At 73.5% G+C, this 419263-nt stretch carries 389 protein-coding genes and 4 pseudogenes (1 of these 393 running past the window's edge); 186 read left to right on the forward strand and 207 right to left on the reverse strand.

What is annotated here, in order from left to right; translation table 11 throughout:
• Together Sdi02f_RS26775 and Sdi02f_RS35970 are read left to right on the forward strand one after the other, a co-directional pair.
• Nucleotides 1-1028: the 3' portion of a DUF917 domain-containing protein gene (locus Sdi02f_RS26775; protein WP_108934173.1), read on the forward strand. 97 nt of this gene lie to the left of the window's left edge; the window shows 1028 of its 1125 coding nt (coding positions 98-1125); its start codon lies beyond the left edge, outside the window; it ends in the stop codon at nt 1026-1028.
• A 580-nt stretch (nt 1029-1608) separates the two neighbouring features.
• The gene (locus Sdi02f_RS35970; RefSeq protein WP_164366639.1) at nt 1609-3153 is read left to right on the forward strand and encodes a helix-turn-helix domain-containing protein; all 1545 of its coding nucleotides are present in this window, start codon (nt 1609-1611) and stop codon (nt 3151-3153) included.
• Between the two features lie 13 nt (nt 3154-3166).
• On the opposite strand, the gene Sdi02f_RS26790 is transcribed toward Sdi02f_RS35970, so the two are convergent.
• Both Sdi02f_RS26790 and Sdi02f_RS26795 read right to left on the reverse strand, forming a co-directional pair.
• Nucleotides 3167-4234, reverse strand: a complete 1068-nt coding sequence (locus Sdi02f_RS26790) for an ABC-2 transporter permease (protein ID WP_108934174.1) — start codon at nt 4232-4234, stop codon at nt 3167-3169.
• A gap of 11 nt (nt 4235-4245) precedes the next feature.
• Nucleotides 4246-4848 (reverse strand): Dps family protein, encoded by a 603-nt coding sequence (locus tag Sdi02f_RS26795; RefSeq protein ID WP_030398836.1) that lies wholly within the window; start codon nt 4846-4848, stop codon nt 4246-4248.
• A 231-nt stretch (nt 4849-5079) separates the two neighbouring features.
• On the opposite strand from Sdi02f_RS26795, the gene Sdi02f_RS26800 reads away from it, so the two are divergent.
• Both Sdi02f_RS26800 and Sdi02f_RS26805 read left to right on the forward strand, forming a co-directional pair.
• Entirely contained in the window at nt 5080-6195 is a 1116-nt protein-coding gene (locus tag Sdi02f_RS26800; protein WP_053639846.1) for a Gfo/Idh/MocA family protein, read from the forward strand.
• 127 nt (nt 6196-6322) lie between these two features.
• The gene (locus tag Sdi02f_RS26805; RefSeq protein WP_030398838.1) at nt 6323-6775 is read left to right on the forward strand and encodes a phospholipase; all 453 of its coding nucleotides are present in this window, start codon (nt 6323-6325) and stop codon (nt 6773-6775) included.
• On the opposite strand, the gene Sdi02f_RS26810 is transcribed toward Sdi02f_RS26805, so the two are convergent.
• The 3 genes from Sdi02f_RS26810 to Sdi02f_RS26820 all read right to left on the reverse strand — a co-directional run bounded on the left by Sdi02f_RS26810 (nt 6748) and on the right by Sdi02f_RS26820 (nt 10167).
• Nucleotides 6748-7392, reverse strand: coding sequence for a phosphatase PAP2 family protein (locus Sdi02f_RS26810; RefSeq protein ID WP_108934175.1), 645 nt, complete (start codon nt 7390-7392; stop codon nt 6748-6750). The two genes, Sdi02f_RS26805 and Sdi02f_RS26810, sit on opposite strands and share 28 nt — an antisense overlap.
• Before the next feature lie 174 nt (nt 7393-7566).
• Nucleotides 7567-9855, reverse strand: coding sequence for a heavy metal translocating P-type ATPase (locus Sdi02f_RS26815; protein WP_030398840.1), 2289 nt, complete (start codon nt 9853-9855; stop codon nt 7567-7569).
• A gap of 78 nt (nt 9856-9933) precedes the next feature.
• Nucleotides 9934-10167: a heavy-metal-associated domain-containing protein gene (locus Sdi02f_RS26820; RefSeq protein ID WP_030398841.1), complete on the reverse strand. Its 234-nt coding sequence runs from the start codon at nt 10165-10167 to the stop codon at nt 9934-9936.
• A gap of 191 nt (nt 10168-10358) precedes the next feature.
• Here Sdi02f_RS26820 and Sdi02f_RS26825 point away from each other — a divergent pair, with 191 nt between their 5' ends.
• The gene (locus Sdi02f_RS26825; RefSeq protein ID WP_031184436.1) at nt 10359-11300 is read left to right on the forward strand and encodes a DUF8832 domain-containing protein; all 942 of its coding nucleotides are present in this window, start codon (nt 10359-10361) and stop codon (nt 11298-11300) included.
• A 24-nt stretch (nt 11301-11324) separates the two neighbouring features.
• Here Sdi02f_RS26825 and Sdi02f_RS26830 read toward each other — a convergent pair whose 3' ends face one another.
• Nucleotides 11325-12104, reverse strand: a complete 780-nt coding sequence (locus Sdi02f_RS26830; RefSeq protein WP_030398843.1) for a DeoR/GlpR family DNA-binding transcription regulator — start codon at nt 12102-12104, stop codon at nt 11325-11327.
• A gap of 128 nt (nt 12105-12232) precedes the next feature.
• Between Sdi02f_RS26830 and Sdi02f_RS26835 the strand changes: the two genes are divergently transcribed.
• Entirely contained in the window at nt 12233-13114 is an 882-nt protein-coding gene (locus tag Sdi02f_RS26835) for an SIS domain-containing protein (protein ID WP_031184437.1), read from the forward strand.
• Nucleotides 13115-13142: 28 nt separating this feature from the next.
• A complete protein-coding gene (locus Sdi02f_RS26840) occupies nt 13143-14033 on the forward strand; it encodes a class II fructose-bisphosphate aldolase (RefSeq protein ID WP_030398845.1) in 891 nt (296 codons plus the stop codon).
• Here the strand turns inward: Sdi02f_RS26840 and Sdi02f_RS26845 are convergent.
• The gene (locus Sdi02f_RS26845; RefSeq protein WP_053639891.1) at nt 14023-15156 is read right to left on the reverse strand and encodes a methyltransferase; all 1134 of its coding nucleotides are present in this window, start codon (nt 15154-15156) and stop codon (nt 14023-14025) included. The two genes, Sdi02f_RS26840 and Sdi02f_RS26845, sit on opposite strands and share 11 nt — an antisense overlap.
• Nucleotides 15157-15319: 163 nt before the next feature.
• On the opposite strand from Sdi02f_RS26845, the gene Sdi02f_RS26850 reads away from it, so the two are divergent.
• Nucleotides 15320-16012 carry an alpha-ketoglutarate-dependent dioxygenase AlkB family protein gene (locus Sdi02f_RS26850; RefSeq protein WP_051783105.1) on the forward strand — a complete coding sequence of 231 codons (693 nt, stop codon included), beginning with the start codon at nt 15320-15322 and terminating at the stop codon, nt 16010-16012.
• The gene (locus Sdi02f_RS26855) at nt 16009-17247 is read left to right on the forward strand and encodes an ROK family protein (RefSeq protein ID WP_030398848.1); all 1239 of its coding nucleotides are present in this window, start codon (nt 16009-16011) and stop codon (nt 17245-17247) included. The genes Sdi02f_RS26850 and Sdi02f_RS26855 overlap by 4 nt, the downstream gene beginning before the upstream one ends.
• A gap of 21 nt (nt 17248-17268) precedes the next feature.
• Here Sdi02f_RS26855 and Sdi02f_RS26860 read toward each other — a convergent pair whose 3' ends face one another.
• Nucleotides 17269-17664, reverse strand: a complete 396-nt coding sequence (locus Sdi02f_RS26860; RefSeq protein WP_031081184.1) for a VOC family protein — start codon at nt 17662-17664, stop codon at nt 17269-17271.
• A gap of 175 nt (nt 17665-17839) precedes the next feature.
• Between Sdi02f_RS26860 and Sdi02f_RS26865 the strand changes: the two genes are divergently transcribed.
• Complete coding sequence (locus Sdi02f_RS26865; RefSeq protein WP_030398850.1) at nt 17840-18124, forward strand: SHOCT domain-containing protein; 285 nt, start codon at nt 17840-17842, stop codon at nt 18122-18124.
• 138 nt (nt 18125-18262) lie between these two features.
• On the opposite strand, the gene Sdi02f_RS26870 is transcribed toward Sdi02f_RS26865, so the two are convergent.
• Nucleotides 18263-18811, reverse strand: coding sequence for an ATP-binding protein (locus tag Sdi02f_RS26870; RefSeq protein WP_174843398.1), 549 nt, complete (start codon nt 18809-18811; stop codon nt 18263-18265).
• Nucleotides 18812-18996: 185 nt separating this feature from the next.
• Nucleotides 18997-19320, reverse strand: coding sequence for a hypothetical protein (locus Sdi02f_RS26875; RefSeq protein ID WP_030398852.1), 324 nt, complete (start codon nt 19318-19320; stop codon nt 18997-18999).
• A 360-nt stretch (nt 19321-19680) separates the two neighbouring features.
• Between Sdi02f_RS26875 and cds1 the strand changes: the two genes are divergently transcribed.
• Nucleotides 19681-20805 (forward strand): L-cysteine desulfhydrase Cds1, encoded by a 1125-nt coding sequence (gene cds1, locus Sdi02f_RS26880; protein WP_030398853.1) that lies wholly within the window; start codon nt 19681-19683, stop codon nt 20803-20805.
• A gap of 60 nt (nt 20806-20865) precedes the next feature.
• On the opposite strand, the gene Sdi02f_RS26885 is transcribed toward cds1, so the two are convergent.
• On the reverse strand, nt 20866-21690 hold the full coding sequence (locus Sdi02f_RS26885; protein WP_031081187.1) for a DeoR/GlpR family DNA-binding transcription regulator: 825 nt from the start codon (nt 21688-21690) through the stop codon (nt 20866-20868).
• Nucleotides 21691-22096: 406 nt separating this feature from the next.
• On the opposite strand from Sdi02f_RS26885, the gene Sdi02f_RS26890 reads away from it, so the two are divergent.
• On the forward strand, nt 22097-24349 hold the full coding sequence (locus Sdi02f_RS26890) for a hypothetical protein (RefSeq protein ID WP_239156161.1): 2253 nt from the start codon (nt 22097-22099) through the stop codon (nt 24347-24349).
• 28 nt (nt 24350-24377) lie between these two features.
• Here Sdi02f_RS26890 and Sdi02f_RS26895 read toward each other — a convergent pair whose 3' ends face one another.
• From Sdi02f_RS26895 to Sdi02f_RS26910, 4 genes are all read right to left on the reverse strand, one after another.
• Complete coding sequence (locus tag Sdi02f_RS26895; RefSeq protein WP_030398856.1) at nt 24378-26819, reverse strand: right-handed parallel beta-helix repeat-containing protein; 2442 nt, start codon at nt 26817-26819, stop codon at nt 24378-24380.
• 108 nt (nt 26820-26927) lie between these two features.
• Nucleotides 26928-27533 (reverse strand): Rv1733c family protein, encoded by a 606-nt coding sequence (locus tag Sdi02f_RS26900; protein ID WP_030398857.1) that lies wholly within the window; start codon nt 27531-27533, stop codon nt 26928-26930.
• 234 nt (nt 27534-27767) lie between these two features.
• The gene (locus tag Sdi02f_RS26905) at nt 27768-28595 is read right to left on the reverse strand and encodes an MOSC domain-containing protein (RefSeq protein ID WP_031184443.1); all 828 of its coding nucleotides are present in this window, start codon (nt 28593-28595) and stop codon (nt 27768-27770) included.
• Between the two features lie 42 nt (nt 28596-28637).
• Nucleotides 28638-29081 (reverse strand): DUF6643 family protein, encoded by a 444-nt coding sequence (locus Sdi02f_RS26910; RefSeq protein WP_030398859.1) that lies wholly within the window; start codon nt 29079-29081, stop codon nt 28638-28640.
• 295 nt (nt 29082-29376) lie between these two features.
• Between Sdi02f_RS26910 and Sdi02f_RS26915 the strand changes: the two genes are divergently transcribed.
• Nucleotides 29377-30681, forward strand: coding sequence for a TerD family protein (locus Sdi02f_RS26915; RefSeq protein WP_030398860.1), 1305 nt, complete (start codon nt 29377-29379; stop codon nt 30679-30681).
• A gap of 18 nt (nt 30682-30699) precedes the next feature.
• On the opposite strand, the gene Sdi02f_RS26920 is transcribed toward Sdi02f_RS26915, so the two are convergent.
• Nucleotides 30700-31935 carry a glycosyltransferase gene (locus Sdi02f_RS26920; protein ID WP_164366648.1) on the reverse strand — a complete coding sequence of 412 codons (1236 nt, stop codon included), beginning with the start codon at nt 31933-31935 and terminating at the stop codon, nt 30700-30702.
• A 39-nt stretch (nt 31936-31974) separates the two neighbouring features.
• Between Sdi02f_RS26920 and Sdi02f_RS26925 the strand changes: the two genes are divergently transcribed.
• The 4 genes from Sdi02f_RS26925 (at nt 31975) to Sdi02f_RS26940 (ending at nt 35638) form a co-directional block, all read left to right on the forward strand.
• Nucleotides 31975-32760 carry a glutamate racemase gene (locus Sdi02f_RS26925; RefSeq protein WP_030398862.1) on the forward strand — a complete coding sequence of 262 codons (786 nt, stop codon included), beginning with the start codon at nt 31975-31977 and terminating at the stop codon, nt 32758-32760.
• 79 nt (nt 32761-32839) lie between these two features.
• Nucleotides 32840-33382, forward strand: a complete 543-nt coding sequence (locus Sdi02f_RS26930; protein ID WP_030398863.1) for a hypothetical protein — start codon at nt 32840-32842, stop codon at nt 33380-33382.
• A gap of 95 nt (nt 33383-33477) precedes the next feature.
• Nucleotides 33478-35091, forward strand: coding sequence for an apolipoprotein N-acyltransferase (lnt, locus tag Sdi02f_RS26935; RefSeq protein ID WP_053639840.1), 1614 nt, complete (start codon nt 33478-33480; stop codon nt 35089-35091).
• Nucleotides 35092-35158: 67 nt separating this feature from the next.
• On the forward strand, nt 35159-35638 hold the full coding sequence (locus Sdi02f_RS26940; RefSeq protein ID WP_053665658.1) for an NUDIX hydrolase: 480 nt from the start codon (nt 35159-35161) through the stop codon (nt 35636-35638).
• 45 nt (nt 35639-35683) lie between these two features.
• Here Sdi02f_RS26940 and Sdi02f_RS26945 read toward each other — a convergent pair whose 3' ends face one another.
• Both Sdi02f_RS26945 and Sdi02f_RS26950 read right to left on the reverse strand, forming a co-directional pair.
• The gene (locus tag Sdi02f_RS26945; RefSeq protein ID WP_108934178.1) at nt 35684-37738 is read right to left on the reverse strand and encodes an NPCBM/NEW2 domain-containing protein; all 2055 of its coding nucleotides are present in this window, start codon (nt 37736-37738) and stop codon (nt 35684-35686) included.
• Between the two features lie 335 nt (nt 37739-38073).
• Nucleotides 38074-39123, reverse strand: coding sequence for a LacI family DNA-binding transcriptional regulator (locus Sdi02f_RS26950; protein WP_203714789.1), 1050 nt, complete (start codon nt 39121-39123; stop codon nt 38074-38076).
• Nucleotides 39124-39261: 138 nt separating this feature from the next.
• Between Sdi02f_RS26950 and Sdi02f_RS26955 the strand changes: the two genes are divergently transcribed.
• Genes Sdi02f_RS26955 through Sdi02f_RS26970 form a run of 4 tightly spaced genes read left to right on the forward strand, consistent with a single transcriptional unit; the run spans nt 39262 to nt 44726 of the window.
• Nucleotides 39262-40566 (forward strand): ABC transporter substrate-binding protein, encoded by a 1305-nt coding sequence (locus Sdi02f_RS26955; protein WP_030398868.1) that lies wholly within the window; start codon nt 39262-39264, stop codon nt 40564-40566.
• Between the two features lie 10 nt (nt 40567-40576).
• Nucleotides 40577-41533 carry a carbohydrate ABC transporter permease gene (locus Sdi02f_RS26960; RefSeq protein ID WP_108934179.1) on the forward strand — a complete coding sequence of 319 codons (957 nt, stop codon included), beginning with the start codon at nt 40577-40579 and terminating at the stop codon, nt 41531-41533.
• Nucleotides 41530-42348 carry a carbohydrate ABC transporter permease gene (locus Sdi02f_RS26965; protein ID WP_030398870.1) on the forward strand — a complete coding sequence of 273 codons (819 nt, stop codon included), beginning with the start codon at nt 41530-41532 and terminating at the stop codon, nt 42346-42348. The genes Sdi02f_RS26960 and Sdi02f_RS26965 overlap by 4 nt, the downstream gene beginning before the upstream one ends.
• Nucleotides 42345-44726 (forward strand): beta-xylosidase/alpha-l-arabinosidase, encoded by a 2382-nt coding sequence (locus Sdi02f_RS26970; protein WP_031081206.1) that lies wholly within the window; start codon nt 42345-42347, stop codon nt 44724-44726. The genes Sdi02f_RS26965 and Sdi02f_RS26970 overlap by 4 nt, the downstream gene beginning before the upstream one ends.
• A gap of 67 nt (nt 44727-44793) precedes the next feature.
• Here the strand turns inward: Sdi02f_RS26970 and Sdi02f_RS26975 are convergent, their stop codons facing one another.
• Entirely contained in the window at nt 44794-45366 is a 573-nt protein-coding gene (locus Sdi02f_RS26975; protein ID WP_108934180.1) for a dihydrofolate reductase family protein, read from the reverse strand.
• Nucleotides 45367-45438: 72 nt separating this feature from the next.
• Here Sdi02f_RS26975 and Sdi02f_RS26980 point away from each other — a divergent pair.
• From Sdi02f_RS26980 to Sdi02f_RS26990, 3 genes and pseudogenes are all read left to right on the forward strand, one after another.
• A pseudogene (locus tag Sdi02f_RS26980) lies at nt 45439-45615 on the forward strand (aldehyde dehydrogenase family protein); the annotation flags it as partial.
• Between the two features lie 135 nt (nt 45616-45750).
• Nucleotides 45751-47196 (forward strand): argininosuccinate synthase, encoded by a 1446-nt coding sequence (argG, locus tag Sdi02f_RS26985; RefSeq protein ID WP_030398873.1) that lies wholly within the window; start codon nt 45751-45753, stop codon nt 47194-47196.
• 382 nt (nt 47197-47578) lie between these two features.
• Nucleotides 47579-50968 carry a CARDB domain-containing protein gene (locus Sdi02f_RS26990; protein ID WP_108934181.1) on the forward strand — a complete coding sequence of 1130 codons (3390 nt, stop codon included), beginning with the start codon at nt 47579-47581 and terminating at the stop codon, nt 50966-50968.
• Between the two features lie 21 nt (nt 50969-50989).
• Here the strand turns inward: Sdi02f_RS26990 and Sdi02f_RS26995 are convergent, their stop codons facing one another.
• The 5 genes from Sdi02f_RS26995 to Sdi02f_RS27015 form a co-directional block, all read right to left on the reverse strand.
• Entirely contained in the window at nt 50990-53275 is a 2286-nt protein-coding gene (locus tag Sdi02f_RS26995; RefSeq protein WP_108934182.1) for a PI-PLC domain-containing protein, read from the reverse strand.
• 105 nt (nt 53276-53380) lie between these two features.
• Nucleotides 53381-54388 carry an oligopeptide/dipeptide ABC transporter ATP-binding protein gene (locus tag Sdi02f_RS27000; protein ID WP_108934183.1) on the reverse strand — a complete coding sequence of 336 codons (1008 nt, stop codon included), beginning with the start codon at nt 54386-54388 and terminating at the stop codon, nt 53381-53383.
• Nucleotides 54385-56361, reverse strand: a complete 1977-nt coding sequence (locus tag Sdi02f_RS27005; protein WP_031081212.1) for a dipeptide/oligopeptide/nickel ABC transporter permease/ATP-binding protein — start codon at nt 56359-56361, stop codon at nt 54385-54387. The genes Sdi02f_RS27000 and Sdi02f_RS27005 overlap by 4 nt, the downstream gene beginning before the upstream one ends.
• Complete coding sequence (locus Sdi02f_RS27010; protein ID WP_108934184.1) at nt 56361-57311, reverse strand: ABC transporter permease; 951 nt, start codon at nt 57309-57311, stop codon at nt 56361-56363. Before Sdi02f_RS27010 ends, Sdi02f_RS27005 begins: the two co-directional genes overlap by 1 nt.
• A 76-nt stretch (nt 57312-57387) precedes the next feature.
• Nucleotides 57388-58941, reverse strand: coding sequence for an ABC transporter substrate-binding protein (locus tag Sdi02f_RS27015; protein WP_051783122.1), 1554 nt, complete (start codon nt 58939-58941; stop codon nt 57388-57390).
• A gap of 186 nt (nt 58942-59127) precedes the next feature.
• Here Sdi02f_RS27015 and Sdi02f_RS27020 point away from each other — a divergent pair, with 186 nt between their 5' ends.
• The 6 genes from Sdi02f_RS27020 to Sdi02f_RS27045 all read left to right on the forward strand — a co-directional run bounded on the left by Sdi02f_RS27020 (nt 59128) and on the right by Sdi02f_RS27045 (nt 65341).
• Complete coding sequence (locus Sdi02f_RS27020) at nt 59128-59880, forward strand: FadR/GntR family transcriptional regulator (protein WP_037798149.1); 753 nt, start codon at nt 59128-59130, stop codon at nt 59878-59880.
• Between the two features lie 252 nt (nt 59881-60132).
• On the forward strand, nt 60133-61155 hold the full coding sequence (locus tag Sdi02f_RS27025) for an acetylxylan esterase (RefSeq protein ID WP_030398881.1): 1023 nt from the start codon (nt 60133-60135) through the stop codon (nt 61153-61155).
• Between the two features lie 25 nt (nt 61156-61180).
• Entirely contained in the window at nt 61181-62656 is a 1476-nt protein-coding gene (locus tag Sdi02f_RS27030) for an exo-alpha-sialidase (RefSeq protein WP_053639832.1), read from the forward strand.
• Nucleotides 62657-62745: 89 nt separating this feature from the next.
• On the forward strand, nt 62746-63705 hold the full coding sequence (locus Sdi02f_RS27035; RefSeq protein WP_030398883.1) for a dihydrodipicolinate synthase family protein: 960 nt from the start codon (nt 62746-62748) through the stop codon (nt 63703-63705).
• Nucleotides 63702-64649, forward strand: coding sequence for an ROK family protein (locus tag Sdi02f_RS27040; RefSeq protein WP_108934185.1), 948 nt, complete (start codon nt 63702-63704; stop codon nt 64647-64649). The genes Sdi02f_RS27035 and Sdi02f_RS27040 overlap by 4 nt, the downstream gene beginning before the upstream one ends.
• The gene (locus tag Sdi02f_RS27045; protein ID WP_037824165.1) at nt 64646-65341 is read left to right on the forward strand and encodes an N-acetylmannosamine-6-phosphate 2-epimerase; all 696 of its coding nucleotides are present in this window, start codon (nt 64646-64648) and stop codon (nt 65339-65341) included. Before Sdi02f_RS27040 ends, Sdi02f_RS27045 begins: the two co-directional genes overlap by 4 nt.
• Nucleotides 65342-65417: 76 nt before the next feature.
• On the opposite strand, the gene Sdi02f_RS27050 is transcribed toward Sdi02f_RS27045, so the two are convergent.
• Nucleotides 65418-66872: a glyceraldehyde-3-phosphate dehydrogenase gene (locus tag Sdi02f_RS27050; RefSeq protein ID WP_030398886.1), complete on the reverse strand. Its 1455-nt coding sequence runs from the start codon at nt 66870-66872 to the stop codon at nt 65418-65420.
• A gap of 236 nt (nt 66873-67108) precedes the next feature.
• Between Sdi02f_RS27050 and Sdi02f_RS27055 the strand changes: the two genes are divergently transcribed.
• Entirely contained in the window at nt 67109-67510 is a 402-nt protein-coding gene (locus tag Sdi02f_RS27055) for an SseB family protein (RefSeq protein WP_030398887.1), read from the forward strand.
• A gap of 36 nt (nt 67511-67546) precedes the next feature.
• Here Sdi02f_RS27055 and Sdi02f_RS27060 read toward each other — a convergent pair whose 3' ends face one another.
• Nucleotides 67547-67957 carry a MarR family winged helix-turn-helix transcriptional regulator gene (locus tag Sdi02f_RS27060; protein WP_031081222.1) on the reverse strand — a complete coding sequence of 137 codons (411 nt, stop codon included), beginning with the start codon at nt 67955-67957 and terminating at the stop codon, nt 67547-67549.
• A gap of 285 nt (nt 67958-68242) precedes the next feature.
• Between Sdi02f_RS27060 and crcB (Sdi02f_RS27065) the strand changes: the two genes are divergently transcribed.
• The 4 genes from crcB (Sdi02f_RS27065) to Sdi02f_RS27080 are packed head-to-tail and all read left to right on the forward strand — an operon-like array spanning nt 68243 to nt 70295.
• Nucleotides 68243-68707 (forward strand): fluoride efflux transporter CrcB, encoded by a 465-nt coding sequence (crcB, locus tag Sdi02f_RS27065; RefSeq protein WP_030398889.1) that lies wholly within the window; start codon nt 68243-68245, stop codon nt 68705-68707.
• Entirely contained in the window at nt 68704-69048 is a 345-nt protein-coding gene (locus Sdi02f_RS27070) for a DUF190 domain-containing protein (RefSeq protein WP_053639828.1), read from the forward strand. The genes crcB (Sdi02f_RS27065) and Sdi02f_RS27070 overlap by 4 nt, the downstream gene beginning before the upstream one ends.
• Nucleotides 69045-69419 (forward strand): fluoride efflux transporter CrcB, encoded by a 375-nt coding sequence (crcB, locus tag Sdi02f_RS27075; RefSeq protein ID WP_030398891.1) that lies wholly within the window; start codon nt 69045-69047, stop codon nt 69417-69419. The genes Sdi02f_RS27070 and crcB (Sdi02f_RS27075) overlap by 4 nt, the downstream gene beginning before the upstream one ends.
• A gap of 39 nt (nt 69420-69458) precedes the next feature.
• Nucleotides 69459-70295: an undecaprenyl-diphosphate phosphatase gene (locus Sdi02f_RS27080; protein WP_031081226.1), complete on the forward strand. Its 837-nt coding sequence runs from the start codon at nt 69459-69461 to the stop codon at nt 70293-70295.
• 21 nt (nt 70296-70316) lie between these two features.
• Here Sdi02f_RS27080 and Sdi02f_RS27085 read toward each other — a convergent pair whose 3' ends face one another.
• The gene (locus Sdi02f_RS27085; RefSeq protein ID WP_030398893.1) at nt 70317-71375 is read right to left on the reverse strand and encodes a fatty acid desaturase family protein; all 1059 of its coding nucleotides are present in this window, start codon (nt 71373-71375) and stop codon (nt 70317-70319) included.
• A 135-nt stretch (nt 71376-71510) separates the two neighbouring features.
• On the opposite strand from Sdi02f_RS27085, the gene Sdi02f_RS27090 reads away from it, so the two are divergent.
• The gene (locus Sdi02f_RS27090) at nt 71511-72443 is read left to right on the forward strand and encodes a glutaminase (protein ID WP_031081228.1); all 933 of its coding nucleotides are present in this window, start codon (nt 71511-71513) and stop codon (nt 72441-72443) included.
• A gap of 10 nt (nt 72444-72453) precedes the next feature.
• Here the strand turns inward: Sdi02f_RS27090 and Sdi02f_RS27095 are convergent, their stop codons facing one another.
• The 3 genes from Sdi02f_RS27095 to Sdi02f_RS27105 form a co-directional block, all read right to left on the reverse strand.
• The gene (locus Sdi02f_RS27095) at nt 72454-73626 is read right to left on the reverse strand and encodes a D-alanyl-D-alanine carboxypeptidase family protein (RefSeq protein ID WP_053639827.1); all 1173 of its coding nucleotides are present in this window, start codon (nt 73624-73626) and stop codon (nt 72454-72456) included.
• 123 nt (nt 73627-73749) lie between these two features.
• Nucleotides 73750-74889, reverse strand: a complete 1140-nt coding sequence (gene rho, locus Sdi02f_RS27100) for a transcription termination factor Rho (RefSeq protein ID WP_053639826.1) — start codon at nt 74887-74889, stop codon at nt 73750-73752.
• 319 nt (nt 74890-75208) lie between these two features.
• Nucleotides 75209-75619, reverse strand: coding sequence for a nuclear transport factor 2 family protein (locus Sdi02f_RS27105; protein ID WP_108934186.1), 411 nt, complete (start codon nt 75617-75619; stop codon nt 75209-75211).
• Nucleotides 75620-75699: 80 nt separating this feature from the next.
• Here Sdi02f_RS27105 and Sdi02f_RS27110 point away from each other — a divergent pair, with 80 nt between their 5' ends.
• Together Sdi02f_RS27110 and Sdi02f_RS27115 are read left to right on the forward strand one after the other, a co-directional pair.
• Nucleotides 75700-76287 (forward strand): PadR family transcriptional regulator, encoded by a 588-nt coding sequence (locus Sdi02f_RS27110; protein ID WP_030398898.1) that lies wholly within the window; start codon nt 75700-75702, stop codon nt 76285-76287.
• A gap of 4 nt (nt 76288-76291) precedes the next feature.
• Complete coding sequence (locus Sdi02f_RS27115) at nt 76292-77056, forward strand: class I SAM-dependent methyltransferase (RefSeq protein ID WP_053639824.1); 765 nt, start codon at nt 76292-76294, stop codon at nt 77054-77056.
• On the opposite strand, the gene Sdi02f_RS27120 is transcribed toward Sdi02f_RS27115, so the two are convergent.
• The 6 genes from Sdi02f_RS27120 to Sdi02f_RS27145 all read right to left on the reverse strand — a co-directional run bounded on the left by Sdi02f_RS27120 (nt 77026) and on the right by Sdi02f_RS27145 (nt 81712).
• On the reverse strand, nt 77026-77763 hold the full coding sequence (locus tag Sdi02f_RS27120; RefSeq protein WP_053639823.1) for a winged helix-turn-helix domain-containing protein: 738 nt from the start codon (nt 77761-77763) through the stop codon (nt 77026-77028). The two genes, Sdi02f_RS27115 and Sdi02f_RS27120, sit on opposite strands and share 31 nt — an antisense overlap.
• A gap of 124 nt (nt 77764-77887) precedes the next feature.
• The gene (locus Sdi02f_RS27125; protein WP_031081248.1) at nt 77888-78856 is read right to left on the reverse strand and encodes an acetylxylan esterase; all 969 of its coding nucleotides are present in this window, start codon (nt 78854-78856) and stop codon (nt 77888-77890) included.
• A gap of 139 nt (nt 78857-78995) precedes the next feature.
• On the reverse strand, nt 78996-79580 hold the full coding sequence (locus Sdi02f_RS27130) for an Rv1733c family protein (protein WP_030398902.1): 585 nt from the start codon (nt 79578-79580) through the stop codon (nt 78996-78998).
• A 152-nt stretch (nt 79581-79732) separates the two neighbouring features.
• The gene (locus Sdi02f_RS27135) at nt 79733-80509 is read right to left on the reverse strand and encodes a ferredoxin reductase (RefSeq protein ID WP_030398903.1); all 777 of its coding nucleotides are present in this window, start codon (nt 80507-80509) and stop codon (nt 79733-79735) included.
• On the reverse strand, nt 80502-81107 hold the full coding sequence (locus Sdi02f_RS27140; RefSeq protein ID WP_030398904.1) for a sulfite oxidase-like oxidoreductase: 606 nt from the start codon (nt 81105-81107) through the stop codon (nt 80502-80504). The genes Sdi02f_RS27135 and Sdi02f_RS27140 overlap by 8 nt, the downstream gene beginning before the upstream one ends.
• 80 nt (nt 81108-81187) lie before the next feature.
• Nucleotides 81188-81712, reverse strand: a complete 525-nt coding sequence (locus tag Sdi02f_RS27145) for a MarR family winged helix-turn-helix transcriptional regulator (protein ID WP_030398905.1) — start codon at nt 81710-81712, stop codon at nt 81188-81190.
• Between the two features lie 259 nt (nt 81713-81971).
• On the opposite strand from Sdi02f_RS27145, the gene Sdi02f_RS27150 reads away from it, so the two are divergent.
• From Sdi02f_RS27150 to Sdi02f_RS27170, 5 genes are all read left to right on the forward strand, one after another.
• Nucleotides 81972-82811 (forward strand): putative protein N(5)-glutamine methyltransferase, encoded by an 840-nt coding sequence (locus Sdi02f_RS27150; protein WP_108934187.1) that lies wholly within the window; start codon nt 81972-81974, stop codon nt 82809-82811.
• A 208-nt stretch (nt 82812-83019) separates the two neighbouring features.
• Entirely contained in the window at nt 83020-83901 is an 882-nt protein-coding gene (locus Sdi02f_RS27155; protein ID WP_030398907.1) for a hypothetical protein, read from the forward strand.
• A gap of 163 nt (nt 83902-84064) precedes the next feature.
• Nucleotides 84065-84436, forward strand: a complete 372-nt coding sequence (locus Sdi02f_RS27160; RefSeq protein ID WP_030398908.1) for a hypothetical protein — start codon at nt 84065-84067, stop codon at nt 84434-84436.
• A gap of 111 nt (nt 84437-84547) precedes the next feature.
• Nucleotides 84548-86563 (forward strand): NADPH-dependent 2,4-dienoyl-CoA reductase, encoded by a 2016-nt coding sequence (locus Sdi02f_RS27165; protein WP_108934188.1) that lies wholly within the window; start codon nt 84548-84550, stop codon nt 86561-86563.
• 32 nt (nt 86564-86595) lie between these two features.
• On the forward strand, nt 86596-87147 hold the full coding sequence (locus tag Sdi02f_RS27170; RefSeq protein WP_030398910.1) for a PadR family transcriptional regulator: 552 nt from the start codon (nt 86596-86598) through the stop codon (nt 87145-87147).
• A 58-nt stretch (nt 87148-87205) separates the two neighbouring features.
• Here the strand turns inward: Sdi02f_RS27170 and Sdi02f_RS27175 are convergent, their stop codons facing one another.
• The gene (locus Sdi02f_RS27175; RefSeq protein WP_030398911.1) at nt 87206-87769 is read right to left on the reverse strand and encodes a hypothetical protein; all 564 of its coding nucleotides are present in this window, start codon (nt 87767-87769) and stop codon (nt 87206-87208) included.
• 136 nt (nt 87770-87905) lie between these two features.
• Nucleotides 87906-88925 carry a fibronectin type III domain-containing protein gene (locus tag Sdi02f_RS27180; protein WP_108934189.1) on the reverse strand — a complete coding sequence of 340 codons (1020 nt, stop codon included), beginning with the start codon at nt 88923-88925 and terminating at the stop codon, nt 87906-87908.
• Between the two features lie 420 nt (nt 88926-89345).
• Here Sdi02f_RS27180 and Sdi02f_RS27185 point away from each other — a divergent pair, with 420 nt between their 5' ends.
• Nucleotides 89346-90197, forward strand: a complete 852-nt coding sequence (locus Sdi02f_RS27185) for a glycoside hydrolase family 75 protein (protein ID WP_037824170.1) — start codon at nt 89346-89348, stop codon at nt 90195-90197.
• A gap of 347 nt (nt 90198-90544) precedes the next feature.
• Here Sdi02f_RS27185 and Sdi02f_RS27190 read toward each other — a convergent pair whose 3' ends face one another.
• From Sdi02f_RS27190 to Sdi02f_RS35700, 8 genes and pseudogenes are all read right to left on the reverse strand, one after another.
• Nucleotides 90545-90958, reverse strand: coding sequence for a PTS-dependent dihydroxyacetone kinase phosphotransferase subunit DhaM (locus Sdi02f_RS27190; RefSeq protein WP_030398914.1), 414 nt, complete (start codon nt 90956-90958; stop codon nt 90545-90547).
• The gene (gene dhaL, locus Sdi02f_RS27195) at nt 90951-91550 is read right to left on the reverse strand and encodes a dihydroxyacetone kinase subunit DhaL (protein WP_031081257.1); all 600 of its coding nucleotides are present in this window, start codon (nt 91548-91550) and stop codon (nt 90951-90953) included. The genes Sdi02f_RS27190 and dhaL overlap by 8 nt, the downstream gene beginning before the upstream one ends.
• Nucleotides 91551-91599: 49 nt before the next feature.
• Nucleotides 91600-92592, reverse strand: a complete 993-nt coding sequence (dhaK, locus tag Sdi02f_RS27200; RefSeq protein WP_030398916.1) for a dihydroxyacetone kinase subunit DhaK — start codon at nt 92590-92592, stop codon at nt 91600-91602.
• Nucleotides 92593-92913: 321 nt separating this feature from the next.
• Nucleotides 92914-93043: pseudogene (locus tag Sdi02f_RS27205) on the reverse strand (IS5/IS1182 family transposase); the annotation flags it as partial.
• 11 nt (nt 93044-93054) lie between these two features.
• Nucleotides 93055-94398: a zeta toxin family protein gene (locus tag Sdi02f_RS27210; protein WP_031081263.1), complete on the reverse strand. Its 1344-nt coding sequence runs from the start codon at nt 94396-94398 to the stop codon at nt 93055-93057.
• Complete coding sequence (locus Sdi02f_RS27215; protein WP_031081265.1) at nt 94395-94688, reverse strand: hypothetical protein; 294 nt, start codon at nt 94686-94688, stop codon at nt 94395-94397. Before Sdi02f_RS27215 ends, Sdi02f_RS27210 begins: the two co-directional genes overlap by 4 nt.
• Nucleotides 94685-95452, reverse strand: a complete 768-nt coding sequence (locus Sdi02f_RS27220; protein ID WP_053665623.1) for a histidine phosphatase family protein — start codon at nt 95450-95452, stop codon at nt 94685-94687. The genes Sdi02f_RS27215 and Sdi02f_RS27220 overlap by 4 nt, the downstream gene beginning before the upstream one ends.
• Nucleotides 95436-96071 carry a hypothetical protein gene (locus Sdi02f_RS35700; protein WP_159107670.1) on the reverse strand — a complete coding sequence of 212 codons (636 nt, stop codon included), beginning with the start codon at nt 96069-96071 and terminating at the stop codon, nt 95436-95438. The genes Sdi02f_RS27220 and Sdi02f_RS35700 overlap by 17 nt, the downstream gene beginning before the upstream one ends.
• Nucleotides 96072-96397: 326 nt before the next feature.
• Between Sdi02f_RS35700 and Sdi02f_RS35705 the strand changes: the two genes are divergently transcribed.
• The 5 genes from Sdi02f_RS35705 to Sdi02f_RS27255 all read left to right on the forward strand — a co-directional run bounded on the left by Sdi02f_RS35705 (nt 96398) and on the right by Sdi02f_RS27255 (nt 101078).
• Complete coding sequence (locus Sdi02f_RS35705) at nt 96398-96574, forward strand: hypothetical protein (protein ID WP_159046860.1); 177 nt, start codon at nt 96398-96400, stop codon at nt 96572-96574.
• Nucleotides 96575-96854: 280 nt separating this feature from the next.
• Nucleotides 96855-97565 (forward strand): FadR/GntR family transcriptional regulator, encoded by a 711-nt coding sequence (locus tag Sdi02f_RS27240; protein ID WP_030398923.1) that lies wholly within the window; start codon nt 96855-96857, stop codon nt 97563-97565.
• Nucleotides 97566-97681: 116 nt separating this feature from the next.
• Entirely contained in the window at nt 97682-98833 is a 1152-nt protein-coding gene (locus Sdi02f_RS27245) for a CynX/NimT family MFS transporter (RefSeq protein ID WP_245962240.1), read from the forward strand.
• Between the two features lie 399 nt (nt 98834-99232).
• Nucleotides 99233-100294 (forward strand): NAD-dependent epimerase/dehydratase family protein, encoded by a 1062-nt coding sequence (locus Sdi02f_RS27250; protein WP_234342068.1) that lies wholly within the window; start codon nt 99233-99235, stop codon nt 100292-100294.
• Nucleotides 100287-101078: a PEMT/PEM2 family methyltransferase gene (locus Sdi02f_RS27255; RefSeq protein WP_108934192.1), complete on the forward strand. Its 792-nt coding sequence runs from the start codon at nt 100287-100289 to the stop codon at nt 101076-101078. Before Sdi02f_RS27250 ends, Sdi02f_RS27255 begins: the two co-directional genes overlap by 8 nt.
• 38 nt (nt 101079-101116) lie before the next feature.
• On the opposite strand, the gene Sdi02f_RS27260 is transcribed toward Sdi02f_RS27255, so the two are convergent.
• From Sdi02f_RS27260 to Sdi02f_RS27270, 3 genes are read right to left on the reverse strand one after another with little or no spacing between them, the layout of a single operon-like run.
• Nucleotides 101117-101401, reverse strand: coding sequence for a beta-ketoacyl-[acyl-carrier-protein] synthase family protein (locus Sdi02f_RS27260; protein ID WP_108934193.1), 285 nt, complete (start codon nt 101399-101401; stop codon nt 101117-101119).
• Nucleotides 101320-102519, reverse strand: coding sequence for a GNAT family N-acetyltransferase (locus Sdi02f_RS27265; protein ID WP_108934194.1), 1200 nt, complete (start codon nt 102517-102519; stop codon nt 101320-101322). Before Sdi02f_RS27265 ends, Sdi02f_RS27260 begins: the two co-directional genes overlap by 82 nt.
• Before the next feature lie 41 nt (nt 102520-102560).
• Nucleotides 102561-103655, reverse strand: a complete 1095-nt coding sequence (locus Sdi02f_RS27270) for an aminotransferase class I/II-fold pyridoxal phosphate-dependent enzyme (RefSeq protein ID WP_234353167.1) — start codon at nt 103653-103655, stop codon at nt 102561-102563.
• A 445-nt stretch (nt 103656-104100) separates the two neighbouring features.
• Between Sdi02f_RS27270 and Sdi02f_RS27275 the strand changes: the two genes are divergently transcribed.
• Nucleotides 104101-104943, forward strand: coding sequence for a phosphatase PAP2 family protein (locus Sdi02f_RS27275; protein ID WP_053665611.1), 843 nt, complete (start codon nt 104101-104103; stop codon nt 104941-104943).
• Nucleotides 104944-104960: 17 nt separating this feature from the next.
• Here Sdi02f_RS27275 and Sdi02f_RS27280 read toward each other — a convergent pair whose 3' ends face one another.
• Complete coding sequence (locus Sdi02f_RS27280) at nt 104961-106838, reverse strand: MMPL family transporter (protein ID WP_368668298.1); 1878 nt, start codon at nt 106836-106838, stop codon at nt 104961-104963.
• Nucleotides 106839-107778: 940 nt separating this feature from the next.
• Entirely contained in the window at nt 107779-108888 is a 1110-nt protein-coding gene (locus Sdi02f_RS27290) for an ABC transporter substrate-binding protein (protein ID WP_108934196.1), read from the reverse strand.
• A 592-nt stretch (nt 108889-109480) separates the two neighbouring features.
• Here Sdi02f_RS27290 and Sdi02f_RS36585 point away from each other — a divergent pair.
• Both Sdi02f_RS36585 and Sdi02f_RS36590 read left to right on the forward strand, forming a co-directional pair.
• Complete coding sequence (locus Sdi02f_RS36585) at nt 109481-109846, forward strand: site-specific integrase (RefSeq protein WP_245962242.1); 366 nt, start codon at nt 109481-109483, stop codon at nt 109844-109846.
• Nucleotides 109816-110052 carry a site-specific integrase gene (locus Sdi02f_RS36590; RefSeq protein WP_053639798.1) on the forward strand — a complete coding sequence of 79 codons (237 nt, stop codon included), beginning with the start codon at nt 109816-109818 and terminating at the stop codon, nt 110050-110052. Before Sdi02f_RS36585 ends, Sdi02f_RS36590 begins: the two co-directional genes overlap by 31 nt.
• A 27-nt stretch (nt 110053-110079) precedes the next feature.
• On the opposite strand, the gene sigJ is transcribed toward Sdi02f_RS36590, so the two are convergent.
• From sigJ to Sdi02f_RS27315, 4 genes are all read right to left on the reverse strand, one after another.
• Entirely contained in the window at nt 110080-111024 is a 945-nt protein-coding gene (sigJ, locus tag Sdi02f_RS27300) for an RNA polymerase sigma factor SigJ (protein WP_108934197.1), read from the reverse strand.
• Between the two features lie 7 nt (nt 111025-111031).
• A complete protein-coding gene (locus Sdi02f_RS27305) occupies nt 111032-111841 on the reverse strand; it encodes an SDR family oxidoreductase (RefSeq protein ID WP_234436721.1) in 810 nt (269 codons plus the stop codon).
• The gene (locus tag Sdi02f_RS27310) at nt 111838-112263 is read right to left on the reverse strand and encodes a hypothetical protein (protein WP_030398946.1); all 426 of its coding nucleotides are present in this window, start codon (nt 112261-112263) and stop codon (nt 111838-111840) included. Before Sdi02f_RS27310 ends, Sdi02f_RS27305 begins: the two co-directional genes overlap by 4 nt.
• A 128-nt stretch (nt 112264-112391) precedes the next feature.
• Nucleotides 112392-113072 carry a TetR/AcrR family transcriptional regulator gene (locus Sdi02f_RS27315; RefSeq protein ID WP_108934273.1) on the reverse strand — a complete coding sequence of 227 codons (681 nt, stop codon included), beginning with the start codon at nt 113070-113072 and terminating at the stop codon, nt 112392-112394.
• 101 nt (nt 113073-113173) lie between these two features.
• Between Sdi02f_RS27315 and Sdi02f_RS27320 the strand changes: the two genes are divergently transcribed.
• A complete protein-coding gene (locus tag Sdi02f_RS27320; protein WP_053665605.1) occupies nt 113174-114139 on the forward strand; it encodes an NAD(P)-dependent alcohol dehydrogenase in 966 nt (321 codons plus the stop codon).
• A gap of 330 nt (nt 114140-114469) precedes the next feature.
• On the opposite strand, the pseudogene Sdi02f_RS37010 reads toward Sdi02f_RS27320, so the two are convergent.
• The 3 genes and pseudogenes from Sdi02f_RS37010 to Sdi02f_RS27340 all read right to left on the reverse strand — a co-directional run.
• A pseudogene (locus tag Sdi02f_RS37010) lies at nt 114470-114685 on the reverse strand (lanthionine synthetase C family protein); the annotation flags it as partial.
• 184 nt (nt 114686-114869) lie between these two features.
• On the reverse strand, nt 114870-115739 hold the full coding sequence (locus tag Sdi02f_RS27335) for a phosphoenolpyruvate hydrolase family protein (protein ID WP_053639793.1): 870 nt from the start codon (nt 115737-115739) through the stop codon (nt 114870-114872).
• Between the two features lie 78 nt (nt 115740-115817).
• Complete coding sequence (locus tag Sdi02f_RS27340; RefSeq protein ID WP_031081294.1) at nt 115818-117041, reverse strand: Tm-1-like ATP-binding domain-containing protein; 1224 nt, start codon at nt 117039-117041, stop codon at nt 115818-115820.
• A 115-nt stretch (nt 117042-117156) separates the two neighbouring features.
• On the opposite strand from Sdi02f_RS27340, the gene Sdi02f_RS27345 reads away from it, so the two are divergent.
• Both Sdi02f_RS27345 and Sdi02f_RS27350 read left to right on the forward strand, forming a co-directional pair.
• Complete coding sequence (locus Sdi02f_RS27345) at nt 117157-118542, forward strand: aminotransferase-like domain-containing protein (protein WP_051783115.1); 1386 nt, start codon at nt 117157-117159, stop codon at nt 118540-118542.
• Entirely contained in the window at nt 118539-118802 is a 264-nt protein-coding gene (locus Sdi02f_RS27350) for a hypothetical protein (protein WP_031081296.1), read from the forward strand. The genes Sdi02f_RS27345 and Sdi02f_RS27350 overlap by 4 nt, the downstream gene beginning before the upstream one ends.
• Nucleotides 118803-118855: 53 nt before the next feature.
• On the opposite strand, the gene Sdi02f_RS27355 is transcribed toward Sdi02f_RS27350, so the two are convergent.
• The 4 genes from Sdi02f_RS27355 to Sdi02f_RS27370 all read right to left on the reverse strand — a co-directional run bounded on the left by Sdi02f_RS27355 (nt 118856) and on the right by Sdi02f_RS27370 (nt 123866).
• Nucleotides 118856-119482, reverse strand: a complete 627-nt coding sequence (locus Sdi02f_RS27355; RefSeq protein WP_108934198.1) for a histidine phosphatase family protein — start codon at nt 119480-119482, stop codon at nt 118856-118858.
• Nucleotides 119483-119586: 104 nt separating this feature from the next.
• Nucleotides 119587-121746 carry a SpoIIE family protein phosphatase gene (locus Sdi02f_RS27360; protein ID WP_053639788.1) on the reverse strand — a complete coding sequence of 720 codons (2160 nt, stop codon included), beginning with the start codon at nt 121744-121746 and terminating at the stop codon, nt 119587-119589.
• 183 nt (nt 121747-121929) lie between these two features.
• Nucleotides 121930-123114, reverse strand: a complete 1185-nt coding sequence (locus Sdi02f_RS27365; RefSeq protein ID WP_108934199.1) for a beta-ketoacyl-[acyl-carrier-protein] synthase family protein — start codon at nt 123112-123114, stop codon at nt 121930-121932.
• Between the two features lie 296 nt (nt 123115-123410).
• A complete protein-coding gene (locus tag Sdi02f_RS27370; protein ID WP_030398957.1) occupies nt 123411-123866 on the reverse strand; it encodes a DoxX family protein in 456 nt (151 codons plus the stop codon).
• 335 nt (nt 123867-124201) lie between these two features.
• Between Sdi02f_RS27370 and Sdi02f_RS27375 the strand changes: the two genes are divergently transcribed.
• From Sdi02f_RS27375 to Sdi02f_RS27385, 3 genes are all read left to right on the forward strand, one after another.
• Nucleotides 124202-124936, forward strand: a complete 735-nt coding sequence (locus Sdi02f_RS27375) for a lytic polysaccharide monooxygenase (RefSeq protein ID WP_030398958.1) — start codon at nt 124202-124204, stop codon at nt 124934-124936.
• Between the two features lie 148 nt (nt 124937-125084).
• A complete protein-coding gene (locus Sdi02f_RS27380) occupies nt 125085-125516 on the forward strand; it encodes an NfeD family protein (RefSeq protein ID WP_031081301.1) in 432 nt (143 codons plus the stop codon).
• Nucleotides 125517-125518: 2 nt separating this feature from the next.
• Nucleotides 125519-126544 carry an SPFH domain-containing protein gene (locus tag Sdi02f_RS27385; protein ID WP_030398960.1) on the forward strand — a complete coding sequence of 342 codons (1026 nt, stop codon included), beginning with the start codon at nt 125519-125521 and terminating at the stop codon, nt 126542-126544.
• 4 nt (nt 126545-126548) lie between these two features.
• On the opposite strand, the gene Sdi02f_RS27390 is transcribed toward Sdi02f_RS27385, so the two are convergent.
• Entirely contained in the window at nt 126549-127463 is a 915-nt protein-coding gene (locus tag Sdi02f_RS27390) for a DUF3152 domain-containing protein (RefSeq protein WP_108934274.1), read from the reverse strand.
• A gap of 113 nt (nt 127464-127576) precedes the next feature.
• Here Sdi02f_RS27390 and Sdi02f_RS27395 point away from each other — a divergent pair, with 113 nt between their 5' ends.
• From Sdi02f_RS27395 to ctaF, 6 genes are all read left to right on the forward strand, one after another.
• The gene (locus Sdi02f_RS27395) at nt 127577-128266 is read left to right on the forward strand and encodes a response regulator (RefSeq protein ID WP_030398962.1); all 690 of its coding nucleotides are present in this window, start codon (nt 127577-127579) and stop codon (nt 128264-128266) included.
• An 11-nt stretch (nt 128267-128277) separates the two neighbouring features.
• Nucleotides 128278-129789 carry an ATP-binding protein gene (locus Sdi02f_RS27400; protein ID WP_037798205.1) on the forward strand — a complete coding sequence of 504 codons (1512 nt, stop codon included), beginning with the start codon at nt 128278-128280 and terminating at the stop codon, nt 129787-129789.
• Complete coding sequence (locus tag Sdi02f_RS27405; protein ID WP_245962243.1) at nt 129786-130508, forward strand: hypothetical protein; 723 nt, start codon at nt 129786-129788, stop codon at nt 130506-130508. The genes Sdi02f_RS27400 and Sdi02f_RS27405 overlap by 4 nt, the downstream gene beginning before the upstream one ends.
• A 135-nt stretch (nt 130509-130643) precedes the next feature.
• Entirely contained in the window at nt 130644-133445 is a 2802-nt protein-coding gene (locus Sdi02f_RS27410; protein WP_108934200.1) for a hypothetical protein, read from the forward strand.
• Between the two features lie 155 nt (nt 133446-133600).
• A complete protein-coding gene (gene ctaD / locus Sdi02f_RS27415) occupies nt 133601-135277 on the forward strand; it encodes an aa3-type cytochrome oxidase subunit I (RefSeq protein ID WP_051783116.1) in 1677 nt (558 codons plus the stop codon).
• Entirely contained in the window at nt 135274-135684 is a 411-nt protein-coding gene (ctaF, locus tag Sdi02f_RS27420; protein ID WP_030398967.1) for an aa3-type cytochrome oxidase subunit IV, read from the forward strand. Before ctaD ends, ctaF begins: the two co-directional genes overlap by 4 nt.
• Here ctaF and qcrB read toward each other — a convergent pair.
• From qcrB to Sdi02f_RS27435, 3 genes are all read right to left on the reverse strand, one after another.
• On the reverse strand, nt 135660-137327 hold the full coding sequence (gene qcrB, locus Sdi02f_RS27425) for a cytochrome bc1 complex cytochrome b subunit (protein ID WP_108934201.1): 1668 nt from the start codon (nt 137325-137327) through the stop codon (nt 135660-135662). The genes ctaF and qcrB overlap by 25 nt on opposite strands.
• A 73-nt stretch (nt 137328-137400) precedes the next feature.
• Complete coding sequence (locus Sdi02f_RS27430; RefSeq protein WP_030398969.1) at nt 137401-137754, reverse strand: DUF6479 family protein; 354 nt, start codon at nt 137752-137754, stop codon at nt 137401-137403.
• A gap of 37 nt (nt 137755-137791) precedes the next feature.
• Nucleotides 137792-138196 (reverse strand): ChaB family protein, encoded by a 405-nt coding sequence (locus Sdi02f_RS27435; protein ID WP_030398970.1) that lies wholly within the window; start codon nt 138194-138196, stop codon nt 137792-137794.
• A 225-nt stretch (nt 138197-138421) separates the two neighbouring features.
• Between Sdi02f_RS27435 and Sdi02f_RS27440 the strand changes: the two genes are divergently transcribed.
• The 4 genes from Sdi02f_RS27440 to Sdi02f_RS27455 all read left to right on the forward strand — a co-directional run bounded on the left by Sdi02f_RS27440 (nt 138422) and on the right by Sdi02f_RS27455 (nt 141884).
• A complete protein-coding gene (locus tag Sdi02f_RS27440) occupies nt 138422-138799 on the forward strand; it encodes a four-helix bundle copper-binding protein (protein WP_030398971.1) in 378 nt (125 codons plus the stop codon).
• A gap of 39 nt (nt 138800-138838) precedes the next feature.
• Nucleotides 138839-139741 (forward strand): oxygenase MpaB family protein, encoded by a 903-nt coding sequence (locus tag Sdi02f_RS27445; protein ID WP_053665590.1) that lies wholly within the window; start codon nt 138839-138841, stop codon nt 139739-139741.
• Between the two features lie 282 nt (nt 139742-140023).
• Nucleotides 140024-141604 carry a phytoene desaturase family protein gene (locus tag Sdi02f_RS27450; protein ID WP_108934202.1) on the forward strand — a complete coding sequence of 527 codons (1581 nt, stop codon included), beginning with the start codon at nt 140024-140026 and terminating at the stop codon, nt 141602-141604.
• Nucleotides 141605-141692: 88 nt separating this feature from the next.
• Nucleotides 141693-141884, forward strand: coding sequence for a DUF2795 domain-containing protein (locus Sdi02f_RS27455; protein WP_030398974.1), 192 nt, complete (start codon nt 141693-141695; stop codon nt 141882-141884).
• Between the two features lie 33 nt (nt 141885-141917).
• Here Sdi02f_RS27455 and Sdi02f_RS27460 read toward each other — a convergent pair whose 3' ends face one another.
• Entirely contained in the window at nt 141918-143693 is a 1776-nt protein-coding gene (locus Sdi02f_RS27460) for a serine hydrolase domain-containing protein (RefSeq protein WP_108934203.1), read from the reverse strand.
• A gap of 173 nt (nt 143694-143866) precedes the next feature.
• Here Sdi02f_RS27460 and Sdi02f_RS27465 point away from each other — a divergent pair, with 173 nt between their 5' ends.
• From Sdi02f_RS27465 to Sdi02f_RS27480, 4 genes are all read left to right on the forward strand, one after another.
• Nucleotides 143867-145366, forward strand: coding sequence for an acyl-CoA synthetase (locus Sdi02f_RS27465; protein WP_108934204.1), 1500 nt, complete (start codon nt 143867-143869; stop codon nt 145364-145366).
• 76 nt (nt 145367-145442) lie between these two features.
• Nucleotides 145443-145685 carry a DUF397 domain-containing protein gene (locus tag Sdi02f_RS27470; RefSeq protein WP_030403841.1) on the forward strand — a complete coding sequence of 81 codons (243 nt, stop codon included), beginning with the start codon at nt 145443-145445 and terminating at the stop codon, nt 145683-145685.
• An 85-nt stretch (nt 145686-145770) separates the two neighbouring features.
• The gene (locus Sdi02f_RS27475) at nt 145771-146673 is read left to right on the forward strand and encodes a universal stress protein (protein WP_108934205.1); all 903 of its coding nucleotides are present in this window, start codon (nt 145771-145773) and stop codon (nt 146671-146673) included.
• 94 nt (nt 146674-146767) lie between these two features.
• Nucleotides 146768-147265: a hypothetical protein gene (locus tag Sdi02f_RS27480; RefSeq protein WP_030403843.1), complete on the forward strand. Its 498-nt coding sequence runs from the start codon at nt 146768-146770 to the stop codon at nt 147263-147265.
• A gap of 15 nt (nt 147266-147280) precedes the next feature.
• On the opposite strand, the gene Sdi02f_RS27485 is transcribed toward Sdi02f_RS27480, so the two are convergent.
• Together Sdi02f_RS27485 and Sdi02f_RS27490 are read right to left on the reverse strand one after the other, a co-directional pair.
• Nucleotides 147281-149206, reverse strand: coding sequence for an N-acetylmuramoyl-L-alanine amidase (locus Sdi02f_RS27485; protein ID WP_108934206.1), 1926 nt, complete (start codon nt 149204-149206; stop codon nt 147281-147283).
• 305 nt (nt 149207-149511) lie between these two features.
• Complete coding sequence (locus Sdi02f_RS27490) at nt 149512-150654, reverse strand: aminoglycoside phosphotransferase family protein (RefSeq protein WP_167458257.1); 1143 nt, start codon at nt 150652-150654, stop codon at nt 149512-149514.
• Between the two features lie 293 nt (nt 150655-150947).
• Here Sdi02f_RS27490 and Sdi02f_RS27495 point away from each other — a divergent pair, with 293 nt between their 5' ends.
• Nucleotides 150948-152456 (forward strand): DNA-binding protein NsdB, encoded by a 1509-nt coding sequence (locus Sdi02f_RS27495; protein ID WP_030403846.1) that lies wholly within the window; start codon nt 150948-150950, stop codon nt 152454-152456.
• On the opposite strand, the gene Sdi02f_RS27500 is transcribed toward Sdi02f_RS27495, so the two are convergent.
• The 5 genes from Sdi02f_RS27500 to Sdi02f_RS27520 all read right to left on the reverse strand — a co-directional run bounded on the left by Sdi02f_RS27500 (nt 152453) and on the right by Sdi02f_RS27520 (nt 158647).
• Nucleotides 152453-153751 (reverse strand): PAS domain-containing protein, encoded by a 1299-nt coding sequence (locus tag Sdi02f_RS27500; RefSeq protein WP_108934207.1) that lies wholly within the window; start codon nt 153749-153751, stop codon nt 152453-152455. The genes Sdi02f_RS27495 and Sdi02f_RS27500 overlap by 4 nt on opposite strands.
• Nucleotides 153752-153957: 206 nt before the next feature.
• A complete protein-coding gene (locus Sdi02f_RS27505) occupies nt 153958-155043 on the reverse strand; it encodes a Gfo/Idh/MocA family protein (protein WP_053639778.1) in 1086 nt (361 codons plus the stop codon).
• A gap of 117 nt (nt 155044-155160) precedes the next feature.
• Complete coding sequence (locus Sdi02f_RS27510) at nt 155161-156255, reverse strand: baeRF3 domain-containing protein (RefSeq protein WP_108934208.1); 1095 nt, start codon at nt 156253-156255, stop codon at nt 155161-155163.
• Nucleotides 156256-156307: 52 nt separating this feature from the next.
• Complete coding sequence (locus Sdi02f_RS27515) at nt 156308-157966, reverse strand: alpha/beta hydrolase (RefSeq protein WP_108934209.1); 1659 nt, start codon at nt 157964-157966, stop codon at nt 156308-156310.
• Between the two features lie 195 nt (nt 157967-158161).
• Nucleotides 158162-158647, reverse strand: coding sequence for a nucleoside deaminase (locus tag Sdi02f_RS27520; RefSeq protein ID WP_030403851.1), 486 nt, complete (start codon nt 158645-158647; stop codon nt 158162-158164).
• A 156-nt stretch (nt 158648-158803) separates the two neighbouring features.
• Between Sdi02f_RS27520 and Sdi02f_RS27525 the strand changes: the two genes are divergently transcribed.
• Nucleotides 158804-159763, forward strand: coding sequence for an NAD-dependent epimerase/dehydratase family protein (locus Sdi02f_RS27525; RefSeq protein ID WP_030403852.1), 960 nt, complete (start codon nt 158804-158806; stop codon nt 159761-159763).
• Nucleotides 159764-159778: 15 nt separating this feature from the next.
• On the opposite strand, the gene Sdi02f_RS27530 is transcribed toward Sdi02f_RS27525, so the two are convergent.
• Nucleotides 159779-160048 (reverse strand): GlsB/YeaQ/YmgE family stress response membrane protein, encoded by a 270-nt coding sequence (locus Sdi02f_RS27530; RefSeq protein ID WP_030403853.1) that lies wholly within the window; start codon nt 160046-160048, stop codon nt 159779-159781.
• Between the two features lie 173 nt (nt 160049-160221).
• A complete protein-coding gene (locus tag Sdi02f_RS27535) occupies nt 160222-160665 on the reverse strand; it encodes an SPW repeat protein (RefSeq protein ID WP_030403854.1) in 444 nt (147 codons plus the stop codon).
• A 259-nt stretch (nt 160666-160924) separates the two neighbouring features.
• Between Sdi02f_RS27535 and Sdi02f_RS36895 the strand changes: the two genes are divergently transcribed.
• From Sdi02f_RS36895 to Sdi02f_RS27565, 7 genes are all read left to right on the forward strand, one after another.
• Nucleotides 160925-161008 (forward strand): putative leader peptide, encoded by an 84-nt coding sequence (locus Sdi02f_RS36895; RefSeq protein ID WP_350891961.1) that lies wholly within the window; start codon nt 160925-160927, stop codon nt 161006-161008.
• A gap of 219 nt (nt 161009-161227) precedes the next feature.
• Nucleotides 161228-161788 carry an NADPH-dependent FMN reductase gene (gene ssuE, locus Sdi02f_RS27540; RefSeq protein ID WP_030403855.1) on the forward strand — a complete coding sequence of 187 codons (561 nt, stop codon included), beginning with the start codon at nt 161228-161230 and terminating at the stop codon, nt 161786-161788.
• A gap of 89 nt (nt 161789-161877) precedes the next feature.
• On the forward strand, nt 161878-163074 hold the full coding sequence (locus Sdi02f_RS27545) for an LLM class flavin-dependent oxidoreductase (RefSeq protein ID WP_108934210.1): 1197 nt from the start codon (nt 161878-161880) through the stop codon (nt 163072-163074).
• A gap of 146 nt (nt 163075-163220) precedes the next feature.
• Nucleotides 163221-164111, forward strand: a complete 891-nt coding sequence (locus tag Sdi02f_RS27550) for a glycoside hydrolase family 19 protein (protein WP_031081350.1) — start codon at nt 163221-163223, stop codon at nt 164109-164111.
• Between the two features lie 28 nt (nt 164112-164139).
• On the forward strand, nt 164140-165039 hold the full coding sequence (locus tag Sdi02f_RS27555) for an aldo/keto reductase (protein WP_030403858.1): 900 nt from the start codon (nt 164140-164142) through the stop codon (nt 165037-165039).
• 194 nt (nt 165040-165233) lie between these two features.
• The gene (locus Sdi02f_RS27560; RefSeq protein WP_030403859.1) at nt 165234-165629 is read left to right on the forward strand and encodes a VOC family protein; all 396 of its coding nucleotides are present in this window, start codon (nt 165234-165236) and stop codon (nt 165627-165629) included.
• A gap of 75 nt (nt 165630-165704) precedes the next feature.
• Entirely contained in the window at nt 165705-166802 is a 1098-nt protein-coding gene (locus tag Sdi02f_RS27565) for an adenosine deaminase (RefSeq protein ID WP_030403860.1), read from the forward strand.
• Here Sdi02f_RS27565 and Sdi02f_RS27570 read toward each other — a convergent pair.
• Both Sdi02f_RS27570 and Sdi02f_RS27575 read right to left on the reverse strand, forming a co-directional pair.
• The gene (locus Sdi02f_RS27570; protein ID WP_030403861.1) at nt 166766-167281 is read right to left on the reverse strand and encodes a mycothiol transferase; all 516 of its coding nucleotides are present in this window, start codon (nt 167279-167281) and stop codon (nt 166766-166768) included. The genes Sdi02f_RS27565 and Sdi02f_RS27570 overlap by 37 nt on opposite strands.
• A gap of 69 nt (nt 167282-167350) precedes the next feature.
• Nucleotides 167351-168235, reverse strand: a complete 885-nt coding sequence (locus Sdi02f_RS27575; RefSeq protein WP_030403862.1) for a LysR family transcriptional regulator — start codon at nt 168233-168235, stop codon at nt 167351-167353.
• A gap of 127 nt (nt 168236-168362) precedes the next feature.
• On the opposite strand from Sdi02f_RS27575, the gene mgrA reads away from it, so the two are divergent.
• Nucleotides 168363-169355: an L-glyceraldehyde 3-phosphate reductase gene (mgrA, locus tag Sdi02f_RS27580; protein WP_030403863.1), complete on the forward strand. Its 993-nt coding sequence runs from the start codon at nt 168363-168365 to the stop codon at nt 169353-169355.
• 86 nt (nt 169356-169441) lie between these two features.
• Here the strand turns inward: mgrA and Sdi02f_RS27585 are convergent, their stop codons facing one another.
• Nucleotides 169442-169822: a nuclear transport factor 2 family protein gene (locus Sdi02f_RS27585; protein ID WP_030403864.1), complete on the reverse strand. Its 381-nt coding sequence runs from the start codon at nt 169820-169822 to the stop codon at nt 169442-169444.
• A 323-nt stretch (nt 169823-170145) separates the two neighbouring features.
• On the opposite strand from Sdi02f_RS27585, the gene Sdi02f_RS27590 reads away from it, so the two are divergent.
• A complete protein-coding gene (locus Sdi02f_RS27590) occupies nt 170146-170556 on the forward strand; it encodes a hypothetical protein (protein ID WP_030403865.1) in 411 nt (136 codons plus the stop codon).
• A gap of 35 nt (nt 170557-170591) precedes the next feature.
• On the opposite strand, the gene Sdi02f_RS27595 is transcribed toward Sdi02f_RS27590, so the two are convergent.
• The 3 genes from Sdi02f_RS27595 to Sdi02f_RS27605 all read right to left on the reverse strand — a co-directional run bounded on the left by Sdi02f_RS27595 (nt 170592) and on the right by Sdi02f_RS27605 (nt 173063).
• Nucleotides 170592-171866 (reverse strand): streptophobe family protein, encoded by a 1275-nt coding sequence (locus tag Sdi02f_RS27595; protein WP_030403866.1) that lies wholly within the window; start codon nt 171864-171866, stop codon nt 170592-170594.
• A 142-nt stretch (nt 171867-172008) separates the two neighbouring features.
• Nucleotides 172009-172482: a PRC-barrel domain-containing protein gene (locus Sdi02f_RS27600; RefSeq protein WP_053639776.1), complete on the reverse strand. Its 474-nt coding sequence runs from the start codon at nt 172480-172482 to the stop codon at nt 172009-172011.
• Nucleotides 172479-173063, reverse strand: a complete 585-nt coding sequence (locus tag Sdi02f_RS27605) for a PRC-barrel domain-containing protein (protein ID WP_108934211.1) — start codon at nt 173061-173063, stop codon at nt 172479-172481. Before Sdi02f_RS27605 ends, Sdi02f_RS27600 begins: the two co-directional genes overlap by 4 nt.
• Before the next feature lie 169 nt (nt 173064-173232).
• Between Sdi02f_RS27605 and Sdi02f_RS27610 the strand changes: the two genes are divergently transcribed.
• Nucleotides 173233-173688 (forward strand): ATP-binding protein, encoded by a 456-nt coding sequence (locus Sdi02f_RS27610; RefSeq protein ID WP_053639774.1) that lies wholly within the window; start codon nt 173233-173235, stop codon nt 173686-173688.
• Between the two features lie 96 nt (nt 173689-173784).
• On the opposite strand, the pseudogene Sdi02f_RS27615 reads toward Sdi02f_RS27610, so the two are convergent.
• A pseudogene (locus Sdi02f_RS27615) lies at nt 173785-174671 on the reverse strand (RNA polymerase sigma factor SigF).
• Nucleotides 174672-174837: 166 nt separating this feature from the next.
• On the opposite strand from Sdi02f_RS27615, the gene Sdi02f_RS27620 reads away from it, so the two are divergent.
• Nucleotides 174838-175281: a helix-turn-helix domain-containing protein gene (locus Sdi02f_RS27620; protein WP_030403871.1), complete on the forward strand. Its 444-nt coding sequence runs from the start codon at nt 174838-174840 to the stop codon at nt 175279-175281.
• Nucleotides 175282-175339: 58 nt separating this feature from the next.
• Here the strand turns inward: Sdi02f_RS27620 and Sdi02f_RS27625 are convergent, their stop codons facing one another.
• Complete coding sequence (locus tag Sdi02f_RS27625) at nt 175340-175942, reverse strand: ClpP family protease (RefSeq protein WP_030403872.1); 603 nt, start codon at nt 175940-175942, stop codon at nt 175340-175342.
• A 1-nt stretch (nt 175943) separates the two neighbouring features.
• Nucleotides 175944-176597 (reverse strand): ATP-dependent Clp protease proteolytic subunit, encoded by a 654-nt coding sequence (locus Sdi02f_RS27630; protein WP_030403873.1) that lies wholly within the window; start codon nt 176595-176597, stop codon nt 175944-175946.
• Nucleotides 176598-176814: 217 nt separating this feature from the next.
• Here Sdi02f_RS27630 and Sdi02f_RS27635 point away from each other — a divergent pair, with 217 nt between their 5' ends.
• The 5 genes from Sdi02f_RS27635 to Sdi02f_RS27655 all read left to right on the forward strand — a co-directional run bounded on the left by Sdi02f_RS27635 (nt 176815) and on the right by Sdi02f_RS27655 (nt 181228).
• On the forward strand, nt 176815-177297 hold the full coding sequence (locus Sdi02f_RS27635; protein ID WP_030403874.1) for a VOC family protein: 483 nt from the start codon (nt 176815-176817) through the stop codon (nt 177295-177297).
• 47 nt (nt 177298-177344) lie between these two features.
• Nucleotides 177345-178142, forward strand: coding sequence for a VOC family protein (locus Sdi02f_RS27640; RefSeq protein ID WP_030403875.1), 798 nt, complete (start codon nt 177345-177347; stop codon nt 178140-178142).
• A gap of 31 nt (nt 178143-178173) precedes the next feature.
• Nucleotides 178174-178875, forward strand: coding sequence for a ribonuclease H family protein (locus Sdi02f_RS27645; RefSeq protein WP_031184455.1), 702 nt, complete (start codon nt 178174-178176; stop codon nt 178873-178875).
• A gap of 97 nt (nt 178876-178972) precedes the next feature.
• Complete coding sequence (locus Sdi02f_RS27650; RefSeq protein WP_174843405.1) at nt 178973-180232, forward strand: FAD-dependent monooxygenase; 1260 nt, start codon at nt 178973-178975, stop codon at nt 180230-180232.
• 12 nt (nt 180233-180244) lie between these two features.
• Nucleotides 180245-181228 (forward strand): aldo/keto reductase, encoded by a 984-nt coding sequence (locus tag Sdi02f_RS27655; RefSeq protein WP_030403878.1) that lies wholly within the window; start codon nt 180245-180247, stop codon nt 181226-181228.
• Nucleotides 181229-181255: 27 nt separating this feature from the next.
• Here Sdi02f_RS27655 and Sdi02f_RS27660 read toward each other — a convergent pair whose 3' ends face one another.
• Nucleotides 181256-181600, reverse strand: a complete 345-nt coding sequence (locus tag Sdi02f_RS27660) for a hypothetical protein (protein ID WP_030403879.1) — start codon at nt 181598-181600, stop codon at nt 181256-181258.
• Nucleotides 181601-181829: 229 nt separating this feature from the next.
• On the opposite strand from Sdi02f_RS27660, the gene Sdi02f_RS27665 reads away from it, so the two are divergent.
• Nucleotides 181830-182255 carry a DUF6328 family protein gene (locus Sdi02f_RS27665; protein WP_203715496.1) on the forward strand — a complete coding sequence of 142 codons (426 nt, stop codon included), beginning with the start codon at nt 181830-181832 and terminating at the stop codon, nt 182253-182255.
• Nucleotides 182256-182288: 33 nt separating this feature from the next.
• On the opposite strand, the gene Sdi02f_RS27670 is transcribed toward Sdi02f_RS27665, so the two are convergent.
• From Sdi02f_RS27670 to Sdi02f_RS27700, 7 genes are all read right to left on the reverse strand, one after another.
• Nucleotides 182289-182717, reverse strand: a complete 429-nt coding sequence (locus Sdi02f_RS27670) for an SsgA family sporulation/cell division regulator (RefSeq protein WP_030403881.1) — start codon at nt 182715-182717, stop codon at nt 182289-182291.
• 96 nt (nt 182718-182813) lie between these two features.
• Nucleotides 182814-183791 carry an LLM class F420-dependent oxidoreductase gene (locus Sdi02f_RS27675; protein WP_030403882.1) on the reverse strand — a complete coding sequence of 326 codons (978 nt, stop codon included), beginning with the start codon at nt 183789-183791 and terminating at the stop codon, nt 182814-182816.
• Nucleotides 183792-183867: 76 nt separating this feature from the next.
• Nucleotides 183868-184827: a threonine/serine dehydratase family protein gene (locus tag Sdi02f_RS27680; RefSeq protein WP_030403883.1), complete on the reverse strand. Its 960-nt coding sequence runs from the start codon at nt 184825-184827 to the stop codon at nt 183868-183870.
• 95 nt (nt 184828-184922) lie between these two features.
• Nucleotides 184923-185600, reverse strand: a complete 678-nt coding sequence (locus Sdi02f_RS27685; RefSeq protein WP_030403884.1) for an AIM24 family protein — start codon at nt 185598-185600, stop codon at nt 184923-184925.
• 58 nt (nt 185601-185658) lie between these two features.
• Complete coding sequence (locus Sdi02f_RS27690; RefSeq protein ID WP_031081379.1) at nt 185659-186012, reverse strand: UBP-type zinc finger domain-containing protein; 354 nt, start codon at nt 186010-186012, stop codon at nt 185659-185661.
• Nucleotides 186009-187466, reverse strand: a complete 1458-nt coding sequence (locus Sdi02f_RS27695) for an ATP-binding protein (RefSeq protein ID WP_108934212.1) — start codon at nt 187464-187466, stop codon at nt 186009-186011. The genes Sdi02f_RS27690 and Sdi02f_RS27695 overlap by 4 nt, the downstream gene beginning before the upstream one ends.
• Nucleotides 187463-189139: an NAD(P)/FAD-dependent oxidoreductase gene (locus tag Sdi02f_RS27700; RefSeq protein ID WP_031081382.1), complete on the reverse strand. Its 1677-nt coding sequence runs from the start codon at nt 189137-189139 to the stop codon at nt 187463-187465. The genes Sdi02f_RS27695 and Sdi02f_RS27700 overlap by 4 nt, the downstream gene beginning before the upstream one ends.
• Nucleotides 189140-189348: 209 nt before the next feature.
• Between Sdi02f_RS27700 and Sdi02f_RS27705 the strand changes: the two genes are divergently transcribed.
• The gene (locus tag Sdi02f_RS27705; protein WP_030403888.1) at nt 189349-190221 is read left to right on the forward strand and encodes a universal stress protein; all 873 of its coding nucleotides are present in this window, start codon (nt 189349-189351) and stop codon (nt 190219-190221) included.
• 22 nt (nt 190222-190243) lie between these two features.
• Here Sdi02f_RS27705 and Sdi02f_RS27710 read toward each other — a convergent pair whose 3' ends face one another.
• From Sdi02f_RS27710 to Sdi02f_RS27720, 3 genes are all read right to left on the reverse strand, one after another.
• Nucleotides 190244-191476 carry a DUF4032 domain-containing protein gene (locus Sdi02f_RS27710; RefSeq protein WP_030403889.1) on the reverse strand — a complete coding sequence of 411 codons (1233 nt, stop codon included), beginning with the start codon at nt 191474-191476 and terminating at the stop codon, nt 190244-190246.
• A 9-nt stretch (nt 191477-191485) separates the two neighbouring features.
• Nucleotides 191486-192232 carry an MBL fold metallo-hydrolase gene (locus Sdi02f_RS27715; protein ID WP_030403890.1) on the reverse strand — a complete coding sequence of 249 codons (747 nt, stop codon included), beginning with the start codon at nt 192230-192232 and terminating at the stop codon, nt 191486-191488.
• Between the two features lie 77 nt (nt 192233-192309).
• Nucleotides 192310-192939 carry an alpha-ketoglutarate-dependent dioxygenase AlkB gene (locus Sdi02f_RS27720; protein ID WP_031081386.1) on the reverse strand — a complete coding sequence of 210 codons (630 nt, stop codon included), beginning with the start codon at nt 192937-192939 and terminating at the stop codon, nt 192310-192312.
• Between the two features lie 120 nt (nt 192940-193059).
• Here Sdi02f_RS27720 and Sdi02f_RS27725 point away from each other — a divergent pair, with 120 nt between their 5' ends.
• A complete protein-coding gene (locus Sdi02f_RS27725) occupies nt 193060-193683 on the forward strand; it encodes a TetR/AcrR family transcriptional regulator (protein WP_030403892.1) in 624 nt (207 codons plus the stop codon).
• 39 nt (nt 193684-193722) lie between these two features.
• The gene (locus Sdi02f_RS27730) at nt 193723-195396 is read left to right on the forward strand and encodes an FAD-binding dehydrogenase (protein WP_030403893.1); all 1674 of its coding nucleotides are present in this window, start codon (nt 193723-193725) and stop codon (nt 195394-195396) included.
• A 200-nt stretch (nt 195397-195596) separates the two neighbouring features.
• Here the strand turns inward: Sdi02f_RS27730 and Sdi02f_RS27735 are convergent, their stop codons facing one another.
• Nucleotides 195597-195848, reverse strand: a complete 252-nt coding sequence (locus Sdi02f_RS27735) for a WhiB family transcriptional regulator (protein ID WP_030403894.1) — start codon at nt 195846-195848, stop codon at nt 195597-195599.
• Between the two features lie 124 nt (nt 195849-195972).
• Nucleotides 195973-196875 carry a LysR family transcriptional regulator ArgP gene (locus tag Sdi02f_RS27740; RefSeq protein ID WP_030403895.1) on the reverse strand — a complete coding sequence of 301 codons (903 nt, stop codon included), beginning with the start codon at nt 196873-196875 and terminating at the stop codon, nt 195973-195975.
• A gap of 77 nt (nt 196876-196952) precedes the next feature.
• Between Sdi02f_RS27740 and Sdi02f_RS27745 the strand changes: the two genes are divergently transcribed.
• Nucleotides 196953-197567: a LysE/ArgO family amino acid transporter gene (locus Sdi02f_RS27745; protein WP_031081391.1), complete on the forward strand. Its 615-nt coding sequence runs from the start codon at nt 196953-196955 to the stop codon at nt 197565-197567.
• Between the two features lie 100 nt (nt 197568-197667).
• Nucleotides 197668-198981 (forward strand): MFS transporter, encoded by a 1314-nt coding sequence (locus tag Sdi02f_RS27750; protein ID WP_031081393.1) that lies wholly within the window; start codon nt 197668-197670, stop codon nt 198979-198981.
• Nucleotides 198982-198988: 7 nt separating this feature from the next.
• Here Sdi02f_RS27750 and Sdi02f_RS27755 read toward each other — a convergent pair whose 3' ends face one another.
• The 3 genes from Sdi02f_RS27755 to Sdi02f_RS27765 all read right to left on the reverse strand — a co-directional run bounded on the left by Sdi02f_RS27755 (nt 198989) and on the right by Sdi02f_RS27765 (nt 201518).
• Entirely contained in the window at nt 198989-199444 is a 456-nt protein-coding gene (locus Sdi02f_RS27755; RefSeq protein WP_030403898.1) for a cyclic nucleotide-binding domain-containing protein, read from the reverse strand.
• A gap of 303 nt (nt 199445-199747) precedes the next feature.
• Nucleotides 199748-201253 (reverse strand): aminotransferase class I/II-fold pyridoxal phosphate-dependent enzyme, encoded by a 1506-nt coding sequence (locus Sdi02f_RS27760; protein WP_108934213.1) that lies wholly within the window; start codon nt 201251-201253, stop codon nt 199748-199750.
• 28 nt (nt 201254-201281) lie between these two features.
• Nucleotides 201282-201518, reverse strand: a complete 237-nt coding sequence (locus Sdi02f_RS27765) for a hypothetical protein (protein ID WP_030403900.1) — start codon at nt 201516-201518, stop codon at nt 201282-201284.
• Between the two features lie 153 nt (nt 201519-201671).
• Here Sdi02f_RS27765 and Sdi02f_RS27770 point away from each other — a divergent pair, with 153 nt between their 5' ends.
• The 5 genes from Sdi02f_RS27770 (at nt 201672) to Sdi02f_RS27790 (ending at nt 204953) form a co-directional block, all read left to right on the forward strand.
• Nucleotides 201672-202121 (forward strand): ATP-binding protein, encoded by a 450-nt coding sequence (locus tag Sdi02f_RS27770; RefSeq protein ID WP_030403901.1) that lies wholly within the window; start codon nt 201672-201674, stop codon nt 202119-202121.
• A 184-nt stretch (nt 202122-202305) separates the two neighbouring features.
• Nucleotides 202306-203166: a SigB/SigF/SigG family RNA polymerase sigma factor gene (locus tag Sdi02f_RS27775; protein ID WP_030403902.1), complete on the forward strand. Its 861-nt coding sequence runs from the start codon at nt 202306-202308 to the stop codon at nt 203164-203166.
• Nucleotides 203167-203222: 56 nt separating this feature from the next.
• Nucleotides 203223-203471 (forward strand): DUF5133 domain-containing protein, encoded by a 249-nt coding sequence (locus tag Sdi02f_RS27780; RefSeq protein ID WP_030403903.1) that lies wholly within the window; start codon nt 203223-203225, stop codon nt 203469-203471.
• 185 nt (nt 203472-203656) lie between these two features.
• A complete protein-coding gene (locus tag Sdi02f_RS27785; protein ID WP_030403904.1) occupies nt 203657-204490 on the forward strand; it encodes a DUF1206 domain-containing protein in 834 nt (277 codons plus the stop codon).
• A gap of 28 nt (nt 204491-204518) precedes the next feature.
• Nucleotides 204519-204953, forward strand: a complete 435-nt coding sequence (locus Sdi02f_RS27790) for a hypothetical protein (RefSeq protein WP_030403905.1) — start codon at nt 204519-204521, stop codon at nt 204951-204953.
• A 22-nt stretch (nt 204954-204975) separates the two neighbouring features.
• Here Sdi02f_RS27790 and Sdi02f_RS27795 read toward each other — a convergent pair whose 3' ends face one another.
• The 10 genes from Sdi02f_RS27795 to Sdi02f_RS27840 all read right to left on the reverse strand — a co-directional run bounded on the left by Sdi02f_RS27795 (nt 204976) and on the right by Sdi02f_RS27840 (nt 220650).
• Nucleotides 204976-207222: an FUSC family protein gene (locus Sdi02f_RS27795; protein ID WP_030403906.1), complete on the reverse strand. Its 2247-nt coding sequence runs from the start codon at nt 207220-207222 to the stop codon at nt 204976-204978.
• A gap of 134 nt (nt 207223-207356) precedes the next feature.
• The gene (locus Sdi02f_RS27800; protein ID WP_030403907.1) at nt 207357-208733 is read right to left on the reverse strand and encodes an NAD(P)/FAD-dependent oxidoreductase; all 1377 of its coding nucleotides are present in this window, start codon (nt 208731-208733) and stop codon (nt 207357-207359) included.
• Nucleotides 208734-208944: 211 nt separating this feature from the next.
• A complete protein-coding gene (locus Sdi02f_RS27805) occupies nt 208945-210678 on the reverse strand; it encodes a PP2C family protein-serine/threonine phosphatase (protein ID WP_030403908.1) in 1734 nt (577 codons plus the stop codon).
• The gene (locus Sdi02f_RS27810) at nt 210675-211739 is read right to left on the reverse strand and encodes an anti-sigma regulatory factor (RefSeq protein WP_031184464.1); all 1065 of its coding nucleotides are present in this window, start codon (nt 211737-211739) and stop codon (nt 210675-210677) included. The genes Sdi02f_RS27805 and Sdi02f_RS27810 overlap by 4 nt, the downstream gene beginning before the upstream one ends.
• Nucleotides 211739-212179, reverse strand: a complete 441-nt coding sequence (locus tag Sdi02f_RS27815) for an anti-sigma regulatory factor (protein ID WP_030403910.1) — start codon at nt 212177-212179, stop codon at nt 211739-211741. The genes Sdi02f_RS27810 and Sdi02f_RS27815 overlap by 1 nt, the downstream gene beginning before the upstream one ends.
• Nucleotides 212179-212610: an STAS domain-containing protein gene (locus Sdi02f_RS27820; RefSeq protein ID WP_030403911.1), complete on the reverse strand. Its 432-nt coding sequence runs from the start codon at nt 212608-212610 to the stop codon at nt 212179-212181. Before Sdi02f_RS27820 ends, Sdi02f_RS27815 begins: the two co-directional genes overlap by 1 nt.
• On the reverse strand, nt 212607-213506 hold the full coding sequence (locus Sdi02f_RS27825) for an STAS domain-containing protein (protein ID WP_030403912.1): 900 nt from the start codon (nt 213504-213506) through the stop codon (nt 212607-212609). Before Sdi02f_RS27825 ends, Sdi02f_RS27820 begins: the two co-directional genes overlap by 4 nt.
• A 157-nt stretch (nt 213507-213663) precedes the next feature.
• Nucleotides 213664-214056, reverse strand: coding sequence for an STAS domain-containing protein (locus Sdi02f_RS27830; protein ID WP_030403913.1), 393 nt, complete (start codon nt 214054-214056; stop codon nt 213664-213666).
• Nucleotides 214057-214174: 118 nt separating this feature from the next.
• Nucleotides 214175-216658, reverse strand: coding sequence for a SpoIIE family protein phosphatase (locus Sdi02f_RS27835; protein WP_030403914.1), 2484 nt, complete (start codon nt 216656-216658; stop codon nt 214175-214177).
• Nucleotides 216655-220650: a HAMP domain-containing protein gene (locus tag Sdi02f_RS27840; protein WP_030403915.1), complete on the reverse strand. Its 3996-nt coding sequence runs from the start codon at nt 220648-220650 to the stop codon at nt 216655-216657. The genes Sdi02f_RS27835 and Sdi02f_RS27840 overlap by 4 nt, the downstream gene beginning before the upstream one ends.
• A 318-nt stretch (nt 220651-220968) precedes the next feature.
• Here Sdi02f_RS27840 and Sdi02f_RS27845 point away from each other — a divergent pair, with 318 nt between their 5' ends.
• Entirely contained in the window at nt 220969-221340 is a 372-nt protein-coding gene (locus Sdi02f_RS27845) for a PRC-barrel domain-containing protein (RefSeq protein ID WP_030403916.1), read from the forward strand.
• Nucleotides 221341-221380: 40 nt separating this feature from the next.
• The gene (locus Sdi02f_RS27850) at nt 221381-221854 is read left to right on the forward strand and encodes an ATP-binding protein (protein WP_055468082.1); all 474 of its coding nucleotides are present in this window, start codon (nt 221381-221383) and stop codon (nt 221852-221854) included.
• Nucleotides 221855-221889: 35 nt separating this feature from the next.
• Here the strand turns inward: Sdi02f_RS27850 and Sdi02f_RS27855 are convergent, their stop codons facing one another.
• Together Sdi02f_RS27855 and Sdi02f_RS27860 are read right to left on the reverse strand one after the other, a co-directional pair.
• The gene (locus Sdi02f_RS27855; protein ID WP_030403918.1) at nt 221890-222324 is read right to left on the reverse strand and encodes an ATP-binding protein; all 435 of its coding nucleotides are present in this window, start codon (nt 222322-222324) and stop codon (nt 221890-221892) included.
• Nucleotides 222325-222454: 130 nt separating this feature from the next.
• Complete coding sequence (locus tag Sdi02f_RS27860; RefSeq protein ID WP_108934214.1) at nt 222455-224368, reverse strand: AMP-dependent synthetase/ligase; 1914 nt, start codon at nt 224366-224368, stop codon at nt 222455-222457.
• A gap of 155 nt (nt 224369-224523) precedes the next feature.
• On the opposite strand from Sdi02f_RS27860, the gene Sdi02f_RS27865 reads away from it, so the two are divergent.
• Nucleotides 224524-224760, forward strand: coding sequence for a DUF6480 family protein (locus Sdi02f_RS27865; RefSeq protein WP_030403920.1), 237 nt, complete (start codon nt 224524-224526; stop codon nt 224758-224760).
• A 43-nt stretch (nt 224761-224803) separates the two neighbouring features.
• On the opposite strand, the gene Sdi02f_RS27870 is transcribed toward Sdi02f_RS27865, so the two are convergent.
• The 6 genes from Sdi02f_RS27870 to Sdi02f_RS27895 form a co-directional block, all read right to left on the reverse strand.
• The gene (locus Sdi02f_RS27870; protein WP_030403921.1) at nt 224804-225895 is read right to left on the reverse strand and encodes a glutamate--cysteine ligase; all 1092 of its coding nucleotides are present in this window, start codon (nt 225893-225895) and stop codon (nt 224804-224806) included.
• Nucleotides 225896-225967: 72 nt separating this feature from the next.
• Complete coding sequence (gene glgB / locus Sdi02f_RS27875) at nt 225968-228193, reverse strand: 1,4-alpha-glucan branching enzyme (RefSeq protein WP_053665526.1); 2226 nt, start codon at nt 228191-228193, stop codon at nt 225968-225970.
• Between the two features lie 3 nt (nt 228194-228196).
• Entirely contained in the window at nt 228197-229558 is a 1362-nt protein-coding gene (locus Sdi02f_RS27880; RefSeq protein WP_108934215.1) for a maltokinase N-terminal cap-like domain-containing protein, read from the reverse strand.
• A gap of 28 nt (nt 229559-229586) precedes the next feature.
• Nucleotides 229587-231305 carry a maltose alpha-D-glucosyltransferase gene (gene treS, locus Sdi02f_RS27885; RefSeq protein ID WP_108934216.1) on the reverse strand — a complete coding sequence of 573 codons (1719 nt, stop codon included), beginning with the start codon at nt 231303-231305 and terminating at the stop codon, nt 229587-229589.
• Complete coding sequence (locus tag Sdi02f_RS27890; protein WP_108934217.1) at nt 231302-233308, reverse strand: alpha-1,4-glucan--maltose-1-phosphate maltosyltransferase; 2007 nt, start codon at nt 233306-233308, stop codon at nt 231302-231304. The genes treS and Sdi02f_RS27890 overlap by 4 nt, the downstream gene beginning before the upstream one ends.
• 61 nt (nt 233309-233369) lie before the next feature.
• The gene (locus tag Sdi02f_RS27895; protein WP_030403365.1) at nt 233370-233642 is read right to left on the reverse strand and encodes a DUF5133 domain-containing protein; all 273 of its coding nucleotides are present in this window, start codon (nt 233640-233642) and stop codon (nt 233370-233372) included.
• 352 nt (nt 233643-233994) lie between these two features.
• Here Sdi02f_RS27895 and Sdi02f_RS27900 point away from each other — a divergent pair, with 352 nt between their 5' ends.
• Nucleotides 233995-234510, forward strand: a complete 516-nt coding sequence (locus tag Sdi02f_RS27900; protein WP_030403364.1) for a hypothetical protein — start codon at nt 233995-233997, stop codon at nt 234508-234510.
• Complete coding sequence (gene glgX, locus Sdi02f_RS27905; RefSeq protein ID WP_031085611.1) at nt 234507-236654, forward strand: glycogen debranching protein GlgX; 2148 nt, start codon at nt 234507-234509, stop codon at nt 236652-236654. Before Sdi02f_RS27900 ends, glgX begins: the two co-directional genes overlap by 4 nt.
• Before the next feature lie 10 nt (nt 236655-236664).
• On the opposite strand, the gene Sdi02f_RS27910 is transcribed toward glgX, so the two are convergent.
• Nucleotides 236665-237465, reverse strand: coding sequence for a VOC family protein (locus tag Sdi02f_RS27910; RefSeq protein WP_030403362.1), 801 nt, complete (start codon nt 237463-237465; stop codon nt 236665-236667).
• 182 nt (nt 237466-237647) lie between these two features.
• Between Sdi02f_RS27910 and Sdi02f_RS27915 the strand changes: the two genes are divergently transcribed.
• Complete coding sequence (locus Sdi02f_RS27915) at nt 237648-238034, forward strand: ANTAR domain-containing protein (RefSeq protein WP_051783587.1); 387 nt, start codon at nt 237648-237650, stop codon at nt 238032-238034.
• On the opposite strand, the gene Sdi02f_RS27920 is transcribed toward Sdi02f_RS27915, so the two are convergent.
• A complete protein-coding gene (locus Sdi02f_RS27920) occupies nt 237982-238773 on the reverse strand; it encodes a SigB/SigF/SigG family RNA polymerase sigma factor (RefSeq protein WP_030403360.1) in 792 nt (263 codons plus the stop codon). The two genes, Sdi02f_RS27915 and Sdi02f_RS27920, sit on opposite strands and share 53 nt — an antisense overlap.
• 302 nt (nt 238774-239075) lie before the next feature.
• On the opposite strand from Sdi02f_RS27920, the gene Sdi02f_RS27925 reads away from it, so the two are divergent.
• Entirely contained in the window at nt 239076-239600 is a 525-nt protein-coding gene (locus Sdi02f_RS27925) for a hypothetical protein (protein WP_030403359.1), read from the forward strand.
• A gap of 20 nt (nt 239601-239620) precedes the next feature.
• On the opposite strand, the gene hemC is transcribed toward Sdi02f_RS27925, so the two are convergent.
• From hemC to Sdi02f_RS27945, 4 genes are all read right to left on the reverse strand, one after another.
• Nucleotides 239621-240556 carry a hydroxymethylbilane synthase gene (gene hemC, locus Sdi02f_RS27930; protein WP_055469831.1) on the reverse strand — a complete coding sequence of 312 codons (936 nt, stop codon included), beginning with the start codon at nt 240554-240556 and terminating at the stop codon, nt 239621-239623.
• A gap of 28 nt (nt 240557-240584) precedes the next feature.
• Nucleotides 240585-241361 carry an NPP1 family protein gene (locus tag Sdi02f_RS27935; protein ID WP_108934218.1) on the reverse strand — a complete coding sequence of 259 codons (777 nt, stop codon included), beginning with the start codon at nt 241359-241361 and terminating at the stop codon, nt 240585-240587.
• 136 nt (nt 241362-241497) lie between these two features.
• Nucleotides 241498-242478 carry an ATP-dependent DNA ligase gene (locus Sdi02f_RS27940; RefSeq protein WP_055469830.1) on the reverse strand — a complete coding sequence of 327 codons (981 nt, stop codon included), beginning with the start codon at nt 242476-242478 and terminating at the stop codon, nt 241498-241500.
• Nucleotides 242479-242593: 115 nt separating this feature from the next.
• Nucleotides 242594-244048 (reverse strand): MFS transporter, encoded by a 1455-nt coding sequence (locus Sdi02f_RS27945; RefSeq protein WP_030403355.1) that lies wholly within the window; start codon nt 244046-244048, stop codon nt 242594-242596.
• Nucleotides 244049-244299: 251 nt separating this feature from the next.
• On the opposite strand from Sdi02f_RS27945, the gene Sdi02f_RS27950 reads away from it, so the two are divergent.
• The 4 genes from Sdi02f_RS27950 to Sdi02f_RS27965 all read left to right on the forward strand — a co-directional run bounded on the left by Sdi02f_RS27950 (nt 244300) and on the right by Sdi02f_RS27965 (nt 248702).
• Nucleotides 244300-244956, forward strand: a complete 657-nt coding sequence (locus Sdi02f_RS27950) for a TetR/AcrR family transcriptional regulator (protein ID WP_031085604.1) — start codon at nt 244300-244302, stop codon at nt 244954-244956.
• 479 nt (nt 244957-245435) lie between these two features.
• A complete protein-coding gene (locus Sdi02f_RS27955) occupies nt 245436-245816 on the forward strand; it encodes a DoxX family protein (protein WP_030403353.1) in 381 nt (126 codons plus the stop codon).
• On the forward strand, nt 245813-246280 hold the full coding sequence (locus tag Sdi02f_RS27960; protein WP_108934219.1) for a peroxiredoxin: 468 nt from the start codon (nt 245813-245815) through the stop codon (nt 246278-246280). Before Sdi02f_RS27955 ends, Sdi02f_RS27960 begins: the two co-directional genes overlap by 4 nt.
• Before the next feature lie 61 nt (nt 246281-246341).
• A complete protein-coding gene (locus tag Sdi02f_RS27965; protein ID WP_167458258.1) occupies nt 246342-248702 on the forward strand; it encodes a SpoIIE family protein phosphatase in 2361 nt (786 codons plus the stop codon).
• A gap of 12 nt (nt 248703-248714) precedes the next feature.
• On the opposite strand, the gene Sdi02f_RS27970 is transcribed toward Sdi02f_RS27965, so the two are convergent.
• From Sdi02f_RS27970 to Sdi02f_RS27990, 5 genes are all read right to left on the reverse strand, one after another.
• Nucleotides 248715-249338: a DNA polymerase ligase N-terminal domain-containing protein gene (locus Sdi02f_RS27970; protein WP_031085598.1), complete on the reverse strand. Its 624-nt coding sequence runs from the start codon at nt 249336-249338 to the stop codon at nt 248715-248717.
• A 50-nt stretch (nt 249339-249388) separates the two neighbouring features.
• Nucleotides 249389-250219 carry an aldo/keto reductase gene (locus Sdi02f_RS27975; protein WP_030403349.1) on the reverse strand — a complete coding sequence of 277 codons (831 nt, stop codon included), beginning with the start codon at nt 250217-250219 and terminating at the stop codon, nt 249389-249391.
• A 75-nt stretch (nt 250220-250294) separates the two neighbouring features.
• On the reverse strand, nt 250295-251812 hold the full coding sequence (locus tag Sdi02f_RS27980) for a metallophosphoesterase family protein (protein ID WP_108934221.1): 1518 nt from the start codon (nt 251810-251812) through the stop codon (nt 250295-250297).
• 91 nt (nt 251813-251903) lie between these two features.
• Nucleotides 251904-252659, reverse strand: a complete 756-nt coding sequence (locus Sdi02f_RS27985; RefSeq protein ID WP_108934222.1) for a dienelactone hydrolase family protein — start codon at nt 252657-252659, stop codon at nt 251904-251906.
• Nucleotides 252660-252727: 68 nt separating this feature from the next.
• A complete protein-coding gene (locus Sdi02f_RS27990; RefSeq protein WP_030403346.1) occupies nt 252728-253348 on the reverse strand; it encodes an L-threonylcarbamoyladenylate synthase in 621 nt (206 codons plus the stop codon).
• 145 nt (nt 253349-253493) lie between these two features.
• Between Sdi02f_RS27990 and Sdi02f_RS27995 the strand changes: the two genes are divergently transcribed.
• Nucleotides 253494-255023 (forward strand): helix-turn-helix domain-containing protein, encoded by a 1530-nt coding sequence (locus Sdi02f_RS27995; protein ID WP_108934223.1) that lies wholly within the window; start codon nt 253494-253496, stop codon nt 255021-255023.
• 114 nt (nt 255024-255137) lie between these two features.
• Here the strand turns inward: Sdi02f_RS27995 and Sdi02f_RS28000 are convergent, their stop codons facing one another.
• The 4 genes from Sdi02f_RS28000 to Sdi02f_RS28015 form a co-directional block, all read right to left on the reverse strand.
• Complete coding sequence (locus tag Sdi02f_RS28000; RefSeq protein WP_030403344.1) at nt 255138-256178, reverse strand: NAD(P)-dependent alcohol dehydrogenase; 1041 nt, start codon at nt 256176-256178, stop codon at nt 255138-255140.
• 47 nt (nt 256179-256225) lie between these two features.
• Nucleotides 256226-257008, reverse strand: coding sequence for an SDR family NAD(P)-dependent oxidoreductase (locus Sdi02f_RS28005; protein WP_030403343.1), 783 nt, complete (start codon nt 257006-257008; stop codon nt 256226-256228).
• A 10-nt stretch (nt 257009-257018) separates the two neighbouring features.
• Nucleotides 257019-257684, reverse strand: coding sequence for a TetR/AcrR family transcriptional regulator (locus Sdi02f_RS28010; protein ID WP_053665760.1), 666 nt, complete (start codon nt 257682-257684; stop codon nt 257019-257021).
• Between the two features lie 85 nt (nt 257685-257769).
• Nucleotides 257770-258639, reverse strand: a complete 870-nt coding sequence (locus Sdi02f_RS28015) for a fructosamine kinase family protein (RefSeq protein WP_031085590.1) — start codon at nt 258637-258639, stop codon at nt 257770-257772.
• 138 nt (nt 258640-258777) lie between these two features.
• Here Sdi02f_RS28015 and Sdi02f_RS28020 point away from each other — a divergent pair, with 138 nt between their 5' ends.
• Both Sdi02f_RS28020 and Sdi02f_RS28025 read left to right on the forward strand, forming a co-directional pair.
• Nucleotides 258778-259101, forward strand: coding sequence for a hypothetical protein (locus tag Sdi02f_RS28020; RefSeq protein ID WP_030403340.1), 324 nt, complete (start codon nt 258778-258780; stop codon nt 259099-259101).
• A 61-nt stretch (nt 259102-259162) separates the two neighbouring features.
• Complete coding sequence (locus tag Sdi02f_RS28025) at nt 259163-259930, forward strand: maleylpyruvate isomerase family mycothiol-dependent enzyme (protein WP_053639257.1); 768 nt, start codon at nt 259163-259165, stop codon at nt 259928-259930.
• Nucleotides 259931-260028: 98 nt separating this feature from the next.
• Here the strand turns inward: Sdi02f_RS28025 and Sdi02f_RS28030 are convergent, their stop codons facing one another.
• Nucleotides 260029-261345 (reverse strand): SLC13 family permease, encoded by a 1317-nt coding sequence (locus tag Sdi02f_RS28030; RefSeq protein ID WP_063839797.1) that lies wholly within the window; start codon nt 261343-261345, stop codon nt 260029-260031.
• A gap of 215 nt (nt 261346-261560) precedes the next feature.
• Between Sdi02f_RS28030 and Sdi02f_RS28035 the strand changes: the two genes are divergently transcribed.
• Nucleotides 261561-262088, forward strand: a complete 528-nt coding sequence (locus Sdi02f_RS28035; protein ID WP_167458259.1) for a hypothetical protein — start codon at nt 261561-261563, stop codon at nt 262086-262088.
• A gap of 206 nt (nt 262089-262294) precedes the next feature.
• On the opposite strand, the gene Sdi02f_RS28040 is transcribed toward Sdi02f_RS28035, so the two are convergent.
• Entirely contained in the window at nt 262295-263515 is a 1221-nt protein-coding gene (locus Sdi02f_RS28040) for an MFS transporter (RefSeq protein WP_203714680.1), read from the reverse strand.
• A gap of 539 nt (nt 263516-264054) precedes the next feature.
• On the opposite strand from Sdi02f_RS28040, the gene Sdi02f_RS28045 reads away from it, so the two are divergent.
• The gene (locus tag Sdi02f_RS28045) at nt 264055-265092 is read left to right on the forward strand and encodes an NAD-dependent epimerase/dehydratase family protein (protein WP_108934225.1); all 1038 of its coding nucleotides are present in this window, start codon (nt 264055-264057) and stop codon (nt 265090-265092) included.
• Between the two features lie 80 nt (nt 265093-265172).
• Here the strand turns inward: Sdi02f_RS28045 and Sdi02f_RS28050 are convergent, their stop codons facing one another.
• From Sdi02f_RS28050 to Sdi02f_RS28065, 4 genes are all read right to left on the reverse strand, one after another.
• Nucleotides 265173-265736, reverse strand: a complete 564-nt coding sequence (locus Sdi02f_RS28050) for a hemerythrin domain-containing protein (protein ID WP_030403334.1) — start codon at nt 265734-265736, stop codon at nt 265173-265175.
• Nucleotides 265737-265831: 95 nt separating this feature from the next.
• Nucleotides 265832-266365, reverse strand: a complete 534-nt coding sequence (locus Sdi02f_RS28055; RefSeq protein ID WP_030403333.1) for a DoxX family protein — start codon at nt 266363-266365, stop codon at nt 265832-265834.
• 155 nt (nt 266366-266520) lie between these two features.
• The gene (locus tag Sdi02f_RS28060) at nt 266521-267012 is read right to left on the reverse strand and encodes a hypothetical protein (protein ID WP_053639254.1); all 492 of its coding nucleotides are present in this window, start codon (nt 267010-267012) and stop codon (nt 266521-266523) included.
• Nucleotides 267009-269501, reverse strand: coding sequence for a molybdopterin oxidoreductase family protein (locus tag Sdi02f_RS28065; RefSeq protein ID WP_108934226.1), 2493 nt, complete (start codon nt 269499-269501; stop codon nt 267009-267011). Before Sdi02f_RS28065 ends, Sdi02f_RS28060 begins: the two co-directional genes overlap by 4 nt.
• A 127-nt stretch (nt 269502-269628) precedes the next feature.
• Between Sdi02f_RS28065 and Sdi02f_RS28070 the strand changes: the two genes are divergently transcribed.
• Complete coding sequence (locus Sdi02f_RS28070) at nt 269629-270276, forward strand: GNAT family N-acetyltransferase (protein ID WP_031185545.1); 648 nt, start codon at nt 269629-269631, stop codon at nt 270274-270276.
• 105 nt (nt 270277-270381) lie between these two features.
• Here the strand turns inward: Sdi02f_RS28070 and Sdi02f_RS28075 are convergent, their stop codons facing one another.
• From Sdi02f_RS28075 to Sdi02f_RS28090, 4 genes are all read right to left on the reverse strand, one after another.
• Nucleotides 270382-271107, reverse strand: coding sequence for a metallophosphoesterase family protein (locus Sdi02f_RS28075; protein ID WP_030403329.1), 726 nt, complete (start codon nt 271105-271107; stop codon nt 270382-270384).
• Complete coding sequence (locus Sdi02f_RS28080; RefSeq protein ID WP_031185543.1) at nt 271107-271421, reverse strand: BON domain-containing protein; 315 nt, start codon at nt 271419-271421, stop codon at nt 271107-271109. Before Sdi02f_RS28080 ends, Sdi02f_RS28075 begins: the two co-directional genes overlap by 1 nt.
• Nucleotides 271418-272128, reverse strand: a complete 711-nt coding sequence (locus Sdi02f_RS28085) for a nucleotidyltransferase family protein (protein ID WP_053639251.1) — start codon at nt 272126-272128, stop codon at nt 271418-271420. Before Sdi02f_RS28085 ends, Sdi02f_RS28080 begins: the two co-directional genes overlap by 4 nt.
• A 199-nt stretch (nt 272129-272327) precedes the next feature.
• The gene (locus tag Sdi02f_RS28090) at nt 272328-273545 is read right to left on the reverse strand and encodes a PP2C family protein-serine/threonine phosphatase (RefSeq protein ID WP_167458260.1); all 1218 of its coding nucleotides are present in this window, start codon (nt 273543-273545) and stop codon (nt 272328-272330) included.
• Between the two features lie 169 nt (nt 273546-273714).
• On the opposite strand from Sdi02f_RS28090, the gene Sdi02f_RS28095 reads away from it, so the two are divergent.
• The 4 genes from Sdi02f_RS28095 (at nt 273715) to Sdi02f_RS28115 (ending at nt 278678) form a co-directional block, all read left to right on the forward strand.
• Entirely contained in the window at nt 273715-274128 is a 414-nt protein-coding gene (locus Sdi02f_RS28095) for an SRPBCC family protein (RefSeq protein ID WP_030403325.1), read from the forward strand.
• A 187-nt stretch (nt 274129-274315) separates the two neighbouring features.
• On the forward strand, nt 274316-275557 hold the full coding sequence (locus tag Sdi02f_RS28100; RefSeq protein WP_078936851.1) for a cytochrome P450: 1242 nt from the start codon (nt 274316-274318) through the stop codon (nt 275555-275557).
• Between the two features lie 1238 nt (nt 275558-276795).
• The gene (locus tag Sdi02f_RS28110) at nt 276796-278121 is read left to right on the forward strand and encodes a cation:proton antiporter (RefSeq protein WP_108934227.1); all 1326 of its coding nucleotides are present in this window, start codon (nt 276796-276798) and stop codon (nt 278119-278121) included.
• A 113-nt stretch (nt 278122-278234) separates the two neighbouring features.
• Nucleotides 278235-278678, forward strand: coding sequence for a hypothetical protein (locus Sdi02f_RS28115; protein ID WP_030403322.1), 444 nt, complete (start codon nt 278235-278237; stop codon nt 278676-278678).
• 90 nt (nt 278679-278768) lie between these two features.
• Here the strand turns inward: Sdi02f_RS28115 and Sdi02f_RS28120 are convergent, their stop codons facing one another.
• A complete protein-coding gene (locus Sdi02f_RS28120; RefSeq protein WP_031085569.1) occupies nt 278769-279935 on the reverse strand; it encodes a S1 family peptidase in 1167 nt (388 codons plus the stop codon).
• A 278-nt stretch (nt 279936-280213) separates the two neighbouring features.
• Between Sdi02f_RS28120 and Sdi02f_RS28125 the strand changes: the two genes are divergently transcribed.
• The 3 genes from Sdi02f_RS28125 (at nt 280214) to Sdi02f_RS28135 (ending at nt 283281) form a co-directional block, all read left to right on the forward strand.
• On the forward strand, nt 280214-280720 hold the full coding sequence (locus tag Sdi02f_RS28125; RefSeq protein WP_031085567.1) for an SRPBCC family protein: 507 nt from the start codon (nt 280214-280216) through the stop codon (nt 280718-280720).
• A complete protein-coding gene (locus Sdi02f_RS28130; protein ID WP_030403319.1) occupies nt 280713-282341 on the forward strand; it encodes a phytoene desaturase family protein in 1629 nt (542 codons plus the stop codon). The genes Sdi02f_RS28125 and Sdi02f_RS28130 overlap by 8 nt, the downstream gene beginning before the upstream one ends.
• 61 nt (nt 282342-282402) lie before the next feature.
• Nucleotides 282403-283281, forward strand: coding sequence for an SDR family oxidoreductase (locus tag Sdi02f_RS28135; protein WP_030403318.1), 879 nt, complete (start codon nt 282403-282405; stop codon nt 283279-283281).
• 178 nt (nt 283282-283459) lie between these two features.
• On the opposite strand, the gene Sdi02f_RS28140 is transcribed toward Sdi02f_RS28135, so the two are convergent.
• The gene (locus tag Sdi02f_RS28140) at nt 283460-284962 is read right to left on the reverse strand and encodes an FAD-dependent oxidoreductase (RefSeq protein ID WP_174843407.1); all 1503 of its coding nucleotides are present in this window, start codon (nt 284960-284962) and stop codon (nt 283460-283462) included.
• 401 nt (nt 284963-285363) lie between these two features.
• Nucleotides 285364-286566, reverse strand: coding sequence for a lycopene cyclase family protein (locus Sdi02f_RS28145; protein WP_031185537.1), 1203 nt, complete (start codon nt 286564-286566; stop codon nt 285364-285366).
• 326 nt (nt 286567-286892) lie between these two features.
• Between Sdi02f_RS28145 and crtI the strand changes: the two genes are divergently transcribed.
• From crtI to Sdi02f_RS28170, 5 genes are all read left to right on the forward strand, one after another.
• On the forward strand, nt 286893-288410 hold the full coding sequence (gene crtI, locus Sdi02f_RS28150; protein ID WP_053666044.1) for a phytoene desaturase family protein: 1518 nt from the start codon (nt 286893-286895) through the stop codon (nt 288408-288410).
• Nucleotides 288407-289420: a phytoene/squalene synthase family protein gene (locus Sdi02f_RS28155; RefSeq protein WP_108934228.1), complete on the forward strand. Its 1014-nt coding sequence runs from the start codon at nt 288407-288409 to the stop codon at nt 289418-289420. Before crtI ends, Sdi02f_RS28155 begins: the two co-directional genes overlap by 4 nt.
• Nucleotides 289417-290439, forward strand: coding sequence for a Rieske (2Fe-2S) protein (locus Sdi02f_RS28160; protein ID WP_031085553.1), 1023 nt, complete (start codon nt 289417-289419; stop codon nt 290437-290439). The genes Sdi02f_RS28155 and Sdi02f_RS28160 overlap by 4 nt, the downstream gene beginning before the upstream one ends.
• A 16-nt stretch (nt 290440-290455) precedes the next feature.
• On the forward strand, nt 290456-290947 hold the full coding sequence (locus Sdi02f_RS28165; protein ID WP_031085552.1) for an MSMEG_6728 family protein: 492 nt from the start codon (nt 290456-290458) through the stop codon (nt 290945-290947).
• An 83-nt stretch (nt 290948-291030) separates the two neighbouring features.
• Nucleotides 291031-291969, forward strand: a complete 939-nt coding sequence (locus Sdi02f_RS28170; RefSeq protein WP_030403311.1) for an EamA family transporter — start codon at nt 291031-291033, stop codon at nt 291967-291969.
• On the opposite strand, the gene Sdi02f_RS28175 is transcribed toward Sdi02f_RS28170, so the two are convergent.
• The 14 genes from Sdi02f_RS28175 to Sdi02f_RS28240 all read right to left on the reverse strand — a co-directional run bounded on the left by Sdi02f_RS28175 (nt 291933) and on the right by Sdi02f_RS28240 (nt 309752).
• A complete protein-coding gene (locus Sdi02f_RS28175; protein WP_051783581.1) occupies nt 291933-293420 on the reverse strand; it encodes an MFS transporter in 1488 nt (495 codons plus the stop codon). The two genes, Sdi02f_RS28170 and Sdi02f_RS28175, sit on opposite strands and share 37 nt — an antisense overlap.
• Before the next feature lie 181 nt (nt 293421-293601).
• On the reverse strand, nt 293602-294936 hold the full coding sequence (locus Sdi02f_RS28180; RefSeq protein WP_031185535.1) for a lipase family protein: 1335 nt from the start codon (nt 294934-294936) through the stop codon (nt 293602-293604).
• A 249-nt stretch (nt 294937-295185) separates the two neighbouring features.
• Nucleotides 295186-295779: a 3'-5' exonuclease gene (locus tag Sdi02f_RS28185; protein WP_031185534.1), complete on the reverse strand. Its 594-nt coding sequence runs from the start codon at nt 295777-295779 to the stop codon at nt 295186-295188.
• 58 nt (nt 295780-295837) lie between these two features.
• Nucleotides 295838-297922 carry a siderophore ABC transporter permease CdtC gene (gene cdtC, locus Sdi02f_RS28190; protein ID WP_031085542.1) on the reverse strand — a complete coding sequence of 695 codons (2085 nt, stop codon included), beginning with the start codon at nt 297920-297922 and terminating at the stop codon, nt 295838-295840.
• A 7-nt stretch (nt 297923-297929) separates the two neighbouring features.
• On the reverse strand, nt 297930-298913 hold the full coding sequence (locus tag Sdi02f_RS28195; RefSeq protein WP_053638930.1) for an iron-siderophore ABC transporter substrate-binding protein: 984 nt from the start codon (nt 298911-298913) through the stop codon (nt 297930-297932).
• Nucleotides 298910-299773 (reverse strand): siderophore ABC transporter ATP-binding protein CdtA, encoded by an 864-nt coding sequence (gene cdtA / locus Sdi02f_RS28200; RefSeq protein WP_030403305.1) that lies wholly within the window; start codon nt 299771-299773, stop codon nt 298910-298912. The genes Sdi02f_RS28195 and cdtA overlap by 4 nt, the downstream gene beginning before the upstream one ends.
• Nucleotides 299774-299876: 103 nt before the next feature.
• On the reverse strand, nt 299877-300461 hold the full coding sequence (locus Sdi02f_RS28205) for an MSMEG_1061 family FMN-dependent PPOX-type flavoprotein (protein ID WP_108934229.1): 585 nt from the start codon (nt 300459-300461) through the stop codon (nt 299877-299879).
• Nucleotides 300462-300563: 102 nt separating this feature from the next.
• Entirely contained in the window at nt 300564-301355 is a 792-nt protein-coding gene (locus Sdi02f_RS28210) for an SAM-dependent methyltransferase (RefSeq protein ID WP_108934230.1), read from the reverse strand.
• A gap of 114 nt (nt 301356-301469) precedes the next feature.
• Nucleotides 301470-302111 carry a sugar O-acetyltransferase gene (locus Sdi02f_RS28215; protein WP_053638933.1) on the reverse strand — a complete coding sequence of 214 codons (642 nt, stop codon included), beginning with the start codon at nt 302109-302111 and terminating at the stop codon, nt 301470-301472.
• A gap of 83 nt (nt 302112-302194) precedes the next feature.
• Nucleotides 302195-304228, reverse strand: coding sequence for a glycoside hydrolase (locus Sdi02f_RS28220; RefSeq protein ID WP_108934231.1), 2034 nt, complete (start codon nt 304226-304228; stop codon nt 302195-302197).
• Nucleotides 304229-304347: 119 nt separating this feature from the next.
• Complete coding sequence (locus Sdi02f_RS28225; RefSeq protein WP_030403300.1) at nt 304348-306393, reverse strand: beta-galactosidase; 2046 nt, start codon at nt 306391-306393, stop codon at nt 304348-304350.
• 28 nt (nt 306394-306421) lie between these two features.
• Nucleotides 306422-307777 (reverse strand): ABC transporter substrate-binding protein, encoded by a 1356-nt coding sequence (locus Sdi02f_RS28230; protein WP_037799754.1) that lies wholly within the window; start codon nt 307775-307777, stop codon nt 306422-306424.
• Between the two features lie 90 nt (nt 307778-307867).
• On the reverse strand, nt 307868-308818 hold the full coding sequence (locus Sdi02f_RS28235; protein WP_053638937.1) for a carbohydrate ABC transporter permease: 951 nt from the start codon (nt 308816-308818) through the stop codon (nt 307868-307870).
• A gap of 7 nt (nt 308819-308825) precedes the next feature.
• Nucleotides 308826-309752, reverse strand: a complete 927-nt coding sequence (locus Sdi02f_RS28240) for a carbohydrate ABC transporter permease (protein ID WP_108934277.1) — start codon at nt 309750-309752, stop codon at nt 308826-308828.
• Between the two features lie 319 nt (nt 309753-310071).
• On the opposite strand from Sdi02f_RS28240, the gene Sdi02f_RS28245 reads away from it, so the two are divergent.
• The 3 genes from Sdi02f_RS28245 to Sdi02f_RS28255 all read left to right on the forward strand — a co-directional run bounded on the left by Sdi02f_RS28245 (nt 310072) and on the right by Sdi02f_RS28255 (nt 314036).
• Nucleotides 310072-311100 (forward strand): LacI family DNA-binding transcriptional regulator, encoded by a 1029-nt coding sequence (locus Sdi02f_RS28245; RefSeq protein WP_108934278.1) that lies wholly within the window; start codon nt 310072-310074, stop codon nt 311098-311100.
• A 102-nt stretch (nt 311101-311202) separates the two neighbouring features.
• Nucleotides 311203-313005, forward strand: coding sequence for a thiamine pyrophosphate-requiring protein (locus Sdi02f_RS28250; RefSeq protein ID WP_108934232.1), 1803 nt, complete (start codon nt 311203-311205; stop codon nt 313003-313005).
• Complete coding sequence (locus Sdi02f_RS28255) at nt 313002-314036, forward strand: SDR family oxidoreductase (RefSeq protein ID WP_030403294.1); 1035 nt, start codon at nt 313002-313004, stop codon at nt 314034-314036. Before Sdi02f_RS28250 ends, Sdi02f_RS28255 begins: the two co-directional genes overlap by 4 nt.
• A gap of 15 nt (nt 314037-314051) precedes the next feature.
• On the opposite strand, the gene Sdi02f_RS28260 is transcribed toward Sdi02f_RS28255, so the two are convergent.
• From Sdi02f_RS28260 to Sdi02f_RS28270, 3 genes are all read right to left on the reverse strand, one after another.
• Nucleotides 314052-314855 (reverse strand): hypothetical protein, encoded by an 804-nt coding sequence (locus Sdi02f_RS28260; protein ID WP_030403293.1) that lies wholly within the window; start codon nt 314853-314855, stop codon nt 314052-314054.
• A gap of 120 nt (nt 314856-314975) precedes the next feature.
• Nucleotides 314976-315380, reverse strand: a complete 405-nt coding sequence (locus Sdi02f_RS28265) for a hypothetical protein (RefSeq protein ID WP_030403292.1) — start codon at nt 315378-315380, stop codon at nt 314976-314978.
• Nucleotides 315381-315460: 80 nt separating this feature from the next.
• Nucleotides 315461-316165, reverse strand: a complete 705-nt coding sequence (locus Sdi02f_RS28270) for a GAF and ANTAR domain-containing protein (protein ID WP_108934233.1) — start codon at nt 316163-316165, stop codon at nt 315461-315463.
• Nucleotides 316166-316279: 114 nt separating this feature from the next.
• On the opposite strand from Sdi02f_RS28270, the gene Sdi02f_RS28275 reads away from it, so the two are divergent.
• Together Sdi02f_RS28275 and Sdi02f_RS28280 are read left to right on the forward strand one after the other, a co-directional pair.
• Nucleotides 316280-316732 (forward strand): MarR family winged helix-turn-helix transcriptional regulator, encoded by a 453-nt coding sequence (locus Sdi02f_RS28275; RefSeq protein ID WP_174843399.1) that lies wholly within the window; start codon nt 316280-316282, stop codon nt 316730-316732.
• On the forward strand, nt 316729-318450 hold the full coding sequence (locus Sdi02f_RS28280) for an MFS transporter (protein ID WP_108934234.1): 1722 nt from the start codon (nt 316729-316731) through the stop codon (nt 318448-318450). Before Sdi02f_RS28275 ends, Sdi02f_RS28280 begins: the two co-directional genes overlap by 4 nt.
• A gap of 11 nt (nt 318451-318461) precedes the next feature.
• Here Sdi02f_RS28280 and Sdi02f_RS28285 read toward each other — a convergent pair whose 3' ends face one another.
• Nucleotides 318462-318905 carry a hypothetical protein gene (locus Sdi02f_RS28285; RefSeq protein WP_030403288.1) on the reverse strand — a complete coding sequence of 148 codons (444 nt, stop codon included), beginning with the start codon at nt 318903-318905 and terminating at the stop codon, nt 318462-318464.
• Between the two features lie 150 nt (nt 318906-319055).
• Here Sdi02f_RS28285 and nsrR point away from each other — a divergent pair, with 150 nt between their 5' ends.
• Together nsrR and Sdi02f_RS28295 are read left to right on the forward strand one after the other, a co-directional pair.
• The gene (gene nsrR, locus Sdi02f_RS28290) at nt 319056-319502 is read left to right on the forward strand and encodes a nitric oxide-sensing transcriptional repressor NsrR (protein ID WP_030403287.1); all 447 of its coding nucleotides are present in this window, start codon (nt 319056-319058) and stop codon (nt 319500-319502) included.
• Nucleotides 319503-319574: 72 nt separating this feature from the next.
• The gene (locus Sdi02f_RS28295) at nt 319575-320771 is read left to right on the forward strand and encodes a globin domain-containing protein (protein ID WP_108934235.1); all 1197 of its coding nucleotides are present in this window, start codon (nt 319575-319577) and stop codon (nt 320769-320771) included.
• A gap of 74 nt (nt 320772-320845) precedes the next feature.
• Here the strand turns inward: Sdi02f_RS28295 and Sdi02f_RS28300 are convergent, their stop codons facing one another.
• Complete coding sequence (locus Sdi02f_RS28300; RefSeq protein WP_030403285.1) at nt 320846-321196, reverse strand: hypothetical protein; 351 nt, start codon at nt 321194-321196, stop codon at nt 320846-320848.
• 175 nt (nt 321197-321371) lie between these two features.
• Here Sdi02f_RS28300 and Sdi02f_RS28305 point away from each other — a divergent pair, with 175 nt between their 5' ends.
• On the forward strand, nt 321372-322064 hold the full coding sequence (locus Sdi02f_RS28305) for an adenosylcobinamide amidohydrolase (protein WP_108934236.1): 693 nt from the start codon (nt 321372-321374) through the stop codon (nt 322062-322064).
• Nucleotides 322065-322132: 68 nt separating this feature from the next.
• On the opposite strand, the gene snpA is transcribed toward Sdi02f_RS28305, so the two are convergent.
• Nucleotides 322133-322813: a snapalysin gene (snpA, locus tag Sdi02f_RS28310; RefSeq protein ID WP_031085517.1), complete on the reverse strand. Its 681-nt coding sequence runs from the start codon at nt 322811-322813 to the stop codon at nt 322133-322135.
• Nucleotides 322814-323027: 214 nt separating this feature from the next.
• Between snpA and Sdi02f_RS28315 the strand changes: the two genes are divergently transcribed.
• Nucleotides 323028-324014, forward strand: coding sequence for a LysR family transcriptional regulator (locus Sdi02f_RS28315; RefSeq protein ID WP_030403282.1), 987 nt, complete (start codon nt 323028-323030; stop codon nt 324012-324014).
• Between the two features lie 93 nt (nt 324015-324107).
• Nucleotides 324108-324869 (forward strand): PepSY domain-containing protein, encoded by a 762-nt coding sequence (locus tag Sdi02f_RS28320; protein ID WP_030403281.1) that lies wholly within the window; start codon nt 324108-324110, stop codon nt 324867-324869.
• 82 nt (nt 324870-324951) lie between these two features.
• On the opposite strand, the gene Sdi02f_RS28325 is transcribed toward Sdi02f_RS28320, so the two are convergent.
• The 3 genes from Sdi02f_RS28325 to mdlC form a co-directional block, all read right to left on the reverse strand.
• Nucleotides 324952-326214, reverse strand: a complete 1263-nt coding sequence (locus tag Sdi02f_RS28325) for an MFS transporter (RefSeq protein WP_030403280.1) — start codon at nt 326212-326214, stop codon at nt 324952-324954.
• Between the two features lie 92 nt (nt 326215-326306).
• Nucleotides 326307-327761 (reverse strand): benzaldehyde dehydrogenase, encoded by a 1455-nt coding sequence (locus Sdi02f_RS28330; protein WP_030403279.1) that lies wholly within the window; start codon nt 327759-327761, stop codon nt 326307-326309.
• Nucleotides 327762-327868: 107 nt separating this feature from the next.
• The gene (mdlC, locus tag Sdi02f_RS28335) at nt 327869-329449 is read right to left on the reverse strand and encodes a benzoylformate decarboxylase (RefSeq protein ID WP_030403278.1); all 1581 of its coding nucleotides are present in this window, start codon (nt 329447-329449) and stop codon (nt 327869-327871) included.
• 94 nt (nt 329450-329543) lie between these two features.
• On the opposite strand from mdlC, the gene Sdi02f_RS28340 reads away from it, so the two are divergent.
• The 3 genes from Sdi02f_RS28340 (at nt 329544) to pgm (ending at nt 332752) form a co-directional block, all read left to right on the forward strand.
• A complete protein-coding gene (locus Sdi02f_RS28340; protein WP_030403277.1) occupies nt 329544-330482 on the forward strand; it encodes a LysR family transcriptional regulator in 939 nt (312 codons plus the stop codon).
• A gap of 88 nt (nt 330483-330570) precedes the next feature.
• The gene (locus Sdi02f_RS28345) at nt 330571-331011 is read left to right on the forward strand and encodes a hypothetical protein (protein ID WP_051783575.1); all 441 of its coding nucleotides are present in this window, start codon (nt 330571-330573) and stop codon (nt 331009-331011) included.
• A 100-nt stretch (nt 331012-331111) separates the two neighbouring features.
• Complete coding sequence (gene pgm, locus Sdi02f_RS28350) at nt 331112-332752, forward strand: phosphoglucomutase (alpha-D-glucose-1,6-bisphosphate-dependent) (protein ID WP_053666058.1); 1641 nt, start codon at nt 331112-331114, stop codon at nt 332750-332752.
• 41 nt (nt 332753-332793) lie between these two features.
• Here pgm and Sdi02f_RS28355 read toward each other — a convergent pair whose 3' ends face one another.
• Nucleotides 332794-333990: a cytochrome P450 gene (locus Sdi02f_RS28355; RefSeq protein ID WP_108934237.1), complete on the reverse strand. Its 1197-nt coding sequence runs from the start codon at nt 333988-333990 to the stop codon at nt 332794-332796.
• Nucleotides 333991-334156: 166 nt separating this feature from the next.
• Between Sdi02f_RS28355 and Sdi02f_RS28360 the strand changes: the two genes are divergently transcribed.
• Nucleotides 334157-334894 carry an SAM-dependent methyltransferase gene (locus Sdi02f_RS28360; protein WP_108934238.1) on the forward strand — a complete coding sequence of 246 codons (738 nt, stop codon included), beginning with the start codon at nt 334157-334159 and terminating at the stop codon, nt 334892-334894.
• A 103-nt stretch (nt 334895-334997) separates the two neighbouring features.
• Nucleotides 334998-335471 (forward strand): ATP-binding protein, encoded by a 474-nt coding sequence (locus Sdi02f_RS28365; protein ID WP_030403272.1) that lies wholly within the window; start codon nt 334998-335000, stop codon nt 335469-335471.
• A gap of 224 nt (nt 335472-335695) precedes the next feature.
• Here the strand turns inward: Sdi02f_RS28365 and Sdi02f_RS28370 are convergent, their stop codons facing one another.
• Nucleotides 335696-336271 (reverse strand): GNAT family N-acetyltransferase, encoded by a 576-nt coding sequence (locus tag Sdi02f_RS28370; RefSeq protein ID WP_108934239.1) that lies wholly within the window; start codon nt 336269-336271, stop codon nt 335696-335698.
• Between the two features lie 143 nt (nt 336272-336414).
• Here Sdi02f_RS28370 and Sdi02f_RS28375 point away from each other — a divergent pair, with 143 nt between their 5' ends.
• The 4 genes from Sdi02f_RS28375 (at nt 336415) to Sdi02f_RS28390 (ending at nt 341571) form a co-directional block, all read left to right on the forward strand.
• Complete coding sequence (locus Sdi02f_RS28375) at nt 336415-338313, forward strand: SpoIIE family protein phosphatase (RefSeq protein WP_037825266.1); 1899 nt, start codon at nt 336415-336417, stop codon at nt 338311-338313.
• Between the two features lie 273 nt (nt 338314-338586).
• Nucleotides 338587-339429, forward strand: coding sequence for a hypothetical protein (locus Sdi02f_RS28380; protein WP_108934240.1), 843 nt, complete (start codon nt 338587-338589; stop codon nt 339427-339429).
• A 110-nt stretch (nt 339430-339539) separates the two neighbouring features.
• Nucleotides 339540-340223, forward strand: a complete 684-nt coding sequence (locus Sdi02f_RS28385; RefSeq protein ID WP_167458261.1) for a class F sortase — start codon at nt 339540-339542, stop codon at nt 340221-340223.
• Nucleotides 340224-340419: 196 nt separating this feature from the next.
• Nucleotides 340420-341571, forward strand: coding sequence for a SchA/CurD-like domain-containing protein (locus Sdi02f_RS28390; protein WP_053638950.1), 1152 nt, complete (start codon nt 340420-340422; stop codon nt 341569-341571).
• Nucleotides 341572-341650: 79 nt separating this feature from the next.
• Here Sdi02f_RS28390 and Sdi02f_RS28395 read toward each other — a convergent pair whose 3' ends face one another.
• Entirely contained in the window at nt 341651-342679 is a 1029-nt protein-coding gene (locus Sdi02f_RS28395; protein ID WP_030403265.1) for a methyltransferase, read from the reverse strand.
• A 64-nt stretch (nt 342680-342743) separates the two neighbouring features.
• Nucleotides 342744-343814, reverse strand: coding sequence for a right-handed parallel beta-helix repeat-containing protein (locus Sdi02f_RS28400; protein ID WP_031086666.1), 1071 nt, complete (start codon nt 343812-343814; stop codon nt 342744-342746).
• 144 nt (nt 343815-343958) lie between these two features.
• On the opposite strand from Sdi02f_RS28400, the gene Sdi02f_RS28405 reads away from it, so the two are divergent.
• Both Sdi02f_RS28405 and Sdi02f_RS28410 read left to right on the forward strand, forming a co-directional pair.
• A complete protein-coding gene (locus Sdi02f_RS28405; protein WP_030403263.1) occupies nt 343959-344762 on the forward strand; it encodes a restriction endonuclease in 804 nt (267 codons plus the stop codon).
• A gap of 74 nt (nt 344763-344836) precedes the next feature.
• Nucleotides 344837-345373, forward strand: coding sequence for a cysteine hydrolase family protein (locus tag Sdi02f_RS28410; RefSeq protein ID WP_030403262.1), 537 nt, complete (start codon nt 344837-344839; stop codon nt 345371-345373).
• Nucleotides 345374-345416: 43 nt separating this feature from the next.
• Here the strand turns inward: Sdi02f_RS28410 and Sdi02f_RS28415 are convergent, their stop codons facing one another.
• Complete coding sequence (locus Sdi02f_RS28415; RefSeq protein ID WP_031086662.1) at nt 345417-345908, reverse strand: DUF5949 family protein; 492 nt, start codon at nt 345906-345908, stop codon at nt 345417-345419.
• A gap of 213 nt (nt 345909-346121) precedes the next feature.
• On the opposite strand from Sdi02f_RS28415, the gene Sdi02f_RS28420 reads away from it, so the two are divergent.
• Entirely contained in the window at nt 346122-346487 is a 366-nt protein-coding gene (locus Sdi02f_RS28420; protein ID WP_030403260.1) for a transglycosylase family protein, read from the forward strand.
• Nucleotides 346488-346556: 69 nt separating this feature from the next.
• On the opposite strand, the gene Sdi02f_RS36125 is transcribed toward Sdi02f_RS28420, so the two are convergent.
• The 4 genes from Sdi02f_RS36125 to Sdi02f_RS28440 all read right to left on the reverse strand — a co-directional run bounded on the left by Sdi02f_RS36125 (nt 346557) and on the right by Sdi02f_RS28440 (nt 349631).
• The gene (locus tag Sdi02f_RS36125; RefSeq protein WP_218030782.1) at nt 346557-346721 is read right to left on the reverse strand and encodes a hypothetical protein; all 165 of its coding nucleotides are present in this window, start codon (nt 346719-346721) and stop codon (nt 346557-346559) included.
• Between the two features lie 253 nt (nt 346722-346974).
• Entirely contained in the window at nt 346975-347814 is an 840-nt protein-coding gene (locus tag Sdi02f_RS28430; protein ID WP_108934241.1) for an ABC transporter ATP-binding protein, read from the reverse strand.
• Between the two features lie 207 nt (nt 347815-348021).
• Nucleotides 348022-348750, reverse strand: coding sequence for a S1 family peptidase (locus Sdi02f_RS28435; RefSeq protein ID WP_167458262.1), 729 nt, complete (start codon nt 348748-348750; stop codon nt 348022-348024).
• A gap of 128 nt (nt 348751-348878) precedes the next feature.
• The gene (locus Sdi02f_RS28440; RefSeq protein ID WP_174843400.1) at nt 348879-349631 is read right to left on the reverse strand and encodes a sulfite exporter TauE/SafE family protein; all 753 of its coding nucleotides are present in this window, start codon (nt 349629-349631) and stop codon (nt 348879-348881) included.
• Between the two features lie 330 nt (nt 349632-349961).
• On the opposite strand from Sdi02f_RS28440, the gene Sdi02f_RS28445 reads away from it, so the two are divergent.
• From Sdi02f_RS28445 to Sdi02f_RS28470, 6 genes are all read left to right on the forward strand, one after another.
• Nucleotides 349962-351155, forward strand: a complete 1194-nt coding sequence (locus Sdi02f_RS28445) for an ATP-binding protein (protein WP_030403256.1) — start codon at nt 349962-349964, stop codon at nt 351153-351155.
• Nucleotides 351152-351553, forward strand: a complete 402-nt coding sequence (locus tag Sdi02f_RS28450; protein ID WP_030403255.1) for a roadblock/LC7 domain-containing protein — start codon at nt 351152-351154, stop codon at nt 351551-351553. The genes Sdi02f_RS28445 and Sdi02f_RS28450 overlap by 4 nt, the downstream gene beginning before the upstream one ends.
• Nucleotides 351550-351927: a DUF742 domain-containing protein gene (locus Sdi02f_RS28455; RefSeq protein ID WP_030403254.1), complete on the forward strand. Its 378-nt coding sequence runs from the start codon at nt 351550-351552 to the stop codon at nt 351925-351927. The genes Sdi02f_RS28450 and Sdi02f_RS28455 overlap by 4 nt, the downstream gene beginning before the upstream one ends.
• Nucleotides 351902-352513, forward strand: coding sequence for a GTP-binding protein (locus tag Sdi02f_RS28460; protein ID WP_030403253.1), 612 nt, complete (start codon nt 351902-351904; stop codon nt 352511-352513). Before Sdi02f_RS28455 ends, Sdi02f_RS28460 begins: the two co-directional genes overlap by 26 nt.
• Nucleotides 352510-353859 carry a cytochrome P450 gene (locus tag Sdi02f_RS28465; protein WP_030403252.1) on the forward strand — a complete coding sequence of 450 codons (1350 nt, stop codon included), beginning with the start codon at nt 352510-352512 and terminating at the stop codon, nt 353857-353859. The genes Sdi02f_RS28460 and Sdi02f_RS28465 overlap by 4 nt, the downstream gene beginning before the upstream one ends.
• Before the next feature lie 207 nt (nt 353860-354066).
• Complete coding sequence (locus tag Sdi02f_RS28470) at nt 354067-355194, forward strand: tryptophan dimethylallyltransferase family protein (RefSeq protein WP_108934243.1); 1128 nt, start codon at nt 354067-354069, stop codon at nt 355192-355194.
• A 101-nt stretch (nt 355195-355295) separates the two neighbouring features.
• Here Sdi02f_RS28470 and Sdi02f_RS28475 read toward each other — a convergent pair whose 3' ends face one another.
• The 3 genes from Sdi02f_RS28475 to paaI all read right to left on the reverse strand — a co-directional run bounded on the left by Sdi02f_RS28475 (nt 355296) and on the right by paaI (nt 358498).
• The gene (locus Sdi02f_RS28475) at nt 355296-356594 is read right to left on the reverse strand and encodes a flavin-containing monooxygenase (protein ID WP_030403250.1); all 1299 of its coding nucleotides are present in this window, start codon (nt 356592-356594) and stop codon (nt 355296-355298) included.
• 111 nt (nt 356595-356705) lie between these two features.
• The gene (paaK, locus tag Sdi02f_RS28480; protein ID WP_055469796.1) at nt 356706-358052 is read right to left on the reverse strand and encodes a phenylacetate--CoA ligase PaaK; all 1347 of its coding nucleotides are present in this window, start codon (nt 358050-358052) and stop codon (nt 356706-356708) included.
• Nucleotides 358049-358498: a hydroxyphenylacetyl-CoA thioesterase PaaI gene (paaI, locus tag Sdi02f_RS28485; protein WP_030403248.1), complete on the reverse strand. Its 450-nt coding sequence runs from the start codon at nt 358496-358498 to the stop codon at nt 358049-358051. The genes paaK and paaI overlap by 4 nt, the downstream gene beginning before the upstream one ends.
• Nucleotides 358499-358674: 176 nt before the next feature.
• On the opposite strand from paaI, the gene paaA reads away from it, so the two are divergent.
• The 5 genes from paaA to paaE are packed head-to-tail and all read left to right on the forward strand — an operon-like array spanning nt 358675 to nt 362415.
• Complete coding sequence (paaA, locus tag Sdi02f_RS28490) at nt 358675-359661, forward strand: 1,2-phenylacetyl-CoA epoxidase subunit PaaA (protein ID WP_030403247.1); 987 nt, start codon at nt 358675-358677, stop codon at nt 359659-359661.
• A complete protein-coding gene (paaB, locus tag Sdi02f_RS28495; RefSeq protein ID WP_030403246.1) occupies nt 359658-359960 on the forward strand; it encodes a 1,2-phenylacetyl-CoA epoxidase subunit PaaB in 303 nt (100 codons plus the stop codon). The genes paaA and paaB overlap by 4 nt, the downstream gene beginning before the upstream one ends.
• 9 nt (nt 359961-359969) lie before the next feature.
• Nucleotides 359970-360797: a 1,2-phenylacetyl-CoA epoxidase subunit PaaC gene (paaC, locus tag Sdi02f_RS28500; RefSeq protein WP_108934244.1), complete on the forward strand. Its 828-nt coding sequence runs from the start codon at nt 359970-359972 to the stop codon at nt 360795-360797.
• Nucleotides 360791-361309, forward strand: a complete 519-nt coding sequence (gene paaD, locus Sdi02f_RS28505) for a 1,2-phenylacetyl-CoA epoxidase subunit PaaD (protein WP_053638956.1) — start codon at nt 360791-360793, stop codon at nt 361307-361309. Before paaC ends, paaD begins: the two co-directional genes overlap by 7 nt.
• Nucleotides 361309-362415: a 1,2-phenylacetyl-CoA epoxidase subunit PaaE gene (gene paaE, locus Sdi02f_RS28510; RefSeq protein ID WP_030403243.1), complete on the forward strand. Its 1107-nt coding sequence runs from the start codon at nt 361309-361311 to the stop codon at nt 362413-362415. The genes paaD and paaE overlap by 1 nt, the downstream gene beginning before the upstream one ends.
• Here paaE and Sdi02f_RS28515 read toward each other — a convergent pair.
• Together Sdi02f_RS28515 and Sdi02f_RS28520 are read right to left on the reverse strand one after the other, a co-directional pair.
• Entirely contained in the window at nt 362403-363374 is a 972-nt protein-coding gene (locus tag Sdi02f_RS28515) for an aminoglycoside phosphotransferase family protein (protein WP_108934245.1), read from the reverse strand. The two genes, paaE and Sdi02f_RS28515, sit on opposite strands and share 13 nt — an antisense overlap.
• Nucleotides 363375-363405: 31 nt before the next feature.
• Nucleotides 363406-364578 carry an MFS transporter gene (locus Sdi02f_RS28520; protein WP_030403241.1) on the reverse strand — a complete coding sequence of 391 codons (1173 nt, stop codon included), beginning with the start codon at nt 364576-364578 and terminating at the stop codon, nt 363406-363408.
• A gap of 38 nt (nt 364579-364616) precedes the next feature.
• Between Sdi02f_RS28520 and Sdi02f_RS28525 the strand changes: the two genes are divergently transcribed.
• Nucleotides 364617-365213 carry a CGNR zinc finger domain-containing protein gene (locus tag Sdi02f_RS28525; RefSeq protein WP_055469793.1) on the forward strand — a complete coding sequence of 199 codons (597 nt, stop codon included), beginning with the start codon at nt 364617-364619 and terminating at the stop codon, nt 365211-365213.
• Nucleotides 365214-365220: 7 nt separating this feature from the next.
• Here Sdi02f_RS28525 and Sdi02f_RS28530 read toward each other — a convergent pair whose 3' ends face one another.
• The 3 genes from Sdi02f_RS28530 to Sdi02f_RS28540 all read right to left on the reverse strand — a co-directional run bounded on the left by Sdi02f_RS28530 (nt 365221) and on the right by Sdi02f_RS28540 (nt 367639).
• Nucleotides 365221-365799 carry a tellurite resistance TerB family protein gene (locus Sdi02f_RS28530; protein WP_037825249.1) on the reverse strand — a complete coding sequence of 193 codons (579 nt, stop codon included), beginning with the start codon at nt 365797-365799 and terminating at the stop codon, nt 365221-365223.
• Between the two features lie 160 nt (nt 365800-365959).
• On the reverse strand, nt 365960-367096 hold the full coding sequence (locus Sdi02f_RS28535) for a LacI family DNA-binding transcriptional regulator (protein WP_108934246.1): 1137 nt from the start codon (nt 367094-367096) through the stop codon (nt 365960-365962).
• Nucleotides 367097-367207: 111 nt separating this feature from the next.
• Entirely contained in the window at nt 367208-367639 is a 432-nt protein-coding gene (locus Sdi02f_RS28540) for a hypothetical protein (protein WP_055469792.1), read from the reverse strand.
• A gap of 233 nt (nt 367640-367872) precedes the next feature.
• Between Sdi02f_RS28540 and Sdi02f_RS28545 the strand changes: the two genes are divergently transcribed.
• Complete coding sequence (locus Sdi02f_RS28545) at nt 367873-368802, forward strand: GNAT family N-acetyltransferase (RefSeq protein WP_108934247.1); 930 nt, start codon at nt 367873-367875, stop codon at nt 368800-368802.
• A gap of 114 nt (nt 368803-368916) precedes the next feature.
• Here the strand turns inward: Sdi02f_RS28545 and Sdi02f_RS28550 are convergent, their stop codons facing one another.
• The 4 genes from Sdi02f_RS28550 to Sdi02f_RS28565 form a co-directional block, all read right to left on the reverse strand.
• The gene (locus Sdi02f_RS28550) at nt 368917-369567 is read right to left on the reverse strand and encodes a GntR family transcriptional regulator (RefSeq protein WP_108934248.1); all 651 of its coding nucleotides are present in this window, start codon (nt 369565-369567) and stop codon (nt 368917-368919) included.
• A 125-nt stretch (nt 369568-369692) separates the two neighbouring features.
• A complete protein-coding gene (locus tag Sdi02f_RS28555; protein ID WP_031086633.1) occupies nt 369693-370418 on the reverse strand; it encodes an aspartate/glutamate racemase family protein in 726 nt (241 codons plus the stop codon).
• 104 nt (nt 370419-370522) lie between these two features.
• Complete coding sequence (locus Sdi02f_RS28560; RefSeq protein WP_108934249.1) at nt 370523-372010, reverse strand: NCS1 family nucleobase:cation symporter-1; 1488 nt, start codon at nt 372008-372010, stop codon at nt 370523-370525.
• A gap of 338 nt (nt 372011-372348) precedes the next feature.
• On the reverse strand, nt 372349-373392 hold the full coding sequence (locus Sdi02f_RS28565) for a LacI family DNA-binding transcriptional regulator (protein WP_053666086.1): 1044 nt from the start codon (nt 373390-373392) through the stop codon (nt 372349-372351).
• A gap of 154 nt (nt 373393-373546) precedes the next feature.
• Between Sdi02f_RS28565 and Sdi02f_RS28570 the strand changes: the two genes are divergently transcribed.
• The 4 genes from Sdi02f_RS28570 to Sdi02f_RS28585 all read left to right on the forward strand — a co-directional run bounded on the left by Sdi02f_RS28570 (nt 373547) and on the right by Sdi02f_RS28585 (nt 378674).
• Nucleotides 373547-374920, forward strand: a complete 1374-nt coding sequence (locus Sdi02f_RS28570; RefSeq protein WP_030403231.1) for an extracellular solute-binding protein — start codon at nt 373547-373549, stop codon at nt 374918-374920.
• Between the two features lie 21 nt (nt 374921-374941).
• Complete coding sequence (locus Sdi02f_RS28575; protein WP_167458263.1) at nt 374942-375883, forward strand: carbohydrate ABC transporter permease; 942 nt, start codon at nt 374942-374944, stop codon at nt 375881-375883.
• 2 nt (nt 375884-375885) lie between these two features.
• Nucleotides 375886-376785 carry a carbohydrate ABC transporter permease gene (locus tag Sdi02f_RS28580; RefSeq protein ID WP_030403229.1) on the forward strand — a complete coding sequence of 300 codons (900 nt, stop codon included), beginning with the start codon at nt 375886-375888 and terminating at the stop codon, nt 376783-376785.
• A gap of 65 nt (nt 376786-376850) precedes the next feature.
• Nucleotides 376851-378674 carry a glycoside hydrolase family 2 protein gene (locus Sdi02f_RS28585; protein WP_108934251.1) on the forward strand — a complete coding sequence of 608 codons (1824 nt, stop codon included), beginning with the start codon at nt 376851-376853 and terminating at the stop codon, nt 378672-378674.
• A gap of 82 nt (nt 378675-378756) precedes the next feature.
• Here Sdi02f_RS28585 and Sdi02f_RS28590 read toward each other — a convergent pair whose 3' ends face one another.
• The 7 genes from Sdi02f_RS28590 to Sdi02f_RS28620 form a co-directional block, all read right to left on the reverse strand.
• Entirely contained in the window at nt 378757-379695 is a 939-nt protein-coding gene (locus Sdi02f_RS28590; protein ID WP_031086624.1) for a TauD/TfdA dioxygenase family protein, read from the reverse strand.
• 302 nt (nt 379696-379997) lie between these two features.
• The gene (locus Sdi02f_RS28595; RefSeq protein ID WP_030403226.1) at nt 379998-380831 is read right to left on the reverse strand and encodes a class II glutamine amidotransferase; all 834 of its coding nucleotides are present in this window, start codon (nt 380829-380831) and stop codon (nt 379998-380000) included.
• A gap of 41 nt (nt 380832-380872) precedes the next feature.
• Nucleotides 380873-382351, reverse strand: coding sequence for a glutamate-cysteine ligase family protein (locus Sdi02f_RS28600; RefSeq protein WP_030403225.1), 1479 nt, complete (start codon nt 382349-382351; stop codon nt 380873-380875).
• Nucleotides 382352-382498: 147 nt separating this feature from the next.
• Complete coding sequence (locus Sdi02f_RS28605; RefSeq protein ID WP_030403224.1) at nt 382499-382996, reverse strand: peptidylprolyl isomerase; 498 nt, start codon at nt 382994-382996, stop codon at nt 382499-382501.
• 49 nt (nt 382997-383045) lie between these two features.
• Nucleotides 383046-384044, reverse strand: a complete 999-nt coding sequence (gene gap / locus Sdi02f_RS28610) for a type I glyceraldehyde-3-phosphate dehydrogenase (RefSeq protein WP_030403223.1) — start codon at nt 384042-384044, stop codon at nt 383046-383048.
• A 124-nt stretch (nt 384045-384168) separates the two neighbouring features.
• A complete protein-coding gene (locus Sdi02f_RS28615; protein ID WP_108934252.1) occupies nt 384169-385125 on the reverse strand; it encodes a GlxA family transcriptional regulator in 957 nt (318 codons plus the stop codon).
• A gap of 30 nt (nt 385126-385155) precedes the next feature.
• A complete protein-coding gene (locus tag Sdi02f_RS28620; protein WP_108934253.1) occupies nt 385156-386031 on the reverse strand; it encodes an SGNH/GDSL hydrolase family protein in 876 nt (291 codons plus the stop codon).
• A gap of 236 nt (nt 386032-386267) precedes the next feature.
• Between Sdi02f_RS28620 and Sdi02f_RS28625 the strand changes: the two genes are divergently transcribed.
• From Sdi02f_RS28625 to Sdi02f_RS28640, 4 genes are all read left to right on the forward strand, one after another.
• On the forward strand, nt 386268-386765 hold the full coding sequence (locus Sdi02f_RS28625; protein WP_030403220.1) for a DUF2975 domain-containing protein: 498 nt from the start codon (nt 386268-386270) through the stop codon (nt 386763-386765).
• Nucleotides 386766-386811: 46 nt separating this feature from the next.
• Nucleotides 386812-387075: a DUF4303 domain-containing protein gene (locus Sdi02f_RS36595; protein WP_108934254.1), complete on the forward strand. Its 264-nt coding sequence runs from the start codon at nt 386812-386814 to the stop codon at nt 387073-387075.
• Between the two features lie 49 nt (nt 387076-387124).
• Complete coding sequence (gene htpG, locus Sdi02f_RS28635) at nt 387125-389032, forward strand: molecular chaperone HtpG (RefSeq protein WP_031185733.1); 1908 nt, start codon at nt 387125-387127, stop codon at nt 389030-389032.
• Nucleotides 389033-389289: 257 nt separating this feature from the next.
• The gene (locus tag Sdi02f_RS28640) at nt 389290-390588 is read left to right on the forward strand and encodes a YeeE/YedE family protein (RefSeq protein WP_108934255.1); all 1299 of its coding nucleotides are present in this window, start codon (nt 389290-389292) and stop codon (nt 390586-390588) included.
• Nucleotides 390589-390648: 60 nt separating this feature from the next.
• On the opposite strand, the gene Sdi02f_RS28645 is transcribed toward Sdi02f_RS28640, so the two are convergent.
• From Sdi02f_RS28645 to Sdi02f_RS28655, 3 genes are all read right to left on the reverse strand, one after another.
• The gene (locus Sdi02f_RS28645; RefSeq protein WP_053666102.1) at nt 390649-391224 is read right to left on the reverse strand and encodes a TetR/AcrR family transcriptional regulator; all 576 of its coding nucleotides are present in this window, start codon (nt 391222-391224) and stop codon (nt 390649-390651) included.
• 10 nt (nt 391225-391234) lie between these two features.
• Nucleotides 391235-391816 (reverse strand): sugar O-acetyltransferase, encoded by a 582-nt coding sequence (locus tag Sdi02f_RS28650; RefSeq protein WP_030403215.1) that lies wholly within the window; start codon nt 391814-391816, stop codon nt 391235-391237.
• A gap of 64 nt (nt 391817-391880) precedes the next feature.
• Nucleotides 391881-393095, reverse strand: coding sequence for an MFS transporter (locus Sdi02f_RS28655; protein WP_030403214.1), 1215 nt, complete (start codon nt 393093-393095; stop codon nt 391881-391883).
• A 130-nt stretch (nt 393096-393225) separates the two neighbouring features.
• On the opposite strand from Sdi02f_RS28655, the gene Sdi02f_RS28660 reads away from it, so the two are divergent.
• From Sdi02f_RS28660 to Sdi02f_RS28680, 5 genes are all read left to right on the forward strand, one after another.
• Nucleotides 393226-395739, forward strand: coding sequence for an ATP-dependent Clp protease ATP-binding subunit (locus tag Sdi02f_RS28660; protein WP_108934256.1), 2514 nt, complete (start codon nt 393226-393228; stop codon nt 395737-395739).
• The gene (locus Sdi02f_RS28665; protein WP_030403212.1) at nt 395736-396254 is read left to right on the forward strand and encodes an SRPBCC family protein; all 519 of its coding nucleotides are present in this window, start codon (nt 395736-395738) and stop codon (nt 396252-396254) included. The genes Sdi02f_RS28660 and Sdi02f_RS28665 overlap by 4 nt, the downstream gene beginning before the upstream one ends.
• 61 nt (nt 396255-396315) lie before the next feature.
• Complete coding sequence (locus tag Sdi02f_RS28670; RefSeq protein WP_031086608.1) at nt 396316-398610, forward strand: FdhF/YdeP family oxidoreductase; 2295 nt, start codon at nt 396316-396318, stop codon at nt 398608-398610.
• A gap of 99 nt (nt 398611-398709) precedes the next feature.
• Nucleotides 398710-399915, forward strand: a complete 1206-nt coding sequence (locus Sdi02f_RS28675; protein ID WP_108934280.1) for a Cmx/CmrA family chloramphenicol efflux MFS transporter — start codon at nt 398710-398712, stop codon at nt 399913-399915.
• A 174-nt stretch (nt 399916-400089) separates the two neighbouring features.
• A complete protein-coding gene (locus Sdi02f_RS28680) occupies nt 400090-401217 on the forward strand; it encodes a winged helix DNA-binding domain-containing protein (protein ID WP_037799945.1) in 1128 nt (375 codons plus the stop codon).
• 39 nt (nt 401218-401256) lie between these two features.
• Here the strand turns inward: Sdi02f_RS28680 and Sdi02f_RS28685 are convergent, their stop codons facing one another.
• On the reverse strand, nt 401257-402351 hold the full coding sequence (locus Sdi02f_RS28685; protein ID WP_174843401.1) for a MerR family transcriptional regulator: 1095 nt from the start codon (nt 402349-402351) through the stop codon (nt 401257-401259).
• Nucleotides 402352-402685: 334 nt separating this feature from the next.
• Here Sdi02f_RS28685 and Sdi02f_RS28690 point away from each other — a divergent pair, with 334 nt between their 5' ends.
• A complete protein-coding gene (locus Sdi02f_RS28690; protein WP_031086603.1) occupies nt 402686-404905 on the forward strand; it encodes an MMPL family transporter in 2220 nt (739 codons plus the stop codon).
• Nucleotides 404906-404967: 62 nt separating this feature from the next.
• Here Sdi02f_RS28690 and Sdi02f_RS28695 read toward each other — a convergent pair whose 3' ends face one another.
• The gene (locus Sdi02f_RS28695; protein WP_108934258.1) at nt 404968-406281 is read right to left on the reverse strand and encodes an aspartate aminotransferase family protein; all 1314 of its coding nucleotides are present in this window, start codon (nt 406279-406281) and stop codon (nt 404968-404970) included.
• A 110-nt stretch (nt 406282-406391) separates the two neighbouring features.
• Here Sdi02f_RS28695 and Sdi02f_RS28700 point away from each other — a divergent pair, with 110 nt between their 5' ends.
• Entirely contained in the window at nt 406392-407351 is a 960-nt protein-coding gene (locus tag Sdi02f_RS28700) for a LysR family transcriptional regulator (RefSeq protein WP_108934259.1), read from the forward strand.
• Between the two features lie 9 nt (nt 407352-407360).
• Here Sdi02f_RS28700 and Sdi02f_RS28705 read toward each other — a convergent pair whose 3' ends face one another.
• From Sdi02f_RS28705 to Sdi02f_RS28715, 3 genes are all read right to left on the reverse strand, one after another.
• On the reverse strand, nt 407361-408032 hold the full coding sequence (locus Sdi02f_RS28705) for a CBS domain-containing protein (RefSeq protein ID WP_030403204.1): 672 nt from the start codon (nt 408030-408032) through the stop codon (nt 407361-407363).
• A complete protein-coding gene (locus Sdi02f_RS28710) occupies nt 408029-410185 on the reverse strand; it encodes a SpoIIE family protein phosphatase (protein ID WP_108934281.1) in 2157 nt (718 codons plus the stop codon). Before Sdi02f_RS28710 ends, Sdi02f_RS28705 begins: the two co-directional genes overlap by 4 nt.
• Nucleotides 410186-410327: 142 nt before the next feature.
• A complete protein-coding gene (locus Sdi02f_RS28715; RefSeq protein WP_108934260.1) occupies nt 410328-411665 on the reverse strand; it encodes a family 43 glycosylhydrolase in 1338 nt (445 codons plus the stop codon).
• Nucleotides 411666-411901: 236 nt separating this feature from the next.
• Here Sdi02f_RS28715 and Sdi02f_RS28720 point away from each other — a divergent pair, with 236 nt between their 5' ends.
• From Sdi02f_RS28720 to Sdi02f_RS28745, 6 genes are all read left to right on the forward strand, one after another.
• On the forward strand, nt 411902-413167 hold the full coding sequence (locus Sdi02f_RS28720; RefSeq protein ID WP_030403201.1) for an ROK family transcriptional regulator: 1266 nt from the start codon (nt 411902-411904) through the stop codon (nt 413165-413167).
• Nucleotides 413154-414038, forward strand: coding sequence for an ABC transporter permease (locus Sdi02f_RS28725; protein ID WP_030403200.1), 885 nt, complete (start codon nt 413154-413156; stop codon nt 414036-414038). Before Sdi02f_RS28720 ends, Sdi02f_RS28725 begins: the two co-directional genes overlap by 14 nt.
• Entirely contained in the window at nt 414035-414847 is an 813-nt protein-coding gene (locus Sdi02f_RS28730) for an ABC transporter ATP-binding protein (protein ID WP_108934261.1), read from the forward strand. The genes Sdi02f_RS28725 and Sdi02f_RS28730 overlap by 4 nt, the downstream gene beginning before the upstream one ends.
• 20 nt (nt 414848-414867) lie before the next feature.
• Nucleotides 414868-415869 carry an aliphatic sulfonate ABC transporter substrate-binding protein gene (locus Sdi02f_RS28735; protein ID WP_167458264.1) on the forward strand — a complete coding sequence of 334 codons (1002 nt, stop codon included), beginning with the start codon at nt 414868-414870 and terminating at the stop codon, nt 415867-415869.
• Nucleotides 415870-415952: 83 nt separating this feature from the next.
• Nucleotides 415953-417431 (forward strand): sulfatase family protein, encoded by a 1479-nt coding sequence (locus tag Sdi02f_RS28740; RefSeq protein WP_267889857.1) that lies wholly within the window; start codon nt 415953-415955, stop codon nt 417429-417431.
• A gap of 40 nt (nt 417432-417471) precedes the next feature.
• Nucleotides 417472-418476 (forward strand): formylglycine-generating enzyme family protein, encoded by a 1005-nt coding sequence (locus tag Sdi02f_RS28745; protein WP_108934263.1) that lies wholly within the window; start codon nt 417472-417474, stop codon nt 418474-418476.
• Here the strand turns inward: Sdi02f_RS28745 and Sdi02f_RS28750 are convergent.
• On the reverse strand, nt 418460-419263 hold an 804-nt coding region (locus tag Sdi02f_RS28750), incomplete at its 5' end, for a glycerophosphodiester phosphodiesterase (protein ID WP_030405342.1). The genes Sdi02f_RS28745 and Sdi02f_RS28750 overlap by 17 nt on opposite strands.

The raw sequence follows: 419263 nt of genomic DNA on the forward strand, positions 1-419263 counted from the left end.
GCTCCGGCGGCGGGGGAGAGGTGGCCACCGGCGCGCTGCTGCTGAGCGGCGAGCTGGCCGGGGCGCCGGTGCCGCTGCTTCCCGCGGCGGCGCTGGCGCCGGACACCCTGGTGGTGCACGCCGGGCTCGTCGGCGCCCCCGACGTACTGGCCGAACGGCTCGCCGACCCCGACGACTTCGCCGACGCCGTACGCACCGCCGCCGAGGTGGTGGGCGGATCGGCGGGCGCGGTCGGGGTCATCGAGATCGGCGGCCTCAACGCCGTCGTCGCCGCGGTCGCGGCCGCCCGGCTCGGCCTGCCGCTCGTCGACGGCGACCTCATGGGGCGGGCCTTCCCCCGCATCGACCAGACCGTGGCCGCCGTGGCCGGGGTGGACCCGGCGCCGCTCGTCCTGGTCGGCCCCGGCGGGAACACCGTCGTCGTCCGGCAGTGCTCACGCCGCCTGGCCGAACGGCTGCTGCGCGCCAACGTCCTCGCCCTCGGCGGGGCCGCCGCCCTCGCCGTCCACCCCCTGCCCGCCGCCCGGCTCGCGGCGATCGGGGTGCGCGGCTCCGTCTCCGCCTGCCTCGGACTCGGCGACCGCCTCCTCACCGCGCGGGAGGCGGGCGGCACGCCCGAGGGCCTGGCCGACGCCCTCGGCGCCGAACTGCTCGCGGCCGGCCGCGTCGAGGAGCTGGCCCCCCGCCAGGACCTCACCCCCGGGTGGGCGACCCTCACCGACGGGCGTACCGGCGCCGTGGTCCGGGTGGACCTCCTGGACGAGTACCTGGCCGTCACGGTCGACGGCGTCACCCGGGCCGCCGCCCCGCAGATCATCGCCGCCGTCGACCCCAGCGGCCGCCGCCCCCTGCGCGCCGACCAGCTCCGCACCGGCGGCCACCTGATCCTGCTCCGTCTCCCGTCCCTCCATGCTTGGCCCGCCGAGGCGGAACCCCTGGTCGGCCCCACCGCTTTCGGTCTCGACCTGGCGCCGTCCACCGTTCCGGTCGCGGGCCCGGTTACCGGCTCGCCGGGGGGCCGGTCGTGATCCCGGCTGTGAGTGCCGTCGCCCGGTGCCGTGGTGGCGGTCGTGTGGTGTCGTTGCTGTTCGGGTCCGTGTCTGTGTGGCGTGCTGGGGTGGGGCCCCTGGTGGGTGTCGCTGCTTTCGGTCTCGGCTCGGGGGCCGTCCACCGTTTCGGTCGCGGGCCCGGTCGCCGGCTCGCCGGGGGGCCGGTCGTGATCCCGGCTGTGAGTGCCGTTGCCCGGTGCCGTGGTGGCGGTCGTGTGGTGTCGTTGCTGTTCGGGTCCGTGTCTGTGTGGCGTGCTGGGGTGGGGCCCCTGGTGGGTGTCGCTGCTTTCGGTCTCGGCTCGGGGGCCGTCCACCGGCCCGGTCGCGGGTCTTGGTGCCGGCTCGGCGCGGGGCCGGTCCTGACCGCGGCCTTGAGCGTCGCCTCCCGGCTCCGTACCGGCGGCCGCCTGATCGTGCTGCGCCTTGCGTCTTCGCACGGGTGGCCTGCCGGGGCGGAGCCCCTGGTCGACGGGCGTGCTTGCGGTCTCGGCCCGGGGCCGCCCGCCGGTCCGGTCGCGGGCCGCCCGGGGCCCGGTGCCGTCTCGGTGTGGGGGCCGTCGTGACCGCCGTAGCGAGCGTTGCCGACCTGTTGGCCGACCCCGTGCTCGCGGGAGCCCGCACGCTGGCCGGACACGCCGGGCTGGAGCGGGCCGTGCGTGATGTCACCGTCCACCGCGGTGCCCTCGCCCCGGTCGACGGCCACCTGGTGCTCTGCGCCCAGGGGGACGCCACCCCCGCCTACCGGCTCGACGCCCTCGTCCGCCGCGCCCAGGAGGCCGGAGCCGCGGCGCTGTGCGTCACGGCCGACGGCGCGGCCGGCCCCCCGCTGTCCGCCGTACGACTGGCGGACCGGCTGCGGATCCCCGTGCTGTGGGTCGCCACCGACGACCCGTTCCGCCTCGCCCTCGACCTCACCCTGCGGGTCCGTGCCCCCGAGGTGACGCGGGCCCGCACCGTCGAGAACCTGCTCCGCCGCCTCGCCACCCGCACGGAGGGACCGGAGCTGATCGCCGTCGCCCGTGCCGTGCTCGCCGCCGACGTCAGCCTCGTCACCCCCGACGGCGGAGCCATCGTCGGCGACCCGGTGGTGCCGGACGCCCTGCGCCCGGAGCTGGCCGTGCCCCAGCGCACCCCCGGTCTGCTGGCCCACCCCGTGCACGCCGTCCCGTTCGCCGGGCACCTGCCGGGCGGTACGGCGCCGGTCACCGCCTGGCTGGTGTGGCCCTTCGAACGGGCCGACGAGGACCGCGCCGACACCGTCGCGCTGGGCCTCGCCCTGCTCGAACCCTTCGTCCGGTCCTGGCTCGCCGGAGCCCGCACCCGGGCCGACCACGACAGCGCCGTCCGCCGCCGCCTGCTGGCGGAGGTCGTCACCGGCCGGGGGACCGTCAGCCGGGAGGTCGTCGAGCAGGCGGTCGCGCTGGGCTGGCGGCTGGAGGACTGGCACGTGGGCCTGGCCGTGCGCGCCGAGAAACCGCCCGCGGCGGACCGTCCCGACACCGTCCCCGCACCGCTGCTCGCCGCCCTGTCCCGACACGGCGTCACCGCCCAGGCGGTGGCGGAGGGCGACGGCGACTGGGCGCTGTGGTCCAGCAGCGGCCCCCGGCCCGCCGACGACGAACCCCGCCAGCTGCTGCGCCGGGTGCGCCGGGCGCTCGCCGAACTTCCCACGGGCTGGCGGCTGGTGGCCGGCATCGGCAGGCCCCGCCAGGGCCCCGGCGGCCTGGCCGACACCCTGACCGAGGCCCGCAACGCGGCCCGGCTCGCGGCCGCCAGGGACGTCCGGCCGTCCGTGGAACACACCGACGAACTCGGCGTGGGCAGGCTGCTGGCCGCCTGGCAGCAGTCCGACATCACCCGCGCCTTCGCCGAGACCGCGCTCGCCCCGCTGGGCGGCCCCGAGCAAGCCCACCTGCTCACCACCTTGCGGGTCTTCCTCGAGCACGGCGGCTCCGCCGCCGCCACCGCCCGCGCCCTCGGCCTGCACCGCAACACCGTCGCCGCCCGGCTGCGTCAGGTCCGCGAACGGCTCGGCGTCCCTCTGGACGACCCCAGCAACCGGCTCGCCCTCCAGATGGCCTGCCGTGCCCTGACCTCCCCCTGAGACCGGCGGACCGTCAGGACTCGGCGGTCTCGGGCTCGGCCTCCGGCGGCTCCTTCTCCCGCCCGCCGGGGTGCCGGTGCCGCCAGACCCAGAAGACCGTGCAGGACAGCAGCGCCCACCCGGCCAGCACCAGGAAGGGGAACAGGTGCTGGTAGCCCTGGAAGTACACCGCGGTGTGCTGGGCGTTGACCGAGGCCCCGGGCGGCAGCCACCGGCCGATCACCCCGAGCGGTGACGGCAGCAGCGGCCAGGACACCGCCCCGCCGGAGGAGGGGTTGCCGATGATCACCATCAGGCCCCAGGTGGGCAGCATCGCCCAGCGGCCGAACAGGGTGTTGAACATGGTGAAGACCATGCCGGACACGAACATCGTGAGCGCCAGGATGAGCCACGACTCGGCGAACGGCAGGTCCAGCGCGCCCAGCAGCCAGTCCACCGTGGCGGCGATGACGAACCCGCCGAGCAGCGCGTAGGCCGCCGTGAACAGGATGCGCTCGAACGGGGTGAGCGAGCGCGCGTGCACGCTGAGCTGGATCGCCCCCACGAAGCCGATGATCACGGCGGCCAACGAGATGTAGAAGATCGCCAGCCCCCGCGGGTCGCCCCGCTGCAGGGGATTGACGTCCCGCACGGCGACCTGGACGCCGAGCTTCTTCCCCACGGCCGGCGCCGTCTGGGAGAGCAGTTCGGCGACCGAGGCGCCGGACGCGCCGGACACGTCGAGCAGGGCGCTCCGCCCGCCGTCGCGCAGCTCGAAGACCGCGAAGACCTCCTGCTGCTCGATCGCCTCGCGGGCCGCGGCCCGGGTCCGGTACGGATGCACCCGCACCGAGGTGTCCAGCGCCTCCTCCAGTCCGCGGAGGTAGGCCTGGGCGCGCGCCGACTCGTACGAGCCGACCATGGCCGTGGGGATCAGGCGCGGCGTCGGGTTCGCCATCGAGTAGGTGTACGAGCCCGCGAAGAGGCCCGCGGCGGCCGCGAGGATCAGCACCAGGACGGTGGCCGGCCAGAACGGCGACTGCCGGAACGCGGACCACCGCCCGTGCGCCGGGGACTCGGTCTCCTGGGACGTGTGCGCCATGTCCGACGGGGTCAGGAGTGGACCAGCGGCGTGTCCACGAGGTGTTCCGCCACGAACCACGCCTGGAGTTCGTTGGTGCGCACGACCTCGGAGACCAGGAGGTCGTTGGTGCCGTCGTCGCCGTACTCCTGGGTGCGGGCCGCCGCGTCGTGGCACTCGGTGAGGATCAGCTCGTGCGCCTCCAGCAGCCGCGAGAGCATCGAGGGCACCTCCTCCACCCCGTCCGGCGGACGCGGCACGGTGGTGATCTCGGCGACGTGCCGGGGGTCGCCCACCGCGACACCGCCGAGGGTCTGGACGCGTTCGGCGACGGTGTCGATCAGTTCGAGCTGCTCGCCCGCGTGCTTGTCCAGCAGCAGGTGCAGCTGGTAGAACGTCGCCCCCCGCATCAGCCAGTGGTACTTCTTGTACAGGTCGTGCAGGATCCGGGTGTCCGCCAGGACCTTGTTGAGCCGCTGGCAGGAGTAGAGGCGGGTGTCCATGGTCAGGGCCACGGGGAACTGCTTGACGGTGCCGAACTCCTGAATGGTCCGGCCCTTCTGGTGCAGCCAGGGCTGGCTGCCGTCCGACCGCTGGTCCGCGGACGACGGGGGTTTCGGCTTCGGGGAACTCACGCCTGGACTCCTTCCGGAGAGGACTGAAGGACGGACCGGCGCGGTGCGGCCGGCGCCGGTTCCCCCCGCGACAGTCGACCAGCCGTGCGCCGGGCCCGCAAACGGTGGGGGTTGTCCGGGGCATTGCCGTCCGCCTATGGTCGACCCTGTCTGAAAGCGCTTTCTACAGGGTGTAGCGCCGCACGGTACGGCACGGTGCGCGCGTGCGCCCCGCCGTCCGAGGAGGACCGCATGTCCCCACGCCCCGCCCGCCGCCGGGTCGCGGTGATCGGCACCGGTGCCATCGTCACCGGCGGCCATCTGCCCGCTCTCGCCGCTCACGCCGACCGCACCGAACTGGTCGCCGCCGTCGACGTGGACCCGGAGCGGCTCGACGCCTTCCTCGCCGTGGCGCCCGGCGAGGTCGCGGGGTACACGTCGACGGGCGCCATGCTGGACGCCGTACGGCCCGACCTGGTCCTGGTCGGGACGCCGCCGTCGCTGCACCGGGAGCAGACGGTGGCCGCGCTGAAGGCGGGTGCCTGGGTGCTGTGCGAGAAGCCGCTGTGCCTCTCCCTCGCCGAGTACGACGCCGTCGCGGCGGCCGAGGAGGCGTCCGGGGCGTACGCGTCCGTGATCTTCCAGCACCGGTACGGCTCCGGTGCCGCGCACGCCCGCGAGCTGATCGCGAGCGGTGAGCTGGGCGCGCCGCTGGTCGCCCACTGCCAGACGACCTGGCACCGCGACGCCGCGTACTACGCGGTGCCCTGGCGCGGACGCTGGTCCACCGAGGGCGGCGGGCCGACCATGGGGCACGGCATCCACCAGTACGACCTGCTGCTCCATCTGCTCGGCCCCTGGGCGGAGATACGGGCCATGGCCTCGCGGCTGGTGCACGACACCGAGAGCGAGGACGTCTCCACCGCCCTGGTGCGCTTCGAGAGCGGTGCCCTCGCCACTGTCGTCAACAGCGTGCTCTCGCCGGACGAGACGAGCCGGATACGCGTCGACTGCGCCGACGCGACGGTGGAGTTGACGCACCTGTACGGGCATCGCAACGACGACTGGACCTACACTCCGGCCCGGCACGTCGCGGCCGCACGCGCGGCCGCCTGGCGCACTCCCGGAGCCGACGTGCCCAGCTCCCACACGGCGCAGCTCGGTGCCGTGCTGGACGCCTGGGACGCCGGGGTGAGGCCGCCGGGCAGCGGCGTCGAGGCCCGCGCCACGCTGGAGTTCGCCGCGGCCCTGTACAAGGCGGCCTTCACCGGACGGCCGGTGGGCGCCGGTGAGATCGCTTCCGGCGACCCCTTCTACACCGCCATGCACGGCGACCACCCCGACTGGGCGCCCGGAGAGCGCGCTTAGCGCTCGAAAACCCGAGCGTTCACGACGAGTTGGGCCACCGGAGGTGTGAACCGGTGGTCCCGGTGCGCATCATCTTGACATGAACCTGCGGCCCGAGGGGCGGGCCGCGGCCTCATGGAGGTGTGGGATGCACCGCAGACTCGCCACCGGACTCACGGCCGCCGCGCTGGCCGTGACCACCGTCGTCGCCGGCGCCGCGACCGCCGAAGCCGCTCCTTCCGACAAGGCCCAGGTCCTCGCGAACTGGACGCAGACCAGCGCGTCCAGCTACACCGCCTGGAACGCGGCGCGGGCCGACAAGTCCGCCTGGTCCGCCTACGGGTTCGACTGGACCACCGACTACTGCTCCTCCTCGCCGGACAACCCGTTCGGCTTCCCCTTCAGCACCTCCTGCGCCCGGCACGACTTCGGCTATCGCAACTACAAGGCCCTCGGCACCTTCAGCGCCCACAAGTCCCGCCTGGACAGCGCCTTCTACGAGGACCTCAAGCGTGTCTGCGCCGGTTACGGCGGCGCCACCAGGACCGCCTGCAACAGCACGGCGTGGACGTACTACCAGGCCGTGAAGGTGTTCGGCTGACGGGACACCGCCGCCAGCGCGACGGCCCCGCCGGCCACGCCCACAACGGCGCCCGCGGCGACGTCGCCCGGGTAGTGCACGCCGGTGTGGACCCGGGAGTAGCCGACGGCGCCCGCCAGCACGCCGAGCGGTACGGCGGCCTCGGGCAGGACGACGCCGACGGCCGTGGCGAACGCCACCGCCGCGGCCGTGTGCCCCGACGGGAACGACGCCGACGCGGGCATGGGCACGTACCGGTCCACGGTCACCCGTGCCGCCTCCCGGTCCGGCCGCGCCCGGTGCACCAGCCGTTTGCCCAGCAGGTTCGCGGAGGCCGACGCCACGGCGACGGCCCCGATCCCGGCCAGGGCCGCCCGCCGCGCCCGGGCCCCGCCCAGGGAGAGCACGGCCGCGATCCCGAGCGAGATCTTCGAATGGTCCGCCGCGTGGGACAGGCGCCGCAACGCCCGGTCGAGCGTGGGGGTGGACGTGGCGGCCACCGCGGCGTACAGCGCGCCGTCCACGGCACGCAGATCGGCGAGGACGGCCGCGACGGCCCGCCCGCGCGCGGACCCCGGGGCGGGAGCCGGCCCGAGCGGGCCCGGGGTGCGGCCGTCGGCGTCGGTCGGTTCGGTCATGGGCTCCTGCTCCGCGGGGAGAGGGGACCCTGACCATCCTGGTCGCGCCCGGACCGGGCGGCGCGTGGGCGGGGCCCGTCCGGGGGACGGCACGGGGTGCGGCCAGGACCGACCCGGTGCGGAGAACGGCGCGGTGACCGCAGGCCGACCCCTGCCGGAGTCGGCCTGCGGCCCTCACGCCGTACGAGTGGTGGCGGCGGGTCGGCCCGCGGCCCTGAAGCCCCGCAGCCGCAGGCTGTTGCCGACGACGAAGACGGAGGAGAAGGCCATGGCCGCCCCGGCGATCATCGGGTTGAGGAGTCCGGCCGCGGCGAGCGGCAGGGCGGCGACGTTGTAGGCGAAGGCCCAGAACAGGTTGGTCCTGATGGTGCCGAGCGTCCTGCGGGCGAGGCGGATGGCGTCGGCGGCGGCGCGCAGGTCGCCGCGGACCAGGGTGAGGTCGCCCGCCTCGATGGCCGCGTCGGTGCCGGTCCCCATGGCGAGCCCCAGGTCGGCCTGGGCGAGCGCGGCGGCGTCGTTGACCCCGTCGCCGACCATCGCCACCGAACGTCCCTCGCCCTGCAGGCGCTTGACGACGTCGACCTTGTCCTCGGGCATCACCTCCGCGACGACGTGCTCGGCGTCGATGCCGACCTCGCGGGCGACGGAGGCGGCCACCGCCGCGTTGTCACCGGTCAGCAGGACGGGCGTCAGGCCCAGGGCGCGCAGCCGGGCGATCGCCTCGGGGCTGGTCTCCTTCACCGCGTCGGCGACCTCCAGGACCGCGCGGGCCTCGCCGTCCCAGGCGACGGTGATCGCGGTGCGGCCGGCCGTCTCCGCCCCGGCCTTGGCGCGGGCCAGGTCCACGGGCAGTTCCATGGCCCACTCGGCGAGCAGTTGCTCGCGGCCGACCAGGACCGCATGGCCCTCGACCACGCCCTGGACGCCGAGCCCCGGCACGTTGGCGAAGTCCTCGGGGGCGGGCAGCGCACCGACCCGTTCGACGGCTCCCGCGGCCACCGCACGGGCGATCGGGTGCTCCGAGGCGTGCTCCAACGCCCCGGCCAGGCGCAGCACGTCGGCCTCCTCGGTGCCCTCCGCGGTGTGCACGGCGAGCAGCGTCATGCGGCCGGTGGTGACGGTGCCGGTCTTGTCGAGGACGACGGTGTCGACCTTGCGGGTGGACTCCAGGACCTCCGGGCCCTTGATGAGGATGCCGAGCTGCGCACCCCGCCCGGTGCCGACCATGAGCGCGGTCGGAGTGGCCAGGCCCAAGGCGCAGGGGCAGGCGATGATCAGCACGGCGACGGCGGCGGTGAACGCGGCGGCCGGTCCGGAGCCGTTGCCCAGCCAGAAGCCGAGGGTGGCCAGGGCCAGGGCGATGACGACGGGGACGAAGACGGCGGAGATGCGGTCGGCGAGCCGCTGGGCGGCGGCCTTGCCGTTCTGCGCGTCCTCGACCAGCTTCGCCATCCGGGCCAACTGGGTGTCCGCGCCGACCCGCGTCGCCTCGACGACCAGCCGGCCGCCCGCGTTCAGGGTCGCTCCGGTGACCGTGTCGCCCACGCCGACCTCGACCGGGACGGACTCGCCGGTGAGCATCGACGCGTCGACGGCCGAGGTGCCCTCGACGACCGTGCCGTCGGTGGCGATCTTCTCGCCGGGGCGGACCAGGAAGCGGTCCCCGGTCCTGAGCCCGTCGACCGGGATCCGCTCCTCACGGCCCTCCCGCAGTACGGTCACGTCCTTGGCGCCCAGCTCCAGCAGGGCCTTCAGCGCGGCACCGGCCTTGCGCTTGGAGCGGGCCTCGAAGTAGCGCCCGGCGAGGATGAAGGCGGTCACCCCTGCCGCGGCCTCCAGGTAGATGTTCCCGGAGCCGTCGCTGCGGGCGATGGTCAGCTCGAAGGGGTGGGTCATGCCCGCAGTGCCCGCGCTGCCGAGGAACAGCGCCCACAGCGACCACAGGAACGCCGCCGACGTGCCGACCGAGATCAGCGTGTCCATGGTGGCCGCGCCGTGCCGCGCGTTGGTGAAGGCGGCCTTGTGGAACGGCCAGGCGGCGTAGGTGACCACGGGCGCCGCCAGGGTGAGGGACAGCCACTGCCAGTACTCGAACTGCAGCGCCGGCACCATCGCCATCGCGATCACGGGCACCGCCAGCACCACGGCCGTGACCAGCCGCTCCCGCAGGGGCCGCAACGCGTCGGCGGGCTCACCGCCCTGCGCGCCGGGCGCGGGCTCGGCGCGGACCGGCTCGGGTTCCCGGGCCGTGTACCCGGTGGCCTCGACGGTGGCGATCAGCTCCGGGACCGAGACGTCGCCCGCGTAGCTGACCTTGGCCTTCTCCGTCGCGTAGTTGACGGTGGCGGTGACCCCCTCCATCCGGTTGAGCTTCTTCTCGATCCGGGCGGCGCACGAGGCACAGGTCATGCCGCCGATGGCGAGTTCCACCTCGGCTGGTGCGCTGGTCGTACTGGTGGTCATGGCTGCTCCTGATGCGGGGTCGTCGGCCGGGGCCCGGCGTACGGGCCCCGGCGCTGCGGTTCGACGGGGGCGGGTCGGTCAGACGCGGCCGGTCAGCTCGTAGCCGGCCTCGTCGACGACCTCGGCGATCGCGGCGTCGTCCGGCTCGGCGGCGGAGGTGACGGTGACGCGGCCGGTGTCGAGCGCGACGTCGACGCCGGTGACACCCTCCAGTTCGCCGACGACGCGGGTGAGCGTCGCGCTGCAGTGACCGCAGGACATCCCGGCCACGGCGTACGTGGTGGACACGGGGGCGGTGACGTTCGAGGGCATGGCTTCCTCCGGGGGTGAGTGGCGGGTACGGGGCGGGGGTATCCGGCCCCGGTGGGTCCATATATACCCCTAGGGGGTACCGAAGGCAAGTCCTCCCGTCGCTTGACTCAGTACCCCCTAGGGGTATGGTGACGTGCATGGAGAGGCCGCCGTATGAGCCGGAGGCCCGAGCACCCGAGGAGACGACCGCCATGCACACGGGACTGAGGATCACCGCGTTCGCCGCCGCACTGGCCGCGACCTTCGGCACCGCCTACGGCGTGGGCAGGGGCGTGGACCCGATCGTCGCGGAGAGCGGACCCGCGCCGCACGACGAGCACGGCGAGCCGGCGGCGCGGCAGCAGGAGGGCGAGGGGCACGCGGGCCACGACGGCTCCCCGGCCGGCGGCCTGGAGATCTCCGCGAACGGCTACACCCTCGACCTCGCCACCCCGCGCGTCCAGGCCGGTCGGCGCGCCGAACTGCGCTTCACGGTCCGGGACTCGAACGGCGAGGCCGTCACCGCGTACCAGCGCGAGCACGACAAGGAACTGCACCTCGTCCTCGCCTCACGCGACCTCGTCACCTACCGCCACCTGCACCCCACCCGCGCCGCCGACGGCACCTGGAGCACCCCCGTCGACCTCCCCGCGGCGGGCGGCTACCGCGTCTTCGCCGACTTCACCCCGGCGGGCAAGGGTGCGGAGAACCTCACCCTCGGTGCCGACCTCGCCGTCTCCGGCCGCTACGCGCCGGCCCCGCTCCCGGCTCCGGGCGGCACCGTCCGGACCGACGGCTACGAGGTCGAACTCGCCGGCACTCTGCGCACCGGCAGGGCGAGCGAGCTGAAGCTGAAGGTCTCCCGCGCGGGCGAACCCGTCAACGACCTCCAGCCCTACCTGGGTGCCTACGGCCACCTCGTCGCCCTGCGCTCCGGCGACCTCGCCCACCTCCACGTTCACCCCAACGGCGAACCCGGCGACGGAACCACCCGGCCCGGCCCGGAGATCTCCTTCACGGCCACCGCGCCCAGCGACGGCACCTACCGCCTCTTCCTCGACTTCCGGCACCGCGGGGAGGTCCACACCGCGGCGTTCACCGTGCGCGCCGGATCGGCTCCGGGGACGGAGCACGCCGAGGGGCACGGCCACTGACGGCGGCGCCGCCGTGAGGGCCGGTCAGGCCGTCACGACCCCTACCCCGGCCTCCTCGAAGGCCCGCACCAGTTCCGGGTCGGCCGCCCCGTCCGTGACCAGCGTGTCCACCGACTCGGTGGCGCAGATCCGGGCGAACGCCCGCCGGCCCAGCTTGCTGGAGTCGGCGGCCACGACCACCCGCTCGGCGCGCTCGCACAGCAGCCGGTTGATCGCGGCCTCCGCCTCGTCGTGCGCCGCGGCGCCGTGCGCGACGTCGAAGGCGACGACGCCCAGCACCGCCACGTCGAGCGTCACCTGGCCGAGCACCCCGTCCGCGAGCGGCCCGATCAGCTCGTACGACTGGGCCCGGGCCACCCCGCCGGTCACCACGATCTTGAACTGTGGCCGGACGGCCAGCTCGTTGGCGATGTTGAGCGCGTTGGTGACCACGGTCAGCGCGGGGGTGCCGGAGGCCAGGTCGGCGCGCACGGCCAGGGCGCGCGCCACCTCCGTGGTGGTCGTGCCGCCCGTCAGCCCCACCGCCTCGCCGGGCGCCACCAGGGCGGCGACCGCCTGGGCGACGCGCTGCTTCTCCGAGGCCCGGCGGGCTGTCTTGTAGCGCAGCGGCAGTTCGTACGACACCCCGTGGACCACCGCGCCGCCGCGCGTGCGCACGAGCATCTGCTGCTCGGCGAGCCGGTCGAAGTCGCGGCGGATCGTCGCGGCCGAGACCTCCAGCTCGGTCGCCGCCTCCTCGACGTCCAGCCGGCCGCGCTCGACGAGCAGCTCCAGCAGCGCCTTCCAGCGGGCGTCGCGCGACATCCACGCCTCCGTTCCTCGGTCCCCGCCGACCCTAGCGCACCGCACTGTTCCCTCGAATTGCTTGATTGTGCTCGAAAGCTCGCTATATCTTGCAGGAACAATCAGCCTGTGTTCCGGGAGTGTGCGACATGACGTACGTCGAGGACGAGCTCAACAGCCAGCCCGAGTGCTGGACGCGTGCCGCCGAGGAGGCGGCACGCCACACGGCCGCGCTCCCGGCGGCGGGGGAGCGGGTGGCGATCGTCGGATGCGGCACCTCGTACTTCATGGCGCAGTCGGCGGCGGCCCTGCGCGAGGACGCGGGCCTGGGCGAGACGGACGCGTTCGCCGCGTCCGAGTTCCCGCACGGGCGGGCCTACGACCGGGTCGTGGCCCTCACCCGCTCCGGTACCACCACCGAAGTACTGGGCCTGCTCTCCGAGTTGAAGGGCCGCACGCGCACCGTCGCGCTCACCGCCGACCCGCGGACGCCGGTCATGGCCGCCGCCGACGACGTGGTCGTCCTCGACTTCGCCGACGAACGCTCGGTCGTGCAGACGCGGTTCGCCACCACCGCGCTCACGCTGCTCCGCGCCCACCTCGGCCTGCACACGGACGCGGTCGTCGAAGACGCCCGTACCGCACTCGCGGACCCCCTGCCCGAAGGGCTCGTCGAGCGCACCCAGTTCACCTTCCTCGGCCGCGGCTGGACCGTCGGACTGGCCAACGAGGCCGGCCTCAAGATGCGCGAGGCCTCGCTGTCCTGGACCGAGGCCTACCCGGCGATGGAGTACCGGCACGGCCCCATCAGCATCAGCACCGCCGGCACCGCCACCTGGATGTTCGGCGAGGCGCCCGAGGGGCTGGCGGAGCAGGTCCGCGACACCGGCGCGATGTGGGTGCCGGGCGGGCTGGACCCGCTCGCCGAACTGGTGCGCGCCCAGCGGCTCGCCGTCGCCGTCGCCGCCGCGCGCGGACTCGACCCGGACCGCCCGCGCCACCTGACCCGCTCGGTCGTCCTCGCCCCCTGACGCCCCACGCCCGGGAAGGAAACAGACCGTGCCCCTCGCCACCACCGGCGACCTGGTCGGCCGCGCCGCGGCCGGCCGCTGTGCCGTCGCCGCCTTCAACGTCATCACCCTGGAGCACATCGAGGCCGTCGTCGCCGGCGCCGAGTCCGCGCGGACGCCCGTCGTCCTCCAGGTCAGCGAGAACGCCGTGAAGTACCGCTACGGCCGTCTGCTGCCCCTGGCCCGCGCCGCCGTCGCCGCCGCCGAGGGCGCCCGCGTGCCCGTCGCCCTGCACCTCGACCACGTCCAGAGCGACGCCCTGCTGCGCCAGGCACCGGACGCCGGGTTCAGCTCCGTGATGTACGACGCCGCCCGGCTGCCGTACGCCGAGAACCTCGCGGCGACCCGGGCCGCCGCCGACTGGGCACACGCCCACGGGCTGTGGATCGAGGCCGAACTGGGGGAGGTCGGCGGCAAGGACGGCGCCCCGCCGCTCGACGCCCACGCCCCCGGCGCCCGCACCGACCCCGCCGAGGCACGCGCCTACGTCGCCGACTCCGGGGTGGACGCGCTCGCCGTCGCCGTGGGCAGCTCGCACGCCATGACGACGCGCACCGCGGCCCTCGACCACGACCTGCTCAAGGAACTCTCCGGAGCCCTGGACGTGCCGCTCGTGCTGCACGGGTCCTCCGGAGTGCCGGACGGCGAACTCGCCGCGGCCGTCGCGGGCGGCATCGCCAAGGTCAACGTCGGCACCGCGCTGAACATCGCCATGACCGGTGCGATCAGGGAGCACCTGGCCGCCCGGCCCGAGGCGGTCGACTCGCGCGGCTACCTCACCGCGGGGAGGGAGGCCATGGTCCGCACGGTGGCGACGCTCATCCGGGTGGTCGCCCGGACCGCTCCCGCACCGACCCCGCCCCCTCCGGCTACTCCTTGACCGCCTTCAGCACCACGAACTTCCGGTCGCCCGCCACCAGCCGGCTGTTGCCGAACACACGCCGCAGCTTGACGTGGTAGCCCAGGTGCCGGTTGCCGACCACCCACAGTTCGCCGCCGGGGCGCAGCACCCGCCGCGCCCCGGTGAACATCCGCCACGCCGTCGCGTCGGTCGTCGCCTGGTGGGAATGGAACGGCGGGTTGTTCAGCACCAGGCCGGCACTGCCGTCCGGCACCCCGGCCAGCCCGTCGCCCACCCGGAACTCCGCACGTCCCGCGGCCCCGTTGGCCCGGTACGTCGCTTCCGCCGAGGCCACGGCCTGGAACGACTCGTCGGTGAACAGCACCTCGGCGTCCGGATCGGCCAGCGCCACCGCCGTACCGACCACACCGTTGCCGCAGCCCAGGTCCACCACCCGTCCCAGGCCCCCGGTGTCCGGCAGGTGCCGGAGGAAGAAGCGGGTGCCGACGTCGAGGCGGTCGGCGCAGAAGACCCCGGCGTGGTTGACGACGGGGCGCCCGGAGAGCGGCCCCACGTCGTCGGGAAGCCGGTAGATGAGCGGCCAGGGGTTGGCCGGCCGCCTCAGCGCGGGATCGGGCTCGGCGAAGATCAGCCGGGCCTTCTTGACGGCCAGGGACGTCCGGGTCGGCCCGACGATCCGCTCGAACAGGCGGAGCGTCGAGGTGTGGATCTCCTTCACCATCCCGGTGCCGACCACGACCGTCGCCTCGTGCAGCGCGGGCGCCAGCCGCAGCAGCTGGTCCTCCAGCAGCGCCAGGCTCTTCGGCACCCGCACCAGCAGGACGTCGACGCGGTCCGGCGGCGGGTCCTGCGTGGTGAGCAGGCGCACCGAGGCCGGCTCGACACCGGCGCGCCGCAGGTTGGCCCGCGTCGCCTCCCGGGCGAGGTACGAATCGGTGATCTGCACCGGCCGGTGCGCCGCCAGCGCCGTCACCAGCGCTCCCCAGCGGTCGCCGACGACCACGACCGTGCCGTCGAGCGGGACCTCCCGCTCCGCGAGGTGCCCCAGCAGGTACTCGTCGGACGCGTCCCAGGCACGGAGCCGGTCACGCGGGTCCTCGGGGTGGCGCGAGAGCACGTGCTCGCCCCAGGGCGTGGTCATGCGGTCGTCGCGGTCGTCGCGGTCGGGGCGGTCGTGCATGCGGCGGTCGCTGGAGCTGCGGTCGCTCGGGCTGCGGTCGTTCATCGTGTGCCCAGGCTAGCCGAGCCACGGCCCGGTGCCGGTCGCGCCCGGTGGGGCACGGACCGGAGGCAGGATGGGGACCATGGACGCCGAGCTGTTCCCCAGGACCCGCGCCGAGACCGCGCCCGGCGCCGTCCACGTGCCGGACTGGCTGGACGCGGAACGGCAGCGCGAGCTGCTGGACGCCTGCCGCGAGTGGGCCCGCCCCCCGGCCGGACTGCGCACCGTGCGCACCCCCGGCGGCGGCACCATGAGCGCCCGGCAGGTCTGCCTGGGCCGGCACTGGTACCCGTACGGCTACGCCCCGACCGCCGTGGACGGGGACGGTGCCCCGGTCAAGCCCTTCCCGGCCCGGCTCGACGCCCTCGCCCGCCGGGCGGTGACCGACGCGCTCGGCGCCGAAGCGGTGGCACCCGCGCCGTACGACATCGCGCTGATCAACTTCTATGACGCGGACGCCCGCATGGGGATGCACCGCGACGCCGACGAGCGCTCCGACGCGCCCGTGGTCTCCCTGAGCCTCGGCGACACCTGCGTCTTCCGCTTCGGCAACCCCGGGACCCGCGCCCGCCCCTACACGGACACCGAGCTGCGCAGCGGCGACCTGTTCGTCTTCGGCGGCCCCTCACGGCTGGCGTACCACGGGGTGCCGAGGGTGCACCCGGGCACCGCGCCGCCCGAGTTGGGGCTCGCCGGACGGCTGAACATCACGCTCCGGGTCAGTGGGCTCCAGGTCACCCGCGCGGGACGGATCATGGGAGACTCCCCCTCATGAGCGGCAAGGCGGACCCCCGGGCGGCGGGGGAAGGGACCACCTCGAGGACGCGGCTGGACCGGGGGCGCGGTGCGCTCGGACCCGCGTTGGAGCTCGTGCACACCGGACGCGCCCCCACCCGGGCCGTCCTCACCGCGGAACTGGGCGTGACCCGGGCCACGGCCGGCGCGGTCGCCGCCGAACTGGAGGCGCTCGGCCTGATCCGGGTGGACGCCCGGCCCGGCGCGGCGGCGGGCTCCCAGGGCCGCCCCTCGCACCGCCTCTCGGTCGCCGAGGACGGGCCCGTCGCCCTCGCCGCCCAGATCCACGCCGACGGTTTCCGCGCGGCCCTGGTCGGCCTGGGCGGCCGGATCGTCGCCACCACGCCCGGCTGCGAGGTCGTCGACGCCGACCCGGCGAAAGTGCTCGGCTCCGTCGTCGAGGCGGGCGCGGGACTCCTGCGGGAGACCGGGCGGCGCTGCGTCGGCGCCGGACTCGCGGTGCCGTCCGCCGTCGCGGAACCGGAGGGCCTGGCCCTGAATCCGCTGCACCTGGCCTGGCCGGCGGGCGCGCCCGTGCGGGAGATCTTCGCGCGGCAGGTGCGCGCCGCGGGCATCGAGGGACCCGCCTTCGCCGCGAACGACGTCAACCTCGCCGCCCTCGCCGAGCACCGCCACGGTGCCGGACGCGGCGCCCGCGACCTGCTGTGCGTGGCCACCGGCCACCGCGGGGTCGGCGGGGCGCTGGTCCTCGACGGCCGTCTGCACACCGGGAGTTCGGGACTGGCCCTGGAGGTCGGCCATCTCGCCGTCAACCCCGAGGGCCGCCCCTGCCACTGCGGCAGCCGAGGCTGCCTGGACGTGGAGACCGACCCGCTGGCCTTCCTCACGGCGGCCGGTCGAGAGCCGGGACCCGAGGTGTCCCTGCTCCAGCAGTCCTACGACCTGATCCGCGGTCACTACGCCGACCCGGCCGTCCGCGCGGCCACCGAGACCCTCATCGACCGCCTGGGCCTGGGCCTCGCGGGCCTGGTGAACATCCTCAACCCGGACCGCATCATCCTCGGCGGACTGCACCGGGCGCTCCTCGACGCCGACCCCGAGCGGCTGCGCGCGGTCGTCGCCGGGCGCAGCCTGTGGGGCCAGAGCGGCGGGGTGCCGATCCTGCCCTGCGGCCTGGACCACAACAGCCTGGTCGGCGCCGCGGAGTTGGCCTGGCAACCGGTCCTGGACGACCCGCTGGGCGTACCCGCCTGACGAGCCGGACGGCGGTGCGCCTCAGGCCGCGGGCCCGCCGCCGCTGGGGGCGCGGCTGAGGTCGACCACGCAGAAGACGTTGTCGTCCGGGTCGGCCAGGACGACGAAGTCGGGGTCCGGCGGGTACAGGTCCCACTCGACGGCCCGCGCGCCGAGGCCGATCAGCCGCCGCACCTCCGCCTGCTGCTCCTGGGTGGAGTCCGTGAACAGGTCGAGATGCAGCCGGGGCCGCGGCTCGGGCGGCGAGTCGCTGCGCAACAGCCCGAGCGCGTGCCCGGAGCCGTCCGCGTACGCGAGCGTGCGCCAGGTCTCGCTGCTCCACTCCTCCACGGCGACCAGCGGCAGCGCCGCCGTCCAGAACGCGACCGCGCGGGGGATGTCCGTGACACCGACGACGGGGATTCCGAGTCTCAGCATGATCCCGACCCTACGTACCGCGCACGCCCGTTGCCCAGCGAAGCAGGCCCGGACCTCCGCCGTACTCCGCGCGGGGTACGCACGGTGCCGCCGGCCGTACGACGACCCGGGGCCCTGTCCCGAGTCAGGCTCGGAAGCGAGACGAAAAGACAACGCGACCGAGGAGTGGGACGACATGGAGACCCTGGCACAGTTCGGCGACGGCGGGCCCGGCCCGTGGATCCTGCTCTTCCCGGTGATCTGGGTGCTGGTCATCGGCGGCGCGATCACCCTGCTGCGCCGCACGGTGTGGCGCGGACGCCGCGGACCCGGGCGGCCGTCGGCCGTCGAGGATCACTCGCCCATCGCCGTACTCGGCCACCGCTTCGCCTCCGGAGAGATCGACGAGGACGAGTACTGGCGCCGGCTGACCGTGCTGGACGAGCAGTTCGGGCGGACGGGCAGGGGCGGCGCATCATGACCACGACGACGGCGCGCGGCGGTGACGGCACCGCCGCCCGGCCCTCGTCGGGGCCCGCGTCATGAGGGGCGGGTGCCGCGGGCGCCGGCCCGGACCCCGCCGCACGGTCCCCGGCAGCGGACGACGGTCACCGCCCGGTCAGCCGGCAACGGCCGACCGGGCGGGAGCGGGTTGACGGCTGCCGAGGTCGACCGCGTGCTCGACCTCCGCGAACGCGGCGGCCGGCACCTCCTCGACCAGACGGCGCGGTGCCCGGGCCGGCACGGGCGGTGGGACGGGTGGCGCGGCGGTGACGGACGTCGGAAGGGTGAACCAGACGACCTTCCCGGCCTCGCCCTCCGGCCGTGCGCCCCAGCTCTCGCTCATCGCGGCCACCATCGCCAGCCCCCGCCCGCACGTCGCGAGCGGCTCGGCGTCGTCCACGACGGGCAGGTGCGGATCGTGGTCGCGCACCGAGACCGTGAGCCGGTCCAGGAGCAGTTCCATCTCCACGGTGCACGTCTTGTCGGGCCGGGCATGCAGGTGGACGTTGGTCAGCAACTCCGTCACGCCGAGCACCGCCCGGTCGATCAGGAGATCCATGTGCCAGTAGCGCAATTGCGCAGATACGATTCTGCGGACCTGGCCGATCCGCGACGGCAGGGCTTGCAGCTCCACCGTGCACTGTCTGCTTGGGTGACTGATCACGGCTGCGACTCCCCGACATAGAGGTCCGGAAGAACACGGAGTTCGGATCCAGCGAGGCGCACACGGCGCACGCCGCCCGCTGTCATGGCCGGCGGGCTGGTTCGCAGCGTTGTCGCCGGTAAACCCAGAGTGACGTGAGACCAGCGTGACGCAAGGGGTGGGGCACCGCAAGTCGCGGACATCCCTCAGCCGCGGCGTCCGGCCGCCCTGCGCACCGCCTCGATGAAGCGCCGTGCCGCGGGCGGGCCCGGCTCGCCGGGGGCGGGGTCGTGGTCGCCGAGGGTCAGCAGGTACCGCGTGCCGTTGAGGTCGGCCAGCGCGCGGTCCTCGGGGCCGAACCACGGGCGGGAGGCCCGCACCGCCTGCACCGGCGCGCTGTCTATCTCGCTGCCGACACTGGTGAGCAACTCGACCCGGCCACCGCTGATCCGGACCGTCCCGGCCCGGGTGAGCGACCGCAGCCGTCTGCCGATCCGCACCCCCGTGGCCCTGAACTCCGGCTCCGCCATGGCCGTCGCCCCCTCGTGCCCGTCGGTTGCCGGACCGTGCACCGACCGCGATGCTCCGGTACCGGCTCGTGTCGTGCTCCCGTGTGCGCCCGCGACGGGAATCCGGTCCCGCCGCTGGCAGTCTGCCCGTACCGCGCCCCGAGCACCAGTGCGCGCCGCCCGCTTTCGGGAGGCGACCGGAGCACTCGCGCGAATGCGCCCCCCACCGCGCCCCGGAGGCGCCGGACTCGCCGGCCCAGGGGTGCCTTTGAGGCGCCCAAAGGGGTGTTTATGCAGGTGAGAAGCGTGTGGAAGGTGTTTATGATCGGTGCTGTCGGCCGCGCTGTCCGCCGTCGGCGCACCGCGTAAGGAGCCCCCGAAGTGAGCACTGACCGGCAGACCGGCACCGGCGCCACCCTGGACGTCGACCACAGCGACGCCGCCTACCGCACCTGGCTGAAAGAGGCCGTCCGCAAGGTCCAGGCCGACGCCAACCGCTCGGCCGACACCCACCTGCTGCTGTTCCCGCTCCCGGAGGACTGGGGCATCGACCTGTACCTGAAGGACGAGTCGACCCACCCCACGGGCAGCCTCAAACACCGCCTCGCCCGCTCGCTGTTCCTCTACGGCCTGTGCAACGGCTGGATCCGGCCGGACCGGCCCGTGATCGAGGCGTCCAGCGGCTCGACCGCCGTCTCCGAGGCGTACTTCGCGAAGCTGATCGGCGTGCCCTTCGTCGCCGTCATGCCCCGCACGACGAGCACCGAGAAGATCCGCCTGATCGAGTTCCACGGCGGACGGTGCCACTTCGTGGACGACTCCCGGCGGATGTACGAGGAGTCCGCCCGCCTCGCGGCCCGGACCGGCGGCCACTACATGGACCAGTTCACCTACGCCGAACGCGCCACCGACTGGCGCGGCAACAACAACATCGCCGAATCGATCTTCCGCCAGCTCCGCCTGGAGCGGTATCCCGAGCCGTCCTGGATCGTCGCCACGGCCGGCACCGGCGGCACCTCGGCCACCCTCGCCCGCTACGTCCACTACATGCAGTACGACACCCGGGTCTGCGTCGCCGACCCGGACAACTCCTGCTTCTTCGAGGGCTGGACCACCGGCGACCCCGACGTCTCCTGCGACCGGGGCTCCCGCATCGAGGGCATCGGCCGGCCCCGGATGGAACCCAGCTTCGTGCCCGGCGCCATCGACCGCATGATGAAGGTGCCGGACGCGGCGAGCGTCGCGGCCGTACGCGCCCTGGAGCGGGCCGTCGGACGCAAGGCGGGCGGCTCCACCGGCACCGGACTGTGGAGCGCGCTGAAGATCGTCGCCGAGATGGTGGCCGCGGGGGAGCGGGGCAGCGTCGTGACGCTGCTGTGCGACCCGGGGGACCGGTACCTCGACAAGTACTACTCGGACGCCTGGCTCGCCGAACAGGGCCTCGACATCGAGCCGTACACGGCGGCGATCGAGTCCCTGCTGCGCACGGGCACCTGGCCGCACTGACCACCGCCGCGCGCGCCGGCGCTCCCCCGGCCCGCCCCGCGCGCCCGGGGCGGGCCGGCGTCACTCGGCCGCCGGCTCCGGTTCGCCCGCCACGACCAGGCCGAGATGCTCGGCGACCTCCGCGCGGGCCCGTGCCGACAGGCCGGAGTCGGTCACCAGCGTGTCCACCTGCTCCAGCGTCGCGAACGAACTCAGGCCCACCACACCCCACTTGGTGTGGTCCGCGACCACGACGACACGCCGTGCCGACTGCACCAGACGCCGGTTCGTCTCGGCCTCGGCGAGGTTCGGCGTGGACAGGCCCGCCTCGGCCGATATCCCGTGCACACCCAGGAACAGCACGTCGAAGTGGAGCGTCGCGATCGCCTGGTCGGCGACCGGGCCGACCAGCGAGTCCGAGGGCGTGCGCACCCCGCCGGTGAGGACCACCGTCGCCGCGCCCTGCCGCGCCCCCGAGGTGCGCTGGGCCACGTGGAACACGTCGGCGACCCGCACCGAGTTGGTGACCACCGTCAGATCCGGCACGTCCACCAGCCGGTGCGCCAGCGCGTACGTCGTCGTCCCGCCCGACAGCGCGATCGCGGCGCCCGGCGCGACCAGCTCCGCCGCGGCGTGCGCGATGTCCTCCTTGGCGGTCGGCTCCAGACCCGACTTGGCCTCGAACCCCGGCTCGTGGGTGCTCGCCTCGGCCACCGGCACCGCGCCGCCGTGCACCTTCTCCAGCACGCCCTGCCGGGACAGCGCGTCCAGGTCGCGGCGGACCGTCATGTCCGACACACCGAGCTTGCGGGTCAGCTCGTTGACCCGGACCCCGCCCCGGCGGCGCACCTCGTCGAGGATCAGGGCGCGTCGCTGCTCCGCGAGGAGGTTCGGATTCTCACTCACGTACGCTCCGGTCCTTTCGCCGCACCACCGTCCGACACGCCGACGCACTCGCTCCGATGAGGACTTCTCCCCGCACCCGTGCGCGGACGCCCCATCCTCGCACGCCCCACGACGGCCCGCGCCACCGCCCGTCCCGGCCGCCCGGCCCCACGGATCGGGGAGATTCCGTGCCGACGGGTGTACGGCGCCCGCGGAATGGAGATCCTTGTGCCCGCACGGGCACAAGCCGACGGCGCGTCACGGGGGAGTGCGGACAGTGGCAGAGGCACAGGAGAAGGCCGGGAAGGACGGGACCGCCGGGAAGGAGGGGAAGGACGGGACCGCCGGGAAGGACGGGAAGGACGGGAAGAGCGGCACCGCCCTGGAACTCCTGGTGCACGGAGTGGGCGGCACGACGCCCGCCGAGATGCTGGACGACCCCCGGACCGTGCGGATCACCGGCGACCACGTCGCGGCCGTCTTCCGGCGCGCCGAGGATGCCGACGCCGAGTCCCGGCCCGAGGACTACCGGGGACGGCCGGTGCCCGAGGCCTACGTCTGGTGCAACCTCACCTCCGGCAACGGCACCCGCGCCCTGTGGCTGCTGCTCCTGCCCTTCATGGTCGTCAACATCGCCCACTGGATGCGGCCCGCCGCCCGCGGCCGGGTCCGCACGGTCCGCCTCTACGGGCTGCTGCTGCGGCTCACCGGCCTCACCCTGACGGTGCTCCTGGTCGCCGCCGCCTGCGAGGTCGCCCTCGACCTCGTCGCCTGGCAGTGCGCGGGCACGCGCGCGTGCGCCGAGCGCCACTCCTGGCTGGGCTTCCTGTCGCCGGTGATGTCGGACGGCGGCTGGTGGAGCACGCCCGGCCGCAGGCTCGCCCTCGCGGCCGCGGTGCCCGCCGCGCTGACCGGGCTGCTGTGGTACCTGTCGCTGCGCACCTGGCGGGCGTACGAGTCCCAGCAGCCGATGGACCGCGAGAGCGACCCCGAGGAGGACCCCCGCCGTGCCGCGCTGGGCCGGCCGGGATTCTGGTACGGGCGGCGTCTGGTGGCCCGGCTGCGCGCCGCGCACACCGCCGCCGGACTGCTGACCGTCAGCACGGGGATCGTCGTCCCGGCGGCCCGCCACGACCGCCTGCCGGGCGGACCTGCACTGCTGGACACACTGGGCCGGGTGCTGCTCGGGGCACTGGTCGCGGGAGCGGTCGCCGTGGTCGCGGTGGTGTGCCGCAGGGGCCGCAGCGAGAACCGCCTCGACCGGGAACTCGACGAACACCTCGTGCGCCGCCTGCCGCTCGCCTCCCTCCTGCTGTTCGTCCTCGCCCTGGTGTACGGCGGCTGGGCCCGCCCCGGGTGGACGTCTTACGGGCGGCTCTCCGGGGACGCGGCCTTCGGCACCCTCGCACTGGTGCAGGGGCTGCTCGTCGTCGCGCTGGCCGTCGTCGCCCACCTGCTCCACCGCAGCCGCCCCGACGCCCGCGCCGCCGTCCGCGGCCTGGGCGGCCCCGCCGTCGCCATGCTGGCCTGCGCGCTGGGCGGGGTCATGTCCGGCGGCGTCTCCCAGCGGGTCTCCGACTGGATGGACGGCACCGGCACCTACCTCGCCGGCCCGCCCGTCCTGCTCACCTGGCAGGCCTCCGTCATCCCCCCGCTGCTCGTCGTCGTGCTCCTGATGTGCGCCGCCCTCGCCCGGCACACCGTGCGCCGGGCCCGCGTGGAACGCGACGCCGTAGAACACGACCACCCGGGGGAGGCGGGGGACTCGGGGCGCACCCGCCGCATCGCGCTCGCCCGGGCCATGGCCGGCCTGACCGACCGGGCACCCCTGCTCGTCGCCCTCACCTCGGGCGCCACCCTGCTGCTCGGCGCCGCAGCCCTGGTGGGCGCCCTCACCACCGACCAGGTGCCCGGGGAGGCGGCGCGCGGCACGTACGCCGTCGTCCAGGGCGCCGCGCAGACCGCGCAGGAACTGGGCTCCTGGCTGATCGGCCTCGGCTTCATACTGTTCGTCACCTGGGGCAGGCGCGCCTACAAGGACGCCTCCGCGCGGCGCACCATCGGCATCCTGTGGGACGTCGGCACCTTCTGGCCGCGCGCCGCGCACCCCTTCGCCCCGCCCTGCTACGCCGAGCGCGCGGTGCCCGACCTGACCTGGCGCATGGCGACCTGGACCCGTGCCACCGGCGGACGCCTGGTCATCTCCGGGCACTCCCAGGGCAGCGTCCTGGCCGCCGCAGCGTCCTGGCAGCTCGAGCCGTCCGCCCGCAGGCGGGTCGCCCTGCTCACCTACGGCTCCCCGCTGGAGCGGCTCTACGGCCGCTGGTTCCCGGCCCATTTCGGTCCCGACGCGCTCGCCTCGCTGCACGAGGAGGTCGACTGCTGGCGCAACCTGTACCGGCGCACCGACCCCATCGGCGGCCCCATGCGGCTGCCGGGCGACGCGGGTCCCGCGGTGGACCGCGCGCCCCTGAAGGACCCGCTGACGTACGGCCGCACCGAACTCCACCCGCTGCCGGCGCCGATCCTCGGCCACTCCGACTACCAGGCCGACCCGGCCTTCGCCGAGGAACGCGCCCGCCTGCTGGCCCGGCTGCGCCCGGAGGTGCCGGCCCCGCGCCACACGGACGGGGCGGCGACGTCCGTCCCGGCGGCGGACGACACGACCGGGAACTGCTGAGACCCGCCCGGCCCGGACACCGTCCGCGCTACGGCAGTTCGGGCAGGTCCTCGGGGTACAGCAGCGTCAGGTCGTCCGTGCTGGGGTCGGCGATCTGGGCGACCCGGCTCGCGTGCCGCTCCACCATCGCCTCGAAGGTCTGGCGGGCGGTGCGGCCGTTGCCGAAGGCCGGGCCCTTGGGGATCTCCGCGAAGTACTTCGTCAGCGCCTGGGGCGTGCCCGGCCCCAGGCGGTACTCGTGCTCGTCGGCCTGCTGCTCCACGATCCGCAGCAGCTCCCCGGGGCCGTAGTCCCCGAAGGTGATGGTCCGCGAGAACCGGGACGCCACACCGGGGTTGACGGACAGGAAGCGCTCCATCTCCGCCGTGTACCCCGCGACGATCACGACGACGGACTCCCGCTGGTCCTCCATCAGCTTGACCAGCGTGTCGATGGCCTCCTTGCCGAAGTCCCGGCCCGCGTCCTCGGGCGAGAGCGCGTACGCCTCGTCGATGAACAGCACGCCCCCGTGCGCCCGCTGGAACGCCTCCTGGGTGCGGATCGCCGTCGAGCCGATGTGCTCGCCCACCAGGTCCACCCGCGACACCTCGACCAGGTGGCCCTTGTCCAGTACCCCGAGCGAGGCGAGGATCTCGCCGTACAGCCGGGCGACCGTCGTCTTGCCCGTGCCGGGGGAGCCGGTGAAGACCAGGTGCCGCTTGACCGACGCGGCCTTCAGGCCCGCCCGCTGCCGGCGCCGGCCCACCTCGATCATGTCGGTCAGCGCCCGCACCTCGCGCTTGACGCTGTCCAGGCCCACCAGGGCGTCCAGTTCGCCCAGGACGGCCTTCGAGGTCCGGGCGGGCTCCGGCGGGACGGTGCCCGCGATCAGCGGCTCCTGCTCGGTGGTGCGCTGCCCGGGGATCGAGCCCAGCAGCCCCGGGGACTGGGCCGCCGTCTGCACCACCGGCTCGGGCGCGACGGGCTCCGCCGTCAGGCCGGTGCTCTCGTCGCCGGTGCAGTCCTCGACCAGCGGCCCGGAGCCGTACGCCGCGTCGGGGCCGGCGTCCGCGAACTCGTACCCGCCGCGCGCGCACCGCTCCGTGCGGCACTTCTTCAGCGTCGTACGGCACCCGTCGATCACGTGGAAGCCGTAGCCCGCGCTGTTGGTGACCCGGCAGTCGAGGAAGCTGCCGCGACCGCCGGCCGACACGTACACGCCCGCCTCGGAGGGCGCGTCGACCGTGCAGCGCTCGATGGTGGGGTCGGCGCCCTTGGTGACGATCACACCCGTGCGATTGCCGTCCAGGGTGCAGTTGTTCAGGGTGCCGCCGCTGCCGTGGTCGCGGAACCACGCGCCGGTGGCGGCGTCCCGGATGCGGCAGTCGTCGAGCTGCGCCGTGGCGCCGTCGCTCACCGACACGGCGGTGTTGCGCACCTGGGAGAGGTCGCTGTCGACGACGTCCGCGCGCGAACCGCGGTCCAGGACGAACAGCGCGTCCGGCACGTCGTGCACCCGGCAGGAGTCGAGCACCGCGGTGGCGCCGTCGCTGACCCAGACCGCCGGGTAGTCGCCGGTGCTGTCGAAGATCTCGCACTGGTTGGCGTCCACGCGCGTGCCCGGGTCCCACACCGACAGGCCGTTGCGCCCGAACTGCCGCACGCTGGTGCGGGTCAGGGTGAGGACCGAGCGGGACCTGAGGTCGACCGCGTTCTCCGGGATGTCGTGGATGCGGCAGTCGGCGAGGGTGAGCACCGCGTCCGTGTCCAGCGTGACGCCGTCGCCGGTGGTGCGGTGCACGTCGCAGTCGGTGAGGTGGGCCGTGGCCCGGCCGGTCACCTGCACGCCGCTGCCCCGGACCTCGTAGACCTCGCAGCCGACGGCCTCCAGGGCGGAACCCTCGCCCGTCGCCGTCAGCCCGGAACCCGCCGCGTGGTGCACCCGGCAGCGCTCCAGCCGGGGGTGGGCGCCGGAGCGCACCGCGACCCCGGCCTGGCCGGCCGCGACGACCTCGCACTCCTCGAACACGCCGCCCCCACCGTCCAGGACGGCGATGCCGACCCCGGCCGGATTGTCGACGGTGCAGCGCCGCACCGTGGGACGCGCGCCGCCCCGCACCTCTATCCCGGAGGCGGAACGCGCGACGACGCGCAGCCCCAGCAACTCCGGCGTGCCGTCCTCGACCAGCACCGCGGGAGCCGCCGCGTCCTGGCCCTCGACGTGCAGGTCCTGGATCACCGCCGAGGCCCGCACGGTCAACGGGACACCGTCGGTGGGCGCGATGCGCACCGACCCCTGGGCGCCCTCGGGCCCACGGAGGGTCACCGCCCGCTGGACGACGAGGTTCTCCCGGTAGGTCCCGGGAGCGACGGTGAGGACGTCACCGTCGGCCGCGGCCTCCAGAGCGGCGGCGAGCGATGCGTACTCACCCGTGCGGCGCCGCCACCGCGAGGTGCCGGTGTGCGTCACCTGGACCGTGCCCTGTGCCATGGCGTTGCTGTGCCCCCACCTCGTCGTACGCGGGTCGTCGCCGATTCGGTTCGGCCGGTCCACCGTAGCGTGCGCGCAGGTGGTCAGTTGACCGGAGGCGGAAGCCGGTCAACTGCCCGCGCCGGTCCTGCCCCAGTCCGGCCCCGCCCGCTCCCACTCCTGCTCCAGGCGCGCGTACCGGCGGCGGACCAGGCGCCAGACCACGATCCGCCGGGCGGCCTCCACGAGGGCCGCGACCGCCAGCGCCGCACCGAACCCGGCGAGGACGGCGTGGGTGGTCGCGGTCGCCGGGTCCAGCGGGCGGGCCACCTCACGGCCCCGCGCGTCCGTCCACAGCGCGAACCGGTCGCCGGCGGACGGCTGGTCGAGGCCCACCAGGACCGGCGCCTCGTGCCGCGAGCCGTCCGGCCCCGTCCAGCCGGCCAGGACACGGCTGCGCAGGTCCTCCCCGGAGGCGCCCTCCGGATCGACGCTCAGGGGCGAACGCTCCAGGGGACGGACCACGGTGGCCGTCACCCGGTGCCGCGCCTCGTGCTGCTCGCGCACCGACCGCTGCAGCGCGTGGTGCGCACCACCGCCCGCGAGCGCGCCGGTCAGGGGGGCCACGGACAGCATGAGCAGCAGCGCCGTCAGCGCCACCCAGGCCTCGGCCAGATCGCTTGTGCGGCACAGGGGATTGCCTCGCCAGCGCCAAAGACCCCTGATCGCTCGCACGCCCGTGCCCCCTTCCCGCTCCGCTCCGCCGCTCCCCCCGCCGAGCCGTTCACGCGGAACCCGGGCCGGCCGGGCCGCGGGAACGTGCCGTCCCCGCCCGTCGGTTGCTGCCGGCCGAGTTCTCATGAAGCTCTCATGCAACCCAACGCGCGGACCCCGCGACGGGTTCCCGTCGCCGGGCCGCTCGTCCGGGACGGGCCCCGGTACCGCCCGTTCGGCGCGAACGGGTGCGCGTCACTCGATGATCCGCACGGGATCGCCGACCCTGACGGTGCCGCCGCCGAGGGGGACCAGGTTCTGCCCGAAGAGCAGTTTTCCGGCGACGCGCCGGTGCCGGGCGAGGCTGCGCAGGGGCTCGGCGCCGCGGTCGGCGGTGCTCTGGTCGGTGGTGGTCACCACGCACCGCCCGCTCGGTCTGGCCACCCGCAGGACGACCTCGCCGACGGCGACGCGCGACCAGCCGTCCTCCTCCCAGGCTCCGGTGCCGGAGACGACCAGGTTCGGCCGGAAACGGTTCATGGGCAGCGGGCCCTCGTCCGCGTGATCGCCCCGCGCGATCAGTGAGTTGAGGGCGTCGAGCGAGGCAGTGGTGGTCAGCAGCAGCGGGTAGCCGTCCGCGAAGGAGACCGTCTCGCCCGGCAGCGCGTACCGCGGGTCCACGGGCCGGCGGATGGCCGGGTCGTCCAGGTGCACCAGCCGGACGCCCGTCCCGAGCAGCGCACTGCACCAGGCGTGCGCGGCCTCCTCCTCGGCGGGCAGCACCTCGACCTTGTCCTGGAAGAGCCGCACCGTCACGGTGGCTCCCGGGCGCGGGACCGCAACGGCGAGCGGTGCGAGGCCGGGTGCGGACAGACGTACGCCGCCGCCGGGCAGAAGCTCGGCGGCGGCCAGGGCGAGGCGCGGCTGCTCGCGTTGCGTGACGACCTTTCCCCCGTCGTCGACCAGCATCCAGCGTCGGTCTCCGGCCGGCCCCCAGGGCTCCACGACGGCCTCCTGGAGCGACAGGCCCCGGAACGCCTTGACCGGATGGACGTGGATCGACCGCAGCCGCGCATCCCTCATGAGGTCATCGTGCCAGGCGGCACGGACAACCCTGAGGACGGCTCAGTAGCCGCGGTACTGCTGCTGGTTGTACGGGTCCTGGTACGGCGCGGGGGCCGGCCGGGGAGCCGCGGGGCGCATCGCCTCGTACCCCGCGGGACCGGGCGCGGCCGGGCGGGGCGGCTGAGGCTGCTGCGGACCGGGGTACCCGCGCGGCGCGGTCGCCTGGTGCGGGATGTAGGCGGCCGGAGCCTGCTGCAGCGGGGCGGGCTGCGGGGCCTGCTGCGGGTAGCCGTAGGAGGGCTGCGAGGGACCCGCCGGGAGGGCGGGCAGGGCGGACGGCAGCGCGGGCAGATGACTGCTGCTCGGCACGTCGTACGCGGCGGGGACCCGGATCGGGGCGATCTGCGGTGTGCCCCGTTCGGCCACGAGCGAGTCGTAGATCGGGGTGTCCGGGAAGGAGGCGGAGTAGTAGCCGCCGCCATAAGTGGAGCGGGGGGAGGTCATGGCCATAAGTTAAGCCCACGATCTGCTGGTTGGGGAGACCGATAAGAGGGTTGTTTTCCGTGTCCGCAGTGACCTGACATCCCCAATCCGAGCGAACTCGGCGAAATGGGGCACCGCGCCGCATGTTTTTGCGGTAAAGGCGGAGTTCCGGGAGGGTTACCGGCGGGTCGGCCGCCTTTCCGCCGGGCGCCCTCTGCAAGGGCGCGCGGCGCGGAGAATAGGTTGTGCGTCGGAACCCGACGACGTGCCGGGACACGGCCCGGCGCCGTGACACGTGATGGGGGCGGACATGTCCATGTCGAAAGGCTCGAACACCCAGGTGCCGACGACGGCGCTGCGGGTCGAACTGGGCTGGCGATCCGGCCCCGGCGTGCCCGACGCGGACGCCTCCGCGCTCCTCCTGGTGAGCGGAAAGGTCCGCTCCGACGGGGACTTCGTCTTCTACAACCAGCCCGCCCACTCCTCCGGCGCGGTCCGGCACGAGGGAAAGCGGGACGTCGGCGGACGGGTGACCGACACCCTGCTCGTCGACCTCGGGCGCGTGGAGCCCGCGATCGAGACCGTGATCCTCGCCGCCTCCTCGGACGGCGGATCGTTCGGACAGGTCCCGGACCTGTACATCGAGGTGCGCGACGCCGCCCGGGACACCGTCGTCGCCCGCTTCGACAACCCGGGCGCGACCGTCGAAACCGCCTTCGTGCTCGGCGAGTTCTACCGCCGGCAGGGCGCCTGGAAGTTCCGTGCCGTCGGCCAGGGGTACGGCAGCGGACTGGAGGGCCTCGCCACCGACTACGGCATCTCGGTGGACGAGCCGCAGCACACACCCCCGCCCGCGCCCCCGGCGCCGGTGTCCCCGCCGGCACCGCCCGTACGGCCCGCACCGGCGGCCACGACGCCCCCGCCGGCACCTCCCGCGCCCCCCGCCGCGCCCCCGTCGGCCACCCCGCCCGCCGCGGCCCCGGTCCGCCTGACCAAGGTGACGCTCACCAAGGCGGCGCCCTCCGTCTCGCTGACCAAACAGGGCGGCACCACGGGCGCCATGCGCGTCAACCTCAACTGGCAGGTGCGCAAGCAGTTCTCGGGCTGGGCCCGCAAGCTCGGCCGCCCGGCCGCCATGCACGACGACCTCGATCTCGACCTGTGCTGCCTGTACGAACTGAGCGACGGCAGCAAGGGTGTCGTCCAGGCCCTCGGCAACGCCTTCGGGGCGCTGCACCAGCCGCCCTTCATCCACCTCGACGGCGACGACCGCACCGGCGCCGTGGCGACCGGCGAGAACCTCACCATCAGCCTCGACCACCAGCGGTACTTCCGGCGCATCCTCGTCTTCGTGACCATCTACGAGGGCGCCCGCTCCTTCGCCGACCTGCACGCCACGGTCACCCTCCAGCCGCAGTACGGCGCACCGGTCGACTTCTCGCTCGACGAGTGCACCGTGCCCTCGACGGTGTGCGCCCTCGCACTGATCACCAACACCGGAAACGACCTCGTCGTCCAGCGCGAGGCCCGCTACCTGGTGCCCGAGCGCGGGGTGAGCCCGCAGCGGACGATCGACCACGCCTACGGCTGGGGCATGAACTGGACCCCCGGCCGGAAGTGACCTTGGCGGGCCGGTGCGTCAGCCCTCCTCGGGCACGGCGTCCGGACGGGAGTAGGTGCGGCCCTTCCAGGCCGCGCCCCGCCCCCGGTAGTGCTGCACCGCCGAGTCGACCGTCATCAGGAGATACAGGAACGCGGTGAACGGCAGCAGCGGCGCCGCCCACCAGGGCTGCCCGTAGTAGCCGAGCATCGGCAGGTACGACCCGGCCATCACCAGCCACGCCGCGCCGCCCAGCAGGGCCACCGTGCCCTGCCCGGCCGCCAGGCCGAAGAGCACCGCCCCCGGCGGCACCAGATACACCAGGGCCAGGCCGGCGACCGTACCGGCGAGCACCAGGGGGTTGTGCCGCAACTGCGCGTACGCGCTGCGCGAGACCATCCGCCACAGGTCGTGCAGCCGCGGATACGGACGGACGCTGTCCACCCGTTCGGCCAGGCCCAGCCAGACCCGGCCGCCCGCGCCCTTGACCGCGCGGGCGAGGGCCACGTCGTCGATGACGGCGTGCCGGATGGCGTCCGGGATCCGCGCCCGCTCGGCGGCCTTGGTGCGCAGCAGCACACAGCCGCCCGCCGCGGCCGCCGTGCGGGTCCCCTTCTTCCCCGCGCTCCCGGCGCGGCCACCGCCGATCCACCGGAACGGATAGAGCTGGGCGAAGAAGTAGACGAACGCCGGCACGACGAGCCGCTCCCACAGGCTCTCCACGCGCAGCCGCGCCATCTGGGAGACGACGTCGAACCCGCCGGCGCCGGCCGCCGACACCAGCGCGCGCAGACTGTCCGGCGCGTGCGCGATGTCGGCGTCCGTCAGCAGCAGGTACTCGGGCTCACGGGCGCGTGCCAGGCCGATCCCGTGCCGCACCGCCCACAGCTTGCCCGTCCAGCCCGCGGGCGGCTCCCCGGGCGAGGCCACGGTCAGCGGCAGCCCCTCGTGCCGCCGGGCCAGCTCGCACGCCAGCTCACCCGTGCCGTCCGTGCTGCCGTCGTCGATCAGGAAGACCTCGGCCCGCCCCGGATAGTCCTGGGCGAGCAGTGACGGCAGGCTCGCGGGCAGCACCGCGGCCTCGTCGCGGGCCGGAACGACGACGCACACCGCAGGCCAGACGTCCGGCTCCTCCCGGGCCGGGAGTCTGACGTCCGTGCGCCAGAAGAAGCCCCGGGCGAGCAGCAGCCACAGCCAGGCGGCGAGGGAGAGGGCTGACACGACGGTCACGACGGAAGTCCACACATCGGCGCTCACGTGCGCAGTCTGCCCCACGGCACCGGCCGGTGGCGGCGCATCGTCTATGGTGGCCGGGTGAAGATCGCGCTCATGGACTCCGGGATCGGTCTGCTGGCGGCCACCGCCGCGGTACGGCGGCTGCGACCGGACGCCGATCTCATCCTCTCCCTGGACCCCGACGGCATGCCCTGGGGCCCGCGCACCCCCGAGGACCTGACCGGGCGTGCCCTCGCGGTGGCCGAGGCCGCCGCCGCGCACCGTCCGGATGCCCTGATCGTCGGCTGCAACACCGCCACCGTGCACGCGCTGCCCGCGCTGCGCGCCCGGCTCGAGCCCGAGGTGCCCGTCATCGGCACCGTGCCGGCGATCAAGCCCGCCGCGGCGGGCGGCGGCCCCGTGGCGATCTGGGCGACACCGGCCACCACCGGCAGCCCCTACCAGCGGGGACTGATCGAGGAGTTCGCGGACGGGGCGACGGTCACCGAGGTGCCGTGCCCGGGACTCGCCGACGCCGTGGAGCACGCGGACGAGGCGGCGGTCGCCGCGGCCGTCGCCGCCGCCGCGGCGCTGACACCCGACGACGTGACGACCATCGTGCTGGGCTGCACCCACTACGAACTGGTGGCCGAGCGCATCCGTGTCGCCGTCCAGCGGCCCGGCGCCCCGCGCCTCGTCCTGCACGGCTCCGCCGGGGCGGTGGCCGCCCAGGCGCTGCGCCGGATCGGCGCCCGGCCCGACCCCGGCGCCCCGGCCGCGGGCACCCTGACCGTGCTGCTCAGCGGGCGCGAGGGCACCCTGCCCGCGCCCGCGCTGGCCTACGACGAGGGCAGGCTCCTGCGCGCGGTCACTCCCGCCCGCTGACCGCCGCGCCCGCCCGGTCGGCCCAGTCACCCTGCGCGACGAGGTACCCGCGCAGCGAAACCTGAGTAACCTCATATCCATGAGGCGTCGCCCGGGCGAGACCGTCCCCCAGCCGCACGTCTGGACCGGCCGTGCCACCAGCCGGATCCAGTGGTTCCTGGCGCTCATCGGCGCCGCCTGCGTGGCGCTCGGCATCGCCCTGGCCGTCGAATCGGCCTGGGAGTCCGGCGTCGCCCCGCTCGCCATGGCCGTGGTCGGCTGCATCGCGGCGGGACTGCTCGTCCTGTTCGGCACGCTCGCGTTCGTGCACGTGGCGCTGAGAGTCGACGAGGACTGCCTCGAAGTGCGCTGCGGCCACATCGGCGTGCCCCGCCGCCGCATCCCCCTCTCGCACGTCGCCGGTGCCGAGTTCGCGCCGCACGTCACCCCGCGCCACTGGGGCGGCTGGGGCTACCGGTGGCGGCCCGAGAGGGGCACCGCCGTCGTCGTACGCCGCGGGGAGGGCCTGATCCTGCGGCTGTGGGACGGCCACACCTTCACGATCACCGTGGACGACGCGGAGGCGGCCGTCCAGGTCATCAAGGACCGGCTGCGTCCGAAGACCCCGGGCCCGGCACGCTGAGCCCGCCGGGCGGCCCGGACGCGGCGTGCCCCCGCCCGCGCCGCCCCCGGACCGTCCCGCTCCGGGTCCGGGGCACCCGCCGTACACTCCGGTGGGTGACAGCCACCGCAACCTCCGTCGGCGAGCCGGACCGGACGCAGCCGCAGACCACGCCCCCTTCCCGGGCCGTCGCGCGGCTTCTGCGCCTCCTTCCGGCCGCCGCCGCAGCGCTCTCCGGAGTGCTGCTGTATGTCAGCTTCCCGCCGCGCACCCTGTGGTGGCTGGCGCTGCCCGCCTTCGCCGTCTTCGGGTGGACGCTGCGCGGCCGGAGCTGGAAGGCGGGCCTCGGCCTCGGCTACCTCTTCGGCCTCGGCTTCCTGCTGCCCCTGCTGGTGTGGACCGGTGTGGAGGTCGGCCCCGGCCCCTGGATCGCCCTGGCCGCCGTCGAGGCGCTCTTCGTCGCGGCGGTCGGCGCGGGCGTCGCGGCGGTGTCGAAGCTGCCGGGGTGGCCGGTGTGGGCGGCGGCGCTGTGGACCGCGGGGGAGGCCGCACGCGCGCGCGTGCCCTTCGAGGGCTTCCCCTGGGGCAAGATCGCGTTCGGACAGGCGGACGGCGTGTTCCTGCCGCTCGCGGCGGTCGGCGGCACACCGCTGCTCGGCTTCGCGGTCGTGCTGTGCGGCTTCGGTCTCTGCGAGGCGGCGCGCCTGGCCCTCCGGGCCCGCCGGGGCGCGGGGGTGCGGCGCGGTGCCGCGGCGGTTGCGCTGCTCGGCGTGGCCGTGCCCGTGGTGGGCGCGCTGGCCGCCCGGCCCCTGGTCAGCGACGAGGCCGAGAACGGCACCGCGACCGTCGCCGTGATCCAGGGCAACGTGCCCCGCGCGGGGCTCGGCTTCAACGCACAGCGCCGGGCCGTACTCGACTACCACGCGCGGGAAACCCTGCGCCTGGCCGCCGAGGTGAAGGCGGGCAGGGCGGCCCGCCCCGACTTCGTGCTCTGGCCGGAGAACTCCTCGGACATCGACCCCTTCGCCAACGCCGACGCCCGCCGGATCATCGACGAGGCCGCCCGGGCGATCGGCGCGCCCATCTCCGTCGGCGGCGTCGTGGAACGCGACGGCAAGCTGCTCAACGAGCAGATCCTGTGGGACCCGGACAAGGGCCCCGTCGACACCTACGACAAGCGGCAGATCCAGCCCTTCGGCGAGTACCTGCCCCTGCGCTCGCTCATCGGGGCGATCAACGACACCTGGACCTCCATGGTCAGCCGTGACTTCAGCCGCGGCACCGAGCCCGGCGTGTTCACCATGGCGGGCACCGAGGTGGGCCTGGTCACCTGCTACGAGGCGGCCTTCGACTGGGCGGTGCGCTCCGAGGTCACCGACGGCGCGCAGATGATCTCGGTACCCAGCAACAACGCCACCTTCGACCGCAGCGAGATGACCTACCAGCAGCTCGCCATGTCCCGGGTCCGCGCGGTCGAGCACAGCCGTACCGTCACCGTCCCGGTGACCAGCGGCGTCAGCGCGATCATCATGCCGGACGGCAGGATCACGCAGAAGACGGGCATGTTCGTGGCGGACTCCCTGGTCCAGGAGGTCCCCCTGCGCTCCTCCGAGACGCCCGCCACCCGCCTCGGTGTCGCCCCCGAGCTCGTCCTGGTGCTGATCGCGGCCGGCGGGCTCGGCCGGGCCGTCGGTGCCGGTGTGCGCGGTCGACGCGCCCGCGACGTGTAGCCGTACGCCCGCCGCACGCCCCGCGACACGGCGGGAGCGGCCCGCCCGTCCCGCTAGGGTCGGGTCCATGGCTACTCCCGACTTCATCCGTGACCTGCGCGCTTCGGCCGGACACCAGCTCCTGTGGCTCCCCGGAGTCACCGCCGTCGTCTTCGACGACGAGGGCAGAGTGCTGCTCGGCCGGCGATCGGACAACGGTCGCTGGTCACTCATCGGGGGCATTCCCGAACCGGGGGAGCAGCCCGCCGTCTGCGCCGTCCGCGAGGTGGAGGAGGAGACCGCCGTCCAGTGCGTCGTCGAGCGGCTCGTCCTCGTGCAGGCGCTGAAGCCGGTCACCTATGACAACGGTGACGTCTGCCAGTTCATGGACATCACCTTCCGCTGCCGGGCCGTGGGCGGCGAGGCCCGGGTCAACGACGACGAGTCGCTCGAGGTGGGCTGGTTCGCGGTGGACGCCCTGCCGGACATCAAGGATTTCGGCCAGACCAGGGTCAAGCAGGCCCTGTCCGACGCCCCCGCGTGGTTCGAACCCGCCCCTTCCCTCTGAAACACGGGGTGCGCCCGTACGGCGGCAGCACCCCGTGCCGCGGCCTCAGGCGCAGGTGACCCGCACGTCGGCCCAGTCCGCGTGGTCGTAATCCATGCCGTCCCCGGCGTCCGTGACGACCAGGCGGACGACGTCCGCGCCGGAGACGTCGGCGGAGACCGCGCGGGCCGGGTCGGCGTGGGTCACCGTGCCCGTCGAGGCGGCCCGGGTCCCGTCGGCCCAGACCTCGAAGGCCACGCTGCCCCGGTCGCCCGTCTCGTCGTCCACGCCGACCTGCGCGGTCACGGTGCTGCAGGCGCCGCCGAGGTAGTACTCCACGCTGCTCGGCGCGTGCACGCCGAGCCCCTTGGCGAACGTCGTGCCGCCGATGGTGAGCGGCCCTCCGTCGCCGGCGCCGCTCTCGCCCACGCTCCGGTCCCGCTCGACGGGGCCCCAGCCGTTCGACGCGCTCAGCGGTCCGGCGTCCGACAGGGCGGACTCCCCGGCGGGCAGCGGGACGCCGACGCGCACCGTGACCGGCACCGAGGAGGTGATCCGGGTGCCGGAACGCGTGCGGTACTCGGCCGTGAGAGTGAGGTCCCGGTCGCCTGCCGGCGTTCCCGCGGGGACCGTGACGTCCCAGTCGGTGGCCAGGGTTCCGCCCGGCCTCAGGGCGCGGGCCGACGTGGCGGAGGCGGGAGCGGCGCGCCAGCCCTCGGGGACGGTCAGGGAGACGCTCACCGAGCGGGCCGCGGTGCCGCCCAGGTCGGTGACCTCGGAGGTGATCCGCTCGGTCCGTCCGGCCTCGGTCACCGTGCCGCCGCCGGCGCTCACGTCCACGGCGGGCGGGTACTGGGCCCACTTCCTGTCGGCGTGCACCCGCACCAGCACGGTCCCGTGCGCGGGCACCGTCGCCGCGATCGTGCCCGTCGTGTGGGTGTCACTGTGCTTCCACAGGTCCCGCACGGTGTAGCCGCGCGCCCCGGGCAGACCGACGGCCCGCGCGGTGGTCTCGATCCGCTGGGCCCGTGAGCCCTCGTTGAACAGCGCGACCGCCCGGCTGCCGTCGGCCAGTTCCTTCGAGACGACCCACCGGCCGTCCTGCGAGGCGACGACCTCGCCCTGCTTGCCCAGGGGGTCCTGGTCGACCGCGACGACCTCGCCGTTGGTGAGGATCTCGAACGCCGACTCGGGCGCCGTGCGCAGGTCGGTGCCGATCAGCAGCGGGGCGGCCATGATCGACCACATGGAGAAGTGCGTGCGGTACTCGGTGTCCGTCATGCCGCCGTTGCCGACCTCCAGCATGTCGGGGTCGTTCCAGCCGCCGGGACGCGCGTACGGGGCGAGCTCGAGGTTGGCCTTCATGATCGACGACATCGAGCTCCAGGAGTCGCTGATGTCCCCGGTGGTGCGCCAGAGCTGGCCCAGGTCTCCGGCCCACTCCCAGGGCTTGTTCTGCCCCCACTCGCAGATGCTGTAGACGATTGGCCGGCCGGTGGCCGCCAGCGCGTCGCGCATCGTGGTGTAACGCTGCTTCGCGTCGACGCCCTGGTTGTTGCAGTTGTCGTACTTGAGGTAGTCGACACCCCAGCCGGCGAACTGCCGGGCGTCGCTGTACTCGTGTCCCAGCGCGCCGGGGAAGCCGATGCTGCTGCACGTCTTCGTGCCGGCGCTGGTGTAGATGCCGAACTTCAGGCCCTTGGAGTGGACGTAGTCGGCGACCGCCCCGATGCCGTTCGGGAAGCGCTCGGGGTCGGGTACCAACTGGCCGTCGGCGTCGCGCTCGGGCAGCGCCCAGCAGTCGTCGAGGTTGACGTACTCGTAGCCGGCGTCCTTCAGACCGCGCTCGACGAAGAGGTCGGCGATGCCCTTGACCATCGACTCGTCGAACTCGGCCCGGCAGTGCGTGGAGTTCCAGTTGTTGAAGCCCATCGGCGGCGTGCGGGCCAGGTCCTCGTGGCCGGACGCCGCCGGGGCCGGTACCGGGACCGGGGCGGGCACGGTGACCGGGACGGCCCGCGCGCTCACCCCCAGGCCTCCGGCGGCCAGCAGCCCGGCGATGAGCGCGCCCAGGAGGCGGCGCCCGGTGACGCGTGGTGTGCGCAAGGGAAGGTGACGCATCGTTACGTTCCTCCGCGGCTCGTCGGAAGCGGCGCGTGTGAAGAGCACGCACCGTCAACGCGCGCTCACAGTAGGGGTGTTGAGGTCTGGGCGAAAGAGGGTGGTCCTGAGGACTTCTGTGCGTCGTCCTTGTGGCCGGGGAGGCTCGGCGTACGCGGACGGAAGGCGCCCGGGCGCCGGAAGGCGTCCCGCGCCGCGGATCTGGCGCCCCGTCGGGTCCGGGGCGCGGACGAGCCGGGCCTGCCGTGGTCACGCATGGCCTGGAACGGACGCCCCCGCTCCCCGGGCAGCCGCCGTCGGACCCGCGGCCGGGTAGCGGCAGCCGCAGCCTGCCCTCACGCCACCGCGTCACCGGGCGCCGCCGCACTGCCGCCCGGTGGCGCGGTGCTCTGTCGTACGACGAGGTGGGTCGCCAGCTCGATGCGGCGGCCCGGGCGGCCCGGGTCGTCCGGGCGGAAGAGCATGCGGGTGGCCTCCTCGGCCATGTGCCGCAGCGGCTGGTGGACGGTGGTCAGCGGCGGGCTCGACCACTGGGCCAGCGGCACGTCGTCGTAGCCGACGACCGAGAGGTCCTGGGGCACCCTCAGGCCGCGGACGCGCGCCGCCTCCAGCACGCCGAGCGCCTGGAGGTCGCTGCCCGCGAAGACCGCCGTCGGCCGACCGGGGCCCGCGAGCAGGTCCATGCCGTGCTCGAAGCCGCTCCGCACGTCGTAGTGGCCGTGGCGGACCAGGGCCGGGTCGACCGGCAGGCCCGCCATGGTCATCGCCGAGCGGTAGCCGTCGAGCCGCGCCAGCGAGCACAGCATGTCCTCGAACCCCGTGACGATCGCGACGCGCCGGTGTCCGTGGCCGGTGAGGTGGCGGGTGGCCGCCAGACCCCCGGCCCAGTTGGCGGAGCCGACGGACGGGACGTCGGGGTCGGGGTCGCCGGCCGGGTCGACGATGACGAAGGGGATGTTCCAGGACCGCAGCCGCTGCTTGACCTCCGCGGGCAGCGAGGAGAAGACCAGCACGACGCCCAGCGGCCGGCGCCTGAGCACGCCCTCGATCCAGTCCGGGGCGGGGGCGTGCCGGGTGCCGCTGCGGGTGAGCACGACCTCGGTCCGATGGGCCCGGGCGGCGTTCTCCACGCCCCGGACGAGTTCCATCGCCCAGACGCTGTCCAGCTCGTGGAAGACGAGTTCGACCAGCGGTGAACGCGGGCGGGCCGCGGTCCGGCGACGGTATCCGTGCACGTCGAGGAGCCGCTCCACCCTGGCCCGGGTGGTGCGGGAGACATCCGAACGACCGTTGAGGACCTTCGAAACAGTCGGCGGGGAGACCCCCGCCTCTTTCGCCACCTGCGCCAGGGTCACCCTGGCGCCCACCTCAACTTCACCGTGCATGCAGGCAGGATAGGTCATGCGATCGATAACGTTTTGAGTCGGCAGCCGCACGGCCATTGACCGGAAATCCGGTCTCACTTTACTGTCCGACCAGCATGGACTTTCGGTGATGGCGCCGAAACTTTCGAAAGGCGAACGATGAAGACACGTGCGCGCTTGCCCAGACTGGTCGCCACCGGTGCGACGCTCGCCCTGGCGCTGAGCCTGTCGGCCTGCGGTGACGGGAACGGCGGGGCGTCGTCGGACGACGGCAAGATCCATGTCCTGGTCTACGGGGACGCCAGCAACAAGGTCGAACAGCAGGTCGTCGACACCTTCAACAAGACGTCCGACGTCAAGGCGGTGCTCGACACCATCCCCGGTGCCGACTACCAGACGAAGCTCCAGACGATCATCAACACCCCGCAGGCCCCGGACGTCTTCTTCAACTGGGGCGGGGGCAGCATCAAGCCGTTCGTCAAGGCGGACCTGCTGCTGCCGCTCGACGACTTCATCAAGAAGAACCCGGATCTCAAGGGCAAGTTCCTGCCGTCCGTCTTCAACAGCGCCGTCGTGGACGGCAAGCCGTACGGCATACCGATGCGCGGCACCCAGCCGGTCCTGCTCTTCCACAACAAGAAGGTGCTCGAAGACGCGGGCGTCCAGCCGCCGAAGACCTGGGACGAACTGCTCGCCGCGGTGGGCAAGCTCAAGGACAAGGGCGTCACCCCGATCGCGCTCGGCGGCGGCGACGTCTGGCCCACCCAGATGTGGTTCCAGTACCTCTACGACCGCATCGCCGGTCCGGAGCTGTTCGCCAAGGCCGTCGGCGGCGACAAGAGCGCCTGGGAGAGCGCGGACAGCAAGAAGGCCCTGGACATGATCAAGCAGCTCGTCGACACCGGTGCCTTCGGCAAGAACTACGACTCCGTCAAGTACACCAACGGCGGCTCGGTCCAGCTGGTGGCCTCCGGCAAGGCCGGCTTCGAGCTGATGGGCTCCTGGTACTACTCCCAGCAGCTCACGGACCACAAGGAGTTCGCCGAGAAGGACCTCGGCTACTCCGCCTTCCCGACCGTCGAAGGCGGCAAGGGCGACCCGGCCGACGTGGCCGGCAACACCAACAACTACTACTCGGTGATGAAGAAGACCAAGCACCCCGAGGCCGTCGCCGAATTCCTGAAGCTCATGTACTCCGACGAGTTCGTCAAGGCGCAGCTCGACATCGGCAACCTGCCGACCACCACCAACACCGACAAGTTCATCGACGGTTCGGGCACCCCCGAGTACTCCCGCTTCCAGTACGACCTGGTCTCGGACGCGCCGAACTTCCAGCTCTCCTGGGACCAGGCCTACCCGCAGAAGGCCAGCTCGGACATGCACAAGGCCATCCAGCAGTTCTTCAACGGAACGCTCGACACGGACGGCTTCATCAAGGCCATGCAGGCCCTCCCGACCGAGTGACGAACGGCTCATGACCACACACCTCACGAGCGCACGGCCCGCCGCCGGACCCCGCAAGAAGTCCCGGCGGCGGCCGCCCGCCCCGTCCACGACGACGGTGGGCCGCCCCGGCTTCGGCTGGGCGGTGCCCGCCGCAGTGTTCTTCTTCCTCTTCGCGATCGTCCCGCTGATCATGGTGGCGGTACTGTCCTTCATGAGCTGGGACGGGATCAGCTCGCCCGAGTTCGTCGGCACGGACAACTGGTCGCGCCTCATCGACGACCCGGTGATGCTCAAGAGCATCTGGCTGACCCTGCTGCTGACCGCTCTCGGCGTGGTCCTGCAGACCCCGCTGAGCATCCTGCTCGGCGTCTGGGCAGCCGGTCACCAGCGCAACCGCGCCGTCCTGTCCGTCATCTACTTCATCCCGCTGCTGCTGTCCGCGACGGCCGTCTCCGTGCTCTGGCGGGCGCTGCTCGACCCGAACTTCGGCATCCCGGCCGAGGCGAGCTGGCTCTTCGGCGACGGCAACCTCTTCGGTGAACAGGCCACCGCCATCGGGGTGCTGGCCTTCGTCAGCACCTGGCAGTTCACCCCGTTCCACACGCTGATCTACCAGGGCGCCGCCCGCGCGGTCCCCCAAGTGCTGTACCAGGCGGCGGAGATCGACGGGGCGGGCCGCTACCGGCAGTTCTTCCACATCACCCTGCCGCAGCTGCGCACCTCCATGATCACCTCGATGATCCTGATGATCGTCGGCGGCCTGACCACGTTCGAGACGGTCCTCATCCTGACCCAGGGCGGCCCCGGCACCGACACCACGATCAGCGCCTACTACATGTACGACAAGGCGTTCAAGAGCTTCGACTACGGCATCGGCTCCGCGATCGCGCTGGCCCTGGTCGTCGCGGCCACGATCATCTCGCTCGTCGTCGTCCGGGTCTCCGGCTACGACAAGATGCGCAGTTCCATGGAGGGTGTGTCATGAGGCGCCGCCCCAACTACCTGGCCGGCGCCGGCTCGCTCGTCTGGCTCGTCCTGGTCGGACTGCCGCTGTACGTGATGCTGGCCGCGACCCTGCGCACCCGCCAGGACTACGCCGAGAACGGCCCGGTCTCGATCCCGGACAGCTTCACCCTGGACAACTACACCGGCGCCTTCGACTCGGGCTTCGGCCGGTACTTCCTCAACACGCTCGTCGTCACCGCCTGCGTCATCGGCATCGTGCTGCTGCTGGTCCCGCCGCTCGCCTACGCCATCGTCCGCAGCCGCGGCCGGACCACGTCGGCGATCTTCCGGCTCTTCCTGCTCGGCCTCGCCATCCCGGCCCAGGCCGTGATCGTGCCGATGTTCTACCTGATCAGCGAGGCCGGGCTGTACGACAACCTGCTGGGCGTCATCCTGCCCACGGCCGCGTTCTGCCTGCCGATGTCCGCGCTCATCCTCAGCGGCGCCATGCGGGACATCTCCCCGGAGCTGTACGAGGCCATGGCCATGGACGGCGCGAGTCCGCGGCGCATGTTCTTCCAGCTCGTCGTGCCGCTGTCGCGCGGCGGACTGTCCACGATCGTGGTGTTCTCCGCGCTCCAGGCGTGGAACGGCTTCCTGTTCCCGCTGGTGCTGACCCAGTCCGAGTCCACCAAGGTGGTCACCCTGGGCCTGTACAACTTCCAGACCGCGCACGGCATCGACATCCCCGGTCTGCTGGGAGCCGTGGTGCTGTCCATGGTGCCCATCCTGCTCGTCTACCTGTTCGCCCGTCGTGCCCTGGTCCAGGGCCTGATGGGTGTCGGAGGAAAGTGACTGCCGACGTGGCCGTAGAGACCACCCCCGAAAAGCCCCTGTGGAACGACCCCGACCACCCCGTCGCCGCCCGAGTCGACGCGCTCGTCGCCGCGATGACCCTCCAGGAGAAGATCGCCCAGCTCTACGGAGTGTGGGTGGGCGCCTCCGACCAGGGCGGCGAGGTCGCCCCCCACCAGCACGACATGGAGGAGGCCGTCGACCTCGACGCCCTCGTCCCCGCCGGACTGGGCCAGCTCACCCGGCCCTTCGGCACCGTCCCCGTCGACCCCGCCCTCGGCGCGCTCTCCCTCATGCGCACCCAGGCCCGCATCACCTCCGCCGGCCGCTTCGGCATTCCCGCCGTCGCGCACGAGGAGTGCCTGGCCGGCTTCGCCGCCTGGGGCGCCACGGCCTACCCCGTGCCGCTGTCCTGGGGCGCCACCTTCGACCCGGACGTGGTGCGCCGCATGGCCGCCGCCATCGGCCGCGACATGCGGTCCGTCGGCATCCACCAGGGCCTCGCCCCCGTCCTCGACGTGGTCCGCGACGCCCGCTGGGGACGGGTGGAGGAGACCATCGGCGAGGACCCGTACCTCGTCGGCACCATCGGCACCGCGTACGTGCGGGGCCTGGAGTCCGCCGGGATCGTCGCCACCCTCAAGCACTTCGTCGGCTACTCCGCCTCCCGCGCCGGCCGCAACCTCGCCCCCGCGTCCGTGGGCGCCCGCGAACGGGCCGACGTCCTGCTGCCGCCGTTCGAGATGGCCGTGCGCGAGGGCGGCACCCGCTCCGTCATGCACGCCTACACCGACATCGACGGTGTGCCGGCCGCGGCCGACGAGGCGCTGCTGACCGGGCTGCTGCGCGACACCTGGGGGTTCGAGGGAACCGTCGTCGCCGACTACTTCGGCATCGCCTTCCTGAAGACCCTGCACGGCCTCGCCGCCGACTGGGCCGACGCCGCGGGCGCCGCGCTGGGGGCGGGCGTCGACGTCGAACTGCCCACCGTCAAAACCTTCGGTGCCCCGCTGATCGAGGCGGTCGCCGAGGGCCGGGTCCCGGAGGCACTGATCGACCGGGCGGTGCGCCGCGTCCTCGCCCAGAAGGCGCTGCTCGGCCTGCTCGACCCGGACTGGAGCCCCGTCCCGCCCGCGCTCGACGGCGTGGACCTGACGGACCCGGAGGCGCTGCGCGGCCGCATCGACCTGGACCGGCCCGAGAACCGGGAACTGGCCCGCGAGATCGCCGAGAAGGCGGTCGTCCTGCTGACCAACGACGGCACCCTGCCGCTGGCCCGGCCGCGCCGCATCGCCCTGGTCGGCCCCAACGCCACCGAGGCGACCGCCGTGCTCGGCTGCTACTCCTTCCCGCGGCACGTCGGGGTGCGGCACCCGGAGGTCCCGGTCGGCATCGACCTGCCCACGCTGTACGACACGCTGACCGCCGAGTTCCCCGACGCGGACATCACCGTCGCCCGCGGCACCGGCGTCGACGACGGCGACCTCTCCGGCATCGGCGAGGCGGTGGACGCGGCCCGTGAGGCCGACGTCGTCGTCGCCGTCCTCGGCGACCGGGCGGGCCTGTTCGGCCGCGGCACCAGCGGCGAGGGCTGCGACGCCGAGTCCCTCACGCTGCCCGGGGCCCAGCAGCAGCTCCTCGACGCGCTGCTCGACTCCGGCCGGCCGGTCGTCACCGTCCTGCTCGCCGGACGGCCCTACGCGCTGGGCCGCGCCGTCGCCGAGTCCGCGGCGATCGTGCAGTCGTTCTTCCCCGGCGAGGAGGGCACCGCCGCGATCGCCGGTGTGCTCAGCGGGCGCACCAGCCCCTCCGGGAGGCTGCCCGTCAGCGTGCCCAGTGGTGCGGGGGCCCAGCCGACCACCTATCTCGGGGCGCGGCTCGCCCACGCCAGCGAGGTGTCCAGCATCGACCCGACCCCGGCCTTCGGCTTCGGGCACGGGCTCACGTACACCTCGTTCGCGTGGAGCGGCCTCGTGACCCACACCGGGCAGGCGCCGACCGACGGCGCGTTCTCGCTGGAACTGACGGTCCGCAACACCGGCGGACGGCACGGTACCGAGGTGGTGCAGCTCTACCTGCACGACCCGGTCGCCTCCGTCGTCCAGCCGGTGCAGCGCCTCATCGGTTACACGCGGGTGCCGCTGGCTCCGGGCGAGGCCCGCAGGGTGCGCGTCGAGGTCCCGGCCGACCTGGCCTCCTTCACCGGCCGCGACGGCCGGCGGGTCGTCGAACCGGGCGCGCTGGAACTGCGGTTCGCCGCGTCCAGCACCGAGCCGCGGCTCACGGCGACGGTCGCGCTGACCGGGCCGGAACGGCACGTCGACCACACGCGACGCCTGCACGCGGTGTTCACGCAGGAGGCCGTCGAGGGCGCCTGAGCCGGACGCACCGGGCGGGCGGTGGTGCCGGGGGTCCGTCCCCGGTCACCACCGCCCGCCGCGCGGCTCAGCGGACGACGTCGAAGACGTTCTTCTGGATGCCGTTGGCGTACACCTCGTGCTCGACGAGCCGCAGCCGCTGCGCGTCCCGGTCGGCGTCGCTGAACAGCCGCTTGCCCGCGCCGAGGAGGAGCGGGAAGACCAGCAGGTGGTAGCGGTCGATCAGACCGGCGTCCGACAGGCTCCGGTTCAGGGCGGCGCTGCCGTGGACGATGACCGGGCCGCCCTCCGTCTCCTTCAGCGCGGCCACCTCGTCGAGCGACCGCAGGATCGTCGTCTCGCCCCAGTTCGTGACCAGGTCGTCCTCGGCGAGGGTGGTGGAGACGACGTACTTCGGCATCGTCCTGTACCGGGGGAACTCCGCCATGTCCGGCCAGACCGGGCTGAACGCCTCGTAGCTGATCCGGCCCAGGAGCAGCGCCGTGGCCTCGTCCTGTTCCCGGCCCTTGATCTCGTAGGCCTCCGAGAGGAAGTCCACGAGACGGACCGTCCAGCCGGAGTTCCGGTAGCCGGGCTCGCCGCCCGGGGCCTCCACGACACCGTCGAGCGAGACGAAAGCGGTGCTGATCAACGTACGCATGCGGGTTCCTCGATGTCTGCTGCGGGGTCGGTACACCCCTATGACCGGTGGCCGGCGGAGAACTCATCGGTCGCGGCCGGCCGGGCCAAGGCCGAGGACCTGGTCGCCGACGCGGTGCGGCGCGGCGCCCGGGGGCTGGTCGGCGGCACCACGCCCGAGGGGCCCGGCTGCTTCTCCCCGCCCACCGTGCTCACCGACGTCTCTCCGGACAGCCGTCTGACGGCTACGGAGATCTTCGGTCCGGGCGCCGAGGAGGTTCCTGGAGTACCAGTACGCGGCGCTGCCCGCACGGTGACCGGCCGGGCGCGGGCCGGCGACGTCGGAGTTCCGGCCCGGTGACGAGGAGGCTTTGCATGGTCATGCGTAATCATGCATACTCTTCCTATGTCCAAGGTCCTCACCTCCCTCCCCACCGGCGAGCGCGTCGGTATCGCCTTCTCGGGCGGCCTCGACACCTCGGTCGCGGTCGCGTGGATGCGTGACAAGGGCGCCGTCCCCTGCACGTACACGGCCGACATCGGCCAGTACGACGAGCCCGACATCGCCTCGGTGCCCGACCGTGCGAAGACCTACGGCGCCGAGGTCGCGCGCCTGGTCGACTGCCGGGCGGCGCTGGTCGAGGAGGGGCTGGCCGCGCTCACCTGCGGGGCGTTCCACATCCGCTCCGGCGGGCGTGCCTACTTCAACACCACCCCGCTGGGACGTGCCGTCACCGGCACGCTCCTCGTCCGGGCGATGCTCGAGGACGACGTCCAGATCTGGGGCGACGGCTCCACGTTCAAGGGCAACGACATCGAGCGGTTCTACCGGTACGGCCTGCTCGCCAACCCCCAGCTCAGGATCTACAAGCCCTGGCTGGACGCGGACTTCGTGACGGAGCTGGGCGGCCGCAAGGAGATGTCGGAGTGGCTGGTCGCCCACGACCTCCCCTACCGGGACTCCACGGAGAAGGCGTACTCCACCGACGCCAACATCTGGGGTGCCACTCACGAGGCCAAGACGCTGGAGCACCTCGACACCGGGGTGGAGACCGTGCAGCCCATCATGGGCGTGCGGTTCTGGGACCCCTCGGTCGAGATCGCGCCCGAGGACGTGACCATCGGCTTCGACCAGGGCCGCCCGGTGACGATCAACGGCAAGGAGTTCGCCTCCGCCGTCGACCTGGTCATGGAGGCCAACGCCGTCGGCGGCCGGCACGGCCTGGGCATGTCCGACCAGATCGAGAACCGGATCATCGAGGCCAAGAGCCGCGGCATCTACGAGGCCCCCGGCATGGCCCTGCTGCACGCCGCCTACGAGCGCCTCGTCAACGCCATCCACAACGAGGACACCCTCGCCCAGTACCACGCCGAGGGGCGGCGCCTGGGCCGGCTGATGTACGAGGGCCGCTGGCTCGACCCCCAGTCGCTGATGATCCGGGAGTCGCTGCAGCGCTGGGTCGGCTCGGCGGTCACCGGCGAGGTCACGCTGCGGCTGCGGCGCGGCGAGGACTACTCGATCCTCGACACCACCGGACCGGCGTTCAGCTACCACCCGGACAAGCTCTCCATGGAGCGCACCGAGGACTCCGCGTTCGGCCCGGTGGACCGGATCGGCCAGCTGACCATGCGGAACCTGGACATCGCCGACTCCCGCGCCAAGCTGGAGCAGTACGCCGGGCTCGGCCTCATCGGCACCGCCAACCCCGCCATCGGCGCCGCCCAGGCCGCCGCGACCGGGCTGATCGGCGCCATGCCCGAGGGCGGCGCCCAGGCCATCGCCTCCCGCGGCGAGGTCTCCGGCGACGACGAGCTGCTGGACCGGGCCGCGATGGAGTCCGGCACGGACTGATCCCCCCGTCCCCCCGGGGCGGGGGACCGCGACACCGGCACGGGCCGGCCCGACGTCTTCAGGCGTCGGGCCGGCCCTTCTGTTTCTCTCCGTCGCGTGCGGCTTGCGTGCGTTGCGAGCTTCCGGCGGTCCGTTCCGCCCCCGCACCGACTCGGTTGCCAGTTCAAGCGCTACGCAAGCCGACCGCAAGCAACGCAAGCAGGTTGCGTCCCAACTCCGGCCTCGTTCATGACCGTTGACAAAAAGGTGACGCGCTAGAAACCTGATGACGCGCTTTCCGCAAAGAATCGACTGTCCTGCTCAATTGGCGCGCAGAGTCGGTGCTTCCCCCCAACTGCCGGACCGTCGCGCCCTCCCGACTCCCCACGGAACAGAGGACCCCATGAGACGGAGATCCCTCGGCCGGCGGATGCTCACGGGCGCCGCCGTCGCCGGGCTCATGACGGCCGGGCTGCTGCCCCTGCCCCTCGCCGTCCCCGCGCAGGCCGCGCCGGTGACCGCCGCCGCCGACGTCAACCTCGCCCTCGGCCGCCCGGCCACCGCGGGCGGCTCGCACGGCGCCTACCCGGCCGGCAACGCCACCGACGGACAGCAGGCCACCTACTGGGAGGGACCGGCCGGCACCTTCCCCGAGTGGCTCCAGGTCGACCTCGGCACCGCCCGTGACGTCGACCGGGTGGTCCTCAAACTGCCCGCCGCCTGGGAGAGCCGGACCCAGACGCTCTCCGTGCGGGGCAGCACCGACGGCGCCACGTTCCACACCCTCGACGCCTCCCGGGGCCGGGCGTTCGGCCCGGCGCAGGCGGGCACCGTCGCCGTCGGCCTCGACTCGCCCGCCGAGGCCCGCTACGTCCGCGTCGAGATCACCGGCAACACCGGCTGGAACGCCGCACAACTGGCCGAACTGGAGGTGTACGGCGACGACGCCGACACCGGCCCGCCGCCCGCCGGCACCAACCTCGCCCGCAACAAACCGGCCGAAGCGACCTCGACCACCCAGAACTACGTCGCCGCCAACGCCACCGACGACTCCACCTCCACGTACTGGGAGGCCGCCGGAAACCCGGCCGACCTCACCGTGAAGCTCGGCGCCGACGCCGACATCAGCGGTGTCGTCGTCAAGCTCAACCCCGACCCGGCGTGGTCCGCGCGCACCCAGAGCATCCAGGTGCTCGGCCGGGCCCGGGGAGAGAGCGGCTTCACCTCGCTGCGCGACCGCGCCGACTACGCCTTCAGCCCCGGCCGGGACAACGCCGTGACCATCCCGGCCGGCGGCCGGGTCTCCGACGTACGGCTCCGGTTCTTCTCCAACTCCGGGGCGCCCGGCGGCCAGGTCGCCGAGTTCCAGGTCCTCGGCACCGCCGCGCCCGCCCCCGACCTCACCGTCACCGGGCTCGACTGGTCGCCCGCCGCGCCGAACGAACGCGACGAGGTCACCGTCAACGCCACGGTCCGCAACGCCGGCACCGCCGCCTCGGCCGCCACCACCACCGACGTCACCGTCGAGGGCCGGCAGGCCGGCAGCGCCGCGGTCCCCGCGCTCGACCCCGGCGAGTCCGCCGAGGTCGCCGTCGCCACCGGCACCCACGCGGCCGGCAGCTACGCGGTGGCCGCCGTAGTCGACCCGCGCGACACCGTCGCCGAACTCGACGACACCAACAACAGCCGCGCCGCCACCGACCGCCTCGTCGTCGACCGGGCACCCGGACCCGACCTCGAAGTACGCTCCCTCACCACCGACCCCGCCCACCCGGCGGTGGGCGCCGAGGTCTCCTTCACCGTCGCCGTGCACAACCGGGGCACCAGCGACGCCCCGGCCGGCACGGTGACCCGGGTGCAGGCCGGCACCACCACCCTGGACGGCACCACCGGGCGGATCGCGGCCGGCGCCACGGTGAACGTGCCCATCGCCGGTACCTGGAAGGCGGCCGGCGGCGGAGTCACCCTCACGGCCACCGCCGACGCCACCGACCGGGTCGCCGAGACCAACGAGAACAACAACGTGCTCGCCCAGTCCCTCGTCGTCGGACGCGGCGCCGCCGTCCCGTACACCGAGTACGAGGCGGAGGACGGCCGCTACGACGGCACCCTGCTCACCACCGACGCCAAGCGGACCTTCGGGCACACCAACTTCGGCACCGAGTCCTCCGGCCGCAAGTCCGTCCGGCTCGACACCACCGGCCAGTACGTCGCGTTCACCTCCACCACGCCCACCAACTCCGTCGTGGTGCGCAACTCCATCCCCGACGCGCCCGGCGGCGGCGGGACCGAGGCCACCCTGAGCCTCTACGCCGACGGCGTGTTCGTCCAGAAGCTCACCCTGTCGTCCAAGCACAGCTGGCTCTACGGCAGCACCGACGACCCCGAGGGCCTCACCAACCGGCCCGGCGGCGACGCGCGGCGCCTGTTCGACGAGTCCCACGCGCTCCTGGACCGCACCTTCCCGCGGGGCACCGAGTTCCGGCTGCAGCGCGACGCGGGCGACTCGGCCGCCTTCTACGTCATCGACCTGATCGACCTGGAGCAGGTCGCGCCGGCGAAGACCAAGCCCGCCGAGTGCACCTCCATCACCGAGTACGGGGCCGTCCCCGGCGACGGACTCGACGACACCGACGCCATCCAGCGCGCCGTCACCGACAACCAGAACGGCAGGATCGACTGCGTGTGGATCCCCGCCGGACAGTGGCGCCAGGAGCAGAAGATCCTCACCGACGACCCGCAGAACCGCGGGCAGTACAACCAGGTCGGCATCCGCGACGTCACCGTCCGCGGCGCCGGCATGTGGCACTCCCAGCTCTACACCCTGACCCCGCCCCACGAGGCCGGCGGCATCAACCACCCGCACGAGGGCAACTTCGGCTTCGACGTCGACGACAACACCCAGATCTCCGACCTGGCCATCTTCGGCTCCGGAACCCTCCGCGGCGGCGACGGCAACCAGGAGGGCGGCGTCGGGCTCAACGGCCGCTTCGGCAAGAACACCAAGATCAGCAACGTGTGGATCGAGCACGCCAACGTCGGCGTCTGGGTCGGCCGCGACTACTCCAACATCCCCGAGCTGTGGGGCCCCGCCGACGGCGTGCAGTTCACGGGCATGCGCATCCGCGACACCTACGCCGACGGCATCAACTTCTCCAACGGCACCCGCAACTCCACCGTCTACGACTCCTCCTTCCGCACCACCGGCGACGACTCGCTCGCGGTCTGGGCCAACAAGTACGTGAAGGACACCTCCGTGGACGTCGGCCACGACAACCACTTCCGCAACAACACGATCCAGCTCCCGTGGCGGGCCAACGGCATCGCGGTGTACGGCGGTCACGGCAACACCGTGGAGAACAACGTCGTCTCCGACACCATGAACTACCCCGGCATCATGCTCGCCACCGACCACGACCCGCTGCCCTTCTCGGGACAGACACTCGTCGCGGGCAACGCCCTGCACCGCACGGGCGGCGCGTTCTGGGGCGAGGCGCAGGAGTTCGGCGCCATCACCCTGTTCGCGCAGGGCCAGGACATCCCGGGCGTGACCATCCGGGACACCGAGATCAGCGACTCGACCTACGACGGCATCCAGTTCAAGACGGGCGGGGGCGCGATGCCGGACGTGAGGATCGAGAACGTCCGCATCGACAGGTCGAACAACGGCTCCGGCATCCTCGCGATGGGCGGTGCCCGGGGCAGCGCCACCCTGACCGACGTCACGATCACCAACTCGGCGAAGGAGGACGTACGCATAGAGCCGGGCTCCCAGTTCAGGATCAACCGGTAGGAGCCGCCCCGTAGCCGCGGTTCACCGGCAGGCCGCCCGGCGGCGCGGAGCACCACCGTGCCGCCGGGTCTCCGCCGCGCCCTCCAGCCGGCCCGGCGAGCGCTCGGCCGGCGCGCGGGGACCGTCGTGCTCCAGGCGCTCGGCGTTGAGTTCGTTCACCGCGCCGAGCGCGTCGCCGATCGTCGCGTAGTCCACCGCGATGAAGTTGACCGGCCTGCCGCGCTGCCGTTCACAGGTGTGGGCCCGCTCCAGTACCCGCTGCCGGGAGTTGACCACCCCGGCGTCCAGGCGCAGCCCGCCGCCGGCCGTGACGAAGTGGTTGAGCAGGAACAGCCGCCGGTCCGAACCGCCCCGGTGGGGCAGGCAGGTCATCTGGTCCGGGCTGCGGAAGGCGAAGGGCGTCTCCATGGCGTACCGGTAGAGGTTCCGGTACCAGGGCGCGGGGCCGTCCGCCTTCTCCGCGAAGACGACCAGCCGCCGGCCGCTGTCGATCATGTCCCCGAGCTTCGGCCACGGACGGTCCGGGTCCCGGTCCGGCTCGTACAGCAGGTCCGACAGACCGGCCCGGACGAAGGCGTCCTGGGTCGCCACGGCGTCCACCCCGTCCTGGAGGATCAGCGTGACGACCTCCGTGGGGTTGTCGCGCAGCCAGTCACCGATCTGCCGCAGCGTCGGCTCCAGTTCGAGGGCGCCGGCACCGCACACCGAGTGGCACAGCCACAGGCCCGGGTGGGGCGGGTTCACCCGTTCCAGGAGCGTGGTCAGCTCGCGGCGCTCGGCGGGGGAGAAGTCCGAGGCGCTCAGCCGCTCCGCCACTTCCTCGGGCCGCTCCCAGCGGTGGGTGTCCAGGAGCAGCACCCGGGAGCCGGCGCCGAGCTGACCGACGATGTCCGGGTCCTGGAGGGGGCCGATGAACCGGTCCGCGGTCGTCGCCATCGCGTTGTGCGACGCGAGCTGGGCGATCTCGTCGTAGCGGGCGTCGCACAGCTTGGCGCTGCCCTGGCAGATGCGCGGGGAGGAACCGGTGATCGCCACCGGCGCCAGCATCGTCCCGACGAGGGCGACGGCGGTGACGGCGAAGGTCAGCGCCGGTACGTGCCGCGGATCGGTGAGGACCGGCACGCTGGGCCGGGTCAGCCGGACCCAGCCGACGGTGATCAGCAGGGCGCCCGCGGCGAGCAGGATCACCGCGACGACGACAGCGGTGACCAGCAGCCGGTCGAGCGCCGCGGCCTGGACGTCGGCGAGCAGATCCGACGCCGTCGGGGGCCACGACGCCGGGACGCCGAACAGCGTGTCGCCCAGGGCGAGCCGCAGTCCCGCCACGGTGAGCGCCAGCAGCGACGCGGCGGCGGCCGGCACCCAGCCCAGCGGGATCAGCCGGCGCCCGGCGGGCGAGGGCGTCAGGAACCACAGCAGGGCGAGCGCGACGGCGCACAGCACGGCCGCCGCCGGTTCCACCACGTCCTGGAAGAGCCGGGTGACGCCCCGGGCCCGGTCCAGCGGGGCCAGTGCCTCGGTCCCCGGCTCGACGTCGACGGTGACGACCCATGTGCCCTGCCGCGCCTCCCGCAACAGCTCCCCGGCCGCGTCCCGGACCTGGTCGGTCAGGGCGACCGGGGCGATCGCGGCCAGGGCCGAGGCCACGTCGCCCCGGTCCAGGGCCGCCAGCACGGTCGACCGCACGCCGTCGTGCGTCGCGCCGTCCGGCACCAGACGCATCAGGGCGTCCGTGGCCGCGACCGCCTGGCCGCGGGAGAGGGGCAGCGTCGGCAGCTCCTCCAGGGGAGCCTCACCGGCCACCACCCGCGCCACCAGGTCGGACAGGCGCTGCACGAAGGCCTGGAAGTCGGGCTCGGAGCGTTGCTGCAGGGCGGCGACGGCATCACCGAAGTACGCCTGGCTGAGCCGCTCGACGTTGGCGACGACCGGCTCCAGATCCACCCGGATCCGCAGCCGGTCGCGGTCGCCCTCCAGGTAGTGGACCACTTCCGTGATCTGGCCCTCGCCCATGGTCCGCAGCGTCTCGGGCGGGATCACCACCTTGAGGTTCGAGGTGAGGGTCGACTGCGGCACGGGCAGCCGCTCCAGCAGGTCGCTGGTCAGCGGCGTACTGGCCGGGTCCACCAGCACCTCGTCGTAGACGCGCTGGTAGGCGTGCTCGTCCTCCAGCACCTGGTCGTAGAACTGGGGGTCGAGGACCGTACTGCGGACGACGGCCGCCGCGGCCAGCACGGTCAGGCTCAGCACCGCCACGCACCAGACCAGCACCCCGAGCCAGGGCGGGCGCCGTACCAGTGCGTTCATGGACCCATTCTCGTATCGGCCGGCCTCCGTGCAGCACGGCGCCGGGAGGGACGTGCCTCACACGCCTGCCCCGCACCGGGCCGGCCGATACGTGCCGGCCGCCGCTCAGCTCCTCGCCGGGACCGCGCCCTCCTGGGGGTGGACACAGTGCCACCGATGCCCGCCGGGTCCCTCCGTCGCCGCCGGGAAGGCGGTGGCGCAGGCGTCGTCCGCCTTCCAGCAGCGGGTGCGGAACGGGCAGCCGGAGGGCGGCTTGGTGGCCGAGGGCACCGGGCCGTGCAGCACGATGCGCTCGGGGCGCTCCAGCAGGCTCGGCGTCGCGGAGAGCAGCGCGTCGGTGTACGGGTGGCGGGAGGCGCCGGAGACCCGGGCCGCCGCGCCCTCCTCGACGACGCGGCCCAGGTACAGCACCGCGATGCGGTCCGCGAGATGGCGCACCGTCTGCACGTCGTGGGAGATGAACACCATGCCGAGGCCGAGCCGGGCGCGCAGGTCCACCAGGAGGTTGAGGATCTGGGCGCGCACCGACACGTCCAGGGCGCTGGTGGGCTCGTCGGCCACGATCAGCTCCGGCTCCAGCGCCAGGGCGCGCGCGATGGCCACGCGCTGGCGCTGCCCGCCGGACAACTGCCCCGGCAGCGCGTCCAGGGTGTGAGCGGGCAGCCCGACCAGGTCGAGGAGTTCCTCCACCCGGGCCTCGCGCTCGGCGCGCGTACCGCGCCGGTGCACGTCCAGCGGGTCCCGCAGGATCCGGCGCACGGGCAGCCGCGGGTTCAGGGCGGTGGAGGCGTCCTGGAAGACCACGCCGACCGCGGCGCCGAATCCGGTACGGCGCTCGGCGGCGCCCATGGTCCACAGGTCCCGGCCCCGGAAGTACACGTGTCCCTCGGTGGGGCGCTGGAGTCCGGTGACCACGCGGGCCAGCGTGGACTTGCCGCAGCCCGACTCGCCGACGAGGCCCAGGATCTCGCCGCGTCGCACCTCCAGGGAGGCGTCGGTGAGGGCGTGCACGGCGTCCCGGCGCAGGATGCCGCCGCTGCGGGCCCGGTGCCGTACGTGGATGCGGTCGAGCCGGACGAGTGGGTCCATGGTCCTGTCCTCGGTGGCGGTCATCGGGCACTCTCCAGCGGCTTCGCCGCCCCGCGCGCGGGCGCCGGGTGGTGGCAGGCGAAGAGGTGGTCGAGGCCGGCGACGCGGTCGGTGGCGGGCGGCGGGGTGGTGGCGCACAGGTCGGTGGCGGCGGCGCAGCGGGACGCGAACCGGCAGCCGGCGCCGAACGCCTTCGGGGCCGGAACGACACCGCGGATCTGGTGCAGCCGCTCGGCACCCGACTCCAGCGAGACGACGGAGGCGAGCAGTCCGCGGCTGTAGTGGTGCGCCGGGTCGGTCAGCAGCGCGCGGGTGTCACCGGCCTCGGCGACCTGACCGGCGTACATGACCGCGACCCGGTGGGCGAGGTCGCCGACCAGGGCCAGGTCGTGGGAGACGAGGACCATCGCGAAGCCCAGTTCGTCGCGGAGCCGGACCAGCAGCTCGACGACCTGCGCCTGCACGGTGACGTCGAGGGCGGTGGTCGGCTCGTCGGCGATCAGCAGGCGCGGGCTGCGGGAGAGGGCCATCGCGATCAGCACGCGCTGGCGCTGCCCGCCGGACAGCTCGTGCGGGTAGCTGCGCAGGGTGCGCTCGGGGGAGAGGCCGACCAGTTCGAGCAGCTCGGCGGGGGTGCGGGTGCCGCCGCGGGAGGTGAGCCACCTGAGCTGCGTGCCGATCAGCACGGACGGGTTCAGAGACGACATGGCGTCCTGGTAGACCATCGCGATCTCCGGGCCCATCAGCGCCCGGCGCTCCTTCGGCGCCAGCTTCAGCAGGTCGCGGCCCCGGTAGAGGATCTCGCCCCCGGCCTCGGCGTTGCGGGCCAGCAGGCCCATGACCGCGAGGCTGGTGACGGACTTGCCGCAGCCCGACTCGCCGACCAGACCGAGGGTCTCGCCCTCGCGGACGGTGAAGGAGATGCCGTCGACCACGCGGGTGTCGCCGTAGCGGTCCGGGAAGCGGATGGACAGGTCCCGTACGACGAGCAGGTCGGCCGCGTCCTCGGCGACCGGCCGCACGGCGGGCTCCATGGCGTCCAGCCGGGCCGCCAGCTCGGCGAGCGCGGCGTCCGCCTCCGCCTCGTCGGCCGTCGGCGGGAGTCCGGTCGCGTTGTCGTCGGTGTCGGTGCCGCCGGTGCGGGACCTGTCCGGCGAGGCGGCGGCGTCGGTCATGCCCTCGGAGAGCACGTTCAGCGCGAGCACCGTGACCAGCACGCACAGACCCGGGAAGAGGGTCGCCCACCAGCCCCCGGACAGCAGGATCTGCCGGCCGTAGGCCAGCACGCTGCCCCAGCTCGGGTCGGGGTCCTGCACACCGGCTCCGATGAAGGACAGGCTCGCCTCGAAGATGATGGAGTCGGCCACCATGACCGTCGCGAACACCAGGACCGGTGCCGCGCAGTTGATCGCGACGTGCCGGGTCACGATGTGGCCGCGGCGGGCACCGACGACCTGTTCGGCGGCGACGTAGTCCTCGCCGTACTGCTCCAGCACGTTGGCCCGCACGACGCGGGCGAGCGAGGGCGCGTAGACGAACGCGATGGTGAAGATGATGACCGGCACGCTGGGCCCGAACACCGCGACGAGCACGGCGGCCAGCGCGATCGGCGGGAAGGACATGACGACGTCGAGGGTGCGCATCACCGTCTCGTCGGCGAGCCTGCGCGAGGTGGCCGCCAGCGCGCCCAGGGCGGAGCCCAGGACGAGGGCGAGCAGGGTCGCGCCGAGGCCGATGACCAGGGAGTACCGGGCGCCGTGCACGACCCGGGCGAACACGTCGCGGCCGGCCCGGTCGGTGCCGAACCAGTGGTCGGCGCCGGGGGCCCGGGCGGGGATGCCGGTGGCGAGCGGGTCCTGGGTGAGCAGGGGAGCGAACACCGCGCCCAGCACCACCACCAGGAGGATCCCGAGGGCGATCCGGGAGGGCAGGGGCAGCCGGCGCAGGCGGGTGCCGGGCCGGGCGAGCCGCCCGGCGAGGGAGCGTGGAGCGAACATCACACCGTCCTGATGCGCGGGTTGACGAGCAGGTAGAGCAGGTCGACGACGACGTTGACCAAGAGGAAGGCGATCGCGATGGTGAGCACGGTGCCCTGGACCAGCCCGACGTCGCCCCCGTTGACGCCCTCGAGGATCAGCTTGCCCATGCCGGGCAGGTCGAAGATCGCCTCGATGACGACGGCGCCGCTGAGCATGTAGCCGACCTTGACGCCGAGCACGGTCAGCGGCGTGACGAGCGCGTTGCGCAGCACCGAGCGGATGATCAGGAACGGCGGCAGGCCGCTGCCCCTGGCGGTGCGCACGTAGTCGCGGTCGAGTTCGGTGACCATCGAGGTGCGGATGAGGCGGGCCAGCGAGGAGGCGACCGGCAGGGCGAGGGAGAGCGCGGGCAGCGTCATGCTCTCGAGCCAGCCGGAGAAGGAGTCGGCCGGGTTGACGTAGCCGCCGGTCGGGAAGAGCGGCATGGTCAGCGAGAACTGCTGGATGAGCAGCACGCCGATCCAGAACGAGGGCAGGGCGATGCCGGCCATCGACAGCACCCGGAAGACCTGGTCCGGCCAGCGGTCGCGGTAGACGGCGCTGAGGACACCGAAGACCAGCGCCAGCACGACGGCCAGCGCCAGGCCGAGCAGGGTCAGCTGCAGCGTGAGCGGGAACGCGGTGGCGATCCGGTCGGTGACGGGCTGACTGGGCGACATCGTGACGCCGAGGTCCCCGTGCAGCAGATCGCCCAGAAAGGCGACGTAGCGCACGGGCAGGGGGTCGTCGAGTCCGTTGGCCTCGGCGAACGCCGCTCGCGCCTCGGGGCTCGCCGACTCGCCCAGCGCGTTGTACGCGGGGTCGGTCGGCGAGAACTGGAGGACCACGAAGACCAGCAGCGCGATGCCGAGGACCATCACCGGCATCATCGCGACGCGGCGCAGCGCGAGCCGGAGAAATGCAACCATCGTGAGGTTCCTAGCGATTGGGGCGGGGGCCGCCGCCCGCGGTGGCGCGGCGGCCCGACGGCGTGGGCGTGCGGGGTCAGCCCCGGCCGACGTCGAGGAAGGACAGCCCGGTGGTGGGCAGCGGCTTGAACCCGGTCAGCGCCCCCTCCCGCCAGGCGGTGGGCAGCTTGCGGTGCAGCACCGGGTACAGGGCCGCCTCGTCGGCGACCAGGTCGGTCACCCGGCCCCACAGCTCCTTGCGCTTGGTCGCGTCGGCCTCGGCCGCGGCCTTGTCGAGCAGCGACCTGGTCTGCTTGTACGCGTCGCTGCCCTTCCAGCCGTAACGGTTCTCCGGCCAGAAGCCGTAGTAGAACCAGCGCAGCAGCAGGTCCGCGTCGTTGCCGAAGACGGACGGGTCGCCCGGCGCGGCCAGCGCTTCGAACCTGCCCTGGTCGATCTCCGCGTACTGGGCGGCGGACTGCTGGATGTCCAGCTCGGCGTCGACGCCGACGGCGGCCCAGCTCTCCTTGATCAGCGGAGCGATGTCCTTGACCCAGCCGTTGTCGGTGAGCATCAGCGTGAAGGAGAGCTTGCCCGCGCCCGCCTCGGCGAGCAGCTTCCTGGCCCTGGCCGGGTCGTGCGCGTAGACGGTGGCGGCCTTGTGGTAGTCCGGGTGCGTGGCCGGGACGTAGCCGGTGGCGGCCTCGGCGTTGCCCAGGAGCGCGGTCGAGATGATCTTCTCGGTGTCCAGCGCGTAGTGCAGCGCCTGGCGCACGCGCTTGTCCGCGAACCGCTTGTCGGCGCAGTTGAACATCAGGAAGAGCAGTCCGAAGGACTGGACCGACTCCACCTTGTCCTGGCCGGTGAAGCCCTTGAGGTCGATGTAGGGCACGTCCTCGATGGCCTGGACGCGGCCCGACTTGAGCGCGCTGACCCGGGCGGACGGGTCGGACATCAGCCGCCAGATCATCTTCTTCGCCCTGGCGGGGCGCGGCCCGTTGTACTTGTCGTACGCCTCCATGACGATCTTGTCCTCGCGGACCGCCGAGACGAACCTGTACGGGCCGGTGCCCACGGGCCGGGCGTCGAAGGACTTGGCGTCCGCGCCCGCGATCTTCTTCGGCACGATCCGCACCACGGATATGCGGGACGGGAAGAGCGCGAAGGCGTACTTCAGCTTGAACTCCACCGTCGACCTGTCGACGGCCGTGACCCGGTCGATGAACGGGACGAACTGGGCCATGAGCGAGGCGTTCGCCTCGTCCAGGACCCGCTCGAAGCTGAACACCACGTCGTCCGCGGTGACCTCCGAGCCGTCGTGGAAGGTCGCACCCTTGCGCAGGGTGGCCCGGTAGGTCGTCGCGTTGATCTTCTCGGGCATCCCGGTCGCCAGCGCCGGCCGCGCCACGAGCGTGGCCGGATCGAGGTCGACCAGCCCCTCGAAGATGTGCATGTTGGCCGCGTACGGGGTCGCGCCCGAGGTGATCATCGGGTCGAAGCCGGTGGAGAGCGGGTACGAGATGCCCGCCTCGATGGTGTCGCCGCCGCTGCCCGTGCCACCGGTACCGTCTCCACTGGAGGCCGGGCCTCCGCAGGCCGTCAGGCCCGTGGTGACGGCGGTCGCCACACCAAGGGCACTGGTGTATCTCATGAAGGTGCGGCGGGAGACGCCGGCTGCACTGCGCGCGGACAAGGAGTCCTCCAGGCGGGAGATGAGAGTCGAGCAAGGTGGAGGAGGCGAGTGTGGTCGGCGCCTCGACCGACGATGCGTCAGACGTCTGATGTCTGATGCTTGATAACGTGGGAACGTAGCCGGGCAAGTGAGAGGGGTCAAGAGGTGGCGGTGGGGCAAAGGGCGGTCCGGGGCAGAGAACCGGAGCCCAGGACGGTACGACAACCGTTGCGCCAGGAGGTCGTCGACGGCATCAAGGCCTACATCCTGCGCAACGACCTGCGCCCGGGGGATCCACTGCCCACCGAACCCGCCCTGTGCGAGGCGCTCGGCGCGAGCCGTTCCAGCGTGCGGGAGGCGATCAGGATCCTCACCGCGCTCGACATCGTCGAGGTGCGGCACGGGCACGGCACCTACGTCGGCAGGCTGAGCCTGTCCGCCCTGGTGGAGAGCCTGACCTTCCGCGGCCTGCTGAGCCCGGACGACGACTTCCAGGTGATGAGCGACCTCATCGAGGTCCGCGAGCTGTTCGAGCGGGGCATGGCCGAACGGCTCGTCTCCTGCCTGGAGGAGGAACAGATCGACCGCCTCGCCGCCCACGTCGACGAGATGCGCAGGGCCGGCGCGGGGGAGGGGCACGGGTTCGTCGAGGCGGACCGCGCCTTCCACACCCTGCTCCTCGCCCCGCTCGGCAACGACCTCATCGGCCAGCTCTCCACGGCCTTCTGGGACGTCTACGTCATCGTCGCGCCGCACCTCGACGTGTTCACGCGCGCGCACGAGGCGGCCACCATCGCCAACCACCAGCGCATCGTGGACGCCGTGCGCGACCGCGACCCGGCCGAGTTCGCGGCGGCCCTCACCGAGCACTACGCGCCGGTGCGCCTGCGGATCGAGGAGGCCCGCGCCCGGCGCTGACCGGCTCCCGCGCACGACGGAGGCGTCCCCGCCCGGGGGCGCCTCTCCCGCGTCCGGGGCCGGTGGGCCCGGCGCGCGGCCCGGGGGAGGGCACTTGACGGTCGTCCCCGGGATCTCTAGTGTCCTCGATCAGCAGACATCAGACGTCTGCTGATCGAGAAGCAACCGCTCTCCGGCCCGGGCCCGGCCCGCCGGTCCCTCCCGTTCCCCCGCGCTGCGCCGCGCGCACGCCTCACCCACCGGGGCCCCTCCATGCCACTGACGGACCTCACCCTCGCCCAGTGCCTGGCACTGCGGCCCGACCTCGACGAGCCCGCCGACCTCGACGCCTTCTGGGAGCAGACCCTCGGCGAGGCCCGGGACGCCGGCGGCGCACCCGCCTTCACGCCGGTGGACACCGGACTGACCGAGGTCGTGACCCACGACGTCACGGTGCCCGGCTTCGCCGGCGAGCCCGTCCGCGGCTGGCTGCACCTGCCCGCCCGCACGAGCGGTCCGCTCGGCTGCGTGGTGGAGTTCCTCGGCTACGGCCGTGGCCGCGGTCTGGCGCACGAGCAGGTGCTCTGGGCCAACGCCGGTCACGCGCACTTCGTCATGGACACCCGCGGCCAGGGCTGGTCCACCGCGGGCGGCGACACCCCGGACACCGCCGCCCTGAACGGCACCGTCCCCGGCTTCCTCACCCGCGGCGTCGAACGCCCCCACGACCACTACTACCGGAGGGTGTTCACCGACGCCGTGCGCTTCGTCGAGGCGGCCCGCGCGCACCCGGCCGTGGACCCGGACAAGGTCGTCGTCACCGGCATCAGCCAGGGCGGGGGCATCGCCCTCGCGGTGGCCGGCCTCGTGCCGGGCCTGGCCGGCGTCATGCCCGACGTCCCCTTCCTCTGCGACATCCGGCGCGGCGCGACGATCGCGGCCCGGCCGCCCTACACCGAGATCGCCGAGTACCTGCGGCTGCACCGCGACCGCGGCGAGACCGTCTTCACCACCCTCTCCTACGTCGACGCCGCCCTGCTGGCCGCGCGCGCCACCGCACCCTCCCTCTTCTCCATCGCGATGATGGACGAGATCTGCCCGCCCTCGACGAGCTTCGCGGCCTACCACCGCTACGGCGGTCCCAAGGACCTGCGCGTCTACGAGTTCAACGGCCACGAAGGCGGCGGCGGTCACCACCGCCGCGAACAACTCGCCTGGGTCCGGGAGCTGCTCCACGCTCCCGGCTCCGAGGCGACCCACCCCCTCTCCGCCCTGCACGACCCCCCACGCGCCTGACCCCTCACCGAGAAGAGGCCTGTTCATGCAGCGAAGAGTCGCTCTCGCCACCGGAACCGCCGCCCTGGTGGTACTGGCCGGCACCGTCCCCGCCGCACACGGCGCCACCCCCGCGGCGGACGCCGCCGGCACCCTCAGCTCCCAGGATCTCGCCACCGCGGGCACCGGCTCCCCCTACTACCGCATTCCCGCCCTGACCCGCACCACCAAGGGCACCCTGATCGCCGCCTACGACGCCCGCCCCACCCTCGGCGACCTGCCGAGCAACATCGGGGTCGTCCTCAGGCGCAGCACCGACGGCGGCACCACCTGGCAGGCCCAGCAGGTCGTCCGCAAGGACGCCGCCCCCAAGGGCTACGGCGACCCCAGCCTCCTCGTCGACCGCGAGACCGGCCGCGTCTTCCTCTTCTACGCCGCCTCCGTGAACCAGGGCTTCTTCGGCTCGGCCACCGGCACCGACGAGAGCGACCCGGACGTCCTGCAGGCCGACTACAGCTACTCCGACGACGACGGCCTCACCTGGAAGCACGAGCGGATCACCGCCGACATCAAGGACCCCTCCTGGGGCGGCATGTTCGCCTCCTCCGGCGAGGGCATCCAACTGCGGCACGGCGCCCACAAGGGCCGCCTGATCCAGCAGTACGCCCTGCGCAGGGACGGCGCCAACTACGCGGTGAGCGCCTACAGCGACGACCACGGCGCCACCTGGAAGACGGGCACGCCCGTCGGGCCCGGCGGCGACGAGAACAAGACCGTCGAGCTGTCCGACGGCCGCGTCATGCTCAACAACCGCTCCAAGCCGTACCGCACGGTCGCCCACTCCACCGACGGCGGCGTCACCTACACCCCCTTCCAGCAGGACACCGAGCTGCCGGACCCGGCCAACAACGGCTCCGTCACGCGCTTCGCGCCGGACGTGGACCCCTCGCACCCGCGCGCCTCGTGGCTGGTGTTCAGCAACACCGCGACGACCGGCAGCCGCAGCAACCTCACCGTCCGCCTCTCCTGCGACAACGGGCAGAACTGGCCGGTGCGCAGGACCGTCGAGTCCGGCGCCGCCGCCTACTCGACGCTCACCCCGCTCGGCGACGGCACGGGACCCAACCCGAGCATGGGCCTGCTGTGGGAGCGGGGCAACGTCGACCACATCACGTACTCCTCCTTCGACCTCCAGTGGCTCGGCGGAGTCTGCGCGCCGGTCACCGTCACCTCGCCCGCCTCCCTGCCCGCCGGGCAGACCACCACGGTCACGGTCCGCGTCGTCAGCCAGAACGACGTACGGCTCCCCGCCGGCACGGTCTCGCTCGACCTGCCGGACGGCTGGAGCGCACCGGAGGTCACCGTGCCCGCGCTCAACCCCGGTCAGGGCGCGAACATGAAGATCCCCGTCACGGTCCCCGCCAACGCCGGCGCGGGCGACGTGCGGGCCACCGCGGCCTACGAGGTCCGCGATCGTCAGCACTCCTACGGCGACAAGACGTTCACCGTCACCCGGCCGTAGCCGGCCGCGGGCCGTCCGGCGCCGGCACCCCGGCGCCCGGCGGCCCGCCCCCTCCCGTACCACCACTCGCACAGCCCAGGAGAAACACCATGTCCTCGTCCCCGCCCCTGAGCGGCGTCGTGCCGCCCGTCTGCACTCCTCTGGACGCGTCGGGCGAAGTCGACACCGCCTCGCTCGCCCGGCTCGTCGAGCACCTCGTCGGCGGGGGAGTGCACGGGCTGTTCGCCCTGGGCTCCAGCAGCGAGGTCGCCTTCCTCACCGACCGGCAGCGAGCCGTCGCCCTCGACACGGTCGTCGAGACGGTCGCGGGCCGCGTCCCCGTCCTCGCCGGAGTCATCGACATGACCACCCCCCGGGTGCTCGTCCACGCCGAGGCCGCCCGCAAGGCCGGCGCCGACGCCCTCGTGGCCACCGCCCCCTTCTACGCCCGCACCCACCCGCGCGAGATCGCCGCCCACTTCCGCGCGATCCGCTCCGCCGCCGGCCTGCCCCTGTACGCCTACGACCTCCCCGTCTCCGTGCACAGCAAGCTCTCCACCGCCCTGGTGCGCGAACTGGCCGAGGACGGCACGCTGGCCGGTCTCAAGGACAGCAGCGGTGACGAGGGAGGTCTGCGCCGCCTCATCGTCGAACTCGGCGGACGCCACGGCCGGGCCGGCGGAGCCGCCCCCTCCTTCAGCATCCTCACCGGCTCCGAACTGACCGTGGACGCCGCCCTGCTGGCCGGCGCCGACGGCGTGGTACCGGGCCTCGGCAACGTGGACCCGGCCGGTTACGTCCGCCTCTACGACGCCGTGCGCGGCGGCGACCTGGAGCGCGCCGTCAAGGAACAGGAGCGCCTGGTCGAGCTGTTCGGCCTGGTCGACGCGGGCCCGGAGAGCGAGATGGGCCGCAACTCCTCGGCCATCGGCGCCTTCAAGCACGCCCTGCGACTGCTCGGCGTCTTCACCCACGGCACCACCGCCGCCCCGCAGATCCAGCTCGGCGAGGAGTCCGTCGCCCACGTCGAGCGGCACCTGCGCGGCGCCGGGCTGCTGCCGGTCCGATGACCGCACCGCACCCGGACGCACCGGTCATCGGCCTCGACCTGGGCGGCACCAAGATCGCCGCCGCCCTGGTCGGCTCCGACGGCACCGTCCTGGCCCGGCACACCCGGCCCACCCCGGCGACGGAGGGCGCCGAGGCGGTGCTGGACGCCCTGGCGGCAGCCGCCCGCGCGGTACGGGGCCCGGGCACCACCGCGATCGGCGTCGCCGCGGCCGGCGTGATCGACCCGGTCACCGGGACCGTCACCAGTGCCACCGACACGATCCGCGGCTGGACCGGCACCGCCCTGGGGACCGGCCTCGCCACCCGCACCGGGCTCCCGGTGGCCTGCGACAACGACGTACGGGCAGCCGCCGCGACGGAACTGGACGGCCCGGACGACGACACCGGCCTCCTCTACGCCGCCGTCGGCACCGGAGTCGGCGGTGCCGTCGCCGCGGCGGGACGCATGCTGCACGGCGCCGCCGGCATCGCCGGGCACCTCGGGCACCTGCCCAGCCCGGAGGCCGACGGGCTGCCCTGCACCTGCGGAGCCACCGGTCACCTGGAGGCCGTCGCGGCGGGCCCCGCCATCACCGCCCACTGCGCACGCCTCGGCGGGCAGCCGGCCGACCGCCTGCAGACCGTCGCCCGGCGCGCGGCCGGGGGCGACCCGCACGCCACCGCGGCCATTACGCTCGGCGCCCGCGCGACGGGCCGGGTGCTGGGCGGCCTCGCCAACGCGCTCGGCCCGCACCGCGTCGTCGTCGCCGGCGGCGTGCCCCGCATCGGCGCCCTGTACTGGGACGCCCTCCGCGCGGCGTTCGCCGCCGAACTCATGGCCCCGCTGCGCGGCCTGCGTCCGCGCCCGCCGCGGGGCGGCGCGGACGCCGCGGTCCTCGGGGCGGCCGCGCTGCCCCGCACCCTGCCCCTGCACCAGCCCGCCCCCACCGGAGCACCGTCATGACACCGCCCCCGACCGCGTCCCCGTCCCCCTCCCTGGCCGATCAGCTCAAGGGCCGCCTCATCGTGTCCTGCCAGGCACCTCCCGGCGACCCCATGCGCCACACCGACACCCTGGTCCGCATGACCCTGGCGGCGCGGTCCGGCGGCGCGGCGGCCGTGCGCGTCAACGGCCCGGAGGTCGTCGCGGCCACCGTCGCGGCCGTCGGCCTCCCGGTGATCGGGCTGTGGAAGGACGGCGACAGCGGCGTCTTCATCACCCCGACCGTGCGCCACGCCCTCGCCCTGGTGGAGGCCGGGGCCGCGGTCGTCGCCGCCGACGCCACCGCCCGTCCGCGACCCGACGGCAGCACCTTCGCCGAGCTGGTCGAGGCCGTCCACGCGGCGGGCGCGCAGGTCATGGCCGACGTGTCGACGCCGAGTGAGGGCCGCGCCGCCGCCGGCCAGGGAGCGGACTTCGTGGGGACCACGCTGTCCGGCTACGTGCCGGGCTCCCCGGTGCAGGACGCACCCGACCTGGCACTCGTGACCGACCTCGCCGGCGTGCTCGACACGCCGGTGATCGCCGAAGGCCGCATCGCGACGCCCGAGCAGGCGGCCCGGGCCCTGGCCGCGGGCGCGCACAGCGTCGTCGTGGGCACCGCCATCACGGCGCCGACGGCGCTGACTCGGCTCTTCGCCGACGCCCTGGCCTGACCCGGCACGCGCGAGGGGCGGTGGGAACTGCGGCCCCACCGCCCCTCGGGCCGCTCGTCCCCCGAAGGGGACCGGCTCAGACCGCCGGAGCCGGGTACGTCGGGTACTCCACCCCGGAGACGTGCTGGACGACGCGGACGACCTGGCAGGAGTAGCCGAACTCGTTGTCGTACCAGAGGTAGAGGATCGCGTTGTCGCCCTCGACCTTCAGCGCGCCGGCGTCCACGATCGAGGCGTGGCGGGAGCCGATGAAGTCGCTGGAGACGGCGTCGGGGGCGCTGATGAAGTCGATCTGACGCTTGAGCGGCGAGGTCAGCGACACCTCGCGCAGGTGGTCCAGGACCTCCTCGCGGCTCGCCTCACGGGCCAGTTGCAGGTTGAGGATCGCGATCGACACGTCCGGCACCGGCACCCGGATCGAACTGCCTGTGATCCGCGCCTTGAGGTCGGGCAGCGCCTTGGCGACGGCGGAGGCGGCGCCCGTCTCCGTGATGACCATGTTCAACGGCGCGCTGCGGCCGCGGCGTTCCGACTTGTGGTAGTTGTCCAGCAGGTTCTGGTCGTTGGTGAAGGAGTGCACCGTCTCCACGTGACCTCGCAGCACGCCGTACTCGTCCTCCATCGCCTTGAGCGGCGGGACGATCGCGTTGGTGGTGCAGGAGGCGCAGGACAGGATCCGCTCGTCCGGCTTGACGGTGTCGTGGTTGACGCCGTGGACGATGTTCGGGACGTCGCCCTTGCCCGGCGCGGTCAGCACGACCTTGTCGATGCCCGGACGCAGGTGCTTCGACAGGCCCTCGCGGTCGCGCCACTTGCCGGTGTTGTCGATGAGGATGGCGTCCTTGATGCCGTACGCCGTGTAGTCGACCTGCGTCGGGTCGTCCGCGTAGATGACCTTGACGGCGTTGCCGTTGGCGAGGATCGTGCTGTTCTCCTCGTCGACGGTGATCGTGCCCTGGAACTGGCCGTGCACGGAGTCGCGGCGCAGCAGCGAGGCGCGCTTGACGATGTCTTCGGCGGCCCGTTCCCCGCCGCCGCGGACGACGATGGCGCGCAGCCGGAGCCCGTTGCCGGAGCCGGCCTTCTCGATGAGCAGCCGGGCGACGAGCCGTCCGATGCGGCCGAAGCCGTAGAGGACGACGTCACGCCCCTCACGCCGGTCGATCTTGTTGGCGCCGGTGGCCCCGGCGACGGCCTCGGCCGTGAACTCCTCGACCGACAGACCGCGGTCGTCGCTCTTCCAGGTCGCGGCGAGCATGCCGATGTCGATCTGCGAGGGCCCGAGGTCGAGCGTGGTGAGCGCCCGCAGGAAGGGCATCGTCTCGGTGACCGACAGCTCCGCACCCGCGATCTGGCGGGCGAAGCGGTGGGTCTTGAGGATGCTGACCACCGACTTGTTCACCAGGGAACGGCTGTGCAGCAGGATCGTGACGTCCTGCTCCCGGTGCAGCTTCCCGATCATCGGGATCATCGATTCCGCGGTCTCTTCGCGGTGCTTCCAGTTGGTGAACGAGTCGTCGTTGACAGTCACGTCTCTTATCTTTCGAGCTAGGCGGCGCTCATATGCTAACCCGACCCCCTCGCTGATCGATCAAGTGGGCCCCCGGCCGATCAGATGAGTACGGATCCGTGTACGTGCCCCGAACGTGATTGCGCCGTGGGCGTCCCGGGTACGCGAGGCTGGACCGCGTTGCTGGACCGCGTTGGACCGCGTACGTGCCGATCGTCCGCGCGGGCCGTACCACCGCCGCTACCAGGGAATCTGCCATGGAGACACCCGCGAACGACCACCCCGTCACCCCCGCCCAGCGGGCGCTGGACACGCTCGCCGAGAACACTGAGGACACGGCGGCGCTCGACACGCTCGCGAGCAGCGACGTCCTCGTGCCGGTGCCCGACGACGCGAACGACCAGGACGCCGCCGACCCCGGGATGCTGGCGCTGCCGGTGCTGGAACAGCAGGGCGGCCGCCAGGTGGTGCCCGTGTTCACCTCGGAGCTGGAGATGGCCGGCCTGCTGCCGTACGTCTCCCGCTACCGCATGGTGCCGCTCGGCGCCCTCGCCGCGCAGTGGCCGGCCGACGACCTGTCGCTGTCCATCGACGCCGGCTCTGAGCACCGCCTCACCCTCACGTCGGACGGCGTGCGCACGCTGCTCGCCCGTCCCTGAGGGCCGGGACCCGCGTCGCCCAGGGCCTTCGCCCCCTCAGAAGGGGCGGGGGCCCTCGTCGTCGCCGAGCGTGCGGGCCAGCGCGGCCCGCTGCAGCGGCAGGATCTCGGCGTGCAGGTCGCGGCCCCTGGGGGTGAGCGCGACGTACACCCCTCGCCGGTCCTCCGCGCACGTGGAGCGCCTCACCAGCCCGTCCCTCTCCAGCCGGGCGATGAGCCGGGACAGCGCGCTCTGGCTCAGGTGGACCCGGCCCACCAGGTTCTGCACCCGGCACCGGTCGCCGTCCCCCGGGCCCTCGGCCACCAGGAGGTCCAGCACCTCGAAGTCGCTCGCGCCCAGACCGTGCGGATGCAGCACCCGGTCGATCTCGCACATCGTGCGCGCGTGCACGGAGAGGATGCCCCGCCACCGTTCCTCGAGCCGCGCACCAGCGGTTCCGGCTGCCATGACTGAACGGTAGCACCGCGGACGATATGGGTGGAATGTCACACATGGCTCGACCGACCGCCGGGGCGGCGCCCGTCTCCGGGACGGTCGGCCGGCAGCCGCGGGTCCCCTCCCGGGATGACCCGGACGCCGCCCCGGCGTTACGCTGAGCATCGGCCGCGACCCGCAGGGACGCGGCGCGGCGGTGGGGCCCGCCGTACCCGAACCGCGGCTCTGACGCCGCCAACGGTCCCTACTTGCGCACGGGGGGCACACCCCTGCCCGGCGAGTAGGAGACGTACGACCATGACAGTCCCGAAGACCGGCGGCATCGGCCGGGTCCGGGCGAGCACCCCGGGACGGCCCCGGTGGCGGGCCCAGGCACCGGTCGTCGCGGTCGTCGCCCTCGGCGGCGGCACCGGCGCCGCCGCCCGCTACGCGGCCTCCCTGTGGTGGCCCACGCCGGCCGGCGGCTTCCCCTGGACGATCCTCGGTGTCAACGCCGTCGGGTGCGCCGTGATCGGCGTGTTCATGGTGGTCATCACCGAGGTGTGGACCGCCCACCGGCTGGTGAGGCCCTTCTTCGGCACCGGCGTCCTCGGCGGCTTCACCACCTTCTCCACCTACGCCGTCGACAGCCGGAACCTGTTCGCCGACGGCCGGGTCCCGACCGGCCTGGCCTACCTCGCCGCGACCCCGCTCGCGGCACTCACGGCGGTGTGGCTCGCCGCATGGGCGGCCCGCCGGGTCCTGAAGTGGAGGCAGTCATGACGAGGCTGACCGGCGGCGCACTGCGCCTGACCGTCATCGTCGGCGAGAACGACACCTGGCACCACCGCCCCCTGTACGCGGAGATCGTCCACCGCGCCCACGCGGCGGGCCTCGCGGGCGCCAGCGTCTTCCGGGGCGTCGAGGGCTTCGGCGCCTCCTCGCTCATCCACACCAGCAGGCTGCTGTCCCTGAGCGAGGACCTGCCGGTGGCCGTCGTCGTCGTCGACACCGAGGAGCGGGTCCGCGGCTTCCTGCCGCTGCTGGACGAACTCGTCACCGGGGGCCTGGTCACCCTCGACCCGTGCGAGGTCGTCAGGTACGAGGGCAGGAGGCCGTCGTGAACTGGCTCCTGGTCGTCGCGGGCGGCATGATCGGCGCGCCGCTGCGCTACCTCACCGACCGGGCCGTGCAGTCCCGGCACGACTCCGTCTTCCCCTGGGGCACCTTCACCGTCAACGTGACCGGCAGCCTGGTCCTCGGCGTCCTGACCGGGGCCGCCCTGGCCGGAGCGGCCGGCTCCGAGGTGCGGCTGCTGCTGGGGACCGGACTGTGCGGCGCCCTCACGACGTACTCGACCTTCTCCTACGAGACCCTCCGGCTGACCGAGACCGGCGCGCGCCTGCAGGCCGCCGTCAACGTGCTGGGGAGCGTGGCGGCCGGCCTCGCGGCGGCGTTCGCGGGGGTGACTCTGGCCGACGCGCTCTGGAACTGACGCCGGGCACACGGCCCGGTGTAGTAGGAACTGGATGCCATGAGCGCCATCAGCATCGGTCAGGCCGTCGTCCTCGGAGCGGTCGAGGGGGTGACCGAGTTCCTGCCCGTGTCCTCCACCGGACACCTCAAGATCGTCGAGGGTCTGATGGGCATCCCGGTCGACGACGACGCCGTCATCGGCTTCTCCGCGGTCATCCAGGTCGGCGCGATCGCCGCCGTGCTCGTCTACTTCTCCAAGGACATCGCGCGGATCGTCTCGGCCTGGGGACGCGGGCTGCGCGACCCGCAGGAGCGCTACCACCACGACTACAGGTTCGCCTGGTGGGTCGTCTTCGCCACCGTCCCCATCGTCCTCGTCGGCCTGGCCGCCAAGCCCCTGATCAAGGGCCCCCTCGCCTCCCTGTGGGTGGTCGCCGGCTCCCTGATCGTCGGCAGCGGCGTGATGTGGTGGGCCGACCGCACCGGCCGGCACAAGCGGGGCGAGGACGACACGTCCTTCAAGGACGCGATGCTGGTCGGCGGCTCCCAGATCCTCGCGCTGCTCTTCCCAGGCTTCTCCCGCTCCGGCGCCACCATGTCCACCGCCCTGCTGCTCGACCTCGACCGGGTCGCCGCCACCCGGCTGTCCTTCTTCCTCGGCATCCCCGCCCTGACCGGCGCGGGTCTGTACGAGCTGAAGGACGCCCTGGGAACGGGAGCGGGTGCCGCGCCCCTGGCGGTCGGCACCCTCGTCTCCTTCGTGGTGGCCTACGCCTCCATCGCCTGGCTGCTGAGGTTCGTCGCCCGGCACACCTTCAACGCGTTCGTGATCTACCGGATCGCGGTCGGCGTGCTGCTGTTCGGGCTGCTCGGCGCGGGCGTGCTGCAGAGCTGACCGCCGGGCGCGCCCGCCCGGTCAGCGGGCCGCGCGCAGCGGCTCCCCGACGCTCCTCATGTGCCGCAGGGCCTCGCGGTGCGAGGCCAGCAGCCCCGTCTGGTGGTACGGCACGCCCAGCTCCGCGCAGTACGCCTCGGTGAGGACCTGCGCCCGGCCGAGTGCGGGGGTCGGCATGCTGGGGAAGAGGTGGTGCTCGATCTGGTAGTTGAGACCGCCCATGAAGACGTCGACGAGCACGCCGCCCCGCACGTTGCGGGAGGTGAGGACCTGGCGGCGCAGGAAGTCCAGCCGCGTGCCCTCCTCGATCATCGGCATGCCCTTGTGGTTGGGCGCGAAGACCGAGCCCAGGTAGATCCCGAACAGCCCCTGGTGGACGGCGAGGAAGGCGAGTGCCTTGCCCGGGGACAGGACCGTGAACAGGCCGCCGAAGTAGAGCGCGAAGTGGGCGACGAGCAGCGTGCCCTCCAGGACCGGACGTTTCACGGCCCGGCCGCCCAGGGCCTTGAAGCTGTTGAAGCTCAGGTTGAGCCCTTCCAGCGTCAGCAGCGGGAAGAACAGGGCGGCCTGGTGCCTGCCGACGAAGCGCGGCAGCCCCGTCGCCCGGCTCGCCTGGCCCCGCGACCACACCAGGATGTCGGGGGAGACGTCCGGGTCCTTCTCCTCGTGGTTGGGATTGGCGTGGTGGCGGGTGTGCTTGTTCATCCACCAGCCGTAGCTCATGCCGAGCAGCAGGTTGGCCGTCAGCAGGCCGCCCGCCTCGCTGGGGCGCCGGCGCGAGAAGACCTGCCGGTGGGCGAGGTCGTGGGCCGCGAGCCCGAGCTGGCCGAAGACGACGGCGAGCGCGACCGCGACGAGGAGCTGGCCCCAGCTGTCCCCCAGGGCGACGAACGCGGCGACACCCCCCGCCAGGGCGAGGGCGACGGCGCCGAAACGCACCGTGTAGTAGAGGGGGCGGCGCCGGAGCAGCCCCGCGTCGGCTATGCGCCGGGAGAGTTCGGAGAAGTCGCTCCCCTTCTCGCGTTCCTTCTCCCGGGCGGGCGTGGGCAGGCTCTCGACGAGCACCGTTGAATCGACCATGTACCCGAGTATGTGAACGGCGGCCCGGCCGCAGAATGGCGTCCGCCCCCGGAACAGGGGTGTGGCCAGCACCACCCCGGTGCGGGGGCCCACCCGCCGTCGGCCTCCCGCCGCCGTGAGGTGCCCGGAGGGAGAATGGCGATCATGAGCACACCGACGACCTTCCGGCCCGTCCTGGAGCGCATCGCCGAGGAGATCGAGCGGACCCCGGGCAGCGGGCGTCCGGCCGACTACATCCCCGCGCTCGCCGCCCGCGACCCGCGCCGCTTCGGCATGGCCGTCGCCGAGCCGGACGGCACGGTGTACGGAGTGGGGGACTGGCGGGAGCCGTTCTCCGCGCAGTCCATCACCAAGGTCTTCACCCTCGCCCTCGACCTGGCCAGGGAGGGCGACGCCCTGTGGGAGCACGTGGGGCGCGAGCCGTCCGGCAATCCGTTCAACTCCCTGGTGCAGCTGGAGTACGAGAACGGCATCCCGCGCAACCCGTTCATCAACGCGGGCGCCCTCGTCGTCACCGACCGGCTGCACACCCGAACCGGCGACGCGGCCGGTGAACTCCTCGCCTTCCTGCGCGAGGAGAGCGGCAACCCGGACCTCACCCACGACGCGGAGGTCGCCGCCTCCGAGGCCGCGCACGGCGACCGCAACGCCGCCCTCGCCCACTTCATGGCGTCGTACGGCAACATCGACAACCCCGTGCCGGTCCTGCTCGACCAGTACTTCCGCCAGTGCTCCGTCGCCGCCTCCTGTGCCGACCTGGCCCTGGCGACCGGTTTCCTGGCACGGCACGGCATCCGCGCCGACGGCAGCCGGCTGCTGAGCCGCAGCAGGGCCAAGCAGATCAACGCGGTGATGCTGACCTGCGGGACCTACGACGCGGCCGGTGACTTCGCCCACCGGGTGGGCCTGCCCGGCAAGAGCGGGGTCGGCGGCGGCATCATCGCGGTCGTGCCGGGCCACTGCACCCTGTGCGTGTGGAGTCCGGGCCTGGACGAGCGGGGCAACTCGGTGGCCGGGGTGGCGGCCCTGGACCGCTTCACCACACTGACCGGGCTGTCGGTGTTCTGATCCGGCGGCGTCACGTCACCTTGTCCCGCACCAGCTTGAGCCGCAGGGCGAGGGCCGTGACGCCCGCGCCGAGCGCCGCGACGCCCAGGATCGCGCCGGTCTCCGGCCAGCCCGGCCCGTCCTCGGCCGGCTGCGCCGCGGGCGCCGCCGCGGGCACCGCCGGAGGTCCCTGCCGCGGCCCGGTGCCGTCGGGGAGCAGCGATCCCACCGGGTCCACCTCCCCGTCCGCCTCGAAGCCCCAGTCGAGCAGGGACCGGGCCTCCTCGTACACGGCGTGGCCGCCGCCCCGCTGCGGGTTCATCACCGTGACGACGAGGGTCCGCCCGGCGCGGCGGGCGGCGGCGACGAGCGTGTTGCCCGCGTTGCTGGTGTAGCCGTTCTTGACGCCGATCAGCCCCGGGTACGGCTCCACGCCGTCGGCGCCGGTGAGGAGCCGGTTGGTGTTGACGATCCCGAACGAACTCCCGTCGCGGCCGGGGAACATCGCGTCGACCGTGGCGCAGTAGCGCGCGAAGTCGGGCCGCCGCAGCCCCGCCCGGCCGAAGACGGCCAGGTCGTACGCCGACGAGACCTGGCCCGGCGCGTCGTACCCGTCTGGCGACCGGACGTGGGTGTCGCGGGCGCCCAGGGCGCGGGCCTTGGCCTGCATCCGGGCGGCCGTGGCACTCCAGCCGCCGGTGAGTGAGGCGAGGACGTGCACGGCGTCGTTCCCGGAGCTGAGGAAGACGCCGTTCCACAGGTCGGAGAGCCGGTACGTCTCGCCCTCGACGACGCCGACGAGGCTGCTGCCCGGGCCGATGCCCGACAGGTCCTCCGGGTCGACCTCGTGGTGGAGGCCGCCCGGCAGGGCCGGCAGCACGGTCAGGGCGAACAGGGTCTTGAGGGTGCTGGCCGGGGGCAGCGCGCGGTGCGCGTCGTTCGCCGCCAGCACGTCGCCCGTACCGGCGTCGGCCACGACCCAGGACAGGGCGGAGACATCGGGGACCCGGGGCGCTCCCGGGTGCGGCCGGACCTGGGTGCCGGAGCGGTACAGCGGTGAGGGCTGCGCACCCGCGCCACCGGGCGGGCCGGGGTCCGGACGCCCCGTGCGAGCGGCCGCGGTGGCCGGCACGAGGGTCAGCAGCCCCGCCAGGCAGAGCAAGCAGGTGGACCGAACCGCCCGGAATGAAAATCCGATAGTCATACCGCAAACCTAGGAACGGCCCCCCGCGCCACCACGCCGACCGGGCCGGGTCGCGCCCGCAAGCACCCGGATGCCGCAACGGCGGCCGGTGAGGCGAGGCCCGGCGGCGCGGTCGAAGGGGCGTCAGTCCGCGGGCAGCGTGGGCTGCACCTGCCGCAGGAACGTCGCGTTGTCCGGCGTGCGGCGCAGCCGCTCCAGCAGGGTCTCCACGCCCGGCTGCCCGTCCCGCGCCCCCAGGGCCCGCCTCAGCCCGCGCACGGCGGTCGCCTCGGCCGCGGACAGCAGGAGCTCCTCGCGCCGGGTGCCCGAGCCGGTCGCCTCCACGGCCGGGAAGACCCGGCGCGAGGCGAGGTCCCGGCTCAGTCGCAGTTCCATGTTGCCGGTGCTCTTGAGCTCCTCGAAGTAGAAGTCGTCCGCGCGCGAACCGGTCTCCACCAGCGCGGTGGCCAGGACGGTGAGGGAGCCGCCCTCCTCGGCCTTGCGGGCCGCGCCGAAGAAGCGCTTGGGGCCCAGCAGCGCCCCCGCGTCGACACCGCCGCTGAGCGTGCGGCCGCCCGACGAGGCGGCGTTGTTGTGCGCCCTGCACAGCCGGGTGAGGGAATCCAGGAGGACGACGACGTCCTCGCCGGCCTCGACGAGCCGCTTGGCCCGCTCGATCACCAGCTCGGCGAGCGCGATGTGCTGCTTGGCGCTCCGGTCGAAGGTCGAGGCGTACACCTCGCCCCGCACCGAGCGCCGCATGTCGGTGACCTCCTCGGGGCGTTCGTCGAGCAGCAGCACCATGAGCCGGGCCTCGGGGTGGTTGCCGGCCACGGCGGCGGCGAACTGCTGGAGCAGGACGGTCTTGCCGGTCTTCGGCGGCGCGACGATCAGGCCGCGCTGACCCTTGCCGACGGGGGCCAGGAGGTCGACGACGCGTCCGGCGAGTCCGGCCGCCGGGTGTTCCAGCCGCAGGCGCTCGTGCGGGTGCAGCGGGGTCAGGTCGGCGAAGTGCCGTCGGCCGCCGGGCCGTTCGGGCGTACGGCCGTTCACGCGGACGACCTCGGTCAGGGTGCGCCTCTCGCCGCGCACGCCCTCGACGAGGTCTCCCCTGCGCAGCCCGTGCCGGCGGATCAGCGCGGGGGAGAGGGCCAGGTCGGAGGGCTCGGGCAGCAGGCGCTCGCCCCGCAGGTACCCCTTGCCGCCCGCCTCGATGTCGAGGACACCGCTCGCGGTCTCGGCCGGGGACTGCTGTACAGGGGGGTGTTCGAGTGTGGTGGTCATGGTGGTCGGTCCTTTCGAGGACACGGGCATGGGGCATGCGGAAGGAAGGGGGGAGCCGCGAGGGGTCGGAACGACACGCCTCCGGGCGGCGGAAACAGCACCTCGAACCCAGCGGGGACGAAAGCCCTGCTCACGAGGTCGTGCTGAGAAGCGGACCGCCGGTCGCACCAGGACGGGCGGATCTGCGCACTGAAAGGGAACTCGCACCGGCGCCCCGTCGAAAGGGGCGTACGCAAGTGCTGCGAGCACCCTACCACACCGTCCCCGCGTCCCGCGTCCCCGCCCTCCCTCCGTGTCTGCCGCGCCTGCCGTGCCGGTCTCAGTCGTCCGAGCGCACCCCGGCCGCCTCCGCCTCCCGCGCGATCCGTTCGAACTGCTCGGCCATGGCCGCCTGAAGGGCCTGCGCGCCCGACAACGGGCGGACCATCACGGTCAGTTCGGCGATGCGGCCGGACGCGTCGAGCCGCAGGACGTCGCACCCGCCGATCTCGCGGTCCCCCACCCGTGCGGTGAAGAGCAGGGCGTGGTCGCGGCCGTCCGCCTCGCCGATGGCGCGTTCGTAGCGGAAGTCCTCGAAGACGCGCTCCACCGCGCGCAGGATCGCGGCCGTGACCGCCCTGCCCCGGTAGGGCTTGAAGACGACAGGGCTGGAGAAGACGACGTCGTCGGCCAGCAGTGCTTCGACGGCGTCCAGGTCGTGCGCCTCGATGGCCTCGCGGAATGCCCGCATCACCACTCCTCGGTACTCAACTATTTGAATAGATGCGGAGTAGAGTATTCGTCCTGCTCCCCGCTTGCTAGCGTGTCGACATGTCTCTCAAGTACGCCGTCCTGGCCGCCCTGCTGGAGGGCGAGGCCTCGGGTTACGAGCTGTCCAAGGTCTTCGACGTGTCGCTCGCCAACTTCTGGCCCGCCACGCCGCAGCAGCTCTACCGGGAGCTGGAGCGCCTCGCGGGCGACGGACTCATCGAGGCCCGCACCGTGCCGCAGGAACGCAGGCCCACCAAGCGGCTGTTCTCGCTCACCGCGGCCGGCCGGGAGCAGTTGGGCGTCTTCGCCGCCGAGCCGACCCGGCGGCCCACCGCCATCCGCGACGAGTTCCTGATCAAGATGCAGGCCATGGACGGCGTCGACCCCCGGGCCGTGCGCGCGCTGGTAGAGGAGCGCAGGGCCTGGGCGCTGGGCAAGCTCGCCCGGTACGAGCGGATGCGCGAACGGCTCCTGGACGGCCGCACCGAGGAGGAGCACCTCCGGGACGCCGGCCGCGTCGGGCCCTACCTCACCCTGGCCGCCGGGATCGCGTTCGAGCGGGAGAACGCCCGCTGGTGCGAGCGCGTCCTCACCGTGCTGAGCGAGCGGCGCGCCCCGGCCGAGCCCGGCGGACAAGCCCTAGGCTGACCGGATGTTCAGCCCCGAAGGCCCCACCCTGCGCGAACTCGCCGTCCAGGCACTGTCGTCGGTCGAGCGGGGCTACGACCTGCTCGCCCCGAAGTTCGACCACACCCCGTACCGGACACCGGACCGGGTGCTGGACGCCGTCGCCCGTGCGCTGGAGCCGATGGGGCCCTTCGCCGCCGGACTCGACCTGTGCTGCGGCACCGGCGCGGGCGCGGGCGTTCTGGCCCGGGTGTGCCGGGAGAGCGTGACCGGGGCCGACTTCAGCGCCGGCATGCTCCGGGTGGCGCGGGAGCGCACCCCGCCGCGGGGCCCGGCGGTCTCCTGGGTGCGCGCGGACGCCCGCGCGCTGCCGTTCGGCCCCGCCTTCGACCTCGTGGTGAGCTTCGGGGCGTTCGGGCACTTCCTGCCCCGCGAACTGCCGGGCCTGTTCGGTCAGGTGCGCTCGGTGCTCCGGCCGGGCGGCTGCTTCGCCTTCCCCGTCGCGGCCCCGCCCCGGCCCGGTTCGGCGGCGTACTGGACGCTGCTCGGCTTCGACACGGCGATGCGGGTGCGCAACGCGCTGTGGCGCCCGCCGTTCGTCATGTACTACCGGACCTTCCGGCTCGGGGACGTGGGCCGCGAGCTGGCGCGTGCCGGGTTCCGGGCGGACCTGCACGCCCTGCCGGAGTTCGGGTGCCGCCCCGACGGCAGTCCGCGGGTCCGGCTGGTCGTGGCCCGGGCGTCCCTCCGGCCGCCGCGTCAGCCGGCCGCGGGCAGGGTGAACTCGTAGACCAGGGCGTCCCGGCGCGTGTCCACCAGGAGGTCCGTGATCTCCAGCGGCCGCGCGTACTGGTCGTGCACCCGCCGCACGACCCGCACCGACGCGGTGTCGGGCTGGAGGGTGATGGTGTCCCGGTGGTGCAGGGTCAGGCCCGCCCGGCGCATCCAGTCGTAGGCCCGCCGCAGTTGGGCACAGGCGACGCCGTCGGCGCGGTCGCGGTAGCGGGCCAGCTCCTCGACCTCGGCGAGTGCCACGGCGGAGAACGACGTCACGGCCGTCCGCCTGCCGTCTCCGCCGGCCGCCGCCGACGTGAAGCGGTGCATCAGCGTCGGCCGGCCCGGCACCAGCCCCAGCGCCGCGGCGTGCTCCGGCGGCGGCGGTGCCCACACGACGGTGCCCCGGTCACCGGTGCGGGGTTCGGCCGACCGGGCGCCCACCGGGAAGACGAGCGGCGCCGGACTGCCGGCCGGCGGTCCCGGCAGGGCGACGTGGCTGCCCCGCCGGTCGGTGCTGAGCCGACCGTCCCGGCGCAGCACCTCCAGCGCCTGCCGCACGGTCTCCCGGCTCACTCCGTAGCGCTCCGCCAGACGGCGCTCACCGGGCAGCCGTTCGCCCGGTGGGACGGTCCCGGCCTCCAGTTCGGCGAGCAGCTGGTCGGCCACCCTGCGGTACAGGGGCGGCCGGGGGGACGGGTCGTGAGGGGTGGTGCGGGCCATGCCGCGCCTCCTGTTGATGACGTACGGTAGCCGCGCGGGCTCGGTGCGCCACCAGAATTACCATTGGTCTAAACCAACTGGGAAGTCCGGGCCGCCGGTTAGGCCGAAACACCACCCGCGGACCTCAGGCGTACGCGCTCAGCCAGCGCAGCTTCGCGGCCTCCTGGAACGGCCCGCCGCCCTCGTGGTCGTTGAAGTCGTACACCTCGATCCTCTTGTCCTCGTGCGTCCAGGCGTTGAACGCCGCGAAAACGGTGGACGGCGGGCAGGTCTGGTCCTCCAGCGCGGCCGAGAACAGGGCGGGCGTCCGGCCCCGCGCCGCGAAGTGGACACCGTCGAAGTAGGACAGCGTGCGCAGCGCGTCCTCGGTACGGCCGCGGTGCGTCTTCAGGTACAGGCCGACCTCCCGGTACGGGTGCCGGTCGGTGAGCGTCGTCGCGCGCGGGAAGTCGCACAGGAACGGCACGTCCGGCGCGACCGCGACCAGGTCCGGCACCAGACCGCCCACCGCTATCGTGATGCCGCCGCCCTGGCTGCCGCCGAGCGCGACCGTGCGGGCCGGGTCGGTCAGCGGGTGCGAGCGGGCCGCCTCGACCGCGCGCACGGCGTCGGTGAAGACCCGGCGGTAGTAGTAGTTCTCCGGAGCATCCAGGCCGCGGGTCATGAAGCCCGGGTACGCGGGCGTGCCCCCGACGGGGTCCGGGGTCCCGCCACCGCCGCCCCAGGCGCTGCCCTGGCCTCGGGTGTCCATCACGAAGTGGGCCCGGCCGGTGGACGCCCACAGCAGGTGCTCGTGCGGCAGCCCGCGCCCGCCCCCGTACCCCACGAACTCCACGACCAGCGGCAGCGGCTCGGCCGCCGCGGCCGGCAGCGTCAGCCAGCCCTTCACCGGGTGGCCGCCGAACCCGGCGAACGTCACGTCGTACACCCGCACCGTGGCGAGGCCCGTGTCGACCGGTTCGAAGCGGGCGTCCAGGTCGTGCTCACGGGCCTCCGTGAGCGTCTTGCTCCAGAACGCGTCGAAGTCCTCGGGTTCGGCCGACGCGCTGCGGTACGCGCGCAGTTCGTCGAGCGGGAGGTCGAACAGGGCCATCGAAAACCGCCTTTGCGGGGATGTGTCGGTCCGTACGAGCGATCACACCGTACGTGAGCGCCCGAAGGACTGACCAGGTCCGGGCGGTGCCCTGACCAGGTCCGGGCGGTACCCGGGGCCGAGGCGGGCGGGGGTGCCGTCAGGCCCGGCGGTGGGTCCACTGCGGCTCGGTCAGTGCCCATTCGCGGTCCCACTCGGCCAGGCGGCGCCGCAGCGTCACCGCGCGTACGGCACGGTGCGCGAGGAGCACCGTGAGCGCGGTCCCGAGGGCCGTGAACGAGCCGACGGTGGCACTGTGCTGCCAGATCTCGGCACCGTCCGAGGGCGGCGGCACGCTCCGGCCCTGGGAATCCAGCCACACGTCCACCGTGTCGCCGTGCCGGGTGGCGGCCGGCACCCGTGCCGTGGCGCTCTTCTCCGTGCCGTCGGGCGCCGTCCAGTGCACGGCCGCACGGTACGACTGCTGGCCGCCCAGGTGTTCCGTGGCCAGGGAGCCGGGGGTGCGGTCGACCACGGTGGCGCGGACGTGGTGCCGCTCGGCCCGCTGTTGCGCGACGACCGCCTGGGCCTGCCCGTAGCCCCACCAGGCGGTGGCGGCCCCGAGCAGCGGAGCGCCCACGAAGAGCAGGAGGGCGACGACCACCGTGAGCCACGCCTCGACGACGTCCGAGCGGCGCCGCAGCGGATTGCGCCGCCAGCGCCAGCCGCGTACCCGGGTTCGCATGTCGACCTCCCCGCGATCACCGCGACCGGAGGAACGGACGGACGGCCGGGGGTGCGGGAGGGGCCGCCGCGCCTTCGTGTCGCGCCACGTGTGCGAATGCCCGCACTGGACAGGTACCCAGTCCCGCGGACTCGTTCACGGTCCGGGCGGGATCAGCCGAAGCGTTCGATCCGGATCCGGTCCACCGGCTGCCCGGCCGCCACCAGCAGCCGCGACGCGTGCTCCGCGAAGGCGTTGGACCCGCACACGTAGGCCTCCCAGCCGCCCGCCGGAGGATCGGCCAGCAACGGCGCCAGGTGCCCGGGGGCCAGCCGGCCCACGGGCACCCCGGCCGGTGCGGTGCGGGTGAACACGGGTGTCGTCTCCGTGCCGTACTCACGGGCGTAGATCAGTTCCTCGGGGCCGCGCGCCGACACGAGCAGGCGCAGCGGCACGGTGAGGCCCCGCGCCCGGTGGTGCCGCACCATCGACATCAGCGGGACGACGCCGGACCCGGCGCCGAGGAGCAGGGCGGGCCGGTCGCCCGGCCAGGCGAAGAAGCCGCTGAGCGGGCCGCGCACCTCGATCTCGTCGCCGGGCCGCGCCACCGTGTGGAACCAGCCGGACACCTCCCCGTCGGGCACCCGGTCCAGGGTCAGCTCGATGTGCCCGGAGTCGTCCGGCGCGGAGGCCAGCGAGTAGTGGCGCTGGGCCCGGTAGCCGTCCTCGGCGGTGAGCCGCAGCATCAGGTGCTGGCCGGGCAGGTGGCCCGCCCAGCCGGGCACGGCCAGCCGGAAGGTCGACGCGCGGGGCGTCTCGCGGCGGATCTCCGTGAGCGTGGCCGTCCGCCACGTCGTGGCGGCCCGGCCGCTCACCTCGATGCGTCCGGGCACGGCGAACCGGGCCGGGGGAGTGAAGGTCCCCGCCGTGTGCGTGGCCGTCTCAGTCACCGGAGTACCGCTGTTCCTCCCAGGGGTTGCCCCGCGCGTGGTAGCCGTTCTGCTCCCAGAACCCCGGCTCGTCGTGGTCGAGGAGTTCGAGGCCCGCGATCCACTTGACGCTCTTCCAGAAGTACAGGTGCGGAACCACCAGCCGTGCCGGACCGCCGTGCTCGGGGGCGAGCGGCCGCCCGTCGTACTCCCACACGATCCACGCCCGGCCGCCGGTGAGGTCCGCGAGCGGCAGGTTCGCGGTGTAGCCGGTGTGCGCGTGGGCGACGGCGTGCGTGGCGGACGGCAGCGGACCCGCGGCGTCCAGGAAGGCGTCCAGGGACACGCCCCCGAACCGCACCCCGAACTTGGACCAGCCGGTGACGCAGTGAATGTCGCCCGCGTACCCCGACGCCGGCAGCCGGCGCGCGGCGGCCAGGTCCCAGGTGCGGGGCTCGGCCACCAGACCGCCCACCCGGAAGCTCCAGTCGGCGGGCGCGATCTGCGGCGTGACCTCGGCGGACAGCACGGGCCAGTCGTCGCCCGCGTCGTACTGGCCGGGCGGCAGTCCCGGCCGGGCGGCGCGCGGGCGCCCGGTGAAGCCTCGGGTGGTGTTCATGCGGTGGTGCCTTTCGGGCCGTCGGGGCGGGCCGCCCGCGGACGGCGTGGTCAGTGCGTCCCGTCGTCAGTGCGTACCCGTCAACCGTACGTGTCCCGGGGCGCTGCTCCGTCCCCTTCCTCGCCCGGCGCCCCGCCCGGCCACGCGTTGTACCGCTCCAGGTACGCGGCGAAACGGAGCAGGTCCTCGGCGGGCCAGCCGGCGAGCCGCTCCCGGAAGGCGGCCCGGCGGCTCTCGGTGACCTCGCCCAGGATGTGCCGCCCCGCCTCGGTCAGGTGCAGGACCTGGACCCGGTGGTCGTCCGGGTCGACGCGCCGCTCGACGAGTCCGGCGCGCTGCAGCGCGGACACCTGGCGGCTGACCGTGGACTTGTCCAGCGCGTAGTGCGCGGCCAGGTCCGTGGCGCGGCGTCCGTCCCGCTCCTCCAGATGTCCGAGCAGGGTGTACGACACCAGGGAGAGCTGCGGATGCATGCGCCCCGCCGAGGCCCTGGCCCGGCGGGCGAAGGCCGTCATCTCGCGGTGGATGGTCTCCACGGCCGCGTCCACGGGACCCGGGCCGAGGGGGACGGTCGTCGTCTCGTCCGGTGTTCCGGCAGCCGTCACGGATCCTCCTCGCCTTGCTGGTTGCAGAATACAACTCGGCCGCAGGACCGCTCCCGTCGCCTCCGTCGGGCAGCCACCGGCGCCTGATCATTGCGGTAGTGTGACCGGCGGCCGCGGACCGCCCCGGCCGCCGGACGACTGGGAGGTGAGACCGATTTCCGCTGTGTCGGCCCGGGTGCTCTCACCTCACGGCAGTGCGGTCACCGGAACCGAGTGACCGGGAGAGCGCCCTTCGGTTCCCGAAAGGCTCTCGGCTTCCATGCCTCCCACCGTTCCCGCTTCGCCTTCGTCTTCGCCGTCCCCCGATTCCTCCCTCTTCTCGGGACCCTTCCCGTCGCGTGACTCCGTCGTGGCCGCGCTGCGCGCCGCGGGGTGCGTCTTCGCCGAGGACGAGGCCGCGCTCCTCCTGGACGCGGCCCGCACCCCGGCGGAACTCACCACGCTGGTCGAGCGCCGCGTCAGCGGCCTGCCCCTGGAACTCGTCGTGGGCTGGGCCGGGTTCCGGGGCCTGCGCATCGCCGTCGCCCCCGGCGTCTTCGTGCCCCGCCGCCGCACCGAGTTCCTGGTCTCCGAGGCCCTGGCCCACGCGCCGCACGCGGGCGTCGTCGTCGACCTGTGCTGCGGGTCGGGCGCCGTCGGCCTGGCCCTGGCCGCCGCCCTGGACCGGCCCGAGGTGCACGCCGCCGACGTCGACCCGGCCGCCGTGCGCTGCGCCCGCGGCAACCTCGCCGACGTGGGCGGCCGGGTGTACGCCGGTGACCTGTTCGACGCGCTGCCCGACGCGCTGCGCGGCCGGGTGGACATCCTCGCGGCCAACGTGCCCTACGTCCCCACCGGCGAGGTCGCCCTGCTGCCCGCCGAGGCCCGCGACCACGAACCGCTGGTCGCGCTCGACGGCGGCGGCGACGGGCTCGACGTGCTGCGCAGGGTCGCGGCCGGGGCGCCGGGCTGGCTCGCGCCGGGCGGCTGCCTCCTGGTCGAGACGAGCGAACGCCAGGCCGCCGACGCCGTGGACACCTTCACCCGGGCCGGCCTGCGGACCCGCCTCGCGGTCTGCGAGGACCTGTACGCCCACGTGGTGACCGGCGTCAAGGGCTGATCCCCGCCCTCATCGCCGGGCCGGCGGCGTGGCCCGGCGGTGAGGAGGGCCGCGTCGTCGGAGTTCTCCGGTTCCGTCTCCCCGGGGCGGGGGTGCCGCACGACCGCACGCAGCGCGTCCGGAGTTGCCCTGTACATGACCGTGCGGGCGGTCCAGACTTACGCCGGAGCACCCCGTGCCCACCCCCGCCCCCCACCGAGGAGCCCCCATGCCCCTGCGTGCCCGGCAACGTTGTCACACCGTCCTGACCGGACTCGCCGTCCTCGCCCTCTCCCTCGCCCTCGCCGGTCCGGCGCACGCGGACGCTCCCGCCGCCGACACCTGGACCGAGGTGGGCTCCGACCGCGCCGACCCGCTGACCGAGAGCCAGGGCCTGGCCTCGGTCGAGGTCCCGGCGGGCAGCCCCAACCGCTACACCGGCATCGGCACCGTGCCGCTCGCCCTGAGCGTCCGGGGCTGGAACCACGTCGGCGACCCGGACGCCTCCTACGACGGCCACTACGTCGAGCCGTACCAGCGCGACGACGGGAACACGAAGATGTTCCGCGTCCAGGCGCCGGACGGCAGTTGGTCGGAGTACGTGCACACGCTGAGCGCGGGGGAGGCGCGGAACAACTCGTGGGCGGCGATCTCGCCCGACGGCCAGTGGATGCTGGCGGGCGAGTGGGGCACGATGAACCGCCTGCTGGTCTTCCCCACCCCCGGCGTCAACCCCGCCACCTCGCCCTCGGCGGACCTCCCGCAGGCGGCCACCGTCCGCCTGGACCGCGCCGTGCGCGACGTCCAGGGCTGCGACTTCCTGGACGCCACCACACTGCTGTGCTCCTCCGACGACCCGGAGGGCACCCTCTTCGGCATGACCAAGCCACTGCTGCGGATCGACCTGTCGGCGCCGCCGAACGGCACGGCCGACGTCACCGGACAGGTGACCGCACTGCGGCAGTTGCCCCTGCGCAGCGCCTGCTCGGGCGCCTTCGAGGCGGAGGGCGTCGACTACGACCGGCGCACCGGCACCCTGCGCGTGATCGTCGTGTCGCCCGGCTTCTGCGTGCTGACCGACAGCAAGACGTACCGGTTCACGCGGGGCTGAACCGGCCCCCTTCGCGCCGGGCGGCGGGTGGTGCTTTTCTGGTGGTAGCGGCCTATTGGTGCCAGCCCACCGGTGCCAGTCCATCGGTGCCGGTCCACTGGTGTCAGCCCACTGGTATCGGCCCACTGGTGTCGGCCCACGACCACGAGAGGGAGCGATCACGATGGACGGTGAGCGACTGCATCCGGAGTCCGTCTCGGTGGAGCTGAGCGGATGCAGCAAGGAGGACGCCCGGACCGTGTTCGACACCCTGTGTGCGTGCTTCTCCTCCGACCGGCACGCGGGCGACGCGACCCGGGAGTACGACGAGGTGCGCCCGACGGTGTGGCTCGGCACCTTCGACGTGGCCGACGCCCGGCGGGGCGCGTGCGACCCCGCCCGGCTCGGGGCGTCCGTCGAGGCCGACGTGCAGGGCGGCTACTGGGCGATCGAGCAGTTCCGCACCACCCTGGACTCCCTGTTCACCGTGCACGACCTGAGCACGGCCTCCGGGGACCAGGAGCGGGAGCTGCACGTACGGCTCGAGAGTCACTGAGCCGCTTCCTCCGGGCGCGGTGAGGTGTGCGCCACCCTGTTATGCAACTTGTTGCACAATGGGGCGGCGGTCCTCTACAACAGAGGCACCACACCGCGCACGGAGGGCCCGATGAGCCGTTACCCCCACCTGCTGAGCCCGCTCGACCTGGGCTTCACCACGCTGCCCAACCGGGTCCTCATGGGCTCCATGCACGTCGGCCTGGAAGAGGCCGAGCGCGGCTTCGAGCGCATGGCCGCCTTCTACGCCGCCCGGGCCCGCGGCGGAGTGGGCCTGATCGTCACCGGCGGCATCGCCCCCAACGACGAGGGCCGCCCGTACGAGGGCGGCGCCAGGCTCACCACCGAGGCGGAGGCGGACCAGCACCGTGTCGTCACCGACGCCGTGCACCGCGAGGGCGGCCGCATCGCCCTCCAGATCCTGCACTTCGGCCGCTACGCCTCCCACGCCGGCCTGGTCGCCCCGAGCGCGCTGCAGGCCCCGATCAGCCCGCACGTGCCGCGGGAGCTGACCGACGCCGAGGTCGAGCGAACCATCGACGACTACGTCCGCACCGCCCGCCTGGCGCGCGCCGCCGGATACGACGGCGTCGAGATCATGGGCTCCGAGGGCTACCTGATCAACGAGTTCGTCGCCACGCGCACCAACCACCGCACCGACCGCTGGGGCGGCTCGTACGAGAACCGCATGCGCTTCCCCGTCGAGATCGTCCGCCGCGTGCGCGAGGCGGTCGGCGAGGACTTCATCCTGGTCTACCGGCTGTCCATGCTGGACCTGGTGCCCGGCGGCTCCAGTCTCGACGAGGTGATCACCCTGGCCAAGGCCGTCGAGGCGGCCGGGGCCACCCTCATCAACACCGGCATCGGCTGGCACGAGGCCCGCATCCCCACCGTCGCCACCTCCGTGCCGCGCGGCGCCTACACCTGGGTCACCAAGCGGCTGATGGGCGAGGTCTCCGTCCCGCTCGTCACCACCAACCGCATCAACACCCCCGAGGTCGCCGAGCAGTTGCTCGCCGAGGGCACCGCCGACATGGTCTCGATGGCCCGGCCGATGCTCGCCGACCCCGACTTCGTCGCCAAGGCCGCGGCCGGCCGCCCCGAGGCCATCAACACGTGCATCGGCTGCAACCAGGCCTGCCTGGACCACACCTTCAGCGGACGCATCACCTCCTGCCTGGTCAACCCGCGCGCCTGCCACGAGACCGAACTCGTGCTGACCCCGACCCGGCTGCGCAAGCGCGTCGCCGTCGTCGGCGCCGGGCCGGCCGGCCTCGCCTGCGCGGTGAGCGCCGCCGAACGCGGCCACGAGGTCACCCTGTTCGACGCCGCGAGCGAGATCGGCGGGCAGCTCAACGTCGCCCGCAAGGTCCCCGGCAAGCAGGAGTTCGACGAGACGCTGCGCTACTTCCGCACCCAACTCGCCGCCCACGGCGTGGACGTGCGCCTGAACACCCGCGTCGGCGCCGACGACCTCACCGGCCACGACGAGGTCGTCGTCGCCACCGGCGTCACCCCGCGCACCCCGGACATCCCCGGTGTCGACCACCCGTCCGTCGTCGGCTACCTCGACGTCCTGCGCGACGGAGCGCCCGTCGGCGAACGCGTCGCGATCCTCGGCGCGGGCGGCATCGGCTTCGACGTCGCCGAGTTCCTCACCGACGGCGGCGACAAGGCGCACGAGGACCCCGAGACGTACTTCCGCCTCTGGGGCGTCGACACCGACTACCGCGCCCCCGGCGGACTCGCCGCGCCCGAGCGCCCCGCGCCGCCGCGCACCGTCCACCTGCTCCAGCGCAAGACCACCAAGGTCGGCGCCGGACTCGGCAAGACCACCGGCTGGATCCACCGCACCGAGCTGCGGCACCGCGGCGTCACCATGGTCCCGGGCGTCCGCTACGACCGGATCGACGACGCCGGACTGCACCTCACCGTCGACGGCGAGTCCACCGTGCTGGAGGTCGACACCGTCGTGCTGTGCGCGGGCCAGGAGCCGAGCCGCGGTCTGTACGAGGAACTGCTGGCCGCCGGCCGCAGCGCCCACCTCATCGGCGGCGCCGACGTGGCCGCCGAACTGGACGCCAAGCGCGCCGTCAAGCAGGGCACCGAGCTGGCGGCGGCGCTGTAGGAGGGGCGCGGGCCGTCCCTAGGATGAGGCCCATGTCACTCCCGCACGCGATCCTCACCGCCCTGGTCGAAAAGCCGTCGTCGGGGCTGGAGCTGACCCGCCGGTTCGACAGGTCGATCGGCTACTTCTGGTCGGCCACGCACCAGCAGATTTACCGCGAGCTGGGAAAACTGGAGGCGGAGGGCCTGATCCGCGCGCTGCCCGGCCGGCAGCCGGCCCGCGGGCAGAAGAAGTCCTACGAGGTCCTGCCGGCGGGCCGTGCCGAACTGGCCCGCTGGACCGCCGCCCCGCACGACCCCAAGCCGCTGCGGGACACGATGCTGCTGCGGCTGCGCGCCGCCGCGGTGGTCGGCACCGCCGGGGTCGAGGCGGACCTGCGCCGCCATCTGGAGCTGCACGAGCGGCAGTTGGCCGAGTACGAGGAGATCGAGCAACGGGACTTCCCGCCCGGCCGGGACAGCACGGAGGACCGGTTGCGTCACCTGGTGCTGCGGGCCGGGATCGACCTGGAGACCTTCTGGATCCAGTGGCTCGGGCACGCCCTGGCGGAGTTCGCCGAGCTGCCGGGCGACGAACCGGCCTGAGACCCCTCGGCCGGTAGGCGGCCCCGGGCCGGAGAGCCACCCCCGGCCGGAGGGGACCTCAGAACCGGTACGGCTTCGAGCGGCGGCGCAGGAACCAGGCCGCTGCGATGACGCCGGCCCCCACCAGCGCGCCGCCCGCCGCCAGGGTGGCCGTGCCGTAGTCCCGGACGGCCCCGCCGAGGCCGCCCATGACACCGCCCGGCGACGCGGACGGGGAGGGGGTGGCGGAACGGCTGGGTGAGGGCGAGGGCGAGGGGGAGGGCGCCGAGGAGACGATGACCGTCTGGGTGCCCGCGGTGCTGTTGTTCGAGCACATGACGATCACCGTGTACGTGCCCGGCGTGATGCCCGACCAGGCCGCGGACTGGCCCGAAGCGCTGCCGGACAGCGCCACCTGCCGCCCCTCCGCGAAGTCCCGCTGGCTGCTGGTGAGCAGCGACGCGGTGCCCCAGCTGCCGTTGAGCTGGGCGCAGGCCGTGGTCGTGACCGACACGGTGGTCCCGGTGGTGCTCACGGAGATCCCCGGTCCCGCCACGGCCGGCTGGGCGCCAAGGAGGACGGGCAGCGCGGAGACGGCTGCCACGGTCGCACCGGAACGGAGAAGTGGCGATGAGATGCGCATGCGGACTGCCCTCCGGCGGCACGGTCGGCGGTACATCCCTTGCGCCGCCGGGATCGGGAACGCCCGTGCCCCCGCTGGCAGCCAACAGGGCCCCGGCCGCCCCCGCATGCGGAGCGCGACCGCCCAGGTGACGGGTTCACCGCCCAGGCGTCGAACCGGACCCGGGCCGGCCGCCCGCGCCCAGCGTCACCTTCCGCTCCGCCGAGAACCCGCCCCAGGTGCCGTCGGCCAGCCTCGCCCGGACCCGGACCCGGTGCGTGACCCCGGCCTCGCGTCCGGCGTAGAAGCTGTACTCGGCACGGTCGCGCGGCGCGTCGGCACCGTAGACCAGCGAGGTGGCCGCCCGGCCGTCCAGGTGGATCTGGTACTCCGTCACCGGGGACTCACTGTCCGGCGGAATCCAGGAGAGGTCCAGGTAGTAGGCCCCGTCGGCCCGGTGGGAGGCGGCGCGCAGGTCCGTGGGCGCCGTGGCGCGCCCGTCGTCGGTGCCCGGGGTGGTGAGCCGTACGACGGCACCGGCGGGGGAGACGTTGTCGGCGGCGTCCCGCGCCCGGACGGTGAACGAGTAGTGGGTGCCCGGTCGCAGCCCCGTGACCACGGTCGCGGTCTGACCGCCGCCGACGCTGTGCACCTTCGCGTCGCCCTGGTAGACGTCGTACGACACGACCTCGCGGTCGTCCGTCGCGGCCGACCAGGTGAGCTGGACCGCCCGGCTGCTCGCCGCCCGGCCGCGCACGTCGCCCGGCCGGGTCGGGGCGGAGTCGTCGGCCACGGCGGCGGGAGTGGTCGCCCGCACCTCCCGGCTGCGCGGCCCGAGCCGCCCGTCGGCGTCCCGCGCCCGCACGGTGAAGACGTAGGCCGTCGAGGGGCTCAGCCGGGTGACGTCCACCATCCGGCGGGAGGCCGGCACCTCCTTGACCAGGGTGCCGCCGCGGTACACCTCGTAGCTCTCGACGTCCTCGACCGCGTGCCACATCACGTGCACCGTCGTCGCGCTGCCGGCCTTCGCGGTGACGCCCGTGGGCACCGCGGGCAGCCCGCCGCCGTCGCCCTCGCCGTCCCCGCCTCCGCCCCAGCCGCAGGAGGTGAGCAGGAGGAGCGCCCCGCCGAGCAGGGCGCACCGGCGCGCGAGCGCGGGAACGGGAACGTCACGCACGGCTGTGCCTCCCCTACGGCGTCGGTTCGACGGCTGCGACGGTGATGCGACGACGGTGGCCCGGCAATGGTCCGGACCAATATGACGCCTGTGTCGCGATCACATCAAGAGGGCCGTCGGTGACGATCACCCGGAAGGGTTACGTATGCTGGGACCTCTCACGGCCGAACTCCCGGGGCAACCGGGGTAGTTCGGGTCGTTGGCGCGTGGACCGCTGTCGTCGCTGACCCGCGCCGACGTGGGCGGCCGGGCGGGCCGGGCCGCAACCGGCCCGGCCCGCCCGGCCCGGTCGTCCGCCTCCTCGACGCGCGGGCCGGGCAGCGGGTGTGCACCGTCTGGCCCTGCGAAAGGTGGTCGCGCGGACGTTTCGGGGACAGATGGGGCCGAGTGCTGCCCATGTCCCCGAGGAGAGGCCACATCGTGCGTGTCCAGTCGCTGACACTGGTCGCGGCCAGCGCCGCCCTGCTCGCCCCCACGACGTTCCCCGCCGCGCCGCCCGCGCCCCTGCCCGACCCGGCGCGGATCCTGCTGCCCGGCGTCCCGGACCGGGACGTGCCGCGGCACGCGGACCGGTCGGGCGTGCGGGCCGGGCCCCTGCCGCGGGTCCCCGCCGGGCGGCCCGGACCTGCCCCGCGGGTCCGCCCGGACTCGGGGACCGGCGCCGGCGGGGAGCGGACCGAGGGCGACGCACCCGTCCGCGCCGCCGATCTGCTGGCCCGGGTGCGGCACTGCGACCCCGTCTCGCGCGGGCGCTACCGCAGCGACGCCGGCGCACCGGCCGACATCCCGGTGTGCGGGACACGGGAGGCCGTGTACTGGAAGGCCGACCTGGACATCGACTGCGACGGCCGGCCCGGCGACCGCTGCAACGGCCGTACCGACCCGGAGTTCAGCCCCGCCACCGCGTACACGGAGTCCGACGGCCGCCCGCTGGACGCCGAACGCCTGCCCTACGTCGTCGTGCCCGGCCCGAGCGACACCTGGGACCCCGGGGAGGACCACGTCCGCGGCGGGTCACTCGCCGCCCTGGTCCACGGAGACCGGGTGCGGTACGCGGTCGTCGGCGACGTGGGCCCCACCGACCTCATCGGCGAGGCCTCCTACGCCGCCGCGCGTTCCCTGGGCATCCCGGCCGACCCGGCGGGCGGCGGTGCGGCCTCCGACGTGACGTACATCGTTTTCAAGGACAGCGAGGTGACGCCCGTGGAGGACACCGCCGCGGCCGAGAAGGCGGGCGAACGACTGGCGCGGAGGTTCGCGGCCGGGGGCTGAGCGCGCTTGTGACCCGGTGCGCTCCGCCGCCCCCGGTGCCGGCGGAACCGCCGCCCGGACCGTCCTGCCCCCCGCTCCGCAGACGGCGCCCGCGAGGCCACCGACCCGCGGCGCCCGCCCGGCCTGGGGCTGACCCGTCCTTCGATCACCCGGTTTCCGGTCGCCCCGGTCTCCGATCGCCCGGCGTCCGACCGGGTGGCCGTCGACCGTCCGGCGTCCTGCCGGCCGCCTCCCGGCGAGTCGTCGGAGCGGTGCGCTCGGGCCGGCCGTGCACGGTCCGTCCGCCGTTGTCCGCCCACCGTCCTTCGCCGGACCCGTTCGCTCGGGCCCCGCGCGGGGCCGCCCGCTCAGACCTTCCGGTAGGAGTACGCCTCCGCTGCCGCCGCCTCCACGGCGGCGAGGTCCGCGCCGGTCGAGGCGGTGACGACCGCCGCTACGGCGCCCTCGACGAACGGCGCGTCCACCAGACGGGTGTCGTCCGGGAGTTCGTCGCCCTCGGCGAGCAACGCCTTGACGGTGAGGACGGCACTGCCGAGGTCGGTGAGGACGGCGACCCCCGCGCCCCGGTCCACGGACGCGGCGGCGGACGCGACCAGTTCCGAGCTGGTGCCGAACCCGCCGGAGGCGGTGCCGCCCGCCGGGGCGACGGCCACGGCACCGCCGCCGCCCGACAGGGCCTTCGCCAGCTCCGCCACGGAGGCGGCGACCTCGGCGCTGTGGGAGACCAGTACGATCCCCACCAACCGCTGCTCGTCACTCACCGGCCGTCTCCTCCAGTGCCACGAAGATCAGCGCGGCCGAGGTCGCCCCCGGGTCCTGGTGCCCGATGCTGCGCTCGCCCAGGTAGCTCGCCCTGCCCTTGCGTGCCTGCAACGGCGTGGTCGCCTCCGCGCCCTCCACGGCCGCCGTACGGGCCGCGGCGAACGAGTCGCCCAGCGCCTCCACGGCCGGCACCAGCGCGTCCACCATGGTCTTGTCGCCCGGCGCGGCGCCACCGAGCGTCCGCACCGCCTCCACTCCCGCCCGCAACGCCTCGGCCAACTGCTCCTTGCTCACCTCCCCGGAGTCGCCGAGCGCCTTGCCCGTACGGCGCAGCAGCGTCCCGTACAACGGCCCCGAGGCACCGCCGACCGTGGAGATGAGCTGCCGTCCGGCGAGGACCAGGACGGCGCCGGGAGTCGCGGGCGCGTCCTTCCCCAGCGCGGCCGACACGGCCGTGAACCCGCGCTGGAGATTGCTGCCGTGGTCGGCGTCGCCGATCGGTGAGTCGAGAGCGGTGAGCCGCTCCGCCTCCCGGTCGACCAGTGCGGTGGTCGCCGTCATCCAACGGCGGAAGAAATCGGCGTCGAGCACAGGATCTCCTTGCCTGGTAGATACGTCGCGATGGGTCCGCTGCCCGCCGTCACATGCCCCAGCGCAGCCCCGGGGTGCTGACCGGCGCGTCCCACAGTCCGAGCAGCTCCTCGTCGATCTCGCACAGGGTGACCGAGGCGCCGGCCATGTCGAGGGAGGTGACGTAGTTGCCGACGAGGGTGCGGGCCACGGCCACGCCCCGCTCGCCGAGGACCCGCTGCACCTCGGCGTTGAAGCCGTACAGCTCCAGCAGCGGCGTCGCACCCATGCCGTTGACCAGGACCAGGACGGGGTTGCGCGGGACGAGGTCGGTCAGCACGGCGTCCACGGCCGCCTCGGCGATCTCGCCGGAGGTCATCATGGGCCGCCGCTCCCGGCCGGGCTCCCCGTGGATGCCGATGCCCAGTTCCAGCTCGCCGGAGGGGAGGTCGAAGGTGGGGCTGCCCTTGGCCGGCGTCGTGACGGCACTGAGGGCCACCCCGAAACTGCGCGAGCTGTCGTTGACCCGGCGGGCGAGCGCCTCCACCTGCTCCAGCGGCCGTCCCTCCCGCGCCGCCGCCCCGGCGATCTTCTCGACGAACAGGGTCGCCCCCGTGCCGCGCCGGCCGGCGGTGTAGAGGCTGTCCGTCACCGCCACGTCGTCGTTGACCAGCACCTTCGCGACCCGGATGCCCTCGTCCTCGGCCAGCTCGGCGGCCATGTCGAAGTTCAGGACGTCGCCGGTGTAGTTCTTGACGACGAACAGCACGCCGGCCCCGCTGTCCACGGCCGCGGCGGCCCGCACCATCTGGTCCGGCACCGGCGAGGTGAACACCTCACCCGGACACGCCGCCGACAGCATCCCGGGACCCACGAACCCGCCGTGCAGCGGCTCGTGCCCGGACCCACCCCCCGACACCAGCGCGACCTGTCCGGCCACGGGGGCGTCCCGCCGCGCGACCACCCGGTTCTCGACGTCCACGGTCAACTCGGGATGTGCGGCCGCCATACCACGCAGCGCGTCCGCGACGACGGTCTCGGGGACGTTGATGAGCATCCTCATGGGTACCTCCTGGGAAGGCTAGCAGGCCAGTCAGTGACCTGCATCTTTGCTGTTCAGGGTGGGTGGGAGCGGTTTTCGATCTTGGCGCTCCGCGACGGCTCGGAGCGGGTTCCGGCGGTACTGATGCCGACTCAATGCTGACTTCCGTGACGGCCCATCAGGTCCGCCGGACGGTCGGGTGCGGCTTGGTCGAGATCCCTGCTGTCGGCAGTATCGGCCTTGCGGCAGCGAAGGTCACGCGCAGGAACGGCATGGGCGCGCCCAGGTGCCGAAACGCGCTGTGCCGGATGCCGGCGTCTTGCAAGCCTTGGTGGGTGGCGCCGCGTCGTTCCCAGCGGATGCGCAGGCGGCGGAAGTCGTGCAGCCAGGCGATCGTGCGCTCGACCACGTAGCGGAAGGTGCCCAGGCCGCTGCCGTGTTCCTGGCCTCGTTCGGCGATGGGCCTCCCGCCGGTTTCACCGGCTACTTGCTGCGGCCGGGGCGGTGCTCTGTGCCGGTGCTGGGCCGGGAAGCCGCGCTGGGGCCAGGCGTCGTGGGCGCACCGGCCGGACGCCGGGAGGTGGTGGTCGACCGGCTACGTGCCGCCGCGGCGCTGGGCCGGGCGGGCAGAGCCGAGCCCGGTTCGCTGACAGCGCGGTGTGCGGCGGTGCGCAGGACTTGGCGCTGCTGCTGCTCCTGCGCCCGCTGATCGGGCGTGAGCGTCGCGCGCCGGGCGAGTTCCCCGAGCAGTCGTTCAGTGGCCGCCTCTTGTCGTCCGGCGGTCTGCGCGGTGCCTGCGGACAGGGCCGCATGGCGGTCGACGAGGGTGTGCGCGAGGAACTGCACGACATCGGCGTCGGTGTGGGCGAGCAGCGTGGGGTCGGGCCCGGCTGGAGCGGTGCCGCGCAGCTGAGCAGCACGTGCGGAGGCCTCCCGCCACAGCGTGGTGGGCGGGGGGAGTAGCGGGGCGGCTGCCTGGGCGATGTACTCCAGCTCCGGCATCGCGAAGTCCGGCGCTATCAGCGTTGCGGCCGCGTGCCGGGCGGCGAACTGGGCGGCCTCGGCGGGCGACTGCACGCGGGCGTGCTCGCTCCTGATCGCGGCGACGAGCGTCAGTTGGTCCTGCGGCGTTCCCTGGCCGGCGGCGATGGGCTGGGAGTGGACGGTGAAGCCGTTGCGGCGCAGCACGGCCGCGTAGTTCCCCAGGCCCTCGGCCTCGAAGGCCGCCGCGCCGCGGACCACTCCGGCGAGCGCTGCGTCATGGATGGCCGGGTCGACCAGGCGGCCGTGCCCGCGGTCCTGGAGTTCCTCCAGGTAGCGGGACATGATGCCCAGTCGGCTGATCGGCCCGGGCACGGCGACGAAGGCCGTCTCGATCCGGTACGGGGCGACGCCGGGCGGCAGCGGCGCCGACTGGATGCGGCGGCAGATGTTCTCGTACTCGTCCGGGGTGACCATGGCGGACTCCAGCAGGATGTGGAAGCCGCGCTCCAGCGCGTACTGCTGGGCCTGCTCCCACCACGCGTCTCCGTCCGGCCGGACCAGGGCGTCGGCCTCCTGAGGCCGTTCGGCCTGCCAGCGTGCGTAGTCGGGGTGGTGGGGGTTGTAGAAGTCCATGTTGATCCAGGCCACCTCCCCGTTGCGCTCCAGGGTGTCCTTGACCATGCGGGTGACGGCCGTCTTGCCCGCCCCGGTCTGCCCGGCCACGATCACGACGACCGGCGCCTGCTGCGGGGTGCAGCCGTCCAGGTAGACGGGTGCGATCTGCTCGCGGAAGATGCGCCGATTCTCTTCCGGCGGCAGCCGGCCCTCGGTGGTCGGGCTCATGCGGCCCCGCCGGCGAGGTATTGGCGCACCGTCCGAGACAGCGCGTGAGCGCGCTCCAGCGCGGCCTTGTCGTCCGGGCGCAGCCGGAGCTGGGCACGGCCCAGGTCCTGCTGGTAGCGGCTGAGCTGCTCGGCGCGCGTGCCGTCGGCGTTGCGCAGCGCGGCGGAGACCTCCGCCACGGCCGACCGCAGGTCGGAGAGGGCCGCCTCGTAGGGCTGGTCCCCGTACAGGCCGCCGGGGACCGGTTCGACGTGACCGAGGATCGGGTCGGTAGGGGAGTGGTCGGTCATGCGTGCGTCGTTCCTTCCATCTCATTGAGCGAGGTCAGGTGGGCGGTGTCGCCCCAGGCGGCCAGACGCAGCCGGTGGCCGTCGCCGTTCCAGTGCGACACCGAGGCGTTGGGGACCGGCGGCAGGTCCTCGGGCGCGATGGCGCCGATCCCGGCGAGGACGTAGCGCAGGGCGATGACCACCCCGTCGTGCGCGACGACCAGGACCCGCCGCCCGGGCGCAGCCCGCCCCAGGTCGTGGACGAACTGGCCCACGCGTACGGCGACATCGGTGAAGGCCTCCCCGCCCGGCGGCCTGTAGCACCACTCGCCCAGCAGCTCCCGGCGGGCCGCCTCCTGTGGAGCCCGCGCCCGCAGCGCGGTCGGCGGATGCAGCTCGAAGACGCCCATCTCCCGGTCACGCAGCCGCTCGTCGACCAGCACCTCCAGCTGCGGCCCCCCGAGTCCGGCAGCGCGGGCCGCCATTGCCTCCCACGTCTGCAGCGCGCGCGTATAGGGGGAACACACCACCAGGTCCGGCCCAGCCTCTGGTGCCTGCGCGGCCAGCCAGTCACCCAGCGCATGAGCCTGCACGGCGCCCCGCTCGGACAGCGGCACGTCGCGGTCCCGGCCGGGCACCGGCGCGTCGGAACCGGACACCGCCGCCGCGGCGAAGGCGACGTTGGCCGTGCTCTGCCCATGCCGCACGGCCCACAGCGCGGCCAGCGCACAGGGCGGCACCAGGCCGGAGGGCTCATGTGCGCCCCCGTCACTCGCCCCCGACATCGTCCAGCCCCTCCGCCGCTCGCCCACAGCCCGTACGCAGGCTCGTCGCGTACAGCCGTGCTTCTTCAGCGGCCTCCCGCCGGCGGTCGGCGTCGGCCCGGTGTTCTTCGGAGAGTGTCGGTTCGCACGCGGCGAGCTGCTCGTAGACACGGGCTCGCTGATCACGAATGGCAGCTGTTTGGTCCCGGTTCTCAGCGACTGCGGGTGTGCGCAAGGACTGCTCATCCTCACGGGAGCCGGGGAAGCGGTTGGCGTCGAGCCCTTGACTTACGGCGCGCGGCTCGTCGGGATGACGGGCGGCGTAGAAGCCGTCGATCATGGAGGCGTACTCCAGTGAGCTCCGGGGGTCGTTCAGTGGAGTGGTGCAACGTCCGATGGCGGCCCAGCTGCGCACGGAGTCCTGCCAACGTTCGTGGGCGGACTGACGGGTGACGCCGGCGGCTTCGCCGATCCGGTCCCAACTGGTGCCGCGTTCACGCTCGGCGACGACCGCGGCTTCCACGATCCGGTTCGCGCGGTCCTGGAGACCCAGGGCGCGTCGCAACAGGTCACCCGGAGCGACCTCCGGCCGGACGGGAACGCCTCGGTCGGCGTGCTCGACGAGCTGGCTGAGTTCCATGGCGAGAGCCAGGCGTGGCTCGTCCCGCGGGGAGAGGCGTACTGGACCCTGGGGGGCGGTGGCAGATGCCCTCTCCGCAGCTTCTGTCATGCCGTCAGGGTAGCCCTGACATTCAGGATGTTATGGCTACCCTGACGAGATTCCGTCACCTCGCGGGGCAGATCCGTTCATCGAGGGGGGACTAAAACTCGGCATCTGCAACACCGCCTGGGCCTCCGTACTCCTCGCAGTCCGCGGAGCCTTGGGAGTTCAGCCATCACTTCAGCAGACAGGCCCGTAATCCTCCGGTCGCTGGTGATCGCTGCACGAGACGCGTTCTCCACCACATGACCGTGATCGACGATCAGAAGCTCGACGTCGCACCCACCAACGACCATGGCGTGGGACGACGTCGGTGGTGGTCATGGCCCATCGAACCGGTCCAAGGTGGTCGCCGCGGTGATGACCAGGCGATCGGCGATCTCGTCGTCGAACAGGCCACAGGCCACAGGCCACCAGGGTGACTGCCTCGCGTTCGGAGGTGGTCAGTTCCTCCAGCCGCTGCCGATGCGGGCGGGGTGTGACTGGGTGACGTACTGGTCGATGAGCTTGCGGGGGATGACGGGTGCGGGCAGAGCGTCACGGCGGGCGGCGACGCCTCCAGGCCGGCCCCTCGAAACCGCATCACCAGGTGGGGGTGCGGTCGTGTCCGTGCGGCGGTGGGATCGCGCCAGGAAGCCGGGTGCCCGAGCACAGCATATGCCTGATGTTCAAACGTCTGATGTTTGTGTAGAGTCGGTTTCCATGAAACGGATCAACGCACCGCGGCGGGCCGTCAGCCTGTCTGCTCAGCTCGTGGACAGCCTCCGCTCACACATCGAGTCGGGGGGCTGGCCGGTGGGAACTCGGATCCCTCCGGAGCAGACCCTCATAGAGGAGCTCGGGGTCGGGCGCAGCACGCTGCGGGAGGCGATCGGGGCACTGGTGCACCTCGGGCTTCTGGAGCCCCGGGCCGGGGACGGCACCTATGTCCGCTCCTCGAGTGAGCTGCAATCGGTCATGGTGCGGCGGGCAAGTTCGGCGCAACGGGAGAAGGTGCTTGAGCTGCGGACCGTGTTGGAGGAGTACGCCTCGGGAGCCGCGGCGCTGCGCCGCAGCGAGGAGCAGTTGCGGGAGTTGCGGGAGCTGCTGGCCGACGCGGACGCGGCTAGCGCCGGCGAGGACAGGTCAGCGGCCACAAGCGTCGATGCGCTGTTCCACCGGGCCGTGGTTCGGGCGAGCGGCAACGACCTGTTGGTCGAGGTCTACGACTACCTCGGCACGGCGCTCACCTCGTCCCTGGGCGGCCTGCCTTGGAACGCCGCCCACGCTGAGGAGCACGCCGGCCTGCATCGGCGGCTCGTCGCCGCGATCGAGGCTCGGGACGCGAGCGACGCCCGCGAGGCGGCAGCGGCTATCGTCCAGCTCACCCGCGACCACCACAACGATGCGCCACCGTCAGGGGAGGACCAGTGAGCGCGCGGGCGTCTTCGACGTCCCCCCGGCGCTCCGGAGCCCGGCCGACGGCCGCCGCTCGTACCGAGCCTGCGGGACCCGCCGTCTCCGTCGGGCTCGTCGTCGCGATCTGTCTCGTGGCGGCGAACCTGCGCACCACACTCACTGGGGTCGGCACACTGCTGCCGGAGATCGAGCGCGGCAGCGGCCTGACGTCGAGTTGGGGTGGGCTGCTGAGTACGCTACCGCTGCTGACGTTCGCCGCGACCTCGCCACTGGTCGCCCGGGCCTCCCACCGGTGGGGCAGCACCCGCCTACTGGTGGCCTCGCTCGGTGTACTGGCCGTGGGAACGGTGGTCCGTTCCCTTCCCTCCGTGATCTGCCTGTTCGCCGGAACGGTGATCCTTTCGTCGGCCATCGCGTTTGGCAACGTGCTGCTGCCGGCACTGATCCGACGCAGCGTGCCCACCCACCGCATCCAGAGCGTAAGCGCCCTCTACGTGACCGTCATGGGCCTCATGGCCGCGGTCTCGTCCGGGATCTCCGCGCCGCTGGCCCATACCGTGCCGGGTTCCTGGCACACCGCACTGGCCTGGGGTGTCGCCTTCACCGTCGCAGCGTTTTTCGCCTGGCTGCCTCGCATGCGGGGTGACAAGCCACAGGCGACGGCCGGCGGGTCCCACAGCCCGGTTCCGTGGCGGTCGCGGCTCGCCTGGCAGGTCACCTTCTTCATGGGTCTGCAGTCCCTGGCCTTCTACACCGCGGTCGCATGGCTGCCCAGCATCCTGATCGACCGCGGCGCGAGCAGCACGACGGCCGGATGGATGCTGTTCTACTACCAGGTGGTGTCCCTGGCAGCCAGCAGCCTCCTGCCCCTGCTCACTCGTGGCCGACACGATCAGCGCTGGACCGCTGCCGGGGCCTCGGTCCTCGTGGCGGCTGGTTTCACCGTCCTGGTTGCCGCGCCGGCGTTGTCCGTCGTGGCGTGCACCTTGCTCGGACTCGGAGGCGGCGCGAGCCTCGTTCTGGCGCTGACCTTCCAGAGCCAGCGCGCCGGCAGTTCGGGCGAAGCCGCCGCGCTGGCGGGGATGGCGCAGTCCATCGGTTACCTCGTGGCGGCAGCCGGTCCCCTCCTCCTCGGCATCCTGCACGACACCACGCACAGCTGGACCCTTCCGCTCACCGTCCTGGCCGTCCTCGGTATCGTCACAGCCGTTGCCGGACACGGTGCGGGCCGGGATCGCCACATAGCAGTCCCTCACGAGGCCGTTGGACGTGGCGGTGGGTGATCCCGCAGGCGATGCTGGTGAAGGCCAGGAAGTGGCTGACTCTGCGTTCGTAGCCTCGGTGGGGGCGCCGGCATCCGCGAGCCAGTCCGAGGCCGGGACCGTCTTCCCGGGTTCCGCCCAGTCGAGCCGGAGGACCGCAAAGGAGTGTCTCCATTTGTCGTCTGCCATGAGAACGTCAGCCGCTCTGCCACCTGAAGTGTCAGTCGTACGGTGCGCCGCCTGCGGGGTTCTACGCCCCTGCTCATGACCGGACGTATCTGCCGGGGCGGGCGTGAGGGGCAGACTCACACCGCCACTCCCGAGCTCCGCTTGTACAGCTGGTCATTCGTCTGGGTGGTGATTGGTCCCCGAGCGGCTTTCGTTGCGCTGAATGGGGGACGCGCCCTCTAGCGTGCAGGCGTGACGACTTCGATCAACCCACCTCGTGAGGCAGAGCAGCCGTTCATGTGCCCGGACGTGAGCGGGATACGTGTGGTGGTCACGGGGGCCACGGGGTTCGTGGGCCGTCGATTGTGCCGCCGGATTGTTGAGGGCGGTGGCCGGGTGACGGCGCTGGTGCGGCCGCAGTCCGATCGCCGGGTGCTGGACGGCTGTCCGGTCGACGTCGCCGTAGTGGATCTGCTCACCGGTTCGGGGGTCGCGGAGGCTGTCTCGGGCGCGGATGTGGTGGTTCATCTGGCGGCCTCGGTGCGGGCTGCGTCACGTGCCGAGTTCCGGCTGGCCAACACCGTCTCGACGGGCGTGCTCGCGGGCGTGCTGGCTTCCTCGGACGTGCCGCCGCGGCTGGTGGTGTGTTCGTCGCTGGCGGCTGCTGGTCCCGCGCCCGCCCCGGGGCGGGCGCGGCGCGAGGAGGACCGGGCCGGCCCGGTGTCGTGGTACGGAGCCAGCAAGCTGGCCGGTGAGCAGGCAGCACGGCGGTTCGCCGGACAGGTGCCGACCGTGATGGTGCGCCCTCCGATCGTGTACGGGCCGTTGGATGTGGCGTTCGTACCGAGTCTCGCCGCGATGGCCCGTACACGGGTGGCGGTGCGGCCCTGCCCGGCGGCCCGCGTCTACTCGGTGCTGCACGTGGACGATCTGTGCGCCGGGCTGATCGCCGCCGGATTGCATGGGCGTACCGCTGGTCCGGGCGATTCCCACAGCGGTGTCTATCAGTTGTCCGACGGGGTTGAGTACACCCTGGCCGACTTGGTGCGGACGGCTGGTGCGCTGTTGGGCTGTGGCAGGCCGTTGGTGCTGCCCGTGCCGTCGGTTGTGGTCCGGGCGGCGGGGATGGTGAGTGAGGCGGCCGGGCGGTTGCGGGGCGGGGTGCCGGTGTTCAACCGGGACAAGGCGCGCGAGGCGGTGGCCGGCTCGTGGACTGCCAGCGCGGACCGCGCGTACAGGGATTTCGGGTTCCGGGCCCGGGTGGGGCTCGAGGACGGGCTGCGAGAGGCTTTCAAGGAGATGCTTCATGGCTGAGACCACCGAGCCGGCGCCAGCACTTGTCGGCTCGCCGTCGCTCCACGCGGCATGGAGGGGGCTGGGGCAGCTGGCGGTCGCGGTCATCGGTATGTCCGGGCTGCGCGTGGACCACCCGGAACGCCGTGTGCTCCGTACTGCGGTGTGGGCGTGTGTGGTGGCTGCCGGTTTCGCCGCCGAGCAGCAGTTCCGCTCGGCTGCGGGCAGTGGTGCGCTGCGATGGACAGCGGTCGGGTACGCGGTGGTGATCGCGGTTCTGTACTACGGCGGGCTGATCGCTGTGCTGGACACGGCGGTTGCTCGCCGCTTCACCCATGCCGTGGGTGAGGCACGGGCGGTGCGAGGATTCGACTTCGTGCTGGGGCTGCTGTTTCTGCAGCAAGGCTTGTGCCAGGGGTTGTTGATGGCAGCCTTCCCCGGCCAGTTGCCCGAGGTGGGCGTCGATGGTCTGTGGGTGGTGCTGGGCGTGGTGTTGGCCGTCGTGGGCTTCGGCACGAAGCTGTGGGCGACCTGGCTGACCGGCCTCAACACCTACTACTGCCGGGACATGTTCCTGGGCCGGGCGGACGCGACGGACGGCTTCGTGGTCCGCGGCCCGTACCGCTGGCTGCGCAACCCGATGTACGGGGTCGGCAATCTGCACGGCTACGGCGTGGCGCTGTGCTACCGGTCGGTGGCCGGGATGGTGTGCGTGGCCGTGTTCCAGGTGCTGATCTACGTGTTCTACCTTGTGCGGGAGAAGCCGTTCATCGTCCGTACCTACCTCGGCGGCACTCCCGCCTGAAATGCTGTGAGGGGCCGCCCCGTTGGCCGGGCGGCCCCTCACACAGGTCTGGGGGCTTTGCGGACGATGTCGAGGCCGATGGCGTCGTCCTGGTTGTCGAGGTTGGCCGTGGGTGGGACGGCCTGGTGCCGCGGGACCGGCAGGGCGCAGGCGGCCTGGAGGGCCGACGCCGCACCCAGTGAGTGCCCGAGCAGGCTTTTCAGGGCCGTGACCGGCGGCGGCGTGGAAGAGAAGACGTGGCTCAGGGCGCGGGCCTCGGCAAAGTCTCCGGCCCGCGTGGAGGCTGCGTGTCCAGGGCGGGGTGGGCATGGGCGGCGAGGCATGAGCACGGCTCGCTGTGGCGCACACAGCGCGCGTACAGGCGGTGGCGTCTGTGGATGGTGGCGCCGGCGGCGGCCAGCGGCTTGTTGGCGGCCCGGTTGTCCTCCAGGACCCAGGACACGTCGAGCTCGTTCCAGCCCCGAGACAGGGCGCCCGCGACTGCATCGGTGACCAGGGCGAGCGTGGCTCCTTGGGCGCGGCTGTCTTCGCGGACTCCCAGGGCCATCACGCGGCCCCGGGTGATGGCGTGCCGGCCCTGCCACACGCGCCAGGCTCCGACCGGCCAGCCGTAGCGGGTCAGGCGTCCCCGAGCGGGCGCCAGGGCCTGGTTGAAATCGGGCAGCAGGATGCTGAAGCCGACGGGGGTTCCCGCGTGCTCGACGATGCGGACGCCGGTGGGGGCGAGCAGCCGGATCTGCCGTGCCAGGTAGGTGAACTCCGCGTCGGTCGCCGGCGCGAAGCCCCAGTTGTCCTGCCAGCACGCGTGATACAGCTCCCGTACGAGGTCGGACTCGCTGCTGAAGCGGCGCCAGTTTGCTGCTCGTACCGTCAGGCCGCCCTTGCGCCGCGGCATGTCGCGGTAGCCGGCCCACCGCTTGAGCCTGGGGTCGGTCGGTGACAGCCGCCACGACAGCAGTTCCTTGACCGGGGTGAAGCCGCCCGCGGCGAACAGGTCCGGGTAATAGGGAGGGTTGTAGGGCATGCCGATGCGGGGGGCGTCGTCGAAGCCGTCGACGAGCAGGCCGCACTCGTGGTGCATGTTCGGGTTCATCGGGCCCATCACGGTCTGCACGTCCCGCTCCCGCAGCCAGGCCATCGCCTGCTCCCACAGGGCGCGCGCCACGGCAGGGTCTTCGGTGCACTCGAAGAAGCCCACGTAGCCTTGGCGTTGGCGGGCTGGTCCGTCCGGGCCGATGATGGCCCCGACACGGCCCACAGGCGCCCGTCCGCGGCGCGCCAGGAAGTAGCTCACGTCGCTCTCGCGCAGGTAGGGGTTGCGACGCGGGTTGAGGAACTGCCGCCGTTCCACTTCCAGCGGGGTGACCCAGTGCGGGTGCGCCCGGTACAGCTGGTAGGGCAGCCTGATGAAGTCATCCATCTCGGCGCGGCTGCGGACCATCACGATGTCGGCAGCGCCTTGCGGGGGCCGCGGAGCGCGCATCAGGCGGGACACGGGATCGGCGCCGCCGCCACGCCAGTGGTGTCGACGGTCGGCACGAGTCGGCCCACGACCTCCAGGATGTGGTCGATGTGTGCCTCGGTGTGGGCTGCGGTGACGGACAGGCGCAGCAGGGACTGTCCCGCCGGGGCGGCCGGCGGCAGGAACGGCGCCGCGAACACACCGGCCTCCAGCATCGCCCGCCACGTGCGCAGGCACTGGTCGGCGTCGCCGGCCGGGAGCGTGACGACCGGGCTGGCCCAGTTGGGACGGTCGTACCCCACCTCGGCCAGTCCGTCGTGCAGACGGCCCGCCAGGCGTGCCAGGACGGCGCGCTGTTCGGGCTCGTCCCTGATGATGCGCAGCGCCCTGAGTGCCGCCGCGGCGGTCGGTGGTGGCATGGACGCCGAGTACATGGTGGCCCTCCCGAGCAAGCGGCAGTGCTCGATGAGTTCGGTGCTTCCGGCGAGGTATCCGCCACCGGCCCCGAACGCCTTGGAGAAGGTCCCGGACAGTACGTCGATGTCCTGCTCGCAGCCGAGGTGCTCACCGGCTCCGCGCCCCGACGGTCCCAGGATGCCGATGTCGTGAGCCCCGTCGACGATGAGCATCCCCCCATGACGTCCGGCGAGATCGGCGATCTCGGGCAGTACAGCCAGTTCCCCGCCCAGCGAGAATGCCCCCTCGGTCAGGACCACTGGCGACAGGCCCTGTCCCGAAGCCTCCTCCAGCAGCCGTGCCAGGTGGTCAGGCGCGTTGTGCCGGAACCGGCGGTACTTGGCGGGGCCGAGCCGCAACGCATCGACGAGAGAGGCATGGATGTGCCGGTCGGCGACGACTGCACGGTCCTCGCCGAAGAGGCAGGCCAGGGTGAGATTTGCCTGGTATCCCGTGGTGGACAGCAGCACCGCCGGCCGGTGCAGGAAGTCCGCGAGTTCCTCAGCCAGTTGCGCGTGCACCGACCAGGTGCCGATCACCGCGGGGGACCCGGAGCAGGAGGCGCCCAGCTCGCGCGCCGCAGCCGCCGCCGCCTCGCGCACCCGTGGATCCGCCGCCAGGCCGAGGTAGTCACCGGAGGCCGCGTTGATCGCACGCAAGCCCTCGACGAAGACTTCTCCCGGACCCGGCTGCCCCGTGATCCGGCGGAAGCACGGATAGCCACCTGTTTGCCGGGCCCTGTCGAGGGCGGCCAAGGTGGCGGCCGGTCCACTCACATCTGACATCGCTTACCTGCCCTGTCACGGTGCGCTCCAAGATCGCGGCAACCTTAGCCCATTGGAGTCACGCGGTGACAAGCTGTAATGGTGAGTGTCTCCTGTACGGACACCTGACACCCCACGCAAGGATGCACGAGGTCCCTTGACCACATCTGATCAGCGGAAACCCTCCCGGCGCCGAGGGCCTCGCCATGCGCCGGCACCTGCCCGCGCGGTGCGGCAAGGGCCCTCTCTCCCCGCACAGCTATCACCCGTTCGGACCACATCGCTTGTCGTCCGCCGATCCCATCCCCACCACCTGGCAGGCAGGCCGCTTCTGAGGGCTGTGGAGAAGGCGACCCTCGGGTACCTCTTCGTGGCTGCCACGGCGGTGGTCCTGGGCCAGGAGGCCGTACCGCATGCCGCGTGGCTGGCGGGGGCCTACGCGGCCCTGGCCGGGTTCGTCCTCGCCTGCGTCGCGGCACACCGTCACTGGGCATCGCCGGCCCTGGCGAACGTGCGCGCGCTGTACCCGCTGGCCTGCGCTCCGCTGCTGTTCTCCGCGTCCGGCCCTCAGTCGCTCGCCCTGCACGGCCGCCTGCTCGACGACACCATGCTGGTCTGGGAACAGCACCTGTTCGGCGCCCACCCCAACCTCCTGCTCGGCGCTCTCGCCTCCCGCCCTCTCACCGAGGCCCTCAGCCTCAGCTACAGCTCCTACTACCTGTACTTCGTGCTGCCCCCGGCCTACTTCCTCGCCAAAGGCATGCACCAGGCCCTGCACCGCTACGTCCTCGCCCTGTGCCTCGCCCACTACCTGTGCTTCCTCGGCTTCATGCTGCTGCCCCTCGCCGGCCCTGTCGCCGCGCTCGCCCCGGCGTTCACCCCCGACCACTTGCACGGCTACCTCGCCCAGCCCCTCCAGGCGCAACTGATGGCGAGCGCCGACCCGCCCGGCACCTGCTTCCCCTCCTCCCACGTCGCCGGCGCCTGGGCAGCGGCGCTCTCGATCCGGGGCGCCTCCGTACCGCGCCCCGCGAAACGGCTGATGATCGCGGCCACCGCGCTGATCACCGTGTCCGTGGTGTACTGCCGTTACCACTATGTCCTCGACGCTGCCGCGGGAATGGCCACCGCCGCACTGGCCGTCTTCCTCACCAGGCGGCTCACCCGCCGCGAGAGCAACTGACCGCCGCACCGCGGAGTTCAGTGAGCCGCGGGCGCCTCCGCGGAACTCTCAGCCACCGTCTCCCGCCCGTGCTGCGGGGCATGCGCTCCCTGCGTGGCGGGTCGTCTGACCCATGCAGGGGCCCACCAGTTGGCTCGCCCGGTCAGCTGCATGACGGCCGGCACCAGGATGCCGCGCATCAGCGTGGCATCGACCAGGACCGCCACCCCCAGTCCCACGCCCATCATCTTCAGTGTCGTGATGCCGGAACTCGCCAGTCCGGCCATGCTGACGGCGAAGACCACGGCTGCCACGGTGATGAGCCGGCCCGTGCGGGCGACGCCCTCGACGATCGCGTCCCGGTGATCCCCGCCGGCGTCGTAGTGCTCCTTGACCCGGGCCAGCAGAAACACCTCGTAGTCCAACGACAGCGCGAACGCGATCGCACACAGCAGCGGCGGAATCGTCATGTCCAAGAAGCCCGTGGTCGTGAAGTCGCCGACCAGCCAGCGCAGATGGCCCTCCTGGAAGATGTAGACCATGCTGCCCAGGCTGGCCGTCAGGCTCAGCGCCGCCAGGGCGACGGCCTTCAGCGGAATCAGCACCGACCGGGTGTAGAGCAGCAGCGCAGCGAGTGTCGTGGCCGACATCAGCAGCACGGCCCAGGGCACACGACCGGCCAGAGCCGCCTTCGCATCAACATGACGGGCGGGCGAACCCCCCACCCAGCGCGGTCCGGGCGGGGGAAGCTCCCGCACCCGCTCCACCAGGCGTGCGGCCTGCGCCGACTGCGGATCCAGCCCCGTAGACGCCTTCAGCCACACCGCCGTCGCACTGTCCGACACCGCCTCGACGACGGCGGTGCGACGGCGGTCGTGGTAGCGGCCCGTCGGAGCGGTGACCTGGACGACGCCCGGCAGCGCACTGATACGTCGCGCGTACTGGTCGACCTCGCGGTCGCCGGGGACCGGGGTCAGTACGACGATGAGATCGCGGTCGGGCTGAGCAGGGAAATCGGTGCGGAGGCGTTCGGTGAACTGCCGGGCCTGTGAGCCGGCGGGGAGCGCACGTTCGTCGGTGAACCCCCACTGGGCCTGGCCGAACGGCCACACCAGCGCGGCCATCAGCACCGCGCAACAGGCCCCCCACAGCCACGGTGACCCGGTCACCCACCGGACGAGCCGCCGCCAGGCCGGACTCGACGCCGCCCGGCGATGCCTGATCCGGGAGCCCAGCATCGCCAGCAGCGCCGGCACCAGGACGACGGTCGCCGTCGCGGCCAGCAGTACCACCGCGATCCCGGCCACGGCCATCGACCGCAGCCACGGGAACGGGAACACCCACAGCGCCGAGAACGCCAGTGCCACCACGCCGGCAGAGACAAGCACGCTGCGACCCGCGGTCCGGGCCGCCCTGACCGCGGCATCCGGCACTGCCAGCCCTCGCGCGCCCTCCTCACGAAAGCGCGTCACGACCAGCAGGGCATAGTCCACGGCCAGCCCGAAGCCCAAGGTGGCCGCGATATTCAGCGAGATGGCCGACACCTCCGTCACACCACCCAGCAGGCGCAAGAACGCCCACGATCCCGCCACCGCCAACGCTCCCACCAGGAGGGGAAACAGTGCCGCCAGCAGGGAGCCGAAAGCGAAGACCAAGCACCCGAAGACCACCGGGGCCACCACCAGTTCCGCCCGGACAAGGTCCCTTTCGCCCTGCTCCGCCGCCTGGATCCCGGCCCAGACCCGACCCCCGGCCGACACCCGCAGCGCGCCCTGCCGACCCGTCACCCGGGGCACGAGCCGCGACGCGGCACGTGCCTGCGCCGCCTCATCACCCTCCAGCGCGACACCGATGAGCGCCGACCGCCCATCGTTCGCCCGCAGGGCGGGCGAACGCGACGTCCAGTACGCCTCCACCGCGGCCACTCCCGGTTGAGCAGCAACCCGCCGCGCCAGCGCCGCCCCGTCCGAACGCGCCCGTGGCGAATCGACCGAGTCCTCCGACCTGACCCGTAGCACCAGCCCCGGGTCATCCCCCCTGAACTTCCGCAACAGTCCATCAGCGTGCGCGGACTCCGTACCCACGGAGTTGTATCCCCCCGGCGACAAGGAAGAAGCCGTGGTGCCAAGCATCGCCACGCACACCACAGCCGCAGTGCAGAGCACCGCCGCCCACACCGTGCGCGCGGGATTCCTGACACTGTGACAGGCCAGCAAGGACAGCCATCCGCCCCCGTCCACACCCACGCCCACCCCCGGTCCGCCCGGCCCCGTTCCCCCGTGACTCGGTGCACAGCCGTCCCGTGGCCCGCTGGCATCACGGTCGTCACACGGCGACCTGGAGGTCACAGAAGTTCCCCCGCGCCGTACACAAGTCCCCACGCGGAAGCGGAGAAAGCGGTCGTGCTTCCGGGGGCGGAATGAGCGGCAACCGGATTGACCAAAACGGTGAGCGCGTCGCCAACGGCGCGGGGGAGACACACGAGCGGGATTCCTCTCGAAGATCACGGACAAGTCGGCGATCTTCGTATCGGGCCCTGTCTTCGTCTGTACGGGGTTTGACTGTTGACTCACCCTCCCGGGGGGCACATCACATGATCGGCGGGGAGGGTTCAACCAGCATGCCTCCGCGGCGTGCGACACGCTCTGGCCCTCGCGCTGACCGCGTGACCCGCCAACCCCACCGAGCCCCGGCGCCACCCGACGGACCCGCACCACCGGCCGCTCCAGCGCCACGAGGTACGACAAGCTCGCTGTCCGCTACGAGGTGACCGTCCTCGTCGCCGCCGTCAACGAGTGGCTGTGACCAGCACTTTCGAAGTTCGGCAGAGCGGGGCAGTTGGACTTCCATGCTCACTCAGCCGACGTGGAGGATCCGGAAGCGGTCGGGTTCCGCCGGGTCCCGGTCAACGACTTGGACTGGTGTCCAGGCCCATTGCCAGACGCTGATGCCCGGCGTGCGGGAGAACCGGATCGGCCTGCGGGTGCCCTCGACCGCCACGCGCGGCCATGACTCGGCGATGGCCGCCCGGTCCGTGCCGTGGGAACGCAGCACCGCAGCGAGGACGGCGACGGTGTCCCAGCCCTCGAAGGCGACGAAGGAGGGCGCTTCGCCAAGCCGCTCGCGGAGTTCCTTCCCGACGCGTTCACCGAGCGGACCGAGGCGCTCGGGCAGGTAGCGCAGGAACGGGACCCCGGCGCCGTCCTCGCCCAGCGCCGCGGCCCATTCCGCGAACTCCGGTTGTCCGGCCGGAGCGCCGACAAGGATCTCCGCGAGCCGCCGGTCGCCCCGGACGGCCCGGACGATCGGCACCGCCGGCTCCGGATGGCCGACCAGCAGGAGGAGCGCCGTCGCGCCATCGTCGACGAGCGCGTCGCACAGGGCCTCGGGCGTGAGCGTCGCGTCGAGTTCGAGGACGGTGCCGCCGCGGGGAGCGAGGTGGTCCCGCAGGATGCGGGTCCCGGACGCCCAGTAGACGCTCGGCTGGGTCACCACGGCGATCCGACGCCGGCCCGAGCGGAGGAGGAAGTCCGCGTAGATCCGCCACCCGTAGGACTGGGCCGGGGCCAGACGCGCGACCCACTCCGTCGGTTCCTCGGTGAGCGTGTCGAGCACCGCGGAGGAGCAGAGAAACGGCACGCCGAGGGCGTCGGCTCGGGCAGCGGCGGCGCGGGCGACCACGCTGTGATACTCACCCACCACGGCGGTCACGCCCAGGTGGGCCAGTTCGTCCACGGCCGCCGCAGCCCGCTCCGGATCGGCCGCGGTGTCCCGGACCACCAACTCCAGTGGTCTGCCGTCGATCCCGCCGGCGTCGTTGACCTCGCGAACGGCCAGGTCGAGTCCTGCGAGCAGGTGTCGGCCCGCCTCGACCCAGCCGGGCCGCGTCAGCGGGACGAGAGCACCCAGGCGGATGGACGACCCGTCTGTGTGCTCCGCTCCGGACGGCGATGGTGGCGTGTTCATCGGGTGGCGTCTCCCCTGGGACGATGCGGTCGCGGTCCGCCCGGATCGCGCGCCGGCCGCTGACGGTGCGCGATCATCACGTCCCGCCGAGGCAGGCGCGCCCGGGTGATCATGCCGGTCATTGGATCCAACTCCCGCGCCCATAGGCAACCGAGATTTCGCTCGCTGAGCCGCCAGGCTTCGTCGTCATCGGCACCAGCGAGGGCCTGCACCCAGCCGGCGGAGCGGTCACCTCTGGTCGTTCAGTGGGCGCAGCGCCACGGCGTGGAGGTCGCGCAGCGCCTGGCGGACGCGGAGGACTTCGCGGACCAGGTGCAGCGGCGACTGCGACCGGCCAACACGACGGACACGTACGCGAAGGCGTGGAAGGTTGGGACGCGGTTCTGCGCGGCGCTGGGGTTCCCCGAACCGGAGGCCACGCGCGGCGCGTTGGTGGCGTTCGTCGTCTGGCTGCTGGACCGGGGCCGAGTGGACGGGAAGGGCTACGCCGCCTCGTCGGCGAGCACGATCCTCGCCGGGGCCGTAGTCGAACTGCGCCGCCGCGGTGCGCAGGTGGGCCGGGACGACCAGGCGCAGGCGCGGGCGACGCTGGATGCGGCGGCCGTGGAACTGCCTCGCCGGCGCCCGGGACAAGGCAGTCGTCCTGCCCGGCTTCCCCTACGCCTCGCGCGCGGGGGACCCCGCCGGCCTCCTCGTCGGGGACGTAGCCCTCACGCCGCGCGGCCTGGTGGTATCGGTACTCACCGGCAAGACCAAGCACAGCGTCCGCGACGCGAGAATCAACTACCAACAGGACCCGGAGATCTGTCCGGTGGAGGCATGGAAGGCGTACCGCACCCGCCTCGCCGCTGAGGCCGACCCGCGCTGGTCGGAGGCCGGCGCGCCCGCGTTCGTCGGCGTCGACCGGCACGGAACGTCACCGGCGGCATGGTCCCCGACTCCGTCACCCGGGCCGTGAAGCGGATCAGCGCCCGTGCCGGCACCCCGCTCGCCTGGACCGACCACTCCCTCCGCATCGGCCTCGCGACCACCGCCCGCAAGAAGGGCAAGGACGCCGTGGCCATCGCCGACCAAGGCGGATGGGCCCGGCACTCCCGCTCCACGAACGGCTACTTCCAGCGGGTCGACGGCTGGGAGGACAACGCCACGGCCGGGCTCACCTGACTCCCACCCGGTGATCGGAACGCCGCCTCATTCCGTGCCGTACCTCGTCCACGCACGCAGCTTGTCCGGGTTGACCACCAGCCACAGGTCGGCGATCAGACCGTCGCGGATGCCCATGGACAGGACGGCGACCGTGGTGCCGGCGATGCGGACGGACAGGCCCGGGGCGCCGTTGACATCGTCCTCGACGAGTTCCACCTCCGGTTCCTGGCGCAGGAGGCCGAGGACGAGGCGGGCCACCTTGTCCTGGCCGAGTACGGGACGCAGCGCCGCCCGCACCTTGCCGCCGCCGTCGCTGCGCGACTTGACGCCGGGGTCGAGCAGATCGACGAGAGCGCCGAGGTCACCGGTCTCGCATGCCTCGCGGAAGGCGGAGACGACCCGCCGGTGCTCCGGCGTCGTGCTGCTGCCGGTCCGTTCGCGGGCGAGGCGCCTGCGGGCGGAGGAGGCGAGTTGGCGGCAGGCCGCGGGGGTGCGGCCCACCGTCTCGGCGATCTCCGTGAACGGCACGCCGAAGACGTCGTGCAGGACGAAGGCGACGCGTTCCGCGGGCGTGATCGTCTCCAGGACCACGAGCATGCCCATGCTGACGGATTCGTCGAGGGTGATCCGGTCGGCGGGGTCGCCCGCGTGCGCGGCGTCGGTACTGCTCCACGTGGCGCTGTGCCGGACGGGTTCGGGCAGCCATTCACCGGTGTAGCGCTCCCGCCGCATCCGCGCGGAAGCGAGGTGATCGAGGCAGATGCGCGAGGCGACCCGGGTCAGCCACGCCTCCGGGGCCGCGATCGCCTCCCGGCCCTCCTCGGAGAGGGCGTACCAGCGCGCGTACGTCTCCTGGACGACATCCTCGGCCTCCTGCACGGATCCGAGCATCCGGTAGCCGAGATTGAGCAGGTGGCGGCGCTCGGCCAGGAGAGAGTGGAGGGTGGGGGCGGAGTCGGATCCGGATTCGGCGTCGGAGGGCGTGGGCATCCGCTCGTCACCCCCTTCCGGCGGCCGGGGCGGTGTCGGCCACGTGGTGGGCGAGCCAGGCGTCGAAGGTCTGGCTGCCGCGCGGTCCCCGGCCGGTCGGCAGCAGTCCGTCACCCTTCATGGCCCGGCCCGCGGCGCCGGGGAAGGTGACCGGCAGCAGCAATCTCCGCTCGTTCCGGGCCCGTAGCAGGCGGCGCGTCAGGTCGACGAGCTGCTCGACGGCCGGCCCGGCGAGATCGGGGGCCATACCTTGCGCGGGGGCGAGGGCGAGGCGGACCAGGTGCTGAGCCACCTCGCGGGCGGCGACCGGCTGCGTCCGCATCCTGGGCACCACCGCGAGCGGTCTCGGCACCCGGTCGAGCGTCTGCTGCGCGAACTCGTGGAACTGGGTGGCGCGCAAGACGGTCCACGGCGTCGCGCCGTTGCGCACCACGTCCTCCTGGCGCAGCTTGCCCTGGTAGTACCCCATGCCGACCCGGTCGATCCCGACGATCGACAAGGCGACGTGGTGTCCCACCCCGGCCCGCGCTCCGGCGTCCAGGAGTTCACGGCTGACCCGCTCGAAGAACGCGCACGACTTCTTGGCGCTCGTCGTGGTCAGGTTGCTCACGTCGATGACCGCCTCGGCGCCCCGCAAGGCGGCGTCGAGCCCCGCCCCCGTCGTCAGGTCCACCCCTCGTGAGCGGGCGAGCACCACCGGCTCGTGTCCGGCCGCGGTCACCTCCTCGACCACGAGCCGTCCGACCAGCCCGGTCCCTCCAGCCACCGCGATCCGCACGCCGATCCTCGCCTCCGCCGTCGTGTTCTCGTACGTCACCGTGTGCCGTTCCGTCGTACGGGGCCGAGCGGCACCAGGAGCAGAACGGAGACGAGCACCAGCGCGGACAGGGACAGGACGTTGAGCACCTGGTCGCGCGTCCCGTACATGTCGAGATGTTGGACGTGATAGCTGAAGTGGAGCACGTTGAACACCAGCCACACCGCGCCCGTGATCCGGACCAGCCGGTTGTCGCGTACGTCCCGCAGAGCGATCAGCGTCAGCGCGGCCAGGGCCAGGAACATCGCTCCGGTGTCCTTGGCGAGGTGCTCGTTGTACGGGCCCAGCCGCGGGAGCCAGCTCAATCCGAACCCGGGGAAGTTCTCGTGCCACGTCTCCGGTGCGAAGTAGGCCCACGCGCCCGTATACAGGGCAGTCACGACCAGCAGGCCGAGACACCCGTAGCGCAGTTTCGTGTTCATGCCCCTACGACGAGACAGCTCCGTCCGATGTGAGGTCCAGCCCTCTCACATTCTTCGGCCCGGCTGGGTCCTGTCGCGAAAGCGGAGCTGTCGGACTGGGCGTGCCCTGCGGCAGGTACCGTTTCATGTCAGGCTCTGGAGGACCGCTGACCCTGGGGACTGTCCGTCGCAATCGGGAAGCTGCGCAGTGTCAGCGCAGTCGGCGGGGGCAGCGGTTTGTTGGCCGGGTCGGTGCGGAACGACTGGAGCAGATAGGCCACCAGGCGCCGGGACGCTGCACCGTCGTCCGGCAGAGCGGTCACCAGACCGCAGTGCGCCAACAGGGCCACGGCGAGGTCGGAAGGGTGAAAATCGGCCCGCAGTGCGCCCGACGCCTGGGCCCTGCGCACCAGAGTCGTGAAGTCCCGCTCGGCTCGTTGCCGGTACGGCGCGTGTTCCGACGTGCTGTCCGGGAAGGCCGCGGCGAACGCGGCCGGGAATCCGCGTTCCTCCCGTTGCAGAGCGCAGACCGTCTCGACCAGCTGCTGGAAGCCTTGCCACGGGTCAGGGTCGGCCAGAGCCTCGGTGAGCGCCCGCGCGCAGGTCTCCATCTGCTGCGCGAACGCGCCCCTCACCAAGGCGTCCCGGGTCGGGAAATGCCGGTACAGCGTCGCCACGCCGACCCCGGCCCGTCGGGCCACGGTCGCCATCGGGGCGTCGATCCCGTGCTCCGCGAAGACCGCACGGGCGGCGACGAGGACCCGCTCCCGGTTGCGCCGGGCGTCCGCCCGCACCCCGTCCCGGGCTGTGATCCGAGAGGCTTCCGTCATCACTGTCTCTCACTTCCGGTCCAAGCGGACGATTGCGTCCACTTGAGAGCTTACGGTCGATGCCAGATCCCTGTACGGCCCCCGGCGGCAAAGGCAGAACCATGGACGACCGCATGATGAAGGCAGTGCTCTACGACCGCTACGGCGGCCCCGACGTGCTCTACACGGGCCGCGTGCCCCGCCCCGAGCCGGCCCCCGGGGAGGTCCTGGTGAAGGTGCGCGCGTTCAGCGTCAACGGCGGCGAACTGGCAGCCCGTGCCGGCCGCCTCCGCCTCCTGACCGGCCGGAAATTCCCCAAGCGCGTCGGCTTGGACTTCACCGGCGAGGTCGCCGCGCTGGGGGCCGGCGTCACGCGGTGCGCGGCCGGCGACCGCGTGTGGGGGGTCTTGGGCCGCACCTCCGGGTTCGGCAGCGCCGCCGAGTACGTGACCGTACCCACCGAGCGGGTCGGCCGGGTCCCCGACGGCCTTGACCTGGTGGACGCCGCCGCACTGCCGGTGGCCACCACGGCCATCACCGCGCTGCGGGACAAAGCCGGGCTGCGCCCCGGCGAACGACTCCTCGTCCGGGGCGCGGCGGGCGGTGTCGGCAACGCCGCCGTCCAGCTCGGACGGGCGTACGGCGCAGAGGTCACGGCCCTGGCCCGCGCAGCCAACCTCGACTTCGTCCGCGGGCTCGGCGCGCACAAGGCCGTCGACCACCGGAGCGTGCGGCCGGCGGAGTTGGGCCGGTTCGACGTGGTCGTGGACACCGCGGGGACCGACCTGCGGGCCTTCCGGCGCCTGCTGAATCCCGGCGGGCGCATGGTCACCATCGCCTTCGACCTGAAACGGCCCGCTGCGTCGCTCGGCTACCTCGCGGCCAGCACGGTCCACGGACACGGCCGGGTGCGCTTCTTCAGCGGCAACCCCACGCGGGCGGACTTCGACGACCTCGCCCGCCACGTGGCCGAGGGCAAGCTGAGCCCTGCGGTGGACACGGTCTTCCCCCTGGAGGAGACAGCAGCGGCACACCATGCGCTGGAGGCGGGCGGCGTCCAGGGCAAGTACGTGGTCAGGGTCGCGTAGGACATCTGTGGCGGTGTTGATCACATCCACTCGTTGAGGGCAGCGACGAGCACGGTCGCCTCGTAGCGGACCGTTGGCTCGTTGCCCGCCAGCGGCGCCGCCGTCGTGCCACCGAGTGGTACGTCGACAGGCAGGTCTGCCTCAGTGGCAAGGCCCGCGGAGACATCGCCCAGGCCCAAGAGCGCGCCGGGCGGGGCAGTGCTGCGACCCCGCCGCATGGGAAGGTCATCGCGGAGCCGAGCTCCGGCTTCTAGCGCTTCCTGTTGGCCTGCCAGTACCGGGACGGCTTGTGGCCCGGCCTCGCGGGCGCCTTCCCCTACGCCCCCAACCGGCTGCGGCGCAGGCGAGCCAGTCGTGGGCGCGCTGCCACGGCCCCTGGCCGGTGTGGGCCCGCTCGATGTGCAGCAGCGCGACACCGGCCGCGCCGTGCGCGAGCGACTGCGGTCACCAGCCCTGACGGTGATGCCGCCCCCGTATGTCCTGCGGCGAGGCGAGCCGCTCGGCGATCGTGTCGGCGGCGGCCCGCCCGCTTTCACGCAGGTTCATGCGCAGCGATCCTTCGACCACGGTGCGCGTGTGGGCGGGCGCGGCCGTGGACATCGCTGACCTCCTCGTCCTGGTCCGCGTCCCGCGACGCGGAGGGAGTACCGAGCCGGACAGCGTGTCCACGCCGGGACGATGACCGCTGAGGCGGGGCGAGGGTGGCGGGGCGTACCGGCGGCGACCGGGGTCAGCCGCGCGGGGAGGTGCCGGAGCCGGGGCCGCCGCTCTCCGCGGCCGGCAGGGCCAGCGACTTGAAGGCCTCGGTCTGCCGGCGGATGCCCGTCTCCGTGGGCAGCCGCTCGATCGAGCTGGCGCCGAAGAAGCCGACCACGCCGCGCGTGCGCGACAGCACGTACTGGGCGTCCCCGGGCTCGGCGATCGGCCCGCCGTGGCACAGGACCATGATGTCGGGATTCACCTGCACGGCCGCGTCGCGCATCGCCTGGATCCGGTCGACGCACTCGTCGAGACCGAGCGCGGTGGTGGCCCCGATCGTCCCCTTGGTGGTCAGCCCCAGGTGGGGCACCAGGACGTCGGCGCCGGCCTCCGCCATCGCCGCGGCCTGGTCCGGGTCGAAGACGTACGGAGCCGTCAGCAGGTCCCGCTCGTGTGCGGCGGCGATCATCTCGACCTCGTGGCCGAAGCCCATGCCGGTCTCCTCCAGGTTCTGCCGGAAGACGCCGTCGATCAGCCCCACCGTCGGGAAGTTCTGCACGCCCGTGAAGCCGGCCTCCTTCAGCCGGTCCAGGAACCGGCCCATCACCCGGAACGGATCGGTGCCGTTGACCCCGGCGAGCACGGGGGTGTCCCGCACCACCGGGAGCACCTCGTCGGCCATCTCCATCACGATCGCGTTCGCGTCGCCGTACGCCAGCAGGCCCGCCAGCGATCCCCGGCCGGCCATGCGGTAGCGCCCGGAGTTGTAGATGATCAGCAGATCGATGCCGCCCGCCTCCGCGGACTTGGCGGAGATGCCGGTGCCGGCGCCGCCGCCGATGACCGGGCGGCCGGACGCCACCGTCTCCCTCAGCCGCCGCAGGGCCGTTGCGCGGTCCATGATGTCGCTCCTTCCTCGTGCCCACGGTGCGTGGGCCGTTCGCTGCCTGCCCGGCGCCGGGTCGGGCCGGGCCCCGGGTCACCGTCCGGCGGTGATCAACTCGTGCAGGCGGTGCGCGGCCCGCCGGCCGAACCCCGGGTCGTTGATGTGCGCGTCGTCCTCCACGACCTCCACGGCCGACCCGGCCAGCGCCTCGCGCAGCGCGGCGAACAGCGCCGCGTCCGCCTCCGCGTCCCGGAACGGGCCGCCGTCCCGGTCGACGCCGCTCACGCCGCGCAGCGGCAGGAACACCGTGACCGGTCCCCGCGCCGCGGCGAGCTTGGCGCCGATGCGCCGTCCCAGCTCGGCGTTCTCCGCGGGCGTCGTACGCATCAGGGTCACCGTCGGGTTGTGGACCACGAACGTGCGGTCGTCGAACCGGGCCGGGACGGTCGCGCGCGGCCCGAAATTGACCATGTCCAGCGCGCCGGGCGACACGACCTGGGGGACTCCGCGCGCGCCGGCCGCCTCCAGACGGCCGGGCCCGGCGCTGAGCACGCCGCCGACCAGGTCGTCGGCCAGCTCCGTCGTCGTCAGGTCCAGCACGCCCGCGAAGCGGCCGTCACCGGCCAGCTTCTCCAGGGTGCGGCCGCCGGCCCCGGTGGCGTGGAAGACCAGCGGCTCGTAGCCCAGCCGGTCCAGCTCCTCCCTGGCCTCGTCGACCGCCGGGGTGGTCAGGCCGAACATCGACAGCCCCACCAGCGGGCGGTGCCCGGCGGCGGGGGCCGCACGCCGCCGCGCGTACTCCCGCGCCATGGCGGAGACGCCCGCCGCCGCGTTGCCGAAGACCTGCTCGGACAGCGAGTTGATCCCGGCCACGTCCACCACCGCGTACATGAGCGTGACGTCCACCGCGCCCACGTACGGGGTGACATCGCCCGCGGCCATCGTGGACACCAGCAGCTTCGGCACGCCCACCGGCAGCTCCTGCACCGCCCGGGACGCCACCGACGTGCCGCCCGAGCCGCCCACCGCCAGCACGCCGTCGAGGCGCCCGGCCGCGTGCAGGCCGGTGACGGTCCGGGCGGCGCCCGCCGCCATCGCCTCCATCGCCCTCCCGCGGTCGCCCGCGGCCCGCAGCGCCGCCAGGTCGGCGCCCGCCGCCCGCGCCACCTCCGCCGCGGTGACGTCCGCGGCGGCGTCCGACAGCGGACCGACGTCCACCGTCACCACGTCCACCCCGTGACCGCGCAGCCGCTCCGCGAGCCACGCGTACTCGGCACCCTTGGTGTCCAAGGTGCCGAGGAGCACCACCGTCGCCATGTCCCTACCTCCCGCTCTCCTTCGAGCCGACGTACCCATCCTCGGGCTCCGCCGGTCGGCGGCGTGGTCCACTTGGAGGCAAGTGGTCCACGCCGGTCGGGAGAGGAGCGGGCGCATGCGCGGCGAGGCGGAACGGGTGGCACGCCTGCTCGGCGCGTGGCGCACGGACCAGCCCGTGCGAACGGCCCTGCGGGACGCCCTGGCCGAGCTGGTCGACGGCGCGCACCTGCCACCGGGGTGGCGCATGCCGGGACAGCGGGACCTCGCGGAGGCGCTCGGCGTCGCCCGGGGCACCGTCGCGCGGGCGTACGCGGACCTCGTCGCCGACGGCCGCCTCGCCCCGCGCCACGGCTCGGGCACCTACGTACGCGGTGCGCGCGGTGCCGCACGGCCGGGGGAGGGGCGGCTGACCTCCTTCGACGGCGCACGGCCGGTGGTGGACCTGTCCTCCGGCGCGCTCCCCGGATCCGACCTGGTCGCCGACGTCATGCCGGAGGTCGGCCGGCTGCTCCGGGACCACCTGCGCGGACCCGGCTACCACCCCGCCGGCCTCCCCGAGCTGCGGCAGGCGCTGGCGGCCGACTTCACCCGCCGGGGGGTGCCGACCCGCGAGGACGAGGTAGTGATCACCGCCGGATCGCAGCAGGCGGTCTGGCTGATCGCCACGGCGCTCACCGGGCCCGGCACGCTCACGCTGGTGGAGGACCCGAGCTACCGCGGCGCGCTGGAGGCGTTCGCCGGCGCGGGCGGCCGGGTCCAGGGCGTACGGTTCACCTCCGCCGGCCTGGACCTCGACCTGCTCGCGCGCGCCGGCGCCGGGGCGGACCTGCTCTACGTCCAGACCGCGCTGCACAATCCGACGGGCGTCCACACGCCCGGTCCGCGGCGCCGGGCCCTGGGCGAACTCGCCGCGCGCCATGGACTGCTGGTGGTGGACGACCAGTCCCAGGCCGACCTGGGCTGGCACCGGTCCCAGCCGCTGCCGGGCCTGGACCAGCACACCGACCCCGCCGGACTGCTGACCGTCGGCACCCTCTCCAAGCTGTTCTGGGGCGGCATCCGCGTCGGCTGGGTCCGCGGTCCCCGCGAGTTGGTCGGGCGGCTGGTGGAGGTGCGCCGGGCGGTGGACCTCGGCAGCCCCGTCGCCGACCAGCTCGCCGCCCTCCTCCTGCTGCCCCGTGCCGCGGAGCAGCGGGAGCACCGGCGCGCGTTCCTGCTGCGGCAGGCCGCGGACACGGAGGAGGTGCTCCGCGCGACGCTTCCGCACTGGCGGTGGCAGCCCCCGGCCGGCGGCTCCGGCCTGTGGATCGACACCGGCGGCAACGCCGTGCGGCTGTCCGGCCGGGCCCTGGAGCGCGGCCTGCGGCTCACCCCGGGCCCGGCGTTCTCCCCGCATCACAGCCACGACCGCTACGTCCGCCTCCCGGTGTGGCTCCCGCACAGCACCGTGCTCGACGTCGCCCGCACCCTGGCCGGCCTCTGCGCCCCGCGCGAGGAGTGAAGGCCCCCGTCCGGGGCCGCCGATGCACGCCTGCACGCCGCGGACGAGCGAGCCGCGACGTCGGCGACACCACCGCGGGGCACAAGCGCCGCTTCCTCAAGTCCTCCGAGCCGCTCGCCGACGTCTCCGCCGGCCGGAACAGCCGGAACATCCGGAACAGCCGGATCGTCACCCTCGGCTCCGTCGACCTCGTCGAGAGCCCCCGCGACCCGGCCGCCGTCGGCTTCCTCGCGGCCGTCCTGCGCGGTCACGGCTCCTGAGTACCCGTCCGGCATGCCGACGGCGACGCCGGACGCCGTGGCGACACCCGCGCTCAGACGTGCTCCTCGCGGGGAAAACCCGTCCAGCGCAGCTCGGGAGGCAGGTGCCGCATGTCGTTGGAGACGAGGACGGAGGCCGCCCGGCCGGGGGCGTAGCGGATGACCGTGAGCGCCGCGTTGCCGTGGTTGAGGCCGAGCCACCGCCACTTCGGGGCGTACAGGGCGTCACGGACGAGCCAGCCGACGAGGAAGTTGTGGGTGACGACCAGTTCGTGCCGGTCCTCGGTGCCGTTCGTCACCGGCCCGGTGAACCGGCGCAGCGCCTGCCGGGCGAGTTCCGCTCCGCGTTCCCGCTCCTCGTCCGTGACACCGGCGAGGAAGCGGAGGCAGTGGTCCGCCGACTCGGGCGGGAGCTCGGCCCGTTCCGGTACGTGGGGCAGGTAGTCACCCGCGGCCTCCGAGACGCACGGAGTGACACCGGTCAGCTCGCCGGCGACCAGGCGCGCGGTCTGCCGCGCCCGCGGCAGCGGGCCGTGGTGGAAGGCGGCGAAGGGGATGCCCCGCAGCCGCCTGCCCAGCAGCGTGGCCTGGCGTCGTCCCGCCGCCGTCAGTTCGGTCCCCTCCGGGGACGCCTCGCCGTGCCGGGCGAGACAGAGGTAACGGGTGGCCGTGCCGGTCATCTCGGACTCCTCGGGGCGCGCGGGTGATCTCGTGCTTCGACCGACGCAGGCCCTCCGCGCCCCGGTTCCGGTTCCCACTCCCGGCGTGCGCCCCCGCGGCGGCCTCAGCGGGCGACCTCCGCCCAGACCACCTTGCCGGACTCGGTCCAGCGCACCCCCCACCGGGTGGTGAGCCGGTGCACCACGTGCAGGCCGCGGCCCCTGTCGTCGAGGGTCCGGCCCCGGCCCAGCCGCGGCCTGCCGTTGCCGGTGTCGCCGACCTCGCACAGCAGGCCGTGCCCGGCCCGGATCAGCCGTACGGTGATGGGTCCGCCGGCGTGGCGGACCGCGTTGGTGACCAGCTCGCTGACCAGGAGCAGCACCTTGTCCCGGGTGGCGTCCCTGGTGTCCCACTGCCGCAGCAGCGCGGAGACCAGCGCGCGGGCCCGCGCGGCCGCGTCCTCGCGGGCCGGCAGGCGCCAGGTGGCGGTGTCGCCCTTGCGGTGGCCGATCGTGCGCGCGAGCAGCAGCGTCACGTCGTCGCGCCGGTGGGCCGGCATCACCTCGGAGACCACCTTCCGCGCGGCCTGCTGCAGTGCGTCCCAGGGGTGCACCGCGGCCACGGCCTCCGTCAGCCTGCCGATGCCCTCGTCGATCGGCAGGGCCGGGTCCTCGACCAGACCGTCGGTGTAGAGGGCGAGCAGGGAGCCCGGGGGAGCGGCGAAGGTGTGCACGCCGAACGGCTCCCGCAGGGCGAACTCGGCGCCCAGTCCGGGGTGCGGGTGGACCGGGAGGGCGCCGGCCCGTCCGTCCGGCGACACCAGGATCGGGGGGAGGTGGCCCGCGTTGGACAGCGCCAGCCGGTGGCCGACCGGGTCGTAGACGGCGATGCAGCAGGTCGACCCGAGGGCGCTGTAGCCGGCCGCCAGGCCGGAGTCCGTGTCGTCCAGCAGCGTCACGGTCTCGTCCAGGTGCTCCAGCACCTCGTCGGGCGCGAGCCCCGCCGACAGCAGCGCCCGGGCCTCCATGCTCAACTGGCCCATCGTCGCCGCGGCTCCCAGGCCGTGGCCGACGACGTCGCCGACCACCAGCGCGGTCCGTCCGTCGGGCAGGGGGAAGCTGTTCACCCAGTCACCGCCGACGCCCGCGCTGTCGGGCGTGGTGGGCTGGTAGACGCTGGCGGTCTCGACGGTGCCGCCGCCGGAGCGCGGCAGCAGCCGGCGCTGCAGGGCCAGCACCTGTGTGTGCTCGCGCTGGTGCTGACGGGCCAGGTCCACGTGGTGGGAGGTCCTGGCCACCAGTTCCTGCAAGTCGAACAGCTCACTGTCGGCGAAGGGCCGGTCCGCCCGCCGCCAGACCTCCGCCACGCCCAGGACGACGGGCGGATCGCCCTCCAGGACCAGCGGCACGCAGGCCACCCCCGCCGAACGCTCCCCGGGCACCAGGGCCCGCACCAGTCGCGGACTCCCGAGCACGCGCTCGATCGCGGCGCGGTCGGGGAGGACGATGGACCGCGGTGCGTCGGCACGCCGTATCGCCCGCGCCAGCAGCCGGCTCGCCTCGCTCGGGAGGTCCTCGCCCAGGGTGACGTACCCCTCGGGCCACGCCCGGTCCGGCACCAGCGCCGCCCGTCGCAGCCGGATGCGGTCCTGCGCCCGGTCGGTGACGCGCTCGCCCGTCCACACGGCGAAGTCGAGGTCGATGGCGGCCACGTCCCCCCAGGCCAGCAGGGACTCCGCGAGCGACTGCGCCGTCTCGCCGATGTCCAGGGAGGTGCCGATCGCGGTCTCGGCGGCGTACAGGTGCAGCCTCCTGGCCATCGCGATCACGGAGACGGTCAGCCCCTCCCGGGGAGCCGCCGCGGGCAGGATGCTCATCGAGACGACCAGCTCCGACCCGTCGGTGCGCCGCAGGCGCTGCACCCGGGCGACGTGCGCCTCACCGGTCTCCAGGACCTGGCGCAGCCGGCGGGTGACCGTCGGTACGTCCCCCTGGGGCAGCAGGTCGACGAACGGTCTGCCGATCGCCGCGTCCAGTCCGGCGAAGACGGGGGCGTCGAGGTTGCGGTGGGTGACTCTCAGTTCCCGGTCGAGGTTGACCGCACCGAGGATCTGCTCGGGCCGGCCCGCCGCGTGGCGGTCGTGCTCCGGCGGGTGCCCCGCGGGGTCGGCGGGCGAATCGGCGGGGCCGGGCCCTGCCGCCCGGTCGTGGGGGAGGTAGCGCCCCAAGGCGCTGCTGACCAGGTCGAACCGCGACGAGGACGAAGAGGGGGGTGTGGAGTCCATGCGGCTCCCTCAGCTCACTCGCCAACCCTGGCACAGTGCCGGGGCCGTGCCCGAACCCGTGCGGAAGAGCCCCGAGTACCCCGACCGCACACCCCATTCAATAACACCCGCGGACGCTTCGCCCACCCCTGCGGACCGCGGGGCGGCCACGGACGGTGACCGGTTCCCGTCCCGGGGAGGTTCTTACAGCCACTCGCCTTCCAGGGCGGTGGCCGTCAGGCCCGGGGCCGCCGCGTACAGGACGGCACGGCTGCCCGCCTTCTGGCCCGCGTCGTAGGCCCGGCGCAGGATGTCGAAGACGGCGGCGCCGCCGCGGTTGCCGGTGGTGTAGCTGTCCCGGCTGTGGCGCAGGAGTCCCGACGGCCACTCCCCGGGCATCGTCTGCTCCATGTACTCCAGCACGCGGGTGCCGCCGGGGTGTGCGAGCAGCAGGTCGGGGTGCCAGGAGCGGGGGTCGTCCTCGTGGCGGCCCCGGAGCCACTCCCACATCGCGGCGACCGTCTCCTGCACCGCCCGCGGCCCGCGCCGGTCCATCACGAAGTGGGTGCCGTCCGCCCGCGTCTCCAGACGGTGCAGGTCCCGCGTGCCCGGCAGGGTGTGGTGCCAGGAGGCGTCCAGCCGGAGCACCGACTCGGGCCTCGGGCGGCCCGTGACCACCGCGGCGACGGCGGTGTCGGCGAACAGCAGCCGGACGATCAGGGACTCCAGGGTGTCGTCCGCGGGCTGGTAGGTCGTGCTCAGGGCCTCGGAGATCACGACCAGGACCACCCGGTCGGGGTCCGCCGCCACCAGGTCCGCCGCCAGCGCCAGCGAACGGGTCCCGGCCACGCAGGCCCACTGCGCGGCCGGCAGCAGCATGGTGTCGCCGCGCAGCGGAAGCCGGTTGGCCAGGGAGACGTCCAGTCCGGGCAGTGCCGGGGTGGTGGAGTTGCTGGTGATCAGGCAGTCGACGTCCGCGACGTCCAGCCCGGCGATCTGCAGGGCCCCGCGCGCCGCACGCTCCCCGTAGGCCTGCACGGCCTCCCAGGCCGGAGCGGTGCGCTCCTGCACGGTCTGCGGTGCCGGTACGGCCTCGAGCGCGGCGATCACGCGGTCCGCGTCCCGCTCGGTGAACCCGTCGCGGAGCAGCGCCTCCCGGGCGGGCCCGGGGCCGGCCGGTCCCGCGCCGCTCCCGTTGCCGGGCGCGACGGCGGCCTCCAGCGGCAGCATCCAGCCGCGGGTCTCGATCCCCGTGCTCGCCGCGATGCCCTCGGCCCGTGGTGCCCACGCCGCGTCCGGGTGCCGGTCGTGCACCTCCGCCATGATCTCTCGGGTGTGCACGGAGTGCGCGCCGTGTATCACGGCGGGAGGGCACAGGTATGCGGCCACGGTCGGCACCTTTCTGCGGGGGTCTGCGCTGAGCCGGCGGCGACGGAGCGGCGCCACGCGTGCTGCGGCGTGGCCCGCTTCGGTCCGTCGCGACCAAGTCGTCGTCGGCGCACGCCACTTCGGGCGGCGTGTGCTCTCCTACGAGCATGGACGCGAAAAGGGCAATTGCGCAGTGACCCACGCAACGCGGACGGCCTCGGCGTGCGTGAGACGGCGCACACGCGCGGAGGCGGCCCGGTGTCCGGGCGGGGGGCGGGGCGTGCCGACCGTCGGCGTGGACGGCACGCCCCGCCCGCTCAGGCCGACGTCGGCGTGTCGGTGGGCAGCGACGCGGTGACCGGCCGGTCGTCCTCGCCCCGCCGGGGGCGCAGACGGGAGGCGAGGCTCCAGCGGCCCGGCCCGACGGCGGCGACCAGCAGGAAGGACCAGCAGAACATGGCCGCCGACTCCCCGCCGTTCTCGATGGGGAAGAGTCCGTCGGGCTGGTGCTCTACGAAGTAGGCGTACGCCATCGACCCGGAGCACAGGACGGCCGCGGCGCGGGTGGCGAGGCCGCACAGGACCAGGGTGCCGCCGACGAGCTGCACCACGGCGGCCCACCAGCCCGGCCACGCGGCGAAGCCGGGTGCGGCTCCGTGCGGTCCGCCCAGGACGTCGAACAGGGTGGCGGCTCCGTGGCAGGCGAACAGCAGGCCTGTGACGATGCGGAAGAGCGCGATCACGTGCTCCCTGCGTTTCTCCAACGCTTCCAACGGTGGTGCTCCTCTCTTGCGCAACGGCCGCGGGGGGACCGGGCGGCCGGTGGGGATGGTGCGCAGCACGGGGCGGGGCACGACGGCGTCCCGAGGGAGGGGGGAGAGACGCGCGGCCCATTCGACTTTTAACCATCGCCCCCACCCTTGTCTAGACCAATAGCCCAACGAGTCGCACTCGGTGCCGTCGCGTCAAGTGCGCACTCTCGTCCGTCGGTTGATGCGCACCCCCGTCCGTGGGTTGAGGGCGCGCGACCCCTTGACCGCACCGGCTTCCCCGCTATGGTCTAGACCTGAACTTGCCAGGTCTAGACCTGTAGCGAAAGGGGCACGAGATGCGCACGAAGAGACGGGTGGCCGTCGCGGTCGGGGCGCTGGTCGCACCGCTGCTCGCCGTCAGCCTCCCGGCGAGCACGGCCGGCGCCCACGGATGGGTGACCTCGCCCGGCAGCCGGCAGGACCAGTGCGCCGCGGGGGTCGTCGACTGCGGGCAGATCAAGTACGAGCCCCAGAGCGTCGAGGGGCCCAAGGGATTGAAGAGCTGCAGCGGCGGAAACAGCCAGTTCGCCGAACTCGACGACGACAGCAAGGGCTGGCGGGTCACCCCGGTCGGTACGACGCACACCTTCACCTGGCACCACACGGCGCGGCACGCCACCGCCACCTGGCAGTACTTCATCGGCGACCAGAAGATCGCCGAGTTCGACGGCCGCGGCGCGCAGCCCGCACCGGACGTGAGCCACCAGGTGGACTTCGGCGGCTTCACCGGCCGCCAGAAGGTGCTGGCGGTCTGGAACGTGGCGGACACCGGCAACGCGTTCTACTCCTGCATCGACGTCAACATCGGCGGGACCGGCGGCGGCGACGGGGGCGGGGGCGACGGCGGAAGCGGCGAGCCCGGTACCTGCGACGCGCCGGTGTGGAGCGCCGGCAGCGTCTACGGCGGCGGCGACACCGTCTCCCACGGCGGCCACCACTGGCGCGCCAAGTGGTGGGTGACCGGCGAGGAGCCCGGCACCACCGGTGAGTGGGGCGTCTGGGAGGACCTGGGAGCCTGCGCGGCGGCGTGACCCTCCCGGCCGCGTGACCGCGACCGGCCGGTGCGCACCGCCGGGGTGCGCGCCGGCCCCCGCCGGCGGCCCGACGATCCCCGCCCACGACCGGGTCCGCTTTTCCCGAAAGCCGGTAAAATAATTTCAAAGCGGAAAGGGGGTCGCAATGGATCCGTGGCTGATCTGGCTGATCGTTTCCGCCGTGATGATCGTGGCGGAGATCTTCACCCTGACCACCGCACTCGGAATGCTCGGCGTGGCCGCGCTGATCACGTCGGCATCCGCGGCGGCCGGCCTTTCCACTCCTTTTCAATTCCTGGTGTTCACGGTCGTCTCCGCGGTCACCCTCCTTTTCCTGCGCCCCGTCGCGGTGCGCCACCTGCACCAGCCCCAGACCGAGCGTTTCGGCGTGGAAGCCCTGGTGGGCCAGGCCGCCTACGTCGTCTCCGACGTCACGGGAAGGGACGGCAGGGTGCGTATCGGCGGTGAGGAATGGTCGGCCCGTTCCTACGACGAAACGCTGGTGATTCCCCGGGGTGCGACCGTCGACGTTCTGGAGATCAGCGGCACCACCGCATTCGTCTACCCCCGGGAGTGACCATGGAAGCCTCGGCGTTCCTCATCGCCGGTGTGATCGTCGCGCTTCTCGCCGTTTTCACCGTGGTGCGGGCGGTGCGCATCGTGCCGCAGGCCCGTGCCCGCAACGTCGAACGGCTGGGCCGCTACCACCGCACCCTGAAACCCGGACTGAGCGTGGTCATCCCGTACATCGACCGCGTCTATCCGGTGATCGACCTGCGTGAACAGGTCGTCTCCTTCAAGCCGCAACCGGTCATCACCGAGGACAACCTGGTCGTCGAGATCGACACCGTGCTGTACTTCCAGGTCACCGACCCCCGCGCGGCCTTCTACGAGATCGCGAACTTCCTCCAGGCGGTCGAGCAGCTCACCGTCACCACCCTGCGCAACGTCGTGGGCTCGATGGACCTGGAGAAGACCCTCACCTCGCGCGACACCATCAACAGCCAGTTGCGCGGGGTGCTCGACGAGGCCACCGGCAAGTGGGGGCTGCGGGTGAACCGGGTGGAGATCAAGGCGATCGACCCGCCGCAGTCCATCAAGGACGCGATGCAGAAGCAGATGCGCGCCGAGCGGGACAAGCGGGCCGCCATCCTGGGCGCGGAGGGCCAGCGCCAGTCGCAGATCCTCACGGCCGAGGGCGACAAGCAGGCCGCCGTCCTGCGCGCCGAGGGCAACCGCACCGCCGAGATCCTCAAGGCGGAGGGCCAGTCCCGGGCCATCGACGAGGTCTTCCAGGCCGTCCACCGCAACGACCCCGACCCCAAGCTGCTGGCCTACCAGTACCTCCAGGTGCTGCCCCAGCTGGCACAGGGCTCCGGCAGCACGTTCTGGGTCATCCCCAGCGAGGTCACCTCCGCGCTCCAGGGAGTGTCCCGGGCCTTCACCGAAGCGCTGCCCCAGTCGCCGGCCACCCGGGAGCACCCGTCCGACGACGGGGCCGCCCAGGCGGCCAGCGACACGGCGCAGGCCGCGGAGGCCGCCGCCCAGGCCCTCGCCGACGCGGCCAGGGCCAACGGCGTGCCCCCCGAGGGCCACGCGGCGTGAGCACTCAGAGCAGGGCCGGTCCCGTGACGGGCCGGCCCTCGGCGTCGTAGGGCCAGACATTGGTCCGGCAGCCGTGCAGTCCCTTGATCTGCTGCATCATCACGGGAGCCGGACGCCCCGCTCCCGGACACCCCTCGTGACCGTGGCCGAGGAAGTGCCCGACCTCGTGATTGATGATCAGCGCGCGGTACGACGTCACGTCGTCCGCGTAGTACTGCGTCGCCAGCAGCCACCGCTTGAGGTTGACCATCACGTCCTGGCCCACGTTGCAGTTGACCTCGCCGCCGGTGTCCAGGCCGTACCGGCCGCAGATGTCGTCCACCGTCGACGCCGTGGCGAGCCGCACCCGGAAGTCGGACGTCCCGCCGGTCACCCGCCGGAAGCCCACCTTCCCGTCGGCCGTCCAGCCCCGCTCGTCGGCGAGGACGCGCTCGACCTCGGCAGCGACCTCCCGTGCCGGGATCCCGATGCCGTCCTCGACCTGCACCACGTAGGTCAGGGTCCGTCCGCTGCCGCCGACCCGGTCGCCGCCCCCGTCGGCGGTGGCGAAGGTCCCGGGCCCGGACGACGGTATCGATCCGGGGTCCGGCTTCTCGTCCGTCCGCTTCTCCACGTCCTCCCCGGCGCCCTTCTCCTCCTCGTCCTTCTCCGGCGGGGGTGAGGGCGCGTCCTTCCGGGCCTCCTTCGTGCCGCCGGTCTGCGTCGGCGAGGGCGCGCCGGCGGCGTCGGCGGAGTGGCCGGTGGGCTCCGTGGCCCCCTTGAACGCCAGGCCCCCGGCGAGCACCAGGACGGCCCCGGCCGCGAGCCCCGGCCACAGCAGGCGGGACCGGCCGCCCCGTCGGCGGCGGGCACGGCCGCCACGGCGCCGGCGGCCCGTGGCGGAGGAGGGTGGGGGAGTCGGTCGGCGGCGCTCGTTCATGATCACACAGCGTGCTCCCGGCGTGTGATGGCGCGTGGACGCCTGGTGGACCGCTGTGTAACAGCCCTCACCCGCGGGCCGGCCCCCGCCCGCGCACACGCATACTGAGGTCCATGCCACGGGTCCTGATCATCGAAGACGACCGCGCCGTCCGGGACGGCCTGCTGCTGGCCCTGCGCCGGCAGGGGCACGAGGTCGCCGCCGCCGCGACGGGCGAGGACGGCCTGGAACAGCTCCGGTCGTTCCGGCCCGAGGCCGTGGTCCTCGACCTGATGCTGCCGGGCATGTCCGGCCTGGAGGTGTGCCGCCGCATCCGCGCCCACGACCAGCTCCCGATCATCATGGCCACCGCCCGCGGCGACGACACCGACATCGTGGTCGGACTGGAGTCCGGAGCCGACGACTACGTGGTCAAGCCGGTCCGCGCCCGCGTCCTGGACGCACGCATACGCGCCGTGCTGCGCCGCGTGGGCAGCACGTCCGACGACCCGGCCACGCCGCGCCCCGAGCACCACGGGGACCTGGTCATCGACCGGGCCGGACTGACCGTCACCCACCAGGGACGGCCGGTCGCCCTCGGCCCCTCCGAACTGCGGCTGCTGCTCACCCTGTCCGCCTCCGTCGGGCAGGTGTTCAGTCGTCAGCAGCTCCTGGAGGCCGTGTGGGAGCACAACTACCACGGGGACGCGCGGCTCGTGGACGCCTGTGTCAAGCGGCTGCGGTCCAAGATCGGGGAAGTGCCGGGCAGTCCGCGCTACGTCCACACCGTGCGCGGCTTCGGCTACCGGTTCGGCCCCCGGTGAGGGTGCCGCGGGTGCTGCGCGCACTGGTGGGGCTGCGCCTCAGGCTCGTGGTGGCCTTCACCCTCGTCGCCGTCGTGGCCACGGTGACCACCGGCGCACTGACCTTCCGCGAGGCCCGGACCGGGGTCCTGCAGCAGAGCCAGGACACGGTGATCGAGGAGTTCCGGCACCGGGTCAACACCCTGGTCCCCAACTACCGTTTCCCGCCCGAGCCGGCCGACCTCCAGTCCTTCGCCGCCGACGTGTCCAGGGGCGGACGGTCCCAGCCCTGGCGGGTGCTGGTCGCCTACCGGGACGCGAGCGCGACCTCCGTCCCCGACGACCGCTTCGCCGAACTGTCCTCGGCGATGCGCGAGTCCGTGCGCTCCCGCCGGGCCACCGTGTTCCAGCGCGTGTCGCACGACGGCCGATCCGCGCTGGTGGTCGGCATGCCCGTGACCTTCGCCGGCCAGTACAGCACCGAGCGGCGCGCCTCCGGACTCGAGGTCTACCTCACCGTGCCGCAGCAGGAGGAGCAGGGTTACGTCGACGCGCTGGTCAGCGCCATCGAACGTGCCACCGTGCCGGCGCTGGTCCTGGCCGTACTGATCGCGCTCCTCGCCGCCCGCGGCGTCCTGCGGCCGGTCCGGGCGCTGCGCCGGGCGACCCGCAGCATCGCCGAGGGCCGCCTGGACACCCGGCTCGCGGTGCAGGGGTCCGACGAACTGGCCGACCTCTCCCGCACGTTCAACGAGACCGCCGCGGCACTGGAGGGCTCGGTGGCGGAACTGCGGCGCATGGAGGCCGGCGCCCGGCGCTTCGCCGCGGACGTCTCCCACGAACTGCGGACCCCGCTGGCGGCGATGTCGGCGGTCACGGACGTGCTGGACGAGGACGCGGCCGGCCTGGACGACGACACCGCGACGGCCGTACGCCTCATCAGCACCGAGACCAGCAAGCTGGCCGCTCTCGTGGACGACCTCATGGAGATCTCCCGGTTCGACGCGGGCGCCGCCGCCCTGCACCTGGACGAGATCGACCTCGCCGAGTCCCTGCGCCGCACGCTCGCCTCCCGCGGATGGCAGGACACCGTGGAGACGGCGTTGCCGGGACCGGGGGAACTGCGCGGCCGGGTCGACCCGCGCCGCCTGGACGTGATCGTGGCGAACCTCGTCGCCAACGCCCTGAGACACGGCGCGCCCCCGGTCCGCCTGGACCTGCGCGTCCAGGACGACCCGACCGCCGGCAGGCAGGCCGTCGTCACGGTCCGCGACGGCGGGGACGGCATCCCCGAGAGCGTCCTGCCCCACGTCTTCGACCGCTTCTACAAGTCGGCCGACGCCCGCGCCCGGAGCGAGGGCAGCGGCCTCGGGCTGGCCATCGCCACGGAGAACGTACGCCTGCACGACGGCACGGTGCGCGCCGCCAACCATCCCGGGGGCGGTGCCGTCTTCACGGTCGTCCTGCCGCTTCCGCCGGACGACACGGAGGAGCGGACGACCACCCACCAGGACCCGAACCCGCCGACGGAGGCCCGGACATGAACCCCTCGGCGCGCCCGCGGACCGCCGCCCCGGCCCCGCGCACGCGTCCGCGCGACGGCCGTCCCGGCCGCGGTGCCCGGCGTGCGCTCCCCGTCGTCCTCGCGGCGCTGCTCCCCCTCGCCGCCTGCGGCATCCCCGAGACCGGTGTGGTCGAGGCGGGCGAACCCGCGACCGGCGTCCTGCAGCCGGGCGTCACGGCCGTGCCGTCGGAGACCGCACCCGAGGCGGTGCCCCTGGTCAAAGTCCCGCTCTACTTCGTCGAGGACGGCGCCCTGACGGCGGTGTCCCGCACCGTGGCGGCCCCCGGGGACCTCGGCAGCACCGTCCTCATGCTGTTCAAGGGGCCGGACGCCCAGGAGCGGGGGCGGGGGCTGACGACCGAGCTGCCGCCCATCGCCGTGGCCCCCACCATCCGCACCGACGGCACGGCGGTCACCGTCCAACTGCCGCGGACCGCCGCGGGCCTGAGCGACACGGCCGTCGACCAACTGGCCTGCACGGTGGCCGTCGCCCGGCTGCGGCAGGACCCGGCGCTGGGGAGCGCGCAGGTGACCGTCGAGCAGCCCGGCGGCCGACTGGCCGGCCGCTCCAGCGACGACTGCCCGTCCGGCGCGGCCCGCCCGTCCGGCGCCCCCGCCGAGACCGCCGCGGCCCCGGACCCCGAAGCCGGCCGGGGCACCGGCGGGAGCGTCGGCGGAATCGGGCCAACCGGCGGCTGAAGAGCGGCGGTTGACGGCTCACAGGCAACCCGGGGGAACTCCTTCCCCTCCTCCCACCAGGGGGCGCCCGCACGGGCGGGCGCCCCCGAACCGTGGCACGACCGAGCCACGGCCGAGGTGTTGAGGAGCCGATTCTTGATACGTGCTCGAACCACATGGGCCGCAGCGACAGCCGTACTGACCCTCGTCGGCATCGCCCCCACCGCGGCCCACGCCGACCCGCGTCCGCCCGGCAGCAGCACCGCACCGGTACGGACGGCCCCGAAGGACACCGCCGGCCTGCCGCCGGGCTGGCGGATCACCGGCACCGGTGCGGCCGCCGCCCTGGAGTGGCGCTCCCCGCGTCCCGTCCCGCCCGGCGACGCACGGGTGGAGTTCCACACCGACGGCAGTCGCCTCGGCGTACCGCGACCGGACGACGACGGCAGGACCTTCCGCCTGCCCCTCAAGGACGTCCCGCCGGCCGCGTTGGAGAGCCCGTCCGGCCTCCAGGTCCGCGCCGCAGGCCGCCGCCTGGACGGGGAACCGGGCGCCGCCGCCCGCGAACGCCGCCCCGCCGAGGCGCCCCCGGCGAAGCTGCCGCCCCTGCTCCCCGCCGGCTCCGTGGACCCGGGCCGCCCCGGCCGGTTCGCGACCACCACCGGCGAGTACACGCTCGACTCCGTCAAGCTGCCCGGGCTGCCCGCACCGGTCGAGATGCGCGGCGTGGTCGTCGCGCCCGAGGGGGCGACCGGCAAACGCCCCCTCGCGCTCTTCCTGCACGGCCGCCACGCCACCTGCTACGTCCCCGGCCAGGACGAGGAGTCCGTCACCATCGACTGGCCCTGCGCGGACGACGCCCGGCCCATCCCCAGCCACCGCGGCTATCTCCAGGACCAGAAGCTGCTGGCCTCCCAGGGCTACGTGACCGTCTCGATCTCCGCCAACGGCGTCAACGGCCAGGACGCCGTGGTCGAGGACGGGGGCGCCCAGGCCCGCTCGTCGCTGGTGCGCGCGCACCTGGCCCGCTGGGCCGACTGGGCGGCCGGCACCTCCGCCGCCCCGGCCGCCGTCCGCCAGAGCCCGAAGGCCGACCTGTCCCGCGTGCTGCTCGTCGGCCACTCCCGCGGCGGCGAAGGCGTCGCCCGGGCCGCCATGGACAGCCTCTACCCGCCGCCCGCGAGCCAGGACGGCCGGCCGGGCAGGGCCCGCTGGACCGTCCGCGGCACCGTACTGGTCGGCCCCACCGCCTTCGGCCAGAACCCGGTGCCCGACGTGCCGTCCCTGACCGTCCTGCCGGGCTGCGACGGCGACGTCTCCGACCTCCAGGGCCAGCTCTACGTCGACGGCACCCGCGGCGTCAGCCGGGGCCGGGCGCTGCACAGCGCGGTCCACATCACGGGCGCCAACCACAACTACTTCAACAGCGAGTGGACGCCCGGCCTCGCCGAGGCCCCCGCCTCAGACGACTTCTGGGAGGACCCCGAGTCCCCCGACCCGGTCTGCTCCGCCGGAAGCGCGACCCGGCTCACCGCCGCGCAGCAGCACCGGGCCGGCGCCACCTACGTCGCCGCGGCCGCCCGGCTGTTCGTCGCCGGTGACGACCGGGTGCGCGAACTGATCGACGGCACCGGACGCCGCGCCCCCTCGGCCGACCCGGCCCGGGTGCTGACCCACGCGGTCGGCGCCGGCCGCGGCGCCGGATTCCTTCCCGACGACGGTGTGCGGGTGACCGGCGGACGCCTGTGCTCCGCGGTCGACCCCGACCCGGCCGTCGCCTGCCTCGACGAGGACACGCAGGGCGCCTCGCCGCACTTCGCGTACTGGTGGCCGGAGCGGGAGACGGGCCGCGGCGCGGTCGCCCTGGACTGGACCGCGCCCGGCACCGCGACCCGCGTCCGGCCCCGCGCCCCCCTCTCGCTGAAGGGCGCCGACAGCCTCGCCCTGCGCGTCATCGTGCCGCCCGGCAGCACCGGCACCCGGCTCGACGTGTCTGTCACCGACGCCGCTGGCCGGCGCGCCACCCTCGGCGGCGTCCGTGCCGACGGCCTGCCGGGCAGCGAGCGCACCGCGTCCTACTGGGCGCAGGAACTGCGCGTACCGCTCACCGCCGCCGGCCGCGCCGGAGTGGACCTGCGCCGCGTCACCGCGCTGGAACTGACACCGCGTTCCCGCGCGGGCCGGGCCTGGCTGATGGACGCCCACGCCTGGCACCCCGGCACGCCCCGGGTGCGGCCGGCCCCGCTGGCCCGTGTCGACGTCGGCCGGACCACCGTCGAAGAGGGTGACTCCGGCGTGCGCACGTACCACGTGCCGGTGCGGGTCTCCGGCAAGGGCACCGGCACGGTCCGCATGTACGTCATGGCACCGGACGGCGGGGCCGAGGAGCGCCTGGTCACCGTGCGTTCCGGCCGTCCCTTCGCCGACGTGGCCGTGAAGGTGACCGGCAACACGCGGTACGGCGGGGACACGAGCCACGACCTGCTGGTCAAGGCCGTGCACGGCACCGTCGTCGGGTCCTACTCCGGCGGTGTGACGGTCGAGGAGGACGACCCGATGCCGGAGATCAGCGTGACGCCGGTGGCCGACGAGGTCACCGAGGGGCAGGCGCTGCGCTGGCGGGTCTCGCTGTCGGAACCCGCCGACGTGGACCTGGGCACGGTGCTGGTGGCGGTTCCCGACGACACCCGTCCCGAGCTGTCCACCAAGGACGTCGACCACGACTGGCTCCTCGAGAGGGCGGGGGAGGTCCCCGACGGTGAGGTGCCGCTCTCCCGGCTGGACTGGTTCGTGCTCTGGGCCGCCGTGCCGGCCGGTGAGACGGACACCGAGGTGACGGTGCCCACCGTCACCGACGAGGTCGCCGAACCGACCGAGTACATCGGTCTGCGGGGCACCGACGACTGGGGCAGGCCGCAGGGTCCGCTGCTGACCGGCGCCGTGCTCGACGCCCCGTAACCCGGCGTCCCGTCACCCCGGCCCCGCGCGGGTGCGGAAGCGGCACCGTCCGTTCCGCGCCCGCGCACGCCGGGTGGCCCATCCGCCGGACACCCGGCGCCGGCCCCGGCCGCGTCGTACGTCTGGGCCCATGGCCCCTGGGTACCCTCCGCCGCATGGCGGTGGACAGAAGGACCCAGCCGCCGCGCCGGACACCGGCTCGGCAGCGGACGAACCGCACGCTCGGGCGGGCTCTGGTGCGGTGGGCGACCACGACCGATCACAAGGTGATCGGCCATCTCTACTTGGCGACGTCGTTCGGCTTCTTCCTCTTCGGCGGCGTCCTCGCCATGCTGATGCGCGCGGAACTCGCCCGCCCGGGGCTGCAGTTGTTCAGCAACGAGCAGTACAACCAGCTCTTCACCATGCACGGCGCCATCATGCTGCTGCTGTTCGCGACCCCGCTGTTCGCCGGGTTCACCAACGCCGTGATGCCGTTGCAGATCGGTGCCCCGGACCTCGCGCTGCCCCGGCTCAACGCGCTCTCGTACTGGCTGTACCTGTTCGGCGGACTGACGGTGGCGGCGGGGTTCCTGACCCCCGGCGGAGCGGCCTCGTTCGGCTGGTTCGCCTACGCCCCCCTGAACAGCGCGGTCTTCAGCCCCGGTCCGGGGGGCGACCTGTGGATCATGGGCCTGGTGCTGAGCGGTGTGTCGACCACGCTCAGCGCCGTCAACTTCATCACCACCATCCTGTGCCTGCGCGCCCCCGGCATGACCATGTTCCGGATGCCGATCTTCACCTGGAACGTGCTGTTCACGTCGATCCTGGTCCTGCCCGCCTTCCCCGTCCTCACCGCCGCGCTGCTGATGCTCGAGGCCGACCGGAAGTTCGGCGCGCACGTCTTCGACGCGGCCAACGGCGGGGCCCTGCTGTGGCAGCACCTGTTCTGGTTCTTCGGGCATCCCGAGGTGTACATCATCGCGCTGCCGTTCTTCGGCATCGTCACCGAGATCATCCCGGTCTTCAGCCGCAAGCCGATCTTCGGCTACGTCAGCCTCATCGGCGCGACCATCGCCATCACCATGCTCTCCGCGGTGGTGTGGGCCCACCACATGTTCGCCACGGGCGCCGTGCTGCTCCCCTTCTTCTCCGTCATGTCGTTCCTCATCGCCGTACCGACCGGAGTGAAGTTCTTCAACTGGACCGGCACGATGCTGCGCGGCTCGCTGTCCTTCGAGACGCCCATGCTGTGGTCGTGCGGCTTCCTGGTGACGTTCCTGCTCGGCGGCCTGAGCGGGGTCCTGATCGCCTCCCCGCCGCTGGACTTCCACCTGACGGACTCGTACTTCATCGTCGCGCACCTGCACTACGTGGTCTTCGGCACGGTCGTCTTCGCGATGTTCGCCGGCTTCTACTTCTGGTGGCCGAAGCTGACCGGCAAGATGCTCGACGAACGCATCGGCAAGATCCACTTCTGGACGCTCTTCGTCGGCTTCCAGACCACCTTCCTCGTCCAGCACTGGCTCGGCGAGCAGGGCATGCCGCGCCGCTACGCCGACTACCTGGCCGCGGACGGCTTCACCACGCTGAACACCGTCAGCTCCCTCGGCGCCTTCCTGCTCGGTCTGTCCACCCTGCCGTTCCTCTACAACGTGTGGCACACCCACCACTACGGCAGGAAGGTCGAGCAGGACGACCCCTGGGGCTACGGCCGTTCCCTCGAATGGGCCACCAGCTGTCCGCCGCCGCGCCACAACTTCACGTCGCTGCCCCGGATCCGCTCCGAGTCCCCGGCCTTCGACCTCCACCACCCCGACGTCACCCGACACGATCAGAGGCATGTGCAGTGAGGACCGAATCCCGTCTGTTCACCGGTGTCGCGGTCTTCTTCGGCGGCGAGGCGGCCCTCTACGGCTGGTGGTCGCGCGAGCCCGCCGGCACGGCCGCGCTCGTCCTCGCCTTCCTGATGGCCGCGCTCGTCGGCTTCTTCCTGCGGGTGCAGTACCACAAGCGCGGCCTGCGCGCGCAGGACCGCGGCGAGGGCGAGATCGTCGACACGGCCGGACCGCTCGACTTCTTCCCGCCGCACAGCCCCTGGCCGGTCACCATCGCGTTCGCCGCCGTGGTGCTCGCCTTCGGCATCGTCTTCGGCCTGTGGCTGGCACTGATCGGCTTCGGCCTGCTCGGCATGGGCGTCTGCGGCCTGGTCTTCCAGTACGCCGACCGGGGCGTTCAGCGCTCCGGCTCGCCCGAGTAGGCATCCCGCTCCGGGGCCCCGGGCTGCCCCGGCGCCGCTTCGAGCGCCGACTCCCGGCCCTGCTCCGGCTCGCCCCCCTCGACGTCGACCCGGTCGCCGTAGTACCACTCGCTGAGCGTCGCCCGCAGCCGTCCCACGTGCGGGCCGTCGCCCTCCTCGGGCGACGGGGCCAGCGGCTCGGGTTCCCGGCGGGAACGCAGCACATGGCGCTCCTCGGGGTCGAGGGGCCCGTTGCTCTCGGCGTAGCCGCCGGCGAGGGTCTGGTGCACCTCGCCCGTCTCCTCGCCCTCCTCCAGACGCTCGCGGTCGCGCTCCTGCAGGGCCAGGCAGACCCGCTTGGCCACGACGAAGGCGAGCAGCGGCGCCAGCACCAGGGAGATCCGGAAGATCCAGGTCAGCAGGTTCAGCGAGAGCTGGAACGTGTGGGCCAGGATGTCGTTGCCGCCGGCCAGGAGCAGAACCCCGTAGAAGACGATCGCGGCGACGCCCAGCCCGGTCCGCACGGGCTTGTCCCGGGGCCGGTCGCACAGATGGTGCTCCTCGTGGTCGCCGGTCACCCACCGCTCGAAGAACGGGTACGCGTACAGCACCGTGAACAGGGCGCCCGGCAGCAGGACGGCGGGCACCAGGACGTTCCACATCACGGTGTGGCCCGCCACCGCCGTCTCGAACGGGGGCATCAGCCGCAGCGAGCCCTCCAGGAAGCCGACGTACCAGTCCGGCTGGGAACCCGAGGAGATGATGTCCGGGCGGTACGGGCCGTACGTCCAGATCGGGTTGATCTGCGCCACCGCCGCGAGCACCGTCAGCACACCGAAGACCGTGAAGAACAGGCCCGTCGAGTTCGCCATGAAGTTCGGGAACAGCGGCTTGCCCACCACGTTGCGGTTGGTGCGCCCGCGCCCCGCCCACTGGGTGTGCTTGAGGTAGAACACCAGGATCAGGTGGACCGTGACCAGCGCCAGCAGCAGCCCGGGCAGCAGCAGGATGTGCAGCGAGTACAGCCGCGGGACGATGTCGTGGCCGGGATACTGGCCGCCGAACGCGAACATGGTCAGGTACGTCCCCACCACCGGGACGGACTGCAGGACCCCCTGCGCGATGCGCAGCCCCGTGCCGGAGAGCAGGTCGTCGGGGAGGGAGTAGCCGGCGAAGCCCTCGACGAGGGCCAGCAGGAACAGCGTGACACCGATCAGCCAGTTGACCTCGCGCGGCCGGCGGAAGGCCCCGGTGAAGAAGATCCGCAGCAGGTGCACTCCGATGGCGGACACGAACACCAGCGCCGCCCAGTGGTGCACCTGCCGGATCAGCAGCCCGCCGCGCACGTCGAAACTGATGTCCACCGTCGAGCGGTAGGCCTCCGACATGCTCACGCCCACCAGGGGTTCGTACGAGCCGTCGTAGAGGACCTCCGTCATCGAGGGCTTGAAGAACAGCGTCAGCCAGACCCCGGTCAGCAGCAGGACGACGAAGCTGTACAGGGCGATCTCGCCCAGCAGGAACGACCAGTGCTCGGGGAAGGCCTTGCGCAGCAGCCCCCCGCCCTCGGAGACGGGGAGCCGCCCGTCGGCCCAGTTGACGGTGTGTTCGGCCGTGTGACGGGCCCGCGCACCGGCGCGGGCCCTCTTCCTCTGCAGCAGCACGGCGCATGGGTTCCCCGGGGGCCGTACCGGAAACTACGCACCGGCCGCCTCCGGTCACCCTCCGGCAACGGGGTCAGCCCGGGCCGCCGCCGCCGAACGAGCCGCTGTGGCCCTCCTCCCAGCGGGGGCGCTGCTGGTCGGAGGCGGTACGGCTGCCCTGGTGCCGCAGCTCGTGCGGCAGGGTGCGCTCGTCGCGCCGCGGCATCTCGTTCGGTTCCCGGCGCTCCCGCTCCTCGTGGACGGGCCCGTCGTCCGGCAGACGCGGCTGCTCGTCGGCCGTCGGCGGCGGCGGCTCCCGGCGCTTTTGCCGGCTGCCGAAGGCGAAGGCTCCGATCAGCACGCCCACCACCACGACGGCCGCGATGATCAGCCAGACGGGGAAGCCGCCGGATCCGCCCGCTGCCAGGTCCCTCCATGCGTTGGTCATGGCGCGCGGGTACCCCGGGCCCGCGCCGCCAACCTGCTCACCCCGACCGCGACGCCCGCGTCCGCGACCGGTTGGCCTTCCTGATCGCCGCGAGCAGGTCCGCCTTCGACATCTTCGACCGGCCCTCGACGCCCAGGCGCCGGGCGACGCCGTACAGGTGCTCCTTCGAGGCCTGCTCGTCGACGCCCTCGCCACTGCGGCCGCCCTGACCGCGGGGCCGCCCGGACCGGGGGTCGGAGGGCCCCTTGCGTCCGCCCTCCTTGCGCTCCCAGTGGTCGCCGACCTTCTCGAACTTGTGCTTGAGCGCCCCGTACGCCACCCGGTGGGCCCGCTCGCCCTCGCCGTACTCCTCGACGGCCGAGTCGTGGGCCTCGATCCAGGTGCGCCGGGCCTCCTGCGGGGAGCGTTCCAGGGTCGACGGCAGTTCCTGTCGTCCCGGCATGTCCGTGCACCTCCGTGCGTCCTCGCTGTCGCGGCCCCCGGCGGTCGCGGGGGCGGTCCACGGGTGCCCTGCCGTCCGTCCCGGAAAACGGCCCGGGACCCTTGCCGGGAACGGCCCGGAACCCTTGCCGGGACCGGCCCGGAACCCTTGCCGGGACCGGCCCGGAACCCTTGCCGGGACCGGGCCGCGCGGTTTGGCACCGCCGCCGGCGGCAACCCGCGCGGTGTGACATCGACGACGACTTCCCAGCAGGAACTGTTCCGCTTCCTCGAGGACCGCTTCGCGTGCGCACAGGCGTGCACCGAGTGCGCCCGGGCCTGTGCCCTGCGGGCGAGCCTCGTGGACCCGGACGGGACCGAGAACCAGGAACTCGTGCGGCGCAAGGGCATCATGTGCGCGGAGGTCTGCGACGCGACCTGCCGGGTGCTGTCCGAACAGAACCAGGTGGACGAGTCCGCCATCCGCGCCCAACTGGAGTGGTGCCGCCAGGTGTGCCTGGAGAGCGCCCACGTCTTCGACGACCACCCGGGCGCCGAGGAGAGCGCGAAGGCCTGCCGCGACTGCGCCCGCGCCTGCGGAGAGTTCCTGACCACCCTGCGCTGACCCCTGGGAGCGGGGCCCGCGCCGCGTTAGTCTGCCCCTGTGGCGGCGACGCGGACCGGAGGCGATCCGGGGCTCTTCGGACCGGACTCCGTGACCTGGCAGGCGCACGGCGACCCGATGATGTGGGTGGCCGGCATCCGCGCCCTGTACCTCCAGGCCCTGCACCCGCGCGCCGTGCGCGGAGTGATGCAGAACAGCGACTTCCGGCGCGACGCCTGGGGCCGGCTGATGCGCACCGCGGGCTTCGTCGGCACCACGACGTACGGCACCACCGAGGCCGCCGAGCGGGCCGGCGCCCGGGTGCGGAAGATCCACCGCATGCTCGGCGCCACCGACCCCGGCACGGGCGAGCGCTACGCCCTCGACGAACCCGCGCTGCTGCTGTGGGTGCACTGCGCGGAGATCGGTTCCTACCTGCACGTCCTGCGCCGCTCCGGGTTCCCCCTCACCGACGCCCACGCCGACCGCTACCTCGCCGAACACCGGCACAGCGCCCGCCTGGTCGGCCTCGACCCCGGCTCCGTACCCGCCGACCGCGCCGAGCTGGCCGCCTACTTCGCGCGGGTCCGGCCCGAACTGGCGGCCGGGGCGGAGGCCCGCGAGGTCGACGCCTTCCTGCGCCGCCCGCCGGTGCACCCCCTCCTGGTCCCGGCCCGCGCCCTGCTGTGGCGGAGGGTCGCCCGGCTCGCGTACGACTCGCTGCCCGCGTACGCGCACGAGCTCTACGGCCGCCCCGCGCCCCCGCCCGCCACGGTCACCCGCCGGCTGCGCGCCACCGGCACCGTGCTGCGCGCGATCCCCGCAGGGGTGCGCTGGCAGTTGCCGCCCCGGCACATCCTGCGTGCCGTGGAGCGGCTCGGCCCGGCCGCGCGTCCGGCGCCATACAGAATCGGCCGACAAGCGGCCATACTGGACCCGCCAGGGGAGGGCGCGGCGGACTGAACCACGGGGGCGGCGAAGTCATGGGGGACAGGACGCTGATCCAGGGCCGGTACCGGCTGCTGGTCGGAGGCTGGGCCGGGGTCGTCTGCTCGGAGGCGTCGGGCGGTGCTGCCTGGTCGCAGGCTGGCCCCGGGACGCCTGCCCCGGGGCGTCGGAAGACGCCACCTGGCCGCAGGCCGGATCCTGGCCGCCTGCTTCGGGGTGCCGGGCGGCGCCCCAGCCGTCCGGACGGCGGCCGGCCGTGGGCTGGCAGCCTCGGATCCGGTCGTGTTACCAAGGGCCATGACGACCCCGCCCCCTGCTTCCCGTACCTCCCGCAGCTACGACGCCGTCATCGTCGGTGGTGGTCACAACGGCCTGGTCGCCGCCGCCTACCTGGCCCGGGCCGGGCGCTCCGTGCTGGTGCTGGAGCGGCTGGACCACACCGGCGGGGCCGCGGTGTCCACGCGGCCGTTCGCCGGGGTGGACGCGCGGCTGTCGCGCTACTCGTACCTGGTCAGCCTGCTGCCGAGCAAGATCGTGCGGGACCTCGGCCTGGACTTCCGGGTGCGCGCCCGCACCGTCTCCTCGTACACGCCCGTCGAGCGCGCCGGGCGGCCCACCGGGCTGCTCGTCGGCGGGGGCGAACGGCGCACGCGGGCGTCCTTCGCCCGGCTCACCGGCTCCGACCGGGAGTACGCGGCCTGGCAGCGCTTCTACGCCCTGACCGGCCGTGTCGCACAGCGGGTCTTCCCGACCCTCACCGAGCCCCTGCCCACCCGCGACGAGCTGCGGCGCAGGGTCGACGACGAGGCGGCCTGGCGGACCCTGTTCGAGGAGCCGCTCGGCGTCGCGATCGAGGAGCACTTCGCCGACGACCTGGTCCGGGGCGTCGTCCTCACCGACGCCCTGATCGGCACCTTCGCCGACGCCCACGACCCCTCCCTGGCCCAGAACCGCTGCTTCCTCTACCACGTGATCGGCGGCGGCACCGGCGCCTGGAACGTGCCCGTCGGCGGCATGGGCGCCCTCACCGACGCGCTGGCGGACACGGCCCGCGCCGCCGGTGCCGTGCTCGCCACCGGACACGAGGCGGTACGGATCGAGGCCGACGGCCGCACGGCCGAGGTCACCCACCGCTCGGCCGACGGCGAGTACGTGACCGCCGCCCGCCACGTCCTGGTCAACGCCTCCCCGCGGGAACTGGCGGCGCTCACCGGGCAGGCGCCGCCCCCGCCCGCAGAGGGCGCCCAGCTCAAGGTCAACATGCTGCTGACCCGGCTCCCGCGGCTGCGCGACCCCGGCATCGACCCGCGCGAGGCCTTTGCCGGCACCTTCCACATCGCCGAGGGGTACGGGCAACTGGCCGCCGCGCACGCCCAGGCGGCCGCCGGGGAACTGCCCGGCGCCCCGCCCTCCGAGATCTACTGCCACTCTCTGACCGACCCGACGATCCTCGGTCCCGGCCCGGCCGCGCAGGGCATGCACACCCTCACCCTGTTCGGCCTGCACACCCCCGCCCGCCTCTTCGCCCGGGACAACGACGCCGTACGCGACGAACTGCTGAAGTCGACCCTCGCCCAGCTCGACGCCCATCTGGCCGAGCCGCTCGCCGACTGCCTGGCGAGCGACGCGGACGGGCGGCCCTGCATCGAGGCCAGGTCGCCGCTCGACCTGGAACGCGACCTGCGCCTGCCCGGCGGGAACATCTTCCACCGCGAGCTGTCCTGGCCCCACGCCCAGGAGGGCACCGGCCACTGGGGGGTGGAGACCGGCCGGGCCAACGTCCTGCTGTGCGGCGCGGGCGCCGTGCGCGGGGGAGGGGTGAGCGGGGTGCCGGGACACAACGCGGCGATGGCGGTGCTGGAGGGGGCCGGGAGCTGACGGCCACGTGCGCATGTCCCGCACCGCGCTGGGTACCGCGACATGACGGACATTCCGTATGTCACCCCCACGCGACAAGGAGCCCGTCATGGCGGACCTCAGCCCCATCGACCTGCAGAAGGCCCTCAACGGCATGGACTACCCGGCCGACAAGAAGGCGCTCGTCGACTGCGCCCGCAGGAACAAGGCCGACGACAAGGTCGTGAGCCGTCTCGACGGACTGAAGGAGAGCAGCTTCGACGGTCCGAACGAGGTGCAGAAGGCCGTCTTCAACGGCTAGCGGCCCCGCGCCGGCGCCCCGCCGGCCCGCAGGTCAGTCGGCGGACGCCGACCAGCCCGCCGCCTCGACGCGCGCCGCGTCCGCCGGGCGCGCGTCGTGGAACAGGACGGAGCCGTCGGCCTCCACCCGCACCCCGTCGACGTACGCCCCGCGGCCCACGTACAGCCGGTCGGTCGTGTACCGCCAGCGCAGGGTGAGCCCGCGTGCGGCCGGCAGGCCGGCGCTCAGTCGGTGCCAGACGCGCCCCGACCAGCCGGTGGCCGAGCCCTCCGGATGCTCCCGGGGTGCCTCGCCGGGCCGGACGGTGGTGAACGGCACCGGCTGCCACGACGCGCCGCCGTCGGCGGAGGCCTCCAGGACCAGGGCGTCCGACCCCGGTTCGGTGTCCCACCACAGCGAGCAGCGCAGCCTCGCCCGCCCGGCCGACGTGTCCAGCGCGGGCAGCGTCAGCGTGGCCGCCGCGGAACTCGCCGTCCCTGAGAACCAGGCGGTGCGACCGTGCGCGGGCCGTACCGGCACCGCCCGCGCCAGGCTGGTGCCCGCCGCCACCCGGGGAGCCGAGCCGGAACGCCAACTGCGGACCGGATGGACGGAGTTGCCGAGCACGACGAGGAAGGAGTCGGTCGTCGGGTCGAGCACCAGCGAGGTGCCCGTGAAACCGGTGTGCCCGGCCGTGCGCGGCGTCGCCATCGCGCCCATGTACCAGTGCTGGTACAGCTCGAAGCCCAGGCCGTGCTCGTCGCCCGGGAAGTCGGTGTTGAAGTCGGTGAACATCAGCTCCACCGACTCCGGCCGCAGGATGCGCGCCCGGCCGTAGGAACCGCCGTTGAGGAGGGTGCGGCCGAGGACCGCGAGGTCCCACGCGGTGGAGAACACCCCGGCGTGGCCGGCCACCCCGCCCAGGCCGAAGGCGTTCTCGTCGTGCACCTCGCCCCACACCAGCCCGCGGTTCAGGCCGGACCAGGGCCGGCGGGCGTCCTCGGTGGCCGCGATCCCCGGCCGCCAGGAGGCGGGCGGGTTGTAACGGGTGCGGCCGAGACCGAGCGGCCGGGTGATCCCGTCGCGCAGCAGCACGTCCAGGGTGCGGCCCGTGACCTTCTCGAGCACCCACTGGAGCGAGATCATGTTCAGGTCCGAGTACAGGTACGCCGTGCCGGGGGCGTTCACCGGCGCCTCGTCGTAGACCAGCCGCACCTTCTCGTCGTGGGTGGGCGCGCCGTACAGCGCGATCCAGGCCCGGAAGCCGGAGGTGTGCGTGAGCAGGTGACGGATCGTCACGTCCTGCTTGCCGGCCCGGCCGAAGCCCGGCAGGTACCGGGCGACCGGCGCCTCCAGCTCCAGTGTGCCCCGCTCCATCTGCTGCACGGCGAGGATCGAGGTGAACAGCTTGGAGACCGACGCGAGGTCGAACACCGTGTCCCGCGCCATCGGGATCTGCTGCTCCGCCGGGAACTCCACGCCGGTGTCGGTGGCCTCGTCGTAGGCCCGGTAGCGCACCGCCATGCCGATCGGCTCGTGCAGCGCCACCGTGCCGCCCCGGCCCGCCAGCAGAACCGCACCCGCGTACCACGGGTGCTCGGGGGAGGGGCCGAGGTACGTCTCCGCGTCCCCGACGAGCCGGCGCAGATGCCCGGGGAGCAGCCCGGCGCGCTCGGCGGAACCGTGCGCGAGGGTGGCGCGCCGGCCCCGGCCGGAAGCGGCCTCGGCCGGACCCGCCGCGAACGGCGCGATGGCCAGGGCGCCGCCCAGGGCCAGGGCGCCCGCACCGAGTTGCCGCCGTGAGAATCCGTGCGCGCCCTGACCGGCCATCGAAGAGCCTCCCGCCGCCGAAGCTGAAAGTATCTTTCCCGGATCGCCGTGCGGAGTGAAACTTTCCTGTCAGCGGCGGGCTGTGTCAATGGGGCGGACGCGGCGGGCCCGCGCGGCCCGCGGACCGGTGCACACGGCTTGACCCGCCCCCGCGACCGGCCGAGGATCGGGTCATGACGCCCGGACACGGCAGCACCGTCGACGGGGTGCTGCGGCGCAGCGCCCGACGCACTCCGGCCCGCCCGGCGGTGGAGTACCGCGACCGCACCTGGACGTACGAGGAGCTCGACACCGCGGTCTCCCGCGCGGCGAGCGTCCTGGTGGCCGAAGGGCTCGCCCCCGGCGACCGGGTCGCCGCCTACGGCCACAACTCCGACGCCTACCTCATCGCCTTCCTGGCCTGCGCCCGCGCGGGCCTGGTGCACGTCCCGGTCAACCAGAACCTCACCGGCGACGACCTCGCCCACCTCGTCGGCCAGTCCGGCAGCACCCTGGTCCTCGCCGACCCCGGCCTCGCCGCCCGGCTCCCCGCCGGGACCCGCACCCTGCCACTGCGCGACGCCGCCGGCTCGCTCCTGGCCCGCCTCGCCTCGGCACCCCTGTACGACGGACCCGAACCGGGCGCCGAGGACCTGGTGCAGCTCCTGTACACCTCCGGCACCACCGCCCTGCCCAAGGGCGCGATGATGACGCACCGGGCGCTGGTCCACGAGTACCTCAGCGCCATCACCGCCCTCGACCTGCGCGCCGGGGACCGTCCCGCCCACGCGCTCCCGCTCTACCACTCGGCGCAGACCCACGTCTTCCTGCTGCCCTACCTCGCCGTCGGCGCGAGCAGCATCGTCCTGGACGCACCGGACGGCGACCGGCTCTTCGACCTGATCGAGGCGGGGCGCGTCGACAGCCTGTTCGCACCGCCCACCGTGTGGATCGGCCTCGCGAACCGCGCCGACTTCGCCACCCGCGACCTCGGCGGCCTGCGCAAGGCGTACTACGGCGCCTCGATCATGCCGGTGCCCGTCCTGGAGCGGCTGCGGGCCCGCCTTCCCCACCTGGCCTTCTACAACTGCTTCGGCCAGAGCGAGATCGGCCCCCTCGCCCTCGTCCTCGGCCCCGACGAGCACGAGGGCCGGATGGACTCCTGCGGCCGGCCCGTCCTGTTCGTCGACGCGCGCGTGGTCGACGAGGACGGCAAGGACGTGCCCGACGGAACCCCCGGCGAAGTCGTCTACCGCTCCCCGCAGTTGTGCGAGGGCTACTGGGACAGGCCCGAGGAGACGCAGGCCGCCTTCCGGGACGGCTGGTTCCGCTCCGGCGACCTCGCCGTACGGGACGCCGACGGCTACTACACGATCGTCGACCGGGTGAAGGACGTCATCAACTCCGGCGGCGTGCTGGTCGCCTCCCGGCAGGTCGAGGACGCCCTCTACACCCACGACGCCGTCGCCGAGGCGGCGGTCGTCGGGCTGCCCGACGACCGCTGGATCGAGGCCGTCACGGCCGTCGTCGTCGCGCGCGGCGAGGTCACCGAGGAGGAGCTGATCGCCCACGCCCGCGAGAAGCTGCCCGCCTTCAAGGCACCCAAACAGGTGCGCTTCGTGGACGCCCTGCCGCGCAATGCCAGCGGCAAGATCCTCAAGCGGGAGCTGCGGGACCGCTTCGCCGGCTCCTGAGGCCGCGACGGCCTGTCGGCGGTGGGACCGGATCGCTAGGCTGGCCGCGGACGACGACACCGGGAGGAGCACGGACGTGGCCGAGAGCACCACCCAACAGCGCCCGCTCAGGGGCTGGGACAAGCCGGAGCTGGATCTGAGCAACGCGCAGTGGCAGTCCAGCAGCCGGGGCCTGGGGGATGTCCAGATCGCCTTCGTCGAGGGATTCATCGCCATGCGCAACAGCGGCAGCCCGGAGAGCCCCTCGCTGATCTTCACCCCGGCCGAATGGGGCGCCTTCGTGTCGGGAGCGCGAGAAGGGGAGTTCGACCTCACCTAGGGCGACCGCGGGGTGCGCCGACCGGCCGAACCCGGGTGTTCCCTCCGCCTCCGGAGGGAACCCCGTACCCCGGAGGTGAGGACCCATGAGCACCCTGCCGGTCATCGCGGCGGTCGACGGTTCGGAGGACGGGCTGCGCGCCCTGGACTGGGCGTTCGACGCCGCCCACCGGCGCGAGGCACCCCTGCGGGTGGTGCACGTGCGCCAGTACGCCGCCTGGGCGCAGACCGACGTCCTGGTCGCGGGCGAGCCGGACACCGCGGAGGACCCGGCGCTCGGCCAGGCCCGCGCGCACCTTCAGGGGCGGGCCTTCGCGGTGCCGACGGAGTACGTCGGCATGGAGGGCGTGCCGGGCGCCCTGCTGCCGGAACTGGGCGGCGACGCCCAACTGCTGGTGCTCGGCTCCCGGGGCCGGGGCGGCTTCACCGGCCTGCTGCTCGGCTCCAACGGCATGGCCGCCGCCCGCGACGCCGAGTGCCCCGTCGTCGTGGTGCCCCGCCCCGGCCGCGAGGTCCACGGGGAGGCACCGGAGGTACCCGGCCCCCGGGTGGTGGTCGGCCTGCACGTGGACAGCCCCGACGACGCCACCCTGTCCTTCGCCTTCACCGAGGCAGAATCGCGCGGCGCCCGCCTCCAGGTGGTCGCCGCCTACCCGTGGCCGGTGCAGACCTGGGCCGCCGCCGGGCAGATCGTGCCCGAGGTGATCGACGAAGTGGCCCTGGAGAGCGAGACCCGGGCCCTGGCCGACGGCTTCCTCGCCCCCCACCGCGAGCGCCATCCCGGCGTGCGGGCCGAGCCGTACGTCGCGCCGGGCGACGCCGCCGGGCACCTGGTCGCCTCCTCCCAGGGCGCCGACCTGGTCGTCGTGGGCCGCCACCGCCGGCGCCTGCTCGCCCCCGCCCGCATGATGGGTTCCGTCACCCACGCCGTCCTGCTGCACGCGGCGTCCCCGGTCGCGGTGGTCCCCCCGGCCCCGCCGCGGGAGTGACCCGCCGCCGGCAGCGGTGCGGGGCCGGACCGGGCAGCCCGTACGGCGTCCGCCCGCACGCCGTTCACCCGGCCCGGCCACGTACCATGGCGGCATGTCGTTCCTCCGCCGCCGCAGCGCCACGCCCGCCGGGCCCGACTTCGACGTACTGGCCATGGACCCGGGCGACTGGCCCGGGAATCTCGGCGCCGGCCTGCTGCCCGCGCCCGACGGCACGTGCCAGGGTGTCTTCCTGCGCTACGACCTGTTCGGCGGCCGCGGCCCCGCGATGATCATCGGCAACCTCCCGGACGGCTCCCCGGCCCGCGAGGTCCCCGACGGGGAGATCCCCTTCGAGGTGGCCCAGCTCCTGCTCGCGCTGGAGAACGACGAGGAGGTCACCGTCGTCGGCGCCGAGGACGTCCCGGTGATGCAGGGCGACAACCTGCTCATCGTGCGCCGCCTCAAGCTCTCCGAGAGCCGCATCTCCTGCGTGCAGTTCGACCGCAGCGACGGCGTCCTGGTCACCATCGCCGCCTGGGACCGCCCCATCACCGACGACCTGTACGCCCTGCTGAAACCGCTCCCGGCGGAGCTTTTCCAGCAGGGCTGAGGCACCGGCCCGCCGCTAGCGGGCGGCCGAGACCGTGACGTCGGCGGCGCGGACGTACGCCACCCGGTGGCCGTACTGGATCTCGTAGTACTGGTCCTCGCCCCGCACCACCCGGTGGGACGCCCCGTCGAAGTCGACCGCGTAGTAGTACTCGCCGGGCACCTTCTCACCGACCACGTACTTCTGCCCCGCGGGCAGCGTGTACGGCAGCGGCGACACCGTCTGGGCGGGCACGTCCGCCGGGTAGGCGGCCTTCTCCGGGTAGGCGCGCCCGTAGACCGGGACGCTCGCGAGGCCCTTCTTCGGGGTGACCACCTGTCCCGACGCGGGCACCGCCACCGGGCTCTTCGCCGGGTTGCGGAACCAGGCCTTCTGGCCCAGGTACCAGATGGCCGTCCAGTCGCCCCAGCGGTCGGCCACCGCGTACTGCTGGCCGGTGGAGACCCGGGAGGACAGGTCGTTTACCCCGGTCGTGGGCGTGGTGCCGAGGCCGATGTCCTTGATCAGCGGCGCGTCCGGGTCGTGGTCGGAGTACAGCCGCACCTCACTGGAACCGTGCGCCGCACAGGGCTCGCCGGCCGTCTCGCAGCCCGTGTACTCGGGACGGTTGGTGTCGTAGTCCGGGCGGATCGTCACCAGGGAGGACTTCTTGCCGGCCGTCGGCTCGACGGGGCGGCCGAGCAGCCGGAAGTAGTGCCGCCAGTCCCAGTACGGGCCCGGGTCGGTGTGCATGCCCGGGATCGTCGCCGTGGTGGTGCCGGGCACGTTGCCGTGGCCGAGGACGTGCTGCCGGTCCAGCGGGATGCCGTACTTCTTCGCCAGGTACGTCACCAGCCGCGCCGACGACCGGTACATCGCCTCCGTGTACCAGGCGTCCGGATCGGTCAGGAAACCCTCGTGCTCCAGGCCGACCGAGGCGCTGTTGACGTACCAGTTGCCCGCGTGCCAGGCCACGTCCTTCGCCTTCACGTGCTGGGCGATGTGGCCGTCGGTGGAGCGCAGCGTGTAGTTCCAGGACACGTAGGTGGGGTCCTGGACCATGTTGAGGACGCCGTTCCAGGTGCCCTCCGTGTCGTGGACGACGATGTACCGGATGCGCTGCGAGGCGGGCCGGTTCCCCAGGTCGTGGTTGCCGTAGTCGTCGCCGCCGAACTCCTCGTACGGCGCGGGGACCCATTCGCAGGACACCGTCCGGGGACACTCGGTCCCGGCGGCGGAGGGGGCCCGCAGACCCGCGCCGTCCAGTTGCGAGACCTCCGGTGCCACCCCGGGGCGGGCGGCCAGGGCGACCCGCTGGCCGGCGTCCGTGGTGCGCCGCTCGCCCGTGCGGATCACCTCGAAGACGTCGTTCGCGTACGCCGCCGCCGTCGCGGAGTCCTCCGCACCCGAGAAGCGGGCCACCGCCCCGTACCAGTCCGCCGGGTCCGCACTGAGCGGCTCGCCCAGTTCGCGCTGGGCGGCGGCGAGCAGCGCGGCACCGCCGGACACGTTCGCGGCCGGGTCGGTGCGCAGCGCCTGGGGGCTCAGCCCGGTCAGCTCGGCCGCCTTCGGCAGGGTGGTCAGCCGCTCGGGCAGGTCGGCGGAGGGCGCGGCGGCACGGTTCACCGGATGCAGCGGAGCGCGCGCGTCGTCACCGCGCGGGTCCTCGGAGCCCTCGCCGTGGTGGGAGCTGGACGCCCCGGCCAGCGCCGTGCGGGCGTCGGTGAGGTGCAGCGGGCCGTAGCCGGCGGTCACGCTCGGCGCGCCGCCGTGCGTGTCCCAGCGGGACTGGAGGTAGGAGACGCCGAGCAGGACGCTCTGCGGCACGTGGTACTCGGCCGCCGCGGCGGCGAACGCCCGCTGCAGCCGGTCCGGGGCGGGGGCCGCGTCCGGGGGCGCGGCGGCGGACGGTGCCGCGCCGAGGAGCGGCAGCAGCAGCGCCGCGGTGGCCAGGGCGGGCACGACGGGGGTTCCTCGCAAAACGGCCTCCAGTGACGGTCGGGCGTGGCGGGACGTGCGGGCCGGGCGTGGGTCAGTGGTACCCGGCGGTCCGACGATCCGTCAATCATGCCGTCGCGGCGGCGATTCCCCACGTCAACAGGGGGGGTGTGGCGAGTTTCCCGACGGCGGCCCACGGGCCTGCGCGGCGTCAGTGGCGCACACCAATGACTCGCGCGCGTCCCCCGGCCGGCCGGGAACGCGAAAACCGCGGTGCGCCCCGCCGAAGGGGGCACACCGCGGACCGTCGTCCTCCTCGCGTCCTGCCGTCAGCGCGTGCCGACCGCCGCGCGCACGGCCCGCCGGGCCATCTGGCAGTCGTCGTGCAGCCGGCGCAGCAGCAGCCGCTGGTCCTCGCCGGTCGGCGTGGCACCCGGATGCGCCGGTGCCGGAGCGGAGGGGACCGTGTCGTGCATCGAACGCTGCACGGCCGTCTCGTACGTACGGATCTCCCTGGTCAGGACGAGCATCAGATTCACCAGGAACGCGTCGCGCGCCGCCGTGCCCGTCGCCTGGGCGATCTGGCTGATCTGACGGCGCGCCTCCGGGGCGTCGCCGAGAACGGCCCACAGCGTCGCCAGGTCGTAGCCCGGCAGGTACCAGCCCGCGTGCTCCCAGTCCACCAGCACCGGACCGGCCGGGGACATGAGGACGTTGGACAGCAGCGCGTCACCGTGACAGAACTGGCCCAGGCCCTGGCGCCCGCCCGCGTGGGCGATGCCGTGCAGCAGCTTCTGCAGGTCGCCGAGGTCCCGGTCGGTGAGCAGTCCCAGCTCGTGGTAGCGGGAGATCCGGGCCGCGTAGTCCAGGGGCGCGTCGAAGGTGCCGGCCGGCGGCCGCCAGGCGTTGAGCCGGCAGACCGCGCCGATCGCCGCCCTGATGTCCGCCCGGGGCGGTGCCTCCAGGGGATGCCGCTGCAGGGCCGCCACCCGCCCGGGCATCCGCTCGATCACCAGCGTGCCGTTGTCCGGATCCGCCGCGATCAGCCTCGGCACCCGCACCGGGGGGCGATGCCGGACGAACGAGCGGTATGCCCCTATCTCGTGGCGGCTGCGCTCCGCCCACGCGGGGGAGTGGTCCACTAAGCACTTGGCCACGGCCGTGCTGCGACCGGTCGTACCGACCAGGAGCACGGACCGGCCGCTGCGCCGCAGTACCTGGACGGGGGAGAACTCCGGGCAGATCCGGTGCACGGCGGCGATCGCCGTGCGCAGTTGGACCCCCTGGGGGCCGGACAGGTCGATTCTTCCGCTGAGCGGCTGGGCGCCCGGCCCCGTGCCGAGCCGCGCCCTGCCGGCCCCGAGCACCGGGGCCGCCGGCCGTGCGGGGGCGAGGTAGGGGCCGCCGCCCGCCGCCGGACGGGGGTGCAGCGCGCGCTGCGGGGCGGACACGGAGGACGATGCTGCGTACATGGGCGAGACAGATCCCTTCGTGTGCCTGCTGTGCCTGCCTGAAGAGCGGTGCCCGCCCGGTCCGTTCGGTGCCGGGGGCACGCCTTCCGAAAGCCTTCGCGCCGCCCGACCGGCCGCCTGGGGCCACCCTGGGGAGTACCCCCGCGGCGACCGGGTCGGGGTGGCGCATTCCTACCTGACACCCGGCCCCCCGTGGCACACCATCTGGCGCACCCTGGCGAACGGTGGCGAATAGTCGCCCGGCAACCCGCACGGGGCTACTGTCAACTCAGCCGAGAACCTGGGGGCTTGACGTGAGCAAAGAACCCAACACCCGTCTGTCGGACCTGTTCGGCCTGGCCGGCTGGTCCAAGGGCGAACTCGCGAGGCTGGTCAACCGGCAGGCGGCGGCCATGGGCCACCCCCAGCTGGCGACCGACACCTCGCGGGTGCGGCGTTGGATCGACATGGGAGAGATCCCGCGCGATCCGGTGCCGCGGGTGCTGGCGGTTCTGTTCACCGAGCGTCTCGGCCGTGTCGTGACCATCGAGGACCTCGGTCTGGTCCGGCACGGGCGTGCGGGGAAACGGCCACACGACGGGAGCGAACAGCATCCCGACGGAGTGCCGTGGGCGCCCGAGCGGACTGCGGCGGTCCTCACCGAATTCACGGGAATGGACCTCATGCTCAACCGACGCGGCTTGGTGGGCGCGGGCGCCGCGCTCGCCGCGGGCTCCGCACTCAGCAGCGCCATGCACGACTGGCTGCACACCGACCCGGCCCTGGCGGCCGGCGCCCCCGACCTCCCTCAACCCCTGCACGCCGACCCCGCCGGGTTCGACCGCTACGAGGCCGCCCCCGTCGGGTCGCAGGAAGTGGAGGAACTGGAGCGCTCCGTCGAGGTCTTCCGCGCCTGGGACGCCGCCCGCGGCGGCGGACTCCAGCGCAAGGCCGTGGTGGGCCAGCTCAACGAGGTGGGCGGCATGCTCGCCTACCACCACCCACCCCATCTCCAGCGGCGCCTGTGGGGCGTCGCCGCCAACCTCGCCGTCCTCGCGGGCTGGATGTCGCACGACGTCGGCCTGGAACCGACGGCCCAGAAGTACTTCGTCATCGCCGCGCACGCCGCGCGCGAGGGCGGCGACCGGCCCCGGGCGGGCGAGGCGCTCTCCCGGGCGGCGCGCCAGATGGTGCACCTGGGCCGCCCCGACGAGGCCCTCGACCTCATGAAGCTCGCCCAGTCCGGCTCCGGCGACCAGGTCCTGCCGCGCACCAAGGCCATGCTGTACACCATCGAGGCCTGGGCACAGGCTTCGATGGGCAAGGGCCAGGCGATGCGCCGCACCCTGGGGCGGGCCGAGGACCTCTTCGTCTCCGACCAGGCGGACGTGCCGCCCCCGGACTGGATGCAGACGTTCAAGGAGGAGGACCTGTACGGCATGCAGGCCCTGGCCTACCGGACGCTCGCCGAGTTCGAGCCGTCGGCCGCCGCGCACGCCCAGCACTACGCGGACAAGGCCCTGGCCCTCAGGATCGACGGCCGGCAGCGGTCGAAGATCTTCGACTACCTGTCGATGGCCTCCGCCTGCTTCATCGCCGACGACCCCGAGCAGGCGGACCGGTACGCCCGGCTGGCCCTGGTGTCGATGGGATCCAACTCCTCCCAGCGGACCTGGGACCGGCTGCGCCAGATGTACCGGCTCACCGCCCAGTACGCCGGCTACCCGAAGATCCAGGAGCTGCGCGAGGAGATCAAGCAGGCGTTGCCCAAGGTCAAGTCCGCCAAGGGGAAGGGGCCGGAGGGCACCGTCGCGCCGGCCTAGGGCGTCACCCGGGCCACCAGCACGCAGGTGTCCCGGCGGTCCTGCGGTTCACCGAGTTCGCGCGTCACAAGCCGTACGGCGTCCTGTGCCGAGTCCGCCCCGGTCAGCCGGGGGGCCAGCGAGAGGAGGTGCTCCAGGGCCGCCCGGTCGAGTGTCCCGGTGTGCAGGAGCAGCAGGTCGCCCGCTTCGAGGCTCGCCTCGGCCTGCCCGGACGTTCCGCCCGGGCCGGTCAGTTCGTGGCCCGTCCCGCCGCGGAACAGCAGCGGGGCGGGGCACGAGGCGTGGGCCCAGGTGAGGGTGCGGGGGAGCGGCCGGTAGCCGCAGTACACCGCGGCGCGGACCGGCGGCAGGGCGGTGGACGCCAGCAACGGGCCGAGCCGGTCGCCGAGTTCCGCCGTCCGGACACCGGCCAGCGCCAGCCCGCGCAGGGCCCCGACGAGCACCGCCGGGCCGTGCGCCTCCACGCCCGGGGCCTCGAAGGCGCCCACGGTCAGGAGGGTTTCGCCGTCCGCCGCGAGCGGACACGCGTCGTACCAGCCGCCGTAGCGCGAGGGCGGGCCCGGCGCGGGTGCGGACGGGAGGTGCGCGGCGGCCAGGTCGAGGCCCGGCCGCCCCTGGTCCGGGAAGCCCAGGAGCCCGTGCCAGGGCGGCGGCGGAGGACGCCGGAGGGAGTCGCGGGTCTCGCTCACCACCCGCTGACTGCGCCGCAGTTCGCTCACGTCCCGCAGCACCGCCCACATCGACGCGGTGGTGCCGTCGTCGTCGAGGACGGGCTCGCCCATCATGTGCACGGTGCGGACCGCCCCGTCGGGGTGCACGACGCGGAACTCGCCGTCGATGGGCCGCGCGTCGACGAGGCAGTCCGTGACCATCGCGGTCAGTTTCGGGCGGTCCTCGGTCAGGACCAGGGACGGGAGTTCGTCGAGGCTCAGCGGGACGGAGGCGGGGTCGCGGCCCAGGATCCGGAAGAGCTCCCCGGACCACTCGGCCTCGTCCGTCAGCAGGTTCCACTCCGCACTGCCGACCCGGCTGAGCAGGGAACCGGGGCGGGGCGCCGGCGCCGGGCCGTCCCGTAACTGGGCCAGGTGCGCGTCGAGGTCGGTGAGCTGGTGCAGCGCCAGGTCGTACAGCGCGCGCTGCCAGCGCCCCCTGGGGTCCGCCGCGTCCTCCTGGCTGTCCCGCCGCACCGCGTCCACGTCGCCCCGCAGCCGGCGTGCCTGCGTGATGAGCGCCTCGACCGAGCCGTGCCCCGGTGGCCGGGCGGCGGGATGGTCCGCGGAGAGAGGGGACGACATGACGCACTCCGATGTGCTGACGGTACGACCAAGGCGGAACCGAGGCTGGTGGAAGGACCGTTACGACTGTGGCACAGCCCGCCACGCCCCGTAAGGGATTTGGCAACACACGATACGGTGGTGCTTCCGGCATATGCCACAGTCTTCCCGGAGTGGTTCCGCTACGCGTTCCGCAGGCCCGCGTTCGGGAGCAAGTCGTAGACCGCCTACGGGACTTGGTGAGGTTCCGGGCCCGGACGCCCAGTCGCCCCGCTGTTCGACGGACGGGTGTTCCCTGACGGGTCGTGGAGGGCCGGGCGGGGCGCCAGTTCGACCGGAGTGCGCGCGCCCGTCTCCAGGGCCCGCACCCCGGCCTCGGCGACCGCCGCGGCGGCGTAGCCGTCCCAGGCGCCGGGCCCGGTGACCCGTCCCCGGCGGGTGGCGTCCACCCAGCTCTGCACCTCGCGGTCGTAGGCGTCCGCGAACCGCACCAGGTAGTCCTGCGGCACCTCCTCCCGCGCACCGCCCGCCGCCGTCACCACCATGGTGTGCGCCCGGCCGATCCGGGCGCTGCCCTTCTCGCAGACGGCCTCGCAGCGCACCTCGTAGCCGAAGCCGCAGTTGACGAAGACCTCCACGTCCACCACGGCGCCGCCCTCCGTCTCGAGGAGCACCAGCTGCGGGTCGGCCAGACCCTCGGGCGCACCCGCCGACGGGCGCGGACGCAGCACGGTCACCGCGCTCAGCTCCTGGCCGAGCAGCCAGCGGGCCGCGTCGATCTCGTGCGAGACGGAGCTGTTGATCAGCATCGCCGAGGTGAAGCGGGGCGGGGAGGAGACGTTGCGGTGCACGCAGTGCAGCATCAGCGGACGGCCCAGCCGCCCGCCGTCCAGGAGCGACTTCAGCCGCAGGTACTCGGCGTCGTACCGCCGCATGAACCCGACCTGCGTCAGCCTCCGGCCGAGGCGCGCCTCGGCCTCCACCACGCGCAGCGCGCCCGCGGAGTCCGGCACCATCGGCTTCTCGCACAGGACCGGCAGCCCCCGCGCGAAGGCCGCCATCAGCGCCTCCTCGTGCGCCTCGCCGGGCGAGGCGATCAGTACGGCCCCGACGCCCGGCGCGTCCAGCGCCGCCTCCGCCTGCGTGTGCACGACGACCCCGTCGATCCCCGCCGCGGCCTCCTTCGCCCGCTCGGCGTCCGGGTCCGCCACCGCGGCGACCCGGGCGCCGCTCACCACCCGGTCGAGGCGCCGTACGTGGTCGGCACCCATGTGACCCGCGCCCAGGACCGCCACACCCAGAGGTTCACCCACGCCGCACCCGCTCCTTCGCCGTCCGCCGCACACCCGCGAGCAGCGGGTCCGTGTACGGCGGACAGGCTTTCACGCGGCCGGGCGTCACGGGAGGGGGCGGCCCGGCCGCCGCGGAGGTCAGTAGCGCAGGACTCCCGCGATGCCGGCCGCGTCCCCGAGCGTGCCGTCCGGCACGAAGCGCACCTCGGCGCCCGTATCCAGGCACTGCTCGACGATCTCGTCCACGATGTCCTCGCGGGCGTCGAGGTCGCCGTCGTCCGCGGGGATCAGGTGCTCGCCGTCGTCGCGCATCGTCACCTTGAAGTTCTCCTCGACGGCCAGCAGCCGGACCCGGCCCGTGCGGGCGCTCTCCCACAGCTCGTCGACCCCGGCCGCGAAGTCCTTGCGGCCGCGGGCGGCGTCCAGCTCCCTGGCCACCGTGTCGACCGCCGCGCGGGCCTCGTCCTCCAGCACCGGCCGCACCGCCTGCCACACCGCCTCGGCGGAACCGTGGGCCAGCCCGCCGTGCGGGACGAGCACCGCCTGCGCGGCGAGCGTGCCCGCCTCGTCGAACAGGGACAGCGCCGGTTCGGGACCGGTGACGTACAGCGGCCGGGGATGCGCGCGCAGCACCTTGCCCATCGCGGCGTCGGCGTCGCGCAGGAACCGGCGGGTGCCCTCGTCCCGGAACGTGCTGGGCGCGTCGCCGATCCGCTCCTGCCGTTCCGGGTCGAAGTCCTCCGCGGGCCGGTCGAGGGGGAAACCGCCGAGGTGCTCCTCCACGACCCGGCCCGCGCCGCCGCTCCACAGCGTGACGCGGTCGGCGGCGACCGACAGGACCCAGAACGGCCGCTCGGCGGCCTGCGCGGCGACGAGGTTGCGGGTCAGGAAGGTGTCCGAGAGGACCACGCGTTCGGGCACGGAACGGCTGAGGGTCCAGACCTGGTGCTCACCGGGGGCGGCGAAGATCGCCAGACCGTCCTCGGCGTACGTCAGGTCGACCTCGGCCATGGCCCGGTCGAGTTCGCCGGACACCTCCGCGCGCCGGTCGCGGGTGACCGACGGATCCTCCTCGAGCTGTTTCTTGGCGGCGGCGACCGCGTTGCGCAGCCGGACCCGGTCCTGGGCGTTGTCCGGTTCACGGCGATGTGTCGGCGTCAGCACGGACACGGCCGGGTACGGGCGGGGGCGCCGCAGTTCGGCGAGGGTGGCGGGACTCAGATCGTGCTCCATGTCAGCACGATAGGGCGAACGGGCATGTCGGGCATTCGGAGCGGATCGCCGCTCAGTCGGACCCGGTGCCGGCGGGCTCGGGGCCGCAGGAGCTGCCGTCGGGCGGCAGGGAGCCGTACAGCAGGAAGTCGTCGACCTTGCGGTGCACGCACTCGGAGGACGCGTAGCCGGTGTGCCCCTCGCCCCGGTTGTCCAGGACCACGGCGGAGGGGCCGAGCCGGTCCGCCGTCTCCGTCGTCCAGCGGTACGGCGTGGCCGGGTCGCCGCGGGTGCCGACCAGGAGCATCTTCGCGGTGTCGAGGTCCTTCACGTCGTCCCGGACGTAGTCGGTGCCCCTGGGCCGGCCGTAGCACATGAGCACCTGGGTGAGCCGGTACCGGCCGAAGACCGGCGAGGCCTCCTCGTACCGGGCCCGCAGTCGTCCGAGGGACGCGGTGACCTGGGCGGCGGAGGGACGGTCGGGGTCGTCGGCGCAGTTGATCGCCATCAGGGCGGCCGGGAGGTTGTCCATGGGGACGTCCGCCTCGTCGGTGAGCCCGGCGTCGCCCCCGTCCGCACGGACCGGGAAGGTGACGCCGCCGGAGGAGAAGCCCTCCAGGCCGCCGGTGTCACCGTCCTGCAGCAACTGCGCGAGCGCCCGCTCCAGCGAGGGCCACAACTGGCGGCTGTACAGCGCCTGGCCGATCGCGCCGACCATGTCCTGCCCGGTGAACGGCTTGCCGAAGGCCGACGGCACCGGGTCGGAGTCGAGGGAGGCGACGAGCCGCACGACCTCTTCCCGGGCGCCGCGGGCGTCCTGGCCGAACGGGCAGGCGACGTCCTCGACGCACCAGTCCAGGAAGTTCTCCAGCGCGGTCTGCTGCCCCCGCGCACCGACGAGCCCCTGCTCGGTCAGCGGTTCCGTCAGGGTGTCGACGCCGTCGAGTACCATCCGGCCGACCTTGTCCGGGAACTGGGCCGCGTACACCGCTCCGAGCCGGGACCCGTAGGAGAAGCCCAGGTAGTTGAGCCGGTCGTCGCCGAGTGCCCGGCGCATCACGTCCATGTCGCGCGCGGCGTCGACCGTGCCTATGTGCGGCAGCACGGGCCCGGAGTACTTCGCGCACTCGGCCGCCGCGTCCCGCAGCCGCGCCAGCGCGTCCCGCGGGTCGCCCGTCCCGCCGTCGCCGTCCGTCGCCTCCGCGATCTTCAGGGTGGCCGGTCCGCAGGAGACCGGGGAGGAACGGCCGACGCCGCGCGGGTCGAAGGTCACGACGTCGTAGCCGTTGGTGAGGTGCATGAACTCCTTGCCGCCGGCGGCCAGTTCATTGACGCCGGAACCGCCGGGGCCGCCGAAGTTCAGCAGCACGGAGCCCCGGGAGTGGCCGGTGGCCCGGTAGCGGGCGAGGGCGACGTCGAGGGTATTGCCCCGGGGACGCGCGTAGTCGACGGGGACGGTGACCTTGCCGCACTGCAGGTCCTTCGGCATCTCAGTGCCCCTGCACGCCGACCACGTGATCTTCTGGTCGTAGAACCGGGACAGGCCGGAGCCGGCGTCCCGCCCGGCGGTCGCGCGGGTCTCCCGCCCGGCCGCCGTCGTCGCGTCGTTCGCGTGGTTCGCGTCGTGCGTGGCGTTCGCGGCGGGCAGTCCCGCGCCCAGCAGGGCCAGGCCGAGCGCTCCGGTGACCGCGCAGCGCCGGACCGAGGGCCGAGTCTCCAGCTTGGCCTGCATCGATGCCTCCCGGGCGCCCCGTCGCGGACCGGTGGTCGGCGCCCTCGCCCACCATAAGCGGGCTGCGCACACGGCGCCTTCCGGGCGGCGGCACACCGGACGGGAGCCCGGGCCGGCCTCCACCGGCACGAACGTCGGCGGCGTCGGCGTCGTCGCGGTCGGCGTCGGCAGCCCGGCCGTCGGCGACGAGCGGGGTCAGGCGCGTCCCGCGTGGAAGCGCCGGTGCAGGGCGTGGATCTCCTCGGTGAGCTGCGGCACCGGGCCCTCCACGGTCACGCCGGGCGCCACCTCCTGTACCGCGAGCGGCCGTACCGGCGCCTCAGGGACGCCCAACTCCGCGAGCCACGCTCCCAGTTGCTCCGAGGAGGCGACGTACACGATGCGGCCCAGGCCCACCCACGCGTGTGCGGCGGCGCACATCGGGCAGTGCTCGCCGGACGTGTACACCGTCGCCGCGGCCCGTTCCTCCGGGCTCAGCCGGTCGACGGACCAGCGTGCCAGCTCGAACTCCGGGTGACGGGTGCGGTCGCCGGAGGCCACCCGGTTGCGGTCCTCGGCCAGCACCGTGCCGTCCCCGCCCACCAGTACCGACCCGAACGGTTCGTCGCCGGCCTCCAGCGCCTCGGCCGCCAGCTCCACACAACGGCGCAAGTGGGTCAGTTCGGTGTCCTTCACGGCCATGGCGTACGGCCCTCCTCGTGACGTGATCCTTTCCCGCCAGCCTATGCGTCCCTCCACCCGGGCATCTTGCTACGGCTACTAGTTCACGTTAGAGTCTCTAACGAACGAGAACGGCCATAGTCAACAGCCGATGGCCGGCCGAGGCAGAGGAGCGCCATGTCCACCGCAACCCCGCAGCAGCAGGCCCCGCACACCGTTCTGGGATCCGGCCCCGCCGGCACCGCGCTCGCTCGTGAGCTGGTGCGCCGCGGACACCCCGTCCGGCTGGTGGACCGCAGGGCGACAGGTCCCGCGATGGAAGGCGTCGAGCGGGTCGCCGCCGACGTGAGCACGGCCGACGGCGCCCGCGCCGCCGTACGCGGCGCCGCCGTCGTGTACCACTGCGTCAACGTCGCCTATCACCTCCAGGTCGAGGTGATGCCCCGGGTCCAGGAGGCCGTCCTGGCCGCCGTCGGGGCGAGCGGCGCCCGGCTGGTCGTGCTCGACACGCTCTACCCCTACGGCGAGACCGGGGGAGCGGTGATGACCGAGGAGACCCCCTGGAAGGCGACCAGCCGGAAGGGCCGGATGCGCGCCGAGCTGGACGAGCGGTACCTCGCCGCCCACCGCTCGGGCCGGGCCCGGGTGGTCCTCGGCCGCAGTGCCGACTTCGTCGGGCCCGGCGTCCTCAACTCCTCCCTGGGCGCTGCCGTCTTCCCCGGCGCGCTCACCGGCGGGGAGGTCCTGGCCATGGGCGACACGGAGCTGCCGCACAGCTACACCGCTGTGACGGATGTGGCGGCCGGCCTCGCCACCCTCGGTGAGCGCCCCGACGGCGACGGCCGCGTCTGGCACCTGCCGACCGCGCCCGCCGTCAGTACGCGCGAGATCCACACGATGGTGGAGAAGCGGGTGGGCCGCCCGCTGAACGTCGTGGTGCTCGAACGGCCCCGCCCCTTCGGCCCCTTCGACGAGCGGATGATGGCCGAGTACGAGGAGATGTTCTACCAGCACACGGAGCCGCAGATCATGGACTCCACCGCCTTCGAGCGGTACTTCGGGGCCGCCCCGACGCCCCTCGCGGACACCGTGGACGCGACCGTCACCTGGTACGAGGCATGGCTCCGCAGCAGGTGACGGTCGCCTCCGTGCTCAACGGCCCGGGCGTGAACGCGACCGGTCCAGCGCGGCCACGCCGACCGCGGCCAGGCCGATCTGGATGAGCCACTCGATCCAGTCGACGCCCTTGGTGTCGGCCACGCCCAACGCCGACGCGATGAACGATCCGATGAACGCGGCCACGATGCCGACGAGGATCGTCCACAGCACGCCGATGCGCTGCCGGCCCGGGACGACGAGCCGGCCCAGCACGCCGATGACGACACCGATGACGATGGCACTGATAATGCCGTCGATCTCCATCTCCACCCCTTCGTCTCAAGGCCCCCGCAGTAGAGCGTCTGCCCACTGCGGGCGGCGGCAGTCCGCCGGTCCGTTTCCGTCGGCGGCCGCGTGCGGGCGCGGAGGGGTGCGGGCACAGGCGACGGGCCGGTCCGCGCGTGCGGACCGGCCCGTGCCGTCTCCTTCCGGTGCGTCTAGTGCCTGTGCGGGGCGCTCCGCACAGCCGTGCCGGCGCATGCCATGCCCAGGATCACGGCCAGGGCTCCGATGACGACGTTGTTCCAGATGACGCCGGCGTCCGGGTTCGTGCCGACGATCCACGGGGAGATGATCATCCACACGCCGATCGCGCACATGGCCCAGCTCAGGCCGTACATGCGCTCAGGGGCGCGGGTGAATCCGAGGGCCAGCAGGCCGATGGCGACGCCCACGATCACGTTGTGGGCCACCAGCGGGGGCTGGCTGGCGGTGAAGTGGAGTATCCACGGGGACACGGCACAGTACAGGCCGAGCAGGAACACCGGCCCGTCCATGAGTGCCACGTCGCGACCACCGAGCACGCGCGCGTAACGCGCCTGCATTTCCGGCGCGTCCGGGTGGCTGGTGAGGTCGCCTCGGGAGTGTGAGACGTGGGCCATGAGTCGTCTCCTTCGGGTTGCAGGGCCATCCGCTTCTGATGCGGTGCGCGATAGCGACCCATAAGTCCATTCTGCTCTTATTGCGCGTTTATGTGTAGAGGTGGGTGGCCCGGGATCTCCCCGTGGTGCGCGAGCGCCGGCCGGAGACCGGGTCCGGCCGGTCCGCCGTGTCACGCCCGTGTGAATTCCCGGCCCGGCAGCCCGCGACCGGTCCCGTTCTCCTTGACCGTCCTCGGCGGTGGCTGCCACGATCGTCGGCATGACCACGCGACCGGACCTCACGCGGCGACGCCACGTCGACCTCGCGCGCGTCTCCAGCGCCTCCTGTCGCACCGCGGCCTGATCCCGCCGATCCGCCGCCCGCTCCCCGCCCCGCCGTACCGCCCCGGCACCCGCCGCCCGCGGACGGCTCTCCGCACCGCCTGATCCCGGCCCCCCGGCCGGCCGGCCGCGCCCGGTGCTTCCGAGTGCGGCCGACGCACTCCCGTGTGCTCCCGCAGGACCCCCGCGGGAGGCCCCCGCCGGGCCGTCCGTCGCGCCCGCCTTCCCGAAAAGAGAACCCATGGCCACCGTCCTGTCCGTCTCCGGCAGTCCGTCCGCCTCCTCCCGCACCAACCGGCTGCTGCGCCACCTCGACGTCCGGCTGACGGCACAGGGCCACGAGGTGATCCCGCTCGACGTCCGTACCGTCCCCGCCCAGGCCCTGCTCGGCGCGGACTTCAGGCATCCCGCGATCAGTGAGGCCGCAGAACTGTTCGCCCGCGCCGACGGCGTCGTCGTCGGCACCCCCGTCTACAAGGCGTCGTACTCCGGTGTCCTGAAGGCCCTGCTCGACCTCCTGCCGCAGTACGCCCTCACCGGCAAGGCCGTGCTGCCGCTGGCCACCGGCGGGTCCACCGCCCACGTCCTGGCGATCGACTACGCGCTGCGCCCGGTGCTCACCTCCATGGGCGCGGCGCACGTCGTGCAGGGCTGGTTCACCCTGGACCGGGACATCGCGGTCCACGAGGACGGCACGGTCACCGTCGCCCCGGGTGCCGCGGAGGCCCTCGGCCAGGTGGTCGACCAGTTCTCGGCGGCCCTCGGCGCCCGACCCGCCCCCGCGCTGGCCGCGGCGGGCTGAGCCGCCCGCGCCCCGCCTCGCTCCGCGGCGCGGCACCCGTCCGGCCCCGGCGGGTCGCCCACCGTGTCCACCTCGCGAACGGAGCCCCCGTGTCCGCCCTCACCTTCCACTGGTTCCTGCCCACCAGCGGCGACAGCCGCGACGTCGTCGGGGGCGGCCACGGCGCCCCCGCCACCGTCTCCGGGCGCAACCGGCCGCCGACGGTGGCCTATCTGACCCAGATCGCCCGCGCCGCCGAGGACCTCGGTTTCGTCGCCGCGCTCACCCCGACCGGCGCCTGGTGCGAGGACGCGTGGCTGACCACCGCGATGGTCTCCCAGGCAACCGAACGGCTGAAGTTCCTGGTCGCCTTCCGGCCCGGGTTCGTCTCGCCCACGCTCGCCGCGCAGATGGCGTCCACTTTCCAGCGGCAGACCGGCGGACGGCTCCTGCTGAACGTCGTCACCGGCGGCGAGAGCCGCGAGCAGCGGGCCTACGGGGACTTCCTGGACAAGGACGCCCGCTACCGCCGTACCGGCGAATTCCTGCATGTCGTACGGGAGTTGTGGGCGGGCAGGACGGTCGACCTGCGGGGTGAGCACCTGAGTGTCGAGGACGCGAAGCTGGTGCGGCTGCCCGATCCCGTGCCCGAGGTGTACTTCGGCGGCTCCTCGCCGGCCGCCGGGGAGGTGGCCGCGCGGCACGTCGACGTGTACCTCACCTGGGGCGAGCCGCCCGAGCAGGTGGCCGGCAAGATCGCCCGGCTACGGGCACTGGCCGCGCAGGAGGGCCGCACCCTGCGCTTCGGCATCCGGCTGCACGTCATCACCCGGGACGGCGCGCGGCAGGCCTGGGCCGAGGCGCACCGGTTGCTCGACGGCTTCGACCCCCAGACCGTGCGGGCGGTGCAGGAGGGCCTCGCCCGCAGCGAGTCCGAGGGGCAGCGGCGCATGCTGGCCCTGCACGGAGGCTCCCGCGACGCCCTGGAGATCCACCCCAACCTGTGGGCCGGCATCGGCCTGGTGCGCGGCGGCGCGGGCACCGCGCTGGTCGGCAGCCACGACGAGGTCGCGGACCGGATCGCCGAGTACCACGCCCTGGGCATCGACGAGTTCGTCCTCTCCGGCTACCCGCACCTGGAGGAGGCCTACTGGTTCGGCGAGGGCGTCCTGCCGCGCCTCGCCGCCCGGGGGCTGTGGCGTCACCCGGCCCGAGTGCCCGCCGGGCGCGACCGGGCCCCCTGCCGGTCGCCGTCCAGGGCCGACCCGTCGGGCGGGGTGCGGGGTTGCTTTGGTCTACACCCTTGACTGGTACATACCAAAGCGGTTGAGTGTGCCCCACACCCCCCTCCACGGCCGCCCCCACGCCGTGGCCGGCCCGGCCGGCACGCGCGCACCAGGTTCCGCCCCGTCCCGGCACGGGAGCGGCCGTGCTCCGCAGAAGGAGACGACCTGTGTCGAGGCGCCGTACATCCGCTCTGGTGACCGCACTCGCCCTCGCGGGCGCCGTGCCGTTGCTCATGCCCGCCAACGAGGCGTCGGCCGCCGCCTGTTCGAGCTACCCGGCCTGGTCGGCCGGCGCGAACTACAACGCCGGCGACATCGTCCGCTACACCGACGGCAAGGCCTACATCGCCGAGCACGCCAACCCGGGCTACGACCCGCTCATCAGCACCTGGTACTGGGACCCGTACGCGTGCGACGGCGGCTCGCAGACGCCGGTGGGCAACTTCGTGGTCAGCGAGGCCCAGTTCAACCAGATGTTCCCGGGCCGGAACCCCTTCTACACCTACAGCGGCCTCACGGCCGCGCTGAGCGCCTACCCCGGCTTCGCAAACACCGGCAGCGACACCACCAAGAAGCAGGAGGCCGCGGCCTTCCTCGCCAACGTCAGCCACGAGACCGGCGGCCTGGTGCACATCGTCGAGCAGAACACCGCCAACTACCCGCACTACTGCGACTGGAACCAGCCCTACGGCTGCCCCGCCGGTCAGGCCGCCTACTACGGACGCGGTCCGATCCAGCTCAGTTGGAACTTCAACTACAAGGCGGCGGGCGACGCGCTCGGCATCGACCTGCTGAACAACCCCTGGCTGGTGCAGAACGACGCGGCCGTCGCCTGGAAGACCGGCCTGTGGTACTGGAACACCCAGTCCGGGCCGGGCACCATGACGGCCCACAACGCGATGGTCAACGGTGCGGGCTTCGGCCAGACCATCCGCTCCATCAACGGCTCGCTGGAGTGCGACGGCAGGAACCCGGCCCAGGTCCAGAGCCGGGTCACCAAGTACCAGCAGTTCAGCCAGATCCTCGGTGTCTCCCCGGGCGGGAACCTGTACTGCTGACCCTCGCCGGGTGTGCGAAACTCCGCCGATGACCTCGGAAACGATCACCGCGGAGTCCTCCGGCACCTGGCGCCTCGGCGACCTGCCCGTCCGCCGCGTCGGCCTCGGCGCGATGCGGCTGACGGGCAGTGCCGCCTTCCACCTCGGCACCCCGAGCGACCGCGAACGCTCCCTCGCCGTACTGCGCCGCGCCGTCGAACTCGGCGTCAACCACATCGACACGGCCGCCTTCTACTTCTCCTCCCTGCGCTCCGCCAACGAACTGATCAACAGCGCGCTCGCGCCCTACGCCGACGACCTCGTCGTCGCCACCAAGGTCGGCCCGTACCGCGACTGGTCGGGGGAGTGGGGGACCTCCGCCCGCCCCGAGGACCTGCGTGCCCACGTCGAGGAGAACCTGCGCCAGCTCGGCCGCGACCACCTCGACGTCGTCTACCTGCGCCGCATGCGCCAGGACTCGGTCGCCGAGCACTTCGGCGCCCTGGCCGAGCTGCGCGAGGCCGGACTGATCCGCCACCTCGGCCTGTCCGACGTGGAGCCCCGGCACCTGGCCGAGGCCCAGGCCGTCGCGCCGGTGGTGAGCGTCCAGAACCGGTACGGCCTCGGCTTCCACGATCCCGCCACCGACGCGCTCCTCGCCCAGTGCCGCGCCCAGGGCATCGCCTTCGTGCCGTTCTTCGCCATCGCCGGCGAGGCCGGGCCGCGGGGCGCGGGTACGGCGCACGACGAGGAGGTGCGCGCGGTGGCCCGCGCGCACGGGGCGAGCCCGGCGCAGGTCCGGATCGCCTGGACCCTGCACCAGGGCCCGCACGTCCTCGCCATTCCCGGCACCGGCAACCCCGAGCACCTCGCCGAGAACGTCGCCGCGGGCGCGCTCCGCCTCACCGACGAGGAAGTGGCACGGCTGGACGGCGCCCGCACGGGCTGACCCCCGCCCGCGGGCCGATCCGTGCCTGCACGGGCCGACCCCGCCCGGACTGGACGATCCGCCGTGCACGGGCCGACCCCGCCCGCACGGGCCGATCCGCCGTGAACGGCGCCGGTCCTCCAAGCGGGAGACTTGGCGTCCGGTGAGTTTTACGTATAACCTCTCCCGTCAATCGCCCGTCCCGGAAGGTGCCGATGACACGCATCGCCCTGGTCGCCCTCGTCGTCGACGACTACGACGAGGCGATCCGCTTCTACACCGAGGCCCTCGGCTTCCGCCTCGCCGAGGACACGCCCCGGCCCGACGGCTCCCGCTGGGTCGTCGTCGAGCCCGGCGCCCCGGGTACGGGCACCGCCCTGCTGCTGGCCCGCGCCAAGGGCGAGACCCAGCGGGCCCGGATCGGCGACCAGACCGGCGGGCGTGTCGGGTTCTTCCTGTACACCGACGACTTCGCCCGCGACCACGCCCGCATGGCCGCCGCGGGCGTGACCTTCCTGGAGGAGCCCCGCCACGAGCCCTACGGCTCGGTCGCCGTCTTCCAGGACCTGTACGGCAACCGCTGGGACCTGCTCCAGCCGGCAGCCCCGTGATCCGTCCCCGTCCGTAACCCCCTTTCGCGAACCATCCCCGTCTTCACGCACCGAACCGCCGAGGAACCGCCGCACATGTCATCTACGCGCATAGACACCGAGACCCTCCGCCGCCTCCCCAAGGCGGTCCTGCACGACCACCTCGACGGCGGCCTGCGCCCCGCCACCGTCGTGGAACTCGCCGCCTCCGTCGGCCACGCCCTGCCCACCACCGACCCCGACGAGCTGGCCGCCTGGTACTACGAGGCCGCCAACTCCGGTGACTTGGTGCGCTACATCGCCACCTTCGAGCACACCCTCGCCGTGCTGCAGAACCGCGAGGGCCTGCTGCGCGCCGCCGAGGAGTACGTCCTCGACCTCGCCGCCGACGGCGTGGTCTACGGCGAGGTGCGCTACGCCCCCGAGCTGAACACCCGGGGCGGGCTGTCGATGCGGGAGGTCGTGGAGACCGTCCAGGAGGGTCTGGCCGCCGGCATGGCCAAGGCGGCCGCCGCCGGGACGCCCGTCCGTGTCGGCACCCTGCTCTGCGGCATGCGGATGTTCGACCGGGTCCGCGAGGCCGCCGACCTGGCGGTCGCCTTCCGGGACGCGGGCGTCGTCGGCTTCGACATCGCCGGAGCCGAGGACGGCTTCCCGCCCGCCGACCACCTCGACGCCTTCGCGCACCTGCGGCGCGAGAACGTGCCCTTCACCATCCACGCCGGCGAGGCGCACGGGCTGCCCAGCATCCACCAGGCGCTCCAGGTGTGCGGCGCCCAGCGCATCGGCCACGGCGTGCGCATCACCGACGACATCCCCGACCTCGCCGCCGGCAAGCTCGGCCGGCTCGCCGCCTGGGTGCGCGACCGCCGCGTCGCCCTGGAGATGTGCCCGACCTCCAACCTCCAGACCGGCGCCGCGACCTCGATCGCCGAGCACCCGATCACCGCGCTGAAGGACCTCGGCTTCCGCGTCACCCTCAACACCGACAACCGGCTCGTCTCTGGCACGACGATGACACGCGAGATGTCGCTGCTGGTCGAGCAGGCGGGCTGGAGCGTGGAGGACCTGCGCACGGTGACGGTGAACGCCCTCAAGAGCGCCTTCGCCCCCTTCGAGGAGCGCAACGCTCTCATCCGCGACGTGGTCCTGCCGGGCTACGCGTCCGCGCTCCGCACCAGCCCGCGCACGTAGGCGGCCTGTCCGACGTGCTGGAGATCGTCGGACAGGACGCTGACCAGCCGCACGGCGAGCGTGACCGGCGGGTCCCAGTTGTCGTCGACGACCCGCTCCAGGTCCTGCGCGGTCAGCGAGCGCAGGGCCCGGAGCGTCTGCTCGTGCACCGCGTCGTAGTAGCCGGTCAGCAGGCCGGCGGAGTCGACCCGCACCTTGGCGACCTTCGCGGAGCTGTGCCCGTACCCGGTGTCGTCGCGGGGCAGCCCGAGGCCGAAGCGCTTCTCCCACTCCCCGGACAGCCACACCTGGTCGAGCCCGAAGGCGTCGGCGACATGGTCGTCCTGGACGCGGGTGAGGTGCCAGACCAGCCAGGCGACGGAGTTGGCGCCGGCGGCGGGGCGGGCGTTCAGGCCGTCGGGGTCCAGGCCCTCGACGGCGGCGTGGACTTCTTCCTGGATGCGGCCGTAGCCCTCGATGAGGATGTCCTTCGCAAGCATGTGTCCACCATCGCGCAGTCCGTGCTCCGGCGCCCGCCGTTCACGCGTCCGCCGTTCACGGTCCGCCGTTCACGTGCCCGCCGTCTCCAGCAGCCCCATCAGCGCCCGGGCCGCCGGGCTGGTCGCCTGCGCGGGCGGCAGCAGCGCGATGGTCTCGTACTCCGTCCCGTCCGCGTCCTTGAGCGGCAGCGAGGTCAGCGCGGCGCGCTTGTGCCGGAAGTGGCGCGGGACGACCGCGATGCCGAGGTTCTCGTCGATCAGGTCGAGCAGCCCGTGCACGTCGTTCACCTCCAGCGGCACGGTCCGCCGTACGCCCGCCGCGGCGAAGACGGCGTCGGTGACGCGGCGCGGACCCCAGTCCGGGTGGAAGTCGACGAAGACCTCGTCGGCGAGGTCGTGCGGGGTGAGTACCGCGCCGTCCGCGACGAGCCGGTGGTCCGGGTGGCACAGCACCGTCATCGGCTCGCCGGCCAGCGACACCGAGCGCAACTGGTCCGTGTCCGCCTGGGTGCGGTAGGCGAAGGCCAGGTCGAGCCGTCCCGCCGCGACCTCCTCCGCCAGTTCCCCGGAGCCCGCCTGCCGCAGCCGGATCTCCACGTCGGGATGGCGCCGCCGGAAGCCGGCCAGCAGCCCGGCCACCGGCACCCCGGCGATGCACTGCTCGGCGCCCAGGGACAGGGTCCCGCGCAGCACCCCCTGCACCGCGGCGACCGCCTCGTGCGCCGACCGCACCTGGGCGAGGATCCGCCGTGCCTCCTCCAGCAGCGCCCGCCCCGCCTCCGTCAGCGTCACCCGGCGGGTCGTGCGCACGAACAGCGGCGCCCGCAGCTCCCGCTCCAGCGCCCGGATCGACGCCGACAGCCCGGACTGGGACACCAGCAGGCGTTCCGCCGCCCGGGTGAAGTGCTGGTCCTCGGCGACCGCCACGAAGTGCTGGAGATGACGCAGTTCCATGATTGAGAAGCCTAACCGCGCAATCCCATCGGATTCTTCTGTTGGACCACTGTCCGCAGGTCAGGGGAGAGTGGAGGGCGGTTCCGCCCAAGCCCCGTACTCCGGGGCCAACCCCTCTGGAGTCGCGTTGTACACCGCACACCCCGACCGCTACGCGGAGATGCCCTACCGGCGCACCGGACGCAGCGGCCTGAAGCTCCCCGCGCTCTCGCTCGGCCTGTGGCACAACTTCGGCCCGGACCGCCCCGTCGAGACCCAGCGCGCCATCCTCCGCCGCGCCTTCGACCTCGGCGTCACCCACTTCGACCTCGCCAACAACTACGGCCCGCCCCCCGGCTCCGCCGAGTCCGCGCTCGGCGAGGCCCTCAGGGCCGACTTCGCGCCGTACCGCGACGAGCTGGTGATCTCCACCAAGGCCGGCTATCTGATGTGGCCCGGCCCGTACGGCGAGTGGGGCTCGCGCAAGTACCTGCTGTCGTCCCTGGACCAGAGCCTGTCCCGGATGGGCCTGGACCACGTCGACATCTTCTACTCGCACCGCCCCGACCCGGACACTCCGCTGGAGGAGACGATGGGCGCCCTGCACACGGCGGTGCAGCAGGGCAAGGCGCTGTACGTCGGCGTCTCCAACTACTCGCCGGAGCAGACCCGCGATGCCGCCCGCATCCTCGCCGGGCTGGGCACCCCGCTGCTGATCCACCAGCCGCGCTACTCCATGCTCGACCGCCGCCCGGAGACCAGCGGCCTGCTCGACACCCTGGACGAGCTGGAGGTCGGCTCCATCGCCTACTCCCCGCTGGAGCAGGGCCTGCTGACCGGCCGCTACCTCGACGGCATCCCGGAGGACTCCCGGGCCGCCGGCGACAGCCCCTTCCTGAACTCCGACGCGGTCACCGAGGAACTGGTCGGCAGGCTGCGGACCCTGAACGGGATCGCCGGGGCCCGCGGCCAGTCACTGGCCCAACTGGCCCTGGCCTGGGTACTGCGCCAGGGCCGGGTGACCTCGGCCCTGGTCGGCGCGAGCAGCCCGCAGCAACTGGAGGACAGCGTCGCGGCCATCGGCAACCTCGACTTCGACGCCGACGAACTGGCCCGCATCGACGAGATCGTCAAGGGCTAGGACTGGGCTAGAACCCCGTCCGGCGGAACCCGTACGCCGGTCCCGGAGGCGCACCGCCTCCGGGACCGGCGCGTGCGCGGATCCGGTCACGCCCCCGCGGGCACCCGGTCCAGGAAGCCGAACACGGACCGGATGCGGCCCTCGTCGTCCAGCGTGATCACGTCGAACCCGGCGACCGGCGCGGCTCCGTCGGTCCCGCTCACCAGCTCCCAGGAGAAGCGCGCCGTGTCGTGGTGCCCGTCGACCGCGCCGGACAGTCGGAAGGAGAAGCCGGGGAACTGCTCGTGCACCGCCGCCACCACGGCCGCGATCTGCTCGTGGCCGCGCACGTCGGCCAGCGGGTCGGTGTACCTCCCGTCCTCCGTCCAGGCCGCGGCGACCGCCTTGGCCACCGCGTCCGGGGCCGCGTTCCAGGCCTCGAGGTAGCGGGCGACGGCGTCCTCGTAACGACGGGTGGATGCGGACATGGCGATCAGCCTCCAATGAGGTGGGTGTGCCGGTCAGAAGCCGGATCCCGGTCTCGGCGACCCGGTACGGCAACCCTGCCCGCACCCGTCCGCGGCGTCGATTACCCCCGGGGTCATGGCGGGCGGCGCGGTATTTCGGCCAACCAGGGCCGTGAATATGCCAGGAGACTGGCCGGAAATTCGTGGTGACAGTGGTTCAGTCGTGAACATACTCACCACTAGGGCCTCTCACACCACGCGACAGTGCCCTCACGCACAGCACACGAGCCGCACGGACGTCATGCCGGACCGGCAGGCGGGCTGGGTGACGGGGGAGGGTAGCAGTGCACGACGAGTTCCTGTGCCATGTCACGGCCTACGGTGTCTGCGACGGCCGGCGCATCGGGGTCCCCCTGGGCACCTACCGGGCGCCCACCCTCGCCCTGGCCCTGTGGTGGCTGCGGGACCGGGCCTCGTGGATCGCGGAACGGCTGGATCCGCAGCCCGACACCCCCCACTTACCGCGCGGCGCCCTGACTCCGGTCGCCGACGACGCGCCCGACGTGCCGCGCATGCTGCGCGCCTGGTGTGCCGACGACGTCCAACAGGAGCAGGTCGCCGAGGAGTTGGCCGCCGGACACCTGGTGCGCGTCGCGACCAGCGACGAGACCACCGAGTACGAGCTGATGGCCGAGTCCGTGGACGCGCTGCGCATGCAGCGGGCCGCCCCGCCGCTGGTCGTCCCCGTCGCCTGAACCCCGTGCCGCCGCGTACGCCGCCCCGACCCGCCTCAGGACCGGACCCTGCCGGACCGCTCGCCCGCCCACCGTGCGAGGAGCGCGCCGAGGAACCCCGCGACCAGCCCCCACAGCAGCGCGAGGCCGACCGCACCCCACAGACGCGGGCGCAGGAACAGCCGCCCGGACAGCCCGCCGCCCAGGTCGCCGATGCCGAGCACCGACAGCCCGAAGTGGGCGTGGATCCGGCCGACGAGACCGATCATGAGGACCGTGAGGGCCAGAGCCACCGCCAGGTGCACCGCGTGCAGCCAGGCCGGCCTGCGGACGGGGGAGCGGGCCGCCATGAGGAACCCGGCCGCCAGAACCAGGACCGCCGCGGCGACCAGGAGCCACCACATCCGGCCGTCGCGTTCGGCGAGCGTGCCCACGTTCACGGTCGAGACGTCCGGCGTGCGCAGCACCTCGTCGAGCACGTGCGGCATCGGCAGCCCGAACGGCCCCTCCACACGCCCGTTCCAGGTCGCGCCGAGGCCGATCGTGAGCGCGGGCCAGGCCAGGTTCGGCAGCCCGAGCAGCAGTACGGCGAAGGTGTCCCCCGCGTGACCCCGCGTCCCGGCGGTGACCAGGGCGACGACGACGCCGACGACCACGTACGCGAGCAGCAGCGCGACCATCGCGTACGCGGCCGGCCGCACCGACGCCCGCAGCCGCGGCAGCCGCCCGGGCAGCGGCACCCAGGCCGTGACCAGGAGGGCGAGCACGAAGACCCCCGCCAGCCACAGCAGTCCGAAGAGGACGGTCAGCGGCACGTCGGTGGTGAAACCGACCGTGGGGGTGACGCCGAACAGGTCACCGAGGTCGCTCAGCAGGCCCTCCCCGAGGGAGACCTCGAAGGTCTGCCGGGCGGCGAACGCCATGCCGAGGAGGGCGAACAGCCACAGGACGGCGATCCGCGCGGCCCAGCCGGCCAGGTCGGGCACGCCGGTCAGGGCACGGCGGCGCAGCGGCCGCAGGAAGCCCCAGGCGGTCACCAGGGCACCGGTCAGGGTGACGGACAGCGGCATCACGGTCAGCCCCGCGTCGGTGGCGGCCAGTTCGCCCGCGTCGCCGGACAGCTCCAGCGCGCCGCCCACGGCGGTGACGACGGTCGCCACGACGACCCGGGGAAAGGCGTCGTCGGGCAGGTCCGCCGCACCGGCCGCCCACAGCCCGAGCGCGGCCACGACCCCCATGGCGACCAGGCCGGCCAGCACCGTGCCCAGGGCCTGCACCCAGCCGTGGCCGGCGGCGGCCCGGCCGGAGGTTCCGGGCGCCTCGGGAGGCACGGGGGGCACGGGGGGCACGGGCGGGGGGTGCGGACTCACGGTGCCACGCTAAGCAGCGGTCGCCGGGCCCGCCCGCCGACTGGGCCGTCCGCGCCGGAGGGGCCCGGGCCGGGGCACGGCTCCGTCCCGGCCCGGCCGGTGTTCAGCCCGCCCGCACGACCAGGGCGTAGTCGCCCAGGCCCCGCAGACGGCCGGCCGGTACTTCGCCGCGGGTGGTGAAGAGGGCGAGGAGGCGGGCGGTCCGGGTGTCGAACGCGACGTCGAGCACCGTGCCGTGCCCGGTGCCCGTGTCGAGGAGGACACGGTGGTCCAGCAGGTCGTGGTGGGCCCGCGGCGCGCCTTCGCACGGGGCGGCGGCCCGGAGACGGACGGCACCCGCCGCGACCGTGTCCACTGCGTCCCAGGGCACCGCCCGCTCCCGGCCGGACCGGCCGATCCGACCGCTCAGGCCGACCCGTCCGCTCAGGCCGACCCGGCCTAAGGCGCCGTCGCGGAACCGCACATGACTCACCGCACCGGAGACGACGTCGACGGTCAGGGACGTCACGGTGCCGAGCGGACCGCCCCCGTCCGCCGCCAGCACCGGCAGCCCGCGCACCTCGGTGAACAGCATCACGGCAGCGCGCCCCTCCCGCGGCCGGGCACACCGGCGACCAGCGCGGTGAGGCCGGGCAGGTCGTCCGCGACGTACCGGACGGCGTCCTCGGGGAGGACCAGGGACCGCCCGGTGACCGTGAGCGTCCCGCCGCGCGGTACGTACACCCGGCGCCGGTGCCGGGTGGGGCCCGGCAGGAACCGACGGCTCGCCGCCACCCGGAAGCCGACGACCCGCCCACCGGTGCCGCCCTCCACGACGACGTCGAGCACCGTGCCGATCTCCGTCCCCGCCTCGGTCACCACCTCCGCACCCAGCAGCCGGGCCCGCAGGCTGTGCCGGTGCGTCGTCAGCGCCGCCGCGTCCACGAGGCCGCGCCGGTCGCGGATCATCACCGCGTCGTGCCCCAGGGCGTACACCGCCCGCCAGGGCAGGCCCTCCCTCAGGGAGCCGGACAGCAGGCCCCGTCCCGTCAGGGTGAAACCGGTGACCGAGCCCGCGGCGGCGTCGCATACGGTGTCCTTGACATGGGCGACGGCATCGCCGCCGAGGGTGACCACCGGCCGGGTGGTGAGGCTTCGTGCGGCCATCAGTTCGTTCATCGCACCCCCTTTGCCCCACCCGCTCGCACACCCTGTCCGCACCCACGGGTTCCCCGCACGACTGTGACGATGCCCGCACTGCGAAGAGACGGGGACTGCGAGGCGCGGCTCGGGGTACGAGGACAGGTGCAGCAGCGTCCGGCCAGTCCGGCTTCCGAGAGAGAAACGCATGACCGAGTACCTGGACGGGGCAGTGATACCGACCGGTTTCGACGTACCCGTTGAACCGCTGAGGCGGGCGGCACACTACTCCGGCGAGCCGGGATGCATAGCGCAGGCGCGGTCCTTCGCCTCGCTCTTCCTCGACCAGCTCAGGACCGAGTGGTGCGCCACGATCGGCCCGCGCTCCGACGGCGCCGTGCTCCTCGTGGTGAGCGAGCTGGTCACCAACGCCGACCGGCACAGCAGGGGGCCGTACATCCTGGAGCTGGAGGGCACGGGCACCTCGGTGGCGGTGACCGTCTACGACAGCAGCCAGGCGACGCCGGAGCGCTTCCCCCGGGACCCCGAGCGCGTCGGCCGGCACGGCCTGGAGATCGTGCACGCCCTGGTGGAGACGGTCGTCGTCGAACGCGTCCCCGTCGGCAAGCGGGTACGCGCCGTGGTGCCCCTCACCGAGGGATGACCGTGGTGCCCCTCGGAGGGGTGAAGGGCACCGTCGGCACCGCGGGACCCACCGTCGGCACCGGGGGACGCATCGTCGGCACCGCGAGACCGGAACTCAGGCGCAGCCCAGCTCGCCCAGCATGCCCTCGCGCAGCCGGGCGATGATGCGCTTGATCAGCCGGGACACGTGCATCTGCGAGCAGCCCAGCTGTTCGCCGATCTCCGCCTGCGTGGCCTCCTCCACGAACCGCAGATGGATGATCCTGCGGTCGCGCTCGCTCAGCTCGGCCATCAGCGGGGCCAGCGAGTGGAAGTCCTCCACGAGCCGCAGCCCGTCCTCCTCCACGCCGATGAAGTCGGCCAGGACCGATTCGCCGTTCTCGGGGCCCTCCCCGGTCAGCGCGGCGTCCAGGGAGGAGGAGTTGTAGCCGTTGGACGCGATCTGGGCCTCGACCACCTCGTCCTCGCCAATGTTCATGAGCGTGGCGAGTTCGGCGACGGTGGGCTCGCGGTCCAGCCGGGAGGACAGCTCCTCGCGCGCCCTGGCCAGCTCCACGCGCAGCTCCTGCAGTCGCCGCGGCACGTGCACGGCCAGGTGGTGTCACGGAAGAAGCGCTTGATCTCACCCACGATGTACGGCAGCGCGAAGGAGGTGAACTCGACCTCGCGGGACAGTTCGAAGCGGTCGATGGCCTTGATCAGGCCGATCATGCCGGTCTGGACGATGTCCTCCATGTCGTTCCCGCGACCGCGGAAGCGGCCCGCGGCGAACCGCACGAGCGACATGTTCATCTCGATCAGCGTGTTGCGCGCGTACTGGTACGCGTGCGTGCCCTCTTCGAGTTCCGTCAGGCGCTGGAAGAACTGGCGGGACAACTGCCGTGCGTCACGCGGCGCCACGGTGCGCGGGTCCACGACGTCCCGCGGTGATCCCTCACCGGTCCCGCTCCCGGCGGTCTCTTCGGCAACCTGCGCGTGCGGCAGGACCACGGCGGCTTCCATTGCCTCTCCCACGAAAGTCACGGTCGGACGTCTTCCTAGGCTATTCCCGCCGCCGGGTACCCGGGTCGCGGCGGTCCATGCCTCCCGATTCCAGGTGGCCACGGATTTCCCTGAGGGCGGAACGCCGCACCCTTCCGGGAACCGACGGGAACCCTAGGCTGAGGAGGTGACCAGCCACGTGCCGAACGAAGCCCGCGTCATCGCGCTGCGCCCGCAGGCCGCGCGCCCCGAAACCCGTCCCGCCGCGGCCCGGCCCGCGGCCCCGCCGGTCCCCCCGGACCGAAGGCCGCCCACCGTGCGCGAACCCCTGTGGCGCGATCTGGTCGGGGACGTCCTGCGGCGTGAACGCCTCGCCCAGGAGCGCACCCTGAAGGAGGTCGCGGAGGCCGCCCGGATTTCCATGCCCTACCTGTCGGAGGTGGAACGGGGACGCAAGGAGGCGTCCTCGGAGGTGCTGGCGGCCGCCGCCGGCGCCCTGGGACTGGGCCTCGCCGACCTGCTGACGCGCGCGCAGGGCGAACTGGTCCGCCTCACCTCCCGGCACACCGGCGCCGGGCGCGGCACGTCCACCGCCGGAGGGCGGTTCGACGGGATGTGCCTGGCCGCCTGAGGACGCGCGGACGCGCGCGGGCCGGTGTCCCGCCAGGAGCGGAACACCGGCCCGGCCCTCACACCCGCGTCAGGCGCCGGGCGAGCACCTCGTCGGCCAGCCCGTAGGCCACCGCCTCCTGGGCGGTGAACACCTTGTCGCGGTCCATGTCCGCGCGCAGCGTCGCCACGTCGTGGTGGGTGTGGCGGGCCAGCACCTCCTCCACCTGGGAGCGGATACGGACCATCTCCTTGGCCTGGAGCGCCAGGTCGGAGACCGTGCCCTGCCGTCCGCCGCTGGCCGGCTGCCCCAGCAGGACCCGCGCGTGCTCCAGCACGAACCGCCGCCCCGGGTCCCCGCCCGCCAGCAGAACGGCCGCCGTGGACGCCGCCTGCCCGACGCAGAACGTCGAGATCGGCGCCTGGACGAAGGTCATCGTGTCGTAGATCGCCATCAGCGACGTGAACGAGCCGCCGGGGGAGTTGATGTAGATCGCGATCTCGCTCTCCGGGGCCGACGACTCCAGGTGCAGGAGCTGCGCGATCACGACGTTGGCGACGCCGTCGTCGATCTCGGTCCCCAGGAAGATGATCCGCTCCGACAGCAGTCGGCTGAACACGTCGTAGGACCGCTCGCCCTGCGGGGTCCGCTCGACGACGTTCGGAATCGTGTAGCTCCCCATGTCACAGCCCCATCCGTCGTCGGGTCGCGGCCGGGCGCACGTCCGCGAGGGATTGCACGACCTGGTCGACCATTCCGTACTCCCTGGCCTCCTCGGCCGTGAACCAGCGGTCGCGGTCGCCGTCCCGGGAGATGGTCTCCGGGCTCTGACCGGTGTGCTCGGCGGTGATGCGCTCGATGGTCCGCTTGGTGAACTCCAGGTTGTCCGCCTGGATCTCGATGTCGGCGGTGGTGCCGCCGATGCCCGCCGACGGCTGGTGCATCATGATCCGCGCGTTCGGCAGCGCGTAGCGCTTGCCCGCCGTGCCGACGCTCAGCAGGAACTGCCCCATGCTGGCGGCGAACCCCATGGCGAGCGTCGAGACGTCGTTGGGGATCAGCCGCATGGTGTCGTAGATGGCGAGCCCCGCGTGCACGGAGCCGCCGGGGCTGTTGACGTACAGGCTGATGTCGGTGCGCGGGTCCTGCGCGGACAGGATCAGCAACTGCGCGCAGACCCGGTTCGCGGAGACCTCGTCGACCTGGGTGCCCAGCAGCACGATCCGCTGGTCGAGCAACTGCTCGGCGAGCCGGTCGTCGAACCGGGTCGCGGGGGTGTCGCCGTCCTCGGCCCTGGGCGGTGCGGCGGGGGCGGGACCTGCGATGAGTGGAGACATCGGCACTCCTTGTCGAGTCGTGGCGGGTGGTGAGGGGTGGTAGTGGTGGTGGCAGCGGTGCGCGGCCGAAGGCACCGCGGTCCCTCCACTCTCGGCCCGCCGCGGCCCCCGCCGGGTGTTTCTCTGCCCGCGGCAGATTCGCCACCGGCAGAGCGATGAGTTCCGAGGCCCGCGCCGGTCGACAGAGGTGACCGTGTCGCACGCCCAGGAGGTAGTCATGAGCACCGACGGATTCACCACGTGCCTGTGGTTCGACGGCGACGCGGAGGACGCCGCCCGCTTCTACGTCTCCGTCTTCGAGAACTCCGCCGTCGGCTCGGTCACCCGCTACCCCGAAGGGTCGTACCAGCCCGCCGGCACCGTGCTCACGGTCGAGTTCACGGCCAACGGCCAGAAGTTCGTGGGCCTCAACGGCGGCCCGCAGTTCAGGTTCAGCGAGGCGATCTCCTTCCAGATCCCCTGCCGGGACCAGGAGGAGGTCGACCACTACTGGTCGCGGCTCACCGAGGGCGGCGGTGAGGAAGGCCCCTGCGGCTGGCTCAAGGACCGGTTCGGAGTGTCCTGGCAGGTCGTCCCGCGCCGGCTCGAGGAGATGTTCCGCGACCCCGACCCCGCCAAGGTGGCGCGCGCCAACAAGGCCATGATGTCGATGCGCAAGCTCGACATCGCCGCGCTGGAACGTGCGTACGCCGGTGAGTGACCCACCCGCACCAGACCCACCCCACGTTCGCCAAGGAGGCGGCAACCATGGCCGCAACACCCGAAGGGGCCCCTTGCTGGGCCGACGCGATGTTCACCGACGTCGAGGGAGCCAAGAGGTTCTACGGCGACGTCCTCGGCTGGACCTTCGGCGAGTCGTCGTCGGAGTACGGCAACTACACCGAGTGCTACTCCGACGGCAAGGCGGTGGCCGCCGTGGTTCCGCCCCCGCCCGGTCACGAGGACCGGTCGCAGTGGTGCCTCTACCTCGCCTCACCGGACGCGGAGGCGACCGCCGGCCGGATCCGCGAGGCCGGCGGCGAGCTGCTGCTGGAGCCGATGCGGATCGGCGACTACGGCACCATGTGCCTGGCCCGGGACCCGGGCGGCGTCGTCTTCGGCGTCTGGCAGGGCGGCAGGCACCAGGGCTTCGAGGCGACGGCCGTGCCCGGCGCGTACTGCTGGGCGGAGATCTTCACCCGAGAGCCCGCGAAGTCGGACGCCTTCTTCCCCGCGGTCTTCTCCTACCGGTCCCAGCAGATGCAGGACGACCGGATGGACTTCCGCGTCTACCGCCTCGGCGACGGCCCGGCCCTGGGCCGCATGGCCATGACGGAGGAGTTCCCGCCCGAGGTTCCGCCCTACATCAACGTCTACTTCGCCGTCGCCGACTGCGACGACGCCGTGGCCCGCGCCACGAAGCTCGGCGGCGTCGTGCGGTTCGGTCCGGTCACGACCCCGTTCGGCCGGTTCGCGGCGCTGAGCGACCCGCAGGGCGCCACCTTCTCGGTGATCGACACCACGACCACCGAGGGGCGGATGCCGGAGGTCGCGGACGTCTCCTGATCCAGGTCCGGACACCCCGGCGGGCCATGGCATGATCGAGCGCATGCGTGAACGTGTAGTGGCCGCGTGCGACGGGGCTTCGAAGGGAAACCCGGGTCCGGCCGGCTGGGCCTGGGTGGTCGCCGACGCCTCGGAGAGCCCGGTCCGCTGGGAGGCCGGCCCGCTGGGCAGGGCCACCAACAACATCGCCGAGCTGACCGCGCTGGAGCGGCTGCTGGCGTCGACCGACCCCGACGTGCCGCTCGAGGTCCGGATGGACTCGCAGTACGCCATGAAGGCCGTCACCACCTGGCTGCCGGGCTGGAAGCGCAACGGCTGGAAGACGGCCGCCGGCAAGCCGGTCGCCAACCGGGAGCTGGTCGTGCGCATCGACGAGCTGCTCGACGGCCGCTCGGTCGAGTTCCGCTACGTGCCCGCCCACCAGGTGGACGGCGACAAGCTCAACGACTTCGCCGACCGCGCCGCCAGCCAGGCGGCCGTCGTCCAGGAAGCCGCGGGCAGCGGTCTCGGCTCGCCCGAGCCGCCGCCCGCCCCGGACGTCCCGGCGGCCCGCAAGGCGCCGCGCCGCGGTGCGGGCACGGCCCGCAAGGGCGGCGGCTCCTCGTCCCGCACCCTCAAGGCGAAGTTCCCCGGACGCTGCCTGTGCGGCCGCTCGTACGCGGCCGGTGAGCCCATCGCCAGGAACGACCGGGGCTGGGGCCACCCGGAGTGCCGCACGGCGGCCGCCGGGTAATCCGCGCCGGCCACGGCCGCGTGGCGGCGGCGCGGCACCCTCACCTTGTTACTCTGCGGTCTCGAACGACCACCATGAGTGCGTGTCAGGGGTGTGTGTGAAGGTCGCCTGCGTCGGCGGTGGGCCCGCCGGACTGTATCTGTCGATCCTGCTGAAGCGGCAGGACCCCGCCCACGACGTCACCGTGTACGAACGCGACCCCGAGGGCTCCACCTACGGCTGGGGCGTCACCTACTGGCGCGGACTGCTCGACCGGCTCCAGGAACACGACCCGGAGTCGGCCCGCGCCGTCGAGGAGCACTCCGTGCGCTGGCGGGACGGCGTCGCCCACGTCGGCGACCTGGCCACCCGGCACCACGGCGACGAGGGCTTCGGCATCGGCCGCCACCGCCTCCTCGCGATCCTCGCCGCCCGCGCCCGCGACCTCGGCGTACGCCTGGAGTTCGAGCACCCGGTGACCGGCGCCAACCCGCCCGCCGCCGACCTCGTCGTGGCGGCCGACGGCGCCGGCAGCGCCCTGCGCGGCCACCATGCCGAGCACTTCGGCACCGAGATCACCGGCGGCCGCAACCGCTACGTGTGGCTCGGCACCCCGAAGGTCTTCGACGCCTTCACCTTCGCCTTCGTCGAGACCGGCCACGGCTGGATCTGGGTGTACGGCTACGGCTACGGCCCCGAGGGCAGCACCTGCGTCGTCGAGTGCGCGCCCGAGACCTGGACCGGTCTCGGCCTGGACCGGGCCGACGAGGCCGAGGGGCTGGTCCTGCTGGAGAAGCTCTTCGCCGACGTGCTGGACGGACACCCGCTCACCGCGCGGTCCTCCGGCCGGGCCGGCACCGCCTGGCCCGTCTTCCGCACCCTCACCAACCGCACCTGGTCCCGCGGCAACCTCGTCCTGCTCGGCGACGCCGCCCACACCACGCACTACTCCATCGGCGCCGGCACCACACTCGCCCTGGAGGACGCCATGGCGCTGGCCACGGCGCTGCACGGGCCGGGCGGCCGCGCGGACGCCCTCGCCCGCTACGAACGCGAACGCCGGGCGGCCCTGCTCCCGGTGCAGAGCGCGGCCCGGCTCAGCGCCCAGTGGTACGAGAACCTGCCCCGCTACATCCACCTGCCTCCCCAGCAGATGTTCGCCCTGCTCGGCCAGCGCCACTCGCCGCTGCTGCCCCACCTGCCGCCGCGCCTGTACTACCGGATCGACCGGGCGGCCGGCCGGCTGGAGACGCTGCGCCGGCTCAAGCGCCGGCTGGGACCCGTGATCGCGCGCACGGTGCAGGCACGCCGGCTCGCCACCGGCGGGGGACCGGTCCCCCCGGGGCGTCCCGACGCGGTGCCCGCGCACCGCGGATGACAGACTGACGCCATGGACGAGCGCACTTTCGGCAGGTCGGATCAGCACGCGTCGGTGATCGGCCTCGGCACCTGGCAACTGGGTGCCGACTGGGGAGACGTCGACGACAAGGAAGCCCTCGCGGTACTGGAGGCGGCGGCCGAGTCGGGGGTGACCTTCTTCGACACGGCGGACGTCTACGGCGACGGCCGCAGCGAGCGGACCATCGCCTCCTTCCTCGCGGGCCGGCCCGACCTGCACGTGCTGGTCGCCACCAAGATGGGCCGCCGGGTCGAGCAGATCCCGCAGAACTACGTCCTGGACAACTTCCGGGAGTGGAACGACCGTTCCCGCCGCAACCTCGGCGTCGACCGCCTCGACCTGGTGCAGCTCCACTGCCCGCCGACGCCCGTCTACTCCAGCGACGAGGTGTTCGACGCCCTGGACACCCTCGTCGAGGAGGAGCGCGTCGCCGCGTACGGCGTCAGCGTGGAGACGTGCGAGGAGGCGCTCACCGCGATCGCCCGGCCGAACGTGGCCAGCGTGCAGATCATCCTCAACCCCTTCCGCATGAAGCCCCTGCGCGAGGTCCTGCCCGCGGCCCGGGAGGCGGGCGTCGGCATCATCGCCCGGGTGCCGCTCGCGTCCGGCCTGCTGTCCGGCAAGTACACCCGGGACACGGTCTTCGCGGCCAACGACCACCGCAACTTCAACCGCCACGGGGAGGCCTTCGACCAGGGCGAGACCTTCTCCGGCGTCGACTTCGCCACGGGTGTCGAGGCCGCCGCCGAGTTCGCCGCGCTCGCCCCCGAGGGATACACCCCCGCCCAGCTGGCGCTGCGCTGGATCGTCCAGCAGCCCGGGGTGACCAGCGTGATCCCGGGCGCCCGTTCGCCCGAGCAGGCCCGCGCCAACACGGACGCCGCCCGGCTGCCGGAGCTGTCGGACGCCACCCTCGCCGCCGTCCGCGACCTGTACGACCGCCGCATCAAGGACCAGGTCGAGGCCCGCTGGTAGACGGCCGAAGGGCGGCGCCCCGGAGGCTCACGGCACCAGGAGCACCTGCCGCTCCCGCTCCTGGTCGCCGGCGGCCGCCCCTTCGTCGCGTGCCGTGAAGGCGCGGGACAGCGTCCCGCTCGCCGCCTCCACGGCCTGCGGTGTGCCCTGCACGGTGACCGTCACCGGCGCCGACAGGGTCCCGCCCGCCGCCGGGGCGGAGGCCGCCCGCGGGTCGTCCGGGGAGTCGAAGGTTGCGGTACGCACCGTCGCCCCCTCGTCGGCGGGCAGTTCACCGGGGGGCCCGAAGACGCCCTCCAGGGCGCGGACGATGGCCCGCGCGTCGTCGATGCCGCCGCCGTCGAGCGTCACGGTGAGCTGAGTGTCGGACATCCTTCGCCTTCCTTGCCACGCCTGGGTCGGTCCCGGCCCGTGTAACCGTCCCCCGACCGCCCAAACCGGACGCCGGTGCCCGTGCGCCTGAGTGACGGGATACCGGGAACAGGGAACAGGACGCAGGCGGGACGGTCATCGGGAGGACGACGTGAGGGACTCGGAAGCGGCCGAGGGGGCGGGCCGGCGCAGGGGGCGCAACGAGACCGAGGAGGAGCGGGCCGACCGGATGTGGACCGAGCTGATCCAGGAGGTCCGCGTCGCGCAGATGGGCGTGCAGATCCTGTTCGGCTTCCTGCTCACCGTCGTCTTCCAGCCCAAGTACGAGACCCTCTCGGACACCGACCAGACGATCTACCTGATCACGGTGGTCCTCGGAGCGGTGACCACCGGCGCGCTCATCGGACCGGTGTCCCTGCACCGCCTGGTCTCCGGGCGGCGGGTGAAGCCCCAGGCGGTGCGGTGGGCGTCCCGTCTGACGCTGCTCGGTCTGGTGCTGCTGCTCGCCACGACCGCCTGCTCGCTCCTGCTGATCCTGCGCGTCGCCACCCACGACGGCTTCGTCCCCTACCTCGTCACCGGCGTGGTGCTCTGGTACCTGCTGTGCTGGTTCGGGATCCCGCTGTGGACCCGGCACCGCCACACCGCCCGCTGAACCGCCTCGGCGCGGCGGCGGCCGGGCGCACCCTCAGCCCTCGGCGGTCAGCTCGGCGAGGAACGCGTCGACGCACACCTCTTCCTCCCCGGGCCGGACCACCTCGTGCGTCTCGCGCAGGAACGCCTCCACGGCCGCGGCCCAGACGAACACCACGGCGCGGTGCCGCTCCCCGTCGGACCGGTCGTCGCCGAGCAGTTCGATGCGCAGTTCGTCCCACATGCCCCGCGACTCGGGCCGCATCCGCACGTCGCCCACGCCGACCGGACGGGTGAGGCCCGCGGCGACCATCTCCCGGTCCAGCGTCCACTCGGCCAGCACCCGTCCGTCGTGACTGAAGACCGCCGTGAGGGCGAACGGGTCCGCCGCGTCGTACCCGAGGTGGGCGAGGACGGGGAACCGGTCGCCGGTCTGGCCCGCCTGGAGCTGGACGACCAGGGTCTTGCGCACGACAGGGGTCACGAGGGCCTCCAGTGGGAAAGGACGTGGACCCATCGAGTACCCGGTTCACGGGCAAGATGCTCAGTCGTTCGAGTGAGGCGGGGGCACCTGCCGGGTTCAGTCGCCGCCGAACGCCTCCCGCAGGGCGGGCAGGAGGGTGCTCTCCGACCAGTCCAGGAAGGCCGGTTGGGTCTCCCCGCCGATCTGCACCAGGGCGATCTCGGTGAACCCGGCCTCGACGTAGGGGCGTACGGCCGCGACGAAGGCGTCCGGGTCGTCGCCGCAGGGAATGGACTCGGCGACGTCGTCCGGCGTCACGAACTGGGTGGCCGCGTCGAAGGAATCCGGGTGCGGCAGCTCGGAGTTGACCTTCCAGCCGCTGCCGAACCAGCGGAACTGGGAGTGGGCCCGCTTGATCGCGGTGTCCCGGTCGGGGTCGTAGGAGACGGGCAGTTGGCCCACGCGCGGCTTGCCCTCGCCGCCGTGCCGGCCGAAGGCCTCCAGCAGCGGCGCCTTCGGCTCGGTGGCGATCACCAGGTCGGCGAACTCGCCCGCCAGCTTGGCCGAGCGTTCCCCGGAGACGGCGATGCCGATGGGCGGCGGGCTGTCCGGCAGGTCCCACAGCCGGGCCGACTCCACGTCGAAGTGCGTGCCGCGGTGGTTCACGTGACCGCCCGCGAACAGCGCCCGGATGATCTCCACGGCCTCCTGCAGCATCTCGTGCCGTACGTCGACCGACGGCCAGCCGCCGCCCACCACGTGCTCGTTGAGGTTCTCGCCGCTGCCGAGGCCCAGCCGGAACCGGCCCTCGGACAGCAACTGCAGCGTCGCCGCCTTCTGCGCCACCACCGCCGGGTGGTAGCGGAACGTCGGACACGTCACGTAGGTCATCAGCGGGATGCGGGAGGTGGCCTGCGCCGCGGCGCCCAGCACGCTCCATGCGTAGGGCGCGTGGCCCTGCGAGCGCAGCCAGGGGAAGTAGTGGTCCGAGGTCACCGAGAAGTCGAACCCCACCTCCTCGGCCCGCACCAGATGGCCGACGAGGTCACGCGGGCCGGCCTGCTCGGTCATCATCGTGTATCCGATGTGTGCCATGGCGGCCGAGTCCCCGCGAGACCGGAGGGAAAACAGGGGGAAACCGGGCGGAAGGGGCCCGGCCCCGCCCCGGCCGTCAGTCCCGTGCGAAGCGGTCCGCCCACGCCGCCATGTCGGTCACCGTGGCGTTGCCGCCGCACACCACCAGCCCGATGCGGGCGCCGTCACCCACCCGGTCCACCACCCGCCGGGCCGCCGGCAGCAGACAGCCGGCGGCCGGCTCGGTCCACACCTTGGCGTGCTCGGCGAGCGCGAGCGAACCCCGGACCGCCTCCCGGTCCGGCACCACGAGCACCTCGGTGACCAGCTCGGCCACATGGTCGTACGTGAGCTGCGAGACGGAGGGCGCGCTCAGCGTGGTGACGACCGACGACAGGGGCACCGCCAGCGGCCCGCCCGCCGCCAGCGCCCGCGACATGGCCTCGGCGCCCTCGGTCTCCACGCCCCAGACCCGCACCCCGGGCCGCAGGGCCCGCAGCGCCGCCGCCACGCCCGCGATCAGGCCACCGCCCCCGATGCTCACCAGCACGTCGGTGAGATCGGCGGCGTCCTCGGCGAACTCCAGGCCCACCGTGCCCTGCCCCGCGATCACCACGGGGTCGTCGAAGGGGTGGACCAGCGTCAGACCCTCCTCGCGCAGCCGGGTGACGAGCGCGAACGCGCTGTCCATGCCGTCGGTGAGCCGCACGACGGCGCCCGCCTCCTCGGCGGTCTCCACGGACCGGGCCGGCGCCGTACGGGGCATGACCACCGTGGCCTTCACGTCCAGGGCCGCGGCCATCACCGCCACCGCGATGCCGTGGTTGCCGCCGCTCACCGCGACGACACCGGCGGCCCGCTCGGCCCCGGTCAGCGACAGCAGCTTCGCCGTCGCGCCGCGCGCCTTGAACGAGCCGGTGCGCTGGAGCAGCTCCAGCTTCGCGGTGACCGGGACGCCGAGCAGCGCGGACAGCCCCGGGCTCGGCACGGTCGGGGTGCGTACGACGTGTCCGGCGATCCGCTCGGCCGCGGCTTCGATCTCCGTGATCGCGATCAAGGCAGTCTTCCTTCCGGGAGGGGCGGTGATCCGCGCCCCCGCGCAGCCTTTCGCGCGAAGCCCCCAAGGTCAACAAGTCCCCAGGGGGGAAGGGCTCAGTGCTGCTGCGTCTTGTGCGGCGTCGCCTCGCTCGGCCGTACGACGACGAAGCCCTCGCCCTGGAGCACCAGTTGCACCGCCTCGCCCGAACCGCCGCGCAGCATCGAGCCGATGGACTGCGAACGGTGCAGGGAGGTCGTGAGCCCCGCGGACCAGCCGACGACCGCGTCCGTGTCGACGTGGACCGGGTACTGGTGCGAGACCGGGATGACCAGCGGGTTGCCCTCGCAGACCAGGCCCAGCCTGCCGTGCCCGGTGAACACGCTGTTGAACAGGCCGCCACCTGCGATGCCCGCGCCCTTCACGGTGGCGATGCGGTAGGACAGCGACGCGTCGAAGCACAGGACGTTGCGGCCGTTGACCGTGAACTCGTCGCCCGGCTCCACCTCGACGACGAAGCAGTTCTGCGCCTCGTTCGCGAACCAGGCCTCGCCCTGCCCGCGCACCGCCATCAGCGGCAGCCCCTCCCCGGTGACCGCGCGCTTGAGCATGCCGCCCACGCCCTGGCCCTTGCGCTCGAACTGGAGACTGCCCCGGTAGGCGACCATCGCCCCCTGCCGGGCGAGCATCTCGCCGTTCACCACGTACCGGATGCACTTGGAGTTCTCGACGGTCATGCCCGGCGCCGTGGCGGGCCCCACCATGTGCTCGCTGGAAAAGAGGTCACCCTTCATGACCGCATCCTGGCCCGGAGCGTTCCCTTCCGCCAAGAACGGGTGCGGTCCGGCTGCGTCAGCGGTGCAGGGAGGACGCCCAGTCCGCCGGGACGCGGCCCGCCGGGCCCGGGGACGGCTGGTCCCCGGGGTGACTGCGGGGCGGGGCGAGGTCCGGGCCCGAGGTGCGCACCTCGTCGGCGGCGTAGTCCCAGTACCAGTCCTCGCCCGGTTCGAAGCTCTGCACCACCGGGTGCCCGGTGGACCGGTAGTGGCCGGTGGCGTGCTGTCCGGGGGAGCTGTCGCAGCAGCCGACGTGGCCGCAGCTCGCGCAGCGCCGCAGGTGGAACCACCAGCCCCCGGCCGCGTCGCACTCGGCGCAGCCGGTGCCGCTGGGCGGAACGGTGGGGTCGATTCCGGTGTCGCTGGTCATACCGGCTCCTCGGTCGGGTCGGATTCCGTGGTGGTGAGCGGCAGGAGCACCTGGAAACGGGTGTCGCCGGGCTCGGACTCGACGTGGAGGCTGCCGTGGTGCTTGTCGACCACGATCCGCCAGGAGATGTCCAGGCCCAGCCCGGTGCCCTCGCCCACCGGCTTGGTGGTGAAGAACGGGTCGAAGACGCGCTCCCGGATCTCCGGTGCGATCCCGGTGCCGGTGTCGCGGAACTCCACCAGCAGCCGGTCGTGGTGGAGCGCCGTGCGCACGGTCAGCGTCCCCTCGCCGCCCGCGTCGTTCACCGCGGCGACGGCGTTGTCGATCAGGTTGGTCCACACCTGGTTCAGCTCCGCCGGATACGCCGGCACCCGGGGCACCGTACGGTCGTACTCCTTGACGACCTCGATCCGCGGGCCGATCTTGCCGGAGAGCATCAGCAGGGTGCTGTCGAGCAGTTCGTGGACGTCGACCGTCCGGTGGGGGGCCCGGTCGAGCTGTGCGTACTGCTTGGCGGCGCCCACCAGGTGCGAGACGCGGGCGGTGGAGTCCGCGATCTCGTTCATCAACAGCTCGGTCTCGACGGTGTAGTTGAGCCAGCCGACCGCGCCGGGCAGGATCTCCGCGTCCACGGCCGCCGCGACCTGCTCCAGCCACTCGGTGTCGAGGCCGGCCTGCACGAAGGCCGGTGCGAGCTGCCAGCCCTGCTCGATGCCGTGGTCGTCCAGCCAGTCGGTGAGGGCGTCCTCGCGGTCGGCGGCCTCCAGCGGGCTGAGCGAGGGCGCCTTGGCGACCCGCTCCGCCGTGCGCTCCTGTATCTCGATCAGCCCCGCCAGCGCGTCGCGGGAGAACGGCCCCTCGGCGATCACGGCGAGCTTGTGCCGCATCTTCGCCACCCGCTCCCGCAGCGTCGAGGTGGCCCGCACCGCGGCCGCCGCGGGGTTGTTCAGCTCATGGGTGAGCCCGGCGGACAGCGAGCCGAGCGCCAGCAGCCGCTCGCGCTGCCCGATGGCGCGCTGGGTGCTCTTGGAGCCGAAGAACAGCCCCTCCAGCAGATGCACCGCCATCGGGAACCACTCCCGCATCACCGCCGCGAAGGTGTCCGCCGGCAGCACGAAGAACCGCGTCGGCTCGGTGACCCGCATCGAGTTGGTGTAGACCTGCGGCACCCGGTCGCCGACGTACGCCTGCATCGCACCCGCGTACACCCCGCGCTGCGAGGTGCGGTTGGTCTCCACGTCGTCCGCGCCGACCCGGCGGGACAGCACGACCGTGCCCTCCAGCATGACGTAGAAGCAGGTGGCGTCCTCGCCCTCGGCGTACACCGGCCCGGGGTCGAACAGTTCCACCCGGCCCTCGGCGCACAGCCGGCCCAGCTGCTCGGGCGTCAGCTTCTCGAACAGGAACAGCTTCCCGATCTCCGCGGGGCTGCACGGCATCGGCCGGCCGTTCACGACTGCTCCAGGTAACGGTGGACGAGCATCACGGCCATGGCTCCCTCTCCGACGGCGGACGCGACCCGCTTGGCGGACTCCGCGCGGGCGTCGCCCGCCACGAACACGCCCGGGACACTGGTCTCCAGGTGGTACGGCGGCCGGTCCAGCTCCCAGTCGGCCGGCGGCCGCCCGTCCGGGGTCAGGTCCGGTCCGGCGAGGATGAACCCGCGCTCGTCGCGCAGCACCGTGCCGTCCAGCCAGTCGGTCAGCGGGGCCGCGCCGATGAACACGAACAGCCACTGCGCGTCGACGCGTTCGGTGGCGCCGCTCGCCGCGTCGCGCAGCGTCAGCCGCTCCAGGTGCCCGTCGCCGTGCGCACCCTCGACGACGGTGCCGCAGCGCACCCGGATGTTGGGCGTCTGCTCGATCTGCTGGATCAGGTAGTACGACATCGAGGCCTCCAGGGAGGAGCCGCGCACCAGCAGCGTCACCGACTTGGCGCCCCGGGCCAGGTACATCGCGGCCTGCCCGGCCGAGTTGGCGCCGCCGACGACGTACACGTCGTGGCCCTGGCAGGAGGCCGCCTCGGTCAGCGCCGAGCCGTAGAACACCCCGCAGCCGGCCAGGTCCGCCGTGCCCGGCGCGGTGAGCTGCCGGTAGGACACGCCGGTCGCCAGGATGACGCTGTGCGCGGCGATCGCCGAGCCGTCCGAGAAGCGCACGACCCGCGCCGCGCCGCTCGCCTCCAGGCCGGTCACCTCCCGCGCGGTGAGGATCTCGGCGCCGAACTTCGCCGCCTGCCGCCGGGCCCGCTCGGTGAGCTGCCCGCCGGACACGCCGTCGGGGAAGCCGAGGTAGTTCTCGATGCGGGAGCTCTGGCCGGCCTGGCCGCCGGTCGCCGACCGCTCCACCAGCACCGTGCGCAGGCCCTCCGAGGCGCCGTACACGGCCGCGCCGAGCCCGGCCGGGCCGCCGCCGATCACCACCAGGTCGTAGAAGTCGGCCGTCGGCGTGGTCGCCAGACCCACACGGGCGGCCAGCTCGGGTGCCTCCGGTTCCACCAGCGGGGTCCCGTCCGGCGTGATCACCACCGGCAGCCGCTGCCCGTCCTGCCCGGCCGCCGAGAGCAGCCGCCGTCCCTCCGGCTCGTCCGAGGAGTACCAGCGGTAGGGCACCTGGTTGCGGGCCAGGAACTCCCGGACCTCCGAGGACCGCGCCGACCAGCGGTGCCCGACGACCTTGGTGCTGGGCACCGGACGGTGGTCGCCGGTGCGCCAGGCCTGGAGCAGGTCGTCCAGGACCGGGTAGAGCTTCTCCTCGGGCGGGTCCCAGGGCTTGAGCAGGTAGTGGTCCAGGTCGACGACGTTGATCGCGTCGATCGCCGCCTCGGTGTCCGCGTACGCCGTCAGCAGCACCCGGCGGGCGCCCGGGTACACGTCCATGGCCTGCTCCAGGAACTCGATGCCGTTCATCTGCGGCATGCGGTAGTCCGCGAGGATCACGGCCACCAGGTCCCCGCGCAGCTTGAGCTCGCGCAGCGCCTCCAGCGCCGACTCGCCGGACTCCGCGCGCACGATCCGGCAGGTGGCGCCGTAGCGTCGCCGCAGGTCGCGGGCGACGGCGCGGGAGACCCCCGGATCGTCGTCCACGGTCATGATGACGGTCCGCGTCTCCCCGTCGGCCTGTGCCATGCGTCCCCCAGTCGAGCGGCCGGGTTCACGGCACGGCGTCCCCGTCACCGCACCGGCCTGCAGCCCATCGTATGTTCGATCGCCGGTCCCCGCTCAGGCGGCGCGGGGGGCGCCGGCGCCCGCCCGCTCCCCCCTGCGCGGCGACGGGGACGGCTTGGGGAAGACTGGGCGCCATGAACGACGTGACCGCGACACAGGGAGGGACCCGCATGACGCGCCCGATCACGGCAGGCCTGGACGGTTCGCAGGAGAGCCTGGCCGCACTGGCCTGGGCGGCGAGGGAGGCGGTACGCCGGGGGACCCCGCTGCACGTCGTGCACGCCTGGCGGTTCCAGGACCGGGGCGTGGCCGGCACGGTGAACCGCGAGACCCAGGAGACGTGGGCCCGTGACGCCCTCGCCGAGGCGGTCGGGACGGTCGCCGGACGGCACCCCGGCCTCACGGTCACCACCGACCTGCGCGAGGGCGACGCCGTCGCCGCCCTGCTCGCCGCCGCGGCCGACGCCGGCACCCTGGTCCTCGGCTCCCGCGGCCACGGGCCGGTCGTCGGCTTCCTGCTCGGCTCGGTCGGCCGGCAGGTGATCGCCGAGGCGACCCGGCCGGTGGTCCTCGTGCGGGCCGGGGACGAGCCGAGCGGCGAGGCGTCCGGCCGCGAGGTCGTCGTGGGCCAGCAGGGCGAGCCCGAGGACAGCGCCGACGTCATCGGCTTCGCGTTCGAGGCCGCCGCCGCGCGGGGCGCCACCGTGCGTGCCGTACGGGCCTGGGCGCTGCCGACGGTCTTCACCTACAGCCCCGGTTCCATGGCGCTCGCCGACGAGGCCGGGGGCCTGGAGCAGTACGAGCGCAAGGCGCTCGGCGAGGCGCTCGCTCCGTGGCGCGAGCGCCACCCGGACGTCCCGGTGGTCGAGCACGTGGAGATGGGCAGTGCCGGCCAGGTGCTGCTGTCGGTGGCCGCGAACGCCCAGCTGATGGTCGTCGGGCGCCGCGCCCGCCGCACCGCCGTCGGCGCCCGGATCGGCTCGGTGGCGCACGGCGTGCTGCACCACGCGGAGTGCCCGGTGGCGGTCGTCCCGCACACGTGAGGACGCGGCGCGGGGGCGCCGTTCAGTCCGCCGTGGGCTGCAGCGTCTCCCGCGCCCTGGGCAGGATGTTGACGAGGTAGTCCTCGACCGCCGTGTCCAGGCCGATGTCCTGCTGGGCCCGCTCGGACAGGTACCAGCGGTGCTCCAGCAGCTCGTGGTAGATCTCCGCCGGGTCCATCGCGCCGCGCAGTTCCACCGGCACGGCGCGCACGGTGGGCCGGAAGACCTCGCGCACCCACCGGTGGGCGAGGACCTCGGGGCGGGCGCCGAGGGGGTCGCCCGGGGCGTAGTCGTCCTGGGTGGCCATCCAGCTCTCCAGGTCGTTCAGCAGCCGCCTGGCCTGGTTCTCCTCGGCGTCCAGACCGGTCAGGCGCAGCAGTTGGCGCTGGTGGTGGCCGGCGTCGACGACCTTGGGCACGAAGGTGACCGAGTCGCCGTTGGAGGCGTGCTCGATCTGCATCTCGGCCACGTCGAAGCCGAGGTCGTTCAGGCGCCGGATCCGGCGTTCGATGTAGTGGTACTTGCCCGCCGGGTAGACGGAGGTGCGGGTCAGCTCCTCCCACAGGCTCCGGTAGCGGGCGCATATCTCCCGGCCGAAGTCGACCGGGTCGACGGAGGGGTGCAGCGCCCCGGAGGCCTCCAGGTCGAGCAGTTCGCCGCTGATGTTCACCCGGGCCAGGTCCAGGTCGTAGTCGCGCTGGCCGGGGCTCAGCCTGGGGTGCAGCTCCCCGGTCTCGGCGTCGACCAGGTAGGCGGCGTAGGCGCCCGCGTCGCGCCGGAAGAGCGTGTTGGACAGCGAGCAGTCCCCCCAGGCGAACCCGGCCAGGTGCAGGCGCACGAGCAGCACCGCCAGGGCGTCCATCAGCCGGTGCATGGTCGCCGGGCGCAGCGTCGTCTCGAACATCGACCGGTAGGGCTGCGAGCCGCCCAGGTGCCGGGTGACCAGCACCGGCTCCAGCGCCCCGCCGGCGGCGTCCGCGCGGCCGGTGATCACGGCCAGCGCGTCCACCGCGGGGATGGCGAGCCGGTCCAGGTCGCGCAGCAACTGGTACTCGCGCAGCGCGGGCCGTTCGGCCAGCTCCTTGACCGCGATCACCTCGTCCCCGGCGCGCGCGTAGCGCACCACGTGGCGGGAGATGCCGCGCGGCAGCGGCACGAGGTACTCCTCGGGCCACTGCTCCAGCGGCAGGTGCCAGGGCAGTTCGAGCAGGAGCGCGGGGTGCTCCGGATTGGTGGCACTGATCTGCAAGGCCATGCCCCGACTCTAAACGGCGCGCTCCCGGGCCAGTTCCGCGGCGTCCTTCACCGGCCCGCGGTGGACCGGGCCGTGCCCCGGCAGCAGGAGGTCGCCGTCCAGCCCGGCGATGACGTCGAGCGAGGCGATCGCGCGCGGCCGGTCGTGGTGGAACAGGTCGGGCAGGAGCTGCGGACCCTCGACGCGGGAGATGGCGTGCCCGCTCACCAGGGCGTCGCCGGAGATCACCACGCCGGCGTCCGGGAGGTGGTAGACGCAGTGGCCGTCGGTGTGCCCCGGGGTGTGCACGGGCACGGGGCGGCCGGGCAGGTCGAGGGCGCCGTCCGCCGGGAAGGGGGCGGGCGCGGTCACCGGGTGCTGCTCGGTGCCGCCGGTGCGCAGCACGTGCGTCATCCAGGGCAGCACCCCCGGCCGCCAGGCGTTGCGCAGCACCGTGCCGACCGACACCTGCTGGAGGTAGTCGCGCCGGGCGTGCGGCACCTCGGCCTCGTGCAGGAGGACCGGAGTGCCGTACGTGGCGCGCAGGTACTCGGCCGAGCCCAGGTGGTCGTTGTGCGCGTGGGTGATCAGTACCGCCGCCACCGCCTCGGGCGAAGACCCCACGGCGGCCAGGGAGTCGAGCAGTGCCCGGCGGTCGCCGGGGTAGCCGGTGTCGACGAGCGTCACCGCGTCGCCGTCGGTGAGGACGACCCAGTTGGTGTTGCCGCCGTGCACCAGGTAGGTGCCGTCCGCCACGTGCCGTACGTCCGCGTTCATGGTCTCCCGCGTCTCTGGTTGGCTGCCTGCGTGCGGGACAGCCAACCAGAATCGGGGCGTGGGCGGTTGACCGGGCCTCAGCGCACGCCGTGCGGGCGGAACTGGACGCTGATCCGGGGCCCGGCGGCGCGCGTGCTCTTGGGGACGCAGTGCTCCCAGGTGCGCTGGCAGGAGCCGCCCATCACGATCAGGTCGCCGTGGCCCAGCGGGCGGCGCACGGTCCCGCCGCCCCCGCCCGCCGGGCGCAGCAGCAGGTCGCGGGGCGCGCCGACCGACAGGATCGCGACCATCGTGTCCTGGCGCGCGCCCCGCCCGATCCGGTCGCCGTGCCAGGCGACGCTGTCGCGGCCGTCGCGGTAGTGGCACAGGCCCGCGGTGGTGAAGGGCTCGCCCAGCTCCTCGGCGTAGTGCGCGGACAGGGCGTCGCGCGCCTCGGCCAGCAGGGGGTGGGGCAGCGGGTCGGACGCGCCGTAGAACGCCAGCAGCCGGGGTACGTCGACGACCCGCTCGTACATCTCCCGCCGCTCCGCGCGCCAGGGGACCTCGGCGGCCAGCCGCTCGAACAGGGCGTCGGCGCCGCTCAGCCACCCCGGGAGCAGGTCGATCCAGGCTCCGGAGCCGAGGCGGGTGCGGCGCAGCCCGTCGAGCGGGCCCAGCCGGACCTCGTCGGTCTGGTCGAAGAGCGAACCCTGGAGGTGCGTGGTCATGGGACCAGCGTACTCCTTGCTCGAAAATCTGTTCTATTCACGTGCTGGTCGCGCCTGGACCCTTTCGATACACCGGCGTATCCGATACATTCACGCATCGAACGGAGCGGAGGGCCGGGCATGGCGGTGCGGGAGACGACCGGGCGCGCGACCAGGCGCCGCGCGCACACCCGCGCCAACCTGCTGGACGCGGCGTTCACGGTGTTCGCCGCCAAGGGGTTCGGGCGGGTGCCGATCGAGGAGGTCTGCGAGGCGGCCGGGTACAGCCGGGGTGCCTTCTACTCCAACTTCGGCAGCCTCGACGAGCTGTTCTTCGCCCTCTACGAGCAACGGGCCGGCCTGATCGCCGAGCAGGTGTCCGCCGCCCTCGCCTCCGACGGCCCCGACCTGGACGTGCCGTCCGCCGTGGAGCGCGTCACCGAGGTGCTGCTCCTGGACCGGGACTGGCTCCTGGTGAAGACGGACTTCCTGGTGCACGCCGCCCGCGACCCCGAGGTCGCCCGGACCCTGCTGGAGCACCGGGCCCGCCTCCGGCGCGCGATCGCCGACCGGCTCGCCCGGGCCCGCGGGCACACCGCCCTGCCCGCCGTGCTGGGCGACGCCGAGGGCGCCGCGCACGCCGTGGTCGCCGCGTACGACGGGGTCACCACCCAACTGCTCCTCGACCGGGACGGCGCCCGCGCCCGCGCCTGGCTCGGGCAACTGCTCACCGCGCTGCTCACCGACGGCAGCGCGCGTCACTGACCCCAGCGTCACCGACGGAACAAGGAAGGGACGGTCGCCATGGATGCCGACGTCATCGTGGTCGGAGCGGGGCTCGCGGGCCTGGTCGCGGCCCACGAGCTGACCAGCCGGGGCCGCAGGGTCGCCCTGGTCGACCAGGAGAACGCGGCCAACCTCGGCGGGCAGGCGTTCTGGTCCTTCGGCGGCCTCTTCCTCGTCGACTCCCCGGAGCAGCGCCGCCTCGGCGTCAAGGACTCCTTCGACCTGGCCTGGAACGACTGGCGGGGCAGCGCCGCCTTCGACCGCACCGACGACGAGGACTCCTGGGCGGTGCGCTGGGCCCGGGCGTACGTCGAGTGGGCGGCGGGGGAGAAGCGGTCCTGGCTCGCCGGGCACGGCATCACCTTCCTGCCCACCGTCGGCTGGGCCGAGCGCGGCGACCTCCGGGCGGGCGGGCACGGCAACTCCGTGCCCCGGTTCCACATCGCGTGGGGCACCGGCACGGGGGTGGTCGAGCCGTTCGTGCGGTACGCGAAGCAGGCCGTGCGCGACGGACTGCTCACCTTCCACCACCGCCACCGCGTCGACCACCTCGTCGTCGAGGGCGGCACGGCGCGCGGGGTGCGCGGCACGGTCCTCGCCCCCGACGACTCACCGCGCGGCGTCGCCTCCAACCGGGAGGCGGCCGGGGAGTTCGAACTCACCGCCCAGGCCGTGATCGTCACCTCCGGCGGCATCGGCGCCGACCACGACACCGTCCGCCGCCACTGGCCCGAGCGCCTGGGCACCCCGCCCGCCGAGATGGTCACCGGCGTTCCCGCCTACGTCGACGGACGGATGCTCGGCATCAGCGCCGAGGCCGGCGCCCGCCTGGTCAACCGGGACCGCATGTGGCACTACACCGAGGGCGTGCGCAACTGGGACCCGATCTGGCCCGGCCACGGCATCCGCATCCTGCCCGGACCGTCCTCCATGTGGTTCGACGCGCTCGGCCGCCGGCTGCCCGAGCCCTGCCTGCCCGGGTACGACACCCTGGGCACCCTGCGCCACCTGCGTACGGCGGAAGGCCTCGCGGGCCACGACCACTCCTGGTTCGTCCTCACCCAGAAGATCGTCGAGAAGGAGTTCGCCCTCTCCGGCTCCGAGCAGAACCCCGACATCACCGCCAAGGACCGCGCCGGCTTCCTGCGCGAACGCGTCCTCGGCAAGGGGGCCCCGGCCCCGGTGGACGCTTTCCTGCGCAAGGGCGCCGACTTCGTGACCGCGCCGGACCTGGAGCAACTGGTCGACAAGATGAACGCGTTGACCGACAAGCCGCTCCTGGACGCCGCCGCACTCCGGCGCCAGATCGAGGCCCGCGACCTCCAGATGGCCAACCCGTACGCCAAGGACGCCCAGGTGCAGGGCATCCGCAACGCCCGCCGCTACATCGGCGACCGACTCGGCCGCGTCGCCGCTCCGCACCGCCTCCTCGACCCGGCGGCCGGCCCGCTGATCGGCGTCAAGCTGCACATCCTCACCCGCAAGACGCTCGGCGGCATCCAGACCGACCTCGACTCCCGCGCCCTGGGCGCCGACGGCAGCCCGGTCGAGGGCCTCTACGCGGCCGGCGAGGTGGCCGGCTTCGGCGGGGGAGGGGTGCACGGGTACAACGCGCTGGAGGGCACCTTCCTCGGCGGCTGCCTCTTCTCCGGCCGGGCGGCGGGCCGGGCGGCGGCACGGCAGACCGCCTGAGCGACGGACCCCGCCTGAGTGACGGACCCTGCCTGAGCGACAGCCCCCGCCTGAGCGACGGACCCCGTCGGCGCGGCGAGCGGCGTCCGGGGCGCGGACGCGCCCGCGAGGCGGGGGCGGTGTCTTGACGCGGGCGTGGCGGCGGCGCTGCGGGCCCTGCGGCCCGGGGTGCGAGACCGCGTCCGGTACGGGCGCCCGGCTCAGCCGGACCTGCGGCGCGCGCCCTCGCGCCGCTTGAGCGCGCGGCGTTCCAGCTCGCTGGTCCCGCCCCACACACCGATGGTCTGCCCGGTGTCCAACGCCCAGCGCAGACACTGCTGTTGGACCGGGCAGGTGCGGCAGACCGCCTTCGCCTGCTCGGTCTGCAAAGCCGCCGGCCCGGTGGTGCCGATGGGGAAGAACAGGTCGGGATCCTCCGTCCGGCATGCGGCGTGCTCTCGCCAGTTGTCCATCAAAGTCACCTGCGTTCGGTCTCGTTCGCGTCCTCGTGCACTCTTGCTCCCCTGCGGGTGACCGGTCGGCAGCGGGGCGAAACCGGCGCGGTGCCCGGCGGTGCCGGGCGCCGCGCCGCCGGGGCTACCGGCGCAGTGCCCCGGCGGCCGCCGTCACCACCGCGTCCGCCACCGCCGCCAGCGCCGGGGAGTCGAGCTTCCACTGCTGCCAGTACAGCGTGACGTCCACCGCCAGGTCCGGGGCGAAGCAGACCAGCCGCCCGCCGCGCAGCAGGGGCTCCGCCTGCGGCTGCGGAACCATGCCCCAGCCCAGCCCGGCGGCGACCGCCTCGACGAAACCCTCCGAGGTCGGTACGTAGTGGCGGGCCGCACTCGCGCCGCCGAGACCGAGCCGGCGCGCGAAGGAGTCCTGGAAGTCGTCACGCCGGTCGAAGACCACGACGGGCGCGCCGGCAACGGTCTCCTGCGGCGGCCCCGCCAGGTGCCGGGCGGCGAAGTCCGGTGCGGCGCACGGAAGATAGCGCATCCGGCCCAGCACCCGCACCGTGCAGCCCGGCACCGGCTCGGGCGAGGAGGTCACCGCCGCCATCACCGCGCCCTCCCGCAGCAGCGTCGCCGTGTGGCCCTCGTCCTCGCGGCGCAGCTCGAAGCAGAGGGCGGGCTCCCGGGGAAGCGCGGTCAGGGCGGGCAGGAACCAGGTCGCCAGCGAATCCGCGTTCACGGCCACCGACACCCGGGTCGGCTCCCCCTCGCCCCGCAGGCCCAGCTCGGCCGAGGCGTCCCGCTCCAGCCGCGCCACCTGGCGGGCCAGCCGCACCAGCACGGCACCGGAGTCGGTGGCCCGCACCGGCTTGGTGCGCAGCAGCAGGACCCGGCCCGTGCGCTGCTCCAGCGCCTTCACCCGCTGGCTGACCGCGGACGGGGTCACGTGCAGGGCGGCGGCCGCCGCGTCGAACGTGCCCTCGTCCACGACGGCCAGCAGGGTGCGTACGTGGTCCAGCGGAAGGTCGGCGAAGGCCGGGGTCATGTCGTCATCACACCGGCTAATGATAGGTAAGAATCTTTAGCTGTACGTCCTGTGATCGTCCGCTTAGCGTCGAGGGCATGAACAACGCCCTCACGGCAGCCGCCGCCGGCTTCGGCACCGGACTCTCGCTCATCGTCGCCATCGGCGCCCAGAACGCCTTCGTCCTGCGTCAGGGGGCCCGCCGCGACGCGGTGCTCGCCGTGGTCGGCATCTGCGCGCTGTCCGACGCCGTGCTCATCGCCCTCGGCGTCGGCGGGGTCGGCGCCGTGGTGGTCGCCTGGCCGGGCGCGCTGACCGCCGTCGGCTGGATCGGCGGCGCCTTCCTGCTCGGCTACGGCGCCCTGGCCGCACGGCGCGTGTTCCGTCCGGCCGGCGCGCTGCGGGCGGACGGCGACGCGGCGGGCTCCCGGCGCCGGGCCGTACTCACCTGCCTGGCGCTGACCTGGCTCAACCCGCACGTCTACCTGGACACCGTCTTCCTGCTCGGCTCCGTCGCCGCCGACCGGGGGCCGCTGCGCTGGACCTTCGGTCTCGGAGCCGCCCTCGCCAGCCTGGTCTGGTTCGCCGCGCTCGGCTTCGGCGCCCGCTACCTCGGCCGCTTCCTGTCCCGGCCCTCGGCCTGGCGCGTCCTCGACGGCCTGGTGGCCGCCACCATGATCGCCCTCGGGCTCTCCCTCGTCGCCGGGGCCTGAGCCGGGGGACCGGATCCGGCCGTACGCGTCCGAGCGGGCCCGGGCGGAGCTGCGATAGTGATCCCCGCACCGAAAGATGTACCGAGCATGTAGGAAGCGCGTGGACACGAGCGAGAGCAGCAGTGAGAGCGGCACCGCGCCCGGGGCGAAGGTCCCGGCCCCGGCACCGGACGGGCAGCGGCGGGGGTGGCGCCGCTGGGCCATGGACACCCGCCCCCTGCGCCGCCCGGCCTACCGCAGACTCTGGTCCTCCACCATCGTCACGGCCGTCGGCAGCCAGCTCACCGCCGTCGCCGTGCCCAAGCAGATCTACGACATCACCGGTTCCTCGGCCTGGGTGGGCGCCGCGAGCCTCGCCGGACTCGTGCCGCTCGTCGTGTTCGCGCTGTGGGGCGGCGCGGTGGCCGACACCATGGACCGCCGCAAGCTGCTGCTGATCACCAACACCGGCATCGCGGTGACCTCCCTGCTCTTCTGGATACAGGCGGTCACCGGCCTGGAGTCGGTGGCCGCCCTGATGCTCCTGCTCGCCCTGCAGCAGGCCTTCTGGGGCCTCAACGCCCCGGCCCGCAACGCCTCCATCGCCCGTCTGGTGCCCGAGGACGAGCTGCCCGCCGCCAACGCCCTCGGCTCGACCGTCATGCAGACCGGGCAGGTGGTCGGCCCGCTCCTCGCCGGTGCGCTGATCCCGCTGATCGGACTGCCCGAGCTGTACCTCATCGACGCCCTGGCCCTGTGCGTCACCGTGTGGGCGGTCCACCGGCTCCCCGCACTGCCTCCGACGGCGGCCGCGGCGGTGCGGCGCGCGGGCGTGCGCGAGGTCGTGGCGGGCTTCCGCTACATCGCCGGGCACAAGGTGCTGCTGCTCTCCTTCCTGGCCGACATCGTCGCCATGGTCCTCGGCATGCCCCGCGCCCTGTTCCCGCAGCTCGCGGCCGAGACCTACGCCCCGTGGGGCGAGGGGCTCGCGCTGGGCCTGCTGTTCGCGGCGATTCCCATCGGCGCGGTGGCCGGCGGGCTGTTCTCCGGCACCTTCTCGCGGGCCCGCCGGCACGGCTGGATGGTGATCGGCGCGGTGGTGGTGTGGGGCGCCGCCATCACCGGCTTCGGGCTGAGCGGCAGCCTGTGGCTCGCGGTGGCGTTCCTGGCCGTGGCCGGTGTCGCCGACATGGTCTCCATGGTCTTCCGGGGCGCGATCCTGCTGTCCGCGGCCACCGACGAGATGCGCGGGCGCATGCAGGGCGTGTTCACCGTCGTCGTGGCGGGCGGCCCGCGGCTCGCCGACGTCCTGCACGGCGGGGCGGGCTCCGCCTTCGGCGCGCGGGAGGCCGTGGCCGGGGGCGGGCTGCTGGTCGTGGCGGTGATGCTGGCCCTGGCCGCCGCGATGCCGGCGCTGCGCCGCTACCGGGTCTGACGGCGCCTCACAGGGTGCCGTGTCCGTGCAGCGCGTAGTGCTCGATGAGCCGGGCCCGGGTGTTCTCCAGCCGGTGCGCGAGGATCTCCGCGACCGTGCGCACCAGCACGATGCCGAGCTGCGGATCCCGCTCGCACAGGTCGAGCACCGCAGCCGCCTCGAACTCGTGGGCCCGCACCGGGCTGAACGCCTCGGCGCCGAAGTCCCATTCGTAGGGCGGGAACAGCCAGGACCAGCCGAGCAGGTCGCCCACACCGAGGCTGGCGACCGTGACCCGCTGCAGGGACGTCACCCGCTGCGTCAGGGAGACCGCGCCGGAGCGGATGACCCAGAAACGGTCCGCCCTGCCCCCCGCCTCGAAGATCCGCGTGTCCTCCGGGAAGACGACCTCCTGGGCCAGCTCCATCAGCCGCGCGCGCTGGGGGAGGGGGAGGGCGTTCAGGAGTTTGATCGCTTTGGTCATGGCACGGGGCTCCTCGCCGGCGATTCGATTCCGGGGCTTTCCCTATGTCCATTTCAGTCGCTGCCGGCGCCCTGAGCACCTCGGCGGACGAGGGTTCCCGTGCGGATTGTGTGCGGGAGGCGGGGACGGGGACGCGAGGGCGCGCAAAGGACATGAAAAAGCCCTGGCCGGACGGGGGAGGCCGGCCAGGGCCGTGAGCGGTGACCGCGGAGGACTTCCCGTCGACTCCGTCGCCACGTATGGATGAACGCTAAACCATCTCTGGGGGTTCCATGAAACCGGTACCGGGGCGAGTGACCCGTTTCACTGAGCCGCCCCACGGTCCGCGCCCCGGCTGTCACGCTCCGCGACGACCCTGATCGTCTCCAGCGCCGGATCGGTCGGATCCGGCAGGTACATCCCGGCCTCCAGACCGCTGCGCAGGTAGCGCAGCACCGGCTCGGCCAGCCTCTCGCCCGGCAGGACGGCCGGAATGCCCGGCGGATACGGCGTGATCATCTCCGCCGCGATCCGGCCGGCGGCCCGCTCCACGGGCACGTCCTCGGTGGGGCCGAAGAACGCGTCCCGCGGCAGGTGCGCCTGCGGCATCCGCAGCTCGGCAGGGGAGGGCACCGCGACGCGCGGCGCGGGCGCCATACCGGGGGCGGCGCGGGCGAGGTCCTTGAGGGCGGTGAGCAGCTCGTCCGCGGTCTCCCGGTCGTCGCCGTGGGTGATCTGCGCGCCGATGCGGCGGTGGTCGGTGAGGTGCGCGACCACGCCGCGGTGCTCGCGCAGCCAGTCCGCCGCCTGGAAACCCGAGATGCCGAGTCCGTCGAGGTCGACGACGACCGGCAGCGGATCGAAGCCGTGGGCCCTGCCGGGGCCGCAGAAGTCGTCGCGGTCGTTGACGTGCATGCCGCCGATCCCCTCGATCGCCGTACGCACGTCGGCCGCCAGCTTCAGCGCCCCGCCCATCAGCTCCTGCCCGCCGAGTGCCATCTGGCGGCGCCAGCCGTCGAGACCGGCGAAGATCAGCACCGAGGGGCTGGTGGTGCTCAGCAGGTCGGCGCGCATGCCGAGGAGCTTCGGCTGCACCAGGTCGCCGCGCAGATGGAACACCGAGCCCTGTTCGAGACCGCTGCCCATCTTGTGGATGCTGGTCACGCAGACGTCGGCGCCCGCGTCCATCGCCCAGGACGGCAGGTCGGGGTGGAAGGGCAGATGCGCGCCCCACGCCTCGTCGACGATCAGCGGCACCGAACGCCGGTGGCAGACCTCCGCGACGGCCCGCAGGTCGGCGCTCGCACCGTACGGCGTCGGGCTGGTGACCAGGGCGCCCTTGGCGTCGGGATGGGCGGCGAACGCCTCCTCGAAGGCATCCGCGGACGGCGGGTGCGCCAGGTGCAGCCCGGCGTCCCAGCTCGGCTCGACCCAGACCGGTGCGATGCCGGACAGGATCAGCCCCGACACCACGGACTTGTGGGCGTCCCGGCCGATCAGCAGCTTCTCGTGCGGACCCGCGACCGCCAGCATCGCCGCCTTCACCGACAGGGAACTCCCGCACGTCGAGAAGAACGTGTGATCGGCGTGCACGGCGTCCGCCATCAGGTCCTGGGCGCGCTGCAGCACCCGCCCCCGGGTGAGCCGGTCGTCCAGCCCGGCCGTCGCCAGCACGTCGCCGAGGAACACCGCGTCGCCCAGCACCTCGCGCACCGCGGGGTCCGCGCCGCGCGCCTGCTTGTGCCCGGGCGGCGTGAACGCCAGCCGCCCTTCGCGGCGGTACTCGACGAGGGCTTCCAGGACCGGTGCGCGGCGGTGATCGGCTGTCATGCCGCCCGGTTTCCCTCCCGGCGGCGCGTCAATCCGCCCCGTCGTCCCTCACCCGCGGGCCACGGCCCGGGGTCAGCACCTCGTCCAGCACCCGCAGGACCGCCTCGTAGGCCACCGTCCGCACGGCGGCCTCCCGGGAGCCCTCCGGGTCGGTGGGGCGCAGCGCCTCGCTGCGCGCCCGCCAGCTCCGCCTCTCCTCCAGCGCACACGCCCTGGCCCGGCGCATGCGGCGCAGCAGTTCGTCCGAGTCCACAACATCCGTCATGCACTCCGCGTACCCCCGCACGGCGCCCGGATGGCCCGTGGGCCGCACGGAGGACCCGAGGTTTGCCGGTACCCGCAGAGGTGAGCCGACAGTGACGGGGCAGTACGGCACCCACGGCCGAACCGAACCGTCCACCGACCAGGGAGCTGACGGATGAGCGAGAGGGACACGACCCGGCCCGTCGACCAGCGGGCCACGGGCACACACCGCCGGGACCGGCCGTGCAGGCCCGCCGACGCGCGCCGGGCGGTCGAGCACGCCGTCACCGCATGCCGCGGCATCCACGCCCCGTGCGACGTGGGCGCCCTGTCGGACGCCGTGCTCGTGGCCTCCGAACTGACCACCAACGCCATCCTGCACGGCGGCGGCGTCACCGACTTCCGGGTCGACGTCGTCGAACCCGGCGCGCACCCCGGAGTACGGCTGTCGGTGTGCGACCGCAGCCGCGACCTCCCGGTGGCCGTACCGCCCACCGACGACCGCGGCCGACGGCGCCTGGGCGGCCACGGCTGGCCGATCGTCTGCCGTCTGGCCCGCGAGGTCCGCGTGGCAGACCTTCCCTCGGAAGGCAAGTGCATCACCGTGGTCGTTCCGCTGTCCTGATGACTTTTGGAAAAGCGGAGTTTGTTCCACCGGGGCAGGGGCAGTCGCAGTTTCGTGCTTCGGACCGGAGGCGCAGCAGCGGGAGCGGTACGGCTGTTTCGGTACTCCGGCTGTGCCGGGGCGACCCGGACAGCGCCGTTCCCGCGGAAAGTCCCCTGAGACCACCGTTCAGGAGCGAATCCGCATGCTCATAGAAACGCCCACCATCCGTCCCGGTACCCCCCAGTCCGCCGACCCCGCCGCCCCGGCCCGCCGTCGTCACGACGACGCCCCCGACACCATGGCCCTCTTCGGCCGGCTCGCGGAACTGCCGGACGGGCCCGAGCGGGACGCCGTGCGCGACGAACTGGTCACGGCCTGGCTGCCCATGGCCCACCGGATCGCCGGGCGGTTCCGGGACCGCGGCGAATCCCTGGAGGACCTCCGCCAGGTGGCGGCGCTCGGCCTGGTCAAGGCCATCGACCGTTTCGACCCCGGGCGGGGAGCCTTCGAGAGCTACGCCGTGCCCACCATCACCGGCGAGGTCAAGCGCCACTTCCGCGACCGCATGTGGGCCCTGCGGGTGCCCCGCCGGGTCCAGGAACTGCGCAACAAGGTGCGCATCGCCCGCCGGGAGCTCGCCCAGAGCCCGGGCAGCCCCGAGCCCTCGGTGGCCGCCCTCGCGGCCCACACCGGGCTGACCGAGGAAGAGGTCGGCGCCGGCATGGAGGCGCTGGAGAGCTTCAGCACCCTGTCGCTGGACGCCGAACTGTCGGCCGGCGACGACGGCTACAGCCTCGCCGACACCCTCGGCGCCGCGGACGGCTCGTACGACACCGTGATCGACCGCGAGTCCGCCAAGGAGGGTCTGCGCAGGCTGCCCGAGCGCGAGCGCGCCATCCTCTACATGCGCTTCTTCGAGGACATGACGCAAAGCCGCATCGCCGACTGCCTGGGCATCTCGCAGATGCACGTCTCGCGGCTCATCAGCCGCAGCTGCGCCCGGGTGCGCGACGAGGCGATGGGGGAGCGGGCCGCCCGTCCGGGCCGCGCGGTGCGCACGTGAGGGCGCGCACGGACGGCACGCCCCAAAGGACGGGGGACCAGGGAGGGACGAGACGGATGCTGATGCCACACCCCGAGGTGCTGCGCAGGCTCCTCGCGGAGTACGAGGCGGCCGCGGTGGCCGAGCCCGCGGGCGCGGCCGGCGAACCGGGTCCGCGGACCCGGGACCTCGCGTACACGCTGTGCGTGTCGACCGGCACGCGGGACGTACGGCGGGCCCTGGAGGCCGCCCGGAGCCAGTTGGCGGACGCGCTGGAGCCGGCGGCCCCCGTGCCCGGCGGCACGCACGCGGGCGTGGGGGACTGAGGGCGAGGCACACGGGAAACCGAGGGACGGCCGGACCGAGGGACCGACGGACCGACGGACCGGGGGACCGGGGGACGAAACAGCGGCGCGACCCACGGACGCCCGTCCCGGGCCCGCGCCGTACGGGCAGCCGCGCGGTGTGCGCGGAGCGGGCCGGGGCATCCGGACCCGGGGAGGGGATGCACATGAACGCACGTGTCCTGGCCGTCACCGGCCGCAGCCGCGTCCGACGGGCCGCGAACGGGTCGGCGGCCGAGGGGGCCGCCCGCGCCGGGCTCACCGCCCGCGGCGTCATCTACCTGCTGGTCGGCGTCCTCGCCCTGCGGATCGCGCTCGGCGACGGCGACCGGCAGGCGGACCGGGGCGGCGCCCTGGCCGAGCTGTCGGACAAGCCGTTCGGGGCCGTGCTGCTGTGGGCGCTCGGCGCCGGACTCGTCGGCATGGCCCTGTGGCGGCTGTCCGAGGCGCTCTTCGGCGCCACCGGCAAGGACGGCCACACCGCCAGGAAGCGCCTGCCGGCCGCCGTCCGGTGCGTCTTCTACGCGTTCGTCGCCTACTCCGTCCTGGCCTTCGCGGCCGGGAGCAGCGGCTCCGGCTCCGGCGACCGGCAGTCCCGGGACGTCACGGCGCGGGTGATGGAGCTGCCCGCCGGCCGCTGGCTCGTGGGCCTGGCCGGGGCCGCGATCGTCGTCGCCGGGGTCGTCATCGGCGTCCAGGCGGTGCGCCGCACCTACCGCAGGAAGCTGAAGCCCGGCGCGCTCGGCCCCCGGACCCGGCGGCTGGTCGACGTCACCGGCGTCGGCGGCGGAGTGGCCCGCGGTCTCGTCTTCGCCGGGGCGGGCGCCTTCGCCGTACGGGCCGCCGTCGACTACGACCCCGGCCGGGTCAAGGGGATGGACGACACCCTGCGCTCCTTCGCCGGCACCCCCCTCGGCCCCTGGCTGCTGGGCCTGGTCGCGGCCGGCCTGGTGCTGTTCGGCGTCTTCTCCTTCGCGCTCGCGCGCCTGCGCCGGGTCTGAGCGGCCCGGCACGGGGAACACGGGGCGAATGAACGAACACGAGATTCCTCCGCCGGACGGACGTCCCGTGGACGTCTACCTCGACCTCCTGCGCGTGCGCATGCCGAACGACGACTACCAGCTCCTGCTCAGCGTGGTGGAACCGGTCCTCCAGGCGATCGACGAGCAGCAGATGCCGACCATCGACTTCTCCCTGGACGGGGACAACGCCGAGGCGCTGCCCCAGGAGATCAGGGACGAGGCCGCGCTCGTCATCGCCACCGCCGTCACCGGACGTCTCGACAACGAGGTCGTCGAGATCGACACCGACGAGACCGGACCGGTCCGGGTCGTCACCGACGCCGCCACCGCCTCCGACCCCGAGCGGCTCGGCGAGATCGCCGACTACCTCAGGGAACGCCACCAGCAGAACGAGGAACTGCGCGGCATCGCCGAGGCCAGCGGTCTGCCCAGCGACTTCTGATCCCCGGCACCCGACGGGGCCGTCACCGCTGCGGCGCCTTGACGGGCACCCCCAGCGGCCGGGCGAGACCGACCACCGCCTCGTCCAGCCGCTCCAGGTGCCGCAGCACCCGGCCGGTGATGCGGCCGTAGCGGGGCACCCCGGCGGCGTCCGGCTCCAGCAGCGAGGCGATGCTCGGCCCGGTCTCCACCTCCGTGCCGGCGTCGTCGTCGGCGAGGCGGGCGGTGATCGCCTCGATGTTGCGCACCGTGCGCCGCACGGCGCCGCGCAGCCGCGGGTCCGCCGCGATCGACGGATGGGTGGGCAGCAGCTCGGCCGTCGCCGCCAGCGACCGCGCGTGATAGGCGCAGGTCTCCAGCAGCGCCACCACGTACTGCGCCGTGTCGCGCCGGGCCCGCAGCGGCGTGATCGGATGGGTCAGCGGCTGGGTGGCCCCGCGCAGATCGCCGAGCGCCTGGTCCAGCTCCCGTGCCTTGTCCAGCAGGTCGGCCGCGGGGCCGCCGCTGAGCTGGTCGACGGCGCCCTCGGTCACCTCGGTGAGCCGCTCCAGCACCGTGCCGAGCAGTTCGTTCGTACGCCGGTGGGTGCGGATCGGCAGCACCAGCGCCGCCGCCACGATCCCGCAGGCCGCGCCGAGCGCCGTCTCCTCCACCCGCAGCAGCAGCACCGACATGCTGTAGGTGTGCAGCAGCGTGTACAGCAGTCCGAGCATCGCGGTGACGAAGAACGACATCAGCGTGTAGGACAGCGGCGCCGTGTAGAACATCGCGAAGATCAGCACCAGCACCAGACCGAACGCGGTCCAGGTGTGGTTGCCCACCAGACCGGCCAGCACGATGCCCGCCACGACGCCCAGCACCGTACCGAGCAGCCGGCGGTAGCCCTTGACCAGGATCTCGCCGGTCGAGGCGGTGTTGATGAAGACGATCCAGCAGGTGAGCACCGCCCAGTACCAGCGCTGGGTGGACAGGAACTCCCCGCCGACGATGGCCAGCGAGGACCCCACGGCGACCTGCACCGCGGCCCGCGTGGTGGGCCGCCGCAGCCCCGTCTGCTCCTCCTGGGGCGCCGCCTCCTCACCGGCGTCGATGGCCGCGTCCTCGGCGTCCAGCTCCTCGCGCGAACGGGCGGTGGCCGGTGAGTCGTCGGACTCGTCCTGCGGTCCGTCCAGGGCGATCCTGAGGCCCATGACGGCGCGCGCCGTCTCGCCGATGCCGCGGAAGACGTCCTGGACGGCCGCCGTCGCCTCGGGCAGGTTCTCCTCGTCGCGGTAGCCGAGCAGCCGGTTGCGCAGATGCGACAACGCCGTGCCGCGCGCCTCCGCGGGCGGGCGCAGCACCAGGACGCGCAGCGCCGTCAGGTCGCGGCGCAGCCGCTCCGTGGCCTCACCCGGCGCGGGCGAATGACCGACGGACGGAGCGGGCGCGCCCGGCAGATGCAGGGTCAGCGTGTCCGCCCGCTCGGCGCTGCGCGCGGTCAGCAGCAGCAGGCCGAGGCGTTCGGCGGCGATCTCGGCGTCGGCGATGCGCCGCTGCACCAGGCGGGCCGTGGACGCGTCGGGCGTGCCCTCCTCCAGCCGGGACTGGATCAGCAGGGCCGTCTCGTGCAGCCGCGCGGTGCCGTCGCGCAGCCGCTCCAGCGTCTTGTCGATGGCGTCGGGACCGGCGTCCAGCAACTCGATCTGCGTCGCGATGAGCTGCGCCAGCCGGGCGCGGAACGCCTGCCGCAGCAGCCGCAGGATGCGCGCGGGCGTCGCCGGGACCACCCCGAAGCGCACCACCGCGCTGGAGGCGAACGCCACGGCGATGGCGGCCCACAGCCCCGGCAGCCCCGACACCTTCGCGCCGACGAACAGCGACACGAAGTAGACCTGGAAGCCGATCAGTCCGAGCGCGGTTCCTCGGTCGCCGAACCGGCGGACGAAGACCGCGCAGAAGATCAGGACGACGAAGAAGGCGTCACCGACCACGACCCGCGAGGTGAGCAGCGTGCTCAGCGAGACCGAGGCCAGCGCGACGGGCAGGCCGAGCGCCAGCGTGACGGCCTGCGGCCCCGGCTCCTTCTCCCGGATGGCGAAGGTCGCGACCATCGCCGCCATGGCGCCCGCCACCAGATGCTTGACGTCCACGCCGAACGCGGCGAGCACGCCGAGCGTCAGCGCGATGGCGCCGACCGTCCGCAGACCCGCCGTCAGCCGCAACAGCCCCGGGTCGGAGGCGGCGACGCGGTCCCGCAGCCGTGTCCGCGCCGAACCTCCCGCTGCCTTCACGCCGCCGAACACTCTCCCGATTCACCGCCGGCTCCTGGAGCCGGTTCCAGCCATCTCCCGGCCGGTTCACGCCGAGATCCACTTCTCAGCATGTCATGCCCCGGTCCGGTACGGGCCGCGGGGGCGGGCCGGGGTCACAACTCCGCCCGGTCCGCCCCCTTCACCTGCTCCCGCACCTGCTCCGGCGTCAGGTAGGCGTCGGTGTACTCGAAGTCCTTCAGCTTGGCCGGCTTGCGGGCCTGGAAACCGGTGCGCACGAAATCGTCCCCGGCGATCGCGTTGAGCGTCCAGTCGGCCGCCACCCGCGCCTTGGCCACGCCCGTGCGCAGCGCCGACCAGTGGTAGCCGCGCGCCACCGCCTGCGCGGGAAGTCCCTTGAGCTCGACGCCCATCGGCTTGGACACCGCGTCGGCGCCGCCGAGGTCGACGACGAGACCGAGGTCCTTGTGCACGTACGGCCGCATCGGCTGGTTGCGCAGGGTGGCGATGATGTTCTCGGCGACGTGCCGGCCCTGCCGCATCGCGTGCTGCGCGGTGGGCGGGCAGACGGCGCCCTCCTGGCCCTTGGCGAGGTCGGGCACGGCCGCGGAGTCGCCCAGCGCGAACACCCCGTCGTGGTTCGGCAGGCACATGTCCGCGGTCACCGCGAGCCGCCCCTTGACCGTCTCCGCGCCCAGCGTGGCGATCAGCGGGCTCGCCACCACACCCGCCGTCCAGATCAGCGTGCGGGTGGGCACCACCCGGCCGTCCGTGAACGTGACCTCCTCCGGCCCGGCCTTGGCGATGGAGACCCCCAGGGAGATCTCGATGCCGCGCCGCGTCAGGATCTGCTGCGCGTCCCGGCCGAGCTGCTCGCCCAGCTCCGGCATCAGCTTCGGCGCGATGTCGATCAGGTGCCACTTGATCAGGGCCGGGTCCAGGCGCGCGTAGCGCTTGACGGCCGCGTGCGTCAGCCGCTGCAGACACGCCGCGGTCTCGGTGCCCGCGTAGCCGCCGCCCACCACCACGAACTGCAGCCGGGCGGCACGCTCCGCCGGGTCCTGACTGGCGTCGGCGATGTCGAGCTGCGAGATGACGTGGTCGCGGATGTAGGCGGCCTCCGCCAGCGTCTTCATGCCGAACGCGTGGTCGGTCAGCCCCGGGATGTCGAAGGTGCGGGTGATGCTGCCGGGCGCCAGCACGATGTAGTCGTACGGCTCGTTGACGATCCGGCCGGTGATGCCGCGCACCACGCAGACCTTGGCCTTGAGGTCCACCCCGATGGCACCGCCCGGCAGGATGCGGGTCCGGTACTTGCGGCTGCGGCGCAGGGAGAGCGCGATCGACTGGGGCGTGAGCACGCCGGCGGCGACGTGCGGCAGCAGCGGCAGGTAGAGCTGGTAGGAGAACGGCGTCACCAAAGTGATCTCGGCCTCCTCCGGCGCGAGCCTGCGTTCCAGACGACGGACGCACTCCACGCCGGCGAAACCTGCTCCGACCACCAGGATCCTGGGTCGTGTCACGGTGCTCATCCCTTTCTGCGCCTCCGGGGCGGCGGTCCGCCGCGAACGCCCTTCGCCTGCCCGGGGATCGCCGCTTCGCACCTCGCCCATCCCATCGCGCCCGCACCGGCCCGGCCAGCCGGACGCGGCAGGCAGGCGACCCGTCCTGATCACCACCATGCCCCGCCCGGACCCGCGGCGCACCGGGCGGGAGCGAATCGCGGGGAACTTCCGCCGCGGATCAGACCCCGTCGCCGAGGTGGCACAGCAGCAGACACACGTCGTCGTCGCGTTCGGAGTCGCTGAGCATCGGACGCAGGATGCCGTCCGCGGAACCCTCCAGGTCCGTCTCCAGCTCGGCCGGGCCGAACGAGCCGAGCGCCTCCGTCAGCCGCGCGATCCCGGGGTCTATGCCCCGGGCCCGGCGCTCCACCAGACCGTCCGTGTACAGCGCGAGCGTCGAGCCGGGCGCCATGGGCACCGTGTGGTCCGCGATCTCCTGCCGCAGCGGGATGCCGAGCATCGCACCGGGCTTGGCGTCCAGGGTCCGCACCAGCCCGTCCGGCGTGCGCAGCACCGGCGGCGGATGACCGGCCGCCGCCCAGGTCACGGTCGGGTCGTCGGGATGGAAGCGCGCGATGACGGCGGTGGCGAACAGGTCGGGCTGGAGGTGGTGCAGGAAGATGTGCAGCCGGGTCAGCAACTGCCCGGGGCTGCCGCCGTCGACCGCGTAGGCGCGCAGGGCGGTGCGCAGCTGGCTCATCATCACCGCCGCGCGCAGCCCGTGCCCGGTGACGTCCCCGACCACGGCGATGACGCCGCCGTCCGGCTGTCGGAACGCGTCGTACCAGTCGCCGCCGATGTTCAGCCCGTGGGTGGCCGGCAGGTAGCGCGCGGCCAGCGTGAGCCCGGGCGGGGCCGGCAGCTCCGTCAGCAGCGCCCGCTGGAGCGTCTCGGCGATGTCGCGGTTGTGCTGGTAGCGCTGGGCGTGGTCGATGGCGGTGCTGGCCCGCCGGGTCAGCTCGATCAGCATCACGGCGTCGTCCGGGTCCCAGCGCTCCCCGGGCGGGGTCAGCGTCACCACACCCAGGGGCGCCTGCCGCGTCGGCAGCGGGATGCACAGCAGGGGCCGGTCCGGGGCCAGCGCGGAGGGCGGCCGGTCGTCGACGCCGGGCAGCCCTCCGGGGTGCGCGGCGGCGTACTGCGGCCGTCCGGTGCGGGCGGCCGTCACCGCCGCGGCCGCGTGGGCCGGGCCCGGCCGGTCGCCGTCCTGGTCGAACAGCCAGACGTCCACGCTCGCCGCGTATTCGGGCACCAGCAGCTCCGGCAGCCGGCGCACGATCTCGTGGTGGTCCAGCGACGCCGTCAGGACCGCGCTGGCGTCCGCCAGGAAGGTGAGCCTGCGCCGGGCGTTCTCCGCCTCCGTGCGCGCCTTGCGCTCCGCCGCGAACGCCTCGCGCTGGGCCCGCCCGGCCGCGTCCAGTTCGGCGTGCAGCGCCACCACGCCCTGGTTCGTCTGCTGCAGCTCCTCCCGGTGGAAGTCGACCAGGCCCTCCTGCTCGGCGAGCCTCTCCAGCACCAGCGCCGTGTCCTCGTCGGCACCCAGCAGGGCCTCCGCCAGCTCCGCCGGGCCGCTCGCCACGGCGTCGGGGCCGACGTCCGCCGACGCCTCCGGGCAGGGCACCGTGACACGCCACGGCGGCTGCCCGGCGGCGGCCGCCTCGGGCGACGGCGTCACCACGGCGTGCAGCACACCCTCCCCGGCCCCCGCCCCGGCGCGGGAGTCGGTGCCCGTCTCCAGGGTGAGCCGCCAGGTGCCGCCCTTGGTCAGACACAGCCGCAGCTGCGCGCCGAGCGAGGCCGTCAGCCGCGCGCGCTCCACGGGCGGCACGCCGTGGGCCGCCGCCAGCCGTGCGGTGGCGATGCGTGCCACGGCCGCGTCGGTCAGGTCGCTGATCTGCCAGGTGCGGGTCATGGGCCGTCCGGCGGAGTCGGGGCCAGCACGGCGACGGCGGTGTCGTCCCGTACGGGCCGGGCCGGGCTGCTGGCGTCACGGATCGTCACGGCGGCGGTCACCGCCGGGTCGGCCCCGGTGCGGCAGGTGTCGGACGTCGGCGACCACCGGCTCGGCAGGCCGTCGCTGTGCAGCACCAGCACCCGGTCGTCCGCCCAGGCCGTCTCCTCCTCGCGCAGCGTGGTGGGCCGGTGGGTGCCGACGATGCCGGGGCGCGAGACCAGGTGCCGCCAGGCGCCGCCCTCGCACAGCCGGGCCCCGATGTTGCCGACACCGGTGAAGCGGAGCACCCCGGCCCGCGCGTCCACCTGGGCCACCGCGACGGCCGCGCCGCGGGTGCCGGACAGCGCCCGGTCGAGCCGCCGCACCACCTCGGCCGGCGGAAGTCCCGCCGACGCGCGCAGCGCCTCCACGGCCGCGGCCGAGGCGCGGGCGGCCTCCGGACCGTGACCGAGACCGTCGGCCAGCATCAGCGTGACGAGGTCCCCGTCGCGGACCCAGGCCCAGGCGTCGCCCGAGTACTCCGCACCGCCGAACGGCACGTTCACCCCACCGGCCCGCAGTCGGTCCGCCGGACCGGAACCGACGGTGCGGGCCCCGGACACGGCGCCCACCCGTGCGACGACGACCGTGCCCCGGCCGGGGACACTGTGCAGGTCGAAGTCGTCGGCGAGGCGCGCACAGGTGCCGAGCCCCGCCCCGAGGGAGCCCGTGGTGGTGAAACCGTCGCGCAGCGCGGCGGGCACGTCGGCGATCCCGGGGCCGTGGTCGACCGTGGCGATCTGCACCCGCGGCGCCGCCTCCCGGCCCGCCGGGAGGAAGGGAGGCGCGACCACGTCGATCAGCACCTGGCCGCCCCCGGCGTGCTTGAGCAGGTTGGTGGCCAGCTCGGTCGCCACCAGCGCCGCCGTCGAGGTCCGCTGCTCGTCCAGGCCGGCCAGGGCCGCCGCGTGCTCCGCGGCCACCCTGGCGTCGCGCACCCGGGTCGAGTCGTGCACCGGGACGTCCCACACGCGGGGCATCAGGACTCCTCACGCGGGCGGGGCGGCCGGCCCACCCAGGACGTCACCCGCACGGTGGTCCCGGAACCCGGGGCGCTCTCGATCCCGAACTCGTGCACCAGGCGCCGCGCGCCGCCCAGCCCCATGCCGAGGCCGTCGCCGGAGGTGAAGCCGTCGCTGAGTGCCTGCTCCAGGTCCGGGATGCCGGGCCCGTCGTCGCTGAAGGTCAGCCGCAGCCCGTGCGTGGTGCCCTCGACGAGCGGCTCCGTCTCCATGGTGCCGCCCCCGCCGTACACGAGCGTGTTGCGGGCCAGCTCGCTGGCCGCGGTGACCAGCTTGGTCTGGTCGACCAGGCCGAAGCCGAGCTGGGCGGCGGCCTGCCGCACGTGCTGTCGTACCCACACCAGATCCATGTCGGAGCGGATCGGCAGGCGGGCCTGGGAGCCCGCGGCAGTGTGCATCACAAACGCTCCTGGCGCAGGCCGCCGAAGCGGGACGACGGGGCCTGCTGCCTGAGGAGCTCCATGGCCACCTCGGTGCTGAGCGCGGTGTGCACGCCCGGCAGCGTCAGGCCCAGCTCCACCAGCGTGATCGCGACCGCCGGCCGCATGCCGACCAGCACGGTGCGTGCGGCCAGCAGCCCGGTCTGCCCGGCGATCTCGGCCAGGATCCTCCCGAGGAAGGAGTCGACGATCTCCACCCCGGAGACGTCGATGACCACGCCGGTGGCACCGCTGCGCACGATGGTCTCGGCGAGATCCTCCTGGAGCTGCTGGGCCGTGCTGTCGTGCAGGTCCCCCTGGAGGGTGACCAGGAGGACCTCGCCGAGCCGGAGCACCGGAACATGCCCTGACACCGGAGCCCCGTGGGGTCCGGGAAACGCCTGGCTCACCGCGCGACCGCACCGTTCGTGCCGGGCGTCACGATGCCGACCCCGAGCTGGTGCAGCACGTACCCCAGCGCGTCGGCGAGGCTGGCCCGGGTGACCACCGTGCCCAGGTCCAGGCCGAGGTGGACCATGGTCTGCGCGATCGCGGGCCGGATGCCGGAGACGATGCACTCGGCGCCCATGAGCCGGGCCGCCGCGACCGTCTTCATCAGGTGCTGGGCCACCAGCGAGTCGACGGTCGGCACACCGGTGATGTCGAGGATCGCGTAGCGCGCCTGCTGCTCGACGACGGACTCCAGCAGGGTCTCCATCACCACCTGGCTGCGCGCGCTGTCCAGCGTGCCGATCAGCGGCACCGCCACGATGCCGTCCCACAGTTTGATGACCGGCGTGGCCACCTCCAGCAGCTGCAGCCGCTGGCGGTCGATGAGCGCCTGGCCCTCGCTGAGCGCCGTCTGCATGACCACGACCCGCAGGGTCCCCATCAGCACGCTCAGCGTGGTGACACAGGCCCGGACGTGCTCGGCCGTGGCGTCCTCGGGCAGGTCGGACACGAGCAGGTTCTCGACGGGGGGACGCAGCGCGGCCAGCTCGCTGGAGACCTGAGCAGTGCTCAGACCGGCGCGCGAGCGGGCCGCGCCCATCCGCGCCAACTGCTCGCGCACCGCCGTGAACCCGGCCGCGTCCGGGTCCTCCACCCGCGCCGCGTCCGCGACTTGCGCCAGCGCGTCCACGACGGCCTTGCCCGCCTCCACCGCCTCGTCCCGCGAGAGGGTGAACACGGTCCGGAACACGGGCTCGTCCGACCACCGCTGGGCGATCTGCTCACGCCGGCGCCGCAGGAAGTCCCTGATCTCGCGCGTCGGCACTGCCGCCGTTCCCTCCGCCTCTTCCGGCACCTGTCCCACTCCTCATCCGCGTTGCGCCGCACCTCGCCCCCCTCGGGGCGACGTGCCGACGACGTGACTCTGCCGGGCGACAACTGTAACCACCCGCCGACCTGGCACGGCACCCGCTTCCGCACGACCGGTCCGGAGGAGACGTGGGGCAGGACGCTCAGGCGTCGGGCACCTGCGGACCCTCCGGGTGCGCGTCGACGCGGGCCAGCGCCTCGTCGACGCTCTGGGAGACCGGCACGGTGATGCTCACCCCCGTCAGGTCCAGGACGCGCAGCACCGCCGGGGCCGGCGAGATGATGTGCACGCTGCCCGGCAGGTCGCGGGCCTCCTGGTAGACGCGCAGGATGATGTTCATGCCGGACGAGTCCATGAAGGGCACCTGGGACAGGTCCAGCAGGAAGTGGCGCCGGCCGTGGTGGAGCTGGTTGGCCAGGTGGTGCTGGAACTCGGTCGCGGTGTCGACGTCCAGGTAGCCCTCCACCTTGAGCAGGGCGACGTCCTGGCGGGGCAGCGTCACCTCGACGGACAGCGGGTTCTGGGCTATGGGCACGTGTACCTCCAACAATGCGGCGGCGCGGCGGACCGTCGTGTGGCCCGCCGCGCCCGGCGGTTACCCCCGAATCCCCACTCCACACCTGCCCCCGGGCAACCGGCTCGCGCGGGGCGTCTCAGCCGACCCGTATGCCCACCAGACACGTGTCGTCGTCCGTGTCCGACCTGCTGTAGGTCAGCAGCCGGTCCAGGTGCTGGTCCAGGCTGTTCGGCGTCGGGCGCACCGTGCTCAGCAACTGGGTCAGCGCCTCCTCCACCGGGCGGTCGCGGCGTTCGATCAGACCGTCGGTGTACATCAGCAGCGTGTCCCCGGACGCCAGCTCCGCCTCGGCCTCCTCGTACGCCGCCTCCGCCGCCGCCCCCAGCAGCATGCCCCTGACCAGCGGCAGCGGCTCCGCGCCCGGACCGCGCACCAGCACCGGCGGCAGGTGGCCGGCCCTGGCCCAGCGCAGCGTGCGCCGCACCGGGTCGTACAGGCCGCACACCGCCGTCGCGGTGACCCCGCCCGTCAGATGGTGCGCCACGATGTTCAGCCAGGACAGCAGCTGCCCCGGACCGGCCCCGGTCACCGCCAGCCCGCGCAGCGCGTTGCGCAGCACCACCATGCTGGTCGCCGCCTCTATCCCGTGCCCGGCGACGTCCCCCACGCACAGCAGCACCAGCCCGCTCGGCAGCATCACCGCGTCGTACCAGTCGCCGCCCACGAGCTGTTCCGTCTCCGCGGGCCGGTACCGGACGGCCACCTGGAGGTCGGGCACCTGCAAGGGAGTCTGGGCCGGCGGCATGATGGCGTGCTGCAGTTGCAGGGTCAGCCGGGCGCGCTCCCTGGCCTGCTGCTCGGTGTGCGCGAGCTGGTCGCGCGTCGCGGCGAGCGCCACCTCCGTCCAGTGCTGGGCCGAGATGTCCTGACAGGCGCCCCGTACCAGCAGCAGCCGGTCGTCGGTGTCCAGGACCGGCTCGGCCACCACCCGCACGTGCCGGGTCACCCCGTCGGGCCGGCGCAGCCGGAACGCCGCCGACGCCGGCCGCCGGTGGTGCAGCAGCGTGCGCAGGAACCGCCCGATGGTGACCGCGTCGTCCGGGTGGGCGTGCGCGGCCAGCTCCTCCAGCGGCACCGGGGTGCTGGTGTGCGGGCGGCCGTACAGGTCGAAGAGCTGGGCGTTCCAGGTGATCTCGCCGGTGAGCAGGTTCTCCTCGAAACCGCCGATGCGGCCGAGCCGCTGGGCGTGCTGGAGGAGGCTGGCCAGCCGGGCCGTCTCGTCCTCGATGCGCCAGATGAGCAGGACGGCGTTGCCGTGCCGGCTGACACTGATGTCCGCGACGGCCGACAGCGGCACCTGGTCCACCAGCGCGGTCAGGTTGAGGTGCCGGGCCCGGAACGGCTCGCCCGTGGCGTACACCCGCTCCACGCTCTGGAACAGCTCGCTTTCCCCGGCGGCCATCGGATAGGCCTCGAGCAGCAGCGCGCCGCCCACGACGGCACGGGGCCGCCCGGCCGGGTCCATGAAGCGGTTGTTCACGTGCTGGATGCGGAAGTCCGCCAGGTGCCCCGCCGCGTCCAGGTGCGGCACCAGCACCAGGGCGGGGTCGTGCAGCCCGTCGGCCAGGTCCATCAGCTCCACCGCGTCCGGGATGACCCGCGGCTCCTGCCCGGGACCGCGCGGCGGCGAGTACGACTCCAGCGTGTGCGCGCACAGCTCCGCCAGGGCCTCCACCTGACGCACGACCTGCGGCGGCTGCGGGGCCAGCGGCGCCGGCCAGGCGATCTCCAGCACGCCGTGGATGCGCCCCCCGGTGCCCGCGGGCACCGCGACCCGGCCGCCGTCCGGGTACTGGTGCCGTCCCACGCTGGGCAGCCCCGTTCCGGCGAGGGAGGCGAACCACTGCCCCGAGCGCTCGGTCAGACCGCACCGGGCCACCGTCGCCACGTCCGGCGGCACGTAGCGCCAGCGGGCCGCCTCGGCCGGAGGGAACCCGGCGCTGCCCACCAGGGTCAGCGACCCGTCGTGGCCGGCCGCCCAGATGGCCACCGCGACCGCGCCCAGCGGCCGCAGCGCCTGCTCCAGCAGCGCGTCGGCGACGGCCTGGGTGTCGTCCGCCGCCAGCGCGCCGCTCTCGGCGGCCCGCAGCCGTACGGCGGCCGACTCGGCCGCCGCCTCCCCGGCCTCCGCGGTGTCCGCTCCCCGTGCGTCGTCCGCGCTCTCCCCGGGAGCCGTGGCCCGTACGGCGGCGGTGGCCGCGAGGAACGCCTCGGTCACCTCCGACATGCGGTCGCGGGCGGCCTGGTTGATGACGTCGACCGCGAACTCCAGCGGCGTCGCCCGGGACTGCTCGGCCAGCTCGGCCAGCTGCCGGGCGGCCTCGGCCGGACCGCAGCCGAGCCGTGCGACCAGGACGCCCTTGGCCAGCTCGATCAGCGCCCGGCCCTCGGCCTCCGCCTGGGCGGCGCGCACCTCGCGGCTGAGCCGGTCGACGGTGGCCGCCAGCCTGCCCACGGGGGACAGCGGGGTCATGCCGTCCGGGCCGGAACCGGACCCGGGTGCGGACCCGGACCGCCGGACGTCACCGGCGGGGCCGCCGTACTGCTCGGGCGTGTTCATGCGGGCAGCCACCGCCGCACGCAGGCGATGAGGTCCTGGGTGTCCACGGGCTTGGTGACGTAGTCGCTGGCGCCCGAGGCGAGGCTCTTCTCCCGGTCGCCGGGCATCGCCTTCGCCGTGACCGCGATGATGGGCAGCTCGGCGTAGCGCGGCATCCGGCGGATCTCGGCCGTCGCCGTGTAGCCGTCCATTTCCGGCATCATCACGTCCATCAAGACCAGTGCCACCTCCGGGTGGTCCACGAGCGTCTCGATGCCCCGGCGGCCGTTCTCCGCGTGCAGCACCCGGAATCCGTGCAGCTCCAGGATCCCGCTGAGCGCGAAGAGGTTGCGCGCGTCGTCGTCGACGACGAGGACGGTGCGCCCGGCGGGCGGATCCTCACCGGTGCGCAGGGCCGGGCGCGGCGTCTCCTCCGGCCGGACCAGCGACAGCACGTCCCCGGGCTCCTCGGCGGCCAGGTGCAGGGCGATGCGCTCGCGCAGCTCGTCGAGGCCGGCCAGGAACTCCAGGGTCCGGCCGGCGGCGCCCGAGCGCAGGTCCTCCGCCACGGCGGCGTCCGTGCGGTGCCCGCTGTGCACGAGCACCGGCACGCTCGCCAGCGCCGAGTCGCCCCGCAGCGCGTCCAGGAAGCGGGACGCCTCGCCGTCCGGCATGCCCAGCTCCAGCACGACGCAGTGGCAGGGCTCGGCGGCCAGCGCGCCGGCGGCCTCCTCGGCCCCCACGGCCGTGATCACGTCGAGCGGCGGCCGGTCGTCCGCGTCGTCCCGCCCGTGCGTCAGATCGGCGACGACGCTCTCCGCGACGAGGGTGAGCAGCCCGCGCGGACGCTCCTCCACGACGAGCAGGCGCCGCGGCCGCCGGCGGTGGCCGCCGGTCAGCTCGGCCACCGGCACCGCACGGTCGAGCACGTCGGCGGAGTGGTCGGCCGCGAGGTGCTCGGGGCCGCGCGCCAGCAGGTCCTCGAAGTCGGGCCGGGCCACGGGCAGGTACAGCGTGAAGGTGCTGCCCCGGTCCGGAGTGCTGTCCACCGTGACGGCGCCGCCGAGCAGCTGGGCGATCTCCCGGGTGATGGACAGGCCGAGCCCGGTGCCGCCGTACTTGCGGCTCGTCGTGCCGTCCGCCTGCTGGAAGGCGCCGAAGATCGACTCCAGGTTCTGCTCGGGGATGCCGATGCCCGTGTCCTTGACCCGGAAGGCCACGACGGGCCCGCCCCGCACCACGCCGCCGGGCACCTCGTCGTCGGGAGCGGGCTCGACGGACAGCTCCACGCCGCCCCGCTCGGTGAACTTCACCGCGTTGGACAGCAGGTTGCGCAGCACCTGCCGCAGCCGGGAGTCGTCGGTCAGCAGGTCGGCCGGGGCCCCGGGGGCCGTCGTGATCGTGAACTCCAGGCCCTTCTGGCCCGTCATGGGACGGAAGGTGGCCTCGACGTACTCGATGAGCTGGCGCAGCGTCACGCGCTCGGGGGAGACGTCCATCTTCCCCGCCTCGACCTTCGACAGGTCCAGGATGTCGTTGATGAGCTGCAGCAGGTCCGAGCCCGCCGAGTGGATGATGCCCGCGTACTCGACCTGCTTCGGGGTGAGGTTGCGCGAGGGGTTCTGGGCGAGCAGCTGGGCCAGGATGAGCAGGCTGTTGAGGGGCGTGCGCAGCTCGTGGCTCATGTTGGCCAGGAACTCCGACTTGTACTTCGAGGCCAGCGACAACTGCTGGGCGCGTGCCTCCAGTTCCTGGCGGGCCTGCTCGATCTGGAGGTTCTTCGCCTCGATGTCCCGGTTCTGCGCCGCGAGCAGGGACGCCTTGTCCTCCAGCTCGGCGTTGGAGTGCTGCAGCTCCTCCTGCTGGCTCTGCAGCTCCGCGGAACGGGCCTGGAGCTCGGCGGTCAGACGCTGCGACTCCGCGAGGAGCTCGTCGGTGCGGGCGTTGGCCACGATCGTGTTGACGTTCACGCCGATGGTCTCCATCAGCATGTCCAGGAAGTCCCGGTTGATCTGGCTGAACGGGGCGACCGAGGCCAGCTCGATGACCCCGAGGACCTGCCCCTCGACCACGATGGGCAGCAGCACCAGCTCGGTCGGCACCACCTCGCCGAGGCCCGAGGAGATGGTCAGGTAGCCCGGCGGCAGTTCGGTCACCACGATGGTGCGCCGGCCGCGCGCGGCCTGGCCGACCAGGGTGCGGCCGAAGGCGATACGGGTGGGTCTGGCCGTGTCCTCCGGGTAGCCGTAGGAACCGACGAGCCGCAGCTCGGGGCCGTCCTCGCCGTCCTCGGCCAGGTAGAAGGCGCCGTACTGGGCCGAGACCAGCGGCACCAGCTCGTCCATGATCAGCTCGGCGACCACGGGCAGGTCCCGGTGCCCCTGCATCAGGCCGGAGATGCGGGCGAGGTTGGTCTTCAGCCAGTCCTGCTCCTGGTTGGCCCGTGTGGTCTCGCGCAGGGACTCCACCATGGCGTTGATGTTGTCCTTGAGCTCGGCGACCTCGCCGGAGGCCTCCACGTTGACCGAGCGGGTCAGGTCGCCCTCGGCGACGGCGGAGGTGACCTCGGCGATCGCGCGGACCTGGCGGGTCAGGTTGCCGGCCAGCTCGTTGACGTTCTCCGTGAGCCGCTTCCAGGTGCCGGAGACGCCCTCCACCTCGGCCTGGCCGCCGAGCCGGCCCTCGGTGCCGACCTCGCGGGCCACCCGGGTGACCTCGTCGGCGAAGGCGGAGAGCTGGTCGACCATCGTGTTGATCGTCGTCTTGAGTTCGAGGATCTCGCCGCGCGCGTCGACGTCGATCTTCTTCGACAGGTCGCCCCGGGCCACCGCGGTCGTCACCAGGGCGATGTTGCGCACCTGGTTGGTGAGGTTGTTGGCCATCGAGTTGACGTTGTCGGTGAGGTCCTTCCAGGTCCCCGCGACGTTCGGCACGTGCGCCTGGCCGCCCAGCCGTCCGTCGGTGCCGACCTCGCGGGCCACCCGGGTGACCTCGTCGGCGAAGGCGGAGAGCGTGTCCACCATCGTGTTGATCACGTCGGCCAGCGCCGCGACCTCGCCCTCGGCGTCCACGGTGATCCGCTGCGACAGGTCGCCCCTGGCCACCGCGGTGGCCACCTGGGCGATGGAGCGGACCTGACCGGTCAGGTTGGACGCCATCACGTTGACGTTGTCGGTGAGGTCCTTCCAGGTGCCCGACACCCCGCGCACCCGGGCCTGGCCGCCCAGGTTGCCGGCCGTGCCGACCTCGCGGGCCACCCGGGTGACCTCGTCGGCGAAGGCGGAGAGCTGGTCGACCATGGTGTTGATCGTGTTCTTCAGTTCCAGGATCTCGCCGCGGGCGTCCACGGTGATCTTCTGGGACAGGTCGCCCTTGGCCACGGCGGTGGCCACCTGGGCGACGTTGCGGACCTGGTTGGTCAGGTTGCCCGCCATGAAGTTCACCGAGTCGGTCAGGTCGCGCCACGTGCCCCGCACGCCCTGGACGTCGGCCTGGCCGCCGAGCCTCCCGTCGGTGCCGACCTCGCGGGCCACCCGGGTGACCTCGTCGGCGAAGGCGGAGAGCTGGTCGACCATGGTGTTGATCGTGTTCTTCAGCTCGAGGATCTCGCCGCGGGCGTCCACGTCGATCTTCTGGGACAGGTCCCCCCGGGCGACCGCCGTGGCCACCTGGGCGATGTCCCGGACCTGGGTGGTGAGGTTGCCCGCCATGGCGTTGACCGAGTCCGTCAGGTCGGCCCAGGTGCCGGAGACCCCCGGCACCTTCGCCTGACCGCCGAGGGCCCCCTCGGTGCCGACCTCGCGGGAGACCCGGGTGACCTCGGAGGTGAACACGGACAACTGGTCCACCATGCCGTTGAAGACCTTGGCGATGTCCCCCATCAGCCCGTCCGCGTCGTCCGGCAGACGGGTGCCGAAATCGCCGTCCCGCACGGCCGTCAGGCCCGCCAGGAGACGGCGCAACTCCTGGTCGCCGGGAACCGCGTCGACGGATCCCGTGCTGTCGCTGGTCATGCGCATCCTCGTTCCGCTCCCCGGGAGTCCTCGCGCGAGGACTCGCCACCCCCTCCGGACCGCTCGGCCGGTCCGGCTTCCGTGCCCGCGTCCGCGCAGTTCACGGAGTGCCCCCAGCAGAAAAATACGTCAGAGGCTAACCCAGCTTCCGGGCGGGGACAAAGCGGTGTGTCACCCGGCCGGACGCGTACCCCCGGACGGGTCGTGCCGGGCCCGATTGCGGCGGGCACGGCCGGGTATCCGCTGCTGTGGAGCCGGTCCGGCCCGTCGCGTCCGCCCGGCCCCACGGTCGTCACCGACACGGGAGGGAAAGGCAGCGTGCCGATGGAGAGCATCTGGTCGTACACGGCGGACAGCGGTCACGAGGAAGTGGCCGACCTGACGGGCTGCACCGTCGTCGCCGACGACGGCACCATCGGGCAGGTGGACCGGCAGGCCGAGCACTTCGGCATGCGCCACCTCGTCGTCGACACCGGTGTCTGGGTGTTCGGCCGCAGCGTCCTGGTGCCGGTGGGACTGATCCGCGGCATCGACGCCGAGGCCCGCACGGTCACGCTGAACTGCACCAGGGCCCAGGTCAAGGCCGCGCCCAGGTTCCGGACCGACAGCGAGACGATGGACCGCGACTACCTGGCGTCCGTCGGCGACTACTACCACCGGCTGCCGCCGCGGGAGAGCCCCGCGACCTGACCGGACCCACCAGCACGCGGACCACGGGGAAACCACCGACATGCGCCCAGCCGACCGGACCACCACGCCCGCCACAGCCGTCGCGGCACCCTGCGACGTCGCGCCCGCCGCCCCGCCCGCGCCGGGTGCCGGGGCCAGTGCGGCGGCGGCACGGGCGTACGCGGAGTGGGTGGCGCGGACGTGGCGGGACGGTCTGGGCCGCGAGGTGCGCGAGGAGGACGTCGTCGACCTGCTGCTCGTGGTCTCGGAACTGGTCACCAACGCGATCCGGCACGGCGGCGGACTGGCCGGTTTCGAGGCCCGGCCGACGCGAGAGGGGCTGTGGATCGCCGTCCACGACCACAACACGGTGGTGCCCCGGGCCGCGTCCGCGTTCCCCACCACCCACCCCGGCGGCGGCTACGGCTGGCCGCTCGTCGCCCGTCTCGCCCGGCACGTCCGCGTCGGTCCGCGCCCGGAGGGCGGCAAGACGATCAGCGCGCTGGTGCCCCTGCGGGCCGCGGACACCCCGTGACCGGCCGGGCCGCGGACACCCCCTGACCGGCGCGGTCACCAGGGCAGGAAGACGTGGATGTCCTTGCCCTGCTCCCCGGTGACGACGCTCACCTGGTCGGACAGCGTGTGGATCAGGTGCCAGCCGATGCCGCCGCCCCCCTTGCTCGGATGGAAGGGCCGGGGCGCGGGTTCCGTCGTGCTCGTGTCGTGCATCACCACGTGCACGCCGTCGAAGGTGCGGCGCAGCCGCAGTTGGAACGGCCCCGGCGCGTACTGCACGGCGTTGGCCGCCAGCTCCGTGACGACGAGGAGTATGTCGTCCCAGTACTCGGGCGCCGCGGGCGGTGCCGCCCGGGCCAGGTCGTAGAGGAACTCCTCCGCGACCAGCCGCGCACCGGTCACGTTGTGCAGCTCCCCGGTGAAGCTGGCGGTGCGGTTCGTGATCTCCTCGGAAGCCAGTGTCCTGTCCCAACGCGACTCGGCTGCCATTGCGCCTTCCCGGCCCGGCACCTGCCGGGCGTCGTTCCTTCTCCTTCGCATTCCCTGGGTTGTAAGTTCCCGTGCCGGGCGAACCTAGTCGCGCCGCGGTCGCCGGGCCAGGGGCGGGACGGAAGCCGGTTCAGCGCAGGAACACGTTGTCCGTGTCCTCCCAGCCGGCCGGCTCCCGGGGCGGCGGCTGGGCGGGCCAGCGGTGCGAGCGCGCCTCGTACATCGCGTCGATCTCCAGCGCGTAGGTCCGTACGATCTCGTCCCGCCGGAGCTTGAGCGACGGGGTGAGCAGTCCGCCGGCCACGTCGAAGGGGTCGGGCAGGACCCGGAAGACCCTGATGGACTCCGAGGGCGACACGGCGCTGTTGGCCGCGGCCACCGCCCGCGCGACCTCCTCCCGCAGCGCGTTCTCCTCGCGTGCCTCCCGGGCGGGGGCGTCGCCCGGCAGGGCCAGGGCCGCCCGCCAGTGCGCCAGGAACTCCGGCTCCAGCGTGATCAGCGCGCCGACGCAGGGCCGGTTGTCGCCCACCACCACGGCCTGGTGGACGAGCGGGTGCATCCGCAGCCGCTCCTCCAGGGCGGCCGGGGCCACGCTCTTGCCGCCGCTGGTGATGATGACGTCCTTCTTGCGGCCGGTGATCGCCAGGTAGTTCTCGTCGTCCAGGTGTCCGAGGTCGCCGGTGGCCAGCCAGCCGTCGCGCAGCACCGCGCGGGTGGCGGCCACGTCACCGACGTATCCCTGGAACAGGAACGGCCCGCGCACCAGGATCTCCCCGTCGTCGGCCACCCGGACCTCCATGCCGGGCAGCACCTGCCCGACGGTGCCCGACTTCTCCCGGCCCCACGGCTGCATCGTCAGCCCGCCGCTGGTCTCGGTCAGACCGTAGCCGTCGTGGACGTAGACGCCGATCCCCTCGTAGAAGAGGGAGAGTTCGCGGCTGAGCGGCGAGCCGCCGGACGTCGCCCGGCCCACCCGGCCGCCCAGCGCGTCGCGCAGCCGCCGGTACACCGTCCGCTCGTACAGCGCGTGCTGCAGACGCAGGTCGAGACCGGGCCCGGGCCCCCTGCCGAGGCGCCGGCGCTCCAGCGCGGCGGCGAAGTCCCGCGCCGTGTCCGCGGCCCGCTCGAACAGGGCGCCGCGCCCCGCCCGCTGGGCCGTGCGCAGGAAATTCTTGTACATCTTCTCCAGCACCGACGGGACGGCGTACAGGTACGTCGGCCGGAAGGAACGCAGCGCCGAGGAGAGCGCCTCCGCGGTCGTCGTGGGCTCGTGCGCCATGAGGAGACCGCCCCGGACGCACAGGCTCTGGACCATCAGCCCGTACACGTGCGAGAAGGGGAGGAAGGCGAGGACGGCGCCCTGCTCTCCGGGCGGTGCCACCGTGTGGCCCCAGCCCGCCAGCAGCGTGTCGCACGGCCCGGCCAGAGCGCGGTGGCTCAGCGCGCAGCCCAGGGCCCGGCCGGAGGTGCCCGAGGTGTAGGCCACCACCGCCGTGGAGTCCGGCAGCACGATGCGGCGCAGGGAGTCGACGGAGGCGGACGGCAGGAGGGCGCCGCGCTGCACCAGCGTGTCCAGCGCGCCAGCGTCAAGCTGCCAGACGTGGCGCAGCGCGGGCAACGACGCGCACACCGAGCCGACGGTCATCACGCCCTGCTCGTCCTCGACCAGCACGCCCACGCAGCCCGCGTCCCGCAGGATCCACTCGACCTGGTCGCGCGAGGAGGTCGGGTGGACCGGCACCACCTCGGCGCCCACCGTCCACAGGGCGTAGCTGAAGATCGTCCACTCGTACCGGGTGCGGGCCAGGATCGCCACCCGGTCGCCCGGCGCGACGCCACCGGCGATCAGGCCCTTCGCCACGCCGACCACCTCGTCGCGGAACCCGGCCGCCGTCACCTCGTCCCACCCCGCCGCCTGGCCGGGAGCACGGCGGCGGGCGAGCATCGGCAGGTCCGGCGTGCGGGCGGCCGTCTCGAAGAGGCTGTCGGCGAGCCCGCCGGTCAGCGGCGGGACGGTCCGGGGAGCGAGAGCGGGGTCGCGCATGTACGCCGGCTCCTGACGTGTACGGACGGTGACGCCGCCGACGGGGACCGTGGTCGGCGGTGCTCGGAGGCTAGCCCAGCCGCGGGCGGCGGGGGACCGGGACGGCGGAAGTGTTCCCGCCCGGTGATCCGGCCCGATCGGGGGACTCGGGGGACATGACCTACGTGAACCCCGACCCCGACCCCCGAGTCAGCACCGGTCTGGAGCCCGGCGGCGGCGTGCCGCCCGGGGAGACCCCGCCGGCGGAGAGCAGCATGCCCGAGGCCGGACCCCAGGACCTGCCCATCAACCCGGCCAAGGGGTGGGCCAAGGGGCCGATGGCCCTGATCCTCGCGGTCGTGCTGATCTTCGCGGCGGGTCTCCTGGGCTACGCCCTGGCCCTGATCTACTGAGCACGCGGGGGCGCGGATCCGCCGGGCCCGAGCCGACGGCGTCTCAGGCCGCCTGGGTGCGGCGCACGCACGCGGCGACCACCTCGCGCAGGCTGCCCGTGCGCTCCAGCAGCGCGCGCTGCACCTGGGCGCCGTTGCCGTGCCGCAACAGCCCGTCGACCCCTTCGCGCACCCGGTCGAGGTCGCCCGTCGCCGCGAGGGCCTCCCCGGTGTGCTCCAGCAGCGCCCGTACGACCGTCTCGGCCGGCATCCGCCGCATCGTCGCGGGGTGGAGCAGCTCCCCGGTCAGCCCGGACCGGGCGGCCCGCCAGGCCGCGAGGCGGAGCAGGCTCACGCTGTCGCCGGCCGGCTCCGTGCCCCGGTGCCACTCCCGGGCGGCCGTGTCGACCAGCGCGCGGGCGAGCGCGGCCAGCACGACGGCCGTCGAGGCGTCCAGGCACACGTCCGCGACCCGGAACTCGACCGTCGGGTACCGCGGGGAGAGCCGGACGTCGAAGTAGACCATCCCGTCGTCGAGGATCGTCCCGGTGGCGAGCATGTCCGCGACCCGGCGGTGGTAGCACTCCGCCGAGCCGAACAGCTCCGTGGGACCGGCCGACGGCCAGCGCTGCCAGACGCGGCTGCGGTAGCTGCTGTAGGAGGAGTCCCGCCCCTGCCAGAACGGCGAGTTCGCGCTGAGCGCGGCCAGCACCGGCAGCCAGGGCCGCACCCGGTCGATCACCGCGACGCCCTCCTCGTCGGAGTCGACCGAGACGTGGACGTGGCAGCCGAGGACCAACTGCTCGTGGACCACGACGCCGTACTGCTCGGCCATCCACTCGTAGCGCCGGTTCACGGCGATGGAGGGCGCCACCGGCAGCGGTGACGTGGCGAGCGCGGCGACGGCGCACCCGATCCCCCCGGCGTGCCGCCCGGCCTCCTCACGGCAGCGGACGATCTCCGCGTGCAGCCGCTCCAGGTCCGCCTGCGGATGCGTGGCGAACTCGAGCATCTGCTCGTGCAGCTCCTTCTCGAACACGTCCTGCCCGGGTTCGTCCAGCGAGGCCCGGGCGAGCACGGGGCCGGACAGCGCCCGCGGCTCGCCGGTCGCGGGATCGACCAGGAGGAGTTCCTCCTCCACTCCGACGGTGCGCACGTGATGCCGCCTTTCTGTGGGCCGGTGCCACCGACCGACTGCCCCGGGCAGCCGGTCGGACACCTGGTCGCCTCACAGAGCGGACGGCACCAGCCAGACCGTCGCCAGCGGGGGCAGCGTCAGCCGGATGCTCCCGTCCTCCGGCTCGACCGGGTCCGGGTTGGTCACGCCGCTGCCGCCGTACTCCTCCGCGTCGGTGTTGAGCACCTCCTGCCAGGCGACGGCCTCGTCGCCGACCGCGAGCCCGTACCCGTGCCGGACGACGGGGGAGAAGTTCGACACCGCCAGCAGCGGCGTGCCGTCCGCGGCGTACCTCAGGAACGCGAAGACGTTGTCCTCGGCCGCGTCCACCGACACCCACCGGAAACCGGCCGGGTCGGTGTCGCGCTGCCACAGGGCGGGGGTGAGCGCGTAGCGGGTGTTGAGTGCGCGGACCAGGTCCCGCACCCCGCGGTGGTCCGCCGCCGAGTGGTACCCCTCGTCCAGCAGCCACCACTCCGGGCCCTGCTTCTCCGACCACTCGGCGCCCTGCGCGAACTCCTGCCCCATGAACAGCAGTTGCTTGCCGGGGTGGGCCCACATGAAGCCCAGGTAGGCGCGCACGTTCGCCCGCCGCTGCCACCAGTCGCCCGGCATCTTCGACACCAGCGCCTGCTTGCCGTGCACCACCTCGTCGTGCGAGATCGGCAGCACGTAGTTCTCGCTGTACGCGTACACCATCGAGAAGGTCATCTCGTGGTGGTGGTACTTGCGGTGCACCGGCTCGTGGGCGGCGTACTCCAGCGAGTCGTGCATCCAGCCCATGTTCCACTTCAGGCCGAAGCCGAGCCCGCCGGTGTCGGTGGGCCGGGTCACCCCGCCCCACGCCGTCGACTCCTCGGCGATGGTCACCACGCCGGGGCAGCGCCGGTAGACGGTCGCGTTCATCTCCTGGAGGAACGCCATCGCCGCCAGGTCCTCCCGGCCGCCGTACTGGTTGGGCTCCCACTGCCCGGAGTCGCGCGAGTAGTCCAGGTAGAGCATCGAGGCGACCGCGTCCACGCGCAGCCCGTCGATGTGGAACTCCTCGCACCAGTACACGGCGTTCGCCACGAGGAAGTTGCGCACCTCGGTCCGCGCGAAGTCGAAGGTGTACGTGCCCCAGTCCGGGTGCTCCGCGCGCCGGGAGTCCCCGGGCTCGTACAGCGGGTCCCCGTCGAAGCGGGCCAGCGCCCAGTCGTCCTTCGGGAAGTGCGCCGGCACCCAGTCCATGATCACGCCGATCCCGGCCCGGTGCAGCGCGTCGACCAGGTACCGGAAGTCGTCCGGGGAGCCGAGGCGGGCGGTCGGGGCGTAGAAGCCGGTGACCTGGTAGCCCCAGGACGGACCGTAGGGGTGCTCGGCGACCGGCATCAGCTCGACGTGGGTGAAGCCCAGGTCCTTCACGTACGCCGGCAGCTCCTCGGCCAGCTCGCGGTAGCCCAGCCCCGGCCGCCAGGACGGCAGATGCACCTCGTACACCGAGAACGGCGCCTCGTGCACGGGGGTGTCGGACCGGGTCCGCATCCATTCCGCGTCGCTCCACTCGTAGCGCGACGCGGTCACCACGGACGCGGTGTTCGGCGGCTCCTCGGCGGCGCGGGCCATCGGGTCGGCCTTGAGGAACCTGTGCCCGTACCGGGAGTGGATCTCGAACTTGTACCGGGTGCCCTCGCCGACCCCCGGCAGGAACAGCTCCCACACCCCGGACGAGCCCAGCGAACGCATCGGGAACGCGGTGCCGTCCCAGTGCGTGAAGTCGGCGGCGACCCGCACGCCCTGCGCGTTGGGCGCCCACACCGTGAACCGGGTGCCGGTCACGCCCTCGTGCGTCATCGGCTCCGCGCCCAGCGCCCGCCACAACTGCTCGTGCCGGCCCTCACCGATCAGGTGCAGGTCCAGCTCGCCGAGGGCGGGCAGGAAGCGGTACGGGTCGTGCGTCTCCTGCGGCTCGCCCTCCTCGTACGCCACCACGAGGGTGTACGCGGGAATCGCGGACAGCGGCAGGACGGCGGAGAACAGCCCGTCCCCCTCCGACGCGAGGGCGTGGCGCTCGCCGTCGACGACCACGCCCACCTCGCGGGCGAAGGGGCGCAGCGCCCGGAAGGCGATGCCGCCGGGCACCGGGTGGGCGCCGAGCAGGGCGTGGGGGTCGTGGTGGGCGCCCGCCAGCAGACGCCCGCGGTCGGCGGGGTCCAGGGGCGGTGCGGTCGCGCACGCACCGGGCGGGTGCGGGGCCGGGGCGGAGGGCTCGGGGATCGAGGTGTCGCGGAGGGCCACGGGTCAGTCTCCTCTCACGGCGAGTCGTTCGATCGCCGCCATGGGTACGGGAAGCCAGTCGGGGCGGTGCCGGGCCTCGTACAGCACCTCGTACACGGCGCGGTCCGTCTCGTAGGCGCGCAGCAGGCCGTGCTTCTTGCGGGGGTCCCAGCCGGCGCGGGCGGCGTAGCCCGCGCAGAACGCCTCCCGGCAGCGGCGCGCCCACTCGGGGCGCCACGGGCGGCGCTGCCGGGCGGCGTAGTCGAAGGAGCGCAGCATCCCTGCGATGTCGCGGACCGGGGAGTGGGCGCTGCGCCGTTCGGCCAGCGGGCGCGAGGGTTCGCCCTCGAAGTCGATGACGAACCAGTCCCGGCCGGCCCGCAGCACCTGGCCCAGGTGCAGGTCGCCATGGATGCGCTGGGCGGGCGGGCCCGAGTCGCAGGTGGACAGCGCCGCGAAGGCCGCCCGCAGACCGGGGACGAAGGGCTGCAGCGCCGGTACGCAGTGCGCGGCCGCGGTGAGCCGCTCCGTCATCGCCGCGGCCGTACGCCCGTTCTCGCCGGGGGCGCCGACCGGGAAGGCGGAGGCCAGCGCGAGGTGCACGTCGCCCATCGCCCGCCCCAGCTCGTGCGCCTGCACGGTGAACTCGTCCCCGGCGGCGAGCGCGTTCAGGGACAGCGTCCAGCCGTCGGAGGCGCCGTGCAGGAACGGCTGGAGCACGCCGAGCGTCGCCCCGTAGGGATGGGTCGTGCGCATCCACGCCACCGGCGCCGGGACCCGGCCGCAGCCCTGCCGGGCCAGCGCGTCCGGCACCTCCAGGTCGGGATTGACGCCGGGCTGGATGCGCCGGAACAGCTTCAGGATGAACTCGTCGCCGTAGATCAGCGAGGAGTTGGACTGCTCGGCGTCCAGCAGCCGCGGGACGAGACCGCCCGGCACCGGACGCGCGGGGTCGGCCTCGAAGCGCAGCGGGCCCGCCTTGCCCGGGTGCCGCAGCCGGTCCAGCAGGAGCTGGGCGGTCCGGGGGTCGTGCAGCGCGTCGTAGACCGTGCGCCCGGCCAGCGGACCGTCCTGCACCTGCCCGATGATCGCCCGTCCCAGGCGCGGCGACGGCTGCTCGCGCACGCCGAGCAGCAGTTGGTAGCAGTCCCCGGCCGGGGGAGTGCCGCCGGGAGAGGGCACGGAGCCCTGCCCTGTCTGCACCAGGAGGTGCAGACAGCCGGGGAACAGCTCGGTCATCGACAGCAGACCCAGCTCGGCCACGGGCCGGTCCTTGCCGGCGAACCAGCGCTGGCGCGGCAGCCACTGGCGCAGCAACTCGCCGAGCGACGCCATCGGCTCGGCGAGCTGCCCGCGTCTGGGGCGCAGGGGTGCGGTCTTCGGCATGGTGACGCGTCCTTTCCTCGGCCCACGCTCAAGCGCGGCGGCCGATGCGGGATGCGACTCGGGTGAGCCGGAACCAGTAGAAGCCGTGGCCCCCGAGGGTCAGCAGGTACGGCAGGTCACCGATGGCGGGGAAGCGGACGCCGCCGAACAGCTCGACGGGGTGGCGTCCGGCGAACTCGCGCAGGTCCAGTTCGGTGGGCTGGGCGAACCGCGCGAAGTTGTTCACGCACAGCACCAGGTCGTCCTCGTACTCGCGCAGGAAGGCGAGCACGGCCGGGTTGGACGAGGGCAGCTCGGTGTAGGTGCCGAGGCCGAAGGCGGGGTTCTGCTTGCGGATCTCGATCATGCGCCGGGTCCAGTGCAGCAGGGACGAGGGCGAGGCCATGGACGCCTCGACGTTCGTCACCTGGTAGCCGTAGACCGGGTCCATGATCGTGGGCAGGTAGAGGCGCCCCGGGTCACAGGTCGAGAAGCCCGCGTTGCGGTCCGGGGTCCACTGCATGGGGGTGCGCACGGCGTCGCGGTCGCCGAGCCAGATGTTGTCGCCCATGCCGATCTCGTCGCCGTAGTAGAGGATCGGCGATCCCGGGAGGGCGAGGAGCAGGGCGGTGAACAGCTCGATCTGGTCGCGGTCGTTGTCCAGCAGGGTGGCGAGCCGCCGCCGGATGCCGATGTTGGCGCGCATCCGCGGGTCCTTGGCGTACTCCGCGTACATGTAGTCGCGCTCTTCGTCGGTGACCATTTCGAGGGTCAGCTCGTCGTGGTTGCGCAGGAAGATGCCCCACTGGCAGCCGGAGGGGATGGCCGGGGTCTTGGCGAGGATTTCCGAGACCGGGTAGCGGGACTCGCGGCGCACGGCCATGAAGATGCGGGGCATGACGGGGAAGTGGAAGGCCATGTGGCACTCGTCGCCGCCGCTGGCGTAGTCGCCGAAGTAGTCGACGACGTCCTCGGGCCACTGGTTGGCCTCCGCCAGCAGCACCGTGTCCGGGTACTGCGCGTCGATCTCGCGGCGCACCCGCTTGAGGAACGCGTGGGAGGCGGGCAGGTTCTCGCAGTTGGTGCCCTCCTCGGCGTACAGGTAGGGCACGGCGTCGAGACGGTAGCCGTCCACGCCCAGGTCGAGCCAGAACTTCAGGGCGGCCAGCATCTCCTCCTGCACGGCCGGGTTCTCGTAGTTGAGGTCCGGCTGGTGGGAGAAGAACCGGTGCCAGTAGTACTGGCCCCGGACCGGGTCGTAGGTCCAGTTGGAGGCCTCGGTGTCGACGAAGATGATCCGGGCGTCGGCGTACCGGGTGTCGTCGTCGGCCCAGACGTAGTAGTCGCCGTAGGGGCCGTCGGGGTTCTTGCGGGACTCCTGGAACCACGGGTGCTGGTCGCTGGTGTGGTTCATGACGAAGTCGATGATCACGCGCATGCCGCGCTGGTGGGCCGCGTCGACGAACTCGACGAAGTCGGCGAGGTCGCCGAACTCGGGCAGGACGGCGGTGTAGTCGGAGACGTCGTACCCGCCGTCGCGCAGGGGCGACTTGAAGAAGGGCGGGAGCCAGAGGCAGTCCACGCCGAGCCATTGCAGGTAGTCCAGTTTGGCGGTCAGGCCCTTGAGGTCGCCGACGCCGTCGCCGTTGCTGTCCTGGAAGGAGCGGACGAGGACCTCGTAGAAGACGGCTCGTTTGAACCAGTCCGGGTGCCGTTCCCCCGCGGGGGTGTCCTCGAAGGTGTCCGGCACGGGCTCGTTGACGGTCATGAGGCTCCTGCCCCTCCGTTCTGCGGCGCGCCGGCGGACGGCCGCCGGACGTGGAAGACGTGGGCGGGGGCCAGGCCGGGCTCGAGCCGCACGTAGTTCGTCCGGCCCCAGTGATAGGTCCGTCCCGTGAGTTCGTCGTGAACCGGAACGGACTCGTGCCAGTCCAGGCCGAGTTGCGGCATGTCGAGCGAGATCGTGGCCTCCTGGGTGCGGTGCGGATCGAGGTTGGCGACCACCAGGACCACGTCGGACCCGGCGCGCTTGCTGTAGGCGATGAGCGCGTCGTTGTCGGTGTGGTGGAAGCGGAGGTTCCGCAGCTGGTGCAGCGCGGGATGGGCGCGCCGGATGGTGTTGAGGCGGGTGATGAGGGGGGCGATGGTGGTGCCCTCGCGTTCGGCGGTGGCCCAGTCGCGGGGTTTGAGCTGGTATTTCTCGCTGTCGAGGTATTCCTCGCTGCCGGGGTGGAGGGGGGTGTTCTCGCAGAGTTCGTAGCCGCTGTAGATGCCCCAGGCGGGGGAGAGGGTGGCGGCGAGGACGGCGCGGACCTCGAAGGCGGGGCGGCCGCCGTGCTGGAGGTAGGCGTGGAGGATGTCGGGGGTGTTGGTGAAGAAGTTGGGCCGCATGTAGGCGGCGGCGTCCCCGGTGAGTTCGGTGAGGTACTGCGTCAGTTCCTGTTTGGTGTTGCGCCAGGTGAAGTAGGTGTAGGACTGCTGGAAGCCGATCTGGGCGAGGGTGTGCATCATCGCGGGGCGGGTGAAGGCCTCGGCCAGGAAGATCACGTCGGGGTCGGTGCGGTTGACGGTGGCGAGGACGCGTTCCCAGAAGGCGACGGGTTTGGTGTGGGGGTTGTCGACGCGGAAGATGCGTACGCCGTGGTCCATCCAGTGGCGCAGGATGCGGACGGTTTCGGTGACGAGTCCGTCGGGGTCGGTGTCGAAGGCGACGGGGTAGATGTCCTGGTATTTCTTGGGCGGGTTCTCGGCGTGGGCGATGGTGCCGTCGGGGCGGTGGTGGAACCAGTCGGGGTGTTTGTGGACCCAGGGGTGGTCGGGGGAGCACTGGAGGGCGAAGTCGAGGGCGATTTCGAGGCCGTGGCGGGTGGCTTCGGTGACGAAGTGGTCGAAGTCGTCGAGGGTGCCGAGGGCGGGGTGGACGGTGTCGTGGCCGCCTTCGGGTGAGCCGATGGCCCAGGGGACGCCGACGTCGTCGGGGGTGGCGGAGAGGGTGTTGTTGCGGCCTTTGCGGTGGGTGGTGCCGATGGGGTGGACCGGGGGGAGGTAGACGACGTCGAAGCCCATGGCGGCGATGGCGGGCAGGCGGCGGGCGGCGGTGCGGAAGGTGCCGTGGGGGTGTTCGGGGGTGCCCTCGGAGCGGGGGAAGAATTCGTACCAGGCGCCGTAGAGGGCGCGTTCGCGCTCGACGAGCAGGGGGAGCGGTTCGGAGGAGGTGACCAGGTCGCGCAGGGGGTGGCGGGCCAGGACCGCGTCGACCTGAGGCGTCAGCGCCGCCGCCAGCCGGGTGGCCACCGGAAGCGTGTCGTCCAGCAGGGTCCCGGCCGCCGCCAGCAGCACCGCGCGCCCCGACTCCGCCGGTACGCCCGCGGCGGCGCGCCGGAACAGCTCCGCGCCCTCCTCCAGGACGAGGCCGGTGTCGATGCCGGCCGGGATCTTGATCCGCGCCGCGTGCCGCCAGGTGGCGACGGGGTCGCTCCACGCCTCCACCCGGTACGTCCAGTTGCCCGGTGCCCCCGGCGTGACCTCGGCGCCCCAGCGGTCGGTGCCCGGGGCCAGCTCCCGCATGGGCGTCCAGGGGCCCGGACGGCCCTCGGGGTCCTTCAGTACGACGTTGGCGGCCACCGCGTCGTGCCCCTCCCGGAACACGGTCGCGGTGACCTCGAACGTCTCTCCCGTCACCGCCTTCGCCGGGCGCCTGCCGTTCTCCACCACCGGGTGGACGTCCCGGACCGGGATACGTCCGATCTCCACGCTCGCACTCATCCGCATCTCACCTCCGCCGTGCTCGTGGCCGGGCGCGGGCCCGGCCGACTGGGTTGGGCCGTTCGGGTCAGGCGGCGCCCGAGGGGGCCTTGTGCCCCGCCGGGGAGAGCCGCTCCGGCCGTTCCTGCGCAGGGGTGAGCAGGTTCGTCCGCAGATACCTTTCGGCAGCGTCCGCCGCCTCGCGCGCGCACCGCTTCCCCATCAGCACGCAGAGGGTGTATCCGGAGTCCTCGAAGGTGGCCCGGACGGTGACGTCCGCGGGGGACGCCAACATTGAGCGTTCCCAGGCGCGGTAGTGCCGCAGCTTCCGGGCGACTTCGCTCTTCGCGGGGAGCAGCATGGCCGGTCACCTTCCGGGCGGTCCGGGGTACGGACGATCGGGTGTGGACGTTCGGCTCCGGCCGAACGGCCGGGCAGGGGGTCGATCGGCGCAGGGGCGAACGAGTTCTTCACACATGGTGCACGGGTGGTGACACCCCGTCTTGTTGGATCTTCAACTGCTTTTCGTGCCCCGCTTCCGGCCCGGTCCCGGGCCCGATCCCGGCTCCGAACTGCTCGTGTTGCACGAATGGACTACCGCTCCCACTCTGGAGTGACTCAGAAGCGACCAGCGCTCACGCTTCGTGATCGGGGAGCCCGTCCCCCCACGGGACGAGGAGGAGCGAGAGTCTTCGCGGTGAGGAGCCACGACGATGAAGACCGCAGTGCCCTGCTACTACCACCTCGACGTGGAAGTGAGCCCGGAACGGGTCGGACAGGTCAGGCGCATCCTGGCCGCCCACCTCCGGTTCTGGAACCTGGAGAACCTCGTCGAACCCGTCTGCTCGGGCGCCGAGATGCTGCTGCTGGCGATCGACGAGCACGCGAGCGACAAGAACACGTCGATCGAGATGTGGTGGAACCGCCAGCACCTCATCACGGCCGTAGGGGGCAACGACCAGGCGCTCCGTCCCGACCAGGACCTGCGCACCTGTCTGCAGCACCTCGCCGCCAACAGCGACGGCTGGGGCTGCTGCGCCACCGACACCGGCGCCAAGGTCATCTGGTTCTCGCGCCGCGCCCGCGCCGGCGAACGCGTCCCGCTGGTCGCGACGGATCCCGAGCCGATCACCCAGGAGGGGCTGGAAGTGCCGCGAGAGATCATGCCCGTGGCCCGGGCGGCCGGGTGGGCCCGTACGTCCGGCGGCATCCTGGAGGAGGCCCGGTGACCCGCGCCAGGCCGAACTGGAAGGGGTCGCCCGTGTGGAGCGGGCACCCCTACCCGCTGGGCGCCGCGTACGACGGACAGGGCACCAACTTCGCCCTGTTCAGCGAGGTCGCCGAGCGGGTCGACCTCGTGCTCGTCGACGACGACGGCCACCACAGCACCGTCCCGCTGCCCGACGTGGACGGCTTCGTCTGGCACTGCTACCTGCCCGGCGTCGGCCCGGGACAGCGCTACGGCTACCGGGTCCACGGCCCGTGGGCCCCGGCCGTCGGCCACCGCTGCAACCCGGCGAAGCTGCTCCTCGACCCCTACACCCGGGCCGTGGACGGGCTGGTGGACAACCACGCCTCCCTCTTCGAGCGGGCCAGGGGCAAGGCCGACCCGGGCGACAGCGCCGGGCACACCATGCTCGGCGTGGTCACCGACCCCTTCTTCGACTGGGGCGACGACCGCCCGCCCAGACGCCCGTACTCGGAAAGCGTCATCTACGAGGCCCACGTCCGCGGACTCAGCCGCACCCACCCCGACGTGCCCGAGGAACTGCGCGGCACCTACGCGGGCCTCGCGCACCCGGCGGTCGTCGACCACCTCACCTCCCTCGGCGTGACCGCCGTGGAGCTGATGCCGGTGCACCAGTTCGTGCACGACGGGGTGCTCCAGGACCGGGGGCTGTCCAACTACTGGGGCTACAACACCATCGGCTTCTTCGCGCCGCACAACGGCTACGCCGCCCTCGGCACCCGCGGCCAGCAGGTCAGCGAGTTCAAGTCGATGGTCAAGACCCTGCACGCGGCCGGCCTCGAAGTGATCCTCGACGTGGTCTACAACCACACCGCCGAGGGCAACGAGAGGGGCCCCACCCTCTCCTTCCGCGGCATCGACAACGCCTCGTACTACCGCCTGGTGGACGGCGACTGGCAGCACTACTACGACACCACCGGCACCGGCAACAGCCTGCTGATGCGCCACCCCTACGTGCTCCAGCTCATCATGGACTCCCTGCGGTACTGGGTCACCGAGATGCACGTCGACGGCTTCCGCTTCGACCTCGCGGCCACCCTGGCCCGGCAGTTCCACGAGGTGGACCGGCTGTCCGCGTTCTTCGACCTCATCCAGCAGGACCCGGTGATCAGCCGCGTCAAGCTGATCGCCGAGCCCTGGGACGTCGGCGAGGGCGGCTACCAGGTGGGCAACTTCCCGCAGCTGTGGTCGGAGTGGAACGGCAAGTACCGCGACGCCGTACGGGACTTCTGGCGCGCCGAGGAGCACACGCTCGGCGAGTTCGCCTCCCGGCTGACCGGCTCCTCCGACCTGTACCAGCACAGCCGCCGCCGTCCGCGCGCCAGCGTCAACTTCGTCACCGCGCACGACGGGTTCACGCTGCGCGACCTCGTGTCGTACAACGACAAGCACAACGAGGCCAACGGCGAGGACAACCGGGACGGCGAGAGCCACAACCGGTCCTGGAACTGCGGCGCGGAGGGCGAGACCAGGGATCCGGCGGTGCGGGAACTGCGCGGCCGGCAGCAGCGCAACTTCCTGGCCACGCTGCTGCTGTCCCAGGGCATCCCGATGATCTGCCACGGCGACGAACTGGGCCGCACCCAGGGCGGCAACAACAACGCCTACTGCCAGGACAACGAGACCTCCTGGATCGACTGGCGGCTCGACGACGAGCAGCGCGCGCTGCTGGACTTCGCCCGGCGCCTGATCGCCCTGCGCGCCGACCACCCGGTGCTGCGCCGGCGGCGCTTCTTCCTCGGGGAAACCCTCACCCACGCGGACCAGCCGCTGCCCGACCTGGTGTGGCTGCGGCCGGACGCGCGGGAGATGAGCGACGACGACTGGCAGCGCGCCGACGCGCACACGGTCGGCGTCTTCCTGAACGGCGACGCGATCGCCGAACCCGACGCCCAGGGCCGGCCGGTGGTCGACGACTCCTTCCTGCTGCTGCTCAACAGCCACTGGGAGCCGGCCGACTTCCGGCTGCCCGACGCCACCTACGGCGAGCGCTGGACGGCCCTGGTCGACACCGCCGACCCGGAGGGCGTCCCCGACGAGGCCGAGCACAAGGCGGGCACCAGGCTGACCGTCGAGCAGCGCAGCCTCGTGCTGCTCTCCCGGCCCTCCCGCAGCGGCCGGTGAGCCGGTGGGATCAACCGTCCAGACGGCGCGCGGTCACCGTGAACTGCGCGCCGTCGGCGTCCCGGAGCACCGCCTCGTCCGCCCGCAGGGAGAGCACGCTGCCCCCGTGCCGCTCCGCGGCGCGGGCGCAGGCCGCGACGTCCTCGACCGCGAAGTGGACCTGCCAGTGCGGCCGCACCGCCGGGTCCGGGGCCGCTCCCAGCGCCCCCGACTCGATGCGGGCCACGACCTCGCCCTCGTGGCGCAGGACCACCTCGTCGCCCTCGTACCGGACCTCGCAGCCCCGGCCCGAGGCCCATTCGAAGATCTCGCCGTAGAAGATCGCGGCGTCGAAGGCGTCGCGGGTGTGCAGCCGGATGAAGGCGGGACGCTTGGTGCGCCAGGTGTCCCAGTCGGAGAACAGCTCGCCCTCCCAGATCCCGAACGTCGCGCCGTCCCGGTCGGCGAGCAGGGCCGCCCGCCCCGGCGGCAGGGAGATCGGCCCGACCGCGGCCGTGCCCCCGCGCTCCTGCGCACGCGACGCGGCCTCGTCCGCGCTGCGCACCGCGAAGTACGGCGTCCAGGCCACCGCCATCTGCCACATCGCGGCGACGGCGGCGATCCCGGCCACCGGCACCCCGTCGGCCAGAGCGATGCGGAAGGGCTCGCCCAGCCGGACGGGCCGCCACTGCCAGCCCAGCACGGCGGAGTAGAACTCCTCGGTTGCCTTCAGGTCACGGCTGGTGAGACTCACCCAGCAGGGGGCTCCGTACACGGAGTGCGTGGACAGCAGGCCGTCCCCGCGGGCGGAGGAGGTCATGTCGTGGTTCATGGCAGTCGTGTCCTGATCTCGTCCACCGGCAGCCACCGGCTCCACACCGGTGTCCGGCCGGGAGTGCGGCGGGCGCCTGGCGAGTACCCCGCACCCGGCCCCGAAACGGTGGCGCGCCCCGCCCGGACCGCCCGGTGGCGCGAGGCGTCGGGGCTGGTGAGGATGGAGGCCCGGAGGTGACCATGCCCCCCACCGACGCGCACCCGGCACCCGGCCCGGGCCCGGATTCCGACGCGGACCAGATCTTCCGGCTGCAGGAGCAGGTCCGGCAGCTCAAGGAGGCGGTCGTCTCGCACGCCGTCGTCGACCAGGCGATCGGTGTGATCGTCGTCCTCGGCGCGGTGTCGCCGGACGAGGGATGGATCGTCCTGAAGGAAGTTTCCCAGCATACGAACATCAAACTCCGCAATGTGGCGGAAACGGTACTCATCTGGGGGCGCACCGGAGTGATGCCGCCGGAAATCCTGGCCGCACTGGAGGACCGCCTGGGGCGGCCCGTGGACGAAGGGCGCGCGCTCAGCGGGCCTCCGCCAGGATCTCCTCGCGGATCCGGTCGAAACAGCCGGTGAGCAGCCGCGAGACGTGCATCTGGGAGATGCCGAGCTGCTGGGCGATGCGGCTCTGCGTCATTCCGCCGAAGAAGCGCAGGTAGAGGATGGTGCGCTCGCGCTCGGGCAGCGCCTCCAGGCAGGGCCGCACGGCCACCCGGTCCACGACCGCGTCGAAGGCGGGGTCGGGGCCGCCCAGCGCGTCACCGAGGGCGTACCCGTCGGTGCCGGGCATCTCCGCCTCCAGCGACAGAGCCGAGAAGCACTCCAGGGCCTCCATGCCGGTGCGCACGTCGACCGTGGTCAGGTGCGCGTGCTCGGCGATCTCCTCGACGGTCGGCGCGCGGCCCGGCGTGGTCTGCGCCAGCTCCTTCGCCGACTTGCGGACCCGGTTGCGCAGGTCCTGGATGCGGCGCGGGACGTGCAGCGTCCACATGTGGTCGCGGAAGTGCCGTTTGATCTCCCCGGTCACGGTCGGCACGGCGTACGCCTCGAAGGCGTGGCCGCGCCGGGGGTCGTAGTGGTCGACGGCCTTGACCAGGCCCAGGGCCGCCACCTGGTAGAGGTCCTCCAGGTTCTCGCCGCGGCCCCGGAAGCGGACGGCGATCCGCTCCGCCATGGGCAGCCACACCCGGATCAGTTCGTCCCGCAGCGCCTTGCGCTCGGGTCCCTCGGGCAGCCCGGCGAGCCGGTCGAACGCCGCGGCCGTGTCGGGGGCGTCGTCGTGCGGGTGGGGCTGGGTTCTGCCGGCGACACGCATCACGCGCACCTCCCTCAGCAGGGGTGCTGGCAAGTCCTCGTATATATGGATACTGAGCGCGAATGTCCCGGACGGCCACTCGAACGGCTGCATACCGGTGACCGGGCGGCCGCCCCGTCGCCGGACGTGATGTGCGGCACGCTCCGGGTGACTGCGTGGACCGGTGCCGGCGGATCCTCCCTGGGCAGCGCTTGATCGTCGATCAAAAGGGGCGAAGGTGCTGGCCACGGCGCATTCCGCTCATTTGACAGTGCGATCGGCGCACAGATAGGAAGCAGCGTCGAGAGGTCGAGAGGGGCACCGTGTACGAGCCGAACGTGGTCGGGGACTGGCAGGAGTACGACGAGCACGCCGGCCTGCGGGTCCGAGTCCACCGCCTGGAGCCGGCCGAGCCGCCGCGCGGGCGGGACGACGCCGCGGAGGGGCTGACGTACTTCCGGGTCCGGGTGACCGTCGAGAACCGGGGCGGACGCCACCTCGGCATCCACCTGGAGGACGGCCAGGTCGACGTGCGGATCGGCCCCGACGGGGAGAGCGCCTTCCTCGACTGGCGCAACTCCCAGTTCATCGAGGGCTTCGACGTCTACCCGCTGCGCCGGGCCACCGCCGTGCTCTACGGCGCCGGCCCGGAGGCGAGCCTGAGCCAGGTGGACGTCCAGGTGCAGCTCAGGGTGGACGAGGAGTGGGCCGACCGCCGGCTGTGGAGCGGGGCGCTCGGGCTGCCCGACGGGGCCGGCGCCGTGCCGTGCGGCACGGCACGGGACGAGGGTGTGGCGCACCAGGTGAGCGCCTTCCTGCGGGGCCGGTCGGAGGACGGCTCCGCCTGACCCGCCCGGCCCGCCGGGTCTCAGTGCGCGATGCCGTCGATGATCTCCCGGGCACCCTGCCGCAGCAGGGTCACCGCGACCGAGGTGCCCAGGGTCGCCGGGTCGAGCCGGCCCGCCCACTCGTGGGCGTCCAGCCGGGTCTTGCCGTCCGGGGTGAAGACGCAGGCCCGCAGCGAGAGTTCCCCGCCGCTCTCCACGCGGGCCAGTCCCGCGACGGGGCTGTTGCAGTGCCCCTGCAGGACGTGCAGGAACATGCGTTCCGCCGTCGCCTCCCGGTGTGTGCGGGGGTCCCCGAGGCCGCTCACCGCGTCGATCAGGCCGCTGTCGTCCTCGCGGCACTGCAGGGCGAGGATGCCCGCGCCGATCGGCGGCATCATCGTCTCGGGGGAGAGGACCTCGCTGATCACGTCGCTCCGGCCGATGCGCCGCAGACCGGAGACGGCGAGCAGCAGCGCGTCCGCCTCCCCCGCGGCGAGCTTCGCCAGCCGCCGGTTGGCGTTGCCGCGGAAGGGCACGCAGCGCAGGTGCGGGTGGGCGGCCGCCAGTTGGGCGACACGGCGCACCGAGGACGTGCCGACGCGTGTGCCCTCCGGCAGCTCGTCCAGGGTGAGCCCGTCCGGGTGGACGAGCGCGTCCCGCACGTCGTCCCGTTCGAGGAACGCGGCGAACACCGTACCCGCGGGCAGCGGCCGGTCGGCGGGCACGTCCTTGAGGCAGTGCACCGCGAGATCGGCCTCGCCCGACAGCAGCGCGGCGTCCACCTCCTTGGTGAACGCGCCCTTGCCCTCCACCTGGGACAGGTCGCCGAGCCACTTGTCGCCGGTGGTGCGCACCGGGACGACCTCGGTGCGCACGCCGGGGTGGAGGGCGGCCAACTCGGCCCGTACGCGCTCGACCTGGGCCAGCGCCATGGGGGAGTCGCGGGAGACGATGCGGATCGGCCGGAGGTCGGACATGGGGACACCATAGTGCGCGCCGGGGTTCTCAGGCATTCGGGTCGAAGGGGACGCCGGCGGGGCGGGCGGCGGCGAGGTGGGAGGCGAAACTCGCGTCCTTGAGGCCGAAGTTGGCGCTGCCGAAGTCGTGGGCGGTCAGCTTCTCGCGCAGGCCCGCCGGATAGCCGTTCCAGCCCACCAGGGGCGGGTACTGCCAGGTGCCCTCGTGGTTCTCCGGCGGCTCGTCGTTCGAGGTGGCCAGGCGGAAGCAGTGGGTGCTGATGCCGTCCTTGTGGTAGACGATCTTCGGGTGGGTGCCGTCGAAGCGGACGGCCGACCGCTCGTGCACGCTGAACGAGCCGTGGTTGGACGTCGACACGTACCGCACGGCGTCGTCCTTCACCCACACCACCACGTGCTCCCAGTCGTGCCGGTGGCCGCCGAGGCTCGTGCCGGGCAGGGCCTGGTCCTTCTCGAAGTAGAGACCGTACATGTAGGCGCACCAGTCGCCGTCGCACCGGGCGCGCGCGTAGCCGTTGGTGTTGTCCAGGTCGGAGGCGTCGCGGCAGTTGCCGTCGAGCGCCCCGGTGGGATTCAGCCCGCCGTTGACCGCACCGTCGGCGCCGATGGCCGGGGTCGGGTAGCAGCCGTCGGTGTCGTAGTCGTAGGCGGGCTGGTACCGCAGCTCCAGGCTGTCGGCGTTGGCGGGCAGTCCCGGCGGCGGGGCGGCGAGGGCGGTGGCGGGGAAGGCCAGGACGAGGGCGAGGGCGCCGAGCGGCGCGGCGAGCCATCTGGGGCGGGGCGTTGCGGCGGTACGCGAGAACATCGCGTCCTCCTCGGGGAGCAGCCCAACGGCTGTGGGGGGAAGGGGAGTTCAGGTTCCCCTCTTTTCCCTCCCGCGCCAAGGGGGCCCGGGTGTCCCCGAGGTGAAGAGCAGCCCGACGCCGGGCGGCGCCGCACGCTCACACCAGGTCGTCCGGAACGTCCGCGGCCGACTCCTCGGGCGCCAGGTCCGGGCGGAGCCGGAGCCAGGACGGCTGGCGGAGCATGCCCTCGCGGGTGCGGGTGCTGAAGCGCACCTCGCCGACCAGCCGGGGCACGACCCAGCGCGCCCCCGGCACCGAGGGCACCGGGTCGAAGGGGCAGACGTCGCTCGCGGCGGCCGCCAGCAGCGCGGCCAGCTCGGCACGCTCACCCGCGCTCCAGCCGGTGCCGACCCCGCCGACGTAGCGCAGCCGGCCAGCGGCGCGCTGGCCGACCAGGACGGCGCCGGGGAGTCCGCCGAGCCGTCCCCTGCCGGGCAGCCAGCCGCCGACCACGACGTCCTCGCTGCGCATGTTGCGGATCTTGATCCAGGCCCGGGAGCGGACCCCGGGCTCGTACACCGAGTCCAGCCGCTTGCACACCAGCCCCTCCAGGCCGTGCTCGCGGGTGGCCCGCAGGGCCTGTTCGCCGTGGCCGACGAGTGCGGCCGGGGTCGACCACGACGGCCCGTTCAGACCGAGACCCGTCAGACGCTCGCGGCGGCCGGTGTAGGGGGTGCGCAGCAGGGAGCGGCCGGCCAGGTGCAGGGCGTCGAACAGCACCAGGTGGACGGGGACCTTCGCCGCCCGGTGCGCCGCCCGGCCCGGGGCGTGCGCGAGGCCCATCCGGGACTGGAGCAGCTGGAAGTCGGCGCGGCCCTGTTCGTCCAGGGCCAGCACCTCGCCGTCCAGCACGGCGGGGGTGTCGCCGAGCGCGGTGGCGAGCGGTGCCAGCTCCGGGTAGGCGCCGGTGATGTCGTGGCCGGAGCGGGCGCGCAGCAGGACGGTGCCGTCGCCGGGCAGGTAGACCACCACGCGCTGGCCGTCCTGCTTGGTCTCGTAGGCCCAGCGCGCGTCCTGTGCGGCGGGCGGCAGGGTGCCGGGGGTGGCGAGCATCGGAGGGATCAGCGGCAGCTCCACGGGTCAGTTCTCGACGGGCCCGGGTGCCGTCACGCGCGTTGTCCGCCAGGTTCGCCTGAACGGCGCCGGTCCCGGAGAGCGGGACCGGCGCCGTCAGGGACCGGGCGCGTCGGGGTCAGCGCGCCGAGGCGGGCTCCGCGGCGACACCGTCGGACGGCACCGGGCCGGCCGTCGAGCCGGCGGGGCGGTGCCGGGGGATGAAGGACGCGATGGCGAAGGCCAGCAGGGCCGCGCCGGCGCCGATGGCCATGACCACCTTGAACGCGTTCTCGGACGGCAGGGCGAAGCCGCCCAGGTCGATGGTCATCTGGGCCAGGATCACACCGGCGATGGCGCTGGCGACCGAGGTGCCCAGGGACCGCATGAGGGTGTTGAGGCTGTTGGCGGCGGCCGTCTCGCTCGGCGGCACCGCACCCATGATCAGCGAGGGCATGGCGCCGTAGGCGAAGCCGATCCCCGCGCTGATGACGCAGGAGACCAGGACCAGGTGCCAGACCTCGGACATCAGCACGATGTTCAGACCGTAGCCGGCCGCGACGATCAGGGCACCGATCATCAGCGTCACCTTCGGGCCGCGGGACCCCGAGACCTTCGCGGAGACCGGGGCGAACGCCATCATCACCAGGCCGGACGGCGCCATCACGAGACCCGTGGTCAGCAGGGAGCGGCCGAGCCCGAAACCGGTGGCCTCGGGCAGCTGCATCAGCTGCGGCAGGACCAGGGACATCGCGAACATCGAGAAACCGATGGCGACGGACGCCAGGTTGGTGAAGAGCACCTGGCGGCGGGCGGTGGTGCGCAGGTCCACCAGCGGCTCCGGGGTGTGCAGCTCCCACCAGCCCCAGACCAGCAGGATCACCACGGCCGCCGCGAACAGGCCGAGGGTGGTGCCCGAGGACCAGCCCCAGTCGCCGCCCTTGGAGATCGCCAGCAGCAGGCTCGCCAGGCCGGCGGCCATGCCGACGCCGCCGAGCAGGTCGAACCGGCCACCGGTGCGCACGGCCGACTCGGGCACCAGCGCCAGCACCAGGACCAGGGAGAGGGCGCCGAGCGCGCCGGAGAGCCAGAACAGCATGTGCCAGTCCAGCTTGTCCGCGATCAGCGCGGCCGCGGGCAGGCCGAGCGCGCCGCCGACCCCGAGGGAGGCGCTCATCACCGCGGTGGCGCCGGCCAGCCGCTCGGCCGGCAGCTCGTCGCGCATGATGCTGATGCCGAGCGGGATCACGGCGGCGGACAGGCCCTGCAGGGCGCGGCCGGCGACCATCGGGACCAGCGCGTCGCTCAGCCCGCAGACCACCGAGCCGCTGATCAGGAGTATCAGGCTGAGCAGCAGCATGCGCCGCTTGCCGAACATGTCGCCGAGCCGGCCCACGACCGGAGTGGCCACCGCGGAGGCCAGGAGCGTGGCGGTCACCGCCCAGGCCGCGTCCGAGGCCGACGCGTCCAGGAGCTTCGGCAGCTCCGGGATGATCGGGATGACCAGGGTCTGCATGAGCGCGACGACGATCCCGGCCAGGGCCAGTACCGCGACCACGGCGTTCGGCCGTGGTGTGGCGGGTGAAGCGGGCATGGAAGAGCCTTTCGAGCGAGGAAGCGATGAAGAGTGCCGTGGGTGTGGAAGCGGAACGCGATTATTTAAGTCAGTCGCTTGAAGTATCCTACGGGGTGGGGAGAGGACGTGCCCGCCCGGGCCGGGCAGCGCCCCGGCGGAGCCGCCCCGTAGGCTTCCGTGACAACCCGCCGTACGGCGGCGGACCTGCGACGACTCGAGGGACCGGTCGTCGCGGGCGGTGAGGAGAGGGTCCCGGCGCGGTGGTGAGCATGGCGGGCAGGACGGTCCGGGCGGAACAGGTCAGCGCGACCCGGCAGCTCATCCTGACCACCGCCGAGCGGCTGTTCGCCGAGCACGGTGTGTACGCCGTCTCCAACCGCCAGGTCAGCGAGGCCGCCGGGCAGGGGAACAACGCCGCGGTGGGCTATCACTTCGGCACGAAGGCGGACCTGGTGAGGGCCATCGCGGAGCGCCACTCGGAGCGGGTGGAGGAACTGCGCGCCCGGCAGCTCGCCGCCCTCGGCGACTCGTCCGACCTGCGCGACTGGGTGGACTGCCTGGTCCGTCCCCAGTTCGACCATCTGGCGGCCCTGGGCAGCCCCACCTGGTACGCGCGGTTCTGCGCCCAGGTCATGACCGACCCGGCGCTGCGGCCCATCATGACCGAGCAGTCCCGCGCGTCCGTCTCCCTGCGGTCGATCATCGAGGGGCGCAACCGGTGCATGCCCGCACTGCCGGACGAGGTCCGTGCGGAGCGGGGCGACATGGCCCGCCACCTCATCGTGCACACCGCCGAGGAGCGGGAGCGGGCCCTGGCGGAGAACCGGCCGACCCCGCGCGCGAGCTGGCAGGACGCCGCCGACGGCCTGGTGGACGCGATCGTGGGCATGTGGCTGGCGCCCGTCACGCCCCGGTGCGGACGCTGACCGGCCCGCTCGCACGCCGGTGGCGTCCGTCGCCGGCCGTGTCGCCGGGCCGGTCGGCTTCCGGGCCGGCGCACAGCCCGCGACCCGTCTCAGGCTCGAACGGTCCCGCGACCCGTCCAGCGAGGCCGCTCGCGCTCAGCGCACCAGCGCTCAGCGCGCACGGCCCGCTCGCGTAACAACCCGCACCTCCCGCCCGTGCTCAGCGCGCACCTCCCGGCCGGTGCTCAGCGCGCACGTCCCGGCCGCGCGCACTGCCTGCCCGCGCGCCCCGCGCACGTCCCGGCCCGCGCTCAGTGCGAAACGGCCGGTGTTCGGCGCCGCCGACCGGCTCGGGTCGGCGCCGACGGCCCGGCCGTGCCGGTGGCGGGTCCGCCGTCGGCGGGATTCGGCCACGGCCGGGCGGCCGGTCCGGCGATGGTGGGGAGCCACGTTCTTACCGTCGAGTAATATCGCGCGTCAGGCCCCCACGAGGAGGAACCGTGTCCCGGTCCGACCGCTCACCCCTGCTGCTCGCCGGCCTGCTGGCCACCGCGGGCGTCGCCCACTTCGCCCGGCCCCGCCCCTTCGACGCCACCGTCCCGCGCTCCCTGCCCGGCACGCCCCGGACATGGACGTACGCCAGCGGTGTCGCCGAACTCGCGCTCGCCGCCGGACTCGCCCTGCCCCGCACCCGCAGGGCCGCCGCGCTGGGCGCCGCCGCCTTCTTCGCCGGGGTGTTCCCCGCCAACGTCAAGATGGCCTGGGACTGGCGGCACCGCCCCGCCCCCCTCAGGGCCGCCGCCCTCGGACGGCTGCCCGTACAGGTGCCGCTCGTGCTGTGGGCCCGCGCCGTGGCCCAGGGCAGCGGAGAGCGGGCATGAGCGCGCTGCCCGCCGTGGGCGACACCGTCGGGGACTTCACGCTGCCGGACGAGACCGGCACTCCGCGCAGCCTGTCCGGGCTGCTCGCCGACGGCCCGGTCGTCCTGTTCTTCTATCCGGCCGCCCTGACCACCGGCTGCACCGCGGAGGCCTGCCGCTTCCGCGACCTCGCCGCCGAGTTCGCGGCGGTCGGCGCCCGGCCCGTCGGCGTCAGCAAAGACCCCGTCGAACGGCAGCAGGAGTTCGCCGGGCGCCACGCCCTCGGCATGCCGCTGCTGTCCGACGCAGACGGCGCGGTCCGCGGGCAGTTCGGGGTGAAGCGGGGTTTCGGGCCGATGCCCACGAAACGGGTCACCTTCGTCGTCGGGCAGGACCGCACCCTGCTGGAGGTCGTCCGCAGCGAGATCAGGATGAACGCCCACGCCGACCGCGCCCTCGCCGCGCTGCGCGCTCACCGACGGTGACGGGTCCACCTGCGCCCCGTCCCGGTTGATACCGCACCGTCCTGGCATGATCCTGGACGGCATGGAGGATTCCTCCGCCACGGCGATCGTCGACGCCCGCGGGCTGGTGACGGGGTGGAGCGACGGCGCGCAGCGGCTCACCGGATACCCGGCCGAGGAGGTCGTGGGGCGCCCCGCACGGGACCTGCTCGCGCGGGACCTGCCCCCCGGCCCGCTGCCCGCCGCCGTCTCCGTCCGCACCGCCGTGATCCGGCACCGGGAGGGCCGTCCGGTGGGCCTGCGGCTGCGGGCCGCTCCGCTGCTGGGCGCCGACGGCGAACCCGGCGGCTACGCGGTGACCGCCGACCCGCCCGGCGGCCCGCCGGCCGCCCTGGTCGGCGACGCCGTGCGCCAGGCACCCCTGTCGATGTCCGTCGTCGACCCCGACCTGCGCTACGTGCACGTCAACGAGACCACGTGCCGGCTGATGGGCAGGCCCGCCGACGCACTGCTCGGCCGCCGTCTGCCCGACACGCTGGGCAACTTCGAGGGCGACGCCCGGTCCTTCCTGCACCACCTGCGCGTCGTCGCCGACACCGGGCGGCGCGTCCAGTACGAGAGCTACTCGCCCGCGCCGGCCGGCACCTCCCTGCACGCCTGGACGGTGGAGATCTGGCCGGTCCACGACGCCTCCGGCACGCTCACCGCCGTCGCCATGGCCGCGCTGGAGAGCAGCGAGCAGCACCGCGCCCGCGAAGGGCTCTCCCTGCTGAACGCGGCCGGCACCATCGGCACGACCCTCGACGTCGTCCGCACCGCCGAGGAACTGGCCGGGCTCCTCGTGCCGCGCTTCGCCGCCTTCGCCGCCGTCGACCTGCTCGACTGGGTCCTCGGCACCGAGGAACCGCGCGCGACGCCGCCGCCCGAGCACGCCGCGCTGCGCCGGGTGGCCCACGTCTCCGCCACCGAGGGCTTCCCCACCCCCGCAGTGCACCTGGGCGGCCCCGAGATCCACCCGCCCGACAGCCCGCTCGCCCGGGCGATGCGCGAGGGCCGCGTCGTCCTCAGCGGCCCCGGCGACCCGGAGTTCGACCGGTGGATGCGCGTCCACGAGGCCCGGACCCCGCACAACCGTCCCTTCCGCGAAGCCGTCCGTTCCGTCCTGGCCGTGCCCCTGCGGGCCCGCGGCACCACCCTGGGCGTCGCACTGGCCCTGCGGACCGCGCCCCGGGAGCCGTACACCGCCGAGGACGCCGTACTGGCCGAGGAACTGGCCGGCCGGGCCGCCGTCTCCGTCGACAACGCCCGCCGCTTCGCCCGCGAGCGCTCCACCGCCCTGGCGATCCAGCGCAGTCTCCTCCCCAGGGACCTGCCCGGACAGGCCGCGGTCGAGGTGACCCACCGCTACCTGCCCTCCGAGTCCGCGGCGGGCATCGGCGGCGACTGGTTCGACGTGATCCCGCTCTCCGGCACCCGCGTCGGCCTCGTCGTCGGCGACGTCGTGGGCCACGGCATCCCGTCCACGGCGACCATGGGCCGGCTGTGCACGGCCGTGCGCACCCTCGCCGACGTCGACCTGCCCCCCGACGAACTCCTCACCCACCTCGACGACCTCGTCACCCACCTCTCGGCCGCCGACGCGCACAACGGCGGCGACGCGGAGATCCCGGAACTGGGCGCCACCTGCCTCTACGCCGTGTACGACCCCGTGTCCCGGCGCCTGGCCCTCGCGGCCGCCGGTCACCCCGCACCCGTCCTCCTGCTGCCCGACGGCACCACCCGGCTCGTCGCCATGACCGCCGGGCCGCCGCTCGGGGTGGGCGGACTGCCCTTCGAGGCGACGGAGCTGGAACTCCCGGAGGGCTCCGTCGTCGCCCTGTACACCGACGGACTGGTCGAGGGCCGCGACCGCGACGTCGACCACGCCACCGAGGAACTGTGCCGGGCCCTGGCCGTGCCCGCGACCTCCCTCGACGCGCTGTGCGACGGCGTGCTCAAGGCCGTGCTGCCCGAGGAGCCCGGCGACGACGTCGCACTCCTGCTGGCCCGCACCCGGGCGCTGGGCGAGGACCGGGTGCGCACCTGGGACGTCCCCCCGGACCCCGCCGGTGTGGCGGCCACCCGGCGGTCCGTCGTGGGACACATGACGGCGTGGGGCCTGGAGGAGACGGCCTTCGTCACCGAACTCGTCGTCAGCGAACTCGTCACCAACGCCATCCGGTACGGCGAGCCGCCCATCCAGTTGCGCCTCATCCGCGACACCGTCCTCATCTGCGAGGTCTCCGACGCCAGCTCCACCTCTCCCCACCTGCGCCGCGCCCACGCCTACGACGAGGGCGGCCGGGGACTGCTCCTGGTCGCCCAGCTCACCCAGCGCTGGGGCAGCCGCCAGACGGACACCGGCAAGACCATCTGGGCCGAGCAGCCGCTGCCCGCGGGGTGAACCGCCCGGCGCCTACGCCCCGCCGTCCTCCGCGGCCACCCGGGCCAGCGTGCGGCCGGTGCGCGCGGAGCGGGCCCGCCGGGGGTCCGGGGTGCCGTGCCCGCGCCCGGCACCGGCCGTCTTCACCAGCAGCCACGCCGCGTCCTCACCGGCGTCGCGCCCCGGACCGCCGCGGAAGCGGGTCAGCGCGTACTCGCCGCGCAGCTTCGCGCCGTGCAGCCGGAACCGGGCGTGCCCGTGCGCCAGCGACTCGGCGAAGTCGACCGGCCGCCCCCGGCGGTCGTGGCTCAGCGGCTCGTAGGTGCCGTGGTCCCACACGATGACCGTGCCGCCCCCGTACTCGCCCGCCGGGATCACGCCCTCGAACTCCTCGTACTCCAGCGGGTGGTCCTCCGTCGGCACCGCGAGCCGCTTGTCGCTCGGGTCCGCCGACGGCCCCTTCGGCACCGACCAGGACTTGAGCACGTCCGCCACCTGCAACCGGAAGTCGAAGTGCAGGGTGCTCGCGTCATGGATCTGCACGACGAACCGGGGCCGGCCGCCCTCTCCCGGCGCCCCGTCGCCCGCGGGCTCACCCGTCCGGCCGAAGTCCCGCCTGTCGTGGTATTTCCGCAGCCCGTCGCCCTCGCCGCCCACCTGGCGCTCCCTTCCGGCAGACCCTCGCCGACGCGGCCCGGGTACCCCGCTCAGAACTCCTCGTGCACCTCCGGGTCGCCGCCGATCCGCCGGTGCGCGCGGTCCGCCACCGCGCTCATCTGCTCGGCGTCCAGTTCGAAGCCGAAGACGTCCAGGTTCGCCCGCTGCCGCGCCGGGTCGGCGGACTTGGGGATCGGCACCGCGCCCAGCTGGGTGTGCCAGCGCAGGACCACCTGGGCGGGCGTCACCCCGTGCGCCCGGGCGACCGCGGCGACGGCGGGGTCGTCCAGCAGGTCGCTGCCCCGGCCCAGCGGGCTCCAGCTCTCGGTGCGGATGCCCTTGCGCTCGTGGTAGGCGCGCAGCTCGTCCTGCGGGAAGAGGGGGTGCAGCTCGATCTGGTTGACGGACGGCAGGACGCCGGTCTCCTGCTCCAGCCGCTCGATGTGCTCGGCCGTGAAGTTGGAGACGCCCACCGAACGCACGAGGCCGTCCTCGCGCAGCTTGACCATGGCCTTCCAGGACTCGGCGTACTTGTCCACGCGCGGCAGCGGCCAGTGGATCAGGTACAGGTCGACGTACTCCACGCCGAGGCGGGCGCGGGACTCCTCGAACGAGGCGAGCGTCTCCTCGTAGCCGTGGTGCCGGCCGGGGAGCTTGGTCGTCACGACGATCTCCTCGCGGGGGAGACCGGCGGAGGCGATGCCGCGGCCGACGCCGGTCTCGTTGCGGTAGTTCGTCGCCGTGTCGATCAGGCGGTACCCCGCCCCGAGGGCCTCGCGGACCGCCCGCTCGGCCTCGTCGTCCTTCATCGGCCAGGTGCCCAGGCCCAGGGCGGGGAGCGTGGTGCCGTCGTTGAGCGTGTACGCCGGGATGCTGATCACCGTGGAGCCCTTCCCTCGACTGTGTGCGGCGCTGGTGCCGCCCGGTCCCAGCCTCGCCCACGGGGGGACCGGTGATCAACCGGACGCCGGCGGCACCAGCGGGATCGTCACCTCGTCCTCGACCGGCGGGTCCTCCTCCTGCGCCCGGTTCCCGGTGGCCGCGTAGCAGCGCAGGCGGACCGACTCCGGCGTCACGTCCAGACGCAGGAAGCACTTGAAGAAGGGCGGGTGGTACGTCGCGGAACCCGGCGAGAACACCGAGGTGTACATCGTGCGCACGGGCAGCCGGAACCGCCTGCGGCGTTCGGGCCGCCGCGCCGTGCCGAGCAGCCCGGCCACGATCCGGGTGCGCGGGGTGACCCGCGCGCCGTCCCCCGGGGCGCGGCCGGTGCGGATGCCGAGGCGCTCGGCGATCACGGCCGTCGCCTCGGCCTCCGTGAGGGTGAGCAGGCGCCGCAGCCGCAGCCGGCGGCCGTACAGGGCGCTGTAGAAGGCGAGCGAGTCGCCGCGCAGCGGGTAGGAGCGGAAGTCGTCCTCGGTGACGCCGGCCACCGAGACGCGCGGGATGGTGTGGGTGGCGTGCATGAACGCGCCGCCGCCGCCCGCCACGACGTACTGCACGGTGCGGCCGCCCACGTCGACCGGATAGCGCTGGTAGTTGTGGATGTCGCCGCCGATGGCCGCGACGTAGTGGTGGGCCGGGTCGCGCACGACGGCGTCGACCGTGCCGCCGCCCTCGATGGCGCACGGGTGGTGCTCGCCGTCCACGTACAGGGGCGAGCCGGTGACGAGGATCTTGGGACGGTCGCCCGCCGACACCTCGCGCAGCCAGGCGCCCTGCTCGGCGTCGACCGTGCCGAGCAGGCCCGTGTCGATGCCGACGATCCTGATCGGACCGGCGTCGACGGCCCAGTACGGCCCCGGCTGGACGGCCCGCTGGGCGGGGGACGGGCGCAGCGCGCGCGCCTCGTCCAGACGGGCGCCGTCGCCCGGGCGCGGCCGGTGCCACAGCAGGGAGCGCAGCCATGCGGCGGTGAACGGGCGCGGGGCGGGCTCCGGCGGCAGGGGCGGGGCGTCGTCGCAGAAGACGCGCATGAAGGCGCCGAGGTCCTCGTACCAGTCGTGGTTGCCCGGTATCGCGTAGATGGGCGCCCGGTAGTCGCGGTAGGGGCGGAAGAACTTCGGGCCGTAGTCGTCGGCGCTGCCCACCGGGTAGATCACGTCGCTGGCGAGGACCGCGAACCGGGTGTCCCCGCCCGCCTTCAACAGCCCGGGCACCACGGCGTACTGGGAGTCGCCGCCCTCTCCCGTGTCGCCGACGACCAGGAAGGAGAACCGGTCGGGGTCCTCGCGCCGGATCACCTTGTCGGCCGGTGCCCCCGCCGCCGCCCGCTGCGCCACCCAGCGGGAGCGGGTGCGGCCCGTGGGGTCGCCGAACCAGGAGGCCAGCACGCCGTTGCGGGCGGCCCACAGTGTTCTCGGGTTCAGCCAGGACAGTTTCCCGGTGCGCGGCGGCATGAGCGCCCGGTAGGAGCCGGGCTCGGCGGAGCCCCAGCCCGCGCCGTCGGCACCATCACGTGAGGAGTTGGACACCCGGGCACCGTAACAACGCCCGGGCCGGGCTCCGGACGGGGGCCGGGCCGTCAACTCCGGCCCGGCGCGGGCGGTTTCGCGGCCGCCGCGGTCAGAGCGTCCGGGCCAGGAGGCCGAGCAGCGCCTCCCAGTGCCGTTCCGCCGCCTCCTCGTCGTACGCGGAGGTGTCGGCCTGGGTGTATCCGTGGTGCGCGCCCGCGTAGACCTCGCAGCGATGGGTCACCCCGGCCGCGGTCAGGGCCGCCTCCAGCCGCTCCTGCTGCTCGGCGGGCATGGCCGGGTCGCGGTCCGCGTGGGCGAAGTACGCCTCGGCGGTGACGTCTCCGGCCACCAGGTGCGGGCTGTGCGGACCGTTCGTCGCCAGGTTGCCGCCGTGGAACCCGGCCACCGCGCCGACCCGGTCCGGGTAGGTGCCGGCGGTGCGCAGGGCGAGGGCGGCGCCCATGCAGTAGCCGGTCACCGCGACCGGCCCCTCGGCCGTCTGCGGCGCCCGGGCCAGCCACTCCAGGTAGGCGCCCGCGTCCCGCATCGCCCGCTGCGGGGACAGCGCCTTCCTGACGGGGTCGAGCCGCCGGAAGATCTCCGGCCGTTCCTGCGGCCCGATGAACTCGGGCAGCTCCACGACGGGCGCCCGTCCGCCGCGGTAGAAGACGTTCGGCACCAGGACGGCGTAGCCGGCTCCAGCCAGCCGGTCCGCCATGGCGCGCAGGGCCGGGCGCAGCCCGAAGGCGTCCATGTACACGAGGACCGCGCGGTGCGGTCCGCCGTCGGCCGGACGGGTCAGATAGGCGTCGGCGACGCCTTCGTCGGTGGGGATGCCGACATCGCTTCCCTGTACTGCGGTCATCGGGGGTCGCGCCCTTCTCTCGCTCGTGCCGGACCCTACGGTCGCCCGGCCGTCCTGTGGGCGGTCCGCTACTCGAACCGTGAGGTGTCGCCCGCGCCCCGCCGCACGATCTCCGCCCCGCCGTCGGAGAAGTCGACGACCGTGGTGGGCTCCGTGCCGCAGTCCCCGGAGTCGACGACCGCGTCCAGCACGTGGTCGAGCCGGTCCTTGATCTCCCAGCCCTGCGTCATCGGCTCCTCCTCGTCGGGGAGCAACAGCGTGCTGGACAGCAGCGGTTCACCGAGTTCGGCGAGGAGCGCCTGGGTCACGACGTGGTCGGGGATGCGCACGCCCACGGTCTTCTTCTTGGGATGCTGGAGCATGCGCGGCACCTCCCTCGTCGCCGGCAGGATGAAGGTGTAACTGCCCGGGGTCGACGCCTTGATCGCCCGGAACACGTCGTTGTCGATCTGGACGAACTGCCCCAGCTGCGCGAAGTCCTGGCAGACCAGGGTGAAGTGGTGCCGGCTGTCCAGGTGCCGGATGGAGCGGATGCGGTCGATCCCGTCGCGGCTGCCCAGCCGGCAGCCCAGCGCGTAGCAGGAGTCCGTCGGGTACGCGATGAGCGCGCCGGACCGGACGCTGTCGGCGACCTGGGCGATGCTGCGCGGCTGGGGGTTGTCGGGGTGCACGTCGAAGTACTTCGCCATTCACCGAGCTTATGCCCGTCCGGCCGCCGTGCCCGACAGGCCCCGCGGCCCGGCCGCCGAAGCGGGGGAGGGACCCGGCACAGGACCATGAGGTAACGTCCCCGGCCTGGGGGAGGGGACCGGGCGAGACGAGGAGAAGGCCGACGTGGCGGGCCGTGAGGACGCGAGAGGGCAGCGGACGTCCGGCGCCGGTGGGCAGGCGGAATGGGCGCGGGAGCTGCTCGAGCACCTGCGTCCGGCCGGACGCGACCCGAACCGGGTGGTGGCCTGGCTAGCCGGTACCGCGCACGCCACCGTCTCGCTGCAGGACGGCACCGGCCGGCTGCTGGCCGGCACCCGCGTCCCGCTCGACGAGGCCCTGGTCGCCGACGTCACCTCCGGCCGTATCGCGTCGGCCGCGCTGGAGGACCGGGGACGCCATCTGCGGCTCGTCCGCGTGGAACGGTCCCGGCCGGCCGGGACCGCCGTGCTCGCGGTGGTGCGCCGGGCGCCGTTCGACCGGGACGTCTTCGAGATCGTCACGCACGCCGCCCAGGTGGTGGAGCTGCTGCTGGCCGGCCACGAGTCGACCGCCGCCGGGCTGCGGCTGCGGCGGGCCACCTCCGACCTGCGCCTGGCCATCCTGCAGTTGCTGATGGTCGAGGACACCGTCTCCGCCCGCCGTGTGGCCGCCGGACTCTGGCCCGGCCTCCTGGACACCGACACGGCCTGCGTCTACGTCGTGGAGAGCAGCCCCGGCGAACGGGACCGGCTCGCCGAGGAGTGCGTGTCGGCGACGGGGGAACGGGCGCTGGTCGTGCGGTGTCCGGCGGTGGACGGGCACGTGATCGTCCTCGCACCGCGCGACAGCGCCGGGCAGGAGCTGCGCGCGCTGGCCGGCCGCCGTCCCGGGGTCTTCCTCGGCGGCAGCGCCCGCCAGGGCCTCGCCCGTACCGCGGCCGCCTACGGACAGGCCGTCAGCGCCCTGGCCGTGGCCCGGTTCCACCCCGACAAGGCGGCCCTGTACGCCGAGCGCACCCGCCCCGAGCGGCTGATGGACCCGGTCGGGCTGCACGACTGGACGGCCGGGGTGCTCAGCCCGCTCGACACCCTGTCGCACCACACGCGTGCCGAACTGCTCGCCACCACCCGGCTCGGCCTGGAGTTCACCGCCGTCAACACGGCGAAGGTCCTCGGCGTCAGCCGCAACACGGTCCGCGCCCGGATGGACCGGGTCGAGTCGCTGCTGCGCACGGACTTCGCCGACCTGACCGTCCGGGCCGCCGTGCACCTCGCCCTGAACTGCCAGGTCGGGCTCGCCGAACCCCCGCCGGGCGCCGGCGCGCGGGCCGGCGCCGTCCGGCTCACCGACCTGCTGTCGGGGACCGCGCTGCGCACCTGGGCCGCCGACCTGCTGGGCCGGCTCGATGCGGACGGCCGGGACCTGCGGCGCACCCTGCGTACCTGGATAGCCGCCGGGGGCAACGCCGAGCGCGCCGCGCAGAAGCTCGGCATGCACGCGCAGACCGTCCGCGAGCACGTCCGCAGGGCCGAGCCCGTCCTCGAACGCGAGCTGCTCGCCGCCGGCAGCGATCTGTACGAGGTCGTGCTGGCCCACCTGGCGACCGGCGCGCTCGACGAGCCCCGCCTGCACGGGACGAAACCGGGCCATCCGGACTCACCTGTGCACGAGTGAGTCCGGATGGCCCGGCAGCGGGCACCGGCACGATTCACAACGCCGCAGCCGCCCGCGTAGGTTCGAAGGGCAGGGGGGCACGACCGGAACGGGGGACCGGTCGCGCCCCTCCGGTCAGCCGTTGGGCAGGATCACGGCGCGGCCGTTGACCTTGCCCTCGTGCAGGCGCTCGTAGGCGAGCGGGGCCTCGTCCAGGGAGTACGTCTCGGTGTGGACCGACACGGCTCCGGAACGGGCCAGGTTCAGCACCTCGATCAGTTCGCTGCGGCTGCCCCAGTAGGGCGCGTTGACCGACACCTCGAACGGCAGCATGCCGAACCCGACCGGCAGCGAGGCGCCTCCGATGCCGACGAGCGTGACATCGCCCTCGACGGCCGCGACGGCTCCGGCGGTCTTCACGGTGGGAGCCACGCCGACGAAGTCGAAGACGGCCTCGGCGCCGAGACCGCCGGTGATCTCGCGCACCGCGTCCGCGGCCTTCGCGTCCGACAGCACGGCCTCGTGCGCGCCCACCTCGCGGGCGAGCCGCAGCTTCTCCTCGCTGACGTCCAGGGCGACGACCCGGGCGGAGGTCAGGGCGCGCAGCAACTGGATCGCCACGTGACCGAGACCGCCCGTGCCGATGACCACCGCGGTCGAGCCGGGGACCAGCTTGGGCAGCGACCGCTTGATCGCGTGGTACGGCGTGAGCCCGGCGTCGGTCAGCGGCACCGCCGCGACCGGGTCGAGCCCGTCCAGCGGGACCAGGTGCCGGGGGTCGTCGATGAGCAGGTACTCCGCCATCGAGCCCGGACGCCCGAGCCCCGGCGGGCGGATGCCCAGCTCGTCGGCGCGCAGGCAGTAGTTCTCCTTGCCCTCCGCGCACTTGGCGCAGGTGCCGCAGCCCCAGGGCCCGTACACGGCGACCGCGTCGCCCTCGGCGAGCCCCGTCACCCCGGCGCCCAGGGCGGCCACGGTGCCGACGCCCTCGTGGCCGAGGGTGAGCGGCAGCTCGTACGGGAAGCCCTCGGCGGGCCAGCTCATCACCGCGATGTCGGAGTGGCAGACGCCGGCCGCGGTGACCTTCAACAGCACCTGGCCGGGGCCGGGTTCCGGGTCGGGAAGGGTGACGACCTCGGGCGGGGCCCCGATGGTGCGGTACTGCAGTGCCTTCATGACCGAACTCCTTTGTTCTTGTTCCCCCCGGGATGGACGACCGGTGGTCAGACGGCGGTGTAGGCGCCGTCGACCAGGTGGTAGCTGCCGGCGACGAAGGACGCGCGGTCGGACAGCAGGAAGACGATCAGCTCGGCGACCTCCTCGGACCGTCCGAGGCGGCCGGCCGGGTGCAGGGCGACCAGGCCCTGGTAGGCGGCCTCGTCCATGGTCTTCAGCAGCGGGGTGTCGATGAAGCCGGGGCCGACCGCGTTGATGCGGACGCCCTGGGCCGCGTATTCGGCGGCGGCCGCCTTGGTCAGTCCGACCACGCCGTGCTTGGCGGCGACGTAGGCGGGCGAGCCCGCGAAGCCGACCGAGCCGAGGATGGAGGCGACGTTGACGATCGAGCCGCCCCGGCCCGCCGCCAGGATGGCGGGCAGTTCGTAGCGCATCGAGTAGAAGACGCCGTCGAGGTTGGTGCGTACGACGCGCTGGTAGGCGTCGATGTCGTACGCGCCGGTCGGGGCGCTGGGGCCGCCGATGCCCGCGTTGTTCACGGCGAGGTGCAGGGCGCCGTACGTGTCGACGGCGAACGTCACGGCCGCCTCGACGGACTCCGGGCGGGTCACGTCCAGCTCGACGGCGGCGGCCTCGGCGCCCGCGGCCCGCAGTTCGGCGGCGGCCTTCTCGGCGCCCTCGGCGTTGAAGTCGGCGACGACGACGTTCGCGCCGCCGGCGCCCAGCCGGCGGGCGGTGGCCAGTCCGATGCCGGAGGCGGCGCCGGTGACGAGGACGGTACGCCCGGCGAACTCGGTGGCGTACTCGGTGCTGGCAGGAGTGGTGCTCATGGTGCTGTTCTCACTCTTCGGTGGTGCTGTCGGGGGTCGCGGCCGCGGCCTCCGAGGTCAGGGCGTCGTAGGCCCGCTCCACGAGGGCGGCGAGGTCTGCGGCTCCCGAGTCCCGCTCGTCGCCGCGTGCCCACAGGCGCAGGGCGGCTATCAGGACTCCGGCGGCGGCGTCGACGACAGCGGCCGGGCGCACGTCCCGGACGTCGTCCGTGCCGAGCCGGCCGGCGACGATGCGGATCGACTCCTCCTGGGCGTCGACCCGGATGCGCTGGTAGGCGGCGAACAGCTCCGGCTCGGTGTCGGCCAGGGCCAGCAGGCGGCGCATGCGCGGCCGTACGTGCCAGGCCGGGTCCTCCCGGTCGGTCAGCCAGTCCCGGACCGCCCTGCGGTAGGCGAGCAGGGGAGGCTCCCCGGCCGGACGGGAGCGCAGCAGCGCGTTGATCCGGTCGCCGTCCCGGCGGACGAAGTCGAGCGCCGCGTCCTCCTTGCCGGCGAAGTGCCGGCTGAACGTGCGGCGCGTGACGTCCGCGCGCTCGGCGATCGCCTCCACCGTGGTCGCCGCCGGCCCGCGCTCCAGGATCAGGTCGCAGGCGGCGGTGGCCAGCGCGTCGCGGGTCTGCCGCGCCTTGCGCTGCCGCCGGTCCTCGGTGGCGGGGGAGGGCTTCGTCGCCGTCATGTCTCCGAGACTACACCCGTTCATGTCCCAGTGGGACATGTGACCCACTGGGACATCGCGGGGTGGTGAAGCGGCGTGCAAGTTCTCAGCCCGCGTGCCGCAGTGCCGTGCGCGCCGCCGTGACGGCCTGCTCGGCGTATCCGCGCCCGAAGAGCACGGCGTGCACCAGCAGCGGGAAGAGCTGGTGCAGGCCGACCCGGCCTTCCCAGCCCCCGGCGAGCGGAGCCGCCTCCCGGTAGCCCGCCAGGACCCGGTCCAGGTGCGGACAGCCGAACAGGCGCAGCATCGCCAGGTCGGTCTCCCGGTGCCCGCCGTGCGCGGCCGGGTCGATCAGGCGGACGTGCCCGTCGGCGCCCCACAGGACGTTGCCGTTCCACAGGTCGCCGTGCAGCCGGGCGGGCGGCTCCGCGGGCCCGGCCAGCTCGGGCAGGCGCTCGCAGACCCGCTCGACGTCGGCCGCCTCGCCGGTCCGGACGGTGCCGGCGTCGACGGCACGGCGCAGGTACGGCAGGACGCGGTGCGCGGCGTACCAGCGGGGCCAGTCGTCCCCGGTGGCGTTGCGCATCGGGGCGAGCCCGATGTACGCCTCCTCGGGGCCGCCGGGCGGCGCGGACCCGAACGACGGCGCCCCGGCGGCGTGCAGCCCGGCCAGGTCCCGGCCGAACCGCAGCGCCGCCCCGGCGCTCGACGGCCCCTGCGCCACCCGGTCCGTAACCAGCCGGCGCCCGTCCACGCCGTGCACCGCGGGGATCCGCACCGTGCCCGCGTCCGCCAGCCAGCGCAGCCCCGCGGCCTCGGCCCGCGCCGCGCCGGGGGCGTCCGCGAGCTTGACCACCACCGTGCGCCCGTCGTCGAGGCCGACTTCGGTGAGCGCCCCGGACAGGGGGCGTTCGCCGGTGACCGTCCGGCCGGTGAACCGGGCCGCGACGGCCGAGGACGAACTGACGGAACCCATGCAACGAGCCTAGGTCCACACCAGGTCCGGGGCAGGCCCGCGCCGGAGCGCGGCCGTGGGGGCCGGCTGCCCGCCGACCCGGTGAAAAGCACCGGATACGCCTATCGGGCACCCCGGACGCGGGGGAGCAATGGGAGTATGACCAGTTCTGCATTCCATCGCACCATCACCCTGCCCGCTCCCGTGTGCCGGCAGGCCGCACAGCACCTCGAGCAGGCGGTGCACAAGGCCATCGACGGTGCCGCCACGCCGTGGCGCGCGTTCCGCGGGGCCGACGGCGACGAGTTCGCCTTCTCCGTCCCGGTCGTCGAGCAGGCCGCGGGCTGCCTGCTGGTGCTGGCCGCCGAGAGCGCCCAGAGCCTGCGGCCCTCCGCGCTGCGCGCCCTGATCAGCGTCGCGCTGCACCTGCGGGACGCGGCCGAGGCGGTCCGCCGCCCGGCGGCGCCCACTCCGGCCTGGTGAGCCGGGAAACCCGCGGGAAAAGACCGTGCCGGGGGTCTGGGCCTGTGCTTGGCTCGATGGCATGGAGTACACCCGATTCCTCGACTGCCTCGCGGCCGACCACGACCGGCTGCGAGCCGCCGTCGGCGCCGACGCCGACGCGCCGGTGCCGACCTGCCCCGGCTGGACCGTCGCCGACCTGACCCGCCACGTCGGGGAGGTCTACCTGCACAAGACCGCCGCCATGCGCGACGGCGTGGAGCCCCGCCCCTGGCCGCCCGAGGAGTTCGCCCGCGAGGCGCCGACGGCACTGCTCGACCGGGGCTACACCGCGCTGCGCGCCGAGTTCGCCACCCGCGCCCCCGGGGACCCGGCCGCCACCTGGTACGGCCCCGACCAGAGCGTCGGCTTCTGGATCCGGCGGATGGCGCAGGAGACCGTCGTCCACCGCATCGACGCCGAACTCGCCACCGGCCGGCCCGTCACCGCCGTACCGGACGACCTCGCCGTGGACGGGATCGACGAACTGCTCAAGGTGTTCGCCGCGTACGCCGTGGCCGAGTGGGGCGACTACTTCACCGGGATCCTGGACGGCTCGCCGGGCCGTACGTTCCTGGTGCGGGCGGGCGACGACGCGGCGTGGCGGGTGCGGACCGGTCCGGGGGAGTTCACCGTCACGGACGGCGCGGGCGACGGCACCGCCGACGTGCGGCTGAGCGGCTCCCCGGAGAGCGTCCTGAGGTCGCTGTGGAACCGGGCGGGCGACGGCGGGGGCGGCGCCGTACGGGTCGAGGGCGCGCCCGAGGCCGTGGCGGAACTGAGGCGCTGCCTCGTGGTCGCGACCCAGTGACCGGCACTGACCGGCACTGACCGGCAGGGACTGGCAGGGACCGGCAGGGACTGGCACGGACCGGAGCGGAGCGACCGGCGGACACCGGGCCGCCGCCGTCAGGCGCCGACGAGACCCAGGGCCACCCACAGGGCCGCCGTCGAGGCGGTGACCGTGGCGGGCACGGTGAGCAGTCCCAGCCGGGTGAACAGGCCCAGCTCCACCTCGACGCCCTGCCGGTGCAGCAGGCGCCGCCACAGCAGGGTCGCCAGCGAACCGACGTAGGTCAGGTTGGGGCCCAGGTTCACGCCGATCAGCACGGCGAGGACCTGGGCGGGACCGGCGGGCGCGGCCAGCGGGAGCAGGGCCAGCACGGCCGGCAGGTTGTTGACGAGGTTGGCCAGCAGCGCGGCGACCGCCGCCACGCCGAGCAGCGCGGGCAGTGAGTCCCCGTCCGGCAGCAGCCGCCCCAGTCCCGAGGCGGCGCCGCCCGTCATCACCGCGCCCACCACGATGCCGAGGGCCAGGACGAACACGCAGAACAGCGGCGCGGCGGCACCCGCCATCTCCCGGGGCGTGACATGGCGCCGGGCCAGCGCACGTCCCCCGAGCACCAGCACACCGCCGAGCGCCGCCCAGGCGGGTGCCACCCCGGCGGGCGAGGCCAGCGCGAACCCGGCCAGCGTGAGGGCCACGACGACCACGGTGAAACGGGGCACCGTCGGCGCGGGCGGCGCGGTCGGCCCGGCACCCCCCGCGTCCGGCGTCTTCGTGGGCGCGGGGCCGACCCGCGCGGGAGAGGCGGGCACGGGCTCGGCCAGATCCGCGCGGAAGAAGCGGCGGAACACGGCGTACTCCACGGCGATCGCGGCCAGCCAGGGCAGCGCCATCAGCGCCGCGAACCGCGTGAAGCTCAGCCCGCTGGCCGTGAACGCCAGCAGATTGGTCAGGTTGGACACCGGCAGCAGCAGCGAGGCGGAGTTCGCCAGGTGCGCCGTCGCGTACACGTGCGGGCGGGCCCGGGCGCCGGCCCGGGACGCGGTGGCCAGGACCACGGGGGTGAGCAGGACGGCGGTGGCGTCCAGGCTGAGCACGGCCGTGACCGCGCAGGCCATGGCGAACACCCCGGCCAGCAGGCGCCGCGGACTGCCCCCGCACCGGCGGGCCACGGCCGCGCCGACCGCCTCGAACAGGCCCTCCTTCGCGCACAGGTACGCCAGCATCAGCACCAGCGCGAGGAAGACGACGACCGGCAGCAGCGTCCGGGTCTGCTCCCACGCCTCGCGCGGGGTGACCGTGCCGAGCGCCACCACCAGGACGGCGGCGGGCACGGCGGCCACCGCCTCCGGAAGGCCCCGGGGACGCAGCACGGCGAAGGCGAGGACGCCCAGCAGCAGGGCGACGGGGACGGCCTCGGAGAGGACGGCGGTACTCAGGGCTTCTCCTCCACACCGGTGAAGCGGGCGGGAGCCCGGTGATCGGCGAACGGGATACAGGGTCGCACCCGCAGGCGGGGCCGAGGTCCGCGGGACGCGGTGTGGCCGAGGCCACGCCGCGGGCGAGAGCCGTGCCATGTCCCGCGGGGCGCGCCGCGGGCTACCGTTTCCACGGACCCGTGTTCCCCACGACGAGCAGTTCGGACGGCCCGGCAGTGCACACAGACCTCTCCCCCGTCATCGCGGCGACCGCGCAGTGGCTCCTTCGCGCCTACCCGGCCTCCGGCGGCGCGCTGGCCGACGCCCTGTGCGAGGCGCAGGCCCGGCAGGCCGTGACGGTCGCGGCCCGGTTGCGCTACCCCACACCCATGGACGTCGCCCTGCTGGACGTGGCCGGGCCCGGCGGTTCCGCCCGGCTCGACTGGATCACCGGCGCCGACGGCGTGCCGCACGCCGACCCGGACGCGGACGCCTGGCGGACCTGGGTGGACGAGGTCGTCGCCAGTTGGGCGGCCTGTCTGCTGACCGACCCGGCGCTCGCCGGGCCGGCCGTCGCCGCGCTGGCCGTTGGCGGTCCCTCGGCCGGTGCGCCGGTGGAGTTCCGCCGCCTGCTCGCCCCGGACGCGGCCGACCGCCGGGCGGCGGCGCTGCTGCGCCACCCGGACCTCGTCGCCCCCGTCGCGGCCCTGCACCACGCCCACCTCGTGGCCCGGCTGGATCCGGGCCAGGCCCTCGTCGCCTGACCCCGCCCCTCGTCGCCCGGCCGTACCCAACCGTCCGCCCGCACCCAACCGTCCGCTCGCACCCAACCGTCCGTCCGCACCCAACCGTCCGTCCGCACCCAACCGTCCGTCCGCACCCAACCGTCCGTCCGCACCCAACCGTCCGTCCGCACCCAACCGTCCGTCCGACCCCGCCGGGAATGTCCCTCCGGACACCCCGAGGGGCCTCAGGCAGCCGTCTCCAGGTTCGCCACGGGGGAGACCCGCGGCGCCGGCGCCAGGCGTCCGCGCAGGAGGTGGCCCGCACCGATGGCGGCGGCGATGACCAGCCCGCCCACGATCAGGGCGCCGCGGGCGCCGGCCAGCTCCATCAGGAGGCCCAGCGCCGGGGGGCCGCCCAGGCTCCACACCGTGCCGATGCTGCCCCACACGCCGAGCACCCGGCCCCGCATGCGGGCGGGCGGGTCGGTCTGCAGCACCGCCGTGCCCGCGGTGTCGGAGACGGACTCCACCACGGCCATCGGCAGCACCATCACCAGCAGGACGGCCAGCGACGGCGACATGCCCGCCACCACCTGCAGCAGACCGCCCGCCGCCGCCAGCGCGCCCACCACGCGTACGGAGGGACGGCGCAGCCGGGCGCCGAGCACGGCGCCCACGATGCCGCCGGCCGCCAGCACCGTGGAGACGGTGCCGAACGATCCCGCCCCGCCCGCCAGTGGCCCGGTGACCAGCACGGCCAGCGTCAACTGGTAGTTGCGGCCGAAGACGGCGCTCACGCCCGTGACCCCGGCCAGCGCCAGCAGCCGGGGACGGCGGGCGAAGAAGGCCAGCCCCTCGCGCACGCTCATGGTCTCCCGCGTGACGCCGTCCTCGGCCGCCGCCCTGTGCCCGATCGCACCGCGCGCAGGCCGCAGGAAGGGGATCACCGAGGCCACGAACAGGAACGACACCCCGTTGGCGGCGTACGCGGCGGCCGTGCCGAGGAAGCCGACCGTCACACCGGCGAGGGCGGCGCCCGTGAGCCGGCCCGCCTGGTGGACCAGCGCGCCCACCCCGATCGCGGAGGGCACGTCCTCGCGCGGGACGAGGTCGTTGCCCAGCAGGGAACACGCCGGGCCGTCCACGGTGGCGATGACGCCGGTGACGGCGGCCAGCACCATCAGCGAGGTCACGTCGAGCCGGTCCAGTGCCACCATGAGCGCGGTCACGAAGGCGACCGTGCCGAGCAGTGCCTGGCTGACCGCGGCCGTCGTCCTGCGCGGCCAGCGGTCGACGGCCGCGCCGCCGAACACGCTGATCAGCAGGGCGGGCGCGGCCTGCACCGACATGGACAGACCCGTCGCCGCGGCGGAGCCGGTGATCTGCAGCACCAGCAGGTTCTGCACGGTGAGCTGCATCCAGGTACCGGCGTTGGACACGAAGTTCGCGACCGACCACCAGCGCATGCTGCGGTACCGCAGGGAGCGCCACGGCGAGGTGGACGCGGGCCGGGGCGGCGCGGGGGCGGGAGGCGGCGGGGCGGAGACGGAGGAAGAAGACACAGGGCGCCACTCGAAGGCGGGTCGGGGGACCCGGAGGGGGACACGGACGGGAACGAGTACGCCGGCTGCGTTGCGCGGCCGTTCCACTGAGCCGGAGACGGCGCCGACCATCGTGGCAGAAGGGACCGGCGAGTCCTCGCCGGTCCGCGCCCCCGCCCGGTGCCGGGGCCGGCCAACAGCCTTCACCCGCGACGCACTTGGTGGGCCGAGTGGGCTTGATCACAGCATGTGGGCGCAGCACCGGGCGCCGTGCGGAGCACGACCGACGGCCGTGACCGCCGTCACGGCGAGCGGCCCGGCGGCGGGCAGCGGCGCATGTGGGCGTCCCGGCGGGGCACTCGGGGCACGTTTCGGGCGCGCCGGGCGCGTTCCACGGGCGCCCCGCGCTCCGTGCCCGCACCCGGCGTTCCGGCAGTGCCTCGACGAGGAGAAGGGTCGTCCTCATGATGCCGACGGCGGTGTTCAGCCCGCGGGGGGAGTCCCGCGCGCCCTGGGACCGGGTCCTGGTGACCGGCGGCGCCGGATTCCTCGGCTCCCACCTGTGCACCCGGCTGCTCGACGCGGGCGCCGAGGTCGACTGCCTGGACAACCTCTCCACGGGGCGCGCCGAGAAGGTGGCCCACCTCGCGGGCCGCCCCGGCTTCCGCTTCCTCGAACGGGACGTCTGTGAACCCGGCTGCGCGGACGCCCTGCGGGGCCCCTACGACCTGGTCCTGCACCTGGCGGGCCCCGGGTCCCCGGACGCCCGCCCCCGGCGGCCCGTGGACGTCCTCGACACCGGCAGCCTGGGCACCCGCACCGCGCTGGCCGTCGCCGACCGGGACGGCGCCCGCTTCCTGCTCGCCTCCTCGCCGCCGGCCGGCTCCGCCGCCCCCGTGGGCGGGGTACCGGACGACGCCGACCCGGTCCGGCCGCACGGCGTCTGCGCCGAGGCCGTCCGGTTCGCCGAGGCCCTGGTCGCCGCCCACGCGGGCGCGCACGGCTCGAACGCCGGGATCGTCCGGCTGTTCAGCGGCTACGGCCCCGGCATGCGGACGGACTGCGGGGGCACGCCGGGCGCCGCCCTCGGGCAGGCCCTGGCCGGGCGGCCGGTCACCGTCCCCGGGGACGGCAGCCGCACGCATCCCCTGTGCTACGTCGACGACATGGTCGACGGCGTTCTGCTGGTCGCGGCCGGACGTTCCGTGCGGCCCGTGGACATTGGCGGCGACGAGGAGCCCACGGCCGCGGAGATCGCCCGACGGGTGATCGAGCTGACCGGCTCCGACTCGCCGCTCACGTTCGTCGAGGACACCACGGACGAGGACACCCGGCCCCGGCCGGTCACCGGCTTCGCCCGCGAGATCTTCGGCTGGCTGCCGAGCGTGACCTGGCGGGAGGGCCTGGAACGCACCGTCGCCGCCCTCCGGGAACGGCCCGACCCGCTCCCGACGGCGACCGGGGAGCCGGTGCGGGAGCGGACGGGGGAGTGGTGGACGTGAGAGGCGTGCCGTGGCCCCGCGCGTGCCAGGGGCCCGCCGCCACGGCGACGGGCCCCTGGCACGGGTGACGGCGGGGCCGCTCAGCCGGACTTGCCGCGCCCCGACAACGCGTCCCGCACCCGGTCGACCATGCCCGCGCCGGGCGCGAGCAGCTTGTTCATCGGGGGCTTGTCCGGGGTGGAGGGGTGCGGCCGGGTCGGCGCGGTCTTCTTCGCCTGGCGGACCTTCTCGCCCAGCTCGTCCAGGGCCTCGGCGGGACACGCCGCGCGCAGCCTCGGGAACAGGTTGCCCTCCTCGTCGGCGACGTGCTCACGGATCTCGCTCATCAGCTTGCCGATCAACCGGTCGAACTCGGCGTCGTCCGCCGCACGGCCCTCCAGGTCCTTCATGATCTGCTCGGCGCCGGCGTGGTCCTCGAGCTCCTTGTCCGCGAGGGCGCCACCGCCCTCCACGTGCTCCCGGACGGCCGGGTACAGGTACGCCTCCTCCGCCACCGAGTGCCGCACCAGCTCGATCGTGGCCTGATCGGCGTACAGCTTGCGGTCCTTGTGACCCGGCGGCAGTGCCTCGATCCTGCCGAAGAGCTCCTCGACCTCACGGTGATCGGTCGTCAGCTCGTCGATGACGTTTCCTCCGTGTCCCATGTCCACCTCCAAAGGGTCGTGGCGGTCGCGGGACCGACCCGCCACGGGCATCGGGACGACCGGGTCCCCCCGAGCGCGGTGGGCTAACTCCCGCGTCAGACGCCCAGCTTGGCCCGCACGCCGCCCGCGCGGGACGCGGGACCGGCCGTGGCCCGGACCGAACGGTGCACCAGGTGGGCGTCGTGCCGCAGGCCCCGGGCCGCGTGCCGGCCGCGCCACAGCCACGAGGGCGCGCCGCCGGTGTCGTCGGCCGCGATCAGCAGCCCGCCCATCATCGACAGGTTCTTCAGGAAGTGGATGCGCTGCTGGGCGCGTTCGGACGGGTCCTCGGCGTTCCAGTACCGGTGCGCGGCCAGCGTGGTGGGCACCAGGGTGACCGCGAGGGCCAGCGCGGCCAGCCGCGGGCAGCGGCCGAGCCCGAGCATGAGGCCGCCCGCCACGTGCACGGCGCCGTTCAGCCGTACGAGTTGCTCCGTGCTGTCCGGCAGCACCGGAACACGGTCGGCCACCGGCCGCACGACCGGCTCGGCCGCCGGGGCCACGTCCTGCGGCCTGCGCAGCGACTGCAGGCCGCCCGCGACGAACATGGAGGCGAGCATCGGCCGGCCGGCCAGACGCAGAAGACTCATGACGCTGTCTCGCTCTCTCCGAGGGGGTCTCAACGGGGTCATCAGCGGGGGCGTGCCCCACTGGGATCATCAGGTGCCCGTGGCGGCCCGCGCCATTCGGCGGCCGGGGCGCCACGGGCGTCCCCCGGTACCGCCCCCCACGGGGAACACGCAGGTCACAGGCTGGTGAGGATCTGGGGCGACAGGTTCTTGACCATGGTGTTGGTCCAGCGCATCTGGCGCAGTGTCCGCGGGTGGCAGGAGGAGACGAGCGCCAGCAGTCCGCTGTCCCTCGACGCCTGGGCGGCCTGGGCGAGCATCTCCCAGTGCAGGGAGTTCTCCGCCGCGGCGAGGTGCAGCTCCCGCAGGTCGCGCAGGAGCAGCAGGCCCGGCTCCGGCCGGTGCACGACCGCCTCGGACGCCTTCTTCCGCAGCGTGGCCAGGACGCCGTCCGGGGAGTGGCCCGGCGGGTCGCCGAGCGTCACGCCGTGCTCCGCGCCGGTCTCGGCGAGCCGCCGCACGTGCTCGCGGGACCATGCCGAGAGGTCGGTGGCGACGTGGTGGACCTCGTGCTCGGTGCGGTGCCGCTCGGCGACGGTCACCAGGTCGTGCGCCAGGCGCCGTTCGCCGCGGTGCAGCGTGCGCAGGGTCAGGGTGATGCCGTTCACCGCGCGCCCTCCTCGTGGCCGTGCGGGAACCCGGCGGGTTCCCGCCGCGTCGCGTGCGCCGCCGGTCCGCCCGAGGTGGGCGGGGCGGCACCGGGGTCGGCCGGTGCCGACGCGGTGGTGGTCGGCGCGGGGGAGGGCCGGCCGTCCCCGCGTTCGACGAGGGTGAGCGCGGCCGCGGCCGTCTTGAACAGCGGCTGCTTGGAGACGGGGTCCCAGTCGGTGACGGTCGTCTCGTTCGCGGCCCGCCCGGGAGTGCCCCGGCCCGGCCCGGAACCGCCGTCGGTGTCCCAGTAGCCGTAGTGGAACGGCACGAAGAGCAGACCCGGGCGGATGCGGGTCACCCGCAGCCGCCCGCGCAGGGCGCCGCGCCTGCTGGTGACCTCCACCAGGTCGCCCTCGCCCAGGCCGAGCCGCTCCGCGTCGCCGGTGGAGATCTCCACCCACACGTCGGGGGCGGCGTCGTTGAGCTGAGGCGCGCGGCCGGTCTTCGTCCGCGTGTGGAAGTGGTAGACGGTCCGGCCCGTCGTGAGCTGGAAGGGGTACTCGTCGTCGGGCTCCTCGTGCGGCGGCAGATACGCGGCGGCCTTCAGCATCGCCCGGCCGTCCGGGTTGAGGGAGCGGTACTCCACGACCTCCTGCGCCGCGCCGGTCACCAGGTCCTTGCCGTAGCTCTCGCACACGTCCGGGTGGGCCCAGGAGATGCCGTCCGTGTAGAGGCGCGCGGTGCCCTCCGGGTTCCGCGCGTCGCAGGGCCACTGGATGCCGCTGGTGTCGCGCAGCAGGGCGTAGGACAGGCCCGTGTAGTCGCAGGGGCGGCCCGCGCTGCACCGCTTCCACGCCTCGAACGCCGACTCGGGGCCGTCCCAGGTGATCAGCGGACCGCCGTCCTTGTCCCGGAAGTCCATGCGCCGCGCGTAGTCGAGGAAGATGTCCAGGTCCGGCCTGGCCTCGCCGGGCGGCTCCACCGCCTTCTCGGACAGGTGCACCGTACGGTCCGCGTTGGTGAGCGTGCCGGTCTTCTCGCCCCAGGTGGCGGCGGGCAGCACGACGTCGGCCAGTTGCGCCGTCTCCGTCAGGTACAGGTCCTGCACGACCGTGAACAGCCGTTCCTGCGCCAGGATCGTGCGGATGCGGGAGAGTTCGGGCATCGAGACGGCGGGGTTGGTGCCGCTGATCCACAGCATCCGCAGCGAGCCCTGCTCGGCGTACCGGAAGATCTGCATCGCGTGGGTCGGCGGCGCGAAGTGCGGGACGGTCTCCGGTTCGACGTTCCAGACCGCGGCGAGGTCGGCGACATGGGCGTCGTTCTGCCAGTTGCGGAAGCCCGGCAGGTCGCCGTTGGCGCCGCACTCGCGGGTGTTCTGGGCGGTGGGCTGGCCGTTCATCTGCAGCAGGCCGGCACCGGGCCGGCCCAGCATGCCGCGGATCAGGTGCAGGTTGTTGACCTGGACGGCGGCGGCGGTGGCCTGGTGCGACTGGTAGACGCCCTGGAGGACGGTGGAGACCAACGCGTCGGTGGTGCCGACGAGTTCGGCCGCCTCCTCGATCCGGGCGGCCGGGACGTCGCAGATCCGCGCCGCCCACTTCGGCGTGCAGTCGGCGACCCGGGCGGCGAGTTCGTCGAAGCCGACGGTGTGCGCGGCGATGAAGTCGCGGTCGATCCGCTCGTGCCGGATCGTCTCGTGCAGCAGCGCGTTGAGCAGGGCCACGTTGGTGCCGACCCGGGGCGCGAGGTGTACGGCGGCGCGCTCGGCGACGCGGGTGGGGCGCGGGTCCACGCACAGCAGGCGCGGCGGGTCGGCCCCCTCGAAGCGGTCGAGGAGCCGCATCCACTGCACGGGCTGGGTCTCGGCGATGTTGTGGCCGAACAGCGCGATCACGTCGGCGTGGTCGAAGTCGTCGTAGCTGCCCGGCTGTCCGTCGCAGCCGAAGGTCTCCTTCAGCGCCTCCGCCGCGGTCGAGGTGCACAGCCGGGTGTTGCCGTCGAGGTGGTGGGTGCCGATGCCGGCCCGGGCCAGGACCGTGAGCGTGTAGTACTCCTCCAGGAACAACTGGCCGGTGGTGTAGAAGCCGATGGAACCCGGCCCGCGCTCGTCCAGCAGCGCGCGCGAGCGGGCGGCCACCAGGCCCATCGCCGTGTCCCAGTCCGTCTCCGTCAACCGCCCGTCGCGCCGTACCAGCGGGCGGGTCAGCCGGTCCCGGGAGGCGTTCGCCTGCCAGCCGAACAGGTCCTTCGGGCCGAGCCGCCCGCGGTTGACCCGGTCCACGTCCCGGCCCCGTACGCCCACCATCCGGCCGTCGGCCACCGCGATGTCCATCGCGTCGCCGTCCGAGTGCAGGATCGACGCGGACTGCACCCAGCGCTGCACCGCCCCGGGCTCCACCCCGTCCGCGAGGAACGTGTCCACCCGGGCCGGCCAGGTCTCGTGCCGCCCGTAGGGCACCCTGGGGCCCCACGGCCGCGCGATCCGGTCCGTCGCATCCTCCATCGCCGGCCTCCCGCCGCCTCCCGCCCGCGCTCCGTCGTCGGGCACTGGCGGGGCGCCGGGTACCCGGGGGCGTACGGTCGAAGCGAAACCAGTTGTGGGAGCGCTCCCAAGCGGGCAGGATGCTGCGGTGACAGCGACCGCATCCGTACGCCCCTACCGCCCGGCCGACGCCCCGGCCCTCGACGACATCTGCATCCGTACCGCGCACAACGGCCGCGACAGCCGGCCCGTGTACGCCGACCCCGCGATCCTCCCCGCCGTCTTCGCCGCCCCCTACGTCCACCTCGAGCCGGACCTGGCCTTCGTGCTGGACGACGGGCGGGGCCGCGCCGTCGGCTACATCCTCGGCACGGCGGACACCGCGCGGTTCGCCGGGGAGTTCCGCACGAAGTGGCTGCCGCGGGTCGCGGACCGGTACCCCGCGCCGCAGGCCCCGCCCGCCGACCGCACCCCGGACGAGGTCATGGCCGGGCTGCTGCACGACCCGGAGCGCATGGTCGTCCCCGAACTGGCCGCGTACCCGGCCCACCTGCACATCGACCTGCTCCCCGACTGGCAGGGACGGGGCCACGGCCGGACCCTGATGCGGACGTTCTGGCGTGCCCTGCGCGAGCGCGGCGTACCGGCCGTCCACCTGGTCATGGCGACGGCCAACACCCCGGCCAGGGCCTTCTACGACCGCCTGGGCTTCCACGAGATCACCGCGGCCGGACTCGACCCCGCCGACGTCACCTGCCTCGGGCGTACGACAGAGGAGGAGACGAGCCGATCCTGACGGGCCGGACGCGACGGCCCCGACGAGCGGATGACGGGCCGGACGCGACGGCCCCGACGCACGGATGACGGGCCGGACGCGACGGTCCCGACGAGCGGGGGACGGTCAGGCCGCGCCCAGCCGGTAGACGTTGAAGGCCCGGCGGATGACCGGCTGCGCCACGTTGCGCACCCGGACCCCGCCCGCCGTCATCCCGTGCTCCGAACCCAGGTGGGCGTGGCCGTGGACCGCCAGGTCGGCGCCGGCCGTGTCGATGGCCTCCGCCAGCAGATAGCTGCCGAGGAACGGATGGATCTCCGGCGGCTCCCCGGCGAGCGTGTCGGCGACGGGGGAGAAGTGGGTCAGCGCCACCCGCGCCGTGCAGCCCTGCGTGTCCAGCTCCTTGAGGGCCGCGTGCAGACTCTCCGCCGAGCGGCGGGTGGTGCGCACGAACTCCTTCATCACCGGCTCGCCGAACTCGCCCGCGCTGCGCCCGACGAACCCGCCGCCGAAGCCCTTGGTCCCGGCGATCCCCACGGTGCCCCCGGCGCACTCCACGACCGTGCCCTCGCCCTCCAGCACCTCCACCCCGGCGTCCCGGAGGATGGCGGTGACCCTCTCCGGCTGCTCGTCGTGGTGGTCGTGGTTGCCGAGGACCGCCACCACCGGCACCGGCAGGTCCGCCACCTCACGGGCCACCACCCGCGCCTCCCGCGGGGTGCCGTGCCGGGTGAGGTCCCCGGCGAGGAGCAGCAGGTCGGCACAGTCGGGCAGGGTCTCGAAGGCGGGCCGCAGCAGCCCCTGGCTGTCGGGTCCCATGTGGATGTCCCCGACGGCGGCGACGCGGATCATCACAGCTCCTCCGCACGGTCGGGGCGGGCCGTCTCCGCCACCACGACGTCCGTGTGCACGGTCAGCCCGGCCAGCTCCTCGCGGGCGAGGCGCAGCACGGTCTCCCGGCACTGCGCCGAGGGCACCGTGCCGGTGACCGCGACCGCCCCCGCCCGGAACTCGGCCCGTACGCCGAGTTCCCCCAGCTCCTCCGCGGCGAGCCGCTCCTGGAAATGGGCCACACGGTATTCGGCGTTCTCAGGGGTCCCGGGTGCCTCGGCCGCGGAGGCGGGGCCGCTCGCCGCGGGGCCCTGGTGTCCGACGGGGTCGCTCATGTCTGCTCCTCCTTCGGGGCGGCGGCCGCGGGACCGGCCGGCGGGATGATCTCCAGCCGTTCGAGAACGAAGAAGAACGCTGCGGGCATCGGATCCTCGCCGCAGTCCCGGCGCAGCGCCGGCCAGTCGATCTTCTCGCGCAGGGTGCGGGCGATCGGGAGCACGGCACCGAAGTCGCAGTGGTGCTCGGAGAAGGCCGCCAGCAGGCCGCGCAGCAGATCGGTCGGCGACAGGACCGGCATCAGCACCGAGTCGACCGACAGCTCCTGGGCCCGGGCCAGCAGACGCGTCGTGACGGGCTCGTGCGCCAGCTCGAAGATGAGGTCCACCTGCTGCCCCAGGCAGTCCGCCTTGAGCAGCCAGTCCTCGGGCGGCGTGTAGACCACCAGCCCCGCCTCCCGCAGTGTGGCGGCGACGGCGTCCGCGTCCTCGGGCCGGATGCAGAAGTCGACGTCGTGCTGGAGGTTGCGGGTGCCGCCGTGGGCGTAGACGGCGACGCTGCCGGCCAGCGCGAACGGGTGCTCCGCCTTCTTGAGGACCGCCCCGACCCGCTTGGCGGCCTGGAGGATCGCCTGGGTGCGGTCGACGGGGAGGGCCTCGCGAGGTGCCTCGTGCCCGGGGGCCGCTGCCGCCTCCCCGACGGCGGGGCGCAGCTCGGAGACGCCGGCGCGCCGGCCGTGGGTGTGGTCGTCGGCGGGCTGCCTCATCGCTGTCCCCTTCTCGGGTCCCCGGGTCCCCGGGTCCCCGGGTCCCCGGGTCCCCGGGTCCCCGGGTCCCCGGACCGTCGCCGTCGCGGGGGCGGACCGGCCTCCGCCCCCGCGCGCTCGGGTACCCGGCGCCGTACCGCCGACACCGCGGCGCGAGGAGACCGCGGGCCGCGCGCGGCGTGACCCGGACCGCCGGCCGTCAGCCCGACTGGGGGCGCGGGAGGGACCGGCCACCCCGCGGCGGCGGCCGCCACTCGAACATCAGCAGCGTCGCGTCGTCCCGCAACTGGCCGCCCTTCATGTCCAGGATCGAGTGGATCAGACGGCGCAACGACTCCGGCGCGAGCTCACCGCCGGCCGTGGCCCTGATGACGTAGTCGCCGAAACGCTCCAGGCCCAGCAGCTTCGCCTCCCGGGTCCGGGCCTCCACCACACCGTCGGTGTACATCAGCACCCGGTCCCCCGGCTCCAGCGCGATCTCGTGCACCCGGCGCTGCTGGGAGGTGAGCAGGGAGGGCATGCCCATCGGAGGGTCGGTGTCACGCTCCATGGCGTCGATCATCAACCGCTCGTCACGGATCAGGATGGGCGCCGGGTGACCGCAGTTGACCCAGCGCAGCAGGCCGGTGACCAGGTCCAGCTGGGCGACGATCGCCGTGCAGAACTTGTCCGGGAGCCAACTGGACAGCGCCTCGTCCACGCTCCGCACCAGCTCGGGCAGGTGCAGCCCGGTGCGCCGGGCGTTGCGGCAGGCGGCCAGCGACACGGTGGTGGTGAGTCCGGAGGCCAGGTCGTGCCCCATGGCGTCCATGACGGCCACGTGCAGCGTCGTGTCGGTCAGCGCGTGGTCGAAGGCGTCGCCGCCGATCTCGTAGGCCGGTTCGAGCACCGCCGTGGACACGACGTTCCCGTCGCCGATGGTGCGCGGCGGCAACAGGGCGCGCAGCAGCTCGGCCGGCAGCTGCATCCGCTCGGTGCGGGTGTGCCGGACGAAGGAGTCCTCGAACAACCGCTTGGAGGTGATCACCATGGCGAGCAGCGAGGCGAGCGCCCGGCCGCGGGTCAGCGAGGAGGCGGTGAGGGCGGGCTCGTCGACGGCCAGTACGCCGAGCCGCTCCGCGCCGTCGAGGAGCGGGAACCAGGCGGTGATGCCGCCCCCCGTCGCGGACTCCTCCACCCGCAGCGACTGCGTGCGGTAGGCCCAGCCCGCCAGGGAACCGTCGACCGGGAGCGTCGGCGCCACGGCCGTCTGGGGGACGAGCCGGCGCTGCTGGAGGTCGACGAGGTAGACGACGGCGTGCCGCAGCCCGAGTGCCTTGGCGGCACGCACGGTGGTGGCGCGCAGGTCCAGGGTCAGGTGGGCCGGATCGGCGAGGAACCGGCGCAGGGCCGCGTCGCCCGAATCCGGCGTGGCCACGTCGTCTCCTCTCGTCGGAAGCCCGCCGCGGCGGGGAGGATGCCCAGCAGTCTGGCACCGGGCTTCCGGCCCCGCCCCCCCCGGGCCGGTCGTCCGGGCGGCGCTTCGGTCCCGGCAGAAGGGGCACGCGTCACCCCGTACGACCCCGAGCGCCGAGGAGTGGTGCCGCATGACCGAGTACGAGCGATCCCGCACCATGCCCGCCCAGCCCGAGCAGGTCTTCGACCAGGCCGCCAACGTCGGACAGCTCGCGACCTGGCTGCCCGGCGACCTGCACGTGGAGCCGGAGGAGCCGCCCGCCGTCACCGTCCACGAGGACCGCACCGACCAGGACACCTCCGCCCTGCTGCGCGCCCGGCCCGAGCAGATGCGGCTCGAGTGGGGCACCCGCGAGCAGGGCAGCTACGCCGGCTGGCTGCAGGTCGCCGGACTGGACAGCGGGGCCAGCGAGGTCACGGTGCACCTGTCGTTCTTCGACGACAGCCACGACCCGGGACAAGGGACGGTGGCCGAGGCCCTCGACGGCAGCCTGCGGCGGCTGGAGGAGCAGGTGCGGATGCGCACCGACAACGCGGCCGGCTGACCGAACGGGCGGGCCGGTGGGCACCCGCGCGCCGCCCCGCCCTGCCCCGCCCTGCCCTGGGCCGTATGCCGTCCTGTCCCGCGTGCCGCCCCGGCCCGTGCTCCGCCCCGGCCCGTGCTCCGCCCCCTCCCGGCCCCTGCCCCGCTCGGCCCGGGTCCCGCCCGGCACCCCGGGGCACCCACCCGCCATGGACGCTCACCGACGCCCGCTGCTGGACTGCACGCCGGCACTGCTCGCCGAGGGCTACGCCTGGCTGCCCAACCGCATGCGCGACAGCACCCGCCCCGTGCTGCGCACCCGGCTCCTCGGCAGACCCGCGCTGGCCGTGCGCGGACCGGAGGCCGTCCGCTTCTTCTACGACGAGTCGCACGTCCGCCGGCACGGAGCGATCCCGGCCCCGGTCCTGGACACCCTGTTCGGCCAGGGCGCGGTCCACACCCTCGACGGGGCGGCCCACCGCACGCGCAAGGAACTCTTCCTGCCGCTGCTCGAAGCGGGCCGCGTCGCCCGCCTCACCGAGCACGTCACCGGAGCCTGGGACGAGGCCGTGCGCTCCTGGAGCCGGCGCGAGCGCGTCGTCCTGTTCGACGAGGCGGCGGCCGTGCTCACCCGTGGCGTCTGCGACTGGGCGGGAGTCCCGCGCCGGGCCGTGGACGTGGACACCCTGGCACGGGACCTGGTCGCGATGGTCGACGGCTTCGCCACCCCGGGCCCGCGCCACCTGCGGGCCCGCCGCGCCCGCGCCCGGCAGGAGGCCCGCACGGCCCGCCTGGTCGAGGAGGTCAGGACGGACGCGGCCGTGGCCCCCGCCGGCTCGTTCCTCGAACGGGTGGCCCGGCACCGCGACGCGGAGCGGGGCCCGCTGGACTCCCGGACGGCGGCGGTGGAACTGCTGAACGTCCTGCGCCCCACCGTCGCCGTGAGCTGGTTCGTGGCCTTCGCCGCCCACGCCCTGCACCGGTGGCCGGCCCATCGCGAGCGGCTGCGCGCCGGTGACGACGCCTTCGCCACGGCCTTCGCCCACGAGGTGCGCCGCTTCTACCCGTTCGCCCCGTTCCTCGGCGGACGCACCGTCACCGAACAGACCTGGCACGGCGAGTCCGTCCCGGCCGGCGGCATCCTGCTGCTCGACGTGTACGGGCAGAACCACGACGAGGAGCTCTGGGGCGACCCGTACACCTTCCGGCCCCAACGGTTCCTGGACCGGCCCCCCGGCCCCGACGAGCTGATCCCCCAGGGCGGCGGCGACCCCGCGGCCGGCCACCGCTGCCCCGGCGAGCGCGTCACCGTCGGCCTGCTCCAGGCGCTGGCGGTGCGGTTGGCACGCCTGGACTGCACCGTCCCCGAGCAGGATCTGCGCATCCCGCTGCGCCGGGTCCCGACCCGGCCCCGCAGCGGCTTCGTCGTCACCGGCGTACGCGCACCCTGACGACACGTCACGCGCACCCGTTCAGGGCCGGTTGGCTGATCGTTTGCAGCCGTCCGGGTGCGCCCGGGTCCCGGGCGGCCGAACCGGCCGTCACCCGAATGGACCCCGCTCGCTACTGGTCACGGCCGAACCGGTGTCTCCTGGTGAGTGTCAGCGGCGTCCAGGCTGGGAGGCCGATCATGTACGAAATGTGCGTGGGCCCGGAGAAGGCGGGCGGAGCGTTGGTGTGGCACGTACTGTCCAAGCAGGCCGCGGCCACACTCTGCGGACAGCAGCTCCGCGAACGCAGAGAAGCATCCGACGGTGAACGGGCGCGTCATTGCCCGGACTGCATGGCTTCCTTCGAGAAGTTGATGGCAACCACACCGTGCTGACGGACCGTCCGCAAACCGTCCGCCCCGTCGCCCCGAGCGGCGGGGCGGACGCCGTGACGGGACCGGAGCCCGGACACGTCCCCCGACGATCACTCGGTTGGCGCAGAGTCATGACGGGACGCCGGGGAAGACGCACGGTCGTGCCCCGCCGCGCGCCGTCCTCCCGCGCACGGGGCGGCAGGGTGCGCCGCGGCCGGGATCCCCGAGTCGGCCGCGGCGCCTCCTCCTCCGGCCGCTGAGCGGCCTTCCCACCCGGCCCGCCGATGGGTGTCGGCCGCCGGAGCATTTGGGTGTCGTCCCCGATGGCCGCGCTGCGGCAGAGCGTGTGACAGTGGACCGACGCCGCGCCCCGGGGGTCTTTCCCGGGGGCCGGGGGGCGTTTTCGCACAAGCCCTGTCCCGCCCGTTCGCGGGCGGTGCCGCATGGTCCGGCGCGAAGGTGCTGTGCCCGCCCGGGCACCGGTCGGCCGACGGGCATGGTGGCGACGCCGCGGGCCGCAAGCGGCCCGGGCACGGGCGCTCGCCGTCCGGGCCGCTGCCGGCCCGCGGGTTTCCCGCCCCCGAGCGGTGTCACGCCACGGGGGAGTGGCGGTCCGGGGCCGCCCGGCCCGGCACGACGATGCGGCACGACGACGTGTGGCACGAAGACGTGTGCCACGGCGACGTATGCCCTGACGACGTACGACACGGCGTCGTGCGGCACGACGACGTGCCGCACGACGGCTGCGGCACGCCCGCACACGACCCGACCGGCACGACCTGACGACGTATCACCCGACCACGCACGACCGACGAAGGAGAATGCGCATCCATCCCCGTCAAGTGAAGCCCGTCCGACCCTGCGCGCGAGTGAAGGCGGTGACCCGTGGGACACGCTGACACCCTGCTCGCCATGGGCGGTGCCTTCGTGGCCGCCGCGTTCCTCGCCCGCCTCGGCGGCAGGATCGGACTGCCGACGATCCCCCTGTTCATGCTCGCCGGCATCCTGCTCGGCCCGCACACACCGGGCTTCGTCCTGGTGGAGGACGCGCACGACTTCGAGATGCTCTCCGCGCTCGGACTCGTGCTGCTGCTCTTCTACCTGGGGCTGGAGTTCCACCTCGACGACCTCAAGAGCGGAGGCAAACGGCTGCTGACCGCCGGGGGCGTGTATCTGCTCCTGAACGTCGGAGCCGGGCTCGGCTTCGGCTTCGTCCTCGGGTGGGGCGTGCGCGAGGCGCTGGTCCTGGCGGGCGTGCTCGGGATCTCCTCCTCCGCGATCGTCACCAAGATCCTCATCGACCTGGGCCGGATCGGCCGTCCGGAGACCCGGCTGATCCTCGGCGTCATCGTCGTGGAGGACATCTTCCTCGCGCTGTACCTGGCCGCCCTGCAACCGGTCATCTCGGGCGCGCACGGCGTGGCCGACATGGCGCTGCAGGCCGGCAAGGCCTTCGGCTTCCTGCTGGTGCTGGCCGCCGCCGCCCGCTACGGCACCCGGCTCGTGGGCCGGCTGATCCACACGCGGGACAACGAACTGCTCGTCATCAGCTTCCTCGGCGCCGCCGTGCTCGTCGCCGGGGTCTCCGAACTCCTCGGCGTCGCCGACGCGATCGGCGCCTTCATGGTGGGCCTGATCCTCGCCGGCACCCCCTCGGGGCCGCGGATCCGGGAGCTGGTGCACCCGCTGCGCGACGCCTTCGCGGCCATCTTCTTCTTCGCCTTCGGCCTCGCCATCGACCCCGGCGACCTCGCCTCCGTCGCCGGTCCGGTCGCCGCCGCGGCGGCCCTGACCGTCGTCATGAACGTCGTCGCGGGACTGTGCGTCGCCCGGGTGTACCGCTACGGCAGCGAACCGGCCGCGGAGATCGCCACCACCCTGGTCGCCCGGGGGGAGTTCGCGCTGATCCTGGCCGCCATGGCCGCGGGCGCCGGACTGGACGCGCGGCTCGCCCCCTTCATCGCCGGGTACGTGCTCGTCCTCGCCGTCCTCGGACCCGTCGTCGCGGGGCGCGCCCACGTACTCGCCGGTGCGCTGCGGGCCGCCGGCCGGCTGCTGCCCGGGGCCCCGGCACCGGCCGCGGCGCCCGGCGACGGGAGCGGTGCGGGGGATGAGGGGACGGACGCGGACAGCCGTCCGGTGCCGGCCGGGGCCTCCTGCTCGTCCGGCTCCGGGGACTCCTCCCCGGAACACGCGAAGACGGAGCGCTGAGCACCTCCGCCTCAGCGCGGTGCCCCGCGGTTCCCGGTGGGACAATCTGCCCACAGGACCGTTGTCACGCCGCCGCGGCCGGACGCGTCCGGGACCGGAAGGAGCCAGTCAGCATGATCGAGTGGGTGCCCCTGGGCAGCGGTGCCAGACCCGTTCCCCGGCCGGTCGCGGCTCCCCTGGTGTGGGCCGGGGCCTTCGGCGGCGCCCTCCTGCTGGTGGGGCTCCTCAACGGCACCGTCGGCTCGGGACGTCCGGGTCTCGCCCTGGTCGCGCTCTCGCTGCTGGCGGCCCTGCTCGGCCTGTGCGCGCCGTTCGCGGCCGCCCCGGGGACGGCCGTGCTGTGCTGGTTGTCCCTCAACGGCTTCGCCATACCGCCGGCCGGCACCCTCACGTGGGCCGGCCGGCGGGACGCGTTCTGGCTCGCCTGCCTGCTCGGCGCGGCCCTCGTCGGTACGGCGCTGGCCCGCCTGGTGCACGCGCGGGCCGCCTACCGCCGGCTGACCACGGCGACGGGCCCCGACGCGCCGGAGCCGGGGACCGGTCCCGGCGACGTCTGAGCCCGTTCGGGACCCGGAGCCGCGGCGCGGTCCGGGACACCGGCGGTGGGGGAGGGCCGGAGCCGGCACGGACCGGCCCTCCCCGCCCGGTCAGGCCGTGTGGAGGGTCAGGCCGTAGCGGTTCAGGATCTCGTTGACGGGCTGGAACCAGGTCTCCCCGCCGCTGGAGCAGTTGCCCCAGCCGCCCGAGGTGACGCCCTGCGCCTGGTCACCGCTGATGAAGGAGCCGCCGGAGTCGCCGCCCTCGGCGCACACACTGGTCTTGGTGAGCTGGTGCACCACCGAGCCGTCGCTGTAGTTGACCGTCTCGTTGTGGGCCAGCACGGTGCCGCAGTGCCAGTGCGTGGTGGAGCCGGAGCGGCAGATCGAGGCACCCACGGGCGCCACGTTCGAGCCGCGCACGAGCTGGTCGGAGACCGTGCCCCAGCCGAGCACGACCGGCACCGTCCACCAGCCGCTGCCCACACTGACCCACGCGTAGTCGTTGTCGGGGAAGGACGAGCCCTGGAACGTGCCGATGTAGGAGCCGTCCCAGCCGCTGACCCCGGCGCCGGCCCGGCCGCAGTGCCCGGCGGTGACGAACCCGCCGTGCACCGAGAAACCGATGGAGCAGCGGACGTTGCCGGTGTAGTACGGGTCGCCGCCGACGGTGCCGGCGGCGAAGGTCCCCGGGGCCGACGGCACCGGGCGCACCGTGACCGGACCGGTCTCGCGGGCCTGCTTCAGGAAGCGCTGGACATCGTTGTCAGCCTGCTCGCTCGCGACCACGTCGACGACCACGGTGCCGGCGCGCTGGTCGACGTGCCAGCCGCTGACACCCGCGGGGGCGTCGAGGCGGTCGACGCGCGCCTTGGCCGCGTCCAGTTGCCGCGCGCTGTGCTCGACGGTGCGCACCTGTGCACCGGTGGCGCGCACCGCGCTCAGCGTCGAGGGGGCCGCGTCGGAGGTGACGGCCACGGTGAGTCTGCCGGTGTCGGCGTCGAACCACGAGCCGCCGTAGGCCGCTCCGGCGGCCCGGCGCGCCACCGGTTCCACTTCGGTGGCGTCGCGTTCGGCCGCGAGCCGGTCCTCGGCCTGGTCCCGGGTGAGGCCGAAGTCGCGCTGCATGGCGTCCAGAAGGCCGGCGGAGGCCGGCCGTTCGTCGACGGAGGCGGCGGGGGCCCCGGCCGCCGAGGCCGGCAGGGTGCCGACCGCGGTGAGGCTGCCGAGCACGAGGAGTCCGGCCAGGCCGAGGTGCCTGAGTCTGCTGCGTCTCACGGAGTTGCCCTTCGTCGTTCCAGCAAAGGTGGGGGTGGAACAGATGACACGGAACAACCGCGGTGTGAGAGCGCTCTCATCGGGTCGCTTCGAGCGTAGCCAGCCCATGTCTTCAGGTCCATGCCAATGCACGGCCTTTCCGTGCCGCCTTTCCTGCCGCCGGTCCGCGCACCCGGTCGTTTCGCCCCCTTCGCCCGGTTGGGCGGCCGCCGACGGGGCACTCAGGCTCCGTCCGCGCAACGACGGCCCGCAGCGGCCACTGGACGTGGGAGGCACACGTGGCGATCCGGCACCGGCTGATCCAGGCGACCCCGCAGGCCGTCTGGGACGTCCTCGCGGACGGCGACGCCTACGTGCAGTGGGTGGTCGGCCCCTCGAAGGTCACCCCCAGGGACGGGCGGTGGCCGCAGGTCGGGGCGACCATCGCGTACGAGGTGCGGCTCGGGCCGCTGCTGCTCGACAACGAGTCGGTGGTCAGACGCTGCGTGGAGGGCTCCGTGCTGGAACTGGAGGCCAAGGCGGGCCGGCTCGGCACCGCCCGGATCGCCGTCGAACTGCGCCCGTGGGGCGAGCAGTGCCTGGTGATCGTGGACGAGCACCCCCTGCGCGGCCCCGGGGGCCTGCTGCACAACGTCGGCGTCGAGGCCCTGATCCAGGTGCGCCACCGCGCCATGCTCGCCAGACTCGCCAAGCTGTGCGAGTCCCGCGCCGGCGACCGGTGCCGCCCCGACCCGCCCGACACGGTGGGCGCGGTGCACCACCGGCGGGGAACCGGCCGTGCCTGACGCCGTCGACGCCGTCGTGGTGGGAGCCGGACCCAACGGCCTGGTGGCGGCGAACCTGCTGGCCGACGCGGGCTGGAGCGTGACGGTCCTGGAGGAGCAGCCCGAGCCGGGCGGCGCGGTGCGGCACGACGACGCGGTCGCCCCCGGCTTCGTCAACGACCTGTTCAGCTCCTTCTACCCGCTGGCCGCCGCCTCCCCGGTCCTCGGCGGACTCCACCTGGAGGAGCACGGGCTGCGCTGGGCGCACGCACCCCACGTCCTCGCCCACCCCCTGACCGACGGCACCTGTGCCGTCCTCGACCGCGACCTCGCCACCACCGCCGCGTCGCTCGACGCCTTCGCCCCCGGGGACGGCGCCGCCTGGGAACGGCTCCACGCGGTGTGGGACCGCTACCGGGCCGACATCGTGGACGCCCTGTTCACCCCCTTCCCGCCCGTGCGCGCCGGTGCCCGGCTGGCCCTGCGGCTGCGCGGCGCGGGCGGACTCAGGCTCGCCCGCACCCTGGTCCTGCCCGTGCGCCGCATGGGCGAGGAGGAGTTCCGCGGCGAGGGCGGCAGACTGCTCCTGGCCGGCAACGCCCTGCACGCCGACCTCGCCCCCGAGGCGGCCGGCAGCGGCGGCTTCGGCTGGCTGATGTCGATGCTCGGACAGACCTACGGCTTCCCCGTGCCGGTCGGCGGCTCCGGCGCCCTCACCGAGGCCCTGGTCCGCCGCCTGCGCGCCCGGGGCGGCACCCTGCACTGCGGGCGGCGCGTCGACCGCGTCCTGGTCCGCGACCGGCGCGCGGCCGGCGTGCGCACCGCCGACGGGGACGCCGTCACCGCCCGCCGCGCCGTCCTCGCGGACGTCTCCGTCCCCGCCCTGTACGGCCGGCTCGTCGCCCCGGCGGACCTGCCGGACCAAGTCCGCAGGGACCTGCGGCGCTTCCAGTGGGACTTCGCCACCTTCAAGGTCGACTGGGCGCTGGACGGCCCCGTGCCCTGGCGCTGCGAGGAGGCGGCGGGGGCCGGCACCGTGCACCTCTCCGACGGCCTCGACGAACTGACCCGGTTCGCCGCCCAGATCGCCATGCGGCAGGTCCCCGACCGCCCCTTCTCGCTCTTCGGCCAGATGACGACCACCGACCCGACCCGCTCACCGGCCGGCACCGAGTCCGCCTGGGCCTACACCCACGTCCCGCACGACATCCGCGGCGACGCGGGGGACGAGGGCGTCACCGGGAGCTGGGACCGGCGGGAGCAGGAGCTGATGGCCGACCGGGTCGAACGCCAGGTGGAACGGTTCGCTCCCGGATTCCGCGCCCTGGTCCGGGCCCGGCGCGTGCTGGCCCCGCCCACCCTCCAGGCCATGAACGCCAACCTGGAGGGCGGCGCCATCAACGGCGGCACCACCGCCATGCACCAGCAGCTCGTCTTCCGGCCCGTGCCCGGCACCGGACGGCCGGAGACACCGGTGACCGGTCTCTTCCTCGCCTCCGCGGGCGCCCACCCGGGAGGCGGGGTGCACGGCGCGCCCGGCGCCAACGCCGCGCGCGCCGCCCTGCGCCAGCACCGGTTCGCGGGCCTCGCCCGCCTGCAGCGGTCCCTGACCCGACGCGACCGGACCGGCGACCGGTGCTGACCGCGGTCGGGCGCCCGCCCGGTCCGGGACGACTCCGAGGACCCGAGGAAAGGGCCGACCCGTGAACGACAGTCCCCTCGACCACCGCACCGTCGTGGTGACCGGCGCCGCGCGCGGACTGGGCGCCGCCCTGGCCCGCGCCTGCGCCCGCCGCGGCGCCCGGCTCGCCCTGCTCGGCCTGGAGAAGCCGCTGCTGGACGCCCTGGCGGCGGACCTGCCGACCCCGGCGCTCGCCGTCGAGACCGACGTCACCGACCCCGCCGCGCTGGCCGACGCGGCCGAGGAGACCCGCCGGCGCCTGGGCAGGCCGTCGGTCGTGGTGGCCAACGCGGGCATCGCCCACGGCGGACCGTTCGCCACCTCGGACCCCGCCGAGTGGCGCCGCGTCGTGGACGTCAACCTGACCGGCAGCGCCCACACCGCTCGCGCCTTCCTGCCGGACCTGCTCGACACCGCGGGCTACCACCTCCAGATCGCCTCGCTGGCCTCGCTCGGCGCCGCCCCCATGATGAGCGCCTACTGCGCCGCCAAGGCCGGCGTGGAAGCCTTCACCCACTCGCTGCGCGCCGAGGTGGCCCACCGCGGCGTCGCCGTGGGCACCGCCTACCTCAACTGGATGGACACGGACATGATCCGCGACGCCGACCGGTACCCGGTCCTGCGCGGACTGCGCGCCCACATGCCGCCGCCGGCCCGCCGCACGTTCCCGCCCGAGGACGTCGCGGCCCGGCTGGTCCGCGCCGTGGAGCGCCGCCGTACCGCCGTGTACGTGCCGGGCTGGCTGCGCCTGGTCCAGTGGGGACGCGCGGCGCTGCCGCCGGCGGTCGTACGGCTGTCCCGCCACGAACTGCCGCGGATGGAGGCCGAGGAGCCGCTCGGCCACACCGGCCCGCTCGGCGCGGGCGGACTGGCCGACCGCGCGGCGGACAGGGGGCGCTAGCCGCCGCGGGGCCCGGGACGGGACCCCGGCCGGGCCCGGCGGCGAAGCGCCCCGCCGCCGCGGCCGGTTCCACGACGGTGGGCCCCGGGCGCGACGGCCGATTCGGGGGCGGCGCCCCGTGCGGCCCGCCGTGGCCGTCCGTGCCGGTGCGCCCCGAGCCGCCGCGGCGCCGTCCGCCTCAGTACGCCCCGAACCGCCGTGCCAGGGCCCGCAACGGCGCGGACCGGCCCCGGTCCGGCACCGTCCACAGCGTCTCGCCCCGCACCCCCCACCGCTCCAGCAGCGCGCCCGCGGCGAGGAACCCGGAGGTGGCGGCGCGCTCCATCAACGCCACCGGCAGATCCGTACGGACCAGGTCCCCGGCGACCACGACGGCCGGGTCGGGGGTGCGCACCGTGGGGCGGTCGCCGTAACCCCCGACGGCGAACAGCGGGCAGTCCGCCCGCCACTCGTGCCGTGCGGCGAGCACGCGGGCCCGGAGGGTCTCCGGGTACACCCGGTGCAACTGGTCGACGAGACGCTTCTCCTCGACCTCCCGGACGGCCTGCGACGGCACGGCGTAGGCGTGCAGTTCGACGACGCAGCCGCCGGTGCGCGCCGCCCAGCGGGCCGCCTCGCCCTCCCAGTGGGACAGCACGCTGACGTTGTCCAGCGAGCCGTAGCCGCTCGTGCCGAGGAACCCGGGCCGGCCGGGCGCGACCGGGCGGTCCAGCCACAGCCGGGAGACCAGGAACGGCGGGGCGTTGCGCAGCCGTGCCACCCGCGCCCGCCAGCCGGCGTCCCCCAGGTGCGGCGAGCGGCTCACCACGCCCCGCAGCCCGCCGACGTCCATCGCGAGCACCACCGCGTCGTACGGCCGGGCCCCGGCGGCGTCGACCACGAGCCGCCCGCCGGACGGTCCGGGCCGGACGGCCTCGACGGACGTGCTCGTGCGGATCTCGACCCCGTGCCGCACCAGGTGCCCGGCGAGGGGGTCCCACAGCGCCTGCGGGAACGGCTCGCGCGGCACGTCGAACAGCAGCCCCTCGCTGGAGCCGAGGAAGTAGATGTGGAACATCAGGGCCATCTCCGCGGCCGACAACTCGCCAGGGTCGGCGAAGAAGCTGCGGGAGAACACCTCGAAGGCCAGGTGCCGGGCCGCCGCGGGAAAACGCAGCGCGTCGAGGAAGTCGGCTGCGCTGACGGTGTCCAGGCGCTCGTGGACGCGGCGGGTACGGACGTCGAGGAGCGGCAGCGCGGCGGACGGCCGCAGCGCCGTCAGGTCCCGCAGCCCGAAACTGGGACTCAGGGCGACGAAGGCGAGGGCGCTGAACGGGGGAGTGCGCGGAATCCGGCGGAAGCCGTCGTGCAGCCCGCTGCTGTGCCGCAGGGGGTAGTCCGGCAGCCCGGTCAGCATGGCGAGGCCGGGATCGCACCGGCGCAACAGGCTCCGCAGGTTGTAGTACTGGCGGAAGAAGGCGTGGAAGCCGCGGCTCATCGTGGCGGGTGTGCCGTCCGGCAGGGCGACCGTCCGGCCCGCGACCCGGCCGCCGAGCACGGGCTCGCGCTCGTGGAGCACGACGCGCACCCCGCGCTCGGCCAGGAGGGTCGCCGCCGCGAGCCCCGCGATGCCGCCGCCGACCACCGCCACGGACGGCGCGTCGCCCTCGACCCGCTCCCGGCCCCGCCCGGCCGGCAGCATCCGCGCCCGCCGGTCCCGCCCGGGCGGCCGCACCCCACCGCCCCGGATCACCGCGCGTCCCGGGCGGCACGGACGCGGCCGGCGGTCTCGGCGCAGGGGAGGGACGCCGTCGGGCCCGGGGCTGGGGCCGGGGCCGGGGTCGGGGGACTCGTGGTCGTGGTCATGGTCGGGGTCCGGGGACTCGTGCCGCAGTCCGGGCCCGGCGGCACTCGGCGTCCGGCACCACCGCCCGCGGCGCCCGGCCGGCGGGAGACGCGGCCGGGTGGGGTGCAACGGGCCGCGGCGGGGGCGACGCGGCGGCCGCGGCGGCCCGCCGGGCGGTCGGGGCGGGTGGTCGGCGCGGTGGCGCGCGGCAAGGACATCCAGGGCTCCCGGGCGGGTCGGTACTCGGCGGGTGGGACTCAGCGGACGGGCAGGTGGCGGCGTGGCAGCCACGGCAGTTCGGCCGCCGTGCGCAGCATCGGCAGGACGGGGACGCGCACGCCGACCGCCAGGTCCTCGTACAGCCGCGACCGGCCGTCGAGGAAGCGCAGCAGCCGCCCGGCGGGCACGCGGTCGAACAGCCGGAAGAAGAGGTCGGGTCCGTCGACCCGGCCGGTGTCCAGGGCGCGCAGCAGCACCGCGTCCATCCACCGGGCCCGTGCCGGGTGCGGGGCCGGCGGCACCGGGCGGCGGCCCGCCCGCACCGCGCGGGCGACGGCCTCGGACTGCCGCTGCACGGCGGCGAACGTGTACCCGGTGGACGCCCGGGTCGCACCGCCCGCGACGCCGATCCGGAAGACCCGGTCGCAGCCCTCGGCCCTCCGCCCGAAGACGGCGTCGGTCATCGGCACGACCCCCTGCTCGGTGGACAGGACCTCCGTCGCGCCGGTGCGCAGGACGCGGCGCGTGTAGTCCTCCAGCGCGCGGTCGTACGCCTCGGTCGTCAGCGGCGCCGGGCCGAACTCGGTGTACTCGACCAGCGCGGTGTGCCGTCCGGTCGGCAGCACGTAGCCGAAGGACAGGCCCCGACGCGGCTGCACGGTGCGGAAGTCCATCAGGTCGACCACCTCCGGGTCGAAGACCGGCCGCTCGGTGCGCACGAACCAGCCCCGGAAGTGCTGGAGCAGCCGGGTGCGCGCGGCCGGCAGCCGGTCCGGCGGACGGGAGTCGAAGACCCAGCGGGCGCGCAGGCCGACCGGCGCGCCCGCCGCGTCCGTGGCCGCCAGCCGCACGGTGGCGTCCGGCAGGCCGGTCACCGCGCCGACGGTGGCCTCGACGCGCCGCAGCCCCGGACGGTCCTTCAGGTCCCGCTCCACCAGCGCCTCGAAGTCGTCCGAGCGGACCATCTTGTAGCGGGCCGGCGCGATGTTCCGCCGCACGGCCCTCCCGTCCCGGCCGTGCACCCGCAGCCACTGCCACGAGGCCGTCGCCGCCCGGTCGAAGCGGCCGGGTCCGGCCTCCCAGAAGCACCAGGTGCGCCGCGCGGGCCGCAGCGGTCCCGGCGGCGGATCGACGAGGACGACGGAGGGCGCCGCCCCGTGCCGCGCGCCGGCCGGGAGCCGGTGCACCAGGGAGAGCCCCGCCGCCCCGGCACCGACGACCACGATGTCCGCGTCGAGCACGTCCGCCTCCTTTCCTTCCCGCCGGCTTGGTCCGCCGGGTCCGCCGCCCGCCGGCCGGATCCGCCGGGTCCGGCGGAGTATTCCGCCCGGCGCCGTCCGCGGTGGCGCACGGCGCGCTGGACGGCGCGAGACGGGGACCCGCCGGGGGGACCCGGTACGGCCGGGCGGGTGACTGCCGGAGGGGAACCGGGGCCCCGCGGCGTCGCGCCGGAGGCGACGGGGGAAGGCATGGGGCCGACCACACGAGAGGACCCCGCCATGCCCCCCAGCACGGTCGAGCACCGCATCCCCCGGCCGGACGGACCACCCGCGGACCGGGGCGCGCGATGACGCGGACGGTGACCGGGCGCACCGACCACGTCGTGGTCGTCGGTGCCGGACTCGCCGGGCTCTCCGCCGCCCTGCACCTGCTGGGCGCGGGACGCCGGGTGACCGTCGTGGAACGCGACCCGCTCCCCGGCGGCCGGGCCGGACGGCGCGAACTCGGCGGCTACCGCCTCGACACCGGCCCGACCGTGCTGACCATGCCCGACCTGGCCGACGAGGCCTTCGCGGCCGTCGGTGAACGGCTGCGCGACCACGTCGAACTGCTGCCCCTGCACCCCGCCTACCGCGCCTGCTTCGCCGACGGCACCGCCCTGGACGTCCACACCGACGCCGACGCGATGGAGACGGAGGTCGAACGGTTCGCCGGCGCCGGGGAGGCGGCCGGGTACCGGCGGCTGCGCGACTGGCTCGGGCGGCTGTACGCCGTGCAGATGCGCCGGTTCATCGACGCCAACTTCGACTCGCCGCTCGGCCTGCTCACCCCCGACCTGGCCCGGCTCGCCGCCCTCGGCGGCTTCGGCCGCCTCGACACCCGCATCGGACGCTTCCTGACCGACGAACGGCTCAAGCGGGTCTTCTCCTTCCAGGCCCTGTACGCCGGTGTGGCGCCGTCCCGCGCGCTGGCCGCGTACGCCGTCATCGCCTACATGGACACCGTCGCCGGCGTCTACTTCCCGCGCGGCGGCGTGCACGCCCTGCCCCGCGCCATGGCCGCGGCGGCCGCCGGTGCCGGGGCCGACCTGCGCCTCGGACGGGCCGTCACCCGTCTGGAGCGCTCCGGCAACCGCGTCACCGCGGTCGTCACCGACCACGAGCGCATCCCGTGCGACGCCGTCGTCCTCACCCCCGACCTGCCCGTCGTGCACCGGCTCCTGGGCCGCCGCCCGCGCCGCCCCCTCGCCCTGCGGCACGCACCCTCGGCCGTCGTGCTGCACGCCGGCACCACCCGCACCTGGCCGCACCTCGCCCACCACACGCTCTCCTTCGGCGCCGCGTGGCGTCGGACCTTCGACGAACTCACCCGGACCGGCACCCTCATGACCGACCCCTCCCTGCTGATCACCCGTCCCACCGCCCACGACCCCTCCCTCGCTCCCGAGGGCCGCCACCTCCACTACGTCCTCGCGCCCTGCCCCAACACCGACATCGGCCCCGGCGCCCGCGCCTGGAGCGACCTCGCGCCCCGCTACCGCGACCGGCTGCTCGCCACCCTGGAACGCCGGGGACTGACCGGCATCGCCGCGGCCGTGGAGGAGGAGTGCCTGGTGACGCCCGCCGACTGGACCGCACAGGGGCACGCCGCCGGCACCCCGTTCTCGGTCGCCCACACCTTCGCCCAGACCGGACCCTTCCGCCCCCGCAACCTGGTGCGCGGCACCGACAACGCGGTCCTCGCGGGCTGCGGAACCACCCCGGGCGTCGGGGTGCCGACCGTACTGGTCTCCGGGAAGCTGGCCGCCGCCCGCATCACCGGCACACCGCGGCGCCCCCGGGCGGCGAGGGGCGGCCGGCGATGACCGGACGCGAACTCGACGCCGCCGGCGTCACCGACCCCGCCCTGCGCGCCGCCTACACCCGGTGCCGGCTCCTCAACGCCCGCCACGGCCGCACCTACTTCCTGGCCACCCGCCTCCTGCCCGCCGACCGCAGGCCCGCCGTGCACGCCCTGTACGGGTTCGCCCGGTGGGCCGACGACATCGTCGACGACACCGCCGACACCGCCGACACCGCCGACGCCACGCCCGCCGAGCGCGCCGCCGCCCTCGCCCGCCTCGACCGGCTGCTGCGGCACGCGCTCGCCGGGGGCCGTCCCGCCGCCGAGCCCGTGGTGCTGGCCCTGGCCGACACCGCCGCCCGGTACGCCATCGAACCGGCGCACTTCACCGACTTCATGGCCTCGATGCGCGCCGACCTCACCGTCACGGACTACGCCACCTACGCCGACCTGCGCGCCTACATGCACGGCTCGGCCGCGGTCATCGGCCTCCAGATGCTCCCCGTCCTCGGCACCGTGACCTCCCGCGCCCGGGCCGCCCCGCACGCCGCCGCGCTGGGCGTCGCCTTCCAGCTCACCAACTTCCTGCGCGACGTCGGCGAGGACCTGGACCGGGGCCGGGTCTACCTCCCCGCCGACCTGCTGGCCGCGCACGGCGTCCAGCGGGACCTGCTGCTGTGGAGCAGGCGCACCGGCCGCGACGACCCACGCATCACGGCCGCGCTGCGGGCCGCCGAGGACCTCACCCGGGGCGTCTACCGCGAGGCCGAACCCGGCCTCGCCATGCTCGACCCCGTGGCACGGCCCTGCATCCGCACCGCCTTCCTGCTCTACCGGAACATCCTCGACACCATCGCCGGGAGCGGGTACGCGGTGCTGCACCGGCGCGCGGTGGTGCCCCGCCGGCAGCGCGCGGCCGTCGCCGCCGACGGGCTCGTACGCGTGCTCGCCGCCCGGCTCGGCGCACGCCGCGCCCCCACGCCGACGACCGTGCCGTACGGCGCCGCCCTCGATGCGAAGGAGTCCGGATGAGCACGGACGACCGCCCCCGCCGAGGACGCCTCCCCCTGCGGCTGCGGCGCCGTGCGCTCCCCTGGGAGCGGCAGCGCCCGACGTGGCGCGAGGCCCGCCCCGCCGTCGTCGCCGCGGCCCTCCGGCGCGCCGGGGCCCGCCCCTCGGGCAACTGGTACGTCCTCGGCGCGAGCACCGGCGTACGGCCCACCCGTCCGCTCTCCGGCACCGTCGCCGGCGTCGAGGTCGTCGTCTGGCGGGACGCGCACGGGCGACTGGTGGGCGGCCCCGGCGCCTGCCCCCACCTCGGCGCCCCGCTGGCCGACAGCCCGGTGCGGTGCGGCACGCTCGTGTGCCACTGGCACGGACTCGCCCTCGACGGCGCCCCGTTCGCCGGGTGGGAACCCCTGCCGGTGCACGACGACGGCGTCCTGGTGTGGGTACGGCTGGACACCGTGGGGGAGGAGCCGCCCACCCCGGCGCCCCTCGTGCCCGCCCGGCCGCCCCGGGAGACGGCCCTGACGTCGGTGTGGCGCGGGGTGGGGACCTGCGAACCCGAGGACGTGGTCGCCAACCGGCTCGACCCGTGGCACGGAGCCTGGTTCCACCCGTACTCCTTCGTGGACCTCACCGTCGTCGGGACGCCCGGGCAGCACCTGCGCCCGGACGGGGACGGCGACCGCTTCGTCGTGGACGTGTCCTTCCGGCTGACCGGCCGCCTGGTCGTCCCCGTCCGGGCCGAGTTCACCGCGCCCGGACCCCGCACCGTCGTCATGCGCATCGCCGAGGGCGAGGGCACCGGGTCCGTGGTGGAGAGCCACGCCACACCGCTCGGCCCGGGCACGGACGGGCTGCCGCGCACCGCCGTCGTCGAGGCGGTGCTCGCCACCTCGGACCGCCCCGGCTTCCCCCTGGCCCGCCGTCTGGCACCGGCCCTGCGCCCGCTGATGCGCGCCGCCGCGGGCCGCCTGTGGCGCGACGACCTCGCCTACGCCGAACGCCGCGCACATCTGCGCGCCCGCGGCCTCTTCCCCGGCTGAACGGAGCGGCACCGCCATGCAGACCTTCCTTCCGCACCCCGGTTTCCGGGACTCGGCACTGGCCCTGGACCGGCGGCGCCTCGGCAAACAGCGGGTGGAGGCCCTCCAGGTGCTGCGCGGCCTCACGGTCCCCGGCTACGGCTGGCGCCGGCACCCGGCGGTGCGGATGTGGACCGGCTACGAGGAAGCGCTCGTCCGCTACGGTCTCGACGTCTGCCGGGTCTGGCGGGAGCGGGGCCACCAGGACAGTTGCGCGGCCTCACTCGTCGCGGGGCTCGCCGAGCGCCGCCCGGGCGAGCCGGTGCGGGAGCAGGCGGAGCTGGCCGCCGCGGGAGAACTGCCGCCCTGGCTCGGCGACGAGGCCTTCCACCGCAGCCACCGCTCGGCGCTGGTGCGCAAGGAGCCGGAGGTGTACGCCGAACAGTTCCCCGGGGTCCCCGACGACCTGCCGTACGTCTGGCCGGCCTCGGACCGGGAGCGCGGGGAAGCGGACGACGGCGCCCCCTAGGGGCTCCGCGCCGCGATTGGTCCCCGACGGTGCCCGCGAAGTGGACCCCGTGGCGGGCCGCCGCCCTCCCTAGCGTCGTGCGCATGAACGCCACCACCACGCGCGGGGCCCTGCTCGCCGCGCTCGCCTGTGTCCTCGTCGGAGGATCCTTCACCGCCAACAGCCTGCTCGGCGACTACCCGTACGCGGGCGGCCAGTTCCTGCGCTACGGCCTGGCCTTCCTGCTGCTCCTCCCGCTGGCCGGCCCCGGCGCGGCAGCCCGGCTGCGCGCGCTCGGCGCCGGCCGCTGGGTGCGCCTCGCGCTGCTCGCGGCCGTGGGCATGGTCGGCTTCAACCTGGCCGTCCTCGCCGCGGAACGCACGGCGGAACCCGCGGTACCCGGCGTCCTCGTCGGCTGCGCGCCCGTGGTCGTCGCCGTCGTCGTGCCCCTCCTGGAGGGGCGCCGGCCGCAGCGGGTCGTCCTGTACGGGTCCCTGTTCGTGGCCCTGGGAGCCTTCACCGTCCAGGGCTGGGGACGCACCGACGGCGCGGGCCTCGCCTTCTCGGTGTGCGCGCTGGCCGGGGAGGTCGGCTTCGCCGTGCTCGCCGTGCCCGTACTGCGGCCCCTGGGCCCGCGGCTGCTGTCCACCGTGGTGTGCGGCGTCGCGGCGGCCGAGTCGGCCCTGGCGGGCGTCCTGGCCGACGGGAGCGGGTGGCTGCGCCGTCCGGACGCGGTGGAGACGGGCGCGCTGCTGTGGCAGGCGGTGGTGGTCACCGTCGTCGGGTTCGTGTGCTGGTACATGGGCATGCAGCGGATCGGCGCCGAGCGCGCCACCCTGTTCTCCGGGCTGATCCCGGTCGCCGCCGCCGGTACCGCACCGCTGGTCGGCACGGGCTCCTACGGCCTCGCCCAGGCGGTGGGCAGCGCCCTGGTCTTCGCCGGAGTGGCCGTGGGGTCGGGCGCGTCGCCCCGCTTCGCGCGCGGACGACGGCCGGCGGTGGTGCGTCAGGGCGCCTTCGAGCGGTCCTTGGAGAAGCTGTAGAGGTCCTTCGAGGTCGTGATGAGCTCACGCTGCTCCTGCGGGGAGCCGACCATGGGCTGCGAGCCGTGCAGCGGCACCTGGGCGCTCTCCGGCAGGAACTTCACGGCCACCAGCCCGATGGCGCCGGCCACCATCAGGTAGTACGCCGGCATCAGGTCGTCGCCGGTGATGCTCACCAGCGCCTCGGTGACCAGCGGCGTGGTGCCCCCGAAGGCGGCGACGGCGAAGTTGAAGCCGATGGCCATCGCGGCGTAGCGCACGGCGGTGGGGAACAGCGCCGGCAGTGTGGCGGCGCTGGGCGCGGCGAAGCAGGCCAGCAGGGTGGACAGCAGCAGTACCCCGAGCACCGGCGCCCAGATGCCGTCCGCCTTCAGCAGCAGGAACGCCGGAACGGCGAGGACGATCATCGCCGCCGCGCCGCCCGCGTACAGCGGGCGGCGGCCGACGTGGTCGCTGAGCCGGCCGAGGAAGGTGATCAGCAGCACGATCCACACCATCCCCATCAGCACCAGCACGTCCGCGAACCCGCTGGAACGGTTCAGGGTCTCCGTCTGGTACGTCGGCAGATAGCCCGTCACCATGTAGTTGGTGACGTTGTAGAGCAGCACCAGGCCCATGCAGATCAGCAGCGGGCGCCAGTGCTCGCGCACGATCGTCTTGAACTCGCTGCCCGCCGACTCCTGGGCCAGGCCCTTCTCGTGCTCGTCGAGCTGCTGCTGGAAGGCGGGGGACTCCTCCAGCTTGAGCCGCATGTACAGGCCGATGACGCCGAGCGGACCGGCGATCAGGAACGGCAGCCGCCAGCCCCAGGCGAGCATCTGCTCGTCGGACAGGGACAGGTTCAGCACGGTGACCAGCGCCGAGCCCAGGGCGTAGCCGACGAAGGTGCCGAAGTCGAGCCAACTGGAGAGGAAGCCGCGCCGCCGGTCGGGTGAGTACTCGGCGACGAAGGTGGTCGCGCCCCCGTACTCGCCGCCGGTGGAGAAGCCCTGGACCATCCGGGCGAGCAGCAGCAGGACCGGGGCGGCGATGCCGATGGTCGCGTAGCTGGGGATGAGGCCGATGGCGAAGGTGCCCAGCGCCATCATGATCATGGTCGTGGCGAGCACCTTCTGCCGTCCGACGCGGTCCCCGAGCGGGCCGAAGAACAGGCCGCCGAGCGGGCGTACGACGAACGCCGCGGCGAAGGTGGCGAAGGAGGAGATCACCTGGGCCGCCGGGGAGGCGCCCGGGAAGAACACCTTGCCGAGGGTGGCCGCCAGATAGCTGTAGACGCCGAAGTCGAACCACTCCATGCAGTTGCCGAGCGCGGAGGCCCCGACCGCGCGCTTGAGCAGCGGTCCCTCGACGACCTGGACGTCCTCCTCGCGAAAGGCCCGCTTGGTACGGCGGAGCCGGCGGGCCAGCTCCTCGCGGACCTGCCGCGGCAGGCGCGCGACCGTACTCGGCATCTTCGCCCCGCTCCGGGGACCGGACCCGCCGTCGGGCTTCGCGTCGGCCACGCCGCTGCCTTCCTGTCGCTCCGTCACAGTTCGCCTGAGTGAATTCTGTGCCGCAACCCGCGACCGGCGCATGCCGGAGCCGCTGCCCGGGGCGGCGCGGACGGCCCGGGCAGCGGCGCGACGGTACGGCTCAGGGCTGGACCGGCATGCTCCAGCAGTTGGAGCCGGCCGCTTTGCCGGAGAGCCGGTCGGTGAGCCAGGAGATGGCGTTGCCCTGGTCGGCGAGCAACGGGGCGAAGTGGTTGAGCAGGCCGCTGCCCACGCCCGGCAGGACCACGGGGACGTAGGTGACCTTCCCGCCCTTGTCGCACCAGTCGACCGCCAGCCGGCGGGCCTGGCCGTGGGGGACCAGGTCGTCGCCGGTGCCGGTGGCCACGCGGACCGGCCCCGCGGGCCTGAGCGCGCCGATGCGCTGCTTGGCCAGGAAGTCCTGGAGCGCGGGCTCGGCCCGGATGATGTCGCTCAGCGACTGCCCCGTCCTCGTCCACTCCTTGCTGCTCTTGCCGCCGTAACCGAAGAGCGCGTCGCCCACGCACATGGTCGACAGGTCCTTCAGCGCCTTCTCGCCCGCCTCGTTGACGTACCGCTCGGCGATGGGCCGCAGGGCGGGCTCGGTCTGCAGGAAGCCGTTGAGCGACCAGCCCAGCGCGCCCGCCAGGTCGCTGCCGTCGATCGCCTTCGTCACCTCCGTCAGGTCGGCGGGCGGTGCCCCCGCGTAGGTGCCGGCCAGTTCGACGTCGGGGGCGTAGGAGGGCTGCAGTTCGGCCGCGGCCGCCGTGGCGCCGCCGCCCTGGCTGTAGCCGAACAGCCCCACCCGGGAGGCGGAGGTGACGGACGCCTGGTCGAGGGAGCGCGCGGCGCGTACGGCGTCCAGCACGGCGTGGGCCCCGTCGACGCGGTTGACATAGGTGTGCAGCCGGTCGGTGGTGCCGAGGCCGACGTAGTCGGTGACCACGACGGCCACGCCGCGCAGCAGCAGCCGGTAGACCGACAGGTCCTCGTAACCGACGGAGACCGTCTGGCCGTTGAGTCGCAGCGGGTGCTCCAGGGCCATGGAGGCGGCGCACTGGTCGCCCTGTCCCATGGTGCCGGGCGCCACGGCGACCAGGGGGCGCGGTCCGTCGCCGCGCCACTTCGCGGCCGGTTCGATGTAGGCGCCGGTGACCGCCACCGCCTCGCCGTTCGCGTCGGTGGACTTGTACATCAGCCGGGTCGCCCGGCCGGGGAGCGGACCGTCGATGCCGGGCAGGCTCAGCGCCAGGGGCAGCGGTTCGCTGCGGATCAGCGTGCCGTCGGTGCCCGGGAGTTCGGACGGCGGGGTGTAGAAGGCCGGTATCTCGACGCCGCGGGACGTCGTGGTAGCACCGCCGGCCGCGCCGTCGGCCGCGACGGCCGGGACGGCCTGGGCACCGAGGGCGAGCGCGGCGGCGATCGCCACGGCGAACATGCGGGGACGTGGGGGCATGGCGAACCTCCTGGGGAAGGGCCGGATCCGTCGTCCGCGGTCCCGTGGGCCAGGACCGTGGTCGAGCTGCTCCTGTGGGGTTACTGGACCGTAACCGGCCGGGGTTACCAGGGGTAGCACCGTGCTCATTACGGTTCAGTAACTTGACGCGCTGTCTAACAAGCACGGTCGGATCCCACGCTGCCCGGCACACGCTGCGCTGCCCGGCATGTGCTGCCCGGCAAGCGCCGTCCGCCGGGCGACGGCCCCTCAGGAGCGCGGCCACGCCCCCCGGTCCGCCAGCCAGAGCACCAGCGCGGCGATGTTCCAGGCGTCGTCCACCCCTCGGTGGTGCCGCCCCTCCAGGGGCAGTCCGGCGATCTCCAGCGCACGCGCCATGCCGGGACGCCTGCGCAGCCCGTGGGCCTCGGTGAAGACCGCCTTGGCGTTGGTGTGCACGCGCTCGGCCGGCCGGCCGAAGGGATGGGCGACCCCGTCCGCCGCGCACTGGCGGACGAACTGCCTGCGGTCGTAGTCGCCCCAGCTCGCCCACGGCCGCACGCCCGCGCCGTGGTCGCGCACCAGCGTGTCGCAGGCCCGGGCGAGGCTCACGCCCCGGTCGGCCTCGGCCGGGGTGATGCCGGTCAGCCCGGTGCAGAACGCGCTGACTCGGGAGCGGGCGGGCCGCACCAGGATCCGGTGCCGGGCCACCCGCTCCCGGGCGTCGAGGTCCACCACGGCGAGCCCGATCTCGATGATCTCGCTCACCGCGCCGGGCGGCGGCTGACCGTCCCAGCAGGTGGCCTCCAGATCGATGACGTTCAGCAGGCCCGCGTGGCCCCCGTCCGCGTCGCGCAGGTCCATGGCGGCACCGTACGGGGCCACGGATCCGCGAGCACCCGGGTTTCCCCCGCGAAGTCGGCTAGCGACGGCTCCGGACCAGCAGGTACAGGAAGTAGGGCGTGCCGATCACCGCCGTCATCAGCCCCGCGCCCAGCTGGGCCGGGGCGATCACCGTGCGGCCGAGGAGGTCGGCGGCGCAGACGAGGACGGCGCCGAGCAGGACCGCCACCGGCACCACGCGCACGTGCCGCCGGCCCACCAGGGCGCGTGCCGCGTGCGGGGCGACCAGACCGACGAAGCCGATCGTGCCCGCGCAGGCCACCGCGGTCGAGCTGAGGACCACGCTCAGCACCAGGAACCCGAGCCGCCCCGGAGCCAGCCGCAGACCGAGCAGCCGCGGGGTGTCCTCGTCCAGCGAGACCAGGTCCAGCTCGGTGCGCCGGGCGACGGCCACACCGATGCCGACGACCAGCGCCAGCGCGACGGGCACGACGTCCGGCATGGTCCGCCCGTAGGTCGAACCCGACAGCCAGGTCAGCGCCTTGGTGGCGTTGAACGGGTCGGTGAGCACGATCAGCAGACTGATCAGCGCCGCCGTCCCGGAGGCCACGCCGATGCCGACGAGGACCAGCCGGTTCTGCCGGAAACCGCCCCGGGCGGCGAGCCCGAAGACGAGGGCGGCGGTGACGGCGGACCCCGCGAAGGCTGCCCCCGCCACGCGCCAGGTCCCGGCGGCCGGCACGGTGGTCACCAGGAGCACCGCGCCCAGCGCGCCGCCGCCGGTCACCCCGAGGACGTTCGGCTCGGCGAGCGGGTTGCGGGTGACCGCCTGCACCAGCGTGCCCGCAAGGGCCAGTGCCGCACCCGCGCACAGCGCGGCCAGCACCCGCGGCACCCGCGTGTCCAGCACGAAGGAGACGGCGCGCCCGGCCCGGCCCTGGGCCCAGTTGACGACGTCACCGAGCAGCAGTTTGGTGTCACCCACCAGCACGGCGGCGATCACGAGCCCCACCAGGACCACGACCAGGACGGCGACCGTGGCCAGGAACACCCCCCGGCCCGGGGTGCGCAGCCGGTCCGGCGCCCCCGCCCCGGCGGTGTCCCGCACCCGCAGGGCCATGGTGACCAGGAACACGGCGCCGACCAGGCTGGTCACCACGCCCGTGGGCACGGACACCGAGCGGTCCCCGGCGACCAGGGCCCGCAGCAGCACGTCCGAGCCGAGCACGAGGGCCGCGCCGGTGAGCGCCGCCGCCGGCATGGCCGTACGGGAGCGGCTGAAGCCGTGGAAACGGCGTGCGAGCGGGCGCACCAGGGCGGGGGCGCACAGGCCGACGAAGCCGATCGGGCCGGCGAGGGTGACCGCTGTCGCGGACAGCAGGGCCGCGAGCACGACGACCGTGACCCGGGTGGCCCGGACCGGGACGCCGAGACCGCGGGCCGCGTCGTCGCCCAGGGCCAGCGCGTCCACCCGGCGGGCCGTCAGCAGCAGGCCGGCCAGCCCGGCCAGGGCGATCGGCAGCATCTGCAGGACGCCGTCGAAGCCGTTCTGGGAGATGCTGCCCTGGTTCCACTGGTAGAGGCCCTCCGTCTGCTCCGGGAAGAGCAGCAGCAGCCCCTCCGTCATGGAGTTCAGGCCCAGCATCAGCGCGGTGCCCGCCAGAACGAGGCGGACGGTGCCTGTGCCCAGGCCGGACAGGCCGAGCACGACGGCCGCCGCCGCGAGGCCGCCCACGAAGGCGACGCCGGAGGAGGCGAGCATCGGCAGCGACACGCCGGTGGCGCCGGCCAGTCCCAGCGCCAGGTAGGAACCCGCGTTCACCGCGAGGGTGTCGGGGGAGGCGAGCACGTTGCGGCTGACCGCCTGGAGCACGGCGCCGGCCATGCCCAGGACGGCGCCGACCAGCAGCCCCGCGGTCATGCGCGGCAGCCGGGAGGCGACCACGACGGACGCGTCGTCCGCGGAGGCCCGCCCGGTCAGGGCCCTGAACACCTCGGACGGTCCGACGGCGGCGGTGCCCTGGGTGATGTCGACGACCGCGAGGACGGCGACCAGCAGGACGATCCCGGCCGTCACCGCGGCCGCGCCCGACCGGGAGGGGGGAACCGCCGGCGGACGGGCCCCGGCGGGCTCGGTCGCGGCTTCGGTTGCGGTGACGGCCATGGCCCCGCTACTTCGTCAGGGCGCCGACGACGGAGTCGATGTACGCCTCCATCGACCCGGGACCGCCGAACATCCAGATGCCGTCGTCGAGCCGGTGCACGTCCCCGGCCTTCACGAACGGCAGCGACTTCCAGACCGAGTTCTTCGCCAGCTCACCGGTGAACGGGGTGGCGCTCGGGTCCTCGTCGTTGCCGATGTAGGCGAACCGGGTGTCCTTGGGCAGCTTGGTCAGGCCCTCGACGTCGGTGCTGCCGAGACCGTAGGCCGCGTCGCCCTTCACCGCCCAGGCGTTCTTCAGGCCGATGGCCTCGTTGACCTCGCCGATGAGGGAGGTCGCGGTGTAGGGACGGATCGAGACCTGGTTGGAGGCGACGTAGCCGTCGGCGAAGGCGATGTTCTTGCCGCCCATCCCGGCGTCCGCCAGGGACTTCTTGCCCTCGGCGACCTTCGCCTCGAAGTCCTCGCGCAGCGACGCCGCCCGGTCCGTGGTACCGGTGGCCCGGGCGATGAGGTCGACGTTGTCGAGCATCCGGTCGATCTGCCCCGCGCCGTCGGCGGAGGTCACCTCGATCACCGGCGCGACCTCTCGGAGCTGCTTCACGGCGGAGGGGGCGAGGTCGGTGGTGGCGACGATGAGGTCGGGGGCGAGGGAGGCGACGGTGTCCATGCTCGGCTCGCCGCGGGTGCCGATGTCCTTCGGTTCGTTCTTCAGCGGAACGGCGCTGTCCCAGGTCCGGTAGCCCTTGACGTCCGCCACGCCGACCGGGTCGACGCCGAGCGAGACGAGGCTCTCGACGACGTTCCACTCGGTGGCGACGACCTTGGTGGCCGGTCCGTCGAGCTTCACCTCGGTGCCCTTGCCGTCCTTGAGCGTGATCGCCCCGGAGGCCTTCTTCTCCGTCTTGTCGGCGGCGGGTTCGGTGGTGCCGCAGGCGGCGAGGGTGAGCGCCGCGGCGGTGGTGGCGGCCGCGGTGAGCAGGAGGCGTCTCATGAGGTGGTGCCGAGCCTTTCGGGGGTGCGTATGTGGTGGCGGCCGACCGGGCGGGTGCGCAGCCGGCCGGTGAGGGGGTCGGTGTCGACGTCGATGCGGATGCCGTAGACGGCGGTCAGGCGCTCGGGCGTCAGTACGTCCTCGGGCGTGCCGTCGGCGACGATCCGGCCCGCTTCGAGCAGCGTGATCCGGTCGGCGACGGCCGCCGCCTGGTCGAGGTCGTGCAGGACGACTCCGACGGCGATGCCGTGAACGTCCGCCAGGTCGCGGATCAGGTCGAGCAGTTCGACCTGGTAGCGCAGGTCGAGGTAGGTCGTGGGTTCGTCCAGGAGCAGTACGCCGGTCTCCTGGGCGAGGCAGCTCGCGAGCCACACGCGCTGCAGCTGTCCGCCGGAGAGGTGGTCGGCGCCCCGGTCGGCGAGGCCGTCGACGCCGGTGAGCGCGAGCGCCCGGTCCACGGCGGCCGGACCGTCCGGATCGGGCCGCCCCCAGCGGCCCCGGTACGGATAGCGGCCGAACTCGACGACGTCCCGCACGGTCAGCCCGCCGGGCGTCGGCCGCGCCTGGGTCAGCAGGGCGACGTACCGCGAGAACTCACGGGACGTCAGCGCCAGCGCGTCGGTCGTGCCGTCGATGTCGATCGTGGCGCTGCGCGCCCGCTGCAGCCGTGCGACGGTCCGCAGCAGTGTGGACTTGCCGCTGCCGTTGGGGCCGACCAGGACGGTCACTTCGCCGGGCCTGAGCCTGACTCCCGCGTCGTGCACGACATCCACGCCGTCGTACGCGACGGTCACGCCCGTCGCCGACAGCTCATGACCGCGCAGGCGCGGGGTACCGGCTGCGTCTTCTGCTGATCTCACGCAACGAAGGTTAGCCTAACCTAAAAAGCACTGGTAGAGGCGGGGCTCACACGGGCCCCGCCGCAGCCCCCTCCGTGCGCTCGTCCTCGTCGGGGCGAAGGGATCAACTCGCCCTCTGTGGACGGGATTTCCACAGACCCGCCCGGTTCAGGGACATCGGGCAGTGGAGGTAGATCTCGTCGATCTCCAGGAGCAGGGCCAGCTCCGGGCGCCTTCCGTCCCGCGTCATCGCGTCGAAGAAGGGGGCGTCGGTGAGGATGCGCGCCCGGCCGTTGACCCGGAGCACCTCCTTGCCGCCCGGGATCAGGTAGAGCAGTCCGGCGTGCGGATTGTCGAGGATGTTGTGGAAGCTGTCCCCGCGCCGGTTGCCCGGCCGGTCCGGCAGGGCGAGGGTGCGGGAGTCGAGGACGTGGGTGAAGCCGGGCGCGTCGCCGCGGGGCGACACGTCGCAGTTGCCGCCCGCGTCGGAGGTCGCCAGCAGGCAGAAGGGGGAGCGCGCCAGGATGTCCCGGTCGTCGTCCGTGAGGCGGTCGTGCACCTTGTCGATGACGACGGGCCAGGGCTCGCCCAGCAGCTCGCGCAGGTGCGCGCGGGAGCCGAGTTCGACCCAGCCCTTTTCGCCGGCGGCGGTGTCGGCGGCGGTGTCGGCGCCCGGCCGGTCGCCGGCCGTGTCGGTCGTGTGCGGCAAGGCCGGCTCCCCAGTGTGCTCGCGGAACTGCCGGAAGAAGGGCTTCCGGTGTTGTTGCACACGAAACATTATCCGATGTTAGGTTCGCCTTACCTTCGCACCTCAGGGAATGCGCGCCACCCCCGCGTAGATGCCGCTCTCCTCCGGCGCGGGCGGTTCCTGGCCCTCGCCGGACCACTCGGTGGCCGTCACCAGGCCCGGCGGCACCAGCTCCAGGCCGTCGAAGAAGCGGGCCACCTCCGCCCGGGTGCGGAAGCCGAGCCTGATGCCGCCCTTGGCGTACTGGTCGATCACCTGCTCCGCCAGCTCGGGGAAGAGGTCGATCGCGGCGTGCGACAGGACCAGGTGGCTGCCGGACGGCAGGCTCTCCACCAGCCCCCGGACGATGCCGTGGGCGTCCTGGTCGTCCGGGACGAAGTGCATCAGGGCGATCAGCGACAGCGCGATCGGCCGGTCGAAGTCCAGTATCCCGTGGGCGTGCCGCACGATCTCGTCCGGTTCGCGCACGTCGGCCTGGATGTAGTCCGTGGCCCCCTCGGGACTGCTGACCAGCAGGGCCTCCGCGTGCCGCAGCACGATCGGGTCGTTGTCGGCGTAGACGACCCGGGCCGTCGGCACCGTCCGCTGGACGATCTGGTGCAGGTTGGGCTCGGTCGGGATGCCCGTGCCGATGTCCAGGAACTGGTCGATGCCCCGCGCGGCCAGGTGTGCCGCCGCCCGGTTCATGAACGCGCGGTTCTGCCGCGCCGCGTCCCGCGCCTGGGGCGGCAGCGTCTCGCCCACCGCCTCGTCGACCGGGTAGTTGTCCTTGCCGCCCAGCAGCCAGTCGTAGACCCGCGCGGGATGGGCCCGGCCCGTGTCGATGTGGGGAGGCCGGGAATGGTCCGTCGTCATGGCAGGCTCCGTGCTCCGGGAGGTGACGCTCCGCCGCAGTTCCCGATCATCGTAGCGCCGTGACGCCGTGCCATGTGCCGCGCGGACGAGGGACGTTGCCCGCGCTCCCGGGGCTCAGCCGGCCTCCCGGCGCAGGGTGCGCGGCGGACGGTGGCTCCAGGCGCGGTCGGCGTCGGTGATCTCGCGCAGCACCCGGGCCGGAGTCCCGGCGACGACCGTCATCGGCGGCACGTGCGCGGTCACCACGCTGCCCGCGCCGACCACCGACCCCCGGCCGACGGTCACCCCCGGCATGATCAGCGCGCCGGCCCCGATCCACACGTCGTCCTCGATGCGCACCGGCGCGGAGAACTGCGTGCCGTCCCGGCGCAGGTCGGGATGGACGGGGTGGCCGGTCGTGCTGACCGTCACGTGCGGGGCGAACATCACCCGGTTCCCGACGAAGACCTCGACGTCGTCGACGAGCGTGAGGCCGAAGTTGGCGTACACGTCGTCGCCCAGGTGGGTCCGGCTGCCGTAGGCCACGTGCAGCGGCGGCTCGATCCACACCCCGGTGCCGAGCGCGGCGAGCATCTCCTCCAGGAGCGCCCGGCGGCCCTCCTCGTCCCGTGCGCCGGTCCGGTTGTAGGCGTCGGCCAGCTCCTTGCCGCGCAGCCGCTCCTCCGCCAGGCCCACCAGGCCCGGGGCGCCGTCCGAGTAGAGCTCCTGGGCCGCCATTCTGCGGCGGACCTCGAGTTCACGGGGGTCGGTGGGCACGGGATCTCCTCGTGGTGGTGGGGGAGGGGCGGCGGCCCCGTCCGCGTCTTCGTGGCGGCGCGGACGGGACCGCCGGGGGGGCGTCAGCCGGCGGACACGTCCGTCAGCGTCCAGCGCTGGTTGGCGCCCGAGTTGGGCGGCCAGGTCGTGACGGCCGCGCCCTCGTGGGTCGCCTGGCCGCCGACTTCGAGCAGGCGCCCGGTGGCCGCGTTGACCAGGGTCCAGGTGCCGTCGCCGGTGGTCGACGCCAGCCACTCGGCGGCCGCGTCGCGTCCGCCCCTGTCGGGCTCGGCCACCGGGACGTCGTCCCGCACGGCCAGGCGCGTGCCGTCCCCCGGCCGGGTGAAGACGTACCGGTCGCGGGCCCCGCCGTCGTGGCGCACCGCGCTCAGCCGCCACTGCCCGGCGCCCGCGTCGGCTCCGCCGCCGAGCACCAGGCCGGTGCCGTCCCCGGCCACGGTGACGGCCTTTCCGCTCTGCACGCCGGTCAGCGTGTAGGTGTGGCCCTTGCGCAGCGTGGCGGCGTCCTTCGCGACGCCCGAGACGCCCTCTATCGCGAAGGAGGTGACGGACTGGGCGGGCACGGTGAAGGTCGCCGTGCGGTCGCTGACCCGGATCGGGGCCCGCCGCTCCAGCGTGCCGTCGGCACTGGTGACGACCGGGGTGACGGTGGCCCGGCGGCTCACGTCACGGAACCTGGACAGGTCGACGGTGACGGTGCGGGCCTCGGTGGTGCGGTTGACGTGGACCAGGGAGGCGCCCTGGCCGTCGCGGGTGACGGCGGCGGCGCTGGAGGTGTCGTCCGTCGCGATCAGCCGGTCGCCGGGCTTGATGAAGTGGGTGAAGTTGCGGGCGGTGTCGAACTTGGTGTTGGTGCGGATCGGGCAGGTCTCCAGCGTGTCCCCGGCGGTGCAGTCGAACGGGAGCTGGATGCTGCCCCAGTTGCCGCCCTTCGCGGACTCGCCGCCCGGCTTCATGTTGTCGTAGTCCTCGACGGGCTGCCAGAACACCCAGGCACGCGGCTCCAGTTCGCGCAGGTCGTCGACGATCTGCTGGGCGAGGCCGAGACCCGGCCGCATGTCCTCGAAGTCCTGGCCGTCGCCCCAGTCGCCGCCCACCTCGCTCATCCACAGGGGCTTGTCCGCGGCCTTGGCGAGGTCCCGCACGGTGGTGCGCTGCCCGGTGCCGTAGGTGTGGACGTTCATCTGGCCGACGAGGGCGCGGTCGGCCGCGGAGTAGGCGCTCCAGTTCTTCGCGAAGGTCCCCGGGTTGGTCTCGTCCATCGCCGAGACGTCCGCCTTGACCTTCGCCTTCCGCAGCGCCGGGGCGAGGGCCTGCAGCACCTTGCGTTGCAGGTCGGGACCCATGTGGGCCCCTTCCTGCCGGCCGCCGACGGGCTCGCCGTCCGCGCCGAGCCGGGTGCCCCAGTACGGGGTGTTGGGCTCGTTGAAGGGGTCCACGGTGTCGACCCGGATGCCCTCGGCCTTCTCCAGCCGGCGGGTCGCGCCCGCGAGATACGCGGCGAAGTCGTCCACCGACTCGGGCCTGAGCTGGTCGGCGGAGGAGTCGAAGCCGCCGGAGACGTATCCGCTGACGGTCATGAACCAGGGCGGGGAGTTGCTGAACGTCTCCCAGTGGTCGATGTCGTCCTTGATGCGCTGGACCCACCAGCGCTGGGTGGCGTCGGCGTCCTCGTTCCAGTCGGCCGGGTCGTCGGCGCTCCACCAGTCGGTGTCCTCGCGCGTGGTGCCCGCGGGCGCGTTCCACCAGCCCTCGACCGCGCCGCCGGCCCGCAGGTAGTCCGCGACGTCCGGCGCGTTGCCGCCGCCGATGTTGTACCGGGCGATGTTCAGGCCCAGCCCGTCGTCGTCGAACAGCAGCCGGGCCAGCTTCTCGCGGATCTCGGGCGGGTAGTCGCCGGTGGCGTTGGCGAACCAGACCAGGCTGGTGCCCCAGCCCTCGAACTCCTCCTGCTGGTACGAGGGGTCCGGCCGCACCGTGACGGAGGCGGCGGCCGGTGCGGCCTGGGCGGGGGTGCCGAGCAGGGCGGCCCCGGTGGCCAGGGAGGTCAGAACAGCGGCCCCGAGGAGGCGTCTGCTGCGGGTACGGCGTGCCATCGTGTGCTCCCAACGGAAAGGTGTGGTCGCTGCGGTGGCCCCCTCCGCCCGGCCGGGGCAGGAGGGGACGGCCCCGGAGCGGCCGCGTGCCGCTCCGGGGTGTCGGGGGGCGGGGGAGATCAGCCGGCGGGCGTGCGCAGGACGGCGACCTCTCGGGCCGCCAGGACGACGCCCCCCTCGTCACCGGCGGTGCCCACCAGGACCTCCCCGGCGAGCCCGGGGACGGTCACCGTCTCGTCGGTGCGGTTGACCAGGAACCGGAACCGTCCGCCGGGGCCGCGGCGCACGGTGGTCTCGACCCGCCCCCGCACCTCGGCCGGCAGCTCACTTCGCACCCCGGCCGGCTCCAGGAGCCTCGGCAGCAGCGCGGCGAGCCCGTCGGCGCCGAGCCGGGTGGAGACGTAGGCGGCGGAACCGCTGCCCGTGCCGCGCCGGGTGACCGCGGGGCGGCCCGCGTGCGCGCCGGTGCGGTAGCGGACCAGGACCTCGGTCCCGGGGGCGGTGACGGTGACCCGGTCGGTCCACAGGCCGCCGGTGGTGTCGTCGTCCAGCTCCACGCCCTGCCCGGCGGGCAGCGGGCCGAACTCCTCGACGCGGATGCCCAGCAGGTCCCGCAGGGCGCCCGGGTAGCCGCCGAGCCACACGTGGTCGTTCTCGTCCACGATGCCGGAGAAGTACGTGGTGACCAGGTGCCCGCCCTGCTCGGCGTAGCGCGTGAGGTCCTTGGCCAGCCCGGCCGGCACCAGGTGCAGCACGGGCGCGATCAGCACCCGGTGGCGGCTGAGGTCGGAACCGGTCGTGACGACGTCGGCGCGCACCCCGAGGGAGAGCAGCGCCGAGTACCAGTCGAGCGCCTCCTGGTGGTAGTCGAGCAGCGAGGTGGGGTGCGAGTCCTGCTCGCTGGCCCACCACGACTCCCAGTCGAAGAGGATGCCGACCTCGGCGGGCTCCCGCTCGCTCCCGGCGACCGGCGCGAGCGTCCTCAGCGTGTCGCCGAGCGCGGTGACCGAACGGAACAGGTCGCTGTCCGCACCCGCGTGCGGGACCATCGCCGAGTGGTACTTCTCGGCACCGGCCGCCGACTGGCGCCACTGGAAGAAGCAGACCGCGTCCGCGCCGTGCGCCACGTGCGTCAGCGAGTCCCGGGCCATGTCGCCCGGCCGCTTGGCCAGGTTGACGGGCTGCCAGTTCACCGCGCTGGTGGAGTGCTCCATCAGGAACCAGGGCCGGCCGCCCGCGATGCCGCTGGTGAGGTTCGCGGAGAAGGACAGCTCGTCACGGGCCTGCGGGTGCGGCACGACGTAGTGGTCGTTGGCGACGAAGTCCACCTCGTCCGCCCAGTCCGCGTAGTTCATGCCCTTGGTGCCGGGCATCACCATGAAGTTGGTGGTGACCGGAACGCCGGGGGTCAGCTCACGCAGCAGGTCCCGCTCCGCGCGCAGGTGGTCCTTGAGCGCGTCCGAGGAGAAGCGCTTGAAGTCCAGTTGCTGGGTCGGGTTCGGGTGCGAGGCGGCCAGCCGCGGCGGCAGGATCTCGGCCCAGTCGCCGTAGCGCTGCGACCAGAACGCCGTGCCCCAGGCGTCGTTGAGGGCGTCCGTCGTGCCGTACCGCGCGCGCAGCCAGTCCCTGAACGCACGGGCCGCGTCGTCGGAGTAGTCGTAGACGTTGTGGCAGCCCAGCTCGTTGTTGACGTGCCAGGCGACCAGGGCCGGATGGCCGGCGTAGCGGGTCGCCAGCCTCCGCACCAGGCGCAGGGCGTGCTCGCGGAAGACGGGCGAGGTCGGGCGCCAGTGCTGGCGGGCCCCCGGCCACAGCGTCTCGCCCCGTTCGGTGACCGGGAGGATCTCGGGGTGCGCGGTGGTCAGCCAGGGCGGCGGGGAGGCCGTGGCGGTCGCCAGGTCGACGCCGACGCCGTGCTCGTGCAGCAGGTCCATCACCTCGTCGAGCCAGGCGAAGTCCCAGGTGTCGGGGCCCGGCTGGATGCGGGCCCAGGAGAAGATGCCGAGCGAGACGATGGTGACACCGGCCTCGCGCATCAGCCGTACGTCCTCCTGCCACACCTCCCGGGGCCACTGCTCGGGGTTGTAGTCGGCGCCGAAGCCGAGACGGGGGGCGGGGGCACCGTCCGCCCCGCGGTGCGGGCGGGAGTGGAGGGTGGAGATCATGAGGGTCCTTCCGGTGTGGGGGCGTGCACTACTTCTCGACGGTGAAGCCCTGCTCCTCGCCGTACTTGACCGATGCCTCCTGCCAGGACCGGAGGCCCTCGGCCAGCGTGGTGCCGGAGACGTAGGCCTTGCCGACGGTGTCGTTGAAGACGGAGTTCGCGTACACCTGGTAGGGCAGGTACGCCCAGTCGTCCGGGACGTTCGCGGCCGACTCGGCGAAGATCTTGTTGGCCTTCTGGCCCCCGAAGTACGGGAACGCGGTGTCCTGGAACCCGCTGGACTGCAGATCCGCGGTGGTCGCCGGGAACGCGCCGTTCTTCAGGCGGGTCTGCACGCCGTCCCCGGCGTTCGCGTACTCGACGAAGGCGTACGCCAGCGCCTCGTTCCCGCCCAGCTCCGGGAGCGCGAGCGCGCTGCCGCCGTTCTCCGCGCTGACCTTGCCGCCGGCGGTCCACTGCGGCATCGGCGCCACCCGCCAGTCGCCGGAGGCGGCCTTCGCGCCGGACTCCAGGTTGGCGGGCATCCAGGCGCCGGTCGCCAGTGTCGCGATGCTGCCGTCGGCGAGGCCCTTGTACCACTCGTCGGTCCAGGCGGGGACGGAGGCGAGCAGCTTCTCGTCGATGAGCTGCTGCCAGGTGCCGGTGAACGTCTTGGCGCCCTCGTCGGAGAAGTCGATCTTCACCTTGGTGCCGTTCACCGTGTAGGGACGCGAACCGGCCTGCCAGAGCATGCTGGTGGCGAACCCGGCGTCACCGTTGTCGGCGGTGATGTACGCCTTGGGGTCGGCCTTGTGCAGGGCGCGGGCGGCCTCCAGGTACTCGGCCCACGTGGTGGGCACCTCGATGCCGTACTTGTCGAAGACCTTCTTGTTGTAGAACAGCGCCATCGGGCCCGAGTCCATCGGCAGCGCGTAGATGCCGTCCGAACCGGCCTTCACCCCGTTCCACGGACCCGGGGAGAACTGGGCGGAGAGCTTGTCGGCGCCGAAGGACTTGAGGTCGGTGAGCTGCTTGGTGAGGGCGTACTGGCCCATCGCGTAGTACTCGATCTGGGCGACGTCCGGGACGCCCTTCTTCGCCGAGATGGCGTTCTGCAGCGCCGTGTACTCGTCCTTGTTGGTGCCGGCGTTGACGAGGTCGACCTTGACGCCCGGGTGTGCCTTCTCGAAGTCGGCGGCCACCTGCTTGAGCGTGGGCTCCCACGCCCAGACCGTGAGGGTGCCGCCCTTGTCGAGGGCCGCCTGTATGTCCGCCTCGGAGACGGCCTTGCCGCTCGACCCCGAGTCGTCGGAGCCGCCGCAGGCCGTCGCCCCGAGGGCGAGGGCGCAGACGAGGGCCGTGCCGCGCAGCAGGCGGCGCGCGTGCTTGGTCAGGTGTGTGGGCATGGGCGTGCTTCCACTTCTTCGTGGCCGGTACCGGCACTGGTCGGGGGTGGGCGGGAGACTGCTGGTGAGGGGCGGACAGGCGGGGGAGGACTACTCCTTGACGCTTCCGGCGGCGAGACCGGACTGCCAGTACTTCTGGAGCAGCAGGAACGCGACGACCAGCGGCAGGATGGTGAGCAGCGACCCGGTCACGACGAGGTTGAAGACGGCCTCGCCGCCCGCGGTCGCGGCCTGCTGGTTCCAGGCGTTGAGCCCGAGGGTGAGCGGATACCAGTCGGGGTCCTTGAGCATGACGAGCGGCAGGAAGTAGTTGTTCCAGGTCGCGACCATGGTGAACAGCAGGACGGTGACGATGCCGGGCGCCAGCAGCGGCAGGGCGACCGTGAAGAAGGTGCGCACCTCGCCCGCCCCGTCGATGCGCGCGGCCTCCATCAGCTCGGCGGGAATGGCCTCGGTGGCGAACACCCACATCAGGTAGAGGCCGAACGGCGAGATCAGGGAGGGGATGATCACCGCCCAGGGGGTGTTGGTGAGCCCCATCTTGCTGAACATCAGGAAGGTCGGCACCGCCAGCGCCGTCCCCGGCACGGCCACCGCGCCGATGACGACGGCGAAGACGGCCCGGCGGCCGGGGAAGTCGAACTTGGCCAGCGCGTAGCCGCCCAGCACGGCGAGGAAGGTGGCACCGCCCGCGCCGAGCCCCACGTACAGCAGGGTGTTGAGCAGCCAGCGGGTGAAGACGCCGTCGTCGTAGGTGAACGTCTCGACGATGTTGTCCCACAGCGCGAAGTCGCCGTCGAACCAGAGACCCGCGGAACGGGACAGCCCCTCCTGGGTCTTGGTGGCGCTGACGGCCAGCCAGACGAGCGGCACCAGGCTGTACAGCAGCACCAGCGAGGTGAGCACGGTCAGCAGCACACTGCGCCGCGGCCGGTCGGCGGAGTGCCGGCGCCGGGAGGCACGCAGCCGGGGCACGGGGCCCGACGGGCCGGACGGCTCGGCCGCGGAACGGCCGGGGACGGTGGCGACGGGACTGGTCATCGCCGCATCACACTCCCTTGCGCATGCCGCGCAGCTGCACGACGTAGGCGATGACCATGGTGATCAGCCCCATGACGATGGCGACCGTCGCGGAGTAGTTGTGCTGCTGTCCGTTGAAGGACAGCGCGTACGTGTAGTAGTTCGGCGTGTAGTCCGTGGTGATCGCGTTGCGTGCCAGGGGCTGCAGGATGCTGGGCTCGTTGAAGAGCTGGAAGCTGCCGATGACCGAGAAGATCGTGGCGATCACCAGGGCCCCGCGGATGGCCGGGAGTTTGATGGCGGTGATCACCCGGATCTGGCCGGCGCCGTCGATCTCGGCCGCCTCGTACAGCGAGTGCGGGACGACGCGCAGCGCCGAGTAGAAGATCAGCATGTTGTAGCCGACGAACTCCCAGGTGACGATGTTGCCGATGGAGGCCAGCACCAGGCCGGGGGAGAGCGGGTCGGGCAGCGAGACGCCCAGCGCGCTGTTGAGGTCACCGACCAGGCCGAACCGGGTGCCGTACAGGAAGCCCCACATCAGGGTGGCCACCACGGCGGGCACGGCGTACGGCAGGAAGATGGAGATGCGGAAGAAGTCCCGGCCGTACAGGCGTCCGCTGTCGAGCGTCAGGGCCACCAGGAGCGCGATGCCGAGCATGATCGGCACCTGTACGGCGAGGAAGAGCGAGACCCGGCCGAGCGAGGCCCAGAACCGGTCGTCGCCGAGCGCTTCGGCGTAGTTGTCGAGGCCGACGAAGGTGGTGCCGCCGATGAGCTGGTCGCGGAAGAGGCTCAGGTAGACCGAGTACGCGATCGGAGCGAGGAACACCAGGGCGAACACGGCCACGAAGGGGCCGAGGAAGCCCCACCCGGTCCAGGAGCGGCGGTCCCGCCGCACCGGGGGTGGGGCCGGCCGCGGCTCGGCGGCGGCCGGCGGTTGCAGCGTCGTCATGTCGTCCTCGCTCGTCACGTCCCGGAGCTTGCGGGGCCTCGTGGGGCCTGGCTGGGTCTCGTGGGCCCCGCTCATGTTTGCGTAAACATCACGTGCCGGACGCAGCCGCGAAGTCTGCGGGAGGGCTGTTATGTTTACGTAAACATTTGATGGCGGCATGTCTACACTGCCCCGAGGACGACGGTCAAGGGTCCTTCGGGAGCCCGGTGGGAGACGGCTGCGGAGAGGTGGCGGAACGGTGGACACGGCTGAGGGGGCCGCTCGGGCCCGGGAGGCGGGCACGCGCAACCGGCGCGGCGGCCGGGTGCCCACGGCGTCCATGGCGGACGTCGCCCGGCTGGCGGGGGTCTCCTCCCAGACCGTCTCCCGCGTCTCGAACGGCTACGCGGGCGTGACCGAGGAGACCCGGCGGCAGGTGCTGGCGGCCATGAAGGAACTCGGCTACCGGCCCAACAGCGCGGCGCGGGCCCTGAAGCGGGGAGAGTTCCGCACCATCGGCGTCATCACCTTCTCACTGGCCACCACGGGCAACGTCCGCACCCTGGAGGCCATCGCCACGTCCGCGGCGGGCGAGGGGTACGCGGTGACGCTGCTGCCGGTCGCCGTGCCCACCCAGGACGAGGTGCGCGGCGCGTTCTCGCGGCTGGAGGAACTCGCCGTCGACGCCGTCATCGTCATCATGGAGGTGCACCTCCTGGACGCGGCCTCCCTCACGCTGCCGCCCCACGTCCAGGTCGTCGTGGTCGACTCCGACGCCGACGACCACTACACGGTCGTCGACACCGACCAGGCCGGCGGCACCCGGGCCGCCGTACGCCATCTGCTGGACCTTGGGCACGACACGGTCTGGCACCTGGCGGGCCCCGAGGGCTCCTTCGCCGCCCAGCGCCGCACCGACGCCTGGCGGCACACGCTCACGGAGGCGGGCCGCACCCCGCCGCCGCTGGTGCGGGGCGACTGGTCGGCGGAGTCCGGACACCGGGCCGGCCTCGAACTCGCCGCCCGCCCGGAGTGCACCGCCGTCTTCGCGGCCAACGACCAGATGGCCCTCGGCCTGCTGCGCGCCCTGCACGAACGCGGGCGGCGCGTGCCCGAGGACGTCAGTGTCATCGGCTTCGACGACATCCCCGAGGCCGGCTCCTTCCTGCCCCCGCTGACCACGGTGCACCAGGACTTCGCCGAGGTCGGGCGGCTGTGCGTGCAGGCGGTGCTGCGCAAGATGCGCGAGGCGGGTCCGGAGCGGGGCACGACCCTGGTGCCGACCCGGCTGGTGACCCGGGCGAGCACGGCGCCGCCACCGGAGCGCACCGGCCCCGCCCCGGACGTGTGGGGCGACCCGCCGGCGTAACCCGGGCGAGGAGGGCCGAAGGGGACGGACGGCCGGTTTAGGGGCGGCGCGCGGGGCAACCCCACAAGCCGACCGTTGTCCCCCCACGTCCGGGAGAGCCCCATGACCCAAGTCTCCGACTTCGTCCTCCAGCGTCTGTCCGAGTGGGGCGTCCAGCGGGTGTACGGCTATCCGGGCGACGGCATCAACGGTCTGCTGGGGGCCTTCGACCGGGCCGCGGGGAACCCGGAGTTCATCCAGGCGCGGCACGAGGAGATGGCCGCGTTCATGGCCTGCGCGCACGCGAAGTTCACCGGCGAGGTGGGCTGTTGCGTCGCGACCTCGGGCCCGGGCGCGGTGCACCTGCTCAACGGCCTGTACGACGCGAAGCTCGACCACCAGCCCGTGGTGGCGGTGGTGGGCCAGCAGAAGCGGCTGTCGCTGGGCACCCACTACCAGCAGGAGATCGCCCTCGACCAGCTCTTCGCGGACGTCTCCGAGTTCTGCCAGATGGTCGTCCACCCGGGGCAGGCCCGGCACGTCATCGACCGTGCCTTCAAGACCGCGCTGACCACGCGGGGCGTCGCCACGATCATCATCCCGAACGACGTGCAGGAGGAGGACGCCATGCCCTCCCCGCCCCGCACGCACGGCTCGGTCTTCTCCAGCGTCGGCTGGAGCCGCCCCCGCGTGCTGCCCGACCCCGACGAGCTGCGCAGGGCCGCGGACGTCCTCAACGCGGGCAAGAAGGTCGCGATCCTGGTCGGCCAGGGCGCGGCCAAGGCGGAGAGCGAGGTGATCGAGGTCGCCGAACTGCTCGGCGCCGGCGTCGCCAAGGCCCTGCTCGGCCGCGAGGTCCTGCCCGACGACCTGCCGTACGTCACCGGACCCATCGGCCTGCTCGGCAGCAAGGCCAGCGACAACATGATCCAGGGCTGCGACACCCTGCTCATGATCGGCAGCAGCTTCCCCTACTCGGAGTGGCTGCCGGAGGAGGGGCAGGCCAAGGGCGTCGAGATCGACATCGACGGTCGCATGATCGGCATCCGCTACCCGATGGACGCCCACCTCGTCGGCGACTCCAAGGAGACGCTCAAGCAGCTGATCCCGCTGCTGGAACGCAAGACGGACCGCGGCTGGCGGGAGAAGATCGAGAAGGACGTCCGGGAGTGGAACGACCTGTGCGACCGCTGGGCCGGTGAGCACTTCGGCAAGACGATCAACCCCCAGTCGGTCGCCGCGGAACTCTCGTCCAGGCTGCCGGACGGCGCCATCCTGACGGCCGACTCCGGCTCGGGCACCAACTGGTGGGCCCGCCACCTCAAGCTCCGCGACGGCATGCGCGCCTCGCTCTCCGGCACGCTGGCCACGATGGGCCCGGGCACTCCGTACGCCATCGCGGCGCGGTTCGCCCACCCGGACCGGCCGGTGATCGCGTTCGTCGGGGACGGCGCGTTCCAGATGAACGGCATGAACGAGATGATCACCATCAAGCGGTACCTGGACCGCCTGTCCGGGCCCGCGCCGTTCGTCTTCTGCGTCTTCAACAACCAGGACCTCAACCAGGTCACCTGGGAACAGCGCGCCATGGCCGGCGATCCCAAGTACCCGGGCTCCCAGGACATCCCCGACGTGCCCTACGCCGCCTACGCCGAACTGCTGGGCCTCAAGGGCATCGTCTGCGACAACCCCAAGAAGGTCGGCGCCGCCTGGGACGAGGCGCTCTCCGCCGGGCGGCCCGTGGTCCTGGAGTTCAAGGTGGACGCGGAGATCGCGCCGATCCCGCCGCACATCATGAAGGAGCAGGGCAAGAAGGCAGTCAAGGCCGCCCTGCACGACCCGCAGGCCACCGGGATCGCCACCAAGGGCGTACGCCAGAAGCTCACCGAGTACGCCGAGCACCTCCCCGGCCGGGGCAGGAAGTGAGCGGTGCGCACCGCCGGGGGCAGGTCGTCGTCGTCACCGGCGCGACCGGCGGCGTCGGCCGCGCCGCCGCCCGGGCCTTCGGCGCCCGGGGGGCCGCGGTGGCGCTGCTCGCCCGGGGCGAGTACGCCCTGGAACGGGCGGCCGAGGAGATCCGCGAGGCCGGCGGGCGGGCGCTGCCCCTGGTCGTGGACGTCGCCGACGCGGAGGCCGTGGACGCGGCGGCCGGCCGGGTCGAGGAGGAGCTCGGCCCCATCGACGTATGGGTGAACGCGGCCTTCTCCACCGTCTTCGCCCCCGTGCCCGAGATCCGGCCCGAGGAGCTGCGGCGGGCCACCGAGGTGACCTACTTCGGCTTCGTGCACGGCACCCAGGCCGCCCTGCGGCGCATGACGCCGCGCGATCGCGGCACCATCGTCCAGGTGGGATCGGCCCTGGCCGAGCGAAGCGTCCCCCTCCAGGCCGTGTACTGCGGGGCCAAGCACGCCATCCAGGGGTTCACCGAGTCGCTGCGCTGCGAGCTGCTGCACGACCGCAGCGGGGTGCGGGTGACCATGGTCCAGATGCCCGGGCTCAACACGCCCCAGTTCAGCTGGGTCCTCACCCGCCTGCCCCGCCATCCGCGCCCGGTGGCCCCCGTCTACCAGCCCGAGGTGGCCGCCGAGGCCGTGCTGTACGCGGCCGACCACCCCGAGCGGCGCATGTACTGGGTCGGCGGCTCCACCGTCGCCACCCTGCTGGGCCAGAAGCTCGCCCCCGGTCTCCTGGACCGCTATCTGGCCCGCACCGGCTACGACGGGCAGCAGACCGACCGGCCCGTCGACCCGTCACGGCCCGTCAACCTCTGGAGCCCGGCGGACGACACCGCGCCGGACGACTACGGGGCGCACGGCGTCTTCGACGACGAGGCCCACCCGCGCAGCGTCCAGTTCTGGATCTCCCGCCGTCGCGGGCCGCTGGCCCTGGCCACCGCCGTGACCGGGGCGGCGGCCGCGGCCCTCGTCCGCGGCCTGCGGCGGCGCGCCGGCTGCTGACCGGCCAGGTCCCCGTCAGTCCGGCCGGCGGTCGATGTTCCGCGCCCACCAGTGGTGTTCGCAGAACCAGTGCCCGACCATCGCGCCGCCGAAGACGACGAACCCGACGCCGATCAGCCAGGACTCCACCACCAGCACGATGCCGACCGCGCCGTAGCTGAACGCGTTGTCGAGGATCAGCGGAGTGAAGAAGAGGTAGGAGAAGCCGCGCAGCCCGACCAGGCCCACCACCGTGGCGACGGCGCCGGGCAGCAGGTCGCGCCAGCGGACCTGGCCGCCCAGCAGGAAGTGCTGGCCCCACCAGAAGAAGAGCATGCCGCTGGCGGTCGACAGGGCGATCCGCGCGCCGCCGTGCAGGGCGGCGCGCGTCTGCACCTCCTGGTAGAGGTAGGCGGTCAGCAGGATCACCCAGGTCATCTGGCGCCAGATGCGGTGCCACGGGCCGGCCGGCAGCTCCCAGATGCGTTCGTAGCCGTTCTGGACGCTCGCCGCGAAGGACACGCCGAACACGCCGAGCAGGATGCCGCCCCACACGCTGGTGGTGCCGACCACCTTGGTCGGCGGGCTGATGATGTCGGTCAGTACGCGGGCCGACCGCCCGGACAGTCCCATCCCGTCGGCCAGCCAGGAGGCGAAGCCCCCGCGGCCCAGCGGATCGGCCGCGGCCACCACGATCAGCAGCGGTGCCAGCGTGACCAGGGCGAGCGTGGCGAACCCCATGGCCCGGTGCATCAGCTCCAGGTCCCGGCCGCGCCGGACCAGGGAGGACGCGGCCAACCAGTCCCACGCACGGTGGAACGGCCGCCACAACCGGTTCACGGGGGCTCCTCGGGGCTCCGCGGGCGTCCTGTCGACGGCTCGCGACGGGGAACTGGGTGACCCGGCCGGCACCCGGACAAACGTCGGTGCACCCGGACGGAGTCCGGCCGCGGCCCCGGCTCAGGGATCGGTGCGCTGCTGGGCCTCCCGCATGCGCTCGTTGTGCCAGGCGATGGCGGCCCGTATCTGGGGCTCCTGGAGGCCCGTGCGGCAGCCGAGCTGGTCCATGGTCAGGGCCGGCGGGCCGGTGGTCAGGGCCCGGGTCAGCTTGGCCGCCCACAGCTCCTCGTCCACGAACGGCCGGTCGGCGTAGCCCGCCTTGATCTCGTCGAAGTGCTCGTCCGAGCACGTGGTGATGAGCCGGAGCCCGTCGAACCACTCGTTGGTGGCGTGCACCGCGGAGGAGTCCGGCACGTAGCCGCTCACGGACTCGTCCTCGGGGAAGACCCTGGCGCACAGGTCGCACAGCTCCATGGGGACCGGCTTGGCGGTCCGGCGGCCCTTTCTGCCCTTGCGCTTCCACATGGCGACTCCCGGGGAATCGGTGTCCGGAATGCCGGAGTTACCCGCGGAGCGGGGAGCAAACGCCCCGCCGCGACACTCCTTCACCGCGTCTGCCGGGGCAGGCCGCCCTGTTCGCAGACCCGTGCCGCCACGTCCCGCAGTTTGACGTTGTTGTCCTGCGAGTACCGGCGCAGGGCCGCGAAGGCCTGGTCCTCGGTGAGGCGGTGCCTGCCCATGAGGATGCCCATGGCCTCCCCGATGGTGTGCCGGGTGCCGATGGCCTCCTGCAGCTGGGCGTGCGTGCGGGCGCTGGAGAAGGCGACCGCGGCGTGGGAGGCCAGCAGCCAGCCGGCCGTCTCGTCGGCCGCGGTGAAGGCGCCGGGCCGGTAGGAGTAGAGGTTCAGGGCGCCGAGGTCCTCGTCCTCCGTGAACAGCAGGAATCCCATCATGCTGCCGAGGTTCAGCTTGCGCGCCTCGGGGACGTACTTGGGCCAGCGCCGCGCCTCCCGGGTGAAGTCGGCGATCCGGAACTGCCGCTCTCCCGTGGAGCTGCGCGCGGCGTCGAAGCAGGGGCCCTCCCCGACGCGTCCCTGCAGTGCGTCGCTGTCGACGACGACCTGCTCGGTGGGGGCCAGTGACTGCACGTGCTTGCCGCGCAGGATGAGGATGCCCGCGGCGTCGCAGTCCGCCACCAGTTCCGTGGCCGAGGCGGTGATCCGTTCGAGGGTGTCGTTCAGCGATTCCTGGGCCAGCAGGTCACGGGCCAACGAGGCCATCTGCTCGGCGAACCCGCGCCAGTCGTCCATGCCGATTCCTCCCTCGCTGTTCTTGAAGGTGTGCCCCGAGACCGCGGGACGCAACTGGGAGGGGCCGGCGCGGCCAATCTTGTTTCATGCTACATCTAAATGCATCATGCGCTTATGGAAAAGCCGCCAAAGGGCCCGGACGACCTGATCGTCGCCGTGGAGCAGATGATCCGGTACGTGCGGCACAGCGCCCGGACCGGAGGCCTGAGCACCGCCGCCTCCTCGACGCTGGCCAGGCTGGACCGTGAGGGCCCGCAGCGCCTGACCGAGCTGGCCAGGGCGGAAGGCGTCTCGCAGCCGAACATGACCCAGCTCGTCACGCGCCTGGAGCGCGCGGGCCTGGCCAGGCGTACCGCCGACGCGAGCGACGGCCGCGGTGTGCTCGTGGCGGTGACGTCCGCCGGCCTCGACGTGCTGGCCCGGCGCCGCGCCGAGCGGGCCGCGGCCCTGCGGCTGCTCATGGAGGACATGACCGGTCCGGAGCGGCAGGCCACCACCACGGCGCTCCTCGCCCTGGCCCGGGTCATCCACAACCGTCAGGAATCCTCGGAGGAAGACCGCGCATGAGTGCACCACGTGGAAAGACCACCAGTCCGTTCCGGCAGCCGGGCGCCGTCTGGGCGGTCGCCTTCGCCTGTGTCATCTCGTTCATGGGCATCGGCCTGGTCGACCCGATCCTGCCGGCGCTCGCCGAGAGCCTCGACGCCACCCCCAGCCAGGTCTCCCTGCTGTTCAGCAGCTACCTGATCGTCACCGCCGTCGCCATGCTCTTCGTCGGCTGGGTCTCCAGCCGCATCGGCGCCAAGCGCACCCTGGTCACCGGCCTCGCCGTCATCGTCGTCTTCGCGGCCCTGGCCGGCGCCACCGACTCCATCGACGGCATCGTCGGCTTCCGCGCCGGCTGGGGACTGGGCAACGCCCTGTTCATCGCCACCTCGCTCGCGGTCATCGTGGCCTCCGCCAGCGGCGGCTTCAGCGGCGCGATCATCCTCTACGAGACCGCGCTGGGCCTCGGCATCGCCGTCGGCCCCCTGCTCGGCGGCGAACTGGGCGGCATCAGCTGGCGCGGCCCCTTCTTCGGCGTCGCCGCCCTGATGGCCGTCGCGCTGATCGCCACCCTCGCCTTCGTCCCCGACCTGCCGAAGCCCAAGCGGGTCACCTCACCCCTGGCCCCGCTGAGGGCACTGCGCCATCGCGGACTGCTCACCATGGGCATCATGGCCCTGCTGTACAACTGGGGCTTCTTCACCATGCTCGGGTACGCCCCGTACCCCATGGAGCTGAACGCCCACGAACTCGGCCTGGTCTTCACCGCCTGGGGCCTGCTGGTCGCCGCCTTCAGCGTCTTCTTCGCCCCGCGCCTCCAGGCCCGCTACGGCACCGCGCCCGTCCTCTACGCCAACCTGCTCGGCCTCGCCGTCGTCATGGCCGTCATAGCCGCCGGGGTCGGCGACCCCACCACCGTGATCGTCGCGGTCGTCGTCAGCGGCGCCTTCATCGGCATCAACAACACCCTCACCACCCAGGCCGTCATGCTCGTCTCCCCGGTCGAGCGCCCGGTGGCCTCCTCCGCGTACGGCTTCCTGCGCTTCATCGGCGGCGGCCTCGCGCCCTACGTCGCCGGAAAGCTCGCCGACGCCACCGACCTGAGCGTCCCCTTCTACCTCGGTGCCGGCACCTTCCTCCTCGCCGTGCCCGTCCTGGCCTGCGGCCACCGGCTGCTGGCCCGGGCCGAGACCGCCTCCGGCGAGGGCGAGTCCGTGGCGCCCACGCTGACCCCGGTCGGTTCCCCGGCCGCGACCGACGCGCCGCCCGTGGTCGTGGCCGTGGGCGCCCACCGCGAGGCGGCCGCCGTCGTGGACGCCGCGGCCCGGCTCGCCCGCGACACCGGCAGCCCGCTCGAGGTCGTCCACGTACGGCAGACCGCCGTCGTCGAGGAACAGGCCGCCGACACCGAGAGCGACGCGGAGGCGAAGGCCGCCGTCACCGCGCACCTCGACCGGCTCGGCGGCCTCGGTGTCGCCGCCACGGGCCAGATCCTCACCGGCGTCGGCGACCACGCCGCCGCGGGCCGCGCCCTGGCCCGGCACGCCGCCGAGGCGGGGGCCCGCACCATCGCGGTCGGCCGTTCCCCGCGCGGCCCGCTGGCCCAGTTCGCCGACGGCAGCTTCACCAGCGCCCTCACCCACGCCGCCGCCTGCACCGTCGTCCTCGTCGACCCCGACGCGGAACCCCGCCCGCTGACCGCGCGGACGCTCCCGGAGCTGCGCGGCCGGGCGCGGTGAACGCCCGCTGATCAGGCGCCGTCGCCGCCGAGCGGCCTCCTGAGCCGGTCGGCGGCCTCCGGCGGCTGGATGCGCATGCCGGGACGGCGGCGGTGCACGGTCAGGTACGTCACCCCGTCCGGCCCGGCGAGCACGGCCCGGGTCGAGCCGTGCGGCAGCCAGGTCAGCACTCCCGCGCGCAGGGGGTGCCCGCCGTCGGCCGAGTCGAGGCGGGCCTCGCCGTCGAGGACGAGGAGCAGGACGTCGAGGTCGGGCTCGGTGTGCGGGTCCACCCGGCCTCCGGCGGGGAGGCGGACGACGTTCGCGTCGAGCTGCCGGCCCGGTTCCGCCAGCTTCCACAGCGCGCCGGCCGGCGCGTCGCCGCCGAGGGACACGAGCTGCGCCGTGTCGGCCAGCAGCCGGGGGAGGGGGGAGTGCGCCGCCGTACCGGAGGAGCCGCTGTCTTCCACTGCCATCGGGTGCCGCCCGTTCCGTGTGCTCAACCCTGCCTGTGCGCCGCCCTCTTGAGCGGTGTGCCCGGGGGCGGTCCGGCCAGTGACGTACTGCACAGGCCGCGTACTCCGGGTAAAGACGAATCTAGCATGCGTATTTGGTAGCTTTCTGGCGTGCGGCTGACGAAGTTCACCGACCTGGCGCTGCGTTCCGTCATGCGCCTGGCGGTCGTGGGAGACGGTGACGAACCGATGGCCACCCGAGAGGTGGCCGAGGTCGTCGGCGTGCCGTACACGCACGCCGCGAAGGCCATCACCCGCCTGCAGCACCTCGGTGTGGTGGAGGCGCGGCGCGGCCGCGGCGGGGGGCTGACGCTGACCGGCCTGGGGCGGCGCGCCTCGGTGGGCTGGCTGGTGCGGGAGCTCGAGGGCGACGCCGAGGTGGTCGACTGCGAGGGCGACAACCCGTGCCCGCTGAGGGGGGCCTGCCGGCTGCGCGGTGCGCTCCGCGACGCCCAGGAGGCGTTCTATGCCGCGCTCGACCCGCTGACCGTGACCGACCTGGTGGCCTCGCCGACCGGCCCGGTCCTGATCGGGCTCACGGAGCGCCCTCCGGGGTGACGGACGGCGGTCCGCGAGGCCGCCGAGTCGTGACCCAAAACACGAATCTGATCTACCAATTAAGGAGTCGCTGTGCTCTCCGAACAGTCCGTTCCCGTGGTCCGAGCCACTCTCCCCGCCGTCGGGGCGGCCATCGGTGACATCGCCGACGTGTTCTACCGCAGGCTCTTCGAGGCCCACCCCGACCTGCTGCGGAACCTGTTCAACCGCGGGAACCAGGCCAACGGCGAGCAGCAGCGGGCCCTGGCCGGCTCCATCGCCGCGTTCGCCGGCATGCTCCTGGAGAACCCGGACGAGCGCGCCGACGTGATGCTCTCGCGCATCTCGCACAAGCACGCCTCGCTCGGCATCACCCCCGAGCAGTACACGGTCGTCCACGAGAACATCATGGCCGCCATCGTCGAGGTGCTCGGCGACGCCGTCACCCCCGAGGTCGCCCGCGCCTGGGACGAGGTCTACTGGCTCATGGCCAACGCCCTCATCGCCCTCGAGGCGCGGCTCTACGAGCAGACGGGCGTCGAGGCCGGGGACGTCTGGCGGTCCATGGAGATAGCCGACCGGGTGGAGGAGAGCGCCGACGCGGTCTCCTTCGTCCTGCGCCCGGCCGACGACCGCGCCCCGGCACCCTTCCGTCCGGGCCAGTACGTCAGCGTCCAGGTCGAACTGCCCGACGGCGCCCGGCAGATCCGCCAGTACAGCCTCTCCGCCGCGCCCGGCCGGCCCGACTGGCGCATCACCGTCAAGCGCGTCCAGGGCGACGGACAGCCCGACGGCGAGGTCTCGAACTGGCTGCACGCCAACGCCCGCAAGGGCGACGTGCTGACGGTGTCCGCGCCCTTCGGCGACCTGGGCCTGGCCGAGCACGACGGCCCGCTGCTGCTGGCCTCCGCCGGCATCGGCGTCACGCCCATGCTGGCGATGCTCGACCACCTGGCCGCCGCGGGCTCCGCCCGCCCGGTGACCGTCGTGCACGCCGACCGCACCCCCGACACCCACGCCCACCGGCAGGAGCAGCTCGACCTGGTGCGCGCGCTGCCCGACGCCCGGCTCCACCTGTGGTACGAGGAGCCCGGCGAGCAGGCGCCGGAGGCGTCCGCCGGCCGTGCCGACCTCACCGGCCTCGACCTGCCCGAGGGCCTCACGGTCTACCTGTGCGGGCCGGTGCCCTTCATGCGCGCGGTCCGGGGCGACCTGCTGCGGCGCGGGGTGCCCGCCGAGGCCGTCCACTACGAGGTCTTCGGCCCCGACCTCTGGCTCGGGCAGCAGTAGGAGCACCGGCAGCGGCGGCCGACGGCGGCCGGGTGCGGGGGAGGCCCGGCCGCCGCGGAACCGCGGTGCGGGCGTTAGACCGCCGCGGTGAACGCGGTACTGATCGCGGTGTCGGCGCGGGCGTGCACCACCAGGCGCGGACCCGCGGAGTCGGCGTTGTCCTCCAGCAGCCGCCGCACCGGCGCGCTGTGGGTCACGACGGACATCAGGACGTCGAGCCGCCCGCACCACTGATGCGCCCGGAGCACGGCGCTGACCGCGGCAGGGCCGGTGGCCCGCTCGGTCAGGACGATGACGACCGGGGCCGGCCGATGGGCGTCGACCAGGTTGGTGATCTGCGTGGTCAGCGTGGCCCGCCCGTCGATTCCCGGGTCCCGGTCCACCGTGATGACCAGGACCCCATGCTCCAGGGTGTGGGACAGCATCGCGGCCTCCGATCCGTCGCCTCGTGGCGAAGTTGTGTTCAGTGAAGGTTCCCGGACCCGGGTCCGCAATGCGCCCCGCGGCCGGCCGGGCGGCCCGCCGCCGCGGCCCGGGCGGTGAGTACGATCGACCGGTCCGCCTCCGACCTGTGCCGATCGCCCCCGGGAGCCCCCGACCGTGCCCGCCCTCCTGCCGCCGCCCCGTACCGGGGACGCCCTCCTGCTGGACCTGGAACACCTGACCCGGGTGGAGGACGGGGAACGGCTGCACGCCCTGCTGTGGCGCGCGGGGCCGGGCTGGCGGATGGCCAGCAGCGCCGTGCTGGGCGGCGGGCTCGCCGAGCGCGCCTGGGTGCTCAACGCCCAGGTCGCCCACGGCTACCGCCGCACCGACCCCGAACGGCACCTCGACGGCCTGGCCCGTGCCGCCGGGGTCCGCGGGCCGGGCGTGGGTCTGATGACGGCCGCCGACGTGTCCGCCCACGGCCGCGCGCGGGACGGCGGGGCCGAGGCCGTGGCGACGGCCGGCATCTCGGTGCGCGGCTGGGCGGCCGTGCCCGGGGAGGGCGCCACCGGGACGGCACCCCCGGGGACGATCAACATCGTCGCCGCGCTGCCCGTCGCGCTGAGCGAGGCCGCCCTCGTCAACGCGGTCATGACGGCCACCGAGGCCAAGGTGCAGGCCCTGGTCGAGGCCGGTCTGGACTGCTCCGGCACCCCCACCGACGCGGTCTGCGTGGCCGCCCGGACCCCGGGCGAGGGCACCGGCGTGCACGCCTTCGCGGGCCCGCGCTCCGAGTGGGGCGCCCGGCTCGCCCGTGCCGTCCACCGGGCCGTACGCGCGGCGTTGCCCGCCGCCGCACATCCGTGAGCCGGGGGCTCCGGCACGCACGTGGAGGCGGCCCGGCCGGGCCGCCCCCACGTGCGTTCACCGCGGCGTCAGCGCTGGGAGGCCTTCTCCAGCGCCTTGTCCAGGGCGGCCTTGAAACCGTTGGCCCACAGCTGGTTCACCCGGCTGCGCTCGGCGGAGTTCGGATAGGGGTTGGTGCAGGACGGGCCGGGGCCCCCGCCCGACATCAGTTCGCTGCACGGACCGGAGTAGTGATCGGGCAGACCGAGCACGTGGCCGGTCTCGTGGGCGGTCACACGCGTCGAGTTGTACTGCTGGTTCTGCTGGTAGTCGAGGAAGATGTAGCCGCTGCCGTGCCCGTTCGTCGAGGCGTACGAGCCGCGCGGGTCGTTGCCCTCGTAGTACGCGAAGTCCGCGCCCGAACTCGACTCCGCGAGCCGCACGTTGGACACCGAGCTGTTCCAGATCTGCGCCGAACTGGCTATCTGGGAGCGGAAGCTGGGGGCGTTGGTGGCGCTGTAGTAGACGGTGACGGCCGCCGCCGACGTGGGGTTGGCGGCGCGCTTCTCGGCGACGGACTTGATGACCGCCTCGAAGAACGCCCGGTTGGCGGCGGCGTCCTCGCCCGAGCCGGCCGAGGGCTCGTAGCCGAGCTGCGCGCCGCGGACCGGCTCCTGGGGAGCGGCAGCCGTCGCGGCCGGGCCCGTGAGCACGGCGGCCGTCAGGCCGAGACCCACCGCGGTGGACAGCAGGGGCAGACTGATGCGCATCGATGACTCCTTGAGTGGGGGAGTGGGGAGAAGTCGTCACCGGTGAGTGTGGGGCGCCCACGAGCCCGCTGTGATGATGGCAACAGGCGATAGGGCCGGGCTATCACCACCGTCCGGCCACCCGTCGCGGCTTTGAGCGGAGTGCAGAACTCGCCCTGATCCGCCGCCTTTTGTTCACCTGGCGCAACCAACTGTTCCGCCTTACGCTCCCTGCATGGAGCTCGAGGTGAGGCACCTACGCGCGCTGTGCGCCATCGCCGACGCCGGCAGCCTGCACCGGGCGGCACGCCAACTGGGCGTCGCGCAGCCCACGTTGAGCACCCAGTTGGCGCGCATCGAACAGGCCCTGGGCGGCCCGCTGTTCGTCCGGGAACGCACCGGCTGCCGCCCCACCCCGCTCGGCCGCACCGTGCTCGGCCGTGCCCGCCCGCTGCTGGCCGACATGAGCACCCTGGTCCGCGAGGCCCGCGCCGCCGCGGCCGGCGGCGACAGCAGGCTGCGGGTCGGCTCCACCGCCAGCCGCGCCCTGGCCGGCTGGCTGCGCCGGCTCAGACGGCCGGGCCTGGAGCCCACCCTGCAGATGGACGTCTCCGCCAACGCGCTGCTGCGCCGGGTCACCGAGGGCCAGCTCGACGTCGCCTTCGTGCACGAGGTGGAGGGCAGTGCCCTGCACATCCCCGAGGGCCTGCGGGTGCGGGTCCTCGTCGAGCGCGAACCGCAGTTCGTCATGCTGCCCGCCGACCACCCCGCGGCCGCCCGTCCCGTCGTCCGCCTCGCCGACCTCGCCGAGGACCGGTGGATGGTCGACCCCACCGTCGACGGCGAATGGGACGGCGTGCACCGCATGCTGCGTGCCGTCGGCCTCAACCCCCGGGTGCTGCACGGCGACTACCACACCGCCGCCTCCCTCGTCGCCACCGGCGAGGTCGTCACCGTCTGCCAGCCCAGCTCCCAGTCCCGCCCCGACATGGCGGTACGGCGCCTGTTCGGCGACCCCCTCGGCGTACGCCTGCTGCTGGCGGCCCGCACCCGAGCCGAGCTGGACGCCGTCTTCCCGGCGCTGGAGGACGCGTACTGGGAGGTCGCCCGGCAGTCCACCGCGTACCGGGAGTGGCTGGAGGGCGGCGGCGTCCGGACGCTGCCCCGCTGCCCGGCGGCCGCGAAGGGAGGCGGCCGGGTGGAGTTCGTGCGGGCCCGCTGAGGGGGCCGCCGGCCGCGCCGCATGCTCCATCAACCGGGTGATTGTCGTACTGGGTCGGTGTGTCTGCGTGACGATGCGGTTACGGACAGCATCATGAGCTCTGCACGACGACTCCCCCCGTTGCGTTCGCTTGCCGTGATCGGCGCGCTGGGCACCTCCGCGCTGCTGCTGACGGCCTGCACGAACGCCGATACGAACCGTTCCAGCGTCGCGGAGGCGGCCCCGACCGGGTCCCCGACCGCCACCGAATCGATGTCCAAGTCCCCCTCCGGCTCCGCGACGGCCTCGATGAGCGAGGACAAGACCAAGCGCAAGGACCTCGTCTCCGCGACGAAGGTCGCCTGGGACAAGGCGGCCGACACCGCCGTCAAGGAGGTCCCCGGCGGCAAGCTCGTGGAGATCGAACTCAAGCGCACGGACGCCGACGCCACCGCGTCGCCGACCGGCTCGCCGACCGGTACGGCGAGCCCCGGCATGCCGAACCCGGCCCCCAGCGCGGGCACCCCGGAGTGGGAGGCCAAGGTCGCCCAGTCCGACGGCACCCTGCACCGCATCGACATCGACGCGGTGAACGGCAAGGTCTTCCGCACCATGGTCGACCCGGACCAGGACCCCGACGACAAGACCCAGATCACCGACTGGCTGGGCAAGGCCAAGCAGACCCCGCAGCAGGCGGTCAAGGCGGCCACCGACAAGACCAAGGGCACGGTCACCAAGGTCGAACTCGACGAGAACGACAGCCAGCAGGTCGTGTGGGACGTCGACGTGGTCGACAAGAGCAACTGGGACAAGACCACCGTCGTCGTCGACGCTGCCAACGGCAAGGTCCTCGGCCAGGACGTCGACAAGGACTGAGACACCCACCCCCGGACGGCGACGGGAGCAGCGGGCCGGGCGGCCCACTGCTCCCGTTCCTCATGCCGTCAGGTTCTCGCCCTCACCCGGCCGGTGCGGCGGACGCCGCCGCCTCGGCCGGCTCGCCCCCACCGCCGCGCGGCAGCGTCAGCACGGCCAGGAAACCGAGGACCGCGACCGCCGCGAAGAAGTAGAAGCCCCACGGGTGACCGACCCCCGAGGCGACCAGCGCGCCGGTGATCGACGGGCCGACGATCGAGCCGATCCGGCCGATCCCGGACGCCGAGCCGAGCGCGGTGCCGCGCACCGACGCCGGGTAGAAGTGCGTCACGTAGGCGTAGACGAGCACCATGGCGGAGAAGACGAACACGCCGGTGAAGAAGACGACCACGTTGAGCAGCAGGTCGCTGTGCATCTTGATGCTCAGACACCCCAGCATGAGCACCGAGACCGCGAACCAGACCATCGTGGTGCCCTTGATGCCCCGCCGGTCGGCGACGTACCCGCCGAGGACCAAGCCGACGACACCGCCGATGTTGAGCACGAGGAGCTGGGTCACGGCCGTCGGCACGGGGTAGCCGGCGTCGTTCATCAGCTTCGGCAGCCACGTGTTGAGGCCGTAGACCAGCAGCAGACCCATGAACGAGGCGACCCAGATGCCGATGCCCGCGCGCAGGTAGGCCGGCTTGAGCAGCTCGGTGAACGGCACCCGCTGCGCCCCGTCCTGCCGGGCCCGCACGAAGGCCTCGGACTCCGGCAGCTTGAACCACTGGATCGCGGCGATCACGAGGCCGACGACGCCGAGCAGGTAGAAGAGGATCTCCCAGTTGTCGGTGACCTGCAGGGCCAGCAGCGAGGTGATCACCGCACCGGTGTGGTAGCCGGTCATCGTCAGGGTGCTGGCCCGCGCCCGGCGGCTGGCGGGCATGTGCTCGGCCATCATCGTCAGCGAGACCGGCATGCAGGCGCCCAGACCCAGACCGGCCAGGAGACGCAGCGCGGCGAACATCGCGACGGAGTTCGCCAGCGGCACGACGATGGTCAGGACCGAGAAGAGCACGACCGAGCCGATGAGCAGGCGCCGCCGGCCCAGCCGGTCGGCCAGCGGGCCGACGCAGACCGCGCCGATGGCCACGCCCACGAGCGAGAGCGTCGCGATGGTGGTCGCGTCGCCGGCGGTCATGCCGAGGTGGTGGGTCTTGAGCAGGGTGGGGATGATGGCGCCGAGGACGACGAGGTCGTAGCCCTCGAGCAGGACGGTGATCCAGCACAGGATCACCGTCCAGGTGCCGCCGACGGCGCGGCCCGTCTGCGCGGGCGCGCCGGACGTGGTGGTGGAAGCCATGATGACTCTCCCCCCGGGGGACGGTGTGAGTGAGCGGAGCCGGACGACCGGCCGGGGCGGCCGGGTGGGACCGGTGCGGGTGACCGGAGGGATCAGAACGGGTAGTCGGCGATGTCCGGGCGGACCGTGAGCCACTGGGTCTCGGTGAACGCCTCGACGTTGGCCGCGGCACCGCCGAACCGGGAGCCGGTGCCGGAGGCCTTGACCCCGCCGAAGGGGGCGTTGGGCTCGTCGCTCACCGTCTGCTCGTTGATGTGCACCTTGCCGGAGTCGATCCGGTCGGCGAGCTTCATCGCCGTGCCGACGTCGCCGAGGATGCCGACCGACAGCCCGTACTCGCAGTCGTTGACGATCCGCGCGGCCTCCTCCGTCGTGGAGAAGGAGAGGACGGGCGCGACCGGGCCGAATATCTCCTCGCGCCAGGCCGGCATGTCCGGCGTGACACCGGTCAGCACGGTGGCCCGGTAGCAGGCGCCGTCGGTCTCGCCGCCCGCGGCGACCTTGGCGCCCGCCGCGACACTGTCGGTGACGATGCCGTGCACCCGCTCCAGTTGCCGGCGGTCGATGATCGGTCCCAGCGCCACGTCCTCGCGGGCCGGGTCGCCGACCGGCAGCGCCTCGGCCTTCGCGGCGAGCGCGGCGGTGTACTCCTCCACCAGCGACTCGTGCACGATGTGCCGGCCCGTCGTCATGCAGATCTGCCCCTGGTGCAGGTACGAGCCGAACGCGCCCGCCGAGGCCGCCTTCGACACGTCCGCGCCCGGCAGCACGACCAGCGCGTTGTTGCCGCCCAGCTCCAGGTGCGCCCGCTTCAGCAGCCGCCCGGCCTGCTCGCCGATGGCCCGCCCGACCGGCGTGGAACCGGTGAACGAGATCACCCGCACCTCGGGCGCCTCCACGACCGCCCGGCCCACCGACCCGTCGCCCGGCAGCAGGTGCAGGACGCCGGCGGGGAGACCGGCCTCCTCGAAGATCCGGGCGATCACCACGCCGCCGCTCACCGCGGTGCGCGGGTCCGGCTTGAGCAGCACCGCGTTGCCGAGCGCGAGCGCGGGGGCCACGGACCGCAGGGCGAGGATGAGCGGGAAGTTGAAGGGCGCGATGACGCTGACGACACCGGCGGGACGGCGCCGGGCGAGCGACCAGCGGGCCTCCTCCGAGGTGAGCACCTCGCCCTGGGGGTGGGTCGGCAGCCCGGCACACTCGAAGCACTCGCCGATCGCCAGCCCCGCCTCGAAGCCCGCCTTGGACCGCACCGAGCCGGCCTCGCGCACCAGCCAGTCCTCGATCTCGGCGGCGTGCTCGGTGAACAGCTCACCCGCGCGCCGCAGCACGGCGGCCCGCCGCTGCGGCGAGGTCGCCGCCCACGCGCGCTGGGCCTCGGCCGCCCGGGCGGCGGCGCGGTTCACGTCCTCGGGCGTGGCCAGGCCCACCGTGCCGAGCCGGTCGCCGGTGGCGGGCTCGGTCACGGGCTGCTCGGCGGGGGAGTCCTGCCAGCCGTCGCTGTGGAACTTCCCGCCCCAGACGGCGCTGTCCAGGAGTGTCATCGTCTTCCCTCTCGTCGGGATCTTCGGTCGGGGTCGTCGGTCAAGGTCGTCGGTGGGGGTCGTCGGTCGGGTCGCGTGCTGTGGTCCTCGCCCGGATGCGAGCGGGTTCAGGAGGGCGTGGTGAGGGTCGTGTCCACCTGGATCAGCCGGGGCCCCTCCGGCCGCTCGGCGAGCGCGGCGCGCAGCTCCGCCACTCCGCCGACGTGCTGGGCGCGGACGCCGTAGCCCTCCGCGATGCGGGTGAAGTCCAGACCCGGGATGTCGAGGCCGGGCGCGTCCGGCACCCCGAGCAGTCCGCCGAACCAGCGCAGCGCCCCGTACGTGCCGTTGCGCAGCAGGACGACGGTCAGCGGAACCCGGTGCTGCGCGGCCGTCCACAGGGCGGTGATGCCGTAGTTGGCCGAACCGTCCCCGATCACGCCGGCCACCGGGCGGCCGGGCTGGGCCATCGCGACGCCGACCGCGCCGGGCAGGCCGAAACCGAGCCCGCCGGCCGCCGGGAAGTAGTAGGACCCCTGGCGGCGCAGGTCCATCTGGCGCCACCACGCGGCATTGGTCGAGGTCGACTCGACGACGTACGCGGTGTCCCCGGGCATCTCGTCGCGCAGCGCGGCGAAGACCTGCTCGGGGTGGAGCCCCGGCCCTTCGGCGGTCGGCGGCTCGGGCGCGGGACGGTAGGGACCTCGGGGCGTACCGGCCGCGTCGAGCGATTCCAGGAGTACGTCGATGACGGCACCCGGGTCCGCGACCAGCGCCTCGCCCATCGGCGCCCGCGCGGCGGCGGAGGCGTCCTCGGTCACCTGGATCAGCCGGGTGCCCTCGGGCAGGTACCGGCCGGGCAGATGCTCGTGGTACCGGAAGACCGGCGCGCCGAGCACGAGGACCAGGTCGTGGCCCTCGAAGGCCTCGGAGACCGGCGCGATCCCGGCGGGCAGCACCCCCCGGAACTGCGGGTGCCGGTTGGGGAACGGCAGCCGGAACTGCGAGGGGGCCGCCCACACCGGTCCGCCCAGCCGCTCGGCCAGCCGCACGGCGTCGTCGAAGCGGCCGGCGGAGTCGATGTCGCCGCCGAGCACCAGCGCGGGCCGCTCGGCCGCGGCGACCCGCTCCACGAGCCACCGGCACTGCTCCGCGCCGGGCGCCGAGGCGCGCAGCACCTGCCGGTCGAGCACGGCGAGTGCGTTGCCGTCGACCTCGGCCGACCAGTCGTCGTACGGCACCGACAGATACGTCGGCCGGCGCTGGAGCCGCGCCTCGAAGACGGCCTGGGCGAGCGCGCGCGGCACGTCCCCGGCGCACGCCGGCTCCGCCGCCCAGCCGACCAGCGGCTTCATCAGGGCGGGGGCGTCGACGCTGGCCAGGTTGGCCTCGGGGCCGATGGCGGGCCGCACCTGCTGTCCGGCGACCACGACGAGCGGCGTGCGGGAGGCGACGGCGTTGGTCAGGGCGCCCATCGCGTTGCCGGAACCCGAGGCGGCGTGCAGGTTGACCAGCACCGGGCGGCCGGTGGCCTGCGCGTACCCGTCGGCCATGCCGACGACGGCGCCCTCGTGCAGACCGAGGACGTAGCGGAAACCGTCGGGCAGTTCGGCGAGGAAGGGCAGCTCGTTGGAGCCCGGGTTGCCGAAGACGGTGGTGAGCCCCTGGCGCTCCAGGAAATCGTGGGAGACACGACGCACGGATGGCACGGACGTTCCTTTCGCAGTGACGCGGCACACGCTAGGCACCCCACGACATGGGCACCAATAGATGTTTCGCCATCCCGATATAGAGTCAATCGATATGGGCACCTTCGATCTCAACCTGGCCCGCGTCTTCGTGCTGCTCTACGAGACCGGCAGCGTCACGGCCACCGCGGAGACGCTCCACGTCACGCAGCCCACGGTCAGCTACAGCCTGGGCAAGCTGCGCCGCCACTTCGACGACGAGCTGTTCCGCCGCAACGGACGCGGACTGACCCCCACCGCCGGCGCCCGGCGGCTGTACCTGCCCCTGCAGCGCGCGCTGGCGGAGATCGACGGGACGGTCCGCCAGGGCGACGTGTTCGACGCCGGGAGCATGTCGGGCCGCTTCACCATCGCCCTGTCCGACCTCGGCGAGGCGACACTGCTGCCCAGGCTCGTGGCGGCGGCACGCGAGCGGGCGCCCGGGGTGTCGTTCACCGTCCGCCCCTTCGACGTGGACGACGCCGAGGGCCAGTTGCGACGCGGCGACCTGGACGCCTTCGTGGCCACCCCGGTGATCACCTCGCACCTGACCGTGCGCATCCCGCTCTTCCGCGAGCGCTACGTCCTGATGGTCGCCGCGGACCATCCGCGCGTGCGGGGCGACGCGGTCACGGCGGCCGGCCTCGCGGCGGAGCACCACGCCACGGTGTTCGGCCCGAGCGGACACGTCACGCCCCGGGCACTGCTGGGCGCCCACGGCCTGCTGGAGCGGGTCGCCGTGGACGCCACCCGCTTCTCGATGCTGCCCTACCTGCTGGAACAGACCGACCTGGTGGCCATCGTCCCCGAGTACGTCGGCGAGGTCTTCACCGCCTCCCACCGGGTGCGCCTGGTGCGGCTGCCCTTCGAGACGGAGCCCATCGAGATCGCCCTGTACGCACGGCACGAATCCTCGCGCAGCCCGGCCCAGCGCTGGCTCGTGCAGTTCATGGCCGAGGTCCTGGGCGAGCAGGTGAGCGCGGCCCAGCTCCCCCCGACCGCGGCGGCGACCTGACCGTCACGGGCCTTCGCCGCGGCGGGAGTTGTGCACCTCGTGCGGGACGACCGCGTTTGCGGGCGCGGTGCCGGGCAAGGCGGTGTCCATGAGCGATCCGAACAAGGACACGAGCAAGGACACGAGCAAGAAGCCCACCCGTACGCGGACCGCCGAGTCCACGGCGCGCGGCGCCGCGAAGAAGGCCACGGCGCCCGCCGCGGACGCCAGGCAGGCCGCCGCGGGCACGGCACATGACGCCGCGTCGGCCGCCAAGGCCGGTGCCCAGCGTTCCGCCGACGTCGCGAACGGCGCCGTGCAGTCGGCGGCCAAGGGCGTCGCGGCCGGCCGTCAGGCCGTCGCCACCGCCTCCGGCCAGGCCGCCGCCACGGCGAAGGCCGCGTGGACCGCCCTCGCGCACCGCAAGCTCGTCGCCGCCGGCGTCGGCGCCGGCCTCACCGCCGTGAGCGCCGCCTCGTACGCCGTCGGCCGCCGCGCCGGACGGCACACGCACGGGCCCCTCACCCGTCTCACCGGCGGCCGCATCTGACACCGGCCACCACGCACCGCGCCACTGCCGCCGCCACCGTGCGGACGGGGGAAGATGGGACCCGCGAGCGAAGTCCCGACCTATGCGGAGGAGTGGGCGCATGCAGCACGACCGAGCCGGACAGCCGGCCGGCCCCGAGGACCTGATCGACGTCGCCCGGCTGGTGACGGCGTACTACGCCCTGCACCCGGACCCGGCCGAGCCCGCCCAGCGCGTGGCCTTCGGCACCTCCGGGCACCGGGGCTCGTCCCTCGCGGCGGCGTTCAACGAGGACCACATCGCCGCCACCAGCCAGGCCATCTGCGAGTACCGCTCGGCACAGGGCACCGACGGCCCGCTCTTCCTGGGCGCCGACACCCACGCCCTGTCCGAGCCCGCCCGGGTCACGGCGCTGGAGGTGTTCGCCGGCAACGACGTGACCGTCCTCGTCGACGCCGCGGACGGCTACACCCCGACGCCGGCCGTCTCCCACGCCATCCTCACCCACAACCGGGGCCGCACCTCGGGCCTCGCCGACGGCGTGGTCGTCACCCCCTCGCACAACCCGCCCGCCGACGGCGGATTCAAGTACAACCCGCCGCACGGCGGGCCCGCGGGATCGGACGCCACCTCCTGGATCCAGGACCGGGCCAACGAGATCATCACGGCGGGACTGAAGGACGTACGCCGTCTGCCCTACGCGCGGGCACTCGCCGCGCCGGGCACCGGCCGGTACGACTTCCTCGACGCCTACGTCCGCGACCTGCCGAGCGTCCTCGACCTCGACGCGATCCGCTCGGCCGGCGTGCGCATCGGCGCCGACCCGCTGGGCGGCGCGTCCGTCGCGTACTGGGGCCGGATCGCCGAGCAGCACCGCCTCGACCTGACGGTGGTCAATCCGCTCGCCGACCCGACCTGGCGGTTCATGACGCTGGACTGGGACGGCAAGATCCGCATGGACTGCTCGTCGCCGCACGCGATGGCCTCCCTGATCGAGCAGCGCGACCGCTTCACCATCGCCACGGGCAACGACGCCGACGCCGACCGCCACGGCATCGTCACCCCCGACGGCGGCCTGATGAACCCCAACCACTATCTCGCCACCGCCATCGCCCACCTCTACGCCCACCGCACGGACTGGCCGGCCGACGCGGGCGTCGGCAAGACGCTGGTCTCCTCCGGCATGATCGACCGCGTCGCCGCCGACCTCGGCCGGCGTCTGGTCGAAGTCCCCGTGGGCTTCAAGTGGTTCGTGGACGGACTGGTCGACGGCTCCCTCGGCTTCGGCGGCGAGGAGTCCGCCGGGGCCTCCTTCCTGCGCCGGGACGGCTCCGTGTGGACCACCGACAAGGACGGCATCATCCTCGCCCTGCTCGCCTCCGAGATCACCGCCGTCACCGGCAGGACGCCCTCCGAGCACTACGCCGCCCTCACCGCGCGCTTCGGCGCACCCGCCTACGCCCGCATCGACGCCCCCGCGACCCGCGAGGAGAAGGCCCGCCTGGCCAAGCTGTCCCCGGCCCAGGTCACCGCCGACACCCTCGCCGGGGAGCCGGTCACCGGCGTCCTCACCGAGGCACCGGGCAACGGCGCCCCGATCGGCGGCATCAAGGTGACCACCGAGAACGCCTGGTTCGCGGCCCGTCCCTCCGGCACCGAGGACGTCTACAAGATCTACGGCGAGTCGTTCCGCGGCGCCGACCACCTCCGCCAGGTGCAGGACGAGGCGAAGGAGGTCGTCCTCGCCGCCCTCGGCGGCTGACGACGCGCCACCGGCGCCGTACGCCGGTCCCCGGGCCGGGCTCAGCCACGGCCGGCCCGGGGGAGTGCCACGGTCAGCCCCCGGATCTCGTAGCCGTCGACGGCCTCCTGGAAGGCGACGCGCGGCTCGCCGCTCATCCGGACGCCGGCGAGGGCGAACAGACGGCTGAGGAAGACGTCGGTCTCCAGCAGCGCGACGTGCGCCCCGGGGCACCGGTGCGGCCCGTCGCCGAAGGAGAGCCCCGCACCGACCGCCCCGGCGCGCTCGGGGCGGACCAGCAGCGGGTCCTCGCCCACGGCCTTCGGGTCCGCGTTGGCGTCGTCCAGGCACACCTCGACGTACTCGCCGGGGCGGACGGTCACCGTCCCGTCGGGGCCGGGCAGCTCCACCGAACCGGTGGCCCGTCTGCGCAGCCGCCCGATGACCGGCTCCAGCCGCAGCAGCTCCTGGAGGACGTCGAGACGCCCCGCCTCGTCCGCCGACCGGTAGTGGCCGAGCAGCTCGGCGTCCGAGAACAGGTGCCAGGCCGCCAGGCACACGAACTCCCGCGTGGTGACCATGCCGGCCGCCGCGAACGTCAGGCACTCGCCCAGGATCTCGACGTCCGAGCAGCCCTCCGCGAGCAGGTGGGAGATCAGGTCGTCGTGCTCGCGGCGGCGGTGCGCGCGGATCGCCGGGCGCACGTCGGCCAGATGGATGCGGAGCCAGTTGACGTTCTGCCGCACCAGCCAGTACAGGCCCCGGACACTGGTCAGCCCCGGTTGGCCGAACTCCTCCGGGAAGAACCGCTCCAGCCTGCGGCGGATGCCGGGCCTGCTGTACCGCAGTCCGACCACCTCGCTCACCACACCGACGGCCAGACCGAAGGCGAGGTCGGAGAGCGGCGCCTCGCCGGCCGAGCGCAGCGCGGTGAGCTGCTCCTCCGCGATCCGGACCATCGGCCCGCGGTAGTGCTCGTCCACCCTGCGGGGCGTGAAGTACCGGGCGGTCTGCCTGCGGTGCTCCCGGTGCTCGGGGCCGTCCCGGTAGAGCACCGGCCGGCGCACGCGCGGCGGCAGCTTCTCCACCGTCTCGACGCCGAGACCGGCCTGCACGGTGCCGGGGGCGCGCAGCAGCGCCCGCGCCGCGGCGAAATCGCGCACCTGCCAGGTCCCGTCCGCCGCCCGGCCGACCGGGCACCCCGGCCGGGCCCGCCCCCGGTCCGCCTTCCGCGCGGAGACCTGTCCGTCCTGCGCCACGTGGCCACCCCCGGCTCCCGCCGCGCGGCCCGCTGGCCGCCCGGCTCGACGACACGGTCACCAGGATCGGCCACCGGCCCGCCGCCGACCAGCCCCGGAAGCCGCCGAATCGGCGGGCCCGGGAAAGGGCGTGCGACGCCGGGGCCCGTCGTGCGAGGCTCCCCCGGTGGAACGTGACCAGATCTCCAGACTCGCCCATGCCGACCACCCGATCGCGGCCCCGCTCGACGACGCGTCCGTACACCGGCTCCTGGCCCGCGCGATACCCGGCGACGCCGCCCGCGTCCTCGACCTGGGCTGCGGCGGCGCGGAATGGCTCCTGCGCGCCCTCGCCGAACACCCGCGCCTGACCGCCGAAGGGGTCGACACCTCCGAGGGCGCGCTCGCACACGCCCGCGCGGCGGCTGCCCGGCTCGGGGTGGGGGACCGGCTGACCCTGCACCACCGGGACGCCGCCCGCTTCACCGCCCCGCACCGCTTCGACCTCGTCCTCTGCGTCGGCTCCGCGCACGCCTTCGGCGGCCTGAGCGCCACCCTCGCCGCCGCGCGCGAACACCTGGCGCCCGGGGGACGGGTGCTGGTCGGCGACGGGTTCTGGGAACGTGAGCCCTCCCCCGAGGCGGTCGGGATGCTCGGCGACCTCGCCGACCTGCCGACCACCCTCGACCGGGTCGCCGCGGAGGGCTGGACGCCCGTGGGCGGGCACATCAGCACCCGCCGGGAACTCGACGACTACGAGTGGGCCTGGACCGGGACACTGGCCGGGTGGGCCCTGGACCACCCCGGCGACCCGGACCGCGCGCAGGCCCTGGAGGCGGCCGCCGCCCACCGCGAAGGATGGCTGCGGGGCTACCGGGACTCCTTCGGGTTCCTGTGTCTGGTCCTGCGCCCGACGGACGCCTGACGCCGCTGTCACACGGGTTCCGTGCCGAGACGGGTGATGCCGCCGGATTCGGGGGTAGACGGGCTGGCGTAAACGGTCGAGGCTCAGGAAGAGGGCGGATCGGATGAACGGGGCTGCCCGCATGGGGGACCGGCCGAGCGGCGAGCGGGTCAGGGTTTCGGCGCAGTACGAGGGCATTCCCGGCGACATCGCCCGGGGCAGGGAGCTGGCCCGGGGGTTCCTGGCACGGGCGCGGACGGCGCACGGGGCCAGGGTGTCCGACCGCGCGGTGGACGTGGTGCAACTGGTGGTCAGCGAGTTGCTGACGAACGCCTGCAAATACGCGCCCGGCCCCTCGACGGTCGCTCTCGAACTGGCCGCGGACCGGGTGGAGGTCACGGTGTGGGACAGCGAGCCGGTGCTGCCCGTGCCCGGCGCCCCGGACCCCGACCGGGTCGGCCGGCACGGGCTGGAAATAGTGATGGCCGTCTGTGAGAGCTTCGAGGTGCACAGGGAACAGGTCGGCAAGCGCATGAGAGCCGCGGTGGGGCTCGCCGAGGACCTGCACCGCACCCCCGCTCTCGACCGCTCGGCCTGACCCCCCCGGTACCCGCCCGGGGCCGCGGCCCGCGAGGACCAGCGACGCACGAGCGGGCCGGGACGCCGTCTCACGGCGCCCACGAGCCGGGACACGCCCACCGGCGCCCGCGACAGCACGCCCCCCGCCCGCGGAGACACACCTCCCCGGCCCCTCGACCGGGCCACGCCACTCGCCCCCGGGGTGCCGGGCCGGCCACTGCCACGGTGCGGGCGGCGACAGCCTCATCCACCCCGGCCGGCCCGCGCCCACCGCCCGCCGGGCCGGTGGTCCCCGGCCCGGATCCGGTAGACGACGGAGCGGCGCAGCGGACCCTCGGGGAACTCCGGGTCGTCGAAGTCGTCGGCCGGGTCGCGGGTCATGCCGAGGCGTTCCATCACCGCCCGCGAGCGCAGATTGCCGGCCGCCGTCACGGCGAGCACCTCCGCCAGCCCCAGGCTCCCGAAGGCGTACGACACCACCGTCCGCGCGGCTTCGGTGGCATAGCCGTGCCCCCAGGCCGGGCGGGCCAGCCGCCACCCCGCCTCCACCCCGCCGAACGGCATGCCGTCGTCCACGGGATCCAGCCCGGCGAACCCGACGAACTCGCCGGTCGCGCCGACCTCCACCGCCCACCAGCCCCAGCCCCGCCGCTCCAGGTCGGTTTGGAAACGGGCCACGGACGCCGCGCTCTGCTCCCGCGTGAGCACGCCCGGGAAGTAGGCGCGGACCACCGGGTCGGCGTTCATGGCCGCCCACGGGTCCAGGTCGGACGCCCGCCAGTCGCGGAGCACGAGACGATCGGTTCGCAGTACGGACATCGAGCGAAGGTAGGCGCGACCGGACGCCGGGAGCCACCCGTTTACGCCTTCCGGTGCTCCCCCCTTCGGCCGCGTGGAGCGGTTCGTCCGTGTTCGCCGGGGGAACCTGGCGGGGTGGACGGCGACGGAAGGCTGTGAGGGTCGTGACGTCACGCTGGGCGGACGACGCCGAGGAACCAGGACACGACGACGCGGACGCCGTACCGGGGCCCGCCGGGCCCGACTTCCCCCGCGCCGTGCTGCGCGCCCTGGGCGCCGGAGTCCTCACCCTCGGCCCCACGGCCCGGATCACCTCGGTGAACCCCTGGGCCGAGCACCTGCTGGGCCGTACGGAGCGGGAGATGCTCGGGCACGACGCACACGACCTCCTGCACCGCCACGCCGACGGCAGCCCGGTCCCGCGCGAGCGGTGCGCGCTGCGCAGCCCCCTGCACGGGGTGCCCGCCGAGGAGGGCAGCGACGAGTACTTCCAGCGGGCCGACGGCACCACGGTCCCCATCATCTGGGCGACCACCCCCCTCGTGCGCGAGGGACGCCTGGAAGGGCTGGTCCTCGTCTTCCACGACTTCAGTCTCCACCGCAGCGCCGCCGAGGAGACCGCGGCGCGGACCACCGCCCTGGAGGCCCTCACCGCGCAACTGCACCTGGTCGCCGAGATCTCCACCGTGCTCGTCCCCACCGAGCGCACCTCCACCACCCTGCGCCGTCTCGTCCGGCTGCTGGTGCCGGAACTGGGCCAGTGGGCGGCGGTCGACGTCTACCAGGGCCAGTCGGACGTACTGGAGCGGGTGGCCGTCCGCAGCAGCACCCGGCCGGACCGGGCCAGACCGCTGCGCGGGCCGATGACCTCACTGCCGGACCAGGCCCGCGCCGCGCTGACCCTGCTCATCAACGGCGACCGGCCCGTCCCGCTGGACGCCGGGGAACTGCGCCGGGACCCGGAGCACCCGCTCGCCGCCACCCACCGCGTGCTGTTCGAACGGCTCGGCGGCCACGCGGCCGTCGTCGTCCCCCTGCGCACCCGGCAGCGGTCCTACGGCATCCTGACCGTCGCCCGTGCCGGAGAGCGTCCCGCGCCCACCGAGGCCGAGGCCGCCCTGCTGGCCGACATCGGCCGCCGGGTCGGACTGGTCCTGGACAACGCCCGGCTCTACCACGAGCAGCAGAACGTCGCCGCAACCATGCAGCGCCAGCTCCTGACCCCGCTCCCGCAGGTCGACCACCTGCGGATGGCCGCCCGCTACTGGCCGGCCGAGAGCGCCATGGAGGTCGGCGGCGACTGGTACGACGCCTTCCTCCTGGGCGACGGCGTCATGGCCCTGGTCATCGGCGACGTCGTCGGCCACGACCTGCAGGCCGCCGCCCACATGGCCGAGGTCCGCAACATGCTGCGCGCCCTCGCCTGGGACCACCAGGAGCCGCCCAGCGTGATCATGCGCCGTCTGGACGAAGCCGTGACCCACACCAGCGACGCGCCCATGGCCACCCTCGTCTTCGCCCGCGTCGAGGGCGCCGAGGGCGGTCCCTGGCGGCTGCACTGGGTCAACGCCGGTCATCCCCCGCCCCTGCTGGTCACACCGGACGGCGGGACACGTTTCCTGGAGGGCGGGCACGGCCCGCTCATCGGCATGAGCGCCACCCTGAGCCTCGGCCTGGACTGGCCCGACACCCGCGAGGACCTCCCGCCGGAGAGCATCCTCCTGCTCTACACCGACGGCCTGGTGGAGAGCCGCGACCGCCCGATCGACGTGGGCATGGACCAGCTCCGCCACCACGCCGGGGCCCTGGCCCGCCGACTGGACCGGTGGAGCGTCGACGACTTCTGCGACGAGCTGCTCGCGCGGATCGCGCCCCGCGGCGACGACGTCGCCCTGCTCGCCCTGCGCCTGCCCGAGGCCGGTATGGGCGCCCCGGGCGACACCGAACCGCCCCCGCCGCCCCAGTCCGGGCACAGCGAGGCCGCCCCCGACCGGGCCGCCCCCGGCTCCCGCCGCCAGGAGCCCGAGGTACTGGACCCGACCCATACGGACCCGGAGGAGTAGCGGACCGGAGGGGGAGGGGAGCGGGAGCGGCGCGGGTGACGGACCGGCCACGGCCCTGCCGCCCGCCCGGCCCGGCCCAACTCCACTGCCGGCGGGGCCCCTTGGAACAGCCGACGGAGAGCGGAGCCGGCACCCGAACGGGCGGTGTGTTCACCCGGCTGAGCGGCCCCGGTGGTGCGAGACGGGCGCCGGGCTGACGGTGATTCACGTCGGGGCCGGGCCCCCTCAGCTGACGAAGCGGCAGCTACCCGGTCGTGACGGAAGGAACCTCAGATGCGTTCTGCTCGCATGCTCCTGACCACGGCGGCGGCCTCGGCCGTCTTCGTCCTCGGCGCACCCGGCGCCTACGCGGCGGTCGGTGGCAACTGGGACCACGACGACTCTTCCTACAGCAAGGAGCACGACAACGGAAGCAAGCACGACGAGCCGCGCGGCGGCATGCACACCGGTGGTGGCGCGCTGGCCGCGGTGAACGAGGGCGGCCGGGGTCACGAGGAGTCGGGTGACGAGCGCGGCAGCGAGAACCGGCACTCGGGCGACGAGCGCGAGGACGGAAGCCGGCACGACGAGCCGCGCGGCGGTATGCACACCGGTGGCGGTGCGCTGGCCGCGGTGAACGAGGGCGGCCGGGGTAACGAGGAGTCGGGTGACGAGCGCGGCAGCGAGAACCGGCACGAGAAGCCGCGCGGCGGCATGCACACCGGTGGTGGCGCGCTGGCCGCGGTGAACGAGGGCGGCCGGGGTAACGAGGAGTCGGGTGACGAGCGCGGCAGCGAGAACCGGCACTCGGGCGACGAGCGCGAGGACGGAAGCCGGCACGACGAGCCGCGCGGCGGTATGCACACCGGTGGCGGTGCGCTGGCCGCGGTGAACGAGGGCGGCTGGGACGGCGGCGGCCGTGAGTCCAAGGAGGGCGGCTCGCAGACCTACCAGCAGGACGAGGGTGAGAGCTCCCGGGGCGGCGGCGACCACGAGAAGCCGCGCGGCGGTATGCACACCGGCGGCGGCGCGCTGGCCACGCCGACCACGACCGCGGGCGGCCTCGCCGTCCTGGCCGTCGCCGCGACCGGCCTGTACGCCGTCCGACGCAAGAAGTCGGCTCACGGAGTGGCGTAAGCCGTGCCGGGCGCGATAGCAGCCGGGCCGCCACCCAGGAACCTCGGGGCGGCCCGGCTCGCCCGCGCTCATCCGTCCGCCCTGCCGCCGCGCCCCAGTGAGGTCGTCCGATGTCCGTTCCTCCCCCCGCCCCCACCCCCCTTCCCGACGACGAGACGACCACCGGTCAGGGGTCCCGCTCCGGCCTGATGGTGCTGTGCGGCGTGGCCCTGCTGATCCTGGCGGTGAGCCTGATCGGCGGCAACGACACGTCCGGTGCCTCCTCCCGCCCCCCGCTGCCCGCGCAGCCCGGCACCACCGCCTCCTCCGCCCCGCCCGCGACCGGCGGGACCGGGTCCGGCCTGCCCCGGTCGAAACCCGTGCGCCTGCTGATCCCGGACATCTCCGTCGACGCCCCCTTCACCGACCTCGCCATCGGCGACAAGGGGCAGCTCGAGCCGCCGCCCGCCGGCGACACCAACCTCGTCGGCTGGTACGCCAAGGGTGTCTCCCCCGGCGAGCAGGGGACCTCGATCATCGCCGGGCACGTGGACACCAAGACGTCCGCCGCCGTCTTCGCCCGCCTCGACCAGCTCGACAAGGGCGACAAGTTCCAGGTCGAGCGCGAGGACGGGCGCACGGCGACCTTCGTGGTCGACAGCCTGGAGACCTTCGCCAAGGACCAGTTCCCCAGCGACCGGGTCTACGGCGACGCCGCCCGGCCCGAGGTGCGGCTCATCACCTGCGCGGGCGACTACGACCACAAGGTCAAGGACTACACCGACAACCTGGTCGTCTTCGCCCACCTCACCTGAGCCGCCCACCCGGGGCACACCCCGCCCGCCGACCCCGCCCCAGGCCGCGCCCACCGGCCGCCCGCGGTGCGCCGGTCACCCGCGCACCGCATCCGGGTCGCGTGCCGCCGGGGCCGGCCACAGGATCGAGGCAAGCCGGCGTCGCATCACCGCGGCCGACGTACAGCACCGCCCCCGCGAAGGAGATGTGCGCCCGATGACCACCACGCCCACCACTGCTTCGGAACCGCTGACGCGACAGGTGTCGCACCAGGTCTCCCAGTCCGTCTTCGACGGCTCCCGCCTGCGGGTCGTCCTCCTGGTGGAGGTCTACGACGGAGCCCAGCAGCAGTTCCTCGAGACGTACGAGAACCTGCGCAGCCACGTCGAGTCCGTTCCCGGGCACATCGGCGAGCAGCTCTGCCAGTCCATCGAGAACCCCTCGCAGTGGCTCATCACCAGCGAGTGGGAGAGCGCGCCGCCGTTCCTCAACTGGGTGAGCAGCGAGGAGCACGTGCGGATGGTCAAGCCGCTGCACAGTTGCGTCCGGGACACCAGGTCCCTCCGCTTCCACGTGGTCCGCGAGACCGGCCGTCCGGCGGCCGGCGACGAGGCCGCCCGGAGCGGACTGCAGTCCGCGCCCCGCGTCGGCGACGGCGTCATCCGGCACGCGCTCACCTTCACGGTGAAGCCGGGCAGCGAGGAAGTGGTCGGCAAGATCCTGGCCGACTACGCCTCTCCCGAGCCGCGGGTCGACGACACGACGCGCCTGTGCCGTACGTCCCTGTTCCTGCACGGGAACCGGGTGGTGCGGGCCATCGAGGTGCGCGGCGACCTGCTCGCGGCCCTGCGGCACGTGGCCGAGCAGCCCGAGGTGCGGGCCGTCGAGGAGGCCATCAACCCGTACCTGGAGCAGGACCGCGACCTCGCCGACCCGGAGTCCGCCCGGGTGTTCTACACGCGGGCGGCGCTGCCCGCCGTCCACCACGTGACCGCGGGGGACGTGGACCCGACGGCACAGCGGCACGCGCTGTCCTACCCGGCCCGGCCGGGCTGCGGCATGCGGCTGGCCCAGGTGCTCGCCGAGTACGACGAGGCCGCGGCGGACGACGCGCGGAGCCCCGTGCTGTGCAGCACCATCTTCCAGCGCGACGACGTCGTCGTGCGGCTGGTCGACGTACGCGGCGACCTCCACGACGGCGACCCCGCCGTGACCCTGGGCCTGCCGGACGCCGGCCGGGTGTCCGAGCTGACGACCCTGCTGGACGGCTTCACCGACGCCGGTTCCCCGACGGGCGGCGGACTCGTCCGCGCGCTCGAGGGCGCCCGGATGGAACTGGTCACCGACCGGCGCGCGCCGGACGCCTGACCGGCCCGCCCGCACACGTCGGCCGCCGCACCGCGACTTGGCGGTGCGGCGGCCGACACGTGTGCGTCCGCGGGTCAGCTCACTTCGGCACCGTGCAGTCGAAGGCGTGCAGATACGGGTTGACCGGGCGGATGTCGTCGATGACGAGGCCCGCGTCGGTCAGCCGGCCGACCATGCTGTCGGTGGTGTGCTTGGCACCGCCGACGTTGAGGAGCAGCAGCAGGTCCATGGCCGTGCTGAACCGCATGGACGGGGTGTCGTCGACGAGGTTCTCGATGACGACGACCCGGGCCCCCGGACCGCCGGCCGCCATGACGTTGCGCAGGGCGCGGGCGGTGCTGTCGTCGTCCCACTCCAGGATGTTCTTGATGACGTACACGTCGGCCCGCACGGGGATGGCCTCGCGGCAGTCGCCCGGCACGATGCGGACCCGGTCCGCGAGCGAACCGCCCTCGCGCAGGCGGGGGTCGGCGTTCTCCACCACCCGCGGCAGGTCGAGCAGGGTGCCCTGCATGGCCGGGTACTTCTCCAGCAGGCTCGCCACCACGTGCCCCTGGCCGCCGCCGATGTCGGCGACCGAACTGCTCGCCGAGAGGTCGAGGAAGGCGGCGACGTCCTGGGCCGACTGCCGGCTGGACGTCGTCATGGCCCGGTTGAAGACCTCGGCCGACTGGGGCGCGTCTTCGTTGAGGTAGGTGAAGAACTCCTTGCCGTACAGGCCCTCGACGACGTTGGAGCCGGTGCGCACCGCCTCGTCGAGCAGGGGCCAGGCGTCCCAGGTCCACGGTTCGGTGCACCACAGGGTGATGTTGCGCAGGCTGTGCGGGTCGTCCTCGCGCAGCAGCCGGGACATGTCGGTGTGCGCGAACGTCCCGTCGCGGTGCTCGGTGAAGACGCCGTAGCAGGTCAGGGCGCGCAGGAGCCGGCGCAGCGGCTTGGGCTCGGTCTTCACCGCGGCCGCGAGGTCCTCCACGGCCATGGGGGTGTCGTCCAGGGCGTCGGCGACGCCGAGCCGTGCGGCCGCGCGGAGGGCGGCGGCACATGCCGCCCCGAACACGAGCTCCCTCAGCCGCATGGGCGGGGGCGGAGCAGTCTGTGCGGTCGTCATGTGCCGCTTTCCTTCCTTCTTCGGTCCATGGGCCGTCGTCGGTCCACGGGTGGTTACGGCCGGCTCAGCACAGGCCCGCGGGCTTGGACGCGCCGCAGGTGTTGCCGGTGAAGGTGTTGCTCTTGGCGGTGTCGCCGGTCCCGGCGTTGACCAGGTCGGCGGGGGAGTTCCCGCTCAGCCGGTTGCCGTTGACCTCGTTCTTCGCGTTGGCGGTGCCCACCATGCTCGCGGCCAGGACGATGCCGCCCGACATCGAGGACGTGCCCGAGTTGCCCTGGACGGTGTTGTCGGCGACGAGAACCTTCTCGACGCCGGTCAGGACGATGCCGGACCCCTGGAGCGCCTCGAGGCGGTCGGTCTTCGGGCAGGACTTGTTGTTGCGCACGACGCGGTTGTCGCGCACGACGAGGTCGCCGGCCTTGGGGGCGTTCTCGTCGCCGACGACGAAGACGCCCGCGCAGTTGCCGGTGATGTGGTTCTCCGCGACGGCGAGGTTGCGCAGGCGACGGACGGTCACGCCGATGCGGTTGCCCTCGAGCCGGTTGTGCGCGACGAGCGTGCCCTCGGTGTCGGCGGCGCCTTCCTCGGCCTTGATGTTGTTGGCGAGGAAGATGCCCGCGTCGCCGTTGTCGCGGGCGGTGTTGCCGCGGATGACGCCGTGGACGGACCGCTCCTGGGCGATGCCCCAGACGCCGTTCTTCACCGCGTTGACGTTGCGGACCGTGAGGCCGTCGGTGGACATCGAGAACACACCGGTCCGGGTGAACCCGGTCACCGTCAGGTCGGCGACGGTGACGCCCTTGACGTTCTTGTCCTTCGTGCCGATCACGCAGATGCCGTTGCCGCCCTCGGCACACGTGTTGTCGGTCGCCTTCTCGGTGCCGGGCTCGATGACCGTGCCGCGGCCCACGCCCCGCAGGGTGAGCCCGGGGGTGCTCACCTTGACGCTCTCGCGGTAGACGCCGGGAGTGACGAGGACGGTGTCGCCCGAGCGGGCGGCGTCCACCGCCTTCTGGATCGACTGCCCGGGGTGGACCAGGTGGGTCCGGGGGACGGAGGACGCCGGGGCCGCACCGAGCCCCGTCCCGATCATCGCTGCGGTGCACACGAGGTACACGACATGGCATTTCTTCATATTCGAAAAGGTATGCCTGACATATTCCCCGATCGCCGGGATGAGCCATCCGACGGCGTGTCACGAACGGGCGCTGAACCCGTACTTCGCGGGCACTAGGCGTACGTGATCTTCATGTCGGCCACCCGGGGAGGAACGACCACCGTGACCGTGCCCGAACACCGTGCCCGCGCCGGACGCGCAGGGCGCCGCTTCGACCTGCGGGCGACCACCGTGACCTTCGGTCTCGCCGCCATCGCCCTGGTCCTGCTGGGATGGGTCGTGCGCATGGCGTGCGACGCGGCGCAGCGGCGACCGGTCTGGGTGTTCGTCCTGGTGCTCGGCGCGGTCACGGCCGTCCTCCTGCGTCGTCGCGCACGCGGCCGGTCCACCGCGGCCCGGGCGGCCCTGCGCACCACGGACGCCCTGGCGGCGGCCACGGCGACGACGCTGGACGCGCTGGAGGAGGACCGTGAGGCGGCGCCGGCACCGGCCCCGTACGCAAGCGGTGAGGAGACCACCGTGGCCGTCGTCCCCGCCGGCCACGAGGAGCTCGACCCGGACGAGTTCGAGGAGGCGATAGCCGACCTGTGCCGGCGGGACGGCTGCGTCGACGTCGAGGTCGTGGGCGGGGCGGGCGACCTCGGCGCCGACGTGCTGGCGGTGGCGCCCGACGGCCGGCGGCTCGTCATCCAGTGCAAGCGCTACAGCCCGGACCACAAGGTCGGCTCCCAGGACCTCCAGCGCTTCGGCGGCACCTGCTTCACCGTGCACGGGGCCGACGTGGCGGTCCTCGTCGCCAGCACCGGGTTCACCGCACCGGCCGCCGACTACGCCGAGCAGTGCGGCATAGTCTGCGTGGACGAGCGGTGGCTGCGCGACTGGTGCGAGGGCGGCGGACCCGCACCCTGGGAGCCGCTCCCGCCCGGGCGGGACGGGGCGGGGCCCCTCGGCCGGGCGTCGTGGTGAGCCGGGCGGCTCGCCCGCCCGCGGTCGGCGGGTGGAGCGGGGATTCCGCGCCCCGCGGTGGCAACCTGGGCGGTATGGGCAAGACCGCGCTGATCGTCATCGACATGATCAACACCTACGACCACGAGGACGCCGAGTTCCTGATCCCCGCCGTGGAATCCGTACTGCCGCGGGTGACCGGCCTGCTGGAGCGGGCGCGACGGCAGGGCGTTCCCGTGATCTACGTCAACGACAACTTCGGGGAGTGGCGCTCGCACCACGGCGAGATCCTCGACAAGGCCCTCTCGGGACCGCACTCCCGGCTCGTCGAGCCGCTGAAACCGGACGAGTCCTCGCTCTTCGTGGTCAAGGCACGCCACTCGATCTTCTTCGAGACCCCACTGACCTATCTGCTCCACCAGCAGGGAATCGACCGGCTGGTCCTGTGCGGGCAGGTGACCGAGCAGTGCGTGCTCTACTCGGCCCTCGACGCGCACATCCGCCATCTGCAGGTCATCGTGCCGCGCGACGCGGTCGCCCACATCCACGCCGATCTCGCGGACGCGGCGCTGCGCATGATGGAGCGGAACATGGGCGCCCGGGTGTGCGACAGCGGCGAGTTGTGGACGTGAGACGACCCGCCGCCACGCGGTGGGCGGACCGGGCGCCCGCCCGTCAGGTCCGCAGGCTGCGCACCGGCAGGACGACCTGAGCGGCGGTGGCGAGCGTGTCCTCGTGGTTGGCGAAGGCGGCGACCGCCGCGGCGTCGCCCGTCTCGCCCCCGGGCCAGGGACGGGTGGCGAAGATGAGGCAGGCGTACCCCCGTTCGTCCACCGCCGCCCGCCACTGCGGGGTGGGGACGAACTGGGCGTTGACGCCCGGCATGGTCAGCGCCGCCGCACCCGGTACGACCAGCAGGCTGATCGGCAGGGCGGGCAGGACGGTGCCGTCGAGGACGCCGTCGCCGCCCACGGCGAGACCGGAACGGCTGAGCAGCCCCTCGACGGCGGCCGGGGTCGCCTCGGGGCCGCCCGCCCCGTCGCCGAGGGAGCAGGCGAGAAGGAAGGGGACGGCGCCGTCGGGCGTGTCACGGCTCCAGGACATGATGACGAGCGTTCCGAGGTCGGCGGTTCGCAGGGGGCGCGGGGCAGTGGAGATCGAGGTCACCGCGAAACCGTAAGCGGGCGTGGGCGCGCACCCGCCCGGCCGTCACCCGACTGGACGACACCTTCGCGGTTCTTCACACGAACGAGGGGCGTGTACCGACCGGTCGCCCTCGCGCGGCGGAGCGGGGGACAGGGGTGAGTGCGTGCGCCGACTGGACCAAGACGGGGCGGTGTTGAGCGGCGGTCCACGGTCACCTGGTGTAGCAGTGATCTTATGATCTGTAGACGAAATGATCGTCGGAGCGACGTGCGCGGTTCGCGTGGCCGCAGGATCCGCTCCGCCGCAGTGACCCTGGTCGCCGCCACCGCCCTCGGCGCGACCGGCCAGGCCGTGGCCGCGCCGTCGGTGCCCCTGCGCACCGACTGGGACGCCATCGCCGCCTGCGAGTCCAGCGGCAACTGGCAGGCGAACACCGGCAACGGCTACTACGGCGGACTGCAGTTCGCGCCGTCGAGCTGGGCCGCGGCCGGCGGCCTCGAGTACGCCCCGCGCGCGGACCTCGCCAGCCGCGCCGAGCAGATCGCCGTGGCCGAACGCCTGGCGCGGATGCAGGGGATGGGCGCCTGGGGCTGCGCCTGACCGCAACCGCCGTCCGCGCCACGCCGACCGGGGCACCCCGTGGGCGTGCACGTGCGGCCTCCGTCGCCCTCAGCGGACGGGTTCCGCGGCCGGCCGCAGGAGCGGCACCACATGGTCGGCGAAGAGGTCGAAGCCACCGGTCAGCCAGGGCGGCATGACATTGAAGCCGTCGGCCGCCCCCTGCTCGAACCACTCCTGAAGCCGGTCGGCGACCTGCTCGGGCGTGCCCGCCACCACCCGGTGACCGCGGGCGCCCGTGAGGCGGTGCAGCGGTTGGCGGACGCTGGGCCGTTCGCGGTCGACGATGTCCAGGACCAGCCGGAAGCGGCTGTCGTTCCGCGAGTGATCCGATGCGGGAGCCCGGGGTCATGACCTCGCGCACACGCATGCCCGGATTCCGGCGCCTCTCCTTTCCGGCCCTCCTCGCCCTTCCGCCAGGTCTGCCGGCGGGCGCCGCCGGGACCGCAACGACGCCTTCGCGGGCCCGTCATGCTCCGGAAACGCGCCGGCCCGAATAGGCCGACCAGCGGCCGTCGCGCCGGGTCACCGTGATGTCCCGGCCGAAACAGGCGGTCAGCAGGGGGCCGGTGAGAACGTCGTCCACCGCGCCCCGGGACAGGACCCGGCCCTCGCGCAGCAGCAGGGCGTGGCTGACGGCGGGGAACAGCTCCTCCAGATGATGGGTGACCGTCACGGTGGCCAACTGCGGCCTGCCCTCGGCCAATTGGTGCATCGCCTCGACGAGGTCCTCGCGGGAGGGCAGGTCCAGGGCGTTGAACGGCTCGTCCAGCAGCAGCAGGGCCGGATCGGCCATCAGCGCCCGCGCGATCAGGATCCGCGCCCGCTGCCCGCCGGAGCAGACACCGTAGGGCCGGTCGGCCAGCTCCTTGACGCCGAGCTCGGTCAGGAGGTCGCGGGCGCGCAGCCGCACCTCCTCGTCGTACGTCCGCCACAGGGGCTGCACGGTGCCGCTGTGGCCGGTGAGCACGACCGCGTGGGCGGTGAGGTCCTGCGGCACCCGCTGGGCGGAGTTCACGTGGCCGATGCGGGCCCGCAGCTCACGGACGTCCACCCGGCCCAGCCGGCTGCCGAGGACCTCGACCGTGCCCGTGGTGGGATGCATGAGCGCGCCGAGCAGGCGCAGCAAGGTGGTCTTCCCGGCGCCGTTGGCCCCCAGCAGCGCCCAGTGCTCGCCCGGCCGGACCGTCCAGTCGACGGCGTCGAGGATCGACTGGTCCGTGGTGAAGCGGCGCACACACACGTCCTGGAGCCGCAGCACGGCCGCCTCGTGCTCGTTCTCCCGGGAGTTGGCTGTCTGGCCGGTCATGCCGTGGCTCCTTCGCACGCGGGACACCCCGTGGTCGGTCACCGTGCACACTAGATGTACCGGCCACCCGCCCGCCGGGCCGTCCGCTTCCTGGACGGCCCGGCGGGCGGGTGGCCCGGGCCGCGGGGGTGCCCGGGACGGGGGCGGGGCCCCGCCCCCGGCTCCGCGGTGGCGGAGGCGGGCACGGGACCCCGGGAGCGGGAGGTGTCAGACGCCGGCCACCGACTGGATCCAGGAGCGGTAGGCGGTCACGTTGGTGTACGCCGTGGTGCTCTGCCGGTCGCTGGTCGAGGCGACGCCGACCTGGACGCCGCCGGCCATCATCGGTCCGCCGGAGTCGCCGCCCGCGGTGATGCCGTCGACGGGGCGGGCGCATATCGCCTGGCCGTAGTAGGCGTCGTAGCAGCCCTGGGTGACGCTCACGTTGGCGACCTTGAGGTACGGGGACTGGCAGTTGATCGCCGAGCCGCACCGGGAGGTCGCGCCCCAGCCGTAGACCTGCACGGTCTGGCCGACCCGCACCGTGCCCGGCTGGCCGAGCGGGGCGTAGGTGGCGGAGACGGAGCGGTCGAGCCGGACCAGCGCGAGGTCCGCCGAGGCGCTGGTGACGGTCTGCACGCCGTTGGCCACCGTGCCGCCGGAGCCCTGGTCGAGACTGCCGATGCGGAAGGCGAGGTTGCCGCCGCTGACGCAGTGCTTGGCGGTGAGGATCCAAGTGGGGGAGATGATGGTCGAGGTACAGGTCTGCTGGCCGTTGGAGAACAGCCGCGCCGCCCAGGGGGCGTTCTGCGCGTAGCCGCCGCCGATGATCGGCTGGGGGCCGCCGTCACCGGGCCGTGGCTCCACCGCGGAGGCGGTCGGGGCGAGCGCGAGGGCGGACAGCAGCGTGGCCACGAGGGCGGCCAGCAGGGCGGGGACGAGTCTCGTTGTTCGCAAGGCTCCTCGATTCCGACGACACGCGCCGGGGCGCGTGCTGGTGTGTGGGGGCGCCCACAGCATGTCGGGCCCGGTGGCCGGCCGAACAATCCCGGCTTCGCATAACGCGGCGTTATGCCGGACGCCGCCTAGCGCAGCAGCAGTTGCACGAGGGCGACCGTGCCGACCGTCACGACCAGTGTCCGCAGGACCGCCGGGCTGAAGCGGCGGCCCACCTTGGCGCCGACGTAGCCGCCGAGTCCCGAGCCGACCGCGAGGAGCCCGACGGCGGTCCACTCGAAGTCCGCGGCGAAGAGGAAGAAGAGCGCGGCGACGGTGTTGACGACGGCGGCCAGGACGTTCTTCACGCCGTTGAGGCGTTGCAGGGGCTCGTCCAGGAGCATGCCCATCAGGGACAGGTAGATGATCCCCTGGGCCGCGGTGAAGTAGCCGCCGTAGACGCTGGCCAGCGTCAGGCCGCCGAACAGGAGCGGGCCGCCGTCCCGGCGGGGCGAGGCGCCGGTGCGGGCCCGGCGGCGCTGGACCAGCCTGCCGATCTGCGGCTGGAACGCCACCAGCAGCAGGGCGAGGCCCACCAGGACCGGCACGATCGTCTCGAAGGCGTCGGCCGGCAGCATCAGCAGGAGCGTGGCGCCCGCGAGACCGCCCACCAGCGCTCCCGAGCCCAGCTTCAGCACGCGCCGGCGCTGGCCGCGGAGTTCCTCGCGGTAGCCGATGGCCCCGCTGATGGAGCCGGGTATGAGGCCGAGCGCGTTGGAGACCGTCGCGGTGACCGGCGGCAGTCCCGTGGCCAGCAGCACGGGAAAGGTGATCAGGGTGCCGGAGCCGACGACGCTGTTGATGGCGCCGGCCCCGACGCCGGCCGTGAACACCGCCGCCATGGCCTCCGGTGTCACCCCGTACCGCCCGGCCCCGGACCCGTAGTCGGCCGGAACGTGTCTTGTGCATCTTTCACGGGGCCGACTGTACCCACCGCGCGGAGGGGCGGGCTCGCCGGTCTCAACCGTTCATGTTCAGAAGCTTCTTGACGTCAATTCACCTGATCATGCGGTGATACGATCACCGCGTTTGCGGAGCGGGCGGATGGGTGAAAGACGGCATCCCCGACACAAGGGGCAGCCCGGGCAGCTTCCCCGGTGCGGGCAGTCCACCGGACCGCCCGCACGGACGGAATTCAGCAAGCCGGCTGTCAGTCGCCTGAAGAGAGTCTTATGACGGAATACACAGGGAACCCCTTGCTCTGGGTCGCCCTCGTCGCCCTCGTCGCCGCCGCCGTGCTCATCAGCCGCCAGCGCAAGGCGGCACGGGCGTTGCGGCAGCAGGTCCAGGGGCTCAGGGATCACTACACCGAGCTGGAGAACGATTACGGCAAGTCCGTGCAGGCCGCCCAGGAGCGGGCCGAGGACGAGACGAAGACGGTGCTGAAATCCGCCATGCGGACCCTTCAGGGCCTCGCCGCCGAACAGCAGCTGGTGCTCTCCCGGCTGCAGACCAAGTACGGCGACTCGGCCCTGCTCCAGGACCTGCTGGAGATCGACCACACCAACTCGCAGTTCGGCCGGCGCGCCCAGTCCATCGCCGTGCTGTGCGACGGCTGGCTCGGCGGGCGGCGCGACACCGCCTCCGTGTACGACGTGGTGCGCAGTGCCCAGGGGCGCATCCGGCACTTCCGCCGGGTGGACATCCTCTCCCAGGTCGACTTCGGCATCACCAGCCGGGCCGTCGAGCCCGTCGCCCTGGCCCTCGCCGAGCTGCTCGACAACGCCACCAGCTACTCCAGCCCGGACACCGTCGTCGAGATCAACATCCGGACGGTGCCCAAGGGCATCTGCGTGGTCGTGGACGACGCCGGTGTCGGCATGAGCGACGAGGAGCGGGCCCGCGCCGACAAGCTGCTCGCCACCGAGCGCGCCTCGGGCGTGGCGGGGCTCGGCAACCCGCCCCAGTTCGGCTTCGCCGTCATCGGCCTGCTGTGCGAACGATTCGGTTTCGAGGTGTCGGTGGACTCCTCCTCCCCCTACGGAGGTGTACGGGCGGTGGTCCTGCTCCCGCACGAACTGCTCACCGCCATGCCGGAGAAGAAGGCCCCCGCCCCCGCATCCGCCCCGGCCGCCCGCGGTACGGCCCGCCCGGTTCCCGAAGGCGGACCGGAGGCGGCACTCACCTCCTCCCCGACCGGCGACGGTCTGCCCCGGCGCCGCCGCAAGCGGCCGATGGCCATCGTGCCCGGCAGCGCGTCCACCCCGCGCGCGACGGGCCGCTCCGACTCCGAGCAGGCACAGGTCATGGGTGCCTTCCAGCGCGGAACGCAGTCCGGCCGGGTCACCGAGCCGGACAGCCCGGACCACGCCGGCCGGACGAGCGAAACACCTGGTGCAAGCAGCGAAGGACATGAGGTCTCGTGAACGACGATCTGTCATGGATGCTCGACAGCGCGCTGGAGATTCCGGGCGCCCTGCACGCGGTCCTGATATCCGCCGACGGCCTGCTGATGGCCCGGACGCAGGACTTCGACAAGGACGACGCCGACCGGGTCGCCGCGGCGATGAGCGGTGTGCAGTCGCTCAGCCGCACCCTCGCCTTCTTCTGTGAGGACCCCAGCCAGTCCTGGCGGCAGACCCTGGTCGAGTTCGACGGCGGCTGGGTCTTCCTGATCTCCGCCGGCGAGGGCGCCTACCTCGGTGTCTCCGCCTCCCCGGAGGTCGACATGGCCGACATCACCTTCCGGATGCAGCAGCTCGTCGCCCAGCTCGGCAAGCGGCTGACGACACCGCCGCGCGAGAACCTGGGCAGCCGCTCGTGACCGGCCACGACGGCTGGCAGCCCGAGGCGCCGGAATTAGTACGTCCGTACGTCATCACCAAGGGCCGCGGACTTCCCGACGAGGACGCCCTCTCCCTCATCACCCTGGTCACGGCCTCCGCCGACCAGCAGCAGCGGCCGGCCCGGCTGTCCCCCGAGGAGCAGAGCCTGCTCGACCTCTGCTCCGCCGGCTACCTCTCGGTCGCCGAGATCGCCGGACACACCCACTTCCCGCTGGGCGTCGTGCGGATCCTGCTGGCCTCCCTGATGGAGGGCGGTCACCTCATGACCCGCCCGCCGGTGGCCCGCGCCCGCCTCGCGGACCGAGAGATCCTGGAGGAGGTGCTCAATGGGCTCCGCGCCAAGTTTGGGTGAGCGGGACTACGTACGCGAGGGAGCGACCCAGACGGCGGTCAAGATCCTCGTCGTCGGGCACTTCGCGGTGGGCAAGACCACCCTCATCGGCTCGATCTCCGAGATCGAGCCGCTGTCCACCGAGGAGACGATGACGCAGGCCGCCGAGGAGGTCGACGACCTCAAGGGCGTGCGGGGCAAGACCACCACCACGGTCGCCATGGACTTCGGCCGCCTGACCATCAGCGACCGCGTCGTGCTCTACCTCTTCGGCACCCCCGGCCAGCAGCGCTTCGTGCAGATGTGGGAGGACATGGCCCGCGGTGCGCTCGGCGCCCTGGTGCTGGTCGACCCGGAGCGGCTGGCGGACTCCTTCCCCGTGATCGACCTCATCGAGCACTACGGGCTCGACTACGCCATCGCCGTCAACCACTTCGACGGCACGCCGTTGCGCGACGAGCGGGCGCTGCGCGAGGCACTCGACCTGCTCGACGACACCCCCGTCGTCACCTGCGACGCCCGCGACGAGAAGTCCTCGGCCGCCGCACTGACCACCCTCGTCCGCTACTTGCTGAACCGCACCCGCCAGGAGCTGGAGCACCCATGAACGCCCACGACACCGCGCCGGTACCGCCGCCCGGCTGCCCGGCCCACGGCTCCGGCGCCCGTGTGCCGCTGCACGGACCGGAGTTCGCCGCCCACCCGCAGGCGTACTACGAGTACCTGCGCCACTACGGCGCCGCGGCCCCCGTCGAACTGGCCCCGGGGGTCGAGGCGACCCTGGTCACGGACTACGCGGCGGCGCTCCAACTGCTGCAGGACTCCGGCACCTTCCGCAAGGACGCGCGCCGCTGGCGGGCCTTCAACGAGGGCAGGATCAGCCCGGACAGCCCGGTCGTGCCGCTGCTGGCCCACCGGCACAACTGCATGTTCGCCGACGGCGCCGACCACCTCAGGCTGCGTCAGGCGGTCACGGACAGCATGGCACGGGTGGACACCCGGCGGCTGAGCCGCAGCACCGAGCAGACCTCGGGCTACCTCATCTCCCAGTTCGCCGCCCGCGGTTCGGCCGACCTGCTCGGGGACTACGCCAAGCAGCTTCCGCTGTTCGTCTTCAACGAACTCTTCGGCTGCCCCGCCGACATCGGTGACCGGGTGATGTTCGGCATCTCCGGCATGTTCGACGGCGTCAACGCCGAGAAGGCCGCCGCGGTGCTCTTCGAGGCCGTGGGGGAGCTCGTCACGCTGAAGCGGCGCAAGCCCGGCGACGACGTCGCCTCCTGGCTGATGCAGCACGAGGCCCGACTCGACGACGAGGAGACGGTCCACCAGATCGCCCTGCTGCTCAGCGCGGGAGCCGAACCCCTGCGCAACCTCCTCGGCAACACCCTGCACCGGCTCCTGACCCACGAGCGGTACGCCCGTGAGGGCGGCCTGATCGACGAGGCGCTCGACGACACGCTGTGGGAGAACGCGCCCATGGCCAACTTCGCCCCGCACTACCCGGCGGTCGACACGGAACTGGCCGGACAGCGGATGCAGGCGGGCGACCTCGTGCTCGTCAGCTTCGCCGCCGCCAACACCGGTCCCGCCCTCCAGGCGTCCCGCCAGGCGGGCAGCAACCGCGCGCACCTCGCCTGGAGCGCGGGCCCGCACGCGTGCCCGTCCAAGGAACCGGCCCGGCACATCACGGTCACGGCCATCGAGCACCTGCTCAACGAACTGCCCGACGTCGAACTCGCCGTTCCCGAGGACAGCCTGACGTGGCGTCCGGGCCCCTTCAACCGCGCTCTGGCCAACCTTCCGGCCCGGTTCACCCCGGTGCGTGCCGCACGGCGCGGCGAAGCGGGGCGGGCCACCGTGGCGCCCGGGCCGGAGAGGCCGACGGGTCCGGCCCGCCCGGCCGAACACAAGGGGATGTGGAGCCAGTTCCTCAATTGGCTCACACGGTGACGTGCGCAACACCCTCGCCATCCGCCCCTTCCGCATGAAGATCGAACGGCACGGGTAGTGAGCAACGCGGTATTCAAGTTGCTTATGAGCCAAAGGAGGTGTCGTGGACCACATATCCGCGAACGCCGCTTTCCCTCCGCCGAATCCCCTGATACCCGCCCCCCGAGGCGGGTATCGCCTTGGGCGGCCCCGGCCGGGGGCGGACCGTTGAGGGCCGCGCCGACGGGCACGGACCCGCAGGGCGCACCCACGCTCGGCTCCTTCACCGGCGGCCAGTTGCGAAGACTCGGCTCGGTCGCCGGCCTCTCCCGCGCCGACGTCGAGACCTACGCGCAGGTCCTGACCGACGCACTGGGACCGGTGGCCCAGCGGCCGCTGAGCCTGGCGCCGCCCACCCGCTCCTTCCTGTCCGACGACCACACCCCCGTGGAGTTCTCCCTCTCCTTCCGGCCCGGGGCGGCCCCGGCCATGCGGGTCCTCGTGGAACCGGGCTGCGGCGCAACCAGCCTGGCCGACAACGGCCGTGCCGGACTGGAGGCGGTCCGCCGGATGGCGCGGCGCTGGCACTTCACCACCGACGCCCTCGACGAACTCCTGGACCTGTTCCTGCCCCCCACTCCGCAGGGCCCCCTCGCCCTGTGGTGCGCCCTGGAACTCAGGCCCGGCGGCGTACCCGGGGTCAAGGTCTACCTGAACCCGGCGGCGGGCGGGGAGGAACGTTCCGCCGCGACGCTGCGCGAGGCACTGCGCCGGCTCGGGCACCACCGGGCCTTCGACACCCTTCCCCAGGGCAGCGGATACCCCTTCCTCGCCCTGGACCTCGGGGACTGGGCGGAACCCCGGGCGAAGGTCTACCTGCGCCACGACAACCTCACGGCCGGCCAGGCCGGACGGCTGTCCCGGACGGACTCGGGCCCGACGCCGACGGCGGTCGAGGGCTTCTTCCGCACGGCCGGAGGTCTCGGCCCCGACGCGGGTGGGCTCGACGGGCGGCCTGTTCAGTCCTGCCACTCCTTCACCGACCTCGGCGCGGCGCGGCCGAGTGGATTCACCCTGTACATCCCGGTGCGCGACTACGTCCGGCATGACGGGGAGGCCCTGGCACGGGCGTCCACGATGCTGCACCACCACGGCATGGACGCCTCCGTGCTCAACCGCGCCCTGGCCGCACTCACCGAGCGGCGGCCCGAGGACGGGGTCGGCCTGATCGCCTACCTGGCCCTCGCCCACCAAGGGGACCGCCCGCCGCGGGTGACGGCGTACCTCTCCTCGGAGGCCTACACGGTCCGGCCGCCGGTCGTGGAGACCGTCCGCCAACCGCTGTCGGTCCGCTGAACGGAACGTCCGCGCGCGAGACAGGGCTCCCGGCGCGATCCGCCGGGAGCCGTGGGCACGGACGCGGCCGGGCGTGGTCGCCGACCGCGTCCTCCGGGACGTCACACCGGCAGTGGCTCCCGGAACTCCGCCAGGTAGGGACCCACGTCGACCTGGATCGAGGCGCCGCGAGTCCGGCCGTAGCGCTCGGCGATGCCGGTCAGGTACGTGCCGATCTCCTCGCGCATCTCCTCGGCCCCGGGCAGCGCGGCGGCGCCGTCGACGAGGCGCGCCACCCACTGGGCCTGGGCCTCCACCAGCCGGGTGAGGGCGCCCGCGGGCCGCACCAGTCCCACGAAGTACAGACCGGGCCGGTCGGCCGGGACGATCCGCCGGTAGAGCTCGACCGAGCCGTCGGCCGCGACCGGGCAGCCCGGCGGCAGGAAGGGGAAGGTCATGTGGAAACCGGTGCAGTAGACGACCGTGTCGGCGGTCTCGGAGCTGCCGTCCGTGAACACGACCCGGTCGCCCTCGAACGAGGCGATCGCGGGCTTCGGAGTCACCGCACCGTGCCGGATCCGGCTGAGGATCTCGTCCGAGACGGTCGTCGCGGAGGAGAGGATCGGGTGGTCGGGCTCGGGCAGGCCGTAGTCCGAGAGCCTGCCCCGGGCCACCAGCAGGGCCTGTTCCACCCACTTGCGCCGCTCGGCGAAGGGCATCTCGTTCCACCACGGGGCTTCGGCGACCTCGTCGAGGGACATACCGAAGACCTGCTTGGGCACGATGTGCAGCCCCCGGCGCACCGACAACAGGGTCCGCTCCGCGTGCCGGGAGAGGTCCGCGGCGATGTCCACCGCGGAGGCGCCGAGGCCCACCACGACGACGCGCCGACCGGCGAAGTCGCTGCCGTCGCGGTAGTCGAGGGAGTGAAGAATCGTTCCGGCGAAGGAGTCGGCGCCGTCCGGAAGGGGATCGGGCAGGGCCGGCTCGTTGTGGTGGCCAGAGGCGACGACCACCTGCTCGAACCGGCGCGAGGTCTGCGCGCCCTCCGCGTCCCGGCTGACGACGGTCCACCCGCCGTCCGCGTCCTGACGGACGGAGACCACCTCGGTCCGCAGCTCCACGTGGTCGAGCAGGCCCGCCCACTCGGCGAAGGACCGCAGGTAGGCGGCGACCTGGGTGTGCCGGGGATAGAGCGGGTAGTCGGACGGCATCGGGAAGTCCGCGTAACCCGTGAGCTGCTTGGCGGTGTTCAGGTGCAGGGTCTGATAGCCCGGTCCCCGCTCACCGGCGCCCGGTTGTCGCCAGATACCGCCGACGTCACGTGCCTTCTCCAGGCAGACGAAGGAGATGCCGCGGCTCTTCAGGGCATGGCCCATCGCCAGCCCCGACAGTCCTGCACCGATCACACACACACGCACGGGATGTCCCCTCAGGATCTGCTCAACCTCCCCCGATCATGCCTTTCCTGCCCATCCGTTCCTTCTCGCACACCGGTACGGCGCACGAACACACGTGTCCGTGCTCACGTTTCACGCGCCCCGCAGGTCCCACACCCGGCGGATCTTGCCCAGCGAGCGCTCCAGCGTCTCCGGCTCGACGACCTCGACCTCGACGGTGACGCCCACCCCGTCCTTGACGCCCTGCGCGATCGCCCTCGCGGCGGCATCGCGCTGCTCGGGACCGGCGTCGGGGCGGGCCTCGACCCGCACCGTCATGTGGTCCATGCGGCCGCGCTCGGTGAGCCGGATCTGGAAGTGCGGGGCGACGCCCGGGGTGCGCAGCACGACCTCCTCGACCTGGGTGGGAAAGACGTTCACCCCCCTCAGGATGATCATGTCGTCGCAGCGGCCGGTGACCTTCTGCATCCGGCGGAAGGCGGGGCGCGCGGTGCCGGGCAGCAGCCGGGACAGGTCCCGTGTGCGGTACCGGATCACCGGGAGCGCCTCCTTGGTGAGGGAGGTGAAGACGACCTCGCCCTCCTCGCCCTCGGGCAGCACGGCGTCCGTGAGCGGGTCCACCACCTCGGGATAGAAGTGGTCCTCCCAGATGTGCAGTCCGTCCTTGGTCTCGACGCACTCCTGGGCCACGCCCGGGCCGATCACCTCGGACAGGCCGTAGATGTCGACGGCGTGGATGTCCATGCGCTCCTCGATCTCGCGCCGCATCTCCTCGGTCCACGGCTCGGCGCCGAAGATGCCGACCTTGAGGGAACTGGTGCGCGGGTCGACGCCCTGGCGCTCGAACTCGTCGAGCAGGGTGAGCATGTAGGACGGGGTGACCATGATGATCTCGGGGCGGAAGTCCTGGATGATCTGCACCTGACGCGCCGTCATGCCCCCGGAGGCGGGGATCACCGTGCAGCCGGCGCGTTCGGCGCCGTAGTGGGCTCCCAGGCCGCCGGTGAACAGGCCGTAGCCGTAGGAGATGTGCACCTTGTGACCCGGGCGCCCGCCCGCGGCGCGCAGGGAACGGGCTATGACGTCCGCCCACATGGACAGGTCGTTGTCCGTGTACCCGACGACCGTGGCACGTCCGGTGGTGCCGCTGGAGGCGTGCACCCGCCGCACCTTGGACATCGGGACGGCGAACATGCCGAAGGGGTAGGTGTCCCGCAGGTCTGCCTTGGTGGTGAAGGGGAAGCGGGACAGGTCCGCCAGGCTGCGGCAGTCGTCGGGGGTCACCCCGGCGGCGTCGAACTTCTTGCGGTACAGCTCGACGTGGTCGTAGGCGTGCCGCAGGGTCGCGCGCAGACGGTCGAGCTGGAGCTCCCGGAGCTGCTCGCGGGAGAGCCGCTCGGCGTCGTCGAGCAGGTCGTGGGGGAGGGGCTCGCCCGGTCGGGATGCCGGGGCCGTCCCGGTCGTCGGCTCGCTGCTCATCGCGACTCCTTCGTCGTCGTGCCCGGCGCCTCGCGCGCCGTGTCCTCCCGCACGCTGCGGCTGCGTCCGCGGAACTCCGCGATCAGCTCCCCGCCGCGGCGCACGCTCACGTCGTAGATCCCGCTGCGTCCGTAGCGGGCGCGCTCCTCGGCGCGGGCCACGAGCACGTCGCCCTCGCGCGCCGGGGCGACGAAGACGATGTCGGCGCCGGCCGCGACCGTCACGGGTCCGTGGCTGTTGCAGGCGCAGGCGAACGCGGTGTCGGCGAGCAGGAACAGATAGCCGCCGTGGGCGATCCGGTGTCCGTTCACCATCGCCGGGGTCACGGTCATGCGGAGCACCGCGGTTCCCTCCCCGTGCTCCACCAGCTCGATCCCGAGCCCCCGGGAGGCCTCGTCCGCGAAGAACATCGCCTCCGTCGGCGTCCGCTGCGTGGCCTGCGACACCGTACCCACCACCTTGTCTCCCGACCGACCATTCGGTTAGCTCGCGGCAAGGCCAAGTAATCCAGCCACGCGGTGGCACTGTCAAGGGTGCGGCCGGCGGGGTCCGGGTCTTGCCCGGCAGGCGGAAACACGTCACACTGATACCGAACGAATGGTCGGTTGGGAAGCTGGTGACGATGACCACGACACACGCCGCCGAGGCGCCGCCCCCGGACGCGCCGGACGGACTCCAGGAGCACTTCGACGCGACGATCGCACGCGACCAGCGCATCGAGCCGCGGGACTGGATGCCCGACGGCTACCGCAAGACGCTGATCCGGCAGATCGCCCAGCACGCGCACTCGGAGATCATCGGCATGCAGCCCGAGGGCGAGTGGATCACCCGGGCCCCGTCGCTGCGCCGCAAGGCGATCCTCTTCGCCAAGGTCCAGGACGAGGCCGGCCACGGCCTGTACCTGTACTCGGCCGCCGAGACCCTCGGCGCGGACCGCGACGACCTCACCCAGCGGCTCGTCGAGGGCCGCCAGAAGTACTCGTCGATCTTCAACTACCCGACCCTCAGCTTCGCCGACGTCGGCGTGATCGGCTGGTTCGTGGACGGCGCCGCGATCTGCAACCAGGTGCCGCTGTGCCGCAGCTCGTACGGGCCCTACGCGCGCGCGATGGTGCGCATCTGCAAGGAGGAGTCCTTCCACCAGCGGCAGGGCTACGAGCTGCTGATGACGATGATGCGCGGCACCGACGCCCAGCGCGAGATGGTCCAGGACGCCGTCAACCGCTGGTGGTGGCCGTCCCTGATGATGTTCGGCCCGCCCGACGACGCCTCGCCCAACTCGGCGCGGTCGATGGCCTGGAAGATCAAGCGGCACAGCAACGACGAGCTGCGCCGGCGCTTTGTGGACATGACCGTCCCGCAGGCCGAGAAGCTCGGCGTCACCCTGCCCGACCCCGAGCTGCGCTGGAACGAGGAGACCGGGCACCACGACTTCGGCACCCCCGACTGGGACGAGCTGATGCGCGTCATCAAGGGCGACGGCCCCTGCAACGACCGGCGGATGGAGCGGCGGCGGACCGCCCACGAGGACGGCGCCTGGGTGCGCGAGGCGGCCACCGCACACGCCGCCAAGCAGGCCGCCCGCGCGCGGAAGGGAGCGGCGGCATGACCCTCGAGACGCCCGGCAGGCAGGGCTGGCCGCTGTACGAGGTCTTCGTGCGCGGCAAGCGCGGACTCAACCACGTCCACGTCGGCTCGCTGCACGCCGCCGACGACGCCATGGCCCTCACCCACGCCCGCGACCTCTACACCCGGCGCAACGAAGGCGTGAGCATCTGGGTGGTGCGCTCCGAGCACATCGCCGCCTCCACCCGCGACGAGAAGGACCCCTTCTTCGCCCCCAGCGCCGACAAGGTCTACCGCCACCCGACCTTCTACGACATCCCCGACGACGTTCCCCACATCTAGGAGCAGGGCATGAGTGACGACCACGTCTACCTCACCCTGGCCGAGGGGCACGAGGACGACACCCGCTGGGCCTACGGCACCGGCTTCGAGGACCCGCTGCACGGCGTCGACACCGCCGTGCCCGAGGGCGTCGACGCCGTCGCACTGGCCGGGGAGTGCGTGGCGCTCGCCGACGACGCCCTGGTGAGCGCCCAGCGGCTCGCCGAGTGGGTCACCCGCGCGCCGGAGCTGGAGGAGGAGGTGGCGCTGGCCAACATCGGCCTCGACCTCCTCGGTCAGGCCCGCCTGCTGTACTCCCGCGCCGGGCAGGTGGACGGCACCGGCCGCGACGAGGACGCCTACGCCTACTTCCGCGACGCCAGCGACTTCCGCAACGTCCGCCTGGCCGAACTCCCCCGCGGCGACTTCGCGTTCGCGGTCGTGCGGCTGCTGGTGCTCTCCAGCTGGCGGCTGGCCCACTTCCGGCGGCTCGGGGCCCACCCCGATCCGGTGCTCGCGGCGGTCGCCGCCAAGGGCGTCAAGGAGCTGACGTATCACCGGCAGTACGCCGCCGAGTGGTGCGTGCGCCTGGGCGACGGCACGGACGAGTCCCACCGCCGGACGCGCGCCGCGCTGGACGAGGTCGCCCCGTACCTCGGCGAACTGCACGCGGCGTACGACGTGCGCGACGAGGTCGCCGAGGACCTGCGCCAGGTCACCGAGGCGGCCGGACTGACCCTGCCCGTGTACCGCCCGCTGCCCGGCTCGGGCCGCGCCGGCGAGCACACCGAGCACCTGGCGCCGCTCCTGACCGAGCTGCAGGGCGTCGCCCGCGCCCACCCGGAGGCGACATGGTGAGCGACGGCCCCGCACTCCTGGACGCCCGCCGCGCCCGGCACGTCGCCGAGCAGGTCCCCGATCCCGAGCTGCCCATGCTCACCCTCGCCGACCTCGGCGTCCTGCGCGACGTCGAGGTCGGCGAGGACGGCACCGTCGTCGCGAGCCTCACCCCCACCTACTCGGGCTGCCCGGCCATGGCCGAGATGCGGGCGGACGTCGCCGCGCGCCTGCGCGGGGCGGGATACCCGCGCGTGGAGATCCGCACGGTCCTGGACCCGCCCTGGACGAGCGACTGGATCACCGAGGCGGGCCGCCTGAAGCTCGCCGAGCACGGCATCGCCCCGCCCGGGCCCGCACCCCGCGGCGGCCCCGTCCCCCTCGTCCTGTCGCCCACCCGGCCGGCGGTGCGCTGTCCCCGCTGCGGCTCGGCGGACACCGAGGAGACCTCCCGCTTCGCCGCCACGTCATGCAAGGCGCTGTGGCGCTGCCGGGCCTGCCGCGAGCCGTTCGAGTACGTCAAGGAGATCTGATGGCCCCGACCGCCCCCGTCCCGGCGGCCCCGGTGCGCACCCGCCGCCGGCCCGCCTTCCACACCCTGCGCGTCGCCGCCGTCGAGCGGCTGTGCGCGGACGCCGCGGCCGTGAGCTTCGAGATCCCCGACGAGCTGGCCCGGGAGTTCGCCTTCGCGCCCGGTCAGTCGCTCACGCTGCGGCGCGAGGTGGACGGCCGGGACGAACGCCGTTCGTACTCGATCTGCTCGGCGGCCGGTGCGGCGCCGCGCATCGGGGTCCGCGTGGTGCCGGGCGGGCTCTTCTCGGCGTGGCTGGTCAACGACGTACGCCCGGGCGACGCCGTGGAGGTGATGGCCCCCACCGGCCTCTTCACGCCCGACCTGACCACCCCCGGCCACCACGTCCTGATCGCCGCCGGTTCGGGCATCACCCCGATGGTCTCCATCGCCGAGTCGGTGCTCGCCGCCGACGACCGCTCCACCGTCACGCTCTTCTACGGCAACCGCCGCACCGACACGGTGATGTTCGCCGACGAACTGGCCGACCTGAAGGACCTGCACCCGACCCGCTTCCACCTCGCCCACGTGCTCTCCCGCGAACCCCGCGAGGCAGAGGTGCTCTCCGGCCGGCTGGACGCCGGGCGGCTCTCGGCGCTCATCGGCTCCCTGGTGGACGTGGCGGGCGCGGACCACTGGTGGCTGTGCGGCCCGCAGGGCATGGTCGCCGACGCCCAGCAGGTCCTGGCCGGCCTCGGCGTTCCGGCGGAGCGCGTCCACCGCGAGCTGTTCTACGCCGACGACGAGCCCGTGCGGCAGGTCCACCACGAGGACCGCGGCCCCGAGGGCCCCGTCAGCGAGGTCACCGTCACCCTGGACGGGCGCTCCACGACCGCCCCGCTCTCCCGGGAGCGCTCGATCCTCGACGGCGCCCAGCAGACCCGCCCCGACCTGCCCTTCGCCTGCAAGGGGGGCGTCTGCGGCACCTGCCGGGCCCTGGTCACCGACGGCAGTGTCGACATGCGCCGCAACTACGCGCTCGAAACGGCCGAGGTCGACGCGGGCTACGTCCTGACCTGCCAGTCCTACCCGGTCTCCGAGAAAGTGACGGTGGACTACGACAGTTGACCGGACGTCACATCCGTCCCCATGAGGGGTGCCGACGGCTTCGCGGGTCGGTGGACCCGCTCCGCCTCCCCCAGGACCGCCCGGATCACGTGACGGGCGTTGCCGGCCATCGCGGGGCTGGTCTCCCGGTAGTACGGCAGGGCGATCAGCGCCTGGGAGAGGGTGCGGCCCCGGCCACGCCGCCAGGTGGCGTCGTCCACGCCCAGCGCCTCGCGGAAGACCTCCCTCGCGCCGGCCGGCAGCAGGTTCCAGGCAGGGAAGAGATCGCAGGCCGGGTCGCCCACCCCCATGCACCCGAAGTCGATCACCGCGCTCAGCCTGCCGCCGGTCACCAGCAGGTTGCCCGGCATCAGGTCCGCGTGCAGCCAGCGGGGCGGCCCGTCCCAGGCGGGGGCGTGCAGCGCGTCCTGCCACACCTCGGTCAGCGCCTCGCAGTCGACGCCCTCCTCCGGCAGGTCCCGCAGGGCGTCGAGCGCGGCCCGCGTCGGCCCGTCGAGCGTGACGAGCGGCCCACCGCGGTACGCCGCCGGCGCGCCGGGCAGGGGGACGCTCCGCATCGCCGCGACGAACCCGGCCAGGTCGCCCGCCAGGGAGAGGGGGTCGGTCAGCCCGCCGGCCTCGGGAAGCTCCCCGGGCAGCCACCGGTACACCGACCAGGGCCACGGGTAGCCCTCGGCGGGCACTCCTTCCCCGAGCACCTCGGGAACGGCGGTGGGCAGCAGAGGCGCCAGCCGGGGCAGCCACTGCCGCTCCGTCGTCACGTCCGCCGCGCCGCCCCCGGTCAGGGGCAGCCGGACGGCCAGGTCCGGGCCGAGACGGAACATGGCGTTGACCGTGCCCGCGGAGGGGTGGCGTACGAGGGGAAGCCCCGCCCACCGCGGGAACTGCCCCTCGACCAGCCGCCGTACGAGGCGCTCGTCGAGGTCGTACGGCTCCCGGCGCCCCTGCCCTGAACTCATGGGGCCATCCGACCGTTCGGCGCCGACGACGTCAAACCCTTTCCCGTCCGACGGCCGCCGCGGCCGCCGCCGTGCCCGCCGCCACCAACAGGGCGCCGGGCAGCGACCGCGTGGCCAGGGGGCCCGCGACGGCCGCGCCCAGGGCGAACGCGGTGACCTTGAGACTCGCCCCGGTGGTGAAGATCTGGCCGCGCAGGTGCTCGGGGGACTCCCGGTGGCGTACCGCGAAGAGCGCGGTGAGCTGCGGGCCCTCGCCGACGCCGAAGAGGACGGCGGCCACCGGGAGCGCGGCCGGCCGGCCCGTCGCGGCCCCCGTCGCGGCCAGGGCCAGTGCCGCGGCCTGGACCAGTGCCGCGGCCCGCACGATCGTGTCCGGTGCGGCGAAGCGCGGGTGCCGTGCCAGTACGGCATTGGCCACCAGCGCGGAGACCGCCGCGCAGGAGAACAGCAGGGCTCCGCGTCCGGCCGAACCGAGAACCCGCGCGCCCAGCAGCGGGACGCAGGCCGTCAGCATGCCCTGGGCGGCGCAGCAGACGACCGAGACGAGGGTCGCCCGGGCGAGCGGAGGGCGCCGGAGAATGACCCGGAACCCGGCGGCGAGGGCGCCGGCCACGGGGGCGGGCCGCGCCCGCGGGCCCGTGCCGGTGCGGGCCGGCAACCGCCACGCCACGGGCACGGCCGCGGCGACCAGTGCCGCGGCGAGCACGACCGCGGTGGGGGCTCCCAGCGCCTCGGCCGCGCCGCCGGCGAGCGCCGGACCGGCCAGGCTCGCCGCGCCGAAGGTCATCGCGTCCAGCGCGTTGGCCCTGGGCAGGTGGGGGTCCGCCGCCACCCGGGGGAGCTGCGCGGTCCAGCCGCCCGAAAGCGCCGGGCCCAGCAGCCCCGTGAGCACCGCGAGCACCACGGTCCAGGCGGTCGGAAGACGGCCCAGCCCGGCGAGGACCGCGGCCAGTCCCACCGCGTACAGCGCCAGCGCGCAGGCAAGGAGGCGACCCGGCCGCTCCGCCCGGTCCAGGAGGGCCCCGAGCACCGGCCCACCGACCGCCGCGGAGACCGTGATGCCCGCGAGCAGCGACGACGCGTGAGCCGCCGAGCCGGTGAGGGCGAGCCCGGCCAGCAGCAGCGCCGGTCCCGCCATCTCGTCACCGGCGCGCGCCGCCGTCGCCCCGGCAAGATACGAGCGTACTGAGTAACCCTTTGGCACCGGGGAGACGTTACGGAGGTAACTCAAAACTCCGCAATATGCGTTACATTCGGCCGGTGACCTCTCCTCTCGACGCCGACTGGTCCACCAGGCACTCCGTACTGACCACGGCGCGGCGCACCGCCGCCCTCGTGAACGCACTCGGGGGCGGCCCTTCCGGTACCGGCACCGGCATCGCGCCCGCACCCCAAGCGGTGGCCGAAGTGCTGCGGGCCTACGGCGAGACCGGTCCCGTCGACCTCACCCCGCGTGACGTCGACGGGATGCGCGCGGCGGCGGACCTGCTGCGGGAGGTCTTCGCGGCGGACTCCGCCGACGCCGCCGCGCACGTCCTGAACCGCCTCCTCGGCGCGCACACGGGGGCGCTCCGGCTGACCTCCCACGGGGGCAGTACGCCCTGGCACCCGCACCTCGACCGTGACGACGACGCGCCGTGGCCGGAGTGGTTCCTGGCCTCCTCCTGCATGGCGCTGGCCGTCCTCCTCTGGGACCACCAGCGCCCGCCCGGCAGGGTCTGCGCGTCCGGTGCCTGCCCCGACGTCTTCATCAGCCGGGGCAGTGGCCCGGAGCGTCGCTACTGCTCTCGCCGCTGCGCGACCCGGGAGCGCGTCGCGGCGCACCGGCGGCGCGGCTGACGGGGACTCAGACGCCGAACTCCGAGGGCGGGATGCTGAGCGCGGTGCACGCCTCGCGGATCGCCTGCTGCTCGGACTGGTCGAAGGAGCCGTCGGCCCCGGCGACGACCATGCCGGTCTGGACGACGGCACGGGCCTCCGCGGGCTTCTTCGCGGCCTTGCCGATCACCTGGAGCGCCTCGGCCCTGCCCTGCTCGACGTTGGCGAGGAGCCGGTCCACGTGCTGGTTGAACCGCTGGCGGAGCTGGTCCGCCGGGAAGTTCTGCAGCACCTCGTTGGAGACGATCAGCTCCTCCACGCGCCGGCGCTCCGAGGGGTCCACCCGTCCGTCCGCGGCGGCGACCAGCGCGCACAGGGCCATGCTGGCGTCCCGGTAGGCACCGCTCTTCAGCTCGTTCTTGGCCGAGGCGAGCTGGGACTTGAACATCCCGATCAACTGGGCCTTGGAACCGCCGGAGGACGAGCCCGGCCTGCCGCCGCCCAGGGGGCCGTGGGATCCCCGCCCGGAGCCGCCCGCTCCTGTCCGAGTGCCCTGGGACTGCTGGAAGGTCTTGGCCTGGTCCTTGATCTTGTCCCACATCGCCACTCGTGCCACCTCGGCTTCTGTCGCTGCGTACCGGTCCGTCCGCGGCCGGATGTCCCGCGGTCAACAGGATGAACGCGCCCGGGAACCACGGGGTTCCCGAAAGGCAAAGAAAAGGCAAAGTGCCGTTTTCCGGGGGCACGTGCCGGGCGACGACCGGCGCTCAGGCGTCGCGGGACGTGACGGCGCCCGACGCCACCGGGGCCCCCGATGCCACCGAGATCCCCGGCGTCTCCCGCCTCCCTGATGTCTCCCGCCTCCCCGGTGCCTCCCGCGTCCCCGGTGGCGCCGCCGTGCTCGCGCGGACGACGAGGCGGGGCTCCACCGACGCCGGTTCGGGCACGGTCTCCGGGGCCGCGACGCACCGCAGCAGATGAGCCACGGCGAGCTCCCCCATCTGCGCGAACGGCTGGGCGACCGTGGTCAGCGGCGGTGCGCAGTACTCCGCCAGCTCGATGTCGTCGACGCCGACCACGGAGATGTCCTCGGGCACGCGCCGCCCCAGTTCCCGCAGTGCCCGGACCACGCCGAACGCCATCTCGTCGCCGGCGACGAACACCGCGGTCACCTCCGGGATCCGGCCCAGGACGAGCCCGGCACGGTATCCGGACGCGGGCGACCAGTCGCCCTCCAGGGGAGGCGGCACCGCACGCCCCGCCGACTCCAGCGTCGTACGCCAGCCGTCGCGCCGGCTCGCGGCCTCCAGCCACTCGGCGGGGCCCGCCAGGTGCCACACCGTCTCGTGGCCGAGGTCCAGCAGGTGCCGCGTGGCCAGGCGGGCGGTGAGGGACTGGTCGACGGCCACGACCTCGGTGGCGTCCGTGCGCGAACCGTCGATGGTGAGGGTCGGCGTGGTACGGGTCAGTTCCTCGAGCCGGGTGCTCCCGTTGATCAGCGGCACCGCCAGCACGATGCCCTCGACGCCCTGGTCGATGAGCCGGGACAGGGCGGACTCGATCGCGAAGGTGTCGAGCGAGTCGGCCGTCGCGGTGCTCACGGCGTACCCGGCGCTCCGGGCGGCGCCCTCGATGCCGGACATGACGGCGGCGCGGGAGTAGAAGGTGGTGCGCAGCGTCACCACGCCGATCGTGCGGCTGCGTCCGGAGGACAGCATGCGGGCCGCGTTGTTGCGCCGGTAGCCGAGCCGGGACACCGCGGCCAGGACCTCGGCCCGCGTCTGCTCCCGCACGTTCGGATGCCCGGAGAGCACGCGCGACACCGTCTGCGCGGAGACCCCGGCGGCCCGGGCCACGTCCGTCATCCCCGGTGGGCGCTTGCCCCCGCCGCCCTGCTTCGCCATGCGTTCCTTCCCGGCCGGTCTGCCGCCCGATGGTATCGCCGGTGGCACCCGCCGTCAGCGCCGTCGCGCGCGGCCCGGGCGTCCGCCGGCGGTGTCGGCGACGTCCCGCGTTCACCTCGGACCCGCGGCCTCGGGCTCCCGCCCGGGGGCGTCGGTGCGCCGGCGGCAGGACGCGTCGTGCCGGGCGCCCAGCGAGGTCCACCACCGCTCGCAGCAGTCGCCGTGGACGGGGACGCCCGCGGCGGTGCCGGCACACTCCGGGCCGTGACCGGCACCGAAGGAGTACCGCCAGAACGCGCAGCACGGCTCCAGACCGGCCGCGGGCAACCGCCGCGGGCGGGCCAGACGCTCGGCACGCCGGGCGAGGAGGACGCTCCGCCGGTGCATCGCACCCTCACGCGCGGCGCACCAGGCGAACACGGCGGCGGCGTAGAGACCGGGCAGCGCGAGCCAGGGGTGGTGGGCGGCCGCGTACCCGGCGGCGGCGAGAAGGAGCACGGCGGTGGCACGGCACGCGCGGGCGGTGCGCAGACTCGGCGTCACAGGGGGCTCCCGGGGGTCGGCGGGGGGAGAAGGCCTCGGGCCATCCGTATGCCCCCGGTTCGCCGTCCTACGTCTCCCCAGCCGTCCGCGTACCTCGGTCCGCAGCCGTCCGCGTACCTCGGTCCGCGCACCGCGTCGTCCGGCCGCGTGCGGTGGGCACCGCGCCGCCCGCCCGGCCGCGGCGGCGGAAAACCCGTTGCGGTCACCCGTCGCCTTCCCTGAGCCTGCTGCTCATGTCTCCCGCCGACCTGCGGCCGGCCACGCTCGCCGACGCCCCCGCCATCACCGAACTCCTCAACGAGGTGGACCGCATCGAGATCGGCCGGCCCGAGACCGACCGGCACGCCGTCGAAGCCGGCCTGAAGGACCCTCGGACGGATCTCTCCCGGGACTCGTGGCTCGCCTTCGAGGACGGACGGCTGGTGGCGTACGGACTGCTGTGGGACGAGTCCGGCGGGGAGCGCGTCGGCATCGACCACTACGTGCTGCCCGGCCACCAGCGGGCCGGGCTGGACGTGCTGGTGGCCATGGAGTCCCGCGCCCTGGCCAGGGCGCGGGCCAACGGCGCGGGGCGCGCCGTCGTCCACCTGCACCTCAACGCCCGGCCCACGACCGACACCGCGCTCCTCACCGGGCGCGGCTGGCGGGTCGTGCGCCACCACCACGTACTGCACCGTCCGCTGGACCCGGCGGCCGACCTCCCGCCCGAGGCCCCGGCGGGTGTGCGGGTGCGGGCGTGTGCCACGGAGGCGGACCGCCGCACGGTCCACGAGCTGTACCAGCGGGCGTTCGCGCGGCACTTCGACTTCCAGCCGCGTGAGTACCGGCCGTGGCTCGCGGACATCGGTGCCGCGGGGCTGGACTGGTCCCTGGTGTGGATCGCCGCCACCGACGGTCTGGGCGACGCCGGCTTCCTGCTGGCCCGCGACGACCGCGAGGCCATGGCCTGGATCCGCGGCATCGGCGTCCTGCACGAGGCCCGCGGCCGGGGCCTCGGCGGTTTCCTCCTGCGCCACGCCTTCGCCCACCTCGCCGCGCGGGGCCGGGACACGGTGGGCCTCGGCGTCGACGCCGCCAACGCGACGGGTGCCCCGCGGCTGTACGGCCGCAACGGCATGACGGTCCACTTCGCGGTCGACACGTGGGAGGCCGTGATCGCCTGACACGGCCGGGACGGACACCGTCCGGTGGTGTCCCGCGGGGACCTCGGCCCCGGTCCGCGCCGACGACCGCGGACTTCGGACCTTGGCCCGGGATCCCGATCCCGGATCCCGTACCTAGGACCGCTCCTGCGCGAGGTGCCCCAGGGCCGCGCTGCGGCTCGTCGCCAGGTGGTGCAGGACCAGCTCCTGGACGCGATCCACGTCGCGTGCCGCGATGGCCCCGTAGAGGGCTTCGTGCTCCAGGGCGACGGCCAGCAGGTCGTCGTGCTGGCCCAGGAGCCACCGCAGCCGGCTGCGCAGGACCCGCTCCAGCTCGTTGAGCAGCTCGTTGGCGGCCAGGGAGACGACGGTCTCGTGGAAGTCGGCGGCCGCCCGGCGGGCCCGCACGGCGTCGTCGGCGCGCGCCGCGTCGAGTTCGGCGTCCACCGTCGCGCGCAGCCGCTCCAGCCCCTCCCGCGTGTGCCGTTGGGCGGCCAGCCGGAAACCCAGGGTCTCCAGGCCCGACCGCACCTCGTCCAGGTCGGCGATGTCGCTCGTGGTGAACTCCCGCACCACCGCCCAGCTACGCGGTCTCGGGGTCACCAGTCCCTCCGACACCAGTGTCTTGAGGGCCTCGCGGACGGGGAGCCGGCTCACACCGAGGGACTCCGCCAGCTCCCGCTCCACCAGGCGGCTGCCGGGGGCCCGCACACCGTCGATGATCTCGTCGCGCAACCGCTGCGTGACCCGCTCGGACTCGGGCCTGAAGCCCTCTGACGCAGCCATCGCCGTCCTTCGTCTGTCTTCCCGTTCCCGGCACGCCGCCCGCGCCGTGCGCGGCGGCGGTCGGGCGGCCCGTCAGAATACCCCGGGACCCGCGGGCGGCCCGGGCGGGACGGCGCGACGACGATTCAGCCCGCCTGCGGGGGCCAGTTGACGATCCGCTTGGGGCGCGGGCGGGCGTAGGTGCGCACCTTGGACGTGGACAGGCCGAGCCGGACCAGGGATTCCGCCACCGTCACGGCGGCGGCGACCCCGTCGACCACGGGGACACCGGTGCGCTCCACCACGCGTTCGGCGAGCCCCGCCATCCCCCCGCAGCCCAGGCAGATCACCTCGGCCCGGTCGTCCTCGACCGCGCGTGCGGCCTGCTCGGTGATGGCGTCCACGGCGGCCTGTTCGTCCCGCTCCAGATCGAGCACGGCGAGCCCGCTGGCCCGCACCGAGGCACACCGGGCGCCCAGCCCGGCCACCTCCAGCCGCTCCTCGATCAGCGGGACCGTGCGGTCGAGGGTGGTGACGACGGAGTAGCGGCGGCCCAGGTACTGGGCGGTGCTCGCCGCGGCCTCGGTGATGTCGACGACGGGCACGTCGAGCAGTTCCTGCAGGCCCTCCCGCCCGTGTTCGCCGTAACCGGCCTGGATCACCGCGTCGAACGGCTCCCGGTGGGCGCGTACGGCCTCCATCACCGCGACCGCCGCGAGGTAGCTCTCGTAGTTGCCCTCGACGGACTCCGCCCCGAAGGCCGGTGTCAGCGGCACGATCTCGGTGCCGGGGGAGGCCGCGCCGGCCGCCTGCTTGCCGATCGCGTCGGTGATGGACTGCGTGGTGTTGACGTTGACCACGAGGATGCGCATGGGGGCCTGGGCCTTCTGCTCGGACGGCGTGCTCCGCGACGGTGCGGTGCAGGGCGGTGGGACGGAGGGCGGTGGGACGGAGGGCGGTGCGGTGAGGTGCGGGACTATTCCGCGGCGACGGCGATCGATTCGCCGTCCACGTCACGGAAGACGGACGCGCGGTCGGCGATCAGCGCGTACAGCACGGCGGCGGTGACCGCTCCGACGAACCAGGAGAACCCGGCCGCGGCGTGGAAGAAGGGGACCAGGGCGACGACGACGGCGATCGCGGCGCTCGGGACGAAGGCGGCGACGGCACGCGGGTTGTAGCCGCGCCGGTAGTGGTACTCGGAGCCGGCGTCCTCGGTGTAGAGGGCCGGCACGTTCACGCGGGACCTCCGCAGCAGCCAGTAGTCCGCCATGATCACCCCGAACAGGGGGCCGAGCAGCGCGCCGAGTCCGCCGAGGAAGTAGTTGACGACGACCGGACTGTTGTAGAGGTTCCAGGGCGTGATGACCAGGCCGAGGACCGCGCTCACCAGTCCCGCGCGGCGGAAGTCGAGCCGGTGCGGGAAGAGGTTGACCAGGGCGTAGATGGGCGCGACGAAGTTGGCCAGCAGGTTGACCGCCACGGTGAGGGCGATGAGACAGAGCGAGGCGACGGCGAGCAGGAACATGTTGGGGATGGTCCTGACGATGTCCGTCGGACTGGTGATCACGTGTCCGTCGAGGGTGAACTGGGCTCCGCTGAGGACCGCCACGATGACGGCGAAGAAGAGCATGTTCACCGGGATGCCGATCACGTTGCCGCGCACGATGGAGCCGCGGCTGCGCGCGGACCGGGTGAAGTCGCAGAAGTTCAGTACGAACGTCCCGTAGATGACCACCCAGAGCGCGGCGGCCTGGAGCACCTGCAGCCACATCGCGCCGCCGGTGAGCGGATCGTCGATCGACACGGAGACCGAGCCGTCCGCGCGGACGAACATCCACACCGCGAGGGCGCACATGGTGAGCAGTGTGGTGGGCGCGGCGAAGGCCATGTACCGGCGGATCATCTGCATCCCGTAGCTGACGATGAGCACCTGGAGGGCCCACAGGACCAGGAAGGTGATCCAGCCGAGCGTCGACTGGCCGAGCAGGGAGTTGGTGTCCAGGGAGGCGAGGGACGGGAACATGGCCACCAGGAGGGCGCTCAGCACGGCGGCGGCCAGATAGGTCTGGATACCAAACCAGGCGATGGCCACGGTGCCCCGGACGGCCGCCGGAATCTTCGCTCCCCGGATGCCGAACGCGATGCGGCTCATGACGGGGAACGGCACGCCCGTCTTGTGGCCCATGAAGCCGGACAGGGTGAGCAGGAGGAAGAGCAGGACCGAGGCGAGCGCGAAGGCGGCGAGGATGCCCCACACGTTGAGCCCGAGGGCGAACAGTCCGATGGCGAAGGCGTAATTGCCCAGGCTGTGCACGTCGTTGGCCCACAGTGTGAAGACGTTGTAGGCGCCCCAGCGGCGCCCTTCCCGCTTGGTCGGGGCCAGGTCGTACGTGTAGAGGCCGGAGCTGGTGGCGGTGTCGTCGGTCCGGACGGACGAACGGCGGTCTTCCAGGGCAGTCATACGGGACTCCTGGGATCAGGTGCGGGGAGTGGGAGGCTTCCATGAAGCGGAAGCGGCTTTCCGGTGTCCAGAACGTAGTTCTCGCCCCGCCGCACCGTCAAGAGGTCTGCGGCAAATGGAATACCATTTTTGAACCCGTGGGTACCCCTGTGGACAGCCCCATGGGGCGGCCCCGTAAGGCGGCCCCATGGACAGCACCATGGGCGGCCCCGCGAGCACCCCCGCGAGCACCCCTGTGGGCCGCCTCCGTCCCGACGCTCGTCGCTGCGTCGACGCAAGGACGCGACCGGCACGGAGGAGGTCCCGTGTGCCTCGCTCCGGCCGGTTCGGCGGGCCCGTCAGCGCCGCTCGCTGCCCTCGGTGCTCTCCCGCAGGACGAGCCGGTGGTCCACGACGAGGTCCCGGGGTGCCTGCGCCTGCGATCCGGTGCCGTCCGGCGCCGCGGCCTCCTCGATGCGGTGCTGGAGCAACCGCACGGCGACCCTGGCCACCGCCGCCTTGTCCGGAGCCACCGTGCTCAGCGTCGGGACGCTGAACCGACCGCCCTCCACGTCGTCGAAACCGATGACGGCCACGTCCTCCGGCACCCTGACCCCGTGCTCGTGCAGGGCTCGCAACGCGCCCAGTGCGAGCTGGTCGTTGAGGCAGAGCAGGGCGTCGGGCCGGGCCCCCCGGGAGAGCGCCCGCGCCACGGCCTGCGCGCCGTCGGGCATCCGGAAGGAGTCGACCGGCAGCAGGGCGGCCGGATCGTAGGCGATGCCCGCCTCCGCCAGGGCGGCCCGGTAACCCCGGGTGCGGGCCTGGGCCGTCCCCATGCCGGCGTCGTCGCGCCCCCCGACGGCGAGGATCGTGCGGCGCCCGAGCCCGATCAGGTGGCGGGTCGCCTCGCGCGCGGCGCCCTCGTTGTCGATGGCCACATGGTCGGCGCCCTCCTCGAGGAGTTCGCCGAGCAGCACCGTGGGCGGGAAGCCCGCGCGGTCCCGCAGGTCGTCGGCGGTCAGGGCGAGCGGACTGAGGATGATCCCGTCGACGAAGGCGGAGCCGAACCCGGCCAGCGCCGCCAGCTCGTGGGCGCGATCCGCGCCGGACTGATGGATGAGGACGGTCAGGGACCGCTCCTCGGCCTCGCGGATGACATGCCGGGCCAGCTCGGCGAAGTACGGCACGTCCAGCTCGGGAACGACGAGCGCGATTATGCCGGTTCTGCCCTTGCGCAGGTGACGGCCGGCCAGATTCACCCGGTAGCCGAGGTGTTCGATCGCCTCGCGCACCACCTGCCTGGTCCGGTCCGAGACATGGGCGTAGTCGTTGATGACATTGGACACCGTCTTCTCCGAGACGCCCGCGTGACGTGCGACGTCCTTGATCCTGGGCCGTGCCACCGAGACCTCCCTGCCTCTTCCGCGCTGCCCGAGTCTATGTCCCGGCGGGGGAGGGCTTCGGTGCGGTCCGCCGCCGTCCAGCTCTTTACAGTCGATGTACATCGATGTAAAAACTAGCCACCGCATGAGCGATCCGGCCGTCGAAAGGTCCGCGATGAGTTCCCGTCTGCCTGCCCAGGGGGTGCCGGCCGTGTCCGACCCGGTCCGCCGCCCCAGCCGCCGCCGGTTGCTGCGCAACGCCCTGGCCGGGGCAGGAGCCCTGCTCGCCGCGGGCCCGCTGTCCGGCTGCGCCTCACCGGCCTCGGCCTCCGGGGCCTCCTCGCTGAGCGTCTGGGACCTCTTCCAGGGCGGCGACGGCATGCTGATGGACGACATGATCGAGGCCGTCTCCCAGGGGGCCGGGGGAGCCAAGGGCTTCGACGTCGACCGGACGATCCTGGACTGGGGACCGTCGTACTACACCAAGCTCGCCATGTCCGCGGCCGGCGGACGGGCCTCCGACGTCGCGGCCATGCACCTGTCCCGGCTCGCGGGCTACGCGCCGGGCGGCCTCGTGGACGCCTTCGACCTGGACCTGCTCGCCGAGTACGGCGTCACCAGCGAGGACTTCGCCCCCGCCGTGTGGTCGCGCACCCAGTACGAGGGGACCGTCTACGCGATCCCGCTGGACGTCCACCCCTTCATCGTGTTCTACGACAAGAAGGCCGCCGAGCAGGCCGGACTCCTGGACACCTCCGGGGAGCTGGCCCCGATGGGCTCGCCCGAAGCCCTGCTGGAGGCGGGCAGGGCCCTGGCCGAGGCGACCGGGGAGGCGGGCATCCTCTTCGGCCACGTCACCGACACGGCACAGACCTGGCGCCTGTTCGCCGGGCTCTACGCGCAGACCGGCGCCGGGTTCGACCTGCCGGACGGGGGTCCCCCGAGGATTGACACCGACGCCGCCGTACGCGTCGTGACCCTCATGACGCAGCTCTTCGACGGCAGGACCAACCCCAACAACCTGGACTACAACGGCGCGATGGCCGCCTTCACCAACGGCCGCGGCGGCATGGCCATGCTCGGCGAGTGGGAACTGCCGACACTCAAGAAGTCCCGCATCGACCTGGGCGCCGCGCCCTTCCCGCAGGTCTTCGACAAGCCGGCCGTCTACACGGACAGCCACAGCTTCGTCCTCCCGCACCAGGACAGCCCCGACCCGGCCCGGCGCCGAGAGGCCCACCGCTACGTCGCGCAGATCCTCAAGCAGAGCCTCACCTGGGCGAGCGCCGGCCACATCCCCGCCTACCAGCCCGTCCTGGCGGAGCCGGAGTACGCGGCGCTCGACCCCCAGTCCTCCTACGCCGACGCCGCGAAGGTGGCGGTGCTCGACCCGCCCAACTGGTTCGCGGGCGCCGGTTCGAACTTCCAGAACCGGATGTGCCAGCCGCTCCAGTCGGCCCTGCTGGGCAACACCACCCCCGAGAAGGCGGTGCGGCAGATGGTCCGCGAGGCGGACACGCTGCTGCGGCAGCCCAACCCGGTGGCCTGACCGGCGAAAGGAGTGACCGACGTGACCACCACCGCACCCCTCGGCACCGAGGACCGGACCCAGTCGCCCGCGGTTCCCGCGCGTGGCCGCCGCACCGCCCTGGGCCGCATACGCACCGGCAACGGGCTCGTGTTCGTCCTGCCGTTCCTGCTCGTCTTCGCCCTCTTCATGGTCTGGCCGATCGTGCAGGGGATCTGGATGAGCTTCACCGACAGCTCACTCGCCCTGCGCGACACGCACTTCGTCGGCCTCGACAACTACACCGAGGCGTTCGGCGATCCGGACGTGTGGAGCAGCCTCGGCAACACCCTCTTCTTCACCGTCGTCTCCAGCGTCCCGCTCGTTGTGGTCGCGCTCGCGATGGCCCTCCTGGTGCACAGCGGACTCGCCGGGCAGTGGGCGTGGCGCCTGTCCTTCTTCGCGCCCTACCTGCTGCCCGTGACCGTCGTGACCATGATCTGGACCTGGCTCTACCAGCCCGAACTGGGCATGGCCAACCAGCTCCTCGACACCTTCGGCATCGCACCGGTCGGCTGGCTGTCCGACGAGTCCGTCGCCATGTGGTCCGTCGCCGCGCTCACCGTGTGGTGGACGGTCGGCTTCAACTTCCTGCTCTACCTCGCGGCGCTCCAGTCCCTGCCCACGACCTTCGACGAGGCGGCGGCACTCGACGGCGCCGGCGCCTGGCGCCGCCTGTGGTCCATCACCCTGCCCCAACTGCGCAGGACCACCGGCCTGGTGGCCATGCTCCAGGTGCTCGCCTCGCTCAAGGTGTTCGACCAGATCTACATCCTCACCAAGGGCGGGCCCAACGGCTCCACCCGGCCGGTCCTGGAGTACGTCTACGACGTGGGCTTCACCGGCTACCGCCTCGGCTACGCCTCCGCCGTCTCCTATCTCTTCTTCGCCCTGATCGTCCTCGTTTCGCTCGTGCAGCTCCGCCTCTTCCGCCGGGAGGACTGACCGTGTCCGCAACCGCCACACCCCCGCGCACCCGGCGCCGCCCGTCCCGCGACACGGCCGGCTCACCCCTGCTCCTCGGCCACGGCCGGCTGCCCCGCGTCCTGGCCGGGACCGCGCTCGTCGTCCTCGCCGTCGTCTGGCTGCTGCCGTTCGTGTGGGCCGTCCTGACCTCGGTGCAGAGCGAGGAGGACGTCAACGCCCCCGGACTGTCCCCGCTCAAGGGCGCCTTCACCCTGGACGCCTACCAGCAGATACTGGAACGCGGCAACGTCAGCGTCTGGGCCTTCAACAGCCTCCTGATCTCCGCCCTGGTCACGCTCGTCACCGTGGCGGTCTCCACCCTCGCGGCGTACGGCTTCTCCCGCGGCACCTTCCGCGGCCGCCGGGCGCTGCTGGCCGTCACCGTGGCCGCCATCATGGTCCCGCCGCAGTTGCTCGTCGTGCCGCTGTTCGACCAGATGACCCTGTTCAACCTGGTCGACACCTACGCGGCCGTCATCCTGCCCCAAGTCGTCGCGCCGATGATGGTGTTCATCCTCAAGCGGTTCTTCGACGCCGTCCCCAAGGAACTGGAGGAGGCGGCCCGGATCGACGGCGCCTCCGAGTTCCGGGTCTTCCGGTCGGTCGTCCTGCCGCTGTCACGGCCGATCGTGGCCGCGGTCGCGATCTTCGTCTTCATCGGCGCCTGGAACAACTTCATGTGGCCGTTCGTCGTCACCAACGACCCCGACCTGATGACCCTCCCGGTGGGCCTGGCCACCGTGAAGGACGCCTACGGCATCCAGTACGCGCAGTCCATGGCCTCCGCGCTGCTGGCCGCGCTGCCGCTGATCGTGGTCTTCCTCCTCTTCCAGCGCCGCATCGTCAACTCCGTCGCCACCACCGGCCTCGGCGGTTCCTGAACCTGTACAGCCGTACCCACGGGCCGGCGTTCGCAGGCCCGGCCCACCGATCGACTGGAGCATGTGTGCCCACTCACTCCGTACCGCGCCCGGAGTACCCGCGTCCGCAGTTCGTGCGCCGCGACTGGCTCAACCTGAACGGCGCCTGGCAGTTCGAGACCGACCGGGGGGACAGCGGCCTCGAACGCGGTCTGCTCGACCGCGAGCTGCGCGAGGAGATCCTCGTCCCCTTCCCGCCCGAGTCCGAGCTGTCCGGCATCGGCGACACGGACTTCCTGGAGGCCGTCTGGTACCGGCGGGCCGTCGCCCTGCCCGCCGCCTGGGCCGGACGGCGCGTCCTGCTGCACTTCGGCGCCGTCGACCACGACACCACCGTGTGGGCCGACGGCAAGGAGGTCGCCCGGCACCGCGGCGGCTTCACCCCCTTCACCGCCGACCTCGGCGACATCGCCGGCGCGGGGGAGGAGGTCGTGATCACCGTCCGGGCCCGCGACCCCAGGTCCGGCCCGCAGGCGCGCGGCAAGCAGGCGATCCAGTACGCCAACCACGACTGCAACTACACGCGCGTCACCGGCATCTGGCAGACCGTCTGGCTGGAGCCCGTCCCCGACACGCACCTGCGCCGTCCCCGGATCACCCCGGACCTCGCCGGTTCCGCCTTCCACCTCGAACTGCCCCTGTCCGGCAACCGCCCCGGGCACCGGGTGCGCGCCGTCCTCAGCGACGCCGAAGGCGAGGTGGGCCGCGCCGAGGCCCGCGCCGACCTCGACCTCGCCCCGCGCCTGCACCTGCCGGTGCCGGACGACCGGCGGCGCGCATGGGGCCCGGGGGACCCGCACCTGTACGACCTGCGCCTCGAACTCCTCGACGCCGCCGGGCAGGTGGTCGACAGCGCCGAGAGCTACGCCGGTCTGCGCGCCGTGGGCCTGCGCGGCAAGGCCGTCCTGCTCAACGGCCGCCCCGTCTTCCAGCGCCTCGTCCTCGACCAGGGGTGGTACCCGGACGGGCTGATGACCGCCCCCACCGACGAGGCCCTGGTCAGGGACATCGAGCTGGCCATGGCGGCCGGGTTCAACGGCGCCCGGCTGCACCAGAAGGTCTTCGAGGAGCGCTTCCTCCACCACGCCGACCGCCTCGGCTACCTGGTCTGGGGCGAGTTCGGCGACTGGGGCTGCGAGACCGGCGGCTCCTCGGGCGACAACCAGAAGCCCGACGCCTCCTACGTCGCCCAGTGGCTGGAGGCGCTGGAGCGCGACTACTCGCACCCCTCGATCATCGGCTGGTGCCCGCTCAACGAGACCTACCAGAAGCTGCACGACCGGATCACCCAGCTCGACGACGTGACCCGGGCGATGTTCCTGGCCACCAAGGCCATGGACACCACCCGCCCGGTCGTGGACGCCTCCGGCTACGCCCACCGGGTCGCCGAGACGGACATCTACGACTCCCACAACTACGAGCAGGACCCCGCCGCCTTCCGGGAGCTGATGTCCGGCCTCGCCGGGGACACACCGTTCGTCAACGCCCACGAGAGCGGCGCCCCCTACTCCCAGCCCTACCGGGGACAGCCGTACTTCGTCAGCGAGTTCGGCGGGATCTGGTGGGACCCGGAGGCGGCGGCCGACCTCTCCGGCGAGGACCGCACCGTCTCCTGGGGCTACGGGGAACGGGTCCGCAACGAGGACGAGTTCCACGAGCGGTTCAGCGGCCTGACCGAGGTGCTGCTGGGCGACCCGGGCATGTTCGGCTACTGCTACACGCAACTGACGGACGTCTTCCAGGAGCAGAACGGCGTCTACCGCTTCGACCGGAGCGAGAAGCTGGACGTCTCCCGCATCCGCGCCGCCCAACTGCGTCCCGCGGCCATTGAGGAGGAGGCGCAGCAGTAGCGGGTGGGGGCCGGAGTCAGCCCCTGCCTCCGGCCCCTGGCCTCCCCGCCCCCGGCCCTCGGGGTCCGGGACCGGACCGGGATCAGAAGGGCCGGTCGCCCGCGACGGCGACGCGTTCGGCGACCCGCCGCCGGGAGCCGTAGTCACCGACGGCGTAGTGCTGGGTGGCGCGGTTGTCCCAGAAGGCGACGTCGCCGGCCTGCCAGCGCCAGCGCACCTGGTACTCGGGCACGTGCGCCTGCTGGAAGAGGAAGCGCAGCAGGCGGTCGCTCTCGTCGCGGTCCATGCCGGTGATGTGCGTCGTGAAGGACGTGTTGACGAACAGCATGCGCCGCCCCGTCTCGGGGTGCGTGCGCACGACCGGGTGCTCCACGGGCGGGAACAGGTCCTGGTGCGGCAGCAGCCGCTCGGGTCCGTAGAACCGCGCGAAGCCCGGGATGAAGTCGTGCACCGCGCGGGCGCCGTCGATGCGGTCCCTCACCTCCCGGGGCAGGTTGTCGTAGGCCGCGGCCATGTCCGCCCACAGGGTGTCCCCGCCGAACGGCGGCACCTCGCGCAGCTGGAGCACCGCACCGAGCGCGGGCCGCTCGCGGAAGGTGACATCGGTGTGCCACACGTTCTCGTACGTCGGTGCGGCCCCGGCACCCTTGTCGAACCGGACGACGTCGTCGCTCGAACCCGCGGCGAGCAGGGGGTTGGTCTCCAACTCCCCCCAGTTGCGGGCGAAGTCGCGCTGCTGTGCGGAGGTGAGGTGCTGGGCCCGGAAGAACAGCACCTTCCACTCCAGCAGGGCACGGTTGAGCTCCTCACGCAGCGCGGGAGCGAGCGGGCGGGAGAGGTCGACGCCGCGGATCTCGGCGCCGATGGTGCGTGCCTGCGGGACCACCTCGAAACGGGCGTAGGGCCGCTCCTGCCACCCCTCGGGCAGGCGGCGCAGGACGCGCCGGCCCTCGTAGAGTCCGTCCTCCGGGACGCGTGCTTCGCGCAGGACGGTGCTCGGGCCGGTGGCCGTGACGGTCATGGGAGTCCTCCCCTTGGGTACGGGTACGCGTGGAAGCCCGGCCGGGCGGGACGGCGCGCGCGGCGCCGGCCGGTCGGCCGGTGACATGAAGGTGCTACGGGTGCTCCGCGCCGGAAGGCGGCGGAGGGGTGCGACGGTTCACGACGCGACGGGCGTCGGGCGGTCGGTGGAGAAAGGGCCGTTAAAGGCCGGAACGCTCACATCCGGTGCGCTCGGGCACGCGGGGACACTCCGCGATGGTGCCGAACCGGTATGGGGTCATGGACCGATTGTGTGATCTTCTTCCGTCCCTGTCAACGGGGTCAGGGACGGCGGGGAACGAAGGGGCGCAGCTCGTCGCCCTCCGGCTGGACCACCCCGTAGCTGCTCTCGGGCACCTTGTTCCACGCGCCGGGCAGGTCGCCCAGCGGTTCCGAGACGATGAGGCGGCTGTTGTCGGAGGCGTCCTTCAGGAAGGGCAGGTCCGGGTGGAGCGCGCGCAGGCTCTCCACCCGGCTGCTGTAGTAGAGCGAGCGCGACTGTCCCTGGCTGGAGTAGCGGAAGGCCCACAGCCGCCGTCCGTCGGTGACGGCGACGGTCATCTGCAGCGGGAACTCCACGCCGTGCTCGTGGCCGATCTCCTCCACCAGACCCGCCATGCGGGCCACGGCCGAGGGCGGGTCCTGCTCCAGGCCGAGGGTGAGCGCCAAGTAGAACATCATCTCGGAGTCCGTCGAGCCCTCGATGTCGAGGTAGAGCTGCGGGTCGACGGCCAGGGCGAGGTCCCGGCGCAGCCGGTGGAACCCGTCGATCGCGCCGTTGTGCATCCACATCCAGCGGCCGTGGCGGAAGGGATGGCAGTTGGTCTGCTGCACCGCGCTGCCCGTGGAGGCCCGTATGTGCGCGAAGAACAGCGGGGAGCGGACATGGCTCGCGATCTCCCGCAGGTTGCGGTTGCTCCAGGCCGGCCCGATCTCCCGCACGATCGCGGGTGTGGCCATCTCCGGTCCGAACCAGCCGACGCCGAACCCGTCCCCGTTCGTCGTCTCGACACCCATGCGGGCGTGCAGGCTCTGGTCGATGAGGGAGTGTTCGGGCTGGTAGAGCAGGGACTCCAGGAGGACCGGCGTCCCCGAGTAGGCGAGCCATCGGCACATCGCTCCGTCCGCCTCCCTGGTGGTCTGCGGCGCCCCGGACGTCAGTCGACCGGCCAGGTGTGGACCGGGGCGTTGAGGTGCATGTAGTCCATGTACTGCTGGGTCATCCGGCGCAGCGCCTCGTGGCGGCCGGGCCGGGCGCCGGCGTCGATGTGGTGGAACATCTCCTTCTGCCAGACCGCGCCGTTGCGGCCGGTGACGCAGCGCTGCTCGATGATGCCGAGCAGGGGCTCGCGCCAGGCGGAGTCCATGCCCGACAGCTCCAGTCCCCGGTGCGCCAGCGGCAGCAGCCGGCGCAGGACCAGTTCGGGCACGGTCACCTCGCCCGCGCCGGGCCAGTAGAGGTGGGCCTCCATGCCGTGCCGGGCGGCGGTGTGCAGGTTGTCCTCGGCGACCGAGAAGGACATCCGCGACCACACCGGCCGCTCCTCCTCCACCAGGGCGCGGGTGAGTCCGTAGTAGAAGGCGCCGTTGGCGAGGGTGTCGGCGACGGTCGGGCCGGCCGGCAGGACCCGGTTCTCCACGCGGACGTGCGGCTTGTCGTGGGCGACGGCGTAGACGGGCCGGTTCCAGCGGTAGATGGTGCCGTTGTGGAGGGTGAGCTCGCCCAGTTCCGGGACGTCCCCGCGGTCGAGGGTCTCGGCGGGATCCTGCTCGTCGCACAGCGGCAGCAGCGCCGGGAAGTAGCGCAGGTTCTCCTCGAACAGGTCGAAGACGCTGTTGATCCACCGCTCACCGAACCACACCCGGGGCCTGACCCCCTGTGCCTTGATCTCCTGCGGCCGTGTGTCGGTGGCCTGCTCGAACAGAGGGATGCGGCTCTCGTGCCACAGCTCCTTGCCGAGCAGGAAGGGGGAGTTGGCCGCGAGGGCGACCTGGACACCGGCGACGGCCTGCGCCGCGTTCCAGTAGTCGGGGAACTCCTCCGGGGCGACCTGGAGGTGGAACTGGGTGCTGGTGCAGGCGGCCTCGGGTGTGATCGTGTCGGCGTAGGTCCGCAGGCGGTCGACGCCGTCCACCTCGATGTGCAGGTCCTCGCCCCGGGCGGCGAACACCTGGTCGTTGAGGAGCCGGTAGCGCGGGTTCTCCGACAGGGCCGCCTCCCCCACGTCCTGCCGGCGCAGGGTGGGCAGGGTGCCGATCATGATCAGGTGGGCGCCGACCGACGCGGCACGGTCCTCGGCGTGGTTGAGGGCGGCCCGGATCTCGGTCTCCCACGCGTCGGGGCCGCCGGCCGTGAGCTGCCGGGGAGGGATGTTGATCTCCAGGTTGAACCGGCCCAGCTCGGTGGACCAGGCCGGGTCCGCGATCGCCTCGAGGGCGTCGCTGTTGCGCATGGCCGGTTCGCCCCGGTCGTCGACCAGGTTCAGTTCGATCTCCAGGCCGACCTGGGGACGCTCGGTCTCGAAGCGGGACTCGCGCAGCATCTGCGCGAAGGCGTCGAGGCACTCCTGCATCTTGATGCGGTACCGGCGGCGGTCCTCGCGGGTGAAGACCAGCGCCGGGACGTCCCGTCCCATGGGTCCTCCCGGGGTTGCCTTCCTCGGACGCTCCTCCACCCCAGCGTCGCACCACCTGGCGCACCCCACCAGACGAAACGGGAGGGGGCCCGCCGCACCGTGTGCGGCGGGCCCCCTCCCTCGGGTCCTGGCAGGGCCGATCAGGGCCTACAGCTTGCCGGAGGCGCGCACCGTGATCTTCGCGGAGGTCTTGCCCGTCGGCGAGGAGCCGTAGCCCTCGACCTTGTCGACGACGTCCGTGCCCTCGACGACCTTGCCGAAGACGACGTGCTTGCCGTCCAGCCACGGGGTGGCCACCGTGGTGATGAAGAACTGCGAGCCGTTGGTGTTCGGCCCCGCGTTGGCCATCGAGAGCAGGTAGGGGCCGGTGTGCTTGAGCTTGAAGTTCTCGTCCTCGAACTTCGCGCCGTAGATGCTCTTGCCCCCGGTGCCGTTGCCCTCGGTGAAGTCGCCGCCCTGGAGCATGAACTGCGGGATCACGCGGTGGAACGGGGAACCCGCGTAGCCGAAGCCGTGCTCGCCGGTCGCCAGCTCGATGAAGTTCTTGGCGGTCTTGGGGGTGACGTCCTCGAAGAGCTCGAAGACGATGCGGCCCGCATCCTGGCCGTTGATGTCGATGTCGAAGTAAACCTTGGAATTGCTCATCGCACCATTGTGACCTGTGACCCCGGGTGATGCCGAACCGGCTTCCCGTTCAGCGTGTGGCGAGCAGCGTGAGGGTGTCGATCACGCGGTGGGAGAAGCCCCACTCGTTGTCGTACCAGGCGACCACCTTGACGTGCCGGCCGTCGACGCGGGTCAGGGCAGAGTCGAAGATCGACGAGGCCGGGTTGCCCGTGATGTCGGAGGAGACCAGCGGGTCCTCCGAGTACTCCAGCACCCCGGCGAGCGGCCCGTCGGCGGCGGCGCGGTAGGCCGCGAGCACGTCCTCGCGCGTCACGTCGCGGGCGACGGTCGTGTTCAGCTCGACGATCGAGCCCACCGGGACCGGCACGCGGATCGAGTCGCCCGACAGCTTGCCGTCGAGGCCCGGCAGGACGAGGCCGATCGCCTTGGCGGCGCCCGTCGTGGTCGGCACGATGTTCACGCCGGCGGCACGGGCGCGGCGCGCGTCGCGGTGCGGGCCGTCCTGGAGGTTCTGCTCCTGCGTGTAGGCGTGCACCGTCGTCATGAACCCGTGCTCGATGCCGGCCAGCTCGTCCAGCACCGCGGCCAGCGGCGCGAGGGCGTTGGTGGTGCAGGAGGCGTTGGAGACGATCGTGTGGGCCGCCGGGTCGTAGGCGTCGGTGTTCACGCCGTAGGCGAGCGTCACGTCGGCGCCGCTCGACGGGGCGCTGACCAGGACCTTGCGCGCGCCCGCGGCGAGGTGGGCGCGGGCCGCGTCGGCCGAGGTGAAGCGGCCGGTCGACTCCAGCACGAGGTCGACGCCCAGCTTGGCCCAGGGGAGCCGGGCCGGGTCGCGCTCGGCGAGGACCTTGATGCGCTGCCCGTCGACGACGAGGGTGTCGCCGTCCACGGTCACCGGGCGGCCGAGCCGGCCGGCCGTGGAGTCGAAGGCGAGCAGGCGGGCGAGGGTGGCGGGCTCCGTGAGGTCGTTGACGGCGACGACCTCGAGCTTCGTGTCGCGCTCCAGCAGCGCGCGCAGCACGTTGCGCCCGATGCGGCCGAAACCGTTGATGCCGATGCGAGTCATGAGTGGTGTGTCCCTTCGTTCGCCACCAGTCCTTCGCCACCAGGCTCGCGCACGCCGTCCGGGGGCGGCAGCGGCGGAAGTGCCACGGTTCGCAAGGATCGCGCCACACCGGCCGGCGGCACGCCTACTCGCCGCGGGCGAAGGTGCGCCGGTACTCGCTGGGGGTGGTGCCGAGGATGCGCTGGAAGTGCAGCCGCAGGTTGGCGCCGGTGCCGAGCCCCACGTCGGCGGCGATCTGCTCGACGCCGCGCTCCGAGCGTTCGAGCAGCTCGCGGGCCATGTCGATCCGGGACCGCATGATCCACTGCATCGGCGTGTACCCGGTGTCCTCGACGAAGCGCCGGGAGAGGGTGCGCGGGGAGACGGCCGCGTGCCGGGCCAGGGCCTCCAGGGTGAGCGGCTCACCCAGCCGGCGCAGCGCCCACTCGCGGGTGGCGGCGAAGCGCTCGCCGAGGGGCTCGGGCACACTGCGCGGCACGTACTGGGCCTGGCCGCCGCTGCGGTAGGGGGCCGCCACCAGGCGCCGGGCCGCGTGGTTCGACGCGGCCACCCCGAGGTCGCCGCGCAGGATGTGCAGGCACAGGTCGATGCCGGAGGCGGCGCCCGCGGAGGTGAGGACGGTGCCCTCGTCCACGAACAGCACGTTCTCGTCGACCCGTACGCGCGGGTGCTTCGCCGCGAGCGCCCGCGTGTAGTGCCAGTGGGTGGTGGCCCGCCTGCCGTCGAGCAGGCCGGTGGCGGCCAGCGCGAAGGCCCCGGTGGAGATGGCGGCGAGGCGGGCGCCCCGGCCGTGGGCCGCCCTCAGCGCCTCGACGACGGCCGGCGGCGGGTCGTCGACGTCGGGGGAGCGGTAACCGGGCAGGAAGACCACGTCGGCCCAGGCCAGGGCGTCGAGGCCGTGGGCGACGTGGTACGACAGGCCGTCGCCGCCGGTCACCAGGCCCTCAGCCGCCCCGCACACCCGGACCTCGTAAGGCATGCTGGCGCGCGTCGTGAAGACCTGCGCCGGGATGCCGACGTCGAGCGGTTTCGCGCCCTCGAGCACGAGGACGGCGACGCGGCGCAGGCGGGAGGACGGCACGGGAAGAGCGTACGCGGGGGAGTGCCGGGGTCAGCCCAGGCCGAGGACGCTCATCGTGTGCTCGGCCATGCGCCGCTCGCCCAGGGCGTTGGGGTGGACGGGCACGAGGTTGCTCCCGAACAGCAGCGGCTCGATCCAGCGGGTCCCGGGGGCCTGGCAGGCGTCGTGGCCCTCGGAGTCCGCGGAGAAGTCGACGTACGTGGCGCCCGTCTCCTCGGCCGCCCGCCGGACCGCGTCGTTCAGGTGCGCCTGGATGGCGCGCAGGTAGGGCACGTCACCGGCGGCGAGGGGCAGCTTCACGAAGCAGGACGGGTCGGCGGCGGCCGGGGTGATCCACGGATAGCCGAGGGCCGCCACCCGGGCGTCCGGCGCCTTGGCGCGCACCGCGCGCAGGGCCGCCTTGAGCGCGGGATAGGTGCTGGTCTCGATCTCGTCGTCGAAGGACGTGCCGTGCTTGTCCTTGCAGGGACTGCCCTTGCCGCCGCTGAGGACGCCCGCCGTGCCGCAGGCCGTGATGGCGTTGATGAACGTGCCGTTGTCGTTGCCGCCGATGGTGAGCGTGACCAGGTCCGTGCCGGCGCCTACCGCGTCCAACTGCGGGGCGACGCCCGGGTACTGGGCCTGCGTGAAGTCGGCGGTGCGGGCGGCGCCGCAGGTGACGTCCTTGAGGCGGGCGCCCGTCGCCTTCGCGATGACATGGGGGTAGTTGGCCGTCGAGCGCAGACAGAGCAGGTTGGTGGGGTCGACGGGCAGGACGCCCGATCCGGCGCTGTAACTGTCGCCGAGGGCCACGTAGTCGAGGGGGGCGGGCGCGGCGTGGGCGGTGGCGTCCGTGAGGCCGAGGGCGAGCGTGCCGACCGCGGCGATTGTCGCGGTCATGACACGGCGAAAGGTGTGCTTCGGCATGTGCTCTCTCTTCTTCGGGAGGGCGGCGGTCTTCGGGAGGGGTGCGGCGGGGCCGCCGAACGGGTGCGACGGGGTTACCGGACGGTTCTACTTTTAAGTAATGTGCAGGGCTGCTGACCCGGCGTCAACGGTGGTGACGGAACTTCTCACGGACGCCGGGCCGCACCGGCGCCGGGGCGGCCCTCTCCTCGGCCGAGCCGTTTGATTCCCGACCGGCTCCCGTCGAAGATCGACGCATGCACCGTCTGATCATCGCCGCACTCAGGGTCGGCACAGCCTCAGCGATCCTGCTCGGACTCTTCGGCCAGCTCGTCGTCATCCCGTCCACGGCGTCCGACGAGGTCGACCGCTTCCCGCCCTACGAACCCTTCGCCGTGCCCTATGCGACGGTGGCGATCGTCGGGGTCGCCTGCGTCCAGGTCGTGCTGGGCGCGGTGTGGATGCTGCTCGGCATGGTCGAGCGGGACGCCGTCTTCACCCGCCGGGCCTTCCGGTGGGTCGACGTCGTCATCGGGGCCACGGTCGTGGCCACGCTGCTGGCGCTCGGCACCGCCGTGCACCTGGCCGTGGCGGAGATCCCCTCTCCCGACGACGGCATGCAGGCGCTCGGCGCGCTCGGTGCCGCGGTCACCTGTGCCGGGGCCGGAGCCGCGTTCGCCATGCTCACCGTCGTTATGCGCGGACTGCTGCACAAGGCGACCGCGATGCGCGCCGAACTCGCCGAGGCGGTCTGACGGTTCCGGCCCCGCCCCGCCGCCCGAACCTCCCGGAGGCGCCACCGTGCCGCCGACCGAGTCCCAACCGGCCGACGCCGTCCACCGCGCGGCCCTGCGCGGCCTGTTCCGGGAACACCCCGGTCACCGGTTCTCCTGCTGCGCCCCGGTGGCGTCCGGCGAGGGCCACGGACCCGCGCTGTCCGCCTGGCCGGCCGAGGCCCTCGCGGCTCAACCCGCCCGGGGCCCCGACGGAACGGCGGGCAGCGGCCGCCGCACTCCGGGACGAGTGGGCGGCGACCACTCCAGCGGTGCCCCGGGGCTGTTCTAAAGTGGCTCCCGCCCAGTCGCACGACGGACCTGTGAGGTACTCACCAGCCATGACGACCGAAACGTTTGAGTTCCAGGTAGAGGCGCGTCAGCTTCTCAAGCTGATGATTCACTCCGTCTACTCGAACAAGGATGTCTTCCTGCGCGAGCTCGTCTCCAACGCCTCCGACGCGCTGGACAAGCTGCGCCTCGCCGCCCTGCGCGGCGACGTCCCCGACGCCGACGTGAGCGACCTGCACATCGAGCTGGAGGTCGACAAGGACGCCCGCACCCTGACCGTGCGGGACAACGGCATCGGCATGTCGTATGACGAGGTCACCCGGCTGATCGGCACGATCGCCAACTCGGGCACCGCCAAGTTCCTGCAGGAACTGCGCGAGGCCCAGGACGGGGCCGGAGCCGACGGGCTCATCGGCCAGTTCGGCGTCGGCTTCTACTCGGGCTTCATGGTCGCGGACGAGGTCACCCTGGTCACCCGGCACGCCGGCGAGGCCGAGGGCACCCGCTGGACCTCCAAGGGCGAGGGGACCTACACCCTCGAACGGATCGACGGCCTCCCGCAGGGGACCGCCGTCACCCTGCACCTCAAGCCCGCCGACGCCGAGAACCAGCTCCACGACTACACCTCCGCCTGGAAGATCAAGGAGATCGTCAAGCGGTACTCGGACTTCATCACCTGGCCGGTCCGCCTGCTGCCGGAGCCCGGCGAGGACGGCGACGGCGCAAAGGCCCGCGAGGCCGAGACGCTCAACTCGATGAAGGCCCTGTGGGCGCGCCCGCGCGACGAGGTGTCCGACGACGAGTACCACGAGCTGTACAAGCACATCGGCCACGACTGGCGCGACCCGCTGGAGACGATCCGGCTCCAGGCGGAGGGCACCTTCGAGTACCAGGCGCTGCTCTTCGTGCCCTCGCACGCCCCGCACGACCTGTTCACCCAGGGCTACCGGCGCGGCGTCCAGCTCTACGTGAAGCGCGTCTTCATCATGGACGACTGCGAGGAACTGCTGCCGCCCTACCTCCGCTTCGTCAAGGGCGTGGTCGACGCGCAGGACCTCTCGCTCAACGTCTCCCGCGAGATCCTCCAGCAGGACCGCCACATCCGCATGATCCAGCGCCGCCTGACCAAGAAGGTCCTCTCCACGGTCAAGGACCTCAGGACGTCGGCGCCGGAGCGCTACGCCACGTTCTGGCGCGAGTTCGGCGCGGTGCTGAAGGAAGGCCTGGTGACCGACTCCGAGAACCGGGACGCGATCCTCGCCGCCTGTTCGTTCGCCTCCACCCGTGACGCCGACGAGCCGACCTCGCTCAAGGACTACGTGGAGCGGATGAAGGAGGGCCAGGACGACATCTACTACATGACGGGCGAGTCCCGCGCCGCCATCGAGAACTCCCCGCACATGGAGGCGTTCCGGGCCAAGGGCGTCGAGGTCCTCCTCCTGACCGACGCCGTCGACGAGGTCTGGGTCGACGCGGTCGGGGAGTACGAGGGCAAGACGCTGCGTTCGGTGGCCAAGGGCGAGATCGACCTCTCCGGCACCGAGGACGACAAGAGCGAGGCCGAGAAGGAGAAGCAGGGCGAGGAGTACGCCGGGCTGCTCGGCTGGATGAGCGAGCACCTGGGCGAGGACGTCAAGGAGGTCCGCCTCTCGCACCGCCTGACCGTCTCCCCGGCCTGCGTCGTCTCCGACGCGGGTGAGCTGACGCCGGCCCTGGAGAACATGTACCGGGCGATGGGCCAGGAGGTGCCCAGCGCCAAGCGGATCCTCGAACTCAACCCGGAGCACCAGTTGGTCAAGACCCTGAACCGGGCCTGGACCGACCGGCAGGACCGCACGGAACTCACCGAGACCGCCGAACTCCTGCACGCCCTCGCGGTGCTCGCCGAGGGCGGCCGGCCCAAGGAGCCCGCACGCTTCGTGCAGCTGATGGCGGACCGGCTGGAGCGCACCCTCTAACCGGCCGGGAGCACACGGATCCCACGCCGTCCCGCCATCCGCATGGCGAGACGGCGTGGCATCCGGAGCGGTCTCCTCCGTATATTCGCACGCATGTATGCATCGGCTCCGCTGCTGTGCCTCGCGCTCTTCGCGACCTCGGCGTGGTGCGTCGACGACGGCCTCTGTCGCCGCTGAGCCCCCGACCGGCAGAGCGCCCCGCGCCGCCGGTCCGCCAGCGTCCGCCGCCCCCGTGCACCCACCCCGGAGACTGTTCCGTGACCACCGCACCCCCCGCCGGGTCGTCCCCGGCCGCGCCGCCGCGCGCGTCCACCCTTCTGTTCGCCCCCTCGCCCACCTCCTCGGAGCGTCCCGAGGCGCCGCCCCTGCCCCCGGTGCGGCGGACGCCGCTGGTCGTGTCCGGGCTGCTCGCCGCCGCCCTGACCGCGTACGTGTGGTCCGCGCACGGCGCCAAGCCGGGCGTGCTGCTCCTGCTCGGCCTCGGCCTGGGCGTCGCCCTCTTCCACTCCCGGTTCGGTTTCACCTCCGCCTGGCGGCAGCTCGTCGCCGTCGGCAACGGCACCGGGCTGCGGGCGCACGCCCTGCTCCTCGGCACCACGGCCACCCTTTTCGCGCTGCTCATCGGCACGGGGACCGGCCTGTTCGGCTCCCAGCCCGCGCCGTCGGCCGGACCGATCGGCGTCGGGCTGTTCGCCGGTTCCGCACTCTTCGCCGTCGGCATGCAGCTCGGCGGCGCCTGTGCCTCGGGCACCCTCTTCGCGGTCGGCTCGGGGCAGACCTCGATCGTGCTGACGCTCGGCGGGTTCGTCGCCGGTGCCACGCTCGCCGCCTGGCAGTACGACCTGTGGAAGGACCTGCCGGCCTGGGAGCCCGTCGTGCTGTCCGAGCACGTCGGCTGGTTCGGCTCCTGGGGCGTGACCGTCGCCGCGCTGCTCCTCGTGGTGCTGGTCAGCCGACGCGTCCAGGCCCGCCGCAACCCGCCGCCGCTGGGCGCCGTACCCTCCGCGCGCCGGGCCGCCGTCCGGGCCGTGCGCGGTTCCTGGCCGCTGGCCGCCGGCGCCCTGGCGCTGGCCCTGCTCGGCGCGGGCGTCCTGCTGGTCTCCGGCGGTGCCTGGGGCGTCACCAGCGCCTTCAGCCTCTGGGGCTCGGAGCTGGTGGGCGCGCTCGGCGGCCACCCCGAGAACTGGACCTGGTGGCAGCGGCCCGGCAACGCGGAGATGCTGGCCGGCCCCGTGCTCGCCGACAAGACCAGCCTCACCGACATCGGCATCATGATCGGCGCGGCCGTCGCCGCCTCGCTCGGCGGCACCTGGGCGCTGCACCGGGGCATTCCCTGGCGCACCGCCGTGGCCGCGGTGCTCGGCGGTGTGCTGATGGGCGTCGGCGCCCGGCTGGCCGGCGGCTGCAACATCGGCGCCTACCTGGCGGGCATCGCGTCGGGCAGCCTCAGCGGCTGGCTGTGGGGCGCCTGCGCACTGGCCGGCACCTGGGTGGGCCTCAGGCTGCGCCCGCTGTTCGGCCTGGGCAACCCCAAGCCGGGCGACGGCGTCTGCTGACGGGGGCGCCCGTGCGGCACAGGGGTCAGGACCGTGCCGCACGGGCCGCCGGGAGGTCCGCTACGGGGTGTCGCTTCCCCGCGGTGCGGACCGGTCCGTGGTGGTGACCCGGGCGATGGCCTCCACGGTGAGCGCCCGCCCGTGCGGCTCCCGGGCCAGGGCGCGGTGCAGGGTGAGGCCCTCGATGAGGGCGTCGAGCTGGCGGGCCGTGTCCGGGTCGAAGTGCTTCTCCAGGTGGACGCGGCTGCGGCGCATCCACTCGTGGGTCAGCTCCCGGTAGGCGGGCTGGCGCGCGGCGAGCGTGTACAGCTCCTGGGTGAGCACCAGGTCGCGCTGGCTCTCCTCGGACAGCTCGTGGACGAGGTCGGCCACCGCCTCACGGGCCTGGTCGCGGTCGGCGGCGGCGCCGAGATGCTCGTCGAACACCGCGACGATGTGGTCGGTGAACCGGCCGAACGCCTCCCGCAGCAGGTGGTCGATGCCGCTGAAGTGGTACGTCATCGAGCCGAGCGGAACCCCCGCGCGGGCGGCGATCTTCCGGTGGGAGACGCGGGCGATGCCCTCCTCGGCGATCAGGTCGAGGGTGGCATCGAGGATGCGCTCCCGCCGCTGCGGATCGGTGTGTCCGGTTGCCATGGGAGCAGACTTACACGTTCCGCACCGGGCGGGCAGGGTTGCCGACGGCCACGACGTCGGCCGGCACGTCCTTGGTGACGACCGCGCCCGCGCCGATCACGGAGTTGTCCCCGATGGTCACGCCGGGCAGCACGACCGCACCCCCGCCGAGCCAGACGTTGTCGCCGATGACGATGGGCCGGGCGGCCTCCAGCTTGTCCCGCCGGGGCCCGGGCTCCAGGGGATGCGTGGGGGTGAGCAACTGGACGTTGGGGCCGATCTGGCAGTCCTCGCCGATGGTGATCGCCGCGACGTCCAGCGCCGTCAGGTTGTAGTTGACGAAGGTGCGGGCCCCGACGGTGATGTTGCTGCCGTAGTCGACGTACAGCGGCGGCCGGACATGGGCCTCGGCGCCCAGCGAGCCGAGCAGCTCGGCGAGGAGCGGGCGCGCGGCCTCCGTGTCCTCCGCGTACGCCGCCTGGTAGCGGGCGGCGAGCCGCACGGCCTGCTGCTGCCTGCGGGCGATCTCCGGATCGTCCGCGATGTAGAGGTCGCCCGCCAGCATGCGTTCGAGGTTGGTGCGGGAGTCGCCCGCGAAGTGGTCCGTCGGCATGCGCCCGATCGTACCCCGCGAAGCGTACGAACGTACACTCCCGGCGTGTCGCCCGCCCTCCGGCTCAGTGCCGCCGGGGCTGGAGCACTCCGCCGCACACGAGGACGATCAGCCCCGCGAGCGGTACCACCAGCAGCCCCGCCCTGAGGCTCGTCGCGTCGGCGACCAGACCCACGACCGGCGGGGAGAGCAGGAAGCCGAGCCGCATCAGCCAGGAGACGAGGGTCAGCCCCGACCCGGGCTTGAGGCCCGGCAGTTCGTCGGCGTCGTGCATCGCCGCCGGGACCAGCGTCGCCACCCCGAACCCGGCCGCGGCGAACCCGAGGACCGTGCCGGGCACCGTCGGCACGGCCAGCGCCAGGCCCATGCCGACCGCGGCGATCAGGGCACCCGAGCGGGCCACCGCGCGCTGGCCGAAGCGGTCCACGAGCCGGTCGCCGACGATGCGTCCGACGAACTGCGCGCCGACCAGGGCGACGTACCCGGACGCGGCCAGCGCCGCGGTCGCGTGCAGCGAGTCGGCGAGGTAGAGGGTGGCCCAGGACATGCCCGCGTCCTCGACGAGGGTGCCGGCCGTGGCGATGAGGACGAGCGCGGCCAGCACCCAGCCGGTCCGCAGCCCCCTCTCCGGTGCCCGTGCCGGTGACGGCGCGCGGTCCTCGCTGCCCGCCTCCGCGGCAGGTTCGCTCTCGCCCTCGGGGCCCGGCAGGCAGAAGCGCAGGGCGACGCAGGCCGCGCCCGCGAACACCACGGCGGAGAACAGCAGGTGCGGCCCGCGCGAGACGCCCAGCGCGATCGCGGCGGCGGCCATCGAGCCGCCGGTGACGGCACCGATGGACCAGATGGCGTGGAAGGAGTTGATGATGGACCGTCCGTAACGGCGCTGCACCCGCAGCCCGTGGGCGTTCTGCGCGACGTCGGTGAACGCGTCCATCGCCCCGGCCAGGAACAGCGCCCCCGCGAACACCGCCACCGAGGGCGCGAGTCCGGCGGCCAGGATGCCCGCCCCGGTCAGCACCGTGCCGCCGACCGCCACCCGCGCCGAGCCGAACCGCCGGACCAGGAATCCGGCCCCGAGCCCGGCCGTGATGGCGCCGGCCGGGAACGCCGCCACGGCCAGTCCGTAGGCCGCGTTGTCGATGCCGAGGGCCGCCTTGATCTGGGGATACCTCGGCAACAGGTTGGCGAACAGGGCCCCGTTGGTGAAGAACAGCACGGCGACGGCCACGCGGGCCCGCCGATCGGCCGGGGCGGGCCGGCGCAGTACGTCCACAGTCATGCGCGGGAGCCTACCGCCGGGGCGTACGAACGTACACTCCTCGGCCCGCGTACGGCGCCTGCGCTCCGCTTGCGCGGGCGCCCGCATGGGGTTTCGGTGGAATCGACTCCTCACCGTCCCTGGAGCTGTCATGTCGATGTCGTCGTTCGGATTCGGCCCGTCCGACCCGTTCAGCGAACTGCTGAACCGCTTCTTCGGTACGTCGCCCGCCTCCTCGCCCCCGGCGGTGCAGCGTGTGCCGATCGGCCGGATGCTGACCGAGTCGGCGCAGGAACTCCTCACCCTGGCGGCACGTCGGGCGCAGGAGGACGGGACGTCCGACCTGGACACGGAACACCTCCTGTGGGCGGCCACGAAGGTCGAGCCCGCGCGCGGACTCCTCGCCCGGGCCGGGGCCGACCCCGACATGCTCGCCTCCCGGGTCGCCGAGGTCCTGCCCCGCGAGGCGGGCGAGCCCTCCGCCGAGCCCGGCCTCACCCCGGCCGCCAAACGCACCCTCGCCACCGCCTACGCCCGCTCCCGCGCGGCCGGTGTCTCCTACATCGGCCCCGAGCACGTCCTCGGCGCCCTGCTGGCGGACGGCGACACGGGCGCGGCCCGGCTGCTGGGCGCCCAGGGCCAGGACACCGGCAAGCTGGAGGACCTCACCGAGCAGGCCGGCCGGGCCAACGGGCGCCCCGGCGAAGCGGACGGCGCACCGGCCACGACGCTGGACGAGTACGGACGCGACCTGACCGAGGAGGCGAAGGCCGGGAAGCTCGACCCCGTGGTCGGCCGGGCCGAGGAGATCGAGCAGACCGTCGAGATCCTCTCCCGGCGGTCCAAGAACAACCCGGTGCTGATCGGCGAGCCCGGCGTCGGCAAGACCGCCATCGTGGAGGGACTGGCCCAGCGCATCGTGGCCGGAGAGGTCCCCGACACGCTGAAGGACAAGCGAGTCGTCGCCCTCGACCTGTCCGCGATGGTCGCGGGCGCGCAGTACCGGGGACAGTTCGAGGAGCGGCTCAAGAAGGTCATCGAGGACGTCCAGCAGGCCCGCGGCGAGATCGTCCTGTTCATCGACGAACTGCACACCGTCGTCGGCGCCGGGGCCACCGGAGAAGGCTCCATGGACGCCGGGAACATGCTCAAGCCCGCCCTCGCCCGCGGCGAACTGCACGTGGTGGGCGCGACGACCATCGACGAGTACCGCAAGTACGTCGAGAAGGACGCGGCCCTCGAACGCCGCTTCCAGCCCGTGATGGTCCCCGAGCCAACGGTCGAGGAGACGGTGCAGATCCTGGAGGGCCTGCGCGACGCCTACGAGGCGCACCACCAGGTCCGCTTCGCCGACGGCGCCCTGACCGCGGCGGCGGAGCTGTCCGACCGCTACGTCAGCGACCGGTTCCTGCCCGACAAGGCCATCGACGTCATGGACCAGGCGGGCGCACGGGTACGGCTGCGCAGCGCGAGCCGCTCCACCGAGGTCGTCAGCCGCGAGGACCGCATCGCGCGGCTGCGCCGGGAGCAGGAGCAGGCCGTCGCCGCCGAGGACTACGACCGGGCGGGCGAGCTGAAGCGCGAGATCGCCGAGGCGGAGGGCGAGCTCGCGGGCATCGAGGAGCGCCGCGAGGGCGTCGTCTCCGTCACCGCCGACGACATCGCGGACGTGATCTCCCGCCGCACCGGCATCCCGGTGTCCCAGCTGACGGCCGGGGAGAAGGAGCGGCTGCTCAGGCTCGAGGAGGAGATGCACGCCCGGATCGTCGGCCAGGACGAGGCGGTCACCGCCGTCTCGCGGGCCGTGCGCCGCAACCGGGCCGGCATGGGCGACCCCGACCGCCCCGTGGGCTCCTTCCTCTTCCTCGGCCCCACCGGCGTCGGCAAGACCGAGCTGGCCAAGACCCTCGCCGAGCTGCTGTTCGGCGAGGAGAACCGCATGGTCCGCTTCGACATGAGCGAGTTCCAGGAGAAGCACACCGTCGCGCGTCTCGTCGGCGCACCCCCGGGATACGTCGGCTACGAGGAGGCCGGCCAGCTCACCGAGAAGGTCCGGCGCCAGCCCTACAGCGTGGTCCTGTTCGACGAGGTGGAGAAGGCCCACCCCGACGTCTTCAACACGCTGCTGCAGATCCTCGACGACGGCCGCCTCACCGACGGACAGGGCCGCACCGTCGACTTCCGGCACTGCGTGGTCATCATGACGTCCAACATCGGCGCCCACCGCATCCTCGACCACAAGGGTGACGTCTCCGACCTCAAGGACGAGCTGATGGAGGAGCTGCGGGGCCGGTTCCTGCCGGAGTTCCTCAACCGCATCGACGAGATCATCGTCTTCCACGGACTCACCCAGGACGACCTCGCGCGGATCGTGGACCACCTGCTGGCCCAGAGCGAACGACGGGTGCACGCCCAGGGGCTGACCCTGAAGGTCACGGAGGCGGCCAAGAAGCTGCTGATCGCGCACGGCCACCAGCCGGAGTTCGGCGCCCGCCCGCTGCGGCGCACCATCCAGAGCGAACTGGACAACCGCGTCGCCGACCTGCTGCTGGGCGGCGAGGCGGACCCCGGCGACACCATCGTCGCCGACGTGGCCGAGGACTCCCTGCACTGCACGGTCGAGAAGGCCGGCCCGGTCCCACCCACGGAGGCGAGCGGAACATGAACACCGTCGAGGAGACCGTCGAGATCGACGTACCGGTGCGCACCGCGTACGACCAATGGACGCAGTTCGCGTGCTTCCCGCGGTTCATGACGAGCGTGAAGCGGGTCGAACAGCTCCGGCCCACCGTGACGCTGTGGGTCGTCGGCCTCGGCCCCCTGCGCCGGGAGTTCGTGACCGAGATCGTGGACCAGGTGCCCGACTCGCACCTGACCTGGCGGACCCTCGGACAGCGCCACGGCCACCGGGGCGAGGTGACCTTCCGGTCCACCGGGGAGGGCGGCACGGCGGTGACCGTGCGGATCTCGGCCGGGCCCCGCGGACTCACCGCGGCGCTCACCGCGGTCCCGGGAGCGGCCGGACGCGTCCTGCGGCGCGAACTCGCGCACTTCAAGGCGTACATCGAACGGCAGGGCGAAGCCGGCGGCGGCTGGCGGGGGAGCGTCCGGGGCGGTCAGGTGCGGCCGACGGAGGCGGAACCGCCGCGCAGCCGGGTGCCGGTCTGGCCCGTCGGCTGAACGGCGCGCGGGAGAACGACGAACGGCAGAGAACACCCACCGAACGAGAGGCGATCCACCCATGAAGAAGCCGCCCGCGGACGAACCCCGGGACGACCTGACCGTCACCCCGCCCAAGACCTGGGCCGCGGGCGTGCCCGCCGTGGTGCACGCACTGGAGTACTCCCTGGCACAGACGTCCCCCAAGGACACCGCGGTGGACCTGCTGACTATGAACCAGGTGGACGGCATCGACTGCCCGGGCTGCGCCTGGGCGGACCCCGCCCCCGGCCACCGGCACCGCAACGAGTACTGCGAGAACGGCGCCAAACACATCAACGACGAGGCGACGACCCGGCGCGTCACCGCCGGCTTCTTCCGCGAGCACCCGGTCTCGGAACTGGCCCGCCGCTCCGACCTGTGGCTGAACCAGCAGGGGCGCCTCACCGAACCGATGGTGAAGCGGCCCGGCTCCGACCACTACGAACCCATCGGCTGGCGCGAGGCCCTGGAGCTGCTCGCCGGGGAACTCAAGGCCCTGGACAGCCCCGACGAGGCGGTCTTCTACACCTCGGGCCGGGTCAGCAACGAAGCCGCCTTCGTCCTGCAGTTGTTCGCCCGTGCCTACGGCACCAACAACCTGCCCGACTGCAGCAACATGTGCCACGAGTCGAGCGGCTTCGCCCTGCACGAGACCCTGGGCACCGGCAAGGGAACGGTCAGCCTCCAGGACCTCCACCACGCCGACCTGATCTTCCTGGTGGGACAGAACCCCGGCAGCAACCACCCGCGGCAGTTGTCCGCACTGGAGCAGGCCAAGCTCAACGGCGCCCGCATCGTCGCCGTCAACCCGCTGCCGGAGGCGGGACTGATGCGGTTCAAGAACCCGCAGAAGGCCCGCGGGGTGATCGGCCAGGGCGTCCGCATCGCCGACCGGTTCCTGCACATCCGGCCCGGCGGCGACCTCGCCCTCTTCCAGGCCCTCAACCGGCTGCTGCTGGAGGCCGAGGACGCCCGGCCCGGCCACGTGCTGGACCGCTCCTTCATCCGCGACAACACCAGCGGCTTCGAGGAGTTCGCCGCGCACGCCCGGCAGGCCTCCTGGGACGACGTCCTCGCCGCCACCGGCCTGAGCCGCGCGGAGATCGAGGACGTGCGCGACGAGGTCCTGCGCAGCAGCCGGGTCGTGGTCTGCTGGGCGATGGGCATCACCCAGCACAAGCACGGCGTTCCCACCATCCGTGAGATCGTCAACTTCCTGCTGCTGCGCGGCAACCTCGGCAGGGCGGGCACCGGCGCCTGCCCGGTGCGCGGCCACAGCAACGTCCAGGGCGACCGCACGATGGGCATCTGGGAGCAGATGCCCGACTCCTTCCTGGACGCCCTGCGCGACGAGTTCGGCTTCGACCCGCCGCGCGCCCACGGCCTCGACTCGGTCGACTCCATCAAGGCGATGCGCGAGGGCCGGATCAAGTTCTTCCTCGGAGTCGCGGGCAACTTCGTCCGGGCCGCCCCCGACAGCGCGGTCACCGAGGACGCCATGCGCAACTGCCGCCTGACCGCCCACATCTCCACGAAGCTGAACCGTTCCCACACCGTCTGCGGCCGGACCGCGCTCATCCTGCCCACCCTCGGTCGCACCGAACGCGACCACCAGGCGGGCGGCGAACAGTTCGTCACGGTGGAGAACTCGATGAGCGAGGTGCACACCTCCCGGGGACGGCTCAGGCCCGCCTCCCCCCATCTGCTCAGCGAGGTCGCCATCCTGTGCCGGCTGGCCCGCCACACCCTCGGCCAGGGCCCGGGGAACATCCGCTGGGACGCCTTCGAGGCCGACTACCACACCATCCGCGACCGCATCTCCCGCATCGTGCCGGGCCTGCACGACTTCAACCGGCGCGTGGCCCGCCCCGGCGGCATCCGCCTGCCCAACCCCGTCAACGAGGGCGTCTACCGCACGGCCACCGGCAAGGCCCTGTTCACCCGCAACACCTGGCAGGCGCCCGACCTCCCCGAGGGCCACCTGCTGCTGCAGACCCTGCGCTCCCACGACCAGTGGAACACCATCCCCTACACCCTCGACGACCGCTACCGGGGCATCCACGGCAGCCGCCGCGTGGTCATGGTCAACCCGGAGGACCTGAGGGCCCTGGCGCTGAGCGCGGGCGACCGCGTCGACGTCGTCGGTGTCTGGCACGACGACACCGAGCGCCGCGCGGAGGACTTCGAGGTGGTCCCGTACCCCACGGCGCGCGGCTCCGCCGCCGCCTACTACCCGGAGACACAGGTCCTGGTGCCGCTGGACAGCGTCGCCGACATCAGCAACCAGCCCACCTCGAAGGGCATCCTCGTCCGGCTGGAACGCCCGGCACGGTAGCCGCATGGTGAGACGGGGCCCGCGCCGGGAATGGCGGGCGGCGGGGCTCCGTTGACACCTGTCATGCCCGACTCTTCCCCACGCTCCACGGCCGGCCGCATGCCGCTCGCCGTCTACATCCTCGGCCTGTCCGTCTTCGCGCTCGGCACCAGCGAGTTCATGCTCTCCGGGCTGTTGCCGCCCATCGCCGACGACATGGACGTGTCGATCCCGCAAGCCGGGCTGCTGATATCGGCGTTCGCCATCGGCATGGTGGTCGGCGCGCCGCTGCTCGCCGTCGCCACCCTGCGGCTGCCCCGCAAGACCACGCTGGTCGCCCTGATCTCCGTGTTCGGCCTCGGCCAGGTGGCGGGCGCGCTCGCGACGAGCTACGAGGTCCTGTTCGTCTCACGGGTCGTGAGCGCGCTCGCCTGCGCCGGTTTCTGGGCCGTGGGCGCGGCCGTCGCCATCGCCATGGTGCCGGTCACGGCACGGGCCCGCGCGATGGCCGTGATGATCGGCGGACTGTCCATCGCCAACGTCCTCGGCGTCCCCGCGGGTGCCTTCCTCGGCGAACACCTGGGCTGGCGGTCCGCGTTCTGGGCCGTGGGCGGCGCGTCCGCCGTCGCGCTCGTCGGGGTGGTCACCCTGATCCCGCGCATCCCGCTGCCCGAGCGACGGCCCCGGCTGCGGGGCGAGCTGGCGATCTACCGGGACCGCCAGGTCTGGCTGTCCATCGTCGTGACCGCGCTCGCCGCCGGCGGCGTGTTCTGCGCCTTCTCCTATCTCGCACCGCTGCTCACCGACGTGGCCGGGCTGGCGGACGGCTGGGTCCCGACCGTGCTGGCGCTGTTCGGCGTCGGCGCGCTGATCGGCACGACCATCGGCGGCCGGGTCGCCGACGCGCACCTGTTCGGGGTGCTGCTCTCGGGCATCACCGCCTCGACGGTGCTGCTGGCCGCACTCGCGCTGTTCGCCTCCAGCCCGGCCGCCGTGATCGTCCTCTCGCTGCTGCTGGGCGTCTCCGCCTTCTACACGGCGCCCGCGCTCAACGCGCGCATGTTCAACGTCGCGGGCGCCGCGCCCACCCTCGCCGGCGCGACCACGACCGCCGCGTTCAACCTGGGCAACACGGGCGGCCCCTGGCTCGGCGGCACGGTGATCGACGCGGACCTCGGGTACGCCGCCACGGCCTGGGCGGGCGGGGCGATGACCCTGGTCGCGATCGTCTTCGTGGTCGTCTCCCTGCGACTGCACGGCCGGTCGCGCGTCGTGATGGGCGCCATGGCCGCCCCCGCGGACGTGGACCGGTCGCAACGGGTGTGACACCGGCCCCGCCCGGACGCCCGCCGCGCCCGGGCAGCCGGCGCGGCCCGCGCCGCGCAGCGGTCCACGCGGACAGAATCTGACCTCCATCCGGGGCAGAGTGGGCCCGGCGGTTCCCTCCCGCGGGACGGGAACCGCCGTATCCCGCACGTTCCGTGAGGCAAGGAGCCCGCCGTGACCGCCGAAGCCGTGACCCATCCGAAGGGCGTGCTCGACGCCCGGTCGCTGAACCGGGCGGCGCTCGCACGGCAGTTGCTGCTCGACCGCGCGGACCTCCCGGTCCCGGACGCCGTCGCGCACCTCGGCGGTCTGCAGGCGCAGGAGCCGCAGGAACCGTTCGTCGGACTGTGGTCGCGGCTGCGCGACTTCACCCCGGGGGCGCTCGACGCCCCGCTGACCGGACGCCGCCTGGTGCGCACCCACCTGATGCGCCGCACCGTCCACCTCGTCACCGCCGAGGACGTCCTGGCCTGGCGCTCCCGCCACGACGCCATGCTGCGCGGACGCGTCCTCGGCACCTACCGCCGCGAACTCGCGGGGACCGACCTCGACGAACTCGCGGCGGCGGGCCGGGCGGTCCTGGCGGACGGCGAGCCCCGCTCGATGACCGAACTGGCCCGGGCCGTGGCGGCGCGGTGGCCGCAGGCGGGACCGCGGCCGCTGGGGGAGATGCTGGTCGCCGGGCTGATCCCGATGGTGCAGCTGCCGCCGCGCGGACTGTGGCGCACGAGGGCCGGGGCGCGCTACGCCCCGGTCGCCTCCTGGCTGGGCCGCGAGGTCGACCCGCCGGCCCCGCCGGGCACCGATCCGGTCGGGGCAGCCCTCGTACGGCGCTACCTCGCCGCCTTCGGACCGGCCGCCTCGGCGGACCTGCGCGCCTGGTGCGGGCTGGCCGGACTGCCCGCCGCGGTCGCCGCCGTACGCGGGGAACTGGTCGCCTTCCGCGACGAGCGGGGCCGGGAACTCCTCGACCTGCCCGACGCGCCCCGGCCCGACCCCGGCACCCCCGCCCCGGCACGGTTCCTGCCGGCCTTCGACAACGCGGTCCTCGGCTACCAGGACCGCGGCCGCGTCATCGACGACGCGCACCGCGGTCTGTCGGTCACCGGCGCCCGTTTCGTCCTCGTCGACGGCCGGGTCGGCGCGACCTGGACCGTCGAGGACGGCACCGTGGCCGTCACGCCGCTGCGCCGGCTCACCCGGTCCGAACGCGCCGAGGTCGCCGAGGAGGGGCGGGCCCTGGCGTCCTTCCTCTCCGACGGCGCCGGCGACCGGGTCGTGATCGGGACGGCGTCGCCGTGAGCCGGGGCGGGCGGCGCGAAACGGCCCGCCCCCACGGGATCAGGCGCCCACGACGACGTCGGCGAGGACGCAACTGACGTTGTCGGGACCGCCGGCCGCGTTGGCGAGGGCGACCAGTTCCCGCACGGCCTCCTCGGGTTCCCCGGCGCCGGCGAGCACCCGCCGGATCTCCGCGTCCGGCACGACCGTGGACAGTCCGTCGGAGCACAGCAGGTAGCGGTCCCCGGCCCCGGCGTCGTGCAGGCGCATGTCGGCGGTGGCGTCGGCACCCCCGCCCAGAGCCCTCACGAGCATCGACCGCTGGGGATGGGAGGCCGCTTCCTCGGCGCCGATGCGGCCCTCGTCGATCATCGTCTGCACCACGGTGTGGTCGTGCGTGATCCGGAACAGCTCGCCTTCGCGCAGCAGGTAGGCGCGGCAGTCGCCGATGTGGACGAGGGCCAGCTGGGACCCGGTCCACAGCATCGCGGTGAGCGTCGTCCCGGTGTCCCCGGTGTCCCCTGTGTCCCCGGCCCCGCCCCCGGCCAGGACGGCGCCGTGCACCGCCCGTTGGGCCTGCTCGACGGCGTCCGCCAGGACGTCGAGGAGTCCGCCCGCTGGAACGCCGTCCGCCTCAAGGTACTTGAGCGCGTCGACGGCGGCGGCGCTCGCCGGTGCGCCGCCGTCGCCGTACCCGTCGGCCACGGCGAGCAGACGGGAACCGGCGTAGGCGGTGTCCTGGTTGGACGTGCGGACCAGACCGGCGTCGGAGCCGGCGGCGTAGCGGATGCCCAGGGGGCTCACGGTGGCTGTCATGGCGGGGTCCTCCCGTTCCAAGTGACCGACGAGGAAGGCGACCAGGTCCCGGCGCGCGGCGAAGTCGGCCTCGGCCCGCGCCCAGAAGGCGCGGACCTCCCGGGCCGCGTCCGCCGCGTCCAGCGAGCACACGTGCCGGATGCGGACCAGCGGCATCCCCAGCCGCCGCAGCCAGGCGACGAGCCGGGCCCGTTCCACCTGGTCCGGCGCGTAGCGGCGGTAGCCGGTGACCGGGTCGACGTGGGCGGGCGGGAGCAGCCCCAGCTCGTCGTAGAGGCGCAACGCCTTCGGCGACAGCCGGGTCGCCCTCGCGAACGCCCCGATGGTCAGCAGCCCCATGCCCACCCCTCCTCGACCGGGCGGGTCGCCCGGTGACACCGATGCTGTGGCCTGCCCCAAGGTGAAGGTCAACCACCGTCGCGCCCGCCACCGCGAGGCATCGGCTGCCCCCGGCAACGAAATGCGGAGTACACCCATCTTCGTCGCGTACACCCGGGGGAGAGGAGGGCCACGGCGCCCTACATCCGGCGCAGTACGCCGGTCCGGACCCAGGGGCGGACCTCTCGTCGAAAACCCCGGGCGAGCATGGAGGTGTACCCCGGTCAGCGCCTTCGCCTTCCCCCCTTGCGCCGGGTCCTCGTCCTGCCCGCAACCCGACGGATTGGTCCACAAGGTGGCTACGTTTCTCTATCGACTCGGCCGGAGGGCGTTCCGGCGCCGCGGCCTGGTCGCCCTGCTGTGGGTGGCCCTGCTCGTGGGCGCGGGTGTCGCCTCCTCCGCGGCGCCCGCCCCGCCCGACGACTCCTTCTCCATGCCGGGAACCGAGTCCCAGAAGGCCTTCGACCTGCTCGACGAGCAGTTCCCGGCCGCCGGCGCCGACGGCGCCACCGCCCGCGTCGTGATCCGCGCCCCCGAGGGCGGGAGGATCTCCGACAAGGCCGGCAGGGCCCAGGTCGGGGAACTGGTGACGGCGCTCGGCGCGGGCCCGCAGGTCTCCTCGGTGGACGACCCGTTCCAGGCAGGCGCCGTCAGCAAGGACGGCACCACCGCGTACGCCTCGGTGACCTACGAGGTCAACGCGATGGAACTGACCGACGAGGCCCGCGACGCCCTCACCGCCGCCACCGACGACGCGCGCGAGGGCGGGTACACCGTCGAGACCGGCGGCGACGCGGTCGTGGCCGAGCAGGAGATGGGCGGCACCGCCGAGCTGATCGGCATCGGGGTCGCCGCCGTCGTGCTCCTGCTGACCTTCGGCTCACTGGTCGCAGCCGGCATGCCGCTGCTCTCGGCGGTCATCGGCGTCGGCATCGGCATCTCCGCCATCGGGGCGCTGGGCAGCACGCTGGAGCTGTCCGCCACGACCTCCACCCTCGCCATGATGATCGGCCTCGCGGTCGCCATCGACTACGCCCTGTTCATCGTCTCCCGCTACCGGGCGGAGATAGCCGAAGGCAGGGCACCCGAGGAAGCGGCGGGACGCGCGGTCGGCACCGCGGGCTCCGCCGTCGTCTTCGCCGGACTGACCGTCGTCGTGGCCCTGTCGGGCCTCGCGATCGTCAACATCCCGATCCTCACCAAGATGGGCCTGGCCGCCGCGGGCACCGTCGGCATCGCCGTACTGATCGCCCTCACCCTCACCCCGGCGCTGCTCGGCTTCGCCGGCAAGCGGGCGCTGAGCCGCCGGGACCGCAGGGCGAGCACCGGGGCGCGGTCCGCCGGGGGCAGGCCCGGGCTGGGCACGCGCTGGGCGCGCTTCGTGCAACGGCGCCCGGTCACCGTACTGCTGACCGCGGTCCTCGGCCTCGGCGTCGTCGCCGTACCGGCCGCGGGCATGGAGCTGGGCCTGCCGGACGAGGGCAGCTCGGCCCCCGACACCACCCAGCGCAAGGCCTACGACATGCTGTCGGACTCCTTCGGCGCCGGTTTCAACGGGCCGTTCATGATCGCCGTCGACGCGCGGGACGCCGCCGACCCCGAGGCCGCCGCCGACACCGTGGGCGAGAGGATCACCGGACTGGGCAAGGCCGCCGCGGTCACCCCGGCCTCCTTCAACGAGGCCGGCGACACCGCCGTCCTCACCGTCGTGCCGAAGACCGGCCCGAGCGACGCCGCGACCGAATCGCTGGTGCACGACATCCGCGCGCTGTCCGGCGGCATCAGGGCCGACACCGGTGCGACCGTGCTGGTCACCGGTGCGACCGCGATGACGATCGACTTCTCGCAGACCCTCGACGACGCGCTGGTCCCCTACCTGGCGCTCGTCGTCGGACTCGCCTTCCTGCTCCTGATGCTGGTGTTCCGCTCGGTCCTCGTGCCGCTCAAGGCGGCCCTCGGCTTCCTGCTCTCGGTGGCCGCGGCGCTCGGCGCGGTGGTCGCGGTCTTCCAATGGGGCTGGCTCGCCGACGTGTTCGGCGTGGACCAGCCGGGCCCCATCATGTCGATGATGCCCATCTTCATGATCGGTGTCGTCTTCGGTCTGGCGATGGACTACGAGGTCTTCCTCGTCACCCGGATGCGGGAGGCGTACGTGCACGGGCAGTCCGCCGCCGACTCCGTCACCACGGGCTTCACCCACGGCGGCCGGGTCGTCGCCGCGGCCGCGATCATCATGATCAGCGTCTTCTCCGGCTTCGTCCTGGAGAACGACGCCATGATCAAGATGATGGGCTTCGGCCTCGCGATCGCGGTCCTCTTCGACGCCTTCGTGGTCCGCATGGCCCTCGTCCCGGCCGTCCTCGCCCTGCTCGGCACCAAGGCGTGGTGGCTGCCGAAGTGGCTGGACCGCATCCTGCCGGACGTCGACGTCGAGGGCGCCGCGCTCCACCGGGAACTCGGCGACACCGCCGCGCCCCGGGAGTCCGCCCGCGAGCCGGAGACCGCCGGGGTCTGACGCCCCCGCACCTCCCGCGCGGCCCCGGTGGCCCGGAAACCCCGGGCCACCGGGGCCGCGCGCTACAGGTCCCCGGCCGCGTCGGCGAGTGCCTGGTCGAGGACGGCCACCCCGCGGGCGATCTCGTCGTCGCTCGCGGTCAGCGGCGGCGCGATGCGGAAGATCCCGCCCATGCCCGGGAGCTGGACGATGTTCATGTGCAGCCCCAGCTCGAAGCAGCGCCGGGTGACGGCGGCGCCGAGCCGGTCGGCGCCCCCCTCGCCCAGGACCTGGTCCCCGGCCAGTTCCATGCCCAGCAGCAGTCCCCGGCCGCGGACGTCGCCGACGACCTCGTGGCGGGCGGCGAGTTCGTCGAGGCCCTTGCGCAGCGCCCGGCCGAGCGCCCCGGCGCGCTCGTCCAGCCGGTCGCGGACCAGGACGTCGAGGACGGTGTTGCCCACGGCGGCCGGCAACGGGTCGTTGACATGGGTGGTGAAGAACAGGAACCCCCGCTCGTGCGCCCGCTGTTCGATCTCCGGGCCGGTCAGCACCGCGGCCAGCGGCAGCCCCGCGCCGAGCGTCTTGGACAGCACGAGGATGTCCGGGACGACACCCTCGTGCTCAAAGGCGTACCAGTCGCCGGTGCGGCACAGCCCCGTCTGCGCCTCGTCGAGGATCAGCAGCATCCCCCGTTCGCGGCACTTGTCCGCCAGCGCGGCGAGATAGCCGGGCGGCAGTTCGACCACGCCGCCCGACGACAGGATCGGCTCCACCAGGCACGCGGCCAGGCTGCCGACCGACTGCGCGTCGATCATCTCGAAACCCAGGTCCAGCTGGCGGCGCCAGTCCAGCTCGCCGTCCGCGCCGACGACCGAGGGGCGGTGGCGGTCCGGCACCGGAAGCGCGAAGTTGCCCGGTGCGGCGGGGCCGTAGCCCTTGCGTCCCGCGCTGTAGGTGGCGTTCGCGGCGGCCTGCGTCATGCCGTGCCAGGACCGGGCGAAGGAGACGATTTCGTGGCGGCCGGTGACCAGCTTCGCCATCCGCACCGCCGCCTCGTTCGCCTCCGCCCCGGTCGTCAGCAGCAGCACCTTCTCCAGCGACGCGGGCACGGTGCCCGCCAGCCGGCGGGCCAGCTCGACCACCGGCCGGCTGAGCATGCCGCTGTGCAGGTGGTCCAGGTGGGCGACCTGTTCGCGCACCGTCGAGACGATCGCCGGATGGGAGTGCCCGAGGATGGCGCTCATCTGGCCGGACGTGAAGTCCAGCAGCTCACGGCCGCTCTCGGTGAACACCGAGGTGCCCGCCGCGCGGACGACGACCTCCGGCGAGAAGGGCGCGTGGCCGGAGTAGCGGATCAGGTGGCGCCCCAGGTCGGCGCCGGACGTCTCGGAAGGCATGCCACCGACGGTAGGGACGGGGTGCTGCACGTGTCCATCGCACAGATCCGACACTGCTGTACGGCACAACCGTACAGGCCGCCCCGGCCCCGTCGTCGTACCATCGCCGCGTGCTCAACTCCGGACGGCTCCACCTGCTCAGCCAGCTCGACACCCTCGGCACCGTCCGCGCGGTCGCCGACACGCTGCACCTGAGCGCCTCGACGGTCTCCCAGCAACTGGCGGTGCTCGAGACCGAGACCCGGTGCCGGCTGATCGAGCGGACGGGACGGCGGGTGCGGCTGACCCCGGCCGGGCTGCTGCTCGCCCGCCGGGGCCGCGAGATCCTCGACCGGATGGCCGACGTCGAGGCCGAACTGCGCGCCCTGAACGACGAACCCATCGGCACCGTCCGGCTCGGCGTGTTCCAGAGCGCGATCTACAGCCTCGCCGTCCCCGCGGCCAACCGCCTGGCCACCACCCACCCGCACCTGCGCCTGGAACTCGTCGAGATGGAGCCGCACGAGAGCGGTCCCGCCCTGCGCTCGGGCGACGCGGACGTCATCGTCACCACCGCCGACTACACCGGCCTGCCCCGGGGCGCCGACCTGGAGGTCATGTCGCTGGGCAGCGACCCCGTCCTGCTGGTGCTGCCGCACGGTCATCCGCTGTCCTCCCGCGGCGCGGTGGACCTCGCGGCGTGCAAGGAGGAGACCTGGGCCTGCGACCGGCCCCAGTCGTACATGGCGGACCTGACCGTACGGCTGTGCCGCGAGGCCGGGTTCGAACCCCGGGTGGCCTGCCGGTTCAGCAACTACCTCATGCTGCTGCGACACGTCGAGACGGCCGGGTCGGTCGCCCTGCTGCCCGCCCTCGCCGTCACGGCCGACCACGCCGTCGTCACCCGGCGGCTGGACCCGCCCGTGCACCGCAACGTCGCCGTCGTGGTCCGGCGCGGCGCCCCGCGGCGCGCCGCGGTGAACGCGGTCGTCGGCGCGCTGCGCGACCACCCGGAGATCGAGGCCCTGGCCGCGCCGGAGCCCTCCCGCGCTCAGGGGGACGACGCCGCCCCGGGACCGGCCGGGGTCTGATCCCCGGGATCAGGAGCCGACGGCCGCGGCCCCCTCGGCGCCGGACTCGCCCGCCGGTCTGAACTCCACGGCCACGACGCCGTCCACGCTGCGGCAGTGCTCCTCGAGGAGCGGGGCGGACACATGGTCCGGGAGCCGCCCGCTGAGGACGACATGGCCGTGCGTCACGTCCACCTGCACCGACGAGGGCGCCAGGCCCAGCGCCTTCACCAGGGCCTCCTCGATGATCTCGGTGCGGATCGCGCGGTCCGTGCGCAGGAAGACCCGCAGCAGGTCGCTCCTGCTGACGACCCCGGCCAGCCGCCCCTCGTCGTCGACGACCAGCAGCCGTTTGATGCGGTGCCGCGCCATGACCCGGGCGGCGTCCACGACGCTCCAGCTCTCGCGGGCGCACACCGCGGGCGAGGTCATCAGCCCGGCCGCGTCCGTGGCGTCGGCCTTGCCGGCCGAGGCGCGGGACCACGCGGCGTGCTCGGGGGAGCCGTCGGGCTCCCCGCCCCACATCTTCTGCAGCAGGTCCGCCTCCGACACCACCCCCACGGGACGGTTCTCCCCGTCGACGACCGGCACGGCCGTGATGTCGTACTCCAGCAGCAGGTGGGCGATCTCCTTGAACGGTGTGCCGCGCTGCACGCGCACCACGGCGTCGCTCATCAAATCGCGCACCCTCTGGTGTTTCATCGAGCGTCTTCCCCTCCACTGCCGGTCCGCGCGGACCGGCGTTCGTCCTTCTTGTCCCTGAAAACGATCGATCGGTCCCGGGAGTGCCCTGCGGCCCCGCGAGGAGCGACCAGGAGCAGCGCGATGTCGTCGCCCGGGGCGGGCGCGTGCCGGACGACGGTGTCGGCCATGGCGTCGAGGTCGCCCGGGTCGCCGTGCTCCAGGAGCCCGGCGAGAGCCGCGATCGCGTCGTCCAGGTCGACTCCGGGCGCTTCGACCAGCCCGTCGGTGTAGAGGGCGAGCACACTGCCGGGCGGCAGCGGGAACTCCAGCGACGGGTACACGGTGTCCGGCTCGATGCCGAGCAGGAGTCCGGGCGGTACCGGCAGCGGCTCGACGCGCCCGTCGAGGTGGCGCAGCAGCGGAGGGGGGTGCCCGGCGAGTGCCACGCAGGCGCGATGGCTGGCGAGGTCGAGGTGGACGTAGGCGCAACTGGTGAACAGCCCCGGATCCAGATCGGTGAGCAGGCGGTTGGTGCGGGCCAGGACGTCACCGGGGGGCGCGCCCACGGTCGCGTGCGCGTGCACGGCGGTGCGGACCTGCCCCATCAGGGCCGCCGCGTCCACGTTGTGGCCCTGCACGTCGCCGATCGCGACGGCGGCCGTGTGCTCGTCCAGCCGGATCACGTCGTAGAAGTCGCCGCCGATGCCCAGCCCCCGGGCGGCCGGGAGGTAGCAGGCGGCGACGTCCAGACCGGACACCCGGGGGAGCGTGTGGGGCAGCAGCGCGGACTGCAGCCGGTGGGCGAGGTGGTGCTTGGCGTCGTAGAGCCGGGCGCGGTCCAGTGCCTGCCCCACCAGTCCCGCCAGCGACGTGAGGGCGGCCCGTTCCCCCGGCGGGAAGACGTGGGGCCGCCGGTAGGAGAGGAGGAGGGACCCGATGGGGCGGCCCGAGGCGATCAGCGGCAGTACGGCCCAGGCGGCCATCCCGTCCTCGTGCGGCATGGCCGGGTAGGCCTCGCGCAGTTCCCCGTACGTCGGCCAGAACCCGGGAACCCCCGTGGCCATCACGTCGGCGCCGGGAACGGCCGAGGACAGGGGCATGCCGTCGAAGTGCTCGAGGAGCTCCGGCCGGTAACCGCGCTGCCCGACGATCTTCAGGTGGCCGTCCTCGGGGACCATCACCACCATGCCCTGCGCACCCAGCGCGGGCATCAGCTGGTCGGCGGTCTGCTCGACCACGTCCGGCACGCTGACGGCCTCGGTCAGGGTCGAGGCCAGGTGCATCAGGTGGTACAGCACCGTGGCCCGGCTGGGCCCCGAGGCCGCCACCGACCGGGCCGGGAACGCGTCCGTGTCCTGGCTGCCGGGGAGGATGCGGACGCTCAGCCCGGTGGCGTCCGGGTACAGCTCGAAGGTCAGCCACGTGTCCGGCGGGCGCAGCACCGTGAAGGCCTGCGGTCTGCGGCTGACCAGCGCCGCCCGGTAGCGGTCCTCCACGTGCGGCACGTCCATCCAGGGCAGCGCCTCCCACGGCAGCGCGCCCACCAGCAGGGACCGGTCGACACCGAGGAGTTCGGCCGCCCCCGGGGTGACGAGGACGAGGCGTCCGTCCAGGCCCAGCGCGCACGAACCGCCGGGCAGGCGGTCCACGAACGCGGACAGCGCGGCCGCGTCGGCGTGCGAGGGCGGGCGGGGAGCGGGCGGAGGCAGGGTACGGGGACGGTCCGGCGGCAGCGGCTCGCCGCGCTCCAGGGCCCGCTCCAGACTGTCGAACAGGCGCCCGCAGCCCGCCCGGACGGCGTCCTGCTCACCACGGGTGAGCCGGGCCGGGTGGTCGCCCGCCCACAGCAGGATCAGCCCGCCCCGGACGACCGGCCCCGAGGCCAGCGGCGCGGCAGCCAGCCCGAACTCGTACGGCAGGACGAGCGCCACCCGCGGATACTGGCGTGCCATCTCCTCCCGGCCGCCGGCCCACACCAGGCGCCGCTCGCGGACCGCGTCGGCGACGGGCATCGGATCCTTCAGGCCGACCCGCCGCCAGGGAGCGGCCATCTCCTGCGGGACGCCCATGACCAGTACCTGCCACATGGCGTCCTCGCCCGGCGGCAGTGCGTACACGATCCCGCCGTACGCACCGCTCGCCCGTACCACCGCGGCCATCGCCGAATCCATCAGCCGGCCGCCCGTGTCCACGCGGGCAGGGCCGTCCGACGCCGGCCACCCCGAACCTCACCCATATCTGGACACTACGCCCGTCCCGTCGCCACGGCATGCGAAGCCCCGGCGGGCGGGACGGGACGGTCGACGGTGCCGTTCAGTCCCGCCCGCCGTGCCCCCCGGACCTGCGCTTCACGTACAGCCGTCCGTCCGACGGACCCGTCCACTCCAGCCGTACGACACCGGGCACCGCGGCCTCGGCGACGCGGGAGGCGTGGGACCAGTAGCCGGCGGCGGGGTTGAGGAAGTACGTCGACCAGGGGTCGCCCCGGTGATCGACGAAGAAGTTGTTGTGCCCGGCGCCGACCCCCGCGGTGTAGCGCTTGGCGTACGGCCCCTCGAACCGGTCGGCCACGGCGACGACCGCGTCGTACTGGTACTGCACCCGGCCGGTGGCGGCCACGTCGTAGGCCTGGCGGACGGTGCCGTCGGCGTTGACGGAGGTCCGGTCCCACACGGAGTGCACGAGGTGGTACTTGCCCCGGTACTTGAACACGTACGCGCCCTCCAGGTACGGCTCGGGGGAGTACGGGGTCTGGCGGAACCTGGGCAGGTCCGTGGTGGTGACGATGTCCTCCATGTCGTCCCGGAACCTCGCGTACAGGTCGTTGTGCAGCACGAGCCACGCGTCGTCGCCCTCGGTGAACAGGCCGCCGTCGATGTGGTGGTAGGCGCCGGGCTCGATGAACGCGGGCCCCCCGATGAACGAGTCGCCGAAGGGCTTGTCCAGGTTCCCCTCGACCAGCCGGTAGGGGCCCTCGACCCCGCCCTCGCTCACCAGCATGAACGAGCCGACCTTGCGGGAGTGGTCGCCCATGCACGCCACGATGTACCAGGTGCCGCGGAAGTAGTGCAGCTCCGGCGCCCAGGCCTGGCCGCGCTTGCCGAACCGCTCGTCGTGCCAGTACTCCTGCCAGGGCGCGACGACCGTGCGGCCGGGCCGGTTCTCGCCCACGAACTCGGGCGACCAGACCTTGCCCCGCTCCGCCCCGGGCCGGATGCCGGTGGTGTCGGCCAGCCGCCACGGGCCCTTGAGGGAGGGGGCCAGCCACACGAAGATGCCGTCGTTCCAGGGGGCGGCGACGTCGAGGCCGGGCACCCGGGTGGTGCCGGTGGCGACGTACAGCGGGCGGCCGTCGACGACGAAGCAGTTGACGTAGGTGTCGCGCATCCACACCGCGCCGCGCTCCTCGTCACGGGGGCGCAGTTCCAGCGGGAGGACGAACGAGTTGTCCTCGCGCGGCCACAGGTCCACCCGGGTGTCCGCGACGCCGTAGGTCTCGGGATCGGGCCAGTTTCCCGGGGTGCGGCGGGACGCCCCGGCCGCCGGGGGAGCCGCCTGCGCGGCGCTCGCGGGGAGGGCGAACGCCGCCCCCACACCGGCGGCGCCGGCCAGCAGGGAGCGTCGGTGAAGGCCGTACTCGGCATCGGTCATCAGTCGGGTTCTCCTTCGTCGTCCCCGTCCGGGAAGCGAGGGGCGGCACGCGAGCCGCACGACGGGGGCATGCCGCACAGCATGCGAACGCCCGCGCATTTACGTCAACGGGCCGGACGAATAATCCACTCCGAGACGCCCACCGGCAGACGGCTCCACCAGGCATTGTGAACGCTCCATTGCATCTTTCCGTCGGAGTGTTGACGGAATAATCGCGCCTCTCTACGTTGACCGGCATGCAGATGCCCAGCGGAGTGCACGCACTGGTCCGGCGGACCCACGAGGAGCGCGTGATGCGTGCGCTGCAGGAGAACGGCGCCATGAGCCGCGGCGAGATCGCCCGGGTCGTGGGCCTGTCGCGCACCACCCTGTCCGAGATCACCGGCAACCTCCTGCAACGGGGCGCCATCGTGGTCGTGGACACCGACGCCTCCCGGCGCGAGGGCAGCGGGCGGCCGGCCGAACGGCTGGCGCTGGACCCGGCGTCCGCGCAGTTCATGGGCGTCGACTTCGGTCACCGGCGGGTGCACGTCGTCGTCGCGGACGCCTCGCACGAGATCATGGTCTCGGGCTCCGTCCGCTACGAGGACACCGCGACCTGGCAGACCCGGACCGAACTGGCCCTGGAACTCGTCGACCGGCTGAGCGGCGAGGCGGGCGTCCACTACGGGGCGCTGCAGGGCATCGGCATCGGCGTACCCGGCCCCTACCCGGCACCGGAGGGCGCGGCCTGGCCCCGCGCGACGGCGGGCACCACCGTGCTCCGCCCGGCCCCCGAAGGCGTCGACGTGGCTTTCGCCGAGCGCTTCGACGCACCGGTGATCGTCGACAACAACACCCGACTGGCCGCCCTGGCCGAGGCGATCAGCGGCGCCGACAGCGTCGCCGACCTGGTGTACGTACGGCTCTCGGACGGTGTCGGCGGCGGGCTCGTCGTCGGCGGCCAGCTGGTGACCGGCTCCTCGGGGCTGGCCGGCGAGCTGGGACACGTGACCGTCGAACCGGCGGGCCGGCCGTGCCGGTGCGGCAAGCGGGGCTGTCTGGAGACCGTGGCCTCCGTGCCCGGGATCCTCGCCGCCTGCTGGGAGTTCGGCCTGCGCCTGGAGAACCTCGACGACCTCGCCGAGGCCGTGCGCCGGGCCCACCCCGTGGTGGACCGGGTCCTGCGGGAGGCCGCGGGGGCGCTGGGGCGGGTGGTCGGCGCCGCGACCATGATGCTGAACCCGGCGAAGGTGGTCGTCGGCGGCGAGATCACCCGCCTGGCGCCGGTCCTCGTGGAACAGGTCGCCGCCACCCTGGCCGCCGAGATCTTCCCGACCGCGTCGGCCGGTCCCGTCGTCGCCGCGGCCCGGCTCTCCGACGACGACGGCGCCCTCGGTGCCCTCGCCGCGGTCTTCCACAGCTCACCCCTCCTGGCGAGGTATCCCGAAACCGCCGACGTGAAGGGCCGTTCCGATGCATCCGACCCCGCCCCCGAAGGAGCCGCCCATGTCCGTCCTTGACAAGCGGAGCGCCGGCCGGCGGCAACCGCGGCCCGGGGCCTCGCCCGACACCGACGCGGGGGACACCGCGGCGGCGGACTCCACGGCGGGCGCCGACAAGTCCGCCCCCGAACACGGGCGTTCGGGACGGCGCGGGCTGCCGCTCGCGCTCAACGCCGTCTCCGTCGCGCTCGGCATCGCCCTGTGGTGGGCACTCGCCTCCGCCGGGTTCAAGCTGCCGACACCGCCCGAGGTCGTGTCCCGGGCCGGCACCCTGATCGGCGACGGGACGCTCGCCGACGACGCCCTGGCCAGCCTGACCCGGGTCCTCGTCGGCTTCGCCCTCGGCACGGCCGTGGCCGTACCGGTGGGCTTCCTGATGGGCTGGTACGGCATCCTGCGCGGACTGATCGAACCCTGGATCCAGTTCTTCCGCACCATCCCGCCACTGGCGATCATTCCGCTGGCCGTGGTCGCCATGGGCATCGACGAGACGCCGAAGATCTTCGTCATCTTCCTCGCCGCGTTCCTGGCCTGTGTGATCTCCACCTTCCAGGGCGTGGTGAACGTCGACCGCACCCTGATCAACGCCGCCCGGGTCCTCGGCGCGGGCGACGCCACGATCTTCGCCCGCGTGGTGGTGCCGGCCTCCACGCCCTTCATCCTCGTCGGCATGCGGGTCGGTCTCGGCTCCGCCTGGGCCACGCTGGTCGCCGCGGAACTGATCGCCGCCCAGGAGGGCCTCGGCTACCGCATGCAGAACGCCCAGCTCTACTACGACCTCCCGACCATCTTCGTCGGGCTCATCTCGATCGGAATCCTCGGTCTCCTCATGGACCGCGTCCTCCTCCTCGCCGAACGCAGGCTCACCCGATGGCAGGAACGCCGATGACCAGCACCCCCGCCAAGATATCCGTCCAGCACGTCACCAAGACCTTCTCGCTGGGCCGGCAGACCTTCACCGCCCTCGACGACGTCAGCCTCGACATCGCCCACCACGAGTTCGTCACCGTCGTCGGCCCCTCGGGCTGCGGCAAGAGCACCCTGATGAACATCCTCGCCGGACTGGAGACACCCACGGCCGGCCGCGCCCTGGTGGACGGCGCCCCCGTCTCGGGCCCCGGGCCCGAACGCGGCGTCATCTTCCAGCAGTACGCCCTCTTCCCCTGGCTGACCGTACGTCAGAACGTCGAGTTCGGGCTCCGGACCACCGGCGTGCCCAAGCGCGAACGCCGGGCCAGGGCCGAGCACTTCATCGAACTGGTCGGCCTGGAACGCTTCGCCGACGCACTGCCCAAGACCCTCTCCGGAGGCATGCGCCAGCGCTGCGCCATCGCCCGCGCCTACGCCGTCGATCCCTCGATCCTGCTGATGGACGAACCCTTCGGCGCCCTCGACGCGCTCACCCGGGTCAAGCTCCAGGAGCAGCTCCTGAAGACCTGGAGCCAGGACCGGCGCACCGTCCTGTTCATCACCCACGACGTCGACGAGGCCGTGTTCCTGGCCAACCGGGTCGTCGTGATGGCCGCCCGCCCCGGACGCGTCTACGACGTCGTCGAGGTCGACCCCGCCTTCCGGCGCGACGAGGCCTTCCGGCTCAGCCCCGAGTTCGCCGCGCTGCGCAATCGCGTCTGGCACTCCGTCTACCACCAGGAAGGCCGCACCGCCGCCCTTTCCGGTTCCCACTCCTCCCCGTCATGACCCGGAAGGGACCCACCGCCATGTCACCCGTCCTCACCCGCAGAAGCCTCACCAGCGCCCTCGCCGGCGCGGCCGCCCTGGCGCTGCTCGCCGCGTGCGGCGGCGGATCGTCCTCCGGCGGGTCCTCGGACAAGGTCCGCTTCGGATACATCAACGACTTCAACGGCGCCAGCCTGATCGCCGTCGCCGAGTCCAAGGGACTGTGGAAGAAGCACGGTCTGTCGGCGGACGCCAAGGTCTTCACCAACGGGCCGCTCCAGATCCAGGCCCTGGGCACGGACAACCTCGACTTCGGCTACATAGGCCCCGGCGCCATGTGGCTCCCCGCCTCCGGCCAGGCCAAGGTCGTCGCCATCAACACCCTCGGCAACTCCGACCGGGTGCTGGCCCAGCCGGGCATCACCTCGATGCAGCAGCTCAGGGGCAAGACCGTCGCCGTGCCCGAAGGCACCTCCGGCGACATGATCCTTACCCTCGCGCTGCGCAAGGCCGGAATGACCAAGGAGGACGTGAAGGCCGTCCCCATGGACCCCTCCACCATCGTCTCCGCCTTCTCCTCCCGGCAGGTCGACGGCGCCGGCTTCTGGTACCCGGCCGCGGCGACGATCAAGAAGCAGGTCCCCGGCCTCGTCGAACTCGCCAAGAACGCCGACTTCGAGCAGGACGTCTCCTTCCCCACCGCGTTCGTCGCGGGCAACAAGGTGGTGGCCGACCAGCCGGAGAAGACCAAGAAGGTCCTCGCCGTGCTGCGCGAGGCCATGGCGTTCCGCTCCGAGCACACCGAGGAGGCGATCGAACTCACCGCCGCCAAGCTGAAGCTCCCCGTCGACCAGGTGAAGGCGGACGCCGCGAACAACAAGGTGCTCGGCGTCGACGAACTCGACAAGCTGACCGAGGACGGCACGGTCGTCAAGTGGCTGAAGGGCATGAACGACTACTTCGTCGAGGCCGGCAAGCTGAAGAAGCCCGCCGACCCGAAGACCTACTACACCGGTGACCTCTTCACGGGAGCGGGCAAGTGACGCGAGCGAACCAGCCCGGTGCCGAGCCCGGTGCCCAGTCCGGCGGCCGTCCCGACGCCCGGTCCGGAGCGTCCAGGAAGAACATCCTCTTCCTGATGACCGACCAGCACCGCACCGACACCCTCGGCGCCTACGGCAACCCCCTGGCACACACCCCGGCTCTCGACGAACTGGCCGCCACGGGAACCCGCTTCGACCGCTGGTACACCCCCACCGCCATCTGCACCCCGGCCCGCGCCAGCCTCCTGACCGGCCAGGCGCCCTTCCGTCACAAGCTCCTCGCCAACCACGAACGCAACGTCGGCTACCTCGAGGACCTGGCCGAGGACCAGTTCGCCTTCTCCCGCGCCCTGCGCGAACACGGCTACAACTGCGGCCTGTTCGGCAAGTGGCACACCGGCAACCTGCGCACCGCGGCCGACTACGGCTTCGACGGCCCCCACCTGCCCGGATGGCACAACCCCGTCGACCACCCGGACTACCTCGCCTACCTGGCCGAGCGCGGACTGCCCCCGTACGAGATCAGCGACCGGATTCGCGGCACCCTGCCCAACGGCGGCCCCGGCAACCTGCTCGCCGCCCGGCTGCACCAGCCGGTCGAGGCCACCTTCGAGCACTACCTGGCCACCCGCGCCATCGAGCAGCTGGAGCGGTACGCCGCCGACGTCCACGAGCGCGAGCGGCCCTTCTTCCTGGCCCTGCACTTCTTCGGACCGCACCTGCCGTACATCCTGCCCGACGAGTACTTCGACCTGGTCGACCCGGCCGACGTACCACTGCCGCGGTCGGTGTCCGAGACCTTCGAGGGCAAACCCCCGGTCCAGCGCAACTACAGCGCGCACTGGACCTTCGACACCATGCCCATCGAGACCACCCGCAAGCTCATCGCGGTCTACTGGGGCTACGTCGCCCTCATCGACCGGCAGATCGCACGGGTCACGCAGGCCATGGAGCGGCTCGGTCTCACCGACGACACGGCGGTGTTCTTCACCTGCGACCACGGGGAGTTCACCGGCTCGCACCGGCTGCACGACAAGGGCCCCGCGATGTACGAGGACATCTACCGCACCCCCGGCCTGCTGCGCGTCCCCGGCGCCCCCGGCGGGCAGGTGCGCGACGAGTTCGTCAGCCTCCTCGACTGCACCGCCACCATCCTCGAACTGGCCGGCCTGGACCCGGAACCCGCCGTCGACTCCCGCAGCCTGCTGCCCCTGGTCCGGGGCGAGACGGTGGAGTGGGACGAGGACATCGTCTGCGAGTTCCACGGCCACCACTTCCCCTACCCGCAGCGCATGCTGCGCGAGGACCGGTACAAACTCGTCGTCAACCCCGACTCGGTCAACGAACTGTACGACCTGCACACCGACCCGGACGAACTGCAGAACGTCTACGCCCACCCCGAGCAGGCGGAGGTGCGCGGCCGCATGATGCGCCGGCTGTACGACGTGCTGCGCGAGCGCGGCGACAACTTCTACCACTGGATGACCTCGATGTACGACGTCGGCGAGGTGGGACACGACCCGACCCTGAGCGGGCTCGACGAGTCCACCTACCAGACGTGACACCGACCCGTCCCGTCCGAGGCCCGATGCGAGAGGACCCATGACCCGCGCCCACCGCCCGTGCTGCGCCCCCGCCACGGCACCCGCCGCCCCGGCCGGCACGTTCCCGCCGGCACCGGCACCGGCACCGGCACCGGCACCGGCGCCCGCATCCCGGCCGCGCTCCACCCGGGGGCAAGTACGCCTGCCCGGCGGCGTGTTCGCGATGGGGGACGCCTTCGGGGAGGGGTACCCGGCCGACGGGGAGACACCCGTGCACACGGTGCGCCTGCGGCCCTTCCACATCGACGAGACCGCCGTCACCAACGCCCAGTTCGCCGCGTTCGTCAAGGCGACGGGACACGTGACGGACGCCGAACGCTTCGGCTCCTCGGCGGTCTTCCACCTGGTCGTCGCCGCGCCCGACGCCGACGTCCTCGGCAACGCGGCCGGCGCCCCCTGGTGGATCAACGTCCGGGGCGCCCACTGGCGCCGCCCCGAGGGCGCCCGCTCCGACGTCTCCGGACGGCAGAACCACCCGGTCGTCCACGTCTCCTGGAACGACGCCGCCGCCTACGCCCGGTGGGCCGGCAAACGCCTGCCGACCGAGGCCGAATGGGAGTACGCCGCCCGCGGAGGGCTGGCCGGCCGCCGCTACGCCTGGGGCGACGAACTGACCCCGGGCGGCCGGTGGCGCTGCAACATCTGGCAGGGCCGCTTCCCCCACGTCAACACCGCCGAGGACGGCCACCTGACCACCGCGCCGGTCAAGTCCTACCGCCCCAACGGCCACGGCCTGTGGAACACCGCCGGGAACGTGTGGGAGTGGTGTGCCGACTGGTTCTCGCCGTCGTACTACGCCGAGTCCCCGGCCGCCGACCCGCACGGCCCCGCATCCGGTACGGCGCGCGTCCTGCGTGGCGGCTCGTACCTGTGCCACGACTCCTACTGCAACCGCTACCGGGTCGCCGCCCGCTCGTCCAACACCCCCGACTCCTCGTCCGGCAACCTCGGCTTCCGCTGTGCCAACGACGGGGACGGCGCCGGGCTCAGGGCCGTTGAGTGAGGGTTTGGGGGTAGTCGGTGATGATGCCGTCGACGCCGAGTCGTGTCATGGTGCGGATGGCGCCGGGTTCGTCGACGGTCCAGACGTTGACGGTCATGCCGAGTTGGTGGATGCGGTCGACGAGGGTTTGGTCGGTGATGGTGTGCTGGGGGTTGATCTGGTCGGCCCATTGGCTGAGTTGGAGGAGTTCGGTGTCGGTGGGGCGGTCGGCGTCGAGGATGCCGATGGGGATGTCGGGTTGTGCGGTGTGGAAGGTGTGGGCGTCGTCGGTCTGGAAGGACTGGACGGCGAGTTTGTTGCGGGCGAGGGCGGTGCGGACGTAGTGGGGTTTGTTTTTGAGGGTGTGGGCGAGGTCGGTGGCGAGGGTGGTGCCGTATTGGCTGCAGGGGCTGATTTCGGCGAGGAGTCCGGTGGGGGTGTGCTGGAGGTGTTGGATGACGGTGTCGAGGGTGATGAGGGGTTCGCCGGTGTAGTCGTCGTGGAACCAGGTTCCGGCGTCGAGGCGGCTGAGTTCGTTCCAGGTGAAGTCGGAGACGCGGTAGGTGGGGCGGTTGGGGTAGAGGTCTTCGACGTTGGTGGTGCGTTGCAGGGTGCAGTCGTGGAAGTTGACGAGTGTGCCGTCTTTGGTGCGTTGGACGTCGATTTCGACGTGGTCGGCGTGTTGGCGGACGGCGAGGTCGATGGCGGCGGCGGTGTTCTCGGGTGCCATGCCGGAGGAGCCGCGGTGGGCGATGACGTCGGGGCCGGTCGCGGCGTGCGCGGCCGTCGGCGACACCGCCAGCACCAG

The organism is Streptomyces ardesiacus (assembly GCF_003112575.1).
Taxonomy (GTDB): domain Bacteria; phylum Actinomycetota; class Actinomycetes; order Streptomycetales; family Streptomycetaceae; genus Streptomyces; species Streptomyces ardesiacus.

What these genes read in the sequence shown, in the direction of transcription:
- Sdi02f_RS27175 (WP_030398911.1), bottom strand. Translation starts at nt 87,769, where the DNA reads ATGCGCATCTCATCGCCACTTCTCCGTTCCGGTGCGACCGTGGCAGCC.
- Sdi02f_RS27315 (WP_108934273.1), bottom strand. Translation starts at nt 113,072, where the DNA reads ATGACGGAAGCCTCTCGGATCACAGCCCGGGACGGGGTGCGGGCGGAC.
- Sdi02f_RS27945 (WP_030403355.1), bottom strand. Translation starts at nt 244,048, where the DNA reads ATGCCCGCTTCACCCGCCACACCACGGCCGAACGCCGTGGTCGCGGTA.
- Sdi02f_RS27040 (WP_108934185.1), top strand. Translation starts at nt 63,702, where the DNA reads ATGACCGCACCGCACCCGGACGCACCGGTCATCGGCCTCGACCTGGGC.
- Sdi02f_RS28160 (WP_031085553.1), top strand. Translation starts at nt 289,417, where the DNA reads ATGAGCACGGACGACCGCCCCCGCCGAGGACGCCTCCCCCTGCGGCTG.
- Sdi02f_RS28010 (WP_053665760.1), bottom strand. Translation starts at nt 257,684, where the DNA reads ATGACGGCGACGAAGCCCTCCCCCGCCACCGAGGACCGGCGGCAGCGC.
- Sdi02f_RS36895 (WP_350891961.1), top strand. Translation starts at nt 160,925, where the DNA reads ATGACCACGCGACCGGACCTCACGCGGCGACGCCACGTCGACCTCGCG.
- Sdi02f_RS26955 (WP_030398868.1), top strand. Translation starts at nt 39,262, where the DNA reads ATGAAGACACGTGCGCGCTTGCCCAGACTGGTCGCCACCGGTGCGACG.
- Sdi02f_RS27380 (WP_031081301.1), top strand. Translation starts at nt 125,085, where the DNA reads ATGGATCCGTGGCTGATCTGGCTGATCGTTTCCGCCGTGATGATCGTG.
- Sdi02f_RS26875 (WP_030398852.1), bottom strand. Translation starts at nt 19,320, where the DNA reads ATGGCGGAGCCGGAGTTCAGGGCCACGGGGGTGCGGATCGGCAGACGG.
- Sdi02f_RS28285 (WP_030403288.1), bottom strand. Translation starts at nt 318,905, where the DNA reads ATGGCAGTGGAAGACAGCGGCTCCTCCGGTACGGCGGCGCACTCCCCC.
- Sdi02f_RS27435 (WP_030398970.1), bottom strand. Translation starts at nt 138,196, where the DNA reads ATGCCGGGACGACAGGAACTGCCGTCGACCCTGGAACGCTCCCCGCAG.
- Sdi02f_RS27900 (WP_030403364.1), top strand. Translation starts at nt 233,995, where the DNA reads ATGAAGACCGCAGTGCCCTGCTACTACCACCTCGACGTGGAAGTGAGC.
- Sdi02f_RS27115 (WP_053639824.1), top strand. Translation starts at nt 76,292, where the DNA reads ATGTTCAGCCCCGAAGGCCCCACCCTGCGCGAACTCGCCGTCCAGGCA.
- paaD (WP_053638956.1), top strand. Translation starts at nt 360,791, where the DNA reads ATGGTGAGCGACGGCCCCGCACTCCTGGACGCCCGCCGCGCCCGGCAC.
- Sdi02f_RS26860 (WP_031081184.1), bottom strand. Translation starts at nt 17,664, where the DNA reads ATGCTGAGACTCGGAATCCCCGTCGTCGGTGTCACGGACATCCCCCGC.
- Sdi02f_RS26865 (WP_030398850.1), top strand. Translation starts at nt 17,840, where the DNA reads ATGGAGACCCTGGCACAGTTCGGCGACGGCGGGCCCGGCCCGTGGATC.
- Sdi02f_RS28080 (WP_031185543.1), bottom strand. Translation starts at nt 271,421, where the DNA reads ATGAGCGACCCCGTCGGACACCAGGGCCCCGCGGCGAGCGGCCCCGCC.
- Sdi02f_RS27320 (WP_053665605.1), top strand. Translation starts at nt 113,174, where the DNA reads ATGGACGACCGCATGATGAAGGCAGTGCTCTACGACCGCTACGGCGGC.
- Sdi02f_RS27815 (WP_030403910.1), bottom strand. Translation starts at nt 212,179, where the DNA reads ATGCACACTGCCGCGGGCTCCCAGGCCCGCCTGCCGATCCGCTCCGAC.
- Sdi02f_RS26915 (WP_030398860.1), top strand. Translation starts at nt 29,377, where the DNA reads ATGTCGAAAGGCTCGAACACCCAGGTGCCGACGACGGCGCTGCGGGTC.
- Sdi02f_RS27770 (WP_030403901.1), top strand. Translation starts at nt 201,672, where the DNA reads ATGAGCGAGAGGGACACGACCCGGCCCGTCGACCAGCGGGCCACGGGC.
- Sdi02f_RS27685 (WP_030403884.1), bottom strand. Translation starts at nt 185,600, where the DNA reads ATGAAGGGTGACCTCTTTTCCAGCGAGCACATGGTGGGGCCCGCCACG.
- Sdi02f_RS27655 (WP_030403878.1), top strand. Translation starts at nt 180,245, where the DNA reads ATGGACGAGCGCACTTTCGGCAGGTCGGATCAGCACGCGTCGGTGATC.
- Sdi02f_RS28115 (WP_030403322.1), top strand. Translation starts at nt 278,235, where the DNA reads ATGATCGAGTGGGTGCCCCTGGGCAGCGGTGCCAGACCCGTTCCCCGG.
- Sdi02f_RS27070 (WP_053639828.1), top strand. Translation starts at nt 68,704, where the DNA reads ATGACGAGGCTGACCGGCGGCGCACTGCGCCTGACCGTCATCGTCGGC.
- Sdi02f_RS28590 (WP_031086624.1), bottom strand. Translation starts at nt 379,695, where the DNA reads ATGACCGTCACGGCCACCGGCCCGAGCACCGTCCTGCGCGAAGCACGC.
- Sdi02f_RS27395 (WP_030398962.1), top strand. Translation starts at nt 127,577, where the DNA reads ATGCCACGGGTCCTGATCATCGAAGACGACCGCGCCGTCCGGGACGGC.
- Sdi02f_RS28240 (WP_108934277.1), bottom strand. Translation starts at nt 309,752, where the DNA reads ATGACGACGCTGCAACCGCCGGCCGCCGCCGAGCCGCGGCCGGCCCCA.
- Sdi02f_RS27030 (WP_053639832.1), top strand. Translation starts at nt 61,181, where the DNA reads ATGCAGCGAAGAGTCGCTCTCGCCACCGGAACCGCCGCCCTGGTGGTA.
- paaK (WP_055469796.1), bottom strand. Translation starts at nt 358,052, where the DNA reads ATGAGCAGCGAGCCGACGACCGGGACGGCCCCGGCATCCCGACCGGGC.
- Sdi02f_RS28325 (WP_030403280.1), bottom strand. Translation starts at nt 326,214, where the DNA reads ATGGCTTCCACCACCACGTCCGGCGCGCCCGCGCAGACGGGCCGCGCC.
- Sdi02f_RS27625 (WP_030403872.1), bottom strand. Translation starts at nt 175,942, where the DNA reads ATGGGGAGCTACACGATTCCGAACGTCGTCGAGCGGACCCCGCAGGGC.
- Sdi02f_RS27125 (WP_031081248.1), bottom strand. Translation starts at nt 78,856, where the DNA reads ATGGCCCTGTTCGACCTCCCGCTCGACGAACTGCGCGCGTACCGCAGC.
- Sdi02f_RS27120 (WP_053639823.1), bottom strand. Translation starts at nt 77,763, where the DNA reads ATGGCCCGCACCACCCCTCACGACCCGTCCCCCCGGCCGCCCCTGTAC.
- Sdi02f_RS28320 (WP_030403281.1), top strand. Translation starts at nt 324,108, where the DNA reads ATGAGCTCTGCACGACGACTCCCCCCGTTGCGTTCGCTTGCCGTGATC.
- Sdi02f_RS27675 (WP_030403882.1), bottom strand. Translation starts at nt 183,791, where the DNA reads ATGGCACACATCGGATACACGATGATGACCGAGCAGGCCGGCCCGCGT.
- Sdi02f_RS27880 (WP_108934215.1), bottom strand. Translation starts at nt 229,558, where the DNA reads ATGCCGAAGACCGCACCCCTGCGCCCCAGACGCGGGCAGCTCGCCGAG.
- Sdi02f_RS28055 (WP_030403333.1), bottom strand. Translation starts at nt 266,365, where the DNA reads ATGAGTCTTCTGCGTCTGGCCGGCCGGCCGATGCTCGCCTCCATGTTC.
- Sdi02f_RS27710 (WP_030403889.1), bottom strand. Translation starts at nt 191,476, where the DNA reads ATGGCCTTGCAGATCAGTGCCACCAATCCGGAGCACCCCGCGCTCCTG.
- Sdi02f_RS28385 (WP_167458261.1), top strand. Translation starts at nt 339,540, where the DNA reads ATGTCCGTTCCTCCCCCCGCCCCCACCCCCCTTCCCGACGACGAGACG.
- Sdi02f_RS27610 (WP_053639774.1), top strand. Translation starts at nt 173,233, where the DNA reads ATGACCGAGTACCTGGACGGGGCAGTGATACCGACCGGTTTCGACGTA.
- Sdi02f_RS28555 (WP_031086633.1), bottom strand. Translation starts at nt 370,418, where the DNA reads ATGCGCATCCTCGTGGTCAACGTCAACACCACGCAGTCCATCACCGAC.
- Sdi02f_RS27810 (WP_031184464.1), bottom strand. Translation starts at nt 211,739, where the DNA reads ATGCCCCGCGTGTGGGACGTCCCGGTGCACGACTCGACCCGGGTGCGC.
- Sdi02f_RS27220 (WP_053665623.1), bottom strand. Translation starts at nt 95,452, where the DNA reads ATGTCGGGGGCGAGTGACGGGGGCGCACATGAGCCCTCCGGCCTGGTG.
- Sdi02f_RS27045 (WP_037824165.1), top strand. Translation starts at nt 64,646, where the DNA reads ATGACACCGCCCCCGACCGCGTCCCCGTCCCCCTCCCTGGCCGATCAG.
- Sdi02f_RS27160 (WP_030398908.1), top strand. Translation starts at nt 84,065, where the DNA reads ATGGACGGTGAGCGACTGCATCCGGAGTCCGTCTCGGTGGAGCTGAGC.
- Sdi02f_RS28675 (WP_108934280.1), top strand. Translation starts at nt 398,710, where the DNA reads ATGCCGCTCGCCGTCTACATCCTCGGCCTGTCCGTCTTCGCGCTCGGC.
- Sdi02f_RS27525 (WP_030403852.1), top strand. Translation starts at nt 158,804, where the DNA reads ATGTCCACCGCAACCCCGCAGCAGCAGGCCCCGCACACCGTTCTGGGA.
- Sdi02f_RS26820 (WP_030398841.1), bottom strand. Translation starts at nt 10,167, where the DNA reads ATGCCCTCGAACGTCACCGCCCCCGTGTCCACCACGTACGCCGTGGCC.
- Sdi02f_RS26965 (WP_030398870.1), top strand. Translation starts at nt 41,530, where the DNA reads ATGAGGCGCCGCCCCAACTACCTGGCCGGCGCCGGCTCGCTCGTCTGG.
- Sdi02f_RS28445 (WP_030403256.1), top strand. Translation starts at nt 349,962, where the DNA reads ATGACGGAATACACAGGGAACCCCTTGCTCTGGGTCGCCCTCGTCGCC.
- Sdi02f_RS27500 (WP_108934207.1), bottom strand. Translation starts at nt 153,751, where the DNA reads ATGTCGTCCCCTCTCTCCGCGGACCATCCCGCCGCCCGGCCACCGGGG.
- Sdi02f_RS27000 (WP_108934183.1), bottom strand. Translation starts at nt 54,388, where the DNA reads ATGACCGCCACCGAGGACAGGACCATGGACCCACTCGTCCGGCTCGAC.
- Sdi02f_RS27340 (WP_031081294.1), bottom strand. Translation starts at nt 117,041, where the DNA reads ATGGCGACGGTGGTGCTCCTCGGCACCTTGGACACCAAGGGTGCCGAG.
- Sdi02f_RS28730 (WP_108934261.1), top strand. Translation starts at nt 414,035, where the DNA reads ATGACCAGCACCCCCGCCAAGATATCCGTCCAGCACGTCACCAAGACC.
- Sdi02f_RS27450 (WP_108934202.1), top strand. Translation starts at nt 140,024, where the DNA reads ATGACGACCCCGCCCCCTGCTTCCCGTACCTCCCGCAGCTACGACGCC.
- Sdi02f_RS28330 (WP_030403279.1), bottom strand. Translation starts at nt 327,761, where the DNA reads ATGACACTCCTGGACAGCGCCGTCTGGGGCGGGAAGTTCCACAGCGAC.
- Sdi02f_RS27765 (WP_030403900.1), bottom strand. Translation starts at nt 201,518, where the DNA reads ATGACGGATGTTGTGGACTCGGACGAACTGCTGCGCCGCATGCGCCGG.
- Sdi02f_RS27405 (WP_245962243.1), top strand. Translation starts at nt 129,786, where the DNA reads ATGAACCCCTCGGCGCGCCCGCGGACCGCCGCCCCGGCCCCGCGCACG.
- Sdi02f_RS27430 (WP_030398969.1), bottom strand. Translation starts at nt 137,754, where the DNA reads ATGACCAACGCATGGAGGGACCTGGCAGCGGGCGGATCCGGCGGCTTC.
- crcB (WP_030398889.1), top strand. Translation starts at nt 68,243, where the DNA reads ATGACAGTCCCGAAGACCGGCGGCATCGGCCGGGTCCGGGCGAGCACC.
- Sdi02f_RS27035 (WP_030398883.1), top strand. Translation starts at nt 62,746, where the DNA reads ATGTCCTCGTCCCCGCCCCTGAGCGGCGTCGTGCCGCCCGTCTGCACT.
- Sdi02f_RS27085 (WP_030398893.1), bottom strand. Translation starts at nt 71,375, where the DNA reads ATGGTCGATTCAACGGTGCTCGTCGAGAGCCTGCCCACGCCCGCCCGG.
- Sdi02f_RS27715 (WP_030403890.1), bottom strand. Translation starts at nt 192,232, where the DNA reads ATGAACGCGGACGTACGGCACGTGGCGGACGGCACCTACCTGGTGCAC.
- Sdi02f_RS27735 (WP_030403894.1), bottom strand. Translation starts at nt 195,848, where the DNA reads ATGGACAACTGGCGAGAGCACGCCGCATGCCGGACGGAGGATCCCGAC.
- Sdi02f_RS27935 (WP_108934218.1), bottom strand. Translation starts at nt 241,361, where the DNA reads ATGTTCTCGCGTACCGCCGCAACGCCCCGCCCCAGATGGCTCGCCGCG.
- Sdi02f_RS28300 (WP_030403285.1), bottom strand. Translation starts at nt 321,196, where the DNA reads ATGCTGTCCCACACCCTGGAGCATGGGGTCCTGGTCATCACGGTGGAC.
- Sdi02f_RS27025 (WP_030398881.1), top strand. Translation starts at nt 60,133, where the DNA reads ATGCCACTGACGGACCTCACCCTCGCCCAGTGCCTGGCACTGCGGCCC.
- Sdi02f_RS27360 (WP_053639788.1), bottom strand. Translation starts at nt 121,746, where the DNA reads ATGGACTCCACACCCCCCTCTTCGTCCTCGTCGCGGTTCGACCTGGTC.
- Sdi02f_RS26960 (WP_108934179.1), top strand. Translation starts at nt 40,577, where the DNA reads ATGACCACACACCTCACGAGCGCACGGCCCGCCGCCGGACCCCGCAAG.
- Sdi02f_RS28720 (WP_030403201.1), top strand. Translation starts at nt 411,902, where the DNA reads ATGCAGATGCCCAGCGGAGTGCACGCACTGGTCCGGCGGACCCACGAG.
- Sdi02f_RS28410 (WP_030403262.1), top strand. Translation starts at nt 344,837, where the DNA reads ATGGGCAAGACCGCGCTGATCGTCATCGACATGATCAACACCTACGAC.
- Sdi02f_RS27575 (WP_030403862.1), bottom strand. Translation starts at nt 168,235, where the DNA reads ATGGAACTGCGTCATCTCCAGCACTTCGTGGCGGTCGCCGAGGACCAG.
- Sdi02f_RS27260 (WP_108934193.1), bottom strand. Translation starts at nt 101,401, where the DNA reads ATGCCTCGCCGCCCATGCCCACCCCGCCCTGGACACGCAGCCTCCACG.
- Sdi02f_RS27730 (WP_030403893.1), top strand. Translation starts at nt 193,723, where the DNA reads ATGGATGCCGACGTCATCGTGGTCGGAGCGGGGCTCGCGGGCCTGGTC.
- Sdi02f_RS28275 (WP_174843399.1), top strand. Translation starts at nt 316,280, where the DNA reads ATGGAAAAGCCGCCAAAGGGCCCGGACGACCTGATCGTCGCCGTGGAG.
- Sdi02f_RS28545 (WP_108934247.1), top strand. Translation starts at nt 367,873, where the DNA reads ATGTCTCCCGCCGACCTGCGGCCGGCCACGCTCGCCGACGCCCCCGCC.
- Sdi02f_RS28185 (WP_031185534.1), bottom strand. Translation starts at nt 295,779, where the DNA reads ATGGACCTGCGCGACGCGGACGGGGGCCACGCGGGCCTGCTGAACGTC.
- Sdi02f_RS28600 (WP_030403225.1), bottom strand. Translation starts at nt 382,351, where the DNA reads ATGGGACGGGACGTCCCGGCGCTGGTCTTCACCCGCGAGGACCGCCGC.
- pgm (WP_053666058.1), top strand. Translation starts at nt 331,112, where the DNA reads ATGCAGCACGACCGAGCCGGACAGCCGGCCGGCCCCGAGGACCTGATC.
- Sdi02f_RS28745 (WP_108934263.1), top strand. Translation starts at nt 417,472, where the DNA reads ATGACCCGCGCCCACCGCCCGTGCTGCGCCCCCGCCACGGCACCCGCC.
- Sdi02f_RS27745 (WP_031081391.1), top strand. Translation starts at nt 196,953, where the DNA reads ATGAACAACGCCCTCACGGCAGCCGCCGCCGGCTTCGGCACCGGACTC.
- Sdi02f_RS27785 (WP_030403904.1), top strand. Translation starts at nt 203,657, where the DNA reads ATGAACGCACGTGTCCTGGCCGTCACCGGCCGCAGCCGCGTCCGACGG.
- Sdi02f_RS26905 (WP_031184443.1), bottom strand. Translation starts at nt 28,595, where the DNA reads ATGAGGGATGCGCGGCTGCGGTCGATCCACGTCCATCCGGTCAAGGCG.
- Sdi02f_RS26890 (WP_239156161.1), top strand. Translation starts at nt 22,097, where the DNA reads ATGCTGGACGACCCCCGGACCGTGCGGATCACCGGCGACCACGTCGCG.
- Sdi02f_RS26930 (WP_030398863.1), top strand. Translation starts at nt 32,840, where the DNA reads ATGAGGCGTCGCCCGGGCGAGACCGTCCCCCAGCCGCACGTCTGGACC.
- Sdi02f_RS28380 (WP_108934240.1), top strand. Translation starts at nt 338,587, where the DNA reads ATGCGTTCTGCTCGCATGCTCCTGACCACGGCGGCGGCCTCGGCCGTC.
- argG (WP_030398873.1), top strand. Translation starts at nt 45,751, where the DNA reads ATGTCCAAGGTCCTCACCTCCCTCCCCACCGGCGAGCGCGTCGGTATC.
- Sdi02f_RS27060 (WP_031081222.1), bottom strand. Translation starts at nt 67,957, where the DNA reads ATGGCAGCCGGAACCGCTGGTGCGCGGCTCGAGGAACGGTGGCGGGGC.
- Sdi02f_RS27700 (WP_031081382.1), bottom strand. Translation starts at nt 189,139, where the DNA reads ATGGCACAGGCCGACGGGGAGACGCGGACCGTCATCATGACCGTGGAC.
- Sdi02f_RS28370 (WP_108934239.1), bottom strand. Translation starts at nt 336,271, where the DNA reads ATGTCCGTACTGCGAACCGATCGTCTCGTGCTCCGCGACTGGCGGGCG.
- Sdi02f_RS27725 (WP_030403892.1), top strand. Translation starts at nt 193,060, where the DNA reads ATGGCGGTGCGGGAGACGACCGGGCGCGCGACCAGGCGCCGCGCGCAC.
- Sdi02f_RS28170 (WP_030403311.1), top strand. Translation starts at nt 291,031, where the DNA reads ATGAACGCCACCACCACGCGCGGGGCCCTGCTCGCCGCGCTCGCCTGT.
- Sdi02f_RS26805 (WP_030398838.1), top strand. Translation starts at nt 6,323, where the DNA reads ATGCACCGCAGACTCGCCACCGGACTCACGGCCGCCGCGCTGGCCGTG.
- Sdi02f_RS27855 (WP_030403918.1), bottom strand. Translation starts at nt 222,324, where the DNA reads ATGGCAGCCGAGTCGCGTTGGGACAGGACACTGGCTTCCGAGGAGATC.
- Sdi02f_RS27895 (WP_030403365.1), bottom strand. Translation starts at nt 233,642, where the DNA reads ATGCTGCTCCCCGCGAAGAGCGAAGTCGCCCGGAAGCTGCGGCACTAC.
- Sdi02f_RS28045 (WP_108934225.1), top strand. Translation starts at nt 264,055, where the DNA reads ATGATGCCGACGGCGGTGTTCAGCCCGCGGGGGGAGTCCCGCGCGCCC.
- Sdi02f_RS27860 (WP_108934214.1), bottom strand. Translation starts at nt 224,368, where the DNA reads ATGCGCGACCCCGCTCTCGCTCCCCGGACCGTCCCGCCGCTGACCGGC.
- Sdi02f_RS27805 (WP_030403908.1), bottom strand. Translation starts at nt 210,678, where the DNA reads ATGACCCGCACCTGGCAGATCAGCGACCTGACCGACGCGGCCGTGGCA.
- Sdi02f_RS27140 (WP_030398904.1), bottom strand. Translation starts at nt 81,107, where the DNA reads ATGAACACCACCCGAGGCTTCACCGGGCGCCCGCGCGCCGCCCGGCCG.
- Sdi02f_RS27530 (WP_030403853.1), bottom strand. Translation starts at nt 160,048, where the DNA reads ATGGAGATCGACGGCATTATCAGTGCCATCGTCATCGGTGTCGTCATC.
- Sdi02f_RS28650 (WP_030403215.1), bottom strand. Translation starts at nt 391,816, where the DNA reads ATGCCGACGGACCACTTCGCGGGCGACTCCCGCACCAACCTCGAACGC.
- Sdi02f_RS27165 (WP_108934188.1), top strand. Translation starts at nt 84,548, where the DNA reads ATGAGCCGTTACCCCCACCTGCTGAGCCCGCTCGACCTGGGCTTCACC.
- Sdi02f_RS27960 (WP_108934219.1), top strand. Translation starts at nt 245,813, where the DNA reads ATGAGCGCGCTGCCCGCCGTGGGCGACACCGTCGGGGACTTCACGCTG.
- Sdi02f_RS28175 (WP_051783581.1), bottom strand. Translation starts at nt 293,420, where the DNA reads ATGCCGAGTACGGTCGCGCGCCTGCCGCGGCAGGTCCGCGAGGAGCTG.
- Sdi02f_RS26990 (WP_108934181.1), top strand. Translation starts at nt 47,579, where the DNA reads ATGAGACGGAGATCCCTCGGCCGGCGGATGCTCACGGGCGCCGCCGTC.
- crtI (WP_053666044.1), top strand. Translation starts at nt 286,893, where the DNA reads ATGACGCGGACGGTGACCGGGCGCACCGACCACGTCGTGGTCGTCGGT.
- Sdi02f_RS28525 (WP_055469793.1), top strand. Translation starts at nt 364,617, where the DNA reads ATGCGTTACATTCGGCCGGTGACCTCTCCTCTCGACGCCGACTGGTCC.
- Sdi02f_RS27215 (WP_031081265.1), bottom strand. Translation starts at nt 94,688, where the DNA reads ATGACCGACCACTCCCCTACCGACCCGATCCTCGGTCACGTCGAACCG.
- Sdi02f_RS27555 (WP_030403858.1), top strand. Translation starts at nt 164,140, where the DNA reads ATGACCTCGGAAACGATCACCGCGGAGTCCTCCGGCACCTGGCGCCTC.
- Sdi02f_RS28245 (WP_108934278.1), top strand. Translation starts at nt 310,072, where the DNA reads ATGGCGGACGTCGCCCGGCTGGCGGGGGTCTCCTCCCAGACCGTCTCC.
- Sdi02f_RS27105 (WP_108934186.1), bottom strand. Translation starts at nt 75,619, where the DNA reads ATGCGGGCATTCCGCGAGGCCATCGAGGCGCACGACCTGGACGCCGTC.
- Sdi02f_RS27570 (WP_030403861.1), bottom strand. Translation starts at nt 167,281, where the DNA reads ATGCTTGCGAAGGACATCCTCATCGAGGGCTACGGCCGCATCCAGGAA.
- Sdi02f_RS27775 (WP_030403902.1), top strand. Translation starts at nt 202,306, where the DNA reads ATGCTCATAGAAACGCCCACCATCCGTCCCGGTACCCCCCAGTCCGCC.
- rho (WP_053639826.1), bottom strand. Translation starts at nt 74,889, where the DNA reads ATGACCACCACACTCGAACACCCCCCTGTACAGCAGTCCCCGGCCGAG.
- Sdi02f_RS28210 (WP_108934230.1), bottom strand. Translation starts at nt 301,355, where the DNA reads ATGACGACGGACCATTCCCGGCCTCCCCACATCGACACGGGCCGGGCC.
- paaC (WP_108934244.1), top strand. Translation starts at nt 359,970, where the DNA reads ATGAGTGACGACCACGTCTACCTCACCCTGGCCGAGGGGCACGAGGAC.
- Sdi02f_RS27840 (WP_030403915.1), bottom strand. Translation starts at nt 220,650, where the DNA reads ATGACCAGCGACAGCACGGGATCCGTCGACGCGGTTCCCGGCGACCAG.
- Sdi02f_RS28420 (WP_030403260.1), top strand. Translation starts at nt 346,122, where the DNA reads ATGATCTGTAGACGAAATGATCGTCGGAGCGACGTGCGCGGTTCGCGT.
- Sdi02f_RS27780 (WP_030403903.1), top strand. Translation starts at nt 203,223, where the DNA reads ATGCTGATGCCACACCCCGAGGTGCTGCGCAGGCTCCTCGCGGAGTAC.
- Sdi02f_RS27130 (WP_030398902.1), bottom strand. Translation starts at nt 79,580, where the DNA reads ATGCGAACCCGGGTACGCGGCTGGCGCTGGCGGCGCAATCCGCTGCGG.
- Sdi02f_RS27310 (WP_030398946.1), bottom strand. Translation starts at nt 112,263, where the DNA reads ATGAACACGAAACTGCGCTACGGGTGTCTCGGCCTGCTGGTCGTGACT.
- Sdi02f_RS27055 (WP_030398887.1), top strand. Translation starts at nt 67,109, where the DNA reads ATGGAGACACCCGCGAACGACCACCCCGTCACCCCCGCCCAGCGGGCG.
- Sdi02f_RS27255 (WP_108934192.1), top strand. Translation starts at nt 100,287, where the DNA reads ATGGCTGAGACCACCGAGCCGGCGCCAGCACTTGTCGGCTCGCCGTCG.
- Sdi02f_RS27850 (WP_055468082.1), top strand. Translation starts at nt 221,381, where the DNA reads ATGCGCCCAGCCGACCGGACCACCACGCCCGCCACAGCCGTCGCGGCA.
- Sdi02f_RS27355 (WP_108934198.1), bottom strand. Translation starts at nt 119,482, where the DNA reads ATGACCGGCACGGCCACCCGTTACCTCTGTCTCGCCCGGCACGGCGAG.
- Sdi02f_RS27950 (WP_031085604.1), top strand. Translation starts at nt 244,300, where the DNA reads ATGGCGGGCAGGACGGTCCGGGCGGAACAGGTCAGCGCGACCCGGCAG.
- Sdi02f_RS35705 (WP_159046860.1), top strand. Translation starts at nt 96,398, where the DNA reads ATGACCGTGATCGACGATCAGAAGCTCGACGTCGCACCCACCAACGAC.
- Sdi02f_RS36590 (WP_053639798.1), top strand. Translation starts at nt 109,816, where the DNA reads ATGGTCCCCGACTCCGTCACCCGGGCCGTGAAGCGGATCAGCGCCCGT.
- Sdi02f_RS27640 (WP_030403875.1), top strand. Translation starts at nt 177,345, where the DNA reads ATGGCCGCAACACCCGAAGGGGCCCCTTGCTGGGCCGACGCGATGTTC.
- Sdi02f_RS26815 (WP_030398840.1), bottom strand. Translation starts at nt 9,855, where the DNA reads ATGACCACCAGTACGACCAGCGCACCAGCCGAGGTGGAACTCGCCATC.
- Sdi02f_RS26975 (WP_108934180.1), bottom strand. Translation starts at nt 45,366, where the DNA reads ATGCGTACGTTGATCAGCACCGCTTTCGTCTCGCTCGACGGTGTCGTG.
- Sdi02f_RS28235 (WP_053638937.1), bottom strand. Translation starts at nt 308,818, where the DNA reads ATGACCAGTCCCGTCGCCACCGTCCCCGGCCGTTCCGCGGCCGAGCCG.
- Sdi02f_RS27740 (WP_030403895.1), bottom strand. Translation starts at nt 196,875, where the DNA reads ATGACCCCGGCCTTCGCCGACCTTCCGCTGGACCACGTACGCACCCTG.
- Sdi02f_RS28225 (WP_030403300.1), bottom strand. Translation starts at nt 306,393, where the DNA reads ATGATCTCCACCCTCCACTCCCGCCCGCACCGCGGGGCGGACGGTGCC.
- Sdi02f_RS28550 (WP_108934248.1), bottom strand. Translation starts at nt 369,567, where the DNA reads ATGGCTGCGTCAGAGGGCTTCAGGCCCGAGTCCGAGCGGGTCACGCAG.
- Sdi02f_RS28340 (WP_030403277.1), top strand. Translation starts at nt 329,544, where the DNA reads ATGGGCACCTTCGATCTCAACCTGGCCCGCGTCTTCGTGCTGCTCTAC.
- Sdi02f_RS26945 (WP_108934178.1), bottom strand. Translation starts at nt 37,738, where the DNA reads ATGCGTCACCTTCCCTTGCGCACACCACGCGTCACCGGGCGCCGCCTC.
- Sdi02f_RS26995 (WP_108934182.1), bottom strand. Translation starts at nt 53,275, where the DNA reads ATGAACGCACTGGTACGGCGCCCGCCCTGGCTCGGGGTGCTGGTCTGG.
- Sdi02f_RS27345 (WP_051783115.1), top strand. Translation starts at nt 117,157, where the DNA reads ATGCGCGGCGAGGCGGAACGGGTGGCACGCCTGCTCGGCGCGTGGCGC.
- Sdi02f_RS27660 (WP_030403879.1), bottom strand. Translation starts at nt 181,600, where the DNA reads ATGTCCGACACTCAGCTCACCGTGACGCTCGACGGCGGCGGCATCGAC.
- Sdi02f_RS27665 (WP_203715496.1), top strand. Translation starts at nt 181,830, where the DNA reads ATGTGGACCGAGCTGATCCAGGAGGTCCGCGTCGCGCAGATGGGCGTG.
- Sdi02f_RS27290 (WP_108934196.1), bottom strand. Translation starts at nt 108,888, where the DNA reads ATGAACACGCCACCATCGCCGTCCGGAGCGGAGCACACAGACGGGTCG.
- Sdi02f_RS27560 (WP_030403859.1), top strand. Translation starts at nt 165,234, where the DNA reads ATGACACGCATCGCCCTGGTCGCCCTCGTCGTCGACGACTACGACGAG.
- Sdi02f_RS28465 (WP_030403252.1), top strand. Translation starts at nt 352,510, where the DNA reads ATGAACGCCCACGACACCGCGCCGGTACCGCCGCCCGGCTGCCCGGCC.
- Sdi02f_RS27800 (WP_030403907.1), bottom strand. Translation starts at nt 208,733, where the DNA reads ATGAGCACCGTGACACGACCCAGGATCCTGGTGGTCGGAGCAGGTTTC.
- Sdi02f_RS28625 (WP_030403220.1), top strand. Translation starts at nt 386,268, where the DNA reads ATGCACCGTCTGATCATCGCCGCACTCAGGGTCGGCACAGCCTCAGCG.
- Sdi02f_RS27535 (WP_030403854.1), bottom strand. Translation starts at nt 160,665, where the DNA reads ATGGCCCACGTCTCACACTCCCGAGGCGACCTCACCAGCCACCCGGAC.
- Sdi02f_RS28100 (WP_078936851.1), top strand. Translation starts at nt 274,316, where the DNA reads ATGGACGCTCACCGACGCCCGCTGCTGGACTGCACGCCGGCACTGCTC.
- Sdi02f_RS27510 (WP_108934208.1), bottom strand. Translation starts at nt 156,255, where the DNA reads ATGGAGCACGATCTGAGTCCCGCCACCCTCGCCGAACTGCGGCGCCCC.
- Sdi02f_RS27455 (WP_030398974.1), top strand. Translation starts at nt 141,693, where the DNA reads ATGGCGGACCTCAGCCCCATCGACCTGCAGAAGGCCCTCAACGGCATG.
- Sdi02f_RS28570 (WP_030403231.1), top strand. Translation starts at nt 373,547, where the DNA reads ATGAGTTCCCGTCTGCCTGCCCAGGGGGTGCCGGCCGTGTCCGACCCG.
- Sdi02f_RS28715 (WP_108934260.1), bottom strand. Translation starts at nt 411,665, where the DNA reads ATGACCGATGCCGAGTACGGCCTTCACCGACGCTCCCTGCTGGCCGGC.
- gap (WP_030403223.1), bottom strand. Translation starts at nt 384,044, where the DNA reads ATGACTCGCATCGGCATCAACGGTTTCGGCCGCATCGGGCGCAACGTG.
- Sdi02f_RS26800 (WP_053639846.1), top strand. Translation starts at nt 5,080, where the DNA reads ATGTCCCCACGCCCCGCCCGCCGCCGGGTCGCGGTGATCGGCACCGGT.
- Sdi02f_RS27585 (WP_030403864.1), bottom strand. Translation starts at nt 169,822, where the DNA reads ATGTCCGCATCCACCCGTCGTTACGAGGACGCCGTCGCCCGCTACCTC.
- Sdi02f_RS27965 (WP_167458258.1), top strand. Translation starts at nt 246,342, where the DNA reads ATGGAGGATTCCTCCGCCACGGCGATCGTCGACGCCCGCGGGCTGGTG.
- Sdi02f_RS28085 (WP_053639251.1), bottom strand. Translation starts at nt 272,128, where the DNA reads ATGAGGCAGCCCGCCGACGACCACACCCACGGCCGGCGCGCCGGCGTC.
- Sdi02f_RS26940 (WP_053665658.1), top strand. Translation starts at nt 35,159, where the DNA reads ATGGCTACTCCCGACTTCATCCGTGACCTGCGCGCTTCGGCCGGACAC.
- Sdi02f_RS27460 (WP_108934203.1), bottom strand. Translation starts at nt 143,693, where the DNA reads ATGGCCGGTCAGGGCGCGCACGGATTCTCACGGCGGCAACTCGGTGCG.
- Sdi02f_RS28075 (WP_030403329.1), bottom strand. Translation starts at nt 271,107, where the DNA reads ATGATCCGCGTCGCCGCCGTCGGGGACATCCACATGGGACCCGACAGC.
- Sdi02f_RS27155 (WP_030398907.1), top strand. Translation starts at nt 83,020, where the DNA reads ATGCCCCTGCGTGCCCGGCAACGTTGTCACACCGTCCTGACCGGACTC.
- paaA (WP_030403247.1), top strand. Translation starts at nt 358,675, where the DNA reads ATGACCACGACACACGCCGCCGAGGCGCCGCCCCCGGACGCGCCGGAC.
- Sdi02f_RS27490 (WP_167458257.1), bottom strand. Translation starts at nt 150,654, where the DNA reads ATGTACGCAGCATCGTCCTCCGTGTCCGCCCCGCAGCGCGCGCTGCAC.
- Sdi02f_RS26790 (WP_108934174.1), bottom strand. Translation starts at nt 4,234, where the DNA reads ATGGCGCACACGTCCCAGGAGACCGAGTCCCCGGCGCACGGGCGGTGG.
- Sdi02f_RS28265 (WP_030403292.1), bottom strand. Translation starts at nt 315,380, where the DNA reads ATGTGGAAGCGCAAGGGCAGAAAGGGCCGCCGGACCGCCAAGCCGGTC.
- Sdi02f_RS28695 (WP_108934258.1), bottom strand. Translation starts at nt 406,281, where the DNA reads ATGCCTTCCGAGACGTCCGGCGCCGACCTGGGGCGCCACCTGATCCGC.
- Sdi02f_RS28605 (WP_030403224.1), bottom strand. Translation starts at nt 382,996, where the DNA reads ATGAGCAATTCCAAGGTTTACTTCGACATCGACATCAACGGCCAGGAT.
- Sdi02f_RS28000 (WP_030403344.1), bottom strand. Translation starts at nt 256,178, where the DNA reads ATGAAGGCACTGCAGTACCGCACCATCGGGGCCCCGCCCGAGGTCGTC.
- Sdi02f_RS27920 (WP_030403360.1), bottom strand. Translation starts at nt 238,773, where the DNA reads ATGCGTGTCGCCGGCAGAACCCAGCCCCACCCGCACGACGACGCCCCC.
- Sdi02f_RS27755 (WP_030403898.1), bottom strand. Translation starts at nt 199,444, where the DNA reads ATGACCAAAGCGATCAAACTCCTGAACGCCCTCCCCCTCCCCCAGCGC.
- hemC (WP_055469831.1), bottom strand. Translation starts at nt 240,556, where the DNA reads ATGTCCGACCTCCGGCCGATCCGCATCGTCTCCCGCGACTCCCCCATG.
- Sdi02f_RS28430 (WP_108934241.1), bottom strand. Translation starts at nt 347,814, where the DNA reads ATGACCGGCCAGACAGCCAACTCCCGGGAGAACGAGCACGAGGCGGCC.
- Sdi02f_RS26895 (WP_030398856.1), bottom strand. Translation starts at nt 26,819, where the DNA reads ATGGCACAGGGCACGGTCCAGGTGACGCACACCGGCACCTCGCGGTGG.
- Sdi02f_RS36585 (WP_245962242.1), top strand. Translation starts at nt 109,481, where the DNA reads ATGCGGCGGCCGTGGAACTGCCTCGCCGGCGCCCGGGACAAGGCAGTC.
- Sdi02f_RS28460 (WP_030403253.1), top strand. Translation starts at nt 351,902, where the DNA reads ATGGGCTCCGCGCCAAGTTTGGGTGAGCGGGACTACGTACGCGAGGGA.
- Sdi02f_RS28270 (WP_108934233.1), bottom strand. Translation starts at nt 316,165, where the DNA reads ATGGACGACTGGCGCGGGTTCGCCGAGCAGATGGCCTCGTTGGCCCGT.
- treS (WP_108934216.1), bottom strand. Translation starts at nt 231,305, where the DNA reads ATGACCGTCAACGAGCCCGTGCCGGACACCTTCGAGGACACCCCCGCG.
- Sdi02f_RS27465 (WP_108934204.1), top strand. Translation starts at nt 143,867, where the DNA reads ATGACGCCCGGACACGGCAGCACCGTCGACGGGGTGCTGCGGCGCAGC.
- Sdi02f_RS28005 (WP_030403343.1), bottom strand. Translation starts at nt 257,008, where the DNA reads ATGAGCACCACTCCTGCCAGCACCGAGTACGCCACCGAGTTCGCCGGG.
- Sdi02f_RS27480 (WP_030403843.1), top strand. Translation starts at nt 146,768, where the DNA reads ATGTCGTTCCTCCGCCGCCGCAGCGCCACGCCCGCCGGGCCCGACTTC.
- Sdi02f_RS28440 (WP_174843400.1), bottom strand. Translation starts at nt 349,631, where the DNA reads ATGGCGGCGGTGTTCACGGCCGGCGTCGGGGCCGGCGCCATCAACAGC.
- Sdi02f_RS26835 (WP_031184437.1), top strand. Translation starts at nt 12,233, where the DNA reads ATGACGTACGTCGAGGACGAGCTCAACAGCCAGCCCGAGTGCTGGACG.
- Sdi02f_RS27390 (WP_108934274.1), bottom strand. Translation starts at nt 127,463, where the DNA reads ATGAACGAGCGCCGCCGACCGACTCCCCCACCCTCCTCCGCCACGGGC.
- Sdi02f_RS27005 (WP_031081212.1), bottom strand. Translation starts at nt 56,361, where the DNA reads ATGTTCGCTCCACGCTCCCTCGCCGGGCGGCTCGCCCGGCCCGGCACC.
- Sdi02f_RS28365 (WP_030403272.1), top strand. Translation starts at nt 334,998, where the DNA reads ATGAACGGGGCTGCCCGCATGGGGGACCGGCCGAGCGGCGAGCGGGTC.
- Sdi02f_RS26810 (WP_108934175.1), bottom strand. Translation starts at nt 7,392, where the DNA reads ATGACCGAACCGACCGACGCCGACGGCCGCACCCCGGGCCCGCTCGGG.
- Sdi02f_RS28155 (WP_108934228.1), top strand. Translation starts at nt 288,407, where the DNA reads ATGACCGGACGCGAACTCGACGCCGCCGGCGTCACCGACCCCGCCCTG.
- Sdi02f_RS27095 (WP_053639827.1), bottom strand. Translation starts at nt 73,626, where the DNA reads ATGACTATCGGATTTTCATTCCGGGCGGTTCGGTCCACCTGCTTGCTC.
- sigJ (WP_108934197.1), bottom strand. Translation starts at nt 111,024, where the DNA reads ATGCCCACGCCCTCCGACGCCGAATCCGGATCCGACTCCGCCCCCACC.
- Sdi02f_RS28670 (WP_031086608.1), top strand. Translation starts at nt 396,316, where the DNA reads ATGAAGAAGCCGCCCGCGGACGAACCCCGGGACGACCTGACCGTCACC.
- Sdi02f_RS28180 (WP_031185535.1), bottom strand. Translation starts at nt 294,936, where the DNA reads ATGCCCCCACGTCCCCGCATGTTCGCCGTGGCGATCGCCGCCGCGCTC.
- Sdi02f_RS28230 (WP_037799754.1), bottom strand. Translation starts at nt 307,777, where the DNA reads ATGCCCACACACCTGACCAAGCACGCGCGCCGCCTGCTGCGCGGCACG.
- Sdi02f_RS28655 (WP_030403214.1), bottom strand. Translation starts at nt 393,095, where the DNA reads ATGACTGTGGACGTACTGCGCCGGCCCGCCCCGGCCGATCGGCGGGCC.
- Sdi02f_RS28025 (WP_053639257.1), top strand. Translation starts at nt 259,163, where the DNA reads ATGGAGTACACCCGATTCCTCGACTGCCTCGCGGCCGACCACGACCGG.
- Sdi02f_RS26855 (WP_030398848.1), top strand. Translation starts at nt 16,009, where the DNA reads ATGAGCGGCAAGGCGGACCCCCGGGCGGCGGGGGAAGGGACCACCTCG.
- Sdi02f_RS28645 (WP_053666102.1), bottom strand. Translation starts at nt 391,224, where the DNA reads ATGGCAACCGGACACACCGATCCGCAGCGGCGGGAGCGCATCCTCGAT.
- Sdi02f_RS27010 (WP_108934184.1), bottom strand. Translation starts at nt 57,311, where the DNA reads ATGGTTGCATTTCTCCGGCTCGCGCTGCGCCGCGTCGCGATGATGCCG.
- Sdi02f_RS27515 (WP_108934209.1), bottom strand. Translation starts at nt 157,966, where the DNA reads ATGCAGGCCAAGCTGGAGACTCGGCCCTCGGTCCGGCGCTGCGCGGTC.
- Sdi02f_RS28220 (WP_108934231.1), bottom strand. Translation starts at nt 304,228, where the DNA reads ATGGCACGCCGTACCCGCAGCAGACGCCTCCTCGGGGCCGCTGTTCTG.
- Sdi02f_RS28535 (WP_108934246.1), bottom strand. Translation starts at nt 367,096, where the DNA reads ATGGCGAAGCAGGGCGGCGGGGGCAAGCGCCCACCGGGGATGACGGAC.
- Sdi02f_RS28280 (WP_108934234.1), top strand. Translation starts at nt 316,729, where the DNA reads ATGAGTGCACCACGTGGAAAGACCACCAGTCCGTTCCGGCAGCCGGGC.
- Sdi02f_RS28345 (WP_051783575.1), top strand. Translation starts at nt 330,571, where the DNA reads ATGAGCGATCCGAACAAGGACACGAGCAAGGACACGAGCAAGAAGCCC.
- Sdi02f_RS28710 (WP_108934281.1), bottom strand. Translation starts at nt 410,185, where the DNA reads ATGGATTCGGCGATGGCCGCGGTGGTACGGGCGAGCGGTGCGTACGGC.
- Sdi02f_RS27475 (WP_108934205.1), top strand. Translation starts at nt 145,771, where the DNA reads ATGAGCACCCTGCCGGTCATCGCGGCGGTCGACGGTTCGGAGGACGGG.
- Sdi02f_RS27375 (WP_030398958.1), top strand. Translation starts at nt 124,202, where the DNA reads ATGCGCACGAAGAGACGGGTGGCCGTCGCGGTCGGGGCGCTGGTCGCA.
- cdtC (WP_031085542.1), bottom strand. Translation starts at nt 297,922, where the DNA reads ATGGCCGTCACCGCAACCGAAGCCGCGACCGAGCCCGCCGGGGCCCGT.
- Sdi02f_RS27865 (WP_030403920.1), top strand. Translation starts at nt 224,524, where the DNA reads ATGACCTACGTGAACCCCGACCCCGACCCCCGAGTCAGCACCGGTCTG.
- Sdi02f_RS26950 (WP_203714789.1), bottom strand. Translation starts at nt 39,123, where the DNA reads ATGCACGGTGAAGTTGAGGTGGGCGCCAGGGTGACCCTGGCGCAGGTG.
- Sdi02f_RS27110 (WP_030398898.1), top strand. Translation starts at nt 75,700, where the DNA reads ATGTCTCTCAAGTACGCCGTCCTGGCCGCCCTGCTGGAGGGCGAGGCC.
- Sdi02f_RS28595 (WP_030403226.1), bottom strand. Translation starts at nt 380,831, where the DNA reads ATGTGCCGATGGCTCGCCTACTCGGGGACGCCGGTCCTCCTGGAGTCC.
- Sdi02f_RS27690 (WP_031081379.1), bottom strand. Translation starts at nt 186,012, where the DNA reads ATGACCAGCGACACCGGAATCGACCCCACCGTTCCGCCCAGCGGCACC.
- Sdi02f_RS27520 (WP_030403851.1), bottom strand. Translation starts at nt 158,647, where the DNA reads ATGGCCGTGAAGGACACCGAACTGACCCACTTGCGCCGTTGTGTGGAG.
- dhaK (WP_030398916.1), bottom strand. Translation starts at nt 92,592, where the DNA reads ATGAGGATGCTCATCAACGTCCCCGAGACCGTCGTCGCGGACGCGCTG.
- Sdi02f_RS27760 (WP_108934213.1), bottom strand. Translation starts at nt 201,253, where the DNA reads ATGACAGCCGATCACCGCCGCGCACCGGTCCTGGAAGCCCTCGTCGAG.
- paaB (WP_030403246.1), top strand. Translation starts at nt 359,658, where the DNA reads ATGACCCTCGAGACGCCCGGCAGGCAGGGCTGGCCGCTGTACGAGGTC.
- Sdi02f_RS27210 (WP_031081263.1), bottom strand. Translation starts at nt 94,398, where the DNA reads ATGAGCCCGACCACCGAGGGCCGGCTGCCGCCGGAAGAGAATCGGCGC.
- Sdi02f_RS27645 (WP_031184455.1), top strand. Translation starts at nt 178,174, where the DNA reads ATGATCGAGCGCATGCGTGAACGTGTAGTGGCCGCGTGCGACGGGGCT.
- Sdi02f_RS28140 (WP_174843407.1), bottom strand. Translation starts at nt 284,962, where the DNA reads ATGCTGCCGGCCGGGCGGGGCCGGGAGCGGGTCGAGGGCGACGCGCCG.
- Sdi02f_RS27385 (WP_030398960.1), top strand. Translation starts at nt 125,519, where the DNA reads ATGGAAGCCTCGGCGTTCCTCATCGCCGGTGTGATCGTCGCGCTTCTC.
- Sdi02f_RS28735 (WP_167458264.1), top strand. Translation starts at nt 414,868, where the DNA reads ATGTCACCCGTCCTCACCCGCAGAAGCCTCACCAGCGCCCTCGCCGGC.
- Sdi02f_RS28685 (WP_174843401.1), bottom strand. Translation starts at nt 402,351, where the DNA reads ATGGGGCTGCTGACCATCGGGGCGTTCGCGAGGGCGACCCGGCTGTCG.
- Sdi02f_RS28400 (WP_031086666.1), bottom strand. Translation starts at nt 343,814, where the DNA reads ATGAAGAAATGCCATGTCGTGTACCTCGTGTGCACCGCAGCGATGATC.
- Sdi02f_RS27910 (WP_030403362.1), bottom strand. Translation starts at nt 237,465, where the DNA reads ATGAACCACGACATGACCTCCTCCGCCCGCGGGGACGGCCTGCTGTCC.
- Sdi02f_RS27985 (WP_108934222.1), bottom strand. Translation starts at nt 252,659, where the DNA reads ATGACCGCAGTACAGGGAAGCGATGTCGGCATCCCCACCGACGAAGGC.
- Sdi02f_RS27990 (WP_030403346.1), bottom strand. Translation starts at nt 253,348, where the DNA reads ATGGCGAAGTACTTCGACGTGCACCCCGACAACCCCCAGCCGCGCAGC.
- Sdi02f_RS27080 (WP_031081226.1), top strand. Translation starts at nt 69,459, where the DNA reads ATGAGCGCCATCAGCATCGGTCAGGCCGTCGTCCTCGGAGCGGTCGAG.
- Sdi02f_RS28020 (WP_030403340.1), top strand. Translation starts at nt 258,778, where the DNA reads ATGACCAGTTCTGCATTCCATCGCACCATCACCCTGCCCGCTCCCGTG.
- Sdi02f_RS27170 (WP_030398910.1), top strand. Translation starts at nt 86,596, where the DNA reads ATGTCACTCCCGCACGCGATCCTCACCGCCCTGGTCGAAAAGCCGTCG.
- Sdi02f_RS28560 (WP_108934249.1), bottom strand. Translation starts at nt 372,010, where the DNA reads ATGACTGCCCTGGAAGACCGCCGTTCGTCCGTCCGGACCGACGACACC.
- Sdi02f_RS26910 (WP_030398859.1), bottom strand. Translation starts at nt 29,081, where the DNA reads ATGACCTCCCCCCGCTCCACTTATGGCGGCGGCTACTACTCCGCCTCC.
- Sdi02f_RS26830 (WP_030398843.1), bottom strand. Translation starts at nt 12,104, where the DNA reads ATGTCGCGCGACGCCCGCTGGAAGGCGCTGCTGGAGCTGCTCGTCGAG.
- Sdi02f_RS28665 (WP_030403212.1), top strand. Translation starts at nt 395,736, where the DNA reads ATGAACACCGTCGAGGAGACCGTCGAGATCGACGTACCGGTGCGCACC.
- Sdi02f_RS28315 (WP_030403282.1), top strand. Translation starts at nt 323,028, where the DNA reads ATGGAGCTCGAGGTGAGGCACCTACGCGCGCTGTGCGCCATCGCCGAC.
- Sdi02f_RS28660 (WP_108934256.1), top strand. Translation starts at nt 393,226, where the DNA reads ATGTCGATGTCGTCGTTCGGATTCGGCCCGTCCGACCCGTTCAGCGAA.
- Sdi02f_RS28065 (WP_108934226.1), bottom strand. Translation starts at nt 269,501, where the DNA reads ATGGAGGATGCGACGGACCGGATCGCGCGGCCGTGGGGCCCCAGGGTG.
- Sdi02f_RS27630 (WP_030403873.1), bottom strand. Translation starts at nt 176,597, where the DNA reads ATGTCTCCACTCATCGCAGGTCCCGCCCCCGCCGCACCGCCCAGGGCC.
- Sdi02f_RS27890 (WP_108934217.1), bottom strand. Translation starts at nt 233,308, where the DNA reads ATGCGGATGAGTGCGAGCGTGGAGATCGGACGTATCCCGGTCCGGGAC.
- Sdi02f_RS27915 (WP_051783587.1), top strand. Translation starts at nt 237,648, where the DNA reads ATGCCCCCCACCGACGCGCACCCGGCACCCGGCCCGGGCCCGGATTCC.
- htpG (WP_031185733.1), top strand. Translation starts at nt 387,125, where the DNA reads ATGACGACCGAAACGTTTGAGTTCCAGGTAGAGGCGCGTCAGCTTCTC.
- snpA (WP_031085517.1), bottom strand. Translation starts at nt 322,813, where the DNA reads ATGCGCATCAGTCTGCCCCTGCTGTCCACCGCGGTGGGTCTCGGCCTG.
- Sdi02f_RS27240 (WP_030398923.1), top strand. Translation starts at nt 96,855, where the DNA reads ATGAAACGGATCAACGCACCGCGGCGGGCCGTCAGCCTGTCTGCTCAG.
- Sdi02f_RS35700 (WP_159107670.1), bottom strand. Translation starts at nt 96,071, where the DNA reads ATGGAACTCAGCCAGCTCGTCGAGCACGCCGACCGAGGCGTTCCCGTC.
- Sdi02f_RS27705 (WP_030403888.1), top strand. Translation starts at nt 189,349, where the DNA reads ATGACGCGCCCGATCACGGCAGGCCTGGACGGTTCGCAGGAGAGCCTG.
- Sdi02f_RS28395 (WP_030403265.1), bottom strand. Translation starts at nt 342,679, where the DNA reads ATGACGACCGCACAGACTGCTCCGCCCCCGCCCATGCGGCTGAGGGAG.
- Sdi02f_RS27720 (WP_031081386.1), bottom strand. Translation starts at nt 192,939, where the DNA reads ATGACCACGCACCTCCAGGGTTCGCTCTTCGACCAGACCGACGAGGTC.
- Sdi02f_RS27835 (WP_030403914.1), bottom strand. Translation starts at nt 216,658, where the DNA reads ATGAACACGCCCGAGCAGTACGGCGGCCCCGCCGGTGACGTCCGGCGG.
- Sdi02f_RS26845 (WP_053639891.1), bottom strand. Translation starts at nt 15,156, where the DNA reads ATGACCACGCCCTGGGGCGAGCACGTGCTCTCGCGCCACCCCGAGGAC.
- Sdi02f_RS28725 (WP_030403200.1), top strand. Translation starts at nt 413,154, where the DNA reads ATGTCCGTCCTTGACAAGCGGAGCGCCGGCCGGCGGCAACCGCGGCCC.
- Sdi02f_RS28250 (WP_108934232.1), top strand. Translation starts at nt 311,203, where the DNA reads ATGACCCAAGTCTCCGACTTCGTCCTCCAGCGTCTGTCCGAGTGGGGC.
- Sdi02f_RS28050 (WP_030403334.1), bottom strand. Translation starts at nt 265,736, where the DNA reads ATGGGACACGGAGGAAACGTCATCGACGAGCTGACGACCGATCACCGT.
- Sdi02f_RS27605 (WP_108934211.1), bottom strand. Translation starts at nt 173,063, where the DNA reads ATGAACGAACTGATGGCCGCACGAAGCCTCACCACCCGGCCGGTGGTC.
- Sdi02f_RS28705 (WP_030403204.1), bottom strand. Translation starts at nt 408,032, where the DNA reads ATGAAACACCAGAGGGTGCGCGATTTGATGAGCGACGCCGTGGTGCGC.
- Sdi02f_RS27150 (WP_108934187.1), top strand. Translation starts at nt 81,972, where the DNA reads ATGCCTCCCACCGTTCCCGCTTCGCCTTCGTCTTCGCCGTCCCCCGAT.
- Sdi02f_RS26850 (WP_051783105.1), top strand. Translation starts at nt 15,320, where the DNA reads ATGGACGCCGAGCTGTTCCCCAGGACCCGCGCCGAGACCGCGCCCGGC.
- Sdi02f_RS27090 (WP_031081228.1), top strand. Translation starts at nt 71,511, where the DNA reads ATGGCGATCATGAGCACACCGACGACCTTCCGGCCCGTCCTGGAGCGC.
- Sdi02f_RS28040 (WP_203714680.1), bottom strand. Translation starts at nt 263,515, where the DNA reads ATGCGCTGGTGGTCGGTCGCGAACTTCGTGTCCAACGCCGGTACCTGG.
- Sdi02f_RS28515 (WP_108934245.1), bottom strand. Translation starts at nt 363,374, where the DNA reads ATGAGTTCAGGGCAGGGGCGCCGGGAGCCGTACGACCTCGACGAGCGC.
- Sdi02f_RS28095 (WP_030403325.1), top strand. Translation starts at nt 273,715, where the DNA reads ATGACCGAGTACGAGCGATCCCGCACCATGCCCGCCCAGCCCGAGCAG.
- Sdi02f_RS28165 (WP_031085552.1), top strand. Translation starts at nt 290,456, where the DNA reads ATGCAGACCTTCCTTCCGCACCCCGGTTTCCGGGACTCGGCACTGGCC.
- Sdi02f_RS27335 (WP_053639793.1), bottom strand. Translation starts at nt 115,739, where the DNA reads ATGGACCGCGCAACGGCCCTGCGGCGGCTGAGGGAGACGGTGGCGTCC.
- Sdi02f_RS27635 (WP_030403874.1), top strand. Translation starts at nt 176,815, where the DNA reads ATGAGCACCGACGGATTCACCACGTGCCTGTGGTTCGACGGCGACGCG.
- Sdi02f_RS27265 (WP_108934194.1), bottom strand. Translation starts at nt 102,519, where the DNA reads ATGGTCCGCAGCCGCGCCGAGATGGATGACTTCATCAGGCTGCCCTAC.
- Sdi02f_RS27790 (WP_030403905.1), top strand. Translation starts at nt 204,519, where the DNA reads ATGAACGAACACGAGATTCCTCCGCCGGACGGACGTCCCGTGGACGTC.
- Sdi02f_RS27015 (WP_051783122.1), bottom strand. Translation starts at nt 58,941, where the DNA reads ATGAGATACACCAGTGCCCTTGGTGTGGCGACCGCCGTCACCACGGGC.
- paaE (WP_030403243.1), top strand. Translation starts at nt 361,309, where the DNA reads ATGGCCCCGACCGCCCCCGTCCCGGCGGCCCCGGTGCGCACCCGCCGC.
- ssuE (WP_030403855.1), top strand. Translation starts at nt 161,228, where the DNA reads ATGGCCACCGTCCTGTCCGTCTCCGGCAGTCCGTCCGCCTCCTCCCGC.
- Sdi02f_RS28195 (WP_053638930.1), bottom strand. Translation starts at nt 298,913, where the DNA reads ATGAGACGCCTCCTGCTCACCGCGGCCGCCACCACCGCCGCGGCGCTC.
- Sdi02f_RS28390 (WP_053638950.1), top strand. Translation starts at nt 340,420, where the DNA reads ATGACCACCACGCCCACCACTGCTTCGGAACCGCTGACGCGACAGGTG.
- Sdi02f_RS27565 (WP_030403860.1), top strand. Translation starts at nt 165,705, where the DNA reads ATGTCATCTACGCGCATAGACACCGAGACCCTCCGCCGCCTCCCCAAG.
- ctaD (WP_051783116.1), top strand. Translation starts at nt 133,601, where the DNA reads ATGGCGGTGGACAGAAGGACCCAGCCGCCGCGCCGGACACCGGCTCGG.
- Sdi02f_RS28620 (WP_108934253.1), bottom strand. Translation starts at nt 386,031, where the DNA reads ATGCCGAAGCACACCTTTCGCCGTGTCATGACCGCGACAATCGCCGCG.
- Sdi02f_RS28015 (WP_031085590.1), bottom strand. Translation starts at nt 258,639, where the DNA reads ATGGGTTCCGTCAGTTCGTCCTCGGCCGTCGCGGCCCGGTTCACCGGC.
- Sdi02f_RS26825 (WP_031184436.1), top strand. Translation starts at nt 10,359, where the DNA reads ATGCACACGGGACTGAGGATCACCGCGTTCGCCGCCGCACTGGCCGCG.